Source organism: Streptococcus sp. Marseille-Q7087, assembly GCF_965111935.1.
In genome coordinates, this window is sequence record NZ_CBCOPJ010000001.1 from 1,056,348 (window position 1) to 1,517,720 (window position 461,373).

Annotated in this window: 456 protein-coding genes, 25 tRNA genes, 3 rRNA genes, 1 other RNA gene, 5 pseudogenes and 4 other annotated features (2 of these 494 running past the window's edge); of the genes and pseudogenes, 76 read left to right on the plus strand and 414 right to left on the minus strand. The window is 40.1% G+C overall.

Features of this window, described 5'->3' with window-relative positions; translation table 11 throughout:
• The 10 genes from ACWPVF_RS05465 to ACWPVF_RS05510 form a co-directional block, all read right to left on the minus strand.
• Positions 1-776: the 5' portion of a F0F1 ATP synthase subunit gamma gene (locus tag ACWPVF_RS05465; protein WP_004253324.1), read on the minus strand. 103 nt of this gene lie to the left of the window's left edge; 776 of the gene's 879 nt are visible here — the first part of the coding sequence; the start codon lies at positions 774-776; its stop codon lies off the left edge, out of view.
• Between the two features lie 15 nt (positions 777-791).
• Entirely contained in the window at positions 792-2,297 is a 1,506-nt protein-coding gene (gene atpA, locus ACWPVF_RS05470; protein ID WP_414307456.1) for a F0F1 ATP synthase subunit alpha, read from the minus strand.
• Positions 2,298-2,311: 14 nt separating this feature from the next.
• Positions 2,312-2,848, minus strand: a complete 537-nt coding sequence (locus ACWPVF_RS05475) for a F0F1 ATP synthase subunit delta (RefSeq protein ID WP_454385132.1) — start codon at positions 2,846-2,848, stop codon at positions 2,312-2,314.
• Positions 2,848-3,342, minus strand: a complete 495-nt coding sequence (gene atpF, locus ACWPVF_RS05480) for a F0F1 ATP synthase subunit B (protein ID WP_004253314.1) — start codon at positions 3,340-3,342, stop codon at positions 2,848-2,850. Before atpF ends, ACWPVF_RS05475 begins: the two co-directional genes overlap by 1 nt.
• Before the next feature lie 18 nt (positions 3,343-3,360).
• Positions 3,361-4,077, minus strand: a complete 717-nt coding sequence (gene atpB / locus ACWPVF_RS05485; protein WP_004253312.1) for a F0F1 ATP synthase subunit A — start codon at positions 4,075-4,077, stop codon at positions 3,361-3,363.
• A gap of 32 nt (positions 4,078-4,109) precedes the next feature.
• Positions 4,110-4,310, minus strand: coding sequence for a F0F1 ATP synthase subunit C (locus ACWPVF_RS05490; RefSeq protein WP_045591509.1), 201 nt, complete (start codon positions 4,308-4,310; stop codon positions 4,110-4,112).
• A 228-nt stretch (positions 4,311-4,538) separates the two neighbouring features.
• The gene (locus ACWPVF_RS05495) at positions 4,539-4,850 is read right to left on the minus strand and encodes a CHY zinc finger protein (protein ID WP_414307458.1); all 312 of its coding nucleotides are present in this window, start codon (positions 4,848-4,850) and stop codon (positions 4,539-4,541) included.
• 13 nt (positions 4,851-4,863) lie between these two features.
• Positions 4,864-6,150: a peptidase U32 family protein gene (locus ACWPVF_RS05500; RefSeq protein WP_075228700.1), complete on the minus strand. Its 1,287-nt coding sequence runs from the start codon at positions 6,148-6,150 to the stop codon at positions 4,864-4,866.
• A gap of 122 nt (positions 6,151-6,272) precedes the next feature.
• A complete protein-coding gene (locus tag ACWPVF_RS05505; protein ID WP_454385135.1) occupies positions 6,273-8,483 on the minus strand; it encodes a ComEC/Rec2 family competence protein in 2,211 nt (736 codons plus the stop codon).
• Positions 8,467-9,108, minus strand: coding sequence for a helix-hairpin-helix domain-containing protein (locus ACWPVF_RS05510; RefSeq protein ID WP_414307461.1), 642 nt, complete (start codon positions 9,106-9,108; stop codon positions 8,467-8,469). Before ACWPVF_RS05510 ends, ACWPVF_RS05505 begins: the two co-directional genes overlap by 17 nt.
• A gap of 229 nt (positions 9,109-9,337) precedes the next feature.
• Between ACWPVF_RS05510 and ald the strand changes: the two genes are divergently transcribed.
• Positions 9,338-10,450 (plus strand): alanine dehydrogenase, encoded by a 1,113-nt coding sequence (ald, locus tag ACWPVF_RS05515; RefSeq protein WP_414307462.1) that lies wholly within the window; start codon positions 9,338-9,340, stop codon positions 10,448-10,450.
• A gap of 46 nt (positions 10,451-10,496) precedes the next feature.
• Here the strand turns inward: ald and ACWPVF_RS05520 are convergent, their stop codons facing one another.
• From ACWPVF_RS05520 to ACWPVF_RS05590, 15 genes are all read right to left on the minus strand, one after another.
• On the minus strand, positions 10,497-11,483 hold the full coding sequence (locus tag ACWPVF_RS05520; RefSeq protein WP_414307674.1) for a PhoH family protein: 987 nt from the start codon (positions 11,481-11,483) through the stop codon (positions 10,497-10,499).
• Positions 11,484-11,567: 84 nt separating this feature from the next.
• A complete protein-coding gene (locus ACWPVF_RS05525) occupies positions 11,568-11,783 on the minus strand; it encodes a YozE family protein (RefSeq protein ID WP_001232086.1) in 216 nt (71 codons plus the stop codon).
• A gap of 8 nt (positions 11,784-11,791) precedes the next feature.
• Positions 11,792-12,646 carry an RNA-binding virulence regulatory protein CvfB gene (gene cvfB / locus ACWPVF_RS05530; protein WP_414307463.1) on the minus strand — a complete coding sequence of 285 codons (855 nt, stop codon included), beginning with the start codon at positions 12,644-12,646 and terminating at the stop codon, positions 11,792-11,794.
• Between the two features lie 60 nt (positions 12,647-12,706).
• Positions 12,707-13,264, minus strand: coding sequence for a ribosome recycling factor (gene frr, locus ACWPVF_RS05535; RefSeq protein WP_178894893.1), 558 nt, complete (start codon positions 13,262-13,264; stop codon positions 12,707-12,709).
• An 8-nt stretch (positions 13,265-13,272) separates the two neighbouring features.
• Positions 13,273-14,010 (minus strand): UMP kinase, encoded by a 738-nt coding sequence (gene pyrH / locus ACWPVF_RS05540; RefSeq protein WP_414307464.1) that lies wholly within the window; start codon positions 14,008-14,010, stop codon positions 13,273-13,275.
• 83 nt (positions 14,011-14,093) lie between these two features.
• Complete coding sequence (gene trmFO / locus ACWPVF_RS05545) at positions 14,094-15,428, minus strand: methylenetetrahydrofolate--tRNA-(uracil(54)-C(5))-methyltransferase (FADH(2)-oxidizing) TrmFO (protein ID WP_414307465.1); 1,335 nt, start codon at positions 15,426-15,428, stop codon at positions 14,094-14,096.
• 133 nt (positions 15,429-15,561) lie between these two features.
• Complete coding sequence (gene rsmI / locus ACWPVF_RS05550; protein WP_414307466.1) at positions 15,562-16,440, minus strand: 16S rRNA (cytidine(1402)-2'-O)-methyltransferase; 879 nt, start codon at positions 16,438-16,440, stop codon at positions 15,562-15,564.
• A gap of 2 nt (positions 16,441-16,442) precedes the next feature.
• Positions 16,443-16,760 carry a DNA replication initiation control protein YabA gene (yabA, locus tag ACWPVF_RS05555; protein ID WP_016465702.1) on the minus strand — a complete coding sequence of 106 codons (318 nt, stop codon included), beginning with the start codon at positions 16,758-16,760 and terminating at the stop codon, positions 16,443-16,445.
• A gap of 36 nt (positions 16,761-16,796) precedes the next feature.
• Positions 16,797-17,681 (minus strand): DNA polymerase III subunit delta', encoded by an 885-nt coding sequence (locus ACWPVF_RS05560; RefSeq protein WP_045615081.1) that lies wholly within the window; start codon positions 17,679-17,681, stop codon positions 16,797-16,799.
• Positions 17,678-18,316 carry a dTMP kinase gene (tmk, locus tag ACWPVF_RS05565; protein WP_414307467.1) on the minus strand — a complete coding sequence of 213 codons (639 nt, stop codon included), beginning with the start codon at positions 18,314-18,316 and terminating at the stop codon, positions 17,678-17,680. Before tmk ends, ACWPVF_RS05560 begins: the two co-directional genes overlap by 4 nt.
• Before the next feature lie 109 nt (positions 18,317-18,425).
• Positions 18,426-19,223 carry a pyrroline-5-carboxylate reductase gene (proC, locus tag ACWPVF_RS05570; protein ID WP_414307468.1) on the minus strand — a complete coding sequence of 266 codons (798 nt, stop codon included), beginning with the start codon at positions 19,221-19,223 and terminating at the stop codon, positions 18,426-18,428.
• A gap of 3 nt (positions 19,224-19,226) precedes the next feature.
• On the minus strand, positions 19,227-20,489 hold the full coding sequence (locus tag ACWPVF_RS05575) for a glutamate-5-semialdehyde dehydrogenase (protein WP_454385141.1): 1,263 nt from the start codon (positions 20,487-20,489) through the stop codon (positions 19,227-19,229).
• A 9-nt stretch (positions 20,490-20,498) separates the two neighbouring features.
• Positions 20,499-21,608 (minus strand): glutamate 5-kinase, encoded by a 1,110-nt coding sequence (gene proB / locus ACWPVF_RS05580; RefSeq protein WP_414307469.1) that lies wholly within the window; start codon positions 21,606-21,608, stop codon positions 20,499-20,501.
• A gap of 160 nt (positions 21,609-21,768) precedes the next feature.
• Positions 21,769-22,965 carry an elongation factor Tu gene (tuf, locus tag ACWPVF_RS05585; RefSeq protein WP_004253262.1) on the minus strand — a complete coding sequence of 399 codons (1,197 nt, stop codon included), beginning with the start codon at positions 22,963-22,965 and terminating at the stop codon, positions 21,769-21,771.
• Positions 22,966-23,165: 200 nt separating this feature from the next.
• Positions 23,166-24,257, minus strand: a complete 1,092-nt coding sequence (locus ACWPVF_RS05590) for an AI-2E family transporter (protein ID WP_045615089.1) — start codon at positions 24,255-24,257, stop codon at positions 23,166-23,168.
• Between the two features lie 105 nt (positions 24,258-24,362).
• Here ACWPVF_RS05590 and pbp3 point away from each other — a divergent pair, with 105 nt between their 5' ends.
• Complete coding sequence (pbp3, locus tag ACWPVF_RS05595) at positions 24,363-25,604, plus strand: D-alanyl-D-alanine carboxypeptidase PBP3 (RefSeq protein ID WP_414307470.1); 1,242 nt, start codon at positions 24,363-24,365, stop codon at positions 25,602-25,604.
• 29 nt (positions 25,605-25,633) lie between these two features.
• On the opposite strand, the gene ACWPVF_RS05600 is transcribed toward pbp3, so the two are convergent.
• From ACWPVF_RS05600 to ACWPVF_RS05730, 27 genes and pseudogenes are all read right to left on the minus strand, one after another.
• On the minus strand, positions 25,634-27,031 hold the full coding sequence (locus ACWPVF_RS05600; protein ID WP_414307471.1) for an APC family permease: 1,398 nt from the start codon (positions 27,029-27,031) through the stop codon (positions 25,634-25,636).
• Between the two features lie 282 nt (positions 27,032-27,313).
• Complete coding sequence (sufB, locus tag ACWPVF_RS05605) at positions 27,314-28,726, minus strand: Fe-S cluster assembly protein SufB (RefSeq protein WP_414307472.1); 1,413 nt, start codon at positions 28,724-28,726, stop codon at positions 27,314-27,316.
• Positions 28,727-28,792: 66 nt separating this feature from the next.
• Positions 28,793-29,224, minus strand: coding sequence for a Fe-S cluster assembly sulfur transfer protein SufU (sufU, locus tag ACWPVF_RS05610; RefSeq protein ID WP_414307473.1), 432 nt, complete (start codon positions 29,222-29,224; stop codon positions 28,793-28,795).
• A complete protein-coding gene (locus ACWPVF_RS05615; RefSeq protein WP_414307474.1) occupies positions 29,211-30,437 on the minus strand; it encodes a cysteine desulfurase in 1,227 nt (408 codons plus the stop codon). Before ACWPVF_RS05615 ends, sufU begins: the two co-directional genes overlap by 14 nt.
• A gap of 10 nt (positions 30,438-30,447) precedes the next feature.
• Positions 30,448-31,710, minus strand: coding sequence for a Fe-S cluster assembly protein SufD (gene sufD / locus ACWPVF_RS05620; RefSeq protein ID WP_414307475.1), 1,263 nt, complete (start codon positions 31,708-31,710; stop codon positions 30,448-30,450).
• Between the two features lie 27 nt (positions 31,711-31,737).
• The gene (gene sufC, locus ACWPVF_RS05625; protein ID WP_414307476.1) at positions 31,738-32,508 is read right to left on the minus strand and encodes a Fe-S cluster assembly ATPase SufC; all 771 of its coding nucleotides are present in this window, start codon (positions 32,506-32,508) and stop codon (positions 31,738-31,740) included.
• A gap of 153 nt (positions 32,509-32,661) precedes the next feature.
• Entirely contained in the window at positions 32,662-32,856 is a 195-nt protein-coding gene (locus ACWPVF_RS05630; RefSeq protein WP_004253242.1) for a DUF3272 family protein, read from the minus strand.
• Between the two features lie 22 nt (positions 32,857-32,878).
• Positions 32,879-34,543 carry a DNA polymerase III subunit gamma/tau gene (gene dnaX / locus ACWPVF_RS05635; RefSeq protein ID WP_414307477.1) on the minus strand — a complete coding sequence of 555 codons (1,665 nt, stop codon included), beginning with the start codon at positions 34,541-34,543 and terminating at the stop codon, positions 32,879-32,881.
• Positions 34,543-35,040 (minus strand): GAF domain-containing protein, encoded by a 498-nt coding sequence (locus tag ACWPVF_RS05640; RefSeq protein ID WP_414307478.1) that lies wholly within the window; start codon positions 35,038-35,040, stop codon positions 34,543-34,545. The genes dnaX and ACWPVF_RS05640 overlap by 1 nt, the downstream gene beginning before the upstream one ends.
• 85 nt (positions 35,041-35,125) lie before the next feature.
• Positions 35,126-36,328: a 30S ribosomal protein S1 gene (rpsA, locus tag ACWPVF_RS05645; protein ID WP_004253232.1), complete on the minus strand. Its 1,203-nt coding sequence runs from the start codon at positions 36,326-36,328 to the stop codon at positions 35,126-35,128.
• A gap of 159 nt (positions 36,329-36,487) precedes the next feature.
• Positions 36,488-36,559, minus strand: a tRNA-Gln gene (locus ACWPVF_RS05650).
• Between the two features lie 9 nt (positions 36,560-36,568).
• A tRNA-Tyr gene (locus ACWPVF_RS05655) sits at positions 36,569-36,649 on the minus strand.
• 49 nt (positions 36,650-36,698) lie between these two features.
• On the minus strand, positions 36,699-36,929 hold the full coding sequence (locus ACWPVF_RS05660; protein WP_006154105.1) for a DUF2969 domain-containing protein: 231 nt from the start codon (positions 36,927-36,929) through the stop codon (positions 36,699-36,701).
• Between the two features lie 135 nt (positions 36,930-37,064).
• Positions 37,065-37,709: a pyroglutamyl-peptidase I gene (pcp, locus tag ACWPVF_RS05665; protein ID WP_414307479.1), complete on the minus strand. Its 645-nt coding sequence runs from the start codon at positions 37,707-37,709 to the stop codon at positions 37,065-37,067.
• Positions 37,710-37,722: 13 nt separating this feature from the next.
• Positions 37,723-38,646, minus strand: a complete 924-nt coding sequence (locus tag ACWPVF_RS05670) for a DUF979 domain-containing protein (protein WP_414307480.1) — start codon at positions 38,644-38,646, stop codon at positions 37,723-37,725.
• Positions 38,643-39,332, minus strand: a complete 690-nt coding sequence (locus tag ACWPVF_RS05675) for a 5-oxoproline transporter, DUF969 family subunit (protein WP_414307481.1) — start codon at positions 39,330-39,332, stop codon at positions 38,643-38,645. Before ACWPVF_RS05675 ends, ACWPVF_RS05670 begins: the two co-directional genes overlap by 4 nt.
• Positions 39,333-39,366: 34 nt before the next feature.
• The gene (locus ACWPVF_RS05680; RefSeq protein ID WP_454385148.1) at positions 39,367-41,334 is read right to left on the minus strand and encodes a peptide ABC transporter substrate-binding protein; all 1,968 of its coding nucleotides are present in this window, start codon (positions 41,332-41,334) and stop codon (positions 39,367-39,369) included.
• A gap of 21 nt (positions 41,335-41,355) precedes the next feature.
• Positions 41,356-42,378 (minus strand): branched-chain amino acid aminotransferase, encoded by a 1,023-nt coding sequence (locus tag ACWPVF_RS05685; RefSeq protein WP_016465685.1) that lies wholly within the window; start codon positions 42,376-42,378, stop codon positions 41,356-41,358.
• A 124-nt stretch (positions 42,379-42,502) separates the two neighbouring features.
• On the minus strand, positions 42,503-44,980 hold the full coding sequence (gene parC / locus ACWPVF_RS05690; protein WP_414307483.1) for a DNA topoisomerase IV subunit A: 2,478 nt from the start codon (positions 44,978-44,980) through the stop codon (positions 42,503-42,505).
• 219 nt (positions 44,981-45,199) lie between these two features.
• Positions 45,200-46,018, minus strand: a pseudogene (locus tag ACWPVF_RS05695) (aminoglycoside 6-adenylyltransferase).
• Complete coding sequence (locus ACWPVF_RS05700) at positions 46,008-46,556, minus strand: hypothetical protein (RefSeq protein WP_414307675.1); 549 nt, start codon at positions 46,554-46,556, stop codon at positions 46,008-46,010. The pseudogene ACWPVF_RS05695 and the gene ACWPVF_RS05700 overlap by 11 nt, the downstream one beginning before the upstream one ends.
• Before the next feature lie 265 nt (positions 46,557-46,821).
• Complete coding sequence (locus tag ACWPVF_RS05705) at positions 46,822-47,364, minus strand: hypothetical protein (RefSeq protein ID WP_414307484.1); 543 nt, start codon at positions 47,362-47,364, stop codon at positions 46,822-46,824.
• Positions 47,361-47,849: a hypothetical protein gene (locus tag ACWPVF_RS05710; RefSeq protein WP_454385151.1), complete on the minus strand. Its 489-nt coding sequence runs from the start codon at positions 47,847-47,849 to the stop codon at positions 47,361-47,363. The genes ACWPVF_RS05705 and ACWPVF_RS05710 overlap by 4 nt, the downstream gene beginning before the upstream one ends.
• Before the next feature lie 49 nt (positions 47,850-47,898).
• A complete protein-coding gene (parE, locus tag ACWPVF_RS05715; RefSeq protein WP_414307486.1) occupies positions 47,899-49,842 on the minus strand; it encodes a DNA topoisomerase IV subunit B in 1,944 nt (647 codons plus the stop codon).
• A 146-nt stretch (positions 49,843-49,988) separates the two neighbouring features.
• Positions 49,989-50,831: an amino acid ABC transporter substrate-binding protein gene (locus ACWPVF_RS05720; protein ID WP_414307487.1), complete on the minus strand. Its 843-nt coding sequence runs from the start codon at positions 50,829-50,831 to the stop codon at positions 49,989-49,991.
• Between the two features lie 9 nt (positions 50,832-50,840).
• On the minus strand, positions 50,841-51,470 hold the full coding sequence (locus ACWPVF_RS05725) for an amino acid ABC transporter ATP-binding protein (protein ID WP_414307488.1): 630 nt from the start codon (positions 51,468-51,470) through the stop codon (positions 50,841-50,843).
• Between the two features lie 10 nt (positions 51,471-51,480).
• Complete coding sequence (locus ACWPVF_RS05730) at positions 51,481-52,122, minus strand: amino acid ABC transporter permease (RefSeq protein ID WP_006151191.1); 642 nt, start codon at positions 52,120-52,122, stop codon at positions 51,481-51,483.
• A 216-nt stretch (positions 52,123-52,338) separates the two neighbouring features.
• Here ACWPVF_RS05730 and plsY point away from each other — a divergent pair, with 216 nt between their 5' ends.
• A complete protein-coding gene (gene plsY / locus ACWPVF_RS05735) occupies positions 52,339-52,980 on the plus strand; it encodes a glycerol-3-phosphate 1-O-acyltransferase PlsY (protein ID WP_414307489.1) in 642 nt (213 codons plus the stop codon).
• 30 nt (positions 52,981-53,010) lie between these two features.
• On the opposite strand, the gene ACWPVF_RS05740 is transcribed toward plsY, so the two are convergent.
• The 9 genes from ACWPVF_RS05740 to ACWPVF_RS05780 form a co-directional block, all read right to left on the minus strand.
• Positions 53,011-53,967, minus strand: a complete 957-nt coding sequence (locus ACWPVF_RS05740; protein ID WP_045615115.1) for an ABC transporter permease — start codon at positions 53,965-53,967, stop codon at positions 53,011-53,013.
• Positions 53,968-53,969: 2 nt separating this feature from the next.
• Positions 53,970-55,028 (minus strand): ABC transporter permease, encoded by a 1,059-nt coding sequence (locus ACWPVF_RS05745; RefSeq protein ID WP_045615116.1) that lies wholly within the window; start codon positions 55,026-55,028, stop codon positions 53,970-53,972.
• Positions 55,021-56,556 carry an ABC transporter ATP-binding protein gene (locus tag ACWPVF_RS05750; RefSeq protein ID WP_045615117.1) on the minus strand — a complete coding sequence of 512 codons (1,536 nt, stop codon included), beginning with the start codon at positions 56,554-56,556 and terminating at the stop codon, positions 55,021-55,023. The genes ACWPVF_RS05745 and ACWPVF_RS05750 overlap by 8 nt, the downstream gene beginning before the upstream one ends.
• 144 nt (positions 56,557-56,700) lie before the next feature.
• Entirely contained in the window at positions 56,701-57,753 is a 1,053-nt protein-coding gene (locus tag ACWPVF_RS05755) for a BMP family lipoprotein (RefSeq protein WP_045615118.1), read from the minus strand.
• Positions 57,754-57,842: 89 nt separating this feature from the next.
• A complete protein-coding gene (locus ACWPVF_RS05760) occupies positions 57,843-58,232 on the minus strand; it encodes a cytidine deaminase (RefSeq protein ID WP_045615119.1) in 390 nt (129 codons plus the stop codon).
• The gene (deoC, locus tag ACWPVF_RS05765) at positions 58,219-58,881 is read right to left on the minus strand and encodes a deoxyribose-phosphate aldolase (RefSeq protein WP_045615120.1); all 663 of its coding nucleotides are present in this window, start codon (positions 58,879-58,881) and stop codon (positions 58,219-58,221) included. The genes ACWPVF_RS05760 and deoC overlap by 14 nt, the downstream gene beginning before the upstream one ends.
• Positions 58,882-58,898: 17 nt before the next feature.
• Positions 58,899-60,182 carry a pyrimidine-nucleoside phosphorylase gene (locus tag ACWPVF_RS05770; protein ID WP_414307491.1) on the minus strand — a complete coding sequence of 428 codons (1,284 nt, stop codon included), beginning with the start codon at positions 60,180-60,182 and terminating at the stop codon, positions 58,899-58,901.
• Positions 60,179-60,769: a class I SAM-dependent methyltransferase gene (locus tag ACWPVF_RS05775; protein WP_142321353.1), complete on the minus strand. Its 591-nt coding sequence runs from the start codon at positions 60,767-60,769 to the stop codon at positions 60,179-60,181. The genes ACWPVF_RS05770 and ACWPVF_RS05775 overlap by 4 nt, the downstream gene beginning before the upstream one ends.
• A gap of 107 nt (positions 60,770-60,876) precedes the next feature.
• Positions 60,877-61,155: a 1,4-dihydroxy-2-naphthoate prenyltransferase gene (locus ACWPVF_RS05780; protein ID WP_454385157.1), complete on the minus strand. Its 279-nt coding sequence runs from the start codon at positions 61,153-61,155 to the stop codon at positions 60,877-60,879.
• A gap of 123 nt (positions 61,156-61,278) precedes the next feature.
• Between ACWPVF_RS05780 and coaA the strand changes: the two genes are divergently transcribed.
• From coaA to ACWPVF_RS05795, 3 genes are all read left to right on the plus strand, one after another.
• Positions 61,279-62,199, plus strand: coding sequence for a type I pantothenate kinase (gene coaA, locus ACWPVF_RS05785; protein WP_045615125.1), 921 nt, complete (start codon positions 61,279-61,281; stop codon positions 62,197-62,199).
• Positions 62,200-62,251: 52 nt separating this feature from the next.
• Positions 62,252-62,500: a 30S ribosomal protein S20 gene (gene rpsT, locus ACWPVF_RS05790; protein WP_029689886.1), complete on the plus strand. Its 249-nt coding sequence runs from the start codon at positions 62,252-62,254 to the stop codon at positions 62,498-62,500.
• A gap of 64 nt (positions 62,501-62,564) precedes the next feature.
• Positions 62,565-63,083, plus strand: a complete 519-nt coding sequence (locus tag ACWPVF_RS05795) for a DNA topology modulation protein (RefSeq protein WP_454385160.1) — start codon at positions 62,565-62,567, stop codon at positions 63,081-63,083.
• 15 nt (positions 63,084-63,098) lie between these two features.
• Here ACWPVF_RS05795 and deoD read toward each other — a convergent pair whose 3' ends face one another.
• From deoD to ACWPVF_RS05840, 9 genes are all read right to left on the minus strand, one after another.
• Entirely contained in the window at positions 63,099-63,809 is a 711-nt protein-coding gene (deoD, locus tag ACWPVF_RS05800) for a purine-nucleoside phosphorylase (RefSeq protein ID WP_414307493.1), read from the minus strand.
• Between the two features lie 200 nt (positions 63,810-64,009).
• Positions 64,010-64,720, minus strand: a complete 711-nt coding sequence (locus tag ACWPVF_RS05805; protein WP_454385803.1) for a type 1 glutamine amidotransferase — start codon at positions 64,718-64,720, stop codon at positions 64,010-64,012.
• 4 nt (positions 64,721-64,724) lie between these two features.
• Positions 64,725-65,534: a purine-nucleoside phosphorylase gene (locus ACWPVF_RS05810; protein WP_454385162.1), complete on the minus strand. Its 810-nt coding sequence runs from the start codon at positions 65,532-65,534 to the stop codon at positions 64,725-64,727.
• Positions 65,534-66,091: a DUF1697 domain-containing protein gene (locus tag ACWPVF_RS05815; RefSeq protein ID WP_414307495.1), complete on the minus strand. Its 558-nt coding sequence runs from the start codon at positions 66,089-66,091 to the stop codon at positions 65,534-65,536. Before ACWPVF_RS05815 ends, ACWPVF_RS05810 begins: the two co-directional genes overlap by 1 nt.
• Before the next feature lies 1 nt (position 66,092).
• On the minus strand, positions 66,093-67,304 hold the full coding sequence (locus ACWPVF_RS05820) for a phosphopentomutase (RefSeq protein ID WP_414256787.1): 1,212 nt from the start codon (positions 67,302-67,304) through the stop codon (positions 66,093-66,095).
• Positions 67,305-67,327: 23 nt separating this feature from the next.
• Positions 67,328-68,011 carry a ribose-5-phosphate isomerase RpiA gene (gene rpiA, locus ACWPVF_RS05825; RefSeq protein ID WP_414307496.1) on the minus strand — a complete coding sequence of 228 codons (684 nt, stop codon included), beginning with the start codon at positions 68,009-68,011 and terminating at the stop codon, positions 67,328-67,330.
• 103 nt (positions 68,012-68,114) lie between these two features.
• Positions 68,115-69,044 (minus strand): peptidase U32 family protein, encoded by a 930-nt coding sequence (locus tag ACWPVF_RS05830; RefSeq protein ID WP_414307497.1) that lies wholly within the window; start codon positions 69,042-69,044, stop codon positions 68,115-68,117.
• A 111-nt stretch (positions 69,045-69,155) separates the two neighbouring features.
• Complete coding sequence (locus ACWPVF_RS05835; protein WP_225750187.1) at positions 69,156-69,836, minus strand: ABC transporter ATP-binding protein; 681 nt, start codon at positions 69,834-69,836, stop codon at positions 69,156-69,158.
• A gap of 13 nt (positions 69,837-69,849) precedes the next feature.
• Positions 69,850-70,905, minus strand: a complete 1,056-nt coding sequence (locus tag ACWPVF_RS05840; RefSeq protein WP_414307498.1) for an ABC transporter permease — start codon at positions 70,903-70,905, stop codon at positions 69,850-69,852.
• Positions 70,906-71,274: 369 nt separating this feature from the next.
• Here ACWPVF_RS05840 and ACWPVF_RS05845 point away from each other — a divergent pair, with 369 nt between their 5' ends.
• A complete protein-coding gene (locus ACWPVF_RS05845) occupies positions 71,275-71,550 on the plus strand; it encodes a DUF3270 family protein (protein WP_414307499.1) in 276 nt (91 codons plus the stop codon).
• Positions 71,551-71,576: 26 nt separating this feature from the next.
• Here ACWPVF_RS05845 and ACWPVF_RS05850 read toward each other — a convergent pair whose 3' ends face one another.
• The 39 genes from ACWPVF_RS05850 to ACWPVF_RS06040 form a co-directional block, all read right to left on the minus strand.
• Positions 71,577-72,911 (minus strand): sensor histidine kinase, encoded by a 1,335-nt coding sequence (locus ACWPVF_RS05850; RefSeq protein WP_414307500.1) that lies wholly within the window; start codon positions 72,909-72,911, stop codon positions 71,577-71,579.
• The gene (gene ciaR, locus ACWPVF_RS05855; protein WP_045615151.1) at positions 72,904-73,575 is read right to left on the minus strand and encodes a two-component system response regulator CiaR; all 672 of its coding nucleotides are present in this window, start codon (positions 73,573-73,575) and stop codon (positions 72,904-72,906) included. The genes ACWPVF_RS05850 and ciaR overlap by 8 nt, the downstream gene beginning before the upstream one ends.
• 114 nt (positions 73,576-73,689) lie before the next feature.
• Positions 73,690-76,236, minus strand: coding sequence for a M1 family metallopeptidase (locus ACWPVF_RS05860; RefSeq protein WP_414307677.1), 2,547 nt, complete (start codon positions 76,234-76,236; stop codon positions 73,690-73,692).
• A 122-nt stretch (positions 76,237-76,358) separates the two neighbouring features.
• On the minus strand, positions 76,359-76,799 hold the full coding sequence (locus ACWPVF_RS05865; protein ID WP_045615155.1) for an ASCH domain-containing protein: 441 nt from the start codon (positions 76,797-76,799) through the stop codon (positions 76,359-76,361).
• Complete coding sequence (locus tag ACWPVF_RS05870; protein WP_045615156.1) at positions 76,759-77,643, minus strand: putative PEP-binding protein; 885 nt, start codon at positions 77,641-77,643, stop codon at positions 76,759-76,761. The genes ACWPVF_RS05865 and ACWPVF_RS05870 overlap by 41 nt, the downstream gene beginning before the upstream one ends.
• A 41-nt stretch (positions 77,644-77,684) precedes the next feature.
• Entirely contained in the window at positions 77,685-78,413 is a 729-nt protein-coding gene (locus tag ACWPVF_RS05875) for a GNAT family N-acetyltransferase (protein ID WP_045615157.1), read from the minus strand.
• A gap of 7 nt (positions 78,414-78,420) precedes the next feature.
• Positions 78,421-78,900: an NUDIX hydrolase gene (locus ACWPVF_RS05880; protein ID WP_045615158.1), complete on the minus strand. Its 480-nt coding sequence runs from the start codon at positions 78,898-78,900 to the stop codon at positions 78,421-78,423.
• 39 nt (positions 78,901-78,939) lie between these two features.
• On the minus strand, positions 78,940-79,545 hold the full coding sequence (locus tag ACWPVF_RS05885; RefSeq protein ID WP_414307501.1) for a DUF6707 family protein: 606 nt from the start codon (positions 79,543-79,545) through the stop codon (positions 78,940-78,942).
• 59 nt (positions 79,546-79,604) lie between these two features.
• Positions 79,605-80,156 (minus strand): hypothetical protein, encoded by a 552-nt coding sequence (locus ACWPVF_RS05890; RefSeq protein ID WP_414307502.1) that lies wholly within the window; start codon positions 80,154-80,156, stop codon positions 79,605-79,607.
• A gap of 23 nt (positions 80,157-80,179) precedes the next feature.
• Entirely contained in the window at positions 80,180-80,737 is a 558-nt protein-coding gene (locus tag ACWPVF_RS05895) for an SMI1/KNR4 family protein (protein ID WP_414307678.1), read from the minus strand.
• A gap of 84 nt (positions 80,738-80,821) precedes the next feature.
• Positions 80,822-81,181: a hypothetical protein gene (locus ACWPVF_RS05900; RefSeq protein WP_414307503.1), complete on the minus strand. Its 360-nt coding sequence runs from the start codon at positions 81,179-81,181 to the stop codon at positions 80,822-80,824.
• Positions 81,182-81,333: 152 nt separating this feature from the next.
• Positions 81,334-81,888, minus strand: coding sequence for a DUF4304 domain-containing protein (locus ACWPVF_RS05905; RefSeq protein ID WP_414307504.1), 555 nt, complete (start codon positions 81,886-81,888; stop codon positions 81,334-81,336).
• A gap of 134 nt (positions 81,889-82,022) precedes the next feature.
• Positions 82,023-82,448, minus strand: coding sequence for a hypothetical protein (locus ACWPVF_RS05910; protein ID WP_414307505.1), 426 nt, complete (start codon positions 82,446-82,448; stop codon positions 82,023-82,025).
• A gap of 45 nt (positions 82,449-82,493) precedes the next feature.
• Positions 82,494-82,952: a hypothetical protein gene (locus tag ACWPVF_RS05915; RefSeq protein WP_414307506.1), complete on the minus strand. Its 459-nt coding sequence runs from the start codon at positions 82,950-82,952 to the stop codon at positions 82,494-82,496.
• 89 nt (positions 82,953-83,041) lie between these two features.
• Positions 83,042-83,440 (minus strand): NTF2 fold immunity protein, encoded by a 399-nt coding sequence (locus tag ACWPVF_RS05920; RefSeq protein WP_414307507.1) that lies wholly within the window; start codon positions 83,438-83,440, stop codon positions 83,042-83,044.
• An 82-nt stretch (positions 83,441-83,522) separates the two neighbouring features.
• Positions 83,523-84,263: a hypothetical protein gene (locus ACWPVF_RS05925; protein WP_414307508.1), complete on the minus strand. Its 741-nt coding sequence runs from the start codon at positions 84,261-84,263 to the stop codon at positions 83,523-83,525.
• Positions 84,264-84,425: 162 nt separating this feature from the next.
• Positions 84,426-85,121, minus strand: a complete 696-nt coding sequence (locus tag ACWPVF_RS05930; RefSeq protein ID WP_414307509.1) for an SMI1/KNR4 family protein — start codon at positions 85,119-85,121, stop codon at positions 84,426-84,428.
• 27 nt (positions 85,122-85,148) lie between these two features.
• Entirely contained in the window at positions 85,149-85,712 is a 564-nt protein-coding gene (locus ACWPVF_RS05935) for a hypothetical protein (RefSeq protein WP_414307510.1), read from the minus strand.
• 54 nt (positions 85,713-85,766) lie between these two features.
• Positions 85,767-86,051 (minus strand): hypothetical protein, encoded by a 285-nt coding sequence (locus ACWPVF_RS05940; protein WP_414307511.1) that lies wholly within the window; start codon positions 86,049-86,051, stop codon positions 85,767-85,769.
• Between the two features lie 98 nt (positions 86,052-86,149).
• Positions 86,150-86,590, minus strand: coding sequence for a hypothetical protein (locus ACWPVF_RS05945; protein ID WP_454385171.1), 441 nt, complete (start codon positions 86,588-86,590; stop codon positions 86,150-86,152).
• 115 nt (positions 86,591-86,705) lie between these two features.
• Positions 86,706-87,179 carry a hypothetical protein gene (locus ACWPVF_RS05950; protein WP_414307513.1) on the minus strand — a complete coding sequence of 158 codons (474 nt, stop codon included), beginning with the start codon at positions 87,177-87,179 and terminating at the stop codon, positions 86,706-86,708.
• A 48-nt stretch (positions 87,180-87,227) separates the two neighbouring features.
• The gene (locus tag ACWPVF_RS05955) at positions 87,228-87,746 is read right to left on the minus strand and encodes an immunity 26/phosphotriesterase HocA family protein (RefSeq protein WP_414307514.1); all 519 of its coding nucleotides are present in this window, start codon (positions 87,744-87,746) and stop codon (positions 87,228-87,230) included.
• Between the two features lie 112 nt (positions 87,747-87,858).
• A complete protein-coding gene (locus ACWPVF_RS05960) occupies positions 87,859-88,581 on the minus strand; it encodes a hypothetical protein (RefSeq protein ID WP_414307515.1) in 723 nt (240 codons plus the stop codon).
• 165 nt (positions 88,582-88,746) lie between these two features.
• On the minus strand, positions 88,747-89,136 hold the full coding sequence (locus ACWPVF_RS05965; RefSeq protein ID WP_414307516.1) for an Imm50 family immunity protein: 390 nt from the start codon (positions 89,134-89,136) through the stop codon (positions 88,747-88,749).
• Positions 89,137-89,233: 97 nt separating this feature from the next.
• A complete protein-coding gene (locus tag ACWPVF_RS05970; protein WP_223339163.1) occupies positions 89,234-89,860 on the minus strand; it encodes a hypothetical protein in 627 nt (208 codons plus the stop codon).
• Position 89,861: 1 nt separating this feature from the next.
• Positions 89,862-90,377, minus strand: a complete 516-nt coding sequence (locus tag ACWPVF_RS05975) for an Imm26 family immunity protein (protein ID WP_454385175.1) — start codon at positions 90,375-90,377, stop codon at positions 89,862-89,864.
• Positions 90,378-90,405: 28 nt separating this feature from the next.
• Positions 90,406-90,963 (minus strand): immunity protein, encoded by a 558-nt coding sequence (locus ACWPVF_RS05980; RefSeq protein ID WP_454385177.1) that lies wholly within the window; start codon positions 90,961-90,963, stop codon positions 90,406-90,408.
• Positions 90,960-91,367, minus strand: a complete 408-nt coding sequence (locus tag ACWPVF_RS05985) for a hypothetical protein (RefSeq protein WP_454385179.1) — start codon at positions 91,365-91,367, stop codon at positions 90,960-90,962. The genes ACWPVF_RS05980 and ACWPVF_RS05985 overlap by 4 nt, the downstream gene beginning before the upstream one ends.
• 43 nt (positions 91,368-91,410) lie before the next feature.
• Complete coding sequence (locus ACWPVF_RS05990) at positions 91,411-91,797, minus strand: hypothetical protein (RefSeq protein ID WP_454385182.1); 387 nt, start codon at positions 91,795-91,797, stop codon at positions 91,411-91,413.
• Between the two features lie 45 nt (positions 91,798-91,842).
• Positions 91,843-92,181 carry a DUF7716 domain-containing protein gene (locus ACWPVF_RS05995; protein WP_045615187.1) on the minus strand — a complete coding sequence of 113 codons (339 nt, stop codon included), beginning with the start codon at positions 92,179-92,181 and terminating at the stop codon, positions 91,843-91,845.
• A gap of 18 nt (positions 92,182-92,199) precedes the next feature.
• Positions 92,200-92,619 carry an SMI1/KNR4 family protein gene (locus tag ACWPVF_RS06000; protein WP_045615189.1) on the minus strand — a complete coding sequence of 140 codons (420 nt, stop codon included), beginning with the start codon at positions 92,617-92,619 and terminating at the stop codon, positions 92,200-92,202.
• 19 nt (positions 92,620-92,638) lie between these two features.
• Entirely contained in the window at positions 92,639-92,974 is a 336-nt protein-coding gene (locus ACWPVF_RS06005; protein ID WP_045615191.1) for a hypothetical protein, read from the minus strand.
• 36 nt (positions 92,975-93,010) lie between these two features.
• Complete coding sequence (locus tag ACWPVF_RS06010) at positions 93,011-93,709, minus strand: 3-oxoacyl-ACP reductase (RefSeq protein WP_045615193.1); 699 nt, start codon at positions 93,707-93,709, stop codon at positions 93,011-93,013.
• Complete coding sequence (locus ACWPVF_RS06015) at positions 93,702-93,938, minus strand: DUF2829 domain-containing protein (RefSeq protein WP_045615194.1); 237 nt, start codon at positions 93,936-93,938, stop codon at positions 93,702-93,704. The genes ACWPVF_RS06010 and ACWPVF_RS06015 overlap by 8 nt, the downstream gene beginning before the upstream one ends.
• Positions 93,939-94,036: 98 nt before the next feature.
• A complete protein-coding gene (locus ACWPVF_RS06020) occupies positions 94,037-94,963 on the minus strand; it encodes an aldo/keto reductase (protein ID WP_414307526.1) in 927 nt (308 codons plus the stop codon).
• A 101-nt stretch (positions 94,964-95,064) separates the two neighbouring features.
• Complete coding sequence (gene metG, locus ACWPVF_RS06025) at positions 95,065-97,062, minus strand: methionine--tRNA ligase (RefSeq protein WP_414307527.1); 1,998 nt, start codon at positions 97,060-97,062, stop codon at positions 95,065-95,067.
• Positions 97,063-97,198: 136 nt separating this feature from the next.
• On the minus strand, positions 97,199-98,458 hold the full coding sequence (locus tag ACWPVF_RS06030; protein WP_414307528.1) for an ABC transporter permease: 1,260 nt from the start codon (positions 98,456-98,458) through the stop codon (positions 97,199-97,201).
• A gap of 1 nt (position 98,459) precedes the next feature.
• Positions 98,460-99,161, minus strand: a complete 702-nt coding sequence (locus ACWPVF_RS06035) for an ABC transporter ATP-binding protein (RefSeq protein ID WP_414307529.1) — start codon at positions 99,159-99,161, stop codon at positions 98,460-98,462.
• Positions 99,145-100,332 (minus strand): efflux RND transporter periplasmic adaptor subunit, encoded by a 1,188-nt coding sequence (locus ACWPVF_RS06040; RefSeq protein ID WP_045615205.1) that lies wholly within the window; start codon positions 100,330-100,332, stop codon positions 99,145-99,147. Before ACWPVF_RS06040 ends, ACWPVF_RS06035 begins: the two co-directional genes overlap by 17 nt.
• Before the next feature lie 239 nt (positions 100,333-100,571).
• Between ACWPVF_RS06040 and gor the strand changes: the two genes are divergently transcribed.
• The gene (gor, locus tag ACWPVF_RS06045) at positions 100,572-101,918 is read left to right on the plus strand and encodes a glutathione-disulfide reductase (RefSeq protein WP_414307531.1); all 1,347 of its coding nucleotides are present in this window, start codon (positions 100,572-100,574) and stop codon (positions 101,916-101,918) included.
• A gap of 140 nt (positions 101,919-102,058) precedes the next feature.
• A complete protein-coding gene (locus ACWPVF_RS06050; RefSeq protein ID WP_414307532.1) occupies positions 102,059-102,598 on the plus strand; it encodes a biotin transporter BioY in 540 nt (179 codons plus the stop codon).
• 54 nt (positions 102,599-102,652) lie between these two features.
• Here the strand turns inward: ACWPVF_RS06050 and ACWPVF_RS06055 are convergent, their stop codons facing one another.
• Positions 102,653-102,868 (minus strand): YdbC family protein, encoded by a 216-nt coding sequence (locus ACWPVF_RS06055; protein ID WP_006151239.1) that lies wholly within the window; start codon positions 102,866-102,868, stop codon positions 102,653-102,655.
• Positions 102,869-102,960: 92 nt separating this feature from the next.
• On the opposite strand from ACWPVF_RS06055, the gene ACWPVF_RS06060 reads away from it, so the two are divergent.
• Positions 102,961-103,281 carry a hypothetical protein gene (locus ACWPVF_RS06060; protein ID WP_414307533.1) on the plus strand — a complete coding sequence of 107 codons (321 nt, stop codon included), beginning with the start codon at positions 102,961-102,963 and terminating at the stop codon, positions 103,279-103,281.
• A gap of 29 nt (positions 103,282-103,310) precedes the next feature.
• Here ACWPVF_RS06060 and ACWPVF_RS06065 read toward each other — a convergent pair whose 3' ends face one another.
• The 5 genes from ACWPVF_RS06065 to rpsP form a co-directional block, all read right to left on the minus strand.
• On the minus strand, positions 103,311-103,649 hold the full coding sequence (locus tag ACWPVF_RS06065; RefSeq protein ID WP_004253071.1) for an ATP cone domain-containing protein: 339 nt from the start codon (positions 103,647-103,649) through the stop codon (positions 103,311-103,313).
• Positions 103,650-103,661: 12 nt separating this feature from the next.
• Positions 103,662-104,381: a tRNA (guanosine(37)-N1)-methyltransferase TrmD gene (gene trmD, locus ACWPVF_RS06070; protein WP_414307534.1), complete on the minus strand. Its 720-nt coding sequence runs from the start codon at positions 104,379-104,381 to the stop codon at positions 103,662-103,664.
• A complete protein-coding gene (gene rimM / locus ACWPVF_RS06075; RefSeq protein WP_006151226.1) occupies positions 104,371-104,889 on the minus strand; it encodes a ribosome maturation factor RimM in 519 nt (172 codons plus the stop codon). The genes trmD and rimM overlap by 11 nt, the downstream gene beginning before the upstream one ends.
• Positions 104,890-105,031: 142 nt before the next feature.
• Complete coding sequence (gene kphA, locus ACWPVF_RS06080) at positions 105,032-105,271, minus strand: RNA-binding protein KphA (protein WP_000379617.1); 240 nt, start codon at positions 105,269-105,271, stop codon at positions 105,032-105,034.
• 19 nt (positions 105,272-105,290) lie between these two features.
• On the minus strand, positions 105,291-105,563 hold the full coding sequence (gene rpsP, locus ACWPVF_RS06085; protein ID WP_004253064.1) for a 30S ribosomal protein S16: 273 nt from the start codon (positions 105,561-105,563) through the stop codon (positions 105,291-105,293).
• A gap of 177 nt (positions 105,564-105,740) precedes the next feature.
• On the opposite strand from rpsP, the gene ACWPVF_RS06090 reads away from it, so the two are divergent.
• The 3 genes from ACWPVF_RS06090 to ACWPVF_RS06100 all read left to right on the plus strand — a co-directional run bounded on the left by ACWPVF_RS06090 (position 105,741) and on the right by ACWPVF_RS06100 (position 107,492).
• A complete protein-coding gene (locus tag ACWPVF_RS06090) occupies positions 105,741-106,274 on the plus strand; it encodes a hypothetical protein (RefSeq protein ID WP_414307535.1) in 534 nt (177 codons plus the stop codon).
• Between the two features lie 144 nt (positions 106,275-106,418).
• Positions 106,419-107,225 carry a peptidylprolyl isomerase gene (locus ACWPVF_RS06095; RefSeq protein ID WP_414307536.1) on the plus strand — a complete coding sequence of 269 codons (807 nt, stop codon included), beginning with the start codon at positions 106,419-106,421 and terminating at the stop codon, positions 107,223-107,225.
• Between the two features lie 27 nt (positions 107,226-107,252).
• A complete protein-coding gene (locus ACWPVF_RS06100) occupies positions 107,253-107,492 on the plus strand; it encodes a zinc-ribbon domain-containing protein (protein ID WP_080929480.1) in 240 nt (79 codons plus the stop codon).
• A gap of 61 nt (positions 107,493-107,553) precedes the next feature.
• On the opposite strand, the gene ACWPVF_RS06105 is transcribed toward ACWPVF_RS06100, so the two are convergent.
• The 10 genes from ACWPVF_RS06105 to ACWPVF_RS06150 form a co-directional block, all read right to left on the minus strand.
• The gene (locus ACWPVF_RS06105; RefSeq protein ID WP_414307537.1) at positions 107,554-109,095 is read right to left on the minus strand and encodes an ABC-F family ATP-binding cassette domain-containing protein; all 1,542 of its coding nucleotides are present in this window, start codon (positions 109,093-109,095) and stop codon (positions 107,554-107,556) included.
• Position 109,096: 1 nt separating this feature from the next.
• Positions 109,097-109,570: a VanZ family protein gene (locus ACWPVF_RS06110; RefSeq protein ID WP_454385190.1), complete on the minus strand. Its 474-nt coding sequence runs from the start codon at positions 109,568-109,570 to the stop codon at positions 109,097-109,099.
• Between the two features lies 1 nt (position 109,571).
• Positions 109,572-110,657, minus strand: coding sequence for a 23S rRNA (adenine(2503)-C(2))-methyltransferase RlmN (rlmN, locus tag ACWPVF_RS06115; RefSeq protein ID WP_303943836.1), 1,086 nt, complete (start codon positions 110,655-110,657; stop codon positions 109,572-109,574).
• 29 nt (positions 110,658-110,686) lie between these two features.
• Positions 110,687-111,220 (minus strand): YutD family protein, encoded by a 534-nt coding sequence (locus tag ACWPVF_RS06120; protein WP_454385193.1) that lies wholly within the window; start codon positions 111,218-111,220, stop codon positions 110,687-110,689.
• A gap of 163 nt (positions 111,221-111,383) precedes the next feature.
• Entirely contained in the window at positions 111,384-112,289 is a 906-nt protein-coding gene (gene gla, locus ACWPVF_RS06125; RefSeq protein WP_414307540.1) for an aquaglyceroporin Gla, read from the minus strand.
• 157 nt (positions 112,290-112,446) lie between these two features.
• Entirely contained in the window at positions 112,447-113,613 is a 1,167-nt protein-coding gene (locus ACWPVF_RS06130) for an ATP-grasp domain-containing protein (RefSeq protein ID WP_414307541.1), read from the minus strand.
• 12 nt (positions 113,614-113,625) lie between these two features.
• The gene (locus ACWPVF_RS06135; RefSeq protein ID WP_006148792.1) at positions 113,626-114,366 is read right to left on the minus strand and encodes an esterase family protein; all 741 of its coding nucleotides are present in this window, start codon (positions 114,364-114,366) and stop codon (positions 113,626-113,628) included.
• Positions 114,367-114,387: 21 nt separating this feature from the next.
• Positions 114,388-115,212, minus strand: coding sequence for an alpha/beta hydrolase (locus ACWPVF_RS06140; RefSeq protein WP_414307542.1), 825 nt, complete (start codon positions 115,210-115,212; stop codon positions 114,388-114,390).
• A gap of 135 nt (positions 115,213-115,347) precedes the next feature.
• Complete coding sequence (gene thiI, locus ACWPVF_RS06145; protein WP_045615534.1) at positions 115,348-116,562, minus strand: tRNA uracil 4-sulfurtransferase ThiI; 1,215 nt, start codon at positions 116,560-116,562, stop codon at positions 115,348-115,350.
• 8 nt (positions 116,563-116,570) lie between these two features.
• A complete protein-coding gene (locus tag ACWPVF_RS06150) occupies positions 116,571-117,713 on the minus strand; it encodes a cysteine desulfurase family protein (RefSeq protein WP_414307543.1) in 1,143 nt (380 codons plus the stop codon).
• A 136-nt stretch (positions 117,714-117,849) separates the two neighbouring features.
• Between ACWPVF_RS06150 and ACWPVF_RS06155 the strand changes: the two genes are divergently transcribed.
• A complete protein-coding gene (locus tag ACWPVF_RS06155) occupies positions 117,850-118,254 on the plus strand; it encodes a DUF6556 family protein (RefSeq protein WP_414307544.1) in 405 nt (134 codons plus the stop codon).
• A gap of 40 nt (positions 118,255-118,294) precedes the next feature.
• On the opposite strand, the gene ACWPVF_RS06160 is transcribed toward ACWPVF_RS06155, so the two are convergent.
• From ACWPVF_RS06160 to ACWPVF_RS06180, 5 genes are all read right to left on the minus strand, one after another.
• Positions 118,295-120,625 (minus strand): DNA translocase FtsK, encoded by a 2,331-nt coding sequence (locus tag ACWPVF_RS06160; protein ID WP_414307545.1) that lies wholly within the window; start codon positions 120,623-120,625, stop codon positions 118,295-118,297.
• 165 nt (positions 120,626-120,790) lie between these two features.
• Positions 120,791-121,603, minus strand: coding sequence for a hypothetical protein (locus tag ACWPVF_RS06165; RefSeq protein ID WP_414307546.1), 813 nt, complete (start codon positions 121,601-121,603; stop codon positions 120,791-120,793).
• A gap of 130 nt (positions 121,604-121,733) precedes the next feature.
• On the minus strand, positions 121,734-123,689 hold the full coding sequence (locus ACWPVF_RS06170; RefSeq protein WP_454385198.1) for a fructose-specific PTS transporter subunit EIIC: 1,956 nt from the start codon (positions 123,687-123,689) through the stop codon (positions 121,734-121,736).
• Positions 123,686-124,597 carry a 1-phosphofructokinase gene (pfkB, locus tag ACWPVF_RS06175; RefSeq protein ID WP_454385200.1) on the minus strand — a complete coding sequence of 304 codons (912 nt, stop codon included), beginning with the start codon at positions 124,595-124,597 and terminating at the stop codon, positions 123,686-123,688. The genes ACWPVF_RS06170 and pfkB overlap by 4 nt, the downstream gene beginning before the upstream one ends.
• Positions 124,594-125,334 (minus strand): DeoR family transcriptional regulator, encoded by a 741-nt coding sequence (locus tag ACWPVF_RS06180; protein ID WP_049494819.1) that lies wholly within the window; start codon positions 125,332-125,334, stop codon positions 124,594-124,596. Before ACWPVF_RS06180 ends, pfkB begins: the two co-directional genes overlap by 4 nt.
• A gap of 164 nt (positions 125,335-125,498) precedes the next feature.
• Here ACWPVF_RS06180 and ACWPVF_RS06185 point away from each other — a divergent pair.
• Positions 125,499-125,586 (plus strand) — tRNA-Ser (locus tag ACWPVF_RS06185).
• 79 nt (positions 125,587-125,665) lie between these two features.
• On the opposite strand, the gene ACWPVF_RS06190 is transcribed toward ACWPVF_RS06185, so the two are convergent.
• The 5 genes from ACWPVF_RS06190 to ACWPVF_RS06210 all read right to left on the minus strand — a co-directional run bounded on the left by ACWPVF_RS06190 (position 125,666) and on the right by ACWPVF_RS06210 (position 130,537).
• On the minus strand, positions 125,666-127,000 hold the full coding sequence (locus ACWPVF_RS06190; protein ID WP_303943862.1) for an Nramp family divalent metal transporter: 1,335 nt from the start codon (positions 126,998-127,000) through the stop codon (positions 125,666-125,668).
• A gap of 319 nt (positions 127,001-127,319) precedes the next feature.
• Positions 127,320-127,667: a transfer-messenger RNA gene (gene ssrA / locus ACWPVF_RS06195) on the minus strand.
• A 61-nt stretch (positions 127,668-127,728) separates the two neighbouring features.
• Positions 127,729-128,364, minus strand: a complete 636-nt coding sequence (locus tag ACWPVF_RS06200; RefSeq protein WP_045615522.1) for an SGNH/GDSL hydrolase family protein — start codon at positions 128,362-128,364, stop codon at positions 127,729-127,731.
• Between the two features lies 1 nt (position 128,365).
• Complete coding sequence (locus tag ACWPVF_RS06205; RefSeq protein WP_454385203.1) at positions 128,366-129,193, minus strand: HAD family hydrolase; 828 nt, start codon at positions 129,191-129,193, stop codon at positions 128,366-128,368.
• Between the two features lie 24 nt (positions 129,194-129,217).
• A complete protein-coding gene (locus tag ACWPVF_RS06210; RefSeq protein WP_414307549.1) occupies positions 129,218-130,537 on the minus strand; it encodes a CapA family protein in 1,320 nt (439 codons plus the stop codon).
• 158 nt (positions 130,538-130,695) lie between these two features.
• Between ACWPVF_RS06210 and def the strand changes: the two genes are divergently transcribed.
• Positions 130,696-131,307 (plus strand): peptide deformylase, encoded by a 612-nt coding sequence (def, locus tag ACWPVF_RS06215; protein WP_414307550.1) that lies wholly within the window; start codon positions 130,696-130,698, stop codon positions 131,305-131,307.
• 45 nt (positions 131,308-131,352) lie between these two features.
• Complete coding sequence (rlmB, locus tag ACWPVF_RS06220) at positions 131,353-132,081, plus strand: 23S rRNA (guanosine(2251)-2'-O)-methyltransferase RlmB (RefSeq protein ID WP_016465611.1); 729 nt, start codon at positions 131,353-131,355, stop codon at positions 132,079-132,081.
• 32 nt (positions 132,082-132,113) lie between these two features.
• Here rlmB and trxB read toward each other — a convergent pair whose 3' ends face one another.
• The 7 genes from trxB to ACWPVF_RS06255 all read right to left on the minus strand — a co-directional run bounded on the left by trxB (position 132,114) and on the right by ACWPVF_RS06255 (position 136,468).
• The gene (gene trxB, locus ACWPVF_RS06225) at positions 132,114-133,025 is read right to left on the minus strand and encodes a thioredoxin-disulfide reductase (RefSeq protein WP_454385206.1); all 912 of its coding nucleotides are present in this window, start codon (positions 133,023-133,025) and stop codon (positions 132,114-132,116) included.
• 65 nt (positions 133,026-133,090) lie between these two features.
• Entirely contained in the window at positions 133,091-133,315 is a 225-nt protein-coding gene (locus ACWPVF_RS06230; protein WP_045615516.1) for a DUF4059 family protein, read from the minus strand.
• Positions 133,316-133,394: 79 nt separating this feature from the next.
• Positions 133,395-134,138 (minus strand): amino acid ABC transporter ATP-binding protein, encoded by a 744-nt coding sequence (locus tag ACWPVF_RS06235; RefSeq protein ID WP_045615514.1) that lies wholly within the window; start codon positions 134,136-134,138, stop codon positions 133,395-133,397.
• Positions 134,138-134,938, minus strand: a complete 801-nt coding sequence (locus ACWPVF_RS06240) for an amino acid ABC transporter permease (protein ID WP_006149849.1) — start codon at positions 134,936-134,938, stop codon at positions 134,138-134,140. Before ACWPVF_RS06240 ends, ACWPVF_RS06235 begins: the two co-directional genes overlap by 1 nt.
• Before the next feature lie 156 nt (positions 134,939-135,094).
• Positions 135,095-135,451, minus strand: a complete 357-nt coding sequence (locus ACWPVF_RS06245; RefSeq protein WP_454385209.1) for a Spx/MgsR family RNA polymerase-binding regulatory protein — start codon at positions 135,449-135,451, stop codon at positions 135,095-135,097.
• Positions 135,452-135,462: 11 nt separating this feature from the next.
• The gene (locus ACWPVF_RS06250; protein ID WP_454385211.1) at positions 135,463-135,975 is read right to left on the minus strand and encodes a methylated-DNA--[protein]-cysteine S-methyltransferase; all 513 of its coding nucleotides are present in this window, start codon (positions 135,973-135,975) and stop codon (positions 135,463-135,465) included.
• Positions 135,968-136,468 carry an N-acetyltransferase family protein gene (locus tag ACWPVF_RS06255; RefSeq protein WP_454385806.1) on the minus strand — a complete coding sequence of 167 codons (501 nt, stop codon included), beginning with the start codon at positions 136,466-136,468 and terminating at the stop codon, positions 135,968-135,970. The genes ACWPVF_RS06250 and ACWPVF_RS06255 overlap by 8 nt, the downstream gene beginning before the upstream one ends.
• Positions 136,469-136,602: 134 nt before the next feature.
• Between ACWPVF_RS06255 and ACWPVF_RS06260 the strand changes: the two genes are divergently transcribed.
• Together ACWPVF_RS06260 and trhA are read left to right on the plus strand one after the other, a co-directional pair.
• Entirely contained in the window at positions 136,603-137,058 is a 456-nt protein-coding gene (locus tag ACWPVF_RS06260) for a DUF1836 domain-containing protein (RefSeq protein WP_454385213.1), read from the plus strand.
• Complete coding sequence (gene trhA, locus ACWPVF_RS06265; protein ID WP_454385215.1) at positions 137,048-137,695, plus strand: PAQR family membrane homeostasis protein TrhA; 648 nt, start codon at positions 137,048-137,050, stop codon at positions 137,693-137,695. Before ACWPVF_RS06260 ends, trhA begins: the two co-directional genes overlap by 11 nt.
• A 32-nt stretch (positions 137,696-137,727) precedes the next feature.
• Here trhA and pdxT read toward each other — a convergent pair whose 3' ends face one another.
• From pdxT to ACWPVF_RS06295, 6 genes are all read right to left on the minus strand, one after another.
• Positions 137,728-138,300, minus strand: coding sequence for a pyridoxal 5'-phosphate synthase glutaminase subunit PdxT (pdxT, locus tag ACWPVF_RS06270; RefSeq protein WP_454385217.1), 573 nt, complete (start codon positions 138,298-138,300; stop codon positions 137,728-137,730).
• The gene (gene pdxS, locus ACWPVF_RS06275) at positions 138,301-139,176 is read right to left on the minus strand and encodes a pyridoxal 5'-phosphate synthase lyase subunit PdxS (RefSeq protein ID WP_454385808.1); all 876 of its coding nucleotides are present in this window, start codon (positions 139,174-139,176) and stop codon (positions 138,301-138,303) included.
• A gap of 138 nt (positions 139,177-139,314) precedes the next feature.
• Positions 139,315-139,947, minus strand: coding sequence for a Pr6Pr family membrane protein (locus ACWPVF_RS06280; protein WP_049494849.1), 633 nt, complete (start codon positions 139,945-139,947; stop codon positions 139,315-139,317).
• A gap of 2 nt (positions 139,948-139,949) precedes the next feature.
• The gene (locus ACWPVF_RS06285) at positions 139,950-140,288 is read right to left on the minus strand and encodes a zinc ribbon domain-containing protein YjdM (RefSeq protein ID WP_414253836.1); all 339 of its coding nucleotides are present in this window, start codon (positions 140,286-140,288) and stop codon (positions 139,950-139,952) included.
• Positions 140,289-140,427: 139 nt separating this feature from the next.
• Positions 140,428-141,099: a (d)CMP kinase gene (gene cmk / locus ACWPVF_RS06290; RefSeq protein WP_454385220.1), complete on the minus strand. Its 672-nt coding sequence runs from the start codon at positions 141,097-141,099 to the stop codon at positions 140,428-140,430.
• Positions 141,100-141,107: 8 nt separating this feature from the next.
• Positions 141,108-141,599, minus strand: a complete 492-nt coding sequence (locus ACWPVF_RS06295) for an SAG1386/EF1546 family surface-associated protein (protein ID WP_454385222.1) — start codon at positions 141,597-141,599, stop codon at positions 141,108-141,110.
• Positions 141,600-141,644: 45 nt separating this feature from the next.
• On the opposite strand from ACWPVF_RS06295, the gene ACWPVF_RS06300 reads away from it, so the two are divergent.
• Positions 141,645-141,848 carry a ferredoxin gene (locus tag ACWPVF_RS06300; RefSeq protein WP_071788261.1) on the plus strand — a complete coding sequence of 68 codons (204 nt, stop codon included), beginning with the start codon at positions 141,645-141,647 and terminating at the stop codon, positions 141,846-141,848.
• Positions 141,849-142,057: 209 nt separating this feature from the next.
• Here the strand turns inward: ACWPVF_RS06300 and galE are convergent, their stop codons facing one another.
• The 5 genes from galE to ACWPVF_RS06325 all read right to left on the minus strand — a co-directional run bounded on the left by galE (position 142,058) and on the right by ACWPVF_RS06325 (position 148,194).
• Positions 142,058-143,077 carry a UDP-glucose 4-epimerase GalE gene (galE, locus tag ACWPVF_RS06305; protein WP_454385224.1) on the minus strand — a complete coding sequence of 340 codons (1,020 nt, stop codon included), beginning with the start codon at positions 143,075-143,077 and terminating at the stop codon, positions 142,058-142,060.
• 101 nt (positions 143,078-143,178) lie between these two features.
• Positions 143,179-144,279 carry an NAD(P)/FAD-dependent oxidoreductase gene (locus tag ACWPVF_RS06310; RefSeq protein WP_454385226.1) on the minus strand — a complete coding sequence of 367 codons (1,101 nt, stop codon included), beginning with the start codon at positions 144,277-144,279 and terminating at the stop codon, positions 143,179-143,181.
• Positions 144,280-144,295: 16 nt separating this feature from the next.
• The gene (locus ACWPVF_RS06315; protein ID WP_454385228.1) at positions 144,296-145,093 is read right to left on the minus strand and encodes a Nif3-like dinuclear metal center hexameric protein; all 798 of its coding nucleotides are present in this window, start codon (positions 145,091-145,093) and stop codon (positions 144,296-144,298) included.
• Positions 145,080-145,757, minus strand: coding sequence for a tRNA (adenine(22)-N(1))-methyltransferase (locus ACWPVF_RS06320; RefSeq protein WP_454385230.1), 678 nt, complete (start codon positions 145,755-145,757; stop codon positions 145,080-145,082). The genes ACWPVF_RS06315 and ACWPVF_RS06320 overlap by 14 nt, the downstream gene beginning before the upstream one ends.
• A 100-nt stretch (positions 145,758-145,857) precedes the next feature.
• Positions 145,858-148,194 carry a cation-translocating P-type ATPase gene (locus ACWPVF_RS06325; protein WP_454385232.1) on the minus strand — a complete coding sequence of 779 codons (2,337 nt, stop codon included), beginning with the start codon at positions 148,192-148,194 and terminating at the stop codon, positions 145,858-145,860.
• Between the two features lie 131 nt (positions 148,195-148,325).
• Here ACWPVF_RS06325 and ACWPVF_RS06330 point away from each other — a divergent pair, with 131 nt between their 5' ends.
• Both ACWPVF_RS06330 and ACWPVF_RS06335 read left to right on the plus strand, forming a co-directional pair.
• Positions 148,326-149,075 (plus strand): lysophospholipid acyltransferase family protein, encoded by a 750-nt coding sequence (locus tag ACWPVF_RS06330; RefSeq protein WP_414307564.1) that lies wholly within the window; start codon positions 148,326-148,328, stop codon positions 149,073-149,075.
• Between the two features lie 106 nt (positions 149,076-149,181).
• Positions 149,182-149,254 (plus strand) — tRNA-Thr (locus ACWPVF_RS06335).
• A gap of 302 nt (positions 149,255-149,556) precedes the next feature.
• Here ACWPVF_RS06335 and pyk read toward each other — a convergent pair.
• From pyk to ACWPVF_RS06410, 15 genes are all read right to left on the minus strand, one after another.
• On the minus strand, positions 149,557-151,062 hold the full coding sequence (gene pyk, locus ACWPVF_RS06340; protein ID WP_045615481.1) for a pyruvate kinase: 1,506 nt from the start codon (positions 151,060-151,062) through the stop codon (positions 149,557-149,559).
• A 66-nt stretch (positions 151,063-151,128) separates the two neighbouring features.
• Positions 151,129-152,136, minus strand: coding sequence for a 6-phosphofructokinase (pfkA, locus tag ACWPVF_RS06345; RefSeq protein ID WP_000820878.1), 1,008 nt, complete (start codon positions 152,134-152,136; stop codon positions 151,129-151,131).
• Positions 152,137-152,217: 81 nt separating this feature from the next.
• Entirely contained in the window at positions 152,218-155,319 is a 3,102-nt protein-coding gene (locus ACWPVF_RS06350; protein WP_454385235.1) for a DNA polymerase III subunit alpha, read from the minus strand.
• A 157-nt stretch (positions 155,320-155,476) separates the two neighbouring features.
• The gene (locus ACWPVF_RS06355) at positions 155,477-155,911 is read right to left on the minus strand and encodes a hypothetical protein (RefSeq protein ID WP_045615478.1); all 435 of its coding nucleotides are present in this window, start codon (positions 155,909-155,911) and stop codon (positions 155,477-155,479) included.
• Between the two features lie 210 nt (positions 155,912-156,121).
• Positions 156,122-156,502, minus strand: coding sequence for a lactoylglutathione lyase (gene gloA, locus ACWPVF_RS06360; RefSeq protein WP_045615477.1), 381 nt, complete (start codon positions 156,500-156,502; stop codon positions 156,122-156,124).
• Positions 156,503-156,559: 57 nt separating this feature from the next.
• Positions 156,560-156,919 (minus strand): 50S ribosomal protein L20, encoded by a 360-nt coding sequence (gene rplT, locus ACWPVF_RS06365; RefSeq protein ID WP_000124834.1) that lies wholly within the window; start codon positions 156,917-156,919, stop codon positions 156,560-156,562.
• 50 nt (positions 156,920-156,969) lie between these two features.
• Positions 156,970-157,170: a 50S ribosomal protein L35 gene (rpmI, locus tag ACWPVF_RS06370; protein WP_003003453.1), complete on the minus strand. Its 201-nt coding sequence runs from the start codon at positions 157,168-157,170 to the stop codon at positions 156,970-156,972.
• 32 nt (positions 157,171-157,202) lie between these two features.
• Positions 157,203-157,733, minus strand: a complete 531-nt coding sequence (infC, locus tag ACWPVF_RS06375) for a translation initiation factor IF-3 (protein ID WP_006149857.1) — start codon at positions 157,731-157,733, stop codon at positions 157,203-157,205.
• Positions 157,734-157,748: 15 nt separating this feature from the next.
• Positions 157,749-157,879: a sequence feature (ribosomal protein L20 leader region), on the minus strand.
• 82 nt (positions 157,880-157,961) lie between these two features.
• Positions 157,962-159,353, minus strand: a complete 1,392-nt coding sequence (gene pgdA / locus ACWPVF_RS06380; protein WP_454385238.1) for a peptidoglycan-N-acetylglucosamine deacetylase PgdA — start codon at positions 159,351-159,353, stop codon at positions 157,962-157,964.
• A 115-nt stretch (positions 159,354-159,468) separates the two neighbouring features.
• A complete protein-coding gene (ezrA, locus tag ACWPVF_RS06385; protein ID WP_454385240.1) occupies positions 159,469-161,196 on the minus strand; it encodes a septation ring formation regulator EzrA in 1,728 nt (575 codons plus the stop codon).
• Positions 161,197-161,276: 80 nt separating this feature from the next.
• Positions 161,277-163,223 carry a DNA topoisomerase (ATP-hydrolyzing) subunit B gene (gyrB, locus tag ACWPVF_RS06390; protein WP_045615466.1) on the minus strand — a complete coding sequence of 649 codons (1,947 nt, stop codon included), beginning with the start codon at positions 163,221-163,223 and terminating at the stop codon, positions 161,277-161,279.
• A gap of 14 nt (positions 163,224-163,237) precedes the next feature.
• The gene (locus ACWPVF_RS06395; RefSeq protein WP_454385242.1) at positions 163,238-163,801 is read right to left on the minus strand and encodes an HAD family hydrolase; all 564 of its coding nucleotides are present in this window, start codon (positions 163,799-163,801) and stop codon (positions 163,238-163,240) included.
• A 109-nt stretch (positions 163,802-163,910) separates the two neighbouring features.
• Positions 163,911-164,459: a DJ-1 family glyoxalase III gene (locus tag ACWPVF_RS06400; protein WP_454385244.1), complete on the minus strand. Its 549-nt coding sequence runs from the start codon at positions 164,457-164,459 to the stop codon at positions 163,911-163,913.
• A gap of 10 nt (positions 164,460-164,469) precedes the next feature.
• The gene (locus ACWPVF_RS06405) at positions 164,470-165,693 is read right to left on the minus strand and encodes an FtsW/RodA/SpoVE family cell cycle protein (protein WP_045615456.1); all 1,224 of its coding nucleotides are present in this window, start codon (positions 165,691-165,693) and stop codon (positions 164,470-164,472) included.
• 32 nt (positions 165,694-165,725) lie between these two features.
• Entirely contained in the window at positions 165,726-168,176 is a 2,451-nt protein-coding gene (locus ACWPVF_RS06410) for a bifunctional DnaQ family exonuclease/ATP-dependent helicase (RefSeq protein WP_454385247.1), read from the minus strand.
• 121 nt (positions 168,177-168,297) lie between these two features.
• Here ACWPVF_RS06410 and ACWPVF_RS06415 point away from each other — a divergent pair, with 121 nt between their 5' ends.
• Complete coding sequence (locus ACWPVF_RS06415; protein WP_006149832.1) at positions 168,298-168,483, plus strand: hypothetical protein; 186 nt, start codon at positions 168,298-168,300, stop codon at positions 168,481-168,483.
• A gap of 23 nt (positions 168,484-168,506) precedes the next feature.
• Here the strand turns inward: ACWPVF_RS06415 and ACWPVF_RS06420 are convergent, their stop codons facing one another.
• The 5 genes from ACWPVF_RS06420 to ACWPVF_RS06440 form a co-directional block, all read right to left on the minus strand.
• Positions 168,507-169,355 carry an NAD(P)H-hydrate dehydratase gene (locus ACWPVF_RS06420; RefSeq protein WP_454385249.1) on the minus strand — a complete coding sequence of 283 codons (849 nt, stop codon included), beginning with the start codon at positions 169,353-169,355 and terminating at the stop codon, positions 168,507-168,509.
• Between the two features lie 3 nt (positions 169,356-169,358).
• Positions 169,359-170,183, minus strand: a complete 825-nt coding sequence (locus ACWPVF_RS06425; protein ID WP_454385251.1) for a phosphate ABC transporter ATPase — start codon at positions 170,181-170,183, stop codon at positions 169,359-169,361.
• Positions 170,184-170,302: 119 nt separating this feature from the next.
• Positions 170,303-171,160 (minus strand): bifunctional methylenetetrahydrofolate dehydrogenase/methenyltetrahydrofolate cyclohydrolase, encoded by an 858-nt coding sequence (locus ACWPVF_RS06430; protein ID WP_454385253.1) that lies wholly within the window; start codon positions 171,158-171,160, stop codon positions 170,303-170,305.
• 136 nt (positions 171,161-171,296) lie between these two features.
• A complete protein-coding gene (locus tag ACWPVF_RS06435) occupies positions 171,297-172,031 on the minus strand; it encodes an amino acid ABC transporter ATP-binding protein (protein WP_454385255.1) in 735 nt (244 codons plus the stop codon).
• Positions 172,031-172,714 carry an amino acid ABC transporter permease gene (locus ACWPVF_RS06440; protein WP_045615436.1) on the minus strand — a complete coding sequence of 228 codons (684 nt, stop codon included), beginning with the start codon at positions 172,712-172,714 and terminating at the stop codon, positions 172,031-172,033. The genes ACWPVF_RS06435 and ACWPVF_RS06440 overlap by 1 nt, the downstream gene beginning before the upstream one ends.
• Positions 172,715-172,919: 205 nt before the next feature.
• Between ACWPVF_RS06440 and ACWPVF_RS06445 the strand changes: the two genes are divergently transcribed.
• The 5 genes from ACWPVF_RS06445 to ACWPVF_RS06465 all read left to right on the plus strand — a co-directional run bounded on the left by ACWPVF_RS06445 (position 172,920) and on the right by ACWPVF_RS06465 (position 177,347).
• The gene (locus ACWPVF_RS06445; RefSeq protein WP_004253825.1) at positions 172,920-173,150 is read left to right on the plus strand and encodes a DUF1797 family protein; all 231 of its coding nucleotides are present in this window, start codon (positions 172,920-172,922) and stop codon (positions 173,148-173,150) included.
• A 240-nt stretch (positions 173,151-173,390) separates the two neighbouring features.
• Complete coding sequence (locus tag ACWPVF_RS06450; protein ID WP_454385257.1) at positions 173,391-175,640, plus strand: AAA family ATPase; 2,250 nt, start codon at positions 173,391-173,393, stop codon at positions 175,638-175,640.
• Positions 175,641-175,729: 89 nt separating this feature from the next.
• The gene (locus ACWPVF_RS06455) at positions 175,730-176,179 is read left to right on the plus strand and encodes an NUDIX hydrolase (RefSeq protein WP_454385259.1); all 450 of its coding nucleotides are present in this window, start codon (positions 175,730-175,732) and stop codon (positions 176,177-176,179) included.
• A gap of 63 nt (positions 176,180-176,242) precedes the next feature.
• Positions 176,243-176,542: a DUF1827 family protein gene (locus tag ACWPVF_RS06460; protein ID WP_178894750.1), complete on the plus strand. Its 300-nt coding sequence runs from the start codon at positions 176,243-176,245 to the stop codon at positions 176,540-176,542.
• 172 nt (positions 176,543-176,714) lie between these two features.
• Complete coding sequence (locus ACWPVF_RS06465; protein WP_454385262.1) at positions 176,715-177,347, plus strand: GNAT family N-acetyltransferase; 633 nt, start codon at positions 176,715-176,717, stop codon at positions 177,345-177,347.
• 46 nt (positions 177,348-177,393) lie between these two features.
• On the opposite strand, the gene metK is transcribed toward ACWPVF_RS06465, so the two are convergent.
• Both metK and ACWPVF_RS06475 read right to left on the minus strand, forming a co-directional pair.
• Positions 177,394-178,584: a methionine adenosyltransferase gene (gene metK, locus ACWPVF_RS06470; protein WP_454385264.1), complete on the minus strand. Its 1,191-nt coding sequence runs from the start codon at positions 178,582-178,584 to the stop codon at positions 177,394-177,396.
• A gap of 238 nt (positions 178,585-178,822) precedes the next feature.
• On the minus strand, positions 178,823-179,521 hold the full coding sequence (locus tag ACWPVF_RS06475) for a GntR family transcriptional regulator (RefSeq protein ID WP_006153641.1): 699 nt from the start codon (positions 179,519-179,521) through the stop codon (positions 178,823-178,825).
• Between the two features lie 140 nt (positions 179,522-179,661).
• On the opposite strand from ACWPVF_RS06475, the gene guaA reads away from it, so the two are divergent.
• On the plus strand, positions 179,662-181,224 hold the full coding sequence (gene guaA / locus ACWPVF_RS06480) for a glutamine-hydrolyzing GMP synthase (RefSeq protein ID WP_075231226.1): 1,563 nt from the start codon (positions 179,662-179,664) through the stop codon (positions 181,222-181,224).
• Between the two features lie 70 nt (positions 181,225-181,294).
• On the opposite strand, the gene ACWPVF_RS06485 is transcribed toward guaA, so the two are convergent.
• From ACWPVF_RS06485 to rpsO, 7 genes are all read right to left on the minus strand, one after another.
• Positions 181,295-181,495, minus strand: coding sequence for a hypothetical protein (locus ACWPVF_RS06485; RefSeq protein ID WP_075229568.1), 201 nt, complete (start codon positions 181,493-181,495; stop codon positions 181,295-181,297).
• 185 nt (positions 181,496-181,680) lie between these two features.
• Positions 181,681-183,024 (minus strand): DEAD/DEAH box helicase, encoded by a 1,344-nt coding sequence (locus tag ACWPVF_RS06490; RefSeq protein WP_454385267.1) that lies wholly within the window; start codon positions 183,022-183,024, stop codon positions 181,681-181,683.
• Positions 183,025-183,174: 150 nt separating this feature from the next.
• Positions 183,175-183,870, minus strand: a complete 696-nt coding sequence (locus ACWPVF_RS06495) for an alpha/beta hydrolase-fold protein (RefSeq protein ID WP_454385269.1) — start codon at positions 183,868-183,870, stop codon at positions 183,175-183,177.
• The gene (locus tag ACWPVF_RS06500) at positions 183,851-184,861 is read right to left on the minus strand and encodes an ABC transporter substrate-binding protein (protein ID WP_454385271.1); all 1,011 of its coding nucleotides are present in this window, start codon (positions 184,859-184,861) and stop codon (positions 183,851-183,853) included. The genes ACWPVF_RS06495 and ACWPVF_RS06500 overlap by 20 nt, the downstream gene beginning before the upstream one ends.
• A 23-nt stretch (positions 184,862-184,884) precedes the next feature.
• Positions 184,885-185,640, minus strand: coding sequence for an ABC transporter ATP-binding protein (locus tag ACWPVF_RS06505; protein WP_454385273.1), 756 nt, complete (start codon positions 185,638-185,640; stop codon positions 184,885-184,887).
• A 1-nt stretch (position 185,641) separates the two neighbouring features.
• The gene (locus ACWPVF_RS06510; protein ID WP_454385275.1) at positions 185,642-186,688 is read right to left on the minus strand and encodes a FecCD family ABC transporter permease; all 1,047 of its coding nucleotides are present in this window, start codon (positions 186,686-186,688) and stop codon (positions 185,642-185,644) included.
• 584 nt (positions 186,689-187,272) lie between these two features.
• Positions 187,273-187,542 (minus strand): 30S ribosomal protein S15, encoded by a 270-nt coding sequence (rpsO, locus tag ACWPVF_RS06515; RefSeq protein WP_001018251.1) that lies wholly within the window; start codon positions 187,540-187,542, stop codon positions 187,273-187,275.
• A 206-nt stretch (positions 187,543-187,748) separates the two neighbouring features.
• Here rpsO and ACWPVF_RS06520 point away from each other — a divergent pair, with 206 nt between their 5' ends.
• The 3 genes and pseudogenes from ACWPVF_RS06520 to thrS all read left to right on the plus strand — a co-directional run bounded on the left by ACWPVF_RS06520 (position 187,749) and on the right by thrS (position 190,382).
• Positions 187,749-188,120 (plus strand): hypothetical protein, encoded by a 372-nt coding sequence (locus ACWPVF_RS06520; protein WP_225750118.1) that lies wholly within the window; start codon positions 187,749-187,751, stop codon positions 188,118-188,120.
• Positions 188,121-188,241: 121 nt separating this feature from the next.
• Positions 188,242-188,369 (plus strand): annotated as a pseudogene (locus tag ACWPVF_RS06525) (AAA family ATPase); the annotation flags it as partial.
• 69 nt (positions 188,370-188,438) lie between these two features.
• Complete coding sequence (thrS, locus tag ACWPVF_RS06530; RefSeq protein WP_414307593.1) at positions 188,439-190,382, plus strand: threonine--tRNA ligase; 1,944 nt, start codon at positions 188,439-188,441, stop codon at positions 190,380-190,382.
• A 210-nt stretch (positions 190,383-190,592) separates the two neighbouring features.
• Here thrS and ACWPVF_RS06535 read toward each other — a convergent pair whose 3' ends face one another.
• The 5 genes from ACWPVF_RS06535 to ACWPVF_RS06555 form a co-directional block, all read right to left on the minus strand.
• Positions 190,593-191,642 (minus strand): DUF389 domain-containing protein, encoded by a 1,050-nt coding sequence (locus ACWPVF_RS06535; protein ID WP_454385278.1) that lies wholly within the window; start codon positions 191,640-191,642, stop codon positions 190,593-190,595.
• Between the two features lie 448 nt (positions 191,643-192,090).
• Positions 192,091-194,079 carry an ABC transporter permease gene (locus ACWPVF_RS06540; RefSeq protein ID WP_454385280.1) on the minus strand — a complete coding sequence of 663 codons (1,989 nt, stop codon included), beginning with the start codon at positions 194,077-194,079 and terminating at the stop codon, positions 192,091-192,093.
• 1 nt (position 194,080) lies between these two features.
• Entirely contained in the window at positions 194,081-194,839 is a 759-nt protein-coding gene (locus ACWPVF_RS06545) for an ABC transporter ATP-binding protein (RefSeq protein ID WP_006152604.1), read from the minus strand.
• 324 nt (positions 194,840-195,163) lie between these two features.
• Positions 195,164-196,138, minus strand: a complete 975-nt coding sequence (locus tag ACWPVF_RS06550) for a sensor histidine kinase (protein WP_269796983.1) — start codon at positions 196,136-196,138, stop codon at positions 195,164-195,166.
• A complete protein-coding gene (locus ACWPVF_RS06555; RefSeq protein WP_414353585.1) occupies positions 196,131-196,808 on the minus strand; it encodes a response regulator transcription factor in 678 nt (225 codons plus the stop codon). Before ACWPVF_RS06555 ends, ACWPVF_RS06550 begins: the two co-directional genes overlap by 8 nt.
• 95 nt (positions 196,809-196,903) lie before the next feature.
• On the opposite strand from ACWPVF_RS06555, the gene ACWPVF_RS06560 reads away from it, so the two are divergent.
• Positions 196,904-197,980 carry a DUF2974 domain-containing protein gene (locus ACWPVF_RS06560; RefSeq protein WP_454385810.1) on the plus strand — a complete coding sequence of 359 codons (1,077 nt, stop codon included), beginning with the start codon at positions 196,904-196,906 and terminating at the stop codon, positions 197,978-197,980.
• A gap of 106 nt (positions 197,981-198,086) precedes the next feature.
• Positions 198,087-198,716, plus strand: a complete 630-nt coding sequence (locus tag ACWPVF_RS06565) for an MBL fold metallo-hydrolase (RefSeq protein WP_454385283.1) — start codon at positions 198,087-198,089, stop codon at positions 198,714-198,716.
• Between the two features lie 38 nt (positions 198,717-198,754).
• On the opposite strand, the gene ACWPVF_RS06570 is transcribed toward ACWPVF_RS06565, so the two are convergent.
• Positions 198,755-200,647 carry a M13 family metallopeptidase gene (locus ACWPVF_RS06570; protein WP_454385285.1) on the minus strand — a complete coding sequence of 631 codons (1,893 nt, stop codon included), beginning with the start codon at positions 200,645-200,647 and terminating at the stop codon, positions 198,755-198,757.
• Between the two features lie 180 nt (positions 200,648-200,827).
• Between ACWPVF_RS06570 and ACWPVF_RS06575 the strand changes: the two genes are divergently transcribed.
• The 5 genes from ACWPVF_RS06575 to ACWPVF_RS06595 all read left to right on the plus strand — a co-directional run bounded on the left by ACWPVF_RS06575 (position 200,828) and on the right by ACWPVF_RS06595 (position 204,701).
• Positions 200,828-201,550, plus strand: a complete 723-nt coding sequence (locus tag ACWPVF_RS06575) for a metal ABC transporter ATP-binding protein (RefSeq protein WP_006148892.1) — start codon at positions 200,828-200,830, stop codon at positions 201,548-201,550.
• Positions 201,547-202,395 (plus strand): metal ABC transporter permease, encoded by an 849-nt coding sequence (locus ACWPVF_RS06580; protein ID WP_006148893.1) that lies wholly within the window; start codon positions 201,547-201,549, stop codon positions 202,393-202,395. Before ACWPVF_RS06575 ends, ACWPVF_RS06580 begins: the two co-directional genes overlap by 4 nt.
• A 31-nt stretch (positions 202,396-202,426) precedes the next feature.
• A complete protein-coding gene (psaA, locus tag ACWPVF_RS06585) occupies positions 202,427-203,356 on the plus strand; it encodes a metal ABC transporter substrate-binding lipoprotein/adhesin PsaA (RefSeq protein ID WP_454385288.1) in 930 nt (309 codons plus the stop codon).
• 118 nt (positions 203,357-203,474) lie between these two features.
• A complete protein-coding gene (tpx, locus tag ACWPVF_RS06590) occupies positions 203,475-203,969 on the plus strand; it encodes a thiol peroxidase (protein ID WP_373114755.1) in 495 nt (164 codons plus the stop codon).
• An 81-nt stretch (positions 203,970-204,050) separates the two neighbouring features.
• On the plus strand, positions 204,051-204,701 hold the full coding sequence (locus ACWPVF_RS06595; RefSeq protein WP_454385290.1) for a metal-dependent transcriptional regulator: 651 nt from the start codon (positions 204,051-204,053) through the stop codon (positions 204,699-204,701).
• 41 nt (positions 204,702-204,742) lie between these two features.
• On the opposite strand, the gene dtd is transcribed toward ACWPVF_RS06595, so the two are convergent.
• From dtd to ACWPVF_RS06700, 21 genes are all read right to left on the minus strand, one after another.
• Positions 204,743-205,186: a D-aminoacyl-tRNA deacylase gene (dtd, locus tag ACWPVF_RS06600; protein ID WP_454385292.1), complete on the minus strand. Its 444-nt coding sequence runs from the start codon at positions 205,184-205,186 to the stop codon at positions 204,743-204,745.
• A 29-nt stretch (positions 205,187-205,215) separates the two neighbouring features.
• On the minus strand, positions 205,216-207,432 hold the full coding sequence (locus tag ACWPVF_RS06605; protein ID WP_454385294.1) for a RelA/SpoT family protein: 2,217 nt from the start codon (positions 207,430-207,432) through the stop codon (positions 205,216-205,218).
• A gap of 141 nt (positions 207,433-207,573) precedes the next feature.
• Complete coding sequence (locus ACWPVF_RS06610; RefSeq protein WP_454385296.1) at positions 207,574-208,704, minus strand: ABC transporter ATP-binding protein; 1,131 nt, start codon at positions 208,702-208,704, stop codon at positions 207,574-207,576.
• 112 nt (positions 208,705-208,816) lie between these two features.
• Entirely contained in the window at positions 208,817-209,686 is an 870-nt protein-coding gene (locus tag ACWPVF_RS06615; protein ID WP_454385298.1) for a helix-turn-helix domain-containing protein, read from the minus strand.
• A gap of 2 nt (positions 209,687-209,688) precedes the next feature.
• Positions 209,689-210,075, minus strand: coding sequence for a Mini-ribonuclease 3 (locus tag ACWPVF_RS06620; protein WP_454385300.1), 387 nt, complete (start codon positions 210,073-210,075; stop codon positions 209,689-209,691).
• The gene (gene cysS / locus ACWPVF_RS06625) at positions 210,068-211,411 is read right to left on the minus strand and encodes a cysteine--tRNA ligase (RefSeq protein WP_414307606.1); all 1,344 of its coding nucleotides are present in this window, start codon (positions 211,409-211,411) and stop codon (positions 210,068-210,070) included. The genes ACWPVF_RS06620 and cysS overlap by 8 nt, the downstream gene beginning before the upstream one ends.
• 32 nt (positions 211,412-211,443) lie before the next feature.
• Entirely contained in the window at positions 211,444-212,061 is a 618-nt protein-coding gene (cysE, locus tag ACWPVF_RS06630) for a serine O-acetyltransferase (protein WP_454385302.1), read from the minus strand.
• Positions 212,062-212,075: 14 nt separating this feature from the next.
• Positions 212,076-214,298, minus strand: a complete 2,223-nt coding sequence (gene pnp / locus ACWPVF_RS06635; RefSeq protein WP_454385304.1) for a polyribonucleotide nucleotidyltransferase — start codon at positions 214,296-214,298, stop codon at positions 212,076-212,078.
• Positions 214,299-214,638: 340 nt separating this feature from the next.
• Positions 214,639-215,499 (minus strand): methylenetetrahydrofolate reductase [NAD(P)H], encoded by an 861-nt coding sequence (metF, locus tag ACWPVF_RS06640; RefSeq protein WP_006149790.1) that lies wholly within the window; start codon positions 215,497-215,499, stop codon positions 214,639-214,641.
• Positions 215,500-215,561: 62 nt separating this feature from the next.
• Positions 215,562-217,811, minus strand: coding sequence for a 5-methyltetrahydropteroyltriglutamate--homocysteine S-methyltransferase (gene metE / locus ACWPVF_RS06645; RefSeq protein ID WP_454385306.1), 2,250 nt, complete (start codon positions 217,809-217,811; stop codon positions 215,562-215,564).
• A gap of 243 nt (positions 217,812-218,054) precedes the next feature.
• Entirely contained in the window at positions 218,055-218,417 is a 363-nt protein-coding gene (locus tag ACWPVF_RS06650; protein WP_454385308.1) for a TIGR02328 family protein, read from the minus strand.
• Positions 218,401-218,805, minus strand: coding sequence for a YbgA family protein (locus ACWPVF_RS06655; RefSeq protein ID WP_454385310.1), 405 nt, complete (start codon positions 218,803-218,805; stop codon positions 218,401-218,403). The genes ACWPVF_RS06650 and ACWPVF_RS06655 overlap by 17 nt, the downstream gene beginning before the upstream one ends.
• Positions 218,806-218,885: 80 nt before the next feature.
• Complete coding sequence (locus ACWPVF_RS06660; RefSeq protein ID WP_454385312.1) at positions 218,886-220,487, minus strand: type I restriction-modification system subunit M; 1,602 nt, start codon at positions 220,485-220,487, stop codon at positions 218,886-218,888.
• A gap of 29 nt (positions 220,488-220,516) precedes the next feature.
• Positions 220,517-221,338: a hypothetical protein gene (locus ACWPVF_RS06665; protein ID WP_454385314.1), complete on the minus strand. Its 822-nt coding sequence runs from the start codon at positions 221,336-221,338 to the stop codon at positions 220,517-220,519.
• 1 nt (position 221,339) lies between these two features.
• Positions 221,340-221,879 carry a hypothetical protein gene (locus ACWPVF_RS06670; RefSeq protein ID WP_454385316.1) on the minus strand — a complete coding sequence of 180 codons (540 nt, stop codon included), beginning with the start codon at positions 221,877-221,879 and terminating at the stop codon, positions 221,340-221,342.
• Between the two features lie 9 nt (positions 221,880-221,888).
• Positions 221,889-223,109: a restriction endonuclease subunit S gene (locus ACWPVF_RS06675; RefSeq protein WP_454385318.1), complete on the minus strand. Its 1,221-nt coding sequence runs from the start codon at positions 223,107-223,109 to the stop codon at positions 221,889-221,891.
• 27 nt (positions 223,110-223,136) lie between these two features.
• The gene (locus ACWPVF_RS06680; protein WP_454385320.1) at positions 223,137-224,795 is read right to left on the minus strand and encodes a P-loop ATPase, Sll1717 family; all 1,659 of its coding nucleotides are present in this window, start codon (positions 224,793-224,795) and stop codon (positions 223,137-223,139) included.
• Positions 224,796-224,885: 90 nt separating this feature from the next.
• Positions 224,886-225,647 (minus strand): DUF6261 family protein, encoded by a 762-nt coding sequence (locus ACWPVF_RS06685; protein ID WP_454385322.1) that lies wholly within the window; start codon positions 225,645-225,647, stop codon positions 224,886-224,888.
• Positions 225,648-225,672: 25 nt separating this feature from the next.
• Positions 225,673-225,885 carry a hypothetical protein gene (locus tag ACWPVF_RS06690; protein WP_454385324.1) on the minus strand — a complete coding sequence of 71 codons (213 nt, stop codon included), beginning with the start codon at positions 225,883-225,885 and terminating at the stop codon, positions 225,673-225,675.
• A 406-nt stretch (positions 225,886-226,291) separates the two neighbouring features.
• Positions 226,292-229,282 (minus strand): type I restriction endonuclease subunit R, encoded by a 2,991-nt coding sequence (locus tag ACWPVF_RS06695; protein ID WP_454385326.1) that lies wholly within the window; start codon positions 229,280-229,282, stop codon positions 226,292-226,294.
• A 75-nt stretch (positions 229,283-229,357) separates the two neighbouring features.
• Positions 229,358-232,003: a DEAD/DEAH box helicase family protein gene (locus tag ACWPVF_RS06700; RefSeq protein ID WP_454385328.1), complete on the minus strand. Its 2,646-nt coding sequence runs from the start codon at positions 232,001-232,003 to the stop codon at positions 229,358-229,360.
• Positions 232,004-232,139: 136 nt separating this feature from the next.
• Here ACWPVF_RS06700 and ACWPVF_RS06705 point away from each other — a divergent pair, with 136 nt between their 5' ends.
• Positions 232,140-232,766 (plus strand): TVP38/TMEM64 family protein, encoded by a 627-nt coding sequence (locus ACWPVF_RS06705; RefSeq protein ID WP_454385330.1) that lies wholly within the window; start codon positions 232,140-232,142, stop codon positions 232,764-232,766.
• Positions 232,767-232,804: 38 nt separating this feature from the next.
• Here ACWPVF_RS06705 and ACWPVF_RS06710 read toward each other — a convergent pair whose 3' ends face one another.
• From ACWPVF_RS06710 to ACWPVF_RS06790, 17 genes are all read right to left on the minus strand, one after another.
• A complete protein-coding gene (locus tag ACWPVF_RS06710) occupies positions 232,805-233,959 on the minus strand; it encodes an MFS transporter (protein ID WP_454385332.1) in 1,155 nt (384 codons plus the stop codon).
• Between the two features lie 179 nt (positions 233,960-234,138).
• Positions 234,139-235,065, minus strand: a complete 927-nt coding sequence (gene ftsX / locus ACWPVF_RS06715) for a permease-like cell division protein FtsX (RefSeq protein WP_045615357.1) — start codon at positions 235,063-235,065, stop codon at positions 234,139-234,141.
• Complete coding sequence (ftsE, locus tag ACWPVF_RS06720; protein WP_004251332.1) at positions 235,058-235,750, minus strand: cell division ATP-binding protein FtsE; 693 nt, start codon at positions 235,748-235,750, stop codon at positions 235,058-235,060. Before ftsE ends, ftsX begins: the two co-directional genes overlap by 8 nt.
• 15 nt (positions 235,751-235,765) lie before the next feature.
• Positions 235,766-236,861, minus strand: a protein-coding gene (gene prfB / locus ACWPVF_RS06725) for a peptide chain release factor 2 (RefSeq protein WP_100069481.1) whose coding sequence is annotated in 2 segments (ribosomal slippage) — positions 235,766-236,788 and positions 236,790-236,861 — 1,095 coding nt in all. Because the reading frame shifts where the segments join, the coding sequence is not laid out codon by codon here.
• A gap of 178 nt (positions 236,862-237,039) precedes the next feature.
• Entirely contained in the window at positions 237,040-238,299 is a 1,260-nt protein-coding gene (locus tag ACWPVF_RS06730; protein ID WP_454385335.1) for a TRZ/ATZ family protein, read from the minus strand.
• Positions 238,300-238,419: 120 nt separating this feature from the next.
• Positions 238,420-240,168 (minus strand): ABC transporter ATP-binding protein, encoded by a 1,749-nt coding sequence (locus ACWPVF_RS06735; protein ID WP_454385337.1) that lies wholly within the window; start codon positions 240,166-240,168, stop codon positions 238,420-238,422.
• Between the two features lies 1 nt (position 240,169).
• Complete coding sequence (locus tag ACWPVF_RS06740; protein WP_454385339.1) at positions 240,170-241,894, minus strand: ABC transporter ATP-binding protein; 1,725 nt, start codon at positions 241,892-241,894, stop codon at positions 240,170-240,172.
• Between the two features lie 50 nt (positions 241,895-241,944).
• On the minus strand, positions 241,945-242,883 hold the full coding sequence (gene msrB / locus ACWPVF_RS06745) for a peptide-methionine (R)-S-oxide reductase MsrB (RefSeq protein ID WP_454385341.1): 939 nt from the start codon (positions 242,881-242,883) through the stop codon (positions 241,945-241,947).
• A 123-nt stretch (positions 242,884-243,006) separates the two neighbouring features.
• Positions 243,007-243,876, minus strand: a complete 870-nt coding sequence (thrB, locus tag ACWPVF_RS06750; protein WP_454385343.1) for a homoserine kinase — start codon at positions 243,874-243,876, stop codon at positions 243,007-243,009.
• 1 nt (position 243,877) lies between these two features.
• Positions 243,878-245,164 (minus strand): homoserine dehydrogenase, encoded by a 1,287-nt coding sequence (locus ACWPVF_RS06755; protein ID WP_454385345.1) that lies wholly within the window; start codon positions 245,162-245,164, stop codon positions 243,878-243,880.
• A gap of 139 nt (positions 245,165-245,303) precedes the next feature.
• On the minus strand, positions 245,304-246,026 hold the full coding sequence (yaaA, locus tag ACWPVF_RS06760; protein ID WP_414307621.1) for a peroxide stress protein YaaA: 723 nt from the start codon (positions 246,024-246,026) through the stop codon (positions 245,304-245,306).
• A 79-nt stretch (positions 246,027-246,105) separates the two neighbouring features.
• A complete protein-coding gene (locus ACWPVF_RS06765) occupies positions 246,106-246,270 on the minus strand; it encodes a hypothetical protein (RefSeq protein WP_006155852.1) in 165 nt (54 codons plus the stop codon).
• Positions 246,271-246,368: 98 nt separating this feature from the next.
• Entirely contained in the window at positions 246,369-246,779 is a 411-nt protein-coding gene (locus tag ACWPVF_RS06770) for a peptide deformylase (protein ID WP_414307622.1), read from the minus strand.
• Between the two features lie 257 nt (positions 246,780-247,036).
• Positions 247,037-249,721 (minus strand): cation-translocating P-type ATPase, encoded by a 2,685-nt coding sequence (locus ACWPVF_RS06775; protein ID WP_454385348.1) that lies wholly within the window; start codon positions 249,719-249,721, stop codon positions 247,037-247,039.
• Between the two features lie 190 nt (positions 249,722-249,911).
• Positions 249,912-250,880 carry a glycosyltransferase family 2 protein gene (locus tag ACWPVF_RS06780; RefSeq protein ID WP_414307624.1) on the minus strand — a complete coding sequence of 323 codons (969 nt, stop codon included), beginning with the start codon at positions 250,878-250,880 and terminating at the stop codon, positions 249,912-249,914.
• Positions 250,873-251,904, minus strand: coding sequence for an acyltransferase family protein (locus ACWPVF_RS06785; RefSeq protein WP_414307625.1), 1,032 nt, complete (start codon positions 251,902-251,904; stop codon positions 250,873-250,875). Before ACWPVF_RS06785 ends, ACWPVF_RS06780 begins: the two co-directional genes overlap by 8 nt.
• Before the next feature lies 1 nt (position 251,905).
• On the minus strand, positions 251,906-253,516 hold the full coding sequence (locus tag ACWPVF_RS06790; protein WP_454385351.1) for a hypothetical protein: 1,611 nt from the start codon (positions 253,514-253,516) through the stop codon (positions 251,906-251,908).
• Between the two features lie 157 nt (positions 253,517-253,673).
• Between ACWPVF_RS06790 and ACWPVF_RS06795 the strand changes: the two genes are divergently transcribed.
• A complete protein-coding gene (locus ACWPVF_RS06795; RefSeq protein WP_454385353.1) occupies positions 253,674-254,864 on the plus strand; it encodes a cation diffusion facilitator family transporter in 1,191 nt (396 codons plus the stop codon).
• 39 nt (positions 254,865-254,903) lie between these two features.
• On the opposite strand, the gene scrK is transcribed toward ACWPVF_RS06795, so the two are convergent.
• Positions 254,904-255,791 carry a fructokinase ScrK gene (gene scrK / locus ACWPVF_RS06800; RefSeq protein ID WP_454385355.1) on the minus strand — a complete coding sequence of 296 codons (888 nt, stop codon included), beginning with the start codon at positions 255,789-255,791 and terminating at the stop codon, positions 254,904-254,906.
• 308 nt (positions 255,792-256,099) lie between these two features.
• Positions 256,100-257,995, minus strand: coding sequence for a sucrose-specific PTS transporter subunit IIBC (locus ACWPVF_RS06805; RefSeq protein ID WP_454385357.1), 1,896 nt, complete (start codon positions 257,993-257,995; stop codon positions 256,100-256,102).
• A gap of 364 nt (positions 257,996-258,359) precedes the next feature.
• Between ACWPVF_RS06805 and ACWPVF_RS06810 the strand changes: the two genes are divergently transcribed.
• Together ACWPVF_RS06810 and ACWPVF_RS06815 are read left to right on the plus strand one after the other, a co-directional pair.
• Positions 258,360-259,814 carry a sucrose-6-phosphate hydrolase gene (locus tag ACWPVF_RS06810; protein WP_454385359.1) on the plus strand — a complete coding sequence of 485 codons (1,455 nt, stop codon included), beginning with the start codon at positions 258,360-258,362 and terminating at the stop codon, positions 259,812-259,814.
• Complete coding sequence (locus ACWPVF_RS06815; protein ID WP_454385361.1) at positions 259,795-260,760, plus strand: LacI family DNA-binding transcriptional regulator; 966 nt, start codon at positions 259,795-259,797, stop codon at positions 260,758-260,760. The genes ACWPVF_RS06810 and ACWPVF_RS06815 overlap by 20 nt, the downstream gene beginning before the upstream one ends.
• Before the next feature lie 38 nt (positions 260,761-260,798).
• Here the strand turns inward: ACWPVF_RS06815 and ACWPVF_RS06820 are convergent, their stop codons facing one another.
• The 23 genes from ACWPVF_RS06820 to ACWPVF_RS06930 all read right to left on the minus strand — a co-directional run bounded on the left by ACWPVF_RS06820 (position 260,799) and on the right by ACWPVF_RS06930 (position 282,786).
• Positions 260,799-262,073, minus strand: a complete 1,275-nt coding sequence (locus ACWPVF_RS06820; RefSeq protein ID WP_454385363.1) for a hydroxymethylglutaryl-CoA reductase, degradative — start codon at positions 262,071-262,073, stop codon at positions 260,799-260,801.
• Positions 262,073-263,245: a hydroxymethylglutaryl-CoA synthase gene (locus ACWPVF_RS06825; protein WP_454385365.1), complete on the minus strand. Its 1,173-nt coding sequence runs from the start codon at positions 263,243-263,245 to the stop codon at positions 262,073-262,075. Before ACWPVF_RS06825 ends, ACWPVF_RS06820 begins: the two co-directional genes overlap by 1 nt.
• Before the next feature lie 162 nt (positions 263,246-263,407).
• Complete coding sequence (locus ACWPVF_RS06830) at positions 263,408-263,857, minus strand: threonine/serine exporter family protein (RefSeq protein ID WP_454385367.1); 450 nt, start codon at positions 263,855-263,857, stop codon at positions 263,408-263,410.
• A gap of 1 nt (position 263,858) precedes the next feature.
• Positions 263,859-264,617 carry a threonine/serine exporter family protein gene (locus ACWPVF_RS06835; protein ID WP_414307634.1) on the minus strand — a complete coding sequence of 253 codons (759 nt, stop codon included), beginning with the start codon at positions 264,615-264,617 and terminating at the stop codon, positions 263,859-263,861.
• Positions 264,618-264,724: 107 nt separating this feature from the next.
• Positions 264,725-266,575: a Stk1 family PASTA domain-containing Ser/Thr kinase gene (gene pknB / locus ACWPVF_RS06840; protein WP_414307635.1), complete on the minus strand. Its 1,851-nt coding sequence runs from the start codon at positions 266,573-266,575 to the stop codon at positions 264,725-264,727.
• The gene (locus tag ACWPVF_RS06845) at positions 266,572-267,309 is read right to left on the minus strand and encodes a Stp1/IreP family PP2C-type Ser/Thr phosphatase (RefSeq protein ID WP_454385369.1); all 738 of its coding nucleotides are present in this window, start codon (positions 267,307-267,309) and stop codon (positions 266,572-266,574) included. Before ACWPVF_RS06845 ends, pknB begins: the two co-directional genes overlap by 4 nt.
• 15 nt (positions 267,310-267,324) lie before the next feature.
• On the minus strand, positions 267,325-268,638 hold the full coding sequence (gene rsmB, locus ACWPVF_RS06850) for a 16S rRNA (cytosine(967)-C(5))-methyltransferase RsmB (RefSeq protein WP_454385371.1): 1,314 nt from the start codon (positions 268,636-268,638) through the stop codon (positions 267,325-267,327).
• Positions 268,631-269,566, minus strand: coding sequence for a methionyl-tRNA formyltransferase (fmt, locus tag ACWPVF_RS06855; RefSeq protein ID WP_414307638.1), 936 nt, complete (start codon positions 269,564-269,566; stop codon positions 268,631-268,633). The genes rsmB and fmt overlap by 8 nt, the downstream gene beginning before the upstream one ends.
• Before the next feature lie 12 nt (positions 269,567-269,578).
• Positions 269,579-271,975, minus strand: a complete 2,397-nt coding sequence (locus tag ACWPVF_RS06860) for a primosomal protein N' (protein WP_414307639.1) — start codon at positions 271,973-271,975, stop codon at positions 269,579-269,581.
• 84 nt (positions 271,976-272,059) lie between these two features.
• Entirely contained in the window at positions 272,060-272,374 is a 315-nt protein-coding gene (gene rpoZ / locus ACWPVF_RS06865) for a DNA-directed RNA polymerase subunit omega (protein ID WP_004251389.1), read from the minus strand.
• 24 nt (positions 272,375-272,398) lie between these two features.
• On the minus strand, positions 272,399-273,025 hold the full coding sequence (gene gmk, locus ACWPVF_RS06870; protein ID WP_000775049.1) for a guanylate kinase: 627 nt from the start codon (positions 273,023-273,025) through the stop codon (positions 272,399-272,401).
• Positions 273,026-273,160: 135 nt separating this feature from the next.
• Complete coding sequence (locus ACWPVF_RS06875; protein WP_414307640.1) at positions 273,161-274,774, minus strand: ribonuclease Y; 1,614 nt, start codon at positions 274,772-274,774, stop codon at positions 273,161-273,163.
• Between the two features lie 217 nt (positions 274,775-274,991).
• On the minus strand, positions 274,992-276,089 hold the full coding sequence (locus ACWPVF_RS06880) for a nucleotidyltransferase (protein WP_454385374.1): 1,098 nt from the start codon (positions 276,087-276,089) through the stop codon (positions 274,992-274,994).
• Between the two features lie 9 nt (positions 276,090-276,098).
• Positions 276,099-276,839, minus strand: coding sequence for a class I SAM-dependent DNA methyltransferase (locus ACWPVF_RS06885; protein WP_454385376.1), 741 nt, complete (start codon positions 276,837-276,839; stop codon positions 276,099-276,101).
• A 110-nt stretch (positions 276,840-276,949) separates the two neighbouring features.
• Positions 276,950-277,303 carry a ribosome silencing factor gene (gene rsfS, locus ACWPVF_RS06890; RefSeq protein WP_454385378.1) on the minus strand — a complete coding sequence of 118 codons (354 nt, stop codon included), beginning with the start codon at positions 277,301-277,303 and terminating at the stop codon, positions 276,950-276,952.
• Between the two features lie 11 nt (positions 277,304-277,314).
• On the minus strand, positions 277,315-277,815 hold the full coding sequence (locus ACWPVF_RS06895; RefSeq protein WP_454385380.1) for a cysteine hydrolase family protein: 501 nt from the start codon (positions 277,813-277,815) through the stop codon (positions 277,315-277,317).
• Positions 277,816-278,409, minus strand: a complete 594-nt coding sequence (gene yqeK, locus ACWPVF_RS06900; protein WP_454385382.1) for a bis(5'-nucleosyl)-tetraphosphatase (symmetrical) YqeK — start codon at positions 278,407-278,409, stop codon at positions 277,816-277,818.
• Positions 278,409-279,038, minus strand: a complete 630-nt coding sequence (locus tag ACWPVF_RS06905; protein WP_454385384.1) for a nicotinate-nucleotide adenylyltransferase — start codon at positions 279,036-279,038, stop codon at positions 278,409-278,411. Before ACWPVF_RS06905 ends, yqeK begins: the two co-directional genes overlap by 1 nt.
• A gap of 50 nt (positions 279,039-279,088) precedes the next feature.
• Positions 279,089-279,400 carry a ribosome assembly RNA-binding protein YhbY gene (gene yhbY / locus ACWPVF_RS06910; RefSeq protein WP_000060171.1) on the minus strand — a complete coding sequence of 104 codons (312 nt, stop codon included), beginning with the start codon at positions 279,398-279,400 and terminating at the stop codon, positions 279,089-279,091.
• Positions 279,401-279,609: 209 nt separating this feature from the next.
• Complete coding sequence (gene yqeH, locus ACWPVF_RS06915; protein ID WP_254726830.1) at positions 279,610-280,716, minus strand: ribosome biogenesis GTPase YqeH; 1,107 nt, start codon at positions 280,714-280,716, stop codon at positions 279,610-279,612.
• Positions 280,717-280,718: 2 nt separating this feature from the next.
• On the minus strand, positions 280,719-281,246 hold the full coding sequence (locus tag ACWPVF_RS06920; protein WP_049494311.1) for a YqeG family HAD IIIA-type phosphatase: 528 nt from the start codon (positions 281,244-281,246) through the stop codon (positions 280,719-280,721).
• 16 nt (positions 281,247-281,262) lie between these two features.
• Positions 281,263-282,168 (minus strand): magnesium transporter CorA family protein, encoded by a 906-nt coding sequence (locus ACWPVF_RS06925; RefSeq protein ID WP_004251417.1) that lies wholly within the window; start codon positions 282,166-282,168, stop codon positions 281,263-281,265.
• 51 nt (positions 282,169-282,219) lie between these two features.
• Positions 282,220-282,786 (minus strand): mechanosensitive ion channel family protein, encoded by a 567-nt coding sequence (locus ACWPVF_RS06930; RefSeq protein ID WP_006152683.1) that lies wholly within the window; start codon positions 282,784-282,786, stop codon positions 282,220-282,222.
• A 230-nt stretch (positions 282,787-283,016) separates the two neighbouring features.
• Between ACWPVF_RS06930 and ACWPVF_RS06935 the strand changes: the two genes are divergently transcribed.
• Entirely contained in the window at positions 283,017-283,985 is a 969-nt protein-coding gene (locus ACWPVF_RS06935; protein ID WP_454385387.1) for an aromatic acid exporter family protein, read from the plus strand.
• Between the two features lie 53 nt (positions 283,986-284,038).
• On the opposite strand, the gene ACWPVF_RS06940 is transcribed toward ACWPVF_RS06935, so the two are convergent.
• Together ACWPVF_RS06940 and typA are read right to left on the minus strand one after the other, a co-directional pair.
• Positions 284,039-284,293, minus strand: coding sequence for a DUF3165 family protein (locus ACWPVF_RS06940; RefSeq protein ID WP_004251425.1), 255 nt, complete (start codon positions 284,291-284,293; stop codon positions 284,039-284,041).
• A gap of 19 nt (positions 284,294-284,312) precedes the next feature.
• On the minus strand, positions 284,313-286,154 hold the full coding sequence (gene typA, locus ACWPVF_RS06945) for a translational GTPase TypA (RefSeq protein ID WP_006148957.1): 1,842 nt from the start codon (positions 286,152-286,154) through the stop codon (positions 284,313-284,315).
• 161 nt (positions 286,155-286,315) lie between these two features.
• Between typA and ACWPVF_RS06950 the strand changes: the two genes are divergently transcribed.
• Entirely contained in the window at positions 286,316-287,041 is a 726-nt protein-coding gene (locus ACWPVF_RS06950) for a pseudouridine synthase (RefSeq protein WP_454385389.1), read from the plus strand.
• 39 nt (positions 287,042-287,080) lie between these two features.
• Here ACWPVF_RS06950 and ACWPVF_RS06955 read toward each other — a convergent pair whose 3' ends face one another.
• The 8 genes from ACWPVF_RS06955 to ACWPVF_RS06990 all read right to left on the minus strand — a co-directional run bounded on the left by ACWPVF_RS06955 (position 287,081) and on the right by ACWPVF_RS06990 (position 290,978).
• Positions 287,081-287,308 carry a DUF4190 domain-containing protein gene (locus ACWPVF_RS06955; protein WP_454385391.1) on the minus strand — a complete coding sequence of 76 codons (228 nt, stop codon included), beginning with the start codon at positions 287,306-287,308 and terminating at the stop codon, positions 287,081-287,083.
• A gap of 190 nt (positions 287,309-287,498) precedes the next feature.
• Positions 287,499-287,726, minus strand: a complete 228-nt coding sequence (locus ACWPVF_RS06960) for a hypothetical protein (protein WP_006149827.1) — start codon at positions 287,724-287,726, stop codon at positions 287,499-287,501.
• 90 nt (positions 287,727-287,816) lie between these two features.
• Positions 287,817-288,197 (minus strand): rhodanese-like domain-containing protein, encoded by a 381-nt coding sequence (locus tag ACWPVF_RS06965; RefSeq protein ID WP_045615282.1) that lies wholly within the window; start codon positions 288,195-288,197, stop codon positions 287,817-287,819.
• A 5-nt stretch (positions 288,198-288,202) separates the two neighbouring features.
• Positions 288,203-288,427 carry a YqgQ family protein gene (locus tag ACWPVF_RS06970; RefSeq protein ID WP_000646475.1) on the minus strand — a complete coding sequence of 75 codons (225 nt, stop codon included), beginning with the start codon at positions 288,425-288,427 and terminating at the stop codon, positions 288,203-288,205.
• A gap of 58 nt (positions 288,428-288,485) precedes the next feature.
• Positions 288,486-288,947 (minus strand): ECF transporter S component, encoded by a 462-nt coding sequence (locus ACWPVF_RS06975; protein WP_454385394.1) that lies wholly within the window; start codon positions 288,945-288,947, stop codon positions 288,486-288,488.
• Entirely contained in the window at positions 288,925-289,698 is a 774-nt protein-coding gene (locus ACWPVF_RS06980) for a bifunctional hydroxymethylpyrimidine kinase/phosphomethylpyrimidine kinase (RefSeq protein WP_454385396.1), read from the minus strand. The genes ACWPVF_RS06975 and ACWPVF_RS06980 overlap by 23 nt, the downstream gene beginning before the upstream one ends.
• Positions 289,688-290,437, minus strand: a complete 750-nt coding sequence (gene truA, locus ACWPVF_RS06985; protein ID WP_045615276.1) for a tRNA pseudouridine(38-40) synthase TruA — start codon at positions 290,435-290,437, stop codon at positions 289,688-289,690. The genes ACWPVF_RS06980 and truA overlap by 11 nt, the downstream gene beginning before the upstream one ends.
• Before the next feature lie 85 nt (positions 290,438-290,522).
• Entirely contained in the window at positions 290,523-290,978 is a 456-nt protein-coding gene (locus tag ACWPVF_RS06990; protein WP_045615562.1) for a GNAT family N-acetyltransferase, read from the minus strand.
• 70 nt (positions 290,979-291,048) lie between these two features.
• On the opposite strand from ACWPVF_RS06990, the gene ACWPVF_RS06995 reads away from it, so the two are divergent.
• Positions 291,049-291,711, plus strand: coding sequence for a prepilin peptidase (locus ACWPVF_RS06995; protein ID WP_414307646.1), 663 nt, complete (start codon positions 291,049-291,051; stop codon positions 291,709-291,711).
• On the opposite strand, the gene trpA is transcribed toward ACWPVF_RS06995, so the two are convergent.
• The 12 genes from trpA to ACWPVF_RS07055 form a co-directional block, all read right to left on the minus strand.
• On the minus strand, positions 291,680-292,462 hold the full coding sequence (gene trpA, locus ACWPVF_RS07000) for a tryptophan synthase subunit alpha (RefSeq protein WP_414307647.1): 783 nt from the start codon (positions 292,460-292,462) through the stop codon (positions 291,680-291,682). The genes ACWPVF_RS06995 and trpA overlap by 32 nt on opposite strands.
• A complete protein-coding gene (gene trpB / locus ACWPVF_RS07005; protein ID WP_414307648.1) occupies positions 292,455-293,678 on the minus strand; it encodes a tryptophan synthase subunit beta in 1,224 nt (407 codons plus the stop codon). The genes trpA and trpB (ACWPVF_RS07005) overlap by 8 nt, the downstream gene beginning before the upstream one ends.
• Entirely contained in the window at positions 293,656-294,255 is a 600-nt protein-coding gene (locus ACWPVF_RS07010) for a phosphoribosylanthranilate isomerase (RefSeq protein WP_414307649.1), read from the minus strand. Before ACWPVF_RS07010 ends, trpB (ACWPVF_RS07005) begins: the two co-directional genes overlap by 23 nt.
• Positions 294,242-295,009: an indole-3-glycerol phosphate synthase TrpC gene (gene trpC, locus ACWPVF_RS07015; protein WP_414307650.1), complete on the minus strand. Its 768-nt coding sequence runs from the start codon at positions 295,007-295,009 to the stop codon at positions 294,242-294,244. Before trpC ends, ACWPVF_RS07010 begins: the two co-directional genes overlap by 14 nt.
• On the minus strand, positions 295,006-296,010 hold the full coding sequence (gene trpD / locus ACWPVF_RS07020) for an anthranilate phosphoribosyltransferase (RefSeq protein WP_414307651.1): 1,005 nt from the start codon (positions 296,008-296,010) through the stop codon (positions 295,006-295,008). Before trpD ends, trpC begins: the two co-directional genes overlap by 4 nt.
• Positions 296,011-296,020: 10 nt before the next feature.
• Positions 296,021-296,587, minus strand: coding sequence for an aminodeoxychorismate/anthranilate synthase component II (locus ACWPVF_RS07025; RefSeq protein ID WP_414307652.1), 567 nt, complete (start codon positions 296,585-296,587; stop codon positions 296,021-296,023).
• A complete protein-coding gene (trpE, locus tag ACWPVF_RS07030; protein WP_454385401.1) occupies positions 296,584-297,945 on the minus strand; it encodes an anthranilate synthase component I in 1,362 nt (453 codons plus the stop codon). The genes ACWPVF_RS07025 and trpE overlap by 4 nt, the downstream gene beginning before the upstream one ends.
• A 71-nt stretch (positions 297,946-298,016) precedes the next feature.
• Positions 298,017-298,243: a binding site (T-box leader), on the minus strand.
• A complete protein-coding gene (gene trpB / locus ACWPVF_RS07035; protein WP_454385403.1) occupies positions 298,240-299,418 on the minus strand; it encodes a tryptophan synthase subunit beta in 1,179 nt (392 codons plus the stop codon). (Overlaps the previous feature by 4 nt.)
• 63 nt (positions 299,419-299,481) lie before the next feature.
• Positions 299,482-299,712 (minus strand) — a binding site (T-box leader).
• A gap of 60 nt (positions 299,713-299,772) precedes the next feature.
• Positions 299,773-300,999: a DegT/DnrJ/EryC1/StrS family aminotransferase gene (locus ACWPVF_RS07040; protein ID WP_454385405.1), complete on the minus strand. Its 1,227-nt coding sequence runs from the start codon at positions 300,997-300,999 to the stop codon at positions 299,773-299,775.
• Between the two features lie 38 nt (positions 301,000-301,037).
• A complete protein-coding gene (locus tag ACWPVF_RS07045) occupies positions 301,038-301,730 on the minus strand; it encodes a sugar transferase (protein ID WP_454385407.1) in 693 nt (230 codons plus the stop codon).
• Between the two features lie 107 nt (positions 301,731-301,837).
• A complete protein-coding gene (locus tag ACWPVF_RS07050) occupies positions 301,838-303,580 on the minus strand; it encodes an ABC transporter ATP-binding protein (protein ID WP_454385409.1) in 1,743 nt (580 codons plus the stop codon).
• Positions 303,570-305,315, minus strand: coding sequence for an ABC transporter ATP-binding protein (locus tag ACWPVF_RS07055; RefSeq protein WP_414307657.1), 1,746 nt, complete (start codon positions 305,313-305,315; stop codon positions 303,570-303,572). The genes ACWPVF_RS07050 and ACWPVF_RS07055 overlap by 11 nt, the downstream gene beginning before the upstream one ends.
• A 262-nt stretch (positions 305,316-305,577) precedes the next feature.
• Here ACWPVF_RS07055 and ACWPVF_RS07060 point away from each other — a divergent pair, with 262 nt between their 5' ends.
• The 3 genes from ACWPVF_RS07060 to ACWPVF_RS07070 all read left to right on the plus strand — a co-directional run bounded on the left by ACWPVF_RS07060 (position 305,578) and on the right by ACWPVF_RS07070 (position 307,567).
• On the plus strand, positions 305,578-306,405 hold the full coding sequence (locus ACWPVF_RS07060) for an exodeoxyribonuclease III (RefSeq protein ID WP_414307658.1): 828 nt from the start codon (positions 305,578-305,580) through the stop codon (positions 306,403-306,405).
• 11 nt (positions 306,406-306,416) lie between these two features.
• Positions 306,417-306,803 (plus strand): bleomycin resistance protein, encoded by a 387-nt coding sequence (locus ACWPVF_RS07065; RefSeq protein ID WP_414307659.1) that lies wholly within the window; start codon positions 306,417-306,419, stop codon positions 306,801-306,803.
• Positions 306,804-306,973: 170 nt separating this feature from the next.
• Entirely contained in the window at positions 306,974-307,567 is a 594-nt protein-coding gene (locus tag ACWPVF_RS07070; protein WP_414260661.1) for a helix-turn-helix domain-containing protein, read from the plus strand.
• A 106-nt stretch (positions 307,568-307,673) separates the two neighbouring features.
• On the opposite strand, the gene ACWPVF_RS07075 is transcribed toward ACWPVF_RS07070, so the two are convergent.
• The 4 genes from ACWPVF_RS07075 to ACWPVF_RS07090 all read right to left on the minus strand — a co-directional run bounded on the left by ACWPVF_RS07075 (position 307,674) and on the right by ACWPVF_RS07090 (position 311,478).
• Complete coding sequence (locus tag ACWPVF_RS07075) at positions 307,674-308,078, minus strand: PaaI family thioesterase (RefSeq protein WP_006152721.1); 405 nt, start codon at positions 308,076-308,078, stop codon at positions 307,674-307,676.
• A gap of 69 nt (positions 308,079-308,147) precedes the next feature.
• Positions 308,148-309,629 (minus strand): UDP-glucose--hexose-1-phosphate uridylyltransferase, encoded by a 1,482-nt coding sequence (locus tag ACWPVF_RS07080; protein WP_454385412.1) that lies wholly within the window; start codon positions 309,627-309,629, stop codon positions 308,148-308,150.
• Positions 309,629-310,288: an HAD family hydrolase gene (locus ACWPVF_RS07085; RefSeq protein ID WP_414307661.1), complete on the minus strand. Its 660-nt coding sequence runs from the start codon at positions 310,286-310,288 to the stop codon at positions 309,629-309,631. Before ACWPVF_RS07085 ends, ACWPVF_RS07080 begins: the two co-directional genes overlap by 1 nt.
• A gap of 11 nt (positions 310,289-310,299) precedes the next feature.
• Positions 310,300-311,478, minus strand: a complete 1,179-nt coding sequence (locus tag ACWPVF_RS07090; RefSeq protein ID WP_454385414.1) for a galactokinase — start codon at positions 311,476-311,478, stop codon at positions 310,300-310,302.
• Positions 311,479-311,646: 168 nt separating this feature from the next.
• Here ACWPVF_RS07090 and ACWPVF_RS07095 point away from each other — a divergent pair, with 168 nt between their 5' ends.
• A complete protein-coding gene (locus ACWPVF_RS07095; protein WP_454385416.1) occupies positions 311,647-312,642 on the plus strand; it encodes a LacI family DNA-binding transcriptional regulator in 996 nt (331 codons plus the stop codon).
• Between the two features lie 71 nt (positions 312,643-312,713).
• Here ACWPVF_RS07095 and ACWPVF_RS07100 read toward each other — a convergent pair whose 3' ends face one another.
• Positions 312,714-313,751, minus strand: a complete 1,038-nt coding sequence (locus tag ACWPVF_RS07100; protein WP_414307681.1) for a zinc-binding dehydrogenase — start codon at positions 313,749-313,751, stop codon at positions 312,714-312,716.
• 79 nt (positions 313,752-313,830) lie between these two features.
• Entirely contained in the window at positions 313,831-314,733 is a 903-nt protein-coding gene (locus tag ACWPVF_RS07105) for a cation diffusion facilitator family transporter (RefSeq protein ID WP_414307664.1), read from the minus strand.
• A 133-nt stretch (positions 314,734-314,866) separates the two neighbouring features.
• On the opposite strand from ACWPVF_RS07105, the gene ACWPVF_RS07110 reads away from it, so the two are divergent.
• Genes ACWPVF_RS07110 through ACWPVF_RS07120 form a run of 3 tightly spaced genes read left to right on the plus strand, consistent with a single transcriptional unit; the run spans position 314,867 to position 316,262 of the window.
• Complete coding sequence (locus tag ACWPVF_RS07110) at positions 314,867-315,406, plus strand: TetR/AcrR family transcriptional regulator (RefSeq protein WP_414307665.1); 540 nt, start codon at positions 314,867-314,869, stop codon at positions 315,404-315,406.
• A 15-nt stretch (positions 315,407-315,421) separates the two neighbouring features.
• On the plus strand, positions 315,422-315,892 hold the full coding sequence (locus ACWPVF_RS07115) for an HXXEE domain-containing protein (protein ID WP_414307666.1): 471 nt from the start codon (positions 315,422-315,424) through the stop codon (positions 315,890-315,892).
• Between the two features lie 34 nt (positions 315,893-315,926).
• Complete coding sequence (locus tag ACWPVF_RS07120; protein WP_454385419.1) at positions 315,927-316,262, plus strand: glucuronide permease; 336 nt, start codon at positions 315,927-315,929, stop codon at positions 316,260-316,262.
• Between the two features lie 54 nt (positions 316,263-316,316).
• Here ACWPVF_RS07120 and ACWPVF_RS07125 read toward each other — a convergent pair whose 3' ends face one another.
• The 59 genes and pseudogenes from ACWPVF_RS07125 to ACWPVF_RS07415 form a co-directional block, all read right to left on the minus strand.
• The gene (locus tag ACWPVF_RS07125) at positions 316,317-317,837 is read right to left on the minus strand and encodes an ABC transporter permease/substrate-binding protein (protein ID WP_454385421.1); all 1,521 of its coding nucleotides are present in this window, start codon (positions 317,835-317,837) and stop codon (positions 316,317-316,319) included.
• On the minus strand, positions 317,830-318,558 hold the full coding sequence (locus ACWPVF_RS07130; protein ID WP_454385423.1) for an ABC transporter ATP-binding protein: 729 nt from the start codon (positions 318,556-318,558) through the stop codon (positions 317,830-317,832). The genes ACWPVF_RS07125 and ACWPVF_RS07130 overlap by 8 nt, the downstream gene beginning before the upstream one ends.
• Entirely contained in the window at positions 318,551-319,405 is an 855-nt protein-coding gene (locus tag ACWPVF_RS07135) for an SDR family oxidoreductase (RefSeq protein WP_454385425.1), read from the minus strand. Before ACWPVF_RS07135 ends, ACWPVF_RS07130 begins: the two co-directional genes overlap by 8 nt.
• Positions 319,406-319,423: 18 nt before the next feature.
• The gene (locus tag ACWPVF_RS07140) at positions 319,424-319,873 is read right to left on the minus strand and encodes a MarR family winged helix-turn-helix transcriptional regulator (RefSeq protein ID WP_454385427.1); all 450 of its coding nucleotides are present in this window, start codon (positions 319,871-319,873) and stop codon (positions 319,424-319,426) included.
• A gap of 133 nt (positions 319,874-320,006) precedes the next feature.
• A complete protein-coding gene (locus ACWPVF_RS07145) occupies positions 320,007-321,152 on the minus strand; it encodes a DUF4767 domain-containing protein (RefSeq protein WP_454385429.1) in 1,146 nt (381 codons plus the stop codon).
• A 143-nt stretch (positions 321,153-321,295) separates the two neighbouring features.
• Positions 321,296-321,383: transfer RNA gene (locus ACWPVF_RS07150), tRNA-Ser, on the minus strand.
• Between the two features lie 6 nt (positions 321,384-321,389).
• Positions 321,390-321,463: transfer RNA gene (locus ACWPVF_RS07155), tRNA-Ile, on the minus strand.
• A 32-nt stretch (positions 321,464-321,495) separates the two neighbouring features.
• Positions 321,496-321,566 (minus strand) — tRNA-Gly (locus ACWPVF_RS07160).
• Positions 321,567-321,585: 19 nt separating this feature from the next.
• A tRNA-Phe gene (locus ACWPVF_RS07165) sits at positions 321,586-321,658 on the minus strand.
• A 4-nt stretch (positions 321,659-321,662) separates the two neighbouring features.
• A tRNA-Met gene (locus ACWPVF_RS07170) sits at positions 321,663-321,736 on the minus strand.
• Between the two features lie 10 nt (positions 321,737-321,746).
• Positions 321,747-321,836, minus strand: a tRNA-Ser gene (locus ACWPVF_RS07175).
• A 10-nt stretch (positions 321,837-321,846) separates the two neighbouring features.
• A tRNA-Ile gene (locus ACWPVF_RS07180) sits at positions 321,847-321,920 on the minus strand.
• Positions 321,921-321,933: 13 nt separating this feature from the next.
• Positions 321,934-322,007 (minus strand) — tRNA-Met (locus ACWPVF_RS07185).
• Positions 322,008-322,012: 5 nt separating this feature from the next.
• A tRNA-Pro gene (locus ACWPVF_RS07190) sits at positions 322,013-322,086 on the minus strand.
• A 13-nt stretch (positions 322,087-322,099) separates the two neighbouring features.
• Positions 322,100-322,173: transfer RNA gene (locus tag ACWPVF_RS07195), tRNA-Arg, on the minus strand.
• A gap of 11 nt (positions 322,174-322,184) precedes the next feature.
• Positions 322,185-322,270, minus strand: a tRNA-Leu gene (locus tag ACWPVF_RS07200).
• Positions 322,271-322,277: 7 nt separating this feature from the next.
• Positions 322,278-322,349 (minus strand) — tRNA-Gly (locus ACWPVF_RS07205).
• A 27-nt stretch (positions 322,350-322,376) separates the two neighbouring features.
• A tRNA-Thr gene (locus tag ACWPVF_RS07210) sits at positions 322,377-322,449 on the minus strand.
• 12 nt (positions 322,450-322,461) lie between these two features.
• Positions 322,462-322,543 (minus strand) — tRNA-Leu (locus ACWPVF_RS07215).
• 5 nt (positions 322,544-322,548) lie between these two features.
• A tRNA-Lys gene (locus ACWPVF_RS07220) sits at positions 322,549-322,621 on the minus strand.
• Positions 322,622-322,639: 18 nt separating this feature from the next.
• Positions 322,640-322,712: transfer RNA gene (locus ACWPVF_RS07225), tRNA-Asp, on the minus strand.
• Positions 322,713-322,714: 2 nt separating this feature from the next.
• Positions 322,715-322,787 (minus strand) — tRNA-Val (locus ACWPVF_RS07230).
• 4 nt (positions 322,788-322,791) lie between these two features.
• A 5S ribosomal RNA gene (gene rrf / locus ACWPVF_RS07235) occupies positions 322,792-322,907 on the minus strand.
• 77 nt (positions 322,908-322,984) lie between these two features.
• A 23S ribosomal RNA gene (locus ACWPVF_RS07240) occupies positions 322,985-325,886 on the minus strand.
• A 125-nt stretch (positions 325,887-326,011) separates the two neighbouring features.
• Positions 326,012-326,084: transfer RNA gene (locus ACWPVF_RS07245), tRNA-Ala, on the minus strand.
• Between the two features lie 50 nt (positions 326,085-326,134).
• A 16S ribosomal RNA gene (locus ACWPVF_RS07250) occupies positions 326,135-327,682 on the minus strand.
• Together the 16S, 23S and 5S rRNA genes with 19 tRNA genes alongside form the textbook arrangement of a ribosomal RNA operon.
• Before the next feature lie 227 nt (positions 327,683-327,909).
• Positions 327,910-327,981: transfer RNA gene (locus tag ACWPVF_RS07255), tRNA-Glu, on the minus strand.
• A 135-nt stretch (positions 327,982-328,116) separates the two neighbouring features.
• Entirely contained in the window at positions 328,117-328,653 is a 537-nt protein-coding gene (gene nusG, locus ACWPVF_RS07260; protein WP_045613635.1) for a transcription termination/antitermination protein NusG, read from the minus strand.
• Between the two features lie 49 nt (positions 328,654-328,702).
• Positions 328,703-328,879, minus strand: coding sequence for a preprotein translocase subunit SecE (gene secE / locus ACWPVF_RS07265; protein ID WP_045613633.1), 177 nt, complete (start codon positions 328,877-328,879; stop codon positions 328,703-328,705).
• 11 nt (positions 328,880-328,890) lie between these two features.
• Positions 328,891-329,043: a 50S ribosomal protein L33 gene (rpmG, locus tag ACWPVF_RS07270; RefSeq protein WP_001809375.1), complete on the minus strand. Its 153-nt coding sequence runs from the start codon at positions 329,041-329,043 to the stop codon at positions 328,891-328,893.
• A 121-nt stretch (positions 329,044-329,164) separates the two neighbouring features.
• On the minus strand, positions 329,165-329,857 hold the full coding sequence (locus ACWPVF_RS07275) for a phosphoglycerate mutase (protein ID WP_454385432.1): 693 nt from the start codon (positions 329,855-329,857) through the stop codon (positions 329,165-329,167).
• Between the two features lie 132 nt (positions 329,858-329,989).
• The gene (locus ACWPVF_RS07280) at positions 329,990-330,358 is read right to left on the minus strand and encodes a hypothetical protein (protein WP_414307937.1); all 369 of its coding nucleotides are present in this window, start codon (positions 330,356-330,358) and stop codon (positions 329,990-329,992) included.
• A gap of 98 nt (positions 330,359-330,456) precedes the next feature.
• Complete coding sequence (gene ileS / locus ACWPVF_RS07285; RefSeq protein WP_454385435.1) at positions 330,457-333,249, minus strand: isoleucine--tRNA ligase; 2,793 nt, start codon at positions 333,247-333,249, stop codon at positions 330,457-330,459.
• Between the two features lie 46 nt (positions 333,250-333,295).
• Positions 333,296-333,508, minus strand: a binding site (T-box leader).
• Positions 333,504-334,316 (minus strand): DivIVA domain-containing protein, encoded by an 813-nt coding sequence (locus ACWPVF_RS07290; RefSeq protein ID WP_454385436.1) that lies wholly within the window; start codon positions 334,314-334,316, stop codon positions 333,504-333,506. Its footprint overlaps the feature before it by 5 nt.
• Before the next feature lie 16 nt (positions 334,317-334,332).
• Positions 334,333-334,593, minus strand: coding sequence for a DivIVA domain-containing protein (locus ACWPVF_RS07295; protein WP_045613622.1), 261 nt, complete (start codon positions 334,591-334,593; stop codon positions 334,333-334,335).
• Between the two features lie 6 nt (positions 334,594-334,599).
• Positions 334,600-335,385 carry a YlmH family RNA-binding protein gene (locus ACWPVF_RS07300; RefSeq protein WP_045613621.1) on the minus strand — a complete coding sequence of 262 codons (786 nt, stop codon included), beginning with the start codon at positions 335,383-335,385 and terminating at the stop codon, positions 334,600-334,602.
• Entirely contained in the window at positions 335,382-335,642 is a 261-nt protein-coding gene (locus ACWPVF_RS07305) for a YggT family protein (protein ID WP_045613619.1), read from the minus strand. Before ACWPVF_RS07305 ends, ACWPVF_RS07300 begins: the two co-directional genes overlap by 4 nt.
• Positions 335,642-336,190, minus strand: coding sequence for a cell division protein SepF (locus ACWPVF_RS07310; protein ID WP_045613617.1), 549 nt, complete (start codon positions 336,188-336,190; stop codon positions 335,642-335,644). Before ACWPVF_RS07310 ends, ACWPVF_RS07305 begins: the two co-directional genes overlap by 1 nt.
• Positions 336,191-336,192: 2 nt before the next feature.
• Positions 336,193-336,870: a YggS family pyridoxal phosphate-dependent enzyme gene (locus tag ACWPVF_RS07315; RefSeq protein WP_045613616.1), complete on the minus strand. Its 678-nt coding sequence runs from the start codon at positions 336,868-336,870 to the stop codon at positions 336,193-336,195.
• Positions 336,871-336,875: 5 nt separating this feature from the next.
• Positions 336,876-338,129 (minus strand): cell division protein FtsZ, encoded by a 1,254-nt coding sequence (gene ftsZ, locus ACWPVF_RS07320; protein ID WP_454385440.1) that lies wholly within the window; start codon positions 338,127-338,129, stop codon positions 336,876-336,878.
• Positions 338,130-338,145: 16 nt separating this feature from the next.
• Positions 338,146-338,346 (minus strand): cell division protein FtsA C-terminal domain-containing protein, encoded by a 201-nt coding sequence (locus ACWPVF_RS07325; RefSeq protein WP_414308116.1) that lies wholly within the window; start codon positions 338,344-338,346, stop codon positions 338,146-338,148.
• Positions 338,322-339,513 (minus strand): annotated as a pseudogene (gene ftsA, locus ACWPVF_RS07330) (cell division protein FtsA); the annotation flags it as partial. The pseudogene ftsA and the gene ACWPVF_RS07325, both read right to left, overlap by 25 nt.
• A gap of 375 nt (positions 339,514-339,888) precedes the next feature.
• A complete protein-coding gene (locus ACWPVF_RS07335) occupies positions 339,889-340,944 on the minus strand; it encodes a sugar transferase (protein WP_045613609.1) in 1,056 nt (351 codons plus the stop codon).
• A gap of 15 nt (positions 340,945-340,959) precedes the next feature.
• Positions 340,960-342,057, minus strand: coding sequence for a UDP-galactopyranose mutase (gene glf, locus ACWPVF_RS07340; protein ID WP_414307938.1), 1,098 nt, complete (start codon positions 342,055-342,057; stop codon positions 340,960-340,962).
• Positions 342,058-342,171: 114 nt separating this feature from the next.
• Positions 342,172-343,320 (minus strand): polysaccharide polymerase, encoded by a 1,149-nt coding sequence (locus tag ACWPVF_RS07345; protein WP_454385443.1) that lies wholly within the window; start codon positions 343,318-343,320, stop codon positions 342,172-342,174.
• A 216-nt stretch (positions 343,321-343,536) separates the two neighbouring features.
• Complete coding sequence (locus ACWPVF_RS07350; protein WP_454385445.1) at positions 343,537-344,952, minus strand: flippase; 1,416 nt, start codon at positions 344,950-344,952, stop codon at positions 343,537-343,539.
• Between the two features lie 6 nt (positions 344,953-344,958).
• Positions 344,959-345,924, minus strand: a complete 966-nt coding sequence (locus ACWPVF_RS07355) for a glycosyltransferase family 2 protein (protein WP_269798261.1) — start codon at positions 345,922-345,924, stop codon at positions 344,959-344,961.
• Positions 345,924-347,018, minus strand: a complete 1,095-nt coding sequence (wecB, locus tag ACWPVF_RS07360) for a non-hydrolyzing UDP-N-acetylglucosamine 2-epimerase (RefSeq protein WP_269798262.1) — start codon at positions 347,016-347,018, stop codon at positions 345,924-345,926. Before wecB ends, ACWPVF_RS07355 begins: the two co-directional genes overlap by 1 nt.
• Entirely contained in the window at positions 347,015-348,100 is a 1,086-nt protein-coding gene (locus ACWPVF_RS07365; protein ID WP_269798263.1) for a glycosyltransferase family 4 protein, read from the minus strand. The genes wecB and ACWPVF_RS07365 overlap by 4 nt, the downstream gene beginning before the upstream one ends.
• Positions 348,075-348,797, minus strand: coding sequence for a WecB/TagA/CpsF family glycosyltransferase (locus ACWPVF_RS07370; protein WP_045613593.1), 723 nt, complete (start codon positions 348,795-348,797; stop codon positions 348,075-348,077). The genes ACWPVF_RS07365 and ACWPVF_RS07370 overlap by 26 nt, the downstream gene beginning before the upstream one ends.
• Positions 348,798-348,816: 19 nt before the next feature.
• Complete coding sequence (locus tag ACWPVF_RS07375; protein ID WP_045613591.1) at positions 348,817-349,602, minus strand: LicD family protein; 786 nt, start codon at positions 349,600-349,602, stop codon at positions 348,817-348,819.
• A gap of 4 nt (positions 349,603-349,606) precedes the next feature.
• Positions 349,607-350,977 (minus strand): sugar transferase, encoded by a 1,371-nt coding sequence (locus ACWPVF_RS07380; RefSeq protein WP_045613589.1) that lies wholly within the window; start codon positions 350,975-350,977, stop codon positions 349,607-349,609.
• A gap of 16 nt (positions 350,978-350,993) precedes the next feature.
• Positions 350,994-351,695, minus strand: coding sequence for a tyrosine-protein kinase (locus ACWPVF_RS07385; RefSeq protein ID WP_045613587.1), 702 nt, complete (start codon positions 351,693-351,695; stop codon positions 350,994-350,996).
• A gap of 10 nt (positions 351,696-351,705) precedes the next feature.
• Positions 351,706-352,398 (minus strand): CspC family polysaccharide chain length determinant protein, encoded by a 693-nt coding sequence (locus ACWPVF_RS07390; RefSeq protein ID WP_045613585.1) that lies wholly within the window; start codon positions 352,396-352,398, stop codon positions 351,706-351,708.
• An 8-nt stretch (positions 352,399-352,406) separates the two neighbouring features.
• Positions 352,407-353,138 (minus strand): capsular polysaccharide biosynthesis protein Cps4B, encoded by a 732-nt coding sequence (gene cps4B, locus ACWPVF_RS07395; RefSeq protein WP_454385450.1) that lies wholly within the window; start codon positions 353,136-353,138, stop codon positions 352,407-352,409.
• Between the two features lies 1 nt (position 353,139).
• Positions 353,140-354,588 carry an LCP family glycopolymer transferase CpsA gene (gene cpsA / locus ACWPVF_RS07400; protein WP_045613580.1) on the minus strand — a complete coding sequence of 483 codons (1,449 nt, stop codon included), beginning with the start codon at positions 354,586-354,588 and terminating at the stop codon, positions 353,140-353,142.
• A gap of 194 nt (positions 354,589-354,782) precedes the next feature.
• Positions 354,783-356,741 carry a peptide ABC transporter substrate-binding protein gene (locus tag ACWPVF_RS07405; protein WP_454385453.1) on the minus strand — a complete coding sequence of 653 codons (1,959 nt, stop codon included), beginning with the start codon at positions 356,739-356,741 and terminating at the stop codon, positions 354,783-354,785.
• A gap of 160 nt (positions 356,742-356,901) precedes the next feature.
• Positions 356,902-358,869: a peptide ABC transporter substrate-binding protein gene (locus ACWPVF_RS07410; RefSeq protein ID WP_454385455.1), complete on the minus strand. Its 1,968-nt coding sequence runs from the start codon at positions 358,867-358,869 to the stop codon at positions 356,902-356,904.
• A 171-nt stretch (positions 358,870-359,040) separates the two neighbouring features.
• Positions 359,041-360,651 carry a glycoside hydrolase family 13 protein gene (locus ACWPVF_RS07415; protein ID WP_454385457.1) on the minus strand — a complete coding sequence of 537 codons (1,611 nt, stop codon included), beginning with the start codon at positions 360,649-360,651 and terminating at the stop codon, positions 359,041-359,043.
• Between the two features lie 149 nt (positions 360,652-360,800).
• Between ACWPVF_RS07415 and ACWPVF_RS07420 the strand changes: the two genes are divergently transcribed.
• Positions 360,801-362,285: a DUF1846 domain-containing protein gene (locus ACWPVF_RS07420; protein WP_045613573.1), complete on the plus strand. Its 1,485-nt coding sequence runs from the start codon at positions 360,801-360,803 to the stop codon at positions 362,283-362,285.
• Positions 362,286-362,442: 157 nt separating this feature from the next.
• Positions 362,443-363,918, plus strand: a complete 1,476-nt coding sequence (locus ACWPVF_RS07425) for a M protein trans-acting positive regulator PRD domain-containing protein (RefSeq protein ID WP_414307949.1) — start codon at positions 362,443-362,445, stop codon at positions 363,916-363,918.
• 75 nt (positions 363,919-363,993) lie between these two features.
• Here ACWPVF_RS07425 and ACWPVF_RS07430 read toward each other — a convergent pair whose 3' ends face one another.
• From ACWPVF_RS07430 to pbp2b, 26 genes and pseudogenes are all read right to left on the minus strand, one after another.
• Positions 363,994-364,521, minus strand: coding sequence for a hypothetical protein (locus tag ACWPVF_RS07430; protein WP_414307950.1), 528 nt, complete (start codon positions 364,519-364,521; stop codon positions 363,994-363,996).
• 105 nt (positions 364,522-364,626) lie between these two features.
• A complete protein-coding gene (gene glmS, locus ACWPVF_RS07435; RefSeq protein ID WP_414307951.1) occupies positions 364,627-366,435 on the minus strand; it encodes a glutamine--fructose-6-phosphate transaminase (isomerizing) in 1,809 nt (602 codons plus the stop codon).
• A 245-nt stretch (positions 366,436-366,680) separates the two neighbouring features.
• On the minus strand, positions 366,681-366,974 hold the full coding sequence (locus ACWPVF_RS07440) for a DUF5960 family protein (RefSeq protein ID WP_414307952.1): 294 nt from the start codon (positions 366,972-366,974) through the stop codon (positions 366,681-366,683).
• A complete protein-coding gene (locus ACWPVF_RS07445) occupies positions 366,967-367,329 on the minus strand; it encodes a hypothetical protein (RefSeq protein WP_414307953.1) in 363 nt (120 codons plus the stop codon). The genes ACWPVF_RS07440 and ACWPVF_RS07445 overlap by 8 nt, the downstream gene beginning before the upstream one ends.
• Positions 367,326-368,741: a Y-family DNA polymerase gene (locus ACWPVF_RS07450; protein ID WP_454385461.1), complete on the minus strand. Its 1,416-nt coding sequence runs from the start codon at positions 368,739-368,741 to the stop codon at positions 367,326-367,328. Before ACWPVF_RS07450 ends, ACWPVF_RS07445 begins: the two co-directional genes overlap by 4 nt.
• A 3-nt stretch (positions 368,742-368,744) precedes the next feature.
• Entirely contained in the window at positions 368,745-369,431 is a 687-nt protein-coding gene (locus ACWPVF_RS07455) for an XRE family transcriptional regulator (RefSeq protein ID WP_414307955.1), read from the minus strand.
• 209 nt (positions 369,432-369,640) lie between these two features.
• Positions 369,641-370,216 (minus strand): DUF6287 domain-containing protein, encoded by a 576-nt coding sequence (locus tag ACWPVF_RS07460; RefSeq protein WP_414307956.1) that lies wholly within the window; start codon positions 370,214-370,216, stop codon positions 369,641-369,643.
• Between the two features lie 383 nt (positions 370,217-370,599).
• On the minus strand, positions 370,600-370,884 hold the full coding sequence (locus ACWPVF_RS07465) for a hypothetical protein (RefSeq protein ID WP_014334291.1): 285 nt from the start codon (positions 370,882-370,884) through the stop codon (positions 370,600-370,602).
• Positions 370,885-370,953: 69 nt separating this feature from the next.
• A complete protein-coding gene (locus ACWPVF_RS07470; protein ID WP_023024363.1) occupies positions 370,954-371,088 on the minus strand; it encodes a hypothetical protein in 135 nt (44 codons plus the stop codon).
• A gap of 43 nt (positions 371,089-371,131) precedes the next feature.
• The gene (gene cadX / locus ACWPVF_RS07475; RefSeq protein ID WP_000711078.1) at positions 371,132-371,470 is read right to left on the minus strand and encodes a Cd(II)/Zn(II)-sensing metalloregulatory transcriptional regulator CadX; all 339 of its coding nucleotides are present in this window, start codon (positions 371,468-371,470) and stop codon (positions 371,132-371,134) included.
• A gap of 11 nt (positions 371,471-371,481) precedes the next feature.
• Positions 371,482-372,096: a CadD family cadmium resistance transporter gene (locus ACWPVF_RS07480; protein ID WP_002911684.1), complete on the minus strand. Its 615-nt coding sequence runs from the start codon at positions 372,094-372,096 to the stop codon at positions 371,482-371,484.
• Between the two features lie 299 nt (positions 372,097-372,395).
• A complete protein-coding gene (locus ACWPVF_RS07485) occupies positions 372,396-374,459 on the minus strand; it encodes a heavy metal translocating P-type ATPase (protein WP_002893754.1) in 2,064 nt (687 codons plus the stop codon).
• A 1-nt stretch (position 374,460) separates the two neighbouring features.
• Positions 374,461-374,739: a DUF6110 family protein gene (locus ACWPVF_RS07490; RefSeq protein ID WP_002893755.1), complete on the minus strand. Its 279-nt coding sequence runs from the start codon at positions 374,737-374,739 to the stop codon at positions 374,461-374,463.
• 180 nt (positions 374,740-374,919) lie between these two features.
• Positions 374,920-375,510: pseudogene (locus ACWPVF_RS07495) on the minus strand (IS256 family transposase); the annotation flags it as partial.
• 487 nt (positions 375,511-375,997) lie between these two features.
• Entirely contained in the window at positions 375,998-377,047 is a 1,050-nt protein-coding gene (locus ACWPVF_RS07500; RefSeq protein ID WP_000126416.1) for a DUF389 domain-containing protein, read from the minus strand.
• Positions 377,044-377,367, minus strand: coding sequence for a potassium channel family protein (locus tag ACWPVF_RS07505; protein ID WP_000825751.1), 324 nt, complete (start codon positions 377,365-377,367; stop codon positions 377,044-377,046). Before ACWPVF_RS07505 ends, ACWPVF_RS07500 begins: the two co-directional genes overlap by 4 nt.
• Positions 377,364-377,723, minus strand: coding sequence for a hypothetical protein (locus ACWPVF_RS07510; RefSeq protein ID WP_454385469.1), 360 nt, complete (start codon positions 377,721-377,723; stop codon positions 377,364-377,366). The genes ACWPVF_RS07505 and ACWPVF_RS07510 overlap by 4 nt, the downstream gene beginning before the upstream one ends.
• Entirely contained in the window at positions 377,648-377,950 is a 303-nt protein-coding gene (locus ACWPVF_RS07515; protein ID WP_006151097.1) for a TMEM175 family protein, read from the minus strand. Before ACWPVF_RS07515 ends, ACWPVF_RS07510 begins: the two co-directional genes overlap by 76 nt.
• Before the next feature lie 353 nt (positions 377,951-378,303).
• Positions 378,304-378,696, minus strand: coding sequence for a 30S ribosomal protein S9 (rpsI, locus tag ACWPVF_RS07520; protein ID WP_002893764.1), 393 nt, complete (start codon positions 378,694-378,696; stop codon positions 378,304-378,306).
• A gap of 18 nt (positions 378,697-378,714) precedes the next feature.
• Entirely contained in the window at positions 378,715-379,161 is a 447-nt protein-coding gene (gene rplM, locus ACWPVF_RS07525; protein ID WP_002876943.1) for a 50S ribosomal protein L13, read from the minus strand.
• Positions 379,162-379,320: 159 nt separating this feature from the next.
• Positions 379,321-380,028, minus strand: a complete 708-nt coding sequence (locus tag ACWPVF_RS07530; RefSeq protein WP_368910762.1) for a YwaF family protein — start codon at positions 380,026-380,028, stop codon at positions 379,321-379,323.
• A gap of 120 nt (positions 380,029-380,148) precedes the next feature.
• Positions 380,149-380,760 carry an NUDIX hydrolase gene (locus tag ACWPVF_RS07535; RefSeq protein WP_454385472.1) on the minus strand — a complete coding sequence of 204 codons (612 nt, stop codon included), beginning with the start codon at positions 380,758-380,760 and terminating at the stop codon, positions 380,149-380,151.
• Positions 380,747-382,120: a UDP-N-acetylmuramoyl-tripeptide--D-alanyl-D-alanine ligase gene (locus ACWPVF_RS07540; RefSeq protein WP_454385474.1), complete on the minus strand. Its 1,374-nt coding sequence runs from the start codon at positions 382,118-382,120 to the stop codon at positions 380,747-380,749. The genes ACWPVF_RS07535 and ACWPVF_RS07540 overlap by 14 nt, the downstream gene beginning before the upstream one ends.
• A gap of 53 nt (positions 382,121-382,173) precedes the next feature.
• Entirely contained in the window at positions 382,174-383,217 is a 1,044-nt protein-coding gene (locus ACWPVF_RS07545; protein ID WP_454385476.1) for a D-alanine--D-alanine ligase, read from the minus strand.
• Between the two features lie 187 nt (positions 383,218-383,404).
• Positions 383,405-384,001 (minus strand): recombination mediator RecR, encoded by a 597-nt coding sequence (gene recR, locus ACWPVF_RS07550; protein WP_006152788.1) that lies wholly within the window; start codon positions 383,999-384,001, stop codon positions 383,405-383,407.
• A gap of 10 nt (positions 384,002-384,011) precedes the next feature.
• Complete coding sequence (pbp2b, locus tag ACWPVF_RS07555; protein ID WP_454385478.1) at positions 384,012-386,057, minus strand: penicillin-binding protein PBP2B; 2,046 nt, start codon at positions 386,055-386,057, stop codon at positions 384,012-384,014.
• Between the two features lie 192 nt (positions 386,058-386,249).
• Here pbp2b and ACWPVF_RS07560 point away from each other — a divergent pair, with 192 nt between their 5' ends.
• A complete protein-coding gene (locus ACWPVF_RS07560) occupies positions 386,250-387,101 on the plus strand; it encodes a MurR/RpiR family transcriptional regulator (RefSeq protein ID WP_454385480.1) in 852 nt (283 codons plus the stop codon).
• An 87-nt stretch (positions 387,102-387,188) separates the two neighbouring features.
• On the opposite strand, the pseudogene ACWPVF_RS07565 reads toward ACWPVF_RS07560, so the two are convergent.
• The 24 genes and pseudogenes from ACWPVF_RS07565 to nrdR form a co-directional block, all read right to left on the minus strand.
• Positions 387,189-389,309 (minus strand): annotated as a pseudogene (locus ACWPVF_RS07565) (alpha-L-fucosidase); the annotation flags it as partial.
• Positions 389,310-389,503: 194 nt separating this feature from the next.
• The gene (locus ACWPVF_RS07570) at positions 389,504-390,388 is read right to left on the minus strand and encodes an ROK family protein (protein ID WP_045613507.1); all 885 of its coding nucleotides are present in this window, start codon (positions 390,386-390,388) and stop codon (positions 389,504-389,506) included.
• A 15-nt stretch (positions 390,389-390,403) separates the two neighbouring features.
• Positions 390,404-391,321 (minus strand): dihydrodipicolinate synthase family protein, encoded by a 918-nt coding sequence (locus ACWPVF_RS07575; RefSeq protein WP_001281464.1) that lies wholly within the window; start codon positions 391,319-391,321, stop codon positions 390,404-390,406.
• 163 nt (positions 391,322-391,484) lie between these two features.
• Positions 391,485-392,135 carry a YesL family protein gene (locus ACWPVF_RS07580; RefSeq protein ID WP_045613503.1) on the minus strand — a complete coding sequence of 217 codons (651 nt, stop codon included), beginning with the start codon at positions 392,133-392,135 and terminating at the stop codon, positions 391,485-391,487.
• 20 nt (positions 392,136-392,155) lie between these two features.
• Positions 392,156-392,608, minus strand: a complete 453-nt coding sequence (locus tag ACWPVF_RS07585; RefSeq protein ID WP_045613502.1) for a YhcH/YjgK/YiaL family protein — start codon at positions 392,606-392,608, stop codon at positions 392,156-392,158.
• A gap of 200 nt (positions 392,609-392,808) precedes the next feature.
• Positions 392,809-393,648, minus strand: coding sequence for a carbohydrate ABC transporter permease (locus tag ACWPVF_RS07590; protein ID WP_045613500.1), 840 nt, complete (start codon positions 393,646-393,648; stop codon positions 392,809-392,811).
• A 15-nt stretch (positions 393,649-393,663) separates the two neighbouring features.
• A complete protein-coding gene (locus tag ACWPVF_RS07595; protein WP_033587514.1) occupies positions 393,664-394,530 on the minus strand; it encodes a carbohydrate ABC transporter permease in 867 nt (288 codons plus the stop codon).
• 234 nt (positions 394,531-394,764) lie between these two features.
• Positions 394,765-396,090 (minus strand): ABC transporter substrate-binding protein, encoded by a 1,326-nt coding sequence (locus ACWPVF_RS07600; RefSeq protein WP_454385484.1) that lies wholly within the window; start codon positions 396,088-396,090, stop codon positions 394,765-394,767.
• Positions 396,091-396,206: 116 nt separating this feature from the next.
• Positions 396,207-396,905 (minus strand): N-acetylmannosamine-6-phosphate 2-epimerase, encoded by a 699-nt coding sequence (locus ACWPVF_RS07605; RefSeq protein WP_454385486.1) that lies wholly within the window; start codon positions 396,903-396,905, stop codon positions 396,207-396,209.
• Positions 396,906-397,188: 283 nt separating this feature from the next.
• Positions 397,189-401,028 (minus strand): SIALI-17 repeat-containing surface protein, encoded by a 3,840-nt coding sequence (locus ACWPVF_RS07610; protein ID WP_454385488.1) that lies wholly within the window; start codon positions 401,026-401,028, stop codon positions 397,189-397,191.
• A 337-nt stretch (positions 401,029-401,365) separates the two neighbouring features.
• Positions 401,366-402,349: an acetylxylan esterase gene (locus tag ACWPVF_RS07615; RefSeq protein WP_454385490.1), complete on the minus strand. Its 984-nt coding sequence runs from the start codon at positions 402,347-402,349 to the stop codon at positions 401,366-401,368.
• A gap of 310 nt (positions 402,350-402,659) precedes the next feature.
• Complete coding sequence (recG, locus tag ACWPVF_RS07620; RefSeq protein WP_414307969.1) at positions 402,660-404,675, minus strand: ATP-dependent DNA helicase RecG; 2,016 nt, start codon at positions 404,673-404,675, stop codon at positions 402,660-402,662.
• Positions 404,676-404,699: 24 nt separating this feature from the next.
• The gene (gene alr / locus ACWPVF_RS07625; protein ID WP_414307970.1) at positions 404,700-405,803 is read right to left on the minus strand and encodes an alanine racemase; all 1,104 of its coding nucleotides are present in this window, start codon (positions 405,801-405,803) and stop codon (positions 404,700-404,702) included.
• Complete coding sequence (acpS, locus tag ACWPVF_RS07630; protein WP_414308119.1) at positions 405,793-406,155, minus strand: holo-ACP synthase; 363 nt, start codon at positions 406,153-406,155, stop codon at positions 405,793-405,795. The genes alr and acpS overlap by 11 nt, the downstream gene beginning before the upstream one ends.
• Positions 406,156-406,200: 45 nt before the next feature.
• Positions 406,201-407,232 carry a 3-deoxy-7-phosphoheptulonate synthase gene (locus ACWPVF_RS07635; RefSeq protein ID WP_414307971.1) on the minus strand — a complete coding sequence of 344 codons (1,032 nt, stop codon included), beginning with the start codon at positions 407,230-407,232 and terminating at the stop codon, positions 406,201-406,203.
• 1 nt (position 407,233) lies between these two features.
• Complete coding sequence (locus ACWPVF_RS07640) at positions 407,234-408,265, minus strand: 3-deoxy-7-phosphoheptulonate synthase (RefSeq protein ID WP_414308120.1); 1,032 nt, start codon at positions 408,263-408,265, stop codon at positions 407,234-407,236.
• A gap of 80 nt (positions 408,266-408,345) precedes the next feature.
• Positions 408,346-410,859, minus strand: coding sequence for a preprotein translocase subunit SecA (gene secA, locus ACWPVF_RS07645; protein ID WP_454385493.1), 2,514 nt, complete (start codon positions 410,857-410,859; stop codon positions 408,346-408,348).
• A 179-nt stretch (positions 410,860-411,038) separates the two neighbouring features.
• Positions 411,039-411,632 (minus strand): LemA family protein, encoded by a 594-nt coding sequence (locus tag ACWPVF_RS07650; protein WP_414266656.1) that lies wholly within the window; start codon positions 411,630-411,632, stop codon positions 411,039-411,041.
• A 38-nt stretch (positions 411,633-411,670) separates the two neighbouring features.
• Positions 411,671-412,510 (minus strand): TPM domain-containing protein, encoded by an 840-nt coding sequence (locus tag ACWPVF_RS07655; protein WP_454385495.1) that lies wholly within the window; start codon positions 412,508-412,510, stop codon positions 411,671-411,673.
• A 192-nt stretch (positions 412,511-412,702) separates the two neighbouring features.
• Positions 412,703-414,013, minus strand: coding sequence for a ribosome biogenesis GTPase Der (der, locus tag ACWPVF_RS07660; RefSeq protein WP_004250788.1), 1,311 nt, complete (start codon positions 414,011-414,013; stop codon positions 412,703-412,705).
• A gap of 13 nt (positions 414,014-414,026) precedes the next feature.
• Positions 414,027-414,740 carry an NADPH-dependent oxidoreductase gene (locus ACWPVF_RS07665; RefSeq protein ID WP_454385497.1) on the minus strand — a complete coding sequence of 238 codons (714 nt, stop codon included), beginning with the start codon at positions 414,738-414,740 and terminating at the stop codon, positions 414,027-414,029.
• Complete coding sequence (gene dnaI, locus ACWPVF_RS07670; RefSeq protein ID WP_454385499.1) at positions 414,737-415,633, minus strand: primosomal protein DnaI; 897 nt, start codon at positions 415,631-415,633, stop codon at positions 414,737-414,739. The genes ACWPVF_RS07665 and dnaI overlap by 4 nt, the downstream gene beginning before the upstream one ends.
• Positions 415,634-416,803, minus strand: a complete 1,170-nt coding sequence (locus tag ACWPVF_RS07675) for a DNA helicase (protein ID WP_454385501.1) — start codon at positions 416,801-416,803, stop codon at positions 415,634-415,636.
• Entirely contained in the window at positions 416,804-417,277 is a 474-nt protein-coding gene (gene nrdR / locus ACWPVF_RS07680; protein ID WP_004250782.1) for a transcriptional regulator NrdR, read from the minus strand.
• Positions 417,278-417,419: 142 nt separating this feature from the next.
• Between nrdR and ACWPVF_RS07685 the strand changes: the two genes are divergently transcribed.
• From ACWPVF_RS07685 to ACWPVF_RS07695, 3 genes are read left to right on the plus strand one after another with little or no spacing between them, the layout of a single operon-like run.
• The gene (locus ACWPVF_RS07685) at positions 417,420-417,785 is read left to right on the plus strand and encodes a GntR family transcriptional regulator (protein WP_006149409.1); all 366 of its coding nucleotides are present in this window, start codon (positions 417,420-417,422) and stop codon (positions 417,783-417,785) included.
• A gap of 3 nt (positions 417,786-417,788) precedes the next feature.
• Positions 417,789-418,484 carry an ABC transporter ATP-binding protein gene (locus ACWPVF_RS07690; RefSeq protein ID WP_454385503.1) on the plus strand — a complete coding sequence of 232 codons (696 nt, stop codon included), beginning with the start codon at positions 417,789-417,791 and terminating at the stop codon, positions 418,482-418,484.
• A gap of 15 nt (positions 418,485-418,499) precedes the next feature.
• A complete protein-coding gene (locus ACWPVF_RS07695; protein ID WP_454385505.1) occupies positions 418,500-419,231 on the plus strand; it encodes a hypothetical protein in 732 nt (243 codons plus the stop codon).
• Positions 419,232-419,300: 69 nt separating this feature from the next.
• Here ACWPVF_RS07695 and ACWPVF_RS07700 read toward each other — a convergent pair whose 3' ends face one another.
• The gene (locus ACWPVF_RS07700) at positions 419,301-419,996 is read right to left on the minus strand and encodes an LrgB family protein (protein ID WP_454385507.1); all 696 of its coding nucleotides are present in this window, start codon (positions 419,994-419,996) and stop codon (positions 419,301-419,303) included.
• Complete coding sequence (locus ACWPVF_RS07705) at positions 419,993-420,367, minus strand: CidA/LrgA family protein (protein ID WP_235083450.1); 375 nt, start codon at positions 420,365-420,367, stop codon at positions 419,993-419,995. Before ACWPVF_RS07705 ends, ACWPVF_RS07700 begins: the two co-directional genes overlap by 4 nt.
• Positions 420,368-420,548: 181 nt before the next feature.
• On the opposite strand from ACWPVF_RS07705, the gene ACWPVF_RS07710 reads away from it, so the two are divergent.
• The 3 genes from ACWPVF_RS07710 (at position 420,549) to trxA (ending at position 421,574) form a co-directional block, all read left to right on the plus strand.
• Positions 420,549-420,929: a MarR family winged helix-turn-helix transcriptional regulator gene (locus tag ACWPVF_RS07710; RefSeq protein WP_454385509.1), complete on the plus strand. Its 381-nt coding sequence runs from the start codon at positions 420,549-420,551 to the stop codon at positions 420,927-420,929.
• A gap of 94 nt (positions 420,930-421,023) precedes the next feature.
• On the plus strand, positions 421,024-421,245 hold the full coding sequence (locus tag ACWPVF_RS07715; RefSeq protein ID WP_223333888.1) for a DUF4649 family protein: 222 nt from the start codon (positions 421,024-421,026) through the stop codon (positions 421,243-421,245).
• Positions 421,246-421,259: 14 nt separating this feature from the next.
• Complete coding sequence (trxA, locus tag ACWPVF_RS07720) at positions 421,260-421,574, plus strand: thioredoxin (RefSeq protein WP_454385511.1); 315 nt, start codon at positions 421,260-421,262, stop codon at positions 421,572-421,574.
• Positions 421,575-421,661: 87 nt separating this feature from the next.
• Here the strand turns inward: trxA and ACWPVF_RS07725 are convergent, their stop codons facing one another.
• On the minus strand, positions 421,662-422,330 hold the full coding sequence (locus tag ACWPVF_RS07725; protein ID WP_049503253.1) for an MIP/aquaporin family protein: 669 nt from the start codon (positions 422,328-422,330) through the stop codon (positions 421,662-421,664).
• A gap of 333 nt (positions 422,331-422,663) precedes the next feature.
• Here ACWPVF_RS07725 and ACWPVF_RS07730 point away from each other — a divergent pair, with 333 nt between their 5' ends.
• Positions 422,664-423,428 carry a (S)-acetoin forming diacetyl reductase gene (locus tag ACWPVF_RS07730; protein WP_454385513.1) on the plus strand — a complete coding sequence of 255 codons (765 nt, stop codon included), beginning with the start codon at positions 422,664-422,666 and terminating at the stop codon, positions 423,426-423,428.
• A gap of 299 nt (positions 423,429-423,727) precedes the next feature.
• On the opposite strand, the gene ACWPVF_RS07735 is transcribed toward ACWPVF_RS07730, so the two are convergent.
• From ACWPVF_RS07735 to ACWPVF_RS07760, 6 genes are read right to left on the minus strand one after another with little or no spacing between them, the layout of a single operon-like run.
• On the minus strand, positions 423,728-424,471 hold the full coding sequence (locus ACWPVF_RS07735) for a 16S rRNA (uracil(1498)-N(3))-methyltransferase (protein WP_454385515.1): 744 nt from the start codon (positions 424,469-424,471) through the stop codon (positions 423,728-423,730).
• A 1-nt stretch (position 424,472) separates the two neighbouring features.
• Positions 424,473-425,423 (minus strand): 50S ribosomal protein L11 methyltransferase, encoded by a 951-nt coding sequence (gene prmA, locus ACWPVF_RS07740; RefSeq protein WP_454385517.1) that lies wholly within the window; start codon positions 425,421-425,423, stop codon positions 424,473-424,475.
• A 30-nt stretch (positions 425,424-425,453) separates the two neighbouring features.
• Positions 425,454-426,212, minus strand: a complete 759-nt coding sequence (locus ACWPVF_RS07745) for a hypothetical protein (protein WP_454385519.1) — start codon at positions 426,210-426,212, stop codon at positions 425,454-425,456.
• Position 426,213: 1 nt separating this feature from the next.
• A complete protein-coding gene (locus tag ACWPVF_RS07750; RefSeq protein WP_454385521.1) occupies positions 426,214-427,305 on the minus strand; it encodes an AAA family ATPase in 1,092 nt (363 codons plus the stop codon).
• Positions 427,287-428,771, minus strand: coding sequence for a DUF262 domain-containing protein (locus ACWPVF_RS07755; protein WP_454385523.1), 1,485 nt, complete (start codon positions 428,769-428,771; stop codon positions 427,287-427,289). The genes ACWPVF_RS07750 and ACWPVF_RS07755 overlap by 19 nt, the downstream gene beginning before the upstream one ends.
• A gap of 35 nt (positions 428,772-428,806) precedes the next feature.
• Entirely contained in the window at positions 428,807-429,277 is a 471-nt protein-coding gene (locus tag ACWPVF_RS07760) for a DUF3013 family protein (protein ID WP_454385525.1), read from the minus strand.
• Between the two features lie 115 nt (positions 429,278-429,392).
• On the opposite strand from ACWPVF_RS07760, the gene ACWPVF_RS07765 reads away from it, so the two are divergent.
• Together ACWPVF_RS07765 and ACWPVF_RS07770 are read left to right on the plus strand one after the other, a co-directional pair.
• Positions 429,393-430,664 (plus strand): replication-associated recombination protein A, encoded by a 1,272-nt coding sequence (locus tag ACWPVF_RS07765; RefSeq protein WP_454385814.1) that lies wholly within the window; start codon positions 429,393-429,395, stop codon positions 430,662-430,664.
• Positions 430,665-430,926: 262 nt separating this feature from the next.
• Positions 430,927-430,999, plus strand: a tRNA-Lys gene (locus ACWPVF_RS07770).
• Positions 431,000-431,182: 183 nt separating this feature from the next.
• Here ACWPVF_RS07770 and ACWPVF_RS07775 read toward each other — a convergent pair.
• The gene (locus ACWPVF_RS07775; RefSeq protein ID WP_239822583.1) at positions 431,183-431,545 is read right to left on the minus strand and encodes a T6SS immunity protein Tdi1 domain-containing protein; all 363 of its coding nucleotides are present in this window, start codon (positions 431,543-431,545) and stop codon (positions 431,183-431,185) included.
• An 81-nt stretch (positions 431,546-431,626) separates the two neighbouring features.
• On the opposite strand from ACWPVF_RS07775, the gene ACWPVF_RS07780 reads away from it, so the two are divergent.
• Complete coding sequence (locus tag ACWPVF_RS07780; RefSeq protein ID WP_454385528.1) at positions 431,627-432,469, plus strand: aldo/keto reductase; 843 nt, start codon at positions 431,627-431,629, stop codon at positions 432,467-432,469.
• Positions 432,470-432,772: 303 nt separating this feature from the next.
• On the plus strand, positions 432,773-433,918 hold the full coding sequence (locus ACWPVF_RS07785; RefSeq protein WP_138101329.1) for a low temperature requirement protein A: 1,146 nt from the start codon (positions 432,773-432,775) through the stop codon (positions 433,916-433,918).
• Positions 433,919-434,220: 302 nt separating this feature from the next.
• Here ACWPVF_RS07785 and ACWPVF_RS07790 read toward each other — a convergent pair whose 3' ends face one another.
• The gene (locus ACWPVF_RS07790; RefSeq protein WP_454385530.1) at positions 434,221-434,352 is read right to left on the minus strand and encodes a hypothetical protein; all 132 of its coding nucleotides are present in this window, start codon (positions 434,350-434,352) and stop codon (positions 434,221-434,223) included.
• Positions 434,353-434,592: 240 nt separating this feature from the next.
• Between ACWPVF_RS07790 and ACWPVF_RS07795 the strand changes: the two genes are divergently transcribed.
• Positions 434,593-435,108 (plus strand): DUF308 domain-containing protein, encoded by a 516-nt coding sequence (locus tag ACWPVF_RS07795; protein WP_049521056.1) that lies wholly within the window; start codon positions 434,593-434,595, stop codon positions 435,106-435,108.
• A 62-nt stretch (positions 435,109-435,170) separates the two neighbouring features.
• Positions 435,171-435,243, plus strand: a tRNA-Lys gene (locus ACWPVF_RS07800).
• A 140-nt stretch (positions 435,244-435,383) separates the two neighbouring features.
• Here ACWPVF_RS07800 and ACWPVF_RS07805 read toward each other — a convergent pair.
• Together ACWPVF_RS07805 and ACWPVF_RS07810 are read right to left on the minus strand one after the other, a co-directional pair.
• On the minus strand, positions 435,384-436,472 hold the full coding sequence (locus ACWPVF_RS07805) for an AI-2E family transporter (RefSeq protein ID WP_185756240.1): 1,089 nt from the start codon (positions 436,470-436,472) through the stop codon (positions 435,384-435,386).
• A gap of 9 nt (positions 436,473-436,481) precedes the next feature.
• Positions 436,482-437,771 carry a DUF308 domain-containing protein gene (locus tag ACWPVF_RS07810; RefSeq protein WP_454385533.1) on the minus strand — a complete coding sequence of 430 codons (1,290 nt, stop codon included), beginning with the start codon at positions 437,769-437,771 and terminating at the stop codon, positions 436,482-436,484.
• A gap of 811 nt (positions 437,772-438,582) precedes the next feature.
• Here ACWPVF_RS07810 and ACWPVF_RS07815 point away from each other — a divergent pair.
• The 4 genes from ACWPVF_RS07815 to ACWPVF_RS07830 all read left to right on the plus strand — a co-directional run bounded on the left by ACWPVF_RS07815 (position 438,583) and on the right by ACWPVF_RS07830 (position 441,844).
• Positions 438,583-439,014 (plus strand): Rrf2 family transcriptional regulator, encoded by a 432-nt coding sequence (locus tag ACWPVF_RS07815; protein WP_454385535.1) that lies wholly within the window; start codon positions 438,583-438,585, stop codon positions 439,012-439,014.
• A 95-nt stretch (positions 439,015-439,109) separates the two neighbouring features.
• The gene (locus ACWPVF_RS07820; RefSeq protein ID WP_454385537.1) at positions 439,110-440,114 is read left to right on the plus strand and encodes an NADP-dependent oxidoreductase; all 1,005 of its coding nucleotides are present in this window, start codon (positions 439,110-439,112) and stop codon (positions 440,112-440,114) included.
• 13 nt (positions 440,115-440,127) lie between these two features.
• The gene (locus ACWPVF_RS07825) at positions 440,128-440,964 is read left to right on the plus strand and encodes an alpha/beta fold hydrolase (RefSeq protein WP_060955223.1); all 837 of its coding nucleotides are present in this window, start codon (positions 440,128-440,130) and stop codon (positions 440,962-440,964) included.
• Position 440,965: 1 nt separating this feature from the next.
• Positions 440,966-441,844, plus strand: coding sequence for an SDR family NAD(P)-dependent oxidoreductase (locus ACWPVF_RS07830; RefSeq protein WP_250307650.1), 879 nt, complete (start codon positions 440,966-440,968; stop codon positions 441,842-441,844).
• 281 nt (positions 441,845-442,125) lie between these two features.
• Here ACWPVF_RS07830 and ACWPVF_RS07835 read toward each other — a convergent pair whose 3' ends face one another.
• The 11 genes from ACWPVF_RS07835 to rpsL form a co-directional block, all read right to left on the minus strand.
• Positions 442,126-442,689, minus strand: coding sequence for an ABC transporter substrate-binding protein (locus ACWPVF_RS07835; protein ID WP_250307651.1), 564 nt, complete (start codon positions 442,687-442,689; stop codon positions 442,126-442,128).
• A gap of 186 nt (positions 442,690-442,875) precedes the next feature.
• Positions 442,876-443,913 (minus strand): tRNA preQ1(34) S-adenosylmethionine ribosyltransferase-isomerase QueA, encoded by a 1,038-nt coding sequence (gene queA / locus ACWPVF_RS07840; RefSeq protein ID WP_250307652.1) that lies wholly within the window; start codon positions 443,911-443,913, stop codon positions 442,876-442,878.
• Positions 443,914-443,941: 28 nt separating this feature from the next.
• Positions 443,942-444,850: a LysR family transcriptional regulator gene (locus tag ACWPVF_RS07845; RefSeq protein WP_004250738.1), complete on the minus strand. Its 909-nt coding sequence runs from the start codon at positions 444,848-444,850 to the stop codon at positions 443,942-443,944.
• Positions 444,851-444,992: 142 nt separating this feature from the next.
• Positions 444,993-445,223 carry a GlsB/YeaQ/YmgE family stress response membrane protein gene (locus ACWPVF_RS07850; protein WP_414259735.1) on the minus strand — a complete coding sequence of 77 codons (231 nt, stop codon included), beginning with the start codon at positions 445,221-445,223 and terminating at the stop codon, positions 444,993-444,995.
• 9 nt (positions 445,224-445,232) lie between these two features.
• Entirely contained in the window at positions 445,233-446,474 is a 1,242-nt protein-coding gene (locus tag ACWPVF_RS07855; protein ID WP_454385542.1) for an aminopeptidase, read from the minus strand.
• A gap of 22 nt (positions 446,475-446,496) precedes the next feature.
• On the minus strand, positions 446,497-446,649 hold the full coding sequence (locus ACWPVF_RS07860; protein WP_454385544.1) for a hypothetical protein: 153 nt from the start codon (positions 446,647-446,649) through the stop codon (positions 446,497-446,499).
• A 13-nt stretch (positions 446,650-446,662) separates the two neighbouring features.
• The gene (locus ACWPVF_RS07865; protein WP_454385546.1) at positions 446,663-447,340 is read right to left on the minus strand and encodes a hypothetical protein; all 678 of its coding nucleotides are present in this window, start codon (positions 447,338-447,340) and stop codon (positions 446,663-446,665) included.
• Between the two features lie 37 nt (positions 447,341-447,377).
• Positions 447,378-451,772 carry a PolC-type DNA polymerase III gene (locus ACWPVF_RS07870; protein WP_454385548.1) on the minus strand — a complete coding sequence of 1,465 codons (4,395 nt, stop codon included), beginning with the start codon at positions 451,770-451,772 and terminating at the stop codon, positions 447,378-447,380.
• A gap of 113 nt (positions 451,773-451,885) precedes the next feature.
• Positions 451,886-453,967: an elongation factor G gene (fusA, locus tag ACWPVF_RS07875; protein ID WP_263394348.1), complete on the minus strand. Its 2,082-nt coding sequence runs from the start codon at positions 453,965-453,967 to the stop codon at positions 451,886-451,888.
• 392 nt (positions 453,968-454,359) lie between these two features.
• Positions 454,360-454,830, minus strand: coding sequence for a 30S ribosomal protein S7 (gene rpsG, locus ACWPVF_RS07880; RefSeq protein WP_004250722.1), 471 nt, complete (start codon positions 454,828-454,830; stop codon positions 454,360-454,362).
• A 19-nt stretch (positions 454,831-454,849) separates the two neighbouring features.
• Entirely contained in the window at positions 454,850-455,263 is a 414-nt protein-coding gene (rpsL, locus tag ACWPVF_RS07885) for a 30S ribosomal protein S12 (RefSeq protein WP_001142332.1), read from the minus strand.
• Positions 455,264-455,606: 343 nt separating this feature from the next.
• Between rpsL and ACWPVF_RS07890 the strand changes: the two genes are divergently transcribed.
• A complete protein-coding gene (locus ACWPVF_RS07890) occupies positions 455,607-456,047 on the plus strand; it encodes a LytTR family DNA-binding domain-containing protein (RefSeq protein WP_254724853.1) in 441 nt (146 codons plus the stop codon).
• Positions 456,044-456,502 (plus strand): DUF3021 domain-containing protein, encoded by a 459-nt coding sequence (locus tag ACWPVF_RS07895; RefSeq protein WP_414266681.1) that lies wholly within the window; start codon positions 456,044-456,046, stop codon positions 456,500-456,502. The genes ACWPVF_RS07890 and ACWPVF_RS07895 overlap by 4 nt, the downstream gene beginning before the upstream one ends.
• A 39-nt stretch (positions 456,503-456,541) precedes the next feature.
• Here the strand turns inward: ACWPVF_RS07895 and mutS are convergent, their stop codons facing one another.
• Both mutS and argR read right to left on the minus strand, forming a co-directional pair.
• A complete protein-coding gene (mutS, locus tag ACWPVF_RS07900; RefSeq protein WP_454385551.1) occupies positions 456,542-459,076 on the minus strand; it encodes a DNA mismatch repair protein MutS in 2,535 nt (844 codons plus the stop codon).
• 46 nt (positions 459,077-459,122) lie between these two features.
• Positions 459,123-459,569, minus strand: a complete 447-nt coding sequence (gene argR / locus ACWPVF_RS07905; RefSeq protein ID WP_004250715.1) for an arginine repressor — start codon at positions 459,567-459,569, stop codon at positions 459,123-459,125.
• Positions 459,570-459,722: 153 nt separating this feature from the next.
• On the opposite strand from argR, the gene argS reads away from it, so the two are divergent.
• A protein-coding gene (gene argS / locus ACWPVF_RS07910) for an arginine--tRNA ligase (protein WP_454385553.1) crosses the window boundary here: on the plus strand, positions 459,723-461,373 show its 5' portion. The gene runs 41 nt beyond the window's last position; 1,651 of the gene's 1,692 nt are visible here — the first part of the coding sequence; its start codon is at positions 459,723-459,725; its stop codon lies off the right edge, out of view.

Here is a 461,373-nt window from a genome sequence, read left to right on the forward strand (position 1 = left end):
TTAGCATTATCTGTTGCTGTCTGCATTGCCGTCATCCCTGCCGCATTTTCAGCTGTCTTGGCATCAATTATAGCACCGTAAATCATACTTTCTGCAAACTGTGGCAATAGTTGATCCAAGATTTCTTCACGACTTGTTTCAAGCTCAAAAGTCAAGCTGTAGTTATCATCTGCTTCATTTGGATCCAAATCGACAATTGGAAGCATCTGCTCAACACGCATTTGACTTGTCAGTGTATTCACATGGTGGTTGTAGCAAACATAGAGCTCATCGAAAAGTTCATTTTGATACATTTCAATGGTTTTTGAGATAATCTTACGAACTTCATCGAAGCTTGGTTGACTTGCTAAACCACGCAATTCATAAATTGGCTGAATACCACGAGCTTTAAAGAAGTCTGCTCCCATACCACCGATACAGATGACTTCAAAATCATCACCTGAAGGATGGTATTCTTGTTGCAGTTCCATGACAGCCTTCAAGATTGAAGAGTTATATCCTCCAACAAGACCACGGTCAGATGTGATAACGATATAGCCTGTTTTTTTGACAGGGCGACTAATCAACATTGGATTCGTTGATCCGCCAGCGCCATCTCCGTGAAGGATATCTGTAAGGAGTTTGCGAACTTTTTGAGCATAGATTTGGAAGTTGCGTGCAGCTTCTTCAGAACGACCTAACTTAGCTGCAGAAACCATCTGCATCGCGTTAGTAATTTGACTAGTATTTTTCGTTGAGGCGATTTTTGTTTTAATATCATTTAGAGATACTGCCATCTGACACCTCTATTCTTATTGGAAGCTGGATTGGTTGAGAAACTCAGTAATCGCAGCATCCAAGACTGCTTCTTCTGGCAAGTCTTTTGTTTCACGAATAGTTTCCAAAATCTCTGGATGTTGCGCATCAAAGAAGGCATGGAATTCTTCCTCAAAACGAACAATATCATCAACTGATATAGTATCCAAGAATCCATGAGTCAAGGCATACAGAATGGTTACTTGTTTCTCAACAGGTAGTGGTTTATGAACAGGTTGTTTCAATACTTCTACAGTACGACGACCACGGTTCAATTTAGCCTGTGTCGCTGCATCCAAGTCTGAACCAAATTTGGTGAAGGCTTCCAACTCTCGGTATGAAGCAAGGTCGATACGAAGAGTACCAGCAACCTTCTTCATGGCTTTAATCTGAGCAGAACCACCAACACGAGATACAGAAGAACCTGCATCAATAGCCGGACGAATACCCGCATTAAAGAGACTATCACTTAGGAAGATTTGTCCATCCGTAATAGAGATTACGTTTGTGGCGATATAAGCTGAGATATCTCCAGCTTGTGTCTCGATAAATGGAAGAGCTGTGATAGATCCACCACCAAGCTCATCTGAAACCTTAGCAGAACGCTCAAGTAGACGGCTGTGAAGGTAGAAGACATCCCCTGGGAAGGCTTCACGACCTGGAGGACGACGAAGCAAGAGAGAAAGTTCACGATAAGCTACCGCTTGTTTAGATAAGTCATCATAAACGATCAACACATGTTTCCCTTGGTACATGAACTCTTCTGCAATAGCGACCCCTGCATAAGGTGCAAGGAAGAGCAATGGAGAAGGTTGTGAAGCTGAGGCTGTCACAACGATTGTGTAATCCAAGGCTCCGTACTGGCGAAGTGTTTCTACTTGTGTACGAACTGTTGATTCTTTTTGACCAATCGCTACATAGATACAGATCATATCTTGACCTTTTTGGTTCAAGATAGCGTCAATAGCGATAGTTGTCTTCCCTGTTTGACGGTCACCGATGATCAACTCACGTTGGCCACGACCGATTGGAACAAGGGCGTCAATAGCTTTCAAACCTGTTTGCAACGGTTCTGATACAGACTTACGTTGCATAACACCAGGAGCTGGTGCTTCAACTGGACGAGTTTTGTTTGTGTCGATTGGACCAAGTCCGTCTACAGGACGACCAAGTGGATCGACAACACGTCCAATTAAGCTATCGCCAACTGGAACTTCCATGATTTTCCCTGTACGACGAATAGTGTCGCCTTCACGGATATCTGTAAAGTCCCCGAGGATGATAATACCGACGTCTGTTGATTCCAAGTTTTGCGCCATACCATAAGAGCCATTTTCAAAAATCAACAGCTCACCACTCATAGCATTTTCGAGACCATGTGCACGTGCAATCCCGTCACCGATGTAGGTTACAACACCTGTTTCAGTTACATCAAAATTGGGTTTGAAATTTTCAATTTGTTGCTTAATTAAAGCGCTGATTTCTTGTGCGTTAATTGCCAAAAGAACACCACTTTCTATTTCAAATTTTCCTTAACAACTTTAAGTTGTTGTTTAATACTCACATCAATTGTCTTGTGATTGGCAAAAATAACAAAACCACCGATTAAACTATCGTCAATTTTTTCCTTAATGCTACGAACTTTTAGAGACATCTTTTTCTCGATTAGAGGAATTAGTCGTTCTTTCTGTTCATTAGTCAAAGGATGTGTAGACAAAATAGTCACTTCAAAACGATTGGTTTCTTTTTCAAGACGATTCAAGCAATCTACTATCACATCATAAAATAGGTTTGATCTGTAATTGTAAAGTAGAACCTCGATAAAGTTTTGCACTAAAGGTGACACAGAGTCTTGGAAAAAACGAACCGTTTTTTCTTTATCCGACTCATCTACTGCCACCTGAGCTAAAAAAGAAGGTAAGCCTGTTTCTTCAGCTACTTGCTTGATTTGAGACAAGTCTGAAAAAATAGAATCTTCTTCTCCTTTTTCAATCACTAATTGGACAAAAGGCATGCTGTATTTTTCAATTACCTTTAGAGTCTTTTTGTCCATTAAGCTTCTCCTAGCTGATCGATATACTGATCAATGAGTTCTTTATGGGCTTGACTGTCAAGGTTTTGAGAGATGATTTTTCCAGCTAGACTAATTGTTAAATCAGCTACATCTCCCTTAACGCTTTGTAAAGCTTCAGCTTTATTTTGAGCAATTTCTTGGTTGGCTTTTTCTTTTAAGCGCCCTGCTTCAAGTTTAGCTTCAGCCAAAATATCAGCTTTACTTTTCTCAGCTGTTTCCTTTGCATTCTCGATAATAGTTTTAGCTTCGGTACGGCTACCTGCTAACTCAGCTTCGCGTTTGCTAGCAAGTTCCTCTGCCTTTTTACGGGCTTCCTCGGCACCATCAATATCTGAAGAAATCTTTTCAGCGCGTTCATCTAAGACACTGGTAATATTTCCCCAAGCATATTTCTTCACTAAAAAGATCAATAAAAGGAAGGAACCAGCGATCAGAATAAAGTCACCAATAATGGTACTAATAGTTAAATCCATCTTCTAATCCTCCTCTACTTACTCTTCCCCTTCATTTATTTTTTTACCAATGTACATAGATGACAACATGGTAAATACATAAGCTTGAATACATGAAATGAAAATCGAAAAGGCTGTCCATAACATGTTTGCAATAAAGGCAAAAGGATACCAATACAAGGCATGTTGTGACAAGGCCAATAGCAATCCTGCTAAAACCTCACCGGCAAAAATATTTCCGTATATCCGAATCGCCAAGGAGGCAAAATTGGTGAACTCTTCTAAAATGTTCATCGGAGTCATGAAGCCAGGTGTAACAAATGCTCTCAAATATTCTTTAACGCCTCTACGACGAACTCCTTCTACATGCGCGATCAAAGTGATCAATAATGAGAGGGATAAATCGTATCCAAGGTTGGCTGTTGGAGAAGTCCACAAGTTATAACCGTTTGTTGTTTGTACCTTTGCCATTAAGCCAATATTATTGGCTACCAAGATAAACAAGAATAGAGAAAATAGGAACAAGGAATAGTCCTTGATGTATGAATCTCCAATGTTTGGTTTTGCAAAACTAACCACAAAGTCATAAATCATCTCAAGAGCATTTTGTTTGCCCTTTGGACGGATGGTCATTTTTCGACTTGCCCAGTAGACAAAGGCAAAAACCATCAAAACAGTTACAAGAGACATGGCAAGCAGGGTCAAATCAAAGGATATTGGTCCAATATTAACGGTTGGATTCAAACTTTCTTCCATGGTTTGACACCTCCATTTCTAAATAGAGTTGTCTATTTAATGACAAATGCCATCGCTAGGGTTACAAAGAAGGTACCTTCTACAAAGGCAACACCAAGAATTAAAAGGCTACGTAATTGGTTAATAATTTCAGGTTGACGAGCTGCAGACTTGAAGAGATTACTCATAATCATTCCTTCAGCAATAGATACACCCATACAGGCAAGACAAAGTCCGAAAAATGTTAAATTCATGACGAATTCTCCTTTTTTAAATTAATTTTACCTCCCTAGTTTAGTCCTAAAATTTGCTTTTGTCAACTTTTTACTAGTAATGAAAGCGTTTCGAATCATTTATTTCTAATTTTACGATTTTCAAGACAGTATATAGAAAATTTTATTGTTATTTCATACCACTTTCACTACCTTTCCTTGTTTTCTGAAAACAAAAAACCGAGTTTTACAACTCGGTTTTGTCAGTTCTTATCTGAAATAAATTGAGTAATGATTTTGACAAGCTGGATTAAAGAGTGCTGCACAATAAGGACAAGTGCCCGTCTCTGTATACTCTTCATACGTTAGTGTTTTCCCACAGGATCCACATAAGATAGGTTTATCCTCTTTCAGCCTTAAAGGATAGGGAGAAAATACGTGCGACTCTAGTTCATCATGACACTGATAACAGGCATAGTATTTCTTACACTCATAGCACTGCAGGGCTACGATATCCTTATCAGTATGGTAATGAACACATCTGCTTTCATGATCTACTAGTAATCCCTGAGCTTGAACCATTCTTTTTCCTTATCTAGGCACGAACTGTGACACTTGTTCCATCTTCTTTGTAAAGATTGATCAGGCCTTCTTTCAAAGCACGGACCATATCACCTGCTTCTACTGGTTGAGGAACCTTGATGGTCAAGAGTTCCATTGGGTTTGGTGCACGGTCGATTTTATTTCCTTTGGCATCATGAAGGTCTTCGATGTAGGTTTCAAAATGACGGAAACCTGGACCGTAAAACTCAACTTGGTCACCTTCGTTAATAACGTTACGTTGGCGAATAGTTGCTGTTTGTGTCGCATCATCATAAGCTACTACTTCAGCAACAAACTTGTATTCTGGAATCTTGCGACGAGCACCGAAAAGCTGTTCATTTTCAGATGGTGTTCCGTAGTAGAAACCTGTAGCCAATTCACGTTGGGCAACCTTCCACATTTCATCAATCAAGTCTTGCTTGATCGCTTCAAACTTTTCAGGGCTCTCGAGATAGGCATCAACAGCAGCCTTGTAGCAGTTTGTTACTGTTGAAACGTAGTGAATGGACTTCATACGACCTTCAATCTTAAGACTGTCTACGCCATTTTCAATCATATCTGGGATATGGTCAATCATAGACATATCAACAGCTGACATTGAGAATTCTTCAGGAATTTCTCCCTTGAGACTCTTACGTTCCTTACCAAATGGCATGTCGTAAAGATCGTATTTCCAACGACAAGATTGTGAACATCCACCACGGTTGGCATCGCGCATACTCATGTGGTTAGAAAGAGTACAACGACCAGAGTAGGAGATACACATAGCTCCATGTACGAAGGCTTCGATTTCAACATCTGTACGTTTGCGAATCTCTGCCAATTCTTCCATAGAAACCTCACGCGCCAAAACGACACGCGTCAAGCCAAGTTCTTTCCAGAATTCAAGGGTTTCGTAGTTAGTCGCACTAGCCTGGGTTGAAAGGTGGATTTCAAGTCCTGGTGCTTCTGTTGCAGCAATCATGATCAAGGCAGGGTCAGACACGATAACAGCCGCAATACCTATGTCACGCAACTTACGGAACCATTCACCGGCCCCTTCTTCGTTTCCTTCGTGCATGACCATATTAGCAGCTACATAAACCTTAGCACCGTACTTAGCTGCGAACTGTACTCCTTCTTCCATTTGTTCGAAAGTAAAGTTCCCTGCACGGCTACGAAGACCATAGGCTTGACCACCGATAAAGACAGCATCTGCTCCATATTGAACAGCTACTTTTAGTTTTTCAAGTGTTCCTGCAGGTGATAGAACCTCAGGACGTTTCAAAGTTTTTGTCATGTTTTCTCCTATTTGCAATATAAAAGTTTGACACTAATCTTTACCATTTTATAGCAAAAAGGTTCTAAAATCAAGTTTTGATTGATTGTTTAGACAATTCTAATTTTCTTGAAACTCTAAGTTCATCGAACTGTTTCTATTTGCCAGGTACTCCAACCTTTAAAACGAATGGCTCCCTTTTGGTCCGTTTTGTAAATCGAATTCCCAAGTTCATGGTTATTCTCCCCATTTTTTTCTTTAAATTTTTTCTTCTTGTCTACTGAAATGACCGTGATTTTAGGTTGTAAGGTTTTGAAGACTTCGACATCATTCTTTTTCTTAGCTGTTTCCTGATGAGTTATCACTACATCTGTTTGGAGTTTTGGATAAGAGTTTGCTAAGAACTTCTCCTCTGTATTTCCAGTAACTAGAAAGGTTTGATCTAGTAACTTTCCATACAAGACCATTGAATCCTTTTTATCGCTATTTTGGCTAGTGAATGCTTCCAAACTACTCCCAAAAATAAACAACTGCTGCCCTGTTTTAATAGCAGCTACCTTGATTTTGGTTTCCTTCAGTTTATCCATAAATTCTCTCTTAGATAAAGTTTCTTCAGTTACTAGAATCTCTCCAAGCTCGACGGCTTTACTAATTTCTAACACATGATCTAGTTGCTTAGGTTCACTTTTCGTTAAAACAAGTTGATCAATCTTGGCCACTCCTCGACTTTTCAGATAAGGGATTAAACTCCGTTTGACATTGCTAGAGGAAACCCTCTCCTGCCAGGTTTCTTTCTTTTCAGTTTCAGACTTTTCTCCGACATCCAGTAGTATGGTCTTTCCTGTCATGTCTCTTAGGAAAATACTTCGTCCCTGTTCCATATCTAGGACTGTGATTTCATTTTCTAGTGGATGCTTGGTTACTAAAAAGAATGAGATGGCAACTATGACAAGCATAGGTATTTTTTTCAAATTCTTTCGATAGTCATAGATGAGAGCTAAAGTAATCAAAAGAAGGATTAAAATCCAAAGACTCGGCTGACCAAAAACAAGAGGCCTTGTAGATAGCTGAGAAATGTAGCGTATGATATTTTCTAGCCATTCAAAGAGAAAGTTGAACTGGGTGTTGGGATATATAAATGACAGACAGAAGAGAATCGATAAAAGTGGCAATAAGACCATGTCAAACAAGAAAGAAAAGGCAAAAGTTAGGAGAATAGACCACGGTTGAAATTCAGAAAAGTAGAAAGATAAAATTGACAAAATTCCCAAAGAAATAATGCAACTCTCTCTAACCAGACCTTTTATCCCTGCTACTTCCTCACCAGTCATTGTCAGAATAAAGGCATAAGCACAGGAAAGAACTCCCCCAGCAGTTAAGAAAAAGTTCGGCATGATAAGAAATAGAACAAGAATCGTTAAAGCAAAATTATCCAATGATTTGAAGCCATGCTGAGCCACTAGCTTTTGTAGAAGACTACGAATAACTGAAGCTGAAAATCCTGTCAAGCCTGCATAAAACAAAGAAAATGGATAAGCTAGCCATTTTAACTTCTCTTGCGTCAAGCCCAATCGCAAGAGTGACTTTTTAAAAGCATTCATGAAAAATCCGACCTGCATTCCAGACAAAGCAAAAAGATGAATAATCCCTAAGCTGGAATAAAGTTCATTCATTTCCTCAAAGTCTGTGTCTAAATGTCCCAATAAAAGACCGGTCATATAGTTACGCATAGGATCAGGAAAATTTCGTTTAACCCAGACAACTGCCTTTCTCCTCAAACTTGATAGATTTTCTCCGATATCCCAACTACTTGTTTGCTTTAATTCAACAATTTCGGATATAGTTAAGGTCTGATAAATTCCTTGCGTTTTGAGATAGTTTCGATAATCAAAACCAGCAAAATTGTTTGCCCCTTGAGGACTAGCTAACTTGCCTTTCATAACCATTTCATGCAGATCAGACAACTGCTGAAATTTTTCTTTTTCAGATTCTGATTGGAGCTTATAATAGACCTGAAAGAGTCTACCATCAGCCTTGCCACGAAAAGACAAGCTATCACCATTTACCTTGATGGTGTCCGGTAAGACTCGGACTGTATCAACTGTATTGACTAGATGTTGACTAGCTTCTTCTTGCTGCCATTTTTGAAATACAAACCAGCTCCCAAATAGGCTACAAACCAATAGGACCTTGACCACAGTCTTCCATGGAAATTGGAAAAAGAGGCATACTAGTAAAAAGACAAAGCCCAAAAGTGCTAAGAAATTTGCTGAAAATATTGCATAGTAGAGCCATAGCAAAAGAAAACTAAGATAGATTTTTGGGATGGGAAAACGATTAATCCACTGTGACATACTCTTTTAACTTTTCTATCGTTTTTGCACCAATACCAGAAACCTTTTTAAGCTCATCAACTGACTTAAACTTACCGTTGGATTCACGATGGTCAATGATATCCTGAGCACGTTTAGCACCTAATCCTTTAACTTGTTTAAGTTCCTCTAAACTGGCTTTATTGAGATTGACTTTCTTACTTTCCTTGTTGTTAGAGGTATTTGATTGTGATTCTTGACTGGTAGCTTCTTCCTTGGTCGGAACATAGACTAGTGCTTCGTCACTAATTCTCTGGGCTAGATTGATAGACTTACTATCGGCATTATCTGTCAAGCCACCAGCTTTCTGGACAGCATCATTGATGCGACTACCTACTGGCAAATCATAAATCCCTGGCAATTTAACAGCCCCTTTGACATCAACAGTAATTAAATCTTGCTCCACTGCTTCTTCCTTATGATTCCCATCCTCCTTTTCATCCGTCGAATCCTTCGAAACATTTGTAAGTTCTGTTTGCACCTTTGTTTCTTTAGCAGGGGCTTGAGCGACTGGCTTGAGGAGAAAAAATCCACCCAAGACCAAGCCCAAACTAACACAGATAACAATGATTTTATATTCTTTGATTTTCTCAATAAGTACTTCCATATTTTCTCCTCTCTTAACTTATTCGTAAGAGAAAGAAAAAAACAGCTAAAAAATCTTTTCAACTGCTTACTTATTTGCAAAATAGTCTTCCTTGGTCAAGATTTCTGAAAATAAGTTTACAAGTTTTTCTTGCAATTTAAAGCGGTTTCATATACAATAAAATCATCACAAAAAATCAAAAAAATGTGATATAAAACTGAAACTGTCTGATAGAAAGTGAGTTATATCTATGTTAATTGGAATTCCTAAGGAAATTAAAAATAATGAAAATCGTGTTGCTTTGACACCAGCTGGTGTACAGAGTCTCGTTGGTCGTGGCCACCGTGTCCTCATCGAAACAAATGCTGGGCTTGGTTCAGGATTTACAGATGCCAACTATGAAAAACAAGGTGCTGAGATTGTTGCTACAGCTGCTGAGGCTTGGGCTGCAGAGTTAGTTGTTAAAGTGAAAGAACCACTTGCTAGTGAATATCAATATTTGCGTGAGGATTTACTTCTCTTCACCTACTTGCACATGGCCGCCGCTCCAGAATTAGCAGATGCTATGCTTGCATCTAAAACAACTGGTGTCGCTTATGAAACTGTTCGTGATACTGAAGGACAACTTCCTCTCCTCGTCCCAATGAGTGAGGTTGCAGGTCGTATGGCTGTACAAATCGGAGCTCACTTCTTGACGAAACAAGCTGGTGGTTCAGGGGTCTTACTCGGTGGTGTACCAGGTGTTCCAAAAGGAAAAGTAACCATCATTGGTGGTGGTGTGGTTGGTACACATGCAGCTCGTATCGCTCTTGGTTTGGGAGCGCAAGTAACTATTCTTGATATCAGCGCCAAACGCCTAGCAGTCCTAGAAGACGTCTTTGGTCACCAAATTCAAACTCTGATGTCTAACCCATTTAATATCGAAGCAAGTGTTCGTGAAGCAGATGTTGTGATTGGTGCTGTCTTGATTCCTGGTGCCAAAGCTCCGAAATTGGTAACAGATGACATGGTTCAACAAATGCGTCCTGGTTCTGTCATCGTTGACGTCGCTGTCGACCAAGGTGGTGTTATTGCAACAGCTGATCGCGTTACAACTCACGATGAACCTGTCTATGAAAAACATGGGGTTCTTCACTATGCTGTTGCCAACATTCCTGGTGCAGTTGCACGTACATCTACCATCGCCCTCACAAATGTGACACTTCCTTATATTGAAGCCTTGGCAGAAAAAGGCTTTAAGAAAGCGATTCTTGAAGATGATGGTTTGCGTGAAGGGGTTACAACTTATCAAGGTCAACTAACTAGTCAACCAGTTGCGGAAGGTTTAGAACGTGACTATACACCTATTAGTGAACTTGTTTAATAAGATATTCAAAAAAATAAGAGCAGTTTTTCAACTGCTCTTTTTCTTATTCAGTTTCTTCTTGGTTTTCTTCAGCCTTAGCAGCTAGCGGTTCATATGCTCTAATAATCTGAGCAACGACTGGATGTCGGACCACATCCTTGGCCGAGAAGTGTACAAAGTCAATCTGGTGAATGTTCTTGAGTTTTTCCTGAGCATCAATCAAACCTGACTTAACATTCCGCGGCAAGTCAATCTGACTGATATCTCCATTGACAATCATTTTAGAATTGAATCCTAAACGTGTCAAAAACATCTTCATCTGCATGATGGTCGTATTTTGCGCCTCATCCAAGATGACAAAGGCATCATCCAAAGTACGTCCACGCATATAGGCAAGTGGAGCGATTTCAATGATTTCACGTTCCATGAGACGAGTCGTTTGGTCTTTTCCTAGAATCTGGTACAAGGCATCATAGACAGGTCGAAGATAAGGATCTACCTTTTCCTTGAGATCACCTGGAAGAAATCCTAGACTCTCGCCCGCTTCCACTGCTGGTCGAGTCAAGATAATACGCTTGACCTGTCCACGCTTGAGAGCTGTCACAGCCAAAGTCACTGCAAGGAAGGTCTTCCCTGTACCAGCAGGGCCAATTCCAAAGGTTACATCATGGTGCTTCACACTATCGACATAGAGTTTTTGCCCCAAGGTCTTCACACGAATTGGTTTACCAGTATTATCCTTGATAATTTCTTCTTCGTAAAGGGCGACAAATTTATCAATTTCATGGTTTCGAACCATATTGATAGCTGTCACCACGTCAGGAGTTCCGACAGTCATCCCACGATTCACCAAAACCATCAAGGCTTGAATAACTTGCCGTGCTTCCTCACACGCAGACTCCCCTCCCAAGACTTGGACAATCTCTGTACGGGCATGGATGATGACATCTAACTCATCCTCCATCAAGCGAAGATGGCGTTCATTAGAACCAAAAAGGTGAAACAAGTCATCTGGATGACTCAGCTGAATATCTATTGAATGTTCCTTCAAATAAAGAACCTCTCTCATACTTTAATTTCTTTTTATTATAACAAAGGCTTTTAGAAATTGCTATCCCTAACATCCCTAGCAGGTTTAATGTTCTAAATATTCCTGCCAGATACGGTCAAAATCACCTAAGTTAAAGGAAAAACTAGCATGTTCCTCTAAAAAACGACTCACTTGATCGAAATCATCTGTATGTTTCGGAAAGGCGGACTCCTCAAAAGCCAGATCCGCTAAAATTGCTTTGGGACTATTGCTTTTAGGATTGCGCTCGGTCATGAGCCAAGTATAAAATGATTTTCTCATAAGCCTCCCTAAATTAATTCGGTACCAAACTGATCTTGCTTGATTTTGCCAGCCTTCATCAAACCACCAAGAGCTTTTTTAAACTGACCTTTTGAAATACCAAAAGTAGCCTTGATATCATCAGGTGATGACTTATCGTTCAGGGTCATGAAACCGCCATTGCTTTCCAAGTAAGTCAGGATCATTTGGGCATCATTTTCTAACATCTCAAAAGATCGTGGTTTTAAAGAAAGATTAAGCGTTCGGTCAACCTCACGGAATCCAATGACACGCGCATCTAAAACTTGTCCCAAACGTGGTTCTGCATAGCGCTCACTTGGATGGATAAATCCAAGCATGTTGTTCTCTGGTAAATAAACGAAGGTTCCTGATAATTTGAGACGGTAAACAATGGCAGGCCAATTTTGATTCTGCATGTTATTGTAGGCAGGACGTGCCAATCGTTGGAAATCTTCCTGATAAGCTAAGATTCCCCAGATACGGTCCTTCTTATCCACTTCTAGGCGAATATAAAGACGATCACCCTTCTTAGGCCAGAGCTCTTTCAGTTCAGGCAGGATATCAAGTGACACAACGATTTCCTTGTCAGGAAGTCCTGTATCAACAAAAACACCCAAATCCTTACGAACCTCTGTTACTGTACCCCAGCCAAATTGGTCCTGAGTTGCAGTCACTTCTTGAGTTGTCAAGCGAAGTTTTTGCTTCATGTCTGTGTAAGCAAAACCTTTGACCGTATCACCAACCGCATGCTGACCTTCTTCCTTAGCAAGAGCGTATGTTTGACCATCCTTTTGAACAAAGTAAAAACAGTCATTTTCATCGATGATAAGTCCAACGATAAAACTTGCAAGATTTGTATTCATGTTTCCTTCTTTCGAATAAAACTCAGCCAGCAATGCCAACTGAGTTTTTCTGTTTATTTCTTAGACTTCCAAGATTTCTTTTTCTTTATTGGCAGTCATCTCGTCGATGTGTTTAACAGCATCGTCTGTCGCTTTTTGAATATCTTTTTCAAGAGTCTTCAATTCATCTTCAGTGATTTCTTTAGCTTTTTCTTGTTTCTTAGCTTCATCCATAGCATCACGACGGATATTACGGATAGCTACTTTAGCATTTTCACCAACTTTTTTCACTTCTTTAGCGAGATCGCGACGAGTTTCTTCTGTAAGAGCTGGGATAACCAAGCGAATAACAGAACCATCGTTAGCTGGTGTAATTCCAAGATCTGAAGCGTTCAAAGCACGCTCGATATCCTTCAATGAAGATTTATCAAATGGTGTTACCAATAAAACACGCGCTTCAGGAATCGTGATAGAAGCGATTTGATTCAGAGGTGTTTCGACACCATAGTATTCAACAGTAATACGGTCAAGCAAGCTAGCGTTAGCACGACCTGCACGGATACCACCAAATTCACGAGCAAGTGAGTGGTGAGATTGAGTCATTCTCTCTTTAGCTTTTTCTACAATTGCGTTAGCCATAATTTTTCTTATTCCTTTTCTTCGATATTATTTGAAACAGTTGTTCCGATATTTTCACCAAATACAACACGTTTGATATTGCCCGATTGGTTCATATTAAAGACTACCAAGTCAATATCGTTATCCATAGATAGAGTTGAAGCTGTTGAATCCATGATACGGAGTCCTTTATTAATGACATCACGGTGAGTCAATTCTTCAAATTTAACAGCAGTTTTATCTTTCTTAGGATCGGCATTGTAGACACCGTCTACACCATTCTTAGCCATCAAAATAGCGTCTGCTTCAATTTCAGCTGCACGAAGAGCTGCTGTTGTATCTGTAGAGAAGTAAGGTGAACCAATTCCTGCACCAAAGATAACGATACGTCCTTTTTCAAGGTGGCGAAGGGCACGTCCACGAATATAAGGCTCCGCTACTTGTTGCATGGCAATAGCTGTTTGTACGCGAGTATCAACCCCTACTTGTTGCAATGAATCTGCCATCACAAGAGCATTCATGACTGTCCCAAGCATTCCAGTGTAATCCGCTTGAACACGATCCATACCAGCTTCTGCTGCAGGTTCTCCACGCCAAAGGTTTCCACCACCGATAACCAAGGCAACTTCAATTCCTAACTCGTGAACTTCCTTGATTTCTTGAGCCATACTTTGAACAGTTTTGATATCAATCCCGACACCACGTTCGCCAGCAAGGGCTTCACCAGATAGCTTGATTAAGATACGTTTATACTTAGGTTCTACCATTTTCTCTCTCCTTTTTTTATCCTACCTATTTTATCACAATTTCAAAGATTTTTATAGTATCATGAGCAATTCTTTCAAAAAAATTAGACAGATAAAAATTTCTCTAAATCAGACAAGGCACGCTCTGCGATTTTCTCATAACGAGTCTTTTTATCACGGATTCGTTCACCTTCTAATTCTTTGATAATTCCGAAATTGACATTCATAGGTTGGAAGTGTTTGCTATCAGCATGGGTGATATAATGAGCTAAACTTCCGATTGCAGTTGTCTCTGGGAAAATAGCTTCGCTTTCTCCCTTGAAAAGACGAGCTGCGTTAATACCTGCTACTAACCCTGAAGCTGCTGATTCAACATATCCTTCCACACCTGTCATTTGCCCAGCAAAGAATAGATTTGGTTGTTTCTTAGAACGATAAGTCTGCTCAAGGAGATTTGGAGAGTCCATATAGGAATTGCGGTGCATAACGCCATAACGGACAAACTCGGCGTTTTCAAGACCTGGAATCATTTGGAAGACACGCTTCTGCTCTCCCCATTTGAGGTGAGTCTGGAATCCTACGATATTGTAGAGACTTCCAGCTGCATTGTCCTGACGAAGCTGAACGACTGCATAAGGAGTTTTAAAGTCTCCATCACGAGGTCCCTTGTAATCTTCTGGATATTCTAGTCCAACTGGTTTCATAGGACCATAGAGCATAGTTTTAATGCCACGTTTGGCCATGACTTCAATTGGCATACAGCCTTCAAAGTACTTTTCTTTTTCAAAAGAGTTAAGAGGTGCTTCTTCTGCATTGACCAAGGCTTCATGGAAATCCATAAACTCTTGTTTGGTCATCGGAGCATTGAGATAGGCAGCTTCTCCTTTATCATAACGAGACTTAAGGTAGACCTTATTCATATCAATGGTATTGACATCAACAATAGGTGCTGCAGCATCGTAGAAATAGAAACCATCTCCTCCATTGAGTGCATGAATTTTCTCAGCAAGAGCATCACTTGTTAAAGGACCAGTTGCTACAACTGTAATAGCATCTGTTGGCAATTCTGTGATTTCGTCACGAACTACTTCAATCAATGAATGATTAGCAATTTTTTCAGTGACCATTTGAGAGAAACCATCACGGTCAACCGCGAGAGCACCACCAGCAGGAACACGTGTTGCTTCTGCCGATTCCAAGATAAGAGAACCTAGGCGACGCATTTCTTCCTTGAGAAGACCTACAGCATTTGTAAGAGAATCTCCACGCAAAGAGTTTGAGCAAACCAACTCAGCAAAATTGTCTGTTTTATGTTGAGGTGTTGATTTGACACCACGCATTTCATAAAGTTTAACTGGAATACCACGCTCTGCAATTTGGTAGGCTGCTTCCGAACCTGCCAAACCAGCACCAATAACATTGATATAAGATTGAGACATGACACTAATACCTCTTTGGGTGCAAACTAAGTCCAAATTAAAACAAGCTACTAGACTGTTTGATACCCACAAATCTTTCTATTTTTTCTTTTACTAGTATAACAAAAAAAGGGAAGAAGGCAAACTTCCCTGTTTAGTCATTAGATTGATTCTCTTCCCACTCATGGTAGGCAGCGTAGAGCTGGCTTTTGTTCCACTGATAAATTTTAGCGACTTCCTTAATAGCTTGATTTTTCTTGATTCCTTGTTGGATACGTTCTTGGATTTCTGAGAACAAGTCCTCCTCATCCTTATCTTCTACTTCTTGACTAGCACCTTCTACAATGAGAAGGCATTCGCCTTTGAGCGGTGTTTGAGAAATATTTTCTAATAATTCAGTAATACTTCCACGTTGGTATTCTTCATAAATCTTAGTCAATTCTCGAACTAGAACCACTGAACGATCACCGTAGACCTCTAGCATATTTTCTAGAGTATCAGCCACGCGATGTGGAGATTCATAGAAAATCTGGGTCTCAGGATACTCTTTTTTTGATTCGAAAAATTGCTTTTGTTGTCCCGATTTTCGAGGTAAGAATCCATAAAAGATATGAGGTTGGGGGGCTAAACCACTGGCAATCAAGGCAGAAATTCCTGCGCTAGCACCTGGAACTGTGACAACTGCTATATCCTCTTCAATTGCAGCCTTAACCAAATCGTGACCTGGATCTGAAATGCTAGGAAGTCCTGCATCAGAAACTTGAGCAATACTTTGACCTTGTTTCAACAAATCAATCAAATCAGGAATCTTTTCCTTGGCATTGTGCTCATGAAAACTGATTTGTTTGGTCGGAATATCAAAATGCTTGAGTAAAAGCCCAGTATTTCGAGTATCCTCGGCAGCAATCCAGTCCACTTCTTTCAAAGTCTGAATGGCACGATAGGTCATATCCTCAAGATTTCCAATCGGCGTTGCAACAAGATATAGCTTACCATAAGGTGACTGACCTTTAAAACTTTTTTGAATCTGCATGCTTACTCCCTAAACAACAACTCATCACAGAACATACATTCTGCATCTTGTTCACGACGCTGTCCATAAAAATCACGACACACATGAAAGCCATCTTCATAGATTCGACGAACATTTTCTCGAACATGCTTGGTCTTTGCAGGAGCAGAATCCTCTTCCTCTCCTAAGCGCTCTCTCAGTTTATCATTTTCCAAGCGAAGAGCTGTATTCTCTTCTACTACACTTTTGAGATTTTTTTTGATGGCTTCGACATCTGCCAAGGTCGCCAACAACTGTTGAGAAAAATCATCTAAGGCATCAAATAATTCTTTCTTGTTCATAGACAGCCCTTTCTTTTTTCTGTTTTCATCTTTATATTATTGTAAAACGAGGTATTCCAAAGCATTTTGGAAAGACACATTTGCCTTCCACATTCTTCTAGCTTCGACAAGATTTTGCAAGATTCTACGAGCTGAATTTTTTAGAATCTCTTGTCCAGCGATTACTTCTAGAATTCTAAATACCTGGTCTTGCTTTTCTTTGTCGTCTGCTAAACTAGCTAATTTTGCCACCTGCAAATACGCTTCCTTTTTCCCAGTTTCTAACCATGCAAAGAAACGCTCACTTTCTTCTACCAAAGTCCAAAAACTAGGTTGATTGATCAGTTTTTCGGCTTCTGCTTGCGATTGGCTAAACTCAGCTAAAAGCCTTGCTTTATTTTTGACTAATCCTGCTTTCTCGAGTTCAACCATAAGATTTGCCACTTGTTTCTTAAATTGGAAAATCTGTGTCCGACTTCGAATGGTTGGCAAAATTTGTTCTTGATCATTGGTTAAGAAGAAAATATAGATTTCACTTTGAGGTTCTTCGATAATCTTTAGAAGTGAATTAGCAGCATTAACATGCATTTTTTCAGCTTGTTCAATGATAAAAACCTGACGTTGATTTTCAATCCCTGATTGAGAAAACTGACTAACTAGTTCTCTAATTCTTTCTGTTTTTATAATCTGATTAATGGGACGAATAATTGTGACATCAGGAAATTCTTCTTGGTCAATCAACTTACAATTTCGACAAGACTCGCAGGGTAAGACCCCCTGTTTTTCAGTACAAAACAAACTCTTAGACAGAAATAAAGCCATCTCCATACTTCCAAAAAAGCCTGAAAAGAGATAGGCATGATTGAGCTGTTTTTGTTCTAAGATATGAACAAAACGTTCAAATTGTTGTGGTTGACAAGCTTTTAATTCCTCTTGATTCATTCTTGCAGCCCCATTCTGTCAAATAAGACTTTCTTAGTATTCTCAACAACTTGATCTAGTGGTAAGCTGGCATCAATCTTAACAATGCGATCACCTTCTTTTTCAAGAAGGGAGAGATATCCCTGACGGACTTTGCGATGCAAGTCTAAACCTTCCAAGTCCAAACGATTGACTTCGCGATCACTGTTTGCCGCAATTCGTTCAAGCCCCTTCTCTACTTCGATATCAAAATAAAGTGTCAAATCTGGTTTGAGACCATCTGTCGCAAATTGGTTGAGCCAATCAATAGCTTCAATATCTAAACCACGACCAAAACCTTGATAAGCAACGGAACTATCAATAAAACGATCCATGATGACCAGTTTCCCTGCTGCAAGTGCTGGTAAGACCTTTTCCACTAGGTGTTGTCTACGACTAGCAATATAGAGTAGAAGCTCTGTCTTAGCATCCATTTGAGTATGACTAGGGTCCAGAATAACTTCTCGAATCTTTTCACCAATCAATACACCACCTGGTTCACGTGTCGTTAAGACCTCAATATTTTTTTCTTCTAACATAGGAAGGATAGCTTCAAGAATACTCGTTTTACCAGCTCCCTCTGGCCCCTCCAGAGAGACTAAAAATCCTTTTGACATGACTAACTCATTTCTTTTTTTCTTCCTTCTATTTTATCAAAAAAATAGGCATTTGTGAAAAGCTTTTTATTCACTAATCATAAAAGAGGCCGGAAAGTATTCCGACCTCTTATTTACCAAGTTCTTGTGTTCGTTTATAGGATTGATAGACTGCATCCATAACTGTTCCCCTAAAAGAATGTTCTTCCAAACTTGCTACACCAGCAATAGTAGAACCTCCTGGGCTACAAACTTGATCTTTCAAAACTCCAGGATGTTGTTGAGTCTTAAGAACCATCTGACCTGCACCTACTACTGTTTGTGCTGCCATTTCCAATGCTGTATCGCGTGGTAAACCTGTTTGCACACCAGCATCTGCCAAAGCTTCGATAAAAAGATAGACAAAGGCTGGTCCACAGCCTGCAAGACCTGTCGCAGCATCGATTAATTGTTCATTTATTTCAACTAATTGGCCTGCCTTACTTAAGAGTCGACAAAAAAGCTCATTATCTTTTGGATGACAGTTTGTAGACTTCGCAAAACTAATCACTCCTTGTCCAATAGCAACAGGGGTATTTGGCATGATACGAATCATGCGATGTTGACTTGGAATCAAATTCTCTAGTTTTTCCAAGGTTAAGCCAGCAGCCATGGAGATCAATAGAAGACTGTCTCTTTTTTCAAGGATTGATTGATATTGTGAAAGCAGTTCAGAGAATTGGGCTGGCTTGACTCCTAAAAAAATCACATCTGCTACTGCAAAAATTTCTTCATTACTAGAAGTCTGTCCGCCGTAGTTGGCTACAAAAGAATCTACTTTAGCTTGACTCCGGTTAGCCAGTAGAACTTGGTTTTCAGATGTTGCAGCTATAACTGCTTTTGCCAAACTAGAACCCATATTACCTAGTCCAATAAATCCAATCTTCATACCTTACTCCCTTATCTGTCCAGAACCATTAACTACATACTTGTAGCTGGTTAATTCTTTTAATCCCATTGGTCCACGCGCATGCAATTTCTGAGTAGAAATACCCATTTCACAGCCAAGTCCAAACTGACCACCATCCGTAAAACGTGTTGAAGCATTAACATAAACCGCTGCTGAATCCACTTGTTCTACAAAATAAGCAGCTGCGACTGGATTTTCTGTTACAATTGCATCCGAATGATGGGTGCTGTGAGCTTCGATATGCTCTACCGCTTCCTCGAGACTCGAAACGACCTTAACAGCAAGGACATAATCTAAAAACTCAGTGTCAAAATCTTGAGACTTAGCTACTTCACCGGAAATGAACTGTCTAGCTTTCTCATCTAGACGCAGTTGAATTGGTTCAAGTCCAGCTTCTTCACGTTCATTCACAAGAACTTGCTCCAAGCGAGGAAGAAAAGTCGCTGCTATATTTTCATGAACCAGCAAAACCTCCATTGCATTACATACAGAAGGGCGACTAGTTTTAGCATTATTGACAATAGAGAGCGCCTTATCCTCATCAGCATCCTTATCCACGTACACATGGACGATACCAGTACCTGTCTCAATAACTGGTACAATAGCATTTTCTACTACTGCACTAATCAAGCCCGCACCTCCACGAGGAATAAGGAGATCTAGGTAGCCTTTCGCCTTCATCATAGCATAGCTACTTTCACGGCTGGTATCCTGCACCAACTGAATGACGTCTGGGTGGATTTCAGTTTCCTCTAATCCTTTTTTCAAAGCAACAACAATAGCATGAGCGGTTTGAAAGGCGTCCTTACCACTACGAAGGACAACTGCATTTCCACTTTTTATAGCTAAAGCAGCCGCATCGGAGGTTACATTGGGACGACTTTCATAGATAATACCAATAACTCCCATAGCTACACGTTTCTTAGTAATCACCAATCCATTTTCAAGATGATTTGTTTCTAGGGTTTCACCAATTGGGTCTGGAAGAGCAACCACCTCACGAATGCCAGTTGCCATATCTTGAATACGACCTGCATCCAAATAAAGACGATCCAACATAACTTCTGAGATTTTACCTTTAGCCTCTTCCATATCACGAGCATTGGCTGTTAAAATCTCCTCAGTAGTTGCTACTAAGTGATCAGCCATAGCTAGCAAGGCTTGGTTTTTAAGCTTTTCACTAGCTGTGTTGATCGACTTTTTTACAGCCTGTACTTGTTCAAATTGTTCTTGTGTACTTACCATAGTTTACCTCTAAAATTCTGTAAAGAGCAGTTGAATTTCAGGAGTAATAGAAATCCAATCATTACGGTGAATCAAGACTCCCTTAGCTTTTTGCGAACGCATCATATCTTCCACGGCAGAAACTCCAAATTGAACACGTCCCTTTCCAAGTGATTGACCAGTTTCTTTATCAGCCACCGTTACAATATCGTGGTAAGAGAAATTACCTTCTACATCTACTACACCAGATAAAAGGAGACTTTTTTCGTTCTTTGTTAATGCTTCTGCCGCTCCACTATCTACCCAAATAATGCCCTGACTTTTTGCATAAAAAGCCAACCATTGTTTCTGGGTACGAAGTCCCTTTTCTTGTGCAAAAAAGAAAGAACCATCATGAGTCTCTTCAGCTGCTTCAATTAAAGCATCAGGTTTCAAGGAAGAACAGATATAAACGGGAACACCTGACTCAGTTGCAATGGTAGCAGCTTTTATTTTCGTTAACATACCACCTGTTCCATTTGAAGATCCAGCACCACCAGCCATATCAATAATCTCACGGTTAATAGACTCAATTTTATCCAAGCGTTTAGCCTTTGGATCTGTGTTAGGATTTCCTGTATAAAGTCCATCCACATCTGTCAAAAGAACTAGCAAATCTGCCTGAACCATAGCAGCCACCTGAGCACTCAGTGTATCATTATCTCCAACTTTCAGTTCATCAATCACTACACTGTCATTCTCATTGATGATGGGGATTGCTCCACGATTAAGGAGAACTGTTAAAGCTTGATGCGCATTTTTATAACGTCTTTTGTCTACAAAATCATCCTGAGTAAGTAAGATTTGTGCAGAGACAATTTGGCGCATGAGGAGGTTGGTTGTATATTCCTCTAAAAGCAAACCCTGACCAACAGCTGCTGCAGCTTGTTTATCAGCAATTTTTGTCGGTCTTTTCTTAAATCCAAGTGGACCAAAACCAGCTGCAACAGCCCCAGAAGATACAAGAATTAATTCATGACCTGACTCGTGTAACATTGAGAGTTGTTGAGTAATTGCCTTCACTTTACTTCGAGATAAACTTCCATCCTTGTGTGTCAATGATGATGTTCCAACTTTAAATACGATTCGTTTATACTTCATATTCATACCTCGTTTTTTATATTTATCCATTTTACCATGAATTTGTGAAAATGTAAAAAAGCTAGTCTAATACCTTCAAAATTACAAAAAAAGAACCTTGCTTAGCAAGATTCTTTTAGTGTCTGACTTAAATAATTGTTCTTCTGGGAACTAAATCGAATTAAGCTTCGATTTCTGTAACCATACCTGAACCAACAGTACGTCCACCCTCACGGATAGAGAATGTAGTACCTTGTTCTACGGCGATTGGGTGGATCAACTCAACGTCGATTGTCACGTTATCACCTGGCATTACCATTTCAGTACCTGCTGGAAGTTCGATTGAACCTGTAACGTCAGTAGTACGGAAGTAGAATTGTGGGCGGTAGTTGTTGAAGAATGGAGTGTGACGTCCACCTTCTTCTTTAGTAAGGATGTAAACTTCACCTTTGAATTTAGTGTGTGGGTTGATTGAACCTGGTTTAGCAATAACTTGTCCACGTTCGATTTCGTCACGTTGAACACCACGAAGAAGGACACCTACGTTATCTCCTGCAAGACCTTCGTCAAGTTGTTTACGGAACATTTCAACACCAGTAACAACTGCTTTTGAAGTTTCTTCTTTGATACCAACGATTTCGATTTCGTCGTTGACACGAACAGTACCACGGTCGATACGTCCTGAAGCAACTGTACCACGTCCAGTGATTGAGAATACGTCTTCGACTGGAAGAAGCAATGGTTTATCAGTGTCACGTTCTGGTTCTGGAATGTACTCATCAACAGTGTTCATCAATTCCATGATGATGTCTTCGTATTTAGAGTCACCTTCAAGAGCTTTAAGAGCTGAACCTTGGATAACTGGAAGATCGTCACCTGGGAAGTCGTATTCTGAAAGAAGGTCACGGATTTCCATTTCAACCAATTCAAGCAATTCTTCGTCGTCAACCAAGTCGATCTTGTTCATGAAGACGATAAGGTGTTTAACACCAACCTGACGTGAAAGAAGGATGTGCTCACGAGTTTGTGGCATTGGTCCGTCAGTTGAAGCTACTACAAGGATAGCTCCGTCCATTTGAGCGGCACCAGTGATCATGTTTTTAACGTAGTCCGCGTGTCCTGGAGCGTCGATGTGAGCGTAGTGACGTTTTTCAGTTTCGTACTCAACGTGCGCAGTGTTGATAGTGATACCGCGTTCGCGTTCTTCTGGAGCAGCATCGATAGACGCATAGTCTTTAGGTTGGTTAACTGCTGAAGGCAAGCGACGTGCCAAAACAGTTGTGATAGCTGCAGTTAGGGTAGTTTTACCGTGGTCAACGTGTCCGATAGTACCAATGTTAACGTGTGGTTTACTACGATCGTATTTTTCTTTTGCCATTTGAGTAAAAGCCTCCAATAAAATATATTTTATAGATAGACAGTAGGCAATACAGTCTAACTTTCCTTACTATTTTATCAAATTTTAGCTAAATTGCAAGTGTTTTACAAAGATTTTGTGAATTATTCTTATTCTTCTTCTCGGTACTCGATTTATTGATAAAAAAAGAAACAGATGAATCTGTTTCTTTTTGAAAATCTTTATTTTTCTTGTACTTCTTTATGTTTTTCATAAAGTCGAACTAGGAATTTGGATATTTCTTTGAGAATAGAGTAGGTAGGAACGGCAACAATCATACCAACGACACCATAGATATTACTTGATAGCAATAATAGGACGAGAATTGTAATCGGATGAACCTTCATGACACCACCCACAATTCGAGGGTATAGGATATTCCCATCTACTTGTTGGATAATCAGCATATAGATAACTGCTATTATCATCTTTTGAGGATCCGTAAACAGATTTGAAATAATCATCGGTATTAGTCCAATACTCGGTCCAACATAAGGAATCAAATTGGCTAAACCAGAGAAAATAGCAAAAACTAATGCATATTTCAAGCCAATCACACTATAGCCGATAAAGGCCAAACATCCAATAATAAACGCATCAATGGATACTCCACTTATGTAACGGGAAATAGTAGCATTCAAGTTTGTTATCAAACCAGATATATTGAGTTTGTCTCGTTTTAAAATAGTTCTTTCTAACATCGGCAAAAATTTATGCCCATCTAAAAGAAAATAAATCAAGAAAACTGGTGTCATAATGATAATTAAAACAGTGCTAACCAAAGCTGAAAGAACACTTCCAACACTGTTTGTTACACTATTTAAGATATTCTGTAAAATATCGATGTAAGAAAGATTTAATTGTCGGATTGTTTGTTGGACATCTAGCTCTTGGAAAGCAGGATATTTTGATAATTCTATTACTAAATCTTGAAGTCGACCATAAATACCTTGGCTAGAATTAATCAAACTACTCAACTGATTGATTAAAATCGGTAAAAGATATACTACACCTATCACCAGAGAACCAATGAGAACAAAAAGTGTCAACAAAATCCCGATAATTCGGTTGATTTTACACTCTTTCTCTAAAAAGATAACAATTGGGTTGGTTAGGTAATACAGAAATCCTCCTAATAAGAAGGGAATCATGATGGTATTTACGACACTTACAAATGGTGTAATAATAGCACCCATTTCTCTCCATAAGTAGAAAATAAGGGTTATTAATAATATCTCAGTGGTCCAGAAGAATAATTTATTTCTCCGAAACATAAGCCACCTCCTCTTTTTCCTATTTTACCATATTTCGAAAAAGATTGATAACCTACATTATAAAAACAAGATTATTTTTTGTCTTTATGATAGAATACAATTACTATGAAGAAATTATTTTTAACACTACTAACACTTATTTCATTTGGTTCTGCTACTACGGTTTTTGCCCAGGATTTTGATGTTGCTGCAAAACATGCCATTGCTGTTGAAGCTAATACTGGTAAGATTTTATATGAAAAAGAGGCAAATCAACCTGTTGAAATTGCCTCTATTAGTAAGCTACTTACTGTTTACCTAGTCTATGAAGCACTGGAACAAGGAAAAATCACTCTTTCCACTCCGGTAGAAATTTCAGATTACCCATATCAGCTCACAACCAACTCCGAAGCAAGTAACGTTCCTATGGAAGCTCGTAACTATACTGTTGAAGAGTTACTAGAAGCAACATTGGTATCTAGTGCCAATAGTGCAGCTATCGCCTTAGCAGAAAAGGTTGCTGGATCTGAAAAAGACTTTGTCGATCTGATGAAGGCTAAGCTTCTTGAATGGGGAATCCAAGATGCTACCCTAGTCAATACAACCGGCCTTAACAACGAAACCCTTGGTAACAACATCTACCCAGGTTCTAAAAAAGACGATGAAAATAAATTGAGCGCCTATGATGTGGCTGTCGTCGCTCGTAATCTTATCCTAAAGTATCCTCAGGTTTTAGAAATTACCAAGAAACCTTCTTCTACTTTTGCAGGTATGACAATTCATTCTACCAACTATATGTTAGAGGGGTTACCAGCCTATCGTGGTGGAATTGATGGACTCAAGACTGGAACAACTGATAAAGCAGGAGCATCCTTTGTCGGTACAACTGTTGAAAAAGGCATGCGTATCATTACTGTTGTCCTTAACGCTGACAACCAAGATAACAACCCTTATGCTCGTTTCACAGCAACTTCAGCTCTTTTAGATTATATCTCATCCAATTTTGCTCTTCAAACAATCGTCAATCAAGGGGAAAGCTACCAAGAAAGTAAAGCTCCAGTTTATGACGGAAAGCAAGATACTGTTACAGCAGTCGCTAAAGAAGATATAAAAATTGTCCAACGTCTCGGTAGTCGCGCACAGTCATCTATTACTTACACACCTGATAGTACTGAGCATGCTGCACCACTTGAGGCAGGCACAGTGGTTGGACATCTGACTTACGAAGACAAAGACTTAGTTGGTCAAGGTTATATTACCTCTGACAAACCACGCTTTGATATGGTTGCTGAAAAAAATGTTGAAAAAGCCTTTTTCTTGAAAGTTTGGTGGAATCGTTTCGTTCGATTTGTAAATGAAAAATTATAAAAAAATCGCGAGTAATCGCGATTTTTTCTTTATTCATTTTCGGCTACAGTCGAATGGTTATATCCATAAACAAAGTAAATAATAACTCCTATTAATAAAGCAAGGCCAAATGCCATCCATGTTTCAAGGGAATACTGAAGCATGAATGAGAGGCAAATCAAAATAGAAAAGATTGGTAAAAAAGGAACCAATGGTGTTTTAAATTCTCCCTCTTTGGGCATCCCCTTATCTTTTCTCAGTTTAATAATCCCATAGGCTAATAAAATAAGATAAGCCAAGGTACAGATATTGAGAAAGGCTGCAATACTTGCTAGTGGGAAAATTCCCGCTGCAATCGCTGAAACAATACCTGTTAAAATGGTTGCATTCTTAGGGACACGACTGGTCTTGGTTACTTGTTTGAAACTCTGAGGCAAGAGGCCATCACGAGCCAAGCTATAAATCATTCGTGACAAGGCATAGGTCATTGAAATACATACCGTAATCAAGGTAAAAATCGCAACGAGTGAAACATAATTAGCTGCCCAACCAATACCGATACTTCTCAGAGCAAAAGCCACTGCATCATCAACATTGAGCTTACTATAGTGAACAATACCAGTTAATATCAAGGTAACCATGGCATAAAGGATGGTTACGATCATCAAGGATAAGACAATTCCACGAGGGATGTTCTTTTGCGGTCGTTGAATTTCATCAACTGCCATAGAAATGGACTCAAAACCTAAGAATCCAAAGAACATGAGTGAAGCTCCAGCCATAATCCCTGTGCTTCCACCATAAATCTGACCAAAACCAAATGGAGCAAAATTCGACCAGTTCTCAGGTTTGATATACCAAATTCCAACTAAGATAAATAAGGCAAGAGCAGAAAATTTTAAAACAACAAGAATCGAATTAAAACGAAGAGCAGTTTTCGAATTCATGAGGACGACTGCAGTAACAAGCATAATCACTAAAATTGGCAAAAGATCAATATAAGTACCATGCTCAGGATTAAAAATTCCATTCAAGGCTTGGGGCAGAGAAATTCCATAATGACTAAGCAAACCTTTAAAGTAAGCAGCCCAACCTGAAGCGACACCAGAAACAGCTGTCATAAATTCCATAATGGTTAACCAACCAGCTATCCAGGCTGGGAATTCACCCAAAATTGCATATAAATAACTATAGGCTCCACCCGTTGCAGGAACACGAGAAGCAAATTCTGCAAAAAAGAGTGCAGATAAGGATACGCAGATAGCAGAAATTACAATCGATACCACAAGGGCAGGTCCTGCTAATGTTGCTGCAGCAGTTCCTGTAATCGTAAAAATACCTGTTCCCACCATAGCACCAATTCCCAAGAGAATTAAATCCCATAGTTTTAAATGGCGATGCATTTCTGTTTTACCTAGACTAACGTCTTTGGTTCTAAAAATATTCATCATTCATCTCCCAATTTATAAGATTGTATTATTTTATCATATATAAGTATTTTTGTGAATATTTATTAGCATTTATCATCAAAAAAACTGAGAGTGGGACAGAAATCGGTAATTCGTTAGAATACGATTTCGTCGTCCCACCTCCGCACAGTTGAGTAGGGCTGTAAAAGCTGATGAAATCAGCGTAGTAGAGCCCACTCAACCACTGCGTCTTGCTCGACAATCCAAAGACAATTGAGAGGCTAGGACTTTTGTCCCAGCCTCAGTTTCTGTTCATAAAGTTTATCCGACTGATCCTTCCATCTCGTAGCTAATCAAACGGTTAAGCTCAACTGCGTATTCCATTGGAAGTTCTTTAGTGAAGGGTTCGACAAATCCCATGACAATCATCTCAGTTGCTTCAGTCTCTGACAAACCACGACTCATGAGATAATAGAGTTGTTCTTCTGAAATCTTAGATACTTTGGCTTCGTGTTCCAAAGCTACTTGTGAGTTGTGAATTTCATTAAACGGAATAGTATCTGATGCTGACAAGTCATCCATGATAATGGTATCACACTCGATGTGAGAAACAGATTTCTTAGAGTTCTTGTTAAAGGTTACTTGTCCACGATAGTCAACCTTCCCTCCACCTTTGGCGATAGATTTTGAAACGATTGATGAACTTGTATGCGGTGCATTGTGGATCATCTTAGCACCAGTATCTTGGTGTTGCCCTGCATTAGCAAAGGCGATAGAAAGCATGGTACCACGCGCTCCTTCTCCATCAAGATATACAGATGGATATTTCATAGTTGTTTTGGCACCCAAGTTCCCATCAATCCACTCAACAGTCGCATCTTTTTGAGCCTTAGCGCGTTTTGTAACCAAGTTATAGACGTTATCAGACCAGTTTTGGATAGTCGTATAACGCATGTAAGCTCCATCCAAAGCAAAGATTTCTACAATAGCAGCATGTAAGCTATTGCTTGAATAAGTAGGTGCTGTACATCCTTCAACATAGTGGACACTTGCTCCCTCATCAACGATAATCAAGGTACGTTCAAACTGTCCTGTATTTTCGTTGTTGATACGGAAGTAGGTTTGAAGTGGAATATCCACTTTAACTCCTTTTGGTACATAGATAAAGGTTCCACCTGACCATACTGCTGAGTTGAGGGCAGCTAACTTGTTATCTGTCGGCGGTACTAACTTAGCAAAGTATTGTTTAAACAAATCTGGGTATTCCTTGAGGGCAGAATCTGTATCTGTAAAGATAATTCCTAACTTCTCAAATTCTTCCTTCATGTTATGGTAAACCACTTCTGACTCATACTGGGCAGAAGCTCCAGCTAGATAAGCACGCTCAGCTTCAGGAATCCCAATACGTTCAAAGGTTTCTTTGATTTTTTCAGGAACTTCATCCCAAGAACGAGCTGGTTTATCAGATGGTTTTTGGTAGTAAATCAAGTCATCAAAATCAATTTCTGACAAGTCTGCTCCCCATGTTTGCATGGGCATTTTTTTGAAGGTTTCATAAGACTTCAAACGGAATTCCAACATCCACTCAGGCTCACCCTTAGCAGCTGATAGTTCACGAATGACATCTTCATTCAATCCTTTTCCTGTCGATAGGACAGGCTCTACATCGTCATGGAAACCAAATTTATATTCACCAAGGTCAATTGGTTTTGGTTCTACTCTTTCTTCAGCCATAATATCCTTTCTTTCATTCTTCATTACTTATGATTAATAAAACAAAGAAACTTTGTCTTATTTGTTTTATTGGTCTTCAATTGTTTTTTTAAGGGCGTTCCAAGCTAGGGTTGCGCATTTGATTCGTTGAGGAAACTTGGCAACTCCTGATAAGAAAGCTGCATCTCCAAGTTGATCTTGACGCTCATCCTTTTGACCTTGAACCATTTCAGAAAAGATAGTTGCAAGCTCAAGGATTTCTTGCTTGGTCTTTCCTAAGACTGCATCTGTCATCATACTAGCAGAGGCAGTTGAAATCGTACAACCAGAGTTTAGAAAAGCAATATCTTCCAAACGATTATCTGCATTAAACTTAACAGAGAGATTAATCACATCACCACAGGTTGGATTGTTAAGACTGATTTGTTCAGCATCTTCTAGCTTCCCTTGGTGATGGGGATTTTTCGAATGGTCCGCCACCACTGCCATATAAAGGCTATCTAGTTTAGAAAGTGCCATTGAAAAACTCCTTTGTCTTTTGTAAAGCATCGACTAACTTGTCGCAATCTGCCTTGGTATTGTAGATATAAAAGCTTGCACGAGCTGTTGCTGGAACGTCCAAATACTGGAGCAAGGGTTGAGCGCAATGATGACCAGCGCGAACAGCCACTCCTTCATAATCAAGTGCTGTAGCTAAATCATGAGGATGAAGATCCCCTAGGTTAAAGGCAATGACACCTGAACGTTGAGCCAAATCTTGCGAACCGTAAATGGTCAATCCCTCAATTGCCTGCAATTTTGGAAAGACATATGCGATCAATTCCTGTTCATGAGCTTCAATGGCATCCATACCAAGATTTTCAAGATAATCTACTGCAGCAGCTAGTCCAATCGCACCTGCCATATTGGGAGTTCCGGCCTCGAATTTCCAAGGTAATTCTTTCCAACTAGCAGATTGCTCATATACGAAATCAATCATCTCGCCGCCAAACTCAATTGGTGACATTTGTTCCAGATACTTTTCTTTGCCATAAAGAACACCGATGCCTGTCGGACCAGCCATCTTGTGACCTGAGAAGACAAAGAAATCTACATCCAAGTCCTGGACATCAATCTTCATATGAGGTGTAGATTGAGCTCCATCCACCACCATAATAGCACCAACTTTATGAGCCATTTGCGTGATTTCTTTGATTGGATTAACTACTCCAAGAACGTTTGATGCATGGGCTAGCGAAACAAACTTAACCTTGTCCGTCAATTTAGCCCGAAGGTCATCCATATCAAGAGCTCCATCCTTGAGATAGACATAAACAAGCTCAGCTCCGGTCTTGCGACAAGCTTCCTGCCATGGGATAATATTGGAATGGTGTTCCATGATTGAAATCAAGACCTGGTCCCCCTCGGTCAAGACCTCCTCAGCGAAGCGCGCTACCCAGTTGAGACTAGTTGTGGTACCTCTGGTAAAGAGAACTTCCTTTGTCGACTTAGCATTAATGAATTTGCGAATGGTTTCACGAGAAGCTTCATAGGATGCTGTCGCACGCTCTGCCAAGGTATGAACACCACGGTGGACATTGGCATTATCCTGCTTATAGTAGCGATTAATGGCTTCTAGAACAGCTAGTGGTTTTTGTGTCGTCGCAGCATTGTCCAAATAAACCAGAGGTTCGTCATTGACAATCTGGTCTAAAATCGGAAAATCCTTGCGAATCACTTCTGCATCTAACATAGGCTTCCCCTTAGCGTTTTGACAATTTTTCTTCGATCGTCGCAATCATTTCATCACGAACTTCCTTGACAGGGATCTCAACGATAACAGATCCAAGGAAACCACGTACAACCAAGCGTTCCGCAGTCGCTTTATCCAAACCACGACTCATGAGGTAGTACATGTCTTCTGGATCAACTTGACCAATAGAAGCCGCGTGACCTGCAGTGACATCATTTTCATCAATCAAAAGAATTGGGTTAGCATCTGAACGCGCTTGGTCTGAAAGCATAAGAACTCGGCTCTCTTGTTGAGCGTCTGCTCCTTTGGCACCCTTGATGATGTGGCCAATACCATTGAAGGTCAAGGTTGCTTTTTCAAGGATAACGCCATGTTGAAGGATATTACCGATAGAGTTGCAACCATAGTTAGTCACTCGAGTATCAATCCCTTGAACCTGACGGCCACTTGAAAGTGCTACGACCTTGAGATCTGCATGGCTACCATTACCAATCAAGTCACTATCAAAGTCAGCAACAACATTTCCTTCGTTCATGACACCGATAGCCCAGTCAATACTTGCATCGTTGCCCAATTTACCACGGCGGCTAATGTAGGCTGTGACGTTCTCACCTAGACGGTCAATCGCCGCAAACTTCACTTGCGCGCCTGAACGAGCAATCACTTCTACTGTGATATTAGCAGTTGCTTTGGCACTACCTCCACCACGTGACTCCAAGCGTTCAAGGTAACTAATCTTACTGTTCTTACCAGCGATAATGAGGATATGCTTGTTAAATGGTACATCGCTATCGCTGTCTTGGTAGAAAATACCTTCAATTGGTTCTGTGATTTCTACGTTATCTGGAATGTAGAGAACAGCACCACTGTTAAAGTAAGCAGTGTGATAAGCTGCCAACTTGTCATCGTCGTACTTAACAGATGACATGAAAAATTCTTCTACGAGTTCTGGAATTTCTTCTAAAGCTGAATGGAAGTCTGTGAAGACCACTCCTTGTTCAGCCAACTCAACTGGAATTTGTTCGAAAACAGTTTGAGTTCCAACCTGCACCAATTTCAAGTGATTGTCTAAAGTAGTGAAATCAGGAACATTTGCTGACGGTTCACTTTCTGTAATAGTTCCATCACCAAGATTCCAACGGTGAAATTTTACACGCTCAATGACTGGCAATTCCAAACTCTCAATCTTATCAAACGCTTTTTGACGGAGGTCTGACAACCAGCTTGGTTCAGCGTGCATTTCTGAAAAAAGTTTAATAGTTTCTTTAGTCATTTACTTCTCCTAAAAGATACGAGGGAATTACAATTCTTCCTTGTAGTCATAGCCAAGTTCTTCAGCTAGTTTCGCGTATCCTTCACGTTCCAAGCGTGCAGCCAATTCTGGACCACCAGAAAGAACAACACGACCTTCCATCATCACGTGTACCACATCTGGTGTGATATAGTTCAAAAGACGTTGGTAGTGAGTAATGATCATAGCACCAAAACTTTCACCACGCATAGCATTCACACCTTTTGAGACAACTTTAAGGGCATCGATATCAAGACCTGAGTCAATCTCATCAAGAAGGGCAAAAGTTGGTTCCAACATCAAGAGTTGTAGAATTTCATTACGTTTTTTCTCACCACCAGAGAAACCTTCGTTAAGGTAACGCTCTGCCATTTCTTCTTTCATGTTGAGCAATTCCATTTTTTCGTCTAACTTAGTGATAAATTCACGAACTGAAATCTTCTCATCATCTTCTTTACCAGCATTCATAGCTGCACGAAGAAACTCAGCATTTGTAATCCCAGGAATTTCTGATGGATATTGCATGGCAAGGAAAAGTCCCATACGCGCACGCTCATCCACTTCCAATTTAAGGATGTTTACACCGTCAAACAAGACTTCCCCTTTAGTGACTTCATAGTTCGGGTTTCCCATAATTGCAGCTGAAAGAGTAGACTTACCTGTACCATTTGGTCCCATGATAGCTGCAATTTCCCCTGTTTTAAGAGTCAGATTGACCCCTTTTAAAATTTCTTTTCCTTCAATTTCAACGTGAAGATCTTTGATCTCTAATACTGACATGATTGTTCCTTTCTTTTCATCCTTTTTACTGTATTTACCTGAAACTTAACCTTTTTAAATCCCTAGAAAATACGGTAAAATGTCAATAAATATACCTTTATAGTATAACAAAAAAAAGCCTAAAAGGCTTTGATTTTGTCTAGAAGCTAGGAGCTACTTCTTCCCTTGAAAATGATCATCTATAGCGCTCACAATTTTACCCATGATATAGCTCACGCGAAAATTTCTCAGGATCAAAATAGCCCAAAGTAAGGCCACGATATACCGTTGCTCCATGATGGATTCATTAAAGAAATAAGTCTCAGCAGCAGTAAATAAGGCCATGATAATGAATTGTTGTCTGTTCATAGTCTTTTACCACAACTTCCTATTAGTCTTCTGCTATGGTCACTTTATCTGCTAAAAATTCAAAGCCTTGAGGAAGTATGGACTCTTCGGGTTCTTCCTTATTGACCTGTTCTTGAGAACCTTTAGCTCTGCTTGAAAATGCAGCTCGAACTTCCTTCCATTCTTCCATAGAAATAGCAAGAATCTCTGGAGAAAATCCAGCAGCACGACTAAGAATATTGCCAAACATGGTGTTAAGATTGTCTCGTTTCATGGTTTGACCAGCATTGAAATTCGATTCAAAAGCCAAAATCGCATGGTGTTCATTAGCAGCAACTGGTTGAGAACCAGCCAAGAGTGCCTTATCTGGTCCTGATAAGCTTTCGATGACTTCTCCCCAAGCATTCTGAAGACGGATTAAGTTTTGACGGGCTAAGTCTGGATTTTCTACTGCTTCTTGAAGAATAGACTGCACCTTATTTCGGTCTACACGATAGATGGACTTACTGTTCGTCGGACGACTTGGTGTAGAAACAGTTTGTTTGGAATTAGAACCAACATTGGCAAGAGCTTGTTTCAAAAGTGCAACTTCTTCTCGAAGAGAAGACAGTTCCTCAGTCACTTCACCTGAAAGTTCTGGTTGGGTATCAATTTCTGCTAAACGAATGGTCATCATTTCAGCATAAATCTTAGGCTGTAGGCTAGCCTTAATATCAGCTAGACTTTTAGTAGCAAGACTAATCATCTCAAACAAGACATCCTGCGGAAGTTCTAAGTTTCTCTCAAATACATCACTATGGTGAGTATTTTCTCCACCTGCTTGAACAATTAAGATATCACGTAGGTATTGTAGTAAATCGACTACAAAACGTGTCATACTCTTCCCATTCTCAAAGATTAAGTCCAGATTTTCTAAGGCAGCTGTTACATCCTTTTGAGCTAAAGCAGCTACGTAATGATCCAAAGCACTTAAACTAATGGTACCCGTAATTTCTTCTGAAACAGCTGTTGTAAGAGTAGTTTCTTGTGTTAAGCTTAATGCTTGGTCTAGAATTGACAAGGCATCCCGCATCCCGCCTTCAGCTCGTCGAGCAATAATTTCAACAGCTTCTGTTTCGTAATCAATCCCTTCCTTTTCCAAAATCTGGAAGATATGATCACGAATATCCTGAGTCTTAATAGACTTAAACTCGAAGCGTTGAACACGAGACAAGATAGTAGAAGGAATTTTATGCAACTCTGTCGTTGCCAGAATAAAAACGACATTTGGAGTAGGTTCTTCCAGTGTTTTCAAAAGTGCGTTAAAGGCACCTGTTGAAAGCATATGGACCTCGTCAATGATATAGACCTTATACTGAGCTATACTTGGAGCATAGGTTGATTTATCACGGATATCACGAATTTCATCAACCCCATTATTAGAAGCAGCATCCATTTCGATAACGTCTTCTAAACTTCCTTCCGTTACAGCTTGACAGATATAACAGTTATTACAAGGTTCTCCCCCTACTTGATTGGGGCAGTTCATAGCCTTGGCAAATATTTTGGCTACACTGGTTTTACCAGTTCCACGAGGCCCTGAAAATAGGTAGGCGTGACTAATCTTATCCTGCTCCACAGCCTGTTTAAGTGTTCGAGCAATAACATCCTGGCCCACTAACTGTGAAAAATTTTGACTTCTATATTTTCGATAAAGCGCCTGATACATTATGCTTTCTCCTCAAACATTGAAAATTTCCATTCTGTCTTATCTAGTAAAATGGACACAAACTCTTCTAAATAGCGTTGATCAATTTCATCATAATCATCTACATGAGATGAGTCCAAATCTAATACACCCAGAAGCTGTCCATTTTTTACCATCGGAAGTACGATCTCGCTACGAGCACTACTATCACAAGAAATATAATTTGGATAGGTCTTTACATCTCCAACAATGACCGTTTGACGGCTAGCCGCAGACTCTCCACATACTCCTTTTCCAAGTGGGATTCTAACACATGAAACTCCACCTTGAAAAGGCCCTAAAATAAGCTCATTTCCGTCATATAAATAGAAACCTGCAAAGACAGTACGAGGAAAGTTCATTTTTAAGAGAGCACTGGCATTTGATAGATTAGCCAACACATTGGTCTCACCTTCTAAAAATCCAGTGAGCTGAGCATTGACCATTTGATAAATTGATTCTTTTTCGGAATATAACATAAAACCATTATATCAAAAAATACTAGTTGAAAAAAGAAAAATCCCTTGTTTTAACAACAAAGGATTTGTAATTAAATCTGATTGATTAAAGTTCGATGTCTCCGAACAAGTCAGCCATTGAGAATCCAGTTTGTGTTTCTGGAAGTTCAAAGTCACGTTTTTCTTGACGTTTTGGACGACGTGGACGTGGAGCACGTTTTTCTTCGTTTTGTCCTTCTTCTTGAGCTGGACGTTCTTCAAGAGCCTTGATAGAAAGTGAAACGCGTTCTGCGTCAGCGTTAACATCAAGAACTTTAACAGTAACTTCTTGACCAACTGTAAGAGCTTCTTTTGGATTTTCAATACGTTTGTGTGAAATTTGTGATACGTGAACAAGTCCATCGATACCTGGCAATACTTCAACAAATGCACCGAAGTCAGTCAAACGTTTAACTGTTCCTTCTACAACGTCACCTTTAGCCAATTTTTGCTCAACGCCATCCCATGGTCCAGGTGTTGTTGCTTTAAGTGAAAGTGATACACGTCCTTCTTCTTCGTTAAGATCAAGGATTTTCACTTCAACTTCTTCACCAACAGTTACAACTGATTTAGGTGAAACGTTACGTTCGTGTGACAATTCAGTCAAGTGAACCAATCCATCAACACCACCAAGGTCGATGAAAGCACCGAAGCTTGTGATACGAGCAACTTTACCAGTTACTACATCACCAGCAGCCAATTTACCGAAAACTTCTGCACGAGCTGCTGCAGTAGCTGCTTCTACAACTTCACGACGTGAAAGGATGAAGCGGTTTTCTTTAGGGTCAACTTCTTTGATTTTAGCTTCAAATTCTTGACCTACAAAACGCTCAGTGTTACGTACGAAACGAGTATCCAACATTGAAGCTGGGATAAATCCACGCAAACCTTCAAATTCTACTGAAAGTCCACCTTTAACAGCGCGAGTTCCTTTAACTGTAACAACTTCTTCTTCGCGTCCTACAAGTTTGTCCCATGCTTTGCGAGCTTCAAGGCGTTTTTTAGATACAAGGTATGTTACTGTATCAGTATCTTTACCAACTACTTGACGAAGTACAAGAACGTCAAATACTTCACCTACTTTTACAAAGTCATTGATATCTGCATCGCGATCGTTTGTCAATTCGCGAAGAGTCAAGACACCTTCAACACCAGTTCCTGAGATTGCAACGTTAGCTTGATTAGCATCAACTGTCAATACTTCAGCACTAACAACATCACCAGGTTCAACTTGGCTAACGCTATTTAGCAAATCTTCAAATTCGTTCATCTAAAAAATCCTCCAACGATCAAGTTTTTTCAACTTGACATACTTATAATTTTTTTCCTAAGCACCCGCAACGACATGAATATCTCGAACGTCCTTCAATTATAAAAATAAAATACCCTAAGATATTTTTCTTTTTATCTTGAATTTATTACCTAGAAACTGGGGTAGCTGGATTCGAACCAACGCATGAGGGAGTCAAAGTCCCTTGCCTTACCGCTTGGCTATACCCCAAAAGTGAAATGGAGAGAGAGGGATTCGAACCCCCGAACCCGAAGGAGCGGATTTACAGTCCGCCGCGTTTAGCCTCTTCGCTATCTCTCCGATAATGAACAAAATCTATTATATCATGAAAAATTGCAAAAAACAAGCACTATTTTGCTAAATTATAGTTTTCAATCAATATTTCCACAGCTTTTTCAAGATTTTTGTAAAAACTATCGACATTTCCATTCTTTATAATAGCAAATTGGTTATCTAGTTCGGCAATTTCACCAATCAATTTTTTGCCAATCGTTAATGTATAACCATCATAGTTATCTTTTCCAACTACTACTTTAGCATCTGACAACTGAATCTCAATTTTTTTATCTTTTTTACTCATACGATACCTCTTTTCACTTTTTTCTATTTTACAAGAAATTCCCCAATCTCGCAAGAAAAAACTCTCTACCAAGCTATTCTTGGTAAAGAGTTCCTTGAATCGTCTAGAGAAATTTTTTCCTTGAATTTTAGTCAATTAATGGGTTGCTCCACCAACTATTTTCAAGTCCTTATCTTTGTAGTCCACGATAGCACCAATCGCAGCTTCAATTCCTTTGACGATATCAGCTAAATTCATAGATGCAGTATTCGGTTTGTTTATCACCTGTTCTGTCATATAAGGAATATGCATAAATCCTGCTCTCATATTCAGAAACTTTTTATCCGCTAAATAGAGAGCCTGATACATCAAATGGTTGCAAACAAAGGTTCCAGCTGTATTGGATACTGTAGCTGGCAGCCCTACCTCTTTTATGGCTTGTACCATTGCTTTGATAGGGAGGGTGCTAAAATAGGCAGCTTCTCCATCTAGGCGAATAGGTGTATCAATCGGCTGATTTCCATCGTTATCTGGAATTCTAGCATCATCTTGGTTGATGGCAACTCGTTCAGGAGTTAAACTAGCTCTACCTCCTGCTTGTCCGATGCAGAGTACCACATCTGGTTGATAACGGACAATTTCTGTTTCTAAAACCTCTGCTGATTGATAAAAGACTGTTGGAATCTCTACCCAGCGTATCTCCGCTCCATGAATTACAGACGGCAATGATTTAACTGCTTCCAGAGCTGGATTGACCTTTTCACCACCGAAAGGATCAAAACCTGTAACTAATATTTTCATTTTATTTCCTTTGCTAAAACGCCAAATAGTACATTAAAAATACATGTAGGATTATCATGATAACAGCCACTCCTACTTGCGCTTTGATAACGCCATTTGGATCTTTCATCTCCAAAAGTGCTGCCGGTAATGCATTAAAGTTAGCAGCCATTGGAGTCAGTAAGGTCCCACAGCAACCTGCTGTCATTGCAAGTGCAGCGGCTACGATTGGATCAGCTCCCAAGGTAAATACAAAGGGAACACCAATTCCAGCAGTAATGACTGTGAAAGCCGCAAAGACATTCCCCATTATCATGGAAAATAGAACCATCCCAAGGACATAAGCTACCACTCCCATAAAACGACTACCAGAAGGTACTAGACCGCTTATCAAATGCGAAATCAAGTCTCCCACTCCTGCTACGGTAAAAATCGCACCCAAAGCTCCTAAAAGCTGAGGAACAATCCCACTGGTTGAAACTTGTTGGACCATGCGATTGTTTTCTGCTAATAAGCTCTTAGGAGAACTCTTAGTAATCAAAAGGAGAGACAGGGTTGCAAAAAATGCTGCAAGACTGATAGCAATCTTACTAAACTCAGGAATTACTTTTGCTAATACTAAAGCAATCAAAGCCATTAACATGACTGGGATAAAAATTTTATTCTTTAATCGTTTGGCTTCAATATTTGCCTTGACTTCATCAAGTGACGGCAAGGTCCCTATACGAACCTGTTTAAAAAGAGTCAGTAGGGCCAATAACACTACAATAACACCAATCAAGATCGATGGTAAATAGGAACCACCAATAAAACTGATTCCCAATAAAGCCCAAAACCCAGCTGTTCCAAAGCGAACTGGGTTTGTTTTATCTTTATAGCTACAATAAGCCGTATGAAGGAATTGACAACCAATCACAATATAGGTCAACTCTAATAACTGTCTTGCTAGATTGGTCATTCTTCTTTCCCTTTACTAAGCTTATTAGCTAGCAGTTTTTTATCAAACAAGTAATTGTAAATCCCTACTACAAGAAGGGCAACTCCTGCAATAATAAGTGAAGCCGAAGCGATGCCTGCATAATTACTTTCGTAACCTAATTGGTCCAGAGTGCCCCCAACTAAGAGGACACCACCTGCACCAACGAAAGTATTCTGAGCAAAGAAATTTGCAAAATTATCATTTGCTGCTGCACGCGCTTTTAGCGCTTCGCTCTCCTGCTCCGTTAATTTTCTACCTAATTGTGACTCCGCTGCTGCTTGTCCCATGGGTTGAACCAAAGGCCTTACAAACTGCGGATGTCCTCCTAGACGAATGGCAAAGAAACCATCGAGTTCCCGAAAAAAGAAATACACTGTATAAAAACTTCCTACAGTCAGTCCTTTAATCTTTTGAATCAAGTCAATCGAACGTTGCTTGAGCCCAAAAGTTTCAGATAAACCTACCAGTGGCAAAGTCACTATAAAAATCGTCAGAACTCGTTGATTACTAAATTCTTTTCCCAAAATTTCCAAGAACTCAACAAGAGAAACTCCAGAAACTAGAGCTGTAACTAAACTAGCTAAGACTACCGTTGCAATGGTATCTAATTTATAGATAAAACCAATCACAATGATAACTATTCCTATTAGTTTAATCCATTCCATATAGGCCCCTTTATTCCAAAAATTCTAGTCTGTTTTATTTGACATGACTTTCTAGCTCTTTTTGGTATTTACCGTTTGATTCCAATTTTTCTTTTTGCCATTTTTCAAGAGCTGCTTGATATTCTTTAGCAGATACAATCTCTTTTTGCAATTTCATTCCCTTGAAGATATATGGATCACCCTTGATACCTACTTGTGAGTAAGGTTTAGAGAATGGAACAACGTTGCTGACAACTGGTGAACCACCTGATGAAGCTGTTGGCATCAAGAGAGAGCTATCAGTGAGCCATGCTTGCGCTTTGGCATATTTTTCATATCTCTTGTCCAAGTCATTTGTCTCAGAAACTGCATCATCCAAGAGTTTCTTATATTCATCCAAACCAAGTTGAGCTACTACTTCCTTGTCTTTACCTTTCGTAATACCAAGGTGTTTCATAGCAGAACCAGTTTTAGGATCCATGATATTTAGATAACTTGCTGGGTCTTGATAGCTTGGAGCCCAACCAGTGCTATTCAAGTCATAGTCTTTCTGAGCAGGAACACGTGCTTGAGATGTAATACTTTCCTTCTCGTTATCAGTCATCTGAAGAACATCGATAACGACATTTTCAGAACCAAGAGTTGACTCGATTGATTGTTTAAAGGAATTGCTTTGTTGAACAGCAATTGTATCTGTTTGTTCAACTGGGACATCCAAATGAATTGGGAAAGTCACACCTTTTGCTTCCAATTCTTTCTTAGCTTTCTCAAACGAAGCTTTGGCTTTATCAGGATTGTAGATGGTATCTTTTCCATCTACAAGCTCAACGCCTTTCCATTGGTCACCGTAGTTAACCAATTCTGCTTGAGCGATGTCACCAAAGTTTTTACCACCAGATTGGACAAAGTTATCTGGAACTAGACTATTACGAATAATCTTGTCCGCACCATCTTCACCATTAAGTTGTGCGGCATAAGAATGACGGTTGAAGGCAAAGTTGATTGCTTGACGGAAATCCTTGTTCAACATTGCTTCTTTTGTGGAAGTTTTTTGTTCTTCACTTGTTTTTGCTGTCTTATTGTATGATTGACGGTTTACGTTAAACGTGAAGTAATAACTAGTTGAATCCTGTGGACTGTAGGTGATTTTGTCTCCGTATTGTTCTAAAGTAGAAGCAAAGTTGGAGCTACTTGGGAAGATACGAGCTGTTGTATAAACACCTGAAGAGAAACTACGGATCAATGATTCTTGGTCTGACCCATCATAGTAGGTCAATTTAACCTTCTCGATTTTAACTTTCTCTTTATCCCAATAATTTGGATTCTTTTCGTATTCGATTAACGATTTTGAAGTCAATGTCTTCAAGATATACGGACCGTTATAAAGGATACCAGATGGGCTGACAGCTCCGTAGTTCTTACCAGAAGCTTTGAGGAATTCTTCGTTTACCGGCAACATAGTTGCTGAAGTCACTTTTGAATTCCAGAAACTTTCAGGTGCATTAAGAGTGTACTGGACTGTGTAATCGTCCAACGCCTTAACTCCAACTGTTGAGAAGTCATTAGTCTCACCAGTCATATATTCATTCAAGCCCTTGATGGAGTTTTGAATAAGAGTGACACCGTCTGATTTACCATCTGCAACGTGTTTCAATCCTGTAACAAAGTCATGCGCAGTTACTTCAGCGTATTCTTCACCCTCTGAAGTATACCATTTAACCCCTTTTCGAAGTTTATAAGTATAAGTCAAACCGTCTTGTGAGACGCTCCAATCCTCAGCTAGAGATGGAACCAAATTTCCGTATTCGTCATTTTCCAACAAACCATCAACGACGTTACCGATGATATCCGTTGTTGAAGTACGAGTTGCGATACTGTAGTCCAAAGATGATGGGTCTACTCCATAGACGTAAGAGAAGGTAGTAGGTGCGTCTGCTTCCTTGTCAGCTTTACCACAAGCCACAAGAAGAACTGCTGTACTCAGGACAACTCCTGCTGTTAACATCCACTTTTTCGTTTTCATAAAGATCTCCTTTAATAATGTTTAATCTACTTTTACAATCCAGCCTTCTGGTGCTTCAATGTCACCAAATTGGATACCTGTCAATTCATCGTATAGTTTACGAGTCACTGGACCAACCTCTGTTTCACTGTAGAAAACATGGAAGTCATCACCGTGTTGGATTCCCCCAATAGGTGAAATTACGGCTGCAGTACCACAGGCACCTGCTTCTACAAATCGATCCAGACTATCAATTGGCACATCCCCCTCAACAGGTTTCAAGCCCAAACGATGCTCTGCCAAGTAAAGTAATGAGTACTTGGTAATGGATGGCAAGATTGATGGACTCAATGGGGTTACAAACTCATTGTCAGCTGTAATCCCAAAGAAGTTTGCTGAACCGACTTCTTCAATCTTGGTGTGGGTTGAGGGATCTAGATAAATAACATCTGAGAAATGACGGGATTTAGCCATTTTTCCTGGTAAAAGACTGGCTGCATAGTTACCACCGACCTTAGCAGCCCCTGTTCCATTTGGTGCAGCACGGTCATACTCATCTTGAATCAAGAAGTTTGTTGGAACCAATCCACCCTTAAAGTAATTTCCAACTGGCATCGCAAAGATGGTAAAGATATACTCCTCTGCTGGTTTTACACCAATGATATCTCCGACACCAATCAAGAGTGGACGGAGGTAGAGGGTTCCACCAGTTCCATAAGGTGGTACGTATTCTTCATTGGCACGAACAACTGCTTTACATGCTTCTACAAACATTTCTGTTGGAACTTGAGGCATCAAAAGGCGATCACAAGTACGTTGTAGACGTTTAGCATTTTCATCTGGACGGAAGAGTTGTACGCTACCATCCTTTGTACGATAGGCTTTCAATCCTTCAAATGCTTGCTGTCCATAGTGAAGACTTGGAGATGATTCTGAAATATGCAAGGTTGCATCTTCTGTTAATTCCCCTTGTGTCCATTGTCCATCTTTAAAATAAGCGATATAACGATAAGGTAGTTTCATATAGGAAAAACCGAGATTTTCCCAATCAATCGTAACTGTCATGATAATCTCCTTTATTCTAATCAGGCTTTGTGTTCTATTCTACACTATTCTCCTAAAAATTCAAGTATTATTTGTAATTTTCTGAAAATTTTGCTCATAAAAAATCAGTCCATAGGACTGATTTCTAATTTTCTTTGTCTTCTCTAAAGATTTCTTTAAGGTAGGCATCGAAAACTTCCTCGTCTGAAATAGTATCTGAGATAAAGCTTCCATTACTTGTACGCTCTGATAGATTCAAATCTTGTAGGATTGCTTCGTAAATCGTTCCATTATTTGATTGAATGACAAGAGTTTGTTCGCCATCTTCTACTTCTGTACTAAAGAGATCTCCGATAAATCCTTGTTCTGAGACTGCTCCAGCCAGGAAGACACGATGTGGCTTGTTCTTCAATTCTCTAAGAACTTGAAGACCACGCTTAGCACGACTGGTTGCTGGAATTTCCTCTGTTGAAACACGTTTCAAACTTCCACGTTGCGTTAACAGATAGAAGGATGAAGTATTGCAGATAAAGGCAGATTGAAGTTCATCATCTGCTTTCAGATTCATAGCTTTGACCCCTGCAGCCTTAGATCCAACAACTGGAACTTCTTCGATATTAAATCTAAGGGCATAACCATTTTTACTAATCAATAAAACGTCATCAAGCTTGATTGGTGCAACAGCTACAACCTGGTCACTATCGTCTTTCAACTTAGCGAACTTAACAGATTTAGAACGGTAGGTTCTCCATGGAGAAAATTCTTTACGTTCAACACGTTTGATTTGTCCAAGGCGAGTCGCTGCAAAGTAGGTTGTCGCATCCTCAAACTGATCCACAACTTCAACATAGAGCACTTCTTCATTGGTTTCAAAGTTTGTAATTGTTTGACTCAAGTGCTCCCCGATATCCTTCCAACGAATATCTGCTAATTCATGGACTGGTCGGTAAATGACATTTCCAAGCGTTGTAAAGATTAAGAGATGCTGAGTGGTTTTAACTGATTGGACAAATAGCAAACGGTCATCATCTCGTTTCCCAATTTCTTCTATGGTCGAAGCTGCGAAAGAACGAGGACTAGTACGCTTGATGTAACCTGCCTTAGTCACGCTGACGTAAGTATCTTCTTCAGCGATTAGACTAGCTGTATCAATCTCGATAATTTTTGCTGTATCTTCTAAAGTACTCAAACGTGGAGTCGCAAATTTCTTCTTGACCTCACGGAGTTCTTTCTTCATGAGATTGTACATAGTTCGTTCGTCACCGATGATAGCCGCAAGCATAGCAATCTTCTCACGAAGTTCTGCTTCTTCTTCCTGCAATACAACCACGTCTGTATTAGTTAAACGATAAAGTTGCAAGGTAACAATAGCTTCAGCCTGTTCTTCGGTAAATTCATAGCTGACCTTGAGATTTTCCTTGGCATCAGCCTTATTCTCAGAAGCACGGATAAGGGCAATGACTTCATCCAAAATCGAGATAACGCGAATCAAACCTTCCACGATATGGAGACGTTTTTCAGCCTTTTCCTTGTCAAAGCTAGAACGCGCCAAGATGACTTCACGACGGTGGGCGATATAACTAGACAAGATTGGCACAATCCCAACCTGACGAGGTGTGAAATTGTCAATCGCCACCATGTTGAAGTTGTAGTTGATTTGCAAGTCAGTGTATTTGAAAAGGTAGTTGAGAACAAGTTCCGTGTTCGCATCTTTTTTGAGTTCTATAGCGATGCGAAGACCATCACGGTCAGACTCATCACGAACCTCAGCGATACCTGACACCTTGTTATTGACACGGACTTCATCGATTTTCTTGACCAAGTTAGCCTTATTGATTTCATAAGGAATCTCAGTAATAACGATTTGTTCCTTACCACCTTTAAGATTCTCAATTTCTGTCTTAGAACGAACAACCACGCGCCCTTTACCAGTTTCATAGGCCTTTTTGATTTCATCACGACCTTGGATAATGGCACCAGTAGGGAAATCTGGCCCAGGCAAGAATTCCATGAGCTTTTCAACCTTAGCAGTTGGGTGATCAATCATATAGACTGTCGCATCGATAACCTCTGCCAAATTATGCGGTGGAATATCTGTGGCATAACCAGCTGAAATACCTGTTGAACCATTGACTAAAAGGTTTGGAAAGGCTGCTGGTAAGACAGTTGGCTCTTTCTCAGTATCGTCAAAGTTCCAAGCAAAGGGAACTGTCTTTTTATCGATATCTTGAAGAAGGTAGCCTGCAATCTCTGATAAACGAGCTTCCGTATAACGCATAGCCGCAGGTGGATCTCCGTCCATTGAACCGTTGTTTCCGTGCATTTCAACTAGAATCTCACGGTTTTTCCAGTCCTGAGACATACGGACCATGGCGTCATAGATCGAAGAATCCCCGTGTGGGTGAAAATTACCCATGATGTTCCCGACAGACTTGGCCGACTTACGGTAGCTCTTGTCAAAAGTATTGCCATCCTTATTCATAGAATAAAGAATACGACGTTGAACCGGCTTCAATCCATCCCGAATGTCTGGCAAAGCCCGGTCTTGAATGATGTACTTGGAGTAGCGACCAAAGCGCTCTCCCATGATGTCCTCAAGGGACATATTTTGGATATTAGTCATATAGGATACAAAGCCCGTGAAATACAAAGTGAAAATAGGAAATTCTTGCAGTGAGCGATGCTCACAAGAGAATTTATCTTTTTCACACAGTATTTAGGGCGTGTTCAACTCCTTTCAAAGAATATAGAGTAGTTTTTTATAGACGAAAGTGTTCAGTTACTTTATATAACTAAACTATCCTTTCTGTAGTTTAAATTGATAAATAGAGTTCTTTCTTTCTTAGTAATTAGGAAGTTTTGACTCAGCATACTCAATCATCTTCTCAGCTACTTCCCTATCGTAGTCAAAGCTCATCTTTTGGGCAAGTCTTTGAGCTTCTTGGTGGAAAAGTTACATCGTAGCAAATAAAGATTGAATGATTTTGTCTAAACTTGAGAAATCAAGTAGATTTGAGAATTCCTTCTCCTTCTCAGCAGGCAGGTAGTTAAAGAGGTACTTGTAGTTCTTACCGATGTCGACTACTCCTCTATCTCTTGCGACCTGCCAAGCCAAGATTTTCAAGAGTTCTTGCTGGCAAATACCGTAGAGATGGTCCGTTGTATAAATGAGCTGATCTCTTCGAATTCCCTTGACGACATAAGCCGATACCCACCAAAATTCATTGCAAGATGCTGCAAATTCCTCTTCGGTAGGTAGAGTAGTCCAATAGCGCTTCAGATTAGGCTGATACACTTCAAACAAACCTTTGTTGTCCTTTAAGACTTTAAAATCTGCCTCACTATCCACCCATTCTTGCATATGTTCTTTAGGACAGAGGGTTAGATCAATGCGATTACCATCCTCAAAGAGCATGAGAAATAGACGGCGATGTCCAAGAGTCACTTCTTGCTCTACGATACGTTTGCCGAACTGGTCCAACCAAGATAAATCCGAAATCAAATCTTCTAGATTATCAACAATATAGACCACATCATAGTCTTGAAATTTATCTGTTTGAATCTTTTGGTTTGTACGCGAACCAGATAGAGCCACAGCATCAACCTGTAACTTTTTAGCTATTTGTAAAATCAGGTCAAGCATTTCCTGGTCAGTTCTCATGTGGTTCATCCTCAGTTGCTTCTATGTTCTGAATAACAGGATCTTCTTTTCTTTGCTTAAGAAGCTTCTGAACTCTTTTTCTCTCTAACTCTCCGACTATAAATTGGATAGTCGAACCAATTCCTAAAACGATTAAAATAAAATAAAACAAATTAATATCGTTTCTATGGTATGTATTAAAGCTTCTAAATAATACAAAAGTATTTACTAATGAAAGAAGGAAAAGTAAAATAGCATTGAATCGAAGTATTATAGCGAACTTACTCTTAAAATACCTATAATGTTTTCCAATCCGATAGAGAGTATATAGTGAGAAAACAATCATCAAAGGGGTAAAAGCAAGTACATAAAATAGGATAAACCCTGTTCCTGAGTATGGTTTACTTTCCATGGGTAGATCTATTAGACAGATACCAATAGTGAGGATGTTCAATATAAACAAAGATACTGTGCGAGCACACTCTTTTCTACCTTTATTGGTCATTAAATCATATATAATTCCAAAAATAGCTAGGAGAACAAGGAAAAAAGGCAACATTAACAACGTAATCAATACCGCACCTCCAATAGTTTTAGCGATTGTTTACATACAAAAGATGATCGTCACCTTTACTTGAACTTCATAACTCCCCTGTCTGGTAAAGGTTATACCCTTCGTAATTATATGAAGCATCCACACCCTTAAAGAAACTGACCTGAGTAAGGTCATCCGTCAGATTATTGAGGAGGAGATACTTGAGTTCTTGCCAGCATCAACTTTTAAAGTTTTAACTGTTCCTAAAATCAGGTCAAGCATTTCCTTGTCAGTTCTCATGTGGTTCATCCTCAGTTGCCTCTAAGTTTTGAATAACAGCATCTTCATTTCTTTCCTTAAGAAGCTTCTGAACTCTTTTTCTTTCAAGTATCCAAAGTAGGAATTGAATTCCTGAAAAAAGGCCTTGCAAGAAAATAAGTATATAAATTTCTTTCGTTTCTCTAAAAAATACAAAAACATTTACAATTGAGAAGAGAAATATAATCGTCACGTTGCATATTAATATCCGAGCGAACTTACTAGGAAAATACTTGATGTGTTTGATACTTTTATAAAGAGTAGTAATCGCATAAGTTAAACTTAAAGGTATATGGGTTAGTAAATAAAATATCCTTAAAAATACTTCTAAGTAGGGGTCGTCTATAGACGGATTAAATAATACGAACACACCAATATTACACGCCATAAATACTAAGGAACTTAATGAGTTTGAATATTCTATTTCCTCTCTATTGGAGATTGCATCAAGAATTATACCAGCGATAACAATGATTTCGAAAAAGAAAAATATCATTATTAAAGAACTGTTCACTGTTCACCCTCCTTTGTCTTCTGAACTCTTTTTCTTTCAAGCTCTCCGACTATAAATTGAATGATAGAACTAATTACAAAAAAAGGTAGCAGCAACATAATTCCCATTTCTTCCGTCAGCATTAAAAATAGGAAATTAATAACTGAAAATATTTCTAAAAACCAGGCATTTAGCCTAAGAAGTTTTGAGTAACTACTAGGGTAATGTTTGAGATGTTTATTGCTCTTATAAATAGCTGTGAATCCAAAAGCTAAGCTAGCTGGTGTGAAAATAAAAATGTCAAAAGTATAGAATAGCAAACCTGCATAAGGATTGGATCTAAAAGGATTATCAAATAAAAAGACACAGGCGGTTACTATAGCTAATAGTAAGAATTCAAGAAAGCGAATTTTCTCAGGTTTTCCTTGTTTAGCTGTTATAAACATAACTGCACCTATAGCTAAAACTATCGCAAGAAAAGGAGTATGATACAATAAACTTATCATGATGTATACCTCTTTTAGAGAGCTAAGATTTTGAAGGAGGAAGATTTACTTAAAACACTGTTGCTTCTTCTAGCGTAAACTTAACATTGTCCTCAATCCACTTACGGCGTGGTTCGACCTTGTCTCCCATGAGGACGTTTACGCGGCGTTCAGCGCGTGCTAGGTCTTCAATCGTCACACGGATGAGAGTGCGGGTTTCTGGATTCATGGTTGTTTCCCAGAGTTGGTCCGCATTCATTTCACCAAGACCCTTGTAGCGTTGAAGGGTAGCACCTTTACCGAACTGCTTGCGAAGTTCTTCTAGCTCACTATCCGTCCATGCGTAGGCCACTTCTTCTTTCTTACCTTTCCCTTTTGACATCTTGTAAAGAGGTGGAAGGGCGATATAAACATGACCAGCCTCAACTAGTGGACGCATATAGCGGTAAAAGAAGGTTAAGAGAAGTGTTTGAATGTGGGCACCGTCGGTATCCGCATCGGTCATGATAATGATCTTGTCATAGTTGGCATCTTCAAGCGAGAAGTCTGCCCCTACACCAGCACCGATGGTATAAATCATGGTATTGATTTCTTCATTTTTCAGGATATCAGCCATCTTGGCCTTGGCTGTATTGATAACCTTACCACGAAGAGGCAAGATAGCTTGGAACTTGCGGTCACGACCTTGCTTAGCAGAACCACCGGCAGAGTCTCCCTCGACTAGGTAGAGTTCGTTCTTAGCTGGATTCTTAGACTGAGCTGGAGTTAATTTCCCAGAAAGCAAGCCCTTGTCTTTCTTATTTTTCTTACCATTTCGGCTTTCATCACGCGCCTTACGTGCTGCTTCACGAGCATCGCGAGCCTTGATAGCCTTACGAATCAGATTGGAAGCCAGTTCACCATTTTCCATAAGGAAGAAGGTCAACTTATCAGCCACAATCCCATCTACAACAGGACGAGCAAGCGGACTTCCTAGTTTATCCTTAGTCTGTCCTTCAAACTGCAAGTGTTCTTCGGGAACCAAGATAGAAAGAACGGCCGCTAATCCTTCACGATAATCAGAACCCTCTAGATTTTTATCTTTTTCCTTGAGAAGTCCTGTCTTACGAGCATAGTCATTCATAACCTTGGTAATGGCAGACTTGAGTCCTGTCTCATGCGTTCCACCGTCCTTAGTGCGAACATTATTGACAAAGGACAGGATGTTATCTGAAAATCCATCGTTATACTGGAGGGCTACTTCCACTTGAAAACCATTGTCTTCCCCTTCAAAGTAGAGAACTGGTGTCAAGGTTTCCTTGTCCTCGTTAAGGTAGGAAACAAAGTCCTGAACTCCATTCTCATAGTGGAACTCTATTGACTCGTCTGTTCGCTTATCCGTTAATGACAAGGTTACATTTTTCAAGAGAAAGGCAGACTCATTGAGACGCTCTGAAATGGTATTGTACTTGAAGTCTGTCGTAGAAAAGATACTAGCATCCGGCATGAAGGTCACTTTTGTACCGGTCTTAGACTTAGGTGCTGTGCCAACCTTTTCAAGAGTTGTTACGGGTTTCCCACCATTTTCAAAACGCTGTCTATAAACTGTTCCATCACGAGTAATTTCTACTTCCAGCCAACTAGAGAGGGCATTGACGACAGAAGATCCAACCCCGTGGAGACCACCAGATGTCTTGTAACCACCTTGTCCAAATTTTCCCCCAGCATGAAGGATGGTAAAGATAACCTCAACTGTCGGAATCCCCATAGCGTGCATACCAGTTGGCATCCCACGCCCATGGTCTTGAACCGTTAAACTTCCATCTTTATTAATCGTTACATCAATACGATCACCAAATCCAGATAAGGCTTCATCGACTGCATTATCGACAATTTCCCAGACTAGGTGATGGAGACCAGCACCATCGGTGGAGCCGATATACATTCCTGGACGTTTACGGACCGCATCCAACCCTTCTAGCACCTGAATGGCGTCATCATTATAATTGTTAATATTGATTTCCTTTTTTGACACAAGGAACCTCCTATTTGTTCATCTTTTCTATTTTACAGGTTTTCTAGGGATTTTGCAAAGTTTTTCTAGCTAAAAAACCTATTCCCAAGTCATTTTTAGCAAAACATCCCCCACCTCAATCCAAAAAAGAAACTAAGATATACATCTTAGTTTTCTTTTCCTTTAACCTGGTTTGTAGCCACATTTTCACCAAACCATTTCTTGCTTATTTCTTGGAATTTACCTTCTTGGTATAGTTCTTTAAAAGCTTTATTCAAATTTGCTAACAAGGTCTTATCAGCTGGTCTTACTCCAACTGCAAAGGACTCACTCTCAAAACCAGCTGGAAAAATCTCATACTGGTCTATGATTCCTTCAGTTTTAAGATAATAATTGGCATAAACACGGTCAATTAAAAGAGCATCTATCCGGTCATTTTGTAAGTCAATCAAGGCTTCATTAAAACTTTGATATTGGTTAGCCTTTTGATCTTTTACAATATTTTTCAAGAGTTCAGGCTGAGCTTCAAAGTCTAGATAGCCAGAAGAACCGGCCTGAGCACCTAAAACTTTCCCTGCCATATCAGACACTGATTGGATATTTTGTGATTTTTTTGAGACTAGAACCTGCTGATTTTCCATGTAGGGAATGGTAAAAGCTACCTTCTCACGACGTTCATCTGTCGCAGAATAGCCGTTCCAAATAGCATCAATAGTTCCATTTTGAAGCTCTGTTTCCTTCATATCCCAATCAATGGGTTGAAACTGGACCTTAAAGCCAAGTTTCTCAGAAACAGCTTGGGCTAGATCAATATCGAATCCAACATATTGCCCATTCTTTTCTTCAAAACCCATGGGAACAAAAGTATTGTCAAATCCTATGGTAATTGTTCCCTGTTGTTGATATTTTTCCCAATTATCTACTTTAGGATTGCTAGCTTTTTGCGTGCATCCTACAAGGAAAAAAGCCAGAAAGAATACCAAAACAAGGCTGATTTTCTTTCGATTCATAGACACCTCCTACTTAGGCTCTACTTTGAGAATTTGGTCAGCGATATTCTCTGCAAACTGGAGATCGTGGGTTACGACAATTTGAGTCATGCCTAATTCTCGATTTTGTAAAATCAGTTTCTCAACTTCGAGACGCAACTCTGGATCAAGGGCAGAAGTTGGTTCATCATACCCAATCACTTCTGGATCTATCATCATTGCACGTGCTAAGGCAACCCGTTGCTTCTGACCACCAGATAAAGAGTATGGATAAGCATCCGCGTGTGCTTCAAGACCTAGACGAGTTAGTAATTCTACCGCCTTCTTCTTAGCATCTGATCCAGACATACCCATAGTCTTGATTGGCGACAAAATCAAGTTCTCCATAACGGAAAGGTGCGGAAACAGCTGAAAATCTTGAAAAACAAATCCTAACAAGTGTCGTTTTTCAAGTTCATCCAAAGGTAGGGATTCTCCATTATAAAAAATCTCACCTGAATCAATGGTTTCAAGTCCAGCTAACATTCTAAGCAAGGTAGTCTTCCCACCACCAGAAGGTCCAACGATGGCCAAAATCTGCTTTTCAGGAATTGTTAAACTGAAATTGGATAAAATTTCTTTTTTTCCAAATTTTTTGCTGATATTTCTTAACTCTAACATGGATAACCTCCTATCTATAGTAGCTGAACTTTTTCTCAAGTTTCTTAGCTAGGATTGTAACAACACCAATCATTAGAAGATAGATAGCTCCCGCTAGAAACATCGGAATCAAACTAGCATCACGATTGGCCGCAGTTCGACTGGCTAGGATTAAATCTGAAATACCGAGTGCATATACCAAAGAAGTATCCTTAACCAAACTCATAACCTCGTTAAATACACTTGGTAGGACAATCTTGGTCACCTGTGGCAAGATAATGTAGCGAACGGTATCGATAGGATTAAATTTCAAAACCTTGGCTGCTTCGTATTGCCCCTGAGGAATGGTTGCAATCCCTCCACGGAATATTTCTGCAAAATAAGCTGCATAATTAAGCGTGAAGGCAATAATAGCCGCTGGTACTCGGTCAAGTCGAATTCCGATACTTGGCAGGACATAATAAATAAAAATCAACTGCAAAAGTAAGGGTGTTCCACGCATCACCCAGATATAAACATCAATCATGTAATGGAGGGGTTTCCAATGAACCTGTAAGCAAAAGGCAACCAAAATGCCTAAAGGGATTGAAAAGAGTAAGACCAGTGCAAAAACTTGTAAAGTCATTGTCGCACCGCTCAATAAACTTGGTAATATCTCGAATAAGTAAGACATACTCCACCTCCTAAAAATAATTGTTCCTATTATAGCATAAATAAACACAAAAGCAAGGATTTTCAGATATTTTCATGAATTTTTAAAACTTTTCATTGATTTCTAATAACAAAAGTACTCATAAGTATCTTTTTCTACTTATCTCAAGTATCAGATGTCACAGTTTGAGAAAAAATTTAGTTCGGATTCTCTTTCATTTCATGGTATAATAGAAACATGATGACAATAGTATTATTAATTTTAGCTTATTTATTAGGTTCAATCCCTTCAGGACTTTGGATTGGACAAGCCTTCTTTAATATCAATCTAAGAGAACATGGGTCCGGTAATACAGGAACGACCAATACTTTTCGAATCCTTGGGAAGAAAGCTGGTATGGCAACCTTTGCCATTGATTTCTTCAAAGGTACTTTGGCGACTCTACTTCCACTCATCTTCCAAGTGCAGGGAGTTTCACCTATCGTCTTTGGACTCTTAGCAGTAATTGGGCATACCTTTCCAATATTTGCCAAATTCAAGGGTGGCAAGGCTGTCGCTACTAGCGCTGGAGTCATTTTCGGATTTGCTCCTCTCTTTTGCCTTTACCTTGCAGTCATTTTCTTTGGAATCCTTTATCTGGGAAGTATGATTTCTCTCTCTAGTATTTCAGCTGCTATTGCTGCAATTATTGGCGTCCTTCTGTTTCCTCTATTTGGATTTATTTTAACTAGTTATAACCTACTCTTCACATTGATTATTATCGCTCTTGCAAGTCTAGTAATTGTACGACACAAGGACAACATTAAACGGATCCAAAGTAAAACAGAAAATCTCATTCCTTGGGGACTTAACATAACACACCAAGAACCAAAAAAATAAAACGTCAGTTGAAACTGACGTTTTTTTATATTATTTAGATTTGATATAGTTGATACCATCTGCCTTCGGTGCAACTGCTTTACCAAAGAAGGCTGCTAGTACGACAATGGTCAAAAGATATGGTGCAATTTGCAAGTAAACGGCTGGAACTCCTTGCAAGAAAGGAAGTTGAGAACCGATAACTGCTAAACTTTGTGATAGCCCAAAGAAGAGACTTGAAAGCATAGCACCAACAGGATTCCATTTACCGAAGATCATAGCAGCAAGTGCGATAAATCCAGGTCCGACGATAGTTGTAACTGAGAAGTTAACAGAAATTGACTGAGCGTAAATAGCTCCACCGATTCCTCCAAGGAATCCTGAAATCACAACTCCCAGATATCTCATCTTGTAGACATTAATCCCCAAAGTATCTGCTGCTTGTGGGTGTTCACCAACTGAACGAAGACGAAGTCCAAAGCGAGTCTTAAAGAGGATAAACCATGCTAAGAATGAGAAGGCAATTGCTAGATAACCAAGTAAACTTGTTGACTTAAAGAAGATATCTCCGATAACTGGGATATTAGCCAAAACAGGGAAATCAAAACGTCCAAAAGTTTGCGTTAAGTTGTCCGTTTGGCCCTTGTTATAAAGTACCTTCACCAAGAAAACTGCCAAGGCTGGCGCCATCAAGTTAAGTACGGTACCACTGACAACATGGTCTGCACGGAAATGAACTGTAGCTACTGCGTGAATGAGCGAGAAGATAGCTCCAACTAATCCACCAACTAAGAGAGCCAACCAAGGAGTTAGTGCTCCCAAATCTTGAGCAAATTCAAGGTTAAAAACAACTCCAGAAAAGGCACCCATGACCATGATTCCTTCAAGACCAACGTTAACAACTCCACCACGTTCGGAGAAAACTCCTCCGATACTTGTGAAAATAAGTGGTGCTGCATAAATCAACATTGAAGAAACCATAAGGGTTAACATTGTTGTAATCGACATCCTTATTTACCCCCTTTAAGTTGTTTTCTTGGTTTGACAAAGCGTTCGATGATGTAGTGAACGCTGACAAAGAAGATAATTGAGGCTGTAACGATACTTACAAGCTCAGATGGTACTTGTGCAGCATTCATACCAGGAGCACCTACTTGAAGAACACTGAAAAGGAAGGCTGCAAATAGAATTCCAACTGGTGAGTTTGAAGCAAGCAGACTTACCGCCATACCATTAAATCCAACTGCCAATGATGAACCTTGAACGTAGACGTTTTGGAAGGTACCAAGTCCTTCTACTGCTCCACCAAGTCCTGCAAGGGCACCAGAAATAATCATTGATAGAATAATGGTACGTTTGGCAGAAATACCTGCGTATTCAGAAGCATTCGGATTGAGACCAACTGCACGGATTTCAAAACCAAGAGTTGTTTTCTTGAGCAAGAACCATATAACCGCAACTGCTATGATAGCAAAGAAAATCCCTATGTTCATACGAGAGTTTCCTGTTAACTCAGCAAGCCAAGGTGTTTGATATGTTGCATTTGCACTTACTCGGATTGATGAGTCAGTACTTTGCATGATTTCTTTAGGGAAGTGGTGGATAAAGGCATTTCCCACATAAAGAACTATGTAGTTCATCATAATGGTTACGATAACTTCAGATGTTCCAAGATAGGCTCTTAAAACACCAGGAATGGCTCCAACGATTCCTCCAGCCACCAACGCAATGACAACTGTCGCAAGAATCAACAATGGACGTGGCAAATCTGGATTTGAAAGAGCGAACCAGCCACTCATAACCCAACCAGCGAGTGCTTGTCCTGGAAGCCCGACGTTAAAGAAACCAGCACGACTCGCAACTGCAAATCCGAGAGCAATCAAAATCAAAGGTCCCATGGCACGGAAGATTTCACCGATTCCTCGAACACTACCAAAGGCTGTGTAGAACAGTTCTTCATAACCCCAGATAGCATCGTAACCGAAAATCCACATGACGATGGCTCCGAGTAGAATTCCTAAAATAACAGAAATCAAGGGAACCGAAATTTGTTGTAATTTTTTAGACATCACTCTTCTCCTTTTCCAATTCACCACCAGCCATCAAGACTCCAAGCTCTTGCTTGTTGGTTGTTTCTGGCGTTACAATCCCTTGAATCTTACCATCATGGATAACGGCAATTCTATCTGAAACATTTAATATCTCATCTAGTTCAAAGCTGACTACGAGGACAGCTTTTCCATTATCACGTTCTTGAATCAAGCGTTTGTGAATGTACTCAATGGCACCGACGTCCAAACCACGAGTTGGTTGGCTGACGATGAGGAGATCAGGATTTCGATCAACTTCACGAGCGATAATTGCTTTTTGTTGATTTCCTCCAGAAAGAGCTGAGGCTGGAACAATCTCACTAGCAGCACGCACATCGAATTCTTGCATTAATTGCTTAGCGTACCCGATGATATTGGTATAATTTAAAATTCCCTTCTTACTAAGAGGTTCCTTATAGTAGGTTTGAAGAGCGATATTTTCAGAAATCATCATTTCCAAGACCAAACCATCACGGTGACGGTCTTCAGGAACGTGGCCCACACTCATTTCTGTAATTTGGCGAGGGTGTAAACCTACGATAGACTGGCCTTTCAACTCCACACTACCAGACTCAATCTTACGGAGTCCAGTGATAGCTTGGATCAATTCTGACTGTCCATTACCATCAATCCCAGCAATTCCGACAATCTCACCAGCTCGAACATCGAGTGAAAGATTTTTAACAGCAGGAACACCACGGTTTTCATTTACAACCAAGTCCTTAATAGAAAGAACAACTTCTTTTGGATGTGATGCTTCTTTAGCAGTTTTGAAAGAAACAGAACGTCCCACCATCATTTCTGCCAAGTCAGCATTAGTTGCACCAGCAATTTCAACTGTTTCGATAGATTTACCACGACGGATAACTGTAACACGGTCAGATACAGCACGAATCTCATCCAACTTATGGGTAATCAAGATAATTGATTTACCTTCTTTGACCAAGTTCTTCATGATAGCCATCAATTCATCAATTTCTGATGGTGTTAAAACAGCAGTCGGTTCGTCAAAGATAAGAATGTCTGCTCCACGATAGAGAGTCTTCAAAATCTCAACACGTTGTTGAGCTCCGACAGAGATATCCGCTACCTTAGCAGAGGGATCTACCGCCAAACCATAGCGTTCAGACAATTCATTGATTTCTCGAGTTGCGCGAGCAATATCTAGCACACCGTTTTTGGTCAATTCACTTCCCAAAATGATATTTTCAGCAACAGTGAAAGCTTCTACCAACATAAAGTGCTGGTGAACCATTCCAATTCCTAGGCTAGCTGCTTTTGACGGAGAGTCTAGTTTCACAGCTTGACCGTTAACCACAATTTCACCACTAGTTGGTTCAAGTAGCCCCGCTAGCATATTCATAAGCGTAGACTTCCCAGCTCCATTTTCTCCTAAAAGTGCATGAATCTCACCTTTGCGAAGTTCTAGGTTGATCTTGTCGTTAGCGACAAACTCGCCAAAAACCTTGGTAATTTCACGCATCTCAATGACATTTTCGTGTGCCATGTGCTCTTCCTTTCAGAGTTTTATTTTATTTCAATAAAACTTGTTAAAATGAAATCTTAACAAGCTCTATTGAGACAAAATTAATTTGCCCCAATTCTTAAAGAAGCGGCCCAAGGCCGCTTCCTAAGAAATGACTTCCATCAATTATTTTTCAGGAACTTTGATGCTACCATCAAGGATTTTAGCTTTTGCATCTTCAACAGCTTTTTTACCTTCTTCAGAAAGGTTAGTTACTGCCAAGTCAACACCTTTATCCTTCAACGAGTAAACGATAACTTGACCACCAGGGAATTCACCTTTTTCAGCCTTGTTTGAGATATCTTGAACGGTTGTTCCAACTTGTTTCAATGTAGAAGCAAGCACGAAGTTAGCTTCTTTACCGTCTTTAGAAGTATATTTACCTTCTTCAACTTGGTCACGGTCTACACCGATAACCCAAACTTTATCGCCTTCGTTTTTGCTTTCATTCAAAGATTTAGCTTCTGAGAAGACACCTGCACCAGTACCACCAGCTGCTTGATAGATTACGTCTGCTCCTGCAGCGTATTGAGCTGCAGCGATTGTTTTACCTTTAGCGGCATCACCAAATGAACCAGCGTAGTCTACTTGTACTTTGATAGATGGGTCAACTGACTCAACACCAGCTTTGAAACCAGCTGCGAAACGAGAAATAACTTCAGATTCCATACCACCTACAAAACCAACTTGTTTAGTTTTTGTAGTTTTAGCAGCTGCTACACCAGCAAGGTAAGCTGCTTCGTTGTCAGCAAATGTTACGCTGGCAACGTTCTTTTGATCTTTAATGACATCGTCAATCAAAACATAGTTTTTATCTGCGTGTTCTTTTGCTGCTTCTTCAACAGCGTTGTGAAGGGCAAAACCAACACCAAAAATCAAGTTGTAGCTTCCAGCTGCTTGGTTCAAGTTGTTAGCGTAGTCAGCTTCACTTGTTGATTGGAAGTAAGTAAAGCCATTATCTTTTGAAAGATTGTGCTCTTTACCCCAAGCTTGAAGCCCTTCCCAAGCTGATTGGTTGAATGATTTATCATCAACACCACCAGTATCTGTAACGATAGCTGCTTTTGTCTTCAAATCAGAAGATGAAGCTGCGTTACGAGAAGAGCGATTACCACATGCAGCAAGTCCAAATGCTGCTACTGCAACTAGACCAAGGCCTAGCCATTGTTTCTTGTTCATTACTGAACCTCCTAAATAAGATGCGCAACTAAGTTGCAAGTATGGATAGATTGGTCACAAGGACCTTGTCACTCAAGGAGTGACGCAGACTAATGCAAGTCTGTAAACGAATATGGAAGTAATTCCCCGACCGTCATCTCGACCGTCGTTTTATCTTTGGCGACTAGAGTCACCTTTAGATCTGGTTTAAAAAATTCGACCATGACTTGGCGACAAGCACCGCAAGGCGAAATAGGTTTCTCAGTTTCCCCATAGACAATCAATTCTGAAAACTCTCGTTGTCCTTCAGAAACTGCCTTGAAGATAGCAGTCCTTTCGCCACAGTTGGTCAAGGGATAGCTAGCATTTTCAATGTTAACCCCTGTATAGATACTTCCGTCCTTGGCTACCAAAACAGCGCCAATCGGAAAATGTGAGTAGGGGACATAAGCCTCTTTACTAGTCTCAATCGCTAAATCAATCAACTCAGTAGTCGCCATCAGCCAATTCTCCTTTGAGGATTGCGACACCAGAAGATGTTCCGATTCGTGTAGCCCCCGCTTCAACAAAGGCAACTGCATCTGCATAAGAACGAGCGCCACCAGCTGCCTTAACACCCATATCAGGTCCAACTGTCTGACGCATTAATTTTACATCTGGTAGTGTTGCGCCACCAGTTGAGAAGCCGGTAGAAGTTTTGACAAAGTCCGCTCCTGCTTTCTGAGCCAGTTGGCAAGCCAGAATTTTTTCCTCCTCTGTTAACAAACAAGCCTCAATAATGACCTTAACAAGTTTGTCTCCACTCGCTTCAACAACTGCTCGAATATCTGATTCAACCAAGTCCGCATAGCCTGATTTGAGTGCACCAACATTGATAACCATATCAATTTCATCTGCACCATTCTGAATAGCTTCTTTAGTTTCAAATGCTTTAACAGCTGACGTAGTTGCACCAAGAGGAAAGCCGACAACTGTACAAACCTTCACATCTGTATCTTCAAGTCCTGCCTTTGAGTGAGAAACCCAGCAAGGATTTACACAGACACTAGCAAAATCATAGTCTCTAGCTTCAGACAACAAACGATCGATTTGTTGTTCTGTCGCATCTTGCTTTAAAAGCGTATGATCAATGTATTTATTTAATTTCATTTCGGATTTTCCTTAAATCAGGAGATAATTTCTATAATTTCTCGTGTTTTTATCACTTCGTCACTTATTTTAATTTTAACATATTTTTGAAAATCTGTAACTAGTTCAGGAGAAATTTTGCCATTAGCATATACTTTTGCGACAATTTCACCCTTTTTGACTGAATCACCAATTTTCTTCTCAAAAACAATCCCAGTCTCATAGTCAAGAGCATCAGTTTTAACAGCACGACCAGCACCTAATCTCATGGCAAAAAGGCCGAACTCCATAGCTGGAAGAACTTCAATAATACCGTCTTCCTGGGCAGGAATTTCTACTATATGGTCCACTTTTACCGGTCGATAAAGATCGTCTAAATCCCCACCTTGAGCGATGACCATCTCTTCAAACTTCTTAAGTGCCTGACCATTTTCAAGATGTTGCCTTACTTCCTCGACTGTTTTTTCAACATTTGCCAGAGAAAGCATAATCTGAGCTAACTCACAGATAAAGTGGCTAATATCCTCGCGTCCTTTACCCTGAAGAATTTCTAGTGCTTCTAGAATTTCCAAGCGGTTCCCAATGGCACGTCCTAAAGGTTGACTCATATCCGTAATGACTGCTACTGTCTTACGGCCAACAGCCTTACCAAGGTTTACCATGGTTTGAGCCAATTCACGTGCCTCAGCAACTGTCTTCATAAAGGCACCCTCACCAACTGTAACATCCAGCAAAATAGCATCGGCTCCAGCAGCGATTTTTTTACTCATGACAGAACTAGCAATCAAAGGAATCGTATCAACTGTCGCAGTGACATCTCGTAGTGCATAGAGCAACTTATCCGCTTTGACTAGTTGGTCTGATTGACCGATAACTGAAACTCCAATATTCTGAACTTGTTTGATAAAGTAATCCTGACTGCGTTCGACTTGGAATCCTTTGATAGATTCTAGTTTATCAATCGTACCGCCAGTATGTCCTAGACCTCTACCACTCATCTTAGCTACTGGAACACCAAAACTAGCTACTAAGGGAGCTAAAATCAAAGTAACTTTATCTCCCACTCCACCAGTAGAGTGTTTATCAACCTTTATACCCTTAATAGCTGATAAATCAAATTCTTGACCTGTCTTCACCATATTCATGGTCAAGTCAGAAATCTCTCTAGTGGTCATGCCTTTAAAATAAACAGCCATGGCAAAAGCTGACATCTGGTAGTCAGGAACAGTTCCCGCGACATAACCTTCAATCAGCCATTGAATTTCGCTTGAGCTAAGTTCTTGCCCATCTCTTTTTTTCTGGATTAGGTCTACTGCTCTCATTCTTTCACACTTCTAAGGATATAATATCCCTTATCTTTCTTTACAACTTCGCAATTGCCAAAAACTTCTTCCATCTTGTTTTTGGCACTTGGAGCTCCTTGTTTTTTTTGAATAACGATGGTCAAATCACCACTATCTACGAGATAGTTAATACTCTTCTCGATAATTTCATGGACGACTTGCTTCCCTGCACGAATAGGCGGATTCGAAATGACATGATCAAATTGTCCTTCTACTTGCTCATAAATATTGGACTGAAAAATAGTCGCTTGAACCTTGTTCTTTACTGCATTTTGTTGCGCCAAATCCAGAGCACGATTATTGATATCAACCATGGTCGCTTGGACACCATAAGCCTTGACTAAAGACAAGCCAATAGGACCGTAGCCACAACCAACATCCAGAATTTTTTCACCTTTTTCGACATCGAGACATCTTAACAACAACTGACTTCCGAAATCAATCATTTTTTTACTAAAGACACCAGCATCTGTCAAAAATATCATCTTTTGCCCAAGTAGCTCAACTCTAAGTTCATGAACATCATGGGCCGCATCTGGATTTTCTGCATAATACATTTTACTCATAGTTTCATTTTACCACATAAATAAGTTAATTGTAAATCGTTTACATGACAACAAAGGCTTTTGTTTGCCATTGATTTATTAAAAAATAGTATAAGTTACCTAATCCCTTAGGGGCCAAGCAAGTAAGAACCCAATGCCATAGTGATAGCAAAGGAAAAAATACAGGCTAGACCAAAGAAGAAAAGCCACCATTTTCTTGTTAAAATGGTGAGAATCAAGTAAATAAAACCAATAATTGGTAGCAAGAATAACAAGACAAAGGCAGACCAACTATAGGTTTGACTTCCTAAAGTCACAGTAAACTCAATCAAAGTCGGAGATAACCACAGAATCACAACCAGTAAGCTAGCCAGTTTTATAAATTTATCACTCACTACTAGTCTCATAACATCACCTCTTTTGATTGCTATACTACTTATATTTTAACAAAGAAAGCGCTTTTTCTCAAATGATTCAGATGTCTTTCTCTGTAAATTATGGTATACTGAGATATCAAACGAGGAAATTTTATGACCAACGAATTTTTACATTATGAAAAAATCAGCCGAGGAACTTGGCAATCATTACATCGTAAGACAACACCTCCTTTAACCGAGGAGGAATTAGATTCGATTAAGAGTTTCAATGACCAGATCAGTCTCCAAGATGTAACAGATATTTATCTACCGCTGGCTCACCTTATTCAAATCTACAAACGTTCCAAGGAAGATCTAGCCTTTTCAAAGGGAATTTTTCTCCAAAGAGAGAGTAAAAATCAGCCTTTTATTATCGGGATTTCAGGTAGTGTAGCAGTCGGAAAGTCAACTACTAGTCGACTCTTACAAATTCTGCTTTCTCGTATTTTTCCAGAAGCAAGTGTTGAATTAGTTACGACTGATGGTTTTCTCTATCCTAATAGCATCTTAAATGAGCGCAACATTCTAAATAGAAAAGGTTTCCCTGAGAGCTATGATATGGAAGCTCTACTTAATTTTCTTGACCAACTTAAAAACGGGCAAGATGTTGACATTCCTGTTTATTCTCACGAAATCTATGATATCGTACCTGATAAAACACAAAGAGTTCAAGCAGCGGATTTTGTCATCGTAGAGGGTATCAACGTCTTTCAAACCCCTCATAACAGCCGTCTTTACATTACAGACTTCTTTGATTTTTCAATCTACGTAGATGCTGCAGTTGAGGATATCGAGAGTTGGTATTTGGACCGTTTCTTAAAACTTCTCAGTTTTGCACAAGATGATCCAAGCAACTATTACTATCGCTTCACCCAACAACCAATCAGCGAAGTCAAAGATTTTGCTCATCAGGTTTGGACTAGTATTAATTTAACCAATCTACAAAACTATATTGAACCGACTAGAAATCGGGCAGAAGTCATTCTTCATAAATCTAAAAATCATGAAATTGATGAAATTTATTTAAAAAAGTGATTTCCCCTTGTCAAAATAATAGTTTTCAGATATAATGGTATAGTTAGTAAATATGGAGGTAAGAACATTGGCAAACATTAAATCAGCTATCAAACGCGCTGAATTGAACGTTAAACAAAACGAAAAGAACTCAGCTCAAAAATCAGCTATGCGTACTGCTATCAAAGCTTTTGAAGCAAACCCATCTGAAGAACTTTACCGTGCTGCTAGCTCAGCCATCGATAAAGCAGAAACTAAAGGTTTGATCCACAAGAATAAAGCTAACCGTGATAAAGCACGTCTTGCAGCTAAACTTGGTTAATCAAGAACCGCATACGAAATGAGCTCTTCGGAGCTTTTTTTGTGCCATATTTTGGGAGCATATCATGAAAATAGCAATTATCGGATATTCTGGTTCAGGCAAATCTACCCTGACTGAAAAACTTTCCAACTACTACTCCATCCCAAAACTCCACATGGATACCCTACAATTTCAACCTGGATGGAATGATAGCGACCACGATTGGATGTTAAATGAAATGGGGACTTTCCTTACTGAACATGAGGATTGGGTCATTGATGGTAACTACTCTTGGTGTTGCTATGAGGAAAGAATGAAGCAGGCTGACCAGATTATCTTTCTAAACTTTTCAGCTTGGAACTGCTTGTATAGAGCCTTTATGCGTTATCTTAAATATAGAGGAAAAGTTAGAGAGAGTATGGCAGACGGTTGTCCTGAACAATTTAACTGGGAATTTATCCGATGGATTCTTTGGGACGGTCGTAGTCCCTCTCACAAGGCACATTATCAAAAAATCTGCCTTGACTATGCGGATAAAATCACGATTATTAACAATCAAAAAGAACTTGACCGTTTTCTTCATAAAAAAGAGGTTTCCCTTTAAAGGAAACCTTTTTTCTTATTCTGCAATCAAGGTCTCTAAACCAACCTTCATCATATCTGTGAAAGTATTTTGACGTTCTTCAGCAGTTGTGTCCTCATCTGGATTGACCAAGCTATCAGAAATGGTCATAATGGCAAGGGCATCCACATGGTGTTGAGCAGCAAGGTAGTATAGTGCTGCCGCTTCCATTTCCACAGCTTTTACACCCCATTTACCAAGTTCAATGTTCTTTTCAAAGTAGTTTGAATAGAAGACATCAGAAGACAAGACATTTCCGACATGGGTCGTCATACCGAGGTCTTTGGCAATGTGGTAAGCTTTATCTAGCAAATCAAAGCTAGCGATTTGTGGGAAATCGTATTGAGGCCAGTCGTTTCGGATGATGTTTGAGTTGGTTGCAGCTGCTTGTGCCAAGACCAATTCACGAACATGCACATTCTCATTCAAAGAACCAGCAGTCCCCACACGGATCAATTTCTTCACACCGTAGTCAACAATAAGCTCACGCGCATAGATAGAGATCGATGGCATTCCCATTCCAGTACCCATGACAGATACACGCTGACCTTTGTAAGTCCCTGTGTAACCAAACATGTTACGGACTTCATTGAAGCATACAGCATCTTCAAGGAAGTTCTCAGCGATAAATTTCGCACGAAGAGGATCTCCAGGAAGAAGAATTTTATCAGCAATTTCACCTTGCTTAGCAGCAATATGGATAGACATAATATAAGATACCAAACCCGTCAAAAAGCGAATGGAAAATAAGAGTTAGGCGCAGTGAGCGATGCTCGCTAGACCAACTATCTTTTTACCACTGCTTTTAGGGTGGGTTCAATTCCTTTCTTTCTTAATTTTGATGATTTAGAGGAGAGTAACCATTATTCAGTTCAGCGAATACGGTTAACCCATCCTCTCATTTTTATTTAATTTGTTAATGAATCCAAAAATGCATAGAGTTTTGCATTCATTTCTCGATAAGCATAGTTACGAATAGCTTTAGGCTTTTGAACAAAGGTTAATTTTGAACTTTGTTCTTTTAAAACTTCTTCACCGTCAGTAGCAATCAAGAGATCAACTGCTTCTGAATCAAATTCCAAGTGGGCTTGGAAGGCATAGTGTTTAGGACTGAAGCGAATAATCTGACGTGGACACCCTTGACTGGTCGCAAGAACAACAGCATCTTCTGTCAATCCTGGCATATCGCCATGCCAGTGTCCTGTATTTAGAGTCGGTCCAAGAACTTTGACATGTTCATCTTTTAAACCAGCTTCAGTAAGCGTTATTGGATAAACCCCAATCTCACGTTCTGGACTGTGCTCATACTTTGCACCATAGGCAACAGATAAGAGCTGGGCACCAAGACAGACCCCAACAATATAGATATCTGCAGCTATCGCTTCTTTCATAAAAGCAAGCTCAGACTTAGGATCGTAGTATGGAAAAGCTTCTCGATCTTCATCTGGCGATTGAGGTCCTCCCATCACAATCAGAAAATCAATTCCGTCAATAGTTTCCGGAAGAAGTTCTTTTTCGTAAACCTTGGTTGTGGTCACCTGATGACCACGCTCCTGCGCCCATTTTAGATAAGCGCCCGGCACTTCAAAGGTTTCATGTAAAATAAAGTGAACTCTCATGGCATTACAATTCAGCAAGAATCGCTTTTAGCAAGCCCTTGAAGTCGCCTTTGACACGTTCTGTCACTTCTACTACTTCTTCATGGTTAAGCTCTTCTTGGAAACCAGCCGCAAAGTTGGTAATACATGAAATACCAAGAACCTTCAAGCCAGAGTGTGCTGCAACGATGACTTCTGGAACAGTTGACATTCCGACAGCATCTGCCCCAAGTGTCTTATACGCACGAATTTCAGCTGGAGTTTCATAAGTTGGACCAGTCACACCAATATAGACACCATCATCCAATTTAATACCAAGATTGTCAGCCACTTGATGAGCAGTCTTACGGTATTCTGGAGTGTAGGCTTTTGACATATCTGGGAAACGTGGACCGAAGTCATCCAAGTTTTCACCAATCAATGGGTTTTGACCAGTCATGTTAATGTGGTCAGTGATAGCCATCAAGGTACCAGGTCCAAAGCCGATACCACCAGCAGCGTTGGTTACAAGAACCCCTGCACATCCCAACACTTTCATGACACGAACTGGGAAAGTAACAACTTCAAGCGGATTTCCTTCGTAGAAGTGGAAACGTCCTTGTAGAGCCAAGACCTTACGTCCTGCAAGCTCTCCGTAGACCAATTTACCAGCGTGTCCAACAACTGTTGAACGACCCCAGTTTGGAATTTCAGCGTAGTCTACAACAACTGGATTTTCGATTTCTTCAGCTAATTCACCAAGTCCTGAACCAAGGATTAAACCGAACTCTGGCGCCTCTACTCCCTTTTCTTTCAAGAAAGCAGCTGTTTCATTGATTTTTGCTAATAATGTCATTATCTGTCTCCTTCATAATTTTTTAGCAATTGACCGATTTTGTCAAAGGTATTCGCGTTACGAATAGTAATCTTGCGATAGAAAGGCAGCTTCAGCAGTTGCTTGTGGTAGGCTGTTTTAGCGTAGGTTTCTTCTGACAATTTACCCCAGAAGATTCCATGCTTTCCGAAATGAAGAACTTCATCTAGAAGTTGTAGAGTTTTCACTTTCTCTACAACTGTTTCTACATGTAATCCTTCTGTATAAAAGAGAACATCCTTTCGAGCCATTTCTTGGAACCACCAATCCGGAAGAGTTCTAATCTCCTCTTCATAGTCTTCTTGAGACACCAAGGAAAAACTTTTGATAAATGGATAATATTCTTCAAAGAAGCCCTGCAGACTCTCAACTAACTGAGTTCTAGCCTTACTGCTATCAAAGAAAACATTGCCACTATTAATGTAAGTTTCAACATTTTCTAATCCCAACTCTGCCAATTCCTGACGTAGTTGAGCCATCACTACCTTATTCTTTCCACCAACATTGATTCCTCTTACGAGAAGAGCGTAGCGAGTCATATTAAACTAATTGATCTAGGAAGCTCTTACCAATCATGGCAGTTTCAACGCCAAAATTATCAGCAATAGTTGCTGAGATATCAGCGAAGTTTCCGACTGGAATTAGACCACTTCCTTTAAAGGATGGGCTGTATGCCAAGAGTGGGATATATTCACGAGTATGGTCAGTACCAGCATAGGTTGGATCGTTCCCATGGTCAGCAGTAATCAAAAGAAGATCATCTTCTCTCATTGCTGCCATAATTTCTGGCAATCGCTCATCAAACTCATGCAAGCAATCACGGTACCCGTGTGGATCACGACGGTGTCCATATAGGGCATCGAAGTCAACCAAGTTAGTGAATGAGAAGCCATGTTTAAAGTCTTCTGATTTCATAGCCTTGATCAAGTTGTCAATTCCGTGGCTGTTTGATTTGTTGTGACCCATATCGTGGTTGATACCTGCACCATTGAAGATATCATTAATCTTACCAACCGCATAAGTATCAATACCGGCTTCATTCAATTTGTCCAAAACAGTTGGCGCAAATGGTGATACAGCCAAGTCACGACGATTGGCAGTACGTGTGAAGTTTCCTGGCTCCCCAACGTATGGGCGAGCAATGATACGTCCTAGAAGAGCCGGACGTTCCAACGTAATGGAACGAGCGTATTCACAAATACGGTACAATTCATCCAAAGGAATGATGTCTTCGTGGGCTGCAATTTGAAGAACTGGGTCAGCTGAAGTATAGATAATCAACTCACCAGTTTCCATTTGGCGTGGTCCGAAATCATCAATAACAGCTGTACCAGAATAAGGTTTGTTAGCTTCACGAATAACCTTACGGCCTGAAAATTCTTCAATCTTTGTGATAATTTCTTCAGGGAAGCCATTCCAGAAAGTATCAAATGGTTCTGTGATATTAAGTCCCATGATTTCCCAGTGACCGGTCATGGTATCTTTTCCAAGAGAAACTTCCTCTAGCTTAGTCGCATAACCAGTAGGGTTGCTTTCAGCTGGAACAGTCTTCAATGGTGTTTCACGAGGGATGTTTCCAAGACCAAGTTTTGCCATATTTGGTACATCCAAACCTACAGCTTTTGAAATGTGTCCAAGTGTGTCTGCAGCCCCGTCTGGCACTCCTGCATTGACAAAGTTATTAGCATCTGGCGCTGCACCAATCCCTACAGAATCCAATACTACCAAGTGAATACGATTAAATTTTGTCATAGTGTGTCTCCTTATTGTTTTAATTATTTTGCTTTTGTTGAAGTTAAAATCTGAACGCCATTTTGTCCAGCAACGATGACTTTATCCACCATTTGGTTAAACAAGCCGTGTTCTACAACACCAACGATATGGTCTAACTCTTTCCCAAAAGCGGTTGGTTCTTCAATCACTTTCAAGTCTAAATCAATGATAAAGTTCTGCATATCTGTCACAAAACGTTGACCATCTTTTTCACGGTAGCTCGGTCTATAGCCAGCTCGCTCAAATAGACGAAAGACCTGTTCAGCACCGTATTGAACTACCTCTACAGGCAATTTAAAAGCACCCAGTTTCTCTACCAGTTTGCTTTCATCGACCACCCAAATGTATTCTTTTGAGGGCGTTGCTACTACCTTCTCCATGAGAAGGGCACCGCCACCACCTTTGATACCATTAAACTGACTGTCTACTTCATCAGCACCATCCACGGTTAGATCTACAAAATCCACTTGGTCGATTGATTTAAGGGGAATATTGAGTTCTTCTGCCTGTTTGCTGGTCACACTAGAAGTCGTTACAGCTGTAATCTGTAAACCTTCTTCCTTGATACGACGACCTATTTCTTCTACGAAATAGTAGGCAGTTGATCCCGTTCCAAGCCCGACAACCATACCATTTTTGACGAACTCAGCAGCCTTGATACCCGCCATTTTTTTCAGATTTTCCACTTATATACCTCCAAATAGAGCTACTTCTATTATATCATGAATACGCTTCAAATTCATCCAAATATCAGAAAAACCCGAACATTTTATTTCGGGTTTTTGATTCTTATTTAACCATGTCAGGGTCATAGTCGTAAAATCCAGTATCCAAGAAACGATTTTTAGGGTGAAGTTTGCGAACTTCTTCATCGAGCAAGAAGGCTTGGTCATGTGTAAAGTTACCTTCTTGAATTAAATTGCGCGCTTGGATAAAGAGTTTTGCAATTTCTACAAAATTTTGGCCTGGAGTGTAGAGACCTTCAAGTTTCCAATGAGTGAATCCATGCTCAACTAATTCTGTTAACTTGGTCATCAAATCAAGGTCATTGTTAGCAAAGATATGAGTCCCATGATTGTCTTCAAAAATAGAATAATGGCTCTCTGGGTCACTTGGCTCAGCCAAGAACAAGTCACGTTGACGAGATTTTTCATCATCAATCTGTGTGAAGTTATAGTAGTTTTGCAAGAGCGGACGCTTAGAATGGTGGATAACACTAGCACCATAAACCAAAACTTCTGCTGGAATTTCTAAAATTTCAGGCATTTTGAAAAGTTCAGCAGACGGGATTTCACGCGCCAAAACAGCTTCTGACGCTCCTGCTTTTTGTCCCCAGAAGTTGATCTGACGACTGCTAGTGACCATGGTTGACGCATCATAAATGGTTTTGAAAGAATAGCCGTCACGGTTGACCACATAAAAAACACCAGCGTCTCCAACAGTGATGTAGTCGGTCTTGATTTCCTCTAGAAAATCCAAGAATGGCTTGATACGGTCCATCATGTCTTGGTGCATAAGAGCATTAACCGCGACGATTAATTCCTTACCTGCATCATGAACGATTTTTGCGATTTCACGCAATTCTTCATGACTAAAGATTGTCGGTAGACGAAGTCCAAAATCCTTCTCCCCAACATAAATACGGTCGACACCAGCCTCGAGTAGCTGTTTCACTTGTTCAATACTTTCAGCAGTTGCTGTAATGATAATCTTTTCCATAGAGAAAATTATACCACATTTCTAAAAAATCAGCTATATAGAAAAGTGGGTCTTGTTAGTTCAAATTTTTAAAAAAAGTGAACCGTATCAATAACAGTTCACTTTTTCGTTTTATACTTGTGTCTTTTCAACTAGTCGTCCGTCATTCATAACATAAATACGGTCAACCTTATCTAGCAAGCGAGTATCATGCGTAATCATGACAACACCCCTGCCTTGCTCATGGGCAATTGAAGCCAGCATATCCGTAACTTGATAAGCTCGTTGCGTATCTAAGCTAGCTGTAGGCTCGTCTGCAAGCACGATACTCGGATTATTGTATAGGGCTCTAGCAATTGCAGCTCGTTGGCGTTCTCCACCTGAGAGAGCTTTGGGATAGTGATTTTGGACCTTGTCCAAATCCAATAAACTAAATAGCTCTTGTCGGTCACTTTTTATAGATTTCTTTTTGTCTAAACGGTCAATTAAATCTAATTGCTCCTTAACCGTTAAAAAGGGAATCAGATTTGAAGCCTGGAGGATAAAACCAAATTCACTAAAGCGCAAATCCGTTTTTTCTTTTTCAGATAAATGCCCTGTCTCTTTTCCCTTTACTAGAATCTTTCCACTTGAAGCTTCCTGAAGTTGGCCTAGAGTCGTTAAAAAGGTTGTTTTACCTGACCCAGAAGGCCCCACAATCGCTACAAACTCCCCAGCATTCAGCTGAAAATTGGTCTCATGAAGAGCTGTCACTTTCATATTGCCTTCGCCATAAGTTTTTGTCACTTGAATCATCTCAATTAATGTCGTCATGTCATTCTCCTTATCATTCTGCAATGGCTGTAATTGGATCTACTTTTAGCAGACGAGGAAGCGAAATGACGCCACCTAGAAGTGCCATCAAGCAGATGACCAGGCTTAACACAAAGTATGCCAGCCAACTAGGGTAGAAAAAGAAGGTTGCAGGTAAGACTAGAATAACAGCCCAAATGGTTAATAAAGCCAATCCTATACCCAAACCAGATAAAAGAAAGATTTGACAGAAAAGGGACCATACGATGGATTTTATCTGAATCCCTTGCGCTCGCATAATGCCATAGAGGCCTAATTTTTGAATAGTAATGATGTAGATAAAAATTCCTACAATCAGACCTGTAATGACAATCATAGCTAGAATCATTCCTGAGAATACATTGACCTGAGGGGTATAGCCAGGAATTTTTGAAATCATTTTTTGAATAGAAATCTGCTTCAAGCCATCGCCAGTCACTTCTACATCATTTTGCAATACCAATGCAGAGATAGAGCGATTAGCTTTTGTTGTTCCTTGCAAATTCCAATACGTTGTCAGGCTCGTAAAAACAACAGGTTCCGTGAAAAATTTATTTCCTTTGGTCAAGCCTACAATCTTAAAACTTGTCTCACTCCCGTTGAGTTGAATTGCGTCCCCAAGTTTGATGCCATAATTTTCAAAAGACTGATCCACTACCACTTCTTGGTCATTTTCTGGATAATGCCCTTCAATCAAGGTTGGCGAGATAAAACTGTCCCACTCTTGACCAAAAATAGAGACATTAATCTTATCACTACTATTGACTAAGTTTGTTACAGCAAACATATAGCTTAGGGGAACAGCATCCTCAGAAACCTTATCCTTGTAGTCTTTTTCAGGTATAAAGGATGCAGTCAAATTGTCATTTGCATAATCGGATAGCACAACTCCTGTTGCTTGCCAATTATCGATAGCAACCCTATTATTTCGAACGAGTCCTAAAGCCAAACTGGTCATAAAAAAGACCATAAAAGCAATGAGAAAAATGGTAGTTAGAATTAAACTGTATCGCAGTTTATTCTGTAAAATTTCTTTGATAGCAAGATACATGCCAATCTCCTTTAAGTATTCTGTTGTCGAGGGAACAAATCTCCTCTTCACCATAGCACTAAAGATAGAAAACTATCTCGTCATGAACAACTAGAATCAATTTAAAAGAATCCTGTCCTTACTTCAAAATTGAATTTATTTGCATCTGTGTATGATTTTTATTCGTTTTAACCATCAAATTCCCCCTCGTTGAAATAAGAGAAAAATAATAAAGTTTAAACGGTTTACTCATCCTATCATTTTCTCATCAGCATGTCAAGAAAACCGAAATTAGCCCTGATAACAGATTTTATGCAATTTGTAACCATTCTGTAATAATTCTCTCTTTAAAAAATGATAAAATAGTAATGTACTGTTAAGGAGAGAAACATGCCTGTTAGAAAATTACACCCGTATGAGTTAGAACAAGAAAGTGTAAAAACCGCTCAGTTCCAAGAATATGTTCCAGAAAGTGCTTCTGTCGCTAGTGTAAAGGAAGTCCTATTTTTTGTGAACATTGCTTGCTTCTGCGTCTTTTTAGCTATCTTTAGCTTTTTGTTCTTATCACTAAAAGTCAATACTGTTTTATCATTTGCTTTGGCTATCGGTCTCAGTCTTGTAGCATTGCAATTTCAGCGTACTTTTATCAAGAAAAAATTCAAATAAAAACCTTCGATGAATCGAAGGTTTTTTTATTTATTTTTACGTTTAGATGGTGTTGAGATAGCTAGCTTGACTTCAAAAATAGTTCCATTTGGTTTGTTGTCCTTAACATTGATAGTTCCCTTAAGGGCATCAACGATTTGCTTGGCTAATGACAAACCAAGACCAAAACCTCCCTTTTGACGTGTACGAGCCTTATCAACGCGATAAAAACGATCAAAGATTTTCTTTTTATCTGCTGCAGAGATACCGATTCCATTATCTGCTACAGTTAAATATAGACTGCGTTCTGTCGCTGAAATCTCAAAATAAATATCTCCTTCTTCTTCTGTGTATTTGACAGCATTGTCAAACAAAATCGTCATCAGTTGTTTAAGAAGGAGTTTATCAGTGATGATAGTGCGATGAACACGGTTTTCAAAACGAAAGACGCGATTATTTTCAGATGCAATCATTTCATAGTTGGTAAAGGTCGTATTAAAGAAATCAGGTTCTACTTCACAAAGATCTGGCTTAATCCCATCATCTCTACGTGCGAGATTGAGAAGGTTAGTCGTCAAAAACTTCATATTTCGGACTTCTTCCAAACTCGAAGCAATGCTCTCACTTGACTCCATAATAGTCGCTTCTGGTTTTCTAAAAAGTGTTTCCAGACGATTTTGAAGAACTGCTAGTGGAGTGCGTAATTCATGACTAGCATTTTCCACAAAGCTCTGCTGCTTTTGCATACTTTCGAGCAAGGGCTTAACACTGACACGAGCAAGGTAGAGACTAGCCAAAATAGATAGAATCCAAAAACTTGCCATGACCACCACAATTAACTGCTCGTGATTTTTACTGGTTTGTTCTAGCTGGCTGGTATTTATTAGAACGGCAGCATACTTAATGTTACTTGATACAGAATCAATTTTCATTTCTGTCAAGACGACACGATAAACCTCATCCTGACCATAGCTATTTACAATATGAAGCTGACGAATATGGTTTAAATCCTTTTTATTGAAGGTTATTCTATCTAATCCTAAAAAGCGATTTCCAGTCACTAATTGATTCAGATTTGAATCCAGTAAAATTACTTCCGTATTGGAGCTAATTGTGACTCTTTTATCCGAATTTGAGGTAACATTTCCACCATCTAAATCCTTAACATCTTCTGTTGCACGATTGACCGCCAATTGAATAATATCCTGAGGATTATTGCTCAGTGCTAGAAGTTTCTCATCTACAGACGTGTATAGACTGGAGTGCATAACCTGCAGGATAATCAAGGTCATGGCAGAGAAAATCAGCGTGAATACTCCAAAATTACGGATAAAGTAGCTGAAATCTTCTGCATACCAATTCTTTTTTATTTTATTAAACATGTTTTAAAATATACCCAACACTGCGTAATGTTTGGAGATTCTCAGCAAAGGCTGTCCCCTTTAATTTCTTACGAACTTTTGATACATAGACTTCTACTACGGAGATGGTTGTGTCACTGTCAAATCCCCATAAACGGTCAAAGATTTGGGTTTTTGGTAAGATGACATTTTGGTTTTGGAGGAAATAGACCAATAGTTCAAATTCTTTACCAAGCAGCTCAACAGAGGCATCTTGAACCTTAACTTCATTAGTAGATAGATTGACTGTCAAATCACCATACGTTAAGGTATTTTCGTTAAATTTCCCTGAACGTTTGAGAAGAGCCTGGATACGCATCTTGAGTTCTTCTAAGTAGAAAGGTTTGGTCAGATAATCATCTGCCCCAAGTTCAAATCCGTGTCCCTTATCATCCAAGCTTTCCTTAGCCGTCATGATCAGAACTGGAGTTGAAATACCTTTTTCACGCAATTCTTTTAAAACTTGGAAACCATTTTTTTCTGGTAACATCAAGTCCAACAGAATCAAATCATATACGCCACTTTCAGCCTCATAAAGACCTTCTTCTCCATCAAAAACCTGCATGACATCAGCAAAATCATCCAAAAAATCAAAAACTGAATTTGATAGGCCTAGGTCATCTTCCACTAATAGAATTTTGATCATCAAAAATTCCTCCTTATTAAGCTTATTATAACAAAAATATCTTAAAAAAAACTCAACTTTCCTTGTTTTTCTAGGAAAAGTTGAGTTTTTATCATCTATTTAGACTTGAATGTGTTAAGCCTTGCTATATTGTGCGACTGATGCTTCAACTGCTGCTTTTTCTCTCTTAATCAATTCAACGCGAGCTGCGATATCCTTGATACCCATACGGATATTACGGCTAAGGGCTAGGTCAGAAACTTGTGGCTCAAAGAAAGCTTTGTATTCTGCCAAGCGTTCTTCCGTTTTAAAGACGTTTGAAGGGTAGATAACAAATCGATCAAAGCTCATATCTCCACCAAGAGCACCTTTAATCCAATCCCAGTTTTCACGCGCCCATGTCCAGACGGTTTCTTGAGTAGCCTTGTGTCCAAGGAAGTGGAGGTACCACAATGCAAGGTCTTGTGGTTTGACGATAAATTTATCTTTCCAAGTTGCAAGAAGTGTTTGGATATTTTCAGCATCTGTGCTGTATGATAGGGCTGCAGCTAACTGACGTTTAAAGACTGCATCTGTAGCATGAGTATATAGATCAAGATAAAGAGCTACCAAGTCTTTAGTCTCATGGTGTTTCATTTCATTGATGAGAACTTGAGAGCGAATAGCTGCTGGAAGACCTGCAAGATTGTCCTTATGAGCTGCAAAGATTTGACTAGCAACTTGGCTGGCTTCCTCATCGTTTGAGCGAATCATCATTGAGATTGTCAATTGACGAACCAATTCGTCCTCATCTGCTTCTCCGTCTTTTGCTTCAAATCCAAGGCGATCATAGTTGTAACGAGCGAGCTTAGCAACAAGTGCTTTAAAGGCTTTCTCAGTTTCAGTTCCTTCATCAATAAAGCGCTCAAGAGCTGAAATAACTTGAGAAACCGCAGCAACAACTAGATAAGATTCTTCTTGTGCCAATTGATCCACAACTGGAAGCAAGTCCGCAAATGAAATGTGACCAGCTTCAGCCAACAAACGACGTTCTTGGACGATTTGAAGTTTGCTTGTATTATCAAGTTCTACTAATTCTGAAAGGATAGCATCCAGCAACTCACCTTGATAATCTGTAATGTAGTGTGCTGTGTTTTCGGTATTGAGTCGAAGAGCTGTCTTATTTTCAGCAAGCAAAGCAGCGTAGCCAGGAATTTCAATACTTTCAGTTTCAAGAGTATCTGGTAAACCTTTCCAGTTGCTGTTGAGTGGCACTACCCAGAGACGGTTCTTGTCTTCGTGCTCACCGATGAAGAATTGTTTTTGTGAAATCTTCAAGACATCATTTTCAACTTTTACAGTCAAGACTGGATAACCAGGTTGTTCCAACCAAGAATCCATAAAGGCTGCTACATCACGCCCTGAAGCTTGACCAAGAGCATTCCATAGGTCACGACCAATAGTATTTCCATATTGGTGTTTTTCAAAGTAGGCATGCAATCCTTTCGCAAAATCAGCATCTCCTAACCAACGACGAAGCATGTGCATGAGACGGCTACCTTTAGCATAAACAATAGCAGGGTCAAAGAGAGTATTGATTTCGTCCGGATGAGTTACTTCTACGTGAACTGACTGAACACCATCTGTCGCATCACGTTTAAGAGCTGAAGGAACACCACTTGTTTGGAAATCTTCAAAAATATTCCAGCTTGGCTCGATGGCATCCACACAGACATATTCCATCATGTTTGCGAAGCTTTCATTGAGCCAAAGATCATCCCACCACTTCATAGTTACAAGGTTACCAAACCATTGGTGAGCAAGCTCATGGGCAATGACAAGAGCAACTTGTTGACGGCTGGCAAAGGTTGAGTTTTCGTCCACAACCAAGTAAACTTCACGGTAAGTGACAAGACCCCAGTTTTCCATAGCACCTGATGAGAAGTCAGGAAGGGCGATATGAAGAGATTGAGGAATTGGATATTTGACACCATAGTAGTCTTCGTAAAATTCGATGGAACGAACAGCGATGTCTAGTGAGAATTCAAGGTTAGAAAGTGGATGTGCTTTGGTTGAGTAGACACCTACCAAAGTACCATTTTTAGTTTTTGCGGTAACGCCTTGCAAGTCTCCAGCCGCGAAAGCTAACAAGTAAGAAGACATACGTGGTGTTGTCTCAAACTTCCAGATACCAGTTTCCTTGCGGTTTTCAACGTCAATCTCTGGCATGTTTGACAAGGCCAATTCGCCTTCTGCTTGGTCAAAGCGAAGAGCTAGGTCGAAGGTTGCTTTAGCTTCTGGCTCATCCACACATGGGAAGGCTTCACGAGCAAAGTGACTTTCAAACTGAGTTGACAAAACTTCCTTCTTAACACCATCAACTGTATAGTATGATGGGTAGATTCCTGTCATGTTATCTGTGATTTTACCTGAAAAAGCGATAACTAATTCAACTGAACCTGCTTGCGCAAGTTCGATATGAAGGGCTTCGTTTTCGTTATCTACTGTAAATGGACGAGCTTGGCCTGCTACTTCAACAGAAGCAATCTCTAGGTCTTTTTGGTGAAGGGAAATACGGTCACTTTTAGCTTGACCAGTGATAGACACTTTTCCTGAAAAAGTCTTGGTCTCACGACTCAAGTCTAAAAATAAATCATAATGTTCAGGAACAAATTTTTCAATATAATGTTCTACTGCTTGCATCATTTTCTCCTATTCTAAATTTCTGAGCAAATGCTCTAGTTCAAACATACCTATTTTATCATATTTTAAGTCAGAAAAAAGCTTTGGACGGTGATTTCCAAAACTTTCTTCCTTCTAGTAGTCTACAGAGGGTAGACCTTGCGAAATTCTTCCAAAACAATCTTGCTGTCAGGTGTAAAAGCCAAACCTGCTTCTCCTAACCAGTCTTTGAAAAAGTCTTCATGAACCTGACGCCAGTAGGCCAGTGATTTGTCTCCTTCACCTTCCTTGTAGGCATGGTCGGCTGAAACCTGATGGAAAGGCTGAACGGAAACCTTGGTAATTTCGACGATGCAAACAGCTTGATCTTGACTGTCTAAAATGACATCAAAGGTCCCTTCTTGGGGAAGGGGTTCGTCCTCTACTGCGTAGAGGTCGTAAGCTGAGGCTGTTGCTGTTTTTTCGCCTCTTAGAACCAAGTCAGCCAAGAGATCTGCCTCTACTCCAAAAGCCCAGGCATCTATCTCATCTCCGATAGAGGGGTTAATTTGCTTGTAGGCATTCCACATTTCTTGCGGTGTCATGGGTTCTCCTTTGTAATTTTTTACTTTCTTTTTTTATATGTTTAAGATGGTCTGGATGGTCAATTTCTAAATCAAAAATCTCTGGAATAGAGCTGTAATGGAGAATACATTCGATACCCATCTGATTCATTTTTTGTATGAAAGAAGTATTCAGATAGCCTGCTACAGCAAAATCAATCTTGTTCTTCCTTGCTTTATCCTGCATCTGTCTCAACATATCTAACATAATTGGACTTTCCATATCATGCCATTGACTGTTTCTCACAGTCGCAAAAATAAAAGAAGTTAAATCATTCATTCCAACTACAATCTTTGAAATACCAGTTTCCAGTATCCTGTCCAAGTCGAAATAAGCTGATGGTAATTCAATCATCGTGCCGACTTTCCCGGTAAAACCATACTGACGCAATACTGTAATAGCTTGTTTTAATTGTTCGGCATCATTGACAAAAGGAAAAATAATAGACAGATTGGGATTGGTTTGAAAAACTTCTGTAACAACATTTGTCTCAGCCTGAAATTCATCTGGACACGCCAACAAACGCCTGATACCTCTGTATCCAAATAAGGGGTGACGTTCGTCAAAATACTCTTTAGTCCCGTCTAGACTATTTGCTTCTGCATTTGTTAACTCTGAAAAGCGATACCAGACTTCTTCATCTGAGTACAAATGACAAATAGTGTCTAGATAATCTTTCACAAATTGCTGACAATTTGGTAATAGTATGTTTTTGTTAAGTTCTCTCAACAAGTATTCCCCACGAATCAAGCCGACGTGGTGCAATAAATGGGGATAAACTTTTTCAACAATTTTTTCGCCACTAAGAGCTAGTTGATTTTGCATGTTCATTCACCTCGTCTTAAAAGATACAATATCAGATATCATTATACGACACTTTCCTTTAGTTCAAAAGCTTCATAAGGTTCAACTAACTCATATCCTAAAAATTCTGCTACTTTTTTGGAAGCCTCGTTATGAGCATCCCAAAGTAGAAACATATCTCTATTTAAACTCTCTAGAATCATTGCAGCACCAAGTTTTTTAGCAAATCCATTTCCTTGTTTGTCTGGTCTAGTTGCAACTTCCACTTCAACTGCTCCGTGGTAAACTAACCCTGAGGAAATCCCAGCAATCACTTCATTATTTTTAAGAATCACAAAGCCAAATCCACCTTTTAAAGCAAAATCCTGGTAGGACTCAAAATCCCCCTGTAAATCTTGTGACCATTCTTCCTCAGAAAGGCAGTTATAAATACGATTATCAATAGGCACAATATTGTAACCTTCCTCTATATGAGTAACTAGATCATTTAGAAGTTCAACTTGAAAATTTGCCTTATCCTTAAAAGAATAGCGAGTAAAAGAAATTAACCCACCTTGCCGATGCAGAAAATCTTGCCACTTAGTGTCTTCTGAAATAATAATCTTATAATCTAAACCATATTGCCTAACAAAATCTTCCCAAAATCTGGAATCCAACTCCCCTGCTAGGTATAGAAAATTCCCAATATCATAAAAGCTCGTTGTCCTATCACTGTTTCGATAAACAGTACCGATTTGAGATTTAAGTCCATAGAGAACCATATATTTCTTCCATGTTTTAAATAGTTCCATTATCCCTCTATTTCACCTTCCAATTTCTATAGCTTGTCCGTTCTAATTCTGGAAATCCTCGTAACTCTGCCTCCACCTTCAATACTAAGGGTGAGGCATTTTCTAGGGTAATCTGCTCAATAGGGACCCAAATTGCATTTGCTGAATCATTTCTTCCATCAAGAACCTCCTGAGGAAGAGATTGTTGAGAGCTCTCGAAATCGAGTACGATATCATAAAAGGCCATGATATGATGCACAGCGAAATCTTGCCCTTCTTCTTGAACCAGCACATCATACATCCTAGGATTTAAATAACAGCTAAGCGTATAGCCTGTCTCCTCCAGAACCTCTCTCTTGAGGGTTTCAGTCAACCCTTCACCTGCTTCCTGACTACCACCCGGTAGATCAAAACGACGCTGATAAGGCCCTCTCGTTTTCTCAATGCAGAGTAATTTTCCTTTCTCATAGCAAATGCCATAGACACCAAAGTGATTTTTGATTTCCATATTCCATTCTTTCTAAAAGTCAAAGATTGCTAGCTCACCTTATCCCTTAAAAGGAAAGAGGCTATAGATTTCATGTTCCTTGATATACTTCTTCAGTATCTCCATATTCTCTTCAATTTTTGCCTGAATATCTGTCTCTTCACACATTGACTCAGCAATAAAGAGGTGAATCTTCAATAAATCTGTCAAGTATAGCAGACGACGTTCCATTTCTGATTCAAGACTTGAAGCTTGCTCGATTTTTGCAAGCTTTTGCTCCAAGCTATCACAATTCAAAAATCTCTGATGAACTTTCCTTCTTATGTTTTGAGTGGATTCCTCCCCTTGTTCTAATGGGGATAAAAGAAGCTTTTTATAGACGAATACCTGATTTTCTGCCTCTCTTTCCAGATAGGCCAATAAAACCAGAGAACTATCAATAAAGGTCCAAGTGTTATAATTTCCTTCAAATGGGACTTGTATGACACTCTCCAACAATTTCTTAGCCATTTCCTCTTGATCATCCAGATAAAGTAAATAGGCCAGATGATTTAGCGATTCGAGATAGCTAGCTTGGGTCTTCTTATTCTTTTTGGGGACCCAGTTTAAATACGATACTAACTCAAGATCATTTTCAACCTCTTCGATGAGTTCTTTCACATCCATTTCTTTTCTCCTATCCAATTCACTTTGTGTTACTAAGAAAGGCTTTTCTCAGATTAATTTTACCGAAATAGATATTCTTTTGCTGTTGTTTGGACGCTTGGAGAAAGGTAGCTCTCTATCAAGTCACCTGTCCCAGCAATATATTCCTCCAGAGGGACATCTTCTCTTTGGCCCCAGAAATTTGAAAAAGCAAAATAGAACTCAAAAAACTCCGTCAAACTTTCACTGAGTTTGTAATAATTACATTCTCCAGGTATCCAAGCGTAAACAGGAGATTTTTCATCACTTATATCGCAGAAAAGAATGTCATCTATATCTGTAACAGCGAATATCTGGTATTGCCCCTCAGTAAACTGAGGATCATCTTGTAAGGCCCAGCATTCAACCGTCCTTGCATGAGAATCTAATGGCAACAAAATGATATTAAAACTATCATTAGCAAAATACAAATTCTTTTCAAATGCTATGTGTTGATAATAATCAAGTAATTCTCCTGTCAAATCTGATGACTGGATCCTCAATTTTTCATCTGAAAAACTCACCGATTGGGGGATAAACGTTGTTTCCTCATAGAGTTTAATGATCTTTTTTAATACAGTAACTACTGTCATTTTTCTCTCCTCGGTCATTCGTATTACGTCTCCTTTAAGAATTCCAGCCATATCTTCACATCTGGATTTATCTCATGTGCTACCTCAGCATGCTTTCTATAATCCATATCCAAATAACCTCCATCATTACGGAAAATAATACCTTGGTCATAACATACTTTAAAGGTTGTGAGCATGGATTTCAATGACCGATATTCGACCTGGGCCTCTTCTTCAAATACATAAAAACCAAGAATTTGTCCCTGAGCTTCTGGAGCCAGGATCATGGCATAAAAATCTCCCCCTCCACTGGCAAAAATTGGGAACCAAAATTTGTTCCAAACATCCCTTGCTCTTAGTTCCATGTAGGTCTGGATACTTTCTTCCAGAGACATCAAATAAAAACCAGGAAAAAATGCCAGCTCACCGAGTGTGACTCCCTCACTGTTTTTTGATCCATTTCTCCAAGCATAAAGGGCATGCAAGTCTTGGTTTGGTTGCAATGGGATTTCCTCAAATAATTCTTGAATTTTTTGAGAAGATAGTCCCGGATTTAGATGATCTACACAAGGATGATCTAGCTGTTGGAGACTTTTTTCAATCTCATTTAATAATTAGGTAATCGTTTCCATTTGTTCTCCTTACCTTGTAGTTCAGTACCTTCGCCCCTAACAAAGAGCTTGCGATTATTCAATCCCATCCTCTTTATTATAGTCTATCATGCATTTTACCGCATATTCTACCCATTCCCAAAAATCGTTAAATTCTTTTCGTTGCTCCCATCCTTCGGCAGCAAAATCATGAATGAGTTGGACCTTATTGCCCTTTCCTATTTCAAAACAAGCTGTATCATCACAATCTCCTCTTTTAGCAAATGGAATCAACTTTCTGCTTGGATACCTTTCCTGCAATCCCTTGTACAGAGATAGGGCCCATTCTGAATCCAACAGATACCAACAATCAAAATCAACTAAATTGAGTTCAATCAATTTTTTAAACGATTCAGGATACTGAAATATCCTTTCGTCCAGTAAATAGTTCTTCATCTCTTATTTCCTTTTTGGTACAAGACTGACATAGAATGCCAGCTCAAGATTATTATCAAGGTCTTAGATTAGTTCATTAAGATACATCTATTTTCCCCTACCGGTTTCTTTCGTCAGGATATTGATCAGTAAATCTTCACTTTCACTCCACCCTAATAAGTAGTTTTAATTATTTCTCCCGAACGAATATAGGTTTTAAAGAAGTTTTTAGGAACAGAAGCAATCTTAGGTGTAATGGATAAGCCATAGTTTGCAAAATCTAAAGCCAACTTCTTAGAATCGATTGAATCATAATACTCAACATACAATCTGCATAAGTTCACTTTGGTGATAGAGAATTGTTTTAACAACCAATCCTTCTCAAGATCCTTCTCGGGATCTATGCTCGAAAATACGGTAGGATACGACGCATACTGAGCAGTAAAATCAATGGCCTCTTGGACAGCCTTTTCCAATTCAGCTTGATCCATGCCATTTCTATAATCGATAGAACCTAATCGCGTCCGTAAAGCACAATCCACTTCTTCTAACAGTCCCGCGTCCAGAAAGAGGGGGTGAAGGCCAACATTCACAAAATAGGCACTACCATCTGATTTTCGTTGAAAATAGATGACCGTATAAAAATCATGATCAATTTTATAATAGTTATGGGTTCGCTTTAGTCGCGAAAAGCCATTTTTTACGAAGAGTTCTTTGGCCTCTTTCATTTTTTTACCTCTCTTCTAACAGGATGTGGAGAGTTCCTCATTGCACTTTACTAGGAATCTAAATGGATATAGGTGATTCCTATAATTCCTTGCGATTGCATGGGTTATTGACGATTTCCATCCATTCTACACAACTAGTCTAAAATCGTTCCTAAAATCATCTTATTTTGCTCGGATAGCTGAAAGTTATCCATGAAATAGGGCAAAAAGTCATCAAGCAAGGGATGCCTAAGCCCGTCGATTGGGAGGCCTCTTTTCTGACGTTCTTTTAGTAAAACTAAGATTTCAATTGGGAAATATTGCCATAGTAAGGTATTGAAGTCTACTAAATGACTATCTCTGGTGTTCGCTAAATGATAATCACACATGGATAAAATTGTTTCTCTAAAAACATCAACATCCTCTGAAAAAATAGTATCCATAACCTGTTTATAGACATCATTCACATTTTGATAAGGATTCGTGTCCAAGGGTTGATATTTGGCATCACAAGCATTCTCCAGTAGGTTAGTAAGTCGATTACTCTTCCCATTTCCATAAAGAAAAACGACTAAAGGCAATAAACTCTTGGCTGAAAAGAAAATAACTTTTTTCCCTTTTTCAACTTAGGCTTCTTTAAAATAGGCTAATTTATCAATTAAAAACTCTACATAAGTATCATCTAGATAGGCAAGGGCAAATAAGATATTCAAACAAATATCTGTATCAAAGTTTGAGCCCCCTTTAGCCAAGTATTTAGCAGAAGCCATATCTGCCATTACAGAACAAAAACAGCCATTCAATAATAACTGGTAGTTTTCAGATGTTTTACTTTCTATAAAATTAGAGACTAGAGGATACGGACTTATAGAATCAATCATATCTATATGATCATACAGATATGATCTCATCTCACCATTTTCTTCATAGTTAACTTTAACGCTTTTCTTATCAGATTTTAGAGCTGTTAAAATGGCTTCAGTATTAGATAGGTTTTCTGCCTCTAAGTGAAAATCTCTTGCCTTCAGTATTTTATTTTTTATAGCAGTTAATTTTCTTTTTTGATTTGAAAGTGTTTTATTCATATTGACCTCTAACATTTCATTACTTACACTTAGACTACCACTGTCTTTTGAAACACATTTCTTCCTGTCTTCCTACATTCTTCAGTATATCACAAAGAAGAATTGATCCACTTCCCATCACCAAGCCATTCTTTCTTATCAATCCACCATCGTCCTTCTTGAAACACCATTCGAAAACGATAGAGAGTTTCTAAACCAGAACGATTCTCCTTGATATAGAAGTAAGTTTGATTCCCGTCATGCTCTTCATCAATGATGGGATGCGTTTCTAATTTATAGTCAAATGGAAATCGAACAGATAAAGATACTTCCCTTTCTCTGAGTGTTTTTTTAGATTTACAAAACTGATCAAATATAGCAGCTAATTCATCTTTCAACATCTCTTTATCGGCTTGGTTTCTTAGGCTCCTAGTGGCTTTCCTCTCCCAAGAATACATGGCCTGCATAAACTGGAGGAAGGTTTCTTTTGCTAGATTCGTATGGCTCATATATCCTCCTACTTAAACAACGGGACTAATAGTTTATTTATTCTGAAAACATAGGTTATAAAAACCTGTATTGAAGTCGTTTTTAACCCTCTCGCATGCAAACATGTGGTAACTCGCTTCTAAGAAGATCCCTTTGCTTTTGATTCGTTCTTCCCGTTGTTAAAAATCGAAGATGTTTCAGACACTTCAGGTAGCTAACTGTTGATGCGTAGTTAAAAATAGACGTATCGACAAAATCTAAAAAACGGAGCTCACTAGATGGATGGATAAAATCCAATTCTGGTAATTTTTTATTTGCCGTAAATGAAAGATAGAGCAACTGATTTAAATCCCTAATAAAAGAAAAGTTTGGCAACTTTACACCATAATCAAAGTGCAGATAACGCATACCTGTATGAAAAGAGATGTTCTCTATCGTTTCCAAATTTGTCATAGAAGATATCCCTAGAGCTTTCACACAATCATTCTGGGGTAAGATGATCTTTCTTACTTTTCTAGCCCCAACTAATAAAATCTTTTCTACTTGTTCATATTTTGAAAAGTCTAGCACATCAGATTTACTTCCCATCAAGTAAATCACCCTCGTATTGCTAGGTAAAGTAAGCTGGTTAAAATCTACATCTTTTAGCATATCCTCTGGGTTTTCGACAATGTACTTTTGTCTTAATAAGCGATTGATATCGATAAATTCTTTATAAGTCAATGTTTCATCCAATAATGGTGCAATCTCTTCAATAGTACGCAGAGGCTCCATTGCCATTAAATTCTCTCTTTCGGAAAATCCTTTTTTAATGATCTCTAAATATTTATCTAAACTGGTCATCATTCACCTCTTTGCATGAATAAAATGCTTCGTTTTCTATTTTCAACCTAAATAATTTTACAATGACACCTTAACTAAAAGACTAAATCATCTCTTGTCGCAAAAAGGTTAAAATCACGAATCTTCAGAGTATTTTTTCTAAATAAACTTTATCCTGCTTGCTCAATCTTGATCAAAAATGACCTTGACTCTGGCTCTACCCGAAGCGTCTAGATATTGCTCTAGTTTCGTAATCGACTCCTCCAAATCAGATAATTGAACAAGCAAATCCCCATTGATAGTCATGACATCCTTTGTCGGTAAAAGCATGAGATTCTCAACGCTTGGATCATTCACAATCATTAAGGAAGGGGAATAAATACAGCTTGTGGAGAGGTCTAGATTTCCGAATCGTTCCCTAGCAGAAACAAAAATAGATTCCATCCCACCTTGGGCTTTCAGAACAAATTCCCTCTCGAAAAATGCTTCAAAACTGTCATAGATTTCGATGACATCCATAGTAATCCCATCTAAATAATAAACTTGATGACTTTGAATGTTCCCATCCTTCAATCTATAAGCGAATTGATCTCCAATAGCAGACATACCAAAAAAATAGTAGTCTGATGTATAATCTCTCCAGACATCTTTCCATAGCCTATCCGAATTCCAAGAGTCCAGTGTGATGGCTTGAGCAGAATCTGTACCAAACAAACGATAATAGCCACCATAAAATTCCAAGCCGTTGGTTATGGAGAGCAAATCCAAGTGAGCTTGAGGAAACTGTCTGGCTTTGAGTTTTTCTAGTTCAAGAGCTGAGGCCCCACTTTCTTGTATGACCAGATCCTCACAACATTTTAAAAAATTCTTCATTTTCATTTGCTTCTCATCTCTCCATTTTTGGCTTTAGCCCAGCATAAATTCAATAAAGTCTTTTCGATAGGCTTCAGGAAGTTGCTCCTCGATAATAGCCATGATTCCTGTTAAAAAACCTTCTTTATAGTCCGACAAGTCCTCATCAATGTAGATGTCATTCTCAAATTTGGTGATTTCTAGCTCTTTCATCTGACTATAGGTAGACAAGAAAGTAGATAAAGAGGGGCTTAAGCTATAGAGCTTGGAATTTCCAGGAATCTTGCCAAATACAGGACTAAGCTCGCTCGTTAGGTCACAAAAGATTGGCTCATCTCCCATCATGTGAGCAAAAACCACATAACTCTCTTTCCAGCTAGTATCCTGCCATCCTTCTGATGCAGCTTCACATAGAGGGAGAGGAATTAGAGCAAGATCATAGGGAGCTCCTCTAAAATAAGCTTCCTCATCAAAGTCTAAATGCTGGTAAAAGTCTTTTACTTGACCAGTCAAAGAAAGCTTCTCTACAGTCAGACAGTCACTAGTAAATACAAGCTCTCCTAAGCCCTTATTTCTATGATAGACTTCTACGAATTCCTTTAACAAATTGAACATCATTATTAGACTCCTCTCACATTTTTGGGATTATATTTGGCTATTTTCAACTGACGATTACGTATCATTCTGACCGCTAGCGACAGCATGAGCCCAAATTCGTTCAAATTCCTCTTGACTAATCTTGATGGAGTCTGATAAATCCAACTCATCTTTTCGACCATCATAGAGTAGAAACCCTACTTCTGGAACATAATCCTGTAGGCAAGAAGAAGCATAAGAGTGCCCATTCAAAACGTTAATTTGTCGACTTGCACGCTGACCAGTAAACTCTGTATAAATAACTCCTAAGCCTGACATAAACTCACTATTGCCATAATAATAATATTCTTTTTCACACATTAGAATCTTCCTTTACCATTTGTCTCTCCAAGAATGGCATTCTTTCCTCTTTGCCTCTTTCATCGACTAATTCTATGTTCATTTTCAATTTATAGAATTTACCGGTTCTTAGCCTTATTCTCCAAGACTCTCACTTCTACTTTATCCTCCGCTAAATGGAGATCCAGTACTTTTTCATGATTTCGAAAGAAAAGCGTCAGGTCCTTAGTAGAAAATTCAGTAAAATAAGAGGGCAAAAAGTTATCCAGAGACTCCATTTGAAACAAGACGTAAACTGGTGAAAACTCCCAAAAAACTAGGATAAACTGACTACTATTGCCAACTAGACTTTGAATTGACTTACTTAGATCTTTAGTCGCAAGGTCAACAGGAACCTCATAAAGGCAAGGAGGCGGAGAGTCTATAGGATTTAACTCCCCAGCATACCAAGCAATTTCTTTAGGTTTATCGGTCAGAAAATGGACATCCTTAATCCCCTTCAACTGATTGATTCGTTTTTCTACTTTTAATAAAGATAATCTCTTTTTTAACTCACTCATTGTTCGTGCTCTCTCGTTAGCTAAAGGGTGCTTGCTTCATGAAAAACATTTGATAGGTCAGAATAAATCTCTAGCAAAGCCTCATACTTTTGTATTTACTTTTAATCATGTTATCTTAAATAGCAAACAGAATCCCTTCATAATACCCTATCGGCCAATGTCCCATATAATACAAGTTAACAATATTTTCCCAATAAGACCCTAACGACAAGGACTTTTCTACTAAATATTGTCTAAAAGCAAAGGACATTTCCATTTTAGCAACATTTGAAAAATCATGCGCTCCGGATACAAACAGGCTTTTATCCATCTCTCTTGCCTTTTGGAATATAATTTGACTAACCCTTTTCCTATAATCTACAAGTTCCTCTGGAACTTTAAGATCCCCATAAAATGGATCTTTATCACTCAGCGACGACGGAAGCCAATTCATTTTTTTATATAGATTCTCAAAAGCTTCTTCCGTAGGATTTATAAAAGCTTCATTGACGTTTTTTATAAAGATAACATGATCTATTTGTTCAGTTTCTCCCATTTTAAAAAAGAAATCACTTTTTATAAGACGTTCTATCTCATCATCCCAATTCATCCAGTCTACCTCAATTCTGTCATTTAAAAAAATTATCTGATTTCATAACTAAATGTTGATTCCTCTTGCTTTTAAACTTTCAATAATTCTTTTTTCTAAATGAGAAGAAAGCCAAACTGTCCATTCTTCATAATCCTTGCTCTCCTCAAAAGAAATAAACTTTTCTTGACCATTCTGCCATAGTCTAGGATTTTCATGCGGTAAGGCAGGAAGAACTAACTGTATTTGAGAAAAATGAGAATCTATTTCGCAGTCATACTTCTCTTGTTGTCCGACTTTCGGCCAGCGTTTTTTATATATTCCCAGACCATTTATGGCAATTGGCGGAAATAACCTTCCTGATTGGATGATGTCCTCTATTTCAGGAGACAATCCATCGATTAAAGTAAAAACCTCTATGAGTATACCGCCACCACCTAGATCTCTGATGATTCTACAATAGGCGAATTTTTTATTTTTCCCAGAGAAATCAGATTTTTTAAATCTCTCTAAATCAGATCTATCCGATAAAAACAATGGAATTGCGAAAATTTCTCCTTCACGAACATTTGCTAATTTATTCACCATAGTTTTTGACCCTTAATCTTTTGTATTCTATTTTGTTATATGGCCATTTCCTACTATCTTGCTTACTTTCTATTGATAAGTGTTTTATGGACAATGGCTAGTTTTTTGGGGTTCATTCAGCTATTGTTTCCAGCTCTAGCTTGCTCACAACCTCATTCTCTTTATCCAACAGATAAAGGAAGTTCCCTTTTGTTTCCAGTTTACCTAGCTTAGCCCCATAGTCCATCTCGTGAGCAGGGCAGGATTGAATCAACTGACGGATGCTCTTGTCCTTGTGCTCTATCTCCCAAAACAAATCCACCTTATCCAGCTGATGCTCCACTTGAATGGAATAGCTCGTGGATTGGATCTTCTTCCTTTTCCACTCCCAGCTATTTTCGTAATCGTTTTTCTCTATTTCATTGACTACATCCTCTATCAAGGAGCATGGAATAGAGAGCTCCTGAAACACGCGCTTTACCCCTTTTAGAAAGGCCTCTAAGAGCTTTTTTTTCTGATTCAATGGACTCAAACTTTCATAGCTAGAAAAATCAAATAAGACCTGAACAGTATAGACGCCAAGGAGGTTCATGATAGCTGGATTGCTAATCGTATCTACACATTCTACGATGATTTTCCAACAATCCTGGGTTATAACTGGTTTGAAAAGCCGTTCTACCATAGAGGTCATACATTTGGATTCATATACGAACGCTCTTCTAAGGTCTTTCCAATTCTGTCGATAGTCCTTAATTCTAGCTTCCTCGTAAGTTAGCGTAGCTGAGTCCATCAGCTCCTCAATCCTCTGTTGATTTTCCACATAGGGCTTATCTAATTCAAAATACTGTAACTTCATATTCGTGGTCTCGTAGTTTTTTTCTTGTAGAAAGGTTTAGCCTTAGGTCAAGGTCTAATGTTTGTGCTCTTCCTTCACTATTTTCCCATAGTCGTGGTGTCCCTCCTAGCAATGGAGGATTGTTTGATCATCCTGAATCACCGCAAATAAGCTAGAAATTCATCTTTAAGTATCAATCTTCACAGGACCAATCTCAGCAATTCTAACAAGGTCAGAAGATCCTGATAACATCACATCATTTTGGTTTATAAAATTGAATTCAACCTTATTCTCTAAAAAGAGCAGCTCCAGTTGTCCCTTCACCTTATTAATACCCTTGGAATAAAAATGGATTTCATCTAAATTAAAAAACTCTAAATTAATTTTTATGGCATTGAATGAACTTTTCTGCCACTTTTCAGGGAAGTTAGTTGGTAAATCATATAAATAAAGGACAAGATCTAATTTGTAATCATAACATAACACAGTATCAAGAAATACATTATTCAAGTCCAAATCACCATCAAATAAATGAATAATTTTTTCCTTCCCCACTGCTTTTTCAAACCATTTCACAGTATGAACTCCTTTTTAAAAATGAATATAAGTCTTATTTTTAAAAGTTATTGTTTCGCTTTTTAAGGAAGTGACAGCTTCTCTCTTTAAGTAGGTCTTAGAATAGCCTAATCCTCCTGCCGTCCTTTCCTTTGGATACATCCTCAATGATCGTATTTATATGTACTTCATTAAATTGACGAGAAAAGTCTACAATTTTCTGGCGATTCTGTTCTGGATATAGATAAGATGTAGCCAAAATGAACATAAACGGAGCGATTGTTCCTCTTATATTTTCCAAATAAACATCCTTGGTGATAAAGGTCATGATTTTCTCAAAATCGTCATCTTTCAGAACAATCTTTCTCAGATAGAGTGCTGCACAAGCACCTGCAGCTTGCAATAAATTATTCGATTCCAAGGACTCATAAACAAAAGACAAATTCTCTGTTTCTAAATTTTCTAGATAAGCAATCGCTACTGCTAAAGAGCGATAGGTTACAGGGGTTGGAATATCTATCAGCAGTAATGACTTGAGATAGGGGATTTCTTCTGTGCAATCCGTTGCGGCCATGGCGTAGAGCAAGTACATTTGTGTTTCCCATGATTTAGGCTTTTCCATCTCCCCTTCCAAGGCCTGATGCAAGAATGGTCCATATCCTTTTAGTCTGCCTCTTAAAATTTTTTTCGCTGCCTTTTTTACCAAGGGCGTTCGTCCTGAAGTTAACTCATCTACATAGTCCATCTCAAACTCCTTTATTTCCTCTGCTTGCCAGTTCTTCTTCCAAGATTCTGTTATAAACTATACTTCCGACACAGGCTTCCCAGTCTAGGTCCTCAACTTCTTCCCTAGAAAAAATCTTAGGTTCCCGCCTACCATCTAGCCAGACCTTCCCAAAGCGAGGACCATTTGGATCTCCCCACTTAAAGGCTAAATTCTTAAACGGGCTTGGATAAAAATCCGCTTGGTGACCAATTATCTGCCAAGACCATACTGGACTTCGATCAAACAAGGTGTAGGAGTCTACAATGATGGGCTTACCTATAAATTGAGCACGACTTAGCTCCTCAACTGTTATAGTAGGACTTACTTGAAAGATATCGAAAAATTGGATGACATGACCAACCTTCACTTTTCCAAGGATTTGACCAAATACAAACATTTCCTCCGAAAATTGATAGCAAAAAATATCACCAATTTTAATAAATCGAAGTTTTGTTCTTGGCTTTTCATTCCACTCACGAATCTTTATCTGGGGCATTTTTTCTCCATAATTAATTCCATTCCTACTACTCTTTCTTTAAGATATGAAAGAGATCATCTCTTAGAACGATTCCATCGTCTTCTATCAAATAGGCCATGTGCTCCCAGAAGGGCAATTCTTGTTCAAGGGGCTTTTCCAAGGCAAGTACTTGATCCTTCAAGTTTGCTGCAATTTCTTCAACTTCTTCTTGCTCAATCTCATAAAACTTTGCTTTCAAAAGAAAGATGCTTGATAGAAAGAGCGAATAAGAGGAAACAAAAGTATGCAAGGAAGAATTGACATAGATTCTCTCTTCTTGAAAAACTTCCCTTCCTTCTTGATTGCAAAGCAAGAAGATTTGCTTCTCTTCTCCAATTATAAAGGCACCTAAAAAACACTGGCCAAAAAGTCTATAGCTTTCTTGCTCACTCCTGAGTTCGACTAGTTCGTCGCCTGCTTTGACAAAAGAAAATCCCATTTTAGAATAATCCTCTAAATATGCCAAAAGGTTAAAACGGGCCTCATCCAGACTAAATGGTTTCTCCTCTGTAGGCACCACACAAAAACCGTTCTCCTTCACCAATTCATCGATAGTAACTGTCATTTCTCTATCCGATCTCCTAGGTTCTTTTCACCCAATTTTTTCAACTTCCAAAGCTTGATCGCCGCATCTTTTCTGAGTCCCATAAAGAGGCTTGCTAAGGTTACTGCTTCCTCTTTTTTGTAGACTTGAGAACTAATACTGGCCCATCCATCTTGCAGGCATTCCATTTTTATATAGAAATCGTGCTCTTGTCCAAGTTTCCCTGTTACATCGTCTATTTCATAAGAAGCAGATAGCAAAGACACTGAGATAAAGTCCCCCGGTCTTCGATACATTCGCATGACGGCTTCTTTCTGATTGATAGAGTGGATATCCTCTTTTGTTTCAGTCCTATCACGGTCTGATAAAATCACCCAATCCCTATCATCCTCTGATGAATAAAAACGCCATTCTTTCTCAACCATATCCTGCTCCATCTTCTAGTGCTTCTCTTGTTATCGACTACACCTAATAGTATGCCACTTCGCCTATACCATATTCTAAAATTTCAAGACTATCGAGGGAGAATTTAAGTTCTCTACCATGCTCCGAATCCTCTCTTAGTCCAAATTCCAAACCAAAAATCAGGTCTATGTCCGTCTGTTCAGACAAGATAAAAATGGATAGGAGTCTGGCGTGCGCTAGTTCTGGAAATTCCTCCTGAATTTTTTCCAAAGCTTTTGGATACCATACTGATGATTGATCCAGTTGATTATCGAGTTTTACTTTATAAGACGGAGTCAACTCCTCATTGATAACCTCTAAAGAATCACTTAAAGCAAGGCAGACCTTTTCCTTTTCCTCTGGAATTGCCACATATATCTCGTTATGGATATCAAATTTATATTCTCTCATCACTATCTTTCCTCCTTTCGGATGCTAGTTCTCAAATCTGACTAGCTAATCATCAAATGGCATAAAGCTATCATGCTGCTGATAATAATTTAAAGCATCGACCAAGTCTTGGTGACTTGCATTCGGTTTTTCCTCAAGTGCGGCTGCAAGAACATCAATCAACTGCTCTCCATAGTAGACTAGTTGCAGATCTTGCTCTGCTACATCCGTCGGGTAGACATCACAGTCTTCCACGACATCCGGATAATCAGATACCCAATAGAGCCTAGCTAGTGCCAGTTCTCCATCCTCCTTGCCATAGAGGCAAAAATCATCTGATACTAATTGATCTACGCGCACCTGCTCAATTATCTGCTCTAGTGAAAGTTCTTGGTATTTTCGCATCCCTTCTCCTTTTTAATCTCACTCTTCAACAAAAGAGTTCAAAAATTCCTCAAAAGAAGCCCATTGACCGTAGATCTCAGCTGTTTCTTCTAAGACATAGAAATAAACCTTGCCATAATCCTCTGCCCTTAGAGAAAGAGCATAGTTGCCAGAACCAGGATCATAGGCGAAATGAAGAAGGTCTGCCGCCTTAAATCCCGCAGGAACCACCTCATCGTCAAACCAGGTAAGAAACTTCCTCATCTCCTCCAGTGAATCAAAGGAATTAAAAGGAAAGAGGTGACGGTCATCGTGGACGCCCCTTACTTGGGGCTGGCCACCATTGTACTTGACATAAAAGTCCATCATAGTTTTTGGCAATTTCTTTCCAAGAATCTCCTCAAATTGTAAAAGATCTTCTTTTGAAATCGGTGAATCTTCATCAAGCATCCTAAACATGATTACTCCCTTCAAGTTTCTACAATTCTTCTTCCAAGACCTTGTCAATAAATTCATAGACGTTCTTAGCAACTTTTTTCATTTCTAAAGAGCCTAAGGCACCCAAGTCATTTTCATAAATGCAATCATCTGCATTTTTCTTAATAAAGTAAGCCAAATCTCCTTCCTGTCCAATCATAAAGTAATCTGGCTCTACTTCCTCAATCTGATAAGTCTCATTACGCTCTTGAAGATCCTCCTTAGCATACAAACAGATGCCTGAATCTCCAATTTCATAGGGGTCAATCTCTTCCCACTCCGTTAAAAACTGATAGTAGAGATTGGGCAAGACAAATCCAAACTCATCTCTTTTCATAGTTTACCTCCACATATTCACAGAATACCAACTATGCTACTTCAAAGACCACCCACCATCAATAGTCAGGATCTGTCCTTGCATGGCAGACGCCTTCCCACAGGCCAAAAAGAGGCTGACTTCCGCCACTTCTTCTGGCTCTATCCAGCGCTTGATGGGCGTCTCACTGGCTACCCAGTCTGCTAAGCCACCTGGTTCAAAGTCCGCTGCGGTCATGCCTGTTTTGACAGCTCCCGGCGCGATGCCAAAGACTTGAATACCAGCTTCAGCATAGTCTAAAGCCAACTGCTTGGTAAAGCCTGCCAAGGCATGTTTGGACGAGGTATAGGCGTGGCCTCCTCCACCAGCTAAACTTGAAGCAATGGAACACATATTAATGATGATTCCCTTCTTATTCTCCAGCATTTGTGTCAAATAATGTCGAGTCAGCTCAACTGGAGTCACATAGTTGATTTCAAAAATCTCTTGAATTTCTTGGGCTGATTGTTCTAGTAAAGGTTTGTAGTCATCCAAAATTCCGGCAGTATTACACAGAATATCAACTTGAGGGCACCAGTCAAAAATTGGTTCCAAGTCAAGCGTTAAATCACGTTGTAGAAAGTGAAAGTCGCCTTGTAAGGCAGGCTTTTCACCCTGATCCACTCCGAAAACCTGATAACCTTTTTCTAAAAATAGACGAGCTTGTGCCAGACCAATCCCTGAACTTACTCCCGTAATCAATACACGTCTAGTCATGGACTTCCACCCAGTCTGCCGCTAGGACATCACAAGGAGTTGGGCTCCACATAGAAAAACCTTCCCCTTCACCAGTTACGTTGATGAGGAAATAGGGTGTCACTTCAAGGGCGATACCATTTTGTTCAATGGTATCAAAGAGCTGGACATAGTTCTCAGCTCCACCCCAACCAGTACGTACATATTTTTTCTTAGCCTTTAGTCCAGGCAAAATTTCTTCAAATGTCATGTTTTTCTCCTTTGTTATCTATGAATCTTAATTTAATTATAACAAAAAACCGTTTTCCAACGGCTTTTTGACTGTGATTTCTGAATTGCAAATTCCACTTACGGTAAATCATTTCCTGCTGCTAGGTAAATTTCATACCATTCTTTTCGTGTTAGAGTCAAGTTACTTGCTTTGCTTGCCTCTAATAGATGTTTGGGGTTTGTAGTTCCTACTACTGCTTGCATCCTAGCTGGGTAACGCAACACCCAAGCGATGGCAATAGCTGATGGGCTTACTCCATATTTTAGGGCTAGTCGATTTAGAACTTGATTTAGTTGTTGGAATTGTTTATTGCCAACAAAATTACCTTTGAAATAACCAAACTGCAAGACTGACCAAGCCTGAATGACCATGTCATTTAGTTTGCAGTATTCAAAGACGCTACCATCACGCACAGCTGCCTTGTCACCTTCCATATTGACATGGAAACCAGCGTCAAAACCAGGCGTGAAAGTTGCACTTAGTTGTAACTGATTGATCGCTAGGGGCTGTTTGACTTCTTTCTTCAGTAATTCCATCATCATGGGATTTTGATTGGACACACCAAAGTCTCGAACCTTACCTGATTTTTGTAGAATATCAAAGGCTTGAGCCACTTGGTCAGCTTCCATCAAGGCATCTGGACGATGGAGAAGCAAGCTATCTAAATAATCGACCTGCAATCGTTGTAGAATCCAATCAACTGACTCTAAAATATGGTCTTTTGAAAAATCAAAATAGGTAAATTCTTCTATGCGAATGCCACACTTGGATTGTATCCACATCTTTTCTCGCAGGTCAGGACGATTGTTTAACACTTGACCCAGTAATTCTTCACAACGACCTCCACCATAGATATCAGCTAGGTCAAAGGCATTGATTCCGACAGATAGGGCTGTCTCAACCAACTCCTCCACTTCTTTGACCGACTTGTCACTGATTCGCATCATGCCAAGGACGATTTCGGATAGTTCTTTTTTCTCTTGACCAAATGGGATGTATTTCATGGCTTCTTCCTCCGTTTTCTTCATTATAATGCAGAATGCCTCTTTTATCAACTATCGTCATACAAAAGAAAAGAACCAGTTCAAACTGGTCCTTTTAAATCTTATCCAATCACACTTCCGTTTGGTACAGCTGGATCAACTGTGAGAAGGGTTAATTTGCCATCATGTTCAGCTGAGAGGATCATCCCTTGGCTGACATATTTTTTCATCATTTTACGTGGTTTAAGGTTAGCAACGATTTGAACTTTCTTCCCGACCAATTCTTGTTCGTTTGGATAGTATTTTGCAATTCCTGAGAGGATTTGACGATCTTCACCATCACCAGCAGCCAAGCGGAATTGAAGCAACTTATCAGAACCTTCCACTTTAGAAACTTCTTTGACTTCAGCAACACGGATTTCAACCTTGTCAAAGTCTTCAAACTTAATTTCTTCCTTGTTCAGTTTGAGTTCAACTTCATCTGGATTCCATTCTTTTTCGACGGCTGGCTTGTTACCTTCCATTTGTTCCTTGATATAGGCGATTTCTTCTTCCATATCGAGACGTGGGAAAATAGGTGTTCCTTTGGCAACTACCGTTACACCTGCAGGTAAATCAGCCAAGCTCAAGTTTTCAAGGCTAGAAACTTCTGCGAGTCCAAGTTGAGTCAAGACTGCACGACTGGTTTCCATCATAAATGGCTCAATCAAGTGAGCTACGACACGAAGGCTAGCTGCCAAGTGGCTCATCACACTTGCCAATTGGTCACGGTGTGCTTCGTCCTTAGCCAAGACCCAAGGAGCTGTCTCATCGATGTATTTATTAGTACGTGAGATAAGTGTCCAGACTGCTTCAAGCGCACGTGGGTAGTCAACTGCTTCCATGTAGGTGTGGTAGTCAGCGATTGATTGTTCTGCAACGTCAGCAAGAGCCTTATCAAAGTCTGTCACGCCTTCTACGTAGGCAGGAATTTTACCATCAAAATACTTGTTAATCATTGAAACCGTGCGGTTAAGAAGGTTTCCAAGGTCATTGGCCAATTCATAGTTGATACGACCTACATAGTCCTCTGGAGTGAAGGTTCCGTCTGAACCAACTGGAAGGCTACGCATGAGGTAGTAACGAAGCGGATCTAGACCATAACGTTCTACTAGCATTTCAGGATATACGACATTCCCTTTAGACTTAGACATCTTGCCATCTTTCATGACAAACCAACCATGGGCAATCAAACGATCAGGCAATTTGATATCCAACATCATAAGAAGGATTGGCCAGTAGATTGAGTGGAAACGAAGAATATCCTTTCCTACCATATGGAAGACAGTTCCATTCCAGAATTTATCGTAGTTAGCATGATCCTCTTGACCATAACCAAGAGCTGTCGCATAATTGAGAAGGGCATCAATCCACACATAGACAACGTGTTTTGGATTCGATGGGACTGGTACACCCCAGGTAAAGGTTGTACGAGAAACCGCCAAGTCTTCCAATCCAGGCTCGATAAAGTTTTTCAACATTTCATTGAGACGTCCATCAGGAGTGATGAAATCAGGATGTGATTTGAAAAATTCAACTAAACGATCTTGGTATTTGCTGAGGCGAAGGAAGTAAGACTCTTCTGAAACCCATTCCACTTCGTGGCCTGATGGAGCGATACCACCAGTTACATTTCCAGCTTCATCACGGAAAACTTCTGCAAGTTGACTTTCTGTAAAGAATTCCTCATCTGAAACTGAATACCAACCAGAGTATTCACCCAAGTAAATATCATCTTGAGCAAGCAAGCGTTCAAAGACTTGAGCTACTACTTTTTCATGGTAGTCATCAGTTGTACGGATAAATTTATCGTATGAGATATCCAATAATTTCCAGAGTTCTTTGACGCCAACTACCATACCATCAACATAGGCTTGAGGTGTGATGCCAGCTTCTTCTGCTTTTTGTTGAATCTTTTGACCATGCTCATCCAGACCTGTCAAATAAAAGACATCGTAGCCCATAAGGCGTTTGTAGCGAGCTAAGACATCACAAGCGATGGTAGTGTAGGCAGAACCGATATGAAGTTTACCAGATGGATAGTAAATCGGTGTTGTAATATAAAAATTCTTTTCAGACATAATATTTCCTTTCCAGGCTAATGAAACCTGTTTTTCTAACACTTCATTATATCATATTTTTAGTGATTTTCGAAATGGAAATCCATACAAAAAACAAGATAGACAAGTGTCCATCTTGTTTTTCCTGTTGTTTATTTTATTCATATCGAAGGGCTTCGATAGGATCTAGTTTAGAAGCTTTATTGGCTGGTAGAACACCAAATATCATACCGATGCCAGCTGAGACAGCTAAACTAAAGAGAGCAATTGGAATGGATACGCCAACTTCGATTCCTGCAATCATGTTTTGAAGAAGGACACCCGCAAGCATGGTCACTCCTGCAGCCAGCACAAGACCGATGAACCCTCCTAACAAGGTTAAAATCATGGATTCAATCAAAAATTGAACCAGAATATTAGCCCGTGTAGCTCCCAGTGCTTTTCGTAGACCAATCTCGCGAGTACGCTCTGTCACTGAAACAAGCATAATATTCATAACACCAGTACCACCGACAAAAAGGGAAATCCCCGCAATAGCACTAATAATCGTTGTTATGAAGCCAAATAGTTGTTGAACTTCTTGGAAGGCAGCAGACGCATCTGCAACTTGATATTCCCCTTGTTGAAGACCTGCAATCTCTGTCATTCTTCTTGCCAACTCTGGTCCCAAAGTCTGGGTTAAGCTAGTATCATTGACACGGAAGACAATATTTGAAATCTCATCTGTATTAAAATTAGCTGCAAGAGAAATATTGGTCGTAATTGGTAGTCCTCCGACTCCAAAGGCTTTGGCAGCCTTAGCTTCTTTACTTGCATAAACACCAATAACACGGTAACTAATTTCGTTTACTTCAATAATCTGATTGAGGGCATCCTGTGCGGAACCAAAAAGGCTATTGGCTAGTTCTTCATCTAGGATAATCACACTTGCGAAATCCTTATAATCTTGCGCTCTAAGGCCACGACCTGCAATGATTTCATTTTCGACCGCATCCATATAGGTGATATTCCCACCCGTCATGTTAGCGTGTTCGACCTTTTTATCCTTATATGTCAAGGTCACATTGGCTGAGTTGGTCACATAGTAGCTATCCACTCCCTTGAGCTTAGCAGCTTCCTTGACCCATGCTTCTTGAGGTTTTGGTGGTTCAACAAAATTTTCTTCTTGACCACCAGACAAGGTCAATGCAGATTGTCTTTGTGTAAAGGAACCGTCCTTACTCTTTGTAGGTGAGAAAAAGACATGGATGTCTTTCTGGGACTTGGTCATATTTTTATTGACCTGACGAGACATGGAATCTCCCAAAGCCATGATCACTACAACAGAGGAAACACCTATGATAATACCGATCATGGTCAAGAAGGAGCGCATCTTGTGGGCCATGATAGATGAAAAGGCAAATTTCAGATTCTGCATCTTAGTTTTCCTCCTTTTCTACTTGAACACTGTCAGACGAAATGACACCATCTCGGATGACGATTTGACGTTTCGCATAGGCAGCAATTTCAGGCTCATGCGTAACCATGATAATGGTTTTTCCTTCTTTATTTAATTCAACCAAGAGTTGCATGATTTGATTTCCTGTTTTGGTATCAAGTGCCCCAGTCGGTTCGTCTGCTAGAATGATTGAAGGATTGTTGACTAGAGCACGCGCAATGGCAACCCTTTGCTTCTGACCACCTGACAACTCCGAAGGTAAGTGATGGCTACGTTCTGTCAACTCAACCTTTTCCAGATATTCTGCTGCTAATTTACGACGTTTTGAAGCCGCAACTCCCGCATAAATCAATGGAAGTTCTACATTCTGGAGAGCATTCATCTTGGACAAGAGAAAGAATTGTTGAAAGACAAAGCCGATTTCTTGATTTCGAACCTTTGCTAATTGTTTTTCTCCCAAACCAGCTACTTCTTTTCCGTCTAGAAAATACTGACCACTTGTAGGTGTATCTAGCATACCAATGGTATTCATGAGGGTAGACTTACCAGAACCAGATGGTCCCATGATAGCCACGAATTCTCCCTCATGAACTTCTAGGTTAATGTTTTTAAGAACTTGAAGTTCTTGGTCACCATTACGATAGCTACGGCAGATATTTTTGAGGCTAATTAGTTGCTTCATCAGTCTTCACCTCTTTTCCTTCTTGCAAGGAAGCTGTCGGATTACTGATGACTTTTGCTCCATCTGTCAGACCAGATGTAATTTCTTGGTTTTCTGCATCTGCATTGCCCAATCCAACTTCAACTTTTTTGGCCTTTTGATTTTCGTCAAGAATCCAAACGTAGTTTTTATCTTCTTCCATCACAATGCTGGTAATCGGTACAAGCAATGCTTTGCTAGTGCTTTTCACTTCGACACTGACTGTAAAGCCCTGTTTCAAATCACCAATTTCGCTAGTTACATCGACTGTATATGGGTATTTAGAACCAGTGTTGGAACCAGCTAAGCTACTACTTGCTTCACTATTATTTTTTGGATAATTTGAAATATAGCTAATCTTACCATTCCAAGTTTTATCTGGATAGACCTTAGAAGTAAAGGTGACTTCTTGGCCAACAGAAAGGTTTGCAAGATTGTACTCAGAAAGCTCTCCCTTGACCTGCAAGTTATCGTTACTTACGATATGAACCAAAACTTGACTATTTCCTGTTGGAGATTTTGAAACATTACGATTCACTTCAACAACTGTTCCCTCTACAGTACTCAATACAGTAGCAGAATTCAATTGGGCTTGAGCTTTTTCGAGTTGCGCTTCTGCATCTGCACGCACATCACGTGCATCGCTGATTTGAGAATCAATAGCAGCTGTGGCAGAACCGGATGACTGAGCTGGTGCTTGTCCAGTTGCTCCTTCTAGACCTGCTTGAGGAATACTTGGTGTTGCTGCGGCGGTATTACGTGAATCGTTTAATTCATTGATATGACGGTCAGCTTTAGCTACAGCACGGCTTGCAGCATCATAGGCAGCCTGGGCTTCTGTACTACTATACTTGACTAGTGCCTGCCCCTCGCTGACCTTATCTCCTACAGAAACCAAGACCTCATCCAAGTCACCCTTACTAGCATCATAATAAACATATTGTTCATTCTGAGCCGTCACAGTACCGGATAAGAGAACTGATGAAGCTACTGAACCCTCTTTTGCAAGAGTAATCTTTGCAGTTTCATCTTTTGTTGCAGCTTGATTTGGTTGTCTTAATAGAAGAACGGCAGCCGCTCCCACTACAAGAACTGATGCAACACCGATAGCTGTAAATAAAGGCCATTTCTTGGCTTTTGACTTTCTTTTCATATCAATACTCCTTTTTAATTGCATATATTAAAATTATAGCACATATCTTAAAAATGGACAATTTATTTCTAACTATCCAAAAACATTTGCTAAATCTTTTATTGTTGTGTTAGTTATATAATACAACTTCTTTTTTATTTTTGCAAGCATTTTCTTAAGAAATTTAAGCGTAGCAGATTTTTGCATTGACTTTCAAAAAAAGATAGAATATGACTAGAAAACAACTAAAGGAGCTTTCAATGAGAGAATATGATATTATCGCCATCGGTGGAGGTAGCGGAGGTATTGCTACCATGAATCGTGCTGGCGAACATGGTGCTAAAGCCGCAGTTATTGAGGAAAAGAAATTAGGAGGAACTTGTGTCAATATAGGGTGCGTTCCTAAGAAAATCATGTGGTATGGAGCACAAATTGCAGAGAGTATCCACAAATATGGACCTGACTATGGTTTCACAAGCACTGACAACGAATTTGATTACACAACACTTCGTAAGAATCGTGAAGCTTATATTGACCGTGCTCGCTCGTCTTACGATGGAAGCTTCAAGCGCAACGGAGTTGATTTGATTGAAGGTCGCGCCGAGTTCGTTGATGCTCATACAGTCAGCGTCAATGGTGAGTTAATCCGCGCTAAGCACATCGTGATTGCGACTGGTGCACATCCTCAAATCCCTGCCATTCCTGGTGCAGAACTAGGTGGTAGTTCTGATGATGTCTTTGCCTGGGAAGAGTTGCCTGAATCTGTAGCTATTCTGGGTGCTGGTTACATTGCTGTCGAACTGGCTGGCGTTCTTCATACACTAGGTGTAAAGACAGATCTATTTGTACGTCGTGAACGTCCGCTACGTGGATTTGATAGCTATATTGTTGAGAGCTTGGTTCAAGAAATGGAAAATACTGGATTAAACCTCCACACCCATAAGGTTCCAGCAAAACTTGAAAAAACGGAAGAAGGCATTAGGATTCATTTTGAAGATGGTAGTACTCATACTGCCAGTCAAGTTATCTGGGCAACAGGCCGCCGTCCAAACGTTGAAGGACTTCAACTTGAAAAAGCTGGTGTCACCCTCAATGAACGTGGTTTCATCCAGGTTGATGAATACCAGAACACAGTTGTTGACGGAATCTCCGCTCTTGGGGATGTAACAGGTGAAAAAGAATTGACTCCTGTCGCTATCAAGGCTGGTCGTACTTTATCCGAAAGACTTTTCAACGGTAAAACCAATGCTAAAATGGATTATACAACCATTCCAACTGTTGTCTTTTCACATCCAGCTATCGGAACTGTCGGTCTGACTGAGGAAGAAGCTATCAAAGAGTATGGACAAGAAAACATCAAAGTCTATACTTCAAAATTTGCTTCTATGTATTCATCAGTGACTAGTCACCGTCAAGAAGCTCGCTTCAAGCTAGTTACAGCAGGTGACGATGAAAAGGTAGTTGGTCTTCATGGTATCGGCTACGGTGTTGACGAAATGATTCAAGGTTTTGCAGTTGCTATCAAAATGGGAGCTACAAAAGCTGACTTTGATGCTACCGTCGCTATCCATCCAACTGGTTCAGAAGAGTTTGTTACGATGCGTTAAAAGAAAAGAGAGACCCCTTGGTCTCTTTTTTTATCTCAATCGGCCGTTACAAGTTTGTAACCTTTGTTTTTAAAATAGGTTGACATTTATATCTCTTCCAGTATAATAGTTACTATAAATTATAAAAGAGGTTAACTATTATGAAAAAAGCACACATCTATGCTATTCCTGCTATTGGGGCCGCTCTGATTGCAGTATTAGCCCAAATTAGCATTCCAATTGGACCTGTTCCATTTACTCTGCAAAACTTTGCTATTGGTCTCATTGCTACTGTTTTTAGACCAAGGGAAGCTGTTCTCTCTGTTGGACTTTACCTCTTACTAGGTGCTATTGGACTACCAGTCTTTGCTAGTGGTGGAGCTGGTTTTCATGTTCTGGTTGGTCCAAGCGCGGGTTATCTTTGGTTTGACCTAGTCTATGCAGGGATTACTTCCTACCTAACTCACACAAATAGTGGTGTTGTACGTATTTTCCTAGCTAATCTCTTGGGGGATTCACTTGTTTTTGTTGGTGGTATCCTCAGCCTCCACTTCCTTGCTGGTATGCCTATTGATAAGGCTCTCGCTGTCGGTGTCCTTCCTTTTATTATTCCTGATCTTGCAAAAATTATTGCCATCAGTTTTATCGGACGACCACTCCTTCAACGACTTAGTAGCCAACCTTACTTTTCACAAAAATAAAAAAGAGGCCGGGATTTACTTCCCGTCTCTTTTTATTTATTTATCTATGAACCCTTATTGATTTTTAAAGGCATCTACCATCACTTGGAACTCCTCGTTTGAGAGCGTGATTCCTTTCCCCATCTTTGTGTGATCAGGACTCCAGCTACGAATGTCAAACTTTGCTGGAGCTCCATTAAAGCTGACACGATTGATTTCCTTGGTCCATCCTTTATCGTTTTCAGATAAAGTGAGTAAGTGTTCTTCAATTTCAAAAGTAAATTCTGCCATGTCCTTCTCCTTTTTGTTCTCAATTGATAATTCGAAAAATCTTGTAGATTTCATAAAATTTTTATATAATGAATAAAAGAAGGGAGGCCGGAATGAAAGATTTCTTGAAACAAGCTTTACAAAAAGTCCATGATTTTGTGAATGGTCATGAAGATCCCATTCCTGAAAAAAGCGATCCCCTCATTGCTAGACTTGAAGAAGCACTAGCCAAAAAAACGGCTGTCCATATCATCTTTGCTGAAACGAGTTTTACAGGCAATATTATCAAGTATGATACTGACCGCCAACAAATTATCGTTAAAAATTTCGCCAAAAACGTCAGCCGTATTATTCGAGTATCGGATATCCGGAGAGTAACATTTGTTCCTTCTACTATCCAAACTGCTCAAAAAAGAAGATTTAAGAAAGAGTGAGATGAGTTCATCATCTCACTCTTTTTCTATTAACGAATTTGTTCAAAATGTAGGTGAACCGCGATGTGGTCGCCATACCCACTTCTTTCCAAATCACGTTGCAAACGATAAGAGATATAGTGTTCTGCGATGGTAATGTATCCTGCTCCAAGCAAGCGGTGTTCAACCATTGATTGGATCATGCTGATGGTTGCACGCTCTACTTTTGCTTCTTCCAAATCCAAAACAACCTTTTTAGTCACTTGAGCTAGGTTTTGGCGCAAATCGTCCGTCAATACATAGACTGTTTGAGCTGCTTTAAGAATAGCTTGGTAGATTTTATCTGGATCAAAATCAGCGACTTGTCCATCACGTTTAATTACTTGCATAGGTTTCTCCTTTTAATTGTTATTTTCTTTTATTTCTGCTAACATTTTCTCTTCTTCTGCTGTCAACTGATAATGTTCCAGCAAATCAGGTCTGCGTTGGTAGGTTTTCTTCAGACTCTCATAGAGACGCCATTGACGGATATTTTCATGGTGGCCACTCATGAGAACATCTGGGACTACCATACCACGAAAATCATATGGTCTTGTGTACTGAGGATACTCCAAGAGACCGGATGAGAAGCTGTCATCTTGATGACTAGTTTCCTTTCCAATAACTTCTGGAATCAAGCGAACCGTCGCATCAATCATGGTCATTGCTGCTAGCTCTCCACCAGTCAGGACATAATCTCCTAACGAGATCTCATCCGTCACCAAGGTCTTAATCCGTTCATCATACCCTTCGTAGTGACCACAGATAAAGATGAGTTCTTCTTCCCTGGCTAAATCTTTCGCATAGGCTTGGTCAAACTGTTTTCCAGCTGGGTCTAAGAGAATCACGCGCGGATTCTTTTTTTCAATGGCATCAAAGGCATCAAAGATGGGTTGCGCTCGGAGCAACATTCCTTGACCACCACCATAGGGTTCATCATCTACATGACGCGCCTTCTCCGCATATTCACGAAAATTATGATATTGGATATCTAAGAGTCCTTTTTCACGTGCCTTTCCAACGATGGAATGCTCTAAGGGTGAGAACATTTCAGGAAAGAGGGTTAAAATATCAATCTTCATCGTCTAACCCTTCTAAGAGTTCTACATCCACACGATTATTTGGAATATCCACATTCAGCACTACTGGTGGGATATAAGGTAAGAGTAGGTCACGTTTACCCTTTCGTTTAACTACCCAGACATCATTGGCACCTGGTTGAAGGATTTCCTTGATGGTTCCAATCAAGTTATCTCCCTCATAGACCTCTAGGCCGATAATTTCGTGGTAGTAAAACTCGCCGTCATCTAGATCATTGAGATTCTCCTCTGCAACCTTTAGACTATAACCCTTGTATTTTTCGATATCATTGATATGGTACATATCTTTAAACTTGATAATATCGAAATTCTTATGCTTCCGGTGGCTCGCGATGACCACTGTTCGAACAAATTGATCTTTATCATCAAATAAGGCAAGTTCTGCCCCTTTTTTAAAGCGTTCTTCAGTAAAATCTGTCACTGACAAGACTCGCATCTCACCTTGCAAACCCTGAGTGTTGACAATTTTCCCAACGTTAAAATAGTTCATCTGATCTCCTGTATCTATTTCTCCCTTTATTTTATCATGTTATAGGGATTTTCTCAAGTTGGAGAAAAGAATCATTATTCTGCAATGATGAAGTTTATTCTTGTTTTTTCTAACAAAAAAACGAGACCATGTCTCGCTTTTCTTATTTTTCGTCAATAACGATTCTTACTTTTTTGTCTTCAGTTGGGACAGAGTAGACAATCGTTCTTATCGCAGAAATAGTGCGACCCTTACGACCGATTACACGACCCACATCGCTTTGGTCAAGATCCAAATGATATTCCAAAAATTCTGGTGTATCTTCAATCTTGATAGTTAGGGCATCTGGTTGTGAAATCAAAGGTTTCACAATTGCAATAATAAGATTTTCAATCGTATCCATCTGTCAACCTACTTTAAACTTATTTTGAGAATTTAGAATCGTGGAATTTCTTCAAAACGCCTTCTTTTGAAAGGATGTTGCGAACTGTATCTGAAGGTTGAGCTCCATCAGCCAACCATGCAAGAATACGGTCTTCTTTCAAAGTTACTTGGTTTTCTTCAACAAGTGGGTTGTAAGTTCCAACTGTTTCGATGAAACGTCCGTCACGTGGTGAACGTGAATCTGCTACGTTAATACGGTAGAAAGGTTTTTTCTTAGAACCCATACGAGTCAAACGGATTTTAACTGCCATTTTTAATATCTCTTTTCTTTTATTTTTTATTTCGGTGAAATAGCTAAGCTATTTAGCACATGTTCTATTATATCAGATTTCTGAGAGGTGTCAAGAAAAAAACTTGACAGAGTTTAAAATTTTTAAATTTTTTAGAAATTTGTTAGACTAAGAAGAAAAAATATAAAAAGAAAGCTTATGAGTACTACTTTAGATACCATCTATAAAGACTATCCCGTCAAACCCTATATCTCTCCAAATCGTGATGTGGAAGCTTGGCTCCTAAATCCTAAACCTGTACCAAAACGTAATATGGAACTACTAGAGGACGATCTTCTTGCAGGTGATATCATCCTTCTCTGGAGAATCAACTTCGGAACATTCACCACTGAAACTTGGTTTCCAAAATATTTCGAGTACACATATGGCGTTGATGCCCCAAAACATCTAGAAAAGCTCGTTGAAAAAGGCTATGCTCTTATCGAAACTGCTTTTGACTCGCTTGACCATCTAAATGCTACTATGAAAAAGAATATCCTTAAAAATAAGGGTGTTACTGGGCTCTCCAAGATGAAGGCTTCTGACCTGAATCAGGCTCTTCATGACCATTTTTCAGAAGAAGAATTGGCTGCTTGCTTCTCGATTCGTAGCTATAAACTAACTCCCAAAGGTGAACAAGCACTCAAGGATCATCAAGCGATCATTGACCGCCATCCTAAAAAGAATCTTTAATCAACCAATACTGGTTGATTTTTTTGACTGTAGAAACTTCCTTCCATTATTTTATCAGAGCCCTATAAGGATACCGACCATTTACATTTGAAATCCACTTCTTTTTAGGGTACAATGGTAAAAATGATTTTTGAAAGGACTAATATGAAAAAATTAGCTACACTACTACTCATTTCAACATTTGCTCTTGGTGGATGTACAAGCATTCAACGTACACTTCGTGGTGACGATTACGTGGATTCTAAGATTGCTGCTGAAGAAAGTTCTAAAGCTGCTACCCAAGCAGAGAAGGATTTGAAAGACGCCTTAACAAATGAAAATGCTAACTTCCCTCAACTTTCTAAGGAAGTAGCTGAAGACGAAGCTGAAGCTATCCTTCACACAAGTTTGGGTGATATTCGTATCAAACTTTTTCCAAATCTAGCCCCTCTTGCAGTTGAAAACTTCCTTACTCATGCTAAAGAAGGTTACTACAATGGTGTGACTTTCCACCGTGTGATTGATGGATTTATGGTACAAACTGGAGATCCTAAGGGAGATGGAACAGGTGGGGAATCTATCTGGCACGATAAAGACAAAACCAAGGACAAGGGAACAGGTTTCAAAAACGAAATTTCTCCATACCTCTATAATATCCGTGGTTCTTTATCAATGGCTAATACTGGTCAACCAAATTCAAATGGTAGCCAATTCTTTATCAACCAAAGTACAACAGATTATTCTGCTAAACTTCCAACAAGTAGCTATCCTAAGAAAATTATCGAAGCCTATAAAGAAGGTGGAAATCCTACTCTCGATGGGAAACACCCCGTCTTTGGTCAAGTCATTGATGGGATGGATGTAGTAGATAAAATTGCCAAGGCTGAAAAAGACGAAAAAGATAAACCAACTACTGCTATCACTATCGATAGTATCGAAATTGTTAAAGACTACGATTTCAGTAAACAATAACACCATTAACTATAAGGAGATGTAAAAATGATTCTATTTTGGGGGTCAAAAGGTTACCAAAAAGTATTGGGACATACACAGACTACTATCGAATGCGGTCATTGTAACAATGTTGATACTTGGGAAATTACAGAATACGGACGTAAGTTTACTCTTTACTGGATTCCACTCTTTCCTTACGGAAAAACTTATTTCGTTTCTTGCCCGATTTGTCACTACGGTAAAGAAATCCAAAAATCTGAGATTGAAACCTATTTGAATTACTAGCCAAAAAGCCAAGTCACACAGACTTGGCTTTTTCCTATTCTAGTTTTATGGAATTCTCTTTTTATGTTAGCTCATTGAAATCCCAGATTTGGTCCATCCAACCTTCATAGAAGTCTGGTTCATGGCAAACCATGAGGATAGAACCCTTGTATTCCTTCAAAGCACGTTTGAGTTCGTCCTTGGCATCCACATCCAAGTGGTTGGTAGGTTCGTCTAGAACAAGGACATTGTTCTCACGGTTCATCAAGAGACAGAAACGTACCTTGGCTTGCTCTCCACCTGACAAGACTTGGATTTGACTCTCGATATGTTTAGTCGTCAGACCACAACGGGCAAGGGCAGCACGAACTTCGGCTTGGTTAAGCGCTGGAAAGGCATTCCAAACTGCTTCTAGTGGTGTCTGGCGATTTCCTCCTTCCACTTCCTGTTCAAAGTAGCCAAGTTCAAGATAATCACCACGTTCTACTTCACCAGCGATTGGTGGAATAATGCCCAAGAGACTCTTCAAGAGTGTTGTTTTCCCGATACCATTGGCACCAATGATGGCAACCTTTTGATTGCGCTCAAAGGTAAGATTTAATGGTTTAGTAAGAGGACGGTCATACCCAATCTGCAAGTCCTTAACTTGGAAGATAAAGCGTCCAGGTGTACGAGCCGTTTTGAATTCAAAGGATGGCTTTGGTTTCTCACTTTGAAGTTCGATGATATCCATCTTGTCCAATTTTTTCTGACGAGACATGGCCATGTTACGAGTTGCAACACGTGCTTTGTTTCGAGCCACAAAGTCCTTGAGATCAGCAATTTCTTTCTGTTGACGCTCATAGGCTGCCTCCAGCTGCGATTTCTTCATAGCATAGACTTCTTGGAACTGGTAGTAATCTCCAGAATAACGAGTCAACTGCTGATTCTCTACATGATAGACGATATTGATAACGTCGTTGAGGAAAGGAATATCGTGTGAAATAAGAACAAAGGCATTCTCATAGTTCTGAAGATAACGCTTGAGCCAGTCAATATGTTCGGCATCGAGATAGTTGGTCGGCTCGTCAAGAAGCAAGATATCTGGTTTTTCAAGAAGAAGTTTGGCTAAAAGCACCTTGGTTCTTTGCCCACCTGACAAGGCTGTTACGTCTGTATCCATCCCAAAGTCCATGACACCAAGGGCACGCGCCACTTCATCAATCTTTGCATCTAAGGTATAGAAATCACGGCTTTCCAAACGGTCCTGAAGCTCTCCAACTTCCTCCATCAGGGCCTCAATATCAGCACCATCTTCTGCCATTTCCATGTAAAGATCATTGATACGCGCTTCTGCTTTGAATAATTCGTCAAATGCTGTACGAAGAACGTCACGAACAGTTTGGCCTTCTTTGAGCACCGCATGCTGATCTAGGTAGCCAGCTGTCACATATTTAGACCATTCCACCTTACCTTCATCAGGTAACATTTTACCAGTTACGATGCTCATGAAAGTTGATTTCCCTTCACCATTAGCACCAACTAGACCGATATGTTCACCTTTTAAAAGACGGAAGGATACGTCTTCAAAAATCGCACGATCACCAAAACCGTGACTTAAATTTTTTACTTCTAAGATACTCATTTTAATTCCTTATCTTGTTTTTATGTAGTAGTTTATAAAGGACCCAAGCCAGGTAGCCACCCAAAGTATTGGTCCACAAATCATCAATCTCAAAGACCCGATTAAAATCAAAGAAAAAGTCTAAAACTAGCTGTGTACATTCGATTCCTAAACTCAATAGAAAACTGAGAAGAATCACTTTCTTCGTTTTTCTAAGACTAGGGATGAGATAGAGAAGTTGGAAAATCAGAGGGAAGAGCAAGAGGACATTTAAAGCATTTTGCAAAAAGATCCAAAATAGCTGTGTGATACTTGTTACTTCTCCCAATTTCCAAAGGGAGTTAAAAGGCGTCAAAAGAAAAACCAGGCGTCCAATAGTTTGAATACCTGGAGTTTCCACTCCTGTAGGAAGTTGAGGCTGGGGAGTAAAACAAAAACAGACGATACAAAGACTGTATAACACGATTCCCAGGCTTAGTAATGTTTTTCGTTTCATCTTATGGATTTACTTCCGCTACTGCTTTTTGGCGATCACGCTTCATGGTATTTGAACGCAATTGTCCACAAGCTGCATCGATATCAGTTCCGTGTTCCTGACGAACGACACAGTTGATTCCTTTTTTCTTAAGGGTATCATAGAAGGCCATGACACGCTCTTTAGGACTTCGACTGTATTGGTCATGTTCACTAACTGGATTATAAGGAATCAAGTTGACATAAGACAATTTCTTGATATTTTTAAGCAATTCAGCCAATTCAAGTGCTTGTTCAACTCCATCATTGACTTCATTTAGCATGATATATTCAAAAGTTACGCGACGGTTAGTTGTTTCAATATAATACTCGATAGCTGCAAAGAGTTTTTCAATTGGAAAGGCACGGTTAATCTTCATGATGCTTGAACGAAGTTCATTGTTTGGTGCATGAAGAGAAACAGCAAGGTTAACCTGAACACCTTCATTGGCAAAATCACGAATCTTGTGAGCCAAACCTGAAGTTGATACGGTGATATGGCGAGCACCGATAGCCATTCCCTTATCGTCATTGATGGTACGGATAAAGTTCAAAACGTTATTGTAGTTGTCAAACGGTTCTCCAATACCCATAACAACGATATGGCTAACACGTTCATCTTGTCCACGTTCGTCAAAATATTTTTGAACCAACATAATCTGTGCAACAATTTCTCCGTTATTGAGGTCACGTTGCTTCTTAATCAAGCCTGAAGCACAGAAGGTACAACCGATATTGCAGCCTACTTGAGTCGTTACACAGACTGACAAACCATAATGTTGACGCATCAAGACAGTCTCAATCAGCATCCCATCTGGTAACTCAAAGAGGTACTTTACAGTTCCATCGGCTGACTCTTGAACGATACGTTGTTTCAAGGGATTGACAACAAACTGCTCGTTGAGCTTGGCAATCAAATCCTTAGACAAGTTGGTCATTTCTTCAAATGTCTGAACACGTTTACGGTAGAGCCACTCCCAGATTTGATCCGCACGGAATTTCTTTTCGCCCTGTTCCAAGACCCATTCTTGCATGCCTTGGCGTGTTAAACTATAAATTGAAGGTTTCATGTTTTCTCCTTATTCTCTAAACTTTTTCTCTAATCTTTCTGACGGATGACGAAATGACGTTGTCCTTTTTCTTCGTTCTGAGGTTTTTGTTCTTTACGACGACGTCTATTTCTCTTGTCCGTGTTATTTCTTTTTTTATTTTGTGATGTTTTCTTGCCTTTTCGAGTATCTTTTTCTTCCTCTTTTTTGCGCATTTTTTGGTCAAATGGTGCTCGTTTAGGAGTTTCATTTTCTAGGACAAAATAGGCACAACCATAGCTGCAATACTCGAGTAGGTAATCTTGTAAACGGCTGATTTTCTCGAGAGACTCTTCAGCTCGCTCATTCTTGTAGAAACCACGTAAGCGCAACTGCTCATTACTCCAGTCACCTACTATATAATCATACTTGTTTAAAACTTCGGAAAAACGTTGAGTAAAAGCCGTTGCATCAAAAGCATCCTTGCTATTTTCAACCAAGATAAAAGAAAAACCTTCAGCTTCAACCTTAGTATCATTCAGATGAAATTCCGGACCAGGGAATTTATTGTAATTGTATAATTCAGGTGCAATTTCTTTACGCATAATCTTCCTTTTTAACGTTTACTTAATACTTTATTTTACCATATTTTTGCCATATTTACAGCTTTTGATTTAAAATGAAAAAAGTCTGACTATTTCAATATTCAATTCTAAAAGACACAACTGTACAAAAAAGAAAAAACTGGGAAAACCCAGTTTTTAAATATTATAGGTAAAGTAATTTGAAAAGTGCTACAGCGGCAATAGCAGCAGCAATCGGTGCAACTACTGGTACCCAAGCATACCACCATTTTGAATCACCCTTGTGTGCACCAAGGATTGATTTAGGAAGTAATGCGTGAAGAAGACGTGGTCCAAAGTCACGAGCTGGATTCAAACCTGGTCCTGAAGGTCCACCAAGTGAAGTAACCAAAGCCATTACCAAGAAACCAAGTGCCAAGTGTGCAATACCAAGACCTGGTGACAAGAATGGAGCTACTTGTGTTTTCGCTTGTTCAAGATATGTAGCGACTTGTTCTTGAGGAATTGTTTGACCTTGAGCAGTCGCTTGTGCCACTTGTTCATTAATCAATGCTTGAGCTTTTGTAACTAACTCAGCACCAAAGAAGTTCTTTGTTAAACCAAGTGCTGCAAAGAAAAGAACAAATGATCCAATAAACTCATTGATAAATCCGTTCACAGTTGCTGCATAACGTGATTCTTTTGTACCATGATCCAAACTTGAAATAGTTGAGAAAGATCCCAGGATGTTATTTGGATTTTCCGTCTTCAAGTAGTAGGGACGGTGAGTCGCAACAACCAAGGCTTGTCCGAAGATTGCTCCCAAAACTTGCGCGATGATGTATTGTGCTACTTGTGACCAAGGGAAGAGACCGCTAACTGCAAGTCCAAGAGTGAAGGCTGGGTTGATGTGGTTTCCAGAAACGTTACCAAACATCAAAGCTGGAATCATAACCCCCATACCGTAACCAACAGCGATAACGAGCCAGCCACTTTGGTGACCTTTCGTACCTTTAAGTTCAACGTTGGCAACCGCACCATTTCCCAAGATAATCAAGATGGCTGTTCCCAAAAATTCTGTGGCATATTTAATAGCCCATGTGAAATCCATTGATAGATTCTCCTTATTATTTTTTAGACAATCCCTATTCTATCAATTTTTAAACCTTTTAGCAACAGATTTTCTAAAAGAATCCTATGGAAAACGCTTTTATTCAGGGCTTTAAAAAAAGACTTAACAAAGAGAGTTTGTTAAGCCCTGATTTCGATTATTCTTGACGCTGACCAAAGTCCTTAATCATCTGCTCCATTTCCTCACGACTTGGTGTCGTAAGCATATAGAGATAGTCTCCTTGCAGTTCAGCAAAGGCAGCTGGCATGATTTTCTTGACCTTGAACTGGTTTCCATATTTAGCGAGCAAGTCTTCTTCTGAATAAACATAGTTAGCATTGGCGCGACGAGATGTTGCCAAGCAATACTGAGTTTCAAACGGAGACTCTGGGAAGGGTTCACCTGCAACGATCGCTGCATAGCCCTTGTACAAATCCAAGGAATGAGCATAGTTATAGACATCAATAGTGAAGCCACCCGCTGGACGGTTATTGTACTCAATGGCAATATAATCATCACCCTCACGGAAGAACTCAATATGGAAGAAACGTTCTTTCATACCAAATTCCTTGACAATAGCCTCACCATACTTGCGCAATTTTGGATCCATATCTTTAAGAACATAATAAGAATTGTCCATCTTGTAAATCATGAGATCAAGCGGTGTATGGGCATAGTCAAAGGTCGTAGAAAAGACGATATTTCCATTTCTATCTACCAAACCGTCGAAGGTACAGATTTCACTTGAGGTTACAAATTTTTCAAAGAAATAAATGGTTGAATGGTCCCATTCAGCCTTAAAGTGGTTTACATCATCTTCTGTTTCAAGTTTGAAGGTTGCTGCTGCACCTACTCCATTATCAGGTTTCGCAATCATTGGAAGTCCAATTTCTTTCACAGCTTTATCAACGTCTGCTTCTGTTTCAATGACTGCACCTGGCACAACTGGAACCCCAGCTTTTTTGAAGAGTTTTTTCATCTCAGATTTGAACTTAGTCTTCTTGAGGTCTTCTGGTTTGGCACCAAAAACATTGAATTGTTCACGAAGGGCAGCATCCAACTCTAGCCAGTATTCATTGTGAGACTCGATACGATCAATTGGACCATGCTTATAAAAAAGAAAGGCGACGGCGCGTTTAACCTCATCGATGTTTTCAAGATTATCAACTCGGAAATACTCCGTCAAGCTATTGCGCAATGGTTCATCTAGTTGTTCGTAGGGTTCTTGCCCAATCCCTAGAACGGTAATTCCTTTATTGGCTAATTCAATACTAAACTGTTGGAAATTTTGTGGGTAATAGGGTGAAATTACAAGATAATTCATAAGCGACTCCTTTTATAGACTCATGTGACCGAGAAAATAAGGCATTTGTTTGCGCCACCATTCCCAATCGTGGGCAACATCGTGTCCCCATTCTGCAAACCAAGCAGGAATTTGTTTTTGATCGAAGGCTTCTTTGAGCTTGTAGTAAGAAGGTAGCCCATCATGTTCCCAAGCTCCTAGGCCTGTACAGATAACAATCTCAGCTTGACGATAACGGTCAATAAACCAACCATCATTTTGATTCCAGATATAATCTACTGGTGAGTTTTGATAGATGGCATCATCATTGTAGTAATCACCGACAAAGAAACGTGCATCGTAGACACCACTAAGGGCAATTACTTTGGTGAAGACATCCGGATGTTGCAAGAAGAAGTTGAGAGCATGGTAAGCACCCATAGAGCAACCTGTCGTCATCATGCCATCAAACCAGCCCGTCTTATGCTTGATAAAAGGAATAGCTTCTTCAATCACATATCGTTCATAGGCACGGTGCATCTCAGCTTGATCATGACTATTTTTCCAAGTAGCAAGCCAGCTCTCGCTATCGACACTTGAAAGGGTAAAGAACTGCACGCGACCTTCTTCAATAAAGGATGCACAAGCATCAATCATTCCAAAATCATAGTACTCATTGTGGCTACCACCTGAAGAAGCAAAGACAACAACTGGGATGCCTCCATGTCCGTATCGATTGACATACATTTCACGGTTAAGATGACCACTCCAGTGGCTAAGATGTTCAATATGCATATCCTGTCTCCTTTATACTATTTACCAATTTTCTGCAAAAAAGCGTAAGCAAGCTGGAAGATTTTCTGCCCATGGAATTTCATGGTGGATAGCCCCGGCTTGAACCTTGAGTGAGAGATTTTCCAACTCAACTCCTCCTGCTATCAAATCATGATAATAGCGAAGAGAAGAGTCAATATAGGCCTGCTTAATATTACCAGCCATGAGGGTCTTATCCGTGTCATCTGCTTCTTCCGTCCCAACATAGATAAAGACTCGTTGATCAGGTAATAGTTTTTTACGCTCCATATAGCGATCAAAGGCCTCTTGGTGAAGCCAGTTAGCTGATGAAAAGACACCCAAGCAGCCAATCTGGTCTTGATACTCCAAGCCAATAAACTGTGTAATATTGCCACCTAGAGAAGATCCAACCATAGCAGTGTGCTTGCGATCAGACTTTGTCCGATAGTTTTCGTCGATAAAGGGTTTGACCACTTCCATGACAAACTCAGCGTACTCGACTCCCTTACCACCAAATTGTTGACCAGGGATGTTAGACTCTTGGAATTTCCAAGCTGCATACTCATTCATCCGTCCAAGTCCATCATTGTCAATGGCCACTATAATCATGCGGCTGATATCTGGATTTCGCTTGATGGCTGGGATAATCTTCCAGGAATGGCCTACGTAGGATTCCTTACTATAAAAGACGTTTTGTCCATCATGGAAATACACCACAGGATAACTTCTATCCGTATCTTTCTCATAGTTTTTAGGGAGGAGAACACGTACGCGACGCTCCTTACCTGTGTAGGGAACCACCAATTTATGCTCTCGCATTTTTAAATAAAAATAAGATTGATTCATTGTCAGAAAACTCTCTATATTCAAAATTTTATCTAATTATATCATAAAAATAGAAAAAAAGTCAGTTTCCGTCCAAATTTAGGACAATAAACTAACTTTTTTTACTTATTTTATCTTTTCCTCTGGTTTTTCTGATTAAAGGAGATCATCGATCAACTCATCGACCGCATCCTTCTCAGCCTGAGGTGTAATTTCAGTAATCATGATTCCCGCTACTGCACGTTCAACCAATCCTTCAACATCCATTCGAGCTTCATACTGCTCTGCATTCTTAATCTTAGGATTTGTCTTCGGACGATCTGGTGCAAAAATGGTACAACAGTCTTCAAAGGGCTGTATAGAGATTTCAAAGGTATCAATTTCTTGCGCAATATCAATGATTTCTAGCTTGTCCATAGTTACAACTGGACGAATGATTGGTGTGTTGGTCACAGCATTGATAGCCTGCATACTTTCAAGGGTTTGACTAGCCACCTGACCAAGACTTTCCCCATTGATGATAACCAAGCCATTTCGTACCTCACGGATACGATCTGTAATGCGCATCATAAAGCGACGAGTCAGCGTCATCAGATAGGCTTCTGGCGCCTTGGCTTTAATTTCTTCTTGAATCTCCGTGAATGGCACTTCGATAAACTGGATATTACCACCGAATTTGGTCAATTTACGGGTCAAATCCTGTGCTTTCTTGAGGGCACCTGGACTTGTGTAGGGAGGGCTCGCAAAGTGAACAGCCTCGATATCCACTCCACGTTTTAGAGCTAGATATCCAGCAACTGGTGAGTCAATCCCTCCTGACAACATGAGCATACCTTTTCCAGAAGTTCCTACCGGCAAACCACCTGCACCACGAATGGTTTCATATGAAAGGTAGGCTGCTTCTTCACGAATCTCCACTTGAAGGTTAATGTCAGGATTTTTCATTTGTGCTTGCACATTTGGAATAGCATCAAATACTGCTCCACCGAGAGTTTGGTTGAGTTCTCGACTGTCTAGCTCAAAGTTGTGGTCGCTACGCTTACTTGAGATTTTAAAGGTCATCCCTTCCTTGTAGATGTCTTTCATAATCTCTTGAACAGCAGACTTAAGAACTTCTACGGATTTTTCAACCTTATATACTGGAGAAAAATTTTGAATCCCGAAAACTTGCTTGAGAGATTCTGCCACAGGTTCATAATCTGCCCCATTCAGATAAGCATGGGCACGATCGCGGTCTGCTGTCACTTTAACTTGAGGATAGATGGATAAAACGTCCGAAATATTATTGCGAAGTTTATTGATGAAACGCATACGGTTTTTACCTTTGGTTGAAAGTTCCCCGTAGCGAATCATAATTTCTGAATATTGCATGAATACTCCTATCTTACTTTTCTAGTTTGATTGTAAATTAATTTTAGTTTGGTCAAGAACTGCTCCACTTGACTCATGTCATTTTCTAGGTCTAGACTGACGCGTACTGCTGACTGAGCCTTATCTTTTTCAACCCCCATGGCAATCAAGGTGCCTGCAGGTTTTCCTGCCTTGGACGAGCAAGCAGAGGTTGTGGAGATGAAAATATCATAGTCCTCAAATGCATGAACGATGACTTCACCACGGACACCCTTAATCCCAAAGGTCAGAATATGAGGAGCAAAATCTTCTTCTCCTGAGAAAACAAAAATATCAGGATAATTAAGAAGGGCTTGACGGATAACCTCTTTCATCTGACTTGTTTTGCTAGCAAATAAGTCCAATCTCTCCATAGCCAAACGTAGGGCCTTGGCAGTCGCAGCAATTCCTGCTACATTCTCAGTTGTGGAACGATAGTCGCGCTCCTGGCCACCACCGGTTAATAGGGGGGTGATTTTCTTGCCAGACTTAATGTAGACAAAGCCAACACCCCGAACTCCGTGGAACTTATGACTGGAGAAGGTCGCAAAATCAACTCGGTCTGCCAAATACTTTTCTGTTGGTATTTTTGCCAAAGCCTGAACAGCATCAACATGGAAAGAAATGGTTGGTTTATCTGCTAAAAGCTCTGAAATAGCTTGGATGGGCTGGATGGAACCAATTTCATTGTTAACTGCCATGATGGAAACTAGTGTGGTATCAGGACGAAGTAAACCTGCTAAGGCTTTTACATCTACAAATCCTTTTTCATCAACTGGTGCAAAATCCACTTCAAACCCTTGAGTTTTGAGCCAGAGAGCTGACTCCTTGACTGCTGGGTGCTCAATGTCAGACACAATGATATGTTTGCCAAATTGCGCTTTTTCAAATGCAACCCCTTTGATAACCCAATTATCCCCTTCAGTACCACCAGATGTAAAGAAGATTTCCTCGCATTTCTTGCCAATTAAATCTGCAATCTGCTGACGAGAAGCTTCTAAAATTCTGGTAGACTGATCACCCAAACGATGAAGGCTAGATGGGTTACCAATAATTTTTGCAGACACCTGCATGTAAGTTTCAAGTACTTCAGGATAAGGCTTGGTCGTAGCCGAATTATCAAAGTAAATCATTGTTTCTCACACTTTCTAAAATCACTCCTTCTATTGTAACACGAAACAGTTCAGGCGACAAGAAATGCCGTTCAGGTTCATTTAAGTTTTTTTTAAAGATTTTGGGTATAATGAATCATGGTAAAGGAGAGAAATTATGTCTAACTATCGCAGAAAATCAAAACCTAAAACTGAACATATCAAAAAAGGCTTTACCGTCTTTCAAAAAACAATTGCAACTTTAGCCAGTATCCTTGGTTTGATTACAGCTAGTATCACTATCATGAATGCTTTAGATAAAAACAAGGATCATAAAGATACGACTACACAAACAACCATTATAAAGGAAGTTCAAAAGGAAGCTCCAGCTGAATCCAATGCACCTGCACAGAATCAAGGAAGCAACCAAGAAACTAATTCTGCAAATGGTGGAGTTGACGAAAAAAATAATAATGTTCAATCAGAAGAGACTACTCAAGCTTCTAACAACGTCCCAAAAAATCAAACTGATGGAGTTGCTCAATCTGATACAGTTGCGACAGACAATAAAACAAACCCTTAACAATAAAGCTTCTCTCCAGTTTCGGAAAGAAGCTATTTTTTTATTGTTGTAAGACTTTTCGAGGTTTTGTTCCTTCAGCAGGACCGATAACACCAGCCATCTCTAATTCTTCCATCAATCGAGTTGCACGGTTAAAACCAACTGATAAACGACGCTGAATCATAGAAGCACTCGCCTTTTGTGTCTCGATGACAAGGGCTTTTGCTTCTTCAAAGAGTGGATCACCAGCATCATCGCTAGAACCAAAGTCGCCTTCAGTCTCGGACACTTCTCCAGGGTCAAAGCTTTCATCATAGTCAGCATCTGCTTGGGACTTGATGAAGTTCACAATACGCTCGACATCATCATCTGAGATAAAGGAACCTTGAAGACGAACTGGATGGTTTTCATCGATTGGCTTAAAGAGCATATCTCCTCGACCAAGCAATTTCTCAGCGCCATTTTCATCCAAAATCGTCCGTGAGTCTGTTCCTGATGAAACAGCGAAGGCTACACGAGACGGAACATTGGCCTTAATCAAACCAGAGATAACATCTACTGAAGGACGTTGGGTTGCAAGGATCATATGGATACCAGCTGCACGCGCCTTTTGTCCTAGACGGATAATAGCATCTTCTACTTCCTTGCTGGCAACCATCATGAGGTCAGCTAACTCATCGACAATCACAACGATTAAAGGTAGCGGTACTTGTTTGTATTCGGACTGAGCGTTAAACTCTTCTACCTTAGCATTGAAACCAGCGATATTTCGAACGCCGACTTTAGCAAAGAGCTCATAGCGGTTTTCCATCTCGTCAACAACCTTTTGCAATGCCTTGCTAGCCTTACGAGGATTGGTCACAACTGGAATCAAGAGATGAGGGATATCGTTGTAGACTGAAAGCTCAACCATCTTTGGATCGACCATCATGAATTTGACTTGGTCTGGGCGTGCTTTCATCAGAATACTTGCAATAATGCCGTTAACCGCAACAGATTTACCAGAACCTGTAGAACCGGCCACTAGCAAATGAGGCATTTTAGCTAAGTCAAAACTACGAGCTGTTCCGTTAACTGCTTTCCCAAGAGGAATTTCTAAAAGATTTTCAGGTTTTGTTTGTGATTGTTCCCAAAGTTCACGGAAGGATACAGTTGCAATTTCAGAGTTTGGAACTTCGATACCAACCAAAGATTTCCCTGGAATTGGAGCCTCAATACGGACATCCTTGGCAGCCAAAGCAAGAGCCAAGTCATCTGCTAGGTTGGAAATGCGATTGACACGAACACCTACAGCAGGTTTTACTTCGTACTTGGTAACGGATGGCCCAATTTCTGCTCTTTCAACCGTTACTTTAATACCAAAACTTGCGAAGGTTTCTTCCAAAATCTTGATATTCTCCCGAACGATTTTCTTTTCTTTAGACTGGTCTTTTGGTTTATCTGGGGCGAAAAGTTGCAAGCTTGGGAGTTTATACTCTAAGGCTTTTTTAGCAGAAAAATCGACTTCTACTTCTTCGTCATCCTCTTCTGGGAAAACTTCTTCCTCTGGAAAATCCACTTCCTCAGGATATTCAAAATCAGCTTGAGGGAGAATAATCTCTGGTTCTACCCATTCTTCTTCTGGAAGTGGAGGAAAATCGTGCAGTAGCTCTTCTGATAATATTTCTCCAGTTTCCATATCTACAGGAGTCATGTCAAGCAAAGCCTGCTCTTCTCTTTCTTTTTCAAGTCTTGCTTGCTCTTCCGCTTCTCTTCGTGCCTTTTCCTCTTCACGCTTGATAAAGCGCTCTTGTTTTTTCTGTTCACGGCGCTCCATCCAGATAGCAAATCGAGCCGAAAGAAAATCAGCGATATCGTAGATTGACCATGGACTAATCAATAGTGCACCGATTAAGACTAAGATTGCTCCGATGAAGTAAGTTCCAATATTTGAGAACAAAAAAGCTACCGGAATGTAGAGGATAACCCCTAGCAAACCTCCACCGGCAAAACTAGTCACTTTAAAGCTAGTTAAATCTTTAAAAATTTGACCGGCAGTCCCTTGGAAAACAGCGTTTGCCATGCTAAATTTCCAGACAAGATATGCTTGAAAGATGAGAAGCAAGCCTGCAAAAATGAAGAAGAAACCTGCTAATAAACCTTCTTGCTTATGAATCCATTTAAATAAAAATAGATAGATTAGCAGAGAAAAAATAGCTAGATAAGCCAAACTCCCCACGAGTAAGCGGATTAGGTTATAAACAGTGATTCCGACTGCTCCCCATTTGAGAGCCGCAAAAATTAAACAAATAGCCAAAGCTAAGGAAATCAACATTCGTTGAATCGCTTGTTTTCTTTCTAATTCTGCTTTAGACGGTCTGCGTCTTGTTTTACTTGTATTCTTGTTTGCCATGATTCTATTATACCATATTTCAGAAACATCTAGAGAAGAGAAAATAGGCTGTAAATAAGCCTTTTAAATGAGTTAAATCCATAATCTTAAGAATTTAGAAATCTTGATAATATGGATTTTATGTTCAAATGACTTTTTTACTAGACTATTTTGAATTTATTGTAATTACTTCATCTTTTTACATAAAGTTCGTAAGATAGGATTTTTACAAATCCCATTTGATTTTTTAATTTTGGAATTTTTTCTAATTCTCTTATCTGCAACTTCCCAAATACAATCAAAATGGTCTTCCATCATAGAAATAAAATCAACCTCATTTTTATTAGTTTTAAAATCTTCAAGTTTCTTTAGAGTTTCACGTTCACCTATCAATGCGAAATTTGTCTTCCAATTATATGGAGGAAGGGTAACTCTTAAAAAAGCCTTTGTTATCTTCACATTTTTCTCATCTTTATATACTAACATAAAAGGGAGACGATATTCTGTTGAATAGTAACGAATTTCCATTTTCCCTTCTTTTATATATTCACTATATCTTTTTGTAATATCTTCAATTCCAGAACTAATATTTGTACCAGGCTTACGTAAATTTTTTTTTATTTCAAGTTTCTCTAGGTCGGACAAAAATGGAGTATAGACCTGAGAACACAAAAAACGAATCTTAGTTCCACGATCCATAGCCAATTTTAAAATATACTCATTATTAGAAAAGAATTGGCTTCCTGATATAAATAATAAATCTAATCTTTCAGCATTCTCGCACAAGTCCATAATTTCTCTAGTTGAATGTGTTTTCATAGCTGCTATACCTTTAAAACCATAAGACTTAATTTCTTGAGAAACTCGCATTTGTTCTAGTAGTTTATCTTTAAATAAATAAGTGAAACCACCAATTATCAGCGCAACAACTAGCGAAGATAAGGAAGACTCCGCAATACGTGTCCAATCTAAATTTACAAAAATAACATACATATTCATTTAAAACACTCCAATACTATTTTCAATTATTTGAATTACATATTTAGAATATCATCCTAACATTACCTTGTCAATCACTACAAAAAATGACTGCCCACTTTCGTGTTCAGTCATTTGAATGTATTTGTAATTATTTTTCTAATGGTTTACGAAGGTAACCATAAACCACACCACTAACAAGTGCTCCAATCAAGACAAAGACAAGGTAAAGAAGGGCATTTGTTGTAAGGGCGATAACGAAGATTCCTCCATGAGGAGCCATGAGTTTGATACCTGCAAGACCAACAAGTCCACCTGCTACTGCTGAACCAAGGATAAAGCTTGGGATAGCACGAGCTGGGTCAGCCGCACCAAATGGAATCGCACCTTCAGTGATGAATGACAAGCCCATAACGATGTTAGTCAAACCAGAGTTGCGTTCTTCTTTAGTAAATTTATCTTTGAAAAGAAGAGTTGCGACAAAGATAGCAAGTGGTGGAACCATTCCTCCAGCCATAACCGCTGCCATAGCTACTGAACCACCTGTTGCCACTGTTGCTGCAAGAGTACCAGTACCAAAGACATAAGCTGCTTTATTGACAGGTCCACCCATATCGACGGCCATCATTCCTCCAAGAACGATACCAAGAAGGACAGCTGATCCACCTCCAAGACCGCCAAGGAAGTCGTTCATAGCAGTGTTGATTGCTGCCATTGGGATGTTAACAGCTAGCATGACAAATCCTGTCAAGACTGTTCCAAGAAGTGGCAAGAGAAGGATTGATTTAGCACCTTCAAGCGAGCGAGGAACCTTCACGTATTTCTTAACCAAGAGTACCAAAGCACCAGCGATAAATCCACCAACAAGGGCTCCTAGGAAACCTGATGATACACCTGCAAGAGCTGAAGTTGCTTCACCACCTTGAGCGTAAGGGATTTTACCAAAGGCAAAACCTTCTTTGGCAATAGCTCCTGCTACGAAACCTGCTACCAAACCTGGTTTTTCAGCGATTGAGTAAGCAACATATCCAGCAAATACTGGAAGCATCAAACCAAAGGCTGCGCCACCGATTTTCATGAACATAGAAGCAAGTTCATGGTATGATCCAAGATTTCCGAGGCTATCGTTTGGTACACCCATAGCACCATCAATCAAGAAAGCAAGGGCAATCATGATACCACCACCAATAACGAATGGCAACATTTGTGATACACCACTCATCAAGTGTTTGTAGAAGGCACCACCTAGACTTTGTTTTTCGTTAGAAGCTGTTGAAGCTTGTGCTCTGTTAGCAGCTCGGTAGACTTCAGCATTACCGGAAAGAGCCAAGTTGATCAACTCTTCTGTCTTACGAATGCCATCTGCAACCGGACGGTTCACCAATGGTTTACCATCGAAACGATCCATCTCAACTGCTTTATCTGCAGCAATGATAACAGCCTTGGCCTTACGGATATCTTCTGCAGTCAATTTGTTGCCTACACCACTTGCACCGTTGGTTTCAACCTTGATACCAACACCCATTTCCGCAGCCACTTTTTGAAGAGCTTCTTGGGCCATGTATGTATGGGCAATTCCTGTTGTACAAGCTGTAACTGCTACGATAAAGTCACCAGATTCATTTGCAGGAGCTTGAACTGGTTTTTGAGCTTTTTCTGAAGCTTGGTCAAAGAGTTCAATGACTTGATCAGCTGATGTTACTTGACGAAGTTTATCAGCAAATCCGTCTTTCATCAAATATTGTGACAATTCTGCCAAGGCAGCCAAGTGAGTATCATTGGCACCTTCTGGAGCAGCAATCATAAAGAAGAGGTCAGTTGCTTGCCCGTCTAAACTTTCGTAGTCAACACCCTTGTTCGACTTAGCAAAGAGAACAGTCGCTTCTTTAACAGCAGCATTTTTGCTGTGTGGCATTGCGATACCGTCGCCCAAGCCTGTAGAAGTCAAAGCTTCACGCGCTAAGATTCCTTCTTTAAAAGTTTCAAAATCTGTCACGTATCCGTGTTCAACCAAGCTATGAATCATTTCTTCGATAGCTGCTGTTTTTTCAGTTGCTTGCAAATCTAGCAACATGACATCTTTTCTCAATAAATCTTGAATTTTCATCTTTTTTCTACCTCAACTTTTTCATAAGTTTCTTTAATAAATGCTGCAGTTGCTAAATCATCTGAAAATGTAGTTGCTGTTCCACAAGCCACTCCCCATTTGAAAGCCTCTACGGCGTCTTTTGATTTGACAAACTCACCTGTAAATCCAGCAACCATAGAGTCACCAGCACCTACTGAGTTTTTCACGATTCCCTTAATCGGTTTAGCAAAATAAGCTCCATCTGATGTTACCAGAAGGGCTCCTTCGCCAGCCATTGAAATAATAACGTTTTGAGCACCTTTAGCCAGCAACTCTCGAGCGTATTTTTCAATCTCGTCTAAGCTTTCGAGTTTCACTCCAAAGATAGCTCCCAGTTCATGATTATTTGGTTTGACCAAAAGTGGTTGATATTCCAAACTATCAATCAAGGTCTGACCTTCAAAATCACACACAACTTGTGCGCCTGTCCGACGGGTCAAGGCAATCAAATCCTTATAAATAACATTGCCTAAGTTTTTAGCACTCGATCCCGCAAATACAACTGTATCCTCTGCTGTTAGACTTGAAAGGATAGCTTTCAACTCCTCCAGTTGATCTGCTTCAACAGTAGGACCAGTCCCATTGATTTCGGTTTCTTGGTCTGCTTTGATTTTAACGTTGATACGCGTATCTTCTGCAACTTGCACAAATCGCGTTTCAATTTGCTCCTCAGCTAAAGTATCTGTGATAAATTTACCTGTAAAGCCTCCGATAAATCCAGTCGCTGTATTTGGAATATCTAGACGTTTCAAGACGCGACTGACATTGATTCCCTTACCACCAGCAAACTTATCATCACTATCCATACGATTAACACTACCAACTTCTACTTTATCCAAACGGACAATGTAGTCAATAGATGGATTGAGTGTGACTGTATAAATCATACTTCTATTACCTCCGTTTTTTCTTTGATAGCTGGCAAGAGCTCATGACCCTTGCTAGTAATGACGATAGCTCGTTTTAGAGGGGCAACCTTAGCAAAACTAGACTGGCCAATCTTAGATGAATCCGCCAAGACATAGGTTTGTTTGGCATTTTCTAAGATAGCACGCTTAACCGCTCCTTCTTCCATATCTGGAGTTGTATAATAACCTTCGTCTACACCGTTCATTCCGATAAAGGCACGATCAAAGTGTAATTGGTTAATTTGGTTAAGAGCCACCCCTCCGATACTGGCATCCGTTGTCATCTTTACGCCACCACCAATAATGACTGTTGGGATTTGCTTATCCACTAATTGTACCGCATGGTGAATGGAGTTGGTTACTACAGTAATGTCTTTTCGCTCCAATTCCATAATGAGAAAGGCTGTCGTACTTCCTGCATCCACAAAGATAACATCTTTTTCTTTGATGAGGGAAGCTGCTTTTTGCGCAATCAACTTTTTCTCTTGAAGGTTTTTGACAGATTTTTCTTGAATAGTTTCTTCTTCTTGCAAGGAGTGAGGCAACTCAGCTCCCCCATGCACTCGGCGAAGTTTATTTTCAGACTCTAACTCATCTAAATCACGTCTAACTGTGGATTCCGAAGTATCTAGCAAGCCTACTAATTTCTCTAGAGAAACGATTTTGTGCTTTCTTAGTTCTTCTAAAATTAACTTTTTCCTCTCGGTTTTTAGCACCTACTCACCTCCTGTTAACGATTACATTAATCATTCTATCACAAAAAAAAAAACAAAGTCAAGCGTTTTTTATCATTTTCTTTCACTTTCTGTCAAAACTCCTTCAATTTTTAAATAAATTTGCAAGAAAGTAGACTTTATGGTAGACTAGGTTAGTAACTATTGGAAGATTACTCAAGAGGCTTAAGAGGCCGTGTTGGAAACGCGGTAGGCGTGTAACAGCGTGCGTGGGTTCGAATCCCATGTCTTCCGTTTATTTTCTAAAAAAAGATACCCAAGAAATCTTGGGTATCTTTTTTTATATGTTAGCAATAGAACGAGGATGACCTTTTTAAAAAATATCAAATAGCAATTTCACATTGAGGATGGTCAAAATGACGGAAACAATATAACCTAGGATAGTATTCCACTTGGCATTGGTAAATTCTCCCATCAGTGATTTCTTAGAAGTGAGATAAATCAAAGGGAAGATTGAAAATGGAAGAGCGATTGAAAGAAAGACCTGTGAATAGACCAACAACTGATCCAAGGTTTTTTCCTGATGACCAAACAAAACCGCTACTATCATAACAGGTAGCAAGGCAAAGAGGCGTGTCGCCAAACGAATAAACCATTGTGGCAATCTCATATGTAAGAAACCTTCCATAACGATTTGTCCTGTCAAAGTACCTGTGATAGTCGAATTTTGACCACTGGCTAATAGGGCCAAGGCAAATAAAGTTGACAAGGTTGAGCTAGCTATGGCTCCCGCAATGGTTGAATCCTGCAAGGCATTATACATTTGAGAAAAAGCGGAAATTTCAGATGCATGTCCGAAGAAGAGGGCCGCCCCTAAAATCAAAAGAAGGGAGTTAACCACAAAGGCCAATGATAACTGGAGATTTGAATCCCAAGTCATAAAGCGCACGGCTTTTCGAACATCATTTTCGTCCTTGTGATTGATTTTTCGTGTCTGTGACAAGGATGAATGCAAATAAAGATTATGGGGCATAACAGTTGCTCCCACGATTCCTAGTGCCAAGGTTAATTGACTTTCATGTCCTGGCAAAGGACTTTCAAATAAGGTTGCATTCGGTAGATAACCCTCAACGATTCCTTGGAAGCTTGGATGTGACAAAGCTACAAGATAGGTAAAAATTGCTAGAATGGATAAAATCAGTGTTGTAACAATAGCTTCAATCTTCTTAAAGCCAAATTTCATCAAAAGCAATAAGAGAAAGACATCTAGAACCGTCAAGAGGATGGCTATCATAATCGGAATCTTAAAGAGAAGGTTGAGAGCAATGGCAGAACCGAGAACTTCTGCCAGGTCTGTCGCCATCAAGGCTAATTCTAAAATCACCCATAAGCTATAACGAAGCCATTTGGGTGAATGATGAGCCGTTGCTTGAGCCAGGTCCATCTGGGTTACAATCCCAAGCTTTCCTGCCATCTGCTGAAGCTGCATGGCAATAAGAGATGAAATAAAGATGACAAACAAGAGACTATACTTATAGGAAGCACCACCGACTACGCTGGTAATCCAGTTTCCTGGATCCATATAACCAACTGCTACAAGAGCACCGGGACCTAAAAAAGCCTTTAAATTTTGCCAGAAATGATTATTATTTGGAGTCTCGATAGACTGATTAATCTCAGAAAGTGAAACTTTTTTATGAGATGACATTTCTCTTTACCTCTTTCTAAACCTACCCTTTCACTGCTTATCATTACTGAAAGATAAACCTAAACTCATAAGATACTGAAAATTAAATGAAAACTAATTGATTGTTTTCATCATTTTTAACATACCTTAATTATAACACAAAATCTTAGAAAAAATTAATAAATTTAGAACTTGATTAGCCTTTTTAGAGATACAACGTAATGTTGTATCCTTTGTTGAATCCTTTTTTAAAAATGGATTACCAAGAAATATAAAAGAACAAAATAAAAAACGTTGTATTAACAACGCTTTAAAGATATTTATAAAATAAGTAAATTATTAATGGAGCCGGTGGGAGTCGAACCCACGTCCAAACACCTGCCAACATATTTGTCTACAACCATAGGTTATGTATTGTTTTAACAGTCCCTCGACACATAACTCAAGCCCAGGAACTGCGAGCCTATCAATCTCTTATCAAACTGCTAGACAAAGTTTGATCGTATCTCGCTAATAATAAGACCTGTCATCAGACACGAGCAATCCGATTCGGGTCACGCCTGCTGGTTTTTAGGCAGCTAGAGCGTAAGAAGTGTTATTTTTTGCAGTTATATTTAACTGAGCGTTTACGTCGCCACACGAGTTGCAAAATATGCCTCATAATGCCTGTCGAATCCGTAACGACCCCAAAAGACAACAGAACTATTATACCTTATCTGAGGGGAAATTGCAAAAATGTAAGCAAATACCTAGAAAACACCTATTTTCAAGGCATCTGATAGGGCCTGATAGCCAGAGACGCTAAGATGAAGACCATCTGTTGTATAGTCTGATTTGAGTTGTCCTTCCTGATCAAGTAGTTTGTCAAAAACAGATACATATTCTACCTGCATATAGGCTGATGCCAGTTCTTGGTAGGCTTGGTTCCACGCCTTGATTGTATCATTCTTACGAATATAAACAGTCTGTTTGAAATTCTCACTCTCATTGACCGGCAAGATGGAAACAAGCTTTATTTGTGACAGCGGATAGTCACGTGAAATGGTTTGAATCACACTCTCAAGATTGTTTAGTGCTTCCATCATTGGAACATCTTTTCCAATGTCATTTGTCCCAATCAATAATACAATTTGATCTACTGCATCACCATAGAGGTGGGCATCAAGATTCTTCAATAAAAGGCCAGTCTGATAGCCTCGAATGCCTCGATTCACAATCGTCTTTGACGTTCCTAGTAATTCTTGTAAAGGATAATACTCAATAATTGAATCACCAATAAAGATGATAGAGGGTTCAATTACCGAGATACGATTGAGTTCACGATACTTGGTTTGAATTTTCTCCTGCTCTTTTAAGAGCCAATTTTCTAAAAGTTGTACTGCCAAGTTATTCTCCTTTTTCTAGCCAATTTTCTAAAACTTGGTAAACACCTGCCTGACTGTTGGCTGGCGCCACTTTTGTCGCAACTTCCTTAACAGACTCCTCAGCATTTTCCATTGCGTAAGAAATTCCTGCCAACTCTAACATTTCGATGTCATTTTCACTGTCTCCAAAAGCCATGATTTGTTCTGGTTTTAAGTTCCAACGTTTGAGCAATTCCTCTAAGCCCCAAGCCTTATGAATCCCGTCCTGTAAGATATCAATACAGCCATATCCACTAGAAACAGCACGAACATGACCATCAAACAAGTCATTGATTTCCTGCAAAACTGCATCTGATCGTTCTTCACCAACAACCATACTCATCTTTAGAACACCACCGAATAAGCTGGAGTCAAATTCATCAACAAAGTGCATTCGTTGATAGAGCTTTTCAATCATCTCTGGAGTCATAAATTTATCAAGTTCTGTAAAAACAGTGCCTTCCTTAACAAAACCACCATTCATACCAGTGACGACAAACTGATCCTGGCATTCCCTACCTTTAAAATGGTCTAAAGCCCTATCAACCATGACATCATCCCAAGTTTGTGCCTGTAGCAATTTATCATTTTCGAATATACGAGCACCATTAGCAACCACGAGAACGACTCTATCTGCTAGATGTCCCAATAATTGTCGCATACGATGAACTTCATTTCCCGTAGCAATGACAAAACGAACGCCACGTTGATCGAAACGATCCAATATTTTTTCAAGCCGTGGTAGATCCAGTTGTCCTTTTGGGTCTAATAAAGTACCGTCCATATCCGTTGCTATTATCTTAATTTCCATTGTGTCTCCTTGAGGTTCGAATCACTACCACTTCAAACCTACATGTTCATTCATTTCTTTATAGGCTGTATCAATCCGTTCCTTGGTCGCCTCGTCTAACTGACTACGGTATTTTCCGCCCTCTATAAAATCTTCCAAGATATAGGTTTGGTAAAGATAGAGTGGGTAGCCTTCTGGAGAATAACCTCCTTTTGGAGTACGACTCACCCAGCTTGGATGGGCTTGGGCAGTTTCGATAGTCGTTTTACCGAATTTCTTCTTAATGGTCACATCCATGAGGACTCCACGTTCCGTCCACTTGGCATTTTCAACATCCTGCATGGTTTCAATCCGTTGATTTGAGATAAAATTCCCCATAGAGTAGATGATAAGCTTTTTATCACCGTTTTTTTCAATCGTTTCAGCTGGTTCAACAACGTGAGGGTGGCCACCAAAGATAATATCAGCTCCCCAATCAATCATTTTATGGTAAAGTTTCTTTTGCTCCTCAGTCGGCTCAATTTGATACTCAACTCCCATCTGAGGCATGATAATTGTAATATCTGCCTCTTTCTCTGCTCGCTCAATTTCAGCCTTCATTTTATCTTCATCTAAGTCTGAAAGATAACGATTATAATCCTCTTGAGAAATGCTTTGTTCAATGCCGTTAAAACCATAGGAATAAGCTAAAAGGGCAACTTTAATCCCATTGACTTCCTTGATGACAATAGGTGCTTTATCTCGTGGTTCATGAGTGTAGACTCCGATTGGTGTCATTCCAGCTTTTTCAATCGCATCTGCGGTTGAAACTACTCCCTCAATTTGAGAATCCAAGATATGATTATGAGCCAAGTCTAGCACTTGATAGCCTGCATCTTTTATAGCGTCCATGACTTCACCAGGTGCATTAAATAAGGGATAACCTGCAAGATAGTGATCTTTATTTACAGTTCCTTCAAAATCACCAATGACTAAGTCAGCTTGCTTAAGCCAAGACTTCACGTATTCAAAATTTTCATGAAAATCGTAGGTGCCATCTGACTTTTTTGCTGAGATGTAAATAATATCATGGTAGAGCAAATCACCATTTGCCATGATACGAGCACTTGTTTCCTGTTCTGTTACAGTATTCTTCTCCTTATAATTAGCGCTCTGACTCACTGTAGTTGCACTACTATTTTCTAAAGGAATTCCCTTTAGCCCTTCAGCTAATAAGGTCAATACCATCGAAATAGCAACTACAATCAACAAAACCACAATAAAGGTTTTATTACTCCATTGGCGATAGTTTCTAAAAAATCGAATCAATTTCTCGAAAAGCCGTAAGATAGGACCATTTTGATTTCTACTACTACGTTTTTCCATCTTTTTCTCCTTACTTTTTGATGCAAGTCTCCTTACTTTATTATACCACAGACAAATAGGTATTTCCTTTTATTCTAATATTTTTTAACAGCTTCTGTGACTTTCTTTCTCATCTGTTTTGTGTTATCATGTAAATGTAATGTAAGGAAGGAGAGAACATGTCTGCTATAGAACGTATTACAAAAGCTTCACATTTGATCGATATGAAAGATATTATCCGCGAGGGCAATCCAACCCTGCGTGCTGTTGCTGAGGAGGTCACTTTCCCATTGAGTGATCAAGATATTATCCTCGGTGAGAAAATGATGCAATTTTTGAAACATTCACAAGATCCAGTTATGGCTGAAAAACTTGGACTACGTGGAGGAGTTGGACTTGCAGCACCACAATTGGACATCTCAAAACGCATCATCGCTGTTTTGGTTCCAAATATCACTGAAGATGGTGAAACACCTCAGGAAGCCTATGACTTACAAGCTGTAATGTACAATCCTAAAATCGTATCACATTCAGTCCAAGATGCTACTCTAGGCGAGGGAGAAGGTTGTCTATCAGTCGATCGAGCTGTACCTGGTTATGTTATTCGCCATGCTCGAGTAACTGTCGACTATTTCGACAAGGACGGCCAAAAACATCGTATCAAGTTAAAAGGCTACAACTCAATCGTTGTTCAACATGAAATCGACCACTTGAATGGTATTATGTTTTACGACCGTATCAATGAAAAAGATCCTTTTGCAGTCAAAGAAGGTCTACTCATTCTTGAATAAAGAAAAATCCCGTTGCAAGACGGGGTTTTATGTTATAATAGAGCCATGAAAACAAATGATATTGTCTATGGCGTTCACGCCGTTACGGAAGCACTTTTAGCAAACACAGGAAATAAACTCTATCTCCAAGATGATCTACGAGGAAAAAATGTAGAAAAAGTAAAAGAACTAGCTACTGAAAAGAAAGTATCCATCTCTTGGACTTCAAAAAAGGCCCTTTCTGAAATGACTGAAGGAGCTGTTCACCAGGGCTTTGTCCTACGTGTTTCTGAATTCGCCTATACAGAACTTGAGCAGATTCTTGCAAAAACACGCCAAGAAGAAAACCCACTACTACTAATTCTTGATGGTTTAACAGATCCACATAATCTCGGTTCTATCTTGAGAACAGCGGATGCAACCAATGTTTCAGGTGTTATTATTCCAAAACACCGAGCTGTCGGCGTCACTCCAGTTGTTGCTAAAACAGCGACTGGTGCTATCGAGCACGTTCCTATCGCCCGAGTCACTAATCTCAGTCAAACCTTGGACAAACTCAAAGACGAGGGATTCTGGACTTTTGGAACTGATATGAACGGAACACCTTGCCATAAATGGAATACAAGTGGCAAAGTTGCTCTCATTATCGGAAATGAAGGAAAAGGTATCTCAAGTAACATCAAGAAACAAGTAGACGAGATGATAACTATTCCAATGAATGGACATGTACAAAGCCTCAATGCCAGTGTTGCTGCAGCTATTCTCATGTACGAAGTCTTCCGAAATCGATTATAAAAAAGTTTCCAATCGTTTGATTGGAAACTTTTTTAACTATGTTCAGTAATATATTTATAAGCTTCTTGACCTGCAATAGCGCCATCTCCAACAGCTGTTGTAACTTGTCGAAGGTCTTTTTGACGAACATCCCCAACTGCAAAGACCCCTGCAACACTTGTCTTCATGTGATCATCTGTCACAATCCAACCAGCCTGGTCTTGAATGTGCAAATCTTTTGTAAAATCGCTAACAGGGTCTAAACCAACGTAGATGAAGACACCACCAAAGGCATGTTCAGTCACTTGATTTGTTTTAACATTTTCAATGACAACTGACTCCACACGATTTTCACCCTTGATTTCTTTGACAACAGAATCCCAAATGAAATTGATTTTTTCATTGGCAAAAGCTCTATCTTGCAAGACTTTTTGAGCACGAAGTTCATCGCGACGGTGAACGATGGTTACAGACTTAGCAAATCGTGTTAAGAAGATTGCTTCTTCAACAGCTGAGTCCCCACCACCTACAACCAACAAATCTTGGTCACGGAAAAAGGCTCCATCACAAACTGCACAGTAAGAAACACCACGGCTATTGAGTTCTTCTTCACCTGGAACTCCCAAGAGACGGTGTTTAGAACCAGTCGCCACAATAACTGTACGTGTTTCAAATTCTTCATCAGCTGTGATAACTTTTTTTACATCACCATGGTCTTCAACATTTTCAACGAAGCCATAGAGATGCTCAACACCTAGATTTTCAAGAGGTTCAAACATCTTTTCTGCTAATTCTGGGCCACTGATATTGGCATAACCTGGATAGTTTTCAATATCAGAAGTATTATTCATCTGACCACCAGGAAGCCCACCTTCAATCAAAGCAACTTTCAGATTACTGCGTGCTGCATACAAGGCTGCAGTCATCCCAGCAGGACCTGCACCGATAATAATCGTATCGTACATTCTCTTTCCTTCTTTCTTGTTGTAACTATTTTTATTCTAACGGATTATATCCTATTTAACAACTATTATGCCTTGAGAACCAACAAGATACTCATGGTTGCAAAAGACAGTACTGGAATTATCAAAACTCCAATCATAATCATATCGTAGAGGTGGGCTTGACGTTCCTTAGCAGTTTTATCGACTCCTGATAGAGCTCTAAAACCAATCCAAAGCCCTAAAACCAGTAAGACCAGTAGTATCGTCAACACTAAACTCTCTAAATATAAAGCAAATAGCTGGACTAACATGCTCTCTCTCATTTCTATTAATTTTAAAGAGCAAACCCAGTTAGCTTAGCCAACTGAGTTTTTCTTATCTTCTATTATATCAAATGTAGGTCCGTTTGTAACTAGCAAAGAATTCTTTTGTTCGTTCTTCTTTCGGATGATTGATAATCTCATCTGGTGTTCCAGACTCAATAATCTTTCCTTTATCCAAGAACAAAACCTTATCAGCCACTTGAGAGACAAAGGACATGTCATGACTAACCAAAATCATGGTTTGGCCTGATTTAGCGGCATTAGCTATAGATCTTTCTACCTCACCAACCAATTCTGGGTCCAGTGCTGAAGTTGGTTCATCTAAGAGCAAGACGTCCGGTTTCATGGCCAAAGCACGCGCCAAGGCTACCCGTTGTTTTTGTCCACCTGACAAGTGACGAGGATAGTGTTGTTGACGATCAGATAGACCAACCTTAGCCAACTCTTCTTTGGCTATCTTAGTCGCTTCTTCATCTGATAGTTTTTTAACTACTACCAAACCTTCCTTGACATTGTCTAAGGCCGTTCTACGCTCAAACAGATTGAACTGTTGGAACACCATAGATAGTTTGCGGCGAAGAGTCAGAATTTCTTCTTGTGTAATTTGAGAAAAATCCACTTTGAAATCATCAATCTGAATACTTCCACTATCGGGAGTTTCCAAGTAATTTAAGCTACGAAGAAAGGTTGATTTTCCAGCTCCTGATGAACCAATAAGAGCAACGACCTCTCCTTTTTGAATATCTAAGTTCAGATGATCCAAAACGGTCTGACCTGAAAAGGATTTGCTTAAATTTGAAATTTTAATCATTAGCGAAGCTCTCCTTTCACATCTGTCTCAACATTATCTGGTGCTGAAATCGCCATTTTTCTCTCAATAAAGCGACCAAGATTTTCAATAGCAATATTTACAACCCAATAAACTAGAGCTACTGAAATAAAACGTTCGAAGTAACGATAGTCTGCACCACCTAAAATCTGTGCTTGGGCAAAGACTTCTACAACACCTGCACTGAAGGCTAGGGAAGTTCCCTTGGTCAAGCCAATGAGGGAGTTAATCAAAGTTGGTGTTGCAACCACAGCTGCATTTGGAATAATCACACGGCGATAAACTTGTGCACGTGTCATCCCAAGACTGCGAGCAGCTTCAATCTCACCTGGATTTACAGAAAGAATGGCTGCACGGATAGTTTCACTAGCATAGGCTGCCTCGTTAAAGGCAAAGGCTACAATCGCAAACGCTGCAGCTGGAATCGCATTGATATTAAATGCAGTTCCCCATTGTTGATTCAATGCTTTAAGTGCCAAAGGAATTCCGTAATAGGTCAACATGAGTTGTACTAAAATAGGAGTTCCTTTTAAGAAACTAACAAAAAAGGCTTGTAATGGATAAAGAATTCTAACGCGATTGATTTTTACAATGGCAAAAAGCAGGGCTAGCATAATTCCAAAAAAAGCACCAAATACAGTCAACATCAAAGTTGTCGGTAATTGCTGTACAATTCTTGGAATCCCATCAAAGACAGAACGCCAACTAAAGAGTTTGCCGTCTGGGATATATTGCATCAAATTTTGATACCAATCAGATGCTAAAATCGTTGTAACATTCATAGAAACATCCTCTCAAGATAATGATTCATTCTATCATACTTATGCTCTAATTAAAAATATTTGCTACGGGCATATCAGATTTCATCTACCTTCTAGTTTATCATACTTTAAAAGTGGGAGGTTATATATTTTATCTATCAAGGAGATAGACAAAAACTAATTCAGATCCAAGTTACTGTATGTTTTACGATAGCCAATTTGTTTTACAAGACCATTTTCAACTAGTATCGGACGTTTTAACAGCATACCATCACTAGCTAAGAGTTTGGCTGCTTCTTTGTTTGACAATGTTCCAACCTTATCTTTCAATCCGAGTTCACGATATTTGATGCCACTAGTATTGAAAAATTGCTTCAATTCAAATCCCGAAGTTTCGAGCCAGTTTAAAATGACCTTTTCACTCGGAGTCTCTTCAACGATATGAACGTCTTTATATTCTAGTCCAAGTTGATCTAATTCTTTCTTAGCTTTTTTACAAGTTGTACATTTTGGATATTCGATAAATTCTAACATTTTTTCTCTTTCTATTTTTTATTTTCTTGATAACTTGCACCTTCATGATTTAAGAGCCAAGCCTTCTTTTCGAGCCCCCAAGCATAGCCTGTCAGACGTCCTCCAGCACCTAGCACACGGTGACAGGGGACAAGAATAGACCAGGGATTGCGACCTACTGCTCCTCCGACTGCTTGGGCAGAAGCCACTTGCAAGTCCTTAGCTATTTGTCCATAGGTAACAGTCTGTCCAAAAGGAATTCCACGCAAGTAGTTCCAGACTCTTTTTTCGAAGTCACTACCAACAGGAGCTAAAGGCATCTCAGATAAGTCTTGATCTTGCCCCTTAAAATAAGTCTCTAAATAGGAAGTAATTTGATTTAAAATGGGATGACTTTCAACAAGAGTTACATCATTTTCAGATAATCCCTTCTCAAAATCGCTCTCTTCTTCAATCCATATCCCAAACAGACAGTGGTCATCTGCTATCAGAGATAGGGGACCAATCGGAGACTTGTATAACATCTTTGCATACTTTTTAGACATTCGAATTTAATTTTTGGTAGGCCAAGCGTTCCCCATCTACTGGAACTTTACCAACTTGTTTAAAACCTAGCTTTTCAAAAATATGTTGCATAGCTTTGTTTTTAGCGTGCGTATCTGAACGAAAATCTAGATAATCAAAGCCTTCAATCAAGCCTTCCAAAAAGGTCTGGGCAACACCTTGTCCTTGCACATCACTAGCGACAGCAATACGGTGAAAAACTAGATACTCTGACTCTCTTCCTTCCCAGCTTCCATCATAAATTGCTTCATACGCTTTTTCTGGGCTCTTGGTTACTGCTGCATAAGCTAAGAGTACCCCTTCTTCCAGGGCTACATAAGCCTGACCTGAGATAATATCTTCGATAATCGTATCAGTATTTGGATAACCATTTTGCCACTGAGTGCTACCGGCTTCTGCTAAACATTTCTTGGCTCCCTCAATCACCTGCATAATCGCATCAACTTCGTTTGGGAAGGCTAAGCGAATCTCCATCATCTTTCCTCTTTTCATACTATTTTCTCTCATCATAGCATAATTTAATTCTTTCTACAAGCAGTTGAGGCTTGACTTTTAATTTCTATTATTTTATAATCTAGTTGTCAAAACTAGATAAAAAGGAGTTGGAAATGAAAACTGCTTTTTCCTATCCAAAATGGGAAGAAATTCCAAATATCAATCTCTACCTGGACCAGGTTTTACTCTATGTCAATCAGATTTGCCCTCCAGTTTCTCCAGATAAGGAGAAAGGTTTGACAGCATCCATGGTTAATAACTATGTCAAACATGGCTATATGAGTAAACCCGAAAAGAAAAAATACCAACGTAAACAAATTGCTCGTTTGATTGCTATTTCGACTCTTAAGTCTGTTTTTTCGATTCAGGAAATCGCTCAAACCCTTAATACTCTACAAACAGAAACGAACTCAGAAGAACTTTACAACGCTTTTGTGAACTATATGAATGAAGACATAGACCCAGCTAATCCTATTATCCGAGCAAGCTGCCAAACAGTCAAGCTCTATCATCAAACACTAGCACTAGTCTATACAGAAACCGAAGAGGAGGAAACAAATGAATACTAGCTTAAAACTTAGCAAGCGACTTAGTTTTGGAGAAGAAATAGCTAACAGTGTCACCCATGCTGTCGGTGCAGTTATCATGCTGATTTTACTTCCTATTTCATCAACCTACAGTTATGAGGCCCATGGATTTTTATCATTCCTTGGTGTTTCGATTTTTGTCATCAGCCTTTTTCTCATGTTTCTTTCATCCACTATTTATCATTCTATGGCTTACGGTTCCACTCATAAGTATGTCTTGCGTATCATCGACCATTCCATGATTTATGTGGCGATCGCTGGATCTTATACTCCTGTGGTTTTAACTTTGATGAACAACTGGTTTGGTTATCTGATTATTGCTATCCAGTGGGGAACAACTATTTTTGGTATTCTTTATAAAATCTTTGCCAAAAAAGTCAATGAAAAATTTAGTCTCATTCTCTACCTCATCATGGGATGGCTAGTTGTAGCAATCTTACCAGCAATTATCAGCCAAACAAGTCCAATGTTCTGGTGTCTCATGGTATCAGGAGGTCTATGCTATACAGTTGGTGCTGGGTTCTACGCTAAGAAGAAACCATACTTTCATATGATTTGGCATCTCTTCATCCTCGCAGCCTCTGCTCTGCAATACATTGCCATTGTTTATTATATGTAAAAAAAGAAGTTGGGAAAATCCCAACCTCTTTTTTATTTGCACATATTGATAAAATACTGGTGCAAGCGAAGATCATTTGTCAATTCCGGATGAAATGAAGTCACTAGCATATTCTTTTCTTGAGCGGCAACGATTTGATGATTCACTACTGCCAGAACATCAACACCCTTACCAACTTCACTAATAATAGGTCCACGGATAAAGGTCATGGGAATTTTGCCAACACCCTTACAGTCTGCCTCAGTATAAAAACTTCCTAGCTGACGCCCATAGGCATTACGCTCTACTACTATATCCATAGTCGCCAGATGACTTTCCTCTTGAGAAGCGATTTGTCTCGCTAGCAAAATCAAACCGGCACAAGTCCCAAAGACTGGTAAGCCATTGAAAATAGCTTCTCTTAGAGGGAGTAGCATATTCTGATCACGTAGGAGTTTTCCCATAGCTGTCGACTCACCGCCAGGTAAAATCAAACCTGACAAGTCACTCTGATGTTGTTGAAAATCTTCAAGATTTCGCAATTCAATACTTTCAACTCCTAGTTCAGCAAGCACTTTTTCATGTTCTACAAAGGCTCCCTGCAAGGCTAATATTCCGATTTTCATCTATTTTCCTCGCTCAGCCATGAGAATTTGGATTTCATTTTCATTGATACCAACCATGGCTTCACCTAAATCTTCAGAGATTTCAGCTAGAATTTGAGGATTTTGATAATTCGTAACAGCCTTAACAATAGCTGCTGCACGTTTGACAGGATCACCTGACTTGAAAATCCCTGAGCCGACAAAGACGCCTTCCGCACCGAGTTGCATCATAAGAGCTGCATCTGCTGGTGTTGCCACACCTCCAGCTGCAAAGTTGACAACTGGTAATTTCCCATGTTCGTGGACGTATTGAACTAATTCTATTGGAACTTGGAGTTCTTTTGCTGCGACATAGAGTTCATCTTCACGGATATTTTGAATGCGACGGATTTCTTGATTCATCATACGCATATGACGGACTGCCTGAACGATGTCTCCTGTTCCTGGTTCCCCTTTTGTACGAATCATCGATGCTCCTTCAGCAATACGACGCAAGGCTTCTCCTAGGTCTTTTGCACCACAAACAAAAGGAACTTGGAATTCTTTCTTGTCCACATGGAAACGATCGTCAGCTGGAGATAACACTTCACTTTCATCGATATAGTCAATCTCGATAGCTTCTAAAATCTGAGCTTCAACAAAATGCCCAATTCGAACCTTAGCCATAACTGGAATGCTGACCGCTTCTTGAATTTCCTTGATCATCTTTGGATCACTCATACGAGAGACACCACCGGCCGCACGAATATCAGCTGGGATTCGCTCCAAAGCCATAACCGCTGCTGCACCTGCAGCCTCTGCAATTCTTGCTTGTTCAGGGTTTTGAACGTCCATGATGACGCCACCTTTAAGCATTTGTGCCAAATTTTTATTTAATTCATAACGATTTTCAGTCATTTTTTCTTCCTCAATAGTTGTGTTGGTAGCTACAGTTTTATTGTAAAGTAAAAAAGACTGCATAACAAGATAAAATAAATCAATTTGTCCGGGTACAATTATTTCTATCATAAAAAAAGCACCCACATAGGGGTACTCTTATTTCTTAGATTTTTTAATGCTTTTCACAAGATAAAAGAGATATCCTGAAACCATATAAGCAACAAAGATAGTGGCTGCCCATTTAAAGACAAAGCCCCAACCATGTTTGGTAGCATTCAAAAAGAAATAAGGGAAGGGACTATCCTTAGCATTAGGGACATCCATCTTTAGAACAAAACCGTTTAAGAGGGCAAAAATCATATAAAGCAAAGGAAGACTAGTCCAAAGCATGGGATCAACCAACTTATATTGGCGACTCTTGTCAAAAATAATTGTATCTGCTAAAAACCAGAGAGGGACAATATAATGGCACAGGAAGTTTTCCAAACGGTAAAAATCTGTCGTCAAAGGAGCTAGCATGAAATGATAGATGACACAAGTAATCATAATACTCATAGTGACGCCACCTTTGAGACGTAGAATACCAGGACTCTGCCAACTATCACCACCACTACGCATCTTTAACAAAAGATAACCTGTAAAGAGTACAACCAAAAGGTTAGAAAGTACTGTGTAGTAAAGCAACATCCCTAAACCACCGCGTTTGGTAATCTCCAAGTATACACCGGTAAAGGCTGCTATAAATAAAAAGATACGACTATAAAATATTACTTTTTCGTTTTTAATCATGATTAAATCTTCTTCACAAATTCCGACTTAAGCTTCATGGCACCAAAACCATCAATTTTACAGTCGATGTTGTGGTCACCTTCTACAATACGGATGTTTTTAACACGAGTTCCTTGCTTCAGGTCTTTAGGTGCACCTTTTACCTTAAGGTCCTTAATCAAAGTGACTGTATCTCCATCAGCTAGTTTATTTCCATTTGCATCGATGGCAACAACTCCTTCTTCAACTTCTGCTTGCTCAGCAGGATTCCACTCATAAGCACATTCTGGGCAAACAAGAAGTGTGCCATCTTCATATACGTATTCTGAATTACATTTTGGGCAATTTGGTAAATGATTCATTTTATCTCCTTAAAAAATGTTGATTGTTTGATTGTCAAATTTTCTTTAACAGCAACTATTATACCTTAAAACAGACTATTTGACAAATCATGATAAAAAAACGATCAACCGAAACCCGGTTCATCGTTTTTTTAGTTTCTTATAAATGTTTTTGTGCTTCTGATTTGATTTTTTCAACAACCTCTAAAATAGAGAGTCCAGTTGTATCTAAATAGATTGCATCCTCAGCTTGTTTTAGAGGCGAAGTTTCACGATGACTATCTTTGTAGTCACGCGCAGCAATCTCTTCCTTCAAAGTTTCCAAATCCGTTTCGATTCCCTTTGAAAGATTTTCTTTGTAACGACGTTCTGCACGTTCATCTACAGATGCTACAAGAAAAATCTTTAATTCAGCCTTAGGCAAGACCACTGTACCAATATCACGACCATCCATGACAATACCACCTTGCTTGGCAATCTCTTGCTGAAGGGCTACTAATTTTTCTCGAACAGCTGGAATCGCCGCAAAGGCAGAAACAGCATTGGTTACTTCATTTTCACGGATTGGATTTGTCACATCGACATCTCCAACAAAAACAAGCTGTTCTCCTGTTTCAGCGCGACCAAAGCTAATCGGATATTGTTCCAGTAATTCAAGAAGTCGTGAAGACTCTTCTGGACTAACTTGGTTGTTCAAAGCGATGTAAGTCGCAGCACGATACATAGCACCCGTATCCAGATACGTATAACCAAAGTCCTTAGCGATAATCTTAGCTACCGTACTCTTACCACTGGAAGCTGGCCCATCAATAGCAATCTGAATTGTTTTCATCGTCACTCCTATCTTGTCTTAAGGACATCACCTGGATTTGCAAACCAAGTTCCAGTAGACATATGACCAGGGTTTAAAGCTTCAAGTTGAGCAATGGAGATTCCAGCTCGAGCAGCAATGGCTGCTTCACCCTCTCCTGGCAAGACTGTAATTGTGCCCTCAGAATCAGTATGTGCTTCTGTATGTTCTTGTTGAGTTGTTTCTGCTTCTGTTGACTCTGTTGACTGAGCAGTAGTAGCCACTGTTGTAACTTGCTCTACTTTTGGTGCTGAAGAATCATAAAAATCTTTCAAAGCTGAAGTACGATCACTTCCACCTGATGACAAGTAGACTAATACAACTACCATCCCAACAACAATCACAAAGAAAAGAATCGCTAGAACAGTTAAAATACGATTCGCCACGACACCTGAACCTTTTTTGTTTCGTTGACGACGTTCTGTTCTTGTTTCTTCTTCCTGGTTCTCATAAATATCTTCTTGCCACGGTTCCTTTTCCATACCTTACTCCTTGAGTTTTTTTTAGTTTCTTATTACAATATAAATATGAAGATTAGACTTATACCTGAACGCTGCATTGCTTGCGGGCTCTGCCAAACTTATTCAGAATTATTTGATTACCATGATAATGGCATCGTCCGTTTTTTCGATGATCCTGAACAATTAGAGAGAGAGATTACTTGCACCGACGACATTTTAGAAGCCGTTAAAAATTGCCCTACCCGCGCTCTAATCACAGAAGAATCTTGAATTTTGGTGGAGCATAGACTTCTATTTTCCACTCCCTCTAGTTTAGCATATTTTTATAGAAATTTATAGTCTTTTTACAGACTTATTTTATTCTATTTTTATTTGTTTATTGGATTTTTCTGTAACTGATAGATTTTTTAGTTAGTGTTTTCTATCGACTATTAAAAAAGAGGAAATTCTTCCTCTTTTTTCTATAATATCGCTTTTATTTAATCTTCAAATCCGTTTGGATGTTGACTTTGCCAACGCCATGCATCTTCACACATCTCTATAATACCAAGTTCTGCTTCCCAACCGAGCTCTGCTTTGGCTTTTGCTGGATCTGAGTAGCAAGCTGCGATATCACCCGAACGACGTTCAACGATACGGTAAGGAATTGGACGTCCGACTGCTTTCTCCATATTTTGGATAATTTCAAGGACAGAATAGCCTTTTCCTGTACCAAGGTTATAAATGTTTAGTCCTGAACCTTTTTGAAGTTTCTTAAGTGCTGCAACGTGCCCTTTTGCAAGGTCAACGACGTGGATATAGTCACGGACACCTGTTCCATCTACTGTATCGTAATCATCTCCAAAGACTTGAACTTGTTCTAACTTACCAACTGCAACTTGTGTAACATATGGCAAGAGGTTGTTTGGAATACCGTTTGGATTTTCTCCTAGGTCTCCACTCTTATGTGCTCCGATCGGGTTGAAATAACGAAGTAACACAACGTTCCATTCTGAATCGGCTTTATAGATATCTGTCAAGATTTCTTCAAGCATCAGTTTTGTACGACCGTAAGGGTTGGTAGCTGAAAGAGGGAAATCTTCTAGGATTGGAACTGTATGTGGATCTCCATAAACTGTTGCTGATGAGCTGAAGATGATGTTCTTACAGTTTGTCTCTTCCATAACTTTCAAGAGACTAACAGTTCCAGCGATATTGTTATCATAGTAGGCAAGCGGGATACGTGTAGATTCTCCTACAGCCTTCAAACCAGCAAAATGGATGACTCCTGTTGGTTCTTCATGTTTGAAAATATCACGAAGTGTATCTGTATCACGAATATCTGCTTCGTAGAAAGGAATTTCTACTCCTGTAATTTTTTCAACTACTTCTAGGCTTTTACGACTACTATTTACCAAATTATCCACGACAACTACTTGGTGTCCAGCTTGGACCAGTTCGATGACAGTGTGAGTTCCGATAAAACCTGCTCCACCTGTTACCAGAATTTTTTCTTGCATTTTATTTCCTCAATTCTTGGATTATTTTTTTTCATTTTACCATTTTTGATAGGGAAAGTCATTTACTTTCCTAATACTACCGTAAAAACTAGGTAAAAGATTTACGATTGTTTCTTTTTAATATATCTTTCAGTTAGATAATCTGCCGGATTTAATACTCCACTTCTCCCCTGAAGCATTTGGGCTAGATGATAACCGATAATAGGACCCGTCGTTAACCCTGAAGATCCTAGACCACTTGCTGTATAGACTCCTGATAAGGCTGGTACTTGACCAAAGAATGGAGAAAAGTCACTTGTATAAGCACGAATACCCACACGTTCTCCAGATGAAATCGCCTCAGCCAGGGCTGGGTAAAATGGACTCGCTGCCTCAGCCATTTGATCGAGCAAGGTTTCATCCACTGTCAAGTCAAAGCCCATGTCATTTTCATGGGTAGCTCCTAGAGATAATTTACCTTCTGGAAATGGGATCAAATCCCACTCTCCTTCTGGCATAACCACAGGGTAGGTTCCCATGTCTTGTGGCACTTGATAATCTCGGAGTTGGCCTTTTTGAGGACGAACATCAACCTCATAGCCTAAAGGCTCTAACATGTGTCCAAGCCAAGCTCCTGTGGACAAGATAACTTGGTCAAACATTTGGTTGTCTATTTGATAACCCGATGCTAAGGGTTTTAGACTGACCTCTTTCTTTATCACCTTCACTTGACTGGCTTCAAGCAAGCGACTAACTAAAAGTTGTCCATCTACTCGAGCCCCTCCAGAAGCATAGAGCAATCTCTCAAATCCCTCTAATCCAGGGAATAGGCTGCTTGCAGCAGCTTGGTCCAAAATGGCTAATTCGCCAATTAAGGGAGATTCATCTCTACGTTGCAAGGCTAAGTCATAGAGTTCCTCGAGCTTGGAATCATCTTTTTTGAGAAGAAAGACACCGGAGCGCTGGTAGAAATCAACCTTTTGACCGGATTTTTCTAAATCAGCCAATAAATCTACATAAAAATCCGCTCCCAAGCGCGCCATCTTGTACCAAGCTTTATTACGTCGTTTAGAGAACCAAGGACTGATGATTCCTGCAGCTGCCTTGGTCGCTTGTCCGTGCTCATGATCAAAGACAGTTACTTCGACATCTGCTTCTTTAGAGAGATAGTAGGCGGCTGTTGCCCCTACAATTCCTGCGCCAACAATGGCTACTTTTTTCATTGTCTTTACCTTCTAATTAGATATGGTGGAAAGGATTGGTCGATGCCTGACTTGCGATAACTTCGAGAGACCAAGCATTCTCTTTCTTCCATTCGTTCAAGAGTTCTGCTATTTTTTCGATAAAAAGTACTTCGATATAATGTCCCGGATCTAGAGATAACAAACCATCTGACAGCATATCTTGGGCAGTGTGGTAGTATATGTCTCCAGTAATGTAGACATCCGCTCCTTTTGCTAAAGCATCAGGATAGAATGATTGACCACTTCCACCACAGATAGCCACTCTTGAGATTGTTTTTTGCAAATCACTCTCATGATAATACACCATACGGAGACTATCTAGACCAAAGACTTCCTTAACATGGTCAGCAAGTTCTTTAAATGTTTGAGGTCTAATAGTTCCAATACGGCCAATCCCACGTTCAGGACCTGTCTCCTGCAGATAAGTTGTATCCTCAATACCCAATAGTTGGCAGAACCAATCATTAAGACCATTTTCAACAATATCGATATTAGTATGACTGACGTAGACGGCGATATCATGCTTGATGAGATTGATGTAAATCTGATTTTGAGGACGACTAGCTACCAAATCCTTGATCGGACGAAAGATAGGGGCATGCTTAACGATAATCAAATCAACACCCATTTCAATAGCTTCAGCGACTGTCTCTTCACGGATATCAAGAGCAACCATGACTTTTTGGATATCCTTATCTAGAGTGCCAATTTGCAGACCACGACTATCACCTTCCATAGAAAATTCTTGTGGGCAATAGGCTTCATAACGCTTAATCACTTCACTTGCTTTCATGGAGCACCTCCTTGATGGCTTGAATTTTATCTGCTAGAACCTGACGTTCTTCTTGATTTTTTTCTGGAATTTGACTAAGGGCAAACTCAAGCTTAGCAGCTTCTTTTCGCCATTTGTGGATGAAGACTGGACTGCCTTCTTTGGACAAGAAGGGGCCAAAGCGGACATCAGTAGCTGATAGCTCCATTTCACCAGCTTCTACAACTATGATTTCGTAGAATTTCCCAGCTTCTTCTAGGATACTTTCTGCTATGATTTGAAAACCATGCTCTTGTAACCAACTACGTAACTCGTCTTCACGATTATTCGGTTGAAGAATCAAACGCTCAACATTGGCTAGTTTGTCCAATCCCTCTTCTAATATCGCAGCAATCAAGCGGCCACCCATTCCAGCAATAGTGATGACAGAAACTTGATCTCCTTCTTCAAAAGACGCCAAACCATTAGCTAAACGAACCTGAATTTTCTCAGTCAAACCATGACTTTTAACATTTGTAACTGCAGATTGATAGGGACCTTCTACAACCTCTCCTGCAATAGCACGTTCGATATGACCTTTTTCAACTAATTCAATCGGTAAATAAGCATGGTCGCTTCCTACATCTAGCAAAACGGCTCCTTGAGGTACAAAGGAAGCTACCGTTTCTAATCTCTTTGAAATCATCTTCTCTCACTTTCCAAAACTCTATTTCCCTTTATTATACCATATTTTATCTAGCAATCCTGTACCCAAAAAGACCGCAATCTAGGATTGCAGCCTTTCTTTATTTTTTAGCTTGATAACGACTTGTCAGGATGAAAATGACAGCAAAGATGACCATCATAATACCATAGACAGGTAATGTTTGTCCTGTCAATGTTGAAATTTCAAGCAATTTTTGAATTCTTGGAAATAGAGCTGTTCCAAGGAAGCCACCAACTGACCAAATAATCAAGAGGACACGCCATAGACTAAATGGCAAGCAAGCTCTAACTACAGACATGAAACCAATAGATGCCAATAGATAATACAGAAGTGTCGAAATTTCAATAGCTGACCAGCCTTGACTTGTTCCAAAAATTTTAACAAAGAGAACACTAAAGACTACCATCAAGGCACTTGGTAGTGCACGAAGCATGGATTTTCTGAGGAAGTTTTGTTCCACAGGTTTGATATTTCGTTCAAAGGTCAATACAAACGGCGGGAATCCTTCGACAAACTGGTCAATCATGGTAATCTGAATCGGAATAAATGGGAAAATCAAAATCCATTCAGTACGACCTAACAATGCACTCGAAATACAGATGACTGCTAGCAAGAAGGAATAGATGGTCTTAATTAAGAAAATCGGAGCGATGTGGGCAATGTTATTGACCACACGACGACCTTCGAAGAGAATCTCAGGAACATCATTGAAATCTGAATTCAAGAGGACCAGATTTGCAATCTGACGAGTCGCTGGATCTCCTTCAGCCATAACGATGGAACAGTCTGCCTCACGAAGAGCAAGGATATCATTGACACCATCTCCTGTCATGGCAGTCGTATGACCTGCTTTTTTCAAAGTTTGGATGATTAGTTTCTTTTGATGAGGAGAAACACGTCCAAAAATCGCTGTCTCCTCAGCCATAGAAATCAATTCCTCGTCCGTGATTTTTGAACAATCTACATAGCTATGATAATCTGCAAAACCTGCTTTTTGAGCAATACTTGAAACGGTAACTGGATTATCACCAGAAATAATTTTCAACCCTACTTCCTGAGAACGTAGATAGTCTAAAGTTTCAGCAGCCCCTTCTCGTATGGGATCTAGAATCTCAAGCAGAGCCAAGGCTTGCATATCCGATGGTTTCTGCGGTTTGTGGTGATCAAGTTTTTCTTGACTTAGTGCCAGAACTAAGACACGAGACCCTCGTTCAAGAGCTTCTCTAGCCTCAGGAACTTCAGCATCCAACAACATCTCTGGTGCGCCTAGGAAAACAGTTCCTAGACCTTCCAATTCCATCGCTCCCCATTTTCGATCACTAGAAAATGGAAGATTAGAAATCATCGGATAAACTACCTCTCCCGCAAAACGCTTTCGAATAGCTTGGGCAGTTGGATTTTTATCCTCACTGTGTGCTATATAGCTGGTTAATATTTTGTCAATGGCATCTTTATCATAAGCCTGGGTCAGAGGAAGAACTGTCTCAACCTGCATCTTTCCTTGAGTAATGGTTCCTGTCTTATCCAAACAGAGCATATCCACACGTGCCAAGGTCTCAACAGAATACATCTCCTGCACCAAGACCTTCTTCAAACCTAGCTTGATAACAGCGGTTAAAAGAGAGGTAATGGTCAAGAGTGCGATTCCCTTAGGCAACATCCCCAAAAGAGCTGTAGAGGAATTCACCACAGAAGATTTAAGGGGTAAACCTTTTAAGACCAAAGCTTCAAGCAAGAGGGCAATTCCAAATGGGATAATGATTTTCCCAGTAAAGCCTGCAAGTTGATCAAGTGATTTCATGATACGGGAATTGATTGGTTTAACGGTCTTAGCTTCAAGCATGAGTTTAGCAGCATAGTTGTCTGCTCCAACATGATGGACCTGTGCTAAGACAGACCCACTTGCAAGAAAGCTACCTGACAACATCAAGTCTTCTACTTCTTTTTGTACCAAGTCACTCTCACCTGTTAACATGGCCTCATTGACTTCAGCAAAGCCTTCTAATACAACTGCATCGCTTGGAATCTGATCCCCTGCAGACAAGCGAATCACATCATCCAAAACAAGCTCTTCAGGGTCTAAAGCAATCTCCTGTCCATCACGAATAGTCGTAATCTTTTCTTTATTCAAGAGATTGAGTTTATCAACCATATGTTTAGCACGTAATTCAGTTACAATTCCTGAAAAAGCATTAAAACAGATAACCGCAAAGAAGACCAAGTTGCTCCAGGCTTGAACAAAAGCGAGTGCTAAGGCGATGGCAAAGTTTAATGCATTGAATAAAGTAAAGACATTTCGCTTTACAATCTGCCAGGTACTCGTACTAGCTGAAGCTTTGAAATCATTGACCTGTCCCTGTTTCTGACGATCTTTAACTTCTGATTGGCTTAAGCCCATAATTTTATTTTTATCCATAAATTCTATCATATCATTTTTTTTTGAATAATTCTAATTTCAAATAAAAAGCTTTTCCGCCTTAACAAAAAACATTTGCCTGTCCTAGTATGATAAGGTATAATAAAAGAAAGAAAACTGAAGGAGACACCATGTTTTATACTTATCTACGTGGGCTAGTTATGTTGATTTTATGGTCGATCAATGGAAATGCCCACTTTCACAATACTGAAAAAATTCAAAGTTTAGATGAAAATTATATCCTTGTAGCACCACACCGTACTTGGTGGGATCCAGTCTACATGGCCTTTGCGACCAAACCGAAACAATTTGTCTTTATGGCCAAAAAAGAACTCTTTTCAAATCGTATCTTTGGTTGGTGGATTCGCATGTGTGGTGCCTTCCCGATTGACCGTGATAACCCAAATTCTTCTGCCATCAAGTATCCAATCAATGTTCTTAAAAAAAGTAATCGTTCACTGATTATGTTTCCAAGCGGTAGTCGTCATTCCAATGATGTTAAGGGTGGTGTAGCTCTCATTGCAAAGATGGCCAAGGTTCGCATCATGCCTGTTACCTATACTGGTCCTATGACTCTAAAAGGGCTTGTCAGCCGTGAACGTATTGATATGAACTTCGGAAATCCGATTGATATCTCTGATATTAAAAAGATGAATGATGAAGGAATTGAGATGGTTGCAGACCGTATCCAATCTGAATTTCAACGTTTAGATGAAGAAACAAAACAATGGCACAATAACAAAAAACCAAATCCACTCTGGTGGTTCATCCGCATCCCTGCACTACTTCTCGCAATTATTATCGGAATTCTGACAATTCTCTTTACCTTTGTAGCAAGTTTTGTTTGGGACCCAGATAAAAAGAGAAAACAACTACAATAATCCAATCTTCACAAGCCTAAGTGGATTACTTGGGCTTTTTCTAGTTGTTTAGAGACTCATTCACATATTGACAAAAGGCTAAATCTATAGTATACTTTCTAGGTAAGCTGATTTAGCTCAGTAGGCAGAGCGCATCCATGGTAAGGATGAGGTCGCCGGTTCGATCCCGGCAATTAGCATCATTCATCAGTTCCTTTTTAGGGACTGTTTTTTTTCTTGACAAACTATCGCCCCTGTAGTAAAATAAAGTCTGCGATGAGTCGATATGTAGCGAGAGCTACAATTGCGCAAAGGAGGTCATTAACGCAGGAGCGGACCTTGAGAAATTGTGTGAACCGGTTTCTCACATGGAGATGCCTCTCATGCTTTCTGGTTTTCCAGAAAGCTTTTTATTTTTTAAAAAATCATTTTTAATTCCAATAACAAAAAAAGCCTATCACCCAAGCTCGAAAGCTTGATGTGATAGGTTTTCATTTTTTGATTAACGTACAGTACGGATACGCATTGTGTTTGTACGAACTGCTTCTCCAAGTGGCACACCAGCTACGATGATGATATCGTCACCAGATTGAACCAAACCTTGTTCAACAGCAATTTTTTCAGCAAGTTCAAACATATCATCAGTGTTTGAAGGACGTTCAGTAGTTACTGGAATAACACCCCAGTTCAACATCAATCCACGTTCAGTCAATTCATCGAAAGTAATTGCCAAAATGTCAGCATTTGGACGGTATTTAGAGATCAAACGTGCTGTGTGACCAGTCTTAGTCAATGTAACAACCAATTTGATATCCATTGAGTTTGCTGCATCTTTAACTGCTGATGCCATAACTTCTGTCTTAGAGTTACGTTCAAATGTATCTGAGTTCAAACGTCCGTATTCGTTAAGAAGAGTTTGAGCGTTCTTGTCGATTGTAGCCATTGTACGAACAGACTCAAGTGGGTATTTACCGTTTGCAGACTCACCTGAAAGCATTGTAGCGTCAGTTCCGTCGATAACAGCGTTAAATACGTCTGATACTTCTGAACGAGTCGCACGTGGTTTTTCAGTCATTGTTTCAAGCATGTTTGTTGCAGTGATAACAACTTTACCAGCAGCGTTAACTTTAGTGATGATCATTTTTTGGTAAACTGGAACCATTTCGAATGGTACTTCGATACCCATGTCACCACGAGCAATCATGATACCGTCAGCAGCTTCAATGATTTCGTCCAAGTTATCGATACCTTGTTGGTTTTCGATCTTAGCGAACAATTGAACGTGACCGTTACCAGTTTCTTCACAGATAGCACGAACTTCGTTAACGTCTTTTGCAGTACGAACGAATGAGATCGCGATGAAGTTGATACCTTGTTCAAGACCGAAGCGGATATCAGCGTTATCGCGTTCAGCAAGAGCTGGGAAAGGAATTTTAGTGTTAGGGATGTTTACACCTTTTTGTTTAGCGATAACACCGTCGTTTTCAACTTCAACGATGAATTCACGATTTGCGTCGTCTTTTTCTACAACGCGAAGACCAAGCTTACCATCGTCAACCAATACTTGGCGACCAACTTCAACGTCATCATAGATATCAAGAGCACCAGCAACGTTCAATGCAATCACTTCACGAGTTGATTTGATACCTTGTTTAGTTGCAACACGGATTTTTTCACCAGTTTTGTATGAGTACTCTTTAGCTTCACCTTCGAACAATTCAGTACGGATTTCTGGACCTTTAGTGTCAAGAAGGAAACCAACTTTTTTACCTGCAAGTTTTTCTGCAAGTTTAACAGTTGCCATACGGTCACCTTGTTCTTGGTGGTCACCGTGTGAGAAGTTGAAACGGAAAGTGTTAGCTCCTGCTTCAATCAATTGAGCAATGTTTTTAGCTGAAGCTTCAACGTCAAGTTTTTCACCCCAGTATCCGTCATCACCGAATTTTTTACCACCACGGATTTCTACCGCAGGACCCAAAGTTGCAACGATTTTTACACGTTTGTTCATGATTTTTGTGACTCCTTTATATAATTCGACCTTTTATGGTCATTCTACCAGATTAGTTAAAGTTGATTATGACAAGCTCTTATTCAAGTCAGATAGTTCAAGGTCAGCTTTGTGAGGGTTATTAACAACGATCTTACCATCAGCTGTTAGGCTAAACAAAGCTCCTTCTTCTGCAGTTCCAAGAATTGGATTTTCAACCATTTTCTCATTGCGAATACCAACAGCGACACCACCGATTCCTTGTTTAAGAAGTTTAACAGCGTGTGCTCCCATACGTGACGCCAATACACGGTCACGAGCAGTTGGTGAACCACCACGTTGGATGTGACCAAGTTCTGTTACACGAAGGTCACTTGTATCTCCAGCTTCTTTTAGTTTTTGACCAAATTCAGCCGCTGACATAACACCTTCTGCCAAAACGATAATGTTGTGTTTTTTACCGTGTTCATAACCAGCTTTGATGCTTGCTACGATATCTTCAAATTTGAAGCCTTCTTCAGGGATGATGATTTCGTCAGCACCAGTTGCGATACCTGCCCAAAGAGCGATATCTCCAGCGTTACGTCCCATTACTTCAACTACGAAAGTACGACGGTGACTTGATGATGTATCACGAATCTTATCAATCGCGTCCATTGCAGTCGTAACTGCAGTATCAAATCCGATTGTAAAATCAGTACCTACGATATCGTTATCGATTGTACCTGGAAGTCCAATAGCTGGGAATCCATGCTCAGTCAAGCGCATAGCTCCATGATAAGAACCATCACCACCGATAACTACGACACCTTCGATACCATGTTTTTTCAACTGCTCAATCCCTTTAAGTTGACCTTCAAGCTGTGCAAACTCAGGGTAACGAGCAGAGTGAAGGAAAGTACCACCACGTGAAATGATGTCTCCCACTGAAGCAGCATCAAGTGGATAAATCTCACCAGCAACCATACCAGCATATCCATCATAGATACCAAATACTTCCATTCCTTCTGAGATTGCTTGACGAACAACTGCACGGATAGCAGCATTCATACCAGGGGCGTCTCCACCACTAGTCAAAACAGCAATACGTTTCATTTGGTTTTGCTCCTTTTTCTTTTAACATTCTAACTGATTATACCATATTTAAAGTTAAAATTCTTTTATTTTCATTGATTTTTAACGATAAATCGTTTTCATTGTGATTTGATTTAAAGATTCTTGTAAGCTTGCGTCTTTTGTTACAAAATAACCTGGCAAAAGGACATTTTTTTGTTCATCCTCATAGCGAATGACAACAGGAATTTGTCCCTTGTATTGCTCTAAAATATGATAAATTTCAGAATCGTGGTCATGATTGGGAACTTGAATCCAAAAACGCTCACTCACTGCCTCTTTTAAATTGTTTAAAACTAATTGAAGACGACCATCTCTGGCTTGCACTTTTCCATTTAGGTAATAAAAATTTCCTTCGTGCAAAAGATTTTTAAATTGGCGGTACTGTTCAGAAAAAACAGTGACCTCCAGACTTGTTTTACTATCAGTAACTTTCAAAAAGGCCATATTTTCACCTTTTTTAGTTCGAATCACTCGGATAGATTGAATCTCAACGAGCACTGTAGCTGTCTGTCCCTCGGAAAGCTCAGATAAACTCACGATCGGATACAAAGGATTCTTCGCTAAAACCAGCAATGGGTGTTGGCTAATTCCAACTCCTAACCATTCCTGCTCTTTTTGGAATTTCTCAATATTTGAAAAGTCCTCTGTATCTGTCCAACTATAGCTAGAATCTGCAAAGAGGCTACCTAACTCTTCTACAAAGATAAATAGAGTTGGTAGGTTGGTTAAGATTTTTTGACGATTTTTCTCAAAGTTATCAAACAATCCAACTTCTACCAGAGGAATTAATAAACTCTCCTTTTGATAATTTTTGGGTAATCGTGTGATAAAATCTTCAACACTGCTAAATGGACGATGCTCGATAATCCAGTAGGCAAAATCACGGGGCATTCCCTTAATACTCTTAAGTCCTAGATGAATTGTCTTATCTGTTAGTTTATCTTGATATGGAACCGTATTGATAGAAAGCGGAGCTAATTCAAAGCCCATTTCAAGCGCATCTAGGATATAATCCCCGCTGGCATAATTGAGCATGACCTGATAGAAGATTGCTGGAAAATGTGTTTTAAAGTAGGCAAGCTGAAAGGCTAAGGCAGCATAAGCATAAGCATGCGAACGGTTAAAACCATAACCGGCAAATTTTTCCATTACGGCAAAAACTTCTTGAGCCTGTTTTTGTCCATGCCCTTTTTCGAGGGCCCCTTGGATAAAACTCTCCTCCATTCGGTGCATCTCAGCCGCATTCTTTTTCCCCATAGCACGACGTAACATATCGGCTTTCCCGAGGTTAAAACCAGCGTAACGCTGAGCTACTTGCATCACCTGCTCTTGGTAGAGCATAATACCATAAGTCGGAGCTAAGATATCTTCTAGCACAGGGTCCAGAACCGTAACCTTTTCTTTACCATGTTTTCTGGCAACAAAGTTATCTATATAGTCGCTCGCACCTGGTCGGTTCAAGGAAGTCGTCGCCACTACTTCTTCAAAATTTTGTGGTTTCACTCGCTTCAATAAGCGTATGGCCCCAGGTTGTTCAAACTGAAAGATTCCCTTGGTCTTACCAGCTGCAAAGAGGGCTAAGGTTGCCTTATCTTCAAGATCAATATCCTCAATTCTTAGTGAAATACCTTGAGTTTCATGTAAGAGCTCCTGCATTTTTTGAGCGAAGGTTAAGTTTCGTAGGCCCAAGAAATCCATCTTGAGCAAGCCATTTCCTTCAACTCCATGCGCATCATATTGGGTAATCAGCATATCCTCTCCATACTTGAGAGGGATATAATCTGTTAGATTTTTATCACTGATAACGACACCAGCTGCATGGATAGAAGTCTGTCGTGGATAACCTTCAATCTTTTTAGCAATAGAGAAGGCCTTTTGGTACTCAATCTTACTCTGAATGAGTTGTCTAAAACCTAGATTTCCTTCATAGGCTGTCGTTAGAGTATCTTTAGAGCCTATTTTTTTCGTAATGGCCGTCAATTCATATTCAGGGACACCATACCGTTTAAAAACATCTCGAATAGCCTGTTTGGCACCAAAAGTCGAGTAGGTGACTATCTGAGCAGCGTGAATACTACCATAACGATCACGAACATAGCGGATAAATTCAGGACGATAGATATCTGGAATATCAATATCGATATCTGGCATGGTGTAACGTTCACGATTTAAGAAGCGCTCAAAGATAAGATTTTTAGCTACAGGATCAATTCCAGTAATATCTAGGGCGTAAGCTACTAAACTTCCAACTGCGGAGCCGCGTCCCATCCCCATATAATAACCTTGAGAACGACCAAAACGTAAGAGGTCCCAGACAACTAAGAAATAGTCATCAAACCCCATATCATGAATCACAGATAACTCATCTTCTAAACGAACCTGATAATCTTGATTCCATAACCCTTTCTGCTTCAGCCCCTGAATAGCTCGTTCCCGAAGTTCTTCAACAGCAGGTCTCTCTGGATTGAAACGTGGAAGTTTGAGACTACTATCAATCTCGTAGGAAGTATACTTGGTCAATTTTGCAAGATTTTCCAGAGCGATTGGGAACTTTTCAAGAAAAGCCTGTTCTAGACGGTTAGCTGGTAAAAACAAGCCCTGTTGAGATTGAACATCAACCTCTCTCAAGGTCACGTTTTCCTTAATCGCTTTAAGCATCTGTAGGGCTTCCAAATCCTCAGGTTCGAAAGAATTAACTCGATAAAGCGGGAGGATGGCTTGAGAAAAATTCGATTGAGGTGTATCTGGATATACCCCGATATAGTAGTCATGTCCCAAATCTAAGCCAACAATTTCAGGATAGTAGGGAACAATAACACAGATATCCTCTAGGTAAGAAGAAAAATCAGTCCATTCTTTTTTACCTGTCATCTTTAGAGACGACAACTTCATCAGGTTTTGATAACCTCGGTTTGACAGGGCTAGAAAACGTAGATTGATCCATTCATCTTGATGATGAAGTGTCATCTCAAGACCTAATAAAGGCTGAATCCCCTGTTTTTGGCATTCTTTGATAAAATAATAGGCTCCATAGAGATTATCTTCATCCGTGATTCCAAGTGTTGAATATCCATATTCCTTCCCTAGACTAACATATCTCTTGATTGAAACCATGCTCTCCATAAAACTATAGACAGTTTTTGTATCCAGTTGGGCAATCATTCTTTCTCACCTCCCTTATTCTTTCTCTATTATACCATTTAAAAAATAGAAAAACAGATACTTTTGTTCTTATCAAACTAAAAAACCACAGCCTTAAAGTCTATGGTTTTATGATATGAAATAAGTTCGAAGAAGAGACGCGCCTAGCTTTTTTAATTTAGTTACTTGTATCTTTCGTTAAAAATATCCCGATTAAAACTAGAACTAAGGAGAGAAAAGGAAAAATCCTAAAAATCTGCCAATCCGGGTCGAATGCCAAAAGTCCTGAAAGCAAATAAAATCCTGCACTCGCATACAAGAAATTTCTATTTACTTTCTTGATTCCTATCTGTGTTAAGACAGTTGCTATAGCGTAAGCAATTAAATTAGGACCTAGAAAAATCAAGAATACAATTCCCCATGGACCAGCAACTAAAGCAAGAGATATAAATAGAAGAATATAGGTAAGCGCCAAATAAAATGAGAAAGATAGAAGAGCCGAGGGTTTCTTGACTGCTTTTGGACCATTCTTCATATCTTCCACCGAATTATTTTCTACAATTAGTTTATCTTCTTCTTTGTTTAGCTCTACATTTGGATTTTGGTCTGACATTTTTTTCTCCCACTAATTTGTTTAATTACCTTTATTATAGCCCAATTTGTCACATTAAGCTAGATAGAAAAAAGCCATCTATGTTAGTCTCAGACAAACGCTCACATTTGTCTGAAAGAAACTAACATAAATGACCTACACTACTCCGTATCAAGTTTTTCTGAGTCAGGTGAAATTGTCTAACTCAATTTGACAAATGAGGAGTTTTTATTATTTTTCACGAATCACTTCTACCTTGTATCCATCTGGATCTTTGATAAAGTAATAGTTTGGTTGAGTACCTGGAAGTCCTTTAGGTTCCGTTACTTCATAACCTTTTTCGCTATGTTCTTTGTGAAGAGCTTCAAGGTCAGGTGTACTTAGAGCGATGTGAGCAAAGCCGTCACCCACAACATAAGGCCCATGATCATAGTTGTAAGTCAACTCCAATTCATAATCATCACCGTCAAGACCTAGATAAACAATCGTAAAAGCATAGTCTGGAAAATCCTTGCGACGTAATTCCTTAAATCCAAAAGCATCTTGGTAAAAAGCAATTGATTTTTCAAGATTTTCTACTCGCAAGCAAGTATGTAACATTTTTGAAGCCATATTTTTCTCCTTTGTTTAAAAAAGACTGGGACAAATTTGCACCAGTCTTATGAATAATTATTTACCAAGTTTTGCTTTAGCTGCATCTGCAAGAGCTGTGAAAGCTGCTGCATCGTTAACAGCCAAGTCAGCAAGCATTTTACGGTTAACTTCGATCTCAGCCAATTTCAAACCATGCATCAATTGTGAGTATGAAAGTCCGTTCATACGAGCTGCCGCATTGATACGTGTGATCCACAATTTGCGGAAGTCACGTTTCTTTTGACGACGGTCACGGTATGCATAGTAGTAAGAGTTCATTACTTGTTCTTTTGCAGTACGGAACAAGATGTGTTTAGCTCCATAGTAACCTTTAGCTAATTTAAGAATACGTTTACGACGTTTGCGTGATACAACGCCACCTTTAACACGTGCCATTTATATTTCCTCCAAATATTTCCTAGAATTGTTTACTTACAAATACGCGATTATTTCAAGCGAGTAAGCATTGCTTTGATACGTTTGAAATCTCCTGCATGCACCATAGATGCTTTACGAAGATGACGACGTTGTTTTTTAGTTTTTCCGTGGAAACGGTGAGATGTATAAGCACGGAAACGTTTAAGTCCACCAGAACCTGTACGTTTGAAACGTTTAGCTGATGCGCGGTGTGTTTTTTGTTTTGGCATGATTTTTTCTCCTTTATTTAACTTTCTGACAATTATTTTTTGTCAGTTGCTGGCGCCAACTGCATGAACATTTGACGACCATCCATTTTAGCACGCTGTTCGATGATTGCAATATCTTGAGTTGCTTCAGCGAAGTCGGCTAAAACTTTTGCACCAATCTCTTTATGGGTAATCATACGACCCTTAAATCGAATGGAAACCTTCACTTTGTTCCCTTTTTCAAGGAACTTGCGAGCATTGCGAAGTTTAGTTTCGAAGTCACCCTTGTCGATAACTGGGCTCAAACGAACTTCTTTCACGGTCACAACACTTTGTTTCTTGCGTTGTTCTTTTTGCTTCTTCTGGTACTCAAATTTGAACTTACCGTAGTCCATAATTTTCGCAACAGGAGGTTTAGCTTGAGGCTGAATGAGAACCAAGTCCACGTTAGCTTCATCCGCAAGTGCTTGCGCTTCGCTTAGTGGTTTGATACCCAATTGCTCACCTTCAAGACCGATTAAGCGAACTTCGCGTACACGAATTTCATCATTGATGAATAAGTCTTGCTTTGCTATGGTTTTCACCTCTTTTTTTAGTTTAGAGAAAAACAAGAGCGGACTTGCTAACGCAAATCCGCACTACATGATTATATTTCATTTCTGAAACTTGATCTGTAGGGGCCAGACAACGTTAGTCGCAAGGCGAGAAGTTCTCACTTCTGCTTTTCTCATCTTGTATATGATATCAAGTTTTCCCCTACTTGTCAAGATAAAAATAATCTTTTTTTATATTATTTTAATTTACTCCAACTATTAGTTACGAGAATAATAAATACCATGTGGTTTCAAACCTATATTGAGTAGTTCTGATACAGTCACAAAGCTATAGCCTTGTCCTTGCAAATACTCGATAACCCTTGGTAGTGAATTTACCGACGTCTGATGAATATCATGCATGAGGATAATAGAACCATCAGTCGTCTGACGTTGAATCTCAGTTAAAATAGCAGCTTCATTCTTGCTCTTCCAGTCCAAACTATCGACATCCCACATAATAAAGCTTAAATCCAGGCTGTTGCGGATATCATCTGAAATGGCACCATACGGTGGACGCATCAATTTAGAGCTTTTCCCAAGAACTTTTGTAATAGCATCTTCTGTATCCGTGAGCTGTTGCTTGGCATCTTCCAATGACAGTTTTGTTAAAATTGGATGATTCCAACTATGGTTTCCAACTTCATGGCCTTCAGACTGCATACGTTTAAGGATTGACTCATTGCCTGCAATATTCTTTCCTTGTACAAAGAAGGTTGCTTTTATTTTGTACTTAGCTAAAATATCCAAGGCTTGTGGTGTTGTATTGCCATCGGGACCATCATCAAAGGTTAAGGCTACAACTTTTTTATGTTTTTCCGCTTGAACTTTTTTATAGAGTTCAGCATCTTTTTCTGTTAGATAGGATGTCTGAATAAAATCAAAGAAGTCTGAAATAGGCATCGCTATTTCTTCAACATTAGTCGTTGCTTTGACTGGATAAAGAACCAATTGGCTATCTTTATAAGTAAATTTCCAAGTTGTTAATTCTGCTGCTGAGAAATCAGCTGAAATTTGATCCACAACCGATTGCTCTACTTTTTTATCCTGAAGAGTAGACTTAAGATCTTCGAGTAATTTTTCCTTGGCTTTGCTTGTATCTGTGAAAAGTTGATCCAGTGTAAAGACAGAGCCATCTTCTTTTAGATAAAGCTGATTGAGTGTGGTATTTTCTAATTCGACGACATTCGAATTTGCTATGTCAAAAGTCTGCTTTTTAATCAATCGATTTTCAACTCCAGTTAAAGAGGAGTCCCCTTTTTCTGAGTAATAAAAAATCAATTGATCTTTTCCCTCTACTTTATCAGTGATATCCTTTATAATCTCATTCTTAACAGAGGAGATAACACTATCTCCAACCATTGGATAATAGGTGATAATCTCTGATTTTTCCTTGCGGAAATGCTCTTTTTGACTCCCCTGTGAGTAGGCGTCATCTTTTTCCTTCTTGAGACTCTCAATTTTCTGTTCAAAGACTTGTTTACTTAGCACTTTATATGTAATCACACTACCGAGCGCCAACATTGTGAAGAACAAAAGCAACACAAGGATTCCTAATTTTTTATTATTTTCCTTCTTAACTGTCTTTTGGAATGATCTCTTTTTTGTCATAGTCTTATCATATCAAATCAGAGCTATAATTTCAATGAAAATATTGAAGAAAGTCTTTTTTTATAGGAAAAGACAAGCAAAAGAACCCTAGCTAATTCTAGGGTTCTTTTAGAGATTAGAAACGAATACTTTCTCTTGTTTTCTCATAGGAAGTAACGAAACGACTGGTTACTCCTGGCTCAGCGACTTCTAAAGCTTGAGAGATTTTTTCGAAAGATGCTTGGTAATCAAAAGTTGTTTCGAAGATATTCAAAGCTTCTTGGAAAGCTTGTTGAATACGATCATCAAATGATCTATAACGGTTAGAATATTGAAGCAATTGTTCTGTCAATGTTGCATTTTGAACGATACTGTATGCTTCTTCTTCCAACATGTTCATATCATTTGTTGCAATCTCAAGAATACGATTGACAGATTCAATATTTACTTGCGCTTGTTCCAACTCAGCCATCAAGTCTTCTGTACTATGACTTGCATCAAAGAAGAGTTTCAAGAATTTTTGTGGAATTCCTGGAAGATTTCTCTTTTCCATATAGCGTTTAATCGTATGGAGACGATTGACGTATACATTTGCTTTTTGGCGAGCATTGATATCGTCTTTTTCGATCTGAACAAGACGTTCGCTGACACCGATTTGGTCATCTTCAATATCTTTCAAAGTAGATTGGAGATTTTCCAAACGTTCTTGCAAGACTGAGTATGCTTCTGAAACTTCTGATTGGTCGTTTGTCAATTCTTCGATTGTAGTGTTCAAGGCTGCAATATCTGCTTGCAGGCGACGAACTCGATTCACATCACTTTCTGAAATCAAGTAAGTTTTTCCAAGACGTTCGATATCTTTAACCAAAACTTGATTGTTTTCTTTCAAGTGTTGAAGATAGGTAGGTAAGGTAGTTACCAACTTCTCGAATGCTTTATGAGCTTCAATTTCACGAGTGAAAATATCATAAAGCGCATTGATTTCTTCTTGGATTTGAGTATTTTCATACTCTGCATTGTCCAATTCTAACTTGCGAATATTCTCGTGATTGTTTTTTAAGGCTTCATAGAGAAGTTGAAGACGAGATTCGATATCTGTTTCAGAGAAATGATAATTCTCATCTAAAAGTTTACGGTAACCAGCTTCTAAATCTTCAAGCTGATCTGGCAATTCACTAGTAAGTTTGGTCACAATCGCTGGAATTCTTTCAACGATATGTGTCAACGCAAGAATATGATTTTCTGCGTTATCCAAAATACCTGCTGCTTCAACCGGATCCCCTGATGAATTCAGAGTTACAAATTGAGAAAACTCAGATTGGATGTTTTCCAATTGTTTTTCAATTTCTGGAAGAGCTTGACCATATTTTTCAGAATCTTCTGCTACTGTATTTTGTAGTTTTTCAAATAAATCTAGAGCATGTAATACTCGTCCACTATTTTTTGATTCTTGTTTTTCCAAATCAGACAAAGCATTACGAATTTCCGTAATATCTTCTTCAACGAGTTTGATTTGACTTTCAATTTGATCAATCTGGTGTTTTGCCTTTAAAAAACGGAATGAACTATTGTAACCTTCAGCTTCAAAGAGGTTATTCTCAATATCCGCAAAAGAGTTGAGGGATAAATCTACCCATTTCTGATTCCATTCTCTAAAAGCAATCTGACTTTGACCAATCAGATGCATGTTTTTTACAGCATCTACCTCGTCATTCACAGGAAGGTTATAAAGTTCTTCTTTTCTTTCTTCTAATGTTGCAAGTCTACTTACATTACGTTTACGAAGCAAAATTGCTACTGCAAAGGCAATCAGAAGCAGAACTGCAATTCCAATCAAGGTAATAATCAACTGATTATCTGACATATCAAACTCCTTTTATACTTGACACAATTGTAATGATTATATCATATTTTTCAAGCCTTGGGAACTATTTCCCAATTTTTTTATACGTCAAGGGTACTGTACACAGCGTTTTCTTCAATAAATTCTCGACGTGGTTCCACTCGATCACCCATGAGCATATCAAAAATTTTATCCGCTTCAGCAGCGTCATCTACTGAAACGCGGGCCATGAGGCGATGTTCAGGATTCATAGTAGTTTCCCAAAGTTGATGATCATCCATTTCTCCAAGACCTTTATAACGTTGAATGGTTGGTTTTGAACGTCCTTCACTATAGCGAGCTAAAGCTTCCTGTAGACGGATTTCTTGATCTGCTCCAGGTTGGATGTATTCTTTAATCTCACTGCCGACCTTAACACCGTAAATTGGTGGTTGTGCGATATAAACATAGCCCGCCTCTAAAACAGGTTTCATATAGCGATAAATCAGAGTTAACAAGAGGGTACGGATGTGAGCTCCATCGACATCGGCATCCGTCATGATAACCAGTTTTTGGTATCGAGCCTTGCTAACATCAAACTCTGCACCAAATCCTGTTCCCATAGCTGTGAAAAGGCTACGTATTTCTTCATTGGCTAGTATTTTATCCATGCTTGCCTTTTCAACGTTAAGTATTTTCCCACGAATAGGCAAGATAGCTTGAAATTCACGGTCACGTCCTGATTTTGCAGAACCTCCCGCTGAGTCTCCTTCGACGATGAAAAGCTCAGTTTCAGCAGGATTATTTGATGAACAGTCAGCTAGTTTCCCTGGAAGATTTGAAATCTCTAAGCCAGATTTTTTACGAGTAACTTCACGCGCACGCTTGGCAGCAACACGCGCTTTCGCAGCCAAAATCCCTTTTTCTACGATGCGCTTAGCAATCTGTGGATTTTCCAAAAGGAAATCAGAAAATGCGTCGCTGAAAAGACGATTGGTAATCTTCACAACTTCACTATTTCCAAGTTTGGTCTTAGTTTGTCCTTCAAACTGAGGGTTTGGATGCTTCACAGAGATAACCGCTGTCAATCCTTCACGGACATCTTCCCCAGTTAGATTATCTTCGTTATCTTTTAGAAGTTTATTTTTACGAGCATAGTCATTAATAACACGAGTTAGGGCTGTACGGAAACCTTGCTCATGTGTTCCACCTTCATGGGTATGAATATTATTAGCGAAACTCATGACATTTTCATGGTAACCAGTTGTGTACTGCATCGCGACTTCAACTGTGATATCATCCATTTCACCATCTGTATAGATTGGCGTATCAAAGATAACATCCTTGTTTTCGTTGATGTACTCAACGTAGCTCGCAATCCCACCTTCGTAGTGATAATGCTTGGTCTGCTCAAGTCCTTCACGTTTGTCAGTGATAGAGATTTGAAGTCCACGATTCAAGAAGGCTAACTCTTGAATCCGTTTATTTAATTTATCAAAGTCAAATGTTGTTGTCTCTGTGAAAATTTCTGGGTCTGGAGTAAAGTGAACGATTGTTCCTGTTTTATCTGTTTCTCCAATCACCTCTAGGTCAGCCACAACATGACCACGACGGTATTCTTGGTAATGAATTTTTCCGTTTTTGTGAACGCGAACATCCAACTGAGTTGAAAGAGCATTTACAACGGATGAACCTACACCGTGGAGACCACCAGATACCTTGTATCCGCCACCGCCGAATTTACCTCCGGCGTGAAGAACGGTAAAGACTGTTTCAACTGCAGGACGACCTGTTTTTTCTTGGATATCAACAGGGATACCACGCCCATCGTCAATAACTGTAATTGAATCATCTGGCTCAATAAAAACTTCGATATGACTAGCGAATCCAGCCAAGGCTTCGTCGATAGAGTTATCTACGATTTCCCAGACTAGGTGGTGAAGACCCTCTTTCGAAGTTGAACCGATGTACATACCTGGACGCATACGAACGGCTTCCAGACCTTCCAAAACTTGAATTTGACTGGCATCATAATCTTGTGCCTGTTGGTTTTTAATATCTTCTGTCATGTTTCCCCTTTTTCTTACATGTCTATTGCTTGTTTTAACGCTACAACGTTCTCAAAGAGATAGGCATCTAAGCCTGCAGCATGTCCTGCCTCTACATCAATAGCACGGTCACCAATAACCAGCCCTGATGTTATATGATACTTATCACGCAAATAAATCATCGATTCAGGATTTGGTTTACGTTTAAATCCTGAACTAGCTGTCACTACTTCTGTAAAGTATGGTGCTATCTTTGTTTTTGAAAGAATCTCCAACACTTGATCATTTCGATGAGAAACCAAGAAATTACGGCCACCTTGGTCTGAAATCTTTTCCAAGAGCGCAGGAATCCCATCAAACAATACTGGGTGTTCAAGCTCACGGGCTTCATTTTCCTTATATTTCTCAAGAAAGTTTTCAATACCTGGAGCATACTTTTCAGTGGCGAAGGCAGTCGAAACCTTCAAAGCTTCGTAGACACTGTCGTGCTCCTGCTCAATTCCAAACTCTGCTAAGGTTTCTACAAAAGCTGCTGTAGAAGTTTCATAATTATCAAGCAGAGTACCACCTAGATCCCAGATGTAATCGTGATATTTCATACCCTTCATTATAGCATTTTTTTACGAAAAAAGCGACGTTTAGCTTGTTTTTGACATTAAAAAAGAGAAGAATCTTCTCAAGTAAGAAAGATCCTTCTCAGTTTCCTTATTATTTTTCAAATACGTCTGTATAGAGCATCCCATTTCTCAGAGATTCCGCATCTCCGCCAAGCGTATCAACTAAGTGATAGGCAAAAGCCAAAGCTGTTGCTGGACCACGGCTCGTAATGATATTGCCATCTACAACGACTGTTTCTTTATGGTAGTGACCGTCAGCAATTTGTTCTTGAACACCATCGTAGCAGGTGAAGTTTTTTCCTTCAAGTAGGCCTGCCCGATTTAAAGTAATTGGTGCTGCACAGATGGCTGCTAGCTTTTTCCCACCTTGATTAAATTTTTGGAGTTCAGAGATTAGCGACTCATTGTCCCGCAAGTGGGCAGAACCAGGCATGCCTCCTGGAAGGACAATCATGTCATAATCAGATAAATCACCGTTAAATACACGATCAGCTTGAACTTGAATAGCATGTGAACCTGTCACTTTTTCATCAAATCCGACCATATGACAGGTAATATTTGCACGACGCAAGACGTCTACGACTGTCAGGGCTTCGATTTCTTCAAAACCATTCGCTAGGATAACTGCAACTTTAGGCATAGTGACCTCCTTATTTTACTTTTTTTAGGACAACCTTTTTACGTTTAAATTTTGTTCGACCACTCTTTTCATCAGCTAGGTGTGTTTGGTAGCTCATCGATAAAAGAAGACCAACACCGATGAGATTACTGATAATGGCTGATCCCCCTTGGGAAATAAAAGGCAAAGGGATCCCTGTTAGAGGAAGGAGTCCTGTTACCGCACCGATATTCTCAAAGATGTGAAACAAGAGCATCATGATAAATCCAGTTGAGATATAGGTGTAAAATTGATTGTTAGATTTGAGAGTAATCTTTAACATGCGATAGATGAGGAGCAGATAGAGTGCAATCACTACTACTGAACCAATAAAACCAAAATCTTCAGCGATAACTGTGAAGATCATGTCACTCTCACGGACTGGAATGAGGAGATTGGACACGTTAAAGCCTTGACCAAATACTCCACCACTACCGATGGCAATTTGACCTTGAGCCTGTTGATAGGTAGTTGTTTGAGCATAATCAAAGGGATTGAGCCAAGCCAAGATACGGTTAATCTGATAAGTCGGCATACCAAGTTGGTGCAGAAAGGCACGCCCATCCTTTGTAATGAAGATGGCTAAAAATCCTGTAATGGCTGACACAACTGTTACAAAGACTGGAATGATAATCTTCCAAGAAACACCTGACAACAAGACAAGACCTGCAAAGATCGCAACAAAAACCATTGCCGTTCCAAGGTCACTTTGTAAGGCTAGTAACACTAAAACTGGAATCGTGAAAACGATCATCCAAAGAATCAAAAGGAAATCTAAACCGATGGTCCGTGCTTTGTCCTTGTATTTTTTAGTGAAGGTTACAATCACATAAGCCAGCATCAAGATGTAAGATATCTTCATGAATTCGGAAGGTTGAAAAAGCGTATAACCACCGATTGATACCCAGTTTTTTGCACCTGTTGCAGCTACCAAACTTGGATTATAGAAGATCAAGGGTAAGACCATCAAGGCTAGACCAAGACCATATAGATAGGGGGTGGACTGCCATAAAAATTTTGTGTTAAAAAACATGACTACAAAACTGAAGATAATCCCTAGGGCTATCCATGCCAGTTGTTGTCCAAGTATAGGCCAAACATTTTTTGGGTAATCATGACTAACTGCTATATAAATCGCTACAACTCCAATTACCAATAAACAAAACACTGGTAATATTAAACTATAATCGACCCTAGAGTCGAATGAACGTTTCATAACGGCCTCCTTCATTCTTTCTGGTATTCATTTCATTGTTTCTTTAAAAAATCTTGAACGTTGACAAATACTTGCTCTCGGCTAATGTTCCTTACTCGACTAGTGCGAGACAAGGCCTTGCTGATTTGTTTGCCATATCGTTTACTTGACATACGGCTGTCTAAAATCAAAACTGCGGAGCGTTGACCAACTCGGCGCATGGTCCTACCTATCGCTTGCTTGAGACGAATAATCGCCATAGGAAGTTGGTAATCATAAAAAGGATTTTTCCCTTCAAGACGGAGTTCTTGATTCATCTTTTTGGCAAATGGATCCTCTGGATTTTGGAAAGGCAAACGTGTCACCACTTCAATCACCCGAGGATGTCTGGAAAAATCGACACCTTCCCAGAAACTCCCTGCTCCAAGTAAGAGCTCACGCTCTCCTTTTTCAAAGCGTTTTTTCAATTGAGCTGGTTCCCCATGCTTATATTGGGCTAAATGGGGAATTCTTAAAGTATCAGATACCTGCAGCAATAAATCTTTTGCAGTAAATAAGACTAAAATCGGTTCTTCAAGGTAGGACAAATCTTCTAGAACTTCCACAACTGCTTGTGCATACTCCTCAAGCGAAACTTCAGTCACCAATGGAAAATCATTCACCAACAAAATTTCCTGATTTTCCTGAAACTGTTCATCTAGGTAATAAATGGTTGCTTGCGGGAATCCTAACAATTCTGGCAAAGAAACTCTGCTACTAATTTCTAGGGTTGCAGAGATTCCGAGAAGCTGGCAGGATTCTGGAAATATCTGAGAAAATAGCAAACGCTGATCGCGACTAGAAGTAATCTCGATTTTTTTACTAGAGAGTTCGGAAACTGATAACCAAAATTCTCCCTCAGATGCAAAAAACTTCTGATAATCTTTAAATTCTGGTAAATTCAGCTCAGAAAAATCTTGTCGGAGTTTGTCAATGCTACTAGCTGGACACATCTTCCGTTTACCAGATAGAAACTGATCAAGTAGGTAAGAAACTTCAAAACGAATACTCTCTAGCAAGCGTCTTTGAAGCATACCTTCTTCCCTCGATAGAGCTTGGTCTAATTGTTCTAGCAAATCTGTAAGCAAATAAGATTTTCGAGAAAGATTTTCCAAGGTCAGCAAGATTTTCTGGGCTTCATCCAAAATCAAGAGACGTCCCTCTAAAAGACTCGGATCATCTTCAAGTCGAGTAACGAGGTAAGCATGATTGGTCACTAGCAACTTACAAGAACGCGCTTTTTCCTGACCACGTCTCCAAAAATCCTCTAACCAAAAGAGAGAATCTTTATGAAGATTTCCATCATGCACCAAGTTTGGTAAAAATTGCTGGTAGCGATAAAGTTGACCAATTTCGTCTAAGTCTCCAGTTTCCGTTTCAGTCAGCCAAACTAGGAGTTGCATCTTGAAACGCGTATACAAACGATTGGACTCTTCTTCCTCTAGTGCTGCATGAAAAGCATCCAACTTCAGGTAATTCTGTGGTCCTTTGAGACTATGAATAGAGATATGGAAAATCTCTTCGAGTTTTTTAGCCTCCTCATGCATTACCTGATTTTGAAGGATTTTAGTTGGAACACTAAGTAGGATCCCACTTTCATTCTCAAGAGACAAGGCTGGCAAGAGATAGCCATAGGTTTTTCCAATCCCAGTTTGAGCCTGAATAAAAGAAGTGTCTTCCCCTTGCAAGCACTCTTGAACCTTTTGTGCGAAGCGTTCTTGCAAGTTTCTCTCCTCCAACCCTAGCAAGGCAATATTGGTTTGGAAATCTTTAGACAGTTTTCGTGGAGAAAGGGCTGATTTTTCTTTTCTTAAAAATAGACCTTGCACCTCTACCAAGTCATGTTCAACTAAGAGAGACTGTTTCTGATAAACTTCCTCGATGACCATGTATGATTCGTACAATAAGCTATCAGACAGACTTAATAAGCGCTCCAACAAACCTTTTGGAAGTTGAAACATCTTTTGTCTCATACAAAGAAAGAGTTCTGCAGTTGCTTGGGCGTCAGAAAGGGCTGTATGAGCTTGCTCAAGTGGAATCCCCAACTCTTGGCAAAGAATTCCAAGATTATACTTTTCAAGTTGAGGATAAAAGACTTGAGCTAATTCAACCGTATCGATACGAGGCGTGCGCAATTCATAACCTTCAAAAAATAAGAATTCTGCCAACAAATTGGCATCGAACTGAACATTGTGCGCAACAAAAATACCGTCTTTGACCAACTCAAAAATCTTTCCAGCTACCTGGGAAAACTCTGGAGCCTTTGCTAAACGCTTATCAGTCAATCCCGTTAATTCTTTGATATGAGAATCCAAGGGTTCATGTGGATTGACATCAGTGGCATATTGCTCAACAATCTCACCATCTTCAATGACTACAATTCCCACTTGGATGATTTTTGCCTTGCTTCCGGTACTTGTTGCTTCTAAATCTACAACCACATACCGATCATTTCTAAAATTCATCACTAAAAATTATATCAAAATTTACATCATTTGACACCCATGAACTTTATTTGAAGAGTCAAGTTTCTTGCAAGATTTGAACAAAAATGATTGAATAAAATGGTAGAAAAGGAGGAAATTCATGAACCCATTGGATTTATTTAATCAAGTAAAAGAACTCGTCGAGAAAAAAGATTTTTCTGCAGCAAAAACATTTGTTGAAGAAAACAAGGATCAACTAGGGGACTACCTTAGCCAAGCGCAAGCATTGGTTTCAGGTTCAGAAGGGCTTGACGGTCTTGTAGATAAGGTCAAAGGCCTCTTCTAATAGTCAAAAGACACCTGAAAAAATCAGGTGTCTTTTTGTATTTTCTTCATGAATGCAGGAATATGTTGACTAATCGTGGTTGGCAGAACTACATAATTGTTCTCAGCTAGTTCTTGGGCAATTGCTGAATGCAGATATGTCGCTACTGTCACTCTTTCATAGAGACTAACTTGTGGGAATTGGCCTGCAAAGCCAGCAATCACCCCAGCCAGAGTATCCCCCATGCCCCCAGTCGCCTGATAGGGACCGCCAACCGATAGTTGGTAATAATCAGCTTGCCCTTGTTGCCAAATCTTGGTCTGGGGACCCTTTTGGACCAGAATACTCGCTGGAGGAAGTTGGGACAGAGACTGCCTTGTTGCTTCTTCCCCTTGGTCTTCGATTGCTAGCCTGGACATGGCCTCCCATTCTTTTTGATGAGGGGTAAAGACTAATTGAGCTTGAGGGAGAGGCAAAGCTAAACGGGTATAGAGACTAATGGCTCCACCATCTAGAATGAGCACTTGATGAGGTTGAACCCTTTCAAAAACTAGCTCTACAAGGTGCGCTCCTAGCTCATTGTCCTTGAGACCCGGCCCCAACAAAATAACCCCTGCTTTTGCGATTTGCTCAGTCAATAATTCTTGGTCCGTCACAGCAAATGCCATGGCTTCAGGTAGCTGATTATGGAGGGCAGGGATATTCTCGCGATCTGTCGCAACCGTGACAAGGCCCGCTCCACTATGAACCGCTGCGAGGGCTGCCATAATAATCGCACCCCCATAGGGGTAAGTCCCCCCTATCAAGAGCAGACGCCCATAGTCTCCCTTATGACTAGAACGAGGACGATCGATGATCACTTTTTTTAGTAGAGCTTGATTAATGTCTTTCATACACTACTCCTTCAACTTATCCGTACCATGTAGTACTTGATTAACCTTAGTATTCCAAGCCTGTAACCCTTCTCCCTCATAGTCTAGGTAAATCACTTTATCTTGTAATTGACAAGGAATCAAACCTTCAAAACAAGCCTTATTTTTTGAAGGAATAACACACAAATGAAGAAAGGTATCCAAATCTAAACTGTCTCTTACCTTCGCAACATGATAGCCATCAAACATATAACCTGGTGCTTGAATTAATTCTTCATACAGAAAATGAAAACTAACGCCAGGAATGAACATTTCTTGCAATTCCTCCTCAGACGGTGCCCGTCCTAACAAACGCTCCATAGCGAGTCGATAACCCGAAGTCGTATTAGACCATCCGAACATAATATAGTCAAAATAGTCTGCTGGATCAGAAGCTGCATTACGACTATCTGTAACTAACTCAGCCCCACTTTTACCAAATACTTTTACCGCCGACATGAGTTTTCCAATCTGAAAAATAGCCTGAGCCACCTCAACTGTACAAGTATGACTACAATAATTTGAAGTAACCAACTTCCTATGGATATCATAGGTAGAAGCTACAAGCCAATGACTTGGCCTGTACGGAGGAAAATAGCTATGCTCTTGCAAGTAATCATGAATTTGTATATTTAATTCATGATTCTCACATTCCACAATGGTCTGACGATGATGGTCCTGTTCGTAAGCAATAAACTTTGCTAGCTTCTCCAATTCCCATTCTTTAATCTGAGGATAGTTTTCAAGAGCAAATTGATATATCCCGTCCCACTGGAGACTAAAATCTGCATTACAAACTTTTACAATCATCTAATCACCTCTACTTCATTATACTACAAAATAATAGAAAGAAGCTTCAATTAAAAAAGTATTTTCACAGCAAATAAAAAGTCGAGATATTACTATCTCAACTATTTTTCATAGTATACTTAGTCTTTATCCAGCGTTCTTAAAGCAGCTTGATAGGTCTGCTCCATTAGCATGGTAATGGTCATAGGTCCTACTCCACCAGGTACAGGTGTGATATGGCTAGCGACTGGTGCAACAGCATCGTAGTCAACATCTCCACAGAGCTTGCCATTTTCATCTCGGTTCATCCCCACATCAATGACAACTGCTCCAGGTTTGACAAAATCAGCAGTCACGAACTTAGCACGGCCGATTGCTACTACAAGAATGTCGGCTTTAGAAGCTACTTGGGCTAGATTGTGGGTGCGAGAGTGGGTCAAGGTTACAGTTGCATTTTTAGCCAAAAGCAACTGGGCCATTGGTTTACCAACGATATTTGAACGACCAATAACGACTGCATTTTTACCTTCTAAGTCAATCCCATACTCATGAAACATCTCCATAATCCCTGCTGGAGTTGAAGGAATCATCACTGGATGACCAGACCAAAGACGCCCCATGTTGAGCGGATGAAAACCATCTACATCTTTTTCAGGGTCAATAGCCAATAAAACAGCTTCATCATCGATATGTTTTGGCAATGGCAACTGGACCAAAATCCCATGCCAAGATGGATCTTGGTTGTATTTGGCAATCAACCCCAACAATTCCTCTTGAGTAATGGTCTCCGGAACACGTACAACTTCACTTTGGAAGCCCGCTGCGATAGCTGAACGTTCCTTGTTACGAACGTAAACCTGGCTAGCAGGATTGTCCCCAACCAAAATAACCACCAAACCAGGAACCAAGCCTGTCTCTTCCTTTAGTTTGGCTGTTTTTTCAGCCAGTTGTCCTTGTAGCTTGGCTGCTAAAGCCTTCCCATCAATAATCTGTGTCATGTATTTCTCTTTTCTAACAAATATCCTCTATTATAACAAAAAATCGCTCGACCTTCTAACACTTCTTACCTAAGATACCCTATAGTCTGAAACTATAAGAAAAAGCCCTCTTGGAGCTTTTCTAATAAACGATATTTTACAAAACCTTACTCAAGAAATCCTTGGTTCTTTGTTCTTGTGTTTGGTCAAAAATTTGCTCAGGTGTTCCATCCTCGACAACTACACCGTCAGCCATAAAAATAACACGGTCTGCTACTTCACGCGCAAAGCCCATCTCATGTGTTACGATGACCATGGTCATACCTGACTTAGCAAGTTCTTGCATAACCGCTAGTACTTCCCCTACCATCTCAGGGTCTAGAGCAGAAGTTGGTTCATCAAATAGTAAAACATCTGGTTCCATAGCTAGACCACGCGCGATAGCGATACGCTGTTGTTGCCCACCCGACAAGCTTTGTGGATAGGCATTTGCCTTATCTGGTAAACCAACCTTTTCCAAGAGCTCATGCGCTCTCTTTTCAGCCACTTCCTTACTTTCTCCCTTAGTCTTAATCGGAGAAAGTGTAATGTTTTCCATAACTGACATATTTGGGAAGAGATTGAATTGTTGGAAAACCATTCCCATCTTTTCACGCATAGCAAAAAGGTCATTTTTCTTATCCGTAATGTCTACACCTTCAAAGATAACCTTTCCTTTTGTAGCCTCTTCGAGGAGATTCATCGAGCGAAGAAGGGTTGACTTACCGCTACCAGAAGGGCCGATAATGACCACTACTTCCCCTTTTTTGATTTCAAGATCAATTCCTTTTAAAACTTCATTTTTTCCAAAGTTTTTATGAAGGTTTTCAATTTTTATTAGTGTTTCAGTCATTATTTCTTATCTCCTTGTCCCATACGATTTTCAAAAGCTTTCAAGGCTAGTGTCAAGATAGATGTCATAATCAAGTAGTAAAAGGCTGCGAATAGAAGTGGAGTTAAAGGCAGGTAAGTGGTTGTTGATACTGTAGTAGCTCCATTCCACAACTCCATAACCCCGATAGCTGACAAGAGCGAGCTATCTTTGATAATAGTGATAAACTCATTTCCTAAAGAAGGCAAGATATTTTTGATAGCCTGTGGCAAAATAACATAGCGCATAGCATTTTTAGGACGAATCCCTAGTGAATAGGCTGCTTCTAATTGTCCTTTTGGCACTGCATTAATCCCAGCACGAACAGTTTCTGATACATAGGCACCACTATTCATAGAGATAATGATAATCCCTGGGATCAAACGAGTAAGATCAACATCTAAAATCCCAATTTGAATCGTTGGAGCACTAATATGCATCAGGGCAAAGGCAATCATAATCTGCACCATCATCGGAGTCCCACGGAAGACCCAGATATATAGATTAGCAAACCAAGCAAGTGGCTTAATCTTTGAACGTTGCGCAAAGGCCAACAGTACCCCTAGAATGGTCCCCAAGAAGACCACCAAGATAGATATGATAATTGTTACAACGGCACCATAGTTAAAATACGGTAGATATTTCGGTAAAAAAGAAAAATTCATGGATACTCTACTTTCTGTTTTTAATATTTAAACTTAAAACTTGTATAAGGATAACATATTTTGCATAAAAATACAACGTTTTCTTCTAATATTTTCAATAAATTTTCAAAGACGAGAGAAATAGCGAGAAATCTTAGTTTTTTTCTAGTCAAGTAGAGTCTGTTTATGGTAAAATAGTAAAGATAAGAAATGGAGGAGAATCAAAATGGAATCACATTTGGTTAGAATCATCAATCGCTTAGAAGCAATGACTAAAGATGGTGGTAACTTGAAACGTAACTTTGAGCGCGAAGGAGTTGTTGTCGCAGAGGTTGCTTTTAACCACGACGAAGAAAACGGACCACTCTTTACACTTCGTGACGTTGAAGCTCGTGAAACATATACATTTGATAGCATCGACCTCATTGCGATGGAAATCTACGAACTTTTATACTAATAGTTGAATATGGGCTGGAGAATACTCCTGCTTTGACCAATGAAAATCCTTTTTGCATGACAAATGGGATTTTTATTTTTATCACTAAAGTCTAGTAAGAATTGCCTGGAATGTTTAATTGTAACAAGCAATCTTTTTGCTTGCTTTCCCCTTTAATCATGATATAATGAGACTAAAGAACTTTGACTATTTTTGACCTTTCTATTTTAGTCAAAGCCAAGAAAGAAACGAGGTAGAGGTATGCTCTGTCAAAATTGTAAAATCAATGACTCAACGATTCATCTTTACACTAATCTTAATGGGCAACAAAAGCAAATTGATCTTTGCCAAAATTGCTACAAAATTATCAAAACAGATCCTAACAATAGCTTATTCAAAGGCATTACGGATTTAAACAATCGCGATTTTGATCCATTTGGAGACTTCTTCAATGATTTAAACAACTTTAGACCTTCTTCTAATAATAATGTTCCTCCAACCCAGTCAGGTGGTGGATACGGTGGTAATGGGGGTTATGGTTCCCAAAAACGTGGACCAGCTCAAACACCTCCTCCTAGTCAAGAAAAAGGACTCTTGGATGAGTATGGTATCAATATAACTGAGATTGCCCGTCGTGGAAATGTCGACCCAGTTATCGGTCGTGATGAAGAAATCATCCGTGTCATTGAAATCCTCAACCGTAGAACTAAAAACAACCCAGTACTGATTGGGGAGCCTGGTGTTGGTAAGACAGCAGTTGTCGAAGGCTTAGCACAGAAAATTGTAGACGGTGATGTTCCCCACAAACTTCAAGGGAAAGAAGTCATCCGCCTAGATGTCGTGAGTCTTGTTCAAGGCACAGGAATTCGTGGACAGTTCGAAGAGCGCATGCAAAAACTCATGGAAGAAATTCGTGAGCGCAAAGATGTCATCCTCTTTATCGATGAAATTCACGAGATTGTCGGTGCTGGTTCTGCCGGAGATGGGAATATGGATGCAGGCAATATCCTCAAACCAGCCCTATCTCGTGGCGAACTTCAGTTAGTGGGTGCTACTACCCTCAATGAATACCGCATCATCGAAAAGGATGCAGCCCTTGAGCGCCGTATGCAACCTGTCAAAGTTGATGAACCAACTGTGGAAGAGACTATTATTATTCTTAAAGGTATTCAAAAGAAATACGAAGATTACCACCACGTTCATTATACTGACGGGGCTATCGAAGCGGCTGCTACTCTTTCTAACCGCTACATCCAAGATCGTTTCTTGCCAGATAAGGCAATTGACCTTCTAGATGAAGCTGGTTCTAAAATGAACTTAACCTTGAATTTTGTGGATCCCAAGGTCATCGACCAACGCTTAATCGAAGCGGAAAATCTCAAGGCTCAAGCTACTAGAGATGAAGATTTTGAAAAAGCAGCCTACTTCCGTGACCAGATTGCCAAATATAAGGAAATGCAAAAGACTAAGGTAACGGATCAGGATACTCCAATCATCAGTGAAAAGACGATTGAACACATCATTGAACAAAAAACTAATATTCCAGTTGGTGATTTGAAAGAAAAAGAACAGTCTCAACTGATCAACCTAGCAGATGACCTCAAGGCTCATGTTATCGGTCAAGACGATGCTGTTGATAAGATTGCTAAGGCTATCCGTCGTAACCGTGTTGGTCTAGGCACTCCAAACCGTCCAATTGGTAGCTTCCTCTTTGTTGGTCCTACTGGTGTTGGTAAAACAGAACTTTCTAAACAACTAGCTATTGAGCTTTTTGGTTCTGCTGATAGCATGATTCGCTTTGATATGAGTGAATACATGGAAAAACACAGTGTTGCTAAACTGGTCGGTGCTCCTCCAGGATACGTCGGTTATGATGAGGCTGGACAATTGACTGAAAAGGTTCGTCGTAACCCCTACTCACTGATCCTATTGGATGAAGTTGAAAAAGCCCATCCAGATGTCATGCATATGTTCCTTCAAGTCTTGGATGATGGTCGTTTAACGGATGGGCAAGGTCGTACCGTTAGCTTTAAAGACGCCATCATTATCATGACCTCAAATGCAGGTACAGGAAAAGCTGAAGCTAGCGTTGGATTTGGTGCTGCTAGAGAAGGTCGTACCAACTCTGTCCTTGGAGAATTAGGCAACTTCTTTAGTCCAGAATTCATGAACCGCTTTGATGGTATTATTGAATTTAAGGCTCTCAGCAAGGAAAATCTCCTTCAAATCGTTGACCTTATGTTGGATGATGTGAATAAACGTCTCTCAAGCAATAACATCCACTTAGATGTAACAGATAAGGTTAAGGAAAAACTTGTAGACCTTGGTTACGATCCAAAAATGGGAGCTCGCCCACTCCGTCGTACCATCCAAGACTATATCGAAGATGCCATTACAGACTACTACCTTGAAAATCCAAGTGAAAAAGACCTCAAGGCAGTCATGACAAGTAAAGGTAAAATCGTGATTAAGTCCAAAAATAAAACGGAAAAGGTCGAGTCAAACGACTAGTTCCTCATATACAAAAGAATGTTCTTGCTTGACAGTGAGAGCATTCTTTACTATTATAGAAAGAAAGCGCACTCACGAAGGAGAATGTTATGACAAATCCAACATTTGGAGAAAAAAAAGAGGGAGTAACCTACAAAAATAGATATGGCGTTTATGCAGTCATACCAGATGCAAACCATGAAAAGATTATCCTCGTACAAGCTCCAAATGGTGCATGGTTCTTACCTGGTGGGGAGATTGAAGCAGGCGAAAACCATCTCGAAGCTCTCAAACGAGAACTGATTGAAGAATTAGGATTTACTGCTGAAATTGGTACCTATTATGGACAAGCAGATGAATATTTCTATTCCAGCCATCGTGATACCTACTACTACAATCCAGCCTATCTCTACGAAGCTACTTCTTACCAAGAAATTCAAAAACCTCTCGAAGACTTCAATCATCTAGCTTGGTTCCCAATCGATGAAGCTATTACTAACTTAAAACGTGGAAGTCACAAATGGGCGATCGAAGCTTGGAAAAAACAACATCAAATTTAAACTATCTTTACCAAATTTCCCAAAAAGTGCTATAATAGACATAGAAATACAGGAGGAAACCCTATGAAGCTTATCAATACTACAAATTCACACTCGCAACTTGTTAAAAGTCAGCTAGAAAGCACTGACGCAACGCTTGTAGAGGTTTATTCTGCGGGAAATACAGATGTTATTTTTACTCAGGCTCCGCTTCATTACGAAATCCTCATTTCCAATAAACATCGTGCAATCCGTGAAAAAGAAATTGAGAAAATCCAAGAATTCTTTTTAAATCGTAAAATTGATAAACAAGCTGTTGATGAAGCAAATATCAAAACCCTCTATTCTGATAAATTGATTGAGATTTCAATCCCTACAAAATAGAATTAATCTACCCTACAGTTAAAACTGCGGGGTTTTTTAATCCCTTTTCTTATTTAAGTTCTTAAAATAATTATTGTTGCTAAAGCTTTTTTGTGAATATTTCACATTTCAATCGAAAAATGAGAGAAATTTAGTTATAATAGATAGAGAGATTTTAATGAAGGAGTATGATATGAAAGAAATAGTATATAGAGAAGCCAGGCTAGATGAATACCAAAAAATCGGGAAAGTGTTGGCTGGTGCCTTTATGGACTACCCTTTCATGACTCTTATCAAAGATGATTTAAAGAAACCAGAATATTACCCAGCCTTTCTAGAATTGTTGGATGGCCTTTTGACCAGACTCTACATCAAGGGAGAGACTTGTCTAGTCGCTGAACGAGACGGAGAAATCCTAGCAGTCGCCCTTTTACAACAGAAAGATTTTTCTATTCTATCTTATTTATTAAATGGGATTGTCAAGCTTTTCCGTTTTATTACTCCGCACAATCTCTTGAAATATCTTGATTTGGTGGAACGTTCCGAACAGCATTTAAAAAGATCAGGAAATTTTGACTGGTACTTGATGATGCTAGGAGTCAACGCTTCTAGTCAAAACCAAGGAATCGGGAGTGCTTTTCTACAAGAAGGTGTTGAACCTTATCTTAAATCCAAAGGCTGCAAACGCTTGGGCTTGATTACTAGTACTGAAAAAAATGTGTGCTTCTATGAAAAAAACAAGTATGAATTACTGGATTCGATGATGTTGGAATATGGAGCAAAATCAATTGGAAACTGGGCTTTTGTAAAAATCCTGGATAAGTAATTATAAACTAAAAAAGATTGGTCATTACACCAATCTTTTTTTGATTTTACTTAACTGCTTCTTTCAAGGCTTCTACCTTGTCCAAGCGTTCCCATGGAAGGTCGATATCTGTACGTCCCATATGTCCATAAGCCGCTGTTTGACGGTAGATTGGACGTTTGAGGTCAAGCATTTGGATAATTCCTGCAGAGCGAAGGTCAAAGATTTGACGCGCTGCTGCTTCTAATTTGCTTTCAGCGACTGTTCCCGTACCGAAAGTATCGATACGAACAGATACTGGATGAGCCACCCCAATCGCGTAAGCCAATTGCACTTCAGCTTTCTTAGCAAGACCTGCAGCAACAATGTTTTTAGCAATGTAGCGAGCTGCATAAGAAGCTGAACGGTCCACCTTAGTCGCATCCTTACCAGAGAAGGCACCACCACCGTGACGTGAATAACCACCATAGGTATCCACGATGATTTTACGACCAGTCAAACCAGAGTCTCCTTGAGGTCCTCCGATAACGAAACGACCTGTTGGATTGATAAAGAATTTAGTCTCATCATCCAGGTAAGAAGCTGGAATGACTTCTTTGATAACCTTGTTAATCACATCTTGGTGGATTTGCTCATTGCTCACTTCTGGATCATGTTGGGTTGAAATAACAACTGTATCCACGCGCACTGGACGGTCATTTTCATCATACTCAACAGTGACCTGTGATTTGGCATCTGGACGAAGATAGCTAATCTCACCAGACTTACGAAGCTCTGCTAAACGACGAACCAATTTGTGACTGAGTGAAATTGGCAATGGCATGAGTTCTTCTGTTTCATCCACCGCAAAACCAAACATGAGACCTTGGTCTCCAGCTCCAATCAAGTCTAGTGGATCTTGGTCTGCATTTCCACGAACTTCCAAGGCTTCATTAACCCCTTGAGCAATATCAGGAGATTGTTCTACCAAAGATGGGTGAACTCCCACCGTCTCCGCAGAAAAACCGTATTCAGTGTTGGTATAGCCAATCTCTGCAATAGTATCACGAACCACTCGGTTAATATCGACATAAGCATTTGTTGAAATTTCACCGAAAACATGTACTGAACCAGTATAAACAGCTGTTTCAGCAGCAACGTGCGCCTCTGGATCTTGCTCTAAAATAGCATCCAAGATAGCATCTGAAATTTGGTCTGCAATCTTATCCGGATGCCCCTCAGATACAGATTCAGACGTGAATAATTTACGTTCTGACATAAAAATGTCCCCCCTTAAAAAATATTCGTTATAGAGTTACAAAGAACTGGTAGGAAGAGTATTTACAATCAATCCCACCACCTTATCGGGACCATATAACCTATCTATTATAACACGAATCTTTGAAAAATACTCGTATGATTACTATTTTTCTTCATAGGAAAATGTTTTCTAATCCCAACCAAATAAAAAACTCTTAAAGTAAGAGGGATTTCCTACTTTAAGAGAGATGTTACACTTAATTATTTTCTAGATAAAATTCAAAACGTTCCCCAACATATTGGCTCTTTACATACTCAAAAGCTGTCCCGTCATCAAAGTAAGAAACCTGAGTCAGACCTAAAATGGCATGCCCTTTTTCTACTTCCAGATAATGAGCAATTTTTTCCTTGGCCAAGCGGGCATAAATAGTCTGGTGCGATTTCCCAATTCGATAACCATGTTTCTGTAAAGTTTGAAAGAAGTGCTTGGTTACTTCTTCTTTTTTGAAATTTTTGATAAATTTCTCAGGAATCGACGCCACTTCATAGACAACAGGGACTTTGTCGGCATAGCGAACACGCTCCATACGAATGATATTATCAGTTGGCAGTAAACCTAGTTTAGCCACTTCTTGCTCATTTGGAATGGTTCGACGATAAGAAATCAAGTGACTAGACGGAGTTTTTCCTTGAGCTTTAACAATCTCCGTAAAACTAGTTGTTCCACGCATTCTTTCCTGAACACGTGTACTTGAAACAAAGGTCCCACTACCTACACGTCGTTCCAAAACCCCTTCTTCAACCAAAAGAGAGATTGCTTGACGTAAGGTCATGCGGCTAACGGCAAATTCTTCTGCTAAATCTCGCTCACTTGGAAGTCTTTCCCCAATTTTCCAACTTCCCTCATCAATGTCTTTCTTGATTTGGTCGTGGATTTTCATATAAGCTGGTAACATGCTTGATCACTTCTTTTCTTTATTTTTTCCATTGTACCGTAACTCATGGGGAAAAGTCAAACCGCACTTGTTTGGTTGGTAATTCTACCCCTTTTATGATAGAATATTCAAGAAGATATTTCTTTTAAGAAAGGGAAAAGATGACCAACATTTCAACTGATTTGCAAGATGTCGAAAAGATCATCGTACTGGACTATGGTAGCCAGTATAACCAACTTATCTCACGCCGCATCCGTGAGATTGGTGTCTTTTCAGAACTAAAAAGTCACAAGATTTCGGCTGACGAAGTCCGTGCTATCAATCCTATCGGGATTGTACTTTCAGGTGGTCCAAACTCTGTTTACGAAGAAGGATCGTTTGATATTGATCCAGAGATTTTTGAACTTGGAATTCCGATTTTGGGGATCTGCTATGGTATGCAGCTTTTGACTCACAAACTTGGAGGAAAGGTTGTTCCTGCAGGCGATGCTGGTAACCGTGAATACGGTCAATCAACATTGACTCACACAGAATCAGCTCTTTTTGCGGGTACTCCAGATGAGCAACTTGTCTTGATGAGCCACGGTGATGCTGTTACAGAAATTCCTGCTGACTTTGTTCGTACTGGAACTTCTGCAGACTGTCCTTATGCATCCATTGAAAATCCGGACAAGAAAATCTATGGTATCCAATTCCACCCAGAGGTTCGTCATTCAGTTCACGGCTATGATATCCTTCGTAACTTTGCCTTGAATATCTGTGGTGCCAAAGGTGACTGGACCATGGATAACTTTATCGAGATGCAAATCAAACAAATCCGTGAAAAAGTTGGAGACAAACGTGTCCTTCTCGGACTTTCTGGTGGTGTTGACTCTTCTGTTGTTGGTGTTCTCCTCCAAAAAGCCATCGGCGATCAATTGATCTGTATCTTTGTAGACCACGGTCTTCTTCGTAAAGGAGAAGCTGACCAAGTGATGGATATGCTTGGTGGTAAGTTTGGTTTGAACATTGTCAAAGCAGATGCTGCCAAACGATTCTTGGATAAATTGGCTGGCGTGTCTGATCCAGAACAAAAACGTAAGATTATCGGTAACGAGTTTGTCTATGTCTTTGATGACGAAGCAAGCAAACTTAAAGATGTGAAATTCCTTGCTCAAGGAACACTCTATACAGACGTTATCGAGTCAGGTACGGATACTGCACAAACCATCAAGTCTCACCACAATGTGGGTGGTCTTCCAGAAGACATGCAGTTTGAGCTTATCGAACCACTCAACACTCTTTACAAGGATGAGGTTCGTGCCCTTGGTACTGAACTTGGTATGCCAGATCACATCGTATGGCGCCAACCATTCCCAGGACCAGGACTTGCTATCCGTGTCATGGGTGAAATCACTGAAGAAAAACTTGAAACTGTTCGTGAGTCAGATGCTATCCTTCGTGAAGAAATTGCTAAGGCTGGTCTTGACCGCGACATCTGGCAATACTTCACTGTTAACACTGGCGTTCGTTCAGTAGGTGTTATGGGTGACGGTCGTACTTATGACTATACCATCGCCATCCGTGCCATCACTTCTATCGATGGAATGACAGCTGACTTCGCTAAGATTCCTTGGGAAGTTCTCCAAAAAATCTCAGTTCGTATCGTAAATGAAGTTGATCACGTTAACCGCATCGTCTACGATATTACAAGTAAACCACCTGCAACCGTTGAGTGGGAATGATTTATAAACAGTAAATGCTAAAATCCCATCAGAGAATTTCTGATGGGATTTTAATATTTCATGATAATTCTTACCAGAAAAACTTTCGATAAATTCTAGCAATCGTTAAAAAGATAGCATAAAGTACGCCTAAGATAGTTAAAACTATTTTTCCAGTAGTCACTTCTGAACCAATAATCAATATATGAAAGAGAGGAGCGAGACCAGTACACACATATATCAAATAAACAATAACATTTATTTCACCAATTCCAGCAATAAAGTCTTTCATTTTTATTTTCATTTACCTTCTCCAATAATCTACTTTTAATTTAAGTATATTATAAACTTCAGAAAATTAAAAGAATGTTCTGATTAAATGATCATTTCCCCAATATCATATACTGATGAATTCTGTCAATCCCGATGTAGAACTATAAAAAAACAGTAAAACCAAGTGGTTTTACTGTTTGATGTTTAAAATGTTTGACGTTTAGCTTTACGTTCTGCACGTCCACGGGCACGACTTTCAGCACGCTTGGTTTTACGGCGTTTTTCATCGACCGCCCACTGGATTTTTTTCTTATAGCCTGGTTTAACTTTTTTCTTTTTCTTTTTAACCAAGCCAATCATTTCGATATCCAGTTTTTCCTGTTTCTTCTCACGATTGGCACGACGGTCTCGGTCATAAGTGTCTTGGAATTCTCCATCTTTAACCACCTTAGGTACAAACTTAATTCCTAATTTCTCCAACTCACGAATATCAGAGTCATCACTAGGCTGGTAAAGGGTAATAGCTGTACCTGGCAGACCGTTACGTCCAGTACGTCCGACACGGTGGACAAAGAAGGACAAGTCCTGTGGAATAGCATCGTTAATGACGTGGCTGACACCTTCGATGTCAATCCCACGCGCTGCCAAGTCAGTTGCTACGATATACTCAAAATCAAGATTTTTCACCTGATTCATGATCCGTTTGCGTTCACGAGGAGCAATATCTCCATGAATCTTAGCCACCTTCAAGCCTTGAGCTGTTAGGTATGTATGTAATTCATCCGCACGAGTTTTTGTATTGACAAAAATCATGGCAAGATACGGTTGCATGATTTGAGTCAACTCATAAATCTGAGCATTCTTGTCACGACCTTTAGTCGAAATCAACCAGTTATCAATAGTATCAGAGATGACTGTTTTGGTCTTGATTTTCTCCATGACAGGATTTGACAAGTATTTTTTCAAGAATGGTTGCAGTTTTTGTGGGATGGTTGCTGAAAAGACCATGAACTGCAAGTCCTTAGGAAGACTTCCTGCAATCTTATCAACTGTTTCCAAGAATCCCATATCCAAGGTCATGTCAGCTTCATCTACTACAAAGGTCTTAGCCTTGTGAATAGCAAGGTCACCAGACTTGACCAAGTCATAGATACGACCTGGCGTCCCGATAACGATATGTGGTTGATTACTTGCTAATTTGTCAATCTGACGAGCCTTATCTGTACCACCAACATAGTTGGCAACACGAATCTCAACATCTGAATGTGATGCGATCTGACGAGCCGCTTGATAAATCTGAGTTGCTAACTCGCGACTTGGCGCAGTAATCACTGCTTGAACACTATCGCTCTCCTCATCCAATTGTTGGAAAATGGGAAGTAAGAAAGTATGAGTTTTCCCTGAACCTGTTTTTGATTCACCGACCAAGTCACGACCTGCCAAAACAATAGGAATCAACTTTTCTTGCACTTCGGTAGGCGTCGTAAACTTCAACTCTTCCAAAGCTTTTTCTATATATTTCTTAAATTTAAATTGTGTAAATGACATAATTTCCTCGATTCTATCTATCTTCTCATTATACCATAATTTAGTTTATTACAGGGAGAGATTTCCGTCAAGGGTAATCGCTTGAAAATTCCAAGGACAAGCATACAAGAGAAACACTCCTAGTTACCATGAACAAGGAGTGTTATAAGATCACTTGAGAACCCACTGCTCTCTTAGCCAATCACAAAACTGATGATAGCGTTCGTTAAGAGCTTCATGATGCCCATAAGCATCAAATGTAGAATATGTTGTGGGAACTGCTTCTGAAATCAGGTTATGTAGTTCCCTTGCAAACATCGGAGCCTTAGACAGGCGATTGGAATGATTGGCACCTTCTATCTGACCATTTTGCAGATAAATAAGACTTTGACTCTGTATCAGGTCATGTTCCCTACAAAATTCTGTAAAGTCTGGATACCAGAAAGAACCACAGACAGAAAAGATACAGGTCACAGGAAGATAACTACTATAGAGACTATAGATAGCAGCAAGACCACCAAGTGAATAACCACCATATGCAATCCTATTTTCATCAATCAAGTAGTCTTTCTTTAGAATTTTTAAAATTCCTTGAAAGAGCTTCTCATGGTAGGCATTTACCTTCCCACCAAAATCTGGTGCCCCTTCTTTCAAAGCAACAGCCTGCCAAGGTGTAAAGTCATCCAGACGATTTTCTGGAATTAAACCTACTAAAATCACAGATTGAGATAGGTCTGCTAAATAGTCCAGTTCCCCATCGTTTAGAAGTACAATTGGGTAGGCTTGTTTAGAGTCATAGTTTGAAGGAAGGGTGACCCTAACCTGAATTCCTTCCCAGTTAAACTTCTTATTTCTTGATAAAGTCATTGATTTTTTCAAGGGAATCAATCACTGCAGGACCGTAGTCCATCAACTCATCGTAAGAGATGGTCATGATTTTTTGATTCTTGATTGCTGGCACATTTTCCAAAACAGTATTTGCCTTCATCAAATCCACTGCTTTTTCATCCAGTTTTTTGTTGCGATCGCTAGTTACATAGATAATCAACTCTGGATCCATTGATACTAGATTTTCCAAGGTTAAGCCAGATGTTCCCGTTGCGACATTGGTATAACCAAGTTGGTTAAGCAGGCTTTCTTGGAGGGCTGATTTGTAGGCACCAAAGGTTTCGTCATTGTAGGCAACCATAATTAAAGCTTTTTTCTTTTCACCCTGTGTTTCTGGGTTGGCTTTTTTAACCACATCGATTTTAGCTTGCAATTGCTCTGCGTATTGATTAGCTTTGTCTTGAACATTGAAAATAGTACCAAGATTTTTCACGTCTTCTACAATATTTCCCAAATCCTGTTGGATGTTTGATAGTGAAGCTTTCTGCGTATAAACTGGGATTTTATTTTCATTCCAAGCGCTAATAGTTCCCATTGACTTTTCAGAGAACATCATATTGCGTCCCATCAAGGCATCAGGTTCATAAGAAAGAACTGTTTCTTGTGAGACAGATTTTTTATCGCCAATGTGAGGGATAGCTTCAATAGCATCCTTGTATTTACCAGTTACAGCATTATCAGGATTGAGCATACCAGCAACTTTATCCTTCAAACCGAGTTCAAGTAGGATTTCAGTTGTTGAAAGGTTGTTGGTGATGACCTTTTCAGGTGCCTTTTCAAAGACTTGCTCGACTTCGTTTCCTTTGGCATCGTATGTTTTGATGGTTACAGGATAGCTTGTTTCTGTAGTAGATTTTTGACTAGCTTCTGTTGTAGCTGGTGCAGTTGCTGTTTCTTTAGATGTGTTGCTACAAGCCGCCAAAGATAAGGTAGCTACTGTTAGGAGCAAAATACTAAGTGTTTTTTTCATGTTTTTCTTTTCCTTTTTAATGTTTATAAATAGTGAATCATGGCTTGCTGATCTTCTGTCCAAGTAATCTTACTTTGAACACCATAGACAGCCTGCAAAGACTCGGGTGTGATGGTCTCTTTTGGAGTACCCTGGTAAACAATCTCTCCTTCTTTCATCAGATAGAGATAGTCTGAATAGCGACAAGCTAGCTGAATATCATGCAAGACGGCTAACACATTGATATGGAGATGTTTGACAATGGTTAACAAGTCTAGCTGGTACTTGATATCCAAATGATTGGTCGGTTCGTCTAAGAGCAAGAGTGTCGGCTCTTGGGCCAAGGCGCGTGCCAATAAAACACGTTGTTTCTCTCCTCCTGATAGAGAAGAGTAGAGACGACTTCTCTTTTCGAGCATATCTACCTTGACTAGAGCATCCTCAACCAAGGCAAAGTCTTTTTCTTTTTCCTTTTGTAAGAAAGAGAGATGGGGCGTTCTACCCAGCATAACAATTTCTTCAACCGTACAATCAAACTGGAGTTGATTAAACTGCGTGATGACGGCCATATGTTTTGCCGTTTCCTTCAGGCTCATTTGTTCCAGTGGTTTCCCATCTAGAGAAATCAAACCCTGATCAGGCTTTTCCTGTCGATAGAGGAGTTTCAACAAGCTGGTCTTCCCACTGCCATTGGGTCCTAAAATAGTATGAAATTGGTTGCCCTCCAGTTTAAGTGAGACTCCTTTGAGAATCTTTTTTTCTCCAATTCCAAAGTGAATATCCTGACACATTAAGTCCATATCAGACTCTCACCTCCCTTCGTCTACTTGCAACCATGTAGATAAAGAAAGGTGCACCTACTAGGGCTGTGAATATACCAATCGGCAGCTCAGCATTTTGTATCAAAACACGGGCAAGAACATCTGCCCAGATAACAAAGAGAGCACCGAGCAAGGTTGCTATCGGGAAAAGCCTTCTGTAGTTTGTACCAACCAAACTTCGGGCTAGATGAGGTGTAATCAGACCTACAAAACCGATAATCCCACAGGTTGATACCAAGATAGCTGTCAGCACAGCCACAATAGCCACATAGAGATACCAGTAAAAACGTAGAGGAATTCCCAAAGTCAAGGCTGCCTCATCTCCCATCATCATGGCATTAAAAACACGATATTGGGTCGAGAAAAACAAAAAGGCTACTCCCACAACTACTGTTGGCAGGGTTAAGTGAGCCCAGGAGCTTCCTGCTAGAGAACCCATGGTCCAGAACTTGATAGTCATGACACTATCAGCATTGGCACCGATTGAGATAATAAAATTTGAAAAAGCCAAAAAGAGTGCATTGACCACCGTCCCTGATAAAATGAGGCTAGAAGTTGTCATCCTGCCTTGCATGGCAGCAATCAGAAGGACTGCAACTGTTGCCAAAAGCGCTCCAAGGAATGAACCAAGACCAATCATGACCTTAAATCCGAGAATAATGCTCAGCGTTGCCCCAAAGGTTGCCCCAGCTGAAATCCCTAACACATAAGGTTCAGCAATGGGGTTATTGACTGTTGACTGCATGACACTACCACACATAGAAAGACCCGCACCAACTATCAAACCTAGAAAGACCCGTGGCAATCTCATATTCCAAACAATAGCAAGTGTTGACTTCGAAATGTCTCCTATATCCAACGGAGCTCCCATCTTACTGAATATAATCCGATAGGTATCACTCAAACTAATTTGAACAGAACCCATCGAAACAGCTAAAAACAGAGAGACTCCCAGCGCTCCGAGCAAAATAGCAAGGAGAAAAAAATATCGCAGGTTTTGATGGCTTCCAGAAAATTTGGAAAGCATGAAACCCTCCCTTAATCAAATATTAAAAATTTAGACAATTTTCATAATTAGTATACCACATTTCCAAATCAGGAACAAGACTAGAAAGATACACAAAAAAGCCCTCTAATACCAGAGAGCTAATTTGAGCTCGGGCTAAAATCCTAGTAAAACTAAAAAATCTCCCCGAAGGGAGATGATCTGGTTTATTTTACCTTACAGTGCTAGGAACCGTAACCGAAGATTATACTTGAGTATATCGAGGTAAGGTGACAAAAATAAAAAGCTACTCAACTAGAGTAGCCTTATTTTCAAGATGTGCTCAATTGAACACGGCCTAAGCACTTGGCAAAAAAGATAAAATCTCCTAGAAACTGAAGTTTCTTCGTCAATTTTTCTATTTTTGCTTTGTGCTTTTGACGGCCTTTGTATCTTGTTAATTGAACACGGCCTAAGCACTTGGCAGAAAATAAAAAGCCCCCTGAAGTCAGAGAGCTTGATTCTTGCTGGATAAAACGTTTATAGACTAGGCGGCAAGCCGAAGATTGTACTGATGGTACATCGAGGCAAAGCCAACGAAGTATAGAAACGTTTTAGACGCAAGATTAGCGACGAAGTCCTAGAGAGTTGATTAACTCACGGTAACGGTTAACGTCGTTTTTACGCAAGTATGCAAGTAAGTTACGACGGCGACCGATTTTTTTCATCAATCCACGGTAAGTAGCGTGGTCTTTTTTGTGTTGTTTGATGTGTTCGTTAAGGTGGTTGATTTCCCAAGTAAGGACAGCAACTTGAACCTCTACTGAACCAGTGTCACCTTCGTGACGTGCATATTGTGCGATGATTTCATTTTTTTTCTCTTTTGAGATTGCCATGATGTTTCTCCTTTTTATTTGGCTTCATCCGAGTGACAGGTTGGCGTGCCTGTAACCAAGAAGAAGTTATTTGTCTTTACGACAGTTCTTATTCTACCAAGAAGCCGAGACTTTGTCAACAGATTTACTATCCTTATCTCAAAAGTGCTATAATAGTTATAGGAAGGATATCTAAGGTGATAGCTTGAAAAGTGAGGTGATTGACCATGCGTAAATTCTTCAAATATCTCCCCTACTATCTGGTCGTATTTTTCTTTTATTGTCCACTTTATGGATTATTTATACTACTATTACAGAATCCAAAACTAACGGAGCTCTATCTTTTAAATATATTCATCATTTCGCCTGTTGTAGTTTTTATAGTCTCTCTTCTTTATAGCTACCGATTTGGTTTTTCACTACATTGGCTTTTAGGTAGTTGCTTACTCTATGGCTTTACTATCATTCCTTTCAGAGAATTTATCATTGTTTATTTCCTAGCCTATGAAATTCTTATTCTACTAGGTACAGTTATTGGTGCCACTATCAAGTATCTGGTTCAAAAACTGAAAAACAAAAAACTTTCACAAAATCCTTGAAAATTCTCGCAATCATGCTATAATAATGCATAGAGACAAGTCACTTAGAATCTTTCTTTTAGAGAGTGCGTGGTTGCTGAGAACGCATAGGAAGTCTAAACTGATACTACTCTACTAACTTTTATGCAAACATAAAACGGTGGCTACGTTAGAGCTAATCAGAGGTGTCCCTCTTTTTTGAGGAACATAAATGAAGGTGGAACCACGTTGCGACGTCCTTTTGAGGAGGTCGCTTTTTGTTTTTCTTGATTTAAGACTGCAAAATAGGGAAACACTTCTGCTATAAAAATAATTGATAACTAATATAAGGAGAAAACCATGATCAAAATTACATTCCCAGATGGCGCTGTTCGTGAATTCGAATCTGGCGTTACAACTTTTGAAATTGCCCAATCTATCAGCAATTCCCTAGCTAAAAAGGCTCTTGCTGGTAAGTTTAACGGCAAATTGATTGATACCACTCGTGCTATTACTGAAGACGGAAGCATCGAAATCGTGACACCTGATCACGAAGACGCTCTTGATATCTTGCGTCACTCAGCTGCTCACTTATTTGCCCAAGCAGCTCGTCGCCTTTTCCCAGACATTCATTTGGGTGTCGGTCCAGCTATCGAAGATGGTTTCTACTACGATACAGATAACCAAGCGGGTCAAATCTCTAACGAAGACCTTCCTCGCATCGAAGAAGAAATGCAAAAAATCGTTAAAGAAAACTTCCCATCTATCCGTGAAGAAGTGACTAAAGACGAGGCGCGTGAAATCTTCAAGAACGACCCATATAAATTGGAATTGATCGAAGAGCACTCAGAAGACGAGGGTGGCTTGACCATCTACCGTCAAGGTGAGTATGTAGACCTCTGTCGTGGCCCTCACGTCCCTTCAACAGGCCGCATCCAAATCTTCCACCTTCTCCACGTAGCTGGTGCTTACTGGCGTGGAAATAGCGACAACGCTATGATGCAACGTATCTACGGTACAGCTTGGTTCGACAAGAAAGACTTGAAGAACTACCTTCAAATGCGTGAAGAAGCTAAAGAACGTGACCACCGTAAACTTGGGAAAGAGCTTGACCTCTTTATGATTTCTCAAGAAGTTGGTCAAGGTCTTCCATTCTGGTTGCCAAATGGTGCGACAATCCGTCGTGAGTTGGAGCGCTACATCGTCGATAAAGAGTTGGCTTCTGGCTACCAACACGTATACACTCCACCACTTGCTTCTGTAGAGCTTTACAAGACTTCTGGTCACTGGGATCATTACCAAGAAGATATGTTCCCAACTATGGACATGGGTGACGGTGAAGAATTCGTTCTTCGTCCAATGAACTGCCCACACCACATCCAAGTCTTTAAACACCATGTACACTCATACCGTGAGTTGCCAATCCGTATCGCTGAAATCGGAATGATGCACCGCTATGAGAAATCAGGTGCTTTGACTGGTCTCCAACGTGTGCGTGAAATGTCTCTTAACGACGGTCACCTCTTTGTAACTCCTGAACAAATCCAAGAAGAATTCCAACGTGCTCTTCAGTTGATTATCGATGTTTATGAAGACTTCAACCTAAACGAATACCGCTTCCGCCTCTCTCTTCGTGACCCTCAAGATACTCACAAATACTTTGATAACGATGAGATGTGGGAAAATGCTCAAACTATGCTTCGTGCAGCCCTTGACGAGATGGGCGTGGATTACTTTGAAGCTGAAGGGGAAGCAGCCTTCTACGGACCAAAATTGGATATCCAAGTTAAGACTGCCCTTGGTAAAGAAGAAACTCTTTCTACTATCCAGCTTGACTTCTTGCTTCCAGAACGCTTCGACCTTAAATATATCGGAGCTGATGGTGAAGAACACCGTCCAGTTATGATTCACCGTGGTGTTATCTCAACTATGGAACGCTTCACAGCTATCTTGATTGAAAACTACAAGGGTGCCTTCCCAACATGGCTTGCCCCACACCAAGTGACTCTTATCCCAGTTTCTAACGAAAAACACGTAGACTACGCTTGGGAAGTAGCTAAGAAACTCCGTGACCGTGGTGTTCGTGCCGATGTGGATGAACGTAATGAAAAAATGCAGTTCAAGATCCGTGCTTCTCAAACTCAAAAAATTCCTTACCAATTGATCGTTGGTGACAAGGAAATGGAAGGGCAAGCCGTAAACGTTCGCCGTTATGGTCAAAAAGAAACAGAAACCATGCCAGTAGATGCATTTGTAGAATTGATTCTTGCAGACATTGCAAATAAATCTCGTGTTGAAAAATAAACCATATAATCTGGGACAAAATCTCAGCCACCTAAAAAGCAACAGCTATTTCAGCTGTTGCTTTTTTTATACTTTATTTACCTGACTAGTAGTGATTAGTCAAACCACCACAAATGGCAGCCTCATCAACGATCCTTTCTATCCACTAACTTTTGGATATAGGATATCCTCCCAAGATTTGCTTCCTCGAGTTAGATAAGTTGACTATCCTCAGTCCTTGTCTGCCTCATTTTCTTTTACGAAATCTTTTGGTGAATCTTTTTCAGAGAGTTTTTGATCGATATACTTGTCAATGGTTTCATAAAATTCCTTGGTCATCTCACTATCTAATTTTGTCGAATTATGGACTTGATTGACTTTCAATTGAACAGTTTGAATACCGTAAGAGGCTTGTTTTTGGCGGATTGTTTCTAATTCTTCTTCTGAAATCGGATCTCCAACAACTGTCAAGACTAATTCATTGTTACTTGACTTGTAGACTTGATTAATGACCGTATGATTAGAAAACTCTTTTCCTACAAACTGTTTGATCCCTTCTTTTCGTGCTTGATCCATCGTCAGAGTGACTGCTGAATAGCTGGCTGGAAGAACCAATAATACAATCAAGGATATCAAGCCAATTTTCATTTTAATGTTTAGCTCTTTAAATGAACTTAAGGGAGTTTTTCTCATCAAAATTCTTGTTCCAACAATGTTGGCTAGCATGATAAAGACACAGTTAATCAAGAAAAGATAGAGAGCCCCAGATAAAAACCGTACATTTCCATTAGCTAAACCATAGCCTGCAGTACAGATAGGTGGCATCAGAGCTGTTGCAATAGCTACTCCAGGCACGATATTGTTTGCTTCTTTTTTCCTTGAACCAATTACTCCTGCTATCCCACCCGCAATAGCAATGAGAACATCCCAAATGGTTGGAGATGTTCGTGCAATCAACTCGCTACTTGCATAAGATAAGGGAGAAATCCAGAAATACAGAGTCGATACAAGCAAACTGACCAATACTTGAGTAAATAAAACCTCTAGAGATTGCTTGATTAAACGCGTATCAAAAATAGCTAAACCAAACCCCAATCCAACAATCGGTGTCATAAGAGGGGAAATCAGCATGGCTCCAATAATGACAGCTGTTGAATTCATATTTAGACCTATAGAGGCAATAAAAATCGAACACATCAAAATCAATGTATCTCTTAATCGAACATGAAGATCATCATATAATTTTTCACGGTATTCACGTGTTGAATAGTTTCCGGTCATTGGTTACTCCTTTTATTTCATATAATCTTGTTTCTGCATGGATGATGGTAGAGAGACTTCTGTCTAAACTGACATATTTTTAATTCTCACTTATAATTCTTATGAACATTATCTTTTAAATATCCATCAATCCATCCTTGATATTATATCAAAAATTATACAACCTTTCTTTGAAGAACTCAATCAATTTAGAAGATAGAGAACGGAAAAAATTCTGGTTACCTTTTTCTAAGAACAAAAAACTGCATCTCCTATATAAGAAGATGCAGTTTAATGATTAAGCATGATGAGTGAGTCTGGTTTTCCAATTTTGCATCATGCAAATCGCCCATGCTGTTGCGATCCCCTAGGTAAGCCCGCAAATTATGGCTACTAAGATAGGTATCCAATATAATCTAGGATTCCTCCGTCAAAATAACTTTCAGACTTTACATTACATCCTTTATTTTTATATTTGAACAATCTTACGATAACTTCTTGAAGTAATCATAAAGATTAGGACATAGACTAAAGCAAAGATACCACAAATGGAAAGAGTTACGCTTAACATCATGGCTGTATCCACAACCCCAATGACCTTAAGAATCAAACTTAGCATATGATAGGCAAATGCCAAGTGTAGGAAAGCAAATATTACAGGGAGGAAGAAAACAGTCAAGACTTGCTTGTTAATGGTTTGTTTGATTTGTTTTTGATCCAAGCCCACTTTTTGCAGGATGACAAAACGTTCACGGTCTTCATAACCTTCTGAGATTTGTTTATAGTAGATGACCAGAACAGTTCCGACCATAAAGATAATGGATAGGAAAATACCGATAAAGAAAACACCACCAAAGAGGGCACTCATCTGAGCACTAGCATCTGATAGATTACTACCATAAACATAGCTACCTTCAGTGTTTAATTGAGCATTAAACTTTTGTAGATATTTTTCATACTCGTCAGCGACCTTGAGTTGTTCTTCTTCGCTGGCATTTACATTCATGCCACCGTAAAACTGATTATAGATAGCCGAATCTGGGAATTGATCCAAAAAGGCTTGTAAATCAGGCACAACAAGGTAATTGTAATCAGCAGTCAAAATATTAAACTGATTTGGGACATGGTTGACAATGAAATCTTTATTAAATTCTTCTTTTACAGAAAATTGATGGTCATTTAGAGTTAGAGCTTTCTGTTCTTTAACTCCCTCATTCTTTGCAAAGAGTCCGACCTCATTTCCTGATAGAGACAGTTTTTGACCAGTCATATTTTCATAATCTTTTTGGTCAAATACCATGAAAACTGTTGTGGGTTGGACACGGTTTTGTCCTTTTTCAAAAATGGTTAACTTAGTTCCTTCTTGGTTCCCAACACCAAAGTAAGTATAACGAAGCACTTCTTTCTCTTTAATCGTATAACCTTTGTCACTTGCAAACTGGCTCAAGAGTTTGTCCAAATCTTCTTTTTCAACATTTTGCCCTGAAACCCCAAAATCATGAGGATTTAGAACTTTTTTAAAGCTTTCTGAGGCATTGAAAATGCTTGTCGCTGCTGACATGGTTACCAAAACCATGGTTGACAAAATTGCGATAGTTGCCAGTCCAACCGCATTTTTCTTCATACGGAAAATCAAGTTGGACACTGAGATGAGATTATTTGGTTGGTAATAGTATTTTTTATTTTTCTTTAAGATTTGAAGGAAAACTGTAATCCCTGCATTAAACAAGAGATAGGTCCCAAAGATAACTAGTAAAACAGCTAGGAAGAAAGTTGTGAGAGCTGTAAGGGGATCTTTTACCGTAAGGGCAAGATAATAGCCAATCCCTAAACTAATAGAACCAAGAATAGTTTGGAGAGGTAGGAAACGACCTTTTTTCTCACCACTAGCTTTCTCACGTGAGAGCTGGAGGGCATTCATGCGGGCGATTCGAAGGGCATTTAGGAACATGAGACCTAGGAAAATCAAGCCAAAAACAACAAGTACTGTAATGACAACTTTCATCTGGAAGGTAGCGACCAGTTCAACCTTTAATTTCATCAGTTTGAGCAAGAAAGCGAAAATCAGATTGTCAAAGAGGGCACCAATACCAATCCCAGCAGTGACTGTTACTAGCCCAAATATCAAGAGTTCCTTAAAAGTCATACTAATCAGATGGCGCTTCTCCAAGCCCAACATGCCATAAATTCCTAGTTCCTTAGAACGATTTTTCATGACAAAACTATTGGCATAGAGGACGATAATGGCTGACGCAAGGGTGACGACAAACATACCAAATCCAAGAGTAGCTTGAATCGTTTCACCTCCACGGATTTCCGCAATCTTGGGATTGAAGGTCAGAGAGTAAAAGAGATAGCTGATAGTGACTGCTAAGAGAACAGCCAGTGCAAAGGGATAATAGAGTTTGTGGTTTTTGATTAAGTTGGAAATGGCCAACTTATTGGTTAATCGAAACATACTAGTTCACCTCACTTGCCATAACAGTCAAGGTGTCAGAGATTTCTTGGAACATCTGACGATCCGTCTTTTCACCACGGTAAATTTGATTATAGAGAATACCGTCCTTGATGAAAAGAACACGTTTTGCACGGCTGGCCGCAGCTGTCGAGTGGGTTACCATGAGAATGGTTTGCCCTTGTTCGTTGATCTGATCAAAGATATCAAGGAGGGCTGCAGATGATTTAGAGTCTAGGGCACCTGTTGGCTCGTCCGCAAGGAGAATTTCTGGTTCTGTGATGATAGCTCGTGCAACTGCAACCCGTTGTTTTTGCCCTCCAGAGATTTCATAAGGGTACTTCTCCTGCAATTGGTTGATGCCAAGATTTTCGGCCGTCACGACCAATTTTTTCATCATTTCTGTAATAGGCTTTCTAGACAATACCAAAGGGAGTAAGATATTGTCTTTAACAGAAAGCGTATCTAACAAATTGAAGTCTTGGAAGACAAAGCCTAACTTTTCACGACGGAAGCTTGATGCTTCAGAATTTTTAATGGTAGCTGTGTCAGTTCCATTTAGGAAGACCTGTCCACGCGTTGGCTTGTCAAGCATAGCTAGAATATTGAGTAGGGTTGATTTACCGGATCCAGACTCACCCATGATAGCAACGTAGTCGCCTTTTTCAACGGTAAAGTGAATATCTTTCAGGGCTTCTACTTGGTTGCCTTGAAAGCGAGTTTTATAAATCTTTTGAACGTGTTTTACATCTAATAGTGTCATGATAATCTCCTTCTTAATATCCCATTAATTGAAACTGAGCCTGCATCATTTGAATGCCGAGCTCAACTCGCTCGATATCCTTTAGACTCGGTTTACTTGTTTGTTTCTTTTGTAAAATATTTTTCATAGTTTCGCTCCTTTATCTTTATGATATAAGTGTACTCTAAAAAAAGAGTTGGTTCCATAACATAACCTTACAAATGGAGCTTTAATCTTACATTTTTGTAAGATTACATTTTTTATCTAATTGAAGCCTTTTTTCTCACTATATCAAGGTCTAAAGAAGAGCTTGAAAGGTTTCTTCCAAGCTCTTCACAATTCTTTTCATTCAATCAGTAAATTCACTTCAGAGAATTTAATCCTCACCGTTGTTCCTTGACCAAGTTCAGATTCGATACGGATTTGATGACCTAATTCTTGGCTAATTTTCTGGGTTAAATAGAGACCAAGTCCAGATGACTGCTGGGTCATACGACCATTGTAACCTGAAAATCCGCGTTCAAAGACTCGAAGAACATCACTATTTTTAATGCCGATCCCAGTATCTTTGATACAAAGGTCCTGACCATCCATATAGATTTCAATTCCACCTTCATTAGTATACTTAAGGCTATTTGACAGGATTTGTTCAATGACTACCAACAGCCATTTTTTATCCGTCACAATGCTTCTATCCAAGTCATGCAGATTAACACTTAAACCTTTCTGGATAAAGAAAATGGCATATTTGCGAATGACTTCCTTGACCAAATCCTCCACATTTTCTTTCTTCAACACCAGATCATCATGGAAGCTCTCTAAGCGTAGGTATTGGAGAACGAGGTTGGTGTAGGAATCAATCTTAAAAATCTCCTGTTCTAGCTGTTGCTTCAATTGGCGATCTGCCACCTCGCTCACGAGTAGTTTACTGGCCGCAATTGGTGTTTTTATCTGATGCACCCAGAGAGTATAGTAGTCCACCAAGTCATTATAGCGATTTTCCGCATCTGATTTCTTTTGATAAAGTTCCTCTTCACTTTTCTCTAATTTTTCAGTTAGTAAGAGCTCCATTGGTGACTTGGCTTCTCTTTCGCCGTAGAACAGTTCCTTACGGTAGCGTTGCAATTCTATCAAGAAATCAAATACCAAAAACAAAAATGTCAAAAATGTAGATAGAAAGAAGAAATAGTTAAAGTAGGGCCCTTGCTTATCAAACAAGATTTCAAAGAGAAAAAGCAAACCTGTAAGCGATAGAATAAAAGCAAAAAAACGTCTACGCGAACGGATATAAGCTAGAAAAAAACTTTTAAAATCAAGCATGTTTCAACCCGTACCCTATTCCTTTCTTGGTTTCAATAAAACCAATCAAACCTTCTTCCTCCAGTTTTTTGCGCAAGCGAGCGACATTAACGGATAAGGTATTATCATCTATGAAGAAATCACTATTCCAAAGTTCCCGCATCAAATCGTCACGCGCCACGATATTGCCTGCATGCTCAAATAAGACACGTAAAATCTGAAATTCATTTTTTGTTAAACTGATAGTTTTTCCATTGACATGCACATCCATAGACTTGGTGTTGAGGATAACTCCTGCATACTCTAAGAGACTTTCATCCCGCCCAAACTCATAGGAGCGACGTAACAAGCCCTGCACCTTGGCTATGAGGACCTGCTGGTCAAAAGGCTTGGTCACAAAATCGTCAGCTCCCATATTAATAGCCATCACGATGTCCATAGCCTGGTCTCTTGAAGACAGAAACATAATAGGAACTTTGGAAATCTTACGAATTTCCTGACACCAATGATAACCATTAAAGAGAGGCAATCCAATATCCATCAGGACCAGATGAGGCTCAGACTGAACAAATAGAGTCAGAACTTCCATAAAGTCTTCTACCATAACTACTTCAAAACCCCATTCGGAGAGCATTTTCCCAACTTGTTGACGAATGACTTGATCATCTTCTACTAGTAAAATCTTGTGCATCTGCTCCTCCTTTTTCTATATTATAGCAAAATTCTCCTGACTACTAGCGAAATTGATGTAAATCTGATATGATAAAAGTTAAGAAAGGAATTACCATGGCCAATATTTTTGACTATCTTACCTATGTTCAATACGATTCTTTTTACGATATTCCCTTAAATGAACTGGATGTACTTGCTTTGACAGAGCTGACTTATCTTCCTTTTGATAACTTATTAGACCAATCCGTCAATCGTTTAAGCGATGTCGCAACACGTGTCCCACGAGAAAGCACCATGTTGACCAATAAAGAACGTCTCCAACTCTTAGATCAGCTTGCCCAACACAAACGTTTTAGAAATTGCAAGCTATCAAACTTTATTAACGAGATTGATACCGAGCAACAGAAACAGTTCGCTGCTATGACCTATCGTCTGAACCTAGATACTTATCTCATTGTCTTTCGTGGCACAGACGACAGTATTATTGGCTGGAAGGAAGATTTCCATATGACCTATATGAAGGAAATCCCGGCCCAAAAGCATGCTCTTGAGTATTTGGAAGATTTCTTTACCCAACATCCAAAACAGAAAGTGATTGTTGCTGGACATTCCAAAGGCGGGAATCTAGCCGTCTATGCTGCCAGTCAAATTCGACCTGAATTGCAAGAAAAAATATCTGCAGTTTATACCTACGATGCTCCTGGTTTGCAGGCTCATCTGACTGAAACCACTGGTTATCAAGACGTCATTCCAAAAATTCACCGTTTCGTCCCACAAGGTTCTGTCATTGGCATGATGCTGGAAGTTCCTGATACTCCTACAGTCGTCAAATCTACGGCTCTCGGTGGCATCGCTCAACACAATACTTTCAGCTGGCTAACTGAAGAACACCACTTTGTCCAACTAGAGGCAATCAGTAGCGAAAGTCTACAAATCAAAGACACTCTTAAAGAATGGGTGGATAGTGTTCCTGATGAGGAATTAGAGCTCTACTTTGATCTCTTCTTTGGAACCATCCTAGAGTCTGGAATTAGCTCCATTAATGAACTATCTTCTAAAAATGCCATCGAGCACATTCGTCAACTAGTTTCTCAGGCGCAAACTCTAGAGCCCGAGCAAGTTGAAACCTTAAAAAATCTAACACAACTCCTATTGGATGCCCGTTTCCAAGCCTGGAAAAATCATTTTTAATGTACTAAAAAGTCCCTTCTTTTATGGAGGGACTTTCTTGTTGATTCCTTATTTTGTCCTTCTGTGTTATACTAGAAACTGTAAATTCTTTGAAAGAGGAAATCCTATGAAAATCCATAAAACTGTGAATCCTGTTGCCTATGAAAACACTTATTATCTCGAAGGAGACCAACACCTGATTGTAGTCGATCCAGGTAGCCATTGGGAGGCCATTCGCAAGACTATCGAGAAAATCAACAAGCCAGTCTGTGCGATTCTATTGACCCATACTCACTACGATCATATCTTGAGTCTGGACTTGGTCAGAAATACTTTTGGAAATCCTCCAGTATATGTGGCAGAAAGCGAAGAATCTTGGCTCTATACTCCTGTTGACAATCTCTCAGGTCTCCCTCGTCATGATGATATGGCAGACGTCGTATGTAGACCAGCTGAACAGACCTTTGTCTTTCATGAAGAATACCAAATTGAGGAGTTTCGTTTTACAGTACTCCCAACTCCAGGTCACTCTATCGGTGGAGTATCCTTTGTCTTTCCGGATGCCCAGCTAGTCTTAACGGGAGATGCCCTTTTCCGAGAAACCATTGGTCGAACAGACTTACCAACTGGTAGTATGGAACAACTCCTTCATAGTATCCAAACCCAGCTCTTTACCCTTCCTAACTACGATGTCTATCCTGGACATGGTCCTGCTACGACCATCGCTCACGAAAAAACTTTCAATCCATTTTTCTAAAACATAAAAACCAAGGACAATCATCCTTGGTTTTTTGATTACCAAATAATCACACGGTCTTCTGGTGCACGCCACATTCCGTCGCCTTCTTTGACATCATAGGTTGTAAAGAAGTCATCAAAGTTTGGCACTTGGACGTTAACACGAAGTTTAGCTGGCGCGTGTACGTCGACGCTAGCCATGAGTTTCATCAACTCTGGGCGACCTTTCATACGCCAGATACGAGCAAAGTTATGGAAGAACTCTTCAGCTGAGAAATCTGGCTCTCTCTTAGCAGCTTCTAGCGCTGCAGCGATTCCTCCTAGGTCGGCAACGTTTTCTGACACGGTTAGTTTCCCATTGATTTTTGCACCGTAAGATTCTTGACCATCAAACTGGTCGATAACCTTCTGTGTTTTCTCTTTAAAGGCTGCATAATCGCTCTCAGTCCACCAGTCCTTGAGGCTACCATTTTCATCAAAGGAAGCTCCATTAGTATCAAAGGCGTGAGAAATTTCATGGGCAATGACCGCACCGATACCACCATAGTTGGCAGAAGATGACTGATGCAAGTCATAGAATGGTGCCTGCAAGATAGCAGCTGGGAAGACAATCAAGTTCTTTTGTGGATTGTAGTAGGCATTGACCATATGAGCAGGCATTCCCCACTCCTTGTAGTCAACCGGCTGATTCCACTTGCTCCAACTGTGCTTAATTTCCACACGCGCAAAGGCTAGGGCATTCTCAAAGAGGCTAGCAGATTCATCTACAACCTTGTCCTTATAGCGAGCTGGCAGTTCTTCTGGATAACCGATATAAGGCTTGATGACATTGAGTTTGACGATGGCTTTTTCTCGAGTTTCAGGAGTCAGCCAGTCGTTTTTAGCCAAACGTTCCTTATAAACGTCAATCATGGTTGCTACTTTTTTCTCTACGTCCGCCTTGGCTTCTGGAGAGAATTTTTCGTGGGCATACCAAAGGCCGAGAGCTTGTTTAAATGGTCCTTGAGCTAAATGGTAAGCTGCCTTGCGTTTGTCTTGAGCCTCTGGAACTCCTGAAAGAGCTCGTCCGTAGGCACCTGACAAGATACGAATCTCATCTGTCAAATAGCTCGTTGAAAGATTGACTACACCTAAGATCAAGCTTGCCTTGAGTAAAGGCCAAGCTTCTTCACTATAGAATTGTTCTGCTGCTTGCCAGAAACGTTCTTCATCTACAATGACCTTATCAGGAACTTGTCCAATCACAGCTTGGAAGAAGTCATCGAGAGGTAGGGCAGGTGCAAACTTTTTGAAATCTTCATAAGAATAAGGATGGTAAAGTTTGGCATATTCTGAACTCTCTTCGTTTGAAAGTACAACAGCTGCGATACGGCGGTCCAATTCCAATCGTTTCTCTAGCAAATCTTCGATTTCTTCATCTGAGAAGTTATAGGCTTTGAGGAGATTAGAAGTACTTTCTTTCCAAAGATTCAATAATTCCTCACGCTGTGGATGGTCTTCCGCATAGTAGGTCGTATCTGGCAAGATTGTTCCTGGAGCACTAGCCCAAAGAACATTGGTTCTAGCATCCATAAAGTCTGGTGATACACCAAATGGAAGGAAGTTTGGTTTACCAGCTAATTCAAACTCTGCTAGCTTTCTTGTAAAGTCCGCGAAGCTCTCCAAATCTTGGTATTCCTTAAGCATAGGAAGGACTGGCTTGATGCCATCAGCTTCTCGCTTGTCGAAATCTCTGACCATACGATGGTATTTGACAAAGTTTGCTAGGATAGAATCTTCTGGAACATCTTCTCCAACCAACCATTTGTCAGTTGTCGTTAGCATTAAGTCTTCGATTTCTTCGTCAAGGTCGATAAAACCACCCGTTCGTGATTTATCAGCTGGAATGACCGCAGTCTTTTCCCACTCACCATTTATAGCATCATAAAAATCATCTTGATAACGTGTCATCTTGCTCTCACTTTCCTAATTTCACTTATTCCTAGCTTAGCAAAATTCCCTGGGGAATGCAATTAAAAATGGCGTCTCCTCCTATTTGATTTCATTATTAATATTTTAAATTTTTACCAAAATTAACTTGACTTAAAAATAAAATTAAGGTATATTAAAATCCAGGAGGAATACAACTGTATGATACGTATCGAAAACCTCAGTGTCTCCTACAAAGAAACGTTGGCACTTAAGGATATTTCACTAGTGCTCCAAGGACCAACGATTACCGGAATTATTGGTCCAAACGGCGCCGGGAAATCAACATTATTAAAAGGTATGCTGGGAATTATCCCACATCAAGGTCAGGCATTTCTCGATGACAAGGAAGTTAAAAAATCCTTACATCGAGTTGCCTATGTCGAGCAAAAAATTCATATTGACTACAACTTTCCCATCAAGGTCAAGGAATGCGTCTCGTTAGGACTATTTCCCTCTATTCCTCTCTTTCGAAGTTTAAATGCTAAACATTGGAAGAAAGTGCAAGAGGCCCTTGAAATCGTCGACCTAGCTGACTACGCTGAACGTCAAATCAGTCAACTGTCTGGAGGTCAGTTCCAGCGGGTCTTGATTGCCAGATGTTTGGTGCAGGAAGCCGACTATATCCTCTTAGATGAACCCTTTGTTGGGATTGACTCAGTCAGTGAGGAAATCATCATGAATACGCTGAGAGATCTGAAAAAAGCTGGGAAGACGGTTCTCATCGTCCACCACGACCTCAGCAAGGTTCCCAACTACTTCGATCAAGTCTTGCTTGTCAATCGAGAAGTGATTGCTTTTGGTCCGACCAAAGAAACCTTTACCCAAGCCAATCTCAAAGAAGCTTACGGTAATCGACTCTTTTTCAATGGAGGTGACCTATGATTGCAGAATTTATCGATGGATTGCAAAAATTCCATTTCTTACAAAATGCCTTGATAACAGCTATTGTTATCGGGGTCGTAGCTGGAGCTGTAGGATGTTTCATCATTCTACGTGGGATGTCACTCATGGGAGATGCCATTTCACATGCTGTCTTACCAGGTGTAGCCCTCTCCTTCATCTTGGGCATTGACTTCTTTATCGGAGCCATTGTCTTTGGACTGCTAGCTGCTATCATCATTACCTACATCAAGGGAAACTCGATTGTCAAAAGCGATACCGCCATCGGCATTACCTTTTCTTCTTTCTTAGCCCTCGGTATCATCTTGATTAGTGTCGCTAAAAGTTCAACTGACCTTTTCCATATCCTTTTTGGTAATATTCTTGCTGTTCAAGATACAGATATGTTTATTACTATGGGTGTAGGGGCAGCCATTCTCTTGTTAATCTGGATTTTCTTCAAGCAACTCTTGATAACGTCCTTTGATGAACTCTTGGCTAAAGCCATGGGAATGCCTGTCAATTTCTATCACTACTTACTCATGGTACTCCTAACTCTCGTGTCTGTGACAGCCATGCAAAGTGTCGGAACTATCCTGATTGTAGCCATGCTGATTACCCCAGCTGCAACTGCTTATCTGTATGCTAATAGCCTGAAAAGTATGATTTTCCTTTCCTCAACCTTTGGAGCTACAGCTTCAGTTTTGGGACTCTTTATCGGCTATAGCTTTAACGTTGCGGCAGGTTCTAGTATCGTGCTTACAGCTGCTAGTTTCTTTCTCATTAGCTTCTTTATCGCTCCAAAACAACGATATTTGAAACTGAAAAATAAACATTTGTTAAAATAAGGGGCAAAGCCCCAATAAATTGGAGGATCTAATGAAAAAATTAGGTACATTACTCGTTCTCTTTCTTTCCATCATTGCTCTTGTAGCATGTGCTAGTGGAAAAAAAGATGCAGCTTCTGGTCAAAAACTAAAAGTTGTTGCCACAAACTCAATCATCGCTGATATTACTAAAAATATTGCTGGTGACAAGATTGATCTTCACAGTATCGTTCCTGTTGGTCAAGACCCACACGAATACGAACCACTACCTGAAGACGTCAAGAAAACTTCTCAAGCTGATTTGATTTTCTATAACGGTATCAACCTTGAAACAGGTGGAAATGCTTGGTTTACAAAATTGGTAGAAAATGCCAAGAAAACTGAAAACAAAGACTACTTTGCAGTCAGCGAAGGCGTTGATGTTATCTACCTTGAAGGTCAAAACGAAAAAGGCAAAGAAGACCCACACGCTTGGCTCAACCTTGAAAATGGGATCATCTTTGCTAAAAACATCGCAAAACAATTGAGCGCTAAAGACCCTAGCAACAAAGAATTTTACGAAAAAAATCTCAAAGAATATACTGATAAGCTAGACAAACTTGACAAGGAAGCTAAAGCTAAATTCGACAATATTCCTGCTGAGAAAAAACTCATCGTAACCAGTGAAGGATGCTTCAAATACTTCTCTAAAGCCTACGGTGTCCCAAGTGCCTATATTTGGGAAATCAATACTGAAGAAGAAGGAACTCCTGACCAAATCAAGACCTTGGTTGAAAAACTTCGCCAAATGAAAGTCCCATCACTATTTGTTGAGTCCAGTGTCGATGATCGTCCAATGAAGACTGTTTCACAAGACACAAACATCCCAATCCACGCACAAATCTTTACTGACTCTATCGCAGAACAAGGTAAAGAAGGCGACAGCTACTACAACATGATGAAATACAACCTTGACAAGATTGCTGAAGGATTGGCAAAATAAACATTTAAAAAACGTCGTTCTCACGGAATTGGCGTTTTTTTGATTCAAATTCCGGTCAAATTATTGGGAAAATCTGACGTTTCAATGTAAAATGAAAGAAAAAAGATTGGAGTAGCTTATGACTACATTCCTTGGAAATCCTGTGACTTTTACAGGAAAACAACTACAAGTAGGAGACAAGGCTCTTGACTTCTCTCTAACAACAACTGACCTTTCTAAAAAATCACTGGCTGACTTTGAAGGCAAGAAAAAAATCTTGAGTGTTATCCCTTCTATCGATACAGGTATCTGCTCACTTCAGACTCGTCGCTTTAATGAAGAACTGGCTAGCTTGGACAATACTGTAGTCCTAACAGTATCAATGGACCTTCCATTTGCTCAAAAACGCTGGTGTGGTGCTGAAGGAATTGAAAATGCCATCATGCTCTCAGACTACTTCGACCACTCCTTTGGACGCGATTATGCCCTCTTAATCAATGAATGGCATCTGCTTGCTCGAGCCGTTTTTGTTCTCGATACCGACAACACCATCCGCTATGTTGAATACGTAGACAATATCAATAGCGAACCAGACTTTGAAGCCGCTATTGCAGCTGCAAAAGAACTCAACTAAGTCAAGCTCTTGTAGCAAGAAGCTAGAGAAATCTAGCTTTTTTTGGTATACTAGATGGAGATAATAAACAAGGAAATGCGAATGACCCCAAATAAAGAAGACTATTTAAAATGTATTTATGAGATTGGCATGGATGTTCCTAAGATTACCAATAAGGAAATTGCTGCTCGAATGCAGGTATCTCCTCCAGCTGTAACCGAAATGATCAAGCGCATGCAGTCTGAAAATCTCATCCTAAAAGACAAGAAAAAAGGATACTTATTGACTGATATTGGTTTAAAACTTGTATCTGAGCTCTATCGTAAACACCGTTTGATTGAGGTTTTTCTGGTCCACCATCTAGACTATACCAGCGACCAAATTCATGAGGAAGCTGAAGTATTAGAACATACCGTTTCAGACTTTTTTGTGGAAAGATTAGAAAGTATGCTCGGTTTCCCAAAAACTTGCCCTCACGGTGGTACCATTCCTGCTAAAGGAGAGCTTTTGGTTGAAATCAACAACCTACCACTATCAGAAACCAAAGAAGCTGGAACCTATCTCCTGACTCGCGTTCACGATAGCTTTGACCTCCTCAAATATCTTGAAAAACATGCTATCAATATTGGAGACAAACTCCAAGTTCAACAGTTTGATGACTTTTCTAACACCTTTACTTTGATTCACAAGAATGAAGAACTCTTGGTAAGTCTAGAAATCGCCAAACAGCTCTATGTTGAAAAACTGAACTAAATACGTCACAAAAAAACCAAGCATACAAGCTTGGTTTTTTCTTATCTATTTTTAGTATCTAGGATAATGGTTACTGGGCCATCATTGACTAATCCCACCTGCATATCTGCTCCAAAAACTCCCGTCTCAACAGGAACTTCCTTAGCTAGTTCTCGATTAAAATCTTGATAGAAGGCCTCAGCCATATCCGGCTTGGCTGCGCCTGTAAAGGCTGGACGATTGCCTTTTTTGGTATCAGCAAGGAGAGTAAACTGTGAGATGGAAAGAATTTGGCCTTGAATATCCTTAACCGATAAGTTCATCTTGCCTTCAGCATCTGAGAAAATTCGCATATTGACAAGCTTTCTAACTGCATAATCCAAATCTTCTTTTTGATCCTCAGGTCCAACACCTACTAAGAGCAAGAGCCCTTGTTTGATTTGACCATGAATCTGCCCATCAATAGAAACCTGAGCTTCCTTGACACGCTGAACGATAATTCTCATAGAAATCCTTTCTGACAATCTCAACCAATTTAGCCATTTGTTCGTTTAACTGAATAGACTTCTGGTACACTCTTAATTTTATCAACTACTGTAGTCAGTGTTGAAAGGTTTGAAATTCCAAAGGAAACATGGATATTAGCAAATTTCATATCCTTGGTTGGTTGGGCATTAACTGACGAGATATTCTTAGTTGTATTGGATAGGACTTGCAAGATATCATTCAATAGACCAGAACGGTTGAGTCCATAGATATCAATATGAGCCATATATTCCTTACTTGAGAATTGGTCTTCCCATTCAACATCTAGCAAACGTTGCTCATAGTTTTCCTGTGAACGAAGGTTCATACAGTCCACACGGTGGATGGCAACTCCGCGACCCTTGGTAATATAACCAACGATATCATCACCAGGAACAGGGTTACAACATTTAGCAATCCGGACCAAGAGCCCAGAAGCACCTTGGATGACAACTCCACCCTCATGCTTCACCTTAAGCGTATCCTTGTTCTCTACTTTTACTTCGCCACCCTTGACCAGTTCTTCTGCTTCTGCCTTAGCCTTGGCACGCTCTTCTTCACGACGTTCTTTTTCCGTCAATCGGTTAAAGACGGTAATGGCTCCGATTTCTCCAAAACCAATGGCTGCAAAAAGGGCTTCCTCTGTCTTGTAGCTGGTTTTTTGAAGGACTTCATCCATGTGGCGCTTGTCCATGAATTTATTAGCCACATAGCCATTTTCTTGGAGCTGACTAATCAGCATTTCACGGCCTTTATTGATGGACAATTCTTTATCTTGGTTTTTAAAGAACTGACGAATTTTGTTACGGGCCTTGCTGGTCTTAACCATATTGAGCCAGTCACGACTTGGTCCAAATGAATTTAGATTGGTGATGATTTCAACCTGGTCACCCGTTTTTAACTTAGTCGTCAATGGAACCATACGGCCATTAACCTTGGCACCTGTTGCTTTTTCCCCAATCTTTGTATGAATTTCATAGGCAAAGTCAATCGGTCCAGAATCCTTTGGAAGAGAACGAACCGCCCCATCTGGAGTAAAGACATAAATCTCTTCTGCCAGATAGTTTTCCTTGACAGTATCTACAAATTCCTTGGCATCATCCGCCTGGTCTTGGAGTTCCATCATCTCCTTGATCCAGTTCATCCCGATAGCAGATTCCTTGCTATTAACTTGGCCTTTCATTCCTTTTTTGTAGGCCCAGTGAGCCGCAACCCCGTACTCAGCAACCTCGTGCATTTCTTTGGTACGGATCTGGAACTCGATTGGACCTTTTGGTCCATAAACAGTCGTATGGATAGACTGGTAACCATTGGCCTTACGATTGGCAATATAATCCTTGAAACGGCCTGGCATTGGTTTCCAAAGTTCATGAACGTAACCCAACATGGCGTAAACATCACTCTGAGTGTCTAAAATACAGCGAATGGCAATCAGGTCATAGATTTCCTCAAAGCGTTTTTTCTTGTCCTGCATCTTGCGATAGATAGAGTAGATATGCTTTGGACGACCATAGATTTTTCCTGTAAGATGGCGCTCAGACGAATATTCCTCAAGTTTTGTCACAACTTCATCGACCAAGGCTTCACGTTCTTGACGTTTCTCCTTCATCATATGAGTTATCTTGTAAAACTCTGTCGGATTGAGGTAACGGAAGGAAAGATCCTCTAGTTCCCACTTAACACTTGAAATCCCCAGACGGTGAGCAAGTGGTGCGTAGATTTCCATGGTTTCTCTGGAAATACGCTCCTGCTTGTCCTTACGAAGATGCGTGAGGGTACGCATATTGTGCAGGCGGTCAGAGAGTTTTACCAAGATAACGCGGATATCCTCTGACATAGCCATGAGCATCTTGCGGTGATTCTCAGCCAACTGCTCTTCTATAGACTTGTATTCGACCTTACCAAGCTTGGTAACACCGTCTACAATCACTCGAACATCATGACCAAATTCGCGCTCTAAGTCATCCAAAGTAGCATCTGTGTCTTCTACCACGTCATGCAAAAAACCACAGGCAACAGTGACAGCATCTAGCTTAAGTTTAGCCAAAATACCTGCTACCTGAATAGGATGGATGATGTAAGGCTCGCCTGATTTACGATACTGCCCACTATGGCATTCTACAGCATAAACCAAAGCCTTATGGACAAAAGCCACATCTTCTTTCGATAAATATTTTTGCGTTAAAGCGACGACTTCATCGCCTGAATAAATTACTTCTTTTGGCATGCATACTCTCCAGTTCTTCCTACCATTTTAACACTTTTTTGTTGATATGAAAACTAGAAAAGCCTATTCCGTAAGACTTTGCTGAACTCTAAAAAACACTACTAGAGAAAGTCTAGTAGTGTTGATTGATTAAAATCTATCTTAGTAAACTGTTTTTTCAGTTTCTACGTCGAAGAAGTGAGCTTTGTTCAAGTCAAATCCAAGTTCAACCGTTGCACCAGCTTGCAAGTAGTCACGTGCATCAACCTTAGCAACGAATTCATCTTTACCAACTTGGCAGTATAGGTGAGATTCTGAACCAAGCAATTCTGATACAGAGATAGTTGCTTTCACAACTGATTCTGGGAATGTTTCAAGGAAAGCAGGTTCTGCATTCACGTCTTCTGGACGGATACCGAAGATCAATTCTTTACCTTCGTAACCTTTTTCACGAAGAACTTTCAAAGCACCTTCTGGAACTTTCAAAGTAAATCCATCAGCAACAATGCGGTCACCGTTCAATTTAACGTTGATGAAGTTCATAGCTGGGCTTCCGATAAATCCTGCTACGAATTTGTTAACTGGGTTTTTGTAAACTTCTTGAGGAGTACCGATTTGTTCAACACGTCCGATAGTACCTGTACCAGCAGGGTTTTTAGTTGCTGACATGATAACGATACGGTCTGCAAGTGTCATCGCTTCTGTTTGGTCGTGAGTTACGTAGATAGTTGTAGCTCCGATACGACGGTGAATTTTAGCGATTTCAGCACGCATTGATACACGAAGTTTCGCATCCAAGTTTGACAAAGGTTCGTCCATCAAGAATACTTTTGCATCACGGACAATGGCACGTCCCATGGCAACACGTTGACGTTGACCACCTGAAAGGTCAGCTGGTTTACGATCCAAGAACTCTTTCAAGCCAAGAATTTCAGCTGCTTCTTGTACACGTTTGTCGATATCATCTTTGCTGTATTTACGCAATTTCAAACCGAAAGCCATGTTATCGTATACAGTCATGTGTGGGTAAAGAGCGTAGTTTTGGAATACCATGGCAATGTCACGGTCTTTTGGAGCTACGTCGTTGACAACCACGCCATCGATAGATGCAGTACCTTCTGTGATGTCTTCAAGACCTGCAATCATACGGAGAGTAGTTGATTTACCACATCCTGAAGGTCCTACGAAAACGATAAATTCTTTGTCTTTGATGTCCAAGTTGAAGTCTTCAACTGAGTAGTGTTCGCTGTTTGGATATTTTTTGTAAATATTTTTAAGATTTAATTCTACCATTTCGGTGAACTCCTTTTAATTTTGATAGTTTTATTATAAATGAAAACGCTTTACATTTCTATGGCAAGGTGACCAAAAAAATAAAAAAGTTCTGTGCAACTTGCACAAAACTTTAAATAATATCTGGTAAAATCAACTGATAACACAAGGTCAAATCAGTCAATTCTTTCAACTGAAGGCCTGTCAATTCTTCCCATTTATCAATCTTATATTGGAGAGAATTGCGGTGCAAATAGAGTTGCTGAGCTGTCTTCGTAAGGACTGCACTATTTTCCCATAGCGAGAGAATGATTTCCTGAATCTGATCCTGATCCAAAATCATCTGATGAAGATATTCTTTGATAAGACCTAAATCCACCATTCTTTCACCGATACTCCAAAGATAAAGTTGCGAAAAAGTGTGGAAACCTTGATGGCCTTGACGCCACCAGTTTTTAAACAAGTCACGTTCTGCTTTGATCAAGTCTGGCAACGCCTGATGGCCAATTTGTGACCATACCTGACCAAGCATGATGGACAGACGCACCCCAAAGTCGTATTCTACGGCTTCCAAGGTATCCATCAAGATTGAGCGAACCGAGGTATACTTGTCCTGTTGGAGAACAAAAAGGTAATCCTGAGCTGCAACCTGAAGAACTGTTTCGCAATTAGGAAAGAGGGTTTTCATCATATCAAACCAAGAACTAAGGTTTTCCTGTTGGTAATAAGAAAGGTGACAATAAACAATCTGTAGCTTTTTAAAGCTCTGCGGTGCTTGTCCCTTGCCCTCAATCAAATAGCTATACCAGGGATTGAGAGAGATCGTTTGTTCCTGCTGGCTTAAGAGAGCCACCAACTGTTTCTCACGTTCACTAAGTCCAGCTTCCTCTAGTAAAACCCACTGTTGAGAAGAGAAAGGAAGCGTCAACCAACCTTCTTTATCGACTGGTTGGTCTACAATCTGAGCTTGTGGAAACCAATCTAGTAATTCTTTTGCAATCATTCCTAGCCCTCCACTTTTTGGATGCACCAAGAAATCAAGGTTTCTAGGCGTTCCACATTTTCAGTCATATGAAGATAGCCCATGACCGCTTCAAAACCCGTAGACATACGATAGGTCACCACATCCGCATTTTTTGCCTTAGTGTGACTATTTGTATTGCGACCCCGTTTGTAGATTTCTTCCTCTTTTTCCGTTAGGACTTCTTCTTCCAACATGAGAGAAATCAAATGCGCCTGAGCCCTAGCTGATACATACTTAGTGGCCTCTTGATGGAGTTTATTGGGCTTGGTCATTCCTTTAAGAATGAGATGACGGCGAATATACATAGAATAAACTGCATCTCCTTCAAAGGCTAGCGCAATCCCGTTAATGAGATTGACATCAATCACGTGTCCACCTCACTCCATCCTTAGTATCAAGTAGTTTAATCCCTTGAGCAGCTAGTTGGTCACGGATTTGGTCAGCTGTCGCAAAGTCACGATTGGCACGCGCTTCTTGACGTTTTTGAATCAAGGCTTCAATCTCTTCATCCAAAACTTCCTCGACAAAGACCACTCCAAAGACTTCTAACATGGCTGCAAGAGTTTCCTTAACACTTGCATCATAGTTGCCTGAGTTGATCCATTTAGCCATCTCAAAAACAACTGTGATTCCATTAGCTGTATTGAAATCCTCATCCATAGCAGCTACAAACTTATCTTTAAAAGTCTGTAACTCTTGAGCATCTACAGTTCCAGTAAATGGTTGCTCATAGGTGTTCTTTAGATACTTGAGATTAGTCTCGGCATCGCGCACTGCTTTTTCTGTAAAGTTGATAGGCTTACGGTAGTGCTGAGTGGCAAAGAAGAAACGAAGCACTTGACCATCAATAGTTTCAAGGGCATCGTGTACTGTAATGAAGTTCCCCAAAGACTTAGACATCTTGACATTGTCAATGTTGACAAAGCCATTGTGCATCCAGTAGTTGGCGAAGGTCTTACCTGTTTTGGCTTCTGACTGAGCAATTTCGTTGGTGTGGTGTGGAAACTCAAGGTCAGCACCACCACCGTGAATATCGATGGTATCTCCTAAAATCTCAGTTGACATGACTGAACACTCGATGTGCCAGCCTGGGCGACCTGGTCCCCATGGGCTATCCCAAGAAATCTCACCTGGTTTAGCAGCTTTCCAAAGGGCAAAGTCGACTGGATTTTCCTTGCGAGCCGTTTCCTCATCTGTGCGGCCTGAAGCTCCTAGCTCCAAGTCTTCCAAGGTTTTATTAGCCAATTTAGCATAGTTGTGGAATTTTTCTACACGGAAATAGACATCGCCTTGGCTCTCGTAGGCATAGCCTTTTTCGATCAAGTCAGCGACAAACCGGATGATATCATCCATAAACTCGACCACACGAGGGTGGCGGGTTGCAGGTTTCACGCCAAGAGCCGTTACATCCTCACGAAAGGCAGCGATATACTTATCCGCTACTTCCTGAGGTGTGATACCTTCTTCCTTGGCACGATTGATAATCTTGTCATCCACATCCGTAAAGTTGGAAATGTAGGCAACTTCGTAACCACGATATTCAAAATAGCGACGAATAGTATCAAAAGCCACTGTTGAACGGGCATTCCCTACGTGGATATAGTTGTAAACTGTCGGCCCACAGACATACATCTTGACCTTGCCGTCCTCGATTGGGACAAATTCTCGCAAATCACGAGACATGGTGTCATAGATTTTAATCACTCACTGACTCCTTTCTGTGTCTTACAATAAGCTTACAAACCAGACGACCTGTGACTGGCTTCTCTCGCTTGCTCGAGTTTATTGACGTAGTATTCTCGTTTTTCTTCGACTTCATTGATGGTTGGTTCATCCTTTTGCCCATGCACTCTGACAATCTTGGCTGGAATACCGACAACCGTCACATCACTAGGAACATCTGCCACGACTACTGCAGCAGCACCGACTTTAGCATTTTCACCGATTTCTACAGGTCCAATAACTTGGGCATGAGCTGATATGAGCGCCCCTTTGCGAACAGTCGGATGGCGTTTACCAACATCCTTACCTGTACCACCGAGAGTGACACCATGGTAGAGAAGGACACCCTTCTCAACAATTGCCGTCTCCCCAATAACCAGACCCGCCCCGTGGTCAATAAAGACACCAGAGTCAATCTGAGCTCCTGGGTGGATCTCAATCTGAGTCCAAAAACGCCAAAACTGGCTATGCATACGAGCTAAAAGCTTAAAGCCATGTTTCCAGAGAAAATGAGAGAGACGGTGGGCAGCCAAGGCTTTGACACCAGGATAGGTCAAAAGGACCTCCAAAGTGGTGCGAGCCGCTGGATCATTTTCTTTTACGATATCAATGGTTTCACGCCACCATCCCATACATTTCTCCTTTCTTATTCTGAGTCTTTTGGTGTTTCTGTAGTTTCTTTCTTAGGTTTGTGGTCCTTGTGGTGGTGACGAGGACGATCGCCATGACGATGACCTTTATCCCCTTTTTCTTCTGAACGTTCAGGTTTTGGCGGACGTGGCAAGAGTGCCTTCATAGAAGCATCTACACGACCTTTTTCATCGATCTTAATAACCTTCACATCTACAAAATCACCAATTTGAACTAAATCTTCTACATTATTAGTACGAGTCCAAGCCATTTCAGAGATGTGAACGAGGGCATCAGTCTTGTCAAAGAGGTTGACAAAGGCACCGAATTTCTCGATACGCACCACTTTGGCATGGTAGACTTCGTCCACTTTTGCTTCACGAACCAAACCAGCAATGATTTCTTTAGCACGGTTGATGGCATCTTGGTCGCTAGAGTAGATAGATACGTTACCTTCTTCGTCGATATCAATCTTAACGCCTGTTTCAGCGATAATCTTATCGATGGTTTCTCCACCCTTACCGATGACAATCTTAATCTTGTCCACATCAATCTTGATAGTATCAATTTTCGGAGCAGTTGGAGCCAATTCTGGACGAACTTCTGGAATCGTTGCTTCAATCACGTCAAGGATTTCAAAACGAGCTTTCTTGGCTTGGGCAAGAGCTTCAGTCAAGATTTCTGCAGTGATTCCTTGGATCTTGATATCCATTTGAAGGGCTGTAATCCCGTCACGAGTACCTGCAACCTTGAAGTCCATGTCTCCAAAGTGGTCTTCCAAACCTTGGATATCTGTCAATACTGTGTAGTTGTTTCCATCTGAGATGAGACCCATGGCAATACCTGCTACTGGAGCCTTGATTGGCACACCACCAGCCATAAGGGCAAGTGTTCCCGCACAGATAGATGCTTGGGATGAAGAACCGTTTGATTCCAAGACCTCAGCTACCAAACGAATCGCATATGGGAATTCTTCTAAGCTTGGCAATACTTGAGCAAGTGCACGCTCACCAAGAGCACCGTGACCAATTTCACGACGACCAGGTGCACCGTAACGTCCAGTTTCCCCAACAGAGTATTGTGGGAAGTTATAGTGGTGCATAAAGCGTTTCTTGTACTCTGGATCCAAGCCATCGATGATTTGGGTTTCACCCATTGGTGCCAAAGTCAAGATAGAAAGAGCTTGAGTTTGTCCACGAGTGAAGAGACCTGAACCGTGTACACGAGGAAGGTAGTCCACTTGTGCATCCAAAGGACGGATTTCATCGACCTTACGGCCGTCAGGACGAACCTTGTCTTCTGTGATCAAACGGCGCACTTCTGCGTGTTCCATTTGTTCCAAGATTTCAGCCACATCACGCATGATACGGTCAAATTCTTCGTGGTCTGCATATTTTTCTTCGTAAACTGCTGTGACTTGATCTTTCACTGTTTGAGTTGCGGCTTCACGCGCCAATTTTTCTTCAACTTGAACCGCTTTTTGAAGATCGCTGTTGTAGGCTGCGATGATTTCAGCTTGCAAGTCAGCATCCACATGAAGCAATTCTACTTCTGCTTTTTCTTTACCGACTGCCGCAACGATTTCTTCTTGGAAGGCAATCAATTCTTTAACAGCTTCGTGTCCTTTGAGAAGAGCTTCCAACATGATTTCTTCTGACAATTCTTTGGCACCAGACTCTACCATGTTGATAGCATGCTTAGTACCAGCTACTGTCAATTCAAGAAGCGATTGCTCTGCTTGTTCTTGAGTTGGGTTGATGACGATTTCTCCATCAACATAGCCTACTTGAACCCCAGCGATTGGTCCATCAAATGGAATATCTGAGATAGATAATGCTAATGATGAACCAAACATGGCTGCCATAGGTGCAGATGCATTTTCATCGTAAGAAAGAACCGTGTTGATGACTTGCACTTCGTTACGGAAACCTTCCGCAAACATTGGACGGATTGGACGGTCAATCAAACGCGCTGTCAAGGTCGCATCTGTTGAAGGACGTCCTTCACGTTTCATAAAGCCACCAGGAAATTTCCCAGCCGCATACATTTTTTCTTCGTAGTTGACTTGAAGTGGGAAGAAATCCCCAGTTGCCATCTTCTTAGACATAACGGCAGCAGTCAAGACAGTTGACTCACCATAACGCACGACAACAGAGCCATTTGCTTGCTTAGCAACCTGACCAGTCTCTACGATCAACTCACGACCCGCAAGAGTCGTTTGAAACACTTGTTTTGTCATTGTAATCCCCTTTGGATTGATAAAATTATACGCCTTGCCTACAAAAATCAAGATACTAAGCCGTTAAGCAACTCAAAGGAAAATAGGAAATCGAACGACGGAGCGAATGCTCCTAGGTAGATTTATCTTTTTCCACAGAGTTGCAGGCGTGTTCAATTACTCATGATATTTTGGACATTTAGAGTTTCGTTTTCGCAACCTTTATAACCTAAATACCCTCATCTTTGTATCAAGTACGTACAGAGTCTATTTTATCATATTTTTCTTAAAAAGTACGGTCTTTTCTATCAAAAAGGAACCATTCCTCTATGAAAAGAAGAATGGTTTGCTTTTGTTTATTTTAAGATTGGTGATTGAACAAGGCATGAGTTGCTTGGTGGATGTACTGAGCAGTGTCTGCATTGTTCATGGTGTAGAGATGTACCCCTGCTACATCTTGCGTTACCAAGTCTACGATTTGGTCCACAGCATAGGCAAGTCCTGCTGCTCTGAGTGACTCAGGGTCATTCTCATACTTGTCCAAGATAGCCTTAAACTTACGTGGGAGATGGATGTTCTCACAAGTCTTCAAGAGACGAAGCGCTTGGTTACGATTCAGGATTGGCATAATTCCAGCATGGATAGGAACATCAATCCCTGCCAAGGTACATTTATCTTGGAAATCGTAAAAACGCTCATTGTCAAAGAAAAGCTGAGTGACAAGGCTTGAACAGCCTGCATCTACTTTTTTCTTAAGATTTTGAATGTCTGAGATTTGGTTTGGCGAATCAGGATGCCCTTCTGGATAACAAGCTCCAATAATCTCAAAGTGTGGCGCCTGTTCCTTGATAAACTCAATCAAGTCTGTGGCGTAACGAAAATCTTTTTGTGGCTCCACATCAGGAATGATATCTCCACGAAGAGCCAAGATTTTCTGAACCCCAACCTTATCCAAATCTGCAATAGTCTCAGCTACCTTATCCTTAGTCAAATAGATAGCTGGCAAGTGAGCAATGGTCGGAATCTCCAAGTCATTTTGGATATAGTCAGCCAAACGAACCGTCGTCTCTTTGATATTAAATTTATTATTGCTGGCAGTCACACTGATGAAGTGGGGAGCCAAGCCCTGCATGTCTTTCAGAGCTGCAATAATTTTGTCATTGCCTACTGCTGGGTTTGGAGGGAAAACTTCAAATGAGAGTGACGGTGTTTGACGCGACATATGTAATAACCTTTTTCTAGTTGATTTCTTACTGATCAACCGTGTATGGAGAACTGCTTTTCTTACAATTTCTCACGCGCAGCTTTGGCAGCTTCTACAAGGCGGATCAAGCTTTCTTTCGTTTCTGGAATACCACGTGTTTTCAAACCACAGTCAGGGTTGATCCAAACTTTTCTGCTTGGTACTTTCGCAAGGATTGCTTCGATTGTGTGGTCGATTTCGCCTTCGTTAGGCACACGAGGTGAGTGGATATCGTAAACCCCAGGTCCAACTTCTGTCTGGAAGTTTTGAGCTTTGAGTTCATCCAAGATTTCAAGGTTTGAACGGCTAGCTTCAAATGAGATAACATCCGCATCCATGTTGTCGATAGCTTTGATGATATCTGTGAATTCTGAGTAACACATGTGAGTGTGAATTTGAGTATCTGGCGCTACTGTTGAATGTACCAAGCGGAAGGCTGGAATAGCCCAGTCAAGGTAGTCTTCGTACCAGTCACTACGACGGAGTGGCAATTTCTCACGAAGAGCAGCCTCGTCGATTTGGATGATCTTCACGCCTGCAGCTTCAAGGTCAAGAACTTCATCCTTGATAGCAAGAGCAATTTGAAGAGTAGAATCCTTGATAGAGATGTCTTCACGTGGGAATGACCAGTTAAGGATTGTAACAGGTCCAGTCAACATACCTTTAACAGGTTTGTCCGTACGGCTTTGTGCGTAGCTAGACCATTTCACAGTGATAGGGTTGAGACGAGTGACATCGCCCCAGATGATTGGTGGTTTAACCCCACGCATACCGTATGATTGTACCCAACCATTCTTAGAGAAGAGGTAACCTGACAAGTTTTGACCGAAGTACTCAACCATGTCATTACGCTCGAATTCACCGTGTACAAGCACGTCAAATCCAACTTCTTCTTGCCATTTAATCCATTCGTCGATTTGCTCTGCTAAGAACTTGTCATAGTCTTCTGCTGACAACTCACCCTTACGGAAGGCCAAACGTTTCGCACGAACTTCCTTAGTTTGAGGGAATGAACCGATGGTTGTTGTTGGAAGAGCTGGAAGTTTGAATGCTTCTTCTTGGATAGCTTCACGTTCTGCAAAGGCTGGCAAACGAGTGTAGTCTGCGTCAGTCAATCCAGCGATACGTGCACGAAGTTCAGCATTTTCACCAACACGTTCAGTTGCAAAGAGTTCTTTGTTAGCTGCAAGAGCTTCTGCACCTTGACCGTTGCGGATAGCATCCAAGTCACGGATCTCATCCAATTTTTCTACTGCAAATGCAAAGTGGTTCAAGATAGCTGGTTCAAATTCTTCATTAGCAGTTGTAAATGGTACATGAAGAAGTGAGCATGAGCTAGTCAAAACGATGTTTTCAGCTGGGATTTGCTCAAGAATCGCCAAGCTCTTTTCGTAGTTGTTGCGCCAGATGTTTTTACCATTGACAATACCTGCATAGAGAGTCTTGTCAGCTGGGAAGCCACCTTTAACGAGTTCAAGAGTTTTCTTACCTTCAACGAAATCAAGACCGATTGCATCTACTGGCAATTTCACAAGGTCAGCATAAACGTCACGGACATCACCGAAGTAAGTTTGAAGCAAGACTTCAAGACCTTTTTTATCAGCCAAGAGTTTGTTGTAGATGTTCAAGAAGAGGGCTTTTTCTTCTTCTGTCAAGTCTTTGACAAGAGCAGCTTCGTCGAGTTGGATACGAGTTGCACCAAGTTCCGCCAATTTCGCAAAAACATCTTGGTAAGCAGCTACTAAGCTATCTACGAAGTCTTCTGCTTTCACACCTTCTTCAAAGTCTGACAATTGAAGGAACGTGAATGGACCTACAAGGACAGGACGAGTATTGAGACCAAGTTCTTTAGCTTCTTGGAACTCATCAAAGATCTTGTGACCAGCCAATTTTACTTGAGTGTCTTTTTCAAATTTAGGAACGATGTAGTGGTAGTTAGTGTTGAACCATTTCTTCATCGGAAGGGCACGAACATCCCCTTTTTCTCCTTGGTAACCACGTCCCAAAGCAAAGTAGCGTTCAAGATCAGACAATTCTAAGTTTTGTACTGATGCAGGAACTACGTTGAAAAGGAAAGCAGCGTCTAGGAAGTTGTCATAGTGAGAAAAGTCATTTGATGGGATTTCAGTGATGCCTTTTTCTTTGACGATGTTCCAGTGTTTTGCACGCAATTCTTTCGCAGCAGCTAAGAGTTCTTCTTCTGAGATTTCTTTTCTAAAGTATTTTTCAGTTGTAAATTTTAATTCGCGGAATTCACCCAAACGAGGGAAACCGATAATTGTAGTTGACATGTTTTGTCCTCCAAAAATTGTTGTTGAAACTATCTTAACAGAAAAGAAATCATCTGTATAATTGTAAAAAATTAGGCTTTGATATAGTTTGAAACTATATCGTTATTTGAAGTACAAAAAAAGATTTGGAGAAGATTCCCCAAATCCTTTGATAGATAACGGTTAAGAGTATTTCAAGATAGTCATGTCCATAGTCAATCTTAAGTAAACCAAGAGATGACTATTGCTTGTTATTATAAAAGACTATAGCTCTATCCCCTTGTCACGGAGATTAGCCAGACACTCCTCATAGTAGGAATTGTCATGCTCACTATAGATAGGACTTTTCAGCTTTTCTTCTGCTAAGTCTTGATAAGGAGGGCAGGTCTTGCCTCGGTAGTTCTTGTCCAACCACTCTGGACTGACATTGTAGCCACGGTCAGCCATCTCCTCCATGATCAAGCGATGATAGGCATAGAGACGATAAGGAGAGTGGGTAAAGACATAGTCAACCGTCGCATGCTTTCTGCCCCAGCCATTGCCACGCAGGGCGCAACACTCTCGATGTTGCCCCAAGAGCTGCGGACGGGGAAGTTGTGGGATCAAAGCTTCATGCCAAAGTCTCATGGGAGTCTCCTTTCAGCAAGGTCGAATCTTGCAGATAAGCATTTGGGTAGCGGTCAAGCAAGTCTCGAGTCCTAGCAATCAAGTCTTGCTTGGAAGCTTGGCCAAAGCGATAGCGATCCAGTAGAAGCATATAGTCTTTTCGCTCATCAAGGCTAGCTTGCTTTTTAAAATAGCCCCAAATATGCTGAAAAGCATTGCAAACCTGACCCCTGTGTTCTGGAATCTGGCAGGCACGGTCAATCATCTCTTGAACCTGACTCAGCTCCACCACTTCTTGCTTGAGATACTGGCGAATGTCCTTGTAAATATTGCTGGAATGGCTTAAAACAAGGTATTTATTTTCCGCCCAGAGTTGCTGACAAAGGGCACGTTGGTTGTTATTTTCCATATTTCTCCTAACTTTCTACTAGTTCCCAGGAAATACGGAAACAAAGTTATATCTATAAAATGAGCGAATTAATTACCCCATCACCCTTTAAAGTTTTTCAAAAACTCTTTGAGTTCAGCATCAGCTTCTGGTGTGGTACCGTGGAGTTGGTTGAGCATTCCAAGTAATGATGCTGTTTGGGTTTGGATTGCTTCATTTGTCTTGTTAATCTTGCTGACGATGTCTGTCAGTGGCTCTACTTCTTCTTCCTCAAAGGTGTCTACATAGCGAGGGATATTGAGGTTGTAGTCATTTTCGACGATTTCTTCATAGCTTGCTAGATGAGCAAACTTATCCATCTCCTCACGAGACTTGTAGGCTTCCAGAATCTTCTCGATATGAGCATCCGTCATGATATTTTGATTTTTCCCTTTATCAAATTCCTTAGAAGCATCGATAAAGTAAACATCGCGATTGGTACGGTTCTTTTTGAGAATGATAACCGTAGTCGGAATACTGGTATTAAAGAAGATATTGGCCGGTAGACCGATAACTGTATCAATAGCCCCTTCTTCTAACAAGGCCTTACGAATGGTTCCCTCCGCATTGCCACGGAAAAGAACACCATGGGGAAGGACGATAGCCATGACTCCATTATCCTGCTTGAGGTGGTAATATCCATGTAGGAGGAAGGCAAAGTCAGCCTTAGACTGGGGCGCCAGTTTCCCAAAAGGAGAGAAACGAGGATCATTCAGGAAGCCAGAGCTTGCAGACCACTTGGCAGAGTATGGTGGGTTCATGAGAACACCGTCAAAGTTGGTCGGCTCTTGAGTCGGCCAGTCTTCATCTAAAGTATCGGCATTGTGGAGAAATTGATTCTCAACAGGAACGCCATGTAGGATCATGTTCATCCGAGCTAGGTTATAGGTCGAAGTATTGAGTTCCTGACCAAAGTAGACTACTGTCTGCGGTTTATGAGAGTATTTCTTGGCATTGAGCAAGAGAGAGCCTGACCCCATAGTCGCATCATAGATGGTAAAACCTTCCTGGTCTTCACGACCTAAAAAGGCAATCTGAGTCATGAGCTTGGCAACAGGCTGAGGTGTATAAAACTCACCAGCCTTCTTACCCGAGTCAGTCGCAAACTGACCGATCAGATACTCATAGGCATCCCCCAGCATATCACCCGCATGACCAGCTACATCCAGCACAGCCAACTCCTTCATGACTGCTGCTACCGTTTGGTTTTGCTTTTGCGGAGTTGCCCCTAGCTTTTTAGAGTAGAGGTCGATATCTTCAAAGAGATTTTCATAGAGGTCGTCACTCTGCTCGATATCACGAAAACCTTGAGCCAAGTCTTCCAACTGGAAAGTCCCCTCATTGACACGCGCTACCAAAGCCGTAAAGGTCAAGTCTGGCTTGATGATATAGTTGAGCTCATCATTCATAACAGAGACCAGATCCTCGTGGGTATCCGCATCCTCGTAGTAGTTTCGATAGACCTCAAGGGCATCCTCAAGACTATCTGTCCCCTCTTCCATAGTCTCAGCCACGAAAAAGAGCATCTTGTCTGACAAATACTTATAAAAGACCATGCCCAAAAGATAGGACTTGTAGTCGTTGGCATCCATCTTAGAGCGGAGAACATCCGCTGAGTTCCACAGGGCTTGGTAGAGCGACTGGGAAGTTTGTGTTGTTTCCATAGTGTTTCTTTCTAATTTACTTTCTTAGATTAATTTAATTTTTTTGCATGGTTAGCTTCCATTTTATGATGAGTTATTGGATTTGTATATAACCGTCCAAGTGCTAATTTTAGTAAACATGTTAATTTTCTATTACTATCAATTATAAAATTTTGATTATTATCCAACTCAAACTCTTGACTAGGATACTGACTGTATGTTCTCAACAAAGTACTTTTAACAGCTGTATCATCCAAATCTATCTCATAATCTTTTAAAACTGCCAACATCTTTAAGTTATTAGTCTTAATTTTAAAATCTGAAACAAAACTCACTAGATTAAATTCTTTAAACTCATCAACTTCTGCTTGACTAGCTATACGATAGTAATCATCAATCCCCTTAAATAAGCTACGAATCGTTCTAAAATTTTTGAAATACAATTTATCATTTCCATCAAAGTAAGCATCGTTCTCAGATTTTAATTCTATACCATTTTCAATAATTGTTCTCTCAGCTTTTCTACGTCTCAATTTCAAGATTGATTTATCAACTAGTCTCTTTGATTGTGTGATTTTTTGAAAAACCAACCCATCGTTATCAACTTTACGAAAGATCAAGTCAATTTTCGAGAACTCTACTTCATTTACATCATTTAGACCCGCAGTATTTAAAAATTTATCTTCATATTCTTTAATCATCGACATATGCTCATCATCAATTTTAATATAAAACCATTCGCCAGTTTCTAATCTTAGTTCCGGATTAAACTCTATACTATTTTCAGAATCAATCTCCGGAGCAACTAGTTCAGAAATATCATCCGTGTTATCTAATTTTCTATATATTTGACCTACTTTTACTAAAAACATACTATTCCTTCTCCAAAAAAGTAAAATTATTTATTCTAACTAGTCCTTTTATAGACCCAGTTTCTTTAACATCTTTTTTCTTGCTATAAATAATAAAGACATTGCCGTATTTATCAGTGACTCTGTAATAACGATATGAGAGCAACCATATCAAATTAAAATAATACGATCTCTCCATAAGAATCCACCATATTAGAAAAATGAGGACTATTACTACAATCTGATATAAGAAAGTTAATTCACCTAACCCCAGCATAATTACAAAAAGGCCTAAGTAAGTTGGAATGATTTCATTTTCTACCGGCTGTATACTTTCAACTTGAGCAGTATCATTCGCTTCTTTAAATCTTATCAAATACTGTAAGACTCCAAAAGAAAAAGAAAGCATCAGGAAAGTCAACACTCCTATTTTTAAAAAACTACATACATAAGTATCATGTGAGGGAAAAATGTCTATAGTAAATAGATACAAGACTAAACCTGGCGAAAAAGAACAAATTGATAAACAAAATGACAAACATAATCTTTTAAATTTTTTCATAACAAAATTCTATAAAAACATATCCTGCAAGAGTTTCTTTTTGAGTGTTTCTAGCTGAGAAATTTTTTCTTGGTGAGAGTTGATGAGGTTATCGAGGTTAGAGAAATAGGAGCCGATGGCTTGTTGCTCTTTAAAGTTTGGAAATACGAATTTTAAACTAGAAAAATCTTTAAAACTGATACTTTTCCCATCTCGAATTCCATAAGTGACTGTTTCTAGTCGTTTTATAAAATCTCTTGAAGTTAATATTGAATTCCAAAAATCTGGTAAATGATTTTCTTTATCAATAAAATCTATAATTGTATATGCAGGTGAAGTTATTCCTTCTAATTTAGATAAAGCAAAACCTCCCTGAAAAGAACGTAAATGAATTACGAACTGACCTGGTTTGACGACCTTATAATTATTGAGAGTAGCTTCATCATACTTAATATCAATACCTATTTCATCTCTCAAAACCATACCATCAATTTGAGAAGCAGACAGCACAGGTAATAATGCTCTATTTTTCTCAGATACTGACTTAAAAATCTCATCTGCACGTTTTATTTTCCACTCACCCTCAAATCCATCCAAACGAATCTCAGGAACGGTCTGTCCAACCTTGGGAAACATTTTGGAGAGCATGGTCGCCTTAAGAGATTGGTAGTTTGCAAGATTGTCCTTGTAGCTAGCCAGAAGGTCGTCGAGGGTGCGGAAGAGGGAGCCGATGGCGGATTGTTCGTCCAATGTAGGGAAATCCATCCTAAAGTTTTTCATCTCTGAAGCTAAAATATGCTTAATAGTATTACCTGTAGAAATTAAATCAAGTTCTTTCCTCTTACCGTTAGATTGAAATTGATAATTTAAAAAATGCGGATTTACTTCTTTTTTATAATCAGTAAAAACTATCAGAGCATGAGCAGCAGTATTATTTAATTCTTCTGGAATAACAGCTGTGTGACCTACATGACCAGATTGTACCATTACAATATCATTTGTTTTCAACCACTTATCTCTTTGTTTTTCATAAAATTCATCATTTATGAAAATCTGAGAATGATAATTAATTTTGCCATTTTTGACATTATTTGATTCTAGATAAAAATTTCCATTCTCAACATAATAAGGAGTTGCAGTTCCGACAAAAGCATTTCTTATCGTACCGAAAATATTTATTAATTTTTCTCCATCCCAGTCATCTTCATATTTTTGAAACCTGATTTGTGGAGCACTACTTTGTTTTTTCAATATATTTACCCTTTAAATTAAATATTATTATCTTTTCTTCTTTCTTTTCTTAATTTTTGAAGAATCTTTTTTAACCCTATCTATATTAAATTCACTTTTATAATTTCGATACATTAAAGTATACTCTTCATGAAAAACAAAAGAACTCACCTCTTTTATTAAAGGCTTTTGATTCGAATAGCTTTTTTCTTTAGAAAACCAATGCCAATTATTATTTAAATCATGAAATCCTATTACGCCCGCTTCATAAAGCAAGGTGAGAATTTTATCTTCATTATCTATTACATTTGGTATAATTGGTTCCTTTTTACAAAACTTTTCATAGAGTTCAACAAAAGTTCTTCTGTTAAAATTCTTTTTTATGTTGTGTTTGCTTAAATAAGAAAGAAATTCATTTAAAACATAAAAGTCGTTTTTATTCATATATACAGATAGATGTTCTTTAAGTTGATTTTTCAAATATTCCTGATATCTGTTCCTAAATTCGAAACTTATTAGAGACCTATCGTTAAATGAACTATTTGTTTCAATTGATAGATTTTCTTTTTCTATATCTAATAAAGTGTTGAGGATTGATATAATATCTCGAGGCTTATATTGCGTGTATCTTAAAATTTGAACAAAAGGATCCAAATCTTTGGTTTTCTTCTTAATAGTAAATGGAAAATAGTGATTCCAACTTTCACCAACTTTTTTTTCTTTAATCTGTTGTTTGTTAAAATAATTATCAGCTATTAAGAATATTGAAGAATTTTTATAATTTTCATCTGTAGTATGCCAATCTAAAGAGACGGAATTGTTTGTAATTTTCCCAGACATATTATGAGTATCAACATTCCACAATAAATCTGGTCTAATTAAAAGGATTACTCTTAAATTTAAATTATTAAAATTACAACGATTAATTTCAATAATTGCATTAACTAACCCTTCTATACATTCCATATAATGTTCAAATGCAATTGATTTTGGTCTAACATCTATACCATCGATAAAAAAATTTATAGGTTTTGAGATATTAATATCTCTTAATATCTCTTCACTTTTTAACAACAAATTATCTAAGGGAGTTGAGGAGTTATTTTCCGTAAATTTTGACTCGGATGATGTCTTTTGTTTAAAACTCACTCCACCTTTTAAACCAATTTTCTTATTATCAGAATTTAGATTAGTTGTATCTTCTTTGTCATTTTGAATAACCATTTCTATAGCTTTTACAAAATCTGGAACATACGCTACGTTACTAAAATTATTATTATAACACTCAATTCGTTTTATAAGTTTTCTATATCGAATTCGACTAAAAAATGAACTATTTAATTCAGAATGCAGTGTATGGAATAACATAAAGTAAATGATATTTTTCCATATTTTTTTATAACTTGTCGCTCTAAGTTCTTCACTAATCTTCATGCTGATAAATCTAGAAAAAACATCCTCATCTACCATAGATAATTTCGATAAGGTTTCTCTTTCATTATTACAGAAATAAGCTGCATAAGCAGTTTTTCCAGATCCCTTTTCCCCAATAATAAAATATATATTACGTTTTTTTATTTCATCGTAAAATTTATCTGCAACAAAAATTTTGTGAAAAAGACTTTTTATATTTTCATCTTGACCAAAATAAAAATTGTATGCATCGTCATCAACCTTTTCCAATTTTTTAATAAGTTTAAAATTCATAGACTATACTCCATCTTTTATATAAATTAAATTATATCACGAATCTACCAAAAAACGTCTTTAGATAATAATATATCTAAAGACGTTTTTTTATCCTGTTACTGTTATTGATTCTTCTACTTTTACTTTCTTATCCTTCTTACTTGAACCAGTTAATCGTCTTTTGCTATCTCGGACTGTATTCAAGTTTTTGAGAAGCAGGGTAAGGTGATCTTTTTCAGGATACGCTTCTGCACTTGCTGCAGTATAGCGCATAAAGAGGTCGTAGATACTAGTTAGTTCTGTGCGGACTTGCTTGGTCTTTCCGACTTCCTTGGCAGACTTATGCTCACGCGCCTGACTTTCGACCTTATCATACTCCTCTTGCGCATTAGTCACCGCCATTAACATAGGGGTCAGACCTAAGCTAGTCACTGCAGTTTGATAGGGTTCTTCGCTGAGTGTTTTGAGAAGACTTTTGATTTCAGCCGTTTCAACGTCGTTACTATGCTTAGTAATATCCTTATACTTACTGAATACTGGCTTAATTATCTCATAGGCTTCCTTAAATTTGGTTTCCTTAATCTTAGCAAATCCCCTATGGATAGTAAAGAGACCTACTAGAGCACTATCTCTTTCCTGATCCACTTTTGTAAGACTAGTGGACTCTTTCTTCTCTACACTAGCTAGCTGATTTTGAAATTCCTCTAGATTTGATTTGAAGGTTCCAAGGTGCTTAGCATACATATCTTCATCCTTCTGGACTTCAGTAAAAATCTCAAGAATCTTATAAGTGTCAATCATCAAGCTTTCAAACTCACGATTAGTAAAGTTGCTATAAGTAAGTGGGTGAATGTTATATTTTTTTGTCATGGATGTTACCTTTCTAGCTAATCTTTTATTTTTTCATATTATCCAAAATGTACATAATCAGTTCTGGAAGTCCTTCCTGCTTTTCATCTGATTTCACAAAAATTCTATGCTGCTCAGATTGAATCCAGCTATCCTCCTTTATTACGTTAATTTTAAATAAACTAGTGACTAGAATTAATAACCCAATTATCACAATTGAAGAGAAGAAGTCTTTTAATTTTTCTTTATATTTCTTCATCTATTTCTCCTTTAAGTTGATAAGACAATTCTAACAATTATCCGAAATATTTTGACTTCCATCCGCTCAACTGTTTAATTTATCAGCTCAACAGTACTTTTTTAACATATTTCATACTTTCACCCGATAAAATGTGCATTTTAGAAATTAAAAATCCCTATCTGACTCGGCACATACCCTGTCTGTCAGATAGAGACTTTTATTATTTTTAGATTTTAACTTTTCTAGCTTTAGAACACATATAAACTTTAGTAAAAACAACTATTCGAAAGTTCGAAACTATCAAAACTCTCTCAGATAGGTCATCCAAAACTTAGTTTACTTGTAAATTTATGTATTCTTTGTAATTCTAAGCCTAGAATACTCATAAACCTTAGGAAGTCTTTATCCTAAAAACTTCAAAAGGCTATCTCCCAACCCTCAACGGCTCAATCACATCTTCTATCAGTTGGGTATAGGCTTCTTTGATTTGTTTTTTATAGAGGAGTGGGTTGAGGGCATCTGTCGCCTCAACTTTATAGTCCTTGTAGCGCTGACTCTTAGTCAGTTGACTTTCTCCTAGTTGCTTTTTAGCTCCCTTGCGGTAGTGATTGACATAGTAGCGGAGTTCATCTTCGCCCACATACCAGGTCTTACTAAAGTCTTGGATATGCTGCTGGATGACTGCTTCAATCATCTGGTCAAGGATATTGGCGATGGATTGACCTCTGTAGCGGTCTGGATTTGCCTGTACTTCTTGCCAAAGTTCTGAGATGATCTGTGCAAGGTTTGGATTGGTCTTCTTCAGACTTTGGATATAGGTATCCACTGCTTCTCTATCCTGTGCACTGAGACTCTTTTCCTGACTTTGCTCTTGCTCGATCAGACTTTGGATCAAGGTCAAGATATAGGCGTAGTTGATCTCATCTACTTGGATAGACTCTAGTTCATAGTGAATATCCAGTGGCTCCCCATCCTCATCACCATCTTCTGAACGACTTTTAAGTTCGGCAAGGATATTTTGATAGAAGCCTAGATAGGTTTCCAATTCTTCTGCGCTTAGTCCAGTCTCTGCATAGATTTCTTCCTCGTCATACTCTTTATAAACTCGGATAGAAGCCAAGTATTTATCAAAGGATTGATAAGCCTTGGCTAGTTTTCTCAATTCAGGTGTAGAGATTTGCTCGATTTGGAGTCCTTCTTCGGGATCATCGATGATGAGGTTTTGGAAGTCGCTACAACTTCTCAAAAAGTTTCTCTTTTCTTCTTCCCAGCTTGGTGCTAGGACATCATTTTCTCCACCATTTGAGTAAAGTTTGAGGGCATTATCGACTGCTTCCTTAAAGGCTAGAGGCTTTTGGAAGGTGATGATATGCCCATAGGTCTTACTAGAATCAAAGATCCGATTGGTTCGACTAAAGGCTTGTATCAAATCCTGCGGTTGCATGGGCTTTCTGTCGATAAAGAGAGTCGATAGACAAGGCGCATCAAATCCTGTTAAGAGACGATTGACCACGATAACTAAGTCCAACTGTTCATTGCGATAGAGATACTTATCTTGTTTTCTTGCTAAGCGGTTATTGACATCGGTATTGAAGCCACGAAGATCCGCCATGGTAAAGTGAGTATCAAACTCTTGGTTATAGTCCTCTAAGACCTGCTTCATGTGGTCTTGGTTGGCTCTTGAGTCTTCTTCATTCTCCGTAACGGAGTAGGTGATAGTCGCCTTTGGAAAGTCAGGAAGGACCATCTTGACTCTCTCAGATACCTTGACTCGTGTCTGTCCAGCCTTGACTCTTTTGAGAAGGTCATAGTAGGCTTGGGCTTGAGGGATAGACTTGACAGTCAGGATAGCATTGTAGGTATTGCCCACTCCTTTTTGGAAGCCTAGTTGTTGGCGTGATTTATTGATAATAGCATCCAAGACTTCCAGCATGTGTTCCTCATTCTCATAGACGGTATCAGGTATTTCATTTTCAGCCTGGTCTGTGATGAGGGTATTGCGATAATCTACCTTAAAGCCTAGGACAGCTCCGTCATGGATGGCTTCCTTGACTGTATACTCATGGAGACGGTCTCCATACTGTTGCTGGGTGGTTTGGGCTAGATCGACGACCTGCTGGCGTTTGTTTTCCTTAAAGATAGGCGTTCCTGTAAATCCATACCAGAGAGACTGTGGGAAAAAGACTTTAATATCCTTTTGTGTTTGTGGTGTCACGGCACGGTGGCATTCATCCACGACAAAGGCCACTCGGAGTCCCTTGATTTTGTCCGCATCTCGTTGGTAAAGACCTTGGTCAAACTTGCGCATCATGGTAGTGATTTTCTGTATAGTGGTCACCACGACACGCTTATCATTACTTCCTAAACGCTTGACTAAATCATGGGTATTATCTGTCTCATCGATATCTATGACGTCATTGGTCGCATAAGAGAGGAAGGATGAAGTGGTTTGTTGGTCCAAGTCTCTGCGGTCAACGACAAAAATCGTCTTTTGGATCGATGGGATTTGAAGGAGATTTCTCGCTACCTTATAAGAGGTCAAGGTCTTCCCTGAACCTGTCGTGTGCCAAACATAGCCTGATGCTTGTTGGCGAGAGGCTTCCTGCACCGCTTCGATAGCATGGATCTGATAGGGGCGCAAAAGGATGAGAGATTTCTTGCTATCATCAATGACAGAATACTGCATGACCATCTGATGGGCACGAGGGATCGAAAGAACCTCGTGAGCAAAGCTGGTCAGATTTGTCACTGGATGATTGTCCTTATCTACCCACTTGGTTAGAAATTGCTTGTTGAGTTTATTTTCACGAGCTGCAGCGATATAGCGAGTATCTACTTTGTTCGTCACAACAAACATCTGCAAGCTAGAGTAGATGCCACGGAATTTCCCTTCACGATCATATTTTTTAATTTGGTGAAAGGCATCGATAAATGCTGCTTGGGAACTCTTGAGCTCAATTTGAATCATGGGTAAGCCGTTTATAAGTAGGCTAACATCCAATCTACGGTCTTGGTCCAGGGGATTTACTTTTTCTCGTTGGACTTGATTGACAACTTCGTAGCTAGACTTTCCTGCTGCGATATTGTCTCGCCAAATGACTGACAAACGGATGGTACCTAGACTTGCATCTTCTCTTTGAACTTCGACCTTGGCAATGCCATTTTCACCGACCAACCACTTAGCAGCATCATAGTAGCTAACAAAGTTTAGTTGGTTCTGAATCTGGCGTTTTTCCTGTTCTGTCAAGGGATGGTCTGCTAGCATAGCAACGTTGTTTTGGGCTAGTTTCTCAAAGAAATTGTCCCATAGTTGTTCTTCTGTTTTTAGGTCTTCTCGATAAGTCCATTGGCTTTCACCAGTTACCAGCTGGTTTATCAGTTGTTTTTCTATTTCCAGTTCTGGTTTTACCTGCATCTATATTTCTCCTTTTGGAAACCGCATTCTTCCTATCATTATATCATATTACAGGCAGAAAGCGCTCACTTCCTTTTATTTCAAAGCACTTTTGACCTTTTTCTTGGTGATGATGCGGTCGTTTTTGTTGGCTAGGGATTTGAGTCTGGCTTCGAGCAGGATTTTTCGGCCTGCTTCGTTGCGGGTGTAGACGAGTTGATAGTTGCCTATGTGCGGTGCGACGGCATTCTGGAAGAGCTGGGCATCTTCCTTACGTTTTTCAAAGAGGCTAGGCACTACGAAATACTTGGATTGACCTGCTGGTGCTTTTTGAGCGACTAAGAGGTAGCGTTGATTGTCCACTGGGGCAAAGAATTCTCCTAAAACCTTTGAAAAAAGCTCCTTGTCTCGCATGCTTCCACCTTTTAGATAGGCAAAGACGTTAAAGCTGTCCTTGTCCTCATCGACCTGCACGCGCGACTGGTCATCAGACAAATGTCCGGCAGTCACCATGACTTTGCGAATAGCTTCACCGATCTGGTGCAAGCGTTTATAAGGACTCTTGTAGCTGTAATAGCGAAAGGCTGTGATAGCTAGGAAGAGGACACAAAGAGCTGTCAACCATGGCAAGGCAAATAAGGTTAGTCGAACGACATAAGCCAGGAGACTAATGGCAAATACCATCAGAGCGTAGCGAAGCCACTTTTCAGCATCCGCTAGGGCAAGCAGAGGAATTCGTTTGCTGTCGGTCGCTACTTCATTGACAATCTCAATCTTGTCAGCAACAATGAGAGATTCCTGCCATTTTTTACGAAGGGAGGCACGATCTTTGGATAGTTCCATGATCTTCTCGTTATAGTCTTCGAGTTTCTTTTTCTTAAATGGGAACTCAGGAAAGTTCAAGCGATCCAGACCTGTTTCAATGGTATCTTCCTTATAGGACAAGCCAAGGAAATGGTCCATACGACGGGCAAGGGTTTGTAGGTCCTGATATGGATTGAGGTCTAGTTCCTCTTGTTCTTCCTTAGAAAAGGCTGGATTTTTGTACGGTTTGATGGCTACTAGGTGCCAGATATTACTAGTCTTATCTGGATGTCCTGGCCAGATACGGATGGCACGGCCTCGCATCTGATTGCTGAGCATAAAGCTTCCGACAAAACTTCCGAGGATGAGAGAGTTGACGCAAGGTGCATCCCATCCTTCTCCCAAGAGAGACTTGGTTCCGACCAAGACCTGGATAGAACCACGTTGGAAGAGCTCAGTCACTGCTGCGACCATCCCCTTAAAGCTGGATGGAAAGCCTACCTGGAGATAAGTACCTTGATCGAGTTTTCCAATGGGAGTGAAGCTTAAGCTAGTGTTTGGGATGAGTGCTTGAAGTTCAGCCTTGACACTGGTAGGTATGATCACGACACTACCTGAAAGGACTGCTATAGGGACAGAAATACCTTGTTTTTTTGCACTTCTGCGAATGGTTTCAAAATAAGGGAGGACACCTAATTGGGTGATTGGCGCTTGGTCATCTCCCAGATAACTAGCAAAATCCTTACGGATATAGTCCGCTAAGACTAACTGTCTCAAGTCCTGACCTAAACTGGCATACTCAGTTTCAAAGATAGATGCGATGCCAGCCAGTTTTCCTAGAGATTGATTGAGGATTTGGTCATTGGTCTTGGATTTGACCAAGAAGACCTGACGTTTTTCAATCAGTCCTCTTGATTTCAACTCGGCTTCTATCTTTTTCTTTGTCTCCTGTGGATCCTCATACCAGTCGGGCGTCTGATAGAGAAGGTCTTGCAAGAGAACTTCTAGCCAGTAGTAATTAAGAGCAGGCAAGCCTTCCGCCCCCAGTAAATCTCGTAAGTGCTTAGGAATTTCTAGCTTTTGAGCCTGTAGATAAATGAGGAGAGCTGAAAGATACTTGGGATCTTCCAGGAGCATATCCGCAGAGATTTCCCCTTTAAGAACCTTGGAAGACCTAATGAGCGTCTGAAAATCAGGATCAACCACTAGTTGACTGACATACTGCCACTTGGTATCCTCAAATTCTTCCAGGCGCTTGTCTTCTTCCTTGGTCGGAAAACAGATATAGACAAAGTCCTGATGAGGGCAGAGGGTGTCTTCTTTGACTAGCTCTGGCACTGTGATTTCTTGGTCGATCTCGCCACACATCTGGAGATAGCGATCCCAGAGTTCTGGCTCACTGTCATAAGGCGGCGTTGCCGTTAGAGAGATGACTTGCAGTTGTTGGTAGTTTTTACGGAAGTCTTCTAGGCTTTTCCACCATTCATTTCTCAAGTGATGGCATTCGTCCAGGCAGAGGGTTTCGACACCCCTTTCCTTGAGTTTGGCTAGCAGGTCAAAGCCGACAAAGTCCTCAACTTCGCCATTATCTTCTTGCGATTGCACCTGTTGCATAGCGCTGTGAAAGGCTTGATAGGTGGCGATGGTGATTTGCTTCATATCCTTGAGATTTTGAGACACGAGACTTGTGACCTGGTCCTCATCCTCTAAAAAGGCCTGACGAATCCTGTCCACCCATTGTTCCCGGATGGTAACCGTCGGCACCAAAACCAGAGCTGGCTTATCAAAGCGGGCAATCAACTCGATCCCAATGGTTGTTTTACCAGAACCTGGTGCTGCCACCAAGTGGACATGGCCATCTGCTTGGTATTCCTGAAAGTTGTCCAAGACTTGTTTTTGGTAGTTGCGCCAAGTACCGTTAAACTTCAATCCTAACATGATTTTCCTCATTCTAAGCTGTCATTTTCTTATTCCCATTTTACCATACTTGAGACTAAGTCACACGAAGTTTTCCATGTAGTCTTTCTCCTCAAAATATGGTATAGTAAAATCATACTATTCACAAGGAGTTTACATGTCATCCGATAAACAAATGAAAGCTGTCTCTCCCCTGCTGCAGCAAGTTATTAATATCTCATCTATAGCAGGCGGAGTCGGTACCTTGATTTTCTGTATCTGGGCCTATCAGGCGGGGATCTTGCAATCAAAAGAGACCCTATCTGAATTTATCCAACAGGCTGGTGTCTGGGGTCCACCACTCTTTATCTTTTTACAGATTTTACAGACAGTTGTTCCCATTATCCCTGGTGCTTTGACATCTGTTGCGGGTGTTTTCATCTATGGGCATATCGTGGGTACTATCTATAACTACATTGGTATCGTCATTGGTTGTGCTATTATCTTTTACCTAGTAAGGCTATATGGTGCGCCTTTTGTCCAATCAGTCGTCAGCAAACGAACCTACGACAAATATATCGGCTGGTTAGACAAGGGCAATCGCTTTGACCGATTCTTTATCTTTATGATGATCTGGCCTGTCAGTCCTGCGGACTTTCTCTGTATGCTGGCTGCCCTGACTAAAATGAGCTTCAAACGCTACATGACTATCATCATCTTGACAAAGCCTTTCACCTTAGTGGTTTATACTTATGGTTTGACTTATATCATCGATATTTTTTGGCAGATGCTGTCTAATAATTAAAAAAACTCAAGGATGAAGATTCCTTGAGTTTTTCTTTGTTAGGCTTCTTTTTTCAATAAAAGAGAAACGAGAACAGATGTAGCAATCATCCATGCTCCTAGAATAATAAAGGTCATTCGACCATCCTGAGTGATGAGGCCAATCCCTGAAAGGACAAATGGTGTAGCCGAAGCCCCAAAGCTACATCCTAAGACCGCAAATGAAGTTGCTTTATTGAGGAGTTTGGCAGGAATTTTCTCAGAAACCAACTGGAAGACTGTCGTCAGGGCGATGCTATAGGCAAATCCTCCTAAAACAGAACCTGCAACGACCACCCAGAGTGATGGTGCTAAGGCAATGATGATTTGCCCAATCCCAAAGGTAATACCTGCGACCAATAGAAGTTTTTCCTTAAAGGCAGAAATCAGGAAAGAAAAGCTGATTCCGGCTAAAATCCCAATCAACTGCATGGCACTAAGGACTAGACTGGATAACTGAGCATCTCCAAAGCCTGCCTCAATCATGAGACTAGGGATACGGAAGGTGATAGCTGTGTTGGTACAAACGATGACAGCAGCACCAATAGCAAGGAAGAAAATCAGCTGTAGCATGGAGCGAGTTAGTTTGGCTGCTTCTTCTGTCTTTTGCTTGGACTCATGAGCTTCTCCTTTTCCATAAGGGACAAAGAGAAGAAAGAGTACGAGAACCACTAGACCTGCTGCATAGGCTAGGAAAGTTGCTGTCCAACCAAATGCTAAAAGCTGTCCAACTGCCAATGTCAAGATAGAAGCTCCCACTACCTCAGCTGATCCACGAAAACCCAGCATCTGGATACGAGTCTTGCCATGGTAACGTTCACTGATGATAGAGATGGCCTTGGCGTTCAGCATTCCCACTCCAATCCCAAAGAGAAGACGTGTAGCAAAGACGAAGTAATAGCCCTGATACCAGAAGGGAGCGATTCCGCTGATTGACAAGATCAAAAGTCCCAGAGTCAATTGGAGGCGTTCAGGGAAAATACGCTCGAGAACTCCGTTCAATAAGAGCATAGCCATAATTCCAAAGGATGGAAGGCTGACCAAGAGTTCGACCTGGCCTTTTGAGTAGCCCTGATAATAGTCAAACATGGCTGGCAGGGCACTCGAAATTGAAAATGATGTGATTAATACTAACGATAGGGAGAGTATACTCACTTTTTCCAAAAATTGTTTCATCTTTTCCTCATTCATTGTTCATTTTTCATATTAGTAAAAAGGTCCTTTCCTATCATACACTCTTTACCCAAAATTGGCAAGCGACTGAGCCCCAAGACCAAAAGAAAAAGCGAGGCATCAAGCTCTGTGAAGTCTTGATGACGTCCCACTTTTTTATGTGTTTTATCAAGTTCTTTGACTTAGATTTTCAAGAATCGACGCATTGAGATTCCTGAACCAAGTGAACCGATACAGATTCCGATGAGGAACAAGAGTCCAATCATCACTGGAATAAAGATATCTGGTGTAATCAAAGATAGGTTTTGTCCAACCAAGGATGGGTTGACTGATTGGAATACTCGGTTATAGATAAAGTAAACCAAAACTGATGGAAGAGCTGCTCCCAACAATCCGATAAAGGCACCTTCTAGCAAGAATGGGCCACGGATATAGCCGTTTTTCGCACCAACCAAACGCATGATTTGAATCTCACGACTACGTGAAATGATAGTGATACGGATGGTATTTGAAATCAAGAAGACTGCGATGAAGATCAAGAGTCCTGCGATAACTAATCCCCAAACACGGATGAAGGAAGCCAACTTGAAGAGACGTTCAGTGTTGGCACCACCGTCTTGAACTTCAGAGACACCTTCGATTTTCTTAGCTTCTTCAGCTACTGGTTTTACATCACTTGGTGAATTGGTATCTACGATGTAGGCATCATGAAGAGGGTTTGCATCTCCTTCAAACACCTTCCACTCGTCACCCATGGTTTCAGTCAGCTTTTGGTACTGTTCTTCTTTACTTGAGAAAGTTACATTTTTAACAGCTGGCAAGGCCTTGAGGGCATTATAGACCTTGTGGTAGTCATTGTTCGTGACTGTCTGGCCTTCTTTTACAATGGTTTCACTGTTGTCTTCAACGTCTTTACGAACATAGACCATGACGCGGACGTTGTTTTCGATATCCGTTGCCAATTTTGCAGTATTGAAGATAACTGACGCAAAAATAGCAACCAAGGTCAAGGTAATCATTACTGAACTGATAGCAGCAATGGTCATCCATCCATTACGCTTTAAACTCTTTAAAGCTTCGAACAGATGGCGGAAAAATCTACTAATCATCGTATCCGTACTCTCCTTTCGCTTCATCACGTACCACGCGACCATTTTCGATGGCAATAACGCGGTGGCGTAAGGTATTTACGATTTGGCTGTTGTGGGTCGCCATCAAAACAGTTGTCCCTTGAAGATTGATACGTTCCAAGAGGTTCATGATTTCCCATGAGTTATCTGGGTCCAAGTTACCTGTTGGTTCGTCAGCAATCAATACTTTAGGATTGTTTACAATAGCACGCGCAATGGCGATACGTTGTTGCTCACCACCTGAAAGCTCATTTGGGAATGAACGAACCTTGTGCTTCAAACCGACAAGGTCCAAGACTTCCATAACACGTTTTTTGATGTTACGACGGCTTTCACCGACAACCTCCATTGCGTATGCAATGTTCTCATAAACGGTTTTCTTTGGCAAAAGTTTGTAATCCTGAAAGACTACTCCGACATTTCTACGCAAGAACGGAATATCTTTCTTTTTAATCTTAACCAGGTTATAACCTGCAACTTGCAAGCTTCCTTTGTCGATTTTGACCTCACGATACAAAGCACGGATAAAAGTTGATTTACCAGCACCTGAAGGTCCTACGATGTAGGCGAATTCTCCTGCATCGATATTTACAGTGATGCCACGTAGGGCTGTTGTCCCGTTGTCGTATTTTTTGACAACATCTCTCATTTCAATGATTGACATGTGACTTCCTTTCTTTTAACTAATACGCCATTTCAGATAAGCATCGATGAAACCATCTAGGTCTCCATCCATAACCTTATCGACCTGCGCTACTTCAAAGTTTGTACGATGATCTTTTACCATTGTATAAGGCGTAAATACATAGGAGCGAATTTGGCTGCCCCATGTAATTTCCTTTTTCTCACCCTTGAGCGAATCTACCTCAGCAGCTTTCTTTTCTTGCTCCATCTGATAGAGTTTTGCCTGAAGCATCTTCATAGCACGGTCACGGTTCCCATACTGAGTACGGTCAACAGTTGATGCTACGACTATACCTGTCGGAATGTGAGTCAAGCGGACACCTGTTGAAACCTTGTTGACGTTTTGTCCACCTGCTCCTCCTGAACGGAAGGTATCCATCTTAATATCATCCTCACGGATTTCAACTTCGATGGTATCATCCAACTCTGGCATGACTTCTACAGAAGTAAATGAGGTGTGGCGACGTTTAGCAGAGTCAAATGGTGAGATTCGGACCAAACGGTGAACTCCCATCTCTGACTTGAGAAGACCATAAGCATTTGGTCCTTCAAAAGACAAGGTTACTGACTTGATTCCTGCCTCATCACCTGCTTGGTAATCCAAGACCTCAACCTTGAAGCCTTTGGCATTTCCATAGCGAGTATACATACGAAGGAGCATATCGCCCCAGTCTTGAGCCTCTGTCCCCCCTGATCCCGGATGGATTTCTAGGATAGCATTGTTGTGATCATACGGCTCTGACAAAAGAAGAGTCATTTCATAGCTGGTCATCATCTGATCTAACTCATCGAGTTTTTCAACCAACTCATCCTTAACGGATTCATCCTCTGCCAAAAAGTCCAGTAAAATCTCAACTTCATCCTGCAACTCATCCATCTTGTGGAAAGTATTATAGGTATTTTTGAGTTCGTTTAATTCTTGCGACGTTTTTTGGGCCGCAATATTATCGTTCCAAAAATCAGGTTCTGTCATTTTGTTTTCCAAAATGGCAATTTCTTCCTCTAAACCTTCGAGGTCAAAGAGACCCCCTGAAAGAAGCTAATTTTTCACGATTTGCGTCAATTTTTTGACGAATTTCTGAAATGTCCATACATACTCCTTTAATTGTATCGTTTTATTATACCATAATTTTTTTTATTTATCTAATCGGTGTTTTTCTATTTTAGTATCAATATATTTTGCAAGACATCTACTGACCTTATTTCTAGCAAAAATCTAAAAACCTCACAAGAAATTTCCTATGAGATTTCGTAAATTTATACTACTTTTTACAAGTTAACAGTCAGCACTTGGCCGTCTTTCACGACTTGCTCACCAGCGATATAGACATCATTAACATCACTGGATTTGACAGCGTAAACGAGGTGAGATAGCATGTTTTCTTGAGGTTGGAGATGGATTTTCCCTTGGGGTTGGATGACTAGAAAATCAGCCTGCTTACCGACTTCTAAACTACCAATCTCATCTTCCATTCCCAACACCTTAGCTCCTTCAATCGTCAGTGCCTTGAGGGCAGTTTCAATAGGAAATTGACTGGCATCACCGCTCTTCATTTTCTGTAAAAGAGCTGCGGTGCGTCCTTCCTCAAACATATCGAGGTTATTGTTAGAAGCAACTGAGTCCGTCGCAATACCGACCGGTACTCCTGCCTTTTGAAGTTGAACGACTGGTGCAATCCCCGAAGCTAGTTTGAGATTGCTGATAGGATTGTGGGCGATAGCGACTTGTGAATCTGCCAAGCGCTCAATTTCCCTTTCATTTAACTCCACACCATGGGCAAAGACAACTTTATGATCTAAATATCCGAGCTCATCTAGGAAGGCTAATGGGCGTTTGCCATAGCGTTTCAGGATAATGCCTGACTCTTCCTGGGTTTCTGCCACGTGGATATGAAGAGGAATGTCTTCTTCTTTTGCTAGTTCTAAGCTAGCTTCCAGCAATTCTCGACTACAACTGTAGGGCGAATGCGGAGCCACCATCACCTTGAAATTGGGATCCTGATAGCCTTTAATTGTCTCGATAACAGCACGCGTTCTTGCAACAGTTTCATCTGTCGTCTCCACGTCTGAAGAAAAGAGGGTTGGAGAAAAATAGCAACGCATCTTGGATGCCTTGACTACTTCATAAATCTTCTCTATCTCTACTCCATTAGGATTATACATATCATTGAAAGTTGTCGTTCCCGACTGAAGCATCTCTGTTAGCGCCTCTTTGACGGCCTTTGTAGTCATCTCTGGTGTGAACTCTGCTTCTGCTGGCCAGATATAGTCCTCCAGCCATTCGTGAAGATTGCTATCATCACGAATGCCTCTCAAACCTGTCATGGCAGAGTGGGTATGACAATTAACCAAGCCAGGCATGATCCAGGCACCTTGATAGTCTATGATGTATTCTGCTTGATTGAGAATCTCTGGATTTTCCTGACCGACATAAACGATTTGGGATTCTTTAACAGCTAAAATCCCATCCAGATAAACGTGGAAATCTTGGTCACAAGTCACGATATTTACATGCTGAAAGACTTTCATCAATAGGCTCCTTTTCTATTTAAGTATTTATACTGGATAATTTTTCTAGCTATTGTAACAAAAAAGTCACCCGAAGGCAACTTTTCTTGTTTGTTCATTGGCATTATAAGTGTTTCCAATTTATTCTGGGATAAAAGCTACTGCATTTTGCATTTGATAGTATTTGCCTTTTCTCGCCATGAGTTCCTGATGGCTACCATGTTCGACAATATCTCCATCCACCAAGACAAGAATCAAATCAGCATCTTGAATGGTCGATAAACGGTGGGCAATGATAAAGCTTGTCCGCCCCTTCATGAGTTTGGCAAAGGCATCCTGAACCAAGACCTCTGTCCGGGTATCGATGGATGAAGTCGCCTCATCTAAGATAAGAATCTTAGGAATGGCTAGAAAAACACGGGAAATAGTTAAAAGCTGAGCCTGACCAACAGACAAGGATTCCCCTGCATTTTCAAGCTTGGTATCATATCCCTGTGGCAACTGTTGGATAAAGAAATCTGCATTTGCTGCCTTGGCTGCGGCAACAACCTGCTCTCGACTTGCTCCAGGACTGCCAAAGGCAATGTTATCATGAATAGTTCCTTGCTTGAGCCAGGTTTCTTGGAGCACCATTCCAAACTGCTGTCGAAGAGATGCTCTAGTATAGTCATAAATCGAACGACCATCTAGCAAAATATCTCCAGAGTTAATCGGGTAAAAACGCATGAGGAGATTGATAAGGGTGGACTTACCTGCACCCGTTGGCCCAACGATGGCAACCTTGCTACCAGCCGGAATGTCAATAGACAAGTCCTTGATCAAGATTTTTTCAGGATTGTAGCCAAAGGAGACATGCCTAAAGGAAATAGCTCCCTTGACTTGGTCGCTGATCAATTCTTTAAGACCAGTTTCTGTAATCTCAGGGCTTTCTAAAACAGTATAAACACGTTCTGCACAAGCCAATGCACTTTGCAACTCAGCTAAGACTGATGAAATATCATTAAAAGGCTTGGTATATTGCTGTACATAGTTCAAAAAGGTCACTAAACGCCCGACTGTCAAAGTAGAACCCGCCATGATACGGAAGGCACCTACTCCAGCAAGGAGAGCATAAATGAGGGCATTGACAAAACGGGTTGAAGGATTGACTGTCGAAGAATAAAAGATAGCCGACTGAGAATAACCTGCATAAGTATCATTTGCCTCATGAAGTCTATCGATGAATTCTTCTTGAGCATTAAAAGACTGGATTATAGTCTGTTGGGTGAGCGATTCTTCTATCAACTGAGTCTGAATCCCCCTAGTCTCAGTCTGCTTTTGAAAGAGATGGTAGGATCTCTTGGCAATAAAGCGTGAAATGACCATAGATAGAGGTGTTAAGAGCAGAACCAAGAGAGTCATCAAGAGATGAATTTGAAGCATGGCAAGGATGCTTACCAAAATCATCAGAATTCCGATGAAAAATTGATTAAATATCATGTTTAGTCCAGCTGCCAACTGCTCGATATCTGTCGTTACACGGCTGACCATTTCCCCACTACCTTGTCTATCTACAAGGGCAATCGGTAAACGATGGAGTTTTTCAATGATTTTTTCGCGCAAATCTCTGGTATAGGAGAAAATCAGTCGATTATAGAGGAGAGGATTGGCCCATTGTACTAGTGTATTTCCCATGACCACCAAGATCATCTGGAGGAAAATCTGCCAAAATAGCTGGGATGAACCATCGACTAGGACTTGGTCAATCACCTGTCCAATCAAGATTGGAAGATAGATTGATAAGGCCACTTGAGCGATGGTTCCCAAGAAAGCTAGAAAAAGGAGAACCGGATGGCCAGCTAAATCTTTTGCCAAACGTTTGAGGGTTTGACTTGCGTGTTTGCCTTTCATTCTAATCCTCCTTTCCATGTTGGGATGCATTGATTTCACGATAGACTTGACTAGTCTTCATCAATTCCTCATGATTTCCAAGCGCTAATTGCTGACCTTTCTCCAAAAGGAGAATCTGGTCTGCAATCTTCAAGGTCGAAGTCCGTTGGGAAATCAAGATTAAGCTAGTATCTGGCAAGTTCTCCTGAATGGCCTTTAGAAGATTGGACTCGGTGATGGTATCAAGGGCTGAAGTCGCATCATCCAAGATAAGAAATGGTGCTCGATGCAAGACTGCTCGGGCAATAGACAAACGTTGTTTTTGCCCACCTGAGAAATTACGACCGCCTGCTTGGACTTCTGCATCCAGCTGACCTTCCTTCTCACTGACAAAATCCTTTGCTTGGGCAATTTCTAAAGCCTGCCAGAGTTCTTGGTCCGAGACAGGATTTTCCATACCTAAGGTCAAGTTGGAACGAATGGTTCCCTTAAAGAGTTCAACCTTTTGAGGAACATAGGCCATCCAAGATCGCCATTCAGAAAGATTGCGAGGACTACGTCCATCTCGATAAAGGGAAATGCTTCTCTTATCTGCCGGATAAAGGCCAAGTAGAACCTGGACCAAGGTTGACTTACCAGAACCAGTTCCCCCTATAATCCCAAGAATCTGCCCTTGTTGCATAGCAAAAGAAATATCTCTCAGAGAAGGTTGAGCAGCATCTGGGTAGGTAAAACTCAAATGTTCAACTCGTAAGGACTGGTTCAACAAACCTTCCCTTTTCTCAATTTCTGCCAGTATATCCTCAGGTTGTTCAGAGAAGACTTCCTCAATACGCTTAGCTGATATATAGGACTGGTTGAGTGAATTGATCAGCATGGCCAGCTTGATCAATTCGACTAAGATTTGCAGGAGATAGTTGATTAAGGCAATCAAGGCACCCTGACTGAGCCATCCTCCCTGGATAGAAAGATAACCATTCCAGATAATCACCAGCAAAGTTCCGTTGACAATCAAATAGGTCAAGGGGGTCAAGAGACTAGACCAGTAGCCTGTTTTCATTTGGATAGCCGTATAAACTTGGTTTAGTAGTTGGAAATTCTCGATTTCTCGTTTTTCTTGGCCAAAGGCACGAATCACACGCATACCTTGTATCTGTTGGCGTGTTTCCTGAACCAGCTGATCTGTTTTCTTTCTCAAAATGCTGTATAGAGGATTGACCAAGCGTGATAACACGACAATGACAAAGGTCAAAATGGCAACCATGATCAAGAACCATAGAGTCAATTCAGGCGACAGTCGATAAGCCATAAAAATGGCACCGAAAACAATAATAGGCGCCCTTAAAAAGAGGCGTAAAAATTGATTGATACCTGTCTGAATCTGGTAGGTATCTGAAGTCAAGCGTGTCACCAAACTCGAAGTCGTCAAACGGTCTCTACTTTCCTTTGGCAAGGAAAGAATATGACGATAAAGGTCATTGGTCAACTCCTTAGTGAAGCCGACTGCTGCCTTGGCTGAGTAAAACTGGGCTACTAAAGCTACCAAAACACCAATAACTGCAAACACAAAGAGGAGGCCTATTTGCATCCACAGATGACCCTGATCTTTTTGAGGAATGGATTGGTCGACAATCCCAGCTATTACCATGGGAACCAAAAGTTCAAAGACAGCCTCTAACAACTTAAACAAGGGTGCTAGGAAAGACTCTTTCAGGTAGGGTTTAAAGTAAGAAAGTAATTGTTTCATGTGTCCCTTCTATTTTCAAAATGAAGAAGGTGGAAAAACCACCATCTTTTCTACTTGTTCAAATATGGAAGTAGGTAGCCATAGCCAGCCTCTTCCATTTCATCCTTAGCAATGAATCGTAAGGATGCAGAATTAATACAATAGCGTAAACCACCTAGTTCCTGAGGGCCGTCTGTAAAGACATGTCCCAAGTGAGCATTTCCTGAACGTGAACGAACTTCGATACGCTCCATACCGTGACTCAAATCCTGGTAGTAATGAATGAGTTCCTTGGAAATAGGACGGCTAAAACTTGGCCAACCACAGCCTGAGGCAAACTTATCCTTGGCAAAGAAGAGAGGCTCACCAGTCGTGATATCGACATAAATTCCTTCCTCAAAAGTTTGGTCATAGGCATTGCTAAAGGGAGCTTCCGTCGCTGCCTCTTGGGTAACTCTATAAGATTCTTCTGACAAATTTTCTCTTAAAGCTGCCTGACTCGGTTTTTCATAGTTGGCCGCATCTATCAGTGGTTTCTCAGCATCTCTCACATCAATGTGGCAATAGCCACCAGGATTTTTCTTGAGATAGTCTTGGTGATAGTCTTCAGCCAAGATATAGTGACGTAGTTTCTCCAATTCTACTGCAATTTTACGACCGATGAGTAGTTCTTGTTCACGAACTACTGTATTGATAGTCGGTAAATCCTCTTCATCTTTGTAATAAATCCCTGTGCGGTATTGACGACCACGGTCATTCCCTTGTTGGTTGACAGATAGAGGATCAATGACTCGAAAATAATAGAGTAAAATCTCACGGAGCGAGACTGCCTTTTCATCATAAATGATTTGCACAGTCTCGGCATGATCTGTTTCTTTAATTAATTGATAATTAGTAGTTTCTACTTGACCATTAGCATAACCAACACTTGTTTGCAACACTCCAAAAATACGTGAAAAGTACTCTTCCAAGCCCCAAAAACAACCACCTGCTAGATATATTTCTGCCATCTCATACCTCCTTGACCTTCTATCGGTCATCAAATACGGGAAAAATCCCATATTTCTCGTTTCATTTTCAAAAAAAGGATAGGAAGCCCTCTAATAGAGAGTTTCCCCATCCTATCGCTATATTTATTTTTCTTCGACGCGCACGCCTTCTGTGTCTACTTGCAAGTCATGAAGCTTGCCTTTGAACGGTTGTTTTTCAAGCTCTGCCTTAATCTTCGGCATCTTATCAGGCTCAGCTAGAACCATGACCGTAGGCCCAGCACCAGACAAGTAGGTCGCATAAGCACCGTTTCTCTTGGCAACTTTTTTAATTGTCGCAAATTCTCGAACCAAATCTTGACGATAACGCTCGTGGAAAAGGTCACTCTCGATAGCTTGACCAGCTTTGACCATATCTCCTGTCAATAGAGCTGCGATAGCCACATTGGCTATTGAACTTGCTGCAACAGCTTCCTTGTATGATAATTTCTTAGGCAAGACACCACGACTATCGCGAGTTCGCAATTCATAGTTTGGAATGTAAGCTAGAAAGGCACACTCTGGGAAAGGCGCCACTACTGCTGAAACCTGACCTTCTACCGAACTGGCAATGACCAGATTACCATAGATAGCTGGCGCAACATTATCAGGATGCCCTTCAATCTTGGTTGCCAATTGTAACTTATCATGATCAGTTAATTTTAGATTTCCTAATTGATTTGCCAGTTCAATCCCAGCAACGATGACCGAGCTCGATGAACCTAGTCCACGCGCAAGCGGAATATCACTGACCATCTTCAGACGTCTAGGTTGGAGGTCTGGAACAATTTGTAGAGCAATCTTCAGCAAAAGATTACGTTCATCACGTGGAATCCATTTGCCTAGTTGATGCTCAATCATCCATTCTTCACGTTCCTCACAAACCTGAATTTCTAGATACTTGGTTACAGCTACACCAACCGAGTCAAATCCAGGACCCACATTGGCACTTGTAGCAGGTACAATAATCTTCATCTTAGTCTCCTAAAACCTTGAAGGTGTTGAGAAGTTCAAACTCGGCTACCGCCTTCAAAGAGTCTGTAATATTTTCAAGTTGCGCCTTGTTGATCTTATGAGTGATGATGACAACACGAGCCTTGCCTTCTTGCTTACCATCTTGAAGGATTTGCTTGAAGGAAATATTTTCTGCGTTAAAGAGCTCAGCCAATTTCAAGACTTGACCTTTTGAGTCTGGAGCCAAGATTGAGAAATAGTAGTTGGCTTTGACGTCTTCTGGCTTAGCCAAGACTACTGGACGGCTGTATTCATTAAAGGCTTTTCCAATTGTTCCATCATTCAAACGACGAACGATGCGGGCAATATCAGCCACAACACTTGTTGCAGTTGGTTTTTGACCAGCACCTGGTCCATAGTACATAGACTCCCCGATACCGATAGACTCTACAAAGACTGCATTCATAACACCATTAACACTCGCAAGTGGATGTTCTTTAGGAAGGAATGTTGGCGTAACCTCAGCAGCAATACCAGATGCCGTTTCTTCAACAGAACCAACCAATTTGACTACGTAACCAAGTTCTTGAGCTACTGCTACATCTTCTGGAGTAATGTTGCGAATTCCTTGGTGGCCTACATCTTCAAACTTAACATTCATTCCAAATGCAAACTGGCTGAGGATAACCATCTTGTAGGCTGCATCAATCCCGTCAACGTCATTGGTAGGGTCGCTTTCAGCAAAGCCAAGTCGTTGGGCTTCTGCCAAAGCATCTTCATAAGACCAGCCTTCTGTTACCATTTTGGTCATCATGAAGTTAGATGTTCCGTTCACAACACCAAGAACACGTGTGATTTTATCTGATGCTAGTGAGTTGACCAAGGTACGAAGGATTGGGATACCTCCTGCAACAGCTGCTTCATAGTAGAGGGCAACATTGTGAGCTTTGGCTACCTCAAGCAATTCTGCACCATGAACAGCTAAAAGGTCCTTGTTAGCTGTCACGACGTGTTTCCCTGCTTCTAAAGCACGAGTGATAAATGTTTTAGCAGGTTCGATACGTCCCATCAACTCAACAACGATAGTAATGTCTTTGTCTGACAAGATTTCATCGATGTTTGTTACAAAATTAAAATCATTTCCTGCTTCAAGCAAGCGTGCTTTCTCTTCATCGTCTTTGACCAAAACTTTGGCTACTTCAATTTCTGAATGTGCTGCTTGAACAATTTTTTCTCCATTTTCCTTTAGCAAGAATGGTACGCCACTGGCTACTGTACCAAATCCAAGTAAAGCAATTTTAACTGACATGTTTGTCTCCTTGAAATTTTCTAATAGTCCTATTATACCAAAATTGTGAGAAAATTCCTACCATTCTAAACTAAAAATAGGAGCTCCAAATCACAAAAAGCCTGCCCTGATACAATTTAGGACAGACTCTATTTTTTATCTATTTTACAAAGACCATCTCCTTGTCACTAGACAGGTCATCTCGATAGGTAAAACCAGCAAAATTAAGCTTTTTAATCTCTTCAACTGAGGTTACCTGATTTTCCATCAAGGCTGTTAAGAAAGCCCCTCTAGCTTTTTTAGAAATAGTTGAGTGGATTTTAAGTTTACCATCTCGCTCTTCCATAAACTTGAAGGTCACCATTTTCTCACGGATTTTTTTAGGAAAGACAGTTTCAAACTCTGAAGACAAGAGAGAAAAGATTAGTTCTTCACCCTTCATCGACTCTTCATAGGCCACCTTCCAATGACTTTTCAAGCTTTTTCCATCAACTTTGAGCTTCATCAAAAAGTCCAGTCTGTGAGGCGCAATCGGTTCAAAGGCTGGAATCACACCATAGAGAGCTGACGTTATCATGAGGTGTTTCTCCAGATAGATTTGCTCCTCCTTGGTGAGATCGTCCCGTTTGATGTTGCGATACATGAGTCCATCAAAGAGGTGCAAGGCTGGATAGTTTATCGCAGTTCCATTTTTCAAGTCCTGGATATGGTCATACTCCTCTTGCGCTTTTTCAGCAGATATTTTGTAAAAGTTCTCCAGCTCTTGGGCAGAATATCTGGCCAATTCATTCAACACTGCCTGACTTTCAGGACACAAAGGTTTAGCCTCTAAACTAGGGATTTCGATATTCATTTCTTTTGCAGTTGGGATTAGAATTTTCATAGTGTTAGTGTAGCATATTTTTTTAGGACTACCAAGGATTTGCACCTAAAAACCTCGGTGAATACCGAGGCTTCTTTCCTTATTTTGGCAATCCTAACCAGATTGCAAAGAGAACTAGTGCTGTCCCAAGGCAGCTTGCCAAGATAGATGACAGATTAAACTTTTTCTCCTTTAGATGAGAAAATCCTATCTTCAAAGCAAAAAGACCAAGCAACATCGAACCAATCATCAGATAAAATCCCATTCGACTGTCCTCCATTTATTATTCTTTCTTTCATTATCACAAATTTCAAACAAGAGTGCAAGAAAAACGAGACTTTACTTAGTTTGAAGGATTTTAGCTTAAATAATACGACCTTCCAAATGATCCAATTCATGCTGACAAATCTGAGCAGGAAATCCTGTCAGGGTAATGGTTTGCTCTTGCCAATGGATGTCTCTGTAGCTTACTGTAATCTTCTCATACCTGGTTGTCGGTCTTACACCTGCCAAAGACAAACAACCTTCCTCTGTCTCGTATGACCCTTCAAAAGATTGGAGAACGGGATTAAACATAACCATGGGAATCATTCCGATATTAAAAATAACGACGCGCTTTTGCACTCCAATCATATTGGCCGCTAGTCCAACACAGCTTTCTCGGTTAGCCAATAGGGTATCCTGCAAATCCTTTGCTAGTGCTAAATCTTCCTGACTAGCAGTCTGGGATACCTGCGACAAAAACAAGATATCTTTGACAATTTTCTTTTCCAACTACTATTCCTCCATCTTTTTCTCAACTTGATTATAGCACAAAATATACTCTTCGAAAATCAAATTTAAACCACGTCAGCTTCACCTTGCCGTATATGTGTTACTGACTTCGTCAGTTCTATCCACAACCTCAAAACGGTGTTTTGAGCAACCTGCGGCTCTCTTACTAGTTTACTCTTTGATTTTCATTGAGTATTATTTCAGTTTATCTTTACATTAAAACAAAAAGCCATCCGAAGATGACTTTTCATAATTGTTTAAATTGCGTTTTTATCTTTTCCAAGTGCTCGTTGAACTGCTTTAACAATCTCAACAAGGACCACGATCATAAGTGCTCCTACGGCAACAACCATCCATTGAGTCAAGCTCAAGTTTGAAACGTGGAAGAGATTATTAAATCCAGGAACTAAAATCGTCACCACAAAGAGGACAAAGGCAACTGGGATAGACCAGTTAAAGGTCTTGTTCGTAAAGAGTCCCACTTTAAAGATAGATTGGTAAACCGACTTAACGTTAAAGGCATGGAGCAATTGGATCAAACCGAGAGTTGCAAAAGCCATGGTAAGGGCATCCGCATGGATTTCAGTATGACTTTGGTGCTCTGGGAAGAGAAGAGCCCAACCATAAACACCTAAAACGAGCATGGTTTGGAAGATCCCTTGATAAATGATTGCTCCGAAGACACCACCATCAAAGAAGTTAGACTTACGCCCACGAGGTTTGTGAGTCATGACGCCTGGCTCAGCTGGTTCCACACCAAGGGCGATGGCTGGGAGCGTATCTGTTACAAGGTTAATCCATAGCAAATGCACTGGTTGAAGCACATCCCAACCCAACAAGGTTGCAAAGAAAATCGTGAAGACCTCAGCCATATTAGCAGACAAGAGGTATTGGATGGATTTTTGGATATTTGAGAAGACCTTACGTCCTTCTTCTACCGCTACGATAATGGTTGCAAAGTTATCATCAGCAAGGACCATATCAGAAGCTCCCTTAGAAACCTCTGTACCAGTAATCCCCATACCGATACCAATGTCAGCTGTCTTAAGTGAAGGCGCATCGTTGACCCCATCACCCGTCATAGCGACAACCTTACCTTCATTTTGCCATGCTTTCACGATACGAACCTTGTGCTCAGGTGATACACGAGCATAAACAGAGTATTGCTTGAAGACCTTTTGGAATTCTTCATCAGTGAGTTCATTCAACTCAGCACCAGTGAAGACATGGTCTTCTGTATCATTTGGATCGATGATTCCCAAACGTTTGGCAATGGCTTCCGCTGTATCTTGGTGGTCACCCGTGATCATGATCGGACGGATACCTGCTTCCTTAGCGACACGAACAGCTTCTGCTGCTTCTGGACGCTCAGGGTCAATCATTCCGACCAAACCAGAGAAGATGAGGTCAGACTCAACGATTTCAGATTCCAAAGTTGGGATTTCCTTACTTGTCTTATAAGCCATCATCAAGACACGGAGGGCTTGTTTAGCCAAGTCTTTGTTGTTTGCAAGAATAGCTTTCTTGTCTTCTTCTGTGATTGGGCGAACTTCCCCATTGACTTCAATACGCGTCACACGCTTGAGCAATTGGTCAGGCGCACCCTTGACAGCGATAAAGTAAGAACCGTCTGCTTCCTTATGAATGGTAGACATGAGTTTACGGTCTGAGTCAAATGGCAATTCAGCTACACGTGGCTCATCCTTCAAGACTTCACGAACATCAAAGTTGTGGTCCAAACCAAACTGTACAAGAGCTGTCTCCGTTGGATCCCCAATCAATTTACCAGATGGATCCACCTTGGTATCATTGGCAAAGTTCATGATACGGAGGGTATTGTTACTAGCAGCAATCTCAGTTGCTGAGCTTTGCAATTGACCGTTGGTATAAACTTTTTCAACCGTCATTTGGTTCATGGTCAAAGTACCTGTTTTATCAGATGCGATGATTTCTGTTGAACCAAGAGTTTCAACCGCTGGTAATTTACGAACAATCGAATTACGTTTGGCAAGGGTTGTTGTTCCCAAAGATAGAACGATGGTTACAATGGCAGGGAGACCTTCTGGAATCGCAGCAACCGCAAGAGCAACCGCAACCATCAAGCCTTCTAATGGATGTTCACCACGAACGAATACACCAACCAAGAAAGTAATAACGGCAATCACAATAATCAAGTAAGTCAAGGTCTTAGATAATTGTTCCAAGCTTTGCTTCAATGGTGTTTCAGTTTCGTCTGCGTTGGCTAACATATCCGCAATCTTACCAACTTCTGTATACATACCAGTGTTGGTCACGACCCCAATACCACGACCGTAAGTTACGTTTGAGTTTTGGTAACCCATGTTAACACGATCCCCGATACCAGCATCTGCTTCAACAAGTCCTGTCACATCTTTTTCAACTGGGACAGATTCTCCTGTAAGAGCTGCTTCTTCGATTTTAAGAGAAGCTGCTTCAAACAAACGCATATCTGCAGGCACGACATCTCCCGCTTCTAGCAAGACGATATCTCCAGGTACCAATTCTTTTGAGTCAATCTCAATAACGTGACCATCACGACGAACACGTGCCATCGGACTAGACATATTTTTCAGAGCTTCAATGGCTGCTTCTGCTTGCCCTTCTTGGTAAACCCCAAAGGCAGCATTCAAGACAACAACGGCCAAGATGATAATGGCATCCGTTAGACCATCCATCCCTTCTGTAATCACAGAAAGTGCCGCTGCCGCAAGCAAGATGATAATCATCAAATCCTTAAATTGATCAAGGAATTTAGCTAGTAGGCTACGTTTCTCTCCCTCTTCCAACTCATTACGACCATAAGTCGCTAAGCGTTCTTGAGCCTGGGCAGTTGACAAACCTTCGACAGATGAGTCCAAGTTCTTTAGGACTTCCTCAGAAGATTGCGTGTAAAACAAATCTTTATTTTGTTCTTTTGACAAAACAGTCTCCTCCTTTTTGGCCTCTTTTTACAAAAAAAGAGACCTGTTTTTTAAAAAAACAAGTCTCGCTGTTTAATATAGTGCCGGAAATAATTCGTAATGACGACACTATCGCGGTTAACCGCCAGCTACTCCCTTGAGTACTTCTATTATATCAGAATTTCAAAAGTTTTCAAGTCTAGAGGTGGGGTTACTCATCACTCTCATCATAGGTACGATCACTGATAATATATCTTGGACGTTGCTTAGTTTCTAGATAGATTTTTCCGATATATTCCCCAATTACACCAAGACTAATCAGCTGAACTCCGCCAAGTAAACTTACAATGGCATATGTACTGGCCCAACCAGCTACTACTGTACCAGCAAATTTACTCCACAAAACCCAGATGATCAACAAAAAACTAAACAGTGAAGTCATAACTCCCAAGCTAGTAATCAAACGGATTGGTTTAATCGATAAGCTAGTAATTCCATCCATAGCTAGACCAAGCATTTTAGAGAGTGGATAGTGGCTCTCACCAGCAATCCGTTCATGCCGTTTATAGGTCACGTAAGAATACTTAAATCCTACAAGAGGCATAATCCCTCGAAGGAACAGATTTACTTCTTTAAACTTAGATAATTCCTGTAGAAATCGTTTTGAGACTAAACGATAATCAGCATGATTAAAAACGACATCCGCTCCAAATAAATGCATCACTTTATAAAAACCTTCTGCTGTAATACGCTTAAAAGCTGAGTCTGTATCTCTATTATCACGAACGCCGTAGACTATCTCTGAACCTGTCTTATATTCAGCAATCATCTGATTCATACAATGAATATCATCCTGACCGTCCGCATCAATTGTAATCACGATATCCGAAAATTCTGCAGCTTCATACATTCCAGCAAGGACACTACTTTGATGGCCTCGATTGCGACTTTGAGAAATACCTACTACATATGGATTCGATGAAGCATATTCTTGGATGAGTTCCCAAGTTTTATCCTTACTGCCATCATTTACGTACATCACCTTACTAAGTGGATGAATTTCTTGACTCTTCACCAATTCCTCAATCTTACCGACAAACATCGGATTTGTGTGAGGTAACACTTGCTCTTCGTTATAACACGGAATAACGATATATAAAATCGGATTATTTCTACTCATTTTTGACTCCTAACCTTTTAATCCCAAAGGGAAAGTTTGTCCCTCTAAATACCCTTACAATCAATTCACAACCTATTAAAGTCAATATTACCACAACACTTGTTGTAATATAACCATTCACAAAAATACCGGTGTATCTTGTAGATAATTGTAAAACTAATTTTTCAACCAGTACTAAAACAATCGGAGCATGTACACCATAGTATATTAAGGTTCTTTGACCAATTGATTTCAAGAGAGTCAGTTCAGGGATTGATTTAAAAAATATGAGGGTGGACCATATACCTGAAATTGCAGCAATGTAAAATAAGAGATGGTTCCCTATCTGCTGATAGTAGAGATCAACAATCTGTTTTCCACTCAAATGATAGTTCAATCTACCAACAAATATAGTTAGCAATAAGGTAAGCGGCAGATAATAAATTGCAAAAAACTTTTCTAGTTGCGCTAAATATTTTCTCAATCCGACACCTAAGAGTGTAAAGATAATGGCTACAGGGACTAAGTCAATATTCCAGATAAGATAAAAATTCCAGGCATAGATTTTTTGTCCCAAAACGACTAGAAGCAAGAGTGATACAACAATCAATAGCCATTGGACAATCGTCCATTTTTTTCTGAGAATAAAGTAACTAAAAACATGTGCCAAAAACATGACATTCAAAAACCATAACTGAAAATAAACATGCAAGCGGTCTGACAACAATAACTGTTTAGCAAAATGAATAAGATTAAAAGCAAACACTTGCTCAGGATACATGACAAAAAGTTGAAAGAGAAAAACAAAAATATTCAGGCAAAAAAAGGGAACAACCAAACTTTTTACCTTGCTAAGAAAATACTCCTTAAATGTTTTGTATTTAGTAACATTTAAAGTAAAACCTGACAAGAAGAAAAATAAGGGGATATGAAAAACATAGAGAAGTATTTTGGCACGAAGAGGTACAAAACTACTGTGCCCTATAATAACAAGTATGATTGCTAGACCCTTAGCCATATCTAGGTAGCCTATTCGCTTTTTCATCCTATCTATCTTCTCCTGTTCTTAGTCGATAAAGATTCATATCAGAAGTGACTTCCTCAACTTCTTCAAAATAAACATCTTTCTGGTAATGTTCTTTCATAATTTTTTTTACTCTATCCATATTTCCTGAGGAAGGTGACCAAAAGAATAGGATGTTCTCCTTATCTAAAGCCGATGAAAGAAGATTACTAGGGTCCTCCACATTGTAGTTTTCCATTAATTGATAGTAATGAGGAGAAAAAGTCTGCCAATTACCTAAGGTCGTAGTGTTTCCTATCAACTGATTAGGCTTTGTTCTAATCATAGCTAAGCTCGGTTGGGAATTGACAAGTGTGCCATAGCCACCAAAAACAAGCAATTTATCAGAATGTTTTTCCACTACATCATGGTACTCTGATACCATTGACGATTGGATGATTGGGAACCAATAAAGTTCTTGCCCTATACTATTCACCCAGACCATACTTGCCAGCATTCCTACAAGTTGTAAACTATAAAAAACTCCTCTTTTTTCTAACAGTTTTCTCTTGGTATAAAATAAGGGCGCATAGTAGATGAAAAAGATTAAAAAGCTAATGATAATTGGGATATAGACACGTTCTACTACTCTCTGCCTAACAAATAATGCACCGATTAGTGCAAATGGAACAAGCGGGAGTAACCAGCCATAGACTTTCTTAGGCTTGAAGAACAAAAACCAGACAACCATAACAAGAAGAAAGGTTGTCAAAATAATGTTTTGGAAATAATCTTTCACCATCTGAAATACATTAAAGGAGTACTTCTCAGAGAAAGAACGTACGGATTGAATTTTTGTTAACAACTCATTGTTCAAAGCATCTTTTTCAGCAAACAACCAGTAGGTTGAAGCAGATAAGTCGTTTTCACTGACCCCCAATTCCTGAAATTCCTTGGCATGCTTCTCATAATCAATTGCAGGGAAATCTCTCAAATTGGTACTCAGAGTATTCCAAGTTAGGTATTCTTGAACATCTGGTTTCGTTAATGTGTAAACTTTATTAGAAGCAAAGATAAGTAAAATAAGAGCAGATAATACGAAGAACTCTTTTTTCTTTTTCTCTTTGATTACTTCAAAAACTAGAAACGGCAGTAAAAGTAGCAATAAACTGGCAATGATTTGCGGTCTAATCGACAATCCAATCAGAGACAACAGAGCTCCTACGATGTATTTTCTATCGAATAATAAAAGTATCCCTGCTGTAGACAACAAATAAGCAATTACTGAAAACGAGAAATACTTCATCAAAATCATTTGAAGTATAACAAGTAGGGGAAGAACAAAATAAAGTTTCTTCCTGAAAAAAGAATCCAAGTATACACTAAAGCTCAAGCAAAAACTGAGGGCTAGGAAAATAAAATAAACATTCCAAGTTGTAAACAATTGCTGAAGGAATACTAAAGCAGATGACAACATAATCCCAATGTAGGGAAGTAACATATTATCACCAGATAGTATGGTTTGATTGACCATGATATCATCTACGACTGGATATTCAAAGCCTTTCATCAATCTATATCCATAAAAAATAAAAAATGGTAGCACAATCAGACCAATTCGAATCATTCTATCTGTGATTTGTTTATGGGTCATGGAAAACTCTCTCTAAAATTATGATTACTTTATATTCTATCATATTTCAATCAAAAAATCTGTTGAATCAATGCAAAACTCCCCATCCCCTCCATTTGAAATTTCCTTGGAAAACCAGTATAATGAAAGAATACTAGAATGCTAGAAGGGGAGTTAGATGAATCAATCGGTTTCAAACTTAAAATTAGCTGAGCGTGGTGCCATTATCAGCATTTTGACTTATCTTTTCTTGTCTGCAGCCAAGCTAGCGACCGGACACCTCCTCCATTCATCCAGTTTGGTGGCTGATGGCTTTAATAACGTTTCAGATATTGTTGGAAACGTGGCCCTTCTAATTGGGATTCGTTTGGCTCGCCAACCGGCAGACAGGGACCATCGCTTCGGTCACTGGAAAATCGAGGACTTGGCAAGTCTCATCACTTCCATCATCATGTTTTACGTTGGTTTTGACGTTCTACGAGATACCATCCAAAAGATACTCAGCCGAGAGCAAACCGTCATCGACCCTCTTGGGGCGACGTTGGGAGTCATCTCTGCGTTCATCATGTTTGCAGTCTATCTCTACAATACCCATCTGAACAAGCAGTCTAAGTCCAAGGCCCTCAAGGCTGCAGCTAAGGACAATCTGTCAGATGCCGTGACATCTCTTGGAACTTCTATCGCTATCCTGGCTAGTAGCTTCAACTATCCAATCGTGGATAAATTAGTCGCCATCATCATTACCTTCTTTATCCTCAAGACTGCCTATGATATCTTTATAGAGTCATCCTTCAGTCTTTCTGACGGTTTTGATGAGCACTTGCTGGAAGATTACCAAAAAGCTATCATGGAAATTCCTAAGATTAGCAAGGTCAAATCTCAAAGGGGTCGTACCTACGGAAGCAATATTTATCTAGACATTACACTTGAGATGAACCCAGACCTCTCTGTTTTCGAGAGCCACGAAATTGCGGACCAGGTTGAATCTATGTTATCAGAACGATTTGGTGTCTTTGATACTGACATTCATATCGAACCAGCCCCAATCCCTGAGGATGAAATCCTAGATAATGTCTATAAAAAATTGCTCATGAGAGAGCAACTGATTGACCAAGGAAATCAACTGGAAGAGTTACTGGCTGAAGACTTCATCTATATCCGCCAAGATGGACTAGAACTAGACAAGGAAGCCTATAAGTCAGAAAAAGAATTGACCTCTGCTATCAAGGAACTTCATCTAACGTCCATCAGTCAGAAGACAAAACTCATCCGCTATCAGATTGGTGATACTATTCATACAAGTATCTGGCGCAGACATGAAACTTGGCAAAATATATTCCATCAGGAAACGAAGATTGAAAAAGACTAAAGAAAGAGGCCGGGACAAATCCCGACCTCCTTTTTATGCTTATTTTGCTACGCTCTTTGCAAGTACGAAGTTTCCAAGTGTCGCTGAACCATTACCAGCAACAGCTGGTGTTACGATATAGTCACGCACATCTGGAACTGGTAGGTAACCATTGAGCAAGGATGTGAATTTCTCACGCACACGGTCAAGCATGTGTTGTTGGGCCATAACCCCACCACCAAATACGATGACATCTGGACGGAAGGTTACAGTTGCATTTACAGCTGCTTGAGCGATATAGTAGGCTTGAACATCCCAGACAGAGTTGTTGAGTTCAATGTTTTCCCCACGAACACCTGTACGAGCTTCCAAACTTGGACCAGCTGCATAACCTTCCAAACATCCATTATGAAAAGGACAAACACCTTTAAATTCTTTTTCAATATCCATTGGGTGTCTAGCCACATAATAATGACCCATCTCAGGGTGACCAACACCGCCAATAAACTCGCCACGTTGGATAACACCTGCACCGATACCTGTACCGATTGTGTAGTAAACCAAGTTTTCGATACGGCCACCAGCATTGTTACGGGCAACCACTTCGCCGTAGGCAGAACTGTTTACGTCTGTCGTGAAATACATAGGCACGTTTAGAGCGCGACGAAGGGCACCAAGCAAGTCGACATTTGCCCAGTTAGGTTTTGGAGTTGTTGTGATAAATCCGTAAGTTTTTGAGTTTTTATCGATATCGATTGGACCAAATGAACCAACTGCAAGACCAGCAAGGTTATCGAATTTTGAGAAGAACTCAATGGTTTTATCGATTGTTTCAATAGGAGTCGTTGTTGGAAATTGTACTTTTTCTACAACGTTAAAGTTTTCATCACCGACAGCACAGACAAATTTTGTACCGCCCGCTTCCAAGCTTCCATATAATTTTGTCATGATAAACCTCTAGTTTTTATTTTCTCTATTATAGCATATTTCCAGAAGGAAAGTTGCTCAATATTTTAGTTTTTCCTCTGTAAATTTTACGATTCAATCAAAAACGAACAAACATAACATTTGTTCGTTTTTTTGATTTATTAAATCGACAGTAGTATACTCAATGAAAATCAAAGAACAAACTAGGAATCGAGCTGCAGGTTGCTCAAAGTACAGCTTTGAGGTTGTAGATAGAACTGACGAAGTCAGTAACACATACATACGGCAAAGCGAGTATGACGCAGTTTGAATTTGATTTTTGAAGAGTATTAAGCTTTAACTTCGATGATTGCATCTCCCTTAGCAACTGATCCAGAAGCAACTGGATTTACTGAAGCAAAGTCTGCAGTGTTTGTTACGATAACCATTGTTGTGTTATCAAGACCTGCAGCAGCAATCTTAGCTGAGTCAAATGTTCCAAGAACATCTCCAGCTTTAACCTTGTCACCTTGAGCAACTTTTTGGTCGAATCCTTCACCGTTCATTGAAACAGTGTCGATACCCACGTGGATCAAGATTTCAGCTCCGTTTGCAGTTTTCAAACCATAAGCATGTCCAGTTGGGAAGACGATTGTCACTTCAGCATCAGCTGGTGCATAAACAACATCTTGACTAGGTTTTACAGCGATACCTTGTCCCATAGCTCCACTTGAGAAGACTGGGTCATTAACGTCTGAAAGAGCAACTACGTCACCAACGATTGGTGTTTGGATGACACCTTCGCTAGGTGCAACAACAGTACCAGTTACTGCTTCTTCAGTCAAACGATCTGTTTCAGCTTCAGTAATAGCACCTGCAGCTTCTTCTGCTTCATCTTCATAACCAAACATGTAAGTAAGAGCAAAACCAAGAGCGAATGATACAGCTACCATAAGAAGGTATTGTGGAAGTTGTCCGTTACCAATGTAAAGCATTGTACCAGGGATGATTGTGATACCATTACCAGTACCAGCAAGACCAAGGATAGATGCCAATCCACCACCGATTGCACCAGCAATCAATGAAAGGAAGAATGGTTTACGGAAACGCAAGTTAACCCCGAAGATAGCAGGCTCAGTAATACCTAGGAAGGCAGAAAGAGCAGCTGGGAAAGCAAGTGTTTTAAGTTTAGGATTTTTAGTTTTCACACCAACGGCTACTGTCGCAGCACCTTGAGCAGTCATAGCTGCAGTAATGATAGCGTTGAATGGGTTAGCATGGTCAGCAGCAAGCAATTGAACTTCAAGCAAGTTGAAGATATGGTGAACACCTGATACGACGATTAATTGGTGAACTCCACCAATCAAGAAACCACCAAGTCCGAATGGCAAGTTAAGAATAGCTTTTGTTCCAATGAGGATGTAGTTTTCAACAACGTGAAAGACTGGTCCGATAACAAACAATCCAAGGATTGACATTACAAGGAGTGTTACAAACGGTGTTACCAAGAGGTCAAGTACATCTGGAACAACCTTACGAACAGCTTTTTCAAACTTAGCTCCGACAACCCCGATGATGAAGGCTGGAAGAACTGAACCTTGCAAACCTACAACTGGGATAAATCCGAAGAACTGCATTGCAGTTACTTCACCACCAGACGCAACAGCCCAGGCATTTGGAAGTGAACCAGAAACGAGCATCATACCAAGAACGATACCAACAGCTGGGTTACCACCGAATACACGGAAAGTTGACCAAACAACCAAACCTGGCAAGATAATAAAGGCAGTGTCTGTCAAGATCTGAGTATAAGTTGTCACATCTTCTGGAAGTGTCATTCCAAGAGCAGTCAAGAGACCACGAACACCCATGAAGAGACCAGTTGCTACGATAACTGGAATGATTGGAACGAAGACGTCACCGAAAGTACGGATGGCACGTTGGAACCAATTTCCTTGTTTTGCAGCTTCTGCTTTCATATCTTCTTTAGAAGATGTTGGCAACCCAAGAGCTACGACTTCATCGTACATCTTGTTTACTGTACCAGTACCAAAGATGATTTGGTATTGACCTGAGTTAAAGAAAGCACCTTGAACTTTTTCCAAGTTCTCGATAGCATCTTTGTTAATTTTCGCTTCATCTTTAACCATCACACGGAGGCGAGTCGCACAGTGCGCAACACTGTTAACGTTCTCACGTCCACCTAAGGCTTCGATGACTTTTTTTGCAATTTCTGTATTCGTCATCTGCAAAAATCTCCTTATAAAAAATTTTGTAAAATGTTTGAAAGCGATTTATTCGCCCTACGAGTATTATTCTATCACGTTTTAAAAATATGTCAAGCGTTTTGCAGAAAAAATTTTAGCATTTTGATTTTTTTGATTGTTTTTGATGTTTTTGAAATAAAACAAGCAATATTTTACCTACTATTGTGAGGTTTTTAAAGATTTTTTTGCAAATTCTTTCATTTTTTCATTTATTTTCATAAAATCCTTCAATCCGTTTCTGTCAATCGTTTGACATTTTTTTCTTAATTTTATGATAAAAGACTTGCTTTTTTAAAAGGAAACGTTTACTATAAAGATAGTAGAATTTATGGAGGGAATATAAATGGAATGGACTACCGAGCGTCGTTATAGACGCTACGAAGATTGGACACAAGAAGAAAGAAAAGAAATCCAAGAAAAGATGGCGCAGTCACCATGGCATGTTGCCTATCACGTCGAACCAAAGCAAGGACTCCTTAACGACCCGAACGGTTTTTCTTATTTTGATGGTAAGTGGATTGTCTTTTACCAGAACTTTCCCTTTGGTGCAGCTCATGGTTTAAAATCTTGGGTTCAGCTTGAAAGTGACGACTTGGTTCACTTTACTGAAACTGGTGTTAAAATCTTACCTGATACTCCACTTGATAGCCACGGCGCTTACTCTGGATCTGCTATGCAGTTTGGCAATCAATTGTTTCTATTCTATACAGGAAATGTCCGTGATGAAAATTGGGTCCGCCACCCTTATCAGATTGGTGCCTTAATGGATAAGGACGGCAAGATTGAAAAAATTGACAAAGTCTTGATTGATCAACCAGCTGATGCTACTGACCATTACCGTGATCCACAGATTTTCAACTTTAAAGGACAATACTACGCAATCGTTGGTGGACAAGACTTGGAGAAAAAAGGATTTGTCCGTCTCTACAAATCTGTCGATAATGATTATACAAACTGGCAAGAAGTTGGTGATTTGGACTTCAACAATGACCGCACTGCCTATATGATGGAGTGCCCAAATCTTGTCTTTGTTGGAGAACAACCTATCCTTCTCTACTGCCCACAAGGTTTGGATAAAAAGGTTCTTGACTATGACAATATCTATCCAAATATGTATAAAATTGGTGCTTCCTTCGATCCTGAAAATGCACGTATGGTAGATGCGTCTGAACTACACAATCTAGACTATGGTTTCGAAGCATATGCTACTCAGGCCTTCAACGCTCCTGATGGACGTGCCTTAGCAGTAAGTTGGCTTGGTTTACCAGATGTTTCTTATCCATCTGATCGCTTTGATCACCAAGGAACTTTCTCATTGGTCAAAGAATTAACCATTAAAGATGGCAAACTCTATCAGTATCCTGTAGCAGCCATCAAGGAACTCCGTGCTTCAAAAGAGGAATTTTCAAATCGTTCTGAAACTAAGAACACCTACGAACTTGAACTAAACTTAGAGGCTAATAGCCAAAGTGAAATCATCCTTCTTGCTGATAAAGACGGCAAGGGGCTCTCTATCAATTTCGATCTTGTCAATGGCCAAGTAACCGTTGACCGTAGTCAAGCAGGTGAGCAATATGCTCAAGAATTTGGAACTACTCGCTCATGTCCAATTGATAATAAAGCCACTACTGTAAATATCTTCATTGATAATTCAGTCTTTGAAATTTTCATTAATAAAGGAGAAAAAGTATTTTCTGGTCGTGTCTTCCCACATGAGAACCAAAATGGAATCGTGATTAAATCTGGAAACCCAACTGGAACTTACTACGAATTAGAATATGGTCGCAAAACTAACTGATGTCGCAAAATTGGCTGGCGTCAGCCCTACTACTGTTTCACGTGTCATCAACAAAAAGGGTTATCTTTCAGAAAAAACCATTCAAAAGGTTAATAATGCTATGCGTGAGCTGGGCTATAAACCCAATAACTTAGCTCGAAGTCTTCAAGGAAAATCAGCCAAGTTAATCGGTTTGATTTTCCCAAAAATTAGCCATGTGTTCTATGCTGAATTGATTGACAAATTGGAACACGAACTCTTCAAAAAAGGTTACAAGACAATCATCTGCAATAGTGAGCACGATTCAGAAAAAGAACGTGAGTATCTTGAAATGCTAGAAGCCAACCAAGTGGATGGAATCATCTCTGGTAGTCATAACTTGGGAATTGAAGACTACAATCGCGTCACAGCACCAATCATCTCTTTTGACCGTAACCTATCACCGGACATTCCTGTTGTTTCCTCTGATAACTATGCTGGTGGAGTCCTTGCAGCTCAAACTTTAGAGAAAACTGGAGCTAAGTCTGTTATTATGATTACAGGTAATGACAACTCCAACTCACCAACTGGACTTCGTCATGCAGGCTTTGCTTCTATCTTCCCAAAAGCTCCCATCATCAATATTTCCAGTGACTTTTCACCCCTCCGCAAGGAAATGGAAATCAAAAATATCCTAACCAAACAAAAACCAGATGCGATTTTCGCATCGGATGATTTGACAGCCATCTTGGTGATGAAGATCGCTCAGGAACTTGGTATTTCTGTTCCAGAACAACTTAAGGTTATTGGTTATGACGGGACTTATTTTATCGAGAATTTCTATCCTCACCTCACTACCATTAAACAACCCTTGGAAGAAATTGCTCGCCTAACAGTTGATTTACTACTTCAAAAAATCGAGGGCAAAGAAGTTGCCACGACTGGTTATTTCTTACCAGTTAGTCTCTTACCAGGTAAAAGTATTTAAGCACAAAAAAACTCAGACTAGATTCGTCTGAGTTTTTCTTATGATCTTAATTTTTTCAAAAGAGTCTGTGCTTTTTCTAGATTAAAAGTTTTTTCAGCAATCAAGCTTTCTACTAACTTGGATACTTCTGCATCAGTCGCACCTGCTAAAAGCGCTAACGATTTTGCCTGAAGTTTCATGTGTCCATGCTGAATACCTGTACTGACAAGAGCTTTAAGAGCTGCAAAGTTTTGTGCAAGACCAATTGACACGATAATTTGGGCCAATTCCTTAGCTGATGGATGACCTAGCAACTCATGGCTGAGGACTACACGAGGATTAAGACCAATTGATCCACCCTTGGTAGCAACTGGCATCGGCATGGTCATCTCTCCGATTAGCTCCTCTGTTTCCAAATCCATAGTCCAACAACTGAGACCTCGATAAGCACCATCATGACTCGCATAGGCATGCGCTCCTGCTTCGATGGCACGCCAATCATTTCCTGTCGCAATCAAGAGAGCATCGATTCCATTAAAGATTCCTTTGTTATGAGTGGTTGCTCGATAAGGATCTGCTTGGGCAAACTGACTGGCTAATACCATTTTTTCTGCCAGTTCACGCGCTTCATCTTTTTGGCGACTCAAATAACGAAAGGCGATGCGGCAAGTCGCAGTTACCAATGAATCAGTTGCATAGTTGGATAAGATTCCCATTAAACTTTGCCCATGACTGAGAGCCTCTAGACTAGGTTTTAGGGCCTCAAGCATGGTATTGAGCATATTGGCGCCCATGGCTTCCTGAGTATCTACATGGAGATAGACTACTAAAAAGTCCGTCTCACCAGAAATTTTCTCAACCTTTAAATCACGAGCACCCCCACCCCGCTTAACGATTGATGGGTAGGCTTGATTTGCTAATTCGAGTAGTTCTGCTTTTTGACTCAGAATAGCCTGACGAGCTTGGTTACTATCTGGTACTTGATAGAGAGCAACCTGACCAATCATTTGACGCTGATGAACTTGAGCTCTGAACCCACCAGCACGTTTAATAATCTTACTAGCAAAACTAGCCGCAGCAACGACGGATGGTTCTTCTGTTACATAAGGAACTGTGTACTCTTGGCCATTTACCAAGACTTCTGGAACTACTGAGTAAGGAAGCGAAAAGGTTCCTACCACATTCTCACTCAGTTGATCCGCAACTGCTATACTAAGATTTTCATTTTGCTCAAGACTTTCTTGGGCTTCCATAGAAGTAAGCGCCTGAGACTTAACGAGCTCAAGGCGCTCTTGAATTGATTTTTTAGCAAATCCATTCCAATTTTTTTTCATTATTTTTCAACCTTGCTGTAGCGACGTTGGTGTTCTACAATCTCAACCAGAGCATAGTCCTGTCCTTCATAGCCTGACATGGTTGCAGAACCTGACTCATCCAAGTTTGCTTCCTCAAAGAAGATTCGTTCATAATCAGCTACGCTCAATGCTTGACGCTGGTCTAGCAATTCTAAGCGATTTTTCTGCAATTGCTGTTCATAGCCTTCAACCAATTCCACACTGAAGAACTCAGATACAGCACCACTTCCGTAGCTGTAGAGAGCTAGCTTGTCCCCTGCTTTGAGACTATCAGAGTTTTCAAGAAGAGACAAGAGTCCTAAAAAGAGTGAACCTGTATAGATATTCCCAACTTTTTGGCTATAAATAATGGACTCATCAAAGTGTTTTTGAAGTAAATCCTTTTTCTCTTGGGGTAGAGATTTATCAAGAATTTTTTTCAATCCCTTGAGAGCTAGCTTTGGATATGGCAAATGGAAACAAATAGCTTCAAAATCATTCAAGTCGCAGTCATAACGCTTTTGGTACTCTTCCCAAGTCGTTTTTAAGCTATCCAAATACTGCTGTGTTGAGTAGACTCCATTTACAAATGGGGTCGTTGAATAATTTGGACGCCAAAAGTCCATGATATCACGAGTCTGCGCAACGTTATCGTTGTTGAAGACCATAACATGTGGATTTTGACTAATCAACATGGCAACACAGCCTGCTCCTTGGGTTGGTTCCCCAGGAGTTTCGACACCATATTTTGCAATATCACTAGCTAGTACTAAGACTTTTGATTTAGGAGAATTTTCTACGTGTAACTTAGCATAGTGAAGGGCCGCAGTTGCCCCATAGCAAGCTTCCTTGATTTCAAAACTACGAGCAAATGGTTGAATTCCAAGCAAGCCGTGTACAAAGACAGCTGCAGCTTTACTCTGGTCAATCCCAGACTCTGTCGCTACGATAACCATATCAATCTCTTGCTTCTCTTCTTCAGTCAGGATAGAATTTCCTGCACTGGCAGCCAAGGTAACAATATCCTCTGTTAAAGGAGCAATACTCAATTCTTTTAAAAGGAGTCCTTTACTCAATTTTTCAGGATCAGTTCCTCGAGCTTCTGCTAAATCTTGTAATTTCAAAACGTATTGACTGGTCGCAAAACCAATCTTATCAATACCGATTTTCATATTTACCTCTATTTTTATCATTCATTGTAAAAATTCGTTCACCTCTATTTTATCATAATTGAGGTCAAATGAGCGAAAAAAGACTTGATTCCCCAAATCAAGTTCATTTCTATCGCCGTACTCATGCTCTTTCAGCCACTCTACCCACGAAAAAATCGAGACTTAGCTAGCTCGATTCTTTTTGAGATAGTGATACAACTTCAGTACAACTGTCCCACTTGCCATTCCTATTGAAATAACAAGGGCCAACATCATCACCAACATTGCACTGGCAATGGCGTTTCTATAGTCACCTGTTACAAAAAATGAAGTCGTTCTATAAGAGAGATAACCTGGTACCAGTGGAGCCAAGATGGCTAAAGCAAACACAACGGCTGGTGTTTTGTAGATAATACTCATAATCTGGCTGATACAAGAACCAATCACCGCAGCAATAAAGGTTGCTAAAATGACATTAGTTGGTTCCTTGAGTAGCAGGTAGAGTAACCAGATAGACATCCCCAAAACTCCACCAGGAATGAGCATGGAACGTTGGACATTTAAAACGATTAAAAAGGTGATAATGGCAAGCAAACTTGCCAGAGCTTGCAATAAAAATGTTGTTACTGTCATATTAGTTCATGAGTACGAGGGCGACTGATGTTCCAGCCCCCAAGGCAAGGGTAATCAGCAAGGATTCAAACATCTTGCTCATACCAGAGTTAATGTGATTGGTCATAATATCTCGAACAGCATTGGTCAGGGCAATTCCGGGAACAAATGGCATTACCGCACCTGCAATGACCAAATCAGCTGTCGATGGCAAACCAGAATAGCGTGCCCAAAATTGTGCAATCAAACCGAAGACAAGAGCACCTGCAAAAGCTGTCATAAAAGGAATACGAATAAACTTCTCTACATAGAGAGAGAAAGTAAAGGCAAATAAGGTTGCCACTCCTGCTCCGATGGCATCGTAGACATTCCCACCAAACATGATTGAAAAGAAGGGAGCACTGAGAGTCGCTGCAGCAGTCAGTTGAACATTGGTGTAGGGAGACGGTTTAGCATTTAATTCCTTTAATTGGATAAAGGCTGTCTCCAAATCAAGCTGTCCTGATACGAGTTGCCGTGAAATCTGGTTGACATCACACACCTTCTCAATATTATAAGCCGAGGAGGTCACTCGCTTCATACGAGAGATATTTGTATTTTCTATGGAGAAAAAAATAGCTGCAGGCATGGCCAAAACATTGCAATCCATGATGCCTTGTGAATGAGCAATCCGAATCATGGTATCTTCGACACGATAGATTTCAGAACCATTGCGAAGCAGTATTGTTCCTGCTAGCATAATGACATCGATCACTGCATTCAGTTGTTTGACTTCGTCCATGTTCTCCTCCTTTTTAAACTCCTTTTATTTTATCATAAATTTGAAGGAAAAAAAATCTTTGTCACAAAAACTGTGACAAAGATTGATTAATAAGCAATGTTGACTCTTTAGTTATGCTCAGTTGTCGTATTCTGACTTGTTTCAATCTCATGAGTTTGAGAAGGCGTTACCTCAATTCTATTATTTTGTGGTACTTGCGTAGTTGTAGTATTTATTTTAGGTTTATATATAAAGATTTTAATACGAGTTTTAGTGATATCAATGTTCTCATATGGTTTAGGATTTTGATCCACGACTGTTCCTTCTGCAGTACCATCTGGAGCTGTCGAAACCTCTACAACTTCAATATTTGCTTCTTTCACACCAACAATTTGAATTAAGTTATTCTTCGTAAACTCAAGACCTGAACCAATATAATAAGGCATAGGTACAGTTGATACCTTTTTAGCAACCGTTAAGACAATCTCCGTCGCCTTACTAAGATCATATGTAGTTCCTTCTGGCAAGCTTTGTTTCATAACGAGACCTGCCTCTGTTTCACTTGATTCTTCTTCAACAACCTTGATGAGATTTTCAGGAACCTTTTTCCCTTTCAATTCTGCTATGACATCTGTTGATTTATGACCAACATAATTTCCAAGCTTGAAGGATTGTTGACCTGAAGAAATAATGAGATTAACCTTAGTTCCTTCTTTGCGAGCTGAACCAGCATCTGGATCTGTTCGGATAACCCGACCTTCCTCTACGGTATCACTAGCTTCAGTCTTCTCCTCACCAATCTCAAAATTCGCTTTTTTCAGGTTTTCCTTAGCTTCAGCAACAGTTTGACCTGCAACTTTTGGAATCTCAACAGTAGCTGGTGTTTTCGATACAATCCAGAAAAGGGAAGCTAAAACAAGTATAAAGCTGGCCAAAAGTACCAAATATCTTGCTTTGAAACGGCGTTTCTTGACTGGTTTTGGAGCAGTTTCTTTACCCGCTACCTTTTTATTTGGCTTTTGAGTCTGAGGATTTTCTTCCTTCGGTTGTACTTTAGGAATCGCTGTCAAAGTAGACTGAGACATCTTTGGTAAGGTTTTTGTGTCAACCTTACTTGTGTCGTCAAATACTAGCTTTGGTTCATTACGACGATTGTAAGAAAGACTGCTCAATAAGTCAACGTACATCTCAGAAACCGTTTGGTAACGGTCTGTTAACTTTTTGGCTGTCGCTTTAATGACCACATTTTCCAATGACTGTGGTACTGAAGGATTTTCAGCAATGACCGATGGGAGAGGTTTTTGGAAATGTTGCAGTGCAATCGTAACAGCACTGTCTCCATCATAAGGAATATGACCGGTCAACATTTCAAAGAAAATAATTCCCATCGCATAAATATCACTCTGTATAGTTGCCTTAGAACCACGCGCCTGCTCAGGTGATAGATAGTGGACAGAACCCAACATAGAGTTGGTCTGTGTCAAACTGGTTTCTGCGAAGGCTACTGCAATCCCAAAGTCTGTAACTTTCGCAGTACCATCAGGAGTCAAGAGAATATTTTGAGGTTTCAAATCACGGTGAACAATCCCCTTTGCATGTGCCAAACGCATAGCCAAGAGAATTTGCCCCATGATACGAACAGCTTCCTCGTTTGAAAGAGGGTAGTGTTCTTTGATATAGCGTTTGAGGTCAAGACCAGCTACATATTCCATAGCTAAGTACTGTTGACCATCTTCTTCACCGATATCCGTAATTCGAACGATATGAGGATGATCTAGGTCTGCCATCGCACGCGCTTCACGCTGAAAACGTGCAACAGCGATTGGGTCCGTCTGGTAGTTGGTCCTAAGAACCTTCACTGCCACTTCTTCCCCATCCAGAATCAAATCTTTAGCCAGGTAGACATCTGCCATCCCTCCGCGGCCAATTTGTTTGATAATCCGATATCGTCCGGCAAATATCTTGCCGATCTGGATCATTCTGATTCCTCCTCAATCGCAATCAAAGCAACAGTAATGTTATCAAGCCCTCCGGCATTGTTTGCAAAACGTACTAAAGTTGCCGCCTTGTCGTCAAGTGAGATATCACTTGTCACGATGTCATAGATTTCGCTACCTGAAATCATGTTAGTTAGACCATCACTATTCATAACAAGATAATCACCCGGTTCCAAACTTACAATCCCTAAATCTGGTTGAATCTCATCTTTTTGTCCAATAGACTGGGTGATGATATTCTTTTGTGGATGTGCTTCAGCTTCTTCAGGTGTTAATTGACCTGCCTTAAGCAATTCATTCACCAAAGAATGATCACTCGTTAATTGATGGTATTCTTCACCACGAATCAAGCCGATACGAGAATCTCCAATGTGGGCAAAAATAGCTTGATTATCAATAATTGCAAGGGCTTCTAAAGTTGTTCCCATTCCCTTGTAAGCATCATCACGCCCCATTTGATAAATTTTTTGATTTTCGATTTCTAGATGTTCTGCAAACCATTCACGAACTTCATTTACGGTATCGATATGAGTATCAACCCAGGCTACACCTAAATCTGTTACTGCCATCTCACTGGCAATATTCCCTGCTCGGTGTCCTCCCATCCCGTCTGCTAAGATAATCAATGTACGACCGGCACGGTTGACAAAAAGATTAACATAGTCTTGATTATTTGTACGTTTCTGACCAACATCTGTTAATAATGAAATCTCCATTGTGTCAGTTCCTCCCTAATCGGATATCTTGCGAAATTGGCTGATAAAGAATCCATCACTTCCATACAATTCTGGAGTAATGAGGATGCAGCCATCTTTCAGGATATCCTTACATTCGTGTTCTAGTTTAACCTGCTCGAACTCTGGATGACTTTCTAAAAATGCTTGAACAACTTGAAAGTTCTCTTCAGAGACAATAGTACAGGTACTATAAGTTATTATACCACCTTTACGTAGTGTTTGACAAACACTACCTAATATTTCCAACTGAATTTCCTGTAATGACGCGAAATCAGCAGTGTCTTTATTGTATTTGATATCTGGTTTTCGACGTAAGAGTCCAATACCAGAACAAGGGGCATCGACTAAAATTTTATCAAATCGATCCTTGCCAAAAAACTCATGCACTTTTCGTGCATCCAGTTTTTGCGTTTGCACACGATCTGCTACACCTAAACGCTCCGCATTTTCTTTTATCAAAGTGAGTTTATGGTCGTAGAGATCTAGAGCCGTTACATGACCTGTCGTCAAATAGGATGCCATATGGGCGGTCTTTCCACCAGGAGCTGCACAAGCATCTAAAACCTGCTCGTCACCTTGTAGCTCTAGTGTCGGTGCAACCAATTGACTTGACTCATCCTGGATGGTAATAGCCCCTTCAGCAAACAAGTCATGACCCGCAAAGTGCCCTTGCTCCTTGACCAAACCAGCAGCTGACAGAATCGAATCACTGGCATCAAGTAAAGTTTTAATTTCCTCTTTGCGACTCAAATCTGTCACACGGATACTGGCTTTGTTGCGTTTTAAAAGACTTTCAAAAATCGCTTGAGCTCGCGCTTCTCCATACTCTTCCTTGAGCTTAGAAATCAACCAAACTGGCAAAGAGTAGGCGATAGAATCACGCTTGTTCTTACGCTTGATACTGTCAATATCAGGCAAACCCTCACGCAAAATACGGCGCAAAACAGCATTGACCAATTTTTCGCTACCCTTCTTACGAGCTTTTGCAATTTCTACCGCTTCATTGACCACTGCATGGTCAGGAAGCTTATCCAAGTATTGGAGTTGATAGACGCTCATGAGAAGCAAAACATAGAGCCAGCTGTCTAGCTTGTCTCTATCCTCAATAAAGTGAGAAATGTACCACTCTAGTGTGAGTTTTCGAGCTACAGTTCCATAGACCAGCTCTGTCACCAAACCTTTGTCTGCCGCTGACAGTTGACTTCCTTTGAGGTGTTTATTTAAGGCGATATTGGAGTATGCTTGATTGACAAGAACGTCATCTAGCACCTCTAAGGCTAAACTTCTAGCCGTTTCTACTTTAGTCACCAAATCGTTCTCCTACTGCCAAAGTTCGTCCCACACCGTTGAGGAAGGAAGCAATATCCATCTTAGGTTTTCCTGCTGGCTGAACCTGTTTAAGAGACAAAGCTCCTTCTGCTGTTGCGACGATCAATTCTTTCTTGCCGATGGAGAGTATCTCACCTGGAGTCCCTTGACCATCTACTGGTAGAGCTTCATAGATTTTGAAGCGTTCGCCCTTGAGGAAGGTATGAGCAACAGGCCATGGATTCATCCCACGGATTTGGTTAAAGAGTTGACGGTTGGTCTTGTTCCAATCCAACTTTTCTTCCTCAGGTTTGATATTTGGAGAAAATGTAACCTGGTTTGGATCTTGTGGTTCTGGCTGAATTTCACCAGCAATATAAGCAGGTAAAGTATCCAAAAGTAGATCACGACCAACAACCGCCAATTTTTCAAACAAGGTTCCGACATTGTCCTCATCGGTAATCGGAATACTACGACGGGAAATCATATCACCAGCATCCATTTCCTTGACCATTTCCATAATGGTTACTCCTGCTTCCTCATCACCCTGAATCAAGGCGTAATGAATAGGAGCACCGCCACGGTGTTTAGGAAGAAGCGAAGCATGCACATTGACTGCAAAATCCATGCTATCAAGGAGTTTACTTGGGAGAAATTGTCCAAAAGCTGCAGTCACAATCCCATCAGCTCCCAAATTCATGATAGCTTCCATTTCTGGACTACCTGATAATTTTTCGGGTTGGTAGATAGGAAGCCCTGCTTCTTTAGCTGCTTGTTTCACTGGGGTTTCTTGAATAACTTTTTTACGACCGACCGCTCGATCTGGCTGAGTCACGACGGCCACGATTTCATAGCGATCATCTGACAAAAGTCCCTTCAAAACGGTCGCTGAAAAATCGGGCGTTCCCATAAAGATTAGTTTTGTCATCTTTTCTCCTTTTTACAAAAATTGCTGCGGTTCGTGATCAATACTGAGACGAAGCTCACTGTTTTCACGTTCTTGTGTCAAGGCCAAGGCCTGGTTAAGGGTCGAAGCCAACTCATCTTCTAAACGATATTTAATCAATATTTGGTAGTGATAGAGGTTATGAGTACGAGCGATAGGTTTAGGCGTTGGACCAAGGATGATACTAGCATCCGACAAACCTGACCGCAAAATTTCCATGACCTCATAAGCTCTTCTAATAACCTCTTCTTCTTTCTTATGAGACAAGGTAATCCCAATTGTGAAATAATAAGGTGGATAGCCAAGTTGACGTCTAATGCCCATTTCATAGGCATAAAAACCTTCGTAGTCCTGTTCCTTGGCAAAACGGATGGCGTAGTGTTGAGGATTATAGGACTGAATCAATACTTGACCTGCCTTTTCAGCACGACCTGCTCGTCCTGCCACCTGGGTCAAGAGTTGGAAGGTTCTCTCAGAAGAACGAAAATCAGGCAGGTTCAAGGCAGTATCTGCATTGAGAACACCAACCAAGGTCACATTTGGAAAATCCAAGCCCTTGGCAATCATCTGGGTTCCTAACAATATGTCCGCTTCACCATTGCCAAATTGTTCAAGTAGAGCTTGGTGACTGCCTTTTTTACGTGTTGTATCTACATCCATTCGCAGAATGCGAGCCTGAGGAAAGAGTTCTGCTAGCTCATCGTAGGCCTTTTGAGTTCCCGTTCCATAGTATCGAATACTACGACTCTGACAGTTGGGACAGACATGAGGGATTTCCTTAGAAAAACCACAATAATGACAATTCATAGTCTTAGTATCCATGTGTAGCGTCAAGGAAATATCACAGTTTGGACAGGTATCAACGGTCCCACATTCCCGGCACATGACAAAGCTAGAGTAACCACGGCGATTGAGCATGAGAACAACCTGCTCTTTTTTGTCCAGTCGATCTTTAATTGCCTCAATCAGAGGAGGTGTAAAGTTTGACGTTTCGTTCTGCCCGATGTAATCACGGAAGTCAATCAGTTGAACCTCAGGAATGCTTGCTAAAGGATTGGCACGTTGAGTTAGACGTAGATGTTGATAGACACCCTTACCAGCACGCGCACGGCTTTCTAGACTTGGTGTTGCAGAACCAAGAACTAGGGCAGCTTGATTGTACTGGGCCCGTAAAAGAGCCACATCTCTAGCATGGTAACGAGGATTGCTGTCTTGCTTGTAGCTAGCCTCGTGCTCTTCATCGATAATGATAACACCTAGATTTTTCAAAGGTGCAAAAATGGCAGACCTAGCACCAACAACTACCTGTGCTTCTCCTCGCTCCACCTTGCGCCATTCATCATACTTTTCACCATTAGACAAACCTGAATGGAGAATAGCTACTTTATCACCAAAACGAGCAATGAAACGTTCTGTCATTTGAGGTGTCAGAGAGATTTCTGGAACTAGAACGATAGCTGTTTTCCCCATATCCAAGGCTCCTTGGATAATCTGCAAGTAAACCTCCGTTTTCCCACTTCCTGTAATTCCTTGAAGAAGAAAGGGAGGATGTTTCTTTCCAATCGCTCCAACAACCGCCTCACAGGCTTGTTTTTGCTCTGGATTTAATTCTAAAGATTGGCTAGATTCAATACCTTCAAAATAGGCAGCAGAACGTTGGACTTCTTTTTGAAGGATCGTTAAAGCACCCTGTTCTACAAAGAAGTTAACTTGTTCCCGTGAGTAATGTTCTAACAAAGTAGCCAAAGGAGTACTTTCAGGATGTGCTACTAAATATTCTCGCAGTTCCAATTTCTTCTTGGCACGATTTGAGATTTCTAGCTTTTCTAATTTATCAAGATTCACTTCAACCCAAGACTGTGTTTTAACCTTCTTCTGGTCTACAGCCTGATACTCTAGTTTCAAGAGCCCTTTTCGGGTCAAGCGCATCATCTCAGCTTGCTTTTCTAGGTCGAGAGATGAAAATGCTAGAGACTCCTGCGAACCAAACAAACGATGTCTGTCTTCTTGACTCAAGCCTTCCAGAGGATAGAGGATCTTATCATAGCTAGAGTTCAAAAACCCAGGAAGCATCGCTTTAAGAATGGAGATCTTATAGGAAAAGACTGACTTACGTAGTTCTTCAGCCAGCCAGAGCTGTTCCTCCGTTAAGACAGGAGAAAAGTCCAGCACTTCGGCAATCTCTTTCAAGTTATCGTCTGCCACTTCCGCATCTGAGTCTTGTTCAATTCCAAGAACTATCCCTTGAATCAAGCGATTGGCCTTCCCAAATGGAACGTGGACTCGCATGCCGACTTCCAACATATCTTTAAATTCCTCAGGAATCTTATAGCTATAGGGCTGGTCCGTCTGCATCAAGGAAACATCCACAATGATTTCTGCAATAGCCATTTCCTCACCTCCTTCTCTTCTTAAATCGTTTCAATTGATTGAGTATTCTTGCAATAGAAAAAATAAGATTGAGTCCCCCCAACCTTAAATTTTTTCACCTTCTTCTTTTTCTTTCGCGATTTGCTCTTTGATTTTCTTTTCTTCTTCTTCTCTCAATCGTCTTTCTTCTTCGATACGACGACGAACAGCTTCGCGTTTCCCTTCTGGATCTGGGTGGATGGTTACATTCCCTGATTCAATTTCTTCCAAGGCACGAAGTGTAGATTTTTCAGATTTGAATTCTTGCGTTGGAGTTGCTCCAGCTTCTAATTCGTGAGCACGTTTTGCTTCCAAGATGACGAGTGAATATTTTGATGGTACCTTGTCAAGTAAGGTATCAATAGAGGGTTTAAGCATCATTTGTTTGTACCTGTTTTCTATAGTTTATCGAATAGTCGGAGACTTTGGTAGCATATCCTGATAGTGACCGATAACACGATCTACACGGAAATGTTCAGCTTCAATCACACGTTTGACACGTTCTGCAGCAAGAGGAACATGGTCATTGACAATAGCATAGTCATACTCACGCATCAAAGCAATTTCTTCTTTGGCTTTCTCGATACGCTGTGCGATCACTTCTGCACTATCTGTGCCACGACCAACGAGACGGTCTTGCAATTCTTCCAAATCTGGTGGTGTCAAAAAGATAAAGACAGCATCTGGAACTTTTTTCTTGACCTGGAGAGCCCCTTGTACTTCAATTTCAAGAAAGACGTCGATTCCCTTATCAAGGGTTTCATTGACATAAGTCAGAGGAGTACCGTAGTAGTTGCCTACATACTCTGCATACTCTAACATTTGTCCTTGACGAATTAATTCTTCAAATTCTTCACGCGTACGGAAGAAATAGTCAACTCCGTCTACTTCACCTGGACGTTGAGCCCGTGTTGTCATAGATACAGAATATTGGAATTGATTTTCAGAACTCTCAAAAATTTCTCGTCTAACCGTTCCTTTTCCAACTCCAGAAGGACCTGAAAAAACGATTAGTAAGCCACGGTCTGCCATGATGTCTCCTTTGGATAGTTTGTGAAATGACTTAAAAATTCATCTGAATTCACTGTGTAAAGCCATTTCTGCTTACTACAATCTTTCTATCTAGTGTAACAAAAAAGCAGTAATTTTTCAACTGCTCTTTCTTATTTATTTTGCATAATCAACTGCACGAAGTTCACGAATCACGGTTACCTTGATATTTCCTGGGTAATCGAGATTACCTTCAATTTTCTCACGAACTTTGTGAGCTAAAATTGTGACCTTGTCGTCCTTGATTTGACCTGGGTTCACCATGATACGGATTTCACGACCAGCCTGAAGGGCAAAGCTATTTTGAACACCCTCAAAGCTATTCGCGATTTCCTCTAAATCATGGAGACGTTTGATGTAGCTTTCAAGCGATTCGCTACGAGCTCCTGGACGGGCTGCACTTAAGGCATCCGCTGCAGCAACGAGAACTGCGATCACACTTTCTGGCTCTACATCCCCGTGGTGACTAGCAATCGTGTTAATCACGACTGGATGTTCTTTATACTTGCGAGCCAATTCAGTACCAATTTCAACGTGGCTACCTTCTACTTCACGGTCAATGGCTTTACCGATATCGTGAAGGAATCCTGCACGACGGGCAAGGGCTGCATTTTCACCAAGTTCGCTAGCCATGATACCAGCCAACTTAGCCACTTCGATTGAGTGTCGCAAGACATTTTGTCCGTATGAAGTACGGAACTGTAAGCGACCCATGATCTTCATCAAGTCTGGGTGAAGGTTAGGTGCCCCGATTTCATAGGCTGCTGCTTCACCATATTCACGAATACGATTATCAATTTCTTGACGGTTTTTCTCAACCAACTCTTCGATACGAGCTGGGTGAATACGTCCATCCTTAAGTAAGGTTTCCATCGTCATACGAGCAATCTCACGGCGGATAGGATCAAAACCTGACAAGGTTACCACTTCTGGCGTATCATCAATGATGACATCAACCCCTGTCAAACTTTCAAAAGTACGGATATTGCGACCTTCACGACCAATGATGCGACCTTTCATGGTATCATCAGGCAGATGAACTGTAGAGTTGGTAGACTCAGCTACATACTCACCAGCAATTCTCTGCATGGCTTGGGACAAGATATCCTTAGCAAGCTTATCTGAACGTTCCTTGACTTCTTGCTCTGCTTCACGAATGCGGCTAGCAATTTCCTTAGTCAAGTTTTCTTCTGTCTGAGCTAAGATAATGTCTTTTGCTTCTGACTGTGTCAGACTTCCGACACGCTCTAGTTCAGCTTGCTTTTGCTTTTCAATTTCCTCTAGTTGCTCTTCACGTGCATCAAGGTTTTTTGCTCTATCAGAAATACTTTGTTCTTTTTGTTCAAGTGTTTTTTCTTTGTTCGTCAAATTATCGTCTTTACGGTCAAGGCTCGTAGCTCTCTCCGTCAAACGACTTTCGATTTGCTTGAGTTCTTGACGCTCTGACTTAAATTCAGCGTCCACTTCTTCGCGGTATTTTCTGGCTTCTTCTTTAGCCTCCAATAGTGCTTCTTTTTTAAGGGATTTGCTTTCGCTTTTAGCTTCATTGAGTAATAAATCCGCTTCGCGTTCAGCTTGTCCTCGTAAATTAGTTGCTTCTTGTTCAGCATTTAAAAGCATCAACTCTGCAGCCTCTTGTGATGATTTCATCTTGACTGAGATGCTGACATATCCAATGACTAAACCAATGATGACGGCAAAAACAACTATAACAATTGTCATAATTTCCATGTTTTTACCTCAATTTATTTGTTTATCCGAATGACATACATTCCTATACATTTTACCACAAAAAAGTATTTTTAACAAACCTTAAATGGTAGATATTTTGGTCATTTTTTGAGTTGAAATTGTTGTTTTCCCTAGTAAAATAGGCTTCTTTAACGAACCCAATTTTTTATAGAATTTTTTACAAAAAAATAAGTAAAAAGCCTACTGTTCAGTAGACTTAGTTTGATTCGATTCTGATTGGCACTCGACCAAAATTTTGTTCTGCGATACTAGGGTGTCCCAGTTGATAAATTTGATCTGCCTTTTGTGTTATGGCATCCCAGGGTTCTTTACCGATTCGGCTGACGAGATTGATCTGCTCCTTGAGAGTTTTAAGGTGTTGTCTGCCTTTTTCGGTAAAACCAAGGACGTGAATACCTTCTGGCAAGTCACTTTCTCTAGCCTGCACCAAGATATAGGTCAAGAGGCGTCGCACACGTGCCTTGGTGTAACGCTTGGTGGCAACCACCTCGACCAATTCGTCAACAGACTGAACTTTTTTGATGGTTTCCTTAATCCGCACCGCCATTTCTTGATTGACCTGATAAATAGCACTTAAATCTGGATTTGACAAGATTTGATAGCGTAAAAGTGGAAAATAATCTTCCCAGTTCACCCTACTAGCATTTTCAAACAGCTCAACAGTTGGCATAAAGCGTTCTAAGAAATCTTGGTCTGATTGATGCTGACGGATAGCTGTTGCCGATGCAAAGTCCACATCCTTGTCCACAGAATGGTAGCCTGCCCCCTGACGCTTAATTGGATGAAGGTTGATATCTCTCCCAGCAACTGCCTTGGCGTAGGCGAGAGCTAAGACATGATTGGGCGTATCACCCGAAAAATCAAGACCTGCAAATTCCTTCCACATGGCTTGGGTTTTCTGAGGGTAGGAGAGGGAATCAGGTAGATTATCCACAAAATTCTCCATCTCTTGAGCACGCTCTGCGTATAAGTTAGCAATTTTCTGGTAATCTAGAACTCCCTCTGTCCCAAAAGCTAGGCTATCAATTCCTAACTGCGCCAAGATATCTACTGCTCCTTGTCCAAAGAAATCCGCTGCTTGTACACTGACTAAAAAGGGCAATTCTACTACCAGGTCTGCGCCATTCTCCAGTGCCATCTGGGCCCGAGTCCACTTGTCCACGATAGCTGGCTCTCCTCGTTGCATGAAATTCCCAGACATAGCCACAATTTTCAACCCTTTAGCCTGTTCCAGCAGGTATTTGTGGCCATTATGAAAAGGATTAAACTCTGCGATAATACCTATAATGGTCATGATGTTCTCCTACTTTTGTGCCACAAAAAACCAACGAGTACTGGTATCTGTAGGCTCCTTATCCTCAAAGTCAGCATAAAGCTTGAAGGATTTAAAACCAGCTTGTTCTAGCAAAATATCATAGGTCAAGACCTCGTATGTACGCTCCTCATGCACTTCGTCGTGACGACTAAAGGATCCATCCGCTTCCTTGATAAAAAAGGTCAACTCATGCACGATAGAATGTGGTGCTGCATCCTCGTAGGTATCCCAGAGCATGGCAAAGTCTTCTGCATTTTCATGATAGGAATAGCCAGGAAAGACCTCATCCGTCTGGTAAGTCGAATGCACATCAAAGATAAAGACCCCGTCCTCATTGAGAGCATTATAGACTTCTTTAAAGACATCCCCTACTTCCACTTCATCCGGCATGTAGCAGATAGAATCAGAATAGCAGGTCACAAAGTCGTATTTACCAGCCTTGGATAAATCCAGCATATTGCCTTCAATGAAAACAATCTTTTGCTTGGCTGAAGCCGCTCTCTTTTCGGCAATTTTCAACATATCCGCACTCAAATCAAGTCCAGTCACATCAAAACCAGCTTGAGAAAAGCGGACAGACTGGATGCCTGTCCCGCAAGCAAGCTCCAAGAGTTTCTTTCTGTCCTTGGTTTTAGGTAAATAGCGTAGCGAAAAATCCATCCATTTGTCGTATAAACTATCATCCATGACCGCATCATAGACCGCCGCAAAAGTTTCATAAGTTGCCATAATCATGATACCAAGAGCCCCATGATAAACACCACTAGCCCTTACCTTTCTAACAATTTTCTTCTAACATAAGCAAATAAAACCCAGTTGATTACAACTGAGTTCATCTTCTATGCTAAGGCTTCTGAAATGTCTACAGAATTTGCCTCATGCCATAGTTTTTCGAGGTTATAGTGGGCACGCATTTCTTCTGAGAAGATATGCACAACGACTCCACCAAGGTCAAGTAAAACCCAGCCTCCAGTTGCATCACCTTCAACATGGCTACCTTTAAGGCCTGCTTCAGCAACTTTTTCACGGATATTTTCAGCGATAGCGTCCAATTGACGGCTATTCATAGAACTAGTGATAACAAAGTAGTCTGTCACACTGGTCAATTCTTGTACATCAAGTGCGAGAATGTCCTCGGCACGTTTCTCATCAGCCGCTTTCACGACTAGTTCTAATAATTCTTTTTCGTTCATTTAATCCTCTTTTAAAAAATATTTTTACAATCTAGGACATCTGCAAAGCGCCCCTCCCAAATGCCCTCATAAAATTCATTTATCGTTTCAGCTGGAATGTCTTTCCCATCAAACGTTGTGCAAGTTCCTTCTGGAATAATAAGCTGATAGCCATATTCAAAAGCAACCTTGACAGAGGTATCCACACAATATTCAGTCTGCATACCACATAAAACTAATTTTTCAATTCCCTGTTTATCCAAGTATTCTCTTAAGCCAGTTTCTTTGAAAATACTATTATACTTCTTCTGAAAGACCTTTTCATCAGGTTTTCGATTTAAAAGCGCAGATAACTGCCAATCTTCTGATGTTTGGGCTTCAGGGTTCTCAATATGTTGAACATAGATAATTTCGATATTCTTACTTCTAGCTTGGTTTTGTAAATAAGAAATTTTTTCCAATAGACCCTTTGTCTGAAACCCAGTTTCCACTAAAATATTTTGTACATCAATAATGATAAAAGCCGTCTTCATTTAATCCTCTTTCAAATAGTGCACAAAGGCGTTATAGGTTTCAAGGGTTTGGGGATAGATGGGAAATCCCTGGCGAGCTAAATGCTCGACAGTGCGAGCTGTTTCATAGGCTACTGCCTTATTGAGTGACAAACTTGCAATCTCACGTGCCTGGTCCACACCTGGAAAGGCACGATTGTGCTCGATATAGTCTGCGACGTAGATGACCTTGTCTAGGTCGGTCATCTGACCAGCTCCAACTGTATGGATTTCTATTGCACGCAAAATTTCAGGATCTTTCAAATCTAAATCTTCCTGAATCTTGTAAATGCCGACCATCCCATGCCAGACATTGTTGCCCCAGTTTTTAAGGTCAGGGTCTAGCTGATAACGATCTAGCAAGTCTAAAAATTCTTGATCTGATAGCTTTTTAGCATAGTCATGAAGGAGACCTGCCAAACCAGCTTTCTCAACATCCACACCAAAGCGCTGAGCCAATTCTATGGCTGCACGCTCGACACCCAGACAATGGGTTAGACGTTTTTCAGGTAGGAGCTCTGCCATTTTTTCCAACAATTCTTCACGCGAACAGTTGATATAGTCTTGGTATGCCATCAGTAAAGCCCTTCTTTCTCGATATAGTCTAGCACTGGTTTTGGTAGGAGAAAGTTAGGTGTACGTCCTTGGGCAATAAAATCACGCACCATACTAGATGAGATGTCCATAAGGGGTACATCCACCCAAATGACTGGATAAGAAGTTCCTGCCTTATAGCGTGGTCGTTGAACCCCTACAAACTGAACGAGGTCAACCAGTTCATCAATTCTATACCACTTAGGTAAGTAGTCTACCATGTCGGCACCGATGATAAAGTAATAATCTGTATCTGGATTCTTCTCTGTCAAAATCTTCATGGTGTCGTAGGTGTAGGAAATGCCCTTGCGCTCTAGCTCAATGGTTTCAATGTCCAGACCTTCAATTCCCTCAATCGCCAATTCAAGCATTTTGAGACGGTGGTGCTCAGGGATGGTTTCCTTTTTATCTACGTGAGGTGGTTGGTATTCAGGCATAAGCAGAACTTGATCCAATCCCAACTGTTGGCGCACTTGGTCTGCCACGATCAGGTGGGCATTGTGAACAGGGTTAAAATTTCCCCCTAAGATTCCAACTTGCTTACGTTTTTTATCCTTGATTTCTGGCTCTAACTCCACTTTTGTAAAGGGAGTTAATAATTCGATTGCCATAGGCTAATCTCCTTTACTTTTCTGTAAAAACAGTTTTTGGAGTATCATTCTTAGATTTCTTTAACTTTTTTAGAAATCTTGCGATTTTCCTTCTTGCTTGATTGTTTATACAAAATCAAGATACGTCCGATTTTTTGGACTGTATCCACGCCGATTTCTTCTTCCAAGATTTCAGCTACTTCGTGGATGTTTTCATCTGTGTTTTGCAAGAGAGTAACCTTGATCAATTCGCGGGCATCAAGTGCCTGACGAACGCTGGTTTTGATTTGGTCGTTGAGTCCATTTTTCCCGATTTGGATGATGGGTTTGAGGGTGTGTGCCTGGCTGTTGAGGAAGGCACGTTGTTTCGATGTTAATGACATATTTTCTTCCTTTTTTGATAGTTATTTTAGGTGGTGGGGGACGGTCGGAACTAATTTCCCAAAGATTTCATCTTTGAAAAATGGATTTCCTGACCTCACAATTGAGCCTAGGTCTCAATTGCGCCCCTTGCCAATCTGTAGATTGGCAATCACACCACGGCAATAACTATCTCTACATGAGCTCACTTTGTTCGCTCAGTAATTTTATTTTAAATAATGGCTTTTCGTGTGACGACTGCGACGCCTTCTGGTGCCCAGACGGCTACTTTTGCAGTTCCTGTTACACGGATCCAGCCTAGTCCTGAGATAACGAGGTCTGTCTTATCCTTGATAGTAAAGACATGTTGGACTAGTTTTGGAAAATCTTCTTTTTCTTTGCTATTTGGTGGTGTTAGAAGGGTTCCCAGGTGCTTATCATAAAAGGCGCTAGCCCCTTCTAGCTTGGTACGATGAAGTTTGAGTTCATTGTCAAAGAAAGCTGTAAATCCTTGCTTTTCTCCTGCAATGAAATCAAAGCGTCCCAAACCTCCTAAAAAGAGAGTTTGCTCAGGATTGAGCTGATAGGTTTTAGGTTTAATTTCCTTTTTAGGACTGACATACTTGAGATTTTTAGCCGTCAAGTAGTGAGCCATCTGATGGCGGTGGATAATTCCAGGCGTATCATAGATATAAGAACCATCATCGAGCGGGATTTCAATCTTATCTAAGGTTGTCCCTGGGAAACGTGAGGTTGTGATGACGTCCTGGTCACCCGTAATTTCCTGGATAATAGCATTGATAAGAGTTGATTTCCCAACATTGGTAACCCCAACTACATAGACGTCACGACCCTTACGATAGTGCTCAATTTTATCAATGACTTCCTTGATAGCATGTTTGTTTTGGGCTGAAGTCAGAACGACGTCAACAGGACGTAGACCTTCTTCATGGGCACGTTCCATGAGCCATTGACTAACCTTACCAGGCTTAACAGACTTAGGAAGGATGTCTTTTTTATTTCCAACCAAGAGAACATCGTTGCCTGATACAAAACGAGGCAAGCCTGGGATAACAGAGCCATTAAAGTCAAAGATATCGATGACGTTCACTACTAAGGCATCACTGTCTCCTACCTCGTGCAAGAGTTTTAGGAAATCATCATCCGTCAACTGGACATCTGTGATTTCATTGTAATGACGAAGACGGAAACAACGTTGGCAATAAACTTCACCAGTTTCCAAACCTTTTTCGAGTGCTGACTGAGGTGTAAAACCAAGACCAGTCTTATCTGTCGTCTGAATGGTTGCTCCACAACCAATACAGAGAATTTCTTCCATAGTTAGATTCCTTTTTTATATGTGATAGGCCCGTACTTTTCAGTGATTTGTTTCATGACACGGCGCTCACGAGCGCGGTTAAACTTCGTTTTGATAGAGTCGTGCTGGACCAAGGGTTTGACCAAAATCGAACGAATCCCTGCTCGGTGAGCCGCTCGAATATCCGTCATGAGCTGATCTCCAACCATGACCACTTCGTTTTTCTCATAGTGGAATTCCTTCATGGCACGATCAATCCCGAAAGTAAAGGGCTTCAAAGCCCAATAAACATAGTCAATCCCAAATTTTTCAACCGCACGTTGAACTCGTTTTTTAGAGTTGTTAGACACTACGATAATGCGAATACCAGCATCACGAAGGTCATGTAACCACTGCTTCATTTCTGGAGTCCCATCAGGGTTATTCCAAGCAATCAGAGTGTTGTCCAAATCCACCAAAACAGCTTTGATCCCTTGGTTTTTCAGGCTTTGGACTGTCAAATCATAAACTGCTTCCACAGCAAAATCTGGCATGTAATTTTCAATCGCCATTCTGGCTCCTTCTCTTTTATTTTCTAGTAATTTTCTTCAGCCATTGAGATAAGGCTGCCCATAAAATCAAGCTAGCCATTAGGATATAAATCCAAGCATTTGGCTCTTCTGTAAATGGTAGAGGAACATTCATTCCGAAGAAACCTGTAATAACCGCAAGTACTGCTAGTAAGACGGAGATAATAGTCAAAACTGTCAAACTATCATTCAGGTTATTGTTTAGGATGTTGTTGTAAGAAGATGAGAGTTGTTGCAAGACTTGAGAAATCAAGTCTGTCATAGACACCAACTGATGGGCTTCAATCATTGCATCATCAAACTGCTCTCGTTCGACTTCATTAAATCTCCGATAAAGAGCATGGCCCTGGATATGTTCTAAGAGGAGTCGATTTTGTTTTGCCGCTGCTGTTAAGTAAACCATACCAGTCTCCAAGTCAGAGAGGGCGAAGAGATTTTTCTTTGTTGTTCTCTGACGAAGTAAGCTGTTGACTTCATCTTTACTCTTATCCATCTTTTCAATGATTGGATAATAGGCGTTACTAATGATTTCTAGACTAGCAAAAAGAAATTTGTAAATAGAAAGCAACTCATGGCTATCCAGATAAGCTAACATCTGATCAATGACATAAGCATTCTTATGGTTGCTGATGGTAATCATTCGTTTGTTTTCAACGATAAAGGTCATGGGAATCGCTTCATAGTAATCCTTGTCCTTTTCTAAATCCAGAACATTGTAGATAAAGGTCACAGTCCCATTCTCACGGTTGTAATCCATATGGGCACGTTCATTTTTATCCAGCGCATATTCGATGGTTTCCTTATCCAATCCGTAGATTTCAGATAAATCTTCAAGATTTTTAATTTTTTCTACATCTAGATTGATCCAAACACAACCATTTCCTAATTGCTCATCTAAAAACATCGTTTCTCCTTTACCAAACTCCCTCTATTGTACCATAAATCAAGTAAAATTTCAGTTCAACTCATCTCTTGAAAAATTGCTAACCACAGTAATATTACGGTTGGGAACAAAGTGGAGAGCCTGGTCTTCACCTCTTAGTTGAGTGGTTCGAATTCCGACACTAACTACTTTTCCCGATACAGTAATGGGACCATTTGTCAAAACAACTTCATCCCCTACATCCAACTGGCGTTCAAAGAGAATAAAGAAGCCATTGATAACATCTGATAAGAAGCCCTGGGCTCCCATACCAATTGCAACCCCGGCAATCCCAGCACCAGCTAGTAAACTGGATACAGGAAGTCCTAGGATAGACAAAATGCAGTAAACTAAAAAGAAATAAAGGGTGTAATTAAAAATATTTTCTAATAAACGCGAGATTGTCTTTTGTCGTCCTGCATCACGATTTGAATACTTAAGTGAAGGCTTGACAATTTTCTTGACAGCTGCGTGGAGAAGCTGTTTAGCTATGTAAAATAGCACAAATAAAATTAAAAGAGAAATCACTTTCGTTAAAAGATTCTCAAATACCGTTGTTAAATCTAGCTTATTAAAATAACTTTTAAAAAATTCTTGCATGTAAAACTCCTTTCTAATTATTATACCACAAAACGAAGTTGTGTCTGGCTTCATAAATATTCATTCTGCCTATACTATTATTAGATTCACTTGATTTCAAAACATATTTATACTATAATCAAACCACTACATGGAGAACAAATTATTTTCTCAATAACTCTCTTGGAATAGACCTTTCTACCTCATCTACTACCAAAACTTTAAAGCATTTATCTCAAGGAAAGTATTCTATGTCTATCACACAACGCACTCTTAAACTAGTCCTAGCAACTTGTTTTGCTTGTTTACTAGCTTACTTTTTTGATTTGTCATCAGCTGTTTCAGCTGGTATCATTGCTATCTTGAGTCTTTCTGATACTCGAAGAAGCACGATCAAGCTAGCCCGCAATCGTCTTTTTTCAACTCTTCTAGCTCTCCTAGTTGGCGTCATTGCTTTTCAACTAACTGGCTATCATATTTGGAGCTTTGGACTTTACTTAGCAATCTATGTTCCCCTAGCCTATAAACTGGGTTGGGAAATTGGAATTACTCCAAGTAGCGTCTTGGTTAGCCATCTCTTAATCCAACAATCAACAGCACCAGCACTTTTACTGAATGAGCTCTTACTCTTCCTAATCGGTACTGGCTTTGCACTTCTGGTCAATCTCTACATGCCTTCACGTGAAAAAGAAATTCAACATTATCATACGCTTGTTGAAGAAAAACTCAGAGATGTCCTTCTACGCTTAGCTTACTACTTAAAAAGAGGGGATGGTCGAAATCAAGCTCAACTAGTCAACGAACTTGATCAACTACTTGAGGATGCTCTTAAGTTAGTTTACCTCGATCACTCTGACCATCTCTTTCACCAGACAGATTATCATATCCACTACTTTGAGATGCGACAAAGACAAACTCGTATCTTAAGAAATATGGCTCAACAGATCAACACATGCCAACTAGCCGCTAGTGAGAGTTTGATTGTCGCTCAGCTCTTTTCAAAAACAGCTAGCCAATTGAGTCAGACAAATCCAGCTTACAACTTATTGAATGATATTGAGAGCTACCTAGAGGTGTTTCGCAATCGATCTCTCCCTAAAACTAGAGAAGAATTTGAGACACGGGCAACCCTATTACAACTATTTCGTGAATTAGAGCATTTTATCCAGATAAAAGTAGATTTCTACAACCGTTATTCTGACAAAAACAGTAACAAATAAAAACTTCTATCGGCAACTCAGTTGCTGATAGAAGTTTTTTGTTATGAATAGATTTAATTTTCGCGCTTCTTTCGAATCGACATGAGACTGATGTCTCTCAAACTAAAGTAAGTAAGAGCCAGCATTCCCAATGTAATAAAGATTTCTGCTGGAAGTTGGAAAATCTGTAGGGCAGACAAGAGCAACAAGATTACGAGGGCAACAAGTCCAAAGACTAATATTACAACATTGACCGTCCCCTTGATACTTTGAGGTGTCGCAAATACATAGAGTAATAATAAGAGTATCCCTATGATTAAATAGACCATCTTTATCTCTTTCTAGCTCTTATTCAGCTGATTTTTTCTTTTTGTTTGCTTTCTCACGCTCTGCCTTGTTAAGGATTTGTTTACGCAAACGAATCGATTCAGGCGTTACTTCCATGTACTCATCGTCATTCAAGAACTCAAGTGATTCTTCAAGTGTCAAGATACGAGGAGTTTTGATAACCGCTGTTTGGTCCTTAGTAGCAGAACGAACGTTAGTCATTTGTTTTGCCTTCGTGATATTAACAGTCAAGTCATTTTCACGAGAGTTTTCACCGATGATCATTCCTTCGTAAACCTCAGTACCTGGGTTGACAAAGATAGTACCACGTTCTTCGATCGACATGATTGAGTAGGTTGTTGCTTTACCAGCATCGATAGAAACGAGAGCACCACGGTGACGTCCACCAATTTCTCCTGGAATCAATGGCAAGTATTGGTCGAAGGTATGGTTCATGATCCCGTAACCACGTGTCATTGACAAGAACTCAGTTGAGTATCCAATCAAACCACGCGCAGGAACAAGGAAGACCAAACGAGTTTGACCGTTACCTGTTGCAATCATATCCAACATTTCACCCTTACGCTCAGAAAGGCTTTGGATAACAGATCCTTGGTATTCTTCTGGAGTATCGATTTGCACGCGCTCAAATGGCTCGCACTTCACACCGTCAATTTCTTTAACGATAACTTCTGGACGAGATACTTGAAGCTCATAGCCTTCACGGCGCATCGTTTCAATAAGAATTGACAAGTGCAATTCCCCACGTCCTGAAACTGTCCATTTATCTGGTGAGTCCGTTGGATCTACACGAAGAGAAACGTCTGTTTGCAATTCTGCTTGCAAGCGCTCTTCAACCTTACGAGAAGTCACCCATTTCCCTTCACGACCAGCAAATGGTGAGTTGTTGACCAAGAAGGTCATTTGAAGAGTAGGTTCGTCGATGTGAAGAACTGGAAGAGCTTCAACTGCATCTGTTGGAGTGATTGTTTCCCCAACGAAGATATCTTCCATACCAGATACGGCAATCAAGTCACCAGCCTTAGCTTCTTGGATTTCACGACGTTCCAAACCAAAGAAACCAAAGAGTTTTGTAACACGAAAGTTCTTAGTTGTACCATCCAATTTAGAAAGAGTAACTTGGTCCCCAACCTTAACTGTACCACGGAAGACACGTCCGATACCGATACGACCAACGAAATCATTGTAGTCCAAGAGTGACACTTGGAATTGAAGTGGCTCATCTGAGTTATCGATTGGAGCTGGAATGTGATCAATAATGGTATCAAAGATTGGCGCCATAGTCTTTTCTTGGTCGGCTGGATCATCTGACAATGAAGATGTTCCGTTGATTGCTGAAGCATAGACTACTGGGAAGTCAAGCTGATCATCATCTGCACCAAGCTCGATGAAGAGTTCCAAAACTTCATCCACTACTTCTGCTGGACGAGCTGATGGTTTGTCAATTTTATTGATAACAACGATTGGGACAAGGTCTTGTTCCAAAGCTTTTTTCAATACGAAACGAGTTTGAGGCATAGTACCTTCGTAAGAATCCACTACTAAGACTACACCATCAACCATTTTCATGATACGTTCAACTTCTCCACCGAAGTCCGCGTGTCCTGGTGTGTCCATGATATTGATACGAGTTCCGTTGTAGGCAACTGCTGTATTCTTCGCAAGGATGGTAATTCCACGCTCTTTTTCAATATCGTTTGAGTCCATTGCACGTTCAGCTAATTCTGTACGCGCATCAAGAGTTTCAGATTGTTTTAATAATTCGTCAACGAGGGTTGTTTTCCCGTGGTCGACGTGGGCGATAATCGCGATATTACGGATATCTTCTCTTAATTTTGTCATGATTTCCTCTGTTATATTCAAAAATTTATTTTCTAACTGAGCAATTATACCACAATTTTAAGCAAATGACTTAACTCAAGTAAGTGTAAATGTTTTCAAAAGAAAATTCATGACTTATCTTTTCTTTTCAAAAATCCCGACTTGTGATAAGATAGGCTGGTATGCGTTTAGATAATTTATTAGCCCAGGAAAAAATCAGTCGAAAAGCCATGAAACAGGCTCTCCTAAAAAAAGAAATCTTAGTAGATGGAGTCCCTGCTACTACCCTTGCACAGAATGTTGATACGGGATTACAAGAGTTGATTTTTCAGGGTAGAAAAATCCAAGGATATGAGCACACCTATCTCATGCTTCACAAACCAAATGGTGTCGTGACAGCAAGCAAGGACAAGAAGCTCCCAACGGTTATGGACTTACTACCTCAACAGCTCCAATCAGACCAACTCTATGCTATCGGTCGGCTAGATCGAGATACGACAGGGCTCCTCCTCTTAACAAACAATGGCCCTCTAGGTTTTCAACTTCTCCACCCTCAATATCATGTCGATAAAACTTATCAAGTTGAGGTGAACGGCTTGCTCACACCAGATCACATCCAGCAGTTCAAAAACGGGATTGTCTTTCTTGATGGAACTATTTGTAAACCTGCTCAGCTTGAGATTCTATCTTCAAGTCCTAGTATCAGCCGAGCCACCATCACCATCTCTGAAGGGAAATTTCATCAGATCAAGAAAATGTTCCTCTCAGTTGGTGTCAAGGTCACTGCCCTCAAACGAGTTCAGTTCGGAGATTTTCTATTAGATCCTGACCTAGCAGAAGGTCAATACCGACTCTTGAATCAAGAGGAATTGAAAATTATTAAAAACTACTTAGAGAAAAGTGGATAAAACAAAAAAGCTTTAAAACTAAAGCTTTTTTGTTTTTGATTAGCCAAAAATCATTACGAGGGCTGCAATCCAGTTAAGTACAGAAATGACAATCCCTACGATATTGAGAATTTTTTCTGTTTTATACACTAGTTCAGATTGTTTTTCGTGCGAATTAGCCAAAACAAGTCCAACGATACCCAAAATAAGACCTACGACTGGAGATAACAAACCAAGGACGATAGATAGGATACCTAAAACAAGTGAGGCTTTTTTCTTTTCTTGCATTTTCAAAAAAACCCTTAAATTTATTACGCAATCATTATACCATAGGTGTTGGCTATATCTATTAGATAACATGTATTTCCACTCTGTGACTATCCCTAATCAAAAAATTAGAAATGATTAAAAACCACTTAACGAAAAATGGGTAAAACAAAAAAGCTTTAAAAATAAAGCTTTTTTGTTAGAATCCTGATTAGTGCATCATCAAAATGACTCCTGCAATCCAGTTAAGGACTGAAATAACAATCCCTACGATATTGAGAATTTTTTCTGTTTTATAATTTAGTCCAGATTGATTTTGGTGTGAATTCCCCAATACTAATCCAATGATACCCAAAATCAGACCGACGATTGGAGATAACAAACCAAGGACGATAGATAGGATACCTAAAACAAGCGATGCTTTTTTCTTTTCTTGCATAATAAAAACTCCTTAAAATTTATATAAATTATTATACCATAAAAAATCGGTATCTATATTAAACATATGTGACAAGTTTTTTTCACATTGTTAATTAGATTTCACCTTTCCTGTCCAAGAATCCAATCCGTAAGAAAGGATATAGATTTCTGAGAAACCTTGTTTTTTCAAGAAAAGCGCTGCATTTGTGACACGTTGCGCACGTTGATTTTCATAGAGAAGAACAGGCTTATCCTTGCGAAGCGCTGCGAGACTTGTCTTCAATTGATTTGAAGGGATATTACGAGCTCCGAGGATATGTTTTCTGTGGAAGTCAGCTGGATCACGCAAGTCAATCAACTGACCTATACGAATCAAAGACTCAAACTCTGCATTGTCTACGATTTTCGCTGCTCGACGAATGCGAAGATAGTTGTATCCCATCCATGCCAACATCGCTACGACAAGTCCCCATAATACCCAAGTTACCATAATACTTAATCTCCATTTTTTTCTAAATAGTCTAATTCTAGTTTGTGCTCTCTACGAAGAACAGCTTCCGCTTCTAAATAATCCAGCTTGTCCATCAAGCCAGCATCATAAATTCGAGATAGTTCAATCTTCATTAGCTCAATATCATAGAGACGTTTCCCCATATAGACAATAATGCCAAACTGTTTGAGAAATTGTTGCACATCATAGAGTGTTTTCATAGCTTTCATTTTAGCAAATAATCAGAGTTTTTTCAATAGTTCCTGCAGAGGATTCCCTTTTTCACGATTATCTGAATCTCTTTACACTATGACAAAGAAGAAATCCTAAAGTCATTCCAACGATATTTTGCAAGAGATTTGGGATGATTTCTGGTATGGCTGCTCCCCAACCATTCATCCAAGCCGATGCTAGAGCATAGCCAGCTACCATGAAAATAGTCGCAAAGACTAATCCTAGCCATTGCCATTTCCCTTTAACACCTGCGAAATAGCCTTGGAAACCATGATTAAGTAAGCTAAAAAACATCCACTGAGGATAACCTGAAATAAGGTCAATGAGAAATCCTGCTAAACCTCCGACAATGGCTCCTTCATGACTACCAAAGTAAAAAGCTGTGAAGAAGACTCCAACGTCCAAAAGTGTAAAAATTCCGGTTGGGGTCGGGATTTTTATAAAATACCCCAATACGACCGAACTGGCTGCTAAGATGGATACTAGGGCGATTTTATTTGTTTTGGTTTGCTTCATATTGTCTCACTCCATATTGATCTGCTTGGGCAATAGCTCGGTAAACAAAGGCTTTGGAACTTTCAATTGCTGGTAAGAGTTCCTCTCCCTTGACTAACTGGCTGGCAATACTTGATGCAAAGGTACATCCAGCACCAGCATTTTGTCCTTGGATGACTGGATTTTCAAGAATTGTGTAATTTTCTCCGTCATAAAAGACATCCACAGCCTTATCCTGACTGAGGCGATTTCCACCCTTGATAATCACTGATGGCGCACCCAAGTCATGTAGTTTTTTGGCTACAGCCTTCATATCTTCTAAGGTTTCAATCTTTTGGTCTGCAAGCAACTCTGCCTCAGGAAGATTCGGAGTAATCACTGATACATAAGGGAAAAAGCGAATCAACTCTTGACAGAGCTCACTGACTGCAACGTCGTGCGTTTCCTTACAAACCAATACAGGGTCCAAGACTACTGGAACTCCTTCACGTTCCTTGATAAAATTCAAGGCTTTCTCAGCAACACCGACTGTCGGCAAGAGACCAATCTTAATCCCTCCAAAGTCTACACTCTTGAGGCTATCCAACTGTTGTTGGAAAATAGTTTCATCAGTTGGAAAGACTTCAAAACCATTTTCTGTCAAAGCAGTCAAGCAGGTCATGGCTACAAATCCATGCAAACCATTCAAGGTATAGGTGGCAAGGTCAGCTGCTAATCCACCACCACTAAAAATATCATTTCCTGAAAGTGCTAAAATACGATTATTCTTCATAACGAATCTCCTTCAAATACAAACCATTAGGCGCTGCAGTTGGACCTGCCAACTGTCTATCTTTTTTCTCCAAGATGAGGTCAATCTGTTCAATCGACATCCGGTTGTTACCAATTTTAAGCAGGGTTCCGACCATATTTCGAATCTGTTTATAGAGGAAACCATTGCCTGAGAAAGTAAAGGTCAAAAACTGCCCTGTTTCATCAACCCTAAGACTAGCTTCCGTGATCGTTCTTACCTTGTCTTCCACACTAGTCCCTGATGCTGTAAAACCAGTAAAATCATGCGTTCCCTCTAGTTTTTTTACAGCAAGCTGCATCCGCTCCACATCGAGTGGATAAGGATAGTGAGTCGCATAATGACGACGCATTGGATTTTTGGGACGCCCTCTATCTACGATAAACTCGTAGGTCTTGCTGTGCTTGGCATAACGGCAATGAAAATCATCGGCCACAATCTCAATCGAAATCACATCGATATCTTCAGGACTTTGGGTATCAAGAGCAAAACGAAGTTTTTCCTCATCCATCTGATAGGGAAGATCAAAGTGGATGACCTGTCCTAAAGCATGAACGCCACTGTCCGTTCGCCCAGCACCATGAATGGTAATAGCTTGTCCGTTATTTAATTTTGTTAAAGTTTTTTCAATTTCCTCCTGAACACTACGCGCATGAGGTTGCCGCTGAAAACCGGCAAAAGCGTAGCCATCATAAGAAATTATAGCTTTATATCTAGTCATGTATCTATTTTATCAAGAAAATTTCTCTGCAACAAGTTTGAGAATTAAAAATTGTAAGGGGACAGTTTCTAGTATAATTTAGTTCTTATCTAGATTTTTTCATCATCTGTTTTCGCTCTGGAACTTCAATGGTTTGAACAATTTCAAATCCCTCTTTGTGGTAGAGATTTTTGGCTCTTTGATTTGACTCAAAAACCGTTAGGGAAATACTTTCTATTTCTTCATTTTCAAACATTTCTTGAACGAAGCCTTGGAAAGCTTTCCTACCTACTCCTTTTCCCTGCTTCTGTGGAGCTATGAGAAATCTTCCAATATGAAGATTTTTATCTTCTAGTTTGATTTTCTGGATGATGCCTACAAACTCTTCTCCAACAAAAATGGAAAAAATCCCTTCCATCTTTTGCAAGGATTGGGCAATCAAGGGGTAAGAAATTTTGGGACCCATCCATTGCTTCTGGAAACTTTCTCCCAAAGCATTAGACCAGCGACAAATGAGTTGGGCATTTTCTAACTGAAGTCCTTTTTCAAAGTGAATTTTCATATTTGCTCCTAAAATTTCTCCTTTATCCAACTATTATACTCTTTCTCTTATTTTTTCCGAATAAATAAGTATGATTCATCTTTATTTTTTTCTTGTTGGAACGATTCTTGCTTCCTTTCTAGGTTTAGTCATCGATCGCTTCCCTGAGAAATCCATCGTTTTTCCTGCTAGTCACTGTGATTCTTGTCAGACTCGCTTGAGACCACTAGATTTGATTCCGATTGTGTCCCAGATATTCAATCGCTTTCGCTGTCGCTATTGCAAGGTACGATATCCTTTCTGGTATGCCCTCTTTGAGTTGTGCTCGGGACTGCTCTTTTTAGCTTTTTCTTGGGATTTTCTAACTTTGGGGCAAATCATCCTAATCAGCGCTGGTCTGACCTTGGGCATCTACGACTTTCGCCATCAGGAGTATCCTTTACTGGTATGGATTTTCTTTCATCTGCTTCTAATGGCTTGCTCTAGTTGGAATCTAATCATGGCTTTCTTCTTGATTCTTGGAATCATTGCTCATATTATCGATATCCGTATAGGAGCAGGTGATTTTCTCTTTCTGGCTTCTTGCGCCCTTGTTTTTAGTCTTACCGAAATACTGATTCTCATTCAATTTGCTTCCACAACCGGCATACTAGCTTTTTTCCTACTAAAGCAAAAGGAAAGACTTCCTTTTGTGCCCTTCCTCTTGCTTGCTACTTGTGTGATTATTTTTGGTAAGCTACTGCTTCTCGGATAAAGTCAGCAATTTCTGCCACTTGCCCTTCATGCAGAGCCTTAACAATCTTGGAACCGACGATAACACCGTCTGATACAGCATTGAACCGTTCTACATCAGCTTGTGTGGATACACCAAATCCTGTCAAGACTGGAATATCAGCCACTTGATGAAGTTGAGACAAGTGCTTGTCCAAGTCATCTCGATAATTGCCTGACTTCCCTGTCACCCCATTAATAGCAACAGCATAGACGAAGCCTTCTGCCCCTTCAATCAACTCTTTTTGGCGCTCAATCCCTGTTGTCAAACTAACTAGGGGAATCAAGGCAATGTCTGTATCCTCCAAATATGGCTCTACAAAATTAGCATGCTCATGAGGGAGGTCTGGAATAATCAAGCCCTTGACTGCTGTATCAGAAAGGTCTTTAACCAATTTCTCCACACCGTACTGAAAGAGGGGGTTAAAGTAGGTCATGATGACAAGCGGAATTTCTGTTTCAATGGTTTTCAAGGTTTCAATCAAAGTCTGGGTAGAGGTTCCGCGAGCTAGACTGCGCAAGCCTGCTTCTTCGATAACAGGACCATCTGCAACCGGATCCGAAAAGGGAACTCCTATCTCAATGGCAGACACACCTAAATCTTCTAAAAAATGAATTGTTTCACCGAGACCATCTAATCCTTTTTCGTGGTCTCCAGCCATGATATAGGGAACAAAAATTCCCTTTCTAGTTGCTTTAATAGCGTTCAGTTTTTCTGTTAGTGTCTTAGGCATGAGTTTCTCCCTTCTTTGCTGCGTCTGCTTCCAAGCGGTCCTTGACTTGAACCACATCTTTGTCCCCGCGACCTGATAGACAGACAATCATAGACTTGTCTGGACCAAGTTCTTTGGCCAATTTCACCGCAAAGGCGATAGCGTGACTAGACTCCAAAGCTGGGATAATCCCTTCCACACGAGACAAGAGTTGGAATCCTTCCAAGGCTTCCTCATCTGTCACAGGAACATAGGTCGCACGCTTGATATCGTGGTAATGAGAATGTTCTGGACCGATACCTGGGTAGTCCAAACCTGCTGAGATAGAGAAGGCTTCTAAGATTTGTCCATGGGCATCTTGGAGAACATCCATGAGAGAACCGTGAAGAACACCCGGACGACCCTTGGTCAAGGTAGCTGCGTGATGCTCTGTATCCACACCAAGTCCTGCCGCTTCAGCTCCATACATAGCTACAGATTCATCTTCCACAAATGGATGGAAGAGACCGATAGCATTCGAACCACCACCAACACAAGCTACTAGGGCATCTGGCAAATCTTGACCTGTCAAGTCACGGTACTGTTGTTTAGCCTCTCGACCGATGACACTTTGGAAATCACGCACAATTTCTGGAAAAGGATGAGGCCCCAAGGCAGAACCAAGGATATAGTGGGTATCATCGATGTTGGCTACCCATGAACGAAGGGCTGCATTGACCGCGTCTTTGAGCACGCGCGAACCATCTGTTACAGCTTCCACCTTGGCTCCCAAAAGTTCCATTCGGAAGACATTGAGGGCTTGGCGTTTAACATCTTCCTCACCCATATAGATAGTACATTCCATGTTGAAAAGGGCTGCAGCAGTTGCAGTTGCTACACCGTGCTGACCGGCACCAGTTTCAGCGATAATTTTCTTTTTGCCCATGCGTTTAGCGAGAAGAACTTGTCCCAAGGCATTGTTAATCTTGTGGGCACCTGTATGGTTGAGGTCTTCACGTTTGAGGTAAATCTTGGCTCCTCCAATATGCTGGGTCAAGTTTTTTGCGTAGTAAAGAGGTGTTTCACGTCCTACATACTGGCGCAAAAGTTGGTTTAACTCTTCTTGGAAACTTGGATCTGCCTGACTTTCACGATAAGCTTCTTCCAACTCCAATACTGCTGTCATCAATGTTTCTGGAACAAAACGTCCACCGAATTTTCCGTAAAATCCTTCTTTATTTGGTTCTTGATATGCCATGTTTTACCCTCTCTATAAATCTTCTAATCTTTTCATGATCTTTTTGTCCGTCTGTTTCTACCCCACTTGAAACATCTACTGCAAAGGGGGTAAAGTGTTGAATAGCTTCTTCTACATTATCCTCATTAAGCCCACCTGCGATGAAGAAAGACTGAGATAGATCTGTCGTATCCAGTTGCCCCCAGTCAAAGGTCCGGCCACTTCCTGCCACAGGTGCATCAAAGAGGAGATAATCTGCCTGAGAATTGGGCACGTGACCATCTCCATCCACCTGCACAGCCTGAATGCTGGCACAAGGCAAATCCTCAAACAAATCATCCGCCACCTGACCATGAACCTGCACTAAGTCCAAACCAACCTTTTTAATCGCTTCTAGTAATTCTTCCCGACTTGGTGAAACAAATACACCAACCTTTTTCACATTAACAGGAATGAGTGTTGCCAGCTCCGCAGTCTGTTCCAAGGTCACCTGTCTTTTGCTAGGAGCAAAGACAAAACCAATGTAGTCTGCTCCAGCCGACACTGCTACCTCTACTGCTTCTTTGGTCGATAGTCCACAAATCTTAACCTTTGTCAATCTGCAACTCCTTGATTCTCTGGGCTACATTTTCTGCCTGCATGAGGGCTGTTCCCACCAAAATTCCATTAAAGTAGGGTGCAACTCGTTTCGCATCTGCTTCTGTAAAAATAGCAGATTCAGAAATGTACAAGCAATCGTCCTTGAAGTGTTTGGCCAAGTCTACACTAGTCTGCAAGTCAACTTCAAAGGTAGTCAAATTACGATTGTTCACACCGATAATTTGAGCTCCAATACGGTGGGCAACTTCTAGCTCTGCTAGATTATGAGTTTCCACCAAAACTTCTAGACCTAGCTCTGTCGCATAGTCATACAGTTCCTTGAGGCGTTCTTCTGATAAAGCCGCTACGATGAGCAAGATAACTGTCGCACCTGCATTGCGAGCTCGGATGATTTGCTTTTCATCGATAATAAAATCCTTGTTTAAAGTCGGAATCTGTACCTGACTGGAAATCTCACGAAGGTAATCCAAATGACCTTTGAAGAAAACTTCATCTGTCAGAACAGAAATCATAACAGCGCCGTTAGCCTCGTAAGTCTGGGCCTGTTGAACGATATCCACATCCAGATTGATATCACCCATACTTGGACTCGCCTTCTTGACCTCTGCAATAATTTGCAAACGGTCCTGATGGTTTTTCAAATATTCAGCCAAACAATAGCTTTCTCGCAGGGGCTGAAGTTCCTCTCGTTCCATCTTTTCAACTTCACGCGCCTTCTGCTCTAAGATACGTGACAAAAATTCCTGACTCATTTTTGGTACTCCTGTAATAGTCTGAGTTTTTCAAGAGCCTTACCACTAGCAATCACTTGGCGTGCCATTTCAACTCCGTCTTTGATACTATCTACCTTACCATTGGCATAAAAACCAAGACCAGCGTTTAAGACTGTTGTTTCCAAGAATGGACTTGGTTCGTTATTAAGAACGCTAACAAGGATGGCTGCATTCTCATGCGCATTTCCGCCACGAATGTCCTCAATAGCAATACGTTCCATACCCAAATCTTCTGGAGTAAAGGTTGACAAAGTGATTTCTCCATTTTCAAGAAGGGCAATGCTGGTAGTTCCATTCAAACCAGCTTCATCCAATCCTTCTGGACCAGCTACTACGATAGCACGTTTGCGACCCATGTTTTTCAAAACTTGAGCTGTACTTTCTAGAAGTTCTGGACGACTGATTCCTAGAAGCTGTGTTTCCAAGACCATTGGGTGAATCAGTGGACCTGTCAAATTCATGATGGTTGGAATTCCCAATTCCAAACGAGCTGGCATAATGTATTTCATGGCTGGGTGCATGTTTTTGGCAAATAGAAAGACGATTCCTGTTTGATCAAATACCTTACCCAATTGTGCTGGCTTGAGGTCAATATTGATTCCCAAAGCTTGCAAGACATCTGCTGAACCAGATTTAGAAGAGATAGAACGATTTCCATGTTTAGCCATGTGGATGCCACCACCTGCCAAGACAAAGGCAGCAGTTGTTGAGATGTTAAAGCTAAATGACTTATCTCCACCCGTACCACAGTTATCCATAGCATCTTGAATATTAGTTGGAATGTGTTGAGCATGTCCTCTCATAACTTGAGCGAGGGCTGTTCTTTCTTCAGGTGTTTCTCCCTTCATCTTGAGGGCTAAAAGAAGTGAAGCGATTTGTGCTTCTGTCACTCGCCCTGTTACGATGCGTTCGATCACATCTGTCATTTCAACACTTGATAGATCTTTAAAGTTCGCTAATTTTTCAATAATTTCTTTCATTTTGTCTTCCTCACTTTACAACTTTCTCGATAAAATTCTGAATAGAAGATAGGCCATCTGGCGTTCCAATACTTTCTGGATGATACTGCAAGCCATAAATCGGCAAGGTTTTGTGTTGAATACCCATAATAGCTTGGTCATCTGTCGAACGAGATGTCACTTCAAACTCTTCTGGCATCTCTTCAATTAAAATACTGTGGTAACGCATGACTGGACGATTGTCCTCGATTCCTTGATAGAGAACTGACGGAGTCTCAAATCGAATCTGGCTTTGTTTACCGTGCATAACTTTAGGAGCCAAGCCTAACTTGCCACCAAAGACTTCTGCGATGGCCTGGTGCCCCAAACAAATCCCTAGAATCGGTTTCTTACCTGCAAAATCACGAATCATTTCTTCCATCTTCCCAGCATCAGCTGGCCAACCTGGACCAGGAGAAAAGACCAGTCCATCTGCCTTTGTAGCTTCTTCATAAAGGTTTGGATCATCATTTCTCAAAACCTGAACTTCTGCGAAATTCCCGATGTATTGGGCTAGGTTATAGGTAAATGAATCATAATTATCAATCAATAAAATCATGGTCTTAGTTCTCCCATTCTAGTCATAGATTTAGCTTTGTTAATCGTTTCTTGGTATTCGTTTTGAGCGATAGAATCATAAACAATTCCTGCACCAGCCTGTACGTAGGCTGTTTTATTTTTAAGAATCATGGTTCGAATAGCTATGGCAAAATCCATATCTCCAGTTGCTGATAGGTAACCGATAGCTCCGGCATAAACGCCTCGCTTCTCTGTTTCCAATTCATAGATGCGTTTCATAGCCCGAATCTTTGGTGCCCCCGATACTGTTCCTGCTGGAAGAGTCGCTTTCAAGGCATCCATGGCAGTCAGTTCTGGTAACAAACGTCCTTTAACTACGCTGGTCAAATGCATGACATAGCGGAAAAGTTCCACTTCCATATACTTGGTTACTTGGACACTTGCTGTTTCAGCAATTCTACCGATATCATTACGTCCTAGGTCCACTAGCATTCGGTGTTCTGCTGTTTCCTTTTCATCAGACAGTAAATCACTTGCAAGTGCTGCATCTTCCTCATCATTGCTACCTCTAGGTCGCGTACCTGCAATCGGATTGGTTGTCACGATACCATTCTTGACGGACACCAAGCTCTCAGGACTGGCACCGATGATTTGATAATCTCCGAAGTCATAAAAGTAGAGGTAATTTGATGGATTTGTCACTCGGAGATTTCTGTAGAAGTCAAAAGGATTTCCAGTTACTTCTGCTGAGAAGCGCTGACTGAGCACGCATTGGAACATGTCTCCATTGCGAATCAAGTCGCGAGCTGTTTCTACCATTTCTTCAAATTTCTGAGGTGCAATATGTGGTCTAAACTGAAGTGAAGAAACGTCCAAATCTTCAAATTCATTTGGAGCAGGGATTTTCAACTCCTCTAAAACTTGATCCAAAGCCGCTTCTAGTTCTTCATTGCTTCGATCACTGTAAAGAGCATCCTCGATGATATGAATTTTTTCTTTCTTGTGGTCAAATACCATATAACTCTCGTAAACAAAGAAATGCATATCTGGTGTCCCAATCGTATCCTCAGGAAGCTGGCCAATTTCTTCATAGAGAGAAATCACATCATAGCCAACAAATCCGATGGCTCCACCTCCAAAAGGTAGGTCTGAATGGTGCTGGCTCTTATGAGTCACCTCATAGAGGAAATCCAAGGGATCACGATCAATCACCTGACCATTTTGATAAAGAACTCCATTTTCGAACTTAATCTCAAAAACTGGATTATAAGCCAAAATAGAAAATCGAGCATTTTTCTTTTCTCTTGGGATACTTTCAAGTATGACCTTGTGTTGTCCATTTAAGCGCATATACGCCAAGATTGGTGATAAAACATCTCCATGAATGATTTGTTCCATTGTATTTTCCCTTTCAGTTCTTCTTAAATCCCGTGTTTATTCTACAAAAAATCCCCACGCAAAATAACTTGCGTGAGGACGAAATTCGCGGTGCCACCTCAATTATAGGATTTCTCCTATCTCTCAATCCTGTCTCAGAACCTTCTTGTAACAGGCTGTGCGATAAAGGGCACTCCCTTGAGAATCATGTTTTCTTCTCTCATTTTCAGATGGACCCAATCTTACAGCTTTCTCTGCTTGTTTTCAGCAACCACAAGCTCTCTGTGAGAGAAATAGCTATAATTTTTCCATCTTTTATTTTTTAGCTTCAAGGTAGTCTGCAATGGCAGCTACGTCCTTGTCTCCACGACCAGAGACATTGATGATGATAATCTCATCCTTACTTAGTTTTGGTGTGCGTTTGACTGCTTCAGCGATAGCATGTGAGCTTTCAATAGCAGGGATGATTCCTTCTGTCTTGCTAAGTAAAAGCAAGGCTTGGACAGCTTCTTCATCAGTCGCTGCAACATATTCTACTCGACCAGAATCTTTAAAGAAGGCATGTTCTGGACCAACCCCTGGATAGTCCAAACCTGCTGAGATAGAGTAAACTGGCGCGAGCTCTCCATCTTCCTTAAAGACTGCATAGGTCTTCATTCCATCGACAATTCCTACACTGCCCTTGGTCATTGTTGCCGCGTGTTTGTCAGTATCTAGACCGTGACCAGCAGCTTCTACCCCAACCAATTTAACTTCTTCATCAGCTACATACTGTGAAAAGGCACCGATGGCATTAGAACCACCACCCACACAGGCAATGACGTAGTCTGGCAAACGTCCTTCTTTTTCCAAGATTTGACGACGTGATTCTTCACTGATTACTTTTTGGAATTCATGAACAATCGTTGGGTAAGGGTGCGGACCTACAGCCGAACCTAAAACGTAGAAAGCATCAAGGTCATTCATCCATGCTCCAAAGGCTGCGTCAACCGCATCTTTAAGGGTACGAGTACCAGTTTCAACTGCGTGAACAGTTGCTCCCATCATCTCCATACGGAAGACATTGAGACGTTGACGCTCCACATCTTCTGCCCCCATATAGACATCACATGCCATACCAAACTTAGCTGCAGCAGCCGCAGTCGCAACACCGTGCTGGCCAGCTCCTGTCTCAGCAATGACACGCTTTTTACCCATGCGTTTTGCTAGAAGGATTTGACCCAAAACATTATTAAGTTTGTGAGATCCAAGGTGGTTAAGGTCTTCACGCTTGAGATAAATCTTAGCTCCACCTAGGTGCTCTGTCAAACTTTCTGCAAAATAGAGCGGTGTTTCGCGACCTGAATAATCCTTCAAGTAATGGCGAAATTCAGCTAAAAATTCTGGATCATCCTTGTATTTATCAAAAGTCACTTCCAACTCATCTAATAAAGCCTGAATTGGTTCTGGTACAAAACTACCACCAAATTGTCCAAAATATCCCTTTGTTGTCATAAAATTTTCCTCTTTTCCATTGTTCCAAAATATGAAAACGCCCACACACGGAATTTACTTCCATGTGAGGGCGTTTGTAACGCGGTACCACCTCATTTGTAAAGAGAATATCCCCTTTACATCTCTGCCTTGTCTAACAACAAGTTGCACTGTAAGGTGTGCCTACCGAATTTTCATTGTTTCAAATTCACTTTTCAAATCAGCCCAATTTCACTATTTTCAACCACCTGTTCGCAGCAACCACAGGCTCCCTGAAGATCTAAAATAATTACTTTTCTGATTTGTTGAGTTAATTATATGTTATTGCGTTTTCTTTGTCAACCGTTTTCATTCATTTTTTACTAATTTTTTTAATTAGTTTTTTGTAGAAGCAAGAACTTCTTCAGAAACTCTGACAAAAGTCTCAATGATATAGTCTACTTCTTCATCCGTTAATTTCGTGTGAAGTGGTAGTGTAATTTCATTTACAAAGAAAGCATATGCTCGTGGATAATCAGCCATGTCAAATCCAAGATTCTTATAGGCTGTCAAAAGAGGAAGCGGTTTGTAGTGAACGTTACTTGCAATTCCTGCTTTGGCCAATTCTTGGATGATTTGGTTGCGTTGTTCGAGACTTGCTCCTTCTACATGGGTGATGTAGAGGTGACGACAAGATTCAACTGCATCTGTCTCATGCGCCAATGGATGAATACGAGTTCCTGCAAATCCACGGTCATAGCGACTTACGATTTCTTTACGACGTTGAAGCAAACCAGGATAACGATCCAATTGTACCAAACCAAGTGAAGCCATGATATCTGTCATGTTGCACTTGTAGGCAGGTGTTACGATATCGTATTCCCATGAACCTAGTTGCATCTTGGCTAGCGCATCCTTCGTTTGACCATGAAGAGATAGAATTTGGAATTCCTTGTACATTTCTTCATCATCAATAGCTGGATTTGCTTTCCAGGTCGCACTTCCTCCTTCTGCAGTTGTAAAATTCTTAACTGCATGGAAAGAGAATGATGTAAAGTCTGCAATGGAACCAGCTGGTTGTCCTTTATAGGTTGAACCCAAAGCATGAGCACTATCAGAGACAATCACAATACGGTTAAAGGCCTTTTGCCACTTGCTACTAGCTGTAAATAGGTCACGTTTCTTCTCAACAACTTGGAACAAACGGTCATAGTCACAGATAATCCCTGCAAGTTCTACTGGGATGATAACCTTTGTCTTCTCAGTAATTGCTTGCTCAAGCTTGTCGTAGTCCATTTCAAAGGTATCATCTTGGATATCAACCATCACTGGTGTCGCACCTACGTGAGTGATGACGCTACATGATGCTGTATAGGTCATAGCTGGAACGATAACTTCATCGCCAGGACCTACTTCAAGCACGCGCAAGATCAATTCAAGAGCTGCTGTTGCAGAGTTAAGGCAGACTGTCTTAGGCGTTTGAGTATAGACGGACAGACGACGCTCTAGTTCTTTTGTCTTAGGTCCTGTTGTGATCCAACCAGAACGGAGGGTATCTGCTACTTCAGCAATTTCAGCTTCGGTAATATCAGGTGGTGAAAATGGAATATTATACTTTGTCATTGTTTTACTCCTTTGATTGGTTTTAATCTTGCGACTACTTATTTTAAAACTTCAAATACAGTCTGGAACATGATCTTGATATCCCCGAAGAAATTAAAATCACGTAGGTAGGCTAGATTATAGTGCATCTTTTCTGGGAGGACTCTTTCAACATAAGCCTGGTCAACAGTCATACCTTTTGCAGTCATTTGACTGATAATGGCATCCTCGTCCTTATAGTTAATGCTGGCAAGCGATGTAATCCCTGCTGGTAAGAGCAAGGTAGCCATCATTTCAGAGCTATACTGCTCTGTGTAGCGTGGTACTTCTGGACGAGTTCCCACAAAGGACATCTCTCCTTTGAGGACATTGACCAATTGCGGAAGTTCATCCAAGCGAACACGGCGAATGAAATTTCCAACCTTGGTGATACGGCTGTCATTCGCAGAAGTTACTAGACTTCCTTTCTTGTCCGCATCCGTCACCATAGTCCGGAATTTCCAAATCTTGAAATGTCGGTTGTACTGGGTTACCCGCACTTGCTTGTAAATGACTGGGCCCTTGCTATCTAGCTTGATCCAAATACTTAGAATCAGAAATACGGGTGCAGTCAAGATTAACAAGACCAAGGCTAGAAACAAGTCTAGACAACGCTTGAGAATCAGTGAACCTTTTCTTCCAGAGACGAGCTGGTAGTATGGTTTTACCTCGCTCAATTGCATCTCCTGAGGTAGTTCATCCCATTTCAGCATGCACATTCTCCTCTGTTTTTTAATATGTAATCTTTATTAACATTCTACATTATACCACAAAATGAAAGAGGCGGTGCAAGAAATCTGTATTTTAAAGGAATTCTTCCTTAGGACAGAGCCCCTGCTTGCAAACTATACATCTTGTGATAGGTTCCACCCAAAGCCAAAAGCTCCTCGTGTGTGCCGCTCTCGATAATTCGTCCCTTGTCTAGAACATAGATACAGTTAGCATCCTGAATGGTAGAAAGACGATGGGCGATGGCAATGGTCGTCCGGCCCTGTCTCATCTTGGCTAGGGAATTTTGGACCAAGGCTTCTGTTTCAGAGTCAATATTGGCTGTCGCTTCATCCAAAATCAGAATTTTCGGTTGACTTGCGACGGTTCTAGCAAAAGCAAGAAGCTGACGTTGACCAGTTGAAAAACTCGAACCACGCTCAGATACAGGAGCATCATAACCTAAAGGAAGATCTTGAATGAAGGAATCTGCATCCACAAACTCTGCTGCTGCCTTAACCTGGTCATCGCTGATATCTTGGTACATGGCGATATTGGACTTGATGGTCCCATGATAGAGAAAAGGTTCCTGTAGGACCAGACCGATATTTTTTCTCAACTCCTCTTGACTATACTTACGAATATCCACACCATCAAGGAGAACTCGACCAGACTGGAATTCATAAAAGCGCATGAGAACATTAATGATAGAAGACTTCCCAGAGCCAGTATGCCCGACAAATGCGATGGTTTCACCTTTATTGACTGTAAAGGAAATATCATCGAGAATCTGGTGTTGCCCATCATAAGAGAAGGACACATGTTCAAAACGGATATTTCCTTCTCTAATCTCCGCTTGTCCATTTTCTTGGGCTGGTTCATAGTTAGTCTCATTGATAAGTGCAAAGACACGACCTGCTGACACCATGGATGTTTGAAGGGTAGAAAAGTTTTGCGTTACCTCGATGAGGGGATCAAAGAGGCGATTGATGTACTGGATAAAAGCATACATGGTTCCTGCTGTTATCCCCAGATAAAGACCACGATAGCCAAAGTAAGCCATCAAAACCGCATACCCCAATAGCTTCAACAAACTCATGGCCGGACGTAGGAAGAGAGAGTCAAGGGCTACCGAACGGTTGGCGTAGACCAGGTGCTCCTGGTTTATCTCATCAAACTCTTCTTGCAGGCGCTTTTCTTGATTAAAGGCTTGAATAATACGAATACCTTCGATATTTTCTGCCAGCTTACTGTTAATATCTGACAAGAGACTTCTGGTTTTTTCAATGACTTTGACAGATTTTTTACGGTAGAGATTAACCAAAAGGAAAATCAAGGGTAGAAAGAGCAATACTAAAGCTGTCAGACGATAGTCCAGAACAAGCATGGTATAAAGGGTTGTCACAAAGATAAAGACTGCCGAGATAAAGCTGGATAAGATCCCTGAAAACATATCACTAATAGTCTCAGTGTCATTGGTCAAACGAGAAACGATGGAACCTGCAGGTGTTTTATCAAAATAAGACATGCCTAGCTTTTCCATATTGGCAAAGGCATCACGTCGAATATCTCTAACAATGCTGTAGGACACACGAACAAATAGGAGATTTCCCACATATTGAACAATGGTTTGAAGAATGTAAAGTCCATAGTAGGCCAGCAAAACTGTAACAGCAAGCTGGTTGAGATTATGTAGATACTGGTCGATAAAGTGCGAAGCCACTAGAGGAATTACACTCTTAATAACAGTCGTCGCAAGGAGAAAGGAAAGTGCTAAAAAGGTTAAGAGACCATAGGGCTTGAGATAGGACATCAAACGTTTCAATACAGCCCATTGTTCTTGTTTATTGCGCATCTTCTTCTCCTTTCATTTCTAACTGTTGAGACTGGTAGGTTTGTGCATACCAACCATCCAAGGCGAGTAAGGCTTCGTGTGTCCCTTGCTCAATGATATGACCATCCTGCATGACCAAAATCAAATCTGCATGGACAACCGCACTGAGACGATGGGCAGTGATGATGGTCGTTTTATCCTTGCGAGTTTCCTTGAGATTGTTGATGATTGCGAACTCTGTCTTGGCATCTACAGCTGACAAGGAATCATCTAAAATCAGGATATCAGGATTTAAAATCATAGCCCGACTCATAGCCAGACGTTGCTTTTGTCCACCAGATAGACTGACACCTTTTTCACCAATAACCGTTTCAAATCCCTGGGCCATGGCTTGAATGTCTTGATAGACTTGAGCCAGCTTAGTTGCTTCTTCTACTTCTGAGAAAGGTAGATCAGGATTCCCAAAGCGAATATTGTCTAAGATAGAGCTTGCAAAGAGAAATTGGTCCTGTGGGACGTAACCCATCAAACTACGTAAGTCAGCTAGTCGATAGTTACGAATGTCATGGCCATTTAGATAAATGGCTCCTTGATCAACGTCATACTCACGTAGGAGCAATTTAATCAAAGCTGTTTTCCCTGAACCAGTCTGCCCAACCAAGCCCAAGGTTTGCCCCTTTTCGAGACTAAAATGTATATCTCTTAGCGTCTCTTCGTCTTCAAAGGCAAAACGATCAATGGCATAGTCCAAGCGCCCATTTTCAATCCCGTCAAGTGGAGATTCTGGGTCCTTGACAGGTGATTCTTGAGACAAGAGACTCTCAATTCGTTGATAAGAAACCTTCCCTCTTTGAGTAATATTAAAGAGGAAACCAATCGCCATCAAGGGCCAGACCAACATATCCAAGTAAGAGATAAAGGTGACAAGATTCCCAACGGTTACTTGTCCTGCTTGCACCATAAAGGCACCGACTAAGAGAGTTAAGGCATAGGAAGAACCAACAAAGAGTAGAACCATGGGGTCAAAGAGACTATCATATTTCATGGTTTGCAGATTCTTTTGGAAGGTCAAATCATTGACTTCCTGGAAAGATGCCAATTCATCAGACTGATATCCAAAGGACTTGGTTACCTTGATACCTGATACAGACTCTTGAACCTTATTGTTAAGTTCAGAAAAGGCTGCTTGGGATTCTCCGAAAGCCTTATGGGTCTTTCTCCCCAGACGACTAGTCGCATAGGCCATAAATGGCAAAGGCAGAATGGCAACCAAGGTCATCTGCCAAGAAATGCTAAAGAGCATGGTCAAGAGAGTCACTAAGGCCGTGATAGAGGCATCCACCGCCGACATGACACCACCACCTGCTAGACGAGTCAGAGCATTGATATCATTGGTTGCGTGAGCCATCAAATCCCCAGTTCGATAATTCTGATAAAAAGCAGGCGACATTTTTGTAAAATGCTCAAATAGTCTTGAACGCATAATTTGTCCAAGTCGGTAGGAGGTTCCTAGGATATACATGCGCCAAACATAACGCAGGTAGTACATCCCGAAAGCTGCCAGCAGGAGATAAAAGAGATGAAGCAGGAGCTCATCTTGTGTTAATCGTCCCGAAGTGATGGCATCGATCACGCGCCCCATGACCATAGGTGGGATAAGGTTTAGTACAGAAACCAAAACCAAAGCTACAATTCCAACTAGGTAACGGCGTTTTTCTAATTTAAAAAACCACCAGAGTTTTTGGATGATGGACATAAAATTCCTTTCTAATGACAAATGGAAACCTGAGGCGACTACCTCAGGTTTTTCCTATTCATAGGTGATGACACTAACTTAAACTTTGTCATATTCAGCGATAAAGATACTCAAAGGAGTAACATTTCATTTATTTTCAATCCTTTACATAAATCATTCTTTATTATATAGGAATGACCTGGATTTTTCAAACCATACGCTGGGGAATTCCTTCTTTTTCTGGTATAATATTGTCTATAATCTGAATGAAAAGGTAAACATTATGAAATTGATCTCATGGAATATTGATTCCCTCAATGCAGCGTTGACGAGTGACTCTGCGCGTGCGAAATTGTCTCAAGACGTTCTCCAAACTTTGGTAGCCGAAGACGCTGATATCATTGCTATCCAGGAAACCAAGCTTTCAGCTAAAGGCCCTACAAAAAAACACCTTGAGGTACTGGAAGAACTCTTCCCTGGATATGAAAACACTTGGCGCTCTTCTCAAGAGCCTGCCCGTAAAGGCTATGCTGGAACTATGTTCCTCTATAAGAAAGAACTCACTCCAACTGTTAGCTTCCCAGAGATTGGCGCCCCTTCTACCATGGACTTGGAAGGACGCATCATTACTTTGGAATTTGATACATTTTTCGTGACTCAGGTCTACACACCAAATGCAGGTGATGGACTCAAACGTTTAGAAGAACGTCAAGTTTGGGACGTCAAATATGCGGAATACTTGGCTGAACTAGACAAGCAAAAGCCTGTCCTAGCAACTGGAGACTACAACGTTGCCCACAAGGAAATTGACCTTGCTAACCCGGCTAGCAACCGTCGTTCACCAGGATTCACAGACGAAGAACGTGAAGGATTTACAAACCTTTTGGCCAAAGGATTTACCGACACCTTCCGCCATGTCCATGGAGATGTTCCAGAACGCTATACTTGGTGGGCACAACGTAGCAAGACTTCAAAAATCAACAACACAGGCTGGAGAATCGACTACTGGCTCACAAGTAACCGTGTAGCAGACAAGGTTACCAAGTCAGATATGATTGACTCAGGCGCACGCCAAGACCATACACCAATTGTCTTGGAGATTGAATTGTAAGGATTTTATTTATGGACTACAATGCAGTTATTCCAGAATTTATGGTATCAAATTTAGAACAGTCTCGTTCCTTCTACTGCGATTTACTGGGTTTTACCATCGAATACGAGCGCCCAGAAGAAAAATTCCTCTTCCTTTCTTTTGAGGATTGCCAGCTAATGCTAGAAGAGGGGACAAAGGATGAATTAGCTGAACTAACCTACCCATTTGGTCGTGGTGTCAATATCTCCTTTGGCATCAAGGATGTCCCAAAACTCTATCAAAAAGTAATCGAGTCTAACTATCCTATTCATCGTCCTTTGACTAAAAGAGAATTTCGAGTTGGTGAACAATATATCTACCCTCATGAATTTGCAGTTCTAGATCCAGATGGCTATTTTTTAAGATTTAGTGAATAAGAAAAAGGAGGCCGCTGGCCCCTTTTTCAGTAGGTAAACATGAATTGACAGACCTGTAAATCCAGTGACCAAAACCTTTGCTAAAGCCTATGAAATCAACATGTCAAAGAACTTTGATAGCCGTTTTTTGTATAATTGAGTAGAATAAAATCAGAAAGCGAGGAAATTTTATGCAAGTCGGAAAACAAATCCAGCACTATCGTAAAAAGAAAAATTTATCTCAAGATGATTTAGCTGAAATAATTTTTGTCAGTCGCCAATCCATTTCCAACTGGGAGCGTGGCGCGACCTACCCTGATATTCAAAACCTACTCTTGCTGAGCAAGGTCTTTGAAGTGTCATTAGACAAACTAGTAAAAGGAGATTTGGAAACTATGAAACAAATTATTCACGACCAAGAATTTATGCGCTATCAAAAAGATGAAGTGGTCTTTAGCTTACTGCTAATTGGCAGTCCTATCATCAGCACTCCCCTCATTCTTTATTTGGATGGATACGGCATCGCTATTAGTTGCTTGATTCTTGCTGTCGCTATATTCTACGCCCTACGCATTGAGAAATTCAAGAAAAAGCATAATCTTCGTACTTATCGCCAGATTGTCGCCTATGAACAAGGACGCAGTCTGAGCGAGATTGAAGAAGCCGAAGAAAGGGGTAAAGCTCCCTACCAAAGAATCATCCTTCCTATTCTATTTAGCCTTGGAGTTGGCGCTATTACTCTACTGATTTCTTGGCTCTTACTTACTTTCTTCCCTATCAAATAAAAGCGAAGTCAATAGACCTCGCTTTTTAAATATCCTTAAAGTTATAGAGTTGCGGATAGTGAACACACTCTGGGTTTTTAGGGCGTAACTATCTACTCATTTTAATTTATATCCTCACCTGTCTATCTTCTGATCGTTGTCCTGTGACAAACATGGTGAAGGTTGCCTTGCAGACATTTCGGCCATCTTGGTTGATGATGTCAACATCGACAACACAAGTGGTACGTCCTTGATGGACACATTCTCCTTTGATAGTGAGAACGTCCCCTAGATTTCCAGCTTTCAGATAGTTGATGGAAGACTGGAGTGTCACCCCGTCTAATCCTAGCGAAATCACCACAAGACCACTGATTTGGTCACAAAGGGTAAATAGATAGCCTCCATGGGCATTCCCATAGTAGTTGAGTGAGGAGTCCACTACTTTTGTCGTCACCACCACGTGACCGTCTCTCATTTTTTCAATTTCGTAATTTTCAAAGGCAGATATAGCGTCAAAGTGAAAATCTTTCATACGTTCCTCCTGATATTTCAAACGACACTATGATACTACTTTTCAAGACTCTACGCAAGAGAGAAGCACTTATTCGGGCAAAATACCAACCTGCTCCACAAAGCGCATAAAGGCAGCTTGTCCTTCTTCTGTTTGCTTGTAAACTCCTGCATATTCCAAAACTCGCGCAAAGATTTTTCCAACAGATTCTTGGACGATATTAAGAGCTTGGTCTTTGTCAGTCAATCCAGGATGGGATTCTTTCAACTCATCTGCCCATTCTTGGTGATAATCTGCTACTGAAACATCCTCTCCGACTAGATAAGCTGCCACCTGCTCCACTTCTTCCTTCAAGCGTGGTGGCAAGATTGCCAAGCCCATGACCTCTATCAAGCCGATATTTTCCTTCTTGATATGTTGGACATCCTTATGGGGATGATAGATACCATCTGGATGTTCTGGAGATGTTTGATTATCCCGCAAAACCAAATCCAACTCAAACTGCCCATCTCGTTTACGGGCTATCGGTGTAATGGTATGGTGCAGTGTTCCATCGCTTTCTGCCAAGACCTGTACACTTGGATCTGAGTATTGACGCCAAGCCAGTAAGATTTTATCCGCAAGGTCCGTCAAATCTTCTTTAGAATCTGAAGTTAGTCGAATCACAGACATAGGCCACTGAACAATCCCTGCTTTAACAGTTTTAAAACCTGCAAAGGTAAAGCTTTTCTGTAAAGGAGCCACTTCCATTGGGAATACATGTCGCCCACCTTGATAATGATCGTGTGTCAGGATAGACCCACCCACGATAGGTAAATCAGCATTCGAGCCTGCAAAGTAACCTGGGAACTGCTCCACAATTGCTAACAAACGTTCAAAACTTTGACGACTAATAGACATAGGACGATGTTGGCTATCAAGGAATATACAGTGCTCATTAAAGTATGCATAAGGCGAATATTGGAAGCCCCACTCCTGCCCAGAAATATCAAAACGGATAATCCGGTGATTGCTTCTAGCTGGATGGTTGACACGACCATGGTAGCCTTCGTTTTCCATACAGAGCTGACATTGAGGATAGTTGCTGGATTTAACCAACTTAGCTGCCGCAATCTCCTTTGGATCCTTTTCAGGCTTAGAGAGATTGATGGTAATCTCCAGTTCACCGTAGTCAGACGGAACACGATAAGCAATATTCTTTGCGATGGCCTTTAGTTTGATGTAGTCATTCTTCTGACTGAGTTGGTAGAAGTCCGCAATCGCCTGCTCTGGTGACTGGGCATAGGTAGCCCAAAAGTCACGATTGACCTGACTTGGACAAGGGTTTACCAAGTCCATGAGGTCTGCACCGAGAATTTCACGCGCAGCCAGACTATCTTCAATCGTTTCCAAGCGAACGGCTTCCTCAACAAGCTGATCTTTAAGGTCAATCAAGTTATCTTGGTCAGTCTTGACTTCAAGAACCCCATCCCCCACCAGTGCTAAAACACGATTGGTCAGATAAATCCGATCCAACTCTTCAAAGGTACTTTCTGCAATGACTTTGGTAACAAATTTTTCTACTAAGGTCACTAGAAAACCTCCTTCTTACTTTCTAAATAGTCTCTAACAGCATCCAAATCCTGAAAAACTTGTTCTGTTTTATTTAAGAAAGACTGTGCTGGTATTTTTAAATCTGGAATACAAATAACTGGAATCCCAGCTCTAGATGCCGCTTCAATCCCTGCTTCACTATCCTCTAGTACCAAGCAATTCTCTGGTAAAACGTTCAAATCACTACAAGCCTTTAAAAATATATCTGGGTATGGTTTGCTTCGCTTTACATCTTTTGCAAAAACTAAATGGTCAAATAGTGATAGTATACCATTGCTATCCAATATCATTCTAGCTCGAGATTCAACACTCGATGTTGCTAAAGCGATTGGAACGCCTTCTCTTTGCAAATAAGTAAGCAAATTTTTAGCACCTTTTTTTAAATTTACACCTTTGGCTAAGATTTGAGCTTCCAGTTCATAAACTTTATCCAAGGTTTGGTCAAAGTTCCAGGGTAAATCATAGGTATCCAAAAATCGTTGAACATTCTCCTCTTCCCTATGTCCACTGTAGTCTCTAGAATAAGTTTCTTCTGTGAAAGGAATTCCAAAATCTCTAAGCAATTCTTGATAAACTTTTAGAGAAATGATTTCAGTATCGGCTAATAAGCCATCTAAATCAAATATTACAGCTTCCATATCCTTCTCTCCTAATCTAAGACGCGAGTTCCACCTGCCACTTCAGCGATATAGAAGCTAGGAGCGTAACCAACGATTTCTTCATAGTGCTTGCCTACAGCTTCTTTAAAGGAATCAACAGCATCCTTTTGAACCAAGGCGATTGCACAACCACCAAAACCTGCTCCTGTCATACGAGCACCGAGAACACCTTCTTGAGCCCAAGCAGTATGAACAAGGGTATCTAATTCCAAGCCAGTTACTTCGTAGTCATGCTCAAGTGAAACATGAGAAGCATTCATCAAACGACCAAACTTGTCCAAATCTCCTGCTTGAAGAGCTGCTTGTGCTTTAAGGGTACGTTGATTCTCAAGAACGGCATGGCGAGCACGTTTCAAGCGATTTTCGTCTTTGATGAGATAGCTATATTCATCAAAAGCCCATTCATCCAATTCACCCAAGGTTTGAATATTTAAGTCCACTTGGAGTTCTTCTACTGCTTTTTCACACTCAGCGCGGCGTTCATTGTACTTAGAATCCGCAAGTTCACGGCGTTTGTTAGTGTTCATGATAACAACAACATTGTCCTTCAAATCAAGGGGAACCAAGTCATATTCTAAACTATTTGTATCCAGATAAATGGCACGTTGGTCTGCCCCCATACCGATTGCAAACTGATCCATAATACCAGAATTAACACCGATAAAGTTATTCTCTGTCAATTTCCCGATTTTAACCAAGTCTAGACGGTCCAATTTTAGGTCAAAGAGGTATTCTGCCACGACACCAGTCAAAAGCTCTAAGGATGCAGATGAAGACAAACCAGCACCATTTGGGATATTCCCAAATACATAGAAATCAAAACCTTTATCAATCACATGGCCAGCTTCTTGCAAGAAATGAAGGACACCTTTTGGATAGTTGGTCCAGTTGTGCTCTTTCTCAAACTTAAGGTCAGCTAGAGGAACTTCGATAATGCCTTTATCCTCAAAGTTTGCGGAGTAGAAACGCAAAACTTGGTCATCACGCTTGCGTGCTGCTCCATAAGTTCCTAATGAAATAGCAGCTGGGAAAACATGGCCACCATTATAGTCAGTATGCTCCCCAATCAAGTTGATACGGCCTGGTGAAAAGAAGGTTTGATCTGCTTCTTGACCAAAAACAGCAAGAAAATCCTTGCGAAGTGCATCAGCAGTAAGATGTTGTGTCATATGAATTCTCCTTTGACAATTTGTTAGGTAAAAAAGTTTACCTTGTAATCGTTTTCTTCTATTGTACCCAAGGGTTTTGCTTTGGTCAATATTTTTACCGATATTTTACTAAACTATGAGTAAAAAGATAGAAAAATATGCTATAATAACCTAAAAAGGAGGGGAATTATGGCTACACTCAAAGATATTGCTCAGTTAGCCTCTGTCTCAATCGCAACTGTATCTCGTGTCCTCAATCGCGATCAGAGTCTATCTGTCACAGAAGAAACCCGACATCGTATTTTAACTGTCGCCGAAGAACTAGGTTATACCAAACATCTTAAAACAGGCGAAAGTCACAAACTGAAACAAAAGATTGCCATTATCCAGTGGGTCAGCGAACAAGGTGAGTTGGAAGACCTCTACTACTACCAGATTCGACTAGGAATCGAAAATAGGGCACAAGAATTAGATTACGAAATCTTACGCTATTTCAATGATCAACCTTTTACGCTTAGCGAAGAAGTCATTGGAATTCTTTGTATTGGAAAATTTAGCCAAGCACAGATTGCATCATTTGAAGAATATCAAAAACCTCTAGTTTTTCTAGATAGTGACACCATAGCCTTGGGACACACCTGTGTCATTACAGATTTTAATAATGCTGTTAGACAGGTAGTCGATTACTTTACAGACCACGGGATTAAGAAGATTGGTATTTTATCCGGTCTTGAAACTACTACTGACCAAGAAGAAGTCATCGCAGACAAACGCTTAGGTTACTTTAAATCCTATACACAAGAAAAGGGAATTTATAACGAGAAATTCATTTTCCAAGGACTATTTACTGCCCAATCTGGATACGACTTGATGAAAGAGGCTATCGAAAAATTAGGAGATAAACTTCCACAAGCCTTTTTTGCAGCCAGTGACAGTTTAGCCATTGGTGCCCTTCGCGCCCTTCAAGAAGCCAGCATCAGCATTCCAGAGCGCGTCAGCATTATTTCCTTTAATGATACCATTCTAACCAAGCAAGTGTTCCCACCACTTTCCAGTATTACAGTCTACACCGAAGAAATGGGACGCACAGGAATGGATATTTTGAACAGAGAAGTCCTTCACGGCCGTAAAATTCCAAGCCTTACTATGCTGGGAACCAAACTAACTTTAAGAGAAAGTACCTAGCATTAAGTGCAATAGTTGAACATAAAAAATCCTAATAAAGATTCTCAAATCTCTATTAGGATTTTCTTTTTTTAATCCATCACAATCATAGACTTGATAGTCTTGCGTTCATCCATAGCCTTATAAGCTTGGTCAATATCTTCCAGTTTATAACTTGAAGTAAAAACACGACCTGGATTGATATCACCATCCAGAACAGCCTTGAGCAAGAATTGCTTATCGTACGTTGTTGCAGAGGCTGCTCCACCCGCAACAGAAATATTCTGAGCAAAGGTCGAACCAAGGGCACGGTTATTATAGTGAGGCACACCAACAATTCCCATACGACCACCATTATGAAGGACACCCAGTGCTTGCTCAACAGCAGCCTCAGTACCAACACACTCAAGTGCTGCATCTGCTCCACCGCCAAGAATTTCACGTACCTTGACAATTCCTTCTTCTCCTCGCTCAGCTACGACTGCTGTCGCGCCTGACTCCAAGGCCATTTGTTGACGGTCTTCGTGGCGACTCATAAGGACAATTTGGGATGCGCCACGCATCTTAGCTGCAATGACAGCACATTGACCAACAGCCCCATCCCCAATAACGACAACTTTGTCGCCTTTTTGCACATTAGCCACACGCGCTGCATGGTAACCGGTCGGCATGACATCAGCAAGTGTCAAAAGTGACTTGAGCATGCCTTCGCTATAATCTGAAGGTTGACCAGGAATTTTCACAAGTGCCCAATTAGCGTAGTGGAAACGGAGATATTCAGCTTGGAAATTTCCTCCTAGATTATTTCCAATATGATTGTCACAAGAACCATCAAATCCAGCACGACAAGCGTCGCATTCCCCACAGCCATGAGTAAATGGTACAATCACAAAATCACCGGGCTTGACTGTTGTAATGGCCTCTCCAGTTTCTTCAACGATTCCAATTGCTTCGTGTCCGCTATTTTTGTGACCCGCTTTAATATCTGGATTACGATAGCTCCAAAGGTCCGAACCACAAACACAAGCACGAACCACACGGATAATAACATCATCCGCCTCTTGAATGCTTGGACGCTTGATTTCCTCAATACCTACCTGACCTGCCTTGGTATAGACTGCTGATTTCATAAACATTTACCTCTCTGTATCTAACTTACTTCAAGTATACACTTTTTATGAAGCTTTCGCTCTCTTATACTACGCCTCATCAATGATGATGTTCATGTCCATGGTTTTGGACTGCTTCTAGCTCTTCCATATTTCGCTTATGAGTTTGATGACTTGCTAGGTCTGCGTCAATCTCAATGGTGATATTTTGAAAACCACAATCTTTGAGTTTGCTTCGAATCGATTCCTTGCAAAGCTCCATCTGTTCAATTTCTTTTAGACAAACATGGACAATGGCATTTTTCTCCAAACCATCCATGGTCCAGAGATTGAGCTGATTAAGGCTAGCAACATGGTCCAACTGCTCCAAGTCGCTTTTTACTTGCTTGATATCTACTCCTTCCGGTACAGCATCTAAGAAAATCTTAAGCGTGGACCAAAAACGTGGAATAGCTTTTGACAGAATAAAGATAGAGATGACAAGAGATAAGAGCGGATCCAGAATATACCAGTCGGTAAATCGCAGAACAATGGCCATTAGGATAACAGCCACCCAACCCAAGGTATCTTCCAGAAAATGCAGGCTAAGAATGGATTCGTTTTTTGTTTTTCCCTTACGAACTACTAGACTCGCCAATACATTGATACTGACAGCTATGATTCCTAACCAGAGGATTCCCTCATCGTTGACCGGTTGTGGATGAAAGAGTTTCGTTATATTTTCCAAGATAACCAGAACAGAGCCTGTCATGAGAATCACAGCCGTTACCAAGGCACCTAGAAGGCTAAACCGTTTGTAACCCAAGGTATAGTGGCTGTCTTCTTCACGATTGGAGATAGTTTCAAGAAAGGCTGATATCCCAATTGCGATGGCATCTCCCAAATCATGGACAGAGTCAGCAAGAACAGCGCTGGAACTAAACACTCCACCTGCGATAAACTCAATAATGGCATAACTCAAATTCAAGAAAAAAGCTAACCAAACTGCATGTTTTGTCCTCATAATCCTTAATCCTCTGTTATAATAGATTCATGAACATCTTGTTCATTATCTATTATCCACTACTATCAATAGAAAGGATAGAGGCAAACTGTTTACTTTGTACGTTACTGAACAGTTTGTTCTAAGTGTCCATATGACAGCACAGGATCGTCGCATCACCAAAACTCGAAAAGCTATCTATCAAGCTTTCTTACAATTACTCAACCAAAAAGACTACGAGACCATCACCGTTCAGGAAATCATAGACCTTGCTGATGTGGGGCGCTCGACCTTTTACAGCCATTACGAGAGTAAGGAATTATTGCTAGATGAACTCTGTCAAAAGCTCTTTCACCATCTCTTTGAGCGTGCTGAACACCTCTCACCACAAGACTATCTGGCTCATATCTTTCAGCATTTCAAGAAAAATCAAGACCATGTGACCAGTCTCTTGCTCTCTAAAAACGATTATTTTATCCGGCAACTGCGAAAAGAACTAGAACACGATGTCTACCCAATGGTAGCCGACGAACTCATCAAGTCCCATCCAACTCTCCCTCACTCTTACCTCAAACACTTGGTCGTCAGCCATTTCATCGAAACCCTCAGCTGGTGGTTGAAAAAAGGCAAGTCCTACACGGAACAAGAAGTGATCCAATTTTATTTGGAGATTTTAAAAGTGGGCTCGAACTAGAAGGGAGTATTTTCAATGACCAGCGTGCAATTTTACTTTCTATTTCCATCACTCTTCATGCTTCACGAACTGGAAGAAATCGTTTGGATGCCATCCTTTGTCAAAAAAATATCAATCCAGTATCCAAACAATCGAATCCTATCTTATTACACTCCTTTTGCTTTCAATGCCATTGTCTTAGAGCAATTTCTGATCCTAATGATGTCGCTATATCTTAGTTACCAATTTAACAACTATAGCATTTACGCAAGCATCATAATCGCTTATATCTACCATGTCTTAGGACATCTGATTCAGACAGTCGTTATTCGAAAATATGTGCCTGGATTGTTGACGGGAATTTTAACGAGTTTGTTTGCTCTTTGCAATCTCAAAAATGAATTTCCAATTAAACTTTATGGTTACTCTCTTTTTACCTTATTGGTTATTATTTTAAATCTTGTAGTATCATTTATGATTCTTCATAAAATCAGTCATAAAAAATAGTACTCAGGCAATCATATCTTAGAAAGGAAACCCTATGTTCTTCCCCATTCTTCTCGGCTTTTTTACGGCTTTCTTTGCCCTTGCTTTTGCTCTTCTTCACTTATTGGCTTCTCTGTCTGAAGTTAAAAAAGGGAATCACACTCTAGGAAATACATTTCTCCTCATCGGAAGTAGCCTTGCGACCTTATCTATCTTCCTCTACTTCTTTTTGCCGATTATCGCACTATCTCTTTGGCTGATTGGCTGTGGATTAATTTGCTACGGAGCCTATTGGAATGGCAAACAAAAAGAAAACTTCCATCCAGCCCACCATCTGATTCGAATTGGAATTGCATTTGTGCTTACCATCTTGTTAGCATTGGTACAATAAAAAAAAGGATTTTTTGATCCTTTTTTGTATACTCATAAACTAATACTCCTTTGATTATTGCTTAAGTATTCCTTCTTGAAGGAGAAACTCATGCGCAACCTCTTCAGCTGATTTACCTTCCACACCAACCTGATAGTTCATCTGACTCATCTGGCTCTCGGTGATTTTCCCAGCTAGTTTATTAAGAACATCTTCCAACTCAGGATGTTTTTCGAGTAATTCAGCTTTCATGAGTGGAGCTCCTTGATAAGGTGGGAAGAGGTGTTGATCATCTTCTAAAATCATCAAGTCATACCTAGCAATTTCAGCATCTGTTGAGTAAGCATCTGTAATTTGAATGTCACCTGACTGGATGGCTTGGTAGCGAAGAGCTGGTTCCATGGTTGCCACATTGAGATTCAATCCATAAACAGACTGCAAGCCCTTGTTTCCATCCTCACGGTCATTAAACTCCAGAGTGAATCCCGCCTTGAGCTGTCCTTCTACTTTTTTCAAGTCTGAAATCGTCTTAAGCCCATATTCTTGCGCAATTTTTTTGGGAACTGCTATAGCATAAGTATTTTGATAAGCCATGGGTTTAAGAAAGGCTAGTTGATCCTGTTTGGCAATGCCGTCACGAGCCACCTCGTAAACCTTTTCTGGGTCATGCCCAATTTGTGGAGATGGTTGGAGGAGACTCTCTGTCACTGTTCCAGAAAATTCTGGATAGATATCGATATCACCCTTTTTCAGCGCTTGATAAAGGAAATCTGTCTTCCCAAAGTTAGGCTTGACCGTCACCGTCATATCCGTATTTTCCTCAATGAGAAGCTTGTACATATTCATGAGAATCTCAGGTTCAGGTCCCAACTTCCCAGCTATAACCAGATTTTCTTTCTCTTTGTTAGGAATCATGCTTGGAGCATAACTAGCTCCCAAACCAAGGACCATCACTGCAAAAGCTGCAACAATCGTACGCAACTTTCCCTTTTCCAACCATTTGAGAATAACATTAAAGAGAATGGCCAAAATGGCTGATGAGATTGCACCGATTAAAATGAGACTAGCATTCCGACGATCAATTCCCAAAAGGATAAATGAGCCCAATCCTCCAGCTCCCACAAGAGCTGCTAGAGTCGCTGTCCCAATGATCATAACGGTCGCTGTTCGAACCCCCGATACAATGACAGGCATGGCAAGTGGAATTTCAAACTTCTTGAGTCGCTCCCACTTGGTCATCCCAAAAGCAATCCCTGCCTCCTCAAGACTAGGATCAATGCCGTTCAGGGCTGTGATTGTATTTTCTAAAATCGGGAAAATAGCATAAATGACAAGGGCTGTGAGAGCTGGTAAGGTTCCAATTCCCATGAAAGGAATAAAGAGCCCCAACAAGGCCATTGAAGGAATGGTCTGGAAGATACCTGCAACTTGTAGCACCCAATTCGCCACTTTTTTGTGGCTATTTAGATAAACCGCAAGTGGGATGGTCAGAAAAATAGCAACCAATAAGGTCAAAAGAGATAATTGTAAGTGTTGTCCCAGAGCTGTTACCCATTCACTAAATCGCTCTTGAAAGGTTGAAATCAAATTAGACATGAAGGCCACCTCCAAACAAGTTTGCTACAAAGTCTGTCGCAGGCGCTTGTAAAATTGTTTCAGGTTCTGCGACCTGGCGAATTTCCCCATCCTGTAAAACAGCAATTCGATCGCCTAATTTTAAGGCCTCGTCCGTATCATGAGTCACGAAAATAGTCGTCATACCAAACTCTTTGTGCAAGTCTTTGGTAAGAGACTGTAGCTGTTTGCGAGAAATAGCATCGAGAGCAGAGAAAGGCTCATCCATCAGTAAGATTTTTGGCTCTGCAATGATGGCCCGCACAATGCCAATCCGTTGTTGCTCCCCACCTGATAACTCACTAGGCATGCGCTCTGCATACTCTGCAGCAGGCAGACCCACCTTGTCCAAGAGTTCTTCTGTTTTAGAGGCTATTTGTTCCTTACTCCAGCCCTTCATCTCAGGAATCAATGCTATATTTTCAGCAACAGTCAAGTTAGGAAAGAGAGCAATGGCCTGCAAAACATAACCAGTAGAAAGACGTAATTCTCGTTCATCATAGTCCTTGATGCGTTTCCCATCCATATAAATATTGCCATCTGTCGGCTCCAAAAGACGGTTAATCATCTTGATCATGGTGGTCTTTCCAGACCCTGAAGGACCCACTAGCACCATGAATTCTCCATTTTCAATGCGAAGATTGACATCTTTTAAAATGTCCTTTTCTGTATAGCGCAAGGCTACATGTTTGTATTCAATCATTTTTTTCCTCAATAAGTTTTCTATCTCTAAGAATATCCAAAAGGCTGCTTGCTGGATGCCTTAGGACTTTTTCGATATCTGTTGAAACCCCAGCCTGTTCGCCAGCTTTAATCGCTGTATAGGTACTGACCCATGCATCGTACTCCCAAGTTTGTGCTGGCCATTTTTTTCGTGACTCATAGGCTTCTTCTACTGATTCATCTAGATACGTGATGTCCTTACCGGTCTCCTTTGAGAGAAGCGCTACGATTTCTTCCATGGAAAGATCCTCTGGTCCTGTCAAATTCAGGCTTTGATTTTCCCACTCCTTAGGATTTAAAAGAATTTCTTCTGCAACCTTAGATGTATCCTTACGGGCAACAGCTGACACAAGGCCACTGCCAGCCGGACCACGAATCTCTCCATTTTCAAGCGCCATATCAATCAGAAAGTCCAAGTAAAAATTATCTCTCAAAAAAGTGTAGGTGAACCCTAACTCCTTGATATAGGCTTCCGTCTGGGCATGATCTCGAGACAAGGTAAAGGTTGCCTTCTCATCTGCCCCATAAAAGGAGGTATAAACAATATGCTGCACCCCTGCTAGTTTTGCAGCATCTAAAAACTCCTTGTGCTCCTTGACACGCTCTGGATTTTCCCGAGCAGATACCATCAACAAGGCATCGATACCCTTTAAGGCCTCAACCACCTCTGGAGTATTGGTATACACTATTTTACGGATTTCTGCAGACGCGTAGACTTTTGCACGCTCTGGGCTTCTTGCTAGATGGACTGAAGCGATTCCTTTTTTATCGACAAGATCAGCCACATAGGAGCCTAAGTTCCCTGTTACACCTGTAATTCCGATCATAACTGTTACTTCCTTCCCCTAGATGTCATTCTCTTTAGCTTTTAGATTTGCGATTATACGCTCTTGATAGGCTTCAAATTCTCGGATTTCTTGATCTGAAAATCCTTGATAGAAAATTTCACCCAACTCTTTACTGACGCGGTCACCGATTTCTTTTTGCGCCCAACCGAGTTCTGTCAACGAGATATATTTTTTCCTTTTATCCTGTGTGCAAGGTTGAATCGTAACCAAGCCTTGTTCTTCCAATTTCTTAACCATACTGGTCAATGTATTATTGGCTAGACCCGTCGCAAGAGCGATATCTGTCGCAGTAGCGCACCCCAACTCTTGCTTCCACAAAATCGTTAAAATTTTCCCTTGTTCACTTCTGTATTGAGCATCTGGTTCCTTGCTCAGCAACTTTTGAAAGATACGCCCATTTAACAATCGAATCTGTAGATCTTGATAGCCTCCTAACATCTTGTCCATTTTGTCTCCTTTTTGTTCTATATCGAACCTTTTGAATTATTGTAACACCCTGAATTACATCTGTCAACTATTTCGATATCAAAATATTAACTTTTTTAAAAAAAGAGCTTAGCCAGCGCTAAACTCTTTTTCATTATTCTTCTTCAACCAAGCGTTTGAACTCTGCTTGTATTTCTGTATTTTCGGTTGGTTTCAAGTACATAATCCCACCATTAGTTGTCGGTGAATGAAAGACAATTGCTTCTCCTGTATTGGTTATCGCAAAGAAGTAGCTGTGCACATCCGGATATTTATCCCAGTTACTATAGCGCTCCACGATTCTGTACTTAGCGTTCCCTAAACCTGTATCCGTGTATACAGCATCCATTTTTTCGCTTGGTCCATTTCCAAAGGTATAGAGATTATCCGCACCAACATCTCCTCCTGAAATTCCCTTTTTGTAATTGGGTTGCCCAAGTCTTTCTCCCCATCCTTTAATAAAGGCTTCCAATTTCGCAGATTTATTAGTATTCCAAGGAGCCTTTTGTTTCTCACCAGAAATAGTCCTGCTAGAAGAAGTTTCAAATTTCTGCCAATCAAGTTGTTTAAAATCCAGCAATTCAGATTCACTCTTACCAAAATCCGAATGCAAACTTTTATTCCCAGGGACTCGAATATCCTGTTCTTGCAGTTTGCTTGCAGCTTGAGGATTTAAATTAAGATGATAAAGTACTCCTCTCCCTTCTCCAGTACCAGAGGACCAACTCAATTCTAGGATATCTCCACCCTTATAGATATTCATAGAATTTCTTGCACCACCATGACCAGCTACAAATCCTTCTGCTAGAAGAACCGGTTTCTCGTTCACTAAATAATATAAACCTGATATAAAATAATCACCACTAGATTGTTCAACACCTATTAATAATTCTTCAACACCATCCTGGTTCAGATCTGTATAAACATAGTGCATCTTATCCGCTTGATAAACCGAATTTTCAACAGACCAACTATTAATTGGACGATCAGCAACATTCAAACTTTTATATAGATCAGAAATTGCAGTTGGATCTTTAGACGTTGAAAGAATTTTTTGATAATCATCAAATACGGACTTATATAAAGCTTTATAATCCTTTTTAGGTACTTCAGTTGTTTGCTCAATAGTTGTAAAAGGTTGAATAGTATTAGATAAATTCGAATCTTTACTAGAAACTTCAGTATGATGATTACTACAACCAAACAAACAGAAACTAAAGGATAAGACAAAAAAACTTCCTAAAAATATGGGGTATTTCATAAATTTCTCCTCTAAGATTAATAACAACTAGTGTTAGATTTCACTAACATTATAGCAAATAATTTATCATTTTAAAAAGGATAATAAAAGACTACAAGATTAATTTTTTGAAAAAAAAAAAGAGCTATACAGCTCTTTAATTACGGAGAATAAGGGATTCGAACCCTTGCGCCGGTTACCCGACCTAACGATTTAGCAAACCGTCCTCTTCAGCCTCTTGAGTAATTCTCCTATTAATGGGCACGAGTGGACTCGAACCACCGACCTCACGCTTATCAGGCGTGCGCTCTAACCACCTGAGCTACGCGCCCAAGTAAAAACTTGGTACTTGAACAAAGTTCAAAGCGGGTGACGAGAATCGAACTCGCGACAACAGCTTGGAAGGCTGTAGTTTTACCACTAAACTACACCCGCATGATACTTATTAAAAAAATGGCGCGAGACGGAATCGAACCGCCGACACATGGAGCTTCAATCCATTGCTCTACCAACTGAGCTACCGAGCCAACATTGCGGGAGCAGGATTTGAACCTACGACCTTCGGGTTATGAGCCCGACGAGCTACCGAGCTGCTCCATCCCGCGTTAATAATAAAGGAGGATGTGGGATTCGAACCCACGCACGCTTTTACACGCCTGACGGTTTTCAAGACCGTTCCCTTCAGCCGGACTTGGGTAATCCTCCATCATTTCAATGGACCTTGTAGGACTTGAACCTACGACCACTCGGTTATGAGCCGAGAGCTCTAACCAGCTGAGCTAAAGGTCCAACAAGATCATTATAGCGGCGAAGGGGATCGAACCCCCGACCTCCCGGGTATGAACCGGACGCTCTAGCCAGCTGAGCTACACCGCCATCAATCGGGAAGACAGGATTCGAACCTGCGACACCTTGGTCCCAAACCAAGTACTCTACCAAGCTGAGCTACTTCCCGAATTAAATTGTAATGCACCCTAGAGGAGTCGAACCTCTAACCGCCTGATTCGTAGTCAGGTACTCTATCCAGTTGAGCTAAGGGTGCTCATTTTTATATGCCGAGGACCGGAATCGAACCGGTACGATCGTTACCAATCGCAGGATTTTAAGTCCTGTGCGTCTGCCAGTTCCGCCACCCCGGCCTCTCTAAGCGAACGACGGGATTCGAACCCGCGACCCCCACCTTGGCAAGGTGGTGTTCTACCACTGAACTACGTTCGCATCGACTCTGGTTTATATTAAAAAAAATGCCGGCTACATGACTTGAACACGCGACCCTCTGATTACAAATCAGATGCTCTACCAACTGAGCTAAGCCGGCTAATTTCTATTATGCGGGTTAAGGGACTTGAACCCCCACGCCGTTAAGCGCCAGATCCTAAATCTGGTGCGTCTGCCAATTCCGCCAAACCCGCAAATATGACCCGTACTGGGCTCGAACCAGTGACCCATTGATTAAAAGTCAATTGCTCTACCAACTGAGCTAACGAGTCAAATAACTTTCGTTATTACGGTCCCGACGGGAATCGAACCCGCGATCTTCGCCGTGACAGGGCGACGTGATAACCGCTACACTACGGGACCTATGGGAGTTAACGGGATCGAACCGCTGACCCTCTGCTTGTAAGGCAGATGCTCTCCCAGCTGAGCTAAACTCCCTAGAGCTAAGCGACTTCCATATCTCACAGGGGGCAACCCCCAACTACTTCCGGCGTTCTAGGGCTTAACTTCTGTGTTCGGCATGGGTACAGGTGTATCTCCTAGGCTATCGTCACTTAACTCTGAGTAATACCTACTCAAAATTGAATATCTATCAAATTCCAAGAAAACCTTACGCTTTCATATTCTCAGTTACTTTGGATAAGTCCTCGAGCTATTAGTATTAGTCCGCTACATGTGTCGCCACACTTCCACTTCTAACCTATCTACCTGATCATCTCTCAGGGCTCTTACTGATATAAAATCATGGGAAATCTCATCTTGAGGTGGGTTTCACACTTAGATGCTTTCAGCGTTTATCCCTTCCCTACATAGCTACCCAGCGATGCCTTTGGCAAGACAACTGGTACACCAGCGGTAAGTCCACTCTGGTCCTCTCGTACTAGGAGCAGATCCTCTCAAATTTCCTACGCCCGCGACGGATAGGGACCGAACTGTCTCACGACGTTCTGAACCCAGCTCGCGTGCCGCTTTAATGGGCGAACAGCCCAACCCTTGGGACCGACTACAGCCCCAGGATGCGACGAGCCGACATCGAGGTGCCAAACCTCCCCGTCGATGTGAACTCTTGGGGGAGATAAGCCTGTTATCCCCAGGGTAGCTTTTATCCGTTGAGCGATGGCCCTTCCATACGGAACCACCGGATCACTAAGCCCGACTTTCGTCCCTGCTCGAGTTGTAGCTCTCGCAGTCAAGCTCCCTTATACCTTTACACTCTGCGAATGATTTCCAACCATTCTGAGGGAACCTTTGGGCGCCTCCGTTACCTTTTAGGAGGCGACCGCCCCAGTCAAACTGCCCGTCAGACACTGTCTCCGATAGGGATCACCTATCCGGGTTAGAGTGGCCATAACACAAGGGTAGTATCCCAACAACGTCTCCTTCGAAACTGGCGTCCCGATCTCATAGACTCCTACCTATCCTGTACATGTGGTACAGACACTCAATATCAAACTGCAGTAAAGCTCCATGGGGTCTTTCCGTCCTGTCGCGGGTAACCTGCATCTTCACAGGTACTAAAATTTCACCGAGTCTCTCGTTGAGACAGTGCCCAAATCATTACGCCTTTCGTGCGGGTCGGAACTTACCCGACAAGGAATTTCGCTACCTTAGGACCGTTATAGTTACGGCCGCCGTTTACTGGGGCTTCAATTCATACCTTCGCGTTACCGCTAAGCACTCCTCTTAACCTTCCAGCACCGGGCAGGCGTCACCCCCTATACATCATCTTACGATTTAGCAGAGAGCTGTGTTTTTGATAAACAGTTGCTTGGGCCTATTCACTGCGGCTGACGTAAAGTCAGCACCCCTTCTCCCGAAGTTACGGGGTCATTTTGCCGAGTTCCTTAACGAGAGTTCTCTCGCTCACCTGAGGCTACTCGCCTCGACTACCTGTGTCGGTTTGCGGTACGGGTAGAGTATGTTTAACGCTAGAAGCTTTTCTTGGCAGTGTGACGTCACTAACTTCGCTACTAAACTTCGCTCCCCATCACAGCTCAATGTTATAGAACTAAGCATTTGACTCAGTTCACACCTCACTGCTTAGACAGACACTTCCAATCGTCTGCTTTAGTTAGCCTACTGCGTCCCTCCATCACTACATACTCTAGTACAGGAATATCAACCTGTTGTCCATCGGATACACCTTTCGGTCTCTCCTTAGGTCCCGACTAACCCAGGGCGGACGAGCCTTCCCCTGGAAACCTTAGTCTTACGGTGGACAGGATTCTCACCTGTCTTTCGCTACTCATACCGGCATTCTCACTTCTATGCGTTCCAGCGCTCCTCACGGTACACCTTCGCCACACATAGAACGCTCTCCTACCATACCTATAAAGGTATCCACAGCTTCGGTAAATTGTTTTAGCCCCGGTACATTTTCGGCGCAGGGTCACTCGACTAGTGAGCTATTACGCACTCTTTGAATGAATAGCTGCTTCTAAGCTAACATCCTAGTTGTCTGTGCAACCCCACATCCTTTTCCACTTAACAATTATTTTGGGACCTTAGCTGGTGGTCTGGGCTGTTTCCCTTTCGACTACGGATCTTAGCACTCGCAGTCTGACTGCCGACCATAATTCATTGGCATTCGGAGTTTATCTGAGATTGGTAATCCGGGATGGACCCCTCACCCAAACAGTGCTCTACCTCCAAGAATCTTTATGTCGACGCTAGCCCTAAAGCTATTTCGGAGAGAACCAGCTATCTCCAAGTTCGTTTGGAATTTCTCCGCTACCCACAAGTCATCCAAGCACTTTTCAACGTGCCCTGGTTCGGTCCTCCAGTGCGTCTTACCGCACCTTCAACCTGCTCATGGGTAGGTCACATGGTTTCGGGTCTACGACATGATACTAAAGCGCCCTATTCAGACTCGGTTTCCCTACGGCTCCGTCTCTTCAACTTAACCTCGCATCATATCGTAACTCGCCGGTTCATTCTACAAAAGGCACGCTCTCACCCATTAACGGGCTCGAACTTGTTGTAGGCACACGGTTTCAGGTTCTATTTCACTCCCCTCCCGGGGTGCTTTTCACCTTTCCCTCACGGTACTGGTTCACTATCGGTCACTAGGGAGTATTTAGGGTTGGGAGATGGTCCTCCCAGATTCCGACGGGATTTCACGTGTCCCGCCGTACTCAGGATACTGCTAGGTACAAAGACTATTTTGAATACGAGGCTCTCACTCTCTTTGGCTGATCTTCCCATATCATTCTTCTATAATCTTTGAGTCCACATTGCAGTCCTACAACCCCGAAGAGTAAACTCTTCGGTTTGCCCTCCTGCCGTTTCGCTCGCCGCTACTAAGGCAATCGCTTTTGCTTTCTCTTCCTGCAGCTACTTAGATGTTTCAGTTCACTGCGTCTTCCTCCTCATATCCTTAACAGATATGGGTAACAGGTAGTACCTGTTGGGTTCCCCCATTCGGAAATCCCTGGATCATCGCTTACTTACAGCTACCCAAGGCATATCGTCGTTTGTCACGTCCTTCTTCGGCTCCTAGTGCCAAGGCATCCACCGTGCGCCCTTATTAACTTAACCTTATTTTTTTGACCTTTCAGTCATAAACTCTTATTAATACTACAGCGTTTTCGGTTTATTTTCTTGTTACTATTTGATATAGATATTCAATTTTCAATGTGCATTACTTGGTGATCTCTCACCAATGGAGCCTAGCGGGATCGAACCGCTGACCTCCTGCGTGCAAAGCAGGCGCTCTCCCAGCTGAGCTAAGGCCCCACAAGACCTCTCAAGACTAAACAAGACCAATGTGCATTCCTTATCCTTAGAAAGGAGGTGATCCAGCCGCACCTTCCGATACGGCTACCTTGTTACGACTTCACCCCAATCATCTATCCCACCTTAGGCGGCTGGCTCCAAATGGTTACCTCACCGACTTCGGGTGTTACAAACTCTCGTGGTGTGACGGGCGGTGTGTACAAGGCCCGGGAACGTATTCACCGCGGCGTGCTGATCCGCGATTACTAGCGATTCCGACTTCATGTAGGCGAGTTGCAGCCTACAATCCGAACTGAGACTGGCTTTAAGAGATTAGCTTGCCGTCACCGACTTGCGACTCGTTGTACCAGCCATTGTAGCACGTGTGTAGCCCAGGTCATAAGGGGCATGATGATTTGACGTCATCCCCACCTTCCTCCGGTTTATTACCGGCAGTCTCGCTAGAGTGCCCAACTGAATGATGGCAACTAACAATAGGGGTTGCGCTCGTTGCGGGACTTAACCCAACATCTCACGACACGAGCTGACGACAACCATGCACCACCTGTCACCTCTGTCCCGAAGGAAAACTCTATCTCTAGAGCGGTCAGAGGGATGTCAAGACCTGGTAAGGTTCTTCGCGTTGCTTCGAATTAAACCACATGCTCCACCGCTTGTGCGGGCCCCCGTCAATTCCTTTGAGTTTCAACCTTGCGGTCGTACTCCCCAGGCGGAGTGCTTAATGCGTTAGCTACGGCACTAAACCCCGGAAAGGGTCTAACACCTAGCACTCATCGTTTACGGCGTGGACTACCAGGGTATCTAATCCTGTTTGCTCCCCACGCTTTCGAGCCTCAGCGTCAGTTACAAGCCAGAGAGCCGCTTTCGCCACCGGTGTTCCTCCATATATCTACGCATTTCACCGCTACACATGGAATTCCACTCTCCCCTCTTGCACTCAAGTTAAACAGTTTCCAAAGCGTACTATGGTTAAGCCACAGCCTTTAACTTCAGACTTATCTAACCGCCTGCGCTCGCTTTACGCCCAATAAATCCGGATAACGCTCGGGACCTACGTATTACCGCGGCTGCTGGCACGTAGTTAGCCGTCCCTTTCTGGTAAGATACCGTCACAGTGTGAACTTTCCACTCTCACACTCGTTCTTCTCTTACAACAGAGCTTTACGATCCGAAAACCTTCTTCACTCACGCGGCGTTGCTCGGTCAGACTTCCGTCCATTGCCGAAGATTCCCTACTGCTGCCTCCCGTAGGAGTCTGGGCCGTGTCTCAGTCCCAGTGTGGCCGATCACCCTCTCAGGTCGGCTATGTATCGTCGCCTTGGTGAGCCGTTACCCCACCAACTAGCTAATACAACGCAGGTCCATCTGGTAGTGGAGCAATTGCCCCTTTTAAACAGCTATCATGCAATAACTGTTGTCATGCGGTATTAGCTATCGTTTCCAATAGTTATCCCCCGCTACCAGGCAGGTTACCTACGCGTTACTCACCCGTTCGCAACTCATCCGCTCGGTGCAAGCACCAAGCTTCAGCGTTCTACTTGCATGTATTAGGCACGCCGCCAGCGTTCATCCTGAGCCAGGATCAAACTCTCATTAAAAGTTTGAGTTCTCACTCATTTCTGTCACTGACAGATTTATTGTTTTTTCATTGTTCAGTACTATAACCTTCAGTTATAGTGCCCTGCACATTGGTTCGTCTTGTTCAGTTTTCAAAGGTCTTTGTCGCGCTTGCGACAACTATATTAGTATATCACAGTCAGTTTTCTCTGTCAACAGGTTTTTTAACTTTTTTTAAATCCTATCAACCTTAACCGCGATACACCCATAGTCCGTACGGGATTCGAACCCGTGTTACCGCCGTGAAAAGGCGGTGTCTTAACCCCTTGACCAACGGACCTTGAGTTTTTCAACTCTTTCTATTATACCTACTTTTTAGCGCTTGTCAACTGGTTTGTTAAAAAAAGTTGACTAATTAATCTTTCGGTTTACAAACAAACATCTAGTTATCTGTATGATAAAAGTAGTTTCACTCTTACAATTCAGCGATTTGATTTAGATTTACTTCGGCTACTGTATCATTACCAAACATTGAGATGATCATTTTCACTTTATTATTATCAATTTCTGTGATTTTTCCTGTGTAATCTGTAAATGCACCATCAATAATACGGACTGTTTGACCAACTTCAACATTGATATCAAACTCTTGAACTGTTTGTCCCATTGATATCAAGATATCTCTGATTTCTTGTTCCAAAAGTGGCGTTGGTTTAGATCTGTTCCCATGCGATCCAACGAATCCTGTAACGTTTGGTGTGTTACGGACTACAAACCAAGCTTCATCGGTCATTACCATTTCTACAAGGACATATCCTGGGAAACGATTTTCTTCAACTTCTTTTTTCTTCCCATTTTTCTCAACTTGTACAGTTTGGGTTGGGATTTCAACGCGCAAGATGTTATCCAACATATTGTATGTTTGTGCACGTTGCAAAAGATTTTCTTTTACTTTATTTTCATAACCAGAATATGTTTGTAGGACAAACCATCCTTTATCAAAACTATCCATCTTTTTTCCTTTCTTAATAGTAAACTTCTTTTTAGCCTATTATTCTATTTTAAAAAATATTAATGAATCGAATCAATCCGCTAACGATTAATTGGTCAAATATATAAATCAAAACAACAAAGAAGGCAGTATATTCCATAATAGATTTAAAATCTACCCAACTTTGTTTTCGAGTTGGCCAAGTTGTATCTTTAAGAAGTGTAAAGATATCCTTAATAAAACTCATTTTTTTATCTCCTATCTCGTTTCTCGATGTGTTGTGTATTTACCACAATGTTTACAAAATTTATTTACTTCTAAGCGAGTCGGTTTGGGATTCCCACTAATTTTAATTGAGTAGTTTCTCGAACCACAAACCGCACAGGCTAAACTTGCTTTTTTAAGTGCCATAGCGCCTCCATCTTATCTATTATAACAAGAATCCCTGGCTTTGACAAGTTAAATTACACTATGCATTTTTTCTATTTTCAAAATAAAAAAGCCTAGGAATAATCCTAGACTCTATTTTACATTATTTACCAAGGTAGTATTCAGAAACTACGTTCAATTTTTCGTCAAATTCGAATACCAATGGTGGGAAGTTTGGAATTTCAACATCCATGATTTCGTCATCTGATAATTGTTTGATGTGTTTCACAAGGGCGCGGATTGAGTTACCGTGTGCACCTACGAATACGTTTTTACCATCTTTAAGTGCTGGAGCGATTTTGTCTTCCCAGAATGGAAGGGCACGTTCCAAAGTAACTTTCAAGTTTTCAGCATCTGGAATTACTGAGTCGTCAAGTGAAGCATAACGACGGTCAGTGTGAGCTGAATATTCGTCATCACGAGGCATTGCTGGAGGCAATACATCGTATGAACGACGCCAGATGTGAACTTGTTCAGCACCAAATTGGTCAGCAGCTTCTGCTTTGTTTTTACCAGTCAAACCACCGTAGTGACGTTCATTCAAGCGCCATGATTTTTCAACTGGAACCCACAATTGGTCAGCAGCTTCAAGTGCAAGGTTAGTTGTTTTGATTGCACGTTTCAATACTGAAGTGTAGGCTTGGTCAAATTCGATACCAGCGTCTTTAATCAATTTACCAGCGTCAATCGCTTGTTGTGTTCCTTTATCAGACAAATCAACATCAGCCCAACCAGTGAAAAGGTTAGCTTTGTTCCATTCAGACTCACCGTGGCGAGCGAAAACCAATTTTACCATTAGATGGATTCTCCTTTTATTTTTTGAGGTCCCCCTCGTTTATCTATTCTATTTTACACAATTTTTCACAAAAAAGCTAGTTAAAATCAACTAAAAAGAGAAGAGCAGTCAACTCTTCCCTTTAATAATGATTCATTCTTCAATTTTGAATTGTTTCAAACTTGCTAGGTACAAAGCTCCACCAATCACGAGGACGATTCCACCAATCCATCCTAAGAAAGGAATCAATGCAACTACAGATCCTACAATAAATAGAATTGAAGGCGCTAATGAAATACGTTTGTCATCCTTATAATAGACAAGTGAGATAATTCCAAGAATGAGGGTTGCAATTTTCACCAATGAGAACACAACGAAAGTAAGCCCCAATACAAATCCTACAACATCTTCATCTCGAGAAATAGTTATAAGAATAAGCATAAAAATTGGTAAGAAAGCTAAAATAGCTCCTGCAACAATACCAATAAATCCATCTGCTTGTGCTAGTGTTTTGGTCTTCATAAATATCTCCTTTTATTTTAATAAGGTATATTATACCATATTTTTAATAAAGTTTTTATTTTAAAAAAATACAGGAATTTTCCTGTATTTTTGTTAGATTATTTAGCTTCAAAGCCTTCTGCAACTGCGTCTGCAAAGTTTTCTTCAACGATGCTTGCACAGTTGTCACAGATAGTTGCATGATAGTGGCGTTCAGCAGTTGTTGGATTGATACGACGGCAACGGTCACACACTTCACCCGCTGCACGTTCTACAGTGAAAGCTACATCTTCAAAGGCTACTGCACCTTCTGGAGCAGCACCTTCAGCGATAGTCAATTCTGACACGATCAAGAGTTGAGCTACATTGCTGTTTACTGCTTCGAGTAGGGTTTTCACCACTTCATTTGGATAAACGGTCAAGTGAGCTTCAAGAGATTTACCGATGACTTTTTCATTACGCGCTTCTTCCAAGGCTTTTTGAGCTTGTCCACGGAAGTCCATGAAGGCTGACCATGTATCCAAGATTTCCTCTTGGTTGGCAAATGTTTGATCTTCTGGTAATTCTGACAATTGAACGAAGTCTTCCGCTTCAAACTCAAGGTATGACCAGATTTCTTCAGCAGTGTGAGGAAGGATTGGTGTCAAAAGTTTGGTGATCTTCACAAGGATGTCATAGAAGACAGTTTGCATTTGACGCCGTTCAAGTGATTTTGCACCTTCGATGTAGACAACATCTTTGGCAAAGTCAAGGTAGAAAGCAGACAAATCAACGTTGATAAAGTTAACCAATGCCTTATAGATTGTCAAGAATTCGAAGTTGGCATAAGCATCACGAATGGTCTTAACAAGTTGGTTAAAGCGAATGGTCATGTACTTGTCCACTGAACGAAGCTCTTCGTAAGCAACTGCATCCTCAGCTGGATTAAAATCAGAAGTATTAGCAATCAAGAAACGAAGCGTGTTACGAATCTTACGGTAAGTTTCAGAAACTTGACTCAAGATATCCATAGAGATACGTACATCGTTGCTAGAGTCTACACTGGTTACCCAGAGACGCAAGATTTCCGCACCAAATTGTTTTTCAACATCGCTTGGAGCAATGGTGTTTCCAAGAGATTTAGACATCTTCTCACCTTTACCATCAAGGGCAAAACCTTGTGACAAGATTTGTTTGTATGGTGCGACACCATGGTTGGCAACAGATGTGATGAGTGATGAGTTGAACCAGCCACGGTATTGGTCTGAACCTTCTAAATAGAGGTCAGCTGGGTATTTGAGCTCTGGACGGTTCACTACAACCCCATTCCATGATGAACCTGAGTCGAACCATACGTCCATGATGTCTGTTTCTTTCTTGAACTCGCCATTTGGTGAACCCGGATGGGTAAATCCTTCAGGCAAGAGGTCTTTGGCATCACGTTCCCACCAGATGATGGAACCATGTTCTTCAAAGAGTTGAGCCACATGTTCGATGGTTTCAGCTGTCATGATTGGTGTGCCATCTTCTGCGTAGAAGATTGGAAGAGGAACTCCCCAAGCACGTTGACGAGAGATAACCCAGTCACCACGGTCACGAATCATATTGTAAAGACGGACTTTACCCCACTCTGAGTGGAACTTGACTTTTTCAATTTCGTCCAAGATTTCTTGGCGGAATTTAGATACAGAAGCAAACCATTGAGGTACTGCACGCCAGATAATTGGTTTTTTCGTACGCCAGTCAAATGGGTAGGAGTGAGAGATTTCTTCTTGAGCAAGAAGCAGGTTACCTAGTTTTTCAATAACTGTTGGAACAACCTTGTCGTAGAATTGACCTTCAAACTCTGCACCAGCATTGGCCATCATGATACCACGTTCGTTGACAGTTACAGCAACTTCGAGACCATTGGCAACACCGACATTGTAGTCATCCTCACCAAAACCAGGGGCTGTATGGACGATACCTGTACCAGAATCTGTTGTAACGTGGTCACCAAGGATAACAAGTTCATCTACTGCTGTATCCCATGGGTGTTCTGTCACGATGTGGTTCAATTCTTGACCACGGTAAGTTGCCAACACTTGAACATCCGCCCAGCCAAATTTTTCAGACAAGCTGTTCAGCAACTCTGAAGCGACCACAAATTTACGAGATTCTCCAGCTGGTTGCACTAATACATAATCAATATCTGCACCAACAGTCAATCCACGAGAAGCCGTGATGGTAAATGGTGTTGTAGTCCAGACAACGATGTAAGTATCTGTATCTAGGACACCTTTGCCATCTTTAACCTTGTTGGCATAGTAAAGTGAAGTTGAAACCAAATCATGGTATTCAATTTCCGCTTCAGCAAGAGCTGACTCAGATGACCAAGACCAGTAAACAGGCTTAGCTCCACGGTAGATGTAGCCTTTATTAGCCATTTCACCGAAAACACGGATTTGCGCCGCTTCATAGTCTGGCGTCAAGGTTACATATGGATTTTCCCAGTCACCAGAAACACCCAAGCGCTTGAAGTCTTCGCGTTGTTTATCGACTTGAGAAAGAGCGTATTCACGGCAAAGTTTCAAGTACTCAACCAAGTCCATTTCTTTGCGTTTAACACCTTGTTTAGCCAAGACTTGCTCGATTGGCAGACCGTGTGTATCCCAACCTGGGATATATGGTGCGTAAAATCCTGACATAGACTTAGAACGAACAATGATATCTTTCGAAATCTTGTTCATGGCATGTCCTACGTGGATATTTCCGTTAGCGTATGGAGGGCCATCATGAAGCGTGAAATGTGGTTTTCCTTCATTTAGCTCTTGACGACGTTGATAGAGTTTTGCTTCTTCCCACTCTTTTTGCCAAACCGGCTCTTTAGTTGGAAGTCCGGCACGCATTGGAAATTCTGTTTTCCCAAGATTGAGAGTTTCTTTAAGTTTCATGTTTACTCCTTTAATGTAAATTGACAATATAAAAACCACGACTCGCAAAAAGGACGAAAATCGTGGTACCACCTTTGTTCGGAAAAAGACCTAGTCTCTTTCCCTCTTTTCCCGTAACGTGGGCAACGTCAAGTCTTACTCTTTTCAGACTTGATGCTAAGAGAGGATAAATTTACCAATAGGGATTGTAGGACTTCCACCATCTCCTACTCGCTAGAAATATATTTGATAAATTCTTGTTCTCTATTATAATCTTATAAAATTAGAACTGACTCTTGTTGAGTGTTAGCATCGTCTTGAGCTCCTTCCTCATGCGATGGTTCAACAGGAGTTTCAGCAACTGGCTGAACTTCAACTTCAGTTTCAGTTGGCTCTTCAGCAACTGGCTCTGCTTCCAACAATTCTTTGTTAGCTGCTTCAATACGTGCTTGAAGTTCTGCAACTTCTTCTGGAGAGAATTGACGAGTCATGTCAATCGGCTCTTCTTCATGGTATGACGATACATCTTCACCTAGAACCTCTTGGACAACCTCCTTGAAAGCTTCGTCACTAGTTTGCAAATATGTTGCAGTCGGACGCAAAATTTCTTCCCAATCTGATGAATCAACAATAGCCAACTGACTTTCGATTGTTGATTTCAAACGTTGGTGGAAGACGCGACTCTTGTTCTTCAACTCTTCAGTTTCCACAGCAACTTTTTTAGCATTATCTGTAGCTTGTCGCAAAATTTCATTGGCTTTATACTTAGCTTCATCAAGTAAACGTTGAGCATCTTGCTCAGCCTGCTTAATGATGTTATTAGAACGGTCATTCGCAGCTTGTTTTACACGTTCAGCTGTGTCTTGGGCAATCAAAACTGACTGACTCAACGAATCTTTGATTTCGTCAAAATAAGATAGACGCTCTTCTAAGTTTTTAATATGTTGCTCTTTTTCATGATTACTACGAACCAAATCTTCATAGTCACGAACTACAATATCTAAAAATTCATCAACTTCTTCACGATTAAAACCTCTAAATTGAACACCAAAGGTTTTATCCTTAATTTCTAACGATGTAATTGGCATATTTTTCCTCACTTACTTAATAAAAAATAGAATCATTCATTGCTTCTGGTTCTTGCTCTTGCTCGTTTGACACGGTTCTCTTAGGAATATCATTCGTATAATAGGAAAGATGTTCTTCTAATCTTTTAATATACCGTTCTGTCTCATCCTTGTTACGGACTAATTCTTCGTAGTTAATATAAATCTTATCTAAAAATTCATCAACTTCTTCCTTATCGTAGCCTCGGAATTTTGTTGAGAAAGCTTTATCTACAATATCTTTTGGTGTAATCAACATTTTTTCTCACTTGCTTAATAGTAGCTGAACTGCTAATTTTTTCTTATCTTTCTTCGTTTGACCGTTTTCTTTGAGCAAGATGATTCGGCCAAAGCGTCTGACACTTATCAAATCCCCAACTTTAACTTGATAGTCTGATTTTTCAACTATATGATAATTGACCTGAACTAACTTTTTTTCAACTAGAGCTGAAGTTTGTGAACGAGATAATTTCAATATACTTGATAAGAAGGTATCCAAACGTAAACTTGAAACTAGGATTTCCCTTTCTTGATATTCGATTTTTGACTCTATTATATCTGAAAAAGGACGTTCCACTAATCTTACAGGCAACTTGGAAATTTTTTGAATCCCATCCTGAAAAAGTGTAGTAAATCTTTGATCCACAACAATTTGAGCTTTCTGTTCTGTTACCAGAATGTCTCCAAATAACTTGCGGTCAATACCTAGTCGATTAAGAACCGTACCCAAAATTTTTGAATGGGTCAGCTGTTGAAACTTGCTGGGATACTCAATCTCAAGCAAGGTCATTTCAAAATCTTCCAAGGTTGGCGTAAAATAATCCGGCGCAAGTATCACCCTTGCATACTCTGTAGGAACAAAACTGGTACTAGTAAACGTCTTGACTCCCTTATTATTTCCCAGTGTCTCCAAGATAAAAACTTGGTGAGGGTTTATAAAAGGAGTTAAGATTGGTGCGTAATGTTCTTCTACCTGCCTTATCCATTCTAGCCCCTTGTCAATGAATGGAATATCTTCTGTTGCGAAATGTTGGTAAAGTTCTGTACTCATAACATAACCAGCAAATTGATAAGATAGCGACTGATTGCACGGATGAGAATTAGAGCTATCCAAACGGAGAAATCCAAACCTGCAATTTGAAGAGGTAGACGTTTCAGAGGTTCAAGAATAGGTTTACACAAAATCTCTAAAAACTTACCCAACTGGGTGTTATAAGCATTTGGAAACCATGATAATAGAGCAAAAGCTACAAGTATCATCGAATAGATATCTGTAGCATTTTGGATAAAACGAATTATTAGAAACATTAACGTACTCTATTTCTCTTCATGTCAAAGTCGTACTCTTCGCCTTGAGTTTCCTCTGGCAAACGGATATCTTCAATGTTAACCACAACACCAACTGGTGTCAAAAGATACATTGTATGTGCGACTTTTCTCAACTCCCCAGCAAGGACATGACGTGCTCCATCCAAGTAATCCAAACAACGACGAGCCTGAACTTCTGTCATATATTGGAAGTCAATCAAAATACTCTCGTTACCAGCTAACAAATCAACAATATCTGTTGCATCTTCGTAACGACGTGGGTAACGAACATCGATAGTAACTTTTTCAGTGCTACGATGACTTTCAATTGCTAGTTGTTGCTGACGAGCATGAAGTTTTGTAATGTTCTTTTCTTTTGCTTCAACTGGAGAAGATTCTTGAGCAGCAGCTTGCTGTGGTAATTCTCTCTTTGGAGGAACTGAAGCTAGTGGACGTTCAGAACGTGCAGCTACAACATCTGAAGCAACTTCATCTCCATCTTCTGTAAAGTAATCTATAAATTTATCAAATTTATCTTTTAATGACATGATTATTTCCTATTAAAAAAAGCTGTACCAATTCGAACAAAAGTCGAGCCACACTGAATCGCTTCTTTATAGTCACGACTCATTCCCATACTTAATTCTGTCATTGGCATATTGGGGAGTTGTTGTTCACGAATGTATTGTTGCAACTCTTGCGTTTCTTTAAAGATTTTTTGCAACTCTTCTGTTTGGGCTTCAAAGGGAGCCATGGTCATGAGACCAACATACTCGATTTTATCCAAGCTAGACAAGTCTGGCAAGACTGTCAATAGTTCTTCTTTTGAAAAACCATGCTTGCTTTCCTCTCCAGAAATATTGACCTGCAAAAAACATTTAACCGTACGATTGGCACGTTTTTGAATTTCTTGAGCTAATTTCAAAGAATCTAAAGCGTGAAAATAATCAACATAAGGAATGATATCCTTGACTTTTCTTCTTTGTAAGCTACCAATCAAGTGCCAAGTAACATCTTTATCACTTAAAGCATGATACTTCTCAAGAAATTTGTCGACACGGTTTTCACCAATGTGTTTGACTCCTTGGTCAATCAAATTTGCTGCAGTTGCAATATCAACATATTTTGTTACGGCAATTACAGAAACCGAACCGTCTTCACGGCCGGTTTCTTGAATTGCTTTTGTAACCTGTTGAAATACCTGATTTGTATTTTCTTTTAAATCCATCTCTATTAACGGTTTTTAAAGAATGGTGGTGTTTCTAACTCATCTTCATCAGAAGATGGAGCTTCGAAACGCTCAACTGGTGATACGACTGATTCACCTTGACGAACGATTGAATCACGTCTCAAGTCCCAATCACCAAATGCTGATGCTTTAGGTGCTTCAGTATGGCGTTGAGAAGGAGTTGGAAGTTCAGCTGTTTCAGCCAAATCAAAGTGACGGTCGTAAGTGTGAGTGTGCCCAGTTCTTGCTGACTCACGGAATGATGCTTGTCTTGCTTGTGGTGCTACCACTTTTTCAACTGCATCTTGACGAACTCCAGTTGCAACAACAGTTACACGAATTTCATCTTTCATTGATTCATCAATAGAAGTACCAAGCCAGATGTTTACACCATGACCAGCAGCTTGATTGACGATTTCTGAAGCTTCTTCAGCCTCAATCAAGGTCATATCCAAACCACCTGTTACGTTAACGATGACATCTTCTGCTCCATCGATTGTTGTTTCAAGGAGTGGTGAGTAGATAGCTTTACGAGCCGCTTCAATAACACGTTCTTCTCCGCTACCGATACCGATACCCATGAGGGCATTTCCTTTGTTTGCCATTACTGTCTTCACGTCTGCGAAGTCCAAGTTGATCAAACCAGGATTTGTAATCAAATCTGTAATCCCTTGAACACCTTGGCGAAGAACGTTATCTGCTTCAGACAAAGCTTCAAGAAGTGGAGTTTTCTTATCAACGATTTCTAACAAATTGTTGTTTGAGATAATCAAAAGAGTATCAACATGTTCGCGAAGTTCGTTAATACCTTCAACTGCGAATTGACCACGTTTACTTCCTTCAAAACCGAATGGACGTGTTACCACACCAACAGTCAAAGCGCCTAAACCTTTAGCGATACGAGCGATAACTGGTGCAGCACCTGTACCAGAACCACCACCCATACCAGCAGTAATGAAGACCATATCTGCACCACTGATTGCTTCAGTGATTACTTCTTCGCTTTCTTCAGCAGCCTTGCGACCAACTTCAGGTTGTCCTCCAGCACCAAGTCCACGAGTTAATTTAGGGCCAAGCTGGATAACTGTTTCAGCTTTTGTACTGCTCAAAGCTTGTACATCTGTGTTGGCTGCGATGAACTCAACACCTGAAACGCCTTCGTCAACCATGCGGTTAATGGCGTTCCCTCCGCCACCACCGACACCAATTACTTTAATTACTGCACCTTGTGCTGCTGCTGTATCAAATGAAAATGTCATATTTTATTCCTCTATCCTATTCATCAAACATGCTTCCGATTAAACTACGGAATCGTTCAGTCAATTTCGGCTTTTCTTCTGATTGATTTGGAGTTGTTGATTCAGTCGAATAAGTTGATTCAGCTGATTCAGTTGAAGTTGTTCCAAATACTGAACGTTGAGAAGTTGCAGGTTTTTCCTGACTTGGAGTTCTGAAGTCAATTGGTTGTTGACGCAAGACTTGATCTCCTCTGATAGCTCGTTGAGCCAAAACATTAACTTCTGTAAGACTTCCAGCGTATTCAGACAGACTAATCACATGGGCAAATGCTGGATTGCGGATACCTACTTGGTTTGGTACGTAAAGTTTCACACGCACTCCAAGCACTTCTTGGGCAAGCTCAACAACACCTGGTAGAATAGCATTTCCACCAATCAGAGCAATACCGCCTGGCAAGTCTAGCAAATGTCTTCTTTCCAAATCTTGTTTGATTTGTTCGAAGATGTGTTTCAATCTAGCTGAAATGATTTGAGACAAGTACTCTTCAGTAACCTCAACAGGTTCTACTTCCCCAATAACTTCAACTTGGAAAGTCTCTTTGCTTGCAAGTTGCGGGTAAGCTTCACCGTAGTTAAGTTTCAAGCCTTCTGCGATCTTCTTAGAAGTTTTAAGAACTTTTGAAATGTCTTTTGTAACGTAATCGCCACCTTCTTGGTAAACATTTGTGTATTGAAGTTCTTGGTTACGGATAGTTGCAACACTTGTTTGACCACCACCCATATCGATAACAGTCGCTCCAAATTCACGTTCACCTTCATTCAGAACAGATTGAACAATAGCAAGTGGTGAAATAATCACGTTATCAACTTGAACTCCAACACGTTCTACTGTCTTACGAAGGTTGTGAAGAATAGTTCTTGGACCAGTGTAGAGTAGCCCACGCATCTCCAAACGAACACCCATCATACCACGAGGATCACGAATACCTTGGAAACCGTCAACCACAAATTCTTCCGGCACAAAAGTGATTACTTCGCGATCTGGCGTCATGCTCTTTGTCAAAGCTGATTTAACAACATTTTCAACATCTTGATCTGTAATTTCTTTTGTGTCTGACGTTACAGGAATCATTCCTTGAGTTGGTTCAACCTGCAACAAGTTCGCTGGAAGTCCAACGTTTACAGACTTGATTGAAATCCCTGCTTTTTCTTCTGCTTGAGAAATAGCAGATTTGATAGCCGTCGCAGCGGCTTCGATGTCAACGATAATTCCATCCTTGACACCTTTACTTTTGGCGTTACTAACACCGATTACATTTACTTCACCATCTACAAGCTCAGCAACTAATACTTTAATTGAGCTCGTTCCAATATCTAAGCCTGTAAAGAAACCATTTCTAGTCATTACATTGCGTCCTCTCTATCTTCCAAGTTTCACACTTTGATTTTTTAACAGCTACAAGAAGGCATAGCTATTCACTGAATATTATATCATAAAAATTAGTTTGGTGCTTAATTTTTTATGATTTTATCGAAGGTTTTTCATTAAATTTAGTTTAATATTATTTTACAAATTGTTATTTTTAATTTTCTATATAATTTTTATTGAATTAACCTGAAAATTTAGTAAAAATATTTGAAAACAGAATGGTTTTCAAAGTTTTCTATATTTTTTTATATAAAAAATGCCATAAACTATTTATTCAATCAGTTCGGAATCCTAGTCCACCAGTCAAAATTTCTATACTTTAAAAAAAGAAGCCAGGAGACCTAACTTCTTTTACATTTTCAACTGTTTTAATGCAGTACGTAAATAATATCCTTCTCGAATCTCTTTTCCTACACGCTTGGTGTTTTCTAATAGAGTCTGGTAGTCATCTAAAGTTAACTCCTCTATTACTTGCGGCAAGTCATGTAGTGACTCGACTGCGATACCACACTCTTTCACTAGAACAAAATGAGAGAGAGCTGACTGCTTCCACACTACAAGCGGGAATCCAGATGCCAAGTAAAGGGATGCCTTGTGAGAGTTGTTGTAGCGAAGGTACTCGCCAAAGACACCACTACAGGTTTCAGCACTATCCCCATCCCATACGAGTCCAAATCCACCCTCAAGGGCTACAGGAAGCTCGTCAGGCAGAAAAGAACCAAAGTAAGTTTCATTCTCTAAAGCTCTACTTTCATCAAAACCAACACCATAGAGGTTATAGGCAGGATTTGCCGGCAATTTATACAAGTAACCAGCTTTTTCTTGTGCTAGATTACCTGCCACAATCATCGGCTGGTCTTTTGTTTGAACGATCTTCTCTTGGAAATTAGGAATCAAATAGTCAAAAATGCCAAGACTAACAATCTTATCTTCCGCAATTCCTTTATCCACCAAAACAGATTTCATAACCGGGTTGTGGGCGATGATTCCATCAGCTGCTTTGAGAAAACTTGCTTCTTGGAGGTACATCCGAATTCTGTGTTTTAAAGGCAGTGAAGTCATGTTGGCATGGCGGAGCACTTCTAGGTCATGAATCAAAAGATAGACTTTAATCCCTCTTTTTTGCGCTTTTTTAACCAAATGGGTGGAGAAAAAGCTATGGTGGAGCATGGGAAACTGGATCAACAACTCATCTCCTTGCTTTAGTTGATCCAAGGCTTGTCCAAAAGCCTTTGCCTTATGGCGTTGAGCCGCAAGGGTACTCATTTGATACCAATTGTCGACGGACAAGACCAAGGGGTGATAGCCTTCTTCTTTCACAATACTTTCTACGTCATTGCGCGCTTTATTTCCCGCGTTCTTTGCGTTGACATCATGCAGGAATTCTTCTTTTAAGTAGTATTTCATAGATTATTGTTTCTTTCAATCAAACTCATTTGCTACAACTTCCAAAGCACGCTCAATGATCACGTGCATGTCGTAGTATTTATAGTCTGCCAAACGTCCACAGAAGATAACCTTGTCATTTTTGGCGGCTTCTTCCTGGTACTTGGCAAACATGGCATTGTTCTTTTCATCGTTGATTGGGTAGTATGGTTCATCTCCACGTTTCCAATCAGCCGGGTATTCACGGGTGATAACTGTCTTAGGTTGTGTACCATACTCAAAGTGCTTGTGCTCAATGATCCGAGTATAAGGAATCTCACGCTCTGTATAGTTGACAACCGCATTCCCTTGATGGTTTTCCTCATCCAAGACCTCGTGTTCAAAACGAAGACTGCGATACTCCAACTCCCCATGCTTGTAATCAAAGTACTGATCAATCATCCCTGTAAAGACAATCTTATCAGCTGAAGTTTCCAGCTCTTCACGATTGGCAAAAAAGTCAACTCCAAGTTCCACTTCTACATCGCCCAACATATTTTCAATGATGACGTTGTAACCACCGATCGGAATCCCTTGGTAACGATCATTAAAGTAGTTGTTATCAAAGGTCAAACGAACTGGTAGACGTTTGATGATAAATGGTGGAAGATCTGTAGCAGAACGGCCCCATTGTTTTTCAGTATAGCCCTTAATCAACTTTTCGTAGATATCTGGGCCGATCAACTTGATGGCTTGTTCTTCCAAGTTCTTAGGCTCAGCGTCTTTCATATCAGCTGTTTGCTCAGCAATCTTATCCTTAACTTCTTGAGGAGTCTTGGTTCCCCACATAGCATAAAATGTATTCATGTTAAAAGGAAGGTTGTAAAGACTGCCCTTGTAGTTGGCTATTGGTGAGTTGATATAGTTGTTAAACTCAGCAAACTGGTTGACATAGTCCCAAACTTTTTTGTTGGACGTATGGAAAATGTGGGCACCGTACTTGTGAACGTTGATCCCTTCAATATTTTCACAGTAGATATTACCACCGATGTGATCACGCTTGTCAATCACTTTTACTTTTTTACCGCGTTTCGTTGCTTCGTGTGCGAAGATTGCCCCAGACAAACCTGCACCAACAATTAAATAGTCATACATTTTAAAACTCCGTTAATGAATTCTACAATTTCTTATCAATGCCGACTCGGAGTCAACATTACCCTAAAAGGCTACATATCGTCTATCAAACCCACCTAAAAATTAATGCTGAAGCTAGGTTATATTTAATGTAACACTATCATTTGATTCTTTTTCGCTAAAGGTATTTGTTGTAAATAGTAAAAACATGAATATATTATATGTAGGAACAAACCAAAAGGCTTCAATCATACAGTTAAAAGCAATCAATGATAGAATTGCAACTAATAAATATTGCCCCTCCTTATACTGTTTCCTTGAGGCGACAACATAAATTATTAGTAATAGTACCACAGGTACTATTCCATATGTAAACAACATCTGTACATAGGAGGAATCTACATAGTTATAACCTATTACAGATTCTGTCTTTCCACCCGACCCGATAAATTGAACATTTCTTGTTCCAAATAAATGAACCCCAAACGTATCAAATGCATTTCTACCTAGAGCCAGCCTCCCAGTAATCAATTTATTAATCGATACTAAAAATGGATTAGACCATGAAAACTTATAGGATAAATAGGTAACAACTGATGCAAATACAACAGCCGAATATGGAAGTAAGGCAAATATCTTTAGTTTTTTCCCATTACTATAATAAAAATAAATGAAAATAACTGTCGCTAACAAGATTGACAAAGCATTTAAACGTGCATCACAGTATTTTATAATGAAAGCTGATAGCAAGACACCAAACAGCGATCTAGTCCATATAAATTTATCTTTTAGAAGATAGGAAATTGCTAAAAATAGATAAAAGCAATGTGATGCAAAGTCCGTAGGATAAATAAACCCAAACGAATTTCGAATAACACCCGCACGATTATATTGTAGATTAGGAACCATGCCAACAAGTGATAAAAGAAAAACCCCAACGACTAGGATGCCCGCTACAATTACATAGTTCCTCAAAACTACTTTCATATCTACATTAACCAAGAGGACTAGCAGCATCGAATAGACTAGAAAACTAAGCCTATTCGTTTGAACATACACTAAAACCCCCGAAAGCAACAATAGAATAGAAAGTATTAGATATTTGTATGAGACACGCATTTTATACAAAAAACGAAGCCCTAAAAGCAATACAACTAAAAATAGGAAATTTACTTTAACTTGAAAAAAAGTCCTATCCAGCATCGTAGTTGATATGGTATTAAAAAATACCACTACAGATACAACAATGCTGACTAGTAGGTTTTCAAATTTAATTTTTATCATATTTTTTGAAAAAGAATCATACAGGGTGAATTCTAAGAAAAAGAAATATTGAATCGTATGAGAAAAAATATTATATCTTTAATCTTCTAGTTCACTTATACTCTTCTATCCTCCCTTTCCTAACTATTTAATCAACCAAAGCGAATTTAATCTAAACAAGAGTTTTTTACAACAAGACTATAAGCTACTGAAATTTCTTATTTATTCCATATAATTTCACTTATTCGATAACTGCTGTTTTAACTCTCTTGGATTAATTACTTTTAAGAATAGTATTTGAGAAATGTAAAGTATCGCTCCTATTGCAGCAAATACCATAACATTTATAACAGGTGTAAAATTCACTGTAGTTTTCACTACGAATAGTCCACCGTACATGAGAGCTGATGCTCCTATAATTTTAAAAGTCGAAGCAAGAATAGGCACTTCTTTTAAATAATTTCTTGTAAAATACAGTTGAATTGCCCATACCAAGGCTTCTGTTAATACAGAAACAATCGCTGCTCCGATATAACCTAATTTAGGTAGTAATATTAAATTTAATCCGACACTCACAATAGCTGGAATAGTTGTCGAAATCATAAATTCTTTATTTTTATTATGTGGAATCAAGATTTGAATACCCATAATATTTGTCCAGCCAATAAAGAACATTCTAAAAATCATAATTGCTATCGCATATTTAGCATCTTGGAAATCCTGTCCTAAGAAAAATTGCACGAAATCATCATTAACAATTAACATTCCTGCTATTATAGGAAAAATGACTAAATTGTATATTAAGAAAGACATCTGATGCATTTTATTTACAGCCTTGTGATCTCCAGTTGATAGGAGATTGGCAACACGAGGAAGCATTACGCTTCCTAACGAAGTCACTAGTGTAAGCAAAATATTGACCAATTTTAAGGCTTGGTCATAAATTCCGACGTCTTTAGTTGAGGCTAATGCCCCTAGCATAGTACGATCCAAAGTAACATATAGCGAAATAGCTATTTGCGGCAAAAACAAGAGAACAACTGGTTTCAAGTGTTGTTTAGCATAGGACCAATCAAAATGTGGTTTCCCGATAAATTCTCTAGCTGGCAACCACATACTAAACTGCCCCAATAATTCAAATATTGTTAGCAAAAACACATAAAGATATAAATCATTTGCTGATTTTACAAATAAGAAGATTGAAATGACACCGACCAGTTTAACAGTAATATTTCTAACTGTTATCTTGCGAAAATCCTCTAACCCTTGAAATAACCAGGAGATATCCATCCCTTTAGATACCAGACTCAAGCCCAAAATATATGCAACGGGATTTTGCATAAATGACAAGGACAGACATAAGAGAATGTATAAGCATATCGACAGAATGGTCGCACCAAACTGCAAGGTGTATATGCCCCAAAAGTTTTTTCGGATATCTTTACGATGGCCTGAAATTTCTTTTGTACCATAATTGGCCACTCCCAATGTCGCCAATAAAATAAAGTAGGTAACAATTGAATTGAAATAACCATAAGTACCTAAATCAGTTGAACTAAATACCCTAGTTACATAAGGTGTTGTTATAATAGGAAGAATTATGACTAAAAGCTGGTAAGAAAGATTATATGCATAATTTTTTAAAACCTTCATTCTTACCTAACCCATCTTCTCTCTAATTTTTTCATACAGTTTTGGAGAAACCAAAAGCATCAGGTATTTCACTTTATTTTTTCCTGTTATATTTGGATTAGGAATAATATCGTTGAAGTAACTAGTGTATTCTTTTCTGATTTTATTGACATCCGAATACATCTTTGAACTAAGCATAGCATGTACTACATGTAACCCCTTAAAGACATAACGTACAGTAAGTGCTTTCTTCATTTCCTTATCATTAGGATAATCTCTCTGAACAAATTCTCTATTCATCTCTATAGCCTTATAGAAGTCTAAAAATTTATCACTATAAGAAGAATTGACAATACTTCCAGGTCTTCTATAATATTTGTATAAATTGATGCATCCTACGGCAATTTCATTGCATGCTCCGATATGCTCAAAAGAGACAGCCAAATCTTCATAGATCATACCCTCTGGAAAAGGAAACTTCATCAATATTTCTTTTTTGTATAGTTTTCCCCCTGGATGAGTTCCAACTATATTTCCATAAAACATCTCTTTCAAAGCTGTATAGCGATCTAATTTCAAAGAATCTATGTTAGTTAATGAACCTAAAAAATCCTCACTTTGGAAGTCCCTAACTTCGATGACGGAAGTTGCAACAAGATCAACATCATACTTCTTTTGAAGTTGCACTAAATACTCAACAGTTCTACGATCATAGTAATCATCAGAATCAATGAAAATTATCCACTCAGCAGAAGCAAACTTTACACCCGTATTTCGAGCATTAGAAAGGCCTCCATTCTCAATATGCAAGACTCTAATACGGTCATCTTCTTGGGCATACTTATCACATATTTTTCCAGAATCATCAGTAGAGCCATCATCTACCAAAATAATCTCAATATCCTTGTACGATTGATTAATTAAGCTATCAACACAATATTTCAAATAATCTTCAACGTTGTATACTGGAACAACAATCGAAACTTTCCCCATTATACTAATCCCTTCATGATAACTTCTACAATCTGTTGACAAGCTGTTCCATTCCCATAAGGATTGCTTGCCTTACTCATCTTGTTGTATTCCTCTTCATTTTCCAAAAGAAGCTTAAAATTCCTATAAATATTTTCTTCTTCTATTCCTACCAATTTCAAAGTTCCTGCCGCAATCCCTTCAGGACGTTCTGTGGTATCACGCATGACTAAAACTGGTTTCCCTAATGATGGAGCTTCTTCTTGAACTCCACCAGAATCTGTCAAAATCATGTAGCTTTGGTTCATGAAATTATGGAAATCAATAACTTCTAAAGGTTCAATGATTTTCATGCGTTCATTATCCCCAAAGACTTTACTTGCCAATTCACGAACTTTAGGATTTTTATGAATTGGGTAAACAACTTTTACATCTTCAAATTCATTTAAAATACGATTAACAGCATTAAACATATTTTTCATTGGTTGCCCAAGATTTTCACGTCTGTGAGCTGTCAACATAATCAACTTACTATCCTTAGCCCACTCTAAAATTGGGTGATTATAATCATCCTGAACAGTTGTCTTTAAGGCATCAATAACGGTATTCCCTGTTACAAAAATATTCCCTCTTCCCTCTTTTAGAAGATTTTCCTTTGCAACTTCTGTCGGAGCAAAATGATAATCTGCAATAATAGAAGTAGTCTGACGGTTGAACTCCTCAGGGAATGGACTTTGAAGATTGTAGGTTCTTAAACCTGCTTCCACGTGTCCAACTTTTATTCCCATGTAAAAGGCTGCCAAGGCCGTTGCGAAAGTTGTCGTCGTATCTCCGTGAACAAGTACAATATCTGGTTTTTCTTGTTCAAGCACCGCTTGAATTTTGTCTAGAATACTGGTCGTAATTGAAAATAGGGTTTGATTCGCCTTCATAATCCCCAAATCATAATCAGGAACGACTTTAAAGACATCCAAAACTTGCTCAAGCATCTCCTTATGTTGTCCAGTCACGCAGACAAGTGTCTTAATCGAGTCATTTTTTTTCAACTCATTTACTAAAGGACACATTTTGATTGCCTCTGGGCGCGTCCCAAAAACCAACATGACTTTTTTCATTTTGATTCTCCCTTTAGTTCTCTATACAGTTCCCTATAGTTCTCCAAGAATAAAGGATAACTAAATTTATTTTCATAGTCTTTCTTTGCTTGGCTAGCAAGCTCCTGTCTTAATGTTGCATCCATAGCTAATTTATCAATAGCAGATGCCAGAGCAGCAGGGTCTTTTGCCGGAACTAGAATCCCATTTTTATTTGTTACAACTTCGTTTAATCCCGGTATATCCGTCGCAACTAAGGTTTTACTATTCATAAATGCCTCAATGGCAACTAAGCCAAATCCTTCAAATACTGAAGGTAAAACACAAAAATCAAAACTATTGATACATTCCACAATATCCTTACGATATCCTAAAAAAGTTACCGAATCTTGAAGATGTAGCTCTTTAACCTTATTCTCAAGTTCATTTCTAAGCTCACCATCACCAACGATAAATAATCGAATATCCTTAATAGTCAGTAAGGAAATAGCATCAAGAAGATAAGTCAAGCCTTTTTGTTCAGATAACCTGGCAACACAACCAAGTTTAATCCCACCATAACTGATAATCTCATCGACTTGGTCATCCGTTTCCTTTAAAACAACTCCATTATAAATAACCCTGCTATCAGTAATACCTACATCTTCTTTTAGGTTTTTATTTACTGCTTCTCCCACTGCCACACTTTTAGCATTTTTTAAAGCAAATCCATATAGAGGCAGTTTATCTTTAAAGACATTATGGGCTGTGTAGACATGGATCAATTTTGGATGGCGCATCTGCAACAAACGAATATAGAAAGCAGCCATCCGGTGATGGGTGTGGACAAGAATGATCTCGTTTTCTTTGATGATTTTGGAGAGACTAGCAAGAATCTTGAGCACAGTAGCTGGCTGTTTGCTATCGACGTCTAGAATCCGATGGTGTTGAATCCCATTCTCTGCTAGTTTATCTTCCCATAGTCCACCAGTAGACGCGACATGTACCTGATCAAATTCATCCTTGAGGTCTGTCGCCAACTGATAGACAATGCGTTCTGCCCCACCGATATCCATAGTCCGCGAAATGTGCAGAATATTATTTTTTTGCTTTCCGTTTTTCATGTACTACTCTCTTAATAAAAGTGGCATTTCCTACAAAATAGCGCTTAAATAGGCGTTTTGGTTCATTGGCCACACGGAACAACCATTCCAGATTGGCCTTTTGCATCCATATAGGTGCCCGCTTGATATGTCCTGAAAGGACATCAAAGCTTCCTCCCACTCCCATAAAGACAGAATTAACACCTTGATCCATAAATTTTTGAATGATGTATTCTTTCTTGGGAGAGGTAATCCCAACAAAAACAAAATCAGGATTTTTCTCTCGGATATCTTCTTGAATACCGTACTCATCTTCTTCAGAAAAATAACCATTACGATATCCAAGGACTCGTAAATTTGGATAGTCTTTCTTAAAGATTTCTAGCATGTCTATTAAAACTTCTTCCTTGGCACCAAAAAAATAAACCGAATAAGACTTTTCATTGGCCAACAAGAGCAATCTTTGCATCAAATCAATCCCAGCAACTCTCTCAGGAACTTGATAACCCAAAAAGCGGGAAGCAAGAACAACTGAAGCTCCATCTGCATTAATAATCTCAGAAGCGTTCACTATCTTTTTAATAGATTCATCTGTTTGACATTGATTAATTTTGTCTGCGTTCACCCCCATTAGATGGAGTGGCCGTTGCTCAAGAACAAATTTTTCAACAGCTTGGACAGTTTCGTCCATTGTTAAGGGGTCAATTCTGACCCCCATTAAATTAAAACTATTCAATTTAATCTCCCCACGTAGACTCAAAATGACCCTTACGCTCAGCTTCTTTTGGCAGTTGCATGTAATCACCGTATATTTTTGTCAAATATTCATCGGGATTTGCATGACAACTTATTTGTAAATTTTCAAATTCTAGTAATTGCGGTTCCCCGAACACTTCTTTTCTTGCGAGTTCACGTTCTCGGTAGGAACCCAAGACATTTCCGACCATAGTACTAGTCTCGTAATCATATTGTTTGATGATACTTTGCAATTTTTTATTAATTTTTGAAGTGTTTAAAAGTTTATTTAATTTCAAAGTTTTTGAAACTTTTACAATCGCATTTTCGAATGAACCTCTATCTCTCTCATGTATGCGATCGATGACAGAAATTTTAGACAAGGCACGATAGAACTTTATTTTATTTGTATGCACCCAGTAATGAATTCCGTCTTCTGGGTAACCATCTAAGGGAAAGATATCAATAAAGGGACTACACCATTCATTGCCAAATTGAATTTGGATTGAAGTATCCATAATAGAAGTATTACCTAGATTATCGTCGTGAAGTCTTAAAATAACACTTTCAGGAAGCTCTTTCTCACAGATTGACAAGAATTTTTCATAATCTTTTCTAGGCATTCCTAAATCCATATCGTCATCCCATGGGATAAATCCTTTATGACGAATGGCACCGAGTAATGTCCCACCCAAGGCGTAATAACGCAAATCATGTCTTTTACAAAGATCGATATAACTTTCTAAAAGAGTTAACTCTCCTAATTGAATTTCTCTCACTTTATTCATAGAATCATTTTGCTCCATCTCTCATCAGCACTACTTTTATTGTTTTTAATAAAATTTCGAAATCTTTCCAAATTGTCCAATCATCGATATAAGCTACATCTAGTTTGACAACATCGTCAAAATTGGTAATTCCACTTCGACCACTAATTTGCCATAGCCCAGTAATGCCTGGTTTAAAACTCAATCGACGTTTCTGCTCAGGAGTATACTTTTCATACTCATCCACTGTTGGAGGACGAGTTCCAACTAGGCTCATGTCCCCAATCAGTACATTCCAAAACTGGGGTAACTCGTCAATACTAGTTTTACGTATAAAACGACCAATTTCTGTAACTCGAGGATCATTATCCATTTTAAACATACCACCTTGCATGGTATTCTGATCCATCAATTGCTGCTTGATTTCTTCTGCATCTACCCTCATGGAACGGAATTTATAAAATGTGAAATAGCGACCATTTTTACCGACTCGGGTTTGAGAGAAGATTGCTGGTCCACCATCTTTTCGAATCATTGGAACAAGGACTATACTTACCAATCCACAGATGATCAGTCCAACAATTGCTCCTAAAATATCAATCATTCGTTTGGCAACTATGTGGCTTGGTTTGTAGAGATTTGTAGAAAAAGTTACTACATTTAATCCAGCCATCTCATGGATTTGTTTGTTTCTACCTAAATTCTTATCAAAGGCATTTAGATTAACAGTTACATCAATCCCCATCGTTTCAAATTGAGAAATAATGCTACCAATATCATAATCCTCACTTGGTAAATTTACGAAAACCTCATCCACTACTTCGTGAGTTGCATAATGAATGAGATGTTCACGCGGAACAATCGTAACTTTATCGTGTTTAAAACTTGGATCATCCAAAACACTCACTGCTACAAGCTTTCCAGAAACATCATTAGCAGTCAAGAGGCGGTCAATTACTTTCTCAGTACGTGTTGTTGCAGTTATTAAAAGAATTTTACGACTCCCTTTTAAATTATGGTTAAATTGTACCCAATATTTTTTTATAACAAAGCTGAGAATGTAGTTGAAAATTCCATATAATGAAAGGAAGTAAACCATTCCTCTTCTAGAGATTACAAATTGATCTTTCAAGAAGAAACTAGAGAAACTAATTAACAAGGCAAAAAAGATAATGTATTTTACTATCTCTAACAATTCGACCGATTGACTTCGCTTGAAGAAATCCTTTCCATATCCACTGATGTAGAAGGCAGCAAAGTGAAGAAAATAAAGGACAAAAACAGTTTTTGCAACAATTTCTGTTTCTGTTACAGAAATAAGTATATAAGCTAATACACTAACAAGTATACTCTGCAAAAACGCTAGAGTTACGTTATAGAAACCCCTTCCTTCCATATTTTACTCCCTAAACTTATTTTTTACCATAAGAACCATAGTTCCCATAACCACCATATGTACCATATGTACCATATTTTTCAAGATGAATATTGAACTTATTCAGAATTACACCAAGGAATGGTGTTCCAGTTTGTTCTAATTGGGTCTTAGCTTTTTGAACTTCTCTACGTTTAGTTGCAGAAGCCTCTGTCACTAAAATAGAAGCATCGCATTTTTGCGCAATAATTGCAGCATCGATAACTACTCCTATAGGAGCTGTATCTACAATGATATAATCAAAATACTTGCGTAGTGTTTCTATCATGACTTCAAATTTCTCACTTTGAAGAAGTGCCGTTGGATTCGGAGAAATAGCTCCAGATTGAACAACAAATAGATTTTCTACATTTGTTTCACACAACCCCTGAGATAAGTCCTTTGTCCCAGACAAGTAATCTGTTAAACCAGTGATTTTTTCTCTCGAAATGAAGACACCAGACATAACAGAATTTCGAATATCGGCATCAATTAGGAGCGTTTTATAACCAGCACGCGCAAAAGCCCATGCAATATTAGTTGAAGTCGTTGATTTTCCTTCTCCAGGTCTAACCGAAGAAATAGCAATAACCTTCAACTTATCTCCACTCAATTGTATATTAGTACGCAAAGCATTATAATATTCTTCTGCTTTTTTTACGAATGCTTGGCGTTTTTCTGATAATTCTAACTTTGCCATATTTTCTCCCTTACTTTAATTTCTCTAAATTTGGAATAACTCCCAAAAGCGAAATATGCATTACTTCTTCAATATCTTCTGGACGTTTCACACGGTCATCCAATATTTCGACCAATAGAGCTAATAGAATGACAATACTTGCTCCTGCACCAACACCAAAGATTGTATTGCGACGAATATTTGGAGAAGATGGTGATAGGGCAGGACGAGCTTCCTCCAATGTAGTTACATCAGATACTTTCGTTACAGAGATGATTTTTTGAGCAGCTACTTCTCTAAGAGCATTTGCTATTCGACTAGCTTCTTCAGGATTCCCATCTCTTACTGAAATTGACACTATACGAGTATCTGCTGGAACCGTTACTTGAACTTTTTTAGCGAGGGATTTTGCATCAAAACTCAACCCTTGTTCAGCTACTACTTTTTCTAATACATCTTGAGAAAGAATAATTTCTCGGTAGTCTTTTACCAAGTATGAGCCAGCTTGCAAATCTTGATTGGTTAGACCAGGCTTATCACCTTGATTACGATTTACCACATAAATACGTGTCGTACTTGTAAATTGAGGTTTAACTACAAACGAACTATACCCAAAAGCAACCGCACCTGTAACAATTGCTACCAATGCTATTATTAATTTACGTTTCCATAAAACTTTAAGCATTTGCACTACATCGATTTCGATTTTATCTTGTTGTTTCATTGTTTCTCCTATATAATTTCATCTTTTATAATTTTTAAAGGATTTATTTCAAAAAGCTCTTGAGCTTTTCCTTTGCCATATTTTCTACTTACTAAATCATAAGCTTCTTTCATATGAGGTCGTCTATTATCCAAGTTATGCATATCACTTGCCACAACATGAACTAAATCTCTATCTAAAAAATAGCGAGCACGTTTTTTCATAAACTTATAAGTATCCCCAAATAGTTTTGGTTTCAGAATACTAGAGCTGTTAATTTGTGTGTAGCATCCCATATTGATAAGTTCTCTTACTTTTTTCTCATCATTTTCTAAAGCGTGGTAGCGCTCAATATGAGCAATCACAGGTGTCACACCTAACATGAGAACTTTTGACAAGGCACTATGAATCTCTCGATAAGATGTATTCATACTAAACTCAATCAAGGCATAGCGTGTATCATTCAGTTTCGGTATGATATGATTTTCTAATTTATCTAGAACGTCACTAGTAAAATATATCTCAGCACCATATAAAACTGTTAAGTCAGGAGCTATCTCCTTGGCTAGTTCCTGAACCATCTTAAAATTAGTAGCAATTTTATCTTCTGGTGTCTCAAACATTCCCTTTCGTCGATGAGAAGTTGAAACAATTGTCCGAGCCCCTTGTGCATAAGCTTCTTTTAACAACGCTCGACTATCTTCTATACTTTTCGGTCCATCATCAACATCAAAAACTATATGTGAATGAATGTCAATCATCTTATTTCCCTTCCATGGTATCTTTAATAGCCGCCTTAACGGTTTCCAAGCTTGTTGGATCCACTTCTAACATATAAAGGTTGCTATCCGGCATAGCGTAGGATGGTAAATCCATACGCCCAGTTCCTTTTAAATCTTGGTTTGTGACAGTGTATTTTCCTCCACTTGCCAATTGGGCATTAACCAGATTAATCATTGTCTCTGGTGGCATATTGGTCTGAATGGAATTCTGCAAACTTTGGATAATGCCATCAAAATTCTTCAAGGCTTCTGCCGAGGTTAGTTTTTGGATGACAGCCGCTATCACTTTTTGTTGATTACGACCACGATCCCCATCACCATTTGTCAATGAATAGCGTTCACGAACAAAACCTAAAGCCTGTTCAGAATCCAGATGAACGTTCCCTACAGGGAAGTGATATTTCCCGTGTAGCGAAGTGAATTCTTGATCATTATAGACATCGACACCTCCGAGAAGATCAATCAACTTCAAGAATGAAGTAAAATTAAGACGAGCATAGTAATTCAAATTGATATCGTAGAGATTTTCCAAAGTATGGATAGAGGCATCAACACCATAAATACCAGCATGCGTCAACTTATCGTTTTGATTATTTCCTCCATCTGCTATTGGAACATAAGCATCTCTAGGAGTTGTCGTCAAGAGAATCTTCTTGGTGTCTTGATTAACTGTCATGATGATATTAACATCAGAGCGCGATACAGAGCTAATCGGTCCGTAAGTGTCGATTCCACTAACATACACATTAAAACTATTACCCGTAGTTGCTTTTGGCGCTGCAACTGTCTTTGTTAAATCTTTGATGTAGATTTTTCTTATCTTTTTAGCATAATCAGGATATTCTTGCTCAATTAAATTTTCAAAAACACCATTTAAAACAATTGCCTTAGTCTCACCAGCCAATAAACTCTTGTAAGATGCCAAATAGGAAGAACTCCCCTCCACTGTTAGATTTTTACTCTGAGTTGTCTTAATGTCATCTATCAACTTTTGAATATTCTCAGCATCTGTTCCTGTTGGAGCAGTCACACTAGAAAGTTGAGAAACATCATTAATTTCGCTGTCAGCTAATACTGCCACACTCATAGAGTATCTCGAATAATTAGAAGTGGCATTAAATTGATTTGCAAGACTAACAAACTGTTGTACTGCTACTACAGCTACTGAGCTTAGTAACACTGCCAAGACAAGCATAATCAATGTAAAGATTTTAGCTTTTTTCTTCAAAATTAAAATCAGTGCCAGCAATGCCACAAGTACGAGTACTACTGAGAGAATGATATTCACAAAATTGATGGCTAAAATCTGATATCTAAAAATTAGAAACAATAAAAAACAAGCAAGAACTACATAGATAATTAACAAACCTGCGTTCAAGCTCTGCTGAATTTGACTAGATTTACTTTTTTTCAAGCGTCTGGTACTCACGAAACACCTCTACAATATATTTTAATTTAATTATATCACAAACTATATCTCAAGGCTATCTACATCTACCAAGGAAGCGCTTGCTTTTTGCAGCATATGTTTACTTTTTACATATGTTTATATATTTTGATAGTTTAAATGTTTACAGGGGACAAAATAAATAAAAACAGAGCTTTTATAAGCTCTATTTTTATTTATTTAACGTGGCTTTCGAATTCTTTTTGACTCTTTTCAACTGCATTTTTACGTTCTTGTTCCCATTTAGATTTAGCTTCAGCAAATTGAGAACTTGTAACGACATCAGTCTGCAATCTCATGTACTTGTAGTTGTTTCCAGTACCTTTGATCCCGACAAGTGAGTATGCTCGTGTGAACGGTGTTACACGCGTCACTGAAGCTCCACCACCATTTGAATTTACAGGAAGCAATAGTGAACTATCGATCAGCCAAGCTTGTGCGTCTGCATAGTTTTCATAACGTTTTGTCACGTCTGTATTTTCAGAATCTGCTGCTTTCAATTTTTGAGTATATTGGTCCAAACCTAGACTAGTAATCTTGTTTGCATCCTTGCTTGGATCAAGTCCCAAAATTTTGAGATAGAAACCGTCCTCAGAATTGAAAGGATTGAGGTAAGTTGAAGGGTCTTGATAGTCAGCTGACCATCCATCCAAATTCAAATCATAGTCATGATCTGCTGGAGTTGGAGCTTGGAATGTCGCATTGGCATAGTCTTCCGTTGAAATTTGAACTACATCAATCACTACATTTTCATCCCCAAGAGTTGATTCAACCGATTGTTTGATAGAATTAATCTTTGGAAGCAAGGTTTTATTAACTTGGTCTACAGGCAAGTCCAAATGAATCGGGAAGGTTACACCTTGTGCTTCTAATTCTTTTTTAGCCTCTGCAAATTGAGCTTGTGCTTTTTCTTTGTTGAAGTATCCATCTTGAGCATCTTCAAGATTCATATTCGACCACTGTGTACCGTAGTTTACCAACTTAGATGCGACTGTCTCACCAAAAGTCTTGTCTCCAACTTGTACAAAAGTCGGTGGTACAAGTGTGTTACGAAGAGTATTTTTAGCAGCTTCTTCTCCATTAGACTGAGCTGAGTAGGCTGTACGATCAATTGCAAAGTTGATTGCTTGACGGAAGTTTTTATTTAAAATAGCAGCTTGGGTAGCTTGTTTTTGTTCATCACTAGTCTTAGCTGTATGATTGTATGTTTGGCGATTAACGTTAAAATTATAGTACCAAGAAGTCGCGTCCTGCAAGCTATAGACGATGTTGTCCTTGTATTTCTCTTTCGTCTTTGCAAAGTTTGAACTATTTGGGTAGACACCGGCAGATGAGTAAGCTCCGCTTTCGAAATTGCGGATAGTCATATCTTGGTCAGAACCATCAACATAAGCCAATTTAACTTTTTCAATCGTTACTTTTTCTTGGTCGTAGTAATGAGGGTTCTTCATGTACTCAAGAGATGATTTTGATGTAAATTCTTTTAACAGATACGGACCGCTATAAAGAATACCATCTGGTTTTAATTCTCCAAATTCTTTACCTTTAGAAGCTAAGAATTCTTCATTAACAGGGAATAAGATACTATTTGTAGTCTTAGAGTTCCAGAATGGTTCTGGTCGTGTCAAGGTATATTGGACAGTGTAATCATCTAGAGCCTTAACTCCAACATTTGAAAAGTCAGTATTTACGCCTGTGACATAATCATCCAAGCCCTTAATTGAGTTTTGAATCAAATCGAGTGCTTGACTCTTGTTGTCAGCTGCATACTTGATACCTGTGACGAAATCTTGCGCTTTAATTGAAGCATATTCTTCCCCATCAGCAGTGAACCATTTAGCATCCTGACGAAGTTTGTAAGTATAAGTCAAACCATCTTTAGAAACGCTCCAATCTTCTGCAAGAGCAGGAATAAGATTTCCGTAATTATCATTTTCAAGCAAACCATCCACCAAGTTGGTTACAACAGCGGTATTATCACCAGAGTAGTCCAACAGGTAGTTGAAGGTTGTCGGGTCAGCACCAAATGTTGACGAGTAGGTTTTAGCATCTGATGCTGATTTCCCGCATGCCGCCAATAAGACCGCTGCGGCAAGTGTCAACCCCGCTCCAATCAGTTGTTTTTTGAGTTTCATGATCCATTTTTCTCCTTTTATGTTAGGTTTTATGACATACAACTATTTTATCAAATTTTAGTCTAAAAGTAAAGTTATATACTATTCGACCTCTTATTTGCAATAGAAAAAAAGAAAGAAATCCTGCTAAAAACAAGATTTCTTTACGGATAGTTAAAGATTATTTAACGTGATTCGCTAACTCTTTTTGATATTTGGCATTTGTTTCAATTTTTTCTTTTTGCCATTTCTTGAGAGCTTCTTCGTATTCTTTAGCAGTTACAATATCATTTTGCAATTCTAAGCCTTTGAATACAAATGGATCTCCCTTGATACCAACTTGAGAGTATGCTTTTGAGAATGGCACTGTGCGACTAACTGTCGGAGAACCACCTGAAGATGCTACAGGGATGAGAAGTGAGCTATCAGATACCCAAGCTTGTGCTTTGGCATATTTTTCATAGCGTTTGTTGAGATCACTGGTTTCTGACGCCGCATCATCCAAGAGTTTCTTGTACTCATCAAGTCCAACTTGAGCCATGACTTCTGGATCTTTCCCTTTTGTGATCCCCAAGTGTTTAAGGGCAGAACCCTTCTTAGCATCTAAGATATTGAGGTAGGTTGCTGGGTCTTGATAATCTGGCCCCCAACCAGTTCCGTTCAAGTCATAGTCTTTCTGAGAAGGCACTTTGGCTTGAGATGTGATACTCATTTTCTCATTGTCAGTCATTTGAAGTACATCGATGACAACATTTTCACTTCCAAGTGCTGCTTCGACAGACTGTTTGAGAGAGTTGGTTTGTTGCACAGCAATAACATCTGTCTGTTCAACTGGAATATCCAAATGAATTGGGAATGTTACACCTTTGGCTTGCAATTCTGTTTTTGCTTTTTCAAAGGCAGCCTCTGCTTTTGTTGGATTGTAAAGAGTATCCTTACCATCTGTCAAAGCAACATCTTTCCATTGATCTCCGTATGTTACCAGTTGCTCTTGAGCCAATTCACCGAAGGTCTTTTCGCCGACCTGTACATAGTCATAAGGCACAAGGCTGGTACGGATAATCTTGTCTGCACCTTCTTCACCATTCATCTGTGCAGAGTAAGCATGACGGTCAAGAGCGAAGTTGATAGCTTGACGGAAGTTTTTATTAAGAAGCGCTTCTTTAGTTGATGTTTTTTGGGCATCATCTGTCTTAGCTGTTTTATTGTAAGACTGACGATTTACGTTGAAAGTAAAGTAATAGCTTGTCGCTTCTTGCGGACTATAAACGATCTTATCGCCGTATTCTTTCTTCGTTGAATCAAAACTTGAGCTAGTTGGGAAGAGACGAGCTGTTGTATATGAGCCTGACGCAAAGCTACGAATCAATGATTCTTGGTCAGAACCATCGTAGAAGGTAAGCTTGACGTGGTCAATTTTAACATTGTCTTTGTCCCAATAATTTGGGTTCTTTTCGTACTCGATCACTGATTTTGAAGTGAAGTTCTTCAAAATATACGGACCATTGTAGAGAATACCCGAAGGCGCTGCCGCACCGTAATCTTTTCCTTGAGAATTTAAGAATTCTTCATTAACAGGAAGCATAGTCGCTGTTGTCACCTTGGAATTCCAGAAGCTTTCTGGTTTGTTCAAAGTATACTCAACTGTATAATCGTCAACTGCTTTGACACCGACTGTTGAGAAGTCATTTGTCTCACCGCTGACATACTCTGCCAAACCTTTGATAGAGTCTTGGATAAGAGTTAGACCATCTGATTTACCATCTGCAGCATGCTTCAAACCTGTCACAAAGTCTTGTGCCTTGACTTCAGCATACTCTTCTCCTTCTGAAGTATACCATTTGACACCTTTACGTAGCTTGTAGGTGTAGGTCAAACCGTCCTGTGAAACAGACCAGTCTTCAGCAAGCGATGGAATCAAGTTCCCGTATTTGTCATTTTCCAAGAGTCCGTCGACCAAGTTGGCGATGACGTCTGATGTTGAACTTTTACTAGTAATGCTATAATCCAATGTTGTCGGATCGATGGCATATACGTATGAAAATGTCGTTGGAGCATCTGCTTTTTTCTCAGCCTTGTTACAGGCTGCCAAAAGTAGAGCTGCACTCATCGTTATACCTGCTACTGCGAGCCACTTTTTCGATTTCATCGGTATTCTCCTTTAAAATACTATTTTTCACCATTATACCCTATTTTTTTATAAAAGCAAGGGTTTTCATGGAATTTTTTAGAAAATTCAAACTAATATTTATTAAAGAAGTTTTTACACTTATTTTAGAAAAAAGCTCAAGCATCTTTGGACACTTGAGTTTTTATGGGTTTAATTTGTTAATTCAACACAGAAGGCATCCCAAGGAGCCATGGTCTGTGTAGTCAAAGCTTTTTCTACTGAGGTGTTTTCAATCAAGATAGACTTGACTGACTCTTCTACTGTAAACTCTTGCTGTTGGTTGGACAAATTGGCCAAAACTAGGAAGCGACGGTCTCCATCTTTACGGATATAAGCAAAGACTTTTTCAGCCGTTTCGAGAAGTTCAAAGTCAGCACGAATCAACCAGCTATTTTCCTTACGAATGTTTACCAGTTTTTGATAAGTATAGAAGATAGAATCCGGATTTGCTAAAGCTTCTTCTACATTTATCTTCGCATAGTTTGGATTTACAGCAAGCCAAGGTTGACCATCTGAGAAACCAGAATTTTTTGTCCCATCCCACTGCATGGGGGTACGGGCATTGTCACGACCGATGACACGGATGTTATCCATGATTTCTTCCATTGGAACACCATTTTCAAGAGCTTCACGCGCATAGTTGAGGGATTCAATATCCTCTACTTGCTCCAAGCTTTCAAACGGGAAATTGGTCATTCCAATCTCTTCACCTTGGTAGATATAAGGCGTTCCTCTCATGAGATGAAGCAAGATTGCATATGCTTTGGCAGATTTTTCACGGTAGTCTTGGTCATTTCCCCAGATAGAGACAATACGAGGGAGGTCATGGTTGTTCCAGAAAAGTGAATTCCAGCCATCTTCAACTCCCAACTCTGTCTGCCATTTGTTGAAAATTTCTTTTAATTTCGCTATATTTAACTCTTTTTGGTACTGCCACTTGGGTTGTCCTTCCTGATACTGAAGACAGATATGTTCAAACTGGAAGACCATAGACAATTCTTGCCCATCTGGATCCGAATAGAGTTTTGCTATCTCTGGTGTTGCTCCCCAAGTTTCTCCTACTGTCAGTAAATCTTTATCGCCAAAGGTTGCCTGATTCATTTCCTTAAGATAAGGATGAAGCATAGGGCCATTGTTGACAATCTTCTGATCAGGAATCTTCCCAATCATGTCAATGACGTCCATACGGAAACCGCCGATCCCTTTATCAATCCAGAAATTCATCATCTCATAGATTTTTTGGCGAAGTTCTTCATTTTCCCAGTTGAGGTCTGGCTGCTTCTTACTGAAAAAGTGGAGATAGTATTGACCAGACTTTTCATCGTATTGCCAGGCAGAACCACTAAAAGCTGACGTCAAATTGTTAGGTTCATCACGCCAAATATAGTAGTCACGTTCGGGACTTTGAGGATTTTCACGCGCTTCGATAAACCAAGCATGCTCATCTGATGTATGATTGACCACCAAATCCATAATGATTCGAATGTCTCGTTTTTTAGCTTCAGCAATCAGCTCATCCATATCCTCCATGGTGCCAAAAATAGTAGCGATATCTTGATAATTGGCAATATCATAACCATTGTCATCCATAGGACTATCATAAACAGGAGAAAGCCAGATTGCTGTAATCCCTAACTTCGCTAGATAGTCTAATTTGCTGGTAATGCCAGGTAAATCGCCAATCCCATCACCATTGCTATCCTTAAAACTTTTTGGATAAACTTGATAGACGACTGCATTATGCCACCATTTTTCTTGCATCTTTTTACCTCTTTTAAATTAACTTTACTCCATCATAGACTTTTTTTGCAATTTGTGCAAGCGTTTGCTTTATCTTTTTTCTCACTTTTGTGACTCTCTAGTTTCTTATCTTCTATTTTTTTTATATAATAGAAAATAGAGGTAAAATAATGAAAAAACAAGCTTTTAGTTCTGAAAAATATCTAAATTTACAACGCGACCATATCTTGGAGCGTATCAACCAATTTGACGGTAAACTCTACTTGGAGTTTGGGGGCAAGATGTTGGAAGACTTCCATGCTGCTCGTGTCCTTCCTGGTTATGAACCAGACAACAAAATCAAGCTCTTACAAGAGTTGAAAGAACAAGTAGAAGTTGTCATTGCCATCAATGCGAGCAACATTGAGCATTCTAAAGCACGTGGCGACTTGGGTATTTCTTATGACCAAGAAGTGCTTCGTTTGATTGATAAATTCAATGAATTGGGGATTTTTGTTGGCTCTGTTGTCATTACTCAATATGCTAGTCAACCTGCAGCAGATGCTTTCCGTAATCAATTAGAGAAAAATGGTATCGACTCTTATCTTCACTATCCTATCAAGGGGTATCCTACAGATATGGATCACATCATCTCTCCAGAAGGAATGGGGAAAAACGACTATATCAAAACTAGTCGCAATTTGATTGTCGTTACAGCTCCTGGACCTGGGTCAGGTAAGTTGGCGACTTGTATGTCTAACATGTACCACGACCAACTGAATGGTATCAAGTCTGGTTATGCTAAATTTGAAACTTTCCCAGTCTGGAATCTCCCTCTCCATCATCCAGTCAACTTAGCTTATGAAGCTGCCACAGCAGACCTAGATGATGTTAATATGATTGACCCATTCCATCTCCAAACTTACGGAGAAACAACAGTTAACTACAACCGCGATATCGAGATTTTCCCTGTTCTTAAGCGCATGCTAGAACGTATCTTGGGTGAGTCTCCTTATGCATCTCCAACTGACATGGGTGTAAATATGGTTGGTTTTGCCATCACTGATAACGACGCTGCCATTGAAGCATCTAAACAGGAAATTATCCGCCGCTATTACCAGACAGTCCTCGACTTCAAAGCTGAGAAGGTTGGAGAAACAGCTGTGAAGAAGATTGAGCTTCTCATGAATGATCTCGGTATCACACCAGCTGATCGTAAGGTAGCTGTAGCTGCTCGACAAAGAGCTGAAGAAACAGACGGACCTGCCCTAGCTCTTGAATTACCTTCTGGTGAAATCGTTACAGGTAAGAACTCAGAACTATTTGGCCCAACAGCAGCTGCCTTGATTAATGCTATCAAAAAATCAGCTAATATCGATGCAGAAACAAAATTAATCGAACCTGAAGTGGTAAAACCAATCCAAGGTTTGAAAATCAATCACTTGGGCAGTCGCAACCCACGTCTTCATTCTAACGAAATTCTCATTGCACTAGCCATCACAGCTATGCAAAATCCTGATGCAGATCATGCCATGAAAGAACTCGGAAATCTCAAAGGAAGCGAAGCTCATTCTACAATTATCTTAACGGATGAAGACAAGAACGTCCTTCGTAAACTTGGAATCAACGTAACTTTTGATCCTTACTACCAATATGACCGCTTGTATCGCAAGTAGATTGAAAGCTAGTTGAACTCTTTTACCCACCATCACCCCTAATCGTTAGATTCCTAATCTCTCCTAAGGGGTGACTTTATTTTACGCAAACAACCTCGGTGTCCTCCACCTATCTTATTTCCTAATTTTCAAAAGTTACTGCAGGAGATTATTTACAATGAGAGAATTACTCAGCCCTAAAGAACAAAGACAATTAAAGATTTTAGAGTATTTATTCGAAAATCCTGATTGGATTTATCTAGATGTTTTATCTAAAACCATTGGTTACAATGCCCGCATCATTAAAAGTGATATCAAAGAATTACGTGAAATCTTTCCTGATTTTGATATCAGACACTCGACTGCAGGAATTATGATGGTGAATACACAAAATAATGGTATTGAACGAATTTACCAATATTTTTTGCAGACATCTGATTATTTTCAAATTTTAAAGGCCTTCTTCTTTTTAGATAGTCCTTTTACCTACGAACATCTTTTTGAAACTCTGGATATTTCCCTTCCGTCTTTACGAAAAAAGGTTGCGGATATCAATAAGACACTTGATGGAACCTACCGCTTTAAACTCAAGGTAACCCCAATTTCTATCATTGGAGATGAAAAAGATATTCGATTTTTCTTCTCCCAATATTTTCACGAAGCTTATAACTTTTTGGAGTGGCCTTTTACGGGAGTCAAAGAAGAAGATATTGATCGTTTTGTTTCTCTATTCTTAGGATTAGCAAAATTCCCTGCAAAATATCAGAATCTTTATCAAATTAAAACTCAAGCTACTGTAGATTTGCATAGAATGAAGAGAGGATGCCTGGTTCAGTTGCCAGAACAAAACGCTGCTTGGTTGAACCCTATATTCGATCAGCTTCCCGATTTTCAGAATCTATTACAAGACTTGGCCCAACAATTAGATATTGAAATTACACCTGACAACCTCTGTCAAATTTTCAGTCCATTCACTGAATCTACGCTCTTCTTTACAGTTGAAGATTTCTTAGATGCCCGTCAAAGCAACGAACAAGTTAACCGTTCTTATCACGCAGCACGGGACATACTAGATAATCTAACTCGGGAATTTGGTGTCCAATTTTCCAATACAGATACCTTGATTTGGAACTTGCACAACACAGCCTTACTTGAACGAAGAGAAATTAACTCTGAATCCATCATCTCACAAAATAAAGATTATACCCTTAGAAAAATTAAAAAATTCTTCCCCCGATTTTATGATGCAACAGTACTTGAAATGGTAAGATATAAGAATATTATGGGACAAAAAGAAAAAACTTCTGCCCTTTCTCACCTAATCTACACCTTATTCACCCACGCAGAGGGCCTTACAGATCAATTATTTGAATATAAAAAGAAAGTTAGAGTCTTGGTTCTCAGTGAATATGACTTTGCCCATCCACAATTCTTGATATCCCTCTATGAATTTCACACTTCTAATAATATTCAGTACGAAACATGGGACAAGGAAACCTTAAATATTGACGAAATTAGGCAAAGCGACTATGATGCCATTATCACTAATTTTGATATTAAAGGAATTAATAACAAGAGAATTATGAACATCAGTCGACTATCTATCCTACAAGTTGTCAACGAACTTAATAAAATTTCTATGCAAGATTTATAATTTTAAAAACCTCCTAGAAAAATTCTAGGAGGTTTTTGAAATCTATTTATTTCTAAAAATCATACAACAGTTACATTATTCAAAATCAACTGTCTGGTCCTTAATCACAAGCTTGGTATGAGCTGTGATGTATTGTCGGTCAAGAGTTACTGTGATTTCCCCTTCACCATTTATAACATGCCAAGCTCCATCTTTATGAACAACCATGGCAACTTCTTGTTTATTGTTATCTTCATTCTTAACATCTAGGGCGTAGGCGTCGTCGACCCCTTCTAGCAAGACTTCTTTGTTGCTACTGAGTGTTAGTAGATAATAGGCTCCATCTCTAACACCAATATTGTATTGTTGATTCACAAATATAGTTTTGTCGTAGCTAGGTCTTGGTTCAGAAGTTTCTGATCCATTTCGAAGGATATCCGTATAAAAACCTTTTTGTTTTTCTGACTCTGCCTGTTCTTGAGATTTTATAAATTTCTGAACTGCAGCAATCTTTTCACTCTCTTGTTTCTTTGAAGCTCTCATTTGATGAATGATGACAGTTCGAATCAAAAACGAGCTTGCAAACAAGAGTCCTATGATAGTTGAAATTTTCCCTTTTTTCATCCCCGCCTCAATCTCCTTATACTTCACTATTTACTACTTTTCAATAGTATAACAAGATTTTTATAGGATGACAAGAAAAATTGAAGAGTAACAGCAGGATTTCCCTTATTCTACCGTTACAGACTTAGCAAGATTACGTGGTTTATCCACATCGAGTCCACGATGTAGGGTTGCAAAGTAAGCGACTAATTGTGTTGGTACGACCATTGAGATTGGTGAGAGGTAAGGGTGGACCGTCGTAAGAACGATATCGTCTGTATCTTTGGCAACATTTTCTTCTGCGATGGTGAGGACCTTAGCTCCACGAGCTGCCACTTCTTGGATATTTCCACGAGTGTGGTTAGCAAGAACTGGATCTGATAAGAGGGCCAAAACAGGTGTTCCATCTTCGATCAAGGCAATCGTTCCGTGCTTGAGTTCTCCAGCCGCAAAACCTTCACATTGGATGTAAGAAATCTCTTTGAGTTTGAGACTCGCTTCCATAGCCACATAGTAGTCTTGACCACGTCCGATGTAAAAGGCGTTGCGTGTTGTTTCAAGGAGGTCACGAACTTTCGCATCAATCAATTCTTTTTCTGAAAGGGTTGACTCGATAGACTGAGCTACGATTGATAATTCGTGAACTAGGTCAAAGGCTTTGGCTTTTTCGTTGCCATTTGCTTCACCGACTGCTTTTGCAAGGAAGGCAAGGGCTGCGATTTGGGCTGTATAAGCCTTAGTTGATGCTACGGCAATTTCAGGACCTGCATGAAGCAACATAGTATGGTTGGCTTCACGTGACAGCGTTGATCCTGGCACGTTTGTCACTGTCAAGCTTGGGATACCCATTTCATTAGCCTTAACCAAAACTTGACGGCTATCAGCTGTTTCACCAGATTGGCTGATAAAGATGAAGAGTGGTTTCTTGCTGAGAAGCGGCATACCATACCCCCACTCAGAAGAGATACCAAGTTCAACTGGCGTATCTGTCAATTCTTCCAACATCTTCTTAGAAGCAAATCCTGCGTGGTAAGAAGTCCCAGCTGCGAGAATGTAGATGCGGTCTGCGTCTTGAACAGCCTTGATGATAGCTGGATCTACAACAACTTGACCATCCTCATCTGTGTAGGCTTGGATCAACTTACGCATAACTGTTGGTTGCTCATCAATTTCCTTGAGCATGTAGTAAGGATATGTCCCCTTACCGATATCAGATAAGTCAAGCTCAGCAGTATAACTAGCACGCTCACGGCTGTTACCATCATAATCTTGAACTTCGACACTATCAGCTTTCACAATTACCAACTCTTGGTCATGGATTTCCATGTATTGGTTAGTCTCACGAATCATAGCCATGGCATCTGAGCAGACCATGTTATAGCCTTCTCCAAGACCAATCAAAAGTGGTGATTTGTTCTTCGCTACATAGATGACATCTGGATTTTCAGAGTCGATCAAAGCAAAGGCATATGAACCACGGATGATGTGAAGAGCCTTTTTAAAGGCTTCAAGTACTGACAAGCCGTCTTCTTCAACAAATTTTCCAATCAAGTGAACGGCGATTTCTGTATCCGTTTGTCCCTTGAAGTGGTGACCTGCAAGGTATTCTTCCTTGATTTCAAGATAGTTTTCGATCACCCCATTGTGCACCAAGACGAAACGTCCTGTCTCAGAGCGGTGTGGGTGAGCATTGTCTTCTGTTGGTTTCCCGTGAGTCGCCCAACGAGTATGTCCGATACCAGTTGTTCCCTCAACACCAGCCGTTTTAGCAGACAATTCTGCAATACGACCAACTGCCTTAATCAAATGGTTTTCAGCACCACCTAGGACAAAAATTCCCGCAGAATCATAGCCACGGTATTCGAGCTTTTCAAGCCCTTGAATCAAAATATCAGTTGCATTTGTGTTTCCAACAACACCAACAATTCCACACATAGTATATACGACACAGACCAGCTGTGCTTTCTCCTTAAATTGGTATAGTCTAATTCTCGCTTTGCAGAATCAGCAAAAACAGTATATACTTGTTTCTTTCACTTGTCAAGGATAAAAATTGGTATAGCTCAATTGCTTTTAAAATACAAACAAAAAACCATTCAAGAAATCTCTCTTGAATGGCTGGAAATGATAGTTGTTTGCAGCGTTATTATTGCAACAACATATATTTAAGACCAAAATCTTTACTGATAATTTTGCCCAAGTCCAAGATAGACATAAGTTCGGGTTCGTGGACAATCTTTTTTCATCTTCACCCTAAAATAAAACCGATGTTCCCTACCGTCCTTGGCATTTTCCTTGTTCAAGACAAAGTAGTCCTTTTGGTTGATGGCCATAGTTCGTAGAATGTCGTCAATCAGAAAAGTCAGGGGCACATTCATGGCAGAGTATTTTTGGAAATCTTCCTCGAAACGAATATAGTCGTCTGAGAAATAGTCCATCTGTAGTTTATTTTCATAAAGCTCTTTTCTAGTCATAAACTTCCTCCTGACAAAGTTGGATTGCGAGAATGTCTTGGACCCTTAGCAGTCTATAGCTCTCATCAGTTTTAACCGAGACCTCTTCAGGAGACAATTCTCTTACTTCACCCAATATCGTGCTTTTATGATTATCCTCCTTGACCACAAAAGAGCCCTTTAGTCGATTTATATAGAGTTGAGAGAGCAAGAGCAACTTCTCAACAGGAGTCAAATCTGTCGAGAAATCGACACGATTTTTTTCTTCACTGAGCGAGCTCGTATGCTCTGATAAAAAGAAGCCCATCCACTTCTGCATCCCTGGATCCTGGTAGTTCCTCGCGGATTGAAAAGGTAAGTAAGAACGATCAATCATTTGAGTCCATCTAATCCTCCAGCAGAATGCCCTCCGATCAGCTTACTTCTGGCAATACTTCTTGAGGCATCCTCTAAGGCAGTCGCCTTCAAGAGAGAAGTAAATCCGAATTGCTCTCGAATGGAATCAATGGCAGTCTGGAGCCTTTCTTCTTTTTCTACTTTGTCTACATCATCAAAAAGGGAAATCAAACCAAAGGATTCGTCCACAAATCCTGAATAACTAACGGCAACACTCCTGACGGCCCCAGAAGTATATTTGCTGTGAAATAATTCCAGGACATGACCGACCAAAATACTGGTGTTATTGGTCGGTTCAACCTTCATCTGGGTATGAATGGAGCGTTTCTGTTCCTGCTTAGAAAAACCAAGATGGATAGATACCACCGTCGTCTTCTTTCTGGCCCTTCGAAGTCTAATAGCCACTTGTTCAGCCATCTCTCGAAGGATAATTTCGATATCTCGCGGTTTGACGTAGTCTCTCGGTAAAATTTGCGAATTGCCTAGACCGTGAGATTTTGGCTTATAGGGTTTATGAACATTACTCTCGTCAATCCCATTGGCATGAAACCACAGGCGAAGTCCAGCTTGACCAAGTTCCTTCTCCAGGACATCAGGATTGCTATTGGCCAATTCATTAATCGAATGAATCCCTAAACCATTCAAGCGCTTCTCCATCCGATGCCCAATCCCCCAAAAGTCAGTCATCTTGGAAATACCCCAAACCTTATCTTCCACATCTTGGTAAGACCAGTTAGCTCGCATGGTTGGTGTTCGCTTGGCTTCATTATCCAAGGCCAGCTTAGCAAGCAGAGGATTGGCATTAGACATTCCAACTGTCGAGTAAATCCCTGTCTGTCGCCAGATATCTCTCTGGATACGAGCAGAAAGCATGTCCAGCTTACCTTTGCGAGAAATCTGCTGGTCTGGGATAAAATAATTGAGCGAACTGGTCAAGTCAATGAAACCTTCATCAATAGAGTAGGGATAAATATCATCTGGACCTCCATAATTCTGAAAGATTCGTTGAATTTCCATATTGACCGCGATATACTTATCCATCCTAGGAGGGACAATCACGGTCAACCGAGCCCAGTCTTCGATAAATTTCACATAGGATGGGTCTGTCCGTAAACCTTGTTTCTGGGCATTGTAGTATGAAAATTTACGTGTTTTGATATCAAAAGGGAGGTCATAAGCACGACCTACATTTGCTTTCCCAAAGACCTTTTTAAACATAGGAGAGGAGGAAAGGATTAGACCAACAGAATTATCTGCTCGACTCATGACACAAAGGGAAGTTTTGAGGGGATGAAGTCCTCTTTCTACGCACTCAACACTGGCATAAAAAGACTTCATATCAACAAAGGCAATATCACTTTTGGGCTCTCTGGAATAATCAAAGTAGCCCATAGACTATCCCTCCATCGGTACAAAATTACCCACGATAATGCCCACAATCCGCGGGTCTTCTTCGTAAGAAATGTGAATATCCTTGTATTTAGGATTGATAGAGACCAGACGCAGACCATCTTCTTCTCGGTAGACTCTTTTGATATAGGTCTGGTTATTGCAAACCACTGCATAGACAGCTCCGTCGTAATCAAATCCAGTCTCTCGAATCAGAGCCACGGAACCATTTTGATATTTAGGTTCCATAGAATCCCCAGACACCCACGAAGCAAAATCGTGAGCCAATTCTTCATTGAAGTAAACCGTATCAAAATTCCGATCATCATAAACCGAAGCTCCTATACCAGCCGACATGCGTTCATAGACATGATACTCGTAGAGTTTTTCTGAAATGGCTGTCACCTTCTTGGCTTGTTCTTCTTGAGCCAAGTCGCGAGCATAGACTACCACCTTTTCTTTCCCTTGATTGGAAAGGCTGTTATAAAGACGGACAATTTCGATTTGGGTGAAATAGCCTTTTGGTACTTTTAAGATTTTCTCTAGCTGCGTAACCTTTCCTTCAGAAGGCTCTTTGACACCACGCTCCCAAGCCGAATAAGCCTGAAAACTAATGCCAAGCTTCTCTGCAATTTCTTTCTGTGTTAGCTTTAACTCTTTTCTCCGAGCCTTGAGTTTTTGTGGTTGGTACATATTTTACCTCCTAGTCTGATGTTTTCATCGTAGGTTGACTCTATTTTAAAATTCAACCATTTTGGTTTAGTTTTATTATATAAAAAAAGTAGACAAATGTCTACTGGGAAAATCAAATTTTAAACCTTACTTGCTTCATCTTCATAAAGTGATAATGACTCACAAATAAAGAAGAAAACCATCTCATCAAATCTGAGATGGTTAATCATTTAGTCTACTTTATAAAAAACTTGTTCTGATTTAGTTGGAGCAGCTTGACCAGCAGTAAGTCTGTTTTTACTTAAGTCAGAATCTAACCCATCTATAATAAGTCCAGCAGGGTAAACACTCATTCCATACCCTGTAAAACCAGATCTAACACTGAATTCAATAGTTCCATGGTTACCCATGCTCACTTTCTCAATGTTCCCACTGTTTACTAATCCATTTTTATCGAATGTAAACTCTTGGCCAACTCCATTTCTCCACGTTCCAACTAGAGTAGAGAAATCTCCATTTAGAATGGCTTGCTCATCTATTTTTTGTGATTCAGCATTCGTTTTCTCTTCTTGTGTCGAAGGTCTTTCCTCCTCCGTAGTAGTAATACTATCTTGGGTAGTCGTTAAACTAGTGGTTGTTGAACTAGTCGTTGTCGTACTAGTAGTAGAACGCTGTTCCGTTGTAGGAGTATTCACTACTTCTGCATCTTGCTTCTTATGATTAAAGAAGAGAAAACTTATCAGCACTACCGAGATTAAGGAACATAACAAAATCAACAGCCAGTTGATGCCTTTTCCTATTTTCATTTATAACTCCTTTATATTATTCTTATTTAATTATATCATACTAAACTAATACTAGGAAGAAATTGTATAAGACAAAAACTACTGGGGTGAACTTTGATTTTTTGAAACAAAAAAGACATCCAAGAGTAAATTCTTGAATGTCTGTAAACGTTGATAGTATCGTGTTGATTAACGTTTTGAGAATTGTGATGCTTTACGAGCTTTCTTAAGACCTGGTTTGGAAAGTATGGATTTCAGTTGGACTAAAAACAGCGTAATATCAAGGATTTTCTGAACAATATCTACTTTTTAATTTCATAAAATCTGAATCAATATTTTTAAAATAGGGAATAGTTTAGGTCTCTAAGCATTAAAATAATACACCTAACTTTGGTCACCGTTTTTTAGTTATTCACTCTTTTTTCGGATAGTGTTTTTAAAGTTATGATGTAAAATGCCGCAATTAAAACACTATACATCATAATCGGAGGATAGAGAATTAAGGACAGAATCAATCCCACTCCTTTAATTATTAGGTCAGGTATCAATAACTTCCTATATTGTGCGGTAGCTTCAAGTAATTCTTTCTGATCTATATTGGGTTTATCAATTACTTTATGTAAAAACCAGTTTGCTACCGTTGAAACAATAACGATCAGTCCATAAAAGAGCTGTGCCGTATGATTCATGAAATGACTACTAACTATTCCAGTAGCATAGGGCATAAATGAAACAAAAAATAAAAGATACAAATTCTTTCAAATTTCTCCCTTTTCAATTTGCCTAACTTGACCTGCATTACCTAGGTCGCTTTGCTTTAAATTATACTTTTTTCTTAAACATTTAATACGAGTAGGTATTTCTTGTGAGTAATTTTCATCAAAAAATTTCATATATAATCTCCCTATAATCATGGAAAAGTAGTAAAAATAGTTGTTATCCTAGTTGATTAAAAAAATCTCTGATTTCCTCATCTTTTATAAAATAATATATAATTTTCCCCTCTCTTCTAGTGTCCAAGATGTTTTGATTGGCTAGTTTACGAAGATGGTGGGAGGCAGATGCCATACTGAGATTTAATAAACAGGCTATATCGCAGACACAGAGTTCTTCGACGGCAAGGAGATAAAAGATGATATTTATCTGTTTATTATCGGTAAATTTTGATAAAATGCGAAGTGATTTTTGGACTTTTTCCTTTTCAAGGTAGTTCGTTGCGGTTGTAACATTTTGTTGATTTATAACATCCACTTGACAGATACTATCTTTTTTCATAATTTTTTCTCCTAGCCTAACACAGCCCATAGCATGTCAAAGCTGTTGTTTTCAATCAGGATATACATCCCCAATCCTAAATAGACAACGGCAATAAACCATCTGCTATATTTTTCCAAAGTTTCTCCAACAGAAGGGACTTGTGCTAATTTTTGGGCAGAAAAAACCAAGAGATAAATCATGACTAGAAAAGTAAGTAAAGTAACTATCAAATTCGCTAAATTTAAGGTGGTAAAATATGGGACAAAGACACCAATATTGTCAGCGCCACAACTTGCAAAAGTAATCATAGCGACTAGAAAAATCAGGTTTTTATTGTCTTTTCGCAAACCATCTTTTGCAATAGCTTCTCCATCAGAATCTCCTAAAAGCAAAACTTTGAGGCCTAGGAAAATTGGAATCAAACCGAGTAAACCTAAAATCTCTTTACTAGGAATATAATTTAAGACAAATGCAAAAAGCAAACTTAGGAATATTAGACTAACAGAGCCTAGAAATTGTCCTAAATAGATGTTAATGATGTCCTTTCTGCTTTTTCTTTTGGCAAAAAATAACATTAGGATAATAAGTAAGTCTACGGCTGTCCCAGAATACAGGATTATTGAAGTAACAATATTTTGAATCATAAAACACCTCATTCAAATATATTTTTGAATGTATTCTAACATTAACCTTTGTAGATGTCAACTTAAAATCCACCAATTAATAATTGCATGTCAATATTTGTATTGTGAAACTAGTTTCAGAAATATATAGTCTTAAAGTATGTCCACTGCCAATGGTTTTTTCAATATTTAAAAGGAGAGAACCAATTTGGTCCTCTCCAGGGTATAATTTTCCACCAACCTACTACAGTTGACAAAGAGCCGTTATTCTCAAATGAGACAACTCCTTTTAGTTTTTATAACCTCAGCTTCTCGGTCTCTTACCTACTTTTAATAGAAAGACTACGAAGGACGATTCTTAAAGTAGTCAGATTGTGCAATATCGAAAGATTAGATGGGCTTAACCAATTTAACAACCCAAATCCAATTAAACTTCCATTTATTACAACTGTTTCTTGAATATTTCTTTGAATTAATTTCTGCAACGATTCAGATAAAGAATTCAATTCCTCGAAGAAATCTAAACGATTATCTAATAATAAAATATCACTCATCTGCTTAGAAATATCAGCACTTTCATTCATCACAACCCCAATATCTGCAAGCGTCAAGGCAGCAGAGTCGTTTAACCCGTCTCCAACCATCAAAATAGTTCGGCCAGCTTTCTGTAATTCCTGAACCAACTGAAACTTACCATCTGGTTTTAAATCAGTATAAACGTTGTCAAATGGCAGATCTTTAACCAACTCTTCTGTTCTAGCCAACGTATCACCAGTTGCCAGAATCAGTTTTTTCCCTTGGCGCTTTAGCTTTTTCAATGCAACTTTCGCCTCGCTTCTCAAGGGAGTGTGGATACAAAACATCCCAATTAATTCTTTCTTATAAGCCAAAAACAATAAATTGTAATGAGTCTTATATTGCTCAATCAAGGCCAGCTGCTCAGAACTAATTCTTACCTGTTCGTCTTGCATTAGTACATAATTTCCAATGACAACCGATTGACCATCAATTTGCGATTTAATCCCTTTGCTTGCAACATACTGAAGCTTGCCATGCATTTCTTCGTGTTCAATGCCTTCAATTTCAGCTTGTTTAACAATTGCATTGGCAATAGGATGATAGATATGTTCCTCCAAACATGCACTTATTCTTAAAATATCTTTCTCAGTATAATCTCCGAAAGGAAGAACCTTTTCAACCAAAGGATAACTCGTCGTGATGGTACCCGTTTTATCAAACAAGAAAGTATCCACTTCCAGATATTTTTCTAATACATCACCATCTTTAATAACCATTTCTCGATTTAGACCTTCCTTTATGGCCGTAAGGTAGGCTACAGGTGTGGATATTTTTAGAGCACATGAAAAATCCACCAATAAAAAGGAAATGGCTTTTGAAAACGAACCTGTTAACAGATAAGTCAAACCAGCACCTAAGAAGTTATATTTTACAACCTTGTCTGCCATCCTAATAAAATGACGTTGTTTTGTCTTCTTACTCTCTTCAGATTTTTTCATCAGATTGATGAGTTGCAAAATACGACTGTTTATCTGATTATCAGTCACACGAATTCTTAACTCTCCTGTTTCCAAAACAGTATTCGCACATACAGAATCTCCCTCTTTCTTTTCAACAGGGAAGCTCTCTCCAGTCAAGGAACTCTCATTGACCATGCCTAATCCTGAAACCACTTGGCCGTCAAACAAGATTTCATTACCTTGGGAGACAACTAATACATCACCTACTTGAACATCAGAACTCTTGATGCTGATGACCATGTCTCCCCGCACTAAGAAAACATCACTTTCTTTAGCAAGAAGGCTTTGTTCCAAATCTGTTGCTGTTTTTTTTAAAGACCACTGATCCAGATGATTACCCAAATCAAGCATAAACATGATGTTGCTAGCTGTCTTGGATTGGTTCATAAACAAGGACAACAAAATGGCCGAACAGTCCAAGACCTCCATGGTTAGTTCCTTGCGCGCTAAAGTTTGATAGGCTTCTTTGACATAACCCAAAGCCTGATAACAAGTCCAAATATAACGAATAGGGTAGGGTACAAAACTTCGAAACAGCAAACGCTTAATCGCTGCACCCGATACAATTGAATAAGCACTCTCTTCTCTACGAATGGGAAGAGTCATCAAGTCCGAAACTTTCCCCTTGTCAATTTTTTTTAAAAAGGCCTCTGCATTTTCTAATACAGAGAAGCCTTCTTTCATACGTAGAGTAAAGTGCTGCTGATCCATATAAAACTGAATAGAGTCGATCCCTTTTTCATCTTTAGCCAAGGAACGAAGATAATCTTGAATATCCAAGGTCAGTGAAAACGAGGACGATAATCGGATATGTTGATATCCTCTGTGTAGCACTTTAAAAGACATATTATTCACCTGTCAGGCTATCTAATTGTTCTTCTTTCTTTTCCTGTTCGTATAAATATTTAGCGTCTTGTAAAACATCATCACCGTGTTGTTTTACAACAGAAACAGATGCATCCAGTCCATCTTTCAATTTGTAAGCTTTAGCCAAGGCCTTAGAATAGCCTTTCTTAGCTTCTTTACTTGCTAAGACTTTCAAGCCAAGCGTCCCAAATGCTACCCCTCCTAAGAAGAGAGATGATTTTTTCGCAACTTTTGCGACGTTTAATACTTCTTTTAACATGTTTATTTCCTCCTTGTAACTATTGTAGCGAAAAATGACAGCAAAAGCAATTGCTGATATCTGATATATAGATAAAATTCTCTATACTGATATTTAATTATATTATGATGAAAACAATATACTTTATTTTTTGATACTGTCAATAATTATGTGTAAACACTTAAGTAGAGTTACGGAGTGTTAATTAAATAAGCTTTCAAGTGTATCAGAACATTGACCAAACCCTTTATGGATTCGTTGACTTTGCTTGAAATTATAATCTTCAAACAACGTAACTAAGTAACGTTCCAGAGCCTCCTCATTAGGAAAAAGAACCTTCTTTTTCGTTTGATGTTTGATTTCTTTGTTAAGAGACTCAATGAGGTTTGTCGAATACATGCTGTGCCAAATCTGGTAGGGAAACTGATAAAAAGTTAAAAGATTATCCGTCTTCTCCAGACTTTCCATGACTTTCCTATACTTTGGTTTCCATTCGGCGAGAAAGTCCTCTAAAGCTTGTCCTGCCATTTCTAAATTTTCAGCACGATAAATCATTATAAATTGCCCCAGAATAACCGCTCTATCTGCTCGTTTCACTTTACTAGCTAGATTTCGACTAATATGAATTAAGCAACATTGTTGTTTAGCTAATGGGTGAGCCTGACTGATAATCTGCTCAAGCCCCTTAAAGCCATCTGTAACTACAAGAGAAATCTGTTGGATTCCTTGGTTTTGAAGCTTGTCTAACAGGGTGGACCAAGAAGCATTGTTTTCTTGAGGCAACTGTGCATAGCATATCTCTATGCGACTAAAGTCGCTAGAGCTATCCTAATTGCGCACCGCCAGTTCTCATAGAAAAAAACACCTTGCAAGATGCAAAGTGTTTTCGTTTGTATTCTGCTGTCCAGTAACGAATTAACGTTTACTAAATTGTGATGCTTTACGGGCCTTTTTCAAGCCTGGTTTGGAAAGTATGAATTTCAGTTGGACTAAAAACAGCGTAATATCAAGACTTTTCTCCGCTTTTATAAAAGCGTTTTTCCAATCAAATTCAACTAATTTTATCTAAATGGTGTGGATTTTACCCCCAAAATTACAGAGAATGGAGCTGATAAACACTAAACGTTCACACCATTAGTTAAATGATTTTTTTCATCATTTTTCTTAGATGATAGAACTTCTAATTTATTTCTTATTCAAGCAAAAACAACCTGCTATAAGTAAGAAAGAGGAAGATACAAGAAAAACACGGCGTAAAAACCGATTCAGTTCATTGTCCTCAATCCTTGTCTGCTTCATTTTCTTTTACGAGATCGTTTTGTGAATCTTTTTCAGAGAGTTTTTGATCAATATACTTGTCAATGTTTTCATAAAATTCCTTGGTCGCTTCACTATCTAATGTTGGCGAGTTCTGAACTTGATTCACTTTCAATTGAACAGATTGAATACCGTAAGAGGCTTGTTTTTGGTGGAGTGTTTCTAATTCTTCTTCTGAAATCGGATCTCCAACAACCGTCAAGACCAATTCATTGTTACTTGACTTGTAGACTTGATTAATAACCGTATAATTGGCGAACTCTTTTCCTACAAACTGTTTGATCCCTTCTTTGCGCGCTTGTTCTATTGTCAGAGTAACTGCCGAATAGCTAGCTGGAAGAATCAACAATACAATCAAAGAAATCAAGCCAATTCTCATTTTAATGCTCAGCTCTTTAAATGAAGTTAAAGGAGATTTTCTCATCAAAATTCTTGTTCCAACAATGTTGGCTAGCATGATAAAGACACAGTTGATCAAGAAAAGATAGAGAGCCCCCAATAAAAATCGTACATTCCCATTAGCTAAACCATAGCCAGCAGTACAGATAGGCGGCATCAAAGCTGTAGCAATGGCTACTCCTGGCACGATATTGTTTGCTTCTTTTTTCCTTGAACCGATCACACCAGCAATCCCACCAGCAATAGCAATGAGGACATCCCAAATGGTTGGAGAGGTTCGTGCAATCAACTCGCTACTTGCATAAGACAAGGGAGAAATCCAGAAATACAGAGTCGAGACAAGCAAACTGACCAACACTTGAGTCAATAAAACCTCTAGAGATTGCTTGATTAAACGCGTATCAAAAATAGCTAAACCGAATCCCAGTCCAACAATCGGTGTCATGAGAGGTGAAATCAACATGGCTCCTATAATGACAGCTGTTGAATTCATATTTAGTCCGATAGAGGCAATAAAAATTGCACACATCAAAATCGCTGTATCTCTCAATCGAACATGAAGGTCATCGTATAATTTCTCACGGTATTCCCGTGTTGAATAATTGGCAGTCATTTGTCCTCTCCTCTTTCCTTATTTAAATTGGTATAATAATTAAAAATAACAGCTGATAAACAGCCAAAAAATATGAGCCCATAAATCGTCAAGAAGACACTGGTAATCCTTCCAATCAAGGTCACAGCTAGGAGATCCCCGTAGCCGACAGTCGTCGAAGTCACAAAAGCATACCAAAGACCGTCTCCGTAATTTGTGATAGCAGGTTCAACTAGGAAAAGCACGCCTCCTGACCCAAAAACAAAGGTCACAAAACTCAGAGCAAACCGAGTAAAACCCGTAACCTGCATAATATGCCATAACATTTTTAAACGTTTCATTTGTTCTCCTTATTCATACTAGCTCCTGACCGAGCCGTTTTTTTCCAATAATCAAAGTGAAGATAGGACATGATCTCCATCAGAGAAAGATAGACAAACTGATAGATCTGATTTAAGCTGATTATCAACTGATATTGTTTGAAAAATGACTGGAAGAAAGACCAGATATGACTGTCTTGAATCAGTCCCTTCTTAATATCAGACAGGATATTAGTTAAAGCTCCCAAGGACTGAAACGGTAAATCCTTGACATTTATATAGATCCGGTCCACCACATCATTCAGACTGGTATCTTGGATGGCATGAAATTCTCCAAAGAGAACTCCTGCCGCTCCAAGAGTAGAAACAAATTCCACCAAATAATTTCTGAGGAAATTTTCTCAACCTTTTCCCATAATGTGTTTAGTGCCATCCATAACGATCCCAACCAGAAAAAGGAAAGAAAACAAGCAAAGAAATTTTGCCGTAAATCCCAAAAAGCTTCAAGACTTGGTGTTGTTGGTTTTTCTAACTCTAAAACCAAGATGGTCATAATAATTGCTAGAACAGCATCTGTCAATACAATTAATCTGTCTTTCTTCATCGGATTGCATCCCCTTTCTTTTTTGTAACATTCTATCTTATCGCATAATATTGGATATTCTTTCATAATCCGACTACAAACAAAAATAAACCAAAAAGTATGTCCCTATTATACTATATTTAACTCTAGAAGTATTCATCCATCTAATTAATAAATATATCATATTTCACAATAAGTGAATACTATCAAAGATTCATCCCCTTTCACTTCATCATGTAGTGTTGCTTAGATTTATCAAAAACAACCAAATTTGTATTAATTTCAAGTATCACCTAGTTACAAAAATTTGGGGTGAACAGAAAAAGCATCCCGTATTTTTGATACGAAATGCTTTCAATAAGTTTAAATAAGTTTTAACGTTTACTAAATTGTGATGCTTTACGAGCTTTTTTCAAGCCTGGTTTCTTACGCTCAACTTTACGTGAGTCACGTGTAAGAAGTCCTGCGCGTTTCAATGAATCGCGGAAGTCTGGGTCTACTTGAAGAAGGGCACGAGCGATACCGTGACGGATAGCTCCTGCTTGACCAGCGTAACCACCACCTACAACGTTAACGAAAACGTCGTATGAACCTGCAGTTGAAGTAACTGCGAATGGTTGGTTGATTACAAGACGAAGGTCAGCGTGTGGGATGTACTCTTCAACATCTTTTTTGTTAACAGTGATTTTACCAGTTCCTGGAACAAGGCGAACGCGTGCAACAGCGTTTTTACGACGTCCAGTACCTGCATATTGTGCTTGTGACATACTTTATTGTTCCTTTCCTTAGATAAGTCCTGAAATATCAAGAACTTCTGGTTGTTGTGCAGCGTGAGTGTGCTCAGCTCCAACGAATACTTTCAATTTCATACCTTGAGCGCGGCCAAGAGTATTGTGTGGAAGCATACCTTTAACTGATTTCTCGATCAAACGTACTGCATTTTTAGAACGAAGTTCACCAGCAGAGATTGATTTCAATCCACCTGGGTGGTTTGAGTGAGTGTAGTAGATCTTATCAGTTGCTTTTTTACCAGTCAATTTAACTTTTTCAGCATTGATAACGATTACGAAGTCACCTGTATCAGTGTGAGGTGTGAATGTTGGTTTGTTTTTTCCGCGAAGCACGCTAGCAACAACTGCTGAAAGGCGTCCAAGAGGTACATCAGTTGCGTCAACAACGTACCATTTGCGTTCTACTTGGCCTGGTTTAGCCATGAATGTAGTTTTGTTCATGATTTCTCCTATATGAATGTCGTTTTTGTTTACAGGGCGGATGTTCCGGTCCGCAAGTTATTTGAAAGGTTCCGGGGCCTTACAAATGGGGTAAACAATACCGCCTACTATTGTATCAAAATTCTCAGATAAAAGTCAAGCGGTTGGGAAAATATTTTTTTATTTCTGCCAGATTCGTAATCTTCTTTCACCCTTCTCCTCAAGCATGGTCTGAAAAGCTTTAGAGACTATGTAAATGGCGAAAGTCAAGAATAGGGTAACGACTAAATAATTGATCAAAGGACCGTGGTCTCCAACCAATGGTGGTTTTGTCAAAAAGCCATAATCTCCACCCGTCATTAGATTAACCACAAAGATCAGCGCATTAAGCGAAGATGTGATGATTAGGATTCGTTTGAAGTCCAATAAGCTAGCATCATAGTCCTTCAAAAGATAAATCAAGGAATTTCCAAAGAGGGCTAAGTGCCCGAAAATAAAGGACAGGATAGCGATGTGGGGGAAGGGATAGGGATCTGGCACTGGATAAACAAAGGCCGCCAAAGTCCCAAAGGTTCCGAGAACAGCAAAATACTGTTTGACTCTAGAGACACCCGGGGTCAAAAGCACTACAAACATTGCTAAACGGCAATGATAAAAGGGCAGACTTTCTGTTAGAGGCATCTGGTTGACCAAATACCAACCGTAGAGCAGGATTAACTGCAGAGCCTGTAAAATCTGGAAAAATCGTTGGCAAACTTTTTTATCACCATAGCGATAGGCAAGAAATACAGTCAATGCCAATAAACTAAATAGACTTCCATACCAAAGAAGATCAAATCGGGGTGGCTCCGTCGGCTGCGTGCTAAATAAAGCATCCCAAACATTCATGTAACTTTCCTCATTTTCATATAAGCAGGCCTCTTACTCATCTCTATAGAGCCTAGCTTACATTTATTTCTTATAATTTTGTGTAAAAGAAACTGTCGATCTTAATATAAAGCAAAGCTTCTAATCGACATATTGTTCCCGCTCACCCTGATAAACCTGCCATAGAATTTCCATTTGTTCTTGGGTTATCCGTTTTTCAGATAGGGGTGGGAGATTCTTGATATCAAAAAATTCAAGTTCTGCAATTTCTTGATTTTCTTGAAATTGTCCATCCAATAACTGACAGTCAAAAACGAACTTGGCATACTGTTTGTTCTGAAGTTGAAAGCGGTTGGTATCAAAAACCGCCAATAAAGAACCTACTTCTGCCGAAAATCCTGTTTCTTCCTGAACTTCTTTTCGGATATTTTCCTTGGGAGAATATCCTACCTCGCCAAAGCCACCAGGTAATGCCCAAGTATCCTCTCCTTGTCCTCTAACCAGGCAAATCTTCTGATTTTGAACAATCCATGCCCGCACATCCATCAAGGGAGTTGCATAGCTACCTGTTGGTTTTAAAATTGCAGTCAATTCCTCTTGATTGAGCTCTGTTTGATCCTGCAAAACACTCCATAAAATCTGACGTAAATCCTCATAACGTTCACGATCAAATGGATCCTTTGTATAGGTCAATCCAGTATCGGTAATCGCTAACATTCTCTGCATAGCTTTGGCGAAATCAGTTGTGCTCATTTTCTAGACTTTCTACTAGCTTGGCTAGATTCATAGAGTTGGAACCTTTAAGTAGAATTTGGTCATTTGCACCAAGACTTTCCTTGACCTGCTTAACCATGGCTTCAAATTGGTCTTCCTCAGCTGTTTTCTTGAAGTAGTAAACATGGCCGATGGGGAACATTTGACTGGCTAATTGAGCCAATTCAGCAATGTCTTCACCGTAGAAAATAACGGTATCAAGGGCATCGGGTGTAATGCTCAAAATCATTTGATTGTGGAGTTGAACAGACTGGTCTCCAAGTTCTTTCATGTCCGCTAGAACTGCAATTTTCTTGCCACCTTCATTAGCTGGGATAGCAGAGAAAGTTTCTAAAATCAACTTCATAGCAGTTGGGTTGGCATTGTAAACATCTGATAAGATGTCTGCTCCATTGGCAGCCTTTTTCCACTCGGTACGATTGCGGGTCAATTCTAGATTCTGGAAGGCTTGAGCAATCTGCTCCTCAGTCACTCCTTCTTGCAGGGCAACATAAGAAGCAATCATAGCATTAGTCGCATTGTACTTACCTGTTACTGGTAAATCAAAGGATTTCTCCAAGAAATTAGCCTTAAAACTCAAGCTATCCTTGCGCTCAATTAAGTCTGTAATTTCGAGTTCTGCACCCGGACCAAAACGAACTACCTTTTGGTCAGCAGGTAGATAATCCTCTACAATGGGATCAGCTGGCGCCAAGAGCAAGCTACCGTTCTCCATTCCATCAGCAATCTGTAATTTACCTTTGGCAATCTCAGAACGATCCTTGAAGAAGGCCAAATGTGCTTCTCCGACCAGAGTCACAATAGCTGTTTTCGGATGAGCCAGTTCAGATAAAAGATGAATATCTCCCAAGTGATCCTGTCCCATTTCCAAGACTAACTTCTCAGTATCATCCGGCATATGGAGAACTGTATACGGCAGTCCAATCTCGTTATTGTAATTTCCTTGCGTTTTGTAGGTTTTGTAGCTTGTAGAAAGTAAATGAGCCAACATATCTTTGGTCGTTGTCTTCCCATTTGAACCTGTAACAGCAAAGACATCTACTCCTGTCTTTTGAATGTAATAGGCTGCAAGAGCTTGAAAGGCTGTCAAAACATCCTCTACTAAAATGTAAGGATGATCTGCTACTTCCTTCTCTGACAGGGTTACAGCAGCGCAGTTTTCAAAAGCCGTCTCGATAAAGTCATGACCATCACGCGCCCCCTTGAGTGGCACAAATAGATCACCAGGTCCAATCAAACGACTATCAAACTCTGCCTTGACTAGTGGACTGTCCGCATAGCTGGTCACATCATTTTTTGCACCGACAACACGCGCAACTTCGTGAATCGTAAGTTTCATGTTTACTCCTTTAAAAAGGGGCAGGGAGTCTTGCCCCGCCCTTATAGCTATCTTTACAATAGGTGCGCTTCACGCTTGTTAAAGCTTTCTTTAGCAAGGTCAACCAAACGCTCGATTAGTTCTGGATAAGGAAGGCCCATATTGTCCCAAAGCAAGGGATACATAGACCATTGGGTAAATCCTGGCATGGTGTTGAGCTCATTTAGGAAAACTTCTCCCTTATCTGTATAGAAAAAGTCACAACGTGAGAGACCAAGTCCACCAATAGCACGGAAGGCAGCTTCTGCATTTTTACGCATGACTGCTACCACATCATCGCTAATCTTAGCTGGGATGTCCATGGTAATCTTATTGTCAATATATTTGGCATCGTAGTCATAGAAGGCTACGTCTTTGACAACTTCACCAGGAAGAGTGCTCTTGACATCATAGTTCCCTAAGAGCCCAACTTCGATTTCACGCGCATTGACTCCTTGCTCCACCAAGACACGGCTATCATATTTAAAGGCGAGTTCGAGAGCTTGATGGAGTTCCTCTTTATTTTCAGACTTAGAAATACCAACACTAGAACCCATATTAGATGGTTTAGTAAAGACTGGATACCTTAATTTTTCTTCAACTTCTGCGATCTTAGAAGCTAAGTCATCCCCTTCAACAATGGCTACGTAAGGGACTTGGGCAATTCCAGCAGATTCCAAGACACGTTTAGTCGTGATTTTGTCCATAGCAAGGCTTGAAGACAAGATGTTGCAACCGACATAAGGCATTTTCAAGACTTCTAGGAAACCTTGAACGGAACCGTCTTCTCCCATCGGGCCATGAAGAACTGGAAAAACAACTGCGCCTTCTTCGTAGATGACACTTGGAGCAATTTTCTTGTCCCAATCAATCGTTTCATTGGTCATGAGACGGTCATCCTGCCCAGGAGTTTGGGTAAATTCTTGGGTTTTGATGAAATCACCAGACTGGCTGATAAAGAAGGTTTTGACTGCGAAACGATCATAGTTAACCGCACGCATGACACTCTCAGCTGACAATACAGATACTTCACGTTCTGCACTGCGTCCACCATATAATAGAATAATTGTTTGTTTCATATGATTGTCCTATTTCTACTAGAATACTCGCTCTTTAGTATATCATATTTACAATGGATTTGAAACTTGTATCACAAAAAAGAGACTGAAATATCAACTTTCCCAGTCCCTTTTCTATAATTTATAGTCCACAAGCTAATGCAAACTAGCCTTACTTTTAAAATTTTCTTCAATCTTGAGGGAGTAATTACAATTCTGTCCTATTCTCAATAGCTCTTAAGAGGGTAACTTCGTCTGCGTACTCGATGTCTGCTCCCACTGCTAGTCCCCGTGCTAGACGAGTAACCTTAATCCCCGCGGGTTTGAGAAGTCGAGAGATGTACATGGAAGTCGCTTCACCATCAGCAGTCGCATTGGTGGCTACGATGACCTCTGAAACTTCGCTATCCATGAGGCGAGTCATGAGACTTTTGAGATTGATGTCATCTGGGCTAATTCCATTCATGGGTGAAATCAACCCATGCAATACATGGTATAACCCATGGTATTCCTGGATATTTTCCATGGCAGCGACATCACGACTATCCTCAAGAACCAGAATCGTAGACTGATCACGGCTAGGATCGGTACAGATAGAACAAGGGTCCTCATCTGTCAAGCGTCCACAAATAGAGCAATAGGTCAATTCTCGCTTGGCTGCCAGGAGATTTTTTGCAAATTCATTGACGTCATCATCCGACATCCCAATGGTATAAAAGGCCAGCCGGGTTGCTGTCTTAATCCCGATACCCGGAAGTTTAGAATAACTGTCAATCAGCTTAGCTATAGGTGTTGGGTAAAGCATGGCTTCCTTTCTAGTTCATTGGATGGTGTTGGTTGTATAGATTGATAATATCGCGAGCAATTGCTGGCCCAACATTTTTGGTTAAATTGGTATTATGAGGAAAGACTACTGCAACTGCAATTTGAGGATTTTCTGTTGGAGCATAGGCCACAGCATTGGTATTATTAGCTTCTTGACCACCAGCTACATAGCTTTCAGCTGTACCGGTCTTACCACTGATAGAAACAGTGGCGCCATCTAAAAACGCCCGTCCTGTCGTGAGTGCACTTGTCCCGTGTGATACCTGGTAAAATCCTTGTTGCAAGATAGACATGTCAGACTCAGAAATATTGATCTTATTCATTTCTGTGCTATCCGTTTGCTTAATGAGTTCTCCCAAACCACCTTGCTCGTTGTTGTCGTAGACTCCTTCCACGATATGAGGAGCTAAGCGGACACCATTATTGGCAATAGTCGCCACATACTGAGCTAACTGCATTGGGGTGTAGTTATCGAACTGCCCGAAAGCATTATTTAGATAGTTGGCCAAATCATAGTCTTTAGGGATAAAGCCTGTTGACTCATCTGGTAAATCGATCCCTGTAGACACGCCCAAACCATACTCACCGAAGGTTGAACGAAGTTTTCCCATAGCAGACTCAAGATTATTGGTCCCTACTGTCATATTCGGCTGATAAGTTTGTCCCATAATCCCGAGGACAGTTTGAACCATGTAGGCATTGGATGAATATTCTAAGGCCTCAACGGCTGTAATTGGGAAAGAACCATCATAATAAGGGGTATACCAGGAATTGATAGGGGCAGAACCTTGGAAGACGATTGGTTGATCTGTCAAGGTTTGGTTGCCTGACAAGACCCCATTTTCCCAACCTGAACTGATAGTTGCAGCCTTAACGACAGATCCTGGAACAAAGACATTGGTGACAGTTCCGAGTGAGTCTGTGGTCAGTTCTCCAGTCTCTACATTGTGCTTCATTCCTGACATGGCTAATACAGCACCTGTCTTAGGATTGAGGGCTACTGCATAGACACCTTCAGAATATCTGGCTCCTCCATTGGCAAGTTCTGAGTTGAAATAACTCTTCAAGAGACTGTCTACGCTATCTTGGAAGGCCAAATCAATGGTCAATTTGATATTTTTACCCTTGCTTCCTTCTTCGATATTTTCTACACTCTCCATGTCTCCGTGCTTGTCCAAATGGATTTCCTTGACGGTACGTTTTCCTTGCAAGACTTCTTCGTATTGCTTTTCAAGATAGGAAGTCCCAACACGGTCATTGAGTGAGTAACCTTTTTTCAAATAAGCGTCCACTTCTTCTGCTGGAAGACCAGATTTTTCACTCGAAACACTTCCAACTATAGATGAAAGAGAAGTTTCTAAGACTTTTCGGTCCCATGAAGTAGAGATGGAAATACCTGGCAATTCCTTAGATGCAGAAGCAATCACAGCTACCTGTGTATCGCTCAAAGGATCCGTTTGAATATTTCCTGTAGCAAAATTTCCAACTGAATTGAGCTGGCTAAAGAGATAGATGGCCTTCTTTTCATCCTCGGAATAGTCCATCTGATTAGCTGCAATACTATTAGCAGCGTTGTTATAGAGTTCAGATTCAGAAAGTTGATTGCCATCTGAATCATACCGTTTATCTTTTGGAAGAGCTTCAACTGTTTTCTTATAAGCTTCGGCATCCGCCAAGTAGTAGTCTGCCATTTGTCGGTCCGTCAACTCTGGAGAAGTGACTGTGACATAAGTCAACAATTTTTTAGAAATATCCTTCAAATCAGCCGCAGTCATCTTGTTACTTCGTGTGAATGAAACAACTTGTTTAACGGTGTTTTGGACTAAAGGTTTTCCTGTTGCATCATAGATTTCTCCGCGAGCAGAACCCATGGTTACTCGAGTTTGGCTAGCAGAAGCGAGTTTGTTTTCATAAAAATCCTTATGAAGAACTTGCATATAAAGCAAACGACCAATAATTGCTAAAAAGAGCAAGATGACGATTGCAAATAACAAATTAAGCCGTGTCGGTATCGAGTGGCTATTGAATTTTCTCATACACATCAATCTCATTTCTAATCAAAATCACACTCTTCATTGTACCATAATTTAGGTAGAAAATTATGGAAAAAGAAAAGACTTTTCCTTTTTGGTCCAAAAAGTATTTTCTATGATATAATGGAGGTAAGCGCTATTTTATTTGTTAGATTTGTCAAAGTAATTTTGGCAAATAGCTATAAAAGGAGTTCCATGAATAAGCAAGATATCTCTACGATTATCGACCTTCACTTTGAAGAGATGACCGATTTAGAGCAAGAAATTGCCCGCTATTTTCTGCAGGCAGATACCATAAATGATGACTTATCCTCTCAACAAGTCACGCAAAAACTTCATATTTCCCAGGCGGCGCTCACTCGTTTTGCCAAGAAGTGTGGTTTTAAGGGCTATCGAGAGTTCATCTTCAAATACCAACAACAAAAAGACACTCTTTCTGCTCCTCAACAGGATATGAATCCTTTGACTCAACGAGTTCTCAGAAGTTATGCAAATGTGCGAGAATTTTCTCAAGGATTGATTGACGATGAGCAGTTGGAACGTGTAGCTCAGATGATTGAGCAATCCGAACGAGTGTATTTTTTCGGAACTGGAAGTTCCGGTCTAGTCGCACGTGAGATGAAGCTACGATTTATGAGATTGGGTGTCGTCTGTGAAGCCTTAACAGATCCAGACGGTTTTGCCTGGACGACTAGTATCATTGATGAAAAATGTTTGGTCTTTGGTTTTTCCCTCTCAGGAACAACACCGTCCATCATCGATAGTTTATTAGATGCCCAGGATATGGGAGCTAAGACAGTTCTATTTACAAGTTCACCGAATAAGGATACTCAAGCATTTACAGAAACCATTTTGGTCGCAAGCCAAAACCAAGCATCTTATATTCAACGAATTTCTGCTCAGATTCCAATGCTGATTATCATTGATTTACTCTACGCTTATTTCCTAGAGATTGATCGCGAAAGTAAAGAAAAAATCTTTAATAGCTATTGGGAGAATAATAGACTGAATGGTTATCGTAGAAATCACAGAAAGGGAAAATCCTAAATTGATTTTAACAATTTAGGATTTTTTATCATTCAAAATTTTTTGCATAAAATCTCGATAGACATTTATCTATACTCGCTAATTTTTCTAAAATAATTCAGCTTTCATCACTCGAATCGTCGCTTCTGAAGCGAATCCAAGAAGAGCATTGTCAGAAACGCTGGTCATTTTCACTTTGAAGTCAAAGATTGAATCAGCTTGCTCTGTAAAGTCAATCGTTGGAATCGTGATTGTTTTCTCAGTTTCACCATCTTGGAAGGTCAAGTCAGCTGTTGTGTCCTTGTACACTTTACCATGAACCCCTGTTCCTGGTTCTGTTACAACATGGACTGTTGCTGTTCCTTTGCTACCACCAACACGTTTAATGGTTACAGTAACCGGTTGACCTTTTTGAATTTCGTAGGTCGTTTCTTTCATCTCAAACATACCTTTACCAGCATTGTTGAGCGTGTAGATACCTTCCGTTGCAATAGCTTTACCAGTTTTGTTGACGAGTTTGATGGTATGTTCACCTGGAGCCAAGTCATCTGTTTCATAAACCATCTGGCTACGTTTACGAGCTGCATTATTCGTTTGTACGTCTGCAACCTTTTGACCATCCACGTAAACTGACATTTCACCGTGGTTTGGATCCACTGTAGATACTACATATGCTTTTGTTCCAGTGAAGCGGTAGGTTACACTTGCATCTTTTTGGTTTGTCCACATAGATGTTCCACGGATACCTTCAGATTCGTCATACCAAGTTGTATTTTCTTTATCGGCTGTTGTATTTGAATGGTAATCCAATCCTAGAGGGTAGCCGTCTGTTTTCTCAATACTGCTTGGTGTCTTATAAACAGAGAAGTTTGTCAAAATAGGTGTCGCTTGTGCACCAGTAATGGTCACGCGAATTTTTTGTGCTTCTACTGGTTGACCTTGGATAAGGCGACGATAACCAACAGTTGACCCTTCACCGTATGGTACCCAACGTCCATTGAGCTCAACTTCAACCTTGAAGCCAGAGATACGTTGACCTTTAGCGATATCTTCTTTGAGTTCGACTACGTCAAAGCGTCTCTTTTGACCGAGATCAACAGTGAATTCACCTGTCTTAGCATCATTTGCTAGTGCCCAGCTGGTATCATCCTTACCATCTGTTAGGTGGCTTGCTTGATACAAGTGATTCTTACGAGTAGAGCTTGCAGTAACTGTTGCACCCTTAGCAAAGTCAGTCGCATACATTTGATCCAGGGTTGCTCGGAATTCTTTCAAGCGGGCGACATCTGCATCTGCGAATTTACCTTCTTTATTTGGTGGAATATTGAGGAGAAGTGGCGTTCCACGACCAACAGACTTGAAGTAGATATCCATCAAATCTTTGATTGATTTTGGTTGTTGATTGTCATGGTAGAACCAACCTGAACGAATAGAAACGTCTGCTTCACCGACAGAGTACATATCTCCTTCTGGGTCTCCATGGTTGAGATATTCATTCTTCACATCGTCAGTGACTTTAGCTTTCTTGACTTTATGCCAAACTGGATCTCCAGCGATACCACGTTCATTACCGATCCAACGGACACTTGTTGGTTGAGCAGAGAAGATAGCGATATCTCCTTCAGCTTCCTTAATGTACTTGAACCATTCGTCAAAGGTGTAGGTTACTTTTTGAGCTCCGCTACCACGCGCACCGTCCATCCAGACTTCGATAAATTTACCATTATTTCCGTATTTAGGATTGCCAAGGATTTCCTTGAGCTGGTTGAGGTAGTATTCGTTGTACTCTTTTTCAGTTGAAACATGATATTTAGGGTTATTGGCGTCCCATGGCGATAGGTAAACCCCCATATTCATGTCATACTTAGTTGCTGATTTAGAGATTTCTTCAAGAAGGTCTCCCTTACCGTCTTTCCATGGACTTGCAGCTACCGTATGGTCTGTGTATTTAGATGGGTAAATTACAAATCCATCGTGGTGTTTCACTACCATGATTGTTCGTTTGAATCCAGCATCCTTCAAAGTCTTAATCCACTGGTCTGTATCAAGGTTAGTTGGGTTAAAGTTTTGAGGATTTTCTCTACCGTTACCCCACTCAGAATCCGTATAGGTATTCATCCCGTAATGGATAAATGCTGCTAATTCTTCCTTGTGATAATCCAATTGAGCCTTGCTTGGAAGTGGGCCATAGACTGTAATCTCTGTTTCTTGATCCTCAGGGGAGCTTACTTTACTTTTATATTTTTCTTGTTGATTATAGGTCAATGATTGCTTTCCTTTAGTTCATATCTGTTAGTGTTACTGGCATATATTTGAATTAACTTAAATATACTATATCGAAGTCAAAAATGCAAGATTCCTTGACATTAGTAAGCAAGTTACTCTTTGCTTTTATGTAAAAAACCTAAATTGGCAAAGCCAATTTAGGAATGTTTGGTTCTAAAATGATAATAAGCACCGAGCATACCGGCAGTATTCTGATGGTGGGCAAATTCAAGTTGTGTCTTATCTGCCAAGCTTGGAACGAGGGCATCTTTCAAAGCCTTACGAATCTTAGGTTTTAAAATTGCTTCTTGTCCCATGATACCACCGCCAAGGATGACAACTTCTGGATTAACCACATAACAAATATTTGCTAAACCTTTTCCCAGATAATCTACCATACGGTCAATCCCCTCCATACAGAGTTTATTGCCTTCGGTAGCTTCTTTAAAAATTCTTCGACCATTCCAATGCTCTACATCTTCCCCATGAGCATCAGCTACATACTTCACCAAAGCAGTTGTAGATGCTAAATCTTGGAAGGCTCCATCCTGCATATGCATATAGCCAACTTCACAGGCTGAATTGCTGAAACCATGGAAAATCTGACCATCGATGATTAAGCAACCACCGATACCTGTCCCAATGGTTAAGCATAGCGTTATGCCCGCACCATCTCCTGAACCAGATACCGCTTCTGCTAGCCCTGCGCAGTTGACATCATTTTCAATCTCACAAGGAACTTGGAAACTTTCTTCAATTTCTTTTTTAAATTGAGTCCCAGCATAGTTCGGAATCTGTGGACCAGCATAGAAAATCTCACCTTTATCAGGGTCAACCATTCCCGCAGAGGAAATCGCCACACCTGCCACTGGACCTTTTTCGAGATAGCTAGCTACAATATCTTTTGTTTTTTGTAAGATGTGTGGACCACCCTTGTGTGCCTCAGTTGCTACTTCGTGAGACTCTACCAGTTGTCCATCTTGGTCAATCAAACCATATTTGATATTAGTTCCACCAATATCAATTGCAACGTAATTAGTCATAAAGCCTCCTATTGATTAGAGGAAACGCTCCTTAGTTTCACGAATCAATTGAGCAGCTGCTTCAACAACTGGACGATCTTCTTCGGTCACTGGTGTAAGTGGAGAACGGACTGATCCGATATTAAGCCCTTCATTGATTTTCAAGACTTCTTTGATAACACCGTACATGTTTCCATGTGCAGCAGTCAATTTACCAATGATAGCGTTGATTGCATATTGCAATTCACGCGCTGTTTCTAGGTCTTTATCTGCAATCAATTGGTTGAGTTTCAAGAAGAGTTCTGGCATAGCACCATAAGTACCACCGATACCAGCTTTAGCACCCATGAGACGACCACCAAGGAATTGTTCATCTGGACCATTAAAGACGATATGATCATCACCACCAAGACTTACAAAAGTTTGGATATCTTGAACTGGCATTGAAGAGTTTTTAACACCGATTACACGTGGGTTCTTCAACATTTCTGTGTAAAGACTTGGAGTCAAAGCAACTCCTGCCAATTGAGGAATGTTATAGATAACGTAGTCTGTATTTGGTGCTGCTGCACTGATGTCGTTCCAGTATTTTGCTACTGAGTACTCAGGCAAACGGAAGTAAATTGGTGGGATTGTTGCAATAGCATCTACTCCCAAGCTTTCAGCATGGCGAGCAAGTTCGATACTGTCTTTCGTATTATTGCAAGCCACGTGAGCAATGATTGTCAATTTACCTTTAGCAACAGCCATGACTTCTTCCAAGATCAACTTGCGGTCTGCTACACTTTGGTAGATACATTCACCTGAAGAACCGTTAACATAAAGTCCTTGAACACCTTTATCAATGAAGTATTGCACCAAAGCACGAGTTCGTTCTGGGCTTACTTCTCCCTCATCATCATAACATGCGTAGAAGGCAGGAATAACACCTTCATATTTTTTTAAATCTGACATAGATTTCTCCTAAGATTTCTTATTTTCTGCTTTGAGCAGATGATTTTTACTATTTTAGTATACACCTTGTGAAAAACGCTTTCAATACATCCAAGCCACTTAGATTTTAATTTCTATTCATCTTCCATAGCTTTTCATGTTTGAAAGTAGTTTCATATCATTTTCAATCTGCTTGATATTTAGCAAACAATTTTTCTATTAATCCAGCCTGGCAAAAGGCAAGAAGACCAAAGCCAAAGAGTAGAAATGCTGATCCACCGAGCACTAGAGTAAAGCCTGATAGATAGAGAAGCATAATGATTAATAAAATAATCGCAAGCATCAAGAAGAACCACACGAAGTTAAAGCTAACTAAGAGCAAGCCCTTTTGGAGTACTTCTTTCCAAGTCAAGTCATAACGCGCTGCAATAGGATAGCTAGCCAACATAACTAGTGTTAAAAATATCAGAATTCCTAAGCAAATGGCCTTAATTAGCTGGAAGCCTAGGCTGGTTTGCCCCCAGAATAGAGATAAATCAACAACGCTAATCAGAAAAATTCCTAGTTCCAACAGACCTAACTGGAGACCTAATTTCAAATTTTGCTTAAAGGCTCTCATATAAGTTTTAAAAACAGGAACACGTCGACTACTCTTAACTTCGAAGATTGTCTGATAGAGACTAATTTTTGCTACTCCGATTGTCACAATAGGCAAACAAGACACAACAAAGAGTAGGTTGACCGTCACGATGTCTAAAACCTTCTCACAAAATCGCATAAGAAAGTTATCCGTATCGAATGCTGCTTTTATCAATCCAGATCCTTTATGTGCCATTGTTTGCTCCTCCTAACTGACTAATCGATTAAAATTTTAAATAAATATTTGCGAACTTTATCTTCCATACCTGCATAGCCATTAGGCTGATGAGGTTCACCTGGGAAAAAGACTGCAAAATTGTGATAACCCAATAAAAGTGGGTATTGTTCATGACAATGGACAAAGCCGATATCGCTAGCTTCGTCAAAGGCTACAGCCTCATCTTTGACACGAGAACCGTAACTAGAATATTCATGTCCTTCAACTAATAAATGCAAATCTGCATAGTTTTTATGATGCTCAAAGCGATCATTTTCTTCTTGGTTGAGAACATTTTCCTGTACAACTAGAAAGACTTTATCTCCATCAATCTCGTATTTCCCTAATTCAAAGTTATCTTTACGATGCTCATAGAGATAATCAATAGCCTTGTCCAGATTTGGATGAATTCCCTTGTAAAAGCTAATGTTTTTTAAATCATCAAAAATCATAGTAATTTCCTTTACCTGATTGTTACCTTCAGACATACGATGTCTAGCCAGTAAGTTTATAAGTGTCTAACAAAACTTCCTGAAGTAACCAACTCCTCTCCATTTTGTAGACACTTATATATCCTGTATTCTCTTAGTCTATCAACTATACTTCTGCATATTGATAAACAAATTGTACTATATTCAGTTTTCGCAGAGTATTATCCTTTGACAGCTCCCATAGTAATACCTTGAGTGAAGGATTTTTGGAAGACAAGGAAGACTGTTACGATTGGCACAGCTGCAAGAGCAGCCCCTGCCATGATCAAACCGTAGTTTGTTGCCATCTCAGCCTGCATAGTCGCAACCCCGAGGGAGATGGTCAAGTTTTGACGTGAAGTCAACATTACCAATTGCATGAAGTAGTCATTCCATGTATTGATGAAGGTAAAGATTGCAAGAGCTGCAAATCCTGGTTTCACAATAGGGAAGGCTACGCTCCAGAAGGTACGAATCTCGCCACATCCATCGATTTTAGCAGATTCGAGCAATTCTGTAGGAATGTTTTCACTAAATTGTTTCATGAGGAAGACCCCAAATGGCCATCCGATCAAAGGCAAGATAACTGCCCAAAGAGTGTCATGGATTCCCATGAAGTTGACGATACGTACCAATGGCACAAGGACAACTTGTTTTGGAAGAGCCATGGCAGCGATAAAGATAGCGAAGAGAATGCGTTGTCCATAGAAACGTTTCTTAGCCAATACATAACCTGCTAGTGAAGAGGTTGCACAAACCAAGAACATAGTTACCAATGAAATGAAGACTGAGTTCCACATCCATTGCAAGGCTGGGTTTTGCACCATCAATTGTTGGAAGTTCTCCATAGTTGGAGCTTTAGGGAACCATTGTGGTGGAATCATAATGGTATCTGGTTGTGATTTGAATGCACCTGTCAAAATCCAGTAGAATGGGAAGATAAAGAGTACAGTTAATAAGAGCAAAATGATTGTTGAAATAACAGTAAAGGCTGTTAAAGGTTTCTTTTGTGTAGATTGCATAGCTGTCTCCTTTCCTTAGTATTCTACGTCGTTTCCGAGGATCTTGAATTGAGCGAAGCTGACAAGGGCAATCATAACTGCCAAGAATACACCAATAGTATTGGCATAGCCATATTCAGTCAATTGGAAGGCTTTTTCGTATAGGTAGTACATAAGTGTACTTGTTGAGTAGTTTGGACCACCAGATGTCAACAATTGAATCAAGGCGAAACATTGGAATGAGTTGATGGTTGTGATAATTGCGATATAAAGAGTTGTTGGAAGAAGGCTTGGCCATTTAATCTTCCAGAATACTTGGAACTCAGTCGCACCGTCAACACGAGCTGCTTCTACAAGTGAGTTATCAATATTACCCATTGCAGCGATGTAAAGAATGATTGGTTGACCAACTGATGTTGTCAAAAGGATAATCATAATCGCCATCAAAGCCCAGTTTTTATCTCCCAACCAAGAAATGTTTTGGCTGATGATATGACTTGACTTAAGCACGAAGTTCAAAATACCTGATAGTGGATCGTAAATCCATTTCCAAACTACTGTTACGGCAACACTACCTGTTACAACAGGAAGGAAGAAAACGAAACGGTAGAAAGATCTAGCAACGGCATTTTGTTGGTAAGTTTGCGATGCCACAAATAGTGAGAAGAGTACTACGACTGGTACAGATCCGATTACCAAGATTACGGTATTAATCAAAGATTTTGTAAAGACAGGGTCTTTAAACATACGAATGTAGTTGTCCAAGCCCACAAACTCAAAGCTAGTCATCGAGTAGTTAAAGAAACTAGTGATGAAGCCCATGATCATTGGAGCTAAAACGAAGACGGTAAAGAAGATTAATACTGGTGCTAGGAACGCGTATGAAATAATTGTTTCCCTCATGCGAATTTTATTGACTTTCACAATTGGCACCTCACTTTCAAATAGTTTTGTTTTTTGACTATCATCTGACATTGATCTAAAATCAAAATGAAATTCTTTTAAAGATTAGCTAATGTAAGAACTTCATTTTAATTTTGACCTGTCAGTTGCTTATATTTTTAAACAAATGCCCCCCTTTTCGTACACAGATATGCACAGGGAAAAGGGGGGATTTCAGTTTTTATTTAGGACTTATTATTTAGCTGCTTTTTTGATTGTTTCGTTCGCTTTTTCAGTGAATGCTTTCAAAGCTGCAGCAGGTTCTTGGTCACCATTAGACACAGCTTGCAACATTGGGAACCAAAGTGTTCTCATTTCAGCAAATCCATCGATTGTGTTGTAGTATGGTGAATAGTATTGAGTCCAGCTACCAATTGTTTCCATACGTTTATCATCATAGAGTTTTCCAAATGAAGTACGAACTGGGAATGCACCTGTACGAACTACGTCTTTAGGACCCCATTCTTTGTCATCTGCGATGAATTGGATGAATTTCTTAGCTGCTGCGACTTTCTTTTCGTCTTTGTTGTTGAATACTGCAAATCCGTTTACAAGGTATTCAAGAGCTGGCTTGCCTGAGTCAGATGGGAATGGTACTTCAACCACTTCAACTTTACTTGCTTCCAAGAGCTTAGCTTGAATACCGTTTTGAGCTGGTGCCCAAAGGATTGTGTAAGAAGTTTGACCGTTTGCAAAGTTTTGGATATCTGCACCACCGTCAAATTGTGAACCGTTGTTCAACAAACCGTCTTTGATCCAGCTAGATGCTTTTTCAAGACCTTTAACGAATTTAGGATCGTCAGTTGTGTATTTAGTTACTTCTTTATCAGTTACAGATCCGCCATAAAGGTTAGCGATGAAGGCACGTGTTCCTTGGTCTCCCCCTTGACCTGAACTGAACAATGAACCTGGTGTGTAGCCTTTATCTTTAAGCGCTTTCAAAACTTTTTCGAAGTCATCTGTTGTCCAACCTTCTTTTACAAGGTTTGCAACTCCTGCGTCTTCCAACATTTTCTTGTTCATAGCCATGTAGAATGGTGCAGAACTGATTGGATACATGTAAGCTTTATCACCAGCTTTACTTGCTTGGATGATGTTATTGTTGTTAACATCTTTTACAAATTCATCTGTGAAGAGATCGTTCAACTCAGCCAATTTACCATTTTTACCGTATTGGATGATACGTCCTGGTGCGTCAAAGAGTACATCTGGAGCAGTTCCAGCTTCAATAGCTGTAGTGATTTTTTCAGGACCAGATTTGAAGTCGATTGTTTCTAGTTTAACTTTGATATCTGGATTTGCTTTTTCGAAAGCTTCGATGATAGATTTTTCATAAGTTCCTACACCGTCACTAGTTTTTTCTTGAGTGAAGACTGGGAAAGCCCACCAAGTAATTTCAGTTTTTCCACTATCATTGCTAGAGCTAGCAGCATCTTTGTTAGCATCTGATTTACCACAAGCAGCAAGAGATAGGACAGCAGCACCTGCAAGTACTGTACAAGCTAGTTTTTTAAATTTCATTAGTATTCTCCTAAATGATGATAAGCGTATCCGAAGCGGATAATGAGTATTGGCAATTTTGTATACGTTTTCATTTTATTTTGCGAATCAACCACTCTCCTCGTGTTTTAATTGTCTTATTTGAGACCCGCAACAAATCGTTCCGTAATCTCTTTTGGTCTAGTAATAGCGCCACCAACTACGATACCTCGCACTCCGTAACCTAGGATCTGCTTAGCTTGTTCTGGTGTATGAATCTTACCTTCTGCGATAACGTCTACTCCTGCATCGCAAAGTTTCTTAATCAATTCAAAGTCTGGGCCATCAACTTTTGGACTGTAAGATGTGTAACCTGACAAGGTTGTTCCAACAAAGTCAATTCCAGCTTCAACTGCTGTAAGACCTTCTTCAAAGGTACTTGTATCAGCCATTAACAATTGATTTGGATATTTTTCTTTGATTTGACCGATAAATTCTTGAATGCCTAAACCATCATAGCGTTCTCTCTTGGTACAATCAAGAGCGATAACCTCAATGTCTAGAGCCGCTAATTCATCAACCTCTTTCATAGTTGCTGTGATGAATGGTTCCTGTGGCGGATAATCACGTTTGATAATCCCGATAATCGGAAGGTTTGTGACCTCTTTTATTTCCTTGATATCTCGAACACTATTTGCTCGGATACCGACTGCTCCACCTTGCTCAGCTGCTTTGGCTAGCAAGGGCATAACACCTCCCGCTTCTGTATAAAGCGGTTCGTGAGGAAGTGCCTGACAAGAAACGATGATTCCATCTTTAATCTGCTCAATCAAAGCCTCTTTAGTGATTTGTGGCATCTACTTTCCTCCTTTTCTTTTTTCTTATGAGCCTATTATATATCATTTTTAAAGCGCTTTCAATAACTTGTACTAGAATAGATTGAAGTTTCAAAACAATTTTATGAAACAGATTCTGCTGAAAGTAGTTTCAGAGGGGAGCTTTCCACTCGAATCATCTTCAATCTAGCTATTCCAGCACTTTCTATGCTTTCTATAAACGAAAGAGTCTGTAACAAATCACCGTCACAGACTCTTTCAATTTCACTATTTTTCTTAGATATCTTTAAGATTTAATAGTAGATTAATCTTCTTTTTTCTTGGCCATTCCAAACAATCCCAAGAACATACCAACAAGACCGAGAGATACTAGAGAAGTTGAAACTTCACTTCCTGTTTCAGGGAGAGCTGGTTGTTGTGGTTGAGCTGCAGGAGCTTGGTAAGTCTTATCTTGTAGTGCTACTAGAGTTACAAGTGGTTGTTCCTCGCTCTTATATTCTGGAACTTCATTGACTGCCGCTTCGACTGTATTGACATCACCTGTGAATTCTGGAAGTTCTCGCTCAAGTGTTTGGACTGCATTAGATTCACCTGTAAATTCTGGAAGTTCATTCTTAAGCGCTTCAACTGCATTCACGCCACCCACGAATTCTGGAACTTCATTGACTGCTGCTTCGACCGCATTAATTCCTCCTACGTATTCTGGAAGTTCATGCTTGAGAGCTAGAATAGAGTTGACCCCGCCTACGAACTCAGGCAATTCATTCTTAAGATCCTCAACTGCACTCACACCACCTACGAATTCTGGGACTTCATTGACTGCTGCTTCGACCGCATTGACGCCACCCGTGAATTCCGGAATTTCTACTATTGGTGCTGCTTGGTCGCCTGCTGTATCAATAGGTTCAGTGTACTCTGGAATTTCCGTTACGACAGCCTCCTCAGTATTCACGCCACCTGTGAAGTCTGCGCTTGTGTGAACTGGAGTGTCATCTGGGGCTACACCGCCCGTGAATTCTGGCTTCTCCTGAATAGTTCCTTCTCCATTTGCTCCACCTTCGTAATCAGGTAGTTCATTGGTTTCTGTTTCACCATTCACGCCACCTGTGAAGTCTGGACTTGTGCTAGCTGGAGTGTCATCTGGGGAAACCCCACCCGTAAACTCTGGTGTTTCTTGGAGAGTTGTTTCTCCATTTGCTCCACCTTCGTATTCTGGAAGCTCATTAACTGTCGTTTCTCCATTCACGCTACCTGCGAAGTCTTCGCTTGTGTGAACTGGAGTGTCATCTGGGGCTACATCGCCCGTGAATTCTGGCTTCTCCTGGATAGTTCCTTCTCCATTTGCTCCACCTTCGTAATCAGGTAGTTCATTGGTTTCTGTTTCACCATTCACGCCACCTGTGAAGTCTGGAAGCTCTTCAACAGAGGAAGACTCTCCATGAATAGCACCTGGTATTCCTGCACCCTCTAGATTGATTGGCAAATTATGAATACTCTCAATCGCACCTGATACGATTTCTCTTACCTCTTGACCAATGTCTTCTTTATTGACTGCAAATAGCAAGGTTTTCGTATCGTATTGTGTCAAGAATGGAACTAAATTTCCATTTGCCAATTTAAGAACTGGTGCCTTGTTAACCAAAACTTCAGAGTCAAACTCAAGAGCAATAACATTCTGACCCATCTCCACAGTATTTTTTACTTTTGCTTCTGTTGGAGAAATCATATCCTTACTTAAGAAATCCCAGTTGAATTTCTTATAAGACAAGGTATATTCATTTTGTTGACTATCAGCACGCTCATATAGCAAACCAAATTCACCATTCCCAAGATCTTGCAATGAGTTATAGGCAAATTTACCACTTTGAATTGGATTATGTTTAAGCCAAGTTAATTCTCCGTTAGCTTCCACACGTGCCAAGTGTACCAAACCGTTGTAACGTCCTGGTCCACCTGCGTTACTGAGGACGATATATTCCTTACCATCTTGTACAGTATGAATAGCTGACATTTGAACATAGACATCTTTGACATCTGAATAGCGTTTTACATCTTTTTCCCAGGTCGCTCCGCCATCTTTACTTGTTGCAACCTGCAAATCTCCTGTCAATCCACGCATGAAGAGTTTGAGGTCTCCGTTGTTCAACTGAACAACAGTTGACTCAGTATTTTGAGCACCTGGATTATTCATAGTTGAAGAGTGAATTGTTTGGTTACCTACTGGACGGTTATCATTGACTGCTTCACCTGCTTGCCAAGTTTCACCATGGTCATCTGAGTAAATAACACGTGAAGACTGAGAACCACTCAAGTAAGATACGTTATTTGTAGTATAGACTGGGATAACGAGACGACCTTTGTGAGGTCCTGAGTGCAAGACAATCCCTGTACCAGGTCCAGTACCTAAGAAGTGCATCCAGTCCTTGCGAATACCGTATGTAATATCTTTAGGTGCAGACCATGTTTTCCCATCATCATCACTATAAGACATCCATAGATAGTTGGTATTTGAAACTCTAAAGATATTCTTGTCACTGTATTCGAAATAGACATTGCCAATTAGTTCTTCACCCTTGTATAGATCACCCTTATCGCTATAAGCTGGTTGTTTAGGATCAACTACAACACGGTATTCTGTTTTTCTATTTTCAGGGTCAAAAACTTCACCATTTTCACGGATAGTATAACGTCCCGCATCACCTTGTTTGTACAAGACTTGGTAAACCTTATCACCGATTTGCTCATAGGCTTGTGGTGCTTTCCCTGGTAGAGAGAATACTGCCTTCCCTTCGAGGAACATATCATAAATTGAGAAGATTCTCTTGGTTTTCGGATCTTGGACTAAAGCCATGTCAATATTAACTGGTGATGGCCATTCTGGATTTTTAGCTTTCTCATTGTCACGAGGATTAGAGATGGTAATTCTATCTCCCCATGTCTTTCCATTGTCATCACTACGACGAACGACCATACCAATATCACCCCAGTCAGAGTGATGCAAGCGTCTTTCATCCGTTCCGGCAATCAAGGTACCTTTATCTGTCTTTAGAAGTGCAGGTATACGGTAACTTGCAATACCATCTTTATTTGGCTTGCGGTTCACACCACCTTCAAATACATCTAACTTTTCAGTTACTTCTGCACCTTCAGGAAGTTTTTTCGCCAATTCACCTCTTTCAAAGAACTGGCTACGTTTTTTAACTTCTTCTGGAGAAAGGGCACGATCATAAACAGTTAGATTACGGACTTTAAGATTAGCACCCCAGAAGTTTTTGCCTGTACGTTTTGTTGTTCCGATTTGTACATGATTAACATCTGGCATGTCTTGGATGAAGCGACCAGACTTAGGACTTGTGCGCGACAAGACACCATTTACATAGACGCGAACCTGACCTTTAGGTTGATCTGCTTTTGGTCTTTCAACTGTAAAGGTTACAGAGTTCCACTGACCTGGTTTGATTTTCAAAGGAGCATCTTTATAATCACCATAGAATTGATTCCCATTGGCATCACGACCTTCAACGACAGCTGTGTTATCAAGGATTGCCATAGTGAAATACTCGTTTACTTTTGTATCACTAGAAACTGAGAATAGGTTGTAAAAACGAGGAGCAGATGCATCTGGTTTAAACTCCATATGAATAGTTGCATTCTGAAGTTTTTTCAGTTTATCGAGTTCATCATTCAAATCAACTCGTTGACCATTTGTTGCATTGGTATCTACATCTTCTTTCTCTACAACAGTATTGACATTCTCTAGTTCTTTTGCATAAAAGTCACGAGGAACATTCCCAGGCTCTTCTTCGTTTTCAGTAGCCGTAGTTTCAGTGGTTCCATCTTCTGTTGGTTTTTCAGAACCTGGGTTTGCTTGTAATTCTTCACGATTGACTTCAGTCCCTTTATCTGTAGCTGTTGTCAACTTATCTGCAAGTTCCTTATCAAGATTAGCAAGATTTCCTGTTTCTACTTCTTTAGGCAATTCTGGCAAAGCTTGACCAGTTGTTTCACCATTAGTTGTTAGAGCTTCCTGAGCTAAAACTGGTGAAACTCCAAAAACAACTGTTCCAATGACTACGGATGCAGCTCCCACTGTCAATTTTCGAATTCCATAGCGTTCTTTTTGATCAAATTCTCTCTGTTTCATATTTTTCCTTTCATTTTCACTAAAATAAAGCGCTCTCTTTCTTGCTTAAAATTTTTAACTCTCCTACATCGAAAGTTAAAAGTATCAATCGAATGGTCTCCCATTCTTTTTGATTTTAGATGCGTCTATCATTCTTTCTGGCTGCAAAAAGATGACCATTTTCTCCTTTCAAATTTTATCTTACCTTTATTATATAATAAAGATGTTACTTTTTGAGTATTGCTATATAATAGATTTTACTTCCCAATATGTTTCTAGACTTCGAAGTAATTGAAACTACTTTCTGAGCTTTGTCACAAAAAGAGCCCTGCTTTGGCAAGGCTCATCTCACAAACTTTTACTGGCCAACATAGGTAAAGGGAATTTCACTACCACATAACCAATTGTATACCTGATCATTGACATGGACATTCATGGCTTCATGAGCATATTCCGGCATGATACGATAGCTCTTTTCGCAGGTCAAACGATTGTAAATAGCGAACTGAGTGATTGGGTAGCAGACATCATCATCAAGCCCTGTAATCATTCTCACCTCACCTTTGATTCGATGGGCAAGGTTTTTCACATCGATATAACCAAGTGTCTCCATGATCTGCTCTTCTGTTTCGTGGAAAGGATCATGGAACTTAAAGTAACGAAAAAGCTCATCATAAGCTTCGCTGGTATTCCCAATTTCTAATACTCGTCTAAAGTCTGACAAGAATGGATAGATGGCAACTGTTCGCTTGATACGTGGATTGAGACCAGCAGCCACTAGAGCCAAGGCTCCTCCTTGCGAAGCACCATAACTGGCCAACTGCTCCTCATCTACTTGAGGGAGACTAGCTACAATCTCAATCAATTGATAAATATCTAGATAAACATCCTTATAGAAGAGTTCCTCTTTTCCTTCTACTGCACCACGGATGATTTGCCCCTTAACTGTATTTCCGAGAGGCGAACGCAAGCCATCTTGTGAGTATCCAGATTGCCCACGAACATCCATCGATACAACCCCATAACCAGCGACGGTAAAGGCTAGCATATCTGTCCAATCCCAGCAACGTCCCATATAGCCATGAAAGTGGAAAATGACTGGTACTTTCTCTTCTGATTTTGGTAAGACTACACGCGCATAAACGAGACCATCACGTGTACCTTTAAAGGTTAACTCATAGCACTTCAAATTTGGAATATGAAAATTACGTTCCTCTAGTTGGTATTCAGGTAAGACCGAAACCTTGTCAATCTCACCATCCCAAAAAGCATCAAAATCCTGAGGTACTTCATCTCTTCCTTTATATGTTTTCATTTCTTCTACTAATGCTGGATTTCTCATAGAACTCTCCTTTATTTTGTAACCGTTATCATAACTGTAGCACATATGGGGAAGCAATGCAAGAAAGAAAGGGAAACGGAAAGTGGATTTAATGTCCGACCCCAGCAAGAATCCCTCTGAAAGTAGTTTTAAAAAAATAAAAAAGAGCGATTTCGCTCTTTTCTTAGTATTTAGGAGAAGGTTGAGTTTCCTTTTGAAATGTCTTTTGGTAATTTACTTTAATAGTCATGAGAGAGTCCTCGTTTCTTTTTGATGACTCTAGTATAGATACTCACCCTAAAAGCAAACTTAACATTATCTTAGAAAAAGCTTAATCCAGGAATTCTTTTTTCTCTAGATGCAAGGCAATCATGTGCCACTCTAGGTTCTCTTGCCAGTTAGGGAGAGAACTGATATAGCTTGCTACCTTTCTAGCTTCTTCTAAAATCGGGAAGTCTTCGATGATATCAGCCACATGAAACTCTGGTAGCCCCGACTGTTTAGTCCCAAAGATTTCTCCAGAGCCTCGCATTTTCAAATCTTCTTCCGCAAGGACAAAACCGTTGGTCGTTTCTGTCATGATACGCATGCGGTCTTTCCCAGAATCAGTTTTTGGATTGGCAACTAGAACTGCGTAGGACTGCTTGTCCCCACGACCGACACGACCTCTAAGTTGATGAAGTTGACTAAGTCCAAAGCGATCAGCATCCATGATAATCATGACTGTTGCATTTGGCACATTGACCCCAACCTCGATAACGGTTGTCGAAACCAGAATATCTGTCTTTCTCTCTTTGAACTCCTGCATAATCTGGTCTTTTTCATCACTCTTCATCTTACCATGTAGTAGAGCAACCTCTGCCTTTCCTGCAAAATGAGTTGTCAACTCCTCTGATAAGGCCATGGCATTTTTCAAATCCAGAGCTTCAGATTCTTCAATCAAAGGAGAGATGACGTAGGCTTGCGAACCCTTTTGGATTTCCCCCTCTAACCAAGTCAAAACCTGAGGCAGTTGCTCATGTTTGATCCAGCGCGTCACGATAGGCTTTCGTCCAGCTGGCATCTGGTCAATAATGGAAACATCCATATCTCCAAAGGCTGTGATAGCTAAAGTCCGTGGAATCGGTGTTGCCGTCATCATGAGGACATCTGGATTTTCTCCTTTTTCACGTAAAATACGCCTTTGTCCAACTCCAAAACGGTGTTGCTCGTCGATGATAATCAAACCGAGTTTAGCATAGTCCACCCCATCCTGTATAAGGGCATGGGTACCGATGATTACATCAACATCACCCTTGGCAATAGTTTCCAAAACCGTACGTTTTTCTGCAGCTTTTAATGAACCTGTTAGGAGAGCTAGTTTCAAATCAGGAAATAGACTTTCTAGACTTTCAAAATGTTGCTCTGCAAGGATCTCTGTCGGAACCATGAGGGCAGCCTGATACCCTGCCGTTACAGCAGCATACATAGCAAGACCTGCAACCACTGTCTTCCCACTACCAACATCCCCTTGTAAGAGTCGATTCATGTGATGGTCCGACTTCATATCTGATAGGATTTCTTGCAGGCTTTTTTCTTGGGCTTGGGTCAGGGCAAAGGGCAAATTTTCTTTAACCGCCCTTAGTTTTTCTTGAGACCAGTTCAGAACCAATCCACTTCCATCAACCTTATTTTCAGACTTGAGGGTCTGTAATTGCATTTGGAAATAAAAGAGTTCCTCAAACTTGATTCGACGAAGAGCCTGTTTGTATTCTGCCAAATCCTTAGGGAAGTGCATGGCACGAACAGCTTGACTACGGGGCATGAGTTTGTATTTGTCTAGCAAGGACTGAGGGAGATTTTCCTCTATCAAGAGATCCAATCCTTGATCAAAGGCGGTCTTGATGACCTTAACAAGGCCTGCTTGACTGATACCTTGTGCGAGACGATAGACAGGTTGGAGGTCATCCTCTACTTGGGCTAAAACCTTCATGCCAGTGAGGCTTGCCTTGGCACGATCCCACTTGCCAAATACTGCTAAAGCCGCTCCTAGCTCGATTTTATCTGCTAAGTAGGGTTGGTTAAAGAAGTTCACCGCAAACACAACCTCACCCTGCTTAAGGCTAAAACGTAGGCGATTGCGCTTAAAACCATAATACTGAACACTAGCTGGCGTCACCACCTGACCAGATAGGACTGCCTTTTCTCCATCTTCTAGTTCTAGCACCTGCTTGGTCTTAAAATCTTCATAACGGAAAGGAAAGTAAAGCAAGAGATCTTGCAGGTTTTCAATTCCTAGTTTGGCATATTTCTCTGCTGATTTTGGTCCCACGCCAGGTAAGACATGCAAGGGTTGATGTAAATTCATGCTCTTCTCCTTTCCTTCTGTTTCTTAATGATATTCTCTCGGAATTCGATCACTGAGGAGACAAACTACCTCATAATTGATCGTTCCACGGTAAACCGCAACATCTATTGCAGTAATCTCCTTGTCACCGTTTGAGCCAATCAAGGTTACCTTGGTACCTAATGGATACAGCTTAGGTAAACGAACCGTGATTTGGTCCATGGATACCCGCCCTACGATAGGGCACAATTGTCCATCCACCAGAACTGAGAAATTCTGCATATCTCGTGTCCAACCATCAGCATAACCTATCGGTACCGTTGCAATGACTTGCTCACTGTCTGCCTGATAAGTCGCTCCGTAGCCCATACAAGCCCCTGCTGGGACTGTTTTAACATGAACAATAGCAGTTTCTAAGGTCAAGGCTGGCTTCAGTTCATAAGGCAATTCTAAAACTTGTCCGCTTGGATTGAGACCATACATAGAATCTCCCATGCGAACTGCATTAAAAATCGTTTCTGCATGCCATAGAGTCGTTGCGGAGTTACTAGCATGAACTAACTCTGGTACTTCTTGCAAGCCAGCAAGTATTTCCTTGAAACGCTCTAACTGTTGCTTAAAATAGCTATCCGACTCTTCATCAGCAGTTGCAAAGTGCGTAAAGATTCCCTCAACATTTGCTCCATGTTCCTTGAGTAAAGTTTGAGCTTGTGCTGCCTCGCTTGCACTTCTAAAACCAATTCGCCCCATACCTGAATCAATTTTAAGATGAACGGTTAAACCAGCTAAGTCTGACTCAGCAGCAAGGAGATTCTCAATCCATTCCAATCCTGCCACTGTCAAGGTAATATCAAAATCCTTAGCCAATGAAAAAGATTCAACTTCAGATACTCCTAAAATAAGAATCTTCTTAGAAATTCCTGCCTGACGAAGTTCAATGGCTTCATCGATATTAGAAACGCAAAAGCCGTCAACATCATCCTGAATAGCTGTTGCAACAGCTACCGCTCCGTGTCCGTAGGCATTGGCTTTTACAACTGCCCATTTGAGGGTATCTTTGGGAATGTGCGCTCCCATTTGTTGGATATTGTAGCGGATAGCTCCCAGATCGATGAGGGCTTTAGTTGGTCTATGTGGACTAGTTTTCATGATTCTCCTCCAAAATAACACTAGCTGTCACAAACTGATCTGTATGGCTGATTGATAGCCAAACTTTTCCTGAAAACGGGGATTTGCTGAAGTAGGGAGCTCCTATTTCATTATTCAAAACTTCCAAATCCTGAAAACCCAACTTCCCAATTCCCGTTCCCATAGCCTTTGAGAAAGCCTCTTTAGCTGACCAACGACCAGCCAAAAACTCTACCTGTCTGCGACCTTTGAGACTTTCAAAACGCTCCATTTCCTTGTCTGTCAAGACACGCTGGGCAAAACCTTTTCTTTTTTTAACTGCATTTTGTATGGAAGCTAATTCTTCAATATCAATTCCGTGTCCAACTATCATTTTTATCAAAAGGAGTTGAGATACCCCCAACTCCATCCTTTTCACTTATTTTGTTAAGGTAGTATAGATTTCTTCTACCAGGGCTACTGTATTTTCCCATCCTAGACAGGGATCTGTAATCGAACAACCAAAAAGTTCTGGTTGATTTTGTCGACCATCTGCCAAGTAAGACTCAATCATGAAGCCTCGAACTGTCTTCTTGATTTTTTCATTCCAGTCACGATTGAGCAAAGATTGACGAACAATTCGAACTTGCTCCATATATTGTTTCCCTGAATTATCATGGTTGGTATCAATCATGATAAAAGGATTTTCAAGCCCCATAGACTCGTAACGTCCAATAGCATCTAAAAGAGTTTCATAGTAGAAGTTTGGCTCATTCTTCCCATATTCATTCATAGCTCCACGTAAGATTACGTGAGCCAAGGGATTTCCTGAAGTTTCAACTTCTTGGCCGTGAAAGAGAAAGGTTTGTTTGTTTTGTGCAGCATAAATAGCATTAAACATAACAGACAGATTTCCAGAGGTTGGATTCTTCATTCCCACTGGTGCATCGATTCCTGAAGCTACAAAACGGTGCTCTTGGTCTTCTACTGAACGCGCACCCACTGCATGGTAACTCACCAAGTCATCAACTAAGACGAGATTAGCCGGATAAAGCATTTCATCCGCTGTGGTCAATCCAGTTTCTGTAATCACTCGATAATGAAGTTGACGAACTGCCTGCAAACCATTAATCAAACTTGGCGCTTTAGAAGTATCTGGCTGATGAACCAAGCCCTTGTAGCCATCTCCATTGGTTCGTGGCTTAGCTGTGTAAACACGCATCACCATGAAAATCTTATCGGCTACTTTTTTCTGCAAGTCTGCCAAACGACGAGCATACTCAAGTACTGCTTCTTCATTGTCAGACGAACATGGTCCAATGACCAACAAGATACGGTCATCCTTTCCTGAAAGGATATCTGCTAGTTCCTGGTCACGACTTTCCTTATGTTGCAAGGTTTCTGCAGATAGTTGTGTTTCCGCCTTGATTGCTTCAATATCGATTTCTTGACCCTTCTCGATAAATGCCATATTATTCTCCTAGTCTTTGGTAGATTTCACGAACAAGAGCTTCAGTATTTTCCCATCCAAGACATGGGTCAGTGATAGATTTTCCAAAGACCTCTGGTTCATTTTGACGACCATCTTCTAGATAAGACTCAATCATGAAGCCACGAACATGTTTTTTAATCTTTTCATTCCAATCGCGGTTAATCAAAGTTTGACGTACGATACGAATTTGTTCCATATACTGTTTCCCTGAGTTATCATGGTTGGTATCAATGATGATAAATGGATTTTCAAGTCCCATCTTTTCATACTGGGCAATAGTATCCATTAAATTATCGTAGTAATAGTTCGGAATGTTTTTCCCGTATTCATTGAGGGCACCACGGAGAATGGCATGAGATAGAGGGTTCCCTGTAGTTTCGACTTCTTTCCCTAGGAAAAGGAAACTCTGTTTATTTTGAGCCGCATAAATACCGTTGAACATCACATTGAGATTTCCTGATGTTGGATTTTTAAATCCTGTTGGGAAATCTGCTCCACTGGCTACAAAACGGTGTTGTTGGTCTTCAACCGAACGAGCTCCAACTGCCATATAAGAAATCAAGTCATCTACCAAAGGAAGGTTTTCTGGGTACAACATTTCATCTGCTGTCGTCATTCCTGTTTCAGAAATAACACGATAATGCAAATGACGAACTGCCTTGATCCCATTGATGAGACTAGGTGCTTCTTTGGCATTTGGTTGGTGAATCAAACCCTTATAGCCATCACCATTAGTACGTGGTTTAGCAGTATAGACACGCATCACCATAAAGACGCGGTCTTTGACTTCTTCTTGCAGTTTTGCCAATCGCTTGGCATACTCGAGAACTGCTTCTTCATTATCAGATGAACAAGGACCAATCACTAACAAAATACGCTGATCTTCACCACGAATAATCGCTTCAAGCTCTTGATCGCGTTGCTGTTTATTGGCCAGCGCTTGTCCTTCTAATTTAGACAAACTACGAACTTCTTCAATATTAATTTTAGGGCTTTTTGCTGTAAATACCATCATTCATCTCCTTATAAAGCAAACGGACGCCAAGCGAAAATTCAGTTTTCACTAGGCATCCGCCTGAAAATTAGTCAATCTTAACGTCGTTTACCGTGACAGTTTTTAAATTTCTTACCAGAACCACATGGACACAAGTCATTGCGTTTTACTTGACTTAGGTCCAAATCAGCTGGAAGATTTGTTTGTTGCGCAGCGATATTGCGAGTTGCTGTCGTACTGATATGGTGTTCTGTTTGGGGACGTTCTTGTTCATGAATTTGTGCTTTCATCATCAAGCGAGTCACATCAAACTCAATGGATCCAATCATATCGTTAAACATACGGAAGCCTTCTGCTTGATATTCCACGACAGGGTTGTTTTGGGCATAACCACGAAGACCAACAGCATTTCTCAACTGATCAAGGGCATCAATATGGTCTGTCCATTTGTTGTCAACTACACGTAGAATCAATACTTTTTGGAATTCTTTCACAGCTTCTTCGTCACGAAGCTTGGCAACTTGACTATCGTAGACTTTCAATGCACGTTGGTAAAGTTCATCCTTGATAGCTTGGTCTGATAAACCTTCTAGGTCTGAAAGTGTAATCGAATCTTCTGGAAGCAAGTTGTACTTGGCAAAGTTCAAGATCGCTTCAAGTTTTTCATCTTGTTTAGAACGGGCATGACCATCGACAATTCGTCCAATCGTACGGCGAATCATGGCGTGAATTTCAGGAGCCAAGTCACGTTCTGCAGTGATAACATCATAGCGTTGTGCGTAGATGATCTCACGTTGTTCACGCATAACGTCATCATATTGGAGGACTTGTTTACGAGTATCGTAGTTATTTCCTTCAACACGTTTTTGCGCTGCTTCGACCTGACGTGTCAACATACGAGATTCGATAGCTTCGTCAGACATATTAAGACGTTCAAAGACACCTTTCAAACGTTCTGAACCGAAACGCTTCATCAAATCATCTTCGAGTGACAAGTAGAACTGTGACTCACCTGGGTCACCTTGACGACCTGAACGTCCTCTAAGCTGGTTATCGATACGACGGCTCTCATGACGTTCTGTACCGATGACACAAAGACCACCAAGTTCACGAACCCCTTCACCAAGCTTAATATCGGTACCACGACCAGCCATGTTGGTTGCGATTGTAATCGCACCACGTTGACCAGCATTCATGATGATTTGCGCTTCTCTATAGTGGTTTTTAGCATTCAATACTTCGTGTGGTACGCCTGCTTCAACCAATTTCTTAGAAAGAAAATCACTGGTTTCAACGGCAACAGTACCTACCAAGACTGGCTGACCTTTTTGGTAACGCGCCTTAACATCTTCTACTACAGCCTTGAATTTTGCATCGAGACTAGCGTAAAGAAGGTCTGAATGGTCGATACGTTGGATCGGACGGTTAGTAGGAATTGGAATAACACGAATGTTGTAGATTTCGCGGAATTCTTCTTCTTCTGTTTTACCAGTACCTGTCATACCTGCCAATTTTTTATACATACGGAAAAGGTTTTGGTAGGTAATCGATGCTGATGTCTTAGTTTCATCTTGGATTGGCACACCTTCTTTAGCTTCAATCGCTTGGTGCAAACCATCAGAGTAACGACGACCTTCCATGGTACGACCTGTAAATTGGTCGACAATCAAGATTTCTTGTTCTTCGCTGACCACATAGTCAATATCAAGAATCATGATGTAGTTGGCGCGAAGGGCGTTGTCGATAAAGTGAGTCAAAGCCACATTTTCGATATCATAAAGATTTTCTAGTTTGAAGAAGCTTTCAGCCTTGTCAATACCTGAATCAGACAAACCGATTGTCTTAGACTGAATATCAATGATGTAGTCATCTTTATCCAAAGACTTCACAAAGTGGTCAGCCATATGGTAAAGTTGGCTTGTTTCAACTGCATTAGCTCCTGAAACGATCAATGGTGTACGAGCTTCGTCGATCAAGATAGAGTCAACCTCATCGACCAAGGCATAGTTGAGCGGACGTTGAACCATGTTCTCTGCACGTACAACCATGTTGTCACGAAGATAGTCGAAACCAATTTCTGAGTTCGTAGAGTATGTAATATCACAGAGATAAGCTTCTTTTTTCTCCATTGGAGATTTTGCAGCCAAGTTGATCCCTACTGACAAACCAAGCCATGAGTACAACTCACCCATTTCAGTCGCGTCACGTTCTGTAAGGTATTCGTTGACGGTAACTACGTGAACACCTTTTCCTGCAAGGGCATTAAGGTATACCGGCATTGTCGCTGTCAAGGTTTTCCCTTCACCTGTACGCATTTCTGGAACGTCACCGTGGTGAAGAACGATACCACCCATAACCTGAACCTTGTATGGGAAAAGTCCAAGAACACGCTTAGCTCCCTCACGTACAACCGCAAAGGCTTCGTACAAGAGTTGATCAAGGGTTTCACCATTTTGATAACGTTGCTTAAATTCTTCTGTCTTAGCTTGCAACTGCTCGTCTGTCAAAGCAGCCATTTCATCTTCGTATTTGAGGACTTTATCAGCCATCTTTTCTAAGCGACGAAGTTCCCCTTTATCATTTTCGATGATTGTTTTTAATAAATTTGCCATTTTTTTCCTTACTTTAAATTCTGAATATTTTAGAATGTTCTTTTTATTGTAGCATATTCGCTAAATTTTTTCAAGAAAGAATCCGTGTTTATACAAGCTAAAAAAGGCTCATTTAGAGCCTTTTTTTGTAAATGTTCAAACTATTGCTAATCATTGATTTTCTTTTAGAAATTTCAAGCCTATTCTTTGGTTGTAGAATTACCAAAGTCAACCTTTGGAGCTGTCTTAGCTTCTTCGCTTTCTTTAAAGGTTTCTGCCTCTTTAAAGTTCAGCATATTAGCGAAAAGAACTGTTGGGAAACTTCTTAATTTTTGATTGTATTCTGTTGCCACTTTGTTGTAATCCTTGCGGGCTACAAAGATTCGATTTTCACTTCCAGCCAATTCCGTCATGAGTTGTTCCACATTTTGATTGCTCTTGAGTTCTGGATAATTTTCTGTTAGCGATATCAAACGTGAAATAGCTGAACTCAACTCTCCTTGAGCCTCTTGATTTTCTTTTGAAGTTACGGAGCCATTCCCAATTTTAGCACGAGCTTCCGCAATCTTGGTAAAAACCTCTGTCTCATGGTTCATCTGGCCTTTTACAGACTCTACCAAATTTCCAATCAAGTCAGAACGACGTTGAAGAGCTGTCGCTACATCAGCTTGCGCTTGTTCGACCTTGGTTTGTTCAGAGACAAGACCATTATAAGTGCCTACTACTGAGCAACCTCCTAGCAAGATAATAGCCAGCAAAATGCTCAACACATAAATAATTCCTTTATTTTTCATATCTAAACCTACTTATTTCCTTAAATTTTATACGAGCATCACCAATCATCGGATGAACCACCGCCATCGAAGCCGCCACCGTCCCAGCTACTAGAGGAGTCTGATCCTGAGTCGGACCAAGATGAACCTGAGTCAGATGAGTCACTAAACCACCATCCTCCGTCAGAGGAATCTCCTCCTCGGCCACCGGCGCCTCCTCTAATAATGGCTATCAATACGATAATGAAATAAATGATTATCCCGACTCCAAATACATTGTCCATAGGGTCACTATTCTTACGATGACTAGACGAGCTACTATTGCGACTCGATTTTTTCCCACTGATGCTATCAGAATAACGTTTGATTTCAGAGGAATCATCAGATGGAAATGTTCCACTTCCTCTATAAAACTGATTGTCCAATCCTTTGGCAATCGCTAGAATTCCTTTACTATAGTCACCAGTTTTAAAATCTGTACGACTGGCTGCCAAGATCTGCTTGGTTTGATAGTCCGTTATTCTAATGGCGGTGTTATTACTGGTTTCAATTCTTGATTTACGGTCTTGAACAGCTACTACAATGAGACTTCCAAAATTATCTCCTGAATAGCCAATCTTCCAAGCCCTGACAGTTTCATTAGCCACCGTTTCAATGCTTTCTCCTTCCAGACTATCTACGATATAGACACCTATTTGAAGCTTTTCTGCCTTTTGACTATTGGCTTCATTCAAATCACGAATCTGAGTAACTACTTCCTCTGTCAAATAATGATTTGGGTCATAGATACCATAGTCTGGTTTTTCAGGTGCAGTGAATGCTGATAGGAAGAAAAATACCATCAGCAATCCAAGTAGACGCACCAAGAAAGGATTCTTTAACAATCTATCTTTTTTCATAATAACCTCCTTGTGCAAGGAAAATTGTTTAGAGCATTATAGCATTTTGAATCTTACAAAGAAAGTACGTTTCCATTACAAAACCGTGACAAGGACTAGGAAAATGATGTTAATTTGATGACAGATTTAGATCTACGTTCTTGGTATCAGCTACAAAAAAGAAGGTCTGAAAACCTTCTTCTTTTTGTCATTTTATTTTCGTTTTCTTGCGATCAGATGGATTGGCGTCCCCTCAAATACAAAGGCCTTGCGGATTTGATTTTCCAAGAAACGCAAGTAAGAGAAGTGCATAAGTTCTTCTTCGTTGACAAAAATCACAAAGGTCGGTGGTTTAGTTGCCACTTGAGTCGCATAGAAGATCTTAAGACGTTTCCCTTTGTCTGTCGGTGTTGGGTTGATGGCGATAGCATCCATAATGACATCATTCAAGACTGCTGATGGGATACGGGTGTTTTGACTCTCGCTGATTTGTTTAATCATCTCTGGAAGTTTGTGGAGACGTTGCTTGGTCAAAGCCGAAACAAAGATAATCGGTGCGTAAGGCAGATATTGGAACTGCTCACGGATATCCTCTTCCCAGTTTTTCATGGTATGGTTATCTTTTTCAAGAGTATCCCACTTGTTAACTACGATGATCATCCCTTTACCCGCTTCGTGTGCAAATCCTGCGATACGCTTATCATACTCACGGATGCCTTCTTCGGCATTGAGGACCATCAAGACTACATCTGAACGGTCAATAGCTCGCATGGCACGCATGACTGAGTATTTCTCTGTGTTTTCATAGACTTTACCAGACTTACGCATACCAGCCGTATCAATCATGGTAAACTCTTGGCCATCCGCATCTGTAAAATGTGTATCAATGGCATCACGAGTTGTACCAGCAACAGGACTGGCAATTACGCGATCTTCTCCCAAAATGGCATTGATCAAGCTAGATTTTCCGACATTCGGGCGACCAATCAAACTGAATTTAATGACATCTGGATTTTCATCTTCGACTTCATGTGGAAGATTTTCGACGATGGCATCTAATACATCCCCTGTACCAATCCCGTGCACAGATGAAATTGGCAATGGTTCTCCCAAGCCAAGAGCATAGAAATCATAGATATCATTTCGCATCTCTGGATTATCAACTTTGTTAACTGCAAGGATAACAGGTTTATGAGTTTTATAGAGTTTACGGGCTACGTATTCGTCAGCATCTGTGATGCCTTCTTTTCCGGAAACTACAAAAACGATGACATCAGCTTCTTCCATGGCAATCTCTGCCTGGTGCTTGATTTGTTCCATAAATGGAGCATCAACATCATCAATCCCTCCAGTGTCAATCATACTGAAAGAACGGTTAAGCCATTCACCAGTAGCATAGATACGGTCCCGTGTCACTCCTTCGACATCTTCTACGATTGAGATGCGTTCCCCTGCAATACGGTTAAACAGGGTTGATTTCCCAACATTGGGACGTCCTACGATGGCAACAGTTGGTAAGGCCATGTTTTCTCACTTTCTACAATAAGTTCTTTTGTTCAAGATTTTCTCTAGTTGAGCTTGGTTCAGGCTGACCGAATTGCTCTGCAAGACGTTGACTCCAAGTGGTAGTCGCACGAGCTCCTGCATATTCGGCCTGCACACGGTCATAGGCTTCAATAGCCTCAGCTGTTTGTTCTTGGTATTCTTCCTCAAAAACAACATTCTCTAGTGGCAATCTTGGTTTTACATCATGTTTTTGGTTCGGCACACCAAGTGCAATCCCAAAAACTGGGTAGGTATAGTCAGGAAGGTTGAACAATTCTGCTATTTCAACAGATTTGTAACGCACCAAACCGATGATTACTCCACCATAGCCAAGGCTTTCTGCCGCAAGCAAGGTATTCTGTCCAGCCAAGGCGGCATCTACTGCAGTAATGAGGAGTCCTTCCACCCCTTGAGGTTGGAAAGTATCGGTATGGAGACGAGCCCCTTTTTCTGCACGGTTTAAATCTCCTACAAAGAGGAGGAAGGCGGCAGACTGACGAATCGCTTCCTGAGGAACTAGCTCAAAAAGAGCATCTTTCTTTTCTTGACTTCTGACTAGAATCACAGAATAAGATTGGAAATTTTTCCAAGAAGAAGCCATTTGGGCAGCTGATAAAATATCATTCAAGTCCTCTTGAGGAATCGCTTCTTCTTTAAATCTGCGAACCGAGGTATGAGATTTCATTAATGTGATTGTTTCGCTCATCGGCGATTTTCTCCTTCTAGTCGTGTTTCTTCTGCTAAATAACGGATACGCTCCATAACGCGTCTAGCTTCCCATGTTTCATCGTTTCCGTTCTTGCCTTTAGCAAAATGTTTTTCCAAATCTTCAAAATTGAAATTTGAGGTAAAGAAGGTTGGCAAATCTTCCTGCATACGATATTGGAGAACGACCTGTAAGACTTCATCACGAACCCAAGGTGTTGATTGCTCCGCACCAATATCATCCAAAATCAAGACTTCAGCTTGCTTGATTTCATCCACCAAATTCTTAACATTCCCATCACCGATAGCATTTTTGACATCAATGACAAAGCTAGGATAGTGAAGAAGGGTTGATGAAACCCCACGTTTTTCTGACAAATCATGGGCTAGGGCAGCCACCATAAAGCTCTTCCCAACTCCAAAGTCTCCATAGAGATAGAGACCTTTACGGACTTCTGGATATTGCTCAACAAAGGTAAAGAGCTTTTCAAAAACTGGCAAACGTCCCAAATCATCCAAATCAACTTGAGCCAAACTAGCTTTTTTAAGACTAGCTGGAAGATTAATCAGTCTGAGACGGTTCTTGATAGCTGCTTCTTTCTCAGCCGCAATCAGTTCCGAAGTTTCCTCATAGGATACATCCGCATAGCCATGATTCATAACTAGAATTGGCTTATAGCCACGCGCGATATAGTCAGTATCTCCACGAAGAAACTTATCTCGCTCGGTGATGTATTGGTTAAACTTAGAGATACTACGATTCAATTCCTCTTGACTGAGAGATTCCTTCTGGATAAAAGCCGCAACATCAGAATCTTTTACAATCTGCTGGACCAGGTCCTGATATTGAAAACGGCTGGGATGATCTTTTAGCACATCTCCTACACTTTCCATCTAGTCTCCTCCTTTTCCTAATCGATCTAACATTTCTTTTTTCTTACGTTCTAACTCCAAGCGAGTTTCTTCGCTTGTCTCATTCTTATATTCTGGATTGCTCCATTTAGGGACATTGGTTTTCACTGGAGCAGTCTTAGCTGATTTCTGCGTCTGCCCTTTTTGATTTTTCTCTCGAATCCTAAGTACTGCCTCTTCAGCAGAACGAATCTTGTTATAAGAGTAATCATTGGCCACTTTCATGGCATATTTTTCATTGAGATTGGCCGAATCAACCTTGTTGAAGGTCAAGAGTATAACGACATTGATGACTTCGTCAAGCAGTCCCAAATCCGCCATCTGTTTTAGCAAATCACGTTCGGCTTGGATAATCCCAGCATTTCGGGTTTGTTTGATTCCCGCTAAAAATTGCAAGGCCGTTTTACTTTTAGCTTCTCGGATAATGGTTGCTTCTTGGGGACTAAAGTCCGATGAAACAGACTCTTGTGCTAATTTTTCGCGCATACGTTTGACAGAAATGACTTGTGAAATAGCCGTTGATTTGGCCAATTGAAAAGTCTCAAACCAGGTCCATTTTTTCTCATCAGCAATTTTAAATAACTCTAAGACATCTGACTGTTCATCTTGGAAACGGAGATTATCTCTCGCCATGAGCTGACGAAAATGCTCCAAATCAAAATCATTTTTATAATCAGCTTTTACTGATATCTCGTCATGACTAGCCAATTCTTCTATCTCTGGAAAGGCCTGACTCAAAGGAACGGTCAAAGCTTCTCCATCTGCAGACTCTTGGCTCAAATCAGAAACTGCTGGCTCACCGATTTTTTTCTCCAACAAGGTACGATAAACCGTATGACGCAAGAAATCCGAACTAGAAAGCGTTGGATGAATAACAAGTTCATAGGCATCCCCATTTTGGTAAAGAGTGACCAAGTTGAAGGCTGATAAGATTTTAAAGGCTTTTAAGAGCCTATCCATCCCAAAATTGAGATGATTGAGAATAGCAGCAAAAAGATGTTCCTTTTGCCCATTATCCCAAAAGGCTAGGGTGTAAAGGTAAAGACTCAGCGCATCCTGACCGATAATCGGGAGGTAGCACTGCACCAGAGATGTGGGATCTTGCGACACCCGATTATTCTTTAGAAAAGAAAAACGATCATTAGGCTTCATTTATTTTTCCTTTTTCTTCTTTGAAGATTGCGTAATTTGTTTGAGAAGATTCTCGAGCTCACTCACGTCTTTAAAACTACGATAGACACTAGCGAAACGAACATAAGTAATTTCGTCAAGCTCAGCTAGCTCTTCCATGACGAGCGAACCAATGTCTTCACTTTGAATTTCATTATCATTGCGACTGAGGAGTTTTTGTTCAATACGATTGACGACCATGCCAATCTCATCACTGGACACCGGACGTTTTTGAGCTGAACGGATAATCCCATTAAAGATTTTATCTCTTGAGAACTGCTCCCGTGTGCCATCCTTTTTGACTACAACTAGCGTTCTTTCTTCTACACGTTCATAGGTCGTAAAACGATGTTGGCATTCTTCGCACTCACGTCTTCTTCTAATCGTATTTCCTTCTTCAGCCTGACGGCTATCGATAACACTTGATTTAGTAGCGCCACATTTTGGACAACGCATGCCTTCCCCTCCTTGTCGTTTTCTTTTCATTATACCATTTTTTGAGCAATTCCCAAAATAATTCTCCTTTTGGCTTGACAAGTTTTTTGTTTAGTTGTATTATTTAAGTGATACAAAAAGAAGTTGTAGAAAGGAGACCGTGATGTCCTGGACATTTGATAATAATAAACCTATTTATTTGCAGATAATGGATAAGATCAAACTGCAAATCGTTTCCCATAAACTAGAACCCAACCAACAACTGCCAACTGTCAGAGAACTGGCTAGCGAGGCTGGCGTCAATCCTAATACCATCCAACGTGCCCTATCAGATCTAGAAAGAGAAGGCTTTGTATACACCAAGCGGACTGCAGGGCGTTTTGTCACCGAGGACTTGGACTTAATCCTCCAATCCCGGAAGCAACTATCAGAAGAACAGCTGCAGCAATTTGTAACAGGCATGGTAGAATTTGGCTATGAAAAAGAAGAACTACCAACTGTTTTGAGAGATTATATTGAAGGAGTTTAGACTATGACCTTGTTAACGTTTGAAAATGTTTCAAAATTCTATGGAGCAAGCCCTGCTCTTCAAAATGTTTCCCTTGAAATCCCGGCAGGAAAGATTGTCGGTCTCCTTGGCCCAAACGGTTCCGGAAAAACAACCCTGATTAAACTAATCAATGGCTTGTTACAACCTGATGGTGGGCGTATTCTTATCAACGATATGGAACCAAGCCCAGCAACTAAGGCTATCGTTTCTTATCTACCTGATACGACCTATCTCAACGAACAGATGAAAGTCAAAGAAGCTCTTACCTTTTTCAAGACCTTCTATAAAGATTTCAATCTCGAACGTGCTCAAGGTCTTCTTCGCGACCTTGGTATCGATGAGAATAGCCGTTTCAAGAAACTCTCAAAAGGGAACAAAGAAAAGGTTCAGTTGATTCTGGTCATGAGTCGTGACGCTCGTCTATACGTCCTTGACGAACCAATCGGTGGTGTCGATCCCGCAGCTCGTGACTACATCTTGAACACCATCATCAACAATTACTCTCCAACTTCGACTGTCTTGATTTCAACTCACTTGATTTCGGACATCGAACCAATCTTGGATGAGATTATTTTCCTCAAGGATGGAAGAGTTGTCCGTCAAGGGAATGTGGATGATATTCGTTACGAGTCAGGTGAATCAATTGACCAGCTCTTCCGTCACGAATTCAAAGCCTAGTTAAAGGAGATTGTTATGTTTTGGAATTTAGTCCGTTATGAATTTAAAAATGTCAACAAATGGTTTTTAGCCCTCTATGCAGCTGTACTATCCTTATCTGTCATCATAGGTATTCAGGGCAGTAGCCTCTCAAGCACCTATTATCAAGATAAGGGCGTTGTCATGTTAGTATTTCTATCTCTGGTTTTTGGTGGTCTGGTTATTACTTTGAGTATCTCAACCTTGATTTTGATTATTCAACGATTTAAGGGAAGTGTTTACGATCGTCGTGGCTATCTAACTCTCACCCTGCCGGTATCTGAACACCAGATCCTCTCCGCTAAACTGCTTGGAGCCTTTGTTTGGTCTTTGACAAGTACACTGGTCTTTCTTTTTAGTCTTTACATCATCATTGTCATGGTTGATCCAGGCGCTTACCTATCTACCTTTGCCGAGTATATTCTAAAAAATTATCAAGATAATTTCTTGTTAGCCTTGATTTCTTATATTTTTAATACTCTTGCAGGTATTCTTTGTATCTACTTGTCTATCTCTATCGGTCAACTCTTTAATGAATACCGTACAGCTCTTGCAGTTGTCGCCTACATCGCCATCCAAGTTGTTCTTGGATTTATCACCCTCAATCTTCGCATCGATTTCGACTACAATTGGGTATTATCCTTTGAAATTTTCAAAGACTTAATCCTTAGCGTCGGCTTCTATCTCGGAACCTACTATATTTTAAAGAACAAAGTAAACTTACAATAATGAATGAAACCCCTAGCAAATAAAGCTAGGGGCTTCTTTTTACACAAAGAAATATAAAACTCTTATTTTTTAACTCAATATCAAACCTGCTACGATGGGACTTACAAATACATAGAGAATACCGGTGACACCGATAGCCAGACCACCCATAGCCCCCGCAACAGCTCCATAGCGAAAAGCTGTTCCAGTCCCGACTGCGTGACCAGTTCCTCCAAGAGCAAGACCAACAGCTACTGGGTCGTCAATCTTGAGCCATTTTAAAAGTGTTGGTCCAATAACGCTAGTCAAAATGCCAGTTGCTACTACAACTACCAAGGTGATCGTCGCTATCCCTTGTAGCTTATCCGTAATTCCAACTGCCATGGCCGTCGTTACAGACTTTGGGAAAAGCGAAATCGCCAAGAAGAAATCCATACCGAAAAATTTTGCAACTAAAGCTGTAAAAACTGTATTTACAACAACAGCAAGGAAACTACTGAGTAGAATACTTCTAACATGGTGTTTCATGAGGTGAAAACTCTTATAAAGAGGAATTCCTAAAGCTACTGTTGAGGGAACAATCAAGTTATTGAGGTAGACCCCACCTTGATAATAGGTAGCGTAAGAAATACCCGTCAATTTCAGAAATGCTATGATAAACAAGGTTGCTAGCAGTAAAGGAGTTGTCAAAGGATGAGGGTAGCGCCTAAAGATAATCATCCCTCCTAGATAAGCTAGGATTGACAAGGCTATCCCAAAAAGTGGATTGGATACAAATTCGCTCATTTGGCACCTCTTTCTTCGTAATCACCTTCATAACGCTTTTTGATAAATTGAACGACCAGCGCAATCAAGATAATATTGATGACTGCTGCAAAAAAGACAATCAAGACAATGGGCAATAAATAGGGAGCAATCACATCAAATTTCTCCATAATCCCAACTGCAGGAGGCAGAAAGAGGATGGTCATGTTGGCGAGAAGAAAATTCCCAACCATGTTGACATGTCGTACCCGCAGCCACTTGAACTGCAAGGCCAGAAATAAAATAATCAAACCGATAATGCTTCCAGGGATAGGCAAATGGAAAAGAACAGAAATTCCCTCACCAATCAGCGAAATCACAAAGAGAATCATTAACTGAACATATAACTTCATCGTTTACTCCACAAATAGACTTTCTGCATACCAGTTTACTCCTTTTTCAGAAAATTTCAAGGAAATACACAAGAAACCTCCTTCTTGCTATCTCATGGAAAAAGTTGTATACTAATTGCGTGCGCAAGCATCTTAGATGCAAAAATCCATTTACAACTATTATAGAGGAAAGGAGATTGACGTGACTTACTTAGAAAAATGGTTCGACTTCAACCGCCGACAAGTAGAGCTGGAAGCTATTTTAGAGCAAACGATCTCTGAGCAGAGTGAACAGAGACTTACTCTCAAGGAATTTTATCTCTTGCACTTTTTAAATCAAGCTCAAGAAAAATCTTTGAGACAGATTGACTTGCCAGATAAACTTCATCTGAGCCCTAGCGCTGTATCACGGATGGTGGCACGCCTAGAAGAAAAAAACTGTGGTTTACTTAGTCGGAGATGCTGCGATCAGGACAAGCGAGCTAGTTTTATCTGCCTTACTAGTGAGGGCCAGACGACTCTTGCTTATCTACAAAAAGCAGTCGAAGAAAGTCTTGAAACAAAAGCAAGTTGGTTATCTTAAAGTTTTTCAAAAAACTTGCGTGCGCAATCAATTTTCTTGACATTCCTTTTTCCAAGGAGTAAAATGAAGACATGATTTAGCAAAGGAGAATCCTATGATTGAAATCACTTATCTGGATGCCAGCAAGCAAGAGAGAACAATGACCTTCGATTCATATGAAGAATTTGAACGTTCTCAACATGCCTGCTTGATTGGTGTCGCCGACTATTACCCTGTCCAAAAACTAACCTACAATGGTCATGTTCTGGACTACCATGGGACTTATGGAGATGTCTTCTTCTATCTCATGAAACAAGATTTAAGCCAATATAACTAAAAAGGAGAAATACTATGGCAAAAGTAATTACAGATGCAACATTTGAACAAGAAACTAAAGACGGATTGGTCTTGGTAGACTTCTGGGCTACTTGGTGTGGTCCATGTCGTATGCAAGGTCCAATCTTGGACAAATTGTCTGAAGAACTTTCAGAAGATGTCTTGAAGATCGTTAAAATGGACGTTGATGAGAATCCAAACACTGCTCGTTCATTTGGTATCATGTCTATCCCTACACTTCTTTTCAAGAAAGATGGACAAGTTGTTAAACAAGTGGCTGGTGTCCACACTGCAGAACAAATCAAAGCCATCGTTGCTGAATTGAGTTAATCACAAATCCCCCATTTCTCATGTGGGGGATTTTAATATATAAAAAACCTACTCTCCAATGTGAAGAGTAGGTTTTTAGAGTTTCAATTATTCTTCAGTTCCAAGGAAGTTTTTAGCAACAAGGGCTGCAAGAACTCCACCAACGATTGGTGCAAGGATGAAAATCCAAACTTGTTGAAGAGCTGCGCCACCTACCAATACAGCAGGAGCCAAGCTACGAGCTGGGTTTACTGAAAGACCAGTAATATTCAATCCAACAAGGATCAAAGCTGTCAATGACAAACCGATCACCAAACCAGCGATTGCGCCATTACCTTTGCTTGCTGAAGTCACAGTCATGATAACCAAGACAAACAAGAAAGTTGCGATTGTTTCAAACAAGAAACCACCAAATACAGTTACTCCATTTGCCAAGGCATTTTCACCAAGGCTTGCAGTTGACATACCTGAATTTGCCAAGAGGAAGAAGACAGATCCAGATGCAAGGAAAGCACCAACTACTTGTCCAAGGATGTAGTTTACAAGTTCTGAAGATGACAAACGTTTGTTAACAAACATAGCGATAGAAACAGCTGGGTTCAAGTGAGCACCTGAAACAGTTCCAATTGAGAAGGCTGCGACTACGATTGCCAAACCAAAGGCAAGAGCAATCCCAAGGTGCCCAAGTCCTTCAACACCATTTCCAAAAACAACAGCTCCTGTTCCGATGAACACAAGCATAAAAGTACCGATTAATTCAGCAACAAATTTTTTCATGTTAAGTCTCCTTTATTTCAAACTATGTATTAGTCTATCAAATGAAGGAAAGGGTTTCAAGAAAAGTGCTTAGAAAATGTTGTGCCCTTTTTCCCTTTACACGATAGTTTTATTTCTCTAACTCTAAACCTTGCAAAGTAAAGTTTTAATTATTTTGATCTTGAAAAATATTCATTTTTCTAAAAATCAGTCTTTGTTTGACACAAATTTCACAAAGTTGTATACTAAAAAGTGATAGGGCTTCTTTTAGAAACTTATCACTACTCACTTCTAACCCTTTGCTGTTCTTTTTGAACGTTTGAACGGTATCATAGATACCAAAGGAGGAATCATATGTCTAAAGTAGCTATTGTTACAGGTGCAGGTCAAGGAATCGGTTTTGCAATCGCAAAACGCTTGGTCCAAGATGGTTTTAAGGTTGGGGTTTTGGACTATAATGCTGAAACAGCTGAAAAAGCAGTTGCTGAATTGTCAGCAGACAAGGCTTTTGCTGTGGTAGCTGATGTGTCTAAACAAGCAGAGGTTTCTGCAGCTTTCCAAAAAGTTGTCGATCATTTCGGAGACTTGAACGTTGTCGTAAACAACGCTGGTGTCGCTCCTACTACACCTCTTGATACTATTACAGAGGAACAATTCGCCCGCACATTTGCTATTAACGTCGGTGGGGTAATCTGGGGAGCACAAGCTGCTCAAGCTCAATTCAAATCACTTGGTCACGGTGGTAAAATTATCAATGCTACTTCCCAAGCAGGTGTTGTCGGAAATCCCAACTTGACTGTATATGGCGGTACAAAATTCGCTGTTCGCGGTATTACTCAAACATTAGCGCGTGATTTAGCTGACTCAGGCATCACTGTCAACGCTTATGCTCCAGGTATCGTTAAAACACCAATGATGTATGATATCGCCCATGAAGTTGGGAAAAATGCAGGAAAAGATGATGAATGGGGTATGCAAACATTCGCAAAAGATATTACATTGAAACGTCTCTCTGAACCAGAAGATGTGGCTGCAGCAGTTAGCTTCCTCGCTGGACCAGATTCAAACTACATTACAGGTCAAACCATTATCGTAGATGGTGGTATGCAATTCCATTAAGATTAAAAAAGTGAGGTTGGAAAATCATCCAACCTCTTTTATCATCTCTACAATTCCGATTTTCGGAGTCGTTTTTTGTTAGTTCCCACAAGCTTTCTTCAAGACTAGGAATATCCTCCTTCTCTAAATAGTATGATTTGCCCTGTTTTAATAGAACACAAGATTAGAAATGGTTTGGATATCCATTTCTTCTGCAGAGATTATAACGAATGCCTCAAATATGTGAGGATTAACTCCTTCACTCGCCATTTCAAGCGCATAAAAAAATCACCTAAAACAGGTGATTTTTTCATAGTCTCTTATTTTTCCAATTCAAGCAAAACACTGATGGCTGATAAGGCATAAAGTGGTGCTGTTTCTGCTCGTAGGATGCGAGGACCCAGCCCTGCAAGAACTGCTCCTTTAGACTGGAAGCTTTCAACTTCTGCGGGTGAAAGACCACCTTCTGGTCCAAAGATAAAGAGCAGTTTAGATCCTTTTTCTAACCCAGCAACAGCTTGAATAAGGGCAGCTGATTCACCTTCTTTTGCTGACTCCTCATAGGCCACCACGATTCGGTCAAACTGGTCCAATTGTGCTAGAAAGTCTGATTTTTTCTCAAAAAGGGTGATACTTGGAACAAGGTTCCGCTTGCTTTGCTCGGCTGCTCCGAGGGCAATTTTTTCTAGTTTCTCAGCCTTTTTACCCAACTTCTTACCATCCCATTTGGCGACTGACCAGTCTGCAGGAAAGGCCCAGATTTGGCTAGCACCGAGTTCGGTTACTTTCTGTGTGATAAACTCCAGCTTGTCTCCCTTGGGAAAGCCCGATGCGATGGTCACTTGAATAGGCAGTTCCACATTATCTGCTAATTCCTCAATCAGCTCAAACTGACGCGCCTCTACATTGACCACGCGTGCCAAACGCTTAATCCCATCATCAAAAACTAGAGTAATCTCGTCCTCTTCTTTCAAACGCATGACCTGAAACATGTGCTTGCTGGTTTCCTTGTCCTCGATGGTGACAGGTGAGCTAGCCAAACCTTTTACAAAATACTGTTGCATGCTAGCCTCCAATCACACCAGATATATTCTTGGTTTTTTTGAAGACACAGGCATTCCACTCTCCTTGGATCATGTGGGTTTCAAGGAAAAATCCAGCTGACTCAGCCGACTCACGCACCATGTCCCACTTGTCCTTGATAATCCCGCTCATGATGAGATAGCCTTCGTCCTTGACCAAACGATAAGCATCATCCGTCAGGTAAATAAGGATATCCGCCAAAATATTGGCTACGATGACGTCTGCCTCGATTTCCACGCCTTTAAGCAAATCTCCTGGGGCTACATGGATGTTTTCCATACCAGGATTGAGCTCAATATTTTCCTGAGCGACTCGAACCGCTACATCATCCAAATCATAGGCGAAAATTTCCTTGGCACCTAGGAGTGAGCTAGCAATAGAAAGAACCCCTGAACCTGTCCCCACATCTAGCACTGTTTCTCCACCGCGAAGAACCTGCTCCAAGGCAAAGAGACTCATCTTGGTCGTCGGATGCGTTCCTGTCCCAAAGGCCATCCCTGGATCCAGCTTGACAATCTTCTCGCCAGCTGTCGCCTCATAGTCTGTCCAAGACGGAACGATAGTTAAATCATGGGTGATACGAGCTGGTTCATAGTATTTCTTCCAATTATCTGCCCAATCTTCCTCAGCCAAGGCAGTGGTGCCAATCTTGACTTCACCCAGATCCATAAAGTCCGTCAATTCAGCGAGACGCGCCTGCAAATCCGCTTCAACCGCTGCTACATCAACCGTTTCCGGGTAGTAGGCCGTCACCACGATTTCTTCTTGTTGCTCAACCTCTGGGAAAATCTCACCAAAACGGTCGACATTCCCCACATAGTCCATGCTGTCTTCAATCGCAACACCTTGGGCACCTAGTTCAATCAAATGATTGGAAACTAATTCCTCCCCCTCACGTTTCACTGTTACTTTTAACTCTTGCCATGTTTCCATGATAATCTTCTTTCTAAAATCCTAAATTACTTATAAATGATATCCAATCTTTCCCAAAACAATCTTATTAGCTGATTCATTAAAATCGAAATATATACGCACACTACTATCAGGTCGAAATAATTTAAAATGCATTATATAATGATGCTTTCCAATTTTATATTTTTCCTTTGTCTCTCCACTTCCCATGCCTGAACAATTTGCTACGTAAGACTTTAAACTATTAATTAATTCACTTCTATGTCCAATAAATGAATCTAATTTATTACCATAACAAAAATCATTCAATTTATCTAAAACTCGTATGATTTCTTGTTTATAATCCTTTGCTGAATAATCTTTAACAAATTCAAACTCAAAATCTTCCTCTGCTAATAAAAAATTATCAAAATAAGGAATTTTGAGCGTTGATTCAAATTCACTCATCGGCATCGATAATATGAACTCTTTTTCAAGTTCCATTGCTTCAACATCATTGATTACTGAATTTTTTATCTCTCTATCTGTTAAAAATTTATAATAAGAATCACTTTCAATTTCTTGATATGTTTTTCGACTTCTTATTTCAATATTTTTATACAATTCTGGCAACAAAAGATTAAGAAATTCGTTTGATACATTAATTATGAGGTTTCTACTTTCGTCTTCCGCACAATAATATTCATCGGGAATTTTACAAGAAGCATTTTCAATATTCTCCCTCAAATAAATAAAGTAGTCACTCTCCATTGTAATCGCTCCAAAATCACAAGGAGTATGTACATACAATTCACCAATCTTATGTTTCATTCTATCTTCCTAATCTATGCTTCATCATTTCAAATAAATCAATTTTAGCTTGATCAAAGAAACCTTTTGGCCAATCAATAATTTCTCCTGATTCATTAATTCCAATAGAAATTATTTTATGTCTTCCATCTTGTTTATTAAAATAATATAATCTAAAATCTGATTCAACACACTTTTGTCTTAAACTATATAATCTCATACCATTAATTACATGGTCACTATGTGTTTCAACGATTACCTGAACTCCCCCTTTATGACTTAATTCAGCTAAAAATTGTCCAATTTGAGATTGTCCATACGGATGCAAGTGTGCCTCTGGATTTTCAACAATGAGCACCCTATTTTGTTTATCATCATTATTTAGTACCGATAAATAAAGACCTTGAACTATTATTGGTAGAATATATGAAATCCCAAAACCAACATTAGTTGGTAGTACATCTATTCCATTTTCTTTAAACCTCAACGAAGACACTCCTAAGTCATCATTCACAAAAACCTCAAATTGAACATCATCAATAATTTTATTTACCCAATACTCACACTCATTTTTAAAGCCACCATTGCTCTTTTTTATTACTGTAGGAAATTTCAGGGCTCTATACTTAACATTAACTCTATCTAAAACAAACAGCGTATTCTGCCCAAAGCTTCCTACATCTTCTACATCTGTCTTTTCAATCATTTGAGAAACTCTAGGCCCAAATCTTTCGGCGTTGATATAATAAAATGTTTTCTCGTTTCTTTCCTTTGTTAACGTTGATAAGTAATTTTCAGAAAAACGTTCCTCTTCAATAGAAAACGTAGATGTTTTGCCATCAATACCAATTTGAAATTCCTGTCCACTACTATCTATATCTATGCTACTATCGGTAAAATTAATTAATTTTGATGGTAAACCTAAATTTAACCCAAATACATTATTAGTATAGATCCTCTTTTCTTTCCCAGCCAATTCGTATAATAACAGAGATTGAATAAAAGATGATTTTCCTGCTGAGTTTTTCCCCGTCAATACAGTCAACTTTGATAACTCTATACTTTCCTCTTGAAAACACTTAAAATTTTTTATTTTTACATTTCTAACAGACATTCATCAATTACCTCCTGACACATTTTAAAATAGTTTTCTACTTTACTCTTACTATTCGTCGAAGTTGATATAGACATAAAATTAATAGGATCTTCTAACTTTTGAGAGAGTTTATATAGAGCTACTCGACTATAATTTTCAAAATTAATATCTTCATATTCTCTATTGGCTAAAATAACACTAAACGCACTAAACAGTGGTTTGTTTATTAGCATAGAATATTCGTACTCTTCTTTCTCTTTATTATAGCTAACCTTCACAAACGCTTTATCCCCGAATAACTTAAAACATCTACTCATTGAAGTTTTAAAAATTTCTAAATACTGGATAAGGTTTTCTTGAGAAATTATCTTATTTAACTTTTCATTCTCATTATTTAATAAGTCAACAATGTTAGAACTCTGATAATTCACTTTTTTCCCTTCAAAATCATAGATTCTATGAAAGGCAAAAAATCGCAATACTAATTCATGATGATCTAATCTCAACGTTTTAACACGCCTGTTAGTCGCAGATAGAAATTCTTCAGATTCTGTGCATAAGTTTAATAATTTTCTAGTATTATTTGTACTTACGGCATTTCTCATTTCCTGGTTATTAAGAGCTTTCCCTCCAGTGTTAATGCGTTTAAAAATATCATAAATAATTCTGTGTGGAGAATCGTAACTAAGTATATTCAAAGATAACTGTGTTCTGTTTATTCTACTTTTTATTTTTGGAGGGAGCTCCGAAAATCTGCTTCCGTTGTAGGAATCACCCAGATACTCTAATGACGATAACCGAAACTTATCGTTTAAAAAATCAAAAATTGTTGTTAAACGTTGTTGACCATCGATAACCGAGAATTCATAATCATCACTGCTATCCGCACCAGTTTCATACAAGTAAAATGCAGGTATAGGTATGCTCAACATTAATGATTCAATTAAATGGGATTTTCTCTTATTCTCTTTCCAAACATAGCCACGTTGAAAATCTGGACTTAAGTTAATTGCATCCTCCGAATGAAGTTCATGCAAATATTTAACCGACAACAACTGTTGTTGTATGCTGATATCTTCTGGGTTAAACGGACTACTAATATCCTCTATAATCTCTTCCTCTGTATTTTCAACTCCTAAAAAATTATTTTCTGCTTTTTCAATAGTTAGTTCTTGAAGTGATTCCTGAAACTCAATAAAATTCAATGCCTCCTCATTAAGAGACTTATAAAAGAACAACTCTCCGTCTTCGATTACCACAACGAACGCTGGAACTTGTAAATACGATTCGATACGCTCTAGTATATCATTATCTTTTTTATACGTTTCTTTATATTCCAATATTACAAATGGCTTCTCAGTGTGGAAAATAGCAAAATCTGCAAATAAATGATTATGGTTATCTTTACTAATTTCATGACTTCTCCGAATGTCATAGCCTACAAATTTTTCCTTTAATTTATCAAAAATCTGTTGTTCTTTCATAATATATTCTCCTTTTTAGTTTTATTTTTTATTATTTAGTATCTCGGATAAGGGTAAAATTCTCCCTCTTCCAAGCCTGCTTTTCCTTCTTCAAAGACTTCTTGGTTCCATTCCATGACGAATTCTTCAGCTTCTGGGTCTTCCAAAAAGTCCATGAGGGCATCTAGCCCGACCTCTGCAGTATCCTTGAGAAATAGGGCAAAATAAGCTAAGAATTCACGAGAAAAACCTTTTTTAGGCAGGTAAGGGATGACTGTCAAATAGTCTTCCTCATTAACAGTTGACTTGGCAGGGTTGTAAAAGAGAACCGCTTCCTCAAAAAGGATATCGTCTGATGATACCTCTCCGTCCTCATCCAACATCTCCACTCCTGCAGTATTTTGTGCCTCTAATAGAAAACTCACTTCAACCGCATGATTACGCTTGTCCCAACTAATCTCATAATCAAAAGGAAAGTTTTTATCCAACTCTTCCTGTAAAACATCTAAAAATCCGTATGTTGCCATTTTGTCCTCTTTCTATACGACTCTTTAATCGCCCCGAATACTCGGAAATATGCTAAAATAGATACTACCATATTACCACATATACATCAGAAAATCCATGTTAGAAAGGACTGCTATGCCAGACAATCTCGCGCTTCGTATGCGCCCCAAAACCATCGACCAGGTCATCGGTCAGGAACATCTGGTCGGCCCAGGAAAAATCATCCGTCGCATGGTGGAGGCTAACCGCCTGTCGTCTATGATTCTCTATGGACCTCCGGGTATCGGAAAAACAAGTATCGCTTCAGCCATCGCTGGAACGACTAAGTATGCCTTTCGAACCTTTAATGCGACAGTGGATAGCAAAAAACGTCTCCAAGAAATCGCTGAAGAAGCTAAATTCTCAGGTGGCCTTGTACTGCTACTAGATGAGATTCATCGTCTTGACAAGACTAAACAAGACTTTCTCCTTCCTCTCTTGGAAAGTGGTCTAGTCATCATGATTGGGGCTACAACTGAAAATCCTTTCTTTTCTGTCACTCCTGCCATTCGTAGCCGTGTTCAAATTTTTGAGTTGGAACCTCTGTCTAACCAAGATGTCAAAGAAGCCATTCAAATCGCCTTGACTGACCCTGAACGAGGTTTTGATTTCCCTGTTGAGTTAGATGATGATGCCCTTGATTTTATCGCAACATCTACCAATGGAGATCTCCGTTCTGCCTTCAATTCGATTGATTTGGCAGTTCTCTCCACCCCAGAAAATGATGACGGCGTCCGTCACATTACTCTCGACATCATGGAAAATAGTCTTCAGAGAAGCTACATCACTATGGACAAGGATGGAGACGGGCACTATGATGTTCTATCTGCCCTTCAAAAGTCTATTCGCGGTTCAGATGTGGACGCTAGTCTCCACTATGCTGCTCGCTTGATAGAGGCTGGTGACCTTCCTAGTCTAGCTCGTCGTTTGACTGTTATTGCTTATGAAGATATTGGCTTGGCCAATCCCGAAGCTCAGATTCATACCGTAACTGCCTTAGATGCTGCGCAAAGGATCGGATTCCCCGAAGCCCGCATCCTCATTGCCAATGTCGTCATTGATCTGGCACTTTCACCCAAATCCAACTCAGCCTATGTGGCTATGGATAAGGCCCTGGCTGACCTTAAAACATCCGGTCACCTACCAATTCCACGTCACTTGCGAGATGGTCACTATAGCGGTAGCAAGGAACTAGGGAACGCCCAAAATTATCTCTATCCACATAATTATCCTGGCCACTGGGTCAAGCAAGAGTACTTGCCTGAAAAAATCCGCAACCATAGCTACTTCTCACCAGAAGATAGTGGAAAATACGAACGGGCTCTGGCTCAACGTAAGGAAACCATTGATAAATTACGAAACTCGTGAAATCCTTTTCAAAATTTTTAATTTTCCCTTGATTTTTTTTGAAAAAGTGGTATCATATAATCATAGAAACGCTGTGGTGTACGACTTCACATTTAAGTGTTGACCGACTATTTTTTGTATTATTAGGGAAACAAAAGTCTTCTAACAGCATGTAGGCCGTCTCACACGGAAACAGCTTCAGTTAGAGCGAGTTGCCCACCTGCTTAATTGCGCGGGTTCAATACAAACCGTGAAGTTTCGGCACCAATACAGCTTTTTATTTGCCTCCTTAGCTCAGTTGGTAGAGCAGTAGACTCTTAATCTATGGGTCACAGGTTCGAGCCCTGTAGGGGGTATCTAAATCAACAGGAAAAAGCCTTGATTTATAAGGCTTTTTTGCTTGTCATTTTGTTTTTTGTACCAAATTTTGTACCAAATAATTTATATTCACCAAATTAGAGAGTCTCATCCAAAGACTCGCTATTTATCTAACATCTCGTTTTCATCGAAAAAACCACCGCGAGGGTGGTTCTTTTTTATCAATCGTCAAACACTCCGCCTGTGAGTTGGTACATGAGGTAAATGTGTTCCAAGGTTTTTACCTTATCCATATGATCCACATCTTTTACGCCTCCCAAGGCTAGTAAAGGAACAAAACCGAAACATTGGTTATAAGACAAGGGACCATGTTTTAACACAGCCTGTCTATATAAATCCAGTTCAAAGTTATCAGTCACATATGAGTTATCTAAATACTGAAGAAAATATTTCAAGCTCTTGATAATAATGTCGCAGTTTTGAAGATTGTATTTTACAATACCAACAAATTCATTCTCTTCCCAAGTAATAATATCTCCAAAAGCTGTTACGAACAGCGGAAAAAGAAGTAAGGAACTATTCATAATAATAGCCGTAGCAAATCTTTGCATTTTTGTCTTATCTTTTTTAAGATAGTACTATTAAAAAAAGATAAGGTGAAAATCATGGAAACATATACACTTGCAAATGGGGTTACTATTCCTAAAATTGGTTTTGGAACTTGGCAAATTGCTGAAGGCGAAGAAGCCTATAACAGCGTTAGCTTCGCACTTAAGGCTGGTTACACACATATTGATACCGCACAAATTTACGGTAACGAGGTTTCTGTAGGTAAGGCGATTGCTGATAGTAATTTGGCACGTGAGGATATTTTCCTAACTACCAAACTTTGGAATGATAAGCACGATTACGAGTTGGCTAAGACTTCTATCGATGAGTCTCTCGAAAGACTTGGTGTGGATTATTTGGATCTTTTGCTTATCCATTGGCCTAATCCAAAGGCGCTTCGTGAGAATGATGCTTGGAAGGCTGGCAATGCGGGTGCATGGAAGGCTATGGAAGAAGCCTACAAAGAAGGTAAGGTGCGTGCTATCGGTGTGTCAAACTTTATGCAACATCACCTAGAAGCTCTTTTTGAAACAGCTAAAATTGTTCCACATGTCAATCAAATCCTCTTGGCTCCAGGTTGTGACCAAGAAGACTTAGTTGACTATTGCCAAGAGCGCGATATCCTTCTTGAAGCCTATAGTCCACTAGGTACAGGTAGCATTTTTGGAAATGAAGATGTTGAAGTAGTGGCTGAACGTAACGGTAAATCTGTGGCACAAGTTGCTCTGCGTTGGAGCCTCCAAAAAGGTTTCTTGCCACTACCTAAGTCTGTGACACCTAAAAATGTAAAAGGTAACTTGGATATCTTCGACTTCGACTTATCAGAGGAAGATATGGCAGTCTTGGATAAGATTCAAGGCACCAAAACTCAGAATGATCCTGACACAGTTAATTTTTAATAGGATTTTAAGCAACTCGTCAGGGTTGCTTTTTAGCGTGTTTCTTTAGATTTGCTATGATGAAACTATCATTTTTTATTTATAGATGGGAGTTACGTAATGGAGTCTCGAAATCTTTTGCCTCAGAATACACGTACTTCATTATCAATCATCAAACACTCTGCCTGTGAGTTGGTACATGAGGTAAATGTGCTCCAAGGTTTTGACAATTCGCGTCACATGAAGTTATTTAAGCATCTCCTTTTCTCTCATTACCATTTTCTGTTATAATAAATTGTACTTCTAGAATAGAAAGGACTTAAGATGACAACTCTTATTAAACATAAACGTGTAGAATTTTCAGAACTTTTTTATGACCTAGTTTTTGTTTTTGCAATTTCAAAAGCAACTACTTTAATTGAGCATCTTCATAACGGTATTTTGACTTGGAATTCTTTCCTTGATTTTTTCATGGCTGTCTTGGTTCTCACTGATTCATGGATGATTCAAACCGTTTATACCAATCGCTATGGAAAGAACTCTTTATTTAACATGGTAATCATGTTTATCAAAATGGGACTTTTACTCTTTATAGCCAATATGATTGGACCTGATTGGCAACAATATTTTCATTATCTTTGTTGGGCTGTTGGTACATTAACCTTTACCTTATTTTTACAATATTTGGTTGAATTTTTTAGAAAATCAACCGATAATGTTGAACGGGAAAGTATCAAAGGTTTTCTATGGATAACAGGTCTAGGAAGTTTAGGAGTCTATCTAGCAGCTCTTCTTCCTATTTACGTTGGAGTCTCTGTCTTATTTGCTAGTATTCTGCTAACATTTATTATGCCAATTATCTTGCTTAGTAAAGATAAGCATTACCAGGTAAATCTCCCCCATTTAATCGAGCGCATCTCCCTTCTTGTCATTATTACGTTTGGAGAGATGATTATGGAGCTAGCTAACTTCTTTACAATCGAGAATTTCTCGATTTATTCGGTTCTTTATTTCATTATTATGCTTTCTCTGTTCTTGTTTTATTTTGGTCAATTCGACCATGCTATTGATGAAAAATCTAATCAAAAGGGACTATTTCTAATTTACAGTCACTATCCTATTTTCATTGGACTTATTATGATGACCGTTTCGATGAGTTTTCTTCTGAATCCTGAAGCTAATCTTCTCTTTGCAACCAGCTTCTCTTATATCGGATTTGGCCTCTTTCAAGCTGCTGTCCTAGTAAATGGGCCCTATAACAAACACTATCTTCGCTATTCGAAAAGTTACTACTGTGTCCAAGCGACACTCTATCTGGCTGCCTTGATTCTCTCTTTAATCTTTGCTTCTAATCCTATAATAGTAGTGAGTATAACAACCATTTTAGCTCTAGCTATAGCCATTCATTTTATTTATTTTTATGTGACACAGAATAAAAAATATTCCAAATCTAACTGGGGGTTCTTTTAATGAGTTTATAACATAAAAAAGCTTTGGGAACCCAGGCTTTATATGATATCAATCACCGACCACGAAAATGTTTAGCTTACAGAACTGCTAGTGAAGCTCTAGAGGATGAGTTCGAGTAAATGTTGCACTTATTCTTGCAATTTATCATTTACTTGATGCACGAACTCGATATTTTTTTCGTTAATTTGTTTTTGCCCCACTTTTGCCCCATTTTTAAATCCTGACATTGAAAATACCTAAAAGTATTTCCCTAAAATCAGCTATATTTCAACATTTTTGTTTATTTTCAATATGAAAAGTTCTTACAAATTCATGCAGGGGGCATCTAAATCAACAGGAAGAAGCCTTGATTTACAAGGCTTTTTTGCTTGTCTGTAACTGATTTGCCCCATCATTTGCCCCACTTTTAAATCTATCTTTTCTTTTTGAATCAAATTACATCTTAACAAATAGTGTAAAGCCAGTTACTTTTGCTTTGATGCCATACAATATTTTCATGTAGAGAAGACAAATTTTATCTTCTCTTTTTATTTTCAAAATAATAAAAACTGATTTTCTTTTCATGAATCAGACTGAAACTTCCAAATTTTCCATTTAGTTTATTGATATTTCCTCTAAAAAGGTGTATAATATTTTTACTATTAAACTATACTATATAACAGGATGGTCTTGAAATGAAATTTTCTAATCGTTTATCGCTATTCCTTGCAGGAGTTGTTTTTGTCCTTTTAGGACTTTTCCTATTTACAAACCCAGTAGCTAATCTTGTTGCTTACAGCTGGTGGATTGCATTTGGTTTACTGGTTTCTTCTATAGCAGCTATTTTAGGCTATTTCTCTGTACCAAAAGAGCTTCGCTCACCAGCTCATCTTTTCCAAGGGATTGTTAATCTTCTCTTAGCTCTTTACCTCGTTGCCTATGGCTTTGTGACGCTGCCAGTTGTCATTCCAACTATTTTAGGAATTTGGTTAATTGTAGAAGCCATTATAGCTTTCTTTAAAGGCAATCGTCTGGGATTGATTTTCCCTATTATTGGCAACCATATCATGTGGATAGCGTTGCTTGCATTTTTACTAGGTCTAGTGATTTTGTTCAATCCAGTAGCTACAAGTGTCTTTGTCGTTTATGTCGTTGCCTTTGCATTTTTAATTGTTGGTTTCACCTATATCCTTGATGCCTTTCGTAAATAATCTAGCTGCCATTTTGGGCATATTAAAATAGCTGGGAAGTTACATTCTCAGCTTTTTCTGTTGCCTCCTTAGCTCAGTTGGTAGAGCAGTAGACTCTTAAGCTATGGGGCGCAGGTTCGAGCCCTGCAGGGGGCACATCTAAATCAACAGAAATAAGCCTTGAAACCAAGGCTTTTTTTAACGTCTAATAGCTTTTTGTAGAAAAGTATTTAAAAATAAAAGAGAAGAGAATCTCTCACTCTCTTCTCAGTATATCTTATTAAATTTAGTTTTTCTTAATCTACCTGATTTTCCTTTGCAACGACAAATTCTTTAACCAGTCGATAGATAACAGCAAATACGGGGGTAAAGAATATCATCCCAAGTAAGCCAAAGAGATTGCCTCCAATACTAGCAGCCGCAAGCGTGAAAATAGCTGGTAAACCAATAGACTGACCTACAACTTTTGGATAAATAAGGTTTCCTTCAATCAGCTGTATAACTTGATATAGAAGAAGAGAAAGTAAGGCTTGAGTAGGACTCACTGTGAAGATAAAAATCGCTCCCACAACACAAGCAATCATAGGCCCTACATAAGGAATGAACGATAGCACTCCTGCAAATATACCTGTCATTACTCCATAGGGTATCCCAAACAGGCTGTAACCAACCGCTATCATAACTCCTATGATAACTGCTTCAATCAGCTGACTCATCAAAAATTGGTCATAAGTCTCTAGTGCTACTTGTCCAATGTAAGTCAACTTTATCACCACCTTCTCTGGAAGAAAAACTTTTAGAAGTCGACTCGTCATCGCTGCCAAATGTTCCTTACTGGATAAAAATAAAAAGGTGAAGACTATAATCAAAAAGGCATTCATCAAACTTGAAAAAATATTGCCGATATTACTAGTCAGACCTGATAAAAAACCTATCAAAGCTTGGCTAATAGAACTAGATTGTCCCTGTATGCCTGATACGATAGTTGACAACATGTCTTTGGTTACAAATTCCGAGCTGCCTAGCAATTTCCCAAGTTGAGTAAGGACTGTTGAAAGGACTGTTCCCAGCTGACTAATAGTCTGGGCTAGGGTTGGCAGCACCAAAACCAAAAGAGCAATCACGATTAAGATAAGAGCTAGGAAAACAAGTACCATGGCAATCGGACGACGCAACTCTGCCTTTACCTTCAATTTAACTAAGTACTGTTCAATTTTTTTCATAGGAACATTAAGCACAAAAGCAATAACAGCACCATAAATCAAGGTTGATATTACATCAAAGAGAGAGATTGCTCCTGATATAAAGCTCGATGCATTCAGAATTACAAGAGCAACCAGCCCTATAAAAAGTATTAACGGGGTGTATTTTTTTACTAAGTTCATAAATTCTCCTTAATAAACATGTTTAGATACGACTATACTATTTGGTTTTTCAAACTCTCGATTAAGGTAGGCTTGGTAAGTTCCTGGAGCGATAAATCCTTTGGGTGAGAGGATATCGGTGCCAGCCTGACCGACTATGGTATCAGCCAAGAGCACACAGTTTGTAGATAAGACAAAGTAGGATTTAAACTTAGATTTGATAAATTTATAAAGTTCCCCATCTGTCTCATGTCTGATTTTATAAGCGTAGGTGTAGTCTTCCTTACCATCACCTGTCATGATTTTATCTGCACTTGGCTCCCATGGAATCGTCAGTTGTTTCAATTCAGCCAACTTTTTCTGAACTGCTTTTTCCATTTCAGGCGTCAAATCTATCCCATAACCAAAAAGCGTTTTTTGACTCTCACGTTTACATAGGTCAATGTACTTGTCACGATCACAGAAATATAAGACACCATCTCCTACCATGCCAAATAAGGTCTCAGAAGACGGATCATAGTTGCCATAAGAAATAACACGGCCTTGATAGCAGATATCCACATGACCAATTGCCGAAAACAGAGAGGTCTCAGCTGTATGAACAAAAATTTCAAGCTCCGCTGTCTTACCAGACTTCACTATTCCAAGATGGATATCTTCTTCCTCATCAGCATTTTCCAGCATAAATTTGTTAATTTTTGCTAAAGTTCTTGCAGGGATGAGAGCGGCTAGGACAATAGGTAAGCTAATTCTAATGCGACGTTTGAGATGGTTTTTCCCAATTTCCCCTTCAAATAAGAAACCGTCACGGATATTGGACAGACCATAAAGGAAAAAATAAGCCCCTAAAACAAAGAGTTGAAAGACAGAATTTCCCGTAGAGGACAAAAGACTAGCTCCACCAAGAAAAACTAGTAGAATACCATCTAGTAAGAGACGAAAACGAGGTCGAATTTTGTTTTTGCGGTAGAGAACATAGGTGACAAGGTTAATACTAGCATGAAAAATCTGATAAACTCCAATCACAAGAGCCAAAACATAAATCGGCACATCCGTCGCAAGATTGGAGCCAAGCAAATATCCCAGCACTAACAATTTAACCAGTGCAACTCCCAAGGTGTCCGTTGACTGACTTTTTTTGAAAATACGTAATACTAAATCTAAGACCGTTGCTATCCAAGCTAAAAACAGAACCAGGCGAATAACTGTTACTGGCAACCAAGTCCCCGTGACCATCAAGATGAGACCTAGCAGAACAAACAAGAACCCCTGAGCAAGTAATTTCTTACCTGTCAGACCTAAAGATAGAATTTTCGCCATATAAAAACCTTTCAACAATAAAAATTAAACACTCCGATTAAACTGACTAGTAAATAGCCAACACTACAAACAGCCTGTGCCAGCAACATATGGTGACTAGAAATGACTGTAGTAATGTCACCATCTTGTCTTATGCACTTCTAAAATTTGTTATATTGATTAGAAACCAGAGCTTATAAAAACTAGCTAAACTCGAGAGATAGACACAATTGCGACGAAAAAATGTATAACCAATTCAACTTGTTAAGGTAAGAAAGCATTATTTCCAATCTATTAATTATTCATCAATTACCTATTATGACACAATATTCCCTATAGTTCAACTTTTTACTTGTTTTTATATTACACGGACTAAAAAGTTTTCAACAGTTGATTGCATTTGTTTTAATAAGTTTTAACCTTTCTTGGTTAGATAAAAAAAGAACCATACAGTTTAGAATCTGTATGGTTTTTGCCCCACTTTTGCCCCATTTTTAAATCATGACATTGAAAATACCTAAAAGTACCTTCCGAAAATCACTTAAATTTCAACTTTTTAATTACTTTCAAGATGATATAGTCTCCCAAATCCATGGGGGCATCTACATACAACAGGAAAAAGCCTTGATTTCAAGGCTTTTTTTGTGTATCTGTTCTACTTTTGTTCTACCAATGGATACTAAAGATATAATTTTGTAAACAACCTTTCCAGACAGCTCTAATCTGATTTCACTCAAAATTTTAAAGAATTTAAAACAAAAGTCTTGCTTTTCTTTTTATTTATGTTATACTTGTTCTTGTATCTGATACATGTTTATAAAAAGGAGTTCAGATGGATACGAAATTTTCAGTTGCTTTGCATATCTTAACAATGATTAGTGAAAGCAAGGAAACATTAAGTTCTCAAGCATTAGCTATTAGTGTTGGGACTAACGCTAGTTACATTCGAAAAGTGATTGCCTTATTAAAAAATGCAGGCCTGATTACTTCACATCAAGGAAAAACAGGCTATCAACTCAGTAAGTCTCCAAAGAAAATGACTTTATTAGAGATCTACTATGCTACTCAAGAAATCAATCACATTAGTTTATTTCCTGTTCATCAAAATAGTAATCCCGATTGTCCCGTTGGAAAACATATTCAAGGAGCAGTTTCGCCACTATTTGCTAGAGCTGAAGCTCAACTTGAGAAGGAACTAGCCCAGCAAACCTTAGAAGATGTCATTAACAATCTTTATAAAGATGCCAAACATGTCCGAAACTGATTTGATAGCAAGTCAAGTCAGTTTTACCTGAAACAACATAGACTTGTATTAGATACAAGTCTATGTTGTCATATGAAAAAGAAAAGAGAAAACATATGAAAGCCGCACAACACACTACTTATAACAAAAAGAATATCACACTGAACATCATAGAAATCGCTACACCAAGTATCACAGACAAAGAAGTTTTAGTTAAAGTCACCGCAGCTGGGGTTAATCCTCTGGATAACATGATTTCCCGAGGAGAAGTCAAGATGATCGTCCCTTACAAACTTCCACAAACTGCTGGAAATGAAGTGGTCGGTATCATTGAAGAGACAGGTAGACAAGTCAAAAATCTCAAAGTCGGAGACCGAGTTTTTGGGCGTTTACCACTTAATCATATTGGTGCCTTTGCAGAATACGTAGCTGTCGATAGTCAGGCTCTAGCCAAGGTTCCAGACTATCTGTCTGACGAGGAAGCCGCTGCTGTTCCTTTGACTGCCTTAACCATTATGCAAGCCTTAGAACTCATGGGGGCTCAAGCTGGCAAAACCATCTTTATCTCTGGTGGTACAGGCGGTGTCGGCGGTATGGCCATTCCGATTGCTAAAGCTAAAGGTTTGAAGGTCATTACCAATGGGGCTGGAGATAGCGCTGAGCGTGTATTGAACCTAGGAGCAGACCGCTTTATCGATTATAAAACAGAGGATTATACAAAAACTGTTAGCCAGGTTGATTATGTCCTCGATACCCTTGGTGGCGCTGAGACTGAAAAACAAATGTCTATCATGAAAAAAGGTGGTCAGCTTGTTTCCCTCCGTGCTATGCCAAATGGTGACTTTGCCAAACGCATGAACCTGCCAAAATGGAAACAGATGATTCTTGGCTTAGCTGGTCGCAAATTTGATAAGATGGCTGACAAATACGGCGTTCACTACCATTTTATCTTTGTGGAAAGCAATGGTGCTCAATTACAAGAGGTAGCTGACCTCTTTAGCAAATTAGAAATCAAGCCATCTATCGATACAGTCTATCCATTTGAAGAAGTGAATAGCGCCTTAGACAAGGTCGCTAATGGTCGCTCACGTGGAAAAACTGTCCTCAGCTTTAAGAAATAAAAAGGAAAAGACAATGTCATATCTTACAACTAAAAATCAATACATCACTGTTGAAGGGAACAAAATTGCCTATCGCGAACTCAGCAAAGGCAAATCAAAACTACCTCTTCTGATGCTGGTCCACTTGGCAGCAACCCTCGACAACTGGGATCCAAAACTTTTGGACTTGATTGCTGAAAAGCACCATGTGATTGTGGTCGACCTTCCTGGTGTGGGAGCCAGTCAAGGAAAAGTGGCCCCAACCATTTCTGGAATGGCTGAGCAGACGATTGCCTTTATTCAATCCCTTGGTTACGATAAAATCAATCTCCTAGGTCTTTCTATGGGAGGGATGATTGCCCAAGAAATGGTCCGAATCAAGCCTGATTTGGTCAATCGTCTCATTATAGCAGGAACAGGACCTCGAGGTGGAAAAGAGATTGATAAGGTCACAGGGAAAACATTTAACTATATGTTTAAAGCTGGACTCGAGCGCATCGATCCTAAACGCTATATCTTCTATAACCATGATGAACAAGGAAAAATCGAAGCTTTGAAAGTTCTCGGACGAATGGGAATGCGAACCAAGGAATTTGCGGACAAAGACATGAGTGTGCCTGGTTTCTTGACTCAACTCAAAGCCATTAAACGTTGGGGGAAAGATTCTCAAGACGACCTAAGATTTATCACCCAACCAACCTTAATCGTCAACGGGGACAAGGATATGCAGGTTCCAACAGAAAATTCTTATGATATGCATGAGAAAATAAAAGATAGTAAGCTGATCATCTATCCAAATGCTGGTCACGGTTCGATCTTCCAATATGCAGAGGAGTTTTCAAAAGAACTCATTGCTTTCTTGGAGGACTAATATGGTCAAAACGATTCTGATTACAGGTGCTACTGACGGTATCGGTAAACATTTGGCAAAGAAATTAGCCAGTGAAGGCCATCAGGTCATCCTCCATGGTCGCAATCCTCAAAAACTTGAGCTGGCGCTTCAAGAGGTTCGGGCCGTTTCCTTGAGAGGCAGAGTTTCGAGCTACTTGGCAGATTTTTCAAAATTAGACGATGTTTATCGATTTGTAGGGGAAATCAAGCGAGACTTTCAAAGGATCGATGTCTTGTTTAACAATGCAGGCCTGTATGCAGGAAAAGAACGAAAAGCGAGTGCTAAAAATGTCGAGTTGACTTTTATGTTATTCGTTCTCGTTCCCTATCTGTTAACAACTGAGCTAAGCCCCTTGTTAGAAAAATCGGCTGACAGCCGTGTCATTAATACTTCTTCCTATATGCATCATTTTGCCAAGGTCAAGGATTTGGACTTTGGATTTGAGAAAGAATACAATCCAGGATTGGCCTACAATAATTCAAAACTTTACACTATTTGGATGACACGCTATCTGGCAAGAGACTTCTTTTTAAGAGGTTCAAACATCACCATCAATGCCTATCATCCTGGTCTTATCTCGACTAACTTAGGGAATAATTCTAGTGATGAAAAGACAAAAAAGTCTCTCTTCGGACGCCTGATGAAGTCTCTCTCGAAAGATCTAGATCAGGGAATCGAAACAGGCTATTATCTCACCTTATCAGAGGAAGTCAGGGGCTTGACTGGCTACTATTTTGATGAAAAGAAAGTCAAGTCTGTATCTGAAAAAGGCTACACATTTGAAAAAGCACAAGATTTAATCAATTACTGCAATGATAAAATTGAGTTGTTTAAACAGAAATATGCTCTGCTTAATTAGAAAAAAATTCTCTTTCCATTTTGCTAGAAAGAGAACTACCAATTCAGGGATAAAGGAATTCGTGTCACGAGCGCCTGCAGTATTGAGCAAGACACTCTTTGGAGCAGCTAAAGCCTCTCCTGTCTTTTGGTCATAATAAACAGCCTGTCCATTGCATTCGCCGATAAAGACACGACGGCGTCATAGAAAAAACACCTTTACCTCTTTCTATTTCCTTTGTTATATTTTAAATTGGTTAGAAAGCAAGGGCGTTTCTACACCCTTACTTCTTACTAGTATTCTTATTTACGGTAAAAATGACTATCTTTGTCACTTGGTGATTGGCCGATGGACAAGACTTCTTGGCTACCATCTGTACCTGTCAATTCATTTTGGACTCCCGCTGGAGTGTAGATAAGGCGAGCACCTTCTCCACCATCAACAAGTTGGATTCCTGCTGAGTAATAACCATTTTTTTCCTCTACTCGACCCATCTCATAATTAAAGGTTCCTTTTGAACTTTGGATTGTTACAATTCCATCAGATGTAACTGTTGCAGTTGTCCCTGCATAATTTTCCCAAGTTCCCACAAATTTAGCGTAAGCTTCTTGTGACTTTTGCTTATCTTCCTTTTGTTCTGCTTGCGTCGTTTTAGCATCTGACCCACTACTTGCCTCAGACTTCTGCCCCTCTTTTTGGCCTGCTTCTGTTTTACTTGCTGAAGCCGTCGTTACTTGAGTTGTTGTTTCCTTTTGATTTGAAGCTGAAGTATTCTTGTCAGCCTTTCCACCACAAGCAGCTAATGTAATAGCAGCTAACAAGGTTAGTAATGATAGACTTGTATAGCGCAATGTTTTGTTAGTCATAAAAATCTCCTTTGACATATGTCGTTTAAAGTGGCTAGCCTAGTTTTACATATAATTTTGATGGCTAACTCATTGCTTTCAGTTTATCATTTATTTCGTTTTTATTCAATAGCTACCCTACATAGAAAAAAGGCTCATCCAAGTAGGAATTAGCCCTTTTATTTCTAGTTTTGATTTGCTCGTTTTTTAGTAGATAAACATGGCATCGCCAAAGCTAAAGAAACGGTATTTTTCATCGATAGCATGTTGGTAGGCTTGGAGGACCAATTCACGGCCTGCAAAAGCTGAGACAAGCATGACCAAGGTAGACTTCGGCAAATGGAAATTAGTAGAAAAAGCATCCACCACCTTCCAGTCATAGCCTGGCTTGATAAAGATATTGGTCCAGCCAGAATCGGCCTGGATTTGGCCGTCAAACTTGCTTCCGATAGTCTCTAGTGTACGGATAGAGGTTGTTCCTACAGCAATGACACGGCCACCATTTTCTTTGACCTGACGCAAGGTCGCTGCTGCTTCCTCAGACAATTGATAAAACTCTGAGTGCATCTCGTGCTCATCCAGATTATCTACTGAAACAGGTCTAAAGGTTCCAAGCCCAACGTGCAAGGTCAGGTAGACTAGGTGAACGCCTTTTTGCTGGATTTCTTCCAGTAATTCCTTGGTAAAATGCAAACCTGCAGTTGGAGCTGCTGCTGATCCACTCTCCTTGGCATAGACTGTCTGGTAACGTTCACGGTCATCCAATTTTTCGTGAATATAAGGAGGCAAAGGCATTTCTCCAAGACTTTCAAGTACTTCTAGGAAAATTCCTTCATACTCAAAACGGACAATACGACCGCCATGGGTTAATTCCTCAGTCACGACTGCGCTAAGTCGACCATCACCAAAAATAACACGGGTGCCGACCTTGAGACGTTTGGCAGGTTTTGCCAAGACTTCCCATTCGTCTCCTGCTGTATTTTTCAAAAGCAAGAGTTCAACATGGCCCCCTGTTTCTTCTTTTTGACCATGAAGTCGAGCTGGCAAAACGCGGGTATCATTCATAACCAGGGCATCACCTGGCTCTAGCATTTCAATAATGGAGTGAAAGTGGCGATCTTGAAATTCACCTGTTTTGCGATTGACCATCAAGAGTTTAGAGGCATCGCGCTTTTCCAAAGGTGTCTGAGCAATCAATTCCTCCGGCAAGTGAAAATCAAAATCATTTGTATTTAATGTCGTCATTCTTCTTTTCTCTTCTCATTTACTCAAATTACTTATCAAAGCGAACTTCCTCAAGTAGGTACTCGATGAAACGTTCACCCATCTTAGACAAGCTTGTCTTTTCATGCTGGATATAAACCAGTTCAATGGGATCATCAATATCAAGTGGAATAGAAACGATATTGTCTCCATTAAGATTACTATTAAGGATACCAGTCGCGATGGTATAGCCGTCCAAACCTATCAAGAGATTAAACAAGGTCGCACGGTCACTAACAACGATGGATTTCTTGTGGTGTTCCTGAGACAAAATCTCCTCTGAGAAGTAGAAGGAATTATGGGTACCTTGGTCATAGCTCAAATATGGGAAGTCTTCTAGGTCTGCCAACTGCACCTTGTCTCTCTTAGCAAGAGGGTTGGTCTTGCTGACAAAGATATGGGGTTGGGCTGTAAAGAGATGGTGGGCAACCAGATGGTTATCATCCAACATCTTTGAAAGGACGTCTCGGTTATAGCTATTTAAAAAGAGGACTCCTACTTCACTGCGGAAGTTCTTGACATCATCAATGATTTCCCAAGTTCTGGTTTCACGCAAAAAAAGCTCGTACTTTTCCATATCACTTTTCTTGAGCAAGGAAACAAAGGCATTAACTACAAAGGCATAGTGCTGCGAAGACACACTAAAAAGCTCGCGATGAGCGATTGGGTTCTTATAACGTTCTTCTAGGAGTTGGGTTTGTTCGACAACCTGACGGGCATAGGATAGAAACTCCATCCCATCACGTGTGAGGGTGATTCCTTTAGGATTTCGGATAAAAATCTCAATTCCCATCTCATTTTCTAGGTCACGAACTGCATTTGATAGACTGGGTTGTGTAATAAAGAGTTGCTTGGCAGCCTCATTCATGGAACCAGTCTCTACGATTTTGATAATATAGTGTAATTGTTGAATTCTCATGCTTTTATTGTACCATACTTGAGGCAATATAAAAAGGAGCAGTCACTGAAAGCGAAGCTAGGCGCATATCAGTCTTTTTTGCAGCTCATAAAAAAGAGGTTGGAAGATTTCCAACCTCTCTATCTGTTCTAGCAAGTTAAAACTAGCTGTCTTTTTTCCAAAAGATGGCTAATAAAATCATGGCTCCTAAAACTGATGGGATAATAGCCGTATCAGCTAAAATAGGCCCCCAAGTTCCAAAAAGCATTTGACCCAGGAAAGCACCAATCCAACCCAGAAACATTTTCCCGAAGCATCCCATCCGTTCTCCACGATTGGTGATAACTCCTGCTAATAGTCCGATCAAAAGACCGACAAACATACTTCCAATCATAGTTTCTCCTTAAATTGCCCAATCTCCATTGCGGAAGAGGGGTACGCGTGTTCCATCCTCACGGATACCATCGATATCCATTTGGTTCGAACCAATCATAAAGTCAACGTGAACATCTGAACGGTTAAGTCCTGCAGCTTCCAGCTCTTCTTCGCTCATCTCTGCTCCACCAACAACGCTCGTTGCATAAGCGGCACCGATAGCTAAGTGGTTAGAAGCATTCTCATCGAAAAGGGTGTTAAAGAAGGTAATGCCTGACTGAGAAATTGGGCTTGGATCTGGTACCAAGGCACATTCACCCAAGGCACGCGCGCCAGCATTCTTAAAGACGAGATCCTTCATTACTTGATCACCCTTTTCAGCTGTGATATCAACGATTTGACCATTTTCAAAGGTCACCTTGATGCCTTCGATGATATTTCCATTATAGCTAAGAGGTTTCGTAGATGTTACATAACCATCTGCGCGACAGAAATCAGGGGCTGTAAAGACTTCTTCTGTTGGCATATTTGGCAAGAAACCTTCGCCTTGAGCATTGATGGCTCCAGCTGATTCCCAAACGTGGTTATTAGGCAAGCCAAGTGTCAAGTCTGTTCCAGGGGCAGTGTAGTGAAGAGCTGAGAATTGCTCTTTGTTGAGCATTTCCGCCTTGCTCTTCAAGATAGCTGCATGTTCTTCCCAAGCTTTAACTGGATCTTCTTCGTAGATACGGCAAGTTTTGAAGATTTGGTCCCAAAGGAGGTCTACTGCTTCTTCGTCACTCGCAGCATTTGGAAAGACCTTCTTAGCCCACTCTAGTCCAGCAGCTGCTGCTACAGTCCAGCTAACCTTGTTAGATTGAGTTGCGATACGCATTGGCTTCATAGCAATTCCCATTGCTTTAGCAGAAGCTGAAAGTTTTTCTGCATCCACTCCGTTCAAGGCACCTGGGTCAGAAGAACGAACACCGAGACGACTTGCTTTGTTTTCAAGAAGGTAGTTCATCTCAGCAATCTTATATTCTGGCACATTGTCCAAACGTTCTAGTGGCGCGTGAAGGAATTTCTCACGGTTTACAAAGTCATCTGCCCATTGAACGATAACTTCGTGTGCACCAAGGGCATAAGCCTCTTTAACGATTAAGTGAGCCAACTCACGTTGCTCCACATCGATTGAGAGAGCCAAGGTATGACCAGGTTGCACATTCACACCGTTTGCAACCAAAAGCTTAGCATATTTTTCTAGATTTTCTTTAAAATTTGGTAAAACCATTCTTGTTTTCTCTTTTCTATTTTTATTTTTCTTTCAAAGCAGAAAATAGCCCCGCTAAAGCAATGGCAGTAGACAAAAGTGCTGTCGATAGAAGAATTGTCTGATCAGCAAGGTCTAATTGATACTCAAACACCTTCTCAGCCGGCTTGTCTTCCGCAAAAATTCTGAGTTTCATCAAATGTCCTTTCTTATTCTTCGTACTCTCCTAGATAGAGACGTTGAGCCTCTGGGCTATTCGTGAGGATATCTACATAAGTTTCATAGTCATCAAGCAAGGGCTTTCCCAAAGAGATATCTTGTTCTGGATTTATATTTTTCCCATAAAGATAGCAAAGGTAGAGACGCTCATTGAGTGTTGGAAATACTTCAATGGACATGTGTTCAGCCTGGCCTACCCGATCCCAATCCTGTTCTTTGATATCTGGTATGATATAAGCTTGGAAGAGGCCCATAAGTGGATTATCCTCCGGTTGACCACTGTCCTTATCCGCTAGAACTAAAGAACAGCGTCGACCAAAATCAGCTACTTGGCGCTCCCGTCCCTTTACCGAAACAGTAATAGGATGTCCTCCAATATGGCTATAAATCCATTCTTTGGGTAGTTCATAATCTAACAGGGGTTCAAGATTTTTAACAATCGTTACAGGACTATAGCGTAGAAACTGACGAGTAACTGCTTTACAAAAGAGGATATCCTCCTCTTTCAAGGTCACTCCCTTCCAGTTATTTTCTTCGTTAAAATGGTTGAAAAATACCAGATAGGGATCACGCACCATTTGTGCTAATACGTAAACACCATTTCGCAAGCGTATGGAAATAACTTTCCCTGGTTTCCAAGGTGTTGCTCTTTTTTTCTTTACCATCATTAACTAACCTCAAACCTACATAAGACATTTCAAATTCTTAAAACAAATCATCAAACAAACTCAACTGGTTGTCCTCTGGCATATTGCCGAGAATCCCCATTTCATCCATCTTTTCAACTAAAGTTGAGGAAAGTCCACCACGCTTGCGTAGTTCGGTTTTAGAGAGAAATTCTCCCTCTTGACGAGCACGAACCAATTGCTTGGCAACGTTCTCTCCTAGACCATCCATAGCGACAAATGGTGGGATGAGGGTATCTCCGTCGATGATGAATTCAGTCGCATCACTGCGATAGAGGTCCAATTTCCCAAATTTGAAGCCACGTTCCCACATCTCATTGACGATTTCAAGTGTTGTGTAAAGGTCAATTTCTACGTTAGAAGCTTCATTGTTCTTGCGCTTTTCAGCAATTTCTTGCATCCTGCGTTTGATAGCATCCAAGCCTGCACCCATGGTCTTGATATCAAAGGCCTTGGCACGAATGGAGAAGTAAGCACAGTAGTAATAAATCGGATGGTGAACCTTGAAGTAGGCTACACGCAAGGCCATCATAACGTAGGCAGCCGCGTGGGCTTTAGGGAACATATACTTGATTTTTCCACAAGATTCGATGTACCACTCAGGCACATTGTTGGCCTTCATGGCTTCGATATAACCATTACGTTCTTCTTCAGAGATTTTGAGCCACATTCCCTTACGCACACGTTCCATGATGGTAAAGGCCATCTTTGGATCTAGGCCAGCGTGCATGAGGTAAACCATGATGTCATCCCGACATCCGATAACGGTTGATAGGTCCGCAATTCCAGCCTTAATCAAGTCTTGGGCATTTCCCAACCATACGTCAGTACCGTGAGACAGACCAGAAAGCTGTAGCAACTCGGCAAAGGTCGTCGGATGAGTTTCATCGACCATTCCCCGAACAAAGTTAGTCCCAAACTCTGGAATTCCAAGCATACCGGTCGAAGTGCCGATTTGTTCAGGGGTCACTCCCAGGATATCTGTACCTGAGAAAAGGGCCATGACACCTGGATCATCCATAGGGATATCATTTGGATCAATGCCTGATAAGTCTTGCAGTTTCCGAATCATGGTCGGATCATCATGACCAAGGACATCGAGCTTGAGGACGTTCTCATCGATATCGTGGAAGTTAAAGTGAGTGGTCTGCCATTCAGCAGTTACATCATCTGCAGGGTATTGCACTGGAGTAAAGTCATAGACATCCATATAATTAGGGATAACAACAATTCCTCCTGGGTGCTGACCGGTCGTCCGTTTAACACCCGCAGCTCCTTGGGCTAGGCGCTCTACTTCGGCTTCACGGTAGAACTTGCCATAGTCACGCTCGTAACCTTTGACAAATCCATAGGCTGTTTTAGCAGCCACCGTGCCAACCGTTCCTGCACGGAAAGCATATTCTTCCCCAAAGATATCACGAACATCCAAGTGGGCACTCGGCTGGTCCTCCCCTGAGAAGTTCAAATCGATATCGGGAACCTTATCCCCATCAAAACCAAGGAAGGTCTCGAAAGGAATGTCCTGTCCATTCTTGCTGAGCTTGTGACCACAGTTAGGACAGTCTTTATCTGGCATATCAAATCCTGAACCGTAAGAACCATCTGTAATAAACTCACTGTACTGACACTGACCACAGACATAGTGAGGCGATAGCGGATTAACCTCGGTAATCCCAATCATGGTCGCAACGAAACTAGATCCAACAGACCCACGGGAACCAACCAAATAACCTCGTTCGTTGGAACGATGCACTAGCATCTGTGAAGCCAGATAAATCACGGCGAAACCATTCCCCAAGATAGAGGTCAATTCCTTTTCAATCCGTAGATCAACGATATCAGGTAGTGGATTTCCATAGATTTCAAAGGCTTTTTTATATGTTAATTCAGCAACTGTTTCTTCGGCTTTGTCAATGAACGGTGTGTATAAATCACCCTTTACAACCTCAACAGGTTCAAAGATTGCTGCCAAGGCATTGGTGTTTTCAATGACAATCTTACGAGCCAAGTCTTCCCCTAGAAAGGCAAATTCATCCAACATTTCATTAGTCGTTCTAAAATGTGCCTTGGGTAGCGGAGCTGGTTGGGCAGCTTCTCCATGACCGATAGTTCGGTTAATCATGGCACCCTGACCTAGACTTCGTACGATAATCTCACGATAAATCTCATCCTCAGGTTCGATATAGTGGACATTTCCTGTCGCAAGAACTGGTCTTCCAAGGCGCTCTCCAACCTCAATCAAGCTCTTGATGATGATGTGGAGTTCCTCCATATCCTTAACCTGCTCCTTGGCAATCAAAGGTGCATAGATAGCCGGAGGCATAACCTCGATAAAGTCATAGTATTTAGCTACTTCGACTGCCGCATCTACTCCTTGTGACACGACTGCATCAAAGACTTCTCCTTCCGTACAAGCCGATCCCAAGATTAAACCTTCTCGATGGGCATCCAGAACCGTACGTGGAATTCGTGGAACTCCTTCAAAATACTGGGTATTTGAGAGAGAAACCAGCTTAAAGATATTTTTTAAGCCCACCTGATTTTTCACATAGATGGTCGCATGCTTGACTCGAGCTTTTTTATAAGAGTCCGGACTGATTAAATCAATATTCAATCTAGCCAAATCTGTCACACCATGTTTTTCTGCCACTTCCTTGATAAAGATAAAGAGCAGACGACCAGTTGCTTCCGCGTCATAGTTGGCCATGTGGTGGTGTTCTAGGGCAACACCAAAACGCTTGGTCAAAGGCCCTAAACCATGACGTTTATATTCAGGATAGAGATTTCTTGCGAACTCTAGCGTATCGATGACAGGTTGAGTGATTTTTGTAAGACCATGACGTTCATAATTGGCATTCATAAAGCCAACGTCAAAGGTTGCATTGTGGGCTACAAGAACGGTATCCTTACAAAATTCTTGGAATTCTTTCAGAACTTGAACCAAGGGTTTAGCATTTTTCACATGGTCATCGGTAATCCCTGTCAATTCGGTTGTAAAGGCTGATAAGGGGTGCCCAGGATTGATAAATTCATCAAACTCAGCAATGATATTGCCCTTATACATCTTGGAAGCCGCCACCTGAATCAAATCATTATAGATAGCTGATAGACCAGTCGTTTCCACGTCAAAGACTACATAGGTAGCTTCAGAAAGATCCATCTCCACTTCGTTGTAGACGATAGGAACACGGTCTTCTACGATATTGGCTTCCATTCCATAAATGAGCTGAATACCAGCTTTCTTGGCTGCCTTATAACCGTGAGGGAAAGACTGAACATTGCCGTGGTCTGTGATTGCTACTGCTTTATGACCCCATTTGGCTGCTGTTCCAACGATTTCTTCGACCTCAGGAAGAGCATCCATAGTCGACATATTGGTATGGGCATGAAACTCAACACGACGCTCGCCTTCTGGCATCAAGTCCTTACGCTCATAGTGAACAACTTCCTGCACATCTTGCACATTCATGGTCAAATCTCGTGTGAAATTATTGACCTCGACATTTCCACGAACACGGAGCCATGAATTTTTCTTAATGATGTCAAACTTCTGAGCTTCTTCTTCGTTTCGGACCCATTTTTGCATGGAGAAACTAGACGTATAGTCCGTCATCTTAAAATTAATCAAGACACGACCCGTTCTAGTCACTTTATGCTCCACATCAAAGACAACCCCTTCAAAAACCAGTCGATTTTCTTCGGTATTGACCTCAATCATTGGAGTTACCTCTGCCTTGTCGAGTTTAGGCTTAGCAGCTGCCTTCTTGGCTTGGAAATCAAAGACAGGTTTATCCTCAACTGGAGGAGGCGGTGCCATCTGTTCTAACTGTTCCATAGCTCGAAGGGTCTCATCATTGGCAGCCTGAACAATCATTTGATTTTCAGAATGGAAAGCTTCCTGCTCTTCCTTTGTCAAATCTTCATTTTTCTCTAAATGGCATGTAAACTTAGGAAAACCAAAGAGTTCAAGTTGTTTGCTAAGATTTGGCAAATGGTTTTTTCTGAAATGCTCTGTATCTGCTGCTTCAGAGCCCTCAATAATCAACTGATCATTTTCAAATCGAACCTGAAAATCCTGATACATGGTTCGAAAGCCTTGACTAGAACAAGGGCCAGCTGAAAAAGCCTCCCGATAGTATGCCTGTAAAAGCTCTCTTGAAAAATCTTGATCTTTCGTTTTAATCTCGAAAGTCGCTTGATTTCCTGTTTTTGAAAATTCTTCTTTCAATCCCTTCTTCAATGCTAAAAAGAGTTCAAAGGGCAGAATATTCTCAAAGACAAAACGAAACTCCCAAATGTTACTTTGCTTGTGTACAATAACTTGTTCAATTTCAGCCTGGGAGAAGGCCTCATGATTTCTGATCTCAGCGGGAATTCCCAACTGATTCATTAAAATTTCAAAAGTGGTTGACATCCATTTTCCTCACAATATACTCCTTCTATTTTACCATATTTGAGGCAATTTTAGCTATTTCTACCAAACAGAAAAAGAAGCCACAAAGTGACTTCTTTTAAAGTGACAGTGAATTATTCTTCACCTTTGTTTTTCTTAATGATTTCTTCTTGTACTGACTTAGGTACATCTTCGTAGTGGTCGAATACCATCATGAATGTACCACGTCCTTGTGATGCAGAACGAAGAACTGTTGCATAACCGAACATTTCAGCAAGTGGAACGTAAGCACGAACGATTTGGCTGTTACCGTGAGCTTCCATACCATCTACACGTCCACGACGAGCAGTTACGTGACCCATAACATCACCAAGGTTTTCTTCTGGAACAGTGATTGTTACAAGCATCATTGGCTCAAGGATAGCTGGTTGTGCAGTCTTAGCAGCTTCTTTAAGTGCAAGAGATGCAGCGATCTTGAAGGCAGTTTCAGATGAGTCGACATCGTGGTATGAACCATCGTAAAGCTTAGCTTTAACGTCAACCATTGGGTAACCAGCAAGAACACCGTTAGCCATAGATTCTACCAAACCTTTTTCAACCGCTGGGATAAATTCACGAGGAACCACACCACCGACGATTGCGTTTTCGAATTCGAATCCTTTACCTTCTTCGTTTGGAGTAAATTCAATCCATACATCACCGAATTGACCTTTACCACCAGACTGACGTTTGAAGAATCCACGTGCTTGAGTAGAAGCGCGGAATGTTTCACGGTAAGATACTTGAGGAGCACCTACGTTCGCTTCAACTTTGAACTCACGACGCATACGGTCAACAAGGACGTCAAGGTGAAGCTCACCCATACCAGAGATAACTGTTTCACCAGTTTCAACGTTAGTTTCAACGCGGAATGTTGGATCTTCTTCAGCCAATTTTTGAAGGGCGATACCCATCTTGTCTTGGTCTGCTTTGGATTTAGGCTCAACCATCAATTGGATAACTGGTTCTGGAACGTTGATTGACTCAAGGATGATTTTAGCTTTTTCATCTGTCAATGAGTCACCAGTTGTAGTGTCTTTCAAACCAACGGCAGCAGCGATATCACCTGAGTAAACAGTGTCGATTTCTTGACGGCTGTTAGCGTGCATTTGAAGGATACGTCCGATACGTTCACGTTTACCTTTAGAAGTATTCAATACGTAAGAACCTGATTGAAGAACACCTGAGTAAACACGGAAGAATGTCAAACGACCTACGAATGGGTCAGTCATGATCTTGAAGGCAAGAGCTGCAAATGGCTCTTCATCAGATGCTGGACGAGTTTCTTCTTCATCTGTATCTGGGTTGATACCTTTGATCGCAGGGATATCAAGTGGGCTTGGAAGGTAGTCGATAACCGCATCAAGCATCAATTGAACACCCTTGTTCTTGAAGGCAGAACCACAAAGTACTGGGTAGAATTCAACGTTGATAGTCGCTTTACGGATACCAGCTTTCAATTCCTCGTTAGTGATTTCTTCACCTTCGAGGTATTTCATCATCAATTCTTCGTCAGTTTCAGCAACTGCTTCAACCAATTTTTCACGGTATTCTTGAGCTTGTTCAAGGTATTCAGCTGGAATATCTTCTTCAAGGATATCTGTACCAAGGTCGTTAGTATAGATTTCAGCTTTCATCTTGATTAAGTCGATGATTCCACGGAAGTCATCTTCAGAACCGATTGGCAATTGAATTGGGTGTGCATTTGCTTGAAGACGATCGTGAAGTGTGCTTACTGAGTAAAGGAAGTCAGCACCGATTTTGTCCATTTTGTTGGCAAATACGATACGCGGAACTCCGTACTCAGTTGCTTGACGCCAAACTGTTTCAGTTTGAGGCTCAACACCTGATTGTGAGTCAAGAACTGTAACCGCACCGTCCAATACACGAAGAGAACGTTGTACTTCGATTGTGAAGTCCACGTGTCCTGGTGTGTCGATGATGTTTACGCGGTGGTTGTTCCATTGAGCTGTTGTCGCAGCAGATGTGATAGTGATACCACGTTCTTGCTCTTGCTCCATCCAGTCCATTTGTGACGCACCTTCGTGAGTTTCACCGATTTTGTGGATTTTACCAGTGTAGTAAAGAATACGCTCAGTTGTAGTTGTTTTACCGGCATCGACGTGGGCCATGATACCGATATTACGAGTTTTTTCAAGTGAAAATTCGCGTGCCATGAGGTTTGTTTCTCCTATATTTTTTATTTCTATTCTATTATAACACGATTTCAATAAAAACGGATAGGCAGGACCCACCCGTTCTCAATGTTTATCTTGTTTAGTTGGTTTCAACTTGTGAGATGGGAAGTTGAATTGTACTCGGGCTATAGTTAGTTAGCCGATTTGAGCCGGAACGGAATGCTGTGTGAAAAAGATAAACTTCCTTGTATTCGTCAAATACTGCGTCAGTTTCCTATTTTCACCTTGTATCCTTACCGTTCCTAGCATCATGATCTAGTTGAGCTCAAGCTAAAAGTCTTGAGAAAAAGATGAATCTCATTGGTTGCAATCGCAACCTGCTTTGATTCCCTATTTTCTCTGGGACTTTCTTAACGCTTTCGCATCCTATATTACCAACGGAAGTGTGCGAAGGCACGGTTAGCTTCAGCCATACGGTGAGTGTCTTCACGTTTCTTAACTGCTGCACCAGTGTTGTTAGCAGCATCCAAGATTTCTTTTGCAAGACGGTCTTGCATTGTGTGTTCACCACGAAGGCGAGCGATTGTTACCAACCAACGAAGTCCAAGTGTTGTACGACGTTCTGGACGAACTTCAACTGGGACTTGGTAGTTAGATCCACCAACACGACGTGCACGTACTTCAAGTACAGGCATGATGTTTTCCATAGCTGTTTCAAATACTTCAAGTGCATCGTTACCAGTAGCTTCTTTGATTTGCTCAAAAGCACCGTAAACGATTGAAGCAGCTGTACCACGTTTACCGTCAAGCATAACGCGGTTGATAAGACGAGTAACTAATTGTGAATTGTAAAGCGGATCTGGCAATACTTCACGTTTTGGAGCTCTATTTTTACGACTCATTTCTCTTTATCCCCTTTCCTTATGCTTTTGGACGTTTAGTACCGTATTTAGAACGGCCTTGTTTACGATCGTTAACACCTGCAGTATCAAGTGCACCACGGACGATATGGTAACGTACCCCTGGAAGGTCTTTTACACGTCCACCACGAAGAAGCACCACGCTGTGCTCTTGCAAGTTGTGTCCGATACCTGGGATGTAAGCAGTAACTTCGATAAGGTTGCTCAAACGTACACGAGCAAATTTACGAAGGGCAGAGTTAGGTTTTTTAGGTGTCATAGTTCCAACACGAGTTGCTACACCACGTTTTTGTGGTGAAGAAACGTTTGTTTGAACTTTTTTATGACTGTTGTAACCAACGTTCAAAGCTGGTGATTTAGATTTTTCTACTTTTGATTTACGCGGTTTGCGAACCAATTGGTTAATTGTAGGCATCTACATTCTCCTGTGTTTTTTTTATTTTTGGTGATGATACACTTGGTGACAGCTATCATCTGTGTGTACTTTTGCAACATTTGTCAGCACGTCCCTGTACACTCTTGAGAGACCAAAAGTAAAAAGTACCGTCTAACATTGTACCACGTTTTTTCTATTTTTGTCAATATATTTCTTCTTATTTTTTGACTTATTTGCTCTAAAATCTCTTTGAAAACGGTCACCTACCAGATAGACTCTTCAACCGACCACATAGACAGAGCTTCTTGTATTTGTCGACAAAATGGTGTTTAATAGATTTGTAAGTAAGAGATCTCTATTACAACTTTATAAAGGAGAAATTATGAAACTCAGACTTGATATTGATCAGCAATACACCGAAGAGCAAATCATCATAGAGGCACCGACCTTGTCCCCTAGAGTTCAAAAGGTTCAGGACTTTGTACAATCCCTGGATCAAAAAGAAACTATCAAAGGAAAATTTCAAGACCAGGTCTACTTGATTCAGATTAGCAAGATTCAGCGTGTATACATTGAAAATCGTAAGGTTCTGGCCGAGACGGATAGCCAAACCTATGCACTTGACATTCGTCTCTACCAAGCAAGTGAAATTCTACCTGCTTCCTTTATCCAAATTTCCCAATCGGAAATTGTCAACATTGATGCAATTAGTCATCTAAAACTAACCTCTAACGGCTTGATTGAAATTTATCTTAAAAACGAAAGTTTCACCTACTCATCTCGCCGTTACCTCAAAACTATTAAGGAGAAATTAGAACTATGAAAAAACAAGTATTTCACGATGCCACAACTGGTATCCTCATCGGCCTCATCCTATCTATTATCTTTTCTTTTATCCACTCACCAAGTAACTACGCACCTCTCAGCCCCAACTCTTTAATTGGGCAATTCATGACCCAACATCAGGTGCATGGATCACTCGTCTTACTTTACTGTCTGCTTATCTGGTCAGCTATTGGAGTCCTCTTTAGTTTTGGTAGCCGTCTATTCGCTCAAGATTGGAGCCTTCTTCGTGCGACTGTCACTCACTTCTTCCTTATGTTGCTAGGTTTTGTACCTCTAGCAATCCTAGCAGGCTGGTTCCCTCTTCACTGGACTTTCATCCTTCAACTCATCCCAGAGTTTGCCATCGTCTACCTCATCATCTGGACGATTCTCTACAAAAGAGAATCAAAGAAGGTTGCCCACATCAACCAACTATTAGCTCAGAAAAAATAAGACCTAAAAACCCACTCCGTTTTGTGAGTGGGTTTTTGCTTATAATTTTTGTTTCAGCTCTAATAAGAGATTCATGGCTTGCATCGGTGTCATATTGTACACATCTACTTGGGCCAACTCTGCTAGGATAGGATTTTCTTCTTTTTCATCAAAGAGAGACATTTGCTCATTGACAACATTCCTTTGATTGATAGAAATTGGATTTTCCTGACCTTGGCTCTCTAGTTGAGTTAGAATCGCATCCGCCCTTTTTAGCAAGTCTGCTGGCAATCCTGCAATCTTAGCAACGTGAATACCGTACGATTTGTCTGCTGGACCTGGTTCAATCTTATGAAGGAAAGTGACCTGACCATTTTGCTCAAGCGTAGCCACGTGTACATTTACTAGATGTTCAAGACTAGCTTCCAAACTGGTTAATTCATGGTAGTGCGTTGCAAAGAGAGTCTTGGCACCAATATGCTCGTGGATATACTCGATAATAGACTGGGCTAGAGCCATACCATCATAAGTTGCGGTTCCTCGACCAAGCTCATCAAAAAGAATCAATGAATCCTTTGTCGCATGACTAATGGCATTATTAGCTTCCATCATCTCTACCATAAAGGTAGATTGACCTGAAACCAAATCATCTGCCGCTCCGATACGTGTAAAAATCGCATCAAAAATTGGCAGTCGAGCACTTTCTGCAGGGACATAAGAACCCATCTGAGCCATAACCGCTGTAATGGCTAGTTGACGCATGTAGGTTGACTTCCCGCTCATGTTCGGACCTGTAATTAGTTGAATGCTAGTATCTTCATCCATCTGGATACTATTGGGAATATAGGTCTGAGCTCCCATGACCTTTTCAACAACTGCGTGACGACCATTCTGGATAGCAATCCGCGACTCTTTCCCAAACTCTGGTCGAATCAGGTGCTGTTTTTCTGCAACTACTGCCAAGCCTTGCAAGACATCGATAGTAGCGATTCCTTGAGCCAGAGCCTGTAGACGTTGGATATACTTGCCAACCTCCTCACGAATACGCATAAAGATTTCGTATTCTAGGTTTGCTGATTTCTCACGCGCCTCTAACATTTCTCCCTCGATACGCGCCAGCTCCTCTGTCCCAAAACGCTCAGAGTTTTTCAGCGTAGCCTTGCGGAAAAAGTGGGTTGGAACATTGCTGAGCTGCGAATTGGTCACATGGAAATAGTAGCCGTCTTTTTTATTGTAATCAATCTTGAGAGTATGGATGCCAGAATTTTCTCTTTCCTTGGCCTCGATCTCAGCAATCCAGCTGGTCCCTTCTCTCAGCACACGACGGTATTTATCCAAGGTCTCATCAAAGCCCGTTCGGATAATACCACCTTCGGTAATCACGTGGGGAGCCTCAGGAGCAATAGCAGCAGTTATCAGGCTTTCCAACTCAGGAATAGCATCCAGTTGTTCAATTAGATAAACTAGAGCTGGTTGCTCCATTCCTTCTAAAATGGCGCGAATTCGCGGAACACTTCCTAAGGTAGTCGCTAATTGCAAAAGATCTTTAGGATTACTTTTCCCAAAAGAAACACGACTAGCCAGACGTTCGATATCGTAGACTCCCTTGAGGCTTTCCGTTAAATCACTACGCTCAAAGAAATAATCCAGAAAGACTTGTACAACTTCCTGACGTTCAAGGATACGGTCCTTATCAATCAAAGGGCGTTGAATCCAGGAACGTAAGAGACGCATACCCATGGCGGTCTTAGTCTCATCTAGCAACCAGAACAGGCTCCCTTGTTTCTTACCTGAGCGAGCATTTTCAACCAAATCCAGACTAGCCTTGGTCGCAAAATCCATCTGCAAGAAATCTTTGATTTCATAACGAATAACAGGTTTTAAGTGATTCAACTCTCTCATCTGCGTCCGATGAACATACTGAAGAAGTTTCCCACTAGCTGCTCCTTCAACAGTTGCCAATCTTGAATCCAACAGATGGACGTCTTCATATGTTTCTTGTTCATAGGAAAGCACTAGATTCATTTGACGACTGAGAATCTGTTCTTCCTCTTCAGACAAGTCGTAACCAATCACCACTTCTCTGGCCTTTAGGTTACGGATTTCACCACAGACTAGAGAGAAATCTGATAATCCCGTTACATAGAAATCACCTGTCACTAGGTCCATATAGGCTAGTCCATACTGGGAACCTTCACGATCAATAGCCACTAAAAAGTTATTGTGACTATCTGGCTTACTACTATCAACCACTGTTCCTGGTGTAATGACCTGAACAACCTCGCGCTTAACAACACCAACAGCCTGCTTAGGATCTTCCATCTGCTCGGCGATGGCAACCTTGTAGCCACGCTCAACTAAGACATCTATGTACTGTTGGGCAGAGTGATAAGGAACTCCAGCCATAGGAATCGGATTTTCAGCATTTTTATTGCGACTGGTTAGTGAGATTTCTAGTATCTGTGCAGCATTGACTGCATCTTCATAAAACAACTCATAAAAATCACCCATACGAAAAAGCAAAAAAGCATCTGGATATTGTTTTTTGATATCCACATACTGTTGCATACCAGGCGATAATTTTTCAGTAGTCATTTACTCTCTCCTTGTAAAAACAGTCCTGAGAGAAGCTCTCAAGACCTTATCTATCTTCCATTAACTCTAGCAAGCGTTCTTCCATGACTTTAGCTGCATGTTGATCCTTACAGATAACCAACAAGGTATTCGCTCCGGCAACAGTACCTAAGATCCACCCATCTTTATTTGAATCTACTACATTGGCTAAAACGGATGCTTCTCCAAGTTTAGTGTGGAGAACCAAGGTGAATTCGGCTCTTGCAACACCCTCTAAGTGATGTGAAAGGAATTCGACTAGATCAATCTTCTCTGTCTCATTTGCTAGCACATAGTAAACAACATCGTTTTTCTTAACTTTGGTTAAGCCAAGCTCTCGCAAATCACGGGATAATGTCGTTTGTGTCACAAAGACATCACAGGCTTCCAATCGATCTTGAATTTCCTTTTGAGTTCCTAATTTTTCTTCTGTAATCATTCGCTTGATGAGCTGATGACGTTCTCTTTTTCTCATAAGATCCTTTCGATTGCATATTTATAACATTTTACATTTTTTTAGTAAGAACATTATATCAAAAAAACTGGATATTTCAAAAAATATCTCTTCTTTCAAAAAAAATGTAGTAAATTGTGATAAAATAGTAGAAAAGCCCTAAAGGAGCCTTAAATGAATACAAAAGAATTGATTGCTAGCGAGTTAGCTAGCGTCATTGATAGCCTAGACCAAGAGGCTATTTTACATTTACTAGAAACACCTAAAAACTCAGATATGGGAGATATCGCCTTCCCTGCCTTCTCATTGGCAAAGGTTGAACGTAAAGCTCCTCAAATCATTGCTGCTGACATCGCTGAAAAGATCAATAGCCAAGCCTTTGAAAAGGTTGTAGCAACAGGTCCTTACGTCAACTTCTTCCTTGATAAGGCTGCCATTTCTGGTCAAGTACTGCAAAACGTTATCACTGAAAAAGAGCACTACGCTGACCAAGAGATTGGCAATCAAGAAAATGTCGTTATTGACATGTCTAGCCCTAATATCGCTAAACCATTTTCAATCGGTCACCTTCGTTCAACAGTTATCGGAGACAGCTTGTCACATATCTTCCAAAAAATCGGCTATAAAACTGTCAAGGTCAACCATTTGGGAGACTGGGGCAAACAGTTTGGGATGTTGATTGTTGCCTACAAGAAATGGGGTAACGAAGAAGCTGTCAAAGCTCATCCAATCGATGAACTCCTCAAGCTCTATGTCCGCATCAATGCTGAAGCTGAGAACGACCCAAGTTTGGATGAAGAAGCACGCGAATGGTTCCGCAAGCTTGAAAACGGCGATGAGGAAGCTCTCGCTCTTTGGCAATGGTTCCGCGATGAAAGCTTGGTAGAATTTAACCGTCTCTACAATGAGCTACAAGTTGAATTCGACAGCTACAACGGAGAAGCTTTCTACAATGATAAAATGGATGCAGTTGTAGACATCCTTTCTGAAAAAGGACTTCTTGTTGAGTCAGAAGGTGCTCAAGTTGTTAATCTTGAAAAATATGGAATTGAACACCCAGCTCTTATCAAGAAATCTGACGGTGCAACTCTCTACATCACACGTGACTTGGCTGCGGCCCTCTACCGTAAAAACGAGTACCAATTTGCCAAATCAATCTATGTCGTTGGTCAAGAACAATCTGCTCACTTCAAACAACTCAAGGCTGTCTTGCAAGAAATGGGTTACGATTGGAGCCAAGATATTGTCCATGTTCCGTTTGGCTTGGTTACAAAAGAAGGGAAAAAACTTTCTACTCGTAAAGGGAATGTTATCTTGCTAGAACCAACTGTTGCAGAAGCTATCAGCCGTGCTAAAGCGCAGATCGAAGCCAAAAATCCAGAACTTGAAAACAAAGACCAGGTCGCTCATGCTGTTGGAGTTGGGGCCATTAAATTCTATGACCTAAAAACTGACCGTACAAATGGATATGACTTCGACCTTGAAGCTATGGTATCCTTTGAAGGCGAAACAGGTCCTTATGTTCAATATGCTTACGCTCGTATCCAATCGATCTTGCGAAAAGCTGATTTCAAACCTGAAGTGGGTGCCAACTATAGCTTGAACGATGCTGAAAGCTGGGAAATTATCAAGCTAATCCAAGATTTCCCACGTATCATTAAACGTGCAGCTGACAACTACGAACCTTCGATCATCGCTAAATTTGCGATTAGCTTAGCCCAAGCTTTTAACAAATACTATGCCCACACTCGTATCTTGGATGAAAGTCCAGAACGTGACAGTCGTCTAGCCCTCAGCTACGCAACTGCAGTCGTCCTCAAAGAAG

Bases quoted from the DNA above. Each gene is read 5' to 3' on its own strand.
- ACWPVF_RS05475 (WP_454385132.1), bottom strand. From the start codon at position 2,848: ATGGACAAAAAGACTCTAAAGGTAATTGAAAAATACAGCATGCCTTTT.
- atpF (WP_004253314.1), bottom strand. From the start codon at position 3,342: ATGGATTTAACTATTAGTACCATTATTGGTGACTTTATTCTGATCGCT.
- atpB (WP_004253312.1), bottom strand. From the start codon at position 4,077: ATGGAAGAAAGTTTGAATCCAACCGTTAATATTGGACCAATATCCTTT.
- ACWPVF_RS05490 (WP_045591509.1), bottom strand. From the start codon at position 4,310: ATGAATTTAACATTTTTCGGACTTTGTCTTGCCTGTATGGGTGTATCT.
- ACWPVF_RS05495 (WP_414307458.1), bottom strand. From the start codon at position 4,850: ATGGTTCAAGCTCAGGGATTACTAGTAGATCATGAAAGCAGATGTGTT.
- ACWPVF_RS05500 (WP_075228700.1), bottom strand. From the start codon at position 6,150: ATGACAAAAACTTTGAAACGTCCTGAGGTTCTATCACCTGCAGGAACA.
- ACWPVF_RS05505 (WP_454385135.1), bottom strand. From the start codon at position 8,483: ATGTCACAGTGGATTAATCGTTTTCCCATCCCAAAAATCTATCTTAGT.
- ACWPVF_RS05510 (WP_414307461.1), bottom strand. From the start codon at position 9,108: ATGGAAGTACTTATTGAGAAAATCAAAGAATATAAAATCATTGTTATC.
- ald (WP_414307462.1), top strand. From the start codon at position 9,338: ATGTTAATTGGAATTCCTAAGGAAATTAAAAATAATGAAAATCGTGTT.
- ACWPVF_RS05525 (WP_001232086.1), bottom strand. From the start codon at position 11,783: ATGAGAAAATCATTTTATACTTGGCTCATGACCGAGCGCAATCCTAAA.
- cvfB (WP_414307463.1), bottom strand. From the start codon at position 12,646: ATGAATACAAATCTTGCAAGTTTTATCGTTGGACTTATCATCGATGAA.
- frr (WP_178894893.1), bottom strand. From the start codon at position 13,264: ATGGCTAACGCAATTGTAGAAAAAGCTAAAGAGAGAATGACTCAATCT.
- pyrH (WP_414307464.1), bottom strand. From the start codon at position 14,010: ATGGTAGAACCTAAGTATAAACGTATCTTAATCAAGCTATCTGGTGAA.
- trmFO (WP_414307465.1), bottom strand. From the start codon at position 15,428: ATGTCTCAATCTTATATCAATGTTATTGGTGCTGGTTTGGCAGGTTCG.
- rsmI (WP_414307466.1), bottom strand. From the start codon at position 16,440: ATGCAGATTCAAAAAAGTTTTAAAGGTCAGTCACCTTATGGTAAGCTA.
- yabA (WP_016465702.1), bottom strand. From the start codon at position 16,760: ATGAACAAGAAAGAATTATTTGATGCCTTAGATGATTTTTCTCAACAG.
- ACWPVF_RS05560 (WP_045615081.1), bottom strand. From the start codon at position 17,681: ATGAATCAAGAGGAATTAAAAGCTTGTCAACCACAACAATTTGAACGT.
- tmk (WP_414307467.1), bottom strand. From the start codon at position 18,316: ATGTCAAAAGGATTTTTAGTCTCTCTGGAGGGGCCAGAGGGAGCTGGT.
- proC (WP_414307468.1), bottom strand. From the start codon at position 19,223: ATGAAGATTGGATTTATTGGACTAGGTAATATGGGTTCTAGTTTGGCA.
- ACWPVF_RS05575 (WP_454385141.1), bottom strand. From the start codon at position 20,489: ATGGTAAGTACACAAGAACAATTTGAACAAGTACAGGCTGTAAAAAAG.
- proB (WP_414307469.1), bottom strand. From the start codon at position 21,608: ATGAAGTATAAACGAATCGTATTTAAAGTTGGAACATCATCATTGACA.
- tuf (WP_004253262.1), bottom strand. From the start codon at position 22,965: ATGGCAAAAGAAAAATACGATCGTAGTAAACCACACGTTAACATTGGT.
- ACWPVF_RS05590 (WP_045615089.1), bottom strand. From the start codon at position 24,257: ATGTTTCGGAGAAATAAATTATTCTTCTGGACCACTGAGATATTATTA.
- pbp3 (WP_414307470.1), top strand. From the start codon at position 24,363: ATGAAGAAATTATTTTTAACACTACTAACACTTATTTCATTTGGTTCT.
- ACWPVF_RS05600 (WP_414307471.1), bottom strand. From the start codon at position 27,031: ATGAATATTTTTAGAACCAAAGACGTTAGTCTAGGTAAAACAGAAATG.
- sufB (WP_414307472.1), bottom strand. From the start codon at position 28,726: ATGGCTGAAGAAAGAGTAGAACCAAAACCAATTGACCTTGGTGAATAT.
- sufU (WP_414307473.1), bottom strand. From the start codon at position 29,224: ATGGCACTTTCTAAACTAGATAGCCTTTATATGGCAGTGGTGGCGGAC.
- ACWPVF_RS05615 (WP_414307474.1), bottom strand. From the start codon at position 30,437: ATGTTAGATGCAGAAGTGATTCGCAAGGATTTTCCGATTTTAGACCAG.
- sufD (WP_414307475.1), bottom strand. From the start codon at position 31,710: ATGACTAAAGAAACTATTAAACTTTTTTCAGAAATGCACGCTGAACCA.
- sufC (WP_414307476.1), bottom strand. From the start codon at position 32,508: ATGTCAGTATTAGAGATCAAAGATCTTCACGTTGAAATTGAAGGAAAA.
- ACWPVF_RS05630 (WP_004253242.1), bottom strand. From the start codon at position 32,856: ATGAACAGACAACAATTCATTATCATGGCCTTATTTACTGCTGCTGAG.
- dnaX (WP_414307477.1), bottom strand. From the start codon at position 34,543: ATGTATCAGGCGCTTTATCGAAAATATAGAAGTCAAAATTTTTCACAG.
- ACWPVF_RS05640 (WP_414307478.1), bottom strand. From the start codon at position 35,040: ATGTTATATTCCGAAAAAGAATCAATTTATCAAATGGTCAATGCTCAG.
- rpsA (WP_004253232.1), bottom strand. From the start codon at position 36,328: ATGAACGAATTTGAAGATTTGCTAAATAGCGTTAGCCAAGTTGAACCT.
- ACWPVF_RS05660 (WP_006154105.1), bottom strand. From the start codon at position 36,929: ATGAGTAAAAAAGATAAAAAAATTGAGATTCAGTTGTCAGATGCTAAA.
- pcp (WP_414307479.1), bottom strand. From the start codon at position 37,709: ATGAAAATATTAGTTACAGGTTTTGATCCTTTCGGTGGTGAAAAGGTC.
- ACWPVF_RS05670 (WP_414307480.1), bottom strand. From the start codon at position 38,646: ATGACCAATCTAGCAAGACAGTTATTAGAGTTGACCTATATTGTGATT.
- ACWPVF_RS05675 (WP_414307481.1), bottom strand. From the start codon at position 39,332: ATGGAATGGATTAAACTAATAGGAATAGTTATCATTGTGATTGGTTTT.
- ACWPVF_RS05680 (WP_454385148.1), bottom strand. From the start codon at position 41,334: ATGAAAACGAAAAAGTGGATGTTAACAGCAGGAGTTGTCCTGAGTACA.
- ACWPVF_RS05685 (WP_016465685.1), bottom strand. From the start codon at position 42,378: ATGACAGTTACGATTGATTGGGAAAATCTCGGTTTTTCCTATATGAAA.
- parC (WP_414307483.1), bottom strand. From the start codon at position 44,980: ATGACTAATATCCAAAATATGTCCCTTGAGGACATCATGGGAGAGCGC.
- ACWPVF_RS05700 (WP_414307675.1), bottom strand. From the start codon at position 46,556: ATGTTGCCTTTTTTCCTTGTTCTCCTAGCTATTTTTGGAATTATATAT.
- ACWPVF_RS05710 (WP_454385151.1), bottom strand. From the start codon at position 47,849: ATGATAAGTTTATTGTATCATACTCCTTTTCTTGCGATAGTTTTAGCT.
- ACWPVF_RS05720 (WP_414307487.1), bottom strand. From the start codon at position 50,831: ATGAATCGAAAGAAAATCAGCCTTGTTTTGGTATTCTTTCTGGCTTTT.
- ACWPVF_RS05725 (WP_414307488.1), bottom strand. From the start codon at position 51,470: ATGTTAGAGTTAAGAAATATCAGCAAAAAATTTGGAAAAAAAGAAATT.
- ACWPVF_RS05730 (WP_006151191.1), bottom strand. From the start codon at position 52,122: ATGTCTTACTTATTCGAGATATTACCAAGTTTATTGAGCGGTGCGACA.
- plsY (WP_414307489.1), top strand. From the start codon at position 52,339: ATGATGACAATAGTATTATTAATTTTAGCTTATTTATTAGGTTCAATC.
- ACWPVF_RS05740 (WP_045615115.1), bottom strand. From the start codon at position 53,967: ATGTCGATTACAACAATGTTAACCCTTATGGTTTCTTCAATGTTGATT.
- ACWPVF_RS05745 (WP_045615116.1), bottom strand. From the start codon at position 55,028: ATGTCTAAAAAATTACAACAAATTTCGGTTCCCTTGATTTCTGTTATT.
- ACWPVF_RS05750 (WP_045615117.1), bottom strand. From the start codon at position 56,556: ATGGCACACGAAAATGTCATTGAGATGCGTGAAATTACCAAGGTTTTT.
- ACWPVF_RS05755 (WP_045615118.1), bottom strand. From the start codon at position 57,753: ATGAACAAGAAACAATGGCTAGGCCTTGGTCTAGTTGCAGTAGCAGCA.
- ACWPVF_RS05760 (WP_045615119.1), bottom strand. From the start codon at position 58,232: ATGGCGACTACTGAGTTGATTGATTTAGCGATTGAGACTAGTAAAGAG.
- deoC (WP_045615120.1), bottom strand. From the start codon at position 58,881: ATGAAATTAAATAAATACATTGATCATACGCTTTTAAAGCAAGATGCG.
- ACWPVF_RS05770 (WP_414307491.1), bottom strand. From the start codon at position 60,182: ATGAGAGCAGTAGACCTAATCCAGAAAAAAAGAGATGGGCAAGAACTT.
- ACWPVF_RS05775 (WP_142321353.1), bottom strand. From the start codon at position 60,769: ATGAGTAAAATGTATTATGCAGAAAATCCAGATGCGGCCCATGATGTT.
- ACWPVF_RS05780 (WP_454385157.1), bottom strand. From the start codon at position 61,155: ATGAGACTAGTAGTGAGTGATAAATTTATAAAACTGGCTAGCTTACTG.
- coaA (WP_045615125.1), top strand. From the start codon at position 61,279: ATGACCAACGAATTTTTACATTATGAAAAAATCAGCCGAGGAACTTGG.
- rpsT (WP_029689886.1), top strand. From the start codon at position 62,252: ATGGAGGTAAGAACATTGGCAAACATTAAATCAGCTATCAAACGCGCT.
- ACWPVF_RS05795 (WP_454385160.1), top strand. From the start codon at position 62,565: ATGAAAATAGCAATTATCGGATATTCTGGTTCAGGCAAATCTACCCTG.
- deoD (WP_414307493.1), bottom strand. From the start codon at position 63,809: ATGTCTATCCATATTGCTGCTAAGCAAGGTGAAATTGCTGATAAAATT.
- ACWPVF_RS05805 (WP_454385803.1), bottom strand. From the start codon at position 64,720: ATGAGAGTTCACTTTATTTTACATGAAACCTTTGAAGTGCCGGGCGCT.
- ACWPVF_RS05810 (WP_454385162.1), bottom strand. From the start codon at position 65,534: ATGACATTATTAGCAAAAATCAATGAAACAGCTGCTTTCTTGAAAGAA.
- ACWPVF_RS05815 (WP_414307495.1), bottom strand. From the start codon at position 66,091: ATGACTCGCTACGCTCTTCTCGTAAGAGGAATCAATGTTGGTGGAAAG.
- ACWPVF_RS05820 (WP_414256787.1), bottom strand. From the start codon at position 67,304: ATGACAAAATTTAATCGTATTCACTTGGTAGTATTGGATTCTGTAGGG.
- ACWPVF_RS05830 (WP_414307497.1), bottom strand. From the start codon at position 69,044: ATGGAAAAGATTATCATTACAGCAACTGCTGAAAGTATTGAACAAGTG.
- ACWPVF_RS05835 (WP_225750187.1), bottom strand. From the start codon at position 69,836: ATGACGACATTAATTGAGATGATTCAAGTGACAAAAACTTATGGCGAA.
- ACWPVF_RS05840 (WP_414307498.1), bottom strand. From the start codon at position 70,905: ATGTATCTTGCTATCAAAGAAATTTTACAGAATAAACTGCGATACAGT.
- ACWPVF_RS05845 (WP_414307499.1), top strand. From the start codon at position 71,275: ATGCCTGTTAGAAAATTACACCCGTATGAGTTAGAACAAGAAAGTGTA.
- ACWPVF_RS05850 (WP_414307500.1), bottom strand. From the start codon at position 72,911: ATGTTTAATAAAATAAAAAAGAATTGGTATGCAGAAGATTTCAGCTAC.
- ciaR (WP_045615151.1), bottom strand. From the start codon at position 73,575: ATGATCAAAATTCTATTAGTGGAAGATGACCTAGGCCTATCAAATTCA.
- ACWPVF_RS05860 (WP_414307677.1), bottom strand. From the start codon at position 76,236: ATGCAAGCAGTAGAACATTATATTGAAAAATTTGTTCCTGAACATTAT.
- ACWPVF_RS05865 (WP_045615155.1), bottom strand. From the start codon at position 76,799: ATGACACCGCAAGAAATGTGGAATGCCTACAAGCAAATTAACCCCTCT.
- ACWPVF_RS05870 (WP_045615156.1), bottom strand. From the start codon at position 77,643: ATGCAAAATCAACTAGCTCTTAGTGGCGAAAAAATTGTTGAAAAAGTT.
- ACWPVF_RS05875 (WP_045615157.1), bottom strand. From the start codon at position 78,413: ATGGAACTATTTAAAACATGGAAGAAATATATGGTTCTCTATGGACTT.
- ACWPVF_RS05880 (WP_045615158.1), bottom strand. From the start codon at position 78,900: ATGGAAATCAAAAATCACTTTGGTGTCTATGGCATTTGCTATGAGAAA.
- ACWPVF_RS05885 (WP_414307501.1), bottom strand. From the start codon at position 79,545: ATGGATGTGAAAGAACTCATCGAAGAGGTTGAAAATGATCTTGAGTTA.
- ACWPVF_RS05890 (WP_414307502.1), bottom strand. From the start codon at position 80,156: ATGACAGTAGTTACTGTATTAAAAAAGATCATTAAACTCTATGAGGAA.
- ACWPVF_RS05900 (WP_414307503.1), bottom strand. From the start codon at position 81,181: ATGAAGAACTATTTACTGGACGAAAGGATATTTCAGTATCCTGAATCG.
- ACWPVF_RS05905 (WP_414307504.1), bottom strand. From the start codon at position 81,888: ATGAAAGAGGCCAAAGAACTCTTCGTAAAAAATGGCTTTTCGCGACTA.
- ACWPVF_RS05915 (WP_414307506.1), bottom strand. From the start codon at position 82,952: ATGAATAAAACACTTTCAAATCAAAAAAGAAAATTAACTGCTATAAAA.
- ACWPVF_RS05920 (WP_414307507.1), bottom strand. From the start codon at position 83,440: ATGAGCCATACGAATCTAGCAAAAGAAACCTTCCTCCAGTTTATGCAG.
- ACWPVF_RS05925 (WP_414307508.1), bottom strand. From the start codon at position 84,263: ATGACCAGTTTAGATAAATATTTAGAGATCATTAAAAAAGGATTTTCC.
- ACWPVF_RS05930 (WP_414307509.1), bottom strand. From the start codon at position 85,121: ATGAAAATGAAGAATTTTTTAAAATGTTGTGAGGATCTGGTCATACAA.
- ACWPVF_RS05935 (WP_414307510.1), bottom strand. From the start codon at position 85,712: ATGATGTTCAATTTGTTAAAGGAATTCGTAGAAGTCTATCATAGAAAT.
- ACWPVF_RS05940 (WP_414307511.1), bottom strand. From the start codon at position 86,051: ATGTGTGAAAAAGAATATTATTATTATGGCAATAGTGAGTTTATGTCA.
- ACWPVF_RS05945 (WP_454385171.1), bottom strand. From the start codon at position 86,590: ATGAGTGAGTTAAAAAAGAGATTATCTTTATTAAAAGTAGAAAAACGA.
- ACWPVF_RS05950 (WP_414307513.1), bottom strand. From the start codon at position 87,179: ATGAATTGGGATGATGAGATAGAACGTCTTATAAAAAGTGATTTCTTT.
- ACWPVF_RS05955 (WP_414307514.1), bottom strand. From the start codon at position 87,746: ATGGTGAATAAATTAGCAAATGTTCGTGAAGGAGAAATTTTCGCAATT.
- ACWPVF_RS05960 (WP_414307515.1), bottom strand. From the start codon at position 88,581: ATGAAGTTACAGTATTTTGAATTAGATAAGCCCTATGTGGAAAATCAA.
- ACWPVF_RS05970 (WP_223339163.1), bottom strand. From the start codon at position 89,860: ATGGACTATGTAGATGAGTTAACTTCAGGACGAACGCCCTTGGTAAAA.
- ACWPVF_RS05975 (WP_454385175.1), bottom strand. From the start codon at position 90,377: ATGCCCCAGATAAAGATTCGTGAGTGGAATGAAAAGCCAAGAACAAAA.
- ACWPVF_RS05980 (WP_454385177.1), bottom strand. From the start codon at position 90,963: ATGACAGTTACTATCGATGAATTGGTGAAGGAGAACGGTTTTTGTGTG.
- ACWPVF_RS05985 (WP_454385179.1), bottom strand. From the start codon at position 91,367: ATGGTTGAGAAAGAATGGCGTTTTTATTCATCAGAGGATGATAGGGAT.
- ACWPVF_RS05990 (WP_454385182.1), bottom strand. From the start codon at position 91,797: ATGAGAGAATATAAATTTGATATCCATAACGAGATATATGTGGCAATT.
- ACWPVF_RS05995 (WP_045615187.1), bottom strand. From the start codon at position 92,181: ATGCGAAAATACCAAGAACTTTCACTAGAGCAGATAATTGAGCAGGTG.
- ACWPVF_RS06000 (WP_045615189.1), bottom strand. From the start codon at position 92,619: ATGTTTAGGATGCTTGATGAAGATTCACCGATTTCAAAAGAAGATCTT.
- ACWPVF_RS06005 (WP_045615191.1), bottom strand. From the start codon at position 92,974: ATGAAAAGAGATGAGTTTGGATTTGTCTTGCCCAATCTCTACTATCAG.
- ACWPVF_RS06010 (WP_045615193.1), bottom strand. From the start codon at position 93,709: ATGACTAGACGTGTATTGATTACGGGAGTAAGTTCAGGGATTGGTCTG.
- ACWPVF_RS06015 (WP_045615194.1), bottom strand. From the start codon at position 93,938: ATGACATTTGAAGAAATTTTGCCTGGACTAAAGGCTAAGAAAAAATAT.
- ACWPVF_RS06020 (WP_414307526.1), bottom strand. From the start codon at position 94,963: ATGAAATACATCCCATTTGGTCAAGAGAAAAAAGAACTATCCGAAATC.
- metG (WP_414307527.1), bottom strand. From the start codon at position 97,062: ATGTCTGAAAAGAATTTTTATATTACAACACCGATTTACTATCCATCT.
- ACWPVF_RS06030 (WP_414307528.1), bottom strand. From the start codon at position 98,458: ATGCAGAATCTGAAATTTGCCTTTTCATCTATCATGGCCCACAAGATG.
- ACWPVF_RS06035 (WP_414307529.1), bottom strand. From the start codon at position 99,161: ATGAAGCAACTAATTAGCCTCAAAAATATCTGCCGTAGCTATCGTAAT.
- ACWPVF_RS06040 (WP_045615205.1), bottom strand. From the start codon at position 100,332: ATGAAAAGAAAGTCAAAAGCCAAGAAATGGCCTTTATTTACAGCTATC.
- gor (WP_414307531.1), top strand. From the start codon at position 100,572: ATGAGAGAATATGATATTATCGCCATCGGTGGAGGTAGCGGAGGTATT.
- ACWPVF_RS06050 (WP_414307532.1), top strand. From the start codon at position 102,059: ATGAAAAAAGCACACATCTATGCTATTCCTGCTATTGGGGCCGCTCTG.
- ACWPVF_RS06055 (WP_006151239.1), bottom strand. From the start codon at position 102,868: ATGGCAGAATTTACTTTTGAAATTGAAGAACACTTACTCACTTTATCT.
- ACWPVF_RS06060 (WP_414307533.1), top strand. From the start codon at position 102,961: ATGAAAGATTTCTTGAAACAAGCTTTACAAAAAGTCCATGATTTTGTG.
- ACWPVF_RS06065 (WP_004253071.1), bottom strand. From the start codon at position 103,649: ATGCAAGTAATTAAACGTGATGGACAAGTCGCTGATTTTGATCCAGAT.
- trmD (WP_414307534.1), bottom strand. From the start codon at position 104,381: ATGAAGATTGATATTTTAACCCTCTTTCCTGAAATGTTCTCACCCTTA.
- rimM (WP_006151226.1), bottom strand. From the start codon at position 104,889: ATGAACTATTTTAACGTTGGGAAAATTGTCAACACTCAGGGTTTGCAA.
- kphA (WP_000379617.1), bottom strand. From the start codon at position 105,271: ATGGATACGATTGAAAATCTTATTATTGCAATTGTGAAACCTTTGATT.
- rpsP (WP_004253064.1), bottom strand. From the start codon at position 105,563: ATGGCAGTTAAAATCCGTTTGACTCGTATGGGTTCTAAGAAAAAACCT.
- ACWPVF_RS06090 (WP_414307535.1), top strand. From the start codon at position 105,741: ATGAGTACTACTTTAGATACCATCTATAAAGACTATCCCGTCAAACCC.
- ACWPVF_RS06095 (WP_414307536.1), top strand. From the start codon at position 106,419: ATGAAAAAATTAGCTACACTACTACTCATTTCAACATTTGCTCTTGGT.
- ACWPVF_RS06100 (WP_080929480.1), top strand. From the start codon at position 107,253: ATGATTCTATTTTGGGGGTCAAAAGGTTACCAAAAAGTATTGGGACAT.
- ACWPVF_RS06105 (WP_414307537.1), bottom strand. From the start codon at position 109,095: ATGAGTATCTTAGAAGTAAAAAATTTAAGTCACGGTTTTGGTGATCGT.
- ACWPVF_RS06110 (WP_454385190.1), bottom strand. From the start codon at position 109,570: ATGAAACGAAAAACATTACTAAGCCTGGGAATCGTGTTATACAGTCTT.
- rlmN (WP_303943836.1), bottom strand. From the start codon at position 110,657: ATGAAACCTTCAATTTATAGTTTAACACGCCAAGGCATGCAAGAATGG.
- ACWPVF_RS06120 (WP_454385193.1), bottom strand. From the start codon at position 111,220: ATGCGTAAAGAAATTGCACCTGAATTATACAATTACAATAAATTCCCT.
- gla (WP_414307540.1), bottom strand. From the start codon at position 112,289: ATGGATTTCACATGGGCTATTAAATATGCCACAGAATTTTTGGGAACA.
- ACWPVF_RS06130 (WP_414307541.1), bottom strand. From the start codon at position 113,613: ATGAATTATCTTGTAATTTCACCCTATTACCCACAAAATTTCCAACAG.
- ACWPVF_RS06135 (WP_006148792.1), bottom strand. From the start codon at position 114,366: ATGCATATTGAACATCTTAGCCACTGGAGTGGTCATCTTAACCGTGAA.
- ACWPVF_RS06140 (WP_414307542.1), bottom strand. From the start codon at position 115,212: ATGAATCAATCTTATTTTTATTTAAAAATGCGAGAGCATAAATTGGTG.
- thiI (WP_045615534.1), bottom strand. From the start codon at position 116,562: ATGCAATATTCAGAAATTATGATTCGCTACGGGGAACTTTCAACCAAA.
- ACWPVF_RS06150 (WP_414307543.1), bottom strand. From the start codon at position 117,713: ATGATTTACTTTGATAATTCGGCTACGACCAAGCCTTATCCTGAAGTA.
- ACWPVF_RS06155 (WP_414307544.1), top strand. From the start codon at position 117,850: ATGTCTAACTATCGCAGAAAATCAAAACCTAAAACTGAACATATCAAA.
- ACWPVF_RS06160 (WP_414307545.1), bottom strand. From the start codon at position 120,625: ATGGCAAACAAGAATACAAGTAAAACAAGACGCAGACCGTCTAAAGCA.
- ACWPVF_RS06165 (WP_414307546.1), bottom strand. From the start codon at position 121,603: ATGAATATGTATGTTATTTTTGTAAATTTAGATTGGACACGTATTGCG.
- ACWPVF_RS06170 (WP_454385198.1), bottom strand. From the start codon at position 123,689: ATGAAAATTCAAGATTTATTGAGAAAAGATGTCATGTTGCTAGATTTG.
- pfkB (WP_454385200.1), bottom strand. From the start codon at position 124,597: ATGATTTATACAGTCACACTCAATCCATCTATTGACTACATTGTCCGT.
- ACWPVF_RS06190 (WP_303943862.1), bottom strand. From the start codon at position 127,000: ATGTCATCTCATAAAAAAGTTTCACTTTCTGAGATTAATCAGTCTATC.
- ACWPVF_RS06205 (WP_454385203.1), bottom strand. From the start codon at position 129,193: ATGGAAATTAAGATAATAGCAACGGATATGGACGGTACTTTATTAGAC.
- ACWPVF_RS06210 (WP_414307549.1), bottom strand. From the start codon at position 130,537: ATGGAAAAACGTAGTAGTAGAAATCAAAATGGTCCTATCTTACGGCTT.
- def (WP_414307550.1), top strand. From the start codon at position 130,696: ATGTCTGCTATAGAACGTATTACAAAAGCTTCACATTTGATCGATATG.
- rlmB (WP_016465611.1), top strand. From the start codon at position 131,353: ATGAAAACAAATGATATTGTCTATGGCGTTCACGCCGTTACGGAAGCA.
- trxB (WP_454385206.1), bottom strand. From the start codon at position 133,025: ATGTACGATACGATTATTATCGGTGCAGGTCCTGCTGGGATGACTGCA.
- ACWPVF_RS06230 (WP_045615516.1), bottom strand. From the start codon at position 133,315: ATGTTAGTCCAGCTATTTGCTTTATATTTAGAGAGTTTAGTGTTGACG.
- ACWPVF_RS06235 (WP_045615514.1), bottom strand. From the start codon at position 134,138: ATGATTAAAATTTCAAATTTAAGCAAATCCTTTTCAGGTCAGACCGTT.
- ACWPVF_RS06240 (WP_006149849.1), bottom strand. From the start codon at position 134,938: ATGAATGTTACAACGATTTTAGCATCTGATTGGTATCAAAATTTGATG.
- ACWPVF_RS06245 (WP_454385209.1), bottom strand. From the start codon at position 135,451: ATGTTAGAATTTATCGAATATCCAAAATGTACAACTTGTAAAAAAGCT.
- ACWPVF_RS06250 (WP_454385211.1), bottom strand. From the start codon at position 135,975: ATGTCTAAAAAGTATGCAAAGATGTTATACAAGTCTCCGATTGGTCCC.
- ACWPVF_RS06255 (WP_454385806.1), bottom strand. From the start codon at position 136,468: ATGGAGATTCGCTTAGCCTTCCCAAACGAAGTTGATGCGATTATGCAG.
- ACWPVF_RS06260 (WP_454385213.1), top strand. From the start codon at position 136,603: ATGAAAACTGCTTTTTCCTATCCAAAATGGGAAGAAATTCCAAATATC.
- trhA (WP_454385215.1), top strand. From the start codon at position 137,048: ATGAATACTAGCTTAAAACTTAGCAAGCGACTTAGTTTTGGAGAAGAA.
- pdxT (WP_454385217.1), bottom strand. From the start codon at position 138,300: ATGAAAATCGGAATATTAGCCTTGCAGGGAGCCTTTGTAGAACATGAA.
- pdxS (WP_454385808.1), bottom strand. From the start codon at position 139,176: ATGACTGAAAATCGTTATGAATTAAATAAAAATTTGGCACAAATGCTT.
- ACWPVF_RS06280 (WP_049494849.1), bottom strand. From the start codon at position 139,947: ATGATTAAAAACGAAAAAGTAATATTTTATAGTCGTATCTTTTTATTT.
- ACWPVF_RS06285 (WP_414253836.1), bottom strand. From the start codon at position 140,288: ATGAATCATTTACCAAATTGCCCAAAATGTAATTCAGAATACGTATAT.
- cmk (WP_454385220.1), bottom strand. From the start codon at position 141,099: ATGAAAACAATTCAGATTGCTATTGATGGGCCAGCTTCCAGTGGTAAG.
- ACWPVF_RS06295 (WP_454385222.1), bottom strand. From the start codon at position 141,599: ATGGAAAAGGAACCGTGGCAAGAAGATATTTATGAGAACCAGGAAGAA.
- ACWPVF_RS06300 (WP_071788261.1), top strand. From the start codon at position 141,645: ATGAAGATTAGACTTATACCTGAACGCTGCATTGCTTGCGGGCTCTGC.
- galE (WP_454385224.1), bottom strand. From the start codon at position 143,077: ATGCAAGAAAAAATTCTGGTAACAGGTGGAGCAGGTTTTATCGGAACT.
- ACWPVF_RS06310 (WP_454385226.1), bottom strand. From the start codon at position 144,279: ATGAAAAAAGTAGCCATTGTTGGCGCAGGAATTGTAGGGGCAACAGCC.
- ACWPVF_RS06315 (WP_454385228.1), bottom strand. From the start codon at position 145,093: ATGAAAGCAAGTGAAGTGATTAAGCGTTATGAAGCCTATTGCCCACAA.
- ACWPVF_RS06320 (WP_454385230.1), bottom strand. From the start codon at position 145,757: ATGATTTCAAAGAGATTAGAAACGGTAGCTTCCTTTGTACCTCAAGGA.
- ACWPVF_RS06325 (WP_454385232.1), bottom strand. From the start codon at position 148,194: ATGGATAAAAATAAAATTATGGGCTTAAGCCAATCAGAAGTTAAAGAT.
- ACWPVF_RS06330 (WP_414307564.1), top strand. From the start codon at position 148,326: ATGTTTTATACTTATCTACGTGGGCTAGTTATGTTGATTTTATGGTCG.
- pyk (WP_045615481.1), bottom strand. From the start codon at position 151,062: ATGAACAAACGTGTAAAAATCGTTGCAACTTTGGGTCCTGCGGTAGAA.
- pfkA (WP_000820878.1), bottom strand. From the start codon at position 152,136: ATGAAACGTATTGCTGTTTTGACTAGTGGTGGAGACGCCCCTGGTATG.
- ACWPVF_RS06350 (WP_454385235.1), bottom strand. From the start codon at position 155,319: ATGATTGCCCAACTGGATACAAAAACTGTCTATAGTTTTATGGAGAGC.
- ACWPVF_RS06355 (WP_045615478.1), bottom strand. From the start codon at position 155,911: ATGTCAGACCAAAATCCAAATGTAGAGCTAAACAAAGAAGAAGATAAA.
- gloA (WP_045615477.1), bottom strand. From the start codon at position 156,502: ATGGCTTCAAAAATGTTACATACTTGCTTGCGAGTAGAAAATCTTGAA.
- rplT (WP_000124834.1), bottom strand. From the start codon at position 156,919: ATGGCACGTGTTAAAGGTGGCGTTGTATCACGCAAACGTCGTAAACGT.
- rpmI (WP_003003453.1), bottom strand. From the start codon at position 157,170: ATGCCAAAACAAAAAACACACCGCGCATCAGCTAAACGTTTCAAACGT.
- pgdA (WP_454385238.1), bottom strand. From the start codon at position 159,353: ATGACAAAAAAGAGATCATTCCAAAAGACAGTTAAGAAGGAAAATAAT.
- ezrA (WP_454385240.1), bottom strand. From the start codon at position 161,196: ATGTCAGATAATCAGTTGATTATTACCTTGATTGGAATTGCAGTTCTG.
- gyrB (WP_045615466.1), bottom strand. From the start codon at position 163,223: ATGACAGAAGATATTAAAAACCAACAGGCACAAGATTATGATGCCAGT.
- ACWPVF_RS06395 (WP_454385242.1), bottom strand. From the start codon at position 163,801: ATGAAATATCACGATTACATCTGGGATCTAGGTGGTACTCTGCTTGAT.
- ACWPVF_RS06400 (WP_454385244.1), bottom strand. From the start codon at position 164,459: ATGCCTAAAGTTGCAGTTATCCTAGCGAATGGTTTTGAAGAAATCGAA.
- ACWPVF_RS06405 (WP_045615456.1), bottom strand. From the start codon at position 165,693: ATGAAACGTTCATTCGACTCTAGGGTCGATTATAGTTTAATATTACCA.
- ACWPVF_RS06410 (WP_454385247.1), bottom strand. From the start codon at position 168,176: ATGAATTTTAGAAATGATCGGTATGTGGTTGTAGATTTAGAAGCAACA.
- ACWPVF_RS06415 (WP_006149832.1), top strand. From the start codon at position 168,298: ATGAACCCATTGGATTTATTTAATCAAGTAAAAGAACTCGTCGAGAAA.
- ACWPVF_RS06420 (WP_454385249.1), bottom strand. From the start codon at position 169,355: ATGAAAGACATTAATCAAGCTCTACTAAAAAAAGTGATCATCGATCGT.
- ACWPVF_RS06425 (WP_454385251.1), bottom strand. From the start codon at position 170,183: ATGATTGTAAAAGTTTGTAATGCAGATTTTAGTCTCCAGTGGGACGGG.
- ACWPVF_RS06430 (WP_454385253.1), bottom strand. From the start codon at position 171,160: ATGACACAGATTATTGATGGGAAGGCTTTAGCAGCCAAGCTACAAGGA.
- ACWPVF_RS06435 (WP_454385255.1), bottom strand. From the start codon at position 172,031: ATGACTGAAACACTAATAAAAATTGAAAACCTTCATAAAAACTTTGGA.
- ACWPVF_RS06440 (WP_045615436.1), bottom strand. From the start codon at position 172,714: ATGAATTTTTCTTTTTTACCGAAATATCTACCGTATTTTAACTATGGT.
- ACWPVF_RS06445 (WP_004253825.1), top strand. From the start codon at position 172,920: ATGGAATCACATTTGGTTAGAATCATCAATCGCTTAGAAGCAATGACT.
- ACWPVF_RS06450 (WP_454385257.1), top strand. From the start codon at position 173,391: ATGCTCTGTCAAAATTGTAAAATCAATGACTCAACGATTCATCTTTAC.
- ACWPVF_RS06455 (WP_454385259.1), top strand. From the start codon at position 175,730: ATGACAAATCCAACATTTGGAGAAAAAAAAGAGGGAGTAACCTACAAA.
- ACWPVF_RS06460 (WP_178894750.1), top strand. From the start codon at position 176,243: ATGAAGCTTATCAATACTACAAATTCACACTCGCAACTTGTTAAAAGT.
- ACWPVF_RS06465 (WP_454385262.1), top strand. From the start codon at position 176,715: ATGAAAGAAATAGTATATAGAGAAGCCAGGCTAGATGAATACCAAAAA.
- metK (WP_454385264.1), bottom strand. From the start codon at position 178,584: ATGTCAGAACGTAAATTATTCACGTCTGAATCTGTATCTGAGGGGCAT.
- ACWPVF_RS06475 (WP_006153641.1), bottom strand. From the start codon at position 179,521: ATGTTACCAGCTTATATGAAAATCCACGACCAAATCAAGAAAGACATT.
- guaA (WP_075231226.1), top strand. From the start codon at position 179,662: ATGACCAACATTTCAACTGATTTGCAAGATGTCGAAAAGATCATCGTA.
- ACWPVF_RS06485 (WP_075229568.1), bottom strand. From the start codon at position 181,495: ATGAAAGACTTTATTGCTGGAATTGGTGAAATAAATGTTATTGTTTAT.
- ACWPVF_RS06490 (WP_454385267.1), bottom strand. From the start codon at position 183,024: ATGTCATTTACACAATTTAAATTTAAGAAATATATAGAAAAAGCTTTG.
- ACWPVF_RS06495 (WP_454385269.1), bottom strand. From the start codon at position 183,870: ATGACTTTATCAAGAAATAAGAAGTTTAACTGGGAAGGAATTCAGGTT.
- ACWPVF_RS06500 (WP_454385271.1), bottom strand. From the start codon at position 184,861: ATGAAAAAAACACTTAGTATTTTGCTCCTAACAGTAGCTACCTTATCT.
- ACWPVF_RS06505 (WP_454385273.1), bottom strand. From the start codon at position 185,640: ATGGACTTAATGTGTCAGGATATTCACTTTGGAATTGGAGAAAAAAAG.
- ACWPVF_RS06510 (WP_454385275.1), bottom strand. From the start codon at position 186,688: ATGCTTTCCAAATTTTCTGGAAGCCATCAAAACCTGCGATATTTTTTT.
- rpsO (WP_001018251.1), bottom strand. From the start codon at position 187,542: ATGGCAATCTCAAAAGAGAAAAAAAATGAAATCATCGCACAATATGCA.
- ACWPVF_RS06520 (WP_225750118.1), top strand. From the start codon at position 187,749: ATGCGTAAATTCTTCAAATATCTCCCCTACTATCTGGTCGTATTTTTC.
- thrS (WP_414307593.1), top strand. From the start codon at position 188,439: ATGATCAAAATTACATTCCCAGATGGCGCTGTTCGTGAATTCGAATCT.
- ACWPVF_RS06535 (WP_454385278.1), bottom strand. From the start codon at position 191,642: ATGACCGGAAACTATTCAACACGTGAATACCGTGAAAAATTATATGAT.
- ACWPVF_RS06540 (WP_454385280.1), bottom strand. From the start codon at position 194,079: ATGTTTCGATTAACCAATAAGTTGGCCATTTCCAACTTAATCAAAAAC.
- ACWPVF_RS06545 (WP_006152604.1), bottom strand. From the start codon at position 194,839: ATGACACTATTAGATGTAAAACACGTTCAAAAGATTTATAAAACTCGC.
- ACWPVF_RS06550 (WP_269796983.1), bottom strand. From the start codon at position 196,138: ATGCTTGATTTTAAAAGTTTTTTTCTAGCTTATATCCGTTCGCGTAGA.
- ACWPVF_RS06555 (WP_414353585.1), bottom strand. From the start codon at position 196,808: ATGCACAAGATTTTACTAGTAGAAGATGATCAAGTCATTCGTCAACAA.
- ACWPVF_RS06560 (WP_454385810.1), top strand. From the start codon at position 196,904: ATGGCCAATATTTTTGACTATCTTACCTATGTTCAATACGATTCTTTT.
- ACWPVF_RS06565 (WP_454385283.1), top strand. From the start codon at position 198,087: ATGAAAATCCATAAAACTGTGAATCCTGTTGCCTATGAAAACACTTAT.
- ACWPVF_RS06570 (WP_454385285.1), bottom strand. From the start codon at position 200,647: ATGACACGTTATCAAGATGATTTTTATGATGCTATAAATGGTGAGTGG.
- ACWPVF_RS06575 (WP_006148892.1), top strand. From the start codon at position 200,828: ATGATACGTATCGAAAACCTCAGTGTCTCCTACAAAGAAACGTTGGCA.
- ACWPVF_RS06580 (WP_006148893.1), top strand. From the start codon at position 201,547: ATGATTGCAGAATTTATCGATGGATTGCAAAAATTCCATTTCTTACAA.
- psaA (WP_454385288.1), top strand. From the start codon at position 202,427: ATGAAAAAATTAGGTACATTACTCGTTCTCTTTCTTTCCATCATTGCT.
- tpx (WP_373114755.1), top strand. From the start codon at position 203,475: ATGACTACATTCCTTGGAAATCCTGTGACTTTTACAGGAAAACAACTA.
- ACWPVF_RS06595 (WP_454385290.1), top strand. From the start codon at position 204,051: ATGACCCCAAATAAAGAAGACTATTTAAAATGTATTTATGAGATTGGC.
- dtd (WP_454385292.1), bottom strand. From the start codon at position 205,186: ATGAGAATTATCGTTCAGCGTGTCAAGGAAGCTCAGGTTTCTATTGAT.
- ACWPVF_RS06605 (WP_454385294.1), bottom strand. From the start codon at position 207,432: ATGCCAAAAGAAGTAATTTATTCAGGCGATGAAGTCGTCGCTTTAACG.
- ACWPVF_RS06610 (WP_454385296.1), bottom strand. From the start codon at position 208,704: ATGGTAGAATTAAATCTTAAAAATATTTACAAAAAATATCCAAACAGC.
- ACWPVF_RS06615 (WP_454385298.1), bottom strand. From the start codon at position 209,686: ATGATTGCAAAAGAATTACTAGATTGGTTTCCACAAGCTCAGATTGTA.
- cysE (WP_454385302.1), bottom strand. From the start codon at position 212,061: ATGGGATGGTGGCGTGAAACCATTGATATCGTAAAAGAAAATGATCCA.
- pnp (WP_454385304.1), bottom strand. From the start codon at position 214,298: ATGACAAAACAAGTGTTTCAAACGACTCTTGCGGGTCGTGAGTTGATC.
- metF (WP_006149790.1), bottom strand. From the start codon at position 215,499: ATGTCGCGTCAAACACCGTCACTCTCATTTGAAGTTTTCCCTCCAAAC.
- metE (WP_454385306.1), bottom strand. From the start codon at position 217,811: ATGTCAACTACAATTATCGGTTTCCCTCGTTTGGGTGAATTCCGCGAA.
- ACWPVF_RS06650 (WP_454385308.1), bottom strand. From the start codon at position 218,417: ATGAGACTTTGGCATGAAGCTTTGATCCCACAACTTCCCCGTCCGCAG.
- ACWPVF_RS06655 (WP_454385310.1), bottom strand. From the start codon at position 218,805: ATGGAAAATAACAACCAACGTGCCCTTTGTCAGCAACTCTGGGCGGAA.
- ACWPVF_RS06660 (WP_454385312.1), bottom strand. From the start codon at position 220,487: ATGGAAACAACACAAACTTCCCAGTCGCTCTACCAAGCCCTGTGGAAC.
- ACWPVF_RS06665 (WP_454385314.1), bottom strand. From the start codon at position 221,338: ATGTTTTTAGTAAAAGTAGGTCAAATATATAGAAAATTAGATAACACG.
- ACWPVF_RS06670 (WP_454385316.1), bottom strand. From the start codon at position 221,879: ATGAAAAAATTTAAAAGATTATGTTTGTCATTTTGTTTATCAATTTGT.
- ACWPVF_RS06680 (WP_454385320.1), bottom strand. From the start codon at position 224,795: ATGAATTTTAAACTTATTAAAAAATTGGAAAAGGTTGATGACGATGCA.
- ACWPVF_RS06685 (WP_454385322.1), bottom strand. From the start codon at position 225,647: ATGACAAAAAAATATAACATTCACCCACTTACTTATAGCAACTTTACT.
- ACWPVF_RS06690 (WP_454385324.1), bottom strand. From the start codon at position 225,885: ATGAAGAAATATAAAGAAAAATTAAAAGACTTCTTCTCTTCAATTGTG.
- ACWPVF_RS06695 (WP_454385326.1), bottom strand. From the start codon at position 229,282: ATGCAGGTAAAACCAGAACTGGAAATAGAAAAACAACTGATAAACCAG.
- ACWPVF_RS06700 (WP_454385328.1), bottom strand. From the start codon at position 232,003: ATGTTAGGATTGAAGTTTAACGGTACTTGGCGCAACTACCAAAAACAA.
- ACWPVF_RS06705 (WP_454385330.1), top strand. From the start codon at position 232,140: ATGTCATCCGATAAACAAATGAAAGCTGTCTCTCCCCTGCTGCAGCAA.
- ACWPVF_RS06710 (WP_454385332.1), bottom strand. From the start codon at position 233,959: ATGAAACAATTTTTGGAAAAAGTGAGTATACTCTCCCTATCGTTAGTA.
- ftsX (WP_045615357.1), bottom strand. From the start codon at position 235,065: ATGATTAGTAGATTTTTCCGCCATCTGTTCGAAGCTTTAAAGAGTTTA.
- ftsE (WP_004251332.1), bottom strand. From the start codon at position 235,750: ATGTCAATCATTGAAATGAGAGATGTTGTCAAAAAATACGACAACGGG.
- ACWPVF_RS06730 (WP_454385335.1), bottom strand. From the start codon at position 238,299: ATGAAAGTCTTTCAGCATGTAAATATCGTGACTTGTGACCAAGATTTC.
- ACWPVF_RS06735 (WP_454385337.1), bottom strand. From the start codon at position 240,168: ATGAAAGGCAAACACGCAAGTCAAACCCTCAAACGTTTGGCAAAAGAT.
- ACWPVF_RS06740 (WP_454385339.1), bottom strand. From the start codon at position 241,894: ATGAAACAATTACTTTCTTACTTTAAACCCTACCTGAAAGAGTCTTTC.
- msrB (WP_454385341.1), bottom strand. From the start codon at position 242,883: ATGGCAGAAATATATCTAGCAGGTGGTTGTTTTTGGGGCTTGGAAGAG.
- thrB (WP_454385343.1), bottom strand. From the start codon at position 243,876: ATGAAGATTATTGTACCTGCTACAAGTGCCAATGTGGGTCCTGGATTT.
- ACWPVF_RS06755 (WP_454385345.1), bottom strand. From the start codon at position 245,164: ATGTCAGTTAAAATTGCTTTACTTGGATTTGGTACAGTAGCCAGTGGC.
- yaaA (WP_414307621.1), bottom strand. From the start codon at position 246,026: ATGAAAATTCTAATCCCAACTGCAAAAGAAATGAATATCGAAATCCCT.
- ACWPVF_RS06765 (WP_006155852.1), bottom strand. From the start codon at position 246,270: ATGGGATTTTATCTGATGATTGGTTCGATGTTGCTTGGTCTTTTTGCT.
- ACWPVF_RS06780 (WP_414307624.1), bottom strand. From the start codon at position 250,880: ATGAGTAGAAATAATCCGATTTTATATATCGTTATTCCGTGTTATAAC.
- ACWPVF_RS06785 (WP_414307625.1), bottom strand. From the start codon at position 251,904: ATGAAAAAGCGAATAGGCTACCTAGATATGGCTAAGGGTCTAGCAATC.
- ACWPVF_RS06790 (WP_454385351.1), bottom strand. From the start codon at position 253,516: ATGACCCATAAACAAATCACAGATAGAATGATTCGAATTGGTCTGATT.
- ACWPVF_RS06795 (WP_454385353.1), top strand. From the start codon at position 253,674: ATGAATCAATCGGTTTCAAACTTAAAATTAGCTGAGCGTGGTGCCATT.
- scrK (WP_454385355.1), bottom strand. From the start codon at position 255,791: ATGACAAAATTATATGGAAGCTTGGAAGCGGGCGGTACAAAATTTGTC.
- ACWPVF_RS06805 (WP_454385357.1), bottom strand. From the start codon at position 257,995: ATGACGAATACAGAAATTGCAAAAAAAGTCATCGAAGCCTTAGGTGGA.
- ACWPVF_RS06810 (WP_454385359.1), top strand. From the start codon at position 258,360: ATGGAATGGACTACCGAGCGTCGTTATAGACGCTACGAAGATTGGACA.
- ACWPVF_RS06815 (WP_454385361.1), top strand. From the start codon at position 259,795: ATGGTCGCAAAACTAACTGATGTCGCAAAATTGGCTGGCGTCAGCCCT.
- ACWPVF_RS06820 (WP_454385363.1), bottom strand. From the start codon at position 262,073: ATGAAAAAAAATTGGAATGGATTTGCTAAAAAATCAATTCAAGAGCGC.
- ACWPVF_RS06825 (WP_454385365.1), bottom strand. From the start codon at position 263,245: ATGAAAATCGGTATTGATAAGATTGGTTTTGCGACCAGTCAATACGTT.
- ACWPVF_RS06830 (WP_454385367.1), bottom strand. From the start codon at position 263,857: ATGACAGTAACAACATTTTTATTGCAAGCTCTGGCAAGTTTGCTTGCC.
- ACWPVF_RS06835 (WP_414307634.1), bottom strand. From the start codon at position 264,617: ATGGACGAAGTCAAACAACTGAATGCAGTGATCGATGTCATTATGCTA.
- pknB (WP_414307635.1), bottom strand. From the start codon at position 266,575: ATGATCCAGATCGGCAAGATATTTGCCGGACGATATCGGATTATCAAA.
- ACWPVF_RS06845 (WP_454385369.1), bottom strand. From the start codon at position 267,309: ATGGAGATTTCATTATTAACAGATGTTGGTCAGAAACGTACAAATAAT.
- fmt (WP_414307638.1), bottom strand. From the start codon at position 269,566: ATGACAAAACTAATCTTTATGGGAACGCCCGATTTTTCAGCGACCGTT.
- ACWPVF_RS06860 (WP_414307639.1), bottom strand. From the start codon at position 271,975: ATGGCTATTGCAGAAATCATTGTGGATGTTTCCTTGATGCAGACGGAC.
- rpoZ (WP_004251389.1), bottom strand. From the start codon at position 272,374: ATGATGCTTAAACCCTCTATTGATACCTTACTTGACAAGGTACCATCA.
- gmk (WP_000775049.1), bottom strand. From the start codon at position 273,025: ATGGCAGACCGTGGCTTACTAATCGTTTTTTCAGGTCCTTCTGGAGTT.
- ACWPVF_RS06875 (WP_414307640.1), bottom strand. From the start codon at position 274,774: ATGGAAATTATGACAATTGTTATAGTTGTTTTTGCCGTCATCATTGGT.
- ACWPVF_RS06880 (WP_454385374.1), bottom strand. From the start codon at position 276,089: ATGACCATTATAGGTATTATCGCAGAGTTTAATCCTTTTCATAATGGC.
- ACWPVF_RS06885 (WP_454385376.1), bottom strand. From the start codon at position 276,839: ATGGCAACTTATGAAACTTTTGCGGCGGTCTATGATGCGGTCATGGAT.
- rsfS (WP_454385378.1), bottom strand. From the start codon at position 277,303: ATGAACGAAAAAGAATTATTAGAACTAGTCGTGAAAGCGGCTGATGAG.
- ACWPVF_RS06895 (WP_454385380.1), bottom strand. From the start codon at position 277,815: ATGAAGACGGCTTTTATCATTATTGATGTACAAAATATTTTAGTGGAA.
- yqeK (WP_454385382.1), bottom strand. From the start codon at position 278,409: ATGGCATACCAAGACTATATCAACTGTTCGCGTGAAGAATTGTTGGAA.
- ACWPVF_RS06905 (WP_454385384.1), bottom strand. From the start codon at position 279,038: ATGGCAATCGAATTATTAACTCCCTTTACAAAAGTGGAGTTAGAGCCA.
- yhbY (WP_000060171.1), bottom strand. From the start codon at position 279,400: ATGTCATTAACATCGAAACAACGTGCCTTCCTCAACAGCCAGGCACAC.
- yqeH (WP_254726830.1), bottom strand. From the start codon at position 280,716: ATGGAAGAAATTCTCTGTATTGGTTGTGGAGCAACCATTCAGACGACA.
- ACWPVF_RS06920 (WP_049494311.1), bottom strand. From the start codon at position 281,246: ATGGCGATTGAAAATTACATGCCAGATTTTGCTGTGGAAGCAGTTTAT.
- ACWPVF_RS06925 (WP_004251417.1), bottom strand. From the start codon at position 282,168: ATGTTTTTAGATGAGCAATTAGGAAATGGTTGTGTTTGGATCAATCTA.
- ACWPVF_RS06930 (WP_006152683.1), bottom strand. From the start codon at position 282,786: ATGCAAGAATTTTTTAAAAGTTATTTTAATAAGCTAGATTTAACAACG.
- ACWPVF_RS06935 (WP_454385387.1), top strand. From the start codon at position 283,017: ATGTCTATCACACAACGCACTCTTAAACTAGTCCTAGCAACTTGTTTT.
- ACWPVF_RS06940 (WP_004251425.1), bottom strand. From the start codon at position 284,293: ATGGTCTATTTAATCATAGGGATACTCTTATTATTACTCTATGTATTT.
- typA (WP_006148957.1), bottom strand. From the start codon at position 286,154: ATGACAAAATTAAGAGAAGATATCCGTAATATCGCGATTATCGCCCAC.
- ACWPVF_RS06950 (WP_454385389.1), top strand. From the start codon at position 286,316: ATGCGTTTAGATAATTTATTAGCCCAGGAAAAAATCAGTCGAAAAGCC.
- ACWPVF_RS06955 (WP_454385391.1), bottom strand. From the start codon at position 287,308: ATGCAAGAAAAGAAAAAAGCCTCACTTGTTTTAGGTATCCTATCTATC.
- ACWPVF_RS06960 (WP_006149827.1), bottom strand. From the start codon at position 287,726: ATGCAAGAAAAGAAAAAAGCATCGCTTGTTTTAGGTATCCTATCTATC.
- ACWPVF_RS06965 (WP_045615282.1), bottom strand. From the start codon at position 288,197: ATGGTAACTTGGGTATTATGGGGACTTGTCGTAGCGATGTTGGCATGG.
- ACWPVF_RS06970 (WP_000646475.1), bottom strand. From the start codon at position 288,427: ATGAAAGCTATGAAAACACTCTATGATGTGCAACAATTTCTCAAACAG.
- ACWPVF_RS06975 (WP_454385394.1), bottom strand. From the start codon at position 288,947: ATGAAGCAAACCAAAACAAATAAAATCGCCCTAGTATCCATCTTAGCA.
- ACWPVF_RS06980 (WP_454385396.1), bottom strand. From the start codon at position 289,698: ATGAAGAATAATCGTATTTTAGCACTTTCAGGAAATGATATTTTTAGT.
- truA (WP_045615276.1), bottom strand. From the start codon at position 290,437: ATGACTAGATATAAAGCTATAATTTCTTATGATGGCTACGCTTTTGCC.
- ACWPVF_RS06990 (WP_045615562.1), bottom strand. From the start codon at position 290,978: ATGAAAATTCACTTTGAAAAAGGACTTCAGTTAGAAAATGCCCAACTC.
- ACWPVF_RS06995 (WP_414307646.1), top strand. From the start codon at position 291,049: ATGATTCATCTTTATTTTTTTCTTGTTGGAACGATTCTTGCTTCCTTT.
- trpA (WP_414307647.1), bottom strand. From the start codon at position 292,462: ATGCCTAAGACACTAACAGAAAAACTGAACGCTATTAAAGCAACTAGA.
- trpB (WP_414307648.1), bottom strand. From the start codon at position 293,678: ATGGCATATCAAGAACCAAATAAAGAAGGATTTTACGGAAAATTCGGT.
- trpC (WP_414307650.1), bottom strand. From the start codon at position 295,009: ATGAGTCAGGAATTTTTGTCACGTATCTTAGAGCAGAAGGCGCGTGAA.
- trpD (WP_414307651.1), bottom strand. From the start codon at position 296,010: ATGAAAGAAATTATTGAAAAATTAGCGAACTTTAAAGATCTATCAAGT.
- ACWPVF_RS07025 (WP_414307652.1), bottom strand. From the start codon at position 296,587: ATGATTTTATTGATTGATAATTATGATTCATTTACCTATAACCTAGCC.
- trpE (WP_454385401.1), bottom strand. From the start codon at position 297,945: ATGGAACAAATCATTCATGGAGATGTTTTATCACCAATCTTGGCGTAT.
- trpB (WP_454385403.1), bottom strand. From the start codon at position 299,418: ATGACAACAAAGGGATATTTTGGACAATTTGGTGGTAGTTTTGTACCA.
- ACWPVF_RS07040 (WP_454385405.1), bottom strand. From the start codon at position 300,999: ATGACAAAGTATAATATTCCATTTTCACCACCTGATATTACCGAAGCT.
- ACWPVF_RS07045 (WP_454385407.1), bottom strand. From the start codon at position 301,730: ATGCTGAAATGGGATGAACTACCTCAGGAGATGCAATTGAGCGAGGTA.
- ACWPVF_RS07050 (WP_454385409.1), bottom strand. From the start codon at position 303,580: ATGCGCAATAAACAAGAACAATGGGCTGTATTGAAACGTTTGATGTCC.
- ACWPVF_RS07055 (WP_414307657.1), bottom strand. From the start codon at position 305,315: ATGTCCATCATCCAAAAACTCTGGTGGTTTTTTAAATTAGAAAAACGC.
- ACWPVF_RS07060 (WP_414307658.1), top strand. From the start codon at position 305,578: ATGAAATTGATCTCATGGAATATTGATTCCCTCAATGCAGCGTTGACG.
- ACWPVF_RS07065 (WP_414307659.1), top strand. From the start codon at position 306,417: ATGGACTACAATGCAGTTATTCCAGAATTTATGGTATCAAATTTAGAA.
- ACWPVF_RS07070 (WP_414260661.1), top strand. From the start codon at position 306,974: ATGCAAGTCGGAAAACAAATCCAGCACTATCGTAAAAAGAAAAATTTA.
- ACWPVF_RS07075 (WP_006152721.1), bottom strand. From the start codon at position 308,078: ATGAAAGATTTTCACTTTGACGCTATATCTGCCTTTGAAAATTACGAA.
- ACWPVF_RS07085 (WP_414307661.1), bottom strand. From the start codon at position 310,288: ATGGAAGCTGTAATATTTGATTTAGATGGCTTATTAGCCGATACTGAA.
- ACWPVF_RS07090 (WP_454385414.1), bottom strand. From the start codon at position 311,478: ATGACACAACATCTTACTGCTGATGCACTTCGCAAGGATTTTCTTGCT.
- ACWPVF_RS07095 (WP_454385416.1), top strand. From the start codon at position 311,647: ATGGCTACACTCAAAGATATTGCTCAGTTAGCCTCTGTCTCAATCGCA.
- ACWPVF_RS07100 (WP_414307681.1), bottom strand. From the start codon at position 313,751: ATGAAATCAGCAGTCTATACCAAGGCAGGTCAGGTAGGTATTGAGGAA.
- ACWPVF_RS07105 (WP_414307664.1), bottom strand. From the start codon at position 314,733: ATGAGGACAAAACATGCAGTTTGGTTAGCTTTTTTCTTGAATTTGAGT.
- ACWPVF_RS07110 (WP_414307665.1), top strand. From the start codon at position 314,867: ATGACAGCACAGGATCGTCGCATCACCAAAACTCGAAAAGCTATCTAT.
- ACWPVF_RS07115 (WP_414307666.1), top strand. From the start codon at position 315,422: ATGACCAGCGTGCAATTTTACTTTCTATTTCCATCACTCTTCATGCTT.
- ACWPVF_RS07120 (WP_454385419.1), top strand. From the start codon at position 315,927: ATGTTCTTCCCCATTCTTCTCGGCTTTTTTACGGCTTTCTTTGCCCTT.
- ACWPVF_RS07125 (WP_454385421.1), bottom strand. From the start codon at position 317,837: ATGTCTAATTTGATTTCAACCTTTCAAGAGCGATTTAGTGAATGGGTA.
- ACWPVF_RS07130 (WP_454385423.1), bottom strand. From the start codon at position 318,558: ATGATTGAATACAAACATGTAGCCTTGCGCTATACAGAAAAGGACATT.
- ACWPVF_RS07135 (WP_454385425.1), bottom strand. From the start codon at position 319,405: ATGATCGGAATTACAGGTGTAACAGGGAACTTAGGCTCCTATGTGGCT.
- ACWPVF_RS07140 (WP_454385427.1), bottom strand. From the start codon at position 319,873: ATGGACAAGATGTTAGGAGGCTATCAAGATCTACAGATTCGATTGTTA.
- ACWPVF_RS07145 (WP_454385429.1), bottom strand. From the start codon at position 321,152: ATGAAATACCCCATATTTTTAGGAAGTTTTTTTGTCTTATCCTTTAGT.
- nusG (WP_045613635.1), bottom strand. From the start codon at position 328,653: ATGGATAGTTTTGATAAAGGATGGTTTGTCCTACAAACATATTCTGGT.
- secE (WP_045613633.1), bottom strand. From the start codon at position 328,879: ATGAGTTTTATTAAGGATATCTTTACACTTCTTAAAGATACAACTTGG.
- rpmG (WP_001809375.1), bottom strand. From the start codon at position 329,043: ATGGCACTTAAAAAAGCAAGTTTAGCCTGTGCGGTTTGTGGTTCGAGA.
- ACWPVF_RS07275 (WP_454385432.1), bottom strand. From the start codon at position 329,857: ATGGTAAAATTGGTTTTCGCTCGCCACGGTGAGTCTGAATGGAACAAA.
- ACWPVF_RS07280 (WP_414307937.1), bottom strand. From the start codon at position 330,358: ATGAAGACCAAAACACTAGCACAAGCAGATGGATTTATTGGTATTGTT.
- ileS (WP_454385435.1), bottom strand. From the start codon at position 333,249: ATGAAACTTAAAGAAACTCTCAATCTTGGGAAAACAGAATTTCCAATG.
- ACWPVF_RS07290 (WP_454385436.1), bottom strand. From the start codon at position 334,316: ATGCCAATTACATCGTTAGAAATTAAGGATAAAACCTTTGGTGTTCAA.
- ACWPVF_RS07295 (WP_045613622.1), bottom strand. From the start codon at position 334,593: ATGTTGATTACACCAAAAGATATTGTAGATAAAGCTTTCTCAACAAAA.
- ACWPVF_RS07300 (WP_045613621.1), bottom strand. From the start codon at position 335,385: ATGAGTACAGAACTTTACCAACATTTCGCAACAGAAGATATTCCATTC.
- ACWPVF_RS07305 (WP_045613619.1), bottom strand. From the start codon at position 335,642: ATGTTTCTAATAATTCGTTTTATCCAAAATGCTACAGATATCTATTCG.
- ACWPVF_RS07310 (WP_045613617.1), bottom strand. From the start codon at position 336,190: ATGTCATTAAAAGATAAATTTGATAAATTTATAGATTACTTTACAGAA.
- ACWPVF_RS07315 (WP_045613616.1), bottom strand. From the start codon at position 336,870: ATGGATTTAAAAGAAAATACAAATCAGGTATTTCAACAGGTTACAAAA.
- ftsZ (WP_454385440.1), bottom strand. From the start codon at position 338,129: ATGACATTTTCATTTGATACAGCAGCAGCACAAGGTGCAGTAATTAAA.
- ACWPVF_RS07335 (WP_045613609.1), bottom strand. From the start codon at position 340,944: ATGAAATACTACTTAAAAGAAGAATTCCTGCATGATGTCAACGCAAAG.
- glf (WP_414307938.1), bottom strand. From the start codon at position 342,057: ATGTATGACTATTTAATTGTTGGTGCAGGTTTGTCTGGGGCAATCTTC.
- ACWPVF_RS07345 (WP_454385443.1), bottom strand. From the start codon at position 343,320: ATGATAAAAATTAAATTTGAAAACCTACTAGTCAGCATTGTTGTATCT.
- ACWPVF_RS07350 (WP_454385445.1), bottom strand. From the start codon at position 344,952: ATGAAGGTTTTAAAAAATTATGCATATAATCTTTCTTACCAGCTTTTA.
- ACWPVF_RS07355 (WP_269798261.1), bottom strand. From the start codon at position 345,924: ATGGGGAAAGTTTCGATTGTTGTTCCAGTATACAACGTTGAAGATTAT.
- wecB (WP_269798262.1), bottom strand. From the start codon at position 347,018: ATGAAAAAAGTCATGTTGGTTTTTGGGACGCGCCCAGAGGCAATCAAA.
- ACWPVF_RS07365 (WP_269798263.1), bottom strand. From the start codon at position 348,100: ATGAAAAACGGAAAGCAAAAAAATAATATTCTGCACATTTCGCGGACT.
- ACWPVF_RS07370 (WP_045613593.1), bottom strand. From the start codon at position 348,797: ATGGGGGTCAGAATTGACCCCTTAACAATGGACGAAACTGTCCAAGCT.
- ACWPVF_RS07375 (WP_045613591.1), bottom strand. From the start codon at position 349,602: ATGAATAAAGTGAGAGAAATTCAATTAGGAGAGTTAACTCTTTTAGAA.
- ACWPVF_RS07380 (WP_045613589.1), bottom strand. From the start codon at position 350,977: ATGGAAGGAAGGGGTTTCTATAACGTAACTCTAGCGTTTTTGCAGAGT.
- ACWPVF_RS07385 (WP_045613587.1), bottom strand. From the start codon at position 351,695: ATGGCAAAGTTAGAATTATCAGAAAAACGCCAAGCATTCGTAAAAAAA.
- ACWPVF_RS07390 (WP_045613585.1), bottom strand. From the start codon at position 352,398: ATGAAACAACAAGATAAAATCGAAATCGATGTAGTGCAAATGCTTAAA.
- cps4B (WP_454385450.1), bottom strand. From the start codon at position 353,138: ATGATTGACATTCATTCACATATAGTTTTTGATGTTGATGATGGACCG.
- ACWPVF_RS07405 (WP_454385453.1), bottom strand. From the start codon at position 356,741: ATGAAACTCAAAAAACAACTGATTGGAGCGGGGTTGACACTTGCCGCA.
- ACWPVF_RS07410 (WP_454385455.1), bottom strand. From the start codon at position 358,869: ATGAAATCGAAAAAGTGGCTCGCAGTAGCAGGTATAACGATGAGTGCA.
- ACWPVF_RS07415 (WP_454385457.1), bottom strand. From the start codon at position 360,651: ATGCAAGAAAAATGGTGGCATAATGCAGTCGTCTATCAAGTTTATCCA.
- ACWPVF_RS07420 (WP_045613573.1), top strand. From the start codon at position 360,801: ATGAAAAAACAAGCTTTTAGTTCTGAAAAATATCTAAATTTACAACGC.
- ACWPVF_RS07425 (WP_414307949.1), top strand. From the start codon at position 362,443: ATGAGAGAATTACTCAGCCCTAAAGAACAAAGACAATTAAAGATTTTA.
- ACWPVF_RS07430 (WP_414307950.1), bottom strand. From the start codon at position 364,521: ATGAAAAAAGGGAAAATTTCAACTATCATAGGACTCTTGTTTGCAAGC.
- glmS (WP_414307951.1), bottom strand. From the start codon at position 366,435: ATGTGTGGAATTGTTGGTGTTGTTGGAAACACAAATGCAACTGATATT.
- ACWPVF_RS07440 (WP_414307952.1), bottom strand. From the start codon at position 366,974: ATGACTAGAAAAGAGCTTTATGAAAATAAACTACAGATGGACTATTTC.
- ACWPVF_RS07445 (WP_414307953.1), bottom strand. From the start codon at position 367,329: ATGATTGATCGTTCTTACTTACCTTTTCAATCCGCGAGGAACTACCAG.
- ACWPVF_RS07450 (WP_454385461.1), bottom strand. From the start codon at position 368,741: ATGGGCTACTTTGATTATTCCAGAGAGCCCAAAAGTGATATTGCCTTT.
- ACWPVF_RS07455 (WP_414307955.1), bottom strand. From the start codon at position 369,431: ATGTACCAACCACAAAAACTCAAGGCTCGGAGAAAAGAGTTAAAGCTA.
- ACWPVF_RS07460 (WP_414307956.1), bottom strand. From the start codon at position 370,216: ATGAAAATAGGAAAAGGCATCAACTGGCTGTTGATTTTGTTATGTTCC.
- ACWPVF_RS07465 (WP_014334291.1), bottom strand. From the start codon at position 370,884: ATGAATCATACGGCACAGCTCTTTTATGGACTGATCGTTATTGTTTCA.
- ACWPVF_RS07470 (WP_023024363.1), bottom strand. From the start codon at position 371,088: ATGAAATTTTTTGATGAAAATTACTCACAAGAAATACCTACTCGTATT.
- cadX (WP_000711078.1), bottom strand. From the start codon at position 371,470: ATGAAAAAAGATAGTATCTGTCAAGTGGATGTTATAAATCAACAAAAT.
- ACWPVF_RS07480 (WP_002911684.1), bottom strand. From the start codon at position 372,096: ATGATTCAAAATATTGTTACTTCAATAATCCTGTATTCTGGGACAGCC.
- ACWPVF_RS07485 (WP_002893754.1), bottom strand. From the start codon at position 374,459: ATGTCTTTTAAAGTGCTACACAGAGGATATCAACATATCCGATTATCG.
- ACWPVF_RS07490 (WP_002893755.1), bottom strand. From the start codon at position 374,739: ATGTTAAAAGAAGTATTAAACGTCGCAAAAGTTGCGAAAAAATCATCT.
- ACWPVF_RS07500 (WP_000126416.1), bottom strand. From the start codon at position 377,047: ATGACTGCCAATTATTCAACACGGGAATACCGTGAGAAATTATACGAT.
- ACWPVF_RS07505 (WP_000825751.1), bottom strand. From the start codon at position 377,367: ATGAAACGTTTAAAAATGTTATGGCATATTATGCAGGTTACGGGTTTT.
- ACWPVF_RS07515 (WP_006151097.1), bottom strand. From the start codon at position 377,950: ATGAAGAAAGACAGATTAATTGTATTGACAGATGCTGTTCTAGCAATT.
- rpsI (WP_002893764.1), bottom strand. From the start codon at position 378,696: ATGTCACAAGCACAATATGCAGGTACTGGACGTCGTAAAAACGCTGTT.
- rplM (WP_002876943.1), bottom strand. From the start codon at position 379,161: ATGAACAAAACTACATTCATGGCTAAACCAGGCCAAGTAGAACGCAAA.
- ACWPVF_RS07530 (WP_368910762.1), bottom strand. From the start codon at position 380,028: ATGAATGTTTGGGATGCTTTATTTAGCACGCAGCCGACGGAGCCACCC.
- ACWPVF_RS07535 (WP_454385472.1), bottom strand. From the start codon at position 380,760: ATGAGCACAACTGATTTCGCCAAAGCTATGCAGAGAATGTTAGCGATT.
- ACWPVF_RS07540 (WP_454385474.1), bottom strand. From the start codon at position 382,120: ATGAAACTTACGATTCACGAAGTTGCGCGTGTTGTCGGTGCAAAAAAT.
- ACWPVF_RS07545 (WP_454385476.1), bottom strand. From the start codon at position 383,217: ATGAAACAAACAATTATTCTATTATATGGTGGACGCAGTGCAGAACGT.
- recR (WP_006152788.1), bottom strand. From the start codon at position 384,001: ATGCTTTACCCAACACCTATAGCTAAGCTGATTGACAGTTATTCTAAA.
- pbp2b (WP_454385478.1), bottom strand. From the start codon at position 386,057: ATGAGAAAATTCAATAGCCACTCGATACCGACACGGCTTAATTTGTTA.
- ACWPVF_RS07560 (WP_454385480.1), top strand. From the start codon at position 386,250: ATGAATAAGCAAGATATCTCTACGATTATCGACCTTCACTTTGAAGAG.
- ACWPVF_RS07570 (WP_045613507.1), bottom strand. From the start codon at position 390,388: ATGACTAATTACGTTGCAATTGATATTGGTGGAACTAATATCAAATAT.
- ACWPVF_RS07575 (WP_001281464.1), bottom strand. From the start codon at position 391,321: ATGTCAGATTTAAAAAAATATGAAGGTGTTATTCCTGCCTTCTACGCA.
- ACWPVF_RS07580 (WP_045613503.1), bottom strand. From the start codon at position 392,135: ATGGCACATAAAGGATCTGGATTGATAAAAGCAGCATTCGATACGGAT.
- ACWPVF_RS07585 (WP_045613502.1), bottom strand. From the start codon at position 392,608: ATGATTTTTGATGATTTAAAAAACATTAGCTTTTACAAGGGAATTCAT.
- ACWPVF_RS07590 (WP_045613500.1), bottom strand. From the start codon at position 393,648: ATGCAATCTACACAAAAGAAACCTTTAACAGCCTTTACTGTTATTTCA.
- ACWPVF_RS07595 (WP_033587514.1), bottom strand. From the start codon at position 394,530: ATGAGGGAAACAATTATTTCATACGCGTTCCTAGCACCAGTATTAATC.
- ACWPVF_RS07600 (WP_454385484.1), bottom strand. From the start codon at position 396,090: ATGAAATTTAAAAAACTAGCTTGTACAGTACTTGCAGGTGCTGCTGTC.
- ACWPVF_RS07605 (WP_454385486.1), bottom strand. From the start codon at position 396,905: ATGCCACAAATCACTAAAGAGGCTTTGATTGAGCAGATTAAAGATGGA.
- ACWPVF_RS07610 (WP_454385488.1), bottom strand. From the start codon at position 401,028: ATGAAACAGAGAGAATTTGATCAAAAAGAACGCTATGGAATTCGAAAA.
- ACWPVF_RS07615 (WP_454385490.1), bottom strand. From the start codon at position 402,349: ATGAGAAATCCAGCATTAGTAGAAGAAATGAAAACATATAAAGGAAGA.
- recG (WP_414307969.1), bottom strand. From the start codon at position 404,675: ATGAATTTACATCAACCCTTGCATGTCTTACCTGGCGTGGGACCAAAA.
- alr (WP_414307970.1), bottom strand. From the start codon at position 405,803: ATGAAAACTAGTCCACATAGACCAACTAAAGCCCTCATCGATCTGGGA.
- acpS (WP_414308119.1), bottom strand. From the start codon at position 406,155: ATGATAGTTGGACACGGAATTGATATTGAAGAATTAGCTTCCATACAA.
- ACWPVF_RS07635 (WP_414307971.1), bottom strand. From the start codon at position 407,232: ATGGCATTTATCGAGAAGGGTCAAGAAATCGATATTGAAGCAATCAAG.
- ACWPVF_RS07640 (WP_414308120.1), bottom strand. From the start codon at position 408,265: ATGGTATTTACAGCAAAAAGCCCTAAAATTAATATTGAAGAAGTTCGT.
- secA (WP_454385493.1), bottom strand. From the start codon at position 410,859: ATGGCAAATTTATTAAAAACAATCATCGAAAATGATAAAGGGGAACTT.
- ACWPVF_RS07650 (WP_414266656.1), bottom strand. From the start codon at position 411,632: ATGAAAAATAAAGGAATTATTTATGTGTTGAGCATTTTGCTGGCTATT.
- ACWPVF_RS07655 (WP_454385495.1), bottom strand. From the start codon at position 412,510: ATGAAAAAAGATAGATTGTTAAAGAATCCTTTCTTGGTGCGTCTACTT.
- der (WP_004250788.1), bottom strand. From the start codon at position 414,013: ATGGCCTTACCAACTGTTGCCATCGTAGGACGTCCCAATGTTGGGAAA.
- ACWPVF_RS07665 (WP_454385497.1), bottom strand. From the start codon at position 414,740: ATGAGCGAAACAATCACATTAATGAAATCTCATACCTCGGTTCGCAGA.
- dnaI (WP_454385499.1), bottom strand. From the start codon at position 415,633: ATGGAAAGTGTAGGAGATGTGCTAAAAGATCATCCCAGCCGTTTTCAA.
- ACWPVF_RS07675 (WP_454385501.1), bottom strand. From the start codon at position 416,803: ATGAAGCCTAATGATCGTTTTTCTTTTCTAAAGAATAATCGGGTGTCG.
- nrdR (WP_004250782.1), bottom strand. From the start codon at position 417,277: ATGCGTTGTCCAAAATGTGGCGCTACTAAATCAAGTGTTATCGATAGC.
- ACWPVF_RS07685 (WP_006149409.1), top strand. From the start codon at position 417,420: ATGTCCTGGACATTTGATAATAATAAACCTATTTATTTGCAGATAATG.
- ACWPVF_RS07690 (WP_454385503.1), top strand. From the start codon at position 417,789: ATGACCTTGTTAACGTTTGAAAATGTTTCAAAATTCTATGGAGCAAGC.
- ACWPVF_RS07695 (WP_454385505.1), top strand. From the start codon at position 418,500: ATGTTTTGGAATTTAGTCCGTTATGAATTTAAAAATGTCAACAAATGG.
- ACWPVF_RS07700 (WP_454385507.1), bottom strand. From the start codon at position 419,996: ATGAGCGAATTTGTATCCAATCCACTTTTTGGGATAGCCTTGTCAATC.
- ACWPVF_RS07705 (WP_235083450.1), bottom strand. From the start codon at position 420,367: ATGAAGTTATATGTTCAGTTAATGATTCTCTTTGTGATTTCGCTGATT.
- ACWPVF_RS07715 (WP_223333888.1), top strand. From the start codon at position 421,024: ATGATTGAAATCACTTATCTGGATGCCAGCAAGCAAGAGAGAACAATG.
- trxA (WP_454385511.1), top strand. From the start codon at position 421,260: ATGGCAAAAGTAATTACAGATGCAACATTTGAACAAGAAACTAAAGAC.
- ACWPVF_RS07725 (WP_049503253.1), bottom strand. From the start codon at position 422,330: ATGAAAAAATTTGTTGCTGAATTAATCGGTACTTTTATGCTTGTGTTC.
- ACWPVF_RS07730 (WP_454385513.1), top strand. From the start codon at position 422,664: ATGTCTAAAGTAGCTATTGTTACAGGTGCAGGTCAAGGAATCGGTTTT.
- ACWPVF_RS07735 (WP_454385515.1), bottom strand. From the start codon at position 424,471: ATGCAACAGTATTTTGTAAAAGGTTTGGCTAGCTCACCTGTCACCATC.
- prmA (WP_454385517.1), bottom strand. From the start codon at position 425,423: ATGGAAACATGGCAAGAGTTAAAAGTAACAGTGAAACGTGAGGGGGAG.
- ACWPVF_RS07745 (WP_454385519.1), bottom strand. From the start codon at position 426,212: ATGAAACATAAGATTGGTGAATTGTATGTACATACTCCTTGTGATTTT.
- ACWPVF_RS07750 (WP_454385521.1), bottom strand. From the start codon at position 427,305: ATGTCTGTTAGAAATGTAAAAATAAAAAATTTTAAGTGTTTTCAAGAG.
- ACWPVF_RS07755 (WP_454385523.1), bottom strand. From the start codon at position 428,771: ATGAAAGAACAACAGATTTTTGATAAATTAAAGGAAAAATTTGTAGGC.
- ACWPVF_RS07760 (WP_454385525.1), bottom strand. From the start codon at position 429,277: ATGGCAACATACGGATTTTTAGATGTTTTACAGGAAGAGTTGGATAAA.
- ACWPVF_RS07765 (WP_454385814.1), top strand. From the start codon at position 429,393: ATGCCAGACAATCTCGCGCTTCGTATGCGCCCCAAAACCATCGACCAG.
- ACWPVF_RS07775 (WP_239822583.1), bottom strand. From the start codon at position 431,545: ATGAATAGTTCCTTACTTCTTTTTCCGCTGTTCGTAACAGCTTTTGGA.
- ACWPVF_RS07780 (WP_454385528.1), top strand. From the start codon at position 431,627: ATGGAAACATATACACTTGCAAATGGGGTTACTATTCCTAAAATTGGT.
- ACWPVF_RS07785 (WP_138101329.1), top strand. From the start codon at position 432,773: ATGACAACTCTTATTAAACATAAACGTGTAGAATTTTCAGAACTTTTT.
- ACWPVF_RS07795 (WP_049521056.1), top strand. From the start codon at position 434,593: ATGAAATTTTCTAATCGTTTATCGCTATTCCTTGCAGGAGTTGTTTTT.
- ACWPVF_RS07805 (WP_185756240.1), bottom strand. From the start codon at position 436,472: ATGAACTTAGTAAAAAAATACACCCCGTTAATACTTTTTATAGGGCTG.
- ACWPVF_RS07810 (WP_454385533.1), bottom strand. From the start codon at position 437,771: ATGGCGAAAATTCTATCTTTAGGTCTGACAGGTAAGAAATTACTTGCT.
- ACWPVF_RS07815 (WP_454385535.1), top strand. From the start codon at position 438,583: ATGGATACGAAATTTTCAGTTGCTTTGCATATCTTAACAATGATTAGT.
- ACWPVF_RS07820 (WP_454385537.1), top strand. From the start codon at position 439,110: ATGAAAGCCGCACAACACACTACTTATAACAAAAAGAATATCACACTG.
- ACWPVF_RS07825 (WP_060955223.1), top strand. From the start codon at position 440,128: ATGTCATATCTTACAACTAAAAATCAATACATCACTGTTGAAGGGAAC.
- ACWPVF_RS07830 (WP_250307650.1), top strand. From the start codon at position 440,966: ATGGTCAAAACGATTCTGATTACAGGTGCTACTGACGGTATCGGTAAA.
- ACWPVF_RS07835 (WP_250307651.1), bottom strand. From the start codon at position 442,689: ATGACTAACAAAACATTGCGCTATACAAGTCTATCATTACTAACCTTG.
- queA (WP_250307652.1), bottom strand. From the start codon at position 443,913: ATGACGACATTAAATACAAATGATTTTGATTTTCACTTGCCGGAGGAA.
- ACWPVF_RS07845 (WP_004250738.1), bottom strand. From the start codon at position 444,850: ATGAGAATTCAACAATTACACTATATTATCAAAATCGTAGAGACTGGT.
- ACWPVF_RS07850 (WP_414259735.1), bottom strand. From the start codon at position 445,223: ATGATTGGAAGTATGTTTGTCGGTCTTTTGATCGGACTATTAGCAGGA.
- ACWPVF_RS07855 (WP_454385542.1), bottom strand. From the start codon at position 446,474: ATGGTTTTACCAAATTTTAAAGAAAATCTAGAAAAATATGCTAAGCTT.
- ACWPVF_RS07860 (WP_454385544.1), bottom strand. From the start codon at position 446,649: ATGAAACTCAGAATTTTTGCGGAAGACAAGCCGGCTGAGAAGGTGTTT.
- ACWPVF_RS07865 (WP_454385546.1), bottom strand. From the start codon at position 447,340: ATGATGGTAAAGAAAAAAAGAGCAACACCTTGGAAACCAGGGAAAGTT.
- ACWPVF_RS07870 (WP_454385548.1), bottom strand. From the start codon at position 451,772: ATGTCAACCACTTTTGAAATTTTAATGAATCAGTTGGGAATTCCCGCT.
- fusA (WP_263394348.1), bottom strand. From the start codon at position 453,967: ATGGCACGCGAATTTTCACTTGAAAAAACTCGTAATATCGGTATCATG.
- rpsG (WP_004250722.1), bottom strand. From the start codon at position 454,830: ATGAGTCGTAAAAATAGAGCTCCAAAACGTGAAGTATTGCCAGATCCG.
- rpsL (WP_001142332.1), bottom strand. From the start codon at position 455,263: ATGCCTACAATTAACCAATTGGTTCGCAAACCGCGTAAATCAAAAGTA.
- ACWPVF_RS07890 (WP_254724853.1), top strand. From the start codon at position 455,607: ATGAAACTCAGACTTGATATTGATCAGCAATACACCGAAGAGCAAATC.
- ACWPVF_RS07895 (WP_414266681.1), top strand. From the start codon at position 456,044: ATGAAAAAACAAGTATTTCACGATGCCACAACTGGTATCCTCATCGGC.
- mutS (WP_454385551.1), bottom strand. From the start codon at position 459,076: ATGACTACTGAAAAATTATCGCCTGGTATGCAACAGTATGTGGATATC.
- argR (WP_004250715.1), bottom strand. From the start codon at position 459,569: ATGAGAAAAAGAGAACGTCATCAGCTCATCAAGCGAATGATTACAGAA.